The sequence below is a fragment of the Puia dinghuensis genome (assembly GCF_014642875.1).
Classification (GTDB): Bacteria; Bacteroidota; Bacteroidia; order Chitinophagales; family Chitinophagaceae; genus Puia; species Puia dinghuensis.
In genome coordinates this window covers 627,928-1,089,300 of the sequence record NZ_BMJC01000002.1, presented here as the reverse complement: position 1 = coordinate 1,089,300, position 461,373 = coordinate 627,928, and the positions used below count along the sequence as shown (strand labels likewise).

Below are 461,373 nucleotides of genomic sequence, written 5' to 3'. Positions count from 1 at the left end.
ATAAAAATTTAATAACTTACTAAGAGTAAACGCTTATTTTCCGTGAGCACCGTGCGGAACATATTACAACACAAAGGCAGGGTAGTATATACGATCAGCCCGGAACGCTGTGTATACGAAGCACTTGAAGCCTTGGAAGAAAAGAACCTTGGCGCCCTGGTAGTAGTAGGGAAGAATGGCACGCTGGTTGGAATCTTCACCGAAAGGGACTATGCACGCAAGATCGTCCTTAAAGGACGCTCATCCAAAGAGACCCAGGTGGGGGATATTATGACCGGCAACCCGGTAGCAGTTTCACCAGACACGAAGATCGAAGAATGCATGCAACTGATGACCGACAAATTCCTCCGGCACTTACCCGTTCTGGAGAATGGCGAACTGGTCGGCATCGTCTCCATCGGCGACCTGGTGAAATTCATTATTAGCGAAAAGGATTATATCATCGAAAGGCTGGAACATTATATCTATGAAGCGTAAGGAAGTGCGCTTATACATGACGGGCAGACTGGTCTTGCTCTTTCCTTTTGACATGCGGAGTCCCTCCGCCAGTAGATTTGTATGCCATCGAATGAATCCCATAGTACGCTGTTGTGGCCGCTGCTGCTGTATACCATCCTCGTGGTAATACTACTTGCCGCCATTCTCGCCCTCTCTTACCTGTTAGGACAGCGGCACGACGACCGGGCCACCGGTAAACCATATGAAGGGGGCATCGAGCAGACAGGCGCGGCAAGACTTCGATTTTCCGCAAAATTCTACCTGGTGGCTATGTTGTTCGTCATCTTCGACGTGGAAGCCGTCTTTATTATGCTGTGGGCGCTGGGCTTCTATGCCTTGGGCTGGCGGGGCTACCTTGGAGTGCTGGTATTCATTGGCCAGTTGCTGGTGGTGCTGGTCTATGAGTGGGGCATCGGAGCGCTGTCCATCGGTGCCGATGCGAAAAAGATACTGAAAGAATATAAAAAGATCAAATTGAATTCCGATGAAATGGTGGCTAAGCAACCCTGGTGATCCAGCCGGCAAGACATCCGGCACCGGCAGCCTGGAAGAGGCTGTCAGCAGGAGTCTTATGCTGACCACCGTGCAGGGCCTGTTGGCGTGGGGCCGGAAGAACTCGATGTGGCCCTTTCACTTTGGGTTAAGCTGCTGTTTTGTCGAAATGGCTACCAGCATCACCAGCAAATACGATATCGCCCGGTTTGGCGCCGAAGTCATCAGGGGTACTCCCCGTGAAGCGGATGTAATGGTTATTGCAGGTACAGTTTTTATAAAAATGGTCCCCGTCATCAAACGCCTGCACGAACAGATGATGGAACCCCGCTGGGTGATCTCCATGGGCAGCTGTGCTAACAGCGGCGGCATGTACGATATCTACAGTGTGGTGCAGGGCGTCGACAAATTCTTACCCGTTGATGTATATGTGCCGGGATGCCCTCCAAGACCCGACGCATTTATGCAGGGCCTGGTCCTCCTGGGAGAAATGGTAGGAAAAGAAAAGCGTCCCCTTAGCTGGACCATCGGGGAGCAGGGAGTCATCAGGGCCCCGCTTCCTTCCATGAAGGACAGAAGAAGAGAGATACGCAAAAGCATGACAAGTTTCAAAGGAATAGATGAGATATAGCGGGATCGCCTCCCGTGAGGATATTGAAATATGGAGACTGCAGTTCACATAGTAGAGGACATGCAGAACAGGTTCGGATCCGGGATTATTCTTCAGGAGCCGGCCGTCGATGAAACACCCACCTTGTGGGTGACGGGAGAAAACATTGTAACGGTGGTCGATCACCTGAGATCGAAGATCAGCCGTCCCTACAGCTTTCTCTATGATCTCTGCGGCATCGACGAACGCAACAGGACGAAGAAAAATCACCTGCCACCCGCCGATTTCACGATAGTCTATCACCTTTTCAGCTACGACCGGAATGATTTTATCCGGCTGAAGGTGCCGCTGCAAGGCGAATATCCTTCCCTTCCCTCTATCACCCCGGTGTTCGTCAACGCCAACTGGTACGAACGCGAGGTCTATGATATGTTCGGCATCCGGTTTGCAGGCCACCCCCATCTCCAACGCATTTTGATGCCGCTCACCTGGCAGGGCCATCCGCTGCGCAAAGAACATCCGGCCCGCGCGACGGACATGGGTCCCTTTCAGCTTTGGGACGAAAAGCAGGACGCCGAACAGGCAGCCCTGCAGTTCAGACCCGAGGAATGGGGGATGAAGCGGCATAGCGACGATGCCGATTTCATGTTCCTCAATATAGGTCCGCAACACCCGGGCACACACGGGGTATTGCGCATCATCCTGCAGCTGGATGGGGAAGAGATCGTCGACGCCGTACCGGAGATCGGGTTCCACCACCGCGGCGCGGAAAAAATGGGCGAGCGCCAGAGCTGGCACACCTATATACCTTACACCGACCGGGTAGATTATCTCGGCGGCGTTATGAACAACCTTGCCTACCTGCTTGCCGTAGAAAGGCTCGCGGGCATCGAAATACCCGATCGCGCCAGGGTCATCCGGGTAATGCTATGCGAATTGTTCCGCATCGCAAGCCACCTGGTATGGTTCGGTACCTTTGCGCAGGATCTGGGTCAGCTGTCGCCCGTATTTTACATGTTCACCGACAGAGAAAAGATCTTCGACATCATCGAAGCCATCTGCGGCGGGCGGATGCACCCCAACTGGTTTCGCATCGGCGGCGTGGCGCAAGACCTTCCCGGCGGATGGGCCAGACTGGTGCAGGATTTCGTCCACTACTTCCCAAAAAAGATCACCGAGTACCGGAAAATGGTCATCGACAACAGCCTGTTCAAGGCGCGCACCAGGGGCGTGGGCATCTACACGTTGCAGGAAGCTATCGATTGGGGCGTGACAGGGCCGGGCCTGAGGGCCTGTGGCCTGGAATGGGATCTCAGGAAAAAGCGGCCTTATTCCGGGTATGAACAGTTCGATTTCGAGATTCCGACGGCGCTCAACGGCGACTGTTACGATCGTTCACTGGTGCGCGTGGAAGAAATGCGGCAAAGCCTGCGCATAGTGGCACAATGCCTCAACAACATGCCCGCAGGCAGGTATAAGGCGGAACACGCACTGGCCACCCCGCCGGACAAGCAATACACGATGCAGGATATCGAGACCCTGATCACGCATTTCCTGAATGTCAGCTGGGGCCCCGTGATACCCGCGGGGGAAGCCATGAGCTGCATCGAAGCCACCAAAGGAGCCAACGGGTACTATCTTATCAGCGATGGGGGCACCTCGGCCTACAGAGTGAGGATACGAACGCCGTCCTTCCCCCACATGCAGATGGTTCCTTATATCAGCAAGGGGTATACCGTGGCCGACCTCCTCGCCATCCTGGGCAGTGTGGATTTCGTCCTCGCCGATATAGACCGGTAACAAACAACACCGGTAACAAAAAAATAAAAGTCATGCTATCCGACGCAGAAATAACAGCCATCAACCACGAGATCAGCCTGGTGCCTCACAAGAAGGCCGCTGTCATCGAGGCATTAAAAGTCATACTACAGCACCGGCACTGGGTCAGCGATGAGTGTGTAGAGTCGGTTGCGGAGTTGCTGGAAATGAGCCCCGCGGAGGTGGACAGCGTGGCCAGCTTCTACAACCTCATCTTCCGCAAGCCGGTAGGCAGACATGTGATCCATCTGTGCGACAGCATCTCCTGCTATGTGATGGGCTATGAAGAGCTGTACCAGGCCTTGCAGCAAATGCTGGACATTCGATTCGGCGAGACGGATACGGACGGGCGCTTCACCCTGCTCCCCAACTGCTGCCTGGGCTGCTGTGATCATGCCCCTGCCCTGATGATCGATGAAGACTTGTATCAGGACGTAAAGCCCGGGCAATTGAAAAGGATGCTCAAAAAATATTCATAACAGCTATAACCCGCCTCTCATGGAACGTCCATTGACAAAACATATCAGCTTCCGGAGACCTTCTCTGGCCTTGGAAGAATATGAACGGACGGGCGGCTATGCGGCGGTGCGGAAGGCACTGAAGCAGCTGACGCCGGAAGATATCCAGCAACAGGTGCTGGCCAGCACCCTGAAAGGCAGGGGTGGGGCCGGGTTCAGCACGGGGACAAAATGGGGGCTGATCCCAATGGGAGCCGACGCGCCGCATCCGAAATACCTCATCGCCAATGCCGATGAAATGGAGCCTGGCACCTTCAAGGACAGGCTCCTGCTGGAAGGCAACCCGCATCAGCTGATAGAGGGAATGATCCTGTCGGCCTATGCCATCCAGGCCGACATCGCCTATATTTTTCTGCGCTGGGCTTACCGTAAGGCGGCAGTGCTGTTACAGCAAAGCATCGAAGAAGCCTACGGCGCCGGCTACCTGGGGAAGCATATCCTTGGCGGCAGCTGGAGCCTGGAAATGCACCTGCACACCGGCGTCGGCAGGTATATGTGCGGCGAAGAGACCGCCCTGTTGAATGCATTGGAAGGCAAACGCGCCACGCCGAGGGCGAAACCCCCCTTCCCCCAGTTGAGCGGGCTGTTCGGCAAGCCCACCATCGTCAACAATGTGGAGACGCTCTGCTGTATCCCCCACATCGTCAACAATGGGGCGGACTGGTTTAAAAGCCTGAGCCGTTGCGCAGAGGGCGGGACAAAATTATACGGCGTCAGCGGGAAGGTAAACCACCCCGGCTGCTGGGAATTGCCCATGGGGACCACCATCCGGGAATTGCTGCACCATGCCGGCGGGATGAAGAACGGACACCGCTTGAAGGGACTCCTGCCCGGTGGGGCCTCCACCGACTTCCTGACAGAGCAACACCTCGATACCCCGTTGGATTATACATCGGTGGCGGCAGCCGGAAGCCGGCTGGGCACTGGGACCATCATCGTCCTGGATGATGCCACCTGCCCGGTGGGGTTCGTGCACAACCTCCAACATTTTTTTGCGCAGGAAAGCTGCGGCTGGTGTACACCCTGCCGGGAAGGTCTTCCCTGGGTGGAAAAGACCCTTTTATCCATTGAAAGGGGAGAAGCAACGCCGGAAGACATCGAACTGCTTCGAATGCATACCCACATGCTGGGGCCCGGCCATACTTTTTGCGCGCTGGCGCCCGGCGCAATGGAACCTTTGCAAAGCGCCTTACACTACTTTATGGATGATTTCGAAAGACATCTCACCGAAAAGAAATGCCCGTATGCCAACCATTTACATCGATAGTAAGCCATATGAGGCGCTGGCGGGGAAAAACCTGCTGGAAACCTGCCTGGGTCTGGGCATCGACCTGCCCTATTTCTGTTGGCATCCGGCCCTCGGCAGCGTGGGCGCCTGCCGGCAATGCGCGGTCAAGGTATTCAAGGACGCGCAGGATGGAACAGGCAGACTGGTAATGAGCTGCATGGAAATGGTGAAGGAAGGAATGCGGGCATCCGTCAGCGACAAAGACGCCGTCGCCTTCCGGGCCCAGGTGATCGAATGGCTCATGACTAACCATCCGCATGATTGTCCCGTCTGCGATGAAGGCGGCAGCTGCCACCTGCAGGATATGACCGTGATGACAGGGCATGACTACCGGCGCTTCCGGTACAAAAAACGCACCTACGAGAACCAGAACCTCGGCCCCTTCCTGCACCATGAAATGAACCGTTGCATCCAGTGTTACCGCTGCGTCCGGTTCTACCACGACTATGCAGGTGGTAAGGACCTCGGCGTCTTCGCCGCGCATAACCATGTTTACTTCGGGCGGGAGACCAGCGGCATCCTGGAAAGCCCCTTCAGCGGAAACCTGGTGGAAGTGTGCCCCACCGGCGTATTCACGGACAAGCTCCTGAAGGAACACTATACCCGCAAATGGGATCTTGCCAGCGCTCCTTCCATTTGCCAGCATTGCAGTCTCGGCTGCAATATTTTCACCGGCGAACGCTATGGCCGGCTACGGCAGATCACCAACCGGTATAACAGTGAAGTAAATGGCTATTTCCTCTGCGACAAAGGCCGCTTCGGCTATGCTTTTGTAAACGACGTTAACCGTGTTACCCGCCCGCTTCTACGCAACCAGACCATCGAAGCGGTGGACGAGGCGCCCCTGATGAAGACCCTCAGGGAAATGCTTTCCGGTGAAGAGCTCATCGGCATCGGTTCGCCCAGGGCGTCTATAGAAAGCAATTTCTCCCTCATCCAGCTGGTGGGCAGGGATAACTTTTACCAGGGATTGCCGGAATATCCCGCTTATCTGTCGGGCAAGGTCGCCGAACTGGTGCAGTCGGGCGCCCTCTATGTCCCTTCCCTGAAAGAGATAGAAGCATCCGATGCCGTGCTCGTCCTGGGCGAGGATATCTGGAACACCGCCCCGGTGATGGCATTGGCCGTTCGCCAGGCGGTGGTGAGAACTGCCGCGGCGCAGGCCGGGAAACAGTCAGGGCTACCCGCATGGCATGATCTTGCCGTGAAGGAGGCCACACAGGAAAAGAAAGGTTTCCTGGCCAATCTCACGGTCTGCCCGAGCCCGCTCGACGAAGAAGCCGCCTTCTCCCTCCGGAGAGCGCCGGATACCATCGCCAGACTCGGATTTGCCATCGCCCATGCGATCGATCCTTCACTGCCATCCCTGCCGGACATATCAACCGCGATGCGATCGATCGTCAACTCCATCGCCGGAGCCTTGCGCAGCGCACAGCATCCCGTCATCATCAGCGGCGTCTCCTGCTATAACGAAGGGCTCATCAAGGCTGCCTGTACGATCGCCGCGGCGCTGCATACCATCGGGCTTAGGGCCGGTGTGGCTTACGTGCTGCCGGAATGCAATAGTATGGGGCTGGCCCTCCTGCATGCCCCTTCCTTCGACAATGCCACGGCAAGGGTGCTAAGCAAACCAGGTGTCACGGCCATCATCCTCGAGGCCGACATCTATCGCACGGTTGCGGAAAAAGAGGCCGACGCCTTCTTCGATGCCTGCAAACACATCATCGTCCTGGATTCGATGCACAACCGCACTACCCAAAAGGCCCATGCACTGCTCCCCGCAGCCGCTTTCGCCGAGACGGATGGGACGATCATCAACTATGAAGCCCGGGCCCAGCAGTATTTCCAGGTGCTCGCGCCGCAACAGGACATCCGGGCAAGCTGGAAGTGGCTGGGGAAACTGAAGGGCCTCCGCGCGGCAGCCGGCAACGGGCAGCAGGTTCATCCCGACGAAATCTTACAGCAGTTGGAGCAGGCACTTCCCGCCTTCAAAGGCATATCCCGGGTGGCGCCTTCCCCTGACTTTCGCGTGCACGGACAGCCGATCCCGCGTGACCCACAGCGTTACAGCGGCCGCACTGCCATATTGGCCAATCTCACCGTCAGCGAGCCCCGTCCTCCGCAGGATACCGATTCCCCCCTGGCCTTCAGCATGGAGGGATACCCGGGCATACCGCCGCCGGCGCTGATCCCCTTCTACTGGGCGCCAGGATGGAATTCGAACCAGTCCGTGAGCAAGTATCAGCAGGAGCCGGGCGGCGCATTACGCGACGGAGATCCCGGTGTACTGCTTTCCGGCCAGGCCGTACTGCGCCTCACCGGTGAAGAAAAACCAACGGCCCCGCCGCTGTTCATGGATATTCCCGAGGCTTTCGAGGCCCGGGAAGACAGATGGCTCCTGCTTCCACAGGTCCATTTGTTCGGTTCGGACGAACTCAGCAGTTATACGCCGGGCATCCGCCGGCTGGCGCCCCAGCCCTATATTGGCCTGGGTGAAGCAGATGCCACTGCGTTGGGAGTGATAGAAGGCGACGACATTTTCGTATGGCTGGAGGGGAAAGCTTGTTCCTTCCCCCTGGCCATACGCAAGGGGTTGTGCCCCGGCATCACTCTGCTACCCATGGGCATACCCGGTATACCCGTACCCCAGTGGGGCTCGTGGGTGAAAATAACCTTGTCCGAAGATGCCGAAGAGATCAGGTGTCCTTCAAAGATCTTTTAACCGATCGATATGACCGTATTTCAACATATCCTCATCGTTCTTGGCGTACTGTTCGTACTGCTAACCATCGCGGCCGGACTCATCTGGGTCGAACGGCGATTGCTGGCCTTATGGCAGGACAGGCTGGGACCCAACCGCGCCGGTCCGCTGGGGATATTCATCGTGGTAGCAGATACGCTGAAATTATTCTTCAAGGAAGACTGGATACCGCCCTTTGCAGACAAATGGGTTTTCGTCGCCGCCCCCGCCATAGTAGTAGCCAGCGTACTGATGAGCTTTGTGATCATCCCGTTTTCCCCCGTCATTGTGATCGCCGACCTGAACGTGGGGCTCTTGTTCTTTCTGGCCATGTCCTCATTGGGCGTCTATAGCATCGTCCTCGGCGGCTGGGCATCCAACAATAAATATTCGCTGCTGGGAGCATTAAGAGGGGCTTCCCAGATGATGGCGTACGAAGTATTCATGGGGCTGTCCTTAATGGGCGTGGTCATGCTCACCGGTTCCTTCAACCTGCAGGATATAGTAGCCGCACAGCGCAGCATGTGGTTCATCGTCTATCAACCCCTGGGGTTCATCCTGTTCTTCATCGCAGGCGTCGCAGAGACCCACCGGCTGCCATTCGATATTCCCGAGGCGGAAAGCGAACTGATCGCAGGGTATCACGCGGAATACTCCGGGATGAAGTTCGGGATGTTCTTTATCGGGGAATACCTGGGCATCACCCTCATCTCGGCCATGACGGTAACCATGTTCTTCGGCGGCTGGCTTGGTCCCGGCTTCCTCCCACCCTGGTTCTGGTTTGGGGGGAAGACGGCTATATTCATCGGCCTGTTCATCCTGCTCAGGGCCTCGCTGCCAAGACCCCGCTACGATCAGCTCATTGGATTTGGTTGGAAGCTGCTGCTGCCGTTGGTGCTGGCAAACCTACTGGTCACCGGCGCCGTCGCCCTGTTATTAAAAAAATAAATACGTATGTTAAGTCTCTTGCGAACCATATGGCTGGTGTTCTTACACCTCTTCCACAAAAAAGCCACCATCGAATACCCCGAGGAGAAGATACCCCTGCATCCGCGCTACCGGGGCCGCATCGTGCTGACGAGAGACCCGGACGGACAGGAACGCTGCGTAGGATGCTACCTGTGCGCGGCCGCCTGCCCGGTGGACTGCATCGCCTTACAAGCCGCTGAGGATGAAAACGGACGGAGATATCCGGAGTTCTTCCGGATCAATTTCTCGCGGTGCATCTTTTGTGGCTATTGTGAAGATGCCTGTCCCACCTATGCCATTCAGCTGATCCCCGACGTGGAAATGGCGGAATTCCACCGGCAGGATCTCGTATTCGAAAAAGAGGATCTGCTCATCGACAGCGAAGGGAAATATCCCGGGTATAATTATTATAAAATAGCGGGCATCACAGCCGGCGTCAAGGAAACAGGTCAGGGTGCCAATGAGGAACCGCCGGTGGATGTCCACAGCTTACTACCATAATGTCAACCTTATTTTACCTATCATCCCTGGTAGCCATTGTCGCTACGCTGATGGTGATCACCCGCTATCATCCCATCCATGCACTGCTCTACCTGGTGGTTTCCTTTCTTGCCGTGGCTATGATCTTCCTGTCCCTGGGCGCTCCTTTTGTAGCCGTGCTGGAAGTGATCATCTATGCCGGCGCGATCATGGTCCTTTTCATTTTCGTGGTCATGATGCTCAACCTTGATAAAGACACAGCCTTGCAGGAGAAGCAATGGTTGCGGCCCAGGGTATGGGTGGGGCCTGCATTGCTGACGCTGGTCTTGTTGCTTGAAATAGGTGTCCTGCTGGTGCGGGGAGACCTTCCTGCCTTGCAGCTAGCGGTCGTGACTCCGCGACAAGTGGCCCTCTCCCTGTATGGCGAATACCTCATTGCCGTGGAGTTAGCAGGGTTCCTCCTCATGGCCGGCATTGTAGGGGCCGCACACATCGGTAAACATAAAAAAGAAAGCCTTCACCGTTTCCTGCGAGAGGAAACCGATGCCCACGAGGCATCAGCAGGGGACGCCCGCGAGGTGCACACCGGGGACGGCGAAGGCATACCGGAAAAGGAGCGTAAAACATGGCAGTTGTAAACATCGATAGGGTCCTTTTCGTCGCGGCCGTGCTGTTCCTGCTCGGGCTCACGGGCGTGCTGACCCGAAAGAATATCCTTTTTATGCTCATCTCCATAGAGATCATGCTGAATGCCGCGGGCCTCGCATTCGTAGCAGCCGGATCCAAGTGGCATCAACCCGATGGCCAGGCGATGTTCCTGTTCATATTGGCCATGGCCGCAGCGGAGGTCTCCGTGGGGCTGGCCCTGGTGATGCAGATCTGGCATCAGCATAAGACGATGGATGTGGAAGACCTGAATAAATTGAAAGATGAATGAGCTTGCCTATATTCCCGCTTTGCCCCTGTTGGGGTTCCTGGTGCTGGCGCTGGGCGGACGGCGTATGTCCCAAAAAGCCGTCGCCATCACGGGTGCGGGGAGCGTGTGCGCCGCCGCTCTCCTGACGATGGTTCTTTGCGGGCAATTTTTCGGAAGCGGGGCTGTGGGGGCTGCCGCGGGGCATGCCTCACCTGCCTCGGTTCACTATGACCTCCAATTGGGGCAATGGTTCCACGCCGGGGCTTTGTCCATATCCTTTGGTCTCAGGGTGGACTCCCTGTCGCTGGTGTTTATGTTCATCATCACCTTCGTGGGGGCCCTGATACACCTTTATTCCACGGCCTTCATGCGGGGCGATCGGGATTATGCGCGCTTCTTCGCCTGCATGAACCTGTTCGTATGCGCCATGCTGATCCTGGTGATGGCCGATAATCTCGTCCTGCTCTACCTGGGATGGGAAGGGGTCGGGCTATGCAGCTACCTCCTCATCGGGTTCTGGTACGATTCCCCCGCCAATTGCCTGGCCGCCAATAAGGCTTTCATCATCACCCGCATCGGTGATACGGCCCTGCTCATCGGGTTGTTCCTCCTCTTCAAAGAACTGGCGACGCTGGATATAGCAGCCATCCTCAGGCAATCCCCCGGGCATTTCCGGCTCGGCTCTCCCGTCATTACCCTCATCGCGTTGCTCTTCCTCGCAGGTGGAATGGGTAAGTCGGCGCAGCTGCCGCTCCAGACATGGCTGCCGGATGCCATGGCCGGGCCTTCTCCTGTCAGCGCCCTCATACACGCCGCCACGATGGTCACGGCAGGCGTCTACCTCATCGCACGAATGCATGTACTGTTCCAGCTTTCCCCGCTGGCGATGACCGTCACCGCGATAACAGGCGCTCTCACCCTGCTGGTGGCCGCGTGCAGCGCCATGGTGCAGACGGATATCAAACGTATCCTGGCTTATTCCACCATCAGCCAGATAGGGTATATGTTCCTCGCATTGGGTGTCGGGGCATACGGCGCCGCCATTTTTCATTTCTTCACGCACGCCTTCTTTAAGGCATTGCTGTTCCTTGCCGCCGGCGCCGTCATCGAATCCCTCCATCATGAGCACAATATCTTCAGGATGGGCGGGCTGAAGGATAAGCTGCCGGTAGTATATTGGACTTTCCTGGCCGGCGCCGCGTCGCTGGCCGCTTTGCCCCTGGTAAGCGCTGGCTTCTACAGCAAGGAGCAGATACTTTGGTATGCCTGGCGCGCCGCCAATGGCGGCACTGCATTATGGCTGGCGGCCCTTGCAGGTGCAGTGATCACCGCCTTTTATTCCACCCGGCTGCTGCTGGTGGTTTTTTGGGGCGAGGCCAAAACATCTGTCTCCTCTCGTCCGGGACGGCTGATCACCATTCCTCTGATCATACTCGCATTCCTTTCCCTCACGGCGGGCTTCGTGGAATGGCCGCACAACCTGCTACCCGTGCACCTTTTTTCCGGCTTCCTGCAAAGCGTGCTGCCGGCCCCCGCCACCCGGAGCGGCGGTGAGACCATCGGACAGTTATTAGCCGTCATGGCGACCCTCGCCGGCATCGGCGTGGGCTACCAACTGTATCACCGGCAACCGGAGATCGGGATCATTACGCGATGGCAGCAACGGCCCCTCGCGGCAGCCATCCGTAACTTCCTGTTCGGGGGCTGGGGATTCGATCGGTTATACGATACCTTGTTTGTCCGTCCCCTTGTAAGCATCACCCGGCTCAACCGGGCAGATATCTTCGATCAACTGTACGTTGCCGTTGTCCGGGCAGCCCGGACAGGCCACCGGCTGCTGTCCGCCTCCCAGAACGGCTCTCTTCGCTGGTATGCGGTGGGTGTGCTGATGGGGATCCTGTTTATTCTAACCTTATTGTTATGATACTCGTTTGGATAATAGGCTTATTACTTTGCGGGGGCATCCTATGCTGGCTGACGGACACCTGGAAAGCCGGCTACGCGAAATGGATCGCCCTGGCCTCGGTTGTCGCCGACGGGCTCATAATAAGCGCCCTGCTGGTGCATTTTGTCACCGGCACCGGGCCGCAGGCCGTCTCTCCATACCCTGCGCCGCAGGTCACCACCCCTTCCGCTGAGCCGCATGCCGCCTCCCCCCACGCTGCAACGCCCTGGTTGATAGATTACCGCAACACCTGGATACCTTCCTTCGGCATCAGTCTTCGCCTGTCGATGGATGGGTTGAGCCTGATATTGCTGTCGCTTACTATTTTCCTCGGTTTGCTGGCGGTGCTCAGCTCCTGGAAAGAGATCAGCGAAAGGACAGGCTTCTTCTATTTCAACCTCCTGTGGACCCTGGCTGGCATTGCCGGAGTCTTTCTGGCGACCGACCTGTTCCTCTTCTATTTCTTCTGGGAAGTGATGCTCGTGCCGATGTATCTGCTCATCCTCATCTGGGGCGACAGCAACCGCCGGTATGCCGCCTATAAATTCTTCCTTTTTACGCAAGCCGGCGGATTGCTGATGCTGCTGGCGATACTGGCGTTGTATTTCATCCATGGCCGGCAAAGTGGAACATACACCTTCGATTATTTCGCCATCTTACAATCCACCCTGTCCCCGACTGCCGCCCGGTGGATCATGCTCGGATTCCTGGCTGCCTTTGCGGTGAAACTGCCCGTGGTGCCCCTGCACAATTGGTTGCCCGATGCGCACAGCGAAGCGCCCACCGCCGGTAGCATAGTACTGGCGGGACTGCTGCTCAAGACCGGCGCTTACGGCATCATCCGGTTTGTATTACCCTTTTTCCCGCAGGCTTCGACAGCCATTGCTCCTTGGGCTATGCTGGCGGGCGTCATCAGCATCGTATACGGAGCCCTGCTGGCCTTCGCCCAAACCGATCTCAAACGCCTCATCGCCTATACTTCCGTAAGCCACATGGGATTTGTGCTGCTGGGCATCTTTGCGATGCAGGAAACGGCGATGCAGGGTGTGGTCATCCAGCTGATTGCCCACGGGATCAGCACCGGCGCCTTGTTCGCAATTGCGGGGATGATAAAGGAAAGACTGCATACGCGGGAATTGGCCCGGATGGGCGGTCTGCAAACTTCCATGCCCGCCATGGGAAACCTGGCGATGGTTTTTGCCATGGCTTCGCTGGGATTGCCGTTGTTCGGGAATTTCATCGCGGAATTCCTTATTCTGCTGGGAGCATTTCCGCAATACGCCACCCTGGTGGTCATCGCCAGCACGGCATTGGTGTTCTCTGCCCTCTATTGCCTTCGGATGATGATGAGGGTTTTCTTCGGTCCGGCCGCCCCTCCGACCATCACTCCGCCCACCGCTTCGGCACAGCAGGATATTGATAGCAGAGAATGGATCATTTTAGGCCTGCTTTGCGTTGGCATCGTGTTACTGGGATTATACCCCCAGCCGGTGATGGATCTGGCAAAAGAGACGATACAACAATTAACCCTCAACTTCAGGATATGAATGAATTACAGTTTCAGGCGCTGCTTCCGTTCATCGTGCTGGCCGCCGCCTCCATTCTGGTGATCTTATCCATCGCCTTCGGCCGCAGCCACACCTTCATACAGGTGGCAGGATTCGGGATGATGTGCCTGGTAGTGCTGGCCATGTGGTTAGTAAGAGATGCCTTACCGCGGGAGATCGCTCCTTTGCTGGTAGTGGACGGCCTCGGAGCGTTGTTCACAGGATTGATCATATTTTCCGTCCTCGTGATAGGATTGCTGTCGTTTATTTACTTCGAAGAGCGGGAGGAAAACCCCAAAGAATATTATATCCTTTTGTTCCTGGCCACGCTTGGCTCGGCCGTGCTGACGATCAGCCGCCATTTTATCTCGTTGTTCATAGGGCTGGAGTTACTGAGCGTAAGCCTGTATGCGCTCATCGCCTACCTACGTACCCGGAACAATGCCGTGGAGGCAGGGATGAAATACCTGATGCTCGCTGCGTTGTCTTCTGCCTTCCTGCTGTTCGGCATGGCCCTCATTTACCTGGAGACAGGAAGCATGGAGTTCACGGGCATCGCACGGGGATTGCCGTCCTCGGGCACGCCCATCCTCTTCATCATGGGCATGGGATTCCTGCTGGTGGCGATAGGATTCAAACTCGCGCTGGCGCCCTTCCACCTTTGGGCAGCCGACGTTTACCAGGGCGCTCCTTCCCCGGTGACGGTCTTTATTGCCACCGTTTCCAAGACAGGCGTGTTTGCCGTCCTGCTGCGGTTTGCCCAGGCCGTTCACCTGCAGCAGTATCCGGCGGCGATGACCATAGTTGTCGTCATCTCGGTGGCATCGATGATCGTGGGCAATCTGCTGGCGTTGCAGCAACAAAATATCAAACGGCTGCTCGCCTACTCCTCCATCGCCCATTTCGGCTACCTGCTCGTTGCCTTCCTCCCAGGCGATGCTGCCGGTGCAGAAGCCGGGTTCTTTTATTTGCTGGCCTATTCGATCACGCTGCTTTCCGCTTTTGGCGTCATTACCTTGTTGTCCACGCGCCAGGAGGACGCCGGCGACCTGTCCGGCTACCGGGGATTATTTTGGAGAGATCCTGTGATGGGGGCCGTGTTGGCCGTTGCCCTTCTTTCCCTGGCGGGAATCCCGTTGACGGCCGGCTTTTTGGGAAAATTCCTGGTACTGGGCGCCGGCATCGGACGGCAGCTATGGGTCCCCGTCATCGTATTGGTGCTCACGAGCGTCATCGGCCTGTATTTCTACCTGCGCGTCATCAGCACCCTGTTCGAAAAGATGCCCCCGGCGCCCGCCCGTGCGAGGCCCCTTCACCCATTCTTCTATTACGCCACCTATGCTGTGCTGATCCTGCTGATGGGCCTGTCCTTTTGGCTGGGCACTTTTCCCCGGCCGGCTATCAGGGAAATAGAAGCCCTGCTCAACATAAGATTACTATAACAGGCACGATTAGTAATCGGGCTACTTCTGTAGCATCATGATAATGACTATGATCAGCACGATCGCCGCAATTACGGCCAGTGCGATCTTCGCGGCGCTGTATGGCCGTTCACCCACTACCTCACCCGTACAGGCGTTGACGGTAAAATGATAGACTTTATTATTGTACTTGTACGTGCTGATCCAGGCTGGCAGCAGCAGGTATTTCAATCCCAGGTTACTATAGGTCGTGTCGATGGCGTCGATCACCTGTTCGTCCCCACCGATGTCGTCGAGAATGGTCTCCCGGATAACGGGTTGCATCCGCCGCTTGGCCTCTTCGAGTCCCTTCTCCGGTTCTACCTGGAAGAGCTCGCTCCGGAATCCGCTGACATATTGTTCGTTGTAGTGCACCAGCGCTTCCAGCTTCCATGGCTCTAGCCGGTTGGCTACATCCTGCGGCAGCGAATGACTCGCCGAGATCAACACATCGTTAAACGCATTCTCCACCGCCCCCGCCACCGGCGACCACGCGGTCTGGCGGACTTCCCGGGTCTGGGTCACAGTGTTGCCATCATCATCCTGCTCCTCATAAGTCTCCGTCACATAATAGTAGTCGCCGCGGCTGCCGGCGTAGTTGGATAGCGTCGCCGCATCATAGCTCCAGTGCGGGATATAGATGCCTTTAAAGCCATGTGCATCTCCGCTCACCATCTTCGTGAGATCGGAAGGCGCCCACCAGAGGCGTTTGAGCCAGGCGCGGAAATCCTCGAGAGCTTTTGCCTGCGGCACGATAAACGGCAGGACATAATGCGGCCGGATGATGGACTTGTTCTGCGCTTCGTTCAACACCAGCGGACTGGCGCAAAACACACAGGTATCGCTATTCACCTCGGGAGGTAGGGTAGTGGAGGCACCGCAGTTCTTACAGGAGACGACCCGCGCTGTCTGCGCCGCCGATCCACCATTCTTGCCCGCGACAAAATCCGCATAATCGAAAGCAACGATGGGACTGGTATCGTCGTCCTTTATCTCGTTGGCGGCGCCGCAATACTGGCAGGTCAAATGATGTGTTCCGGCAGCGAATTGCAGGGTAGCGCCGCAGCTGCTGCATTGCAACGTGCTCAGCGACGCTGCTGTTTGTTCAGTTTGAGCCATGATAAGAAATGATGTTTAGGCGTTGGGTAAGGGCGGTGGCATGTTGCTGAAGATAGAAGCCAGTTCGGGAACGGTATTTGCCGCAGCCCATCCTGCCATGCCCTTCTTCCACACCTGGCTTTGTGCGTTGATCGTACCCGCCGCCACCAGTTGCGACAACTGGTCGGGCGTATAAGGACCAGCTTGTTTGCCGTCTATTGCGGCATAAAAAGGTGTAGCGCCGGGCAGCGGTGGCGGCCCGTCATTACCCTGAACGGTATTGTTGGCAAATACATTTCCCATCTGTCCGCCAACGGCCATCCCCAGCCCCGCACCGATGCCGGCACCCGCCAGACCACCGCCGCCGGGATTGGCAGCCGCCTGCTCCATCGCATTGGCCGCCTGATACTGCGCATAGGCCCCCAGGTTACCAACGATGCCCATGCTGCTGCGTTTGTCCAGGGCTGCCTCCACTTCGGGAGGAAGGGAAATATTTTCGATCAAAAATTTCGTCAGCTCCAGTCCCAGCTCCGTGAATTCCGGCCTTATCTTATCGGTTATTCTTGCACTTACTTCATCATAATTGGCGGCAAGATCGAGAACGGGGATCTTCGCTTCTGCTATCGCGTCCATTCCACGGGAGACCGCCAGGTTGCGCAACTGCTCGTTGATGCCTTCGACGGAAAATTCCGGGTTGGTGGCCGCCACTTCTTTCAGGAAAACGGCAGGGTCCTTTACCCGGAAAGCAAAGCTCCCGAAGGCCCGCAGCCGGATAGGCCCGAACTCCGCATCACGCAGCATGATCGGGTTGCGCGTACCCCATTTCTGGTTGACGAACTGCCGCTGGCTGACAAAGAACACATCCGCTTTGAAAGGGCTGTTAAACCCGTATTTCCATCCCCTCAGCGTGGTCATGATCGGCATGTTCTGCGTCGTAAGCGTATACATCCCCGGCGAGAATACATCCGTAATGGAGCCCTCATTCATAAAGATCGCCCATTGCGACTCCCGCACCGTGAGCTGGCTGTTCATTTTTATCTCATCGTGATAACGCGGGAATTTCCACACGATGGTGTCGCCGGTGGTGTCCACCCATTCTATTATATCTACGAACTCGTTGCGTATCTTATCAAAAAGTCCCATGATGTAGCATTTAATTTATGCAGGGTGAAATTAATAGAAAGCGGATAGATATCCTTCACCGGTCATCAAAAAATCGTTAAATTGTCACCTATGCACCGCGGTGTTCTTACAAATATCCTGCTTATCATCCTGGCGATCAGCTTACTTCTGGATTGGTATGTCTTCTCCGGCCTCAGGACCCTGACGACAGGCTGGCGTTCGCGGCTGGCGGGACGGCTCATTCCCTGGGGCTTCCTTGTCTTTTCCCTCGGCTTAACTATCACTTTCCTGTTCGGCCTCCGGAGTTTTCGCACCGCGGTTGGCATGCGTCCCTTTCACGAATGGGTCCTGTCCTTATTCCTCGCCCTCCTCATCACAAAGCTCTTCTTCTCGATCGTCCTTTTCCTCGGTGATGCCGGCCGCCTTATAGCAGGCCTCGTCAATGCCGTGAACAAACACCACACCGGCCCGGCAATACCTTCCCGCCGCCGCTTCATCAGCGAGATCGCGACGCTTGTAGCCGCTGTCCCCTTCACCGCCTTTCTCTATGGGATGCTGAAAGGGAAGTATGATTATAAACTCCACAAAACGACACTGACCTTCGACGATCTTCCACCGGCCTTCGACGGTTTTACCATCACACAGATCTCGGATATCCATTCGGGTAGTTTCGACAACGCGGCTGGTGTGCAAAGAGGCATCGATCTCGCCAAAGCGCAAAACAGCGATCTGTTCGTCTTCACCGGCGATCTGGTCAATAATGTTGCCTGGGAGATCGAACCCTGGCTCCAGCGGTTCAGCGAACTCAAAGCGCCATACGGTCAATTCTCCATCCTCGGCAATCACGACTATGGCGACTATATCGAATGGGCCAGCAGGGAAGAAAAGGCCCGCAACCTCCAACAGTTGAAAGCGCATCACCAGACCCTGGGCTATCGCCTGCTGCTCGATGAGCATGTCAACATCGAAAAGGACGGTCAGCAGATTTCCCTCATCGGCGTCCAGAACTGGGGCCGCGGCTTCATTCAATTGGGCGATCTCGAAAAGGCCCTGGAAGGCGTCGACCCCACAGCCTTCAAGATCTGTCTTTCCCATGATCCGACCCATTGGGAAGAGAAGATCCGTCATCACCCGGCGAACATCCATCTCACCCTTGCCGGTCATACCCATGGCGCACAGTTCGGTGTGGAGTCGGACAAATGGCGTTGGAGCCCTGTGCAATACCGCTACCTCGACTGGGCCGGTCTTGCGAACGAGAACGGCCGCTATCTCTACGTCAACCGAGGTTTTGGTTTCCTGGCCTTCTCCGGTCGGCTCGGCATCTGGCCCGAGGTTACGGTAATCACGTTGAAGCGGTCGTAGGAGTTTGCACTTAGTTTACGTTAGCAATTTTATTTAAAATCATGTAATAATCACCGGGCATCCGACGTTTGGTACTCATCTGCCCGTTCGCGGTAGTAAAATAATAAGATATGCGAACCGCGATCTTTTCCCTTCAGGGCCGTGAATGGCGCGGCCATCCCGATAACGACAACCTGGACAAGTCGAAGGTGAGCCTGGTGATAGCGCTTGCCGATAAGGCCGTGCTGGCGCCAGATGATTTTTACAGTCAGCTGCGCCAGGATTATCCCCATGCGGAGATCGTCCTTTGCTCGACGGCGGGCGAGATCTTCGGCGATAGCGTTCATGAAGGTTCGGCATCCGTGACGGCGGTCGAATTCGACAAGACGCAGGTCCGATCGGCGATAGTAAATATTGCGGACTTCAACGGCTGCAGCCTTGAAGCGGGAAAGGCGCTGGTAAGTAACTTGATGGCCTTTGATGAGCTTTCGTATATCCTGGTCCTTTCAGACGGCAGCAAGGTCAACGGGAGCGAACTGGTAAAAGGCATCAACAGCCAGGTGCAGGACAGCATTCCGGTCACCGGCGGGCTGGCGGGGGATGGCGCCGCTTTCAAAAGCACGCTTGTGGGACTCAATGCAAAGCCCGGGCATGGACAGATCGTGGCGATTGGATTATACGGCAGTCACCTCCAGGTCTCTCATGGTTCGATGGGCGGTTGGGAATCCTTCGGTCCCGAGCGAACCATCACCCGCAGCAAGGGCAACCAGCTTTTTATGATCGACGACGAATCTGCTCTCCACCTATACAAGAAATACCTGGGCCCCTATGCGGAAGAACTACCCGGATCGGCCCTGCTCTTCCCGTTGATGGTCCGGCTTTCGAATGGGGAAGAGCCGGTGGTGCGCACCATCCTGTCCATCGATGAAGAGTCCGGGAGCATGTTCTTCGCGGGCGACGTTCCGGAAGGCGCCGGCGTTCGGTTTATGAAAGCGAATTTCGACCGGCTGGTCGATGCAGCCAGTGCGGCAGCCAACCAGACCTTGACGGCCCAGCGCGACAGCAAGCCCTCGCTCTCCCTCCTGATCAGTTGTGTAGGCCGGAAGATCATCCTCGCTAGCCGGGTCACCGAAGAGGTGGAGGCAGTGAAAGAGGTTTTTGGGGATAAGACCCTGGTCACCGGTTTCTACTCCTATGGCGAGATCGCCCCGCCATTTGCGCGGACGCAATGCCAGCTGCATAACCAGACGATGACGATCACCAATTTCTCCGAACGATAATCCTGTCGAAATGCCCCTTCATAAATTACTTGTCAGGCAGATCAGGAAACACTTGCCCGAAGAACTGTGGTCCGACGAGCGGCTGACGCGCTTTGCGGAGGCAGTGAATGACTCGTACAATGCTTTTGAAAAGGACAAAGCCCTCGCGGACCATGCTTCCCGCCTCAATGAAGAGGAATATATCCGCATCAATGACAAATTAAAGGCGGAGGTGCTGGGCCGGTGGCAGGCGATAAAAGTGCTCAAGGAAGCCATTGGCCGGCTGGACGAACCACATGTTCAGGGTAGCCCCGCCGGTTCGGATGAGGATAGCCTTAATGCTACCCTCGCTCAACTGGAGGCTCAACTTTCCCGGCAGCGGCAGATCGAGGCCGACCTCATCGAAGCGCGTGAGCAGGCCGAACAGTTTGCCCGGTCGAAGGACAACTTCCTCGCCAATATGAGCCATGAGATCCGCACACCTATGAACGCCGTGCTGGGAATGGCGGGACAACTGGCAAAGACCAACCTCGACGATAAGCAGCGTTTCTACCTCGACACCATCCATTCCGCTTCCGAGAACCTGCTGGTCATCCTCAATGACATCCTCGATCTGACAAAGATAAAGGCGGGGAAACTGGGTCTCGAAAAGATCGGATTCCAGCCCGCCACCGTGATCAACAGAGCCCTGCAGGTGATGATGCACAGGGCCGAAGAAAAGGGGCTGCAATTGCAGATCGATTTCTGCGATCCTCTTCTGTCCGCGGTATTCATCGGCGACCCCTACCGGCTCAACCAGGTATTGCTCAATTTGCTGAGCAATGCGATAAAGTTTACCTCGGAAGGCGGCGTCGGCCTTTCCTGCAGGGTGCTGGAGGATAAGGCCCACTTGCAAAAGATACTCATCGAGGTCGCTGACACCGGTATGGGAATGGACCAAAGCTTCATACAAAACCTCTTCGATAAGTTCACCCAGGAATATGATTCGGTCACCCGCAAGTTCGGCGGCACTGGACTGGGCATGAGCATCTGCAAAGAACTCATCGAACTGATGGGTGGCGAGATCCGCGTCGCCAGCCAGAAAGGGGTCGGCACAACGGTGTCCCTTGTTATCCCCCTGGAAAAAGGCAGTGAGGCCGATCTTTCCTCCCGGGACAAGGCGCCTGTCAACTCCGATATCCTGAAGAACAAAAAGATCCTGCTCGTCGATGACAACGATATGAACCGGCTGGTGGCTATCACCATCCTGGAAAATTACGGCACCATCCTGTTCGAAGCGGCCAACGGCAAGGAAGCGATTGATTTTTTGCGCAGCCAGCCCGTGGACATCGTCCTGTTGGATATTCAGATGCCCGTTATGAGCGGCCTGGAGGCCTCCCAGATCATCCGGAGCGAGATCAGCGCGACCCTGCCGCTCATCGCGCTTACGGCGAATGCTATCCGGGGAGAGAGCGATAAGTGTCTGTCGGCGGGGATGAACGACTATCTTTCAAAACCCTTCGAAGAAGGCGCCTTTATCAATATGCTTTCCCACTGGCTTGCCAAACAACCCATGCAAGCAGACGACGGTGTTGCCAGCGCAGACGGGGCCAACGCCCATCAGTCCGCGGATGAATCCTACCGGCCTGCCTTATACGATTTTCACCGGCTGGAAGCCATCGGTCAGGGCAACCAGGATTTTATAAAAAAGATGATCCGGCTTTTCATCGAGCAGGTTCCAGTGGCGGTGCATGAATTGCAGGTCGCAGCCGCCACCGGGGATTTTGCGGCGGTGCATGAGAAGGCGCATTTGCTGAAGCCCATCCTCCACAACCTTTCCATCGACTCGCTCTACCAGGAGATAAGAGAATTGGAAAGCCTTGCGCTCACCCGGGTCTCATCCGACCGCCTCGACCAGCTCGTGACCACCGTGGCGGATGTAGTCGGCGAAGTCGTGACCAGGCTCCGCGCTATTCAAATCAGCTCAACGCTTTGATCCTTCGGAAAAAAGGAGTATTTTTCGCTTTAACCTATGACCGCCTAACACGCGAAACACCCCGTCCGTATGCTAACTGTTTCCCCTTCAACAGGTTACAGGCCTTTACTTCTATGTATTTGTCTTGGCGGCATCTTCCTCCAACTGCCGGCACAGAACCGATTTATTCATGGTATAGTTGTTAATCAGTCTTCCAGGGAAAAAATTTTCCTTGCCAGTGTTATTTGGAAAAACAACACCAGGGGCGCCGTGACGGATAGTACCGGTCGTTTTCATATTCCCTGGAACAATGTGCCGGATACCCTCATCATCAGCTGTGCAGGCTATTCCACCGTATCCATCCCCGTCAGTCCGCAAGATACCGGTGAATTGACCGTGGAATTACCCGAAAAACAGGCGGAAGAGGTGGTGGTAATGGCAAGATACAACCGGGGGCTGTTCTGGTGGAAAAAGATCGTCCAGCACAAGCAGGTGAATAACCCCTATAAATACCATTCCTTTTCCAGCGACGTGTACAGGAAGCTGGAGCTCGACCTCAACAATGTGACCCGGGAGGGATTGGCGAAGGTGAAGCTCATGAAACCCTTTGGCTTCATCGCGAATGATATTGACAGCGTATCCGGCGACAAGCCTTTTCTGCCGGTGTTCATGAAGGAATCATCCGGCAAATGCTATTACAGCGCACATCCCCGAAAAAGGCGGGAAGAGATCGCTGCTGTCCGCACCAGTGGATTGAAGAATGAAGGCGTACTGCATTTCATCGGGGGCATCGAGCAAAGCATAAATGTGTATGAGAATTATATTACGTTGTTCGGAAAGGAATTCATCAGCCCCCTCAGCAGTTCGGGCGACGCACATTATAACTACCGGGGCGCTGACACGCAGTATATCGACGGTCAGCGGTACCTGCATCTTTTCTTTTCGCCCAAACGCCCTGGTGAGAATACCTTTTCAGGGAATTGTTGGATCCACCAGGCTACCTGGGCCGTCAGCAGTATAGATCTCGATATATCTTCTACGGCAGACATCAACTTCGTTCACCGGTTCACCATCCGGCAGGAATTCGTCCGGCAGCCGGACAATACATGGATCTTTTCCCGGGATCAATTCGTAGTCGAGATATCTCCGCTGAAAAAAGAAAAGTTGTCGCTCATCGCCCGGCAGACCATCCTTTACCGGCAAGTGCAGATCGATCGGCCGGAAATAGCTGCCATCCTGGACAAGAATACCCAGCCTGAACAGATCGTTGTAGCTGCCGATGCGAAGATCCGGCCGGACGCCTGGTGGGACTTGTATCGCCCCGAACCCCTTAGCGTCAATGAAGGGAAAGTCTACAAACTATCGGATACGCTTCAGAGCATCCCCTTATTTCAATCCTATGTCCACACCGCAGAATTCCTCATCGATGGCCGCAAGCCGCTCGGGACAGTAGAGATAGGACCCTGGTATAAATGGATCAGCGGTAACCAGCGCGAAAAGCTGAGGTTGCGCTTCGATTTGGCTACCACCCAAAAGTTCAGCAAACAGCTCTGGCTCCATGGCTATCTTGCCTATGGCGCCGGTGATAACCAATTCAAAGGGCAACTCGAAACCCGCTATAAACTCCCGGGTAATGGCGGATATTCCGTTGAGGCTTCGTACTTGCATGACCTCGACAACGGACGGGCTCGCAACGATGAGGAAGGTGTTTCTACAGACAATCTATTCAGCCAGTTGATCCGCAGGCCCGGCATCCGGCAGAAATTCATCATGGTCACCCAGGAAAGAACCGGGGTCACCAAGGAGTGGGGCAAGGCTTTCTCGGCCCAGTTGCTTCTCAGTCGCAGCACCTATACGACCTTTAATCCCCTGCCGCCGATAAAAATGATCGCGAGCAATGAGAAAGATATTATCAACACCGAATTAGGGCTCCGGCTGCGCTATACTCCCTTCGAACTCGGGTATGCCGTAGGGATCCCGGGGATGGCGGGTGGCGATTACCGCTATCAGAAACTCAACGCCATCATCACCCAAAACGTCCATCTCCCGGGCTGGGGCCACATCAGTTACCAGGTGTACGGAGGGCGGATATGGGGCGATCCGCTGCCATTTATGCTGCTGGAGGTACATCCCGGCAACGAAACTTATTATTATTCCAAACAGGCATTCAACCTCATGAGCCGGTATGAATATGTCAGCGACCGGTATGCCGGGTTTTCCGTTGAACATAATTTTGACAAAAAGTTGTTGAACCTCCTGCCGTTGGTGCGCCGGCTCAAAGTTCGCCAGTTCTGGAATGTAAAAGCGGTGTGGGGCGATCTGTCTGCGGCGGATAAGAAACTCAACCGCTGGGAATATGGTAACTACCGGATGAAATCGCTCAACGGAAGACCCTATATCGAACTGGGTACCGGCCTTGACAATATCTTCAAGTATTTCCGGCTCGATTGTGTATGGCGATTTGCGCCCGTCCGGCCCGTCTACATGGGTACATGGCTTCCCGTCCGGCCAAACCTACCCGGTAATTTCGGGGTCTTTGGCAGCTTTCATATCCAGTTCTGATTCTCCTCCTTACCTGATTCACTTTAGTTCGATCCACACCGGCGCATGATCACTTGACTTCTCCCAACCACGGACATCCTTGTCGACACCCGCGGCATGCAGGCGGCCGGCCACGGCTGGGCTCAACAGGAAGTGGTCGATACGCAGCCCGGCGTTGCGGCCATAGGCATTGCGGAAATAATCCCAGAAAGTATAGATCTTCTCATCCGGGTGCAGCTTCCGGATGGCGTCGGTCCACCCCTGTGCCACGAGCGTATGAAAAGCTGACCGCACCTCCGGCCGGAACAGCGCGTCATCCACCCAGTTCTCCGGCTTATATACGTCCAGCTCGGTCGGCATGACATTGTAATCCCCGGTGAGGATCACGGGCTTACCCGAATGCAACAGCGAGGCCGCATGATGCGTCAGCCGCTCGAACCAGCGCAGCTTATAGTCGAATTTCGGGCCGGGAGCCGGGTTGCCGTTTGGCAGGTACAGACAGCCGACAACGACGCCATCCACCGTGGCCTCGATATAGCGGCTATGTGTATCTTCATCATCACCCGGCAACGTCCGCCGCACCTCTTCGGGCTTGCCGGCCCGTGACAATATGGCTACGCCGTTCCAGCTCTTTTGACCGTGCCAGATGGCTTCGTAGCCCGCGTTGCGGATCTCCTGTTCGGGAAATTTTTCCTGGGGCGCCTTCAATTCCTGTAAGCAGGCGATATCCGGTTTTGTCTCGGCCAGCCAGCGGAGCAGCACCGGCAGCCGGGCAGAGATGCCGTTGACGTTATAGGTAGCGATTTTCATGAGTGCCTTTTGTAGGATAAAATTACTGTAATAGTCGTAAATTGAAGCACCACACACCATCTGTATGCGCTTTAAATCCGGAATCGGCTTCCTCCTCGCGGCTATCCTCTTCGCCTGGCTTTGCATCCACCTGGACACCACACCTGCCCGTGTCAACTCCTCGCCTGCCGCCGGCAGCTTTTCTGCGGCGAGGGCCATGGATCATTTACGCCAGATCGCAAAGGCGCCGCACAGCACCGGTACCCCGGCAAATGCCGCCGTTCGCGCTTATATTCTCAACACCTGCGCGACATGGGGACTCGACACTTCCATCCAGCATGCAACGGCGGTTATCAGCACACGGAATGGGGGAGTGGTGGCAGGGAATGTCTATAACATCGTCGTCCGATTGAAAGGCGCCTCGGGCAGCAAGGCCGTTCTTATCGCGGCTCATTATGACTCCCAGCCCAATGCCCTTGGGGCCGGTGACGACGGGTCGGGCTGCGTCGCTATGCTCGAGACGATCCGCGCCCTGAAAACAGGCCACCCGCTGAAGAATGACATCATTTTCCTGTTCACGGATGACGAAGAGGACGGCCTGCTCGGCGCCTATGCCTTTGTCCGCGAGAACCCCTTGCTGAAGGAAGTGGGTATGGTGCTGAATTTCGATGCGCGGGGCAGCTCGGGGGTCAATGTTCTATCCGAGACGAACAAGGACAACGGCTGGGTCATCGATGGATATGCCCACTGTGCTCACCCCAATGCTTCCTCTCTCAACTATGAGGTGTACAAACGCCTGCCCAACAATACGGATTATACGCCGCTGAAAGGGGCCGGCCTCGCCGGCCTCAATATGGCTTTCATCGATGGCTTTGTCCACTATCACAGTATGACGGACAGGGTCGACAATATCGACCCCAACACGATACAGGAAGAAGGCGACAATATGCTATCTCTCACCCGTTATTTTGGGGATCTCGATATTCGCGATACCAAAGCGCCCGACCTCAGCTTTTTCAATCTCATCGGCAACTGGTTTATCCGGTATCCTGCTTCACTAAACATCATCTTCCTCATCCTTACCAACATCCTGCTGCTGGCCTGCCTCATCAAGGGCGGGTTCACCAGGCTGGTGAAGGCCCGGGGCCTGCTGGCAGGATTTCTGGCCTTTCCACTCGTGCTGCTGCTCCTGTATTTCGCCGGCAATTACGCCCTTCTCGGCATCCGGATAGTATCCCCGCTCTACAATGACTATTACTCCAACACCTATCACCCGGGATATTATTATTTTGCCCTCACGGCCCTCGGTTTTGCAATCTTCACGTTTATCTATCGCTGGCTCCTCCAGCGGTGGAACATGGCCTCGCTTCTCGCGGGCATGCTGATCATACTGGTGATCGTACTCGATGGGCTTTACTTTATCATGCCTACCGCCATCTATTTTCTTTGTTTTCCCTTGCTTATTTTCCAGGCGGGTGGTTATTTTATCTTCTTCGCCAAAAGCACTCCCGCGAGCCGTCAACCCGCATCGTCGACCATCGCGCACCGGCGGCCCGGCTCCACAAAAGAAGCGGCCATCTCCTGGCTGCTGCTGATCCCCGCCATCCTTTTCCTGGCGCCCATTTGCTATATGTTCTTCATCGCATTCGACCTGCAGCCGGCAAGCGCCGCCGTCCCCGTCCTCATCGCCCTCCTGCTCGGCTTCTCGGTGCCCCTGCTGTCGATCATCTTCCGCGAATCCCGGTGGATGGTCCCGGGTACCGCTGCTATCCTGTGCATCATCTCCCTGGCAGCCGGCTTCCTGCATCGCGGTTTTACTCCGGCCGAACCGATGAAGACAAATCTCAATTATTTCGTCGACGCCGACCAGGGCAAGGCCCATTGGCTTTCGTTTGAAGAGAAAGCCGACCATTGGAACAAACAATTCTTTCCAAACGGCAGGCTTCTCCCCATGTCAACGATCATTCCCGGCGGCCATGGGGAGATCCTGGAGAACGAAGCCCCCGTTGAACCCGCGGCTGCGGCCGTCCTCACCATCCGGAAAGACACTATCGAAAACGGGCGGCGGATGCTTTCCCTGCATTGCGATGCCCCACAGGGCGCCAGCTCCATACGCATAGTCCTCGGTGAGCACAACCCGGTGGAGGAGATCATCGTCGATGGCCGCCAGCCTTTCTACGAGGCAACACAACCGAGGAATGCCACCCGGGATTTCGATTGGCACTGGCTCGAATATCGGGGTGTTGGTGCCGAAGGGATTGACCTTACGCTGCAACTAGATCCGCAGAAGAAATGCGATCTCTCCGTCATCAGCCGGAGTCTTGGCATCCCCGCACTCCAGGGATCCAACGGCTATCCGCCCGACATCATCCCCGGTCCGGGTAACTACAGCAATACTATCCTGGTGGTTAAAAAATTCTCTTTTTGAGTTAAAATAATGCCAGCTGCCCTTCGCCCGCCGGCTTATATTTGGCGTCGTCCAACAAAAACTTCCAAAATGAGAACGCTTCTTTTCCTGTTTGCTTGTCTCCTCGACACCGCCCTCTTCGCCGGCAAACCCGCTAACCTCCCGGGCACACCCGGCGCCCCCGGCAACTACGAGGTCAAATCACCTGATGGTTCCCTCGTCGTCCATATTCAGGCCGGCGCCCAACTACAATGGTCCGCCGACCAGGATGGCCAGCCCGTCATCCTCCCTTCCGCCATCGGACTCCAGCTGCAAACCGGCGAGACCCTCGGGGCAAACGTAAAGATTACCGATGCCAAAACCGAAAACGTCAATACCGACTTCACCCCCATCAATTACAAAAAATCCACCATTCACGATCAATACGCGCAACTCACCCTCAACTGCAAAGGCGACTATAGCATCATCTTCCGCGTATACAATGACGCAGTAGCCTATCGTTTCGTCACAAAAAGGAATGGCGAACTGATCATCAAAAACGAAGAAGCGAATTTCAATTTCGCTGCCGATGACAGGGCCTTTATCCCCATTCAGTGGGACTACCGGCGGGGTAAGATATTCAACTCTTCCTTCGAAAATCTCTATCGTGAGATCAATCTTTCGCAGTGGCCCAAAGACTCGCTGGCCTTCCTTCCGCTGTTGGTAGACATTGGGGCCAACAAAAAAGTGGTCATCCTCGAATCCGACCTGGATGATTATCCCGGGATGTACCTCGACCTCAACGCTACGCGTGGGCTCATACGGGCATCGGACTCCGTCCGATGGGGCCTGAAGGGCGTCTATGCACCCTATCCGCTGGACGCGGCGCTCGCCGGCATCAATTACATCCCCGGCAGCCGCGCCGGCTATATCGCCAAAACCACCGGCAGCCGGAATTTTCCCTGGCGTGTCATCGCCATCAGCCGCCAGGATAAAGACCTGCTCAGCCAGGACATCGTACAGAAACTGGCCGCACCGCCAAAACTATCCGACGTCTCCTGGATCAAACCCGGCCAGGTGGCCTGGGACTGGTGGAACAACTGGAACATCACCCACGTCGACTTCAAAGCCGGTATCAACACCGAGACCTACAAATACTACATCGATTTCGCCGCCGCCAATCACCTCCAATACATCGTCATGGATGAAGGCTGGTCGAACGACCTCGATCTGTTCAAGGTTTCTCGCAACATCGATCTGCAGCAGATTATCGATTACGGCAAACAAAAAGGCATCGGCGTCATCCTCTGGGCCACCTGGTATGCTATCAACCGGCAAATGGATTCGGTGTTCCCGCATTATGCCGCCATGGGCGTGAAAGGGTTTAAGATAGACTTCATCGATCGCGACGACCAGGTTGCCATCGCCTCCACTTATGTCATCGCCCAAAAGGCCGCGGCGGCAAAGCTGTTGGTCGACTACCACGGTACGTCCAAACCCACCGGTCTGCCACGCACCTGGCCCAATGTCATCGGTTATGAAGGGGTGAAAGGACTGGAGAACTTCAAATGGGCGGATGAGGACCAGCCCCGTTATGTCGTAAGCATTCCCTTTATCCGAATGATGGCCGGACCGATGGACTACACTCCCGGGGCTATGCGCAACGCCACTAAGGCGACCTACCGGCCGGTCAACAACAACCCGATGGCAAAGGGTACCCGTTGCCAGCAGTTGGCAGAGTACATCGTCTTTGATGCGCCGTTGCAGATGTTATCGGACAACCCCACAATTTATATGAAGGAGCAGGAGTGCACTGACTTCATCGCAAGCATACCAACGACATTCGATGAAACAGTACCGTTAGACGGGAAGGTCGGCGAATACCTGGCATTGGCGCATCGCAAGGGAAAGGACTGGTTTGTCGGTGCGATGACCAACTGGGACGCCCGTGAGATAACCATCGATTGCTCCTTCCTGCCTGAGGGACATTATGTCGCGGAGGTGTTTAAAGACGGAGTCAATGCCGACCGCGACGCTACCGATTATAAAAAGGAAACCATTCGCATCCAACGCGGCGGGAAACTGACCATCCGGCTTGCCCCCGGTGGGGGATGGGCGGCGCATATCCGGCCGGTATAGTCCTATTCATCAACCCCTATGAGTTCGTTGGAAACCAGAAGCGACTTCGCCGACTCCTTGCTTTCGAAATAACAGGCGGTGGCAATGAATTTCTTCACGTGCATCCTTGATTCCGCCGGCAGGTATTGCTGCAGGACCCAGAAATTCCGGCTATGCGCTTTATGGATGGCCCTGTGGACGGGAGCCGGACCGCCATTATAGGCGGCCAGTACGAGCAGCCAGTCGCCGAATTCATGATGGAGATCGCGCAGGTACTTTGCCGCGGCCGTCGTGCTCTTTACAAGGTCTTTTCGTTCGTCCGACTTGCGGTTGACGGCCAATCCCAGTTCGTGGGCCGTGCCCGGCATCAGCTGCCAGGTGCCCTTGGCTCCTACACGGGACACCGCGGTGGATTTCAATTCCGATTCAACCACGGCCAGGTATTTCAATTCCCGCGGCAGCCGGTAACGGTCGAGCACCGAATCGATCACCGCAAAAGGGATCTCGCTTCTCCGCTTGACGATGGTAAGACATTCATCGTTGTTGCGGATATAGGCATTGACAAATCTTATCCCCTTCCTATCTGTGAGGGTAAAGACTGGCTTATCCTTGTGGGTATGGGCAGCCGCAGTGCCTGTATAGAGCACATTTGGGCTGCTTTCGTGGGAGGCATGGCCAGGGTTCGCCGCTGTAGGGGTTGCTACGATAAAGGCGATACTGTAAAAACATAAGGGCATCGGAGACTTCAACATCGTTTTAGTTTTTGAGTAAAACAATGCCGGCCCCAGGATTGGATCAACTTGCGTGCGCGAACCGGATTCTATCCGGTTGCGAAGGGTGAAACATAGAATATTGGCGAGAATTACAGCCTTCCGTGGGTACGGTACAACAGGGGTTTTTCATTTGCGGAAGACTATAACCGAAGAGACAAAGATAATGCACAGAACCCGCTTCCCGCAAGGGTTTCTACTATGGAAAACTACGATGTCAATATGACGGTAAGCGCCTCTTTCTATCCCATTCTTCTACAAGCTTTTGGGTGCCGTCCCATTTTGGTACTGCACCATTAGCAGTGTTAAATCTTCAATAACCCATCTCCACAATCCCCTTATACGTGTCTGTATCCTCCGAATGATGGATCATGAAATCGGCTACATCTGCACGCGAGATACTAAGCGAATTCTTTAGCCATTGGTTCACCGCAAACCGGTAGTGGCCGGTGCCTGCCTTGTTTGTCAGCCGCGGCGGCCGGATGATCGTCCAGTCGAGATCGCTTTCTTTTACCTTGCTTTCCATCAGCCGCAGATCGGCATACATGTGCCGCAACAGCTTCCCCAGGATATTTTTCGCGGCAAATCTTGCAAACGCCGGCATCACCGGGCTTATTTCCACCGCCGACGCAGAGATAAAATAAACGCGGCGCGTACCCCTGCGCTTCATGGCTTCCAGCAGGTTGAGCGCTCCCTGCGAATACAGGGTCGTAGGCTTGTCACCCTTCAACCCGCCGCTGACCCCGATGGCCGAAACGACGACCGTTTCCCCGGATAAATGGGACTCAAAGGTCGAGGGCTGAAGGATATCGCCTCTTACAATGGTCAGATCGGGATGCGTAAGTGGCAGCTTCGACGGTGTTCGCAACACGGCAATTACCCGGTGACCCTCAGCCAGCCCCGCTTCTACGGCTTGTCTGCCGATGCCGCCACCTGCGCCCAGCACTAAAATTGTATTCCGTTGCATAGCCGGTTAAAATTTAAAAATGCTGAGTACAAAGATGATCAGGAACAACAACAGCTCCACCCCTTGAAATACCCCAAGCCGTTGTTTCACTTGCAGGATATTGCCGTTATGCCGGTCGTCATTTGTTTGCAACAGCGACTTTAGCCGATTGCTGTTCCGCCGCAGGACGATGCCCCCGTTGAGGAGGATCAGCAGGACGACCAACATCTTTATCTTAAACCAAAGCATTTGCGCGATGACGCCCTTGAAAATAACCACCATAGCGATGCCGGTGACGATGAGCAGTGCGGCGCCGATACCGATCAGGCGCGGGAATACGGCCACGCTTTCCATTACGCTTGCCGCCCTGGGCTTATCGGTGAGAAGATACCGGGTCAGCCGCCTGTTGATGACGAAATCCGCCAGGATGAAACCCGCCATCATGGTGAACCCGGTGATATGCAATACGAGATCGAGTTGGAGAAATGTTTGTGATGTCATATGAGTAGTGTTTAGATCCTGCCTATGGTTTTGTAAAATGTTTCAGTTTGTCCGGGTTTGTCTGTACATAGATGTTACGAATCTCATCTCCGTCTGTTTCCAGTGCGACAAGGGTTACGGGTTTGTCGCCGGAATAAGTGATGAGGGCGGGCATCCCATTGACGATGGTTGTCTCCTGGTTGAAATCGGGTATTGATTGCCGGAATTTCGGGATGAGCGTGAGGAGAATCCTGACAATAGCGTCCCTTCCTTCGATGGGTTTGGGGAAGGCCGTGATCCGCTGATCCTGCAGGGTGAAGTACGTGCCGCCACCATCGGCAAAAAGCATGATATCCTCTTTCAGGAGATGGATGAGGTCTTCCATGCTTCCTTCCGCAACGGCCTGTAGGAAATTGTGGAGAATCTTTTCGTGTACTTTCATGTCCACTTTGAACCGGCGGGTATCTTTTCCCAGGTTTTCCTTTGCCCTTTTTAGGATTTGCCGGCAGTTGTCGGTCGTTTTGCCGAAGATCTCTGCCAATTCATCATAATCATAGGCGAAGATCTCTTTGAGCAGGAAAATGGCTCTCTCCTGCGGAGTTAGTTTCTCCAGCAGGACGAGCATGCCGATGGACAACGCATGGTAGCTTTCTATCCGGGCGATGGTGGTGGAAGCATGATGATCGGGGAGGGCCTCCGGTAGCCAGATGCCGACGTATTTCTCGCGTTTTATCCGGGCGCTGCTCAGATAGTTGATGCTGGCGTTGGTCACCATCTTTACCAAAAAAGCCTTCCGGTTGCGGACGGCATCGGTATCCGCCTCCATCCATTTGAGAAAGGTATCCTGCACCATGTCCTCCGCGGCGTCGATATTACCCAGCATGTTGTACGCGATGGAGAACAAAAGGGCCTTATACTCAAGGAATAGATCCGATCTGGCATTAGTATTCATATCCATACTCCAATAAGACAATTTAGCCGCATTTTTTGTGACAGGGTCTGCGGGAATCTATTTTCGAGGCCTAAAAAGGCCTCGATTGTACGGGAAAGGTACTACGGGAGTAAAATGATAATATTTCCGTAAAGCACTTTTTCTCCAAATCTTGTTTTATCCACCTTCTTTTACACCTTCTCAATTCATTAAATCTTTAAAAAATGAAAATCCCAAAGACCAGGCTCGCTGTTGCCGCAGGAGCCCTCATGGCGGTTGCAAGCCTGAGCATGATGACACCAACCTTCAACAAGGAACACATGCCTTACCAGGATGACAAACAAATTCTGGGAGCCGGCAGTTCCTTCGATTATCCCCTTTTTACAAAGATGTTCGCCGCGTACAAGACCAACACCGGCGTCGAGATCAACTACCAGTCTGTCGGATCGGGAGCCGGGATCTCCCAGCTGACCAGCAAAACGGTTGATTTTGGCGCTACGGATGCGCCCATGAACGGAAAACAGGATTCAGCGCTCACCAGCGGCCCCGCCATCCACATCCCCGTCACCGCAGGCGCCGTCGTATTGAGCTACAACCTGCCCGATGTGAAGACACAACTCCAATTTAGCCCCGCCGTCCTGGCGGATATTTTCCTGGGGAATATCACTACCTGGAATGACGCGAAGATCGCGGCCATCAACAAAGGGGTAGCTCTTCCTTCTATGCCCATCCTCATCGCGCACCGTTCGGACGGCAGCGGCACTACCAATATCTTCACTACCTATCTGTCCAAGGTCAGCGACCAATGGATGAGCAAGGTAGGGAAGGGCTCTGCCGTTAATTGGCCGGTTGGGCTTGGCGGCAAGGGTAACGAAGGGGTGGCCGGGCTGATCAAACAGACACCGGGCTCCATCGGGTACATCGAACTGGCCTATGCTATCCAGAATAGCATGCCTTATGCGAAAATGCAGAATAAGGCGGGGAAATTCATCAATCCCAGCATCGCCAGCGTCACTGCAGCCGCCGACGTCGCTATCCCCGCGGATTCGAAGGTCTCTCTCACCAATACGGATGCCGCCGCTGGTTACCCCATCTCCGGTTTTTCCTGGGTAGTCCTATACAAGGAGCAGAATTACAACAGCCGTTCAAAGGACCGTGCTACCTACCTCGTGAAGCTTCTCTCCTGGATGATCCACGATGGCCAGAAGTTCAGCACCGATCTCAACTATGCGCCGCTTTCTCCCGCCGCCGTTAAAGTGGGGGATGCCCTGCTCAAATCGGTTACGTATAATGGGAAGCCTGTACTGTAAGTGATAGACATACTATAGTCGACAAAAGGGAGAGGGCAACCTCTCCCTTATTTGTTTGATGTCCCCCTTATGATAACACCTATTTTCCGCCTCCCCCATTCAGCCTATCTTGTGGCACCAATCCAAATCCAATGAAAAGCTTCTCCGTTATCCTATCTATCCTGCTCCTGTCCGGTATCGTCAATGCCCAGGAAAAGCCACTCTCCGGCCCGACGAAGCGCCCCGAACACATCGACCCAACGCCCGACCAGAAGGCCCGTAGGCAGCAGTCCGAAGCTTTCTGCAAGGAACACGACATTCCCATCTTTAAGAATCCGCATGCCCTCTTCGTCGACGCCGAGTCGAAAGTGACGATAAGGGAAACGGACACGGTCCTTGACCGCGCCCTGGCCCTTTGCTACATCGGGATGAAAGGCGAAGGCATGCCCGACGAGCAGCTGGCGGCCGTCGCCAAGGATTGGAAGATCATGGATAAGCTCTCGCCAAAGGAGAAAGAATTCATCGCTGCTGAGCGGCCCACCCCACAGCAGCGTACGGACGCCATCTGGCGCTACGAAAGCCTGCACGTCCTGCTCTGGGCGATGGGGTTCATCGATTCGCTGGGCTATCCCGATCAACAATGCTCTGTGACCAATGACCTGAAAGTCCTGCACGATCTGACGGAGCAGCAACTGCGCGCAAAGGCAACGCTCCGCTCGAAAAAGGAGATCCTCGACCAGGCCGATCTCATCCTGCGTATCCACTGGGCCATCGAAGATGCCCGGGCAAAGGGCGACCCGGTGCCGGGCGGAATTAACCCCGATGTGGTGCAGGAACGATACTGCGCCCTCAACTGGCTTATCCGCAACCTGGGTCTTGACTGGGACGATGTGCAAACAAACACCTGATCCGGTTATCTGGGTTATCTGTGGGAAAATAAAGAACAGAAAGGTGCACGATTATCGCAGTAATCCCGTTATATTCGGCCATAACCCACCAGTTGCATGCCCAATACCCCTTCTACCCCCGATCGAGACAACCTGCCCAAGAGAAACCTGATGGATCATGTTCTTCAGCCACCCTCTTATGGTTGGCAGGACGAGGAGAACAATCTCATCATCCCAACTTCCCGGCAGATCTTCCATGAATTCCTGTTTCGCCTTAACATCTTGCGGACAAAAAAGAACTGGCTGGCCTTCTTTGGCTGGGCCCGTGTGCTTTTGCTTATCCCTTGCTTTGTTTTGTTCTTGTTTCATTATTTCAGCTTCTATCTGCTGGGCATCGCTTTCTTATACGGTATGGTGATCATGGGCACACATGGCACCATCTGGTATCATCGGTATTGCACTCATGGAGCCTACACGTTCAGGAACAACTTTTGGCGCTTCATTACCCGTAATCTTACCATCAATGTTGTTCCGGAAGAGATCTATGTCATTTCGCACCATGTCCATCATGCCAAGTCGGACGAACCCGGTGATCCATACAATGCTTCGGCCGGGTTTTTATATTGTTTCCTGGCAGACGTGAACCATCAACCTATTTCCGTCGATCTTACCGAAGCAGAATACGCGCGCGTCTTGAAATTGATGGAGCACACGGGCGTCCATGCCAATACCTACCGGCAATACAAAAAATGGGGCTCCATCGCCAACCCCACCCGAACCATCGTTGGCTGGCTGTTGAATTGGGCTTTCTGGGGGGCGGTATTTTATTGGCTGGGTGGCCCGGCCCTGTTCTTTACTCTTTTCGGCGCGGCCGGCTTTTGGGCCATTGGCGTTCGGACCTTTAATTATGAAGGACATGGCAAGGGCAAAATGCGGCATCGGGATGGTACCGATTTTCACCGGAAGGATCTTTCTATCAACCAGCTCTGGCCGGGTTACGTGGCCGGGGAATGGCATAACAATCATCATCTTTTCCCCTGTAGCGCCCGCAGCGGGTTTCTCAACTACCAGATGGACCTCGCCTGGTGTTATATCAAATTCATGAACCGCATCGGGGCCGTCAGCGCCTACCGCGACTCAAAACATCTTTTCCTGGCGGAATATCACCAGCCATATCTCGACAGCAAAAAAGCCGAGGTCGTCATTTGAGATATATTTGCCAAAATATAACACATGCCCATCACCTCCGCGGGTCCGGCTGATATCCCCGCCCTCGTCGCCCTCGTAAACAGCGCCTATCGTAGCGAAGGCGGGCAGCAAGGCTGGACGCACGAATCGCACCTCATCTCCGGCTCCCGTACCGATGCCGCCGGCATCCAAGAGTTGTTGCAAACACCGGGCGCGGTCATCCTCAAATACCCCGACGCCAGCGGCGTCATCCTCGGGTGCGTATATCTGCAGCAGGAAGGCGACACTCTCTATCTCGGTCTGCTCAGCGTCCAACCCGCGCAACAAAATGCGGGCATCGGCAGACGACTGCTCGCTGCAGCTGACGACTATGCCTGTCGTCACCACTGCAAGGCCATCAACATCACCGTCATCTCCGTTCGCCACGAGCTCCTTGCCTGGTATCAGCGGCATGGCTATCGCCGCACCGGCGAGATCAAACCCTTTCATGCCGGCGAAAAGTTCGGCATCCAGAAGCAGCCATTGGAGCTCGTAGTATTGGAGAAACCTATACCGGCGTGAAACTGTTAACGGGAGCAACCTTCGCACTTTTGCGAAAATTGCCTATTTTTGAAATACTCCAACTAAAACCTATGTTCAAATGCTAAAAAAAATATTTTGCTTTTCTTCCCTCGCTATCGTTATAGTGATATTCACCTGTCCCATCGGCATTACTTCCTGTACAAAGCAAACGGTTACCGATACGGTTTATTTGAAGAAAACAGATACGCTACGCGTTACGGACACCCTGCAAGAGAAAGATACTGCTATTTCGACGGCTCTTCTGACCGCTAACTCCTGGAAGGCCATTTATGACAGGGCGACTGTCGGGGGAAACATGCTGTATTATGTCAGGGGCGGATCAAGTAATACCATGAACCTCGACAATGAATACATCACCTTCAATTCCAATTATACCGGCGTCTATACCGACGGCAATGGCAATCAAACCACTTTCACCTGGAGTTTCACGGATTCATCCTATACAAAGCTCACCTGGCAATGGAATTCGTCCCCGGCAGCGCTTGTAACTTGGGAAAATGTTTTCTATGATAACGGGGCCCTTCACTATACGGAGTACTATACCAAAAATGGAGTGTATTATTACTCGCAGGAGATAAGGGTGCCTAAATAACTGTGCGCTACGGCGCCGCAGGGGAAAGCCTGTATATCTATCAACTTCAACTGTTGAGGTTGGGTCACGGCGGAGAACAGCGGCAGCCCCTTGCCCAGGGCGAAAGGATGGGTGCGGAGGTGGAAGCGTCGTCCATGCTATGGAATATCCAGTCAATCTCACCGTTGGGGCCACCGACAAACCCATCGGTCCCCGGGGGCAAACGCGACAAAGCATTGAGGAGAATCCGCCTTTTCCCGCCTACCCATCGGCACAGATTTGAAGCGTGTGCCCGGCACGGGCACCTTTCAACTGATCCCCGGATGGCGCGATCTATTTTTCATCCATAAATTTCGTCCGGGATAGAATTTCCTGTGCCTTCTTTAATTTTTCAGGAAACAGTGTTTCTTCGGCTGGGAGGATAGTGTTGGTGACCACAACCACAGGAGGGATCCTTTTTTTCCGGCTTTTTCCGGCGAGATTTTTCTTTTTAGTCACAGTCATATTCAAATTTACCATTTTCTTTTGATTAAAAAACCCAAGAACACAATATTGGCTTTGGGTTCAAAAGGAAGTTCTACATAATCTAATTCATCCTTTATAATTCCCTTGATAATAAAATCTTTATCAAAATTGGAAGAATAGGTTTTCAGGATTCGGGTGTAGAGTTTAGTGCGCTCTTTTGTGCTACCAGTGATGAATATTTCGGCATCCGGGAATTTGCTCGTAAAATCAATAAGGATTTGTACTGTCGTTGCAAGAACTCTTATTATATCACCATTATTGGAATTAGCCTTGTCATCAATCGTGCCATCTGCCATCAGGTCGCCGAATCCCATATTTACTATATTCCGACTACCTGTATGCGCAAACTCAACTGCTTTCTGGATATTTCTCTTTCCAATGCTTGTGAAAGTATACCTGCTGGCGTAGGGACGGTCGTATGGATAGAAGGGTGTATTACTCATAGGGCAAGGCATAATAATTAACTTACAAATCTAGCACTTTCTTGCCAACTCATTCGAGCCATCTCCCAGTCTGCTATTTCATCCGATCAAAAAAATTCCTCCCAAAGCCGCTGATCGTCGCCACCTTTCCATCGGCGCCTCTGGTCATGTTCAGCTCAAAACCGTCCTTTGAGAAAATGGTCGAATCCGAAGATGGGTACATCACCATCTCCTGCCCCTCCCAAAGCCGCTTCACCAGCAGGTGATCGCCCTCTACGCCCACCTGGAGCACCAGCGGCTCGTCGCCCCGCAATTTGTACTTACCCGCGCAGGCGGCCAGCTGCTCTGCGGTCAGCGTGACGATCGTCTTCACCTCAGGGTGATAGAGGTCCTTCCAGCCATACACCGTTGCCACCCCGGCGAGCACTTCGTTCATAATAGCGCCGTTGTCACTGTTGACCATCACCGCCATCCCTTCACCGCCATCCAGCTTTCCGATGTACAGCGACCTGAACCCTTCGTTTGCGCCATTATGCGTAAAAATGCGGGTGCCTCCGACTTTATTGATAAAGACACCCAGCGCCGCATTACTGTCCACATATGGCGTCAGCCGCAGCCGCGTAAAGGTCTGGTTCAGCACTTTCGCCGACTTCCCTTCATACGACAGCTGGGTTTCGATGATATACTTACAGAGATCGGTGGGGTTGGTCCAGAGCCCTGCCGCCGCCTCTTCGGGATAGGTATGGTATTTGCCGGATACGGCCGAACCATCGGCATAATAGGCCGTAGCCAGAAAGACCGCCTTATCCGCCGGTGCAGGCTGCGTATAAAAACTGCCCGTCATGCCCATCGGCTTCAACACCTGCTCGTACATCCAGCGATCGTACGGCTCTTGGGTGACATCCGCTATCACCAACTGCGAGATCGTGATACCCCCACCCGAATACTGCGACCTGATGCCCGGGGCATACATGCTCCGGACGGCATGTGTATTGGCCGGCGGCGCCCCATCCAGGATTTGGGCGACGGTTGGCAGGGTCACCCCCCGCTCATAGCCCGGAAAGCCATGTATCGTCAGCCCGGCCGTATGGCTCAACAGGTTGGCGACGCTTATCTTCTCGCCCTTCGAAAGCGAATCATAAGGGAATTTCCAGGTGGTGAGGTAGGTATTAATATCGGCATACAGATCGATCTTCTTCTCTTGCGCCAGCTTCACCAGCCCGACACCGTTCAGGGACTTGCTGATGGATGCCGCCTGGAAAAGCGTCTGTGGCGTGACGGGACGCTTCTCCGCCGAATCGGCCCAGCCATAGCCCCTCGCCCATTCTATCTTGTAATGGTGCACGACGGCAATGCTAAGCCCATGAACATGATAATGCGCCATCCTTTCCTTCAGGGTATACCATGGATGATCAGTGGTCTGTATCGCGGTGCCCAGGTGTTCCTCTACCGCTTTTATCTTCTTTTCTACTTCGGTGGAGTAGGGTTGCGCAACGGCTACATGAGCCGCGAACAAAATCAGCAATAGGTAGGTTATCTTGGTATTCATATGAAAGTGCTTAACTTGCGTCTAATCTATGGGAAATTGATGATATGAAAAAACTCACTATTCTGGCCTTTTTTCTGGGAATCTGGACCATTGGACAGGCTCAATTCGAGGGTATCCTGACTTATGACTGCACCATAAAGAACAAAACGCTCACCACGGTCTACGAGTCGAAAACAAAGGTTTTGCTGGAAGCAAAGATCTATCCCATGAAAGGTGGGGTTGCCGACATCAAAGAAGCCAAAGAGCAGGACCCCATTCTATTCGATTTTGAAGCCAAAAAAGCAACCCGCTTCGGCTCCAGGCACCATGAAACCGTCTCCACCGACCTTGCCCCGGTGACGGCAGACCGAACGGGAAAACTAAAGGATGAGGACATCACCATCGAAATGGTTGGCACCGAAAAGATAGAAGGCTACAGCTGCCAGCATTTCATTGTAAAGATAAAAGGGAATCCAAAGGAGTTATGGATCACAAAAGACCTCGGCGTCTCGTCGGTCTGTATGCTCTCCCAATTCGATTATTATCCCGCCGGCTCCCTGCTCTATGATAAGCTAAAGTCGGCGGGTGGCGACGGCATCGTCGTTCGCTCGAAGTCCGGCGACGTCATCGTCAATCTCTCCAATGCCCAGGTGAAGACCGTGCCCCCTTCCTATTTCGAAATTCCGGGTAAGTCATAGCACCAGCTCCCTATGCAGCCGCTCGAGCGCCGCCGCGGGTTCCGAACAAAACCCGGGGTGAACCTTGGAAGTCTGCAGGATGGTGCTCCGCGTTGCCGTCAGCCAGCGAAACCGGCCCGCCGGGTCCAATTGCCCTATCGGTCCCCCCGCCGCCGTCCCTCTTGTGATCTCGTCAAAAGCCCGCAGATGCGCCTCCAGCTCCTCCACATCCAGCGCAGGGAACATGGATAGCAGCCGGTCTTTATCCAGGGTATATTTCAGCGCCAGGAATCTGGGCCTGCTGCAATAGAGGATGACCCCCACGTTGAGGAACTCTTCCCGGTCGACACGCGGGACGACCCGGATGACGGCATACTCAAATAATTGCTTTTCTTGCATGCAGGGCTTCATTTACAAAGATGGTGGAATTCGCGACGCGGTTGATCAGGAATTGAGCGTATACGGCCCGGATACCATCCGGCGACAATCCCCATGAGACATTAGCCGGGGAATCGGATAGCCATTCGTCCGGCAATAACCCGACGATACCCTCGATCACCGGTGGTGTCAGCACCGATCTGAATGCCGAATCTACAGCCCCCAGTTGGGTGGCACGCGGCAGCAACACATGGTCTTTCACCTGTACAAAGGGTCGTAAGGCCTGTTCTTCCCAGTTATCCCAGCTGTGATGAAAGTACAGCGCCGCTCCATGATCGATGAGCCAAAGCTCCTTGTTCCACACCAGCATATTCGTATTGCGTGCCGTCCGGTCGACATTCGTCAGCAGGCAGTCCAGCCAGACGACCTGCGACGCCGTCCACTCTTCCACCCGGTTGACCACGGGGTCAAAAGTTATCGCCCCCTGCAGATAATGCAGCCCCAGGTTCAATCCCACACTTGCCTTCAGCAGGTCTTGTATCTCTTCGTCGGGCTCGCTCCGCCCAAAAGCGGCATCCAGACCGGCAAACACGATCTCGGGTACCCGAAGCCCCAGGGCCCTGGCCACCTCCCCGCCGATGAGCTCCGCGATGAGGGATTTCACGCCTTGCCCCGCGCCCCGGAATTTCAAAACATAGAGGAATCCATCGTCGGCTTCCGCGATAGCAGGCAGCGACCCGCCTTCCCGCAAGGGCGTGACATAACGCGTAACGGCAACGCTTCGCAGACTAGAGATCAGGTTGGACATAACGAGTGGGCAAGATAAGGGGATTTCGGCTATTTTTGACCCCATGGAATTTCTGGAAGTAGCCTTGCAGCACATCATCTTTACCCTAACCAAATCCCAGCGCCTCGCTATCGTGGGTGAAACGGGCTCCGGCAAGAGCACCCTGCTGAAGATTATTGCCGGGCTCGCCACCCCCCAACAAGGTTCTGTTTTCTTCCAAAGCAACCGCGTCAGCGGCCCCCTCGAACGTCTCATCCCCGGCGAGCCCGGCATCGCCTATCTCTCGCAGCATTTCGAACTCTGGCACAACTACCGCGTGGAAGAAGTGCTCGATTACAACAACGACCTCGATGCTTCTGAAGCAGCCAACCTCTACAGCCTCTGTCACATCGATCATCTTCTTCACCGCCGCACGGATCAGCTCTCGGGTGGTGAACGCCAGCGCATCGCCCTCGCCCGGCTCCTGGTTCACCCGCCACGGCTCCTGCTGCTGGACGAACCCTTCTCCAACCTGGACATGATACACAAACGAACGTTGAAGACGGTGATCCGCAACATCGCCCAACGCTTCGATATCACCATCATCCTCGTCTCCCATGATCCGTATGACACCTTAACATGGGCCAGCGAGATCATCGTCCTCCGGGAAGGCCGCCTCGTCCAGCAGGGGACACCCCGGGAGGTTTACGGACACCCCCGGGACGAATATGTCGCCGGTCTTCTCGGCGACTACACGCTTATCAATGGGGTATTTATCCGGCCGGAAGCCCAAACAGCCTTCTTTTTTTCCACACATCCCTAAATCCGGCCCAACTGCACCCCTCTTTCCTACCTTCGCGCACATAAAAAAAACGCGAATCACCATGAGAAATGTCTTCGGCTTCCTGGCCCTGGCCGTCCTGTTATTGAGTCAGCAGGCAACACAGGCCCAGTCTGCACCGGCTTCCAATTACGACCCCCACGACGCCTTTGCACCCCTTTTCTACCCGGCTTATGGCGACGATATCCGCACTGCCGCCGGCACGCCCGGACCAAAATACTGGCAGAACAGCGCTGATTATAAGATCGACGCCAGCCTCGACGACGAGAACAAGTCGCTCACCGGTACCGTCACCGTCACTTATAAGAACAACAGCCCGCAAGACCTGCCTTTTGTCTGGATGCAGATGGATCAGAATATCTATAGCCTGCAGTCGCGGGGAGTAGCCATCACCGATCTCTCGGGCGGCCGCTGGGCCAATCGCGACCAGTTTGACGGCGGTTACGAACTCAAGTCGGTGGAGATCATCAACCCGGCCACGGGTAAGGCCAGCCCTGCCGGTTACCTCGTATCCGACACCCGCATGCAGGTGAAGCTCCCCACGAGCCTGAAGACCGGCGGCATCCTCAAACTGCGTATTACGTACAGCTTTAAGATCCCGCAATATGGCACCGACCGCTGCGGCCGCCTGGAGACAAAGAATGGCTGGATCTACGAGATCGCTCAATGGTATCCCCGGATGTGCGTCTTTGATAATGTCGTTGGCTGGAACACCCTGCCTTATCTTGGCCAGGGGGAATTCTATCTCGAGTATGGCAACATCGAATACAATGTCACCGTTCCTTCTGAAATGATCGTCGGCGGCAGCGGCGAATTGCTCAACCCTGCAGAGGTTCTCACCCCAGCCCAGCTGCGCCGCTACAACGAAGCAAAAGCCAGCGACATCACCGTCGCTCTCCGCAGCGAGACCGAGGTGACCGACCCGGCCAGCCGCCCGCAGGGTAAACGCCTTACCTGGCGCTTCAAATGCACCAACACCCGCGATGTGGCCTGGGCTGCTTCGAAGGCCTTTATCTGGGATGCCGCCCGTATCGATCTGCCCAGCGGCAAAAAAGCAATAGCCCAATCCCTCTATCCCGTCGAAAGCAAGGGCGACTCCGCCTGGGGCCGCAGTACGGAGTACGTCAAAGGCTGCATCGAATACTACTCCAAGTATCTTTACGAGTTTACTTATCCTTCCGCGACCAATATCGCCGGGGTCGTGGGCGGGATGGAATATCCCGGCATCGTTTTCTGCGGCTATCGCAGCCGCATGGGTAACCTCTGGGGCGTCACCCGTCATGAGTTTGGCCACAACTGGTTCCCGATGATCGTCGGCAGCAACGAACGCAAATACGCCTGGATGGACGAAGGCTTCAACACCTATATCAATACAGTAGCCGACTCGGCCTTCAACAACGGCGAATATTTCCGCCCCGTGACCAACCGCACCCGCCTGGCCACGCCCTATTTCAATATCACCAATCCTATGCTGACCATCCCCGACCAGATGCCCAGCCGCGAATGGGGTATCCTTTGCTATGCAAAACCTGGCAGCGGCCTCGAACTGCTGCGCGAAGAGATCCTGGGAAAAGAGCGGTTCGACTATGCCTTCCGGTATTATGTACACGAGTGGGCCTTTAAACATCCCACACCCTATGATTTCTTCCATGCCATCGAGAACGCTTCCGGCGAGACCCTCGACTGGTTCTGGCGCGGCTGGTTCTTCAACAACTGGAAGATCGACCTGGCCGTCACAGGGGTAGAATATGTACAGGGCGACTCCACCAAGGGCGCTACCATCACCATCCAGAACAAAGAAAAGCTGCCCATGCCCGCCACCGTCGAAGTAAAAGAGGAAAATGGCACCACCAATCGCGTCAAATTCCCTGTAGAGATCTGGATGAAGAGCGGAACTTGGAAATTCCATTATTCCTCCACCAGCAAGATCGTCCAGGTGACCATCGATCCTGATAACCGATATCCCGACAGCGACCCTTCCAATAACACTTTCAAGCCTTAATATCTTAATATAAAAGCCGCCCGTCAGGGTGGCTTTTTACATATATTTGTGTACACCAAGCGCAATCATATGAAGCAAAAGCAAGTGGCCCTCGCATCGATCACCATCTTCGGCGCAAAAGGCGACCTCACCTATCGCAAGCTGATCCCCGCCTTTTACAATCTCTTCATCAGCCATCACCTCCCATCCACCTTTTCCATCTTTTGTGTCGACTTCCTCGCCGTCGACGACGCCGGCTATCGCGACTGGCTGCTTGAAGGTGTCAACGAATTCAGCCGCACCGGCCGCGCCGACGCGCAGAAATGGACCGAGTTCGCGGCTCGCATCACCTATGTGCAGGGTGACTTCATGAAGAAAGAAACGTACAGCACCCTAAAGGGCCAAATTCAGAAATTCGAGGATAAACAACAACAAAGAGGGGTACGCATGTTCTATTTTGCCGTAGCTCCCCGATTTATTGAAGTCATTGCGGACGCCCTCTGCAACCAGAAGCTTTGCAATCGCGATACCCTCGACCGCATCGTGGTCGAAAAACCCTTTGGTACCGACCTCGACTCGGCCCGCAAGCTCAATCGCTATCTCAGCAAACGCTTTAAGGAAAAACAGATCTATCATATCGACCACTATCTTGGCAAGGAAATGGTTCAGAACATCCTGGCTTTCCGCTTTGCCAACCATGTCTTCGAGCCGTTGTGGAACAATCAATACATCGATCATATCCAGATAAGCGTTGCTGAAGAGGTCAGCGTCGGCAGACGCGGTGGCTATTACGACAGCAGCGGCGCACTTCGTGACATGATCCAGAACCACCTGCTCCAGTTGTTGTGCATCATTGCCATGGACTGCCCGAAAGCCTATGAGGCCGAAGCTATCCGGGATGCCAAGATAAAAGTGCTGAAAAGTACACGGATCTACAATACCGAACAGGTGTTCAAGAACGTCGTTCGCGGCCAGTATGCTGCTGGCGTCGTAGGCGGCCAGCCCCGCCGGGCCTATCGCGAAGAAGAGCAGGTAAAACCCGACTCTACCACCGAGACCTTTGTGGCCGCCCGTTTCTTTATCGACAGCGAGCGCTGGAAAGGCGTACCCTTCTTCCTCCGGACGGGAAAGAACATGGCCAAACAGTCCACGACCATCATGATCCAATTCAAGGAATCACCCCATAAGATATTCAAGGATGACATCACACCCAACCAGCTTATCATCAGCATCCAGCCTGAACTGGAGATCGGTCTGCTCTTCGAAGGGAAGGTGCCGGGCCTGCATATGAAGCTCCTGCCCATGGAAATGGATTTCATGTATAAGGACGCCTATATCGAATCGCTGCCAGAAGCCTACGAAGCCCTGCTGCTCGACGTCCTCGATGGCGAAGCCACCCAGTTCATGCGCGCCGACCAGATCGAATGGGCCTGGAAAGTGGTGATGCCCATCCTCAACGCCTGGGAGAAGAGTCCAAAGAAACAACTACAGTCGTATGAGTCCGGATCGTGGGGCCCCACGGCAGCCAACGCCATCCTGAAGCCTTTTGCCAAAGAGTGGTTCCGGCTCAACCACGAGCCCCTCAGCGAGCTGGCGCCTGCGACCACCACTGCCAACGCCCAGACCACGGCCGCCAACGCCGAGGTCACGGCGGCTACCTAAATTTCAATCTATGATGCGGTATTGCCTTCTTCTGCTTTTGCTTGCAGCCACCTCCTTCACCGGCCGCCTCTCCGACCCCGGACCTGGCGACGGCCCCGGTAACCTGGCCGACGACGACTGGCACTCCCTTTTCAACGGGAGAAACCTCAAAGGCTGGGACAGCTATCTGAAAGGCATCGGTCTCAACACCGATGCAAACAAGGTCTTCACAGTCGTAACCGAAGAAGGTGAAAAAGTGATCCGTATTTCCGGTGAGATCACCGGCGGCCTCTCTACAAAAAAGGAATATGGCGACTATCATCTGCAGCTCCTTTTCAAATGGGGTGTCCTCACCTGGGGAACGAAAAAGGGCAGGAAAAAGGATAGCGGCCTGCTCTATCACTCTGTCGGCCCCTACGGGGCAGACAACGGCGCCTGGATGCGCAGCCAGGAGTTTCAGGTGGAAGAAGGTAATGTCGGTGACTACTGGGGTTGCGCCGGTGCAACGGCAGACATCCCGGCCATAAAAAAGACCGACTCCGACTACGTCTATAGCCCCACCGGCGCCCTCTATACCTTCCGGGCCGACAGTCATACCGGCCGCCATTGTATAAAAGCAGGGGATGCCGAACATCCCACCGGGCATTGGAATTCCCTCGATCTCTATTGTCACGGGGACACCGCTGTTCAAGTCGTCAATGGGCAGGTGATGATGATCCTCTACCATTGCGGTCAGGTCGACAATGGCACCATCAAGCCCCTGACAAAAGGCAAGATCCAATTACAATCCGAAGGCGCCGAAGTCTTTTATAAACAAATCCGCATCCGCCCTATCACGCAACTACCCGCAGAAATTCTCAAGCAATGAACCCGAGCATGAAATACGCGCTTCTTCTCTTTTGCTTTGCCGCCTCCATCCGCCCCCTCACCGCCCAAGACAGCATCGTACAGAACGTCACCGCCCGCCGCGAACTGAACCTCGACGGCCGCTGGAACTATATGGTCGACCCCTACGAGACCGGCTACTATGACTATCGCCATCAGCCCTATGACCAGTCGCCTTCAGGGAAAGGCGGATACTACGATGACAGGAAACAAACCGACAAGAGCCAGCTCATCGAATACGACTTCGATCGCAGCCCCACGCTAAAAGTCCCCGGCGACTGGAACTCACAGGATGAAAAACTACTCTATTACGAAGGAACCATCTGGTACCGCCGCGTCTTCCAGACAACTCCGCAACCCGGCCGCCGCTACTTTATCTATTTCGGCGCAGTCAACTATGAAGCCCATGTCTATCTCAATGGCAAAAAACTGGGCATGCACAAAGGAGGTTTTACCCCTTTTCAATTCGAAGTGACCAGCCTGCTAAAGGCCGGTGATAACACCCTTGTAGTCAAGGCCGACAATACCCGGCACCAGGACGAGATCCCTACCGTCAATACCGATTGGTGGAACTATGGCGGCATCACCCGTGATGTCTGCCTCGCCTCCACACCGGAAACCTTTATAAGCGATTACCAGCTGCAGTTGAAGAAGGACGATCCCCATACCATCGAAGGCTACGTGCAGCTGGCCGGACAACACAGCCCGCAAACGGTCACCATCGACATCCCCGAGGCCGGCATTCATACTACGACAACCACTGACGGTGGCGGTCGTGCACCTGTCGCCATTATGACAAAAAAGCTGGCTTACTGGTCGCCCGAACATCCCAAGCTGTACGCCGTCTCGCTAAGCACCGCCACCGACACGACTGTCGACCGCATTGGCTTCCGCACCATCCGGGTGCAGGGGAAGGATATCCTGCTCAACGGCAAACCCGTCTTCCTTCGCGGCATCTGTATCCATGACGAGAACCCGCTGATCCCCGGCCGTCTCCGCGGTGAAGGCGATTGCCGTATGCTGCTCACCTGGGCAAAACAACTGGGCTGTAATTATGTGCGTCTCGCCCACTATCCGCACAACGAAGCGATGATCCGCCTCGCCGACGAAATGGGCCTTATGGTATGGGCAGAGGTACCGGTATACTGGACCATCTCCTGGACCAACCCTGACACCTATGCCAACGCGCAAAAGCAATTGTCCGATCTCATCAACCGCGACCGTAACCGCGCCGCCGTCATCATCTGGAGCATCGGCAACGAGACCCCGCTGAGCGCTCCCCGCCTCGACTTTATGTCCCGGCTCGCCGCCCACGCTCACCAACTCGACAACACACGTCTCGTCTCTGCTGCACTGGAAGTCCACCGCCAGGGCAACGAAGTCATCGTCGACGACCCGCTCGGTGAAAAGCTCGATCTCGTCAGCTTCAACGAATATGCCGGCTGGTACTGGGGTGACAAACTCGCCGATCTCCCCAATTATCATTTTACCATCAAATACGATCGCCCGGTGATCATCACCGAACTCGGCGGCGACGCCCTCGCCGGTTTCCATGCCGACCCCGACACCCGGTGGAGTGAAGAATACCAGGAAGCCCTATACGCCAACCAGGTGAAGATGCTTTCGGGCATCACCGCGCTCCGCGGCATCACCCCCTGGATACTCGTCGACTTCCGCAGCCCCCGCCGCCAGCACCCGGTATACCAGAACTTCTGGAACCGCAAGGGGCTTATCTCTGAACAAGGCGTAAAGAAACGCGCTTTCTATACCCTGAAAAACTTCTACGACACCATCGCAAAAAAATATCCTGAATAACAACACTATGACCGACTTCAAACAACAGGCGGCACAGGAAGCCGCAAAGCTCATACAGCCCGGCGATACCATCGGTCTCGGCGCCGGCTCCACCATGATCCATCTCATCACGGCGATAAAGGCGACTCCCGGGCTCGCCGAAACCCTCACCGTAGCAAGCTCCTCCTTCAGCACCCGCCTGCGGCTGATGGCCGAGGGGTTCACCGTGAAAGAATCTGGCTGGCTCTCCCGGCTCGACTGGTATTTCGATGGATGCGACCAGTTCGACCACTGGCTCAACGCCCTGAAGAGTGGGGGAGGGGTGCACACCGCCGAAAAGATCCTCGCTGCCATGGCGGACAACTTCGTCCTTGTGGGCGATAGCAGCAAACAATCTGTTCGTTTCGACTCCACCTACCCCCTTGTGGTCGAGGTTATCCCCGAAGCGCTGTCATACGTAGCCGACCGCCTCAAACGATCATTCCATCCAACACGATCCGAACTACGGCTTAGTGTCAGAAAAGACGGCGCCGTCATCACCGAAAGAGGGAACTTCCTCATCGATAGCTGGTTTTCTCCCTTCCCCGAACCCGTTGATCTCAACGACCAGGTGGGTGCCATCCCCGGTATCCTCGAACATTCGCTTTTCTTTAATTTGGCCCACAAAGCCATCACTGCCGGGCCCGACGGCATAATGGAATGGTCAAGGCCGTGGCCATCAAGAACCGAGTCATGAAGACCGTCCTTATCCTCGGAGCCAACTCCGACGTGGCCAAAGAAGCCATGCAGCTCTATATACAACAAGGCTGGCAAGTCATTGCCGCCTCCCGCAGCCTCAGCGAGATCGATCAATTCATCGCCACCCGCAACCTCCCCTCCGAACGCATCATCACCCGCTACTTCGACGCAACGGCCTTCGGCGACCACGCCGCCTTCTATGCCGGTTTGCCCGCAAAACCCAATATCGTCCTCTATGCCGCGGGCTTCCAGGTCACCAACGAAGAAGCCCTCCTGAGTTGGGAGGGCAGCTATCGCATGATCAATGTCCTCTACGCCGGTGCGGTCTCTATTCTCAACCTCGTCGCTACCGACGGCGGCAACCCCGGTCTCGAACGCATCGTCGGCCTCTCTTCCCTTTCAGGCGTCCGCGGCCGTAAGAGCAACTTCATCTACGGCAGCACAAAGGCCGCCTTTACCACCTATCTTGCCGGGCTGCGCCAACATTTGGAGCCCCGCAAGGTCGTCGTCAATGCCATCATCGCTGGCTACATCCGCAGCAAGCTCACCGCTCACCTCGATCTTCCCGAATCGCTGCTGATGGAACCCGCCTTCATCGCCCGTCACGTCACAGGCGCCGGCCGCCGCTTCATTATCGTCCCCGGCTGGAAATGGAAGATCATCTATACTATTCTCCGCATCCTCCCGGAAAATCTTGTAGCCAGACTCCCGTAATTTTTGTAAATTAGTAGTTGGTTTCCCGCAATAATATCCCCTGAAAGGTAGATCAACCTTTTCCCCCCTTAATTACAGCCCTACGATCAATTAGTCAGACAATTTATTGAGCATCATTCAAAAAAATTGTTATGAAAAATAGATTGTATACCGTCGCAAGGATCACCCTTGTTGTTGCGCTTATTTATTTCGCATACCGCCATTTGCCTTCAAACAAAACAACCTTTGACCAAAAACAAATGGAGCAGGAAGATGATCCTGCAGCAGCCATCCGGCAGGAGTTTGAAAAAACAAAAGACCCCGCTACAGGCGATGTGCCGACAGAGCGGCTGCTGATCGCCCGGCAATTTCAGCGAAAACAACTGGCCAGGCAAAGGACCTCGGGTGCACCCACCATATTAAACGCTGTGCCCGGAATCGACTGGACCGAAAGAGGCCCGGGCAACATCGGTGGAAGGACCCGCGCAATATTGTATGACGCGAATGACCCCACGCACAAAAAAGTATGGGCCGGTGGAGTGGGCGGTGGCCTGTGGTATTGTAACGATATCAGCGCAGCTACGCCAGTGTGGAACAAGGTCAACGACCTTTTCGACAACCTGGCCGTCACCTGCATCCACCAACAAAGAGACACCCCGCAGAATCTGTATTTCGGCACGGGCGAAGGCTGGTATCCCGGCGAAGGCATCTTTGGCATCAGGGGACTGGGCATCTGGAGATCCGTCGACGGCGGAGCCACCTGGACGCACCTGGCCTCCACGATACCTACTCCGGCTGACCGCAGGTTTTACTATATACAGGACATCGCCGTAGTTTGCTGCGCTGTTACAGGCAATCCCCCGGTGGCTGTGGAAGCTATCCTGGTGGCGACAAAATATGGGGGTATTCAACGTTCTATCGACGGAGGCGCCACCTGGACCAAGGTATTGGGCAACGGGGTCGGGGGTGGATCGGTCGATCAAGCGGCCGATCTGGATCCTATTTATAGTTATGTGTTCGCTTCCATGGGCATCAGCAGTTCCGATGGTATCTACCGTACAGCGGATGGCGGCTCCACCTGGGTAAAAATTTACCAGTCGGCGGGAGACGAACAAAGAATTAAGATCGCTTCGGCGCCCAATGCCTATTGGCAAATGTGGGCCCTGATACAGAGTTCGGGAAATGGCATCAAGAAGATCATGAAGACCTCCAATGCCGACGACCTGCCGGGCAATACCGTCTGGTCGGACAAACCAAATCCCACCTGGTGCGACAATGGCACTACCAGCGCGGATTTTACCCGTGGGCAGGCCTGGTACGATTTGGCAGCGGCCATCGATCCCTGGGATACGAATACCGTGTACATCGGCGGGGTGGATGTCTTTAAGACGGTCACCGGCGCTACCGGAGCAACACCCTGGACCCAGATCACCCAATGGAAGAACGGCTGCCCCGGTTATCCTTATGTGCATGCCGATATTCAGAAGATCCTTATCGCGCCTGGCTCCTCCTTCCCTGGTCCTGCGCCCGAGTTTTTAGTGGCTTGCGATGGGGGTATCTTCCGGACAGCGGATATCGGGGCTTCTTTTTCGAGCAGGGACAACAGCTATAATGTGACGCAGTATTATGCCTGTGCCGTGCATCCCAGTTCTACAAATTATTTCCTGGCCGGCGGGCAGGACAACGGCACGCAACAATTTACCTCCCCTGGCATTAATTCCCCCGCTACGCTCTCTCCACCCACTACGGTATCGGGAGGGGACGGCGGTTTTTGTCATATCGATCAGAATGTTCCCAACACCCAGATCACCGCCTACGCTTATAACAACTATAATGTTACCACAGATGGCGCCGCCTCATTCATCGCCTATCATTTTGCAGGTGGCGCTTTCATTAACCCGACCGACTACGACAATGCTTCCCGCATCTTATATGGGAATAGTGCTGCCGGCCAATACTTCCGCTGGCAGCCCCCTTTCACTTACGCCACTTTCACGACCATGGCCGTCGCAGGTTTTGGCGGCGCGAATATTACGCATGTCAAGGTGTCGCCGATAACCCCAAACCGGGTGTATTTCGGCCTGGACAATGGATCGATAGTACGGGTCGATAGCGCCAATGGCATGGCCCCCGCCGTAACGATCATAAAGGCAGTCGGCGCCGGATCGGTCTCTTGCGTGGCGATCGATCCACGAACGGAGAGCCATCTGTTGGCCACTTATAGCAATTATGGGGTGAGCCACGTATTTGAAACCATCGACGCAGGTGCACACTGGACCGATGTCACCGGCGATCTGCCGGATATGCCCGTCCGATGGGCAATTTTCGATCCCCGTAATGCCGCCTGGGCGATAATAGCGACAGAACTGGGAGTATGGTCGACGGACAATCTCCATGCCGGCGCCGTCGACTGGCAACCTACCAATACCGACTTTGTCAACACAAGAGTGGATATGTTGAAATACCGGCCGGCAGATGGTACCCTGGCCGCCGCCACCCACGGAAGAGGCCTGTTCACTACCGTCATTCCGGGTGTGCCCACCCCCATCATCCTGGTAGATTTCAGCGGAAGATGGCAGGGAAATGAAGTAGAATTGACCTGGGAAACCGCCCAGGAACAAAATACCAAAGGATTCGATATCGAAAGATCTCCGGACGGCCTGCGTTTTAGCAAGGTCGGTTATGTCGCGGCAGCAGGTAATAGTAGTATTGCCCGGGACTATTATTTTAATGATACCCACTTCGTACCGGGAAAAAATTATTACCGGTTGAAACTGATCGACCGTGATGGAAGCACCCTCTATAGCAAGATCATTTTAGTTGGTGCCCCGGCGGCGAACCAACCGCTTTATTCGGTATTGAATAATCCTTTCGATAATGGCCTCGACCTGCAATTTGGGGCTATTCCGGGCGGGAAAGGGGATATCCGGTTGGTGGATTTCAGTGGAAGAACTCTGCTGAAATGGTCCGGGACACTGACTGCCGGTTCAAGAGTGCACATCAGCGTATCCGACCTGCGCCTGAGCAGAGGGGTGTACACCTTGCAATTATTCATTCAAGGTACGCGGTACGTAACGACGGTGATGAAAGAATGATATTCCCAGCGCCAGCACCGACGTCACCGCGATGATCGCCGCCATCGGCCTCGCCGTTCCATCGGCAAAGGCACTGACTCCCGTTGCAGCCAGCGCACCCACTCCCAACTGCAGGGCTCCCAGCAGCGAGGATGCCGTACCCGCATTCTTTGCAAACGGCGCCATCGCCAATGCCGCCGCATTCGGGTTCGTATAACCAAGACAACCCAGGAAGAGGAACAAGAACCCCATGGTCGATGTCAGACTCAGCCATCCCGCCTGCGCAAAGCCCCAAAACACCAAACCCACCACCACCTGACCTATCAGCGCTACGCGGATTATCTGCTGGCTCGTATACCTGCGCAGCAACAGGCTGTTGAACTGGCTCAGCCCGATAAAGGCTACCGAAAGGAATGCAAAGATCCATCCATACACCTTCTTATCCACATGAAAGACACTCATAAACACCACCGGCGACCCCGACACATAAGCGAACAACCCCGCAAAGGCCAGCGACTGCACAAACACATAGATCAAAAACTGCGGAATCAGGAACACCGAAATAAAATTGCGGATTATCGGCCCCGGCTTCAAACTAAAATGGACATCGGCCGGATAACTATCGGGAAGGAAAAAGATACTCAGCAACAAGATCACTGCTCCCAATATCAGCAACACCAGGAAGATCGCCCGCCAGCCCCAGGTGACCACGATATACCCGCCCGCCGTCGGCGCGATCATCGGGGAGGCGCCCAACACCAACAGCAACAATGACAACACCTTCGCGCTCTCCTTCGGCCCGAACAGATCCCTCACCATCGCCATTGCCGCCACCTGCGCGGCACAACTGCCAACAGCCTGGATAAACCGCAGTGCGATCAATACATTGATATCCCTCGCCTGCATGCAAAACATCGTGGCCACGATATAAAGTGATAGTCCGGCATACAACGGCTTCTTCCGGCCATAACGGTCGAGCAGCGGTCCATACAACAGCTGCCCCAGCGAGATGCCTACAAAATAACTCGCAAGTGAAAGTCCTACATTCGCCACCGACGTCCCCAGGCTCCTGGCGATATCCTCAAACCCGGGCAGGTACATATCGATCGAAAAAGGTCCCAGCGCCGTCAGCGATCCTAATACCAGGATATAGGTGAAATACTTTCTTTTTGTCATATCCACGGCAAATATAGGGTATCCCCCATTTCAATCCCCCGCCCCCGCCAATCCCCGATTTTGCAGTAACTTTCTGATAAATTACGAACACATGGCCGAGACTCACCAAAGCGCGACGCGGCTGACGCTGGAATGTGTTGCCGGTAAGGACCAAAACCGCCGCATTGTTGTTGACGAACGTCCTGTCCGTATCGCGCATGCAGCCTTGCAACCGAACCTTGCCGTGTCAGAGCTGACACCCGCTCAGGGGTACATCATTGCCCGGGCAGAAAAGGGGCAGTTGCTGCTCGACGCCCAAAATTGTCTGCTGCCCGTCTATCTCAACGACCAGGAGATCAAAGCGGCCAATATGCGCGATGAAGATGTGCTGCGCATCGGTAATTCCATCTGGTGCATCCGTCCTGCAGCAAGCCTTGGCGAACGCTTCTCCGACCTCATCGGCCTCGAAGCCCTCACCGACTTTAAATTCAGCGAAGTCTTCTCGGAGGTGTTCAAAAAACATACCCAGGAAGATATGGAAGAGCAGCTCATCACCGGAACGGCCCGTCACACGCCTGCACTTTCCGAACTGGCCGTCGGCTGGGGCAAACCCTGGCTCTTTGCCCGCCTCCTTGGCTGGTCGGCCCTGCTCGCCCTCGTGCTCTATGTCGCCTTTGATTTTTTTCGCAACATAAAGCTGATCCCGGGACTCATCTTCGTCGGCTCCTTTGCCGTCCCCTTCTCCACGCTCATCTTCTTCCTCGAGATGAACGTGCCGCGCAATATCTCTATCTTTAAAATGATGCAGCTGCTTTTCATCGGCGGCGTGGCCTCTATCTTCGTTGCCCTCATCTTCTTCAACCGGCTCGACTTCCTCAACTCCTTTTTCGGGGCCTCAGCCGCGGGCATCATTGAAGAATCGGCCAAACTCCTCATCGTCATCGCACTCATGGGTAAAACGCGCCAATACAACTGGATACTCAACGGCCTGCTCTTCGGCGCCGCCGTAGGGACCGGCTTTGCTGCCTTCGAGAGCGCCGGCTATGCCCTCGAGACCATGCTCGGGTACAACAGCGTGGAGGCCGGCGCCGTCCTGATCCTGCTTCGGGGTGTCACTGCGCCGTTTACCCACATCATCTGGACGGCCAACAGCGCCGCCGCGCTCTGGCTGGTGAAAGGCGACCGGCCCTTCTCCTGGAATATGGTTCAACGGCCCGTTTTCTTACGCGTCTTCATCTCCTCCGTGGTCCTCCATATGTTATGGGACGCGCCCTTCTCCCTTATTCCCCTGCCCCTCGTGCTCGACCTCAAATTTGTCATCCTCGGTGTCCTTGGCTGGGTGATTACGCTCCGTCTTATTCAGGCAGGCCTTCGTCAACTAAGCGATGCCCGCCGCGAGGCCGGTGTCACCACGATGTCCCTGTCTGCCTCTCCGCCCGGCCTGCTTCCCCAACCCGACGGCGACACACAGCGTGAAACGCAACAGGTGACCCCGCCCTGACATGGTTAAGGATTCCTGCGTATCTTTGCCCAAAACACGAACATGGGCATCGCAGATAAGCTCTTCCAACTGAAAAATGAAAAAGCCGCGGCCAATCTGAAGGCCGGACAGGAATTTTTAGAGTCGAACAAAACAAAGCCCGGTGTGGTTATCCTGCCGAGCGGCCTGCAATACGAGATTCTCACCGAAGGCGCCGGAGCCAAACCCAGCGCATCCAACAAGGTTACCTGTCACTACCATGGCACTCTCATCGACGGCACGGTCTTCGACAGCAGCGTCCGCCGCGGCCAACCCGCCACCTTCCCCCTCAACATGGTGATCAAAGGCTGGACGGAAGGGTTGCAGCTGATGCCCACCGGCAGCAAATGGCGCTTTTTTATCCCGCCCCACCTGGGCTATGGCGAACGGCAGGTCAGCGCGGAGATAGGGCCCAACAGCACCCTCATCTTCGATGTAGAACTGATTTCCTTTACTTAGAGTAGATATTCAGCGCATCATATACGATCACCTTTTCCCACAAATGACTGTAGTTCTTGACAAAGTCGAGGTGAATAGGGTGTTCCTGGTATGCCGCCTGGTCAGCAGTGGTATGGAAGAACATCAGCTCTGACACCTGCCAGGATGCATCCACGACATCCCTTTGTTCTGTGCTGGCAACTATGCCGACATGCAATTCGCGGATGACAGGGATGCCTGCCAGGGTCTTCAGTCCTTCGACCAGCTTGTCGCGGTCTTGCGTAGAGGTGGGGTTCTTTAACCAGAAAAAAACATGATGTACAACTGGTGGTAAGTTCATTTATGCCGATTTATCCGGCAATATAATCAACAATGAACTACCGTGGCACCACATTCAAAATTCTTAGTATCCCCTCCGGGTTCTCTCGCAGCTTGTCATACGCGAAACCCGCTTCCAGTCTTTTTAAGGACGGCAGGGATATCTGCCAGCCCAGCGGCGCCAGCGGGCAGTAGGCGCTATCGGTGCCTGCATTGATACAAAAGGTGTTGGGCCAAACGGAAAAATACCCGCCATACAACCCGGCAAATACCGGATTGCCTGCAAACCGCGACCGCAAAACGCTATCCGCCTCCATGGCGCTGCCGTTGCACGCGCTATTCATGATCCCCACGATGGGATTCAGCGGCTCGAATGGGTTATGCACCACCTGCCGGTTATTCGCTGGCGGTAGTTGCAGCGTCGAGGTAGCCGTATTGGAGATGCTGACAAAATAGATGCGAATCTTACCCAAGAGCGAATCATAACCGGCATCCTGCTTCTCCGCCAGGGTGATGGCGATATAGCGGGCCAGCGCAAAGAAGATGCCCGCCGACGTACTGGCGGCGGAGTTATCCTTCAGACCCCCATCGATAAAATGATAAGCGGGCCCCATCTTGCCGCTGGGGCTGATATAAGGGAACCGGGCGCTGAGAAACGCCCCGGTCATCAGCGAGATCGACTCCGGCGCGTCTCCCCCCTTTCGGGCGCCGGCACCTGGCGAATGCAGGAGGTCGCGCACCTGGATGGTTTGGGGGAAGTCGGCAACTTCCAGCGTCACCGGTGCACAGATGCCCTTGAGTCCATCATCGACGTTCAGGGTGTTGGCGAACAATAGCGGTACATCATAGGCGTTGCGTCCTGCACGCGCCGGGTCCCAGATGGCATTGAACTCACTGTCGAGGTTGAGCCCCATATCCTTTCTGCCATATCTCGCCCACAGCTCTTCCTGGATGGCGGCCCTGTCGGACCAGAGGACGCCATTCATCGAAGCCCACCCGTCGGCGACAACCGACGACCAGACATCCCTTCCAATGATGCTGCTGAGCACCGGCGTCAGGAAATCATGGCGGTAAAAAGTTTCGATACGTTGCTGGTAATCCGCATAGGGATTACAGTAATGCCCGCCGCCATCCCGCAGGCTGTCGGGATGTGTGGCCCGCCAGGCGCATTGTATCGCCGAGCCGATGGCTCCACCCGAGGCTCCCGACAGCGAGAACACATAATGCTCGAAGCTTCGCCATGGCCTGCCTGTCATGCTGTCCCTCCGGAGAAGCGAATCGTCCATATAGGATAAGGCGAAGTTGGTAAAGGCCGCTGCCCGGATGCCGCCGCCATAACTATTGACCAGGAACACCGGATATATCCCCGGTGCGCTCCTGATCTCTTCTTGTCGTTGCAACACCCATTGTTTAAAATAGTCCTGCAGCCGCGGCGCTGGCGGCGTTGTCACCGGGATGCGGTGCACCGTGTGATAATTATTGCTGCCGGCCGCAACGATAAGAAACCACCCCACTATGATAAACAGCAAAAAATTTATCTTTTTGAAGATCCCGGCCCGCTGAATAAGCGTGATCATCAGGGTATAGAACACGATCCCCGACAGCAACACCGGAAGGCTGAGAAAGCAGCCCGTCGCATACTCGGCGGTGAAGGGAAAGACATTATACAGGATAAAGGCAAGCGCCATCAGCGTGGCCGCCGGCAGGATCACCATTCCAAACCCTTCGCCCAGCAGCCCTTTCCGGTCGAAGGCCAGTGTACGAACGCTGACAAAAATGTAGAAGGCAAGCGCTATCAGCACCAGGTCGAAGAATAAGAAGTTGAGCGATTGCGGGGATTCCCGGTTATGGGGGATAAAGAAGAAACGGAAGAAGGCAGGCAGGCCAAACACCAGCAACAGCAGCAGCACGATGACCAGCCATTTGGCAGCAATCGGCCCCCACCACTGCTGGAGGCGGGCATAAGATCTTTCGGCCACATTCTGCCTGGCCAGCACGAAGAAGATGATCAACAGACCAGCCAGCCAGGCCAATGGCGAGAACTGATCCAGCCAGTAATGCATCCTCACCGCCGCAAGCGCATTCAGGATCGCAACCCCGGGGATAATGATCGTACAGACACCAAGAAAACGCGAGACCTTCTTCTCCGATGCCAGCTGACTCGCATCCTCCAAGCCCGGCTCCTTCATCGGCCAGAAAGGCGGGCAATACTCTTTTTCAAAGAACAGCTTGGCCAGCCACCAATTGAGCAGAGCGGTGACTATCACAACACCGATGAACAAGGCCACCCCTATGTCTTCGGCGTTGGTGTTGATCAGCAGATCCTGCCCCTGGTCCATGATCCAGATAGGTGCGGAAAAGAAGATCACCCCAAGCAGGATGATCCGGTAGCGGAACAGCTGCAACGCCTTGGTGTGGATATAGCCCGACAGCCATTGCAGTGCCCCATGCTTAAATATCAGCACATACAGGATGTATAGCGTCAAGGCCAACAGGATCACCGCCCTGGTGACGGCAGCCGTCTGCGTAAGGCGGGCCCAGCCTGGTGTACCCGTGCCACCGATGAAATGCAGCAGCCCGGCTTTCTCGATCCCATCGCAAAGGCCGGCCACCACCGCCAGGATGATCAGCACCTCGGTGCCCCTCGTGCCCGCCTCCTTACCCAGGATCGCCAGGACGATGACGAACAAAGCCGTATACGCGACGATAAGCGCATAATCCCACATGACGTCCGAATGCGCCACCTGCAAGAGAGTTTGCCGTTGTGTCTTTACTTCGCAGAAGTCATCCGCGGGGATATCCGGCACCAGCGGTTTCCAGGAGGCGATGATGGCGCTATCTTTTGCATAACTGCCGATCTCGAGAGAGACGATCCCATAAGGAGCGGTATTCGTGCGCAATACTGCCTGATCTTTTAGTTGCAGCAGCAGCACCCCGACGGTGCATGCCAATACAGGCCAGAAAAGAATAGAGGCTAAGGGTTTCATAGAAAGAGTTTACGGGTATAAAAATTACAGTATCTTTCTGGAAATAAAGCTGTGATATGAAAAAATTATTCCTTGTACCCCTGTTCTTCTTATCCCTTACGGCATTTTCCCAGACCAGCGATCCCGCTCCCCGGATGCTCATGACGGTGCCCGATGCCGGCGTCGACTATCACCGGCTTGCCCGCATCGATACGCTCGTAAATGACTATATCAATAAAGGCTGGATCAACGGTGTTGTCACGCTGGTAGTGAAGAACGGCCACGTCGTTCAATACAAGGGATATGGCTTTGCCGATAAGGAAGCGAACAAGCCCATGCGCCGGGACGACCTCTTTCGCATCGCCTCCCAGACAAAGGCTATTGTCAGTGTCGGGATCATGCAGCTCTTCGACCAGGGCAAATTCTATCTGGACGAACCCATCAGCGATTTTCTCCCGGCTTTTCGCAATATCACCGTCCTCGATAAATTCAATCCCGCCGATAGCAGCTATACAACCGTGCCGGCAAAAAAACCCATTACCTTCCGTGATCTTCTTACCCATACTTCCGGTCTCGACTATGCCGGCATCGGTACAAAGGAAGGGAAGGCCATCTATGCGAAGGCAGGTATCCCGTCGGGTCTCGGGGTATTCGATTACGACCTGCGCGAACGCATGGACGCTCTCGCCCGTCTACCTCTTACCAACCAGCCGGGCGAAAAATGGCAGTACAGTCTCAGCGTGGACGTTTTGGGTTGTCTCATCGAGACCATCAGCGGCAAGAACCTCGAAGACTATCTCGTCGACAATATTTTCAAGCCGCTAGGGATGAACGACACCCGGTTCAATATACCCGTGGCCAAGGCCGCCCGCCTCACTACCGTTTATACCGAAGATTCGGTGCATCACGTCATCCCCTGGACAAAAGAACGTACGCACATCGATCCCGACTATCCTCTTGCCCATAAACGTTATTTCTCCGGTGGCGCCGGACTTACTTCCACGGCCTGGGACTATGCCATCTTCCTGCAGACGCTGCTCAACGGCGGCCAGTACAATGGCGTCCGCATCCTCGCGCCCCGGACGGTTGAGCTGATGACGAGTGGCCAGCTTTCCTTTCTCTTCAACGGCACCAATAATTTCGGTCTCGGCTTCGAGATCACCAGCGCCCACTCTGCCGCCCGCGATGTCCGCAACGAAGGAACGTTCTCCTGGGGTGGTTTCTTCGGAACTACCTACTGGGCCGACCCCAAGGCGCATGTCATCGGCCTGATAATGACCCAGCAGACACCCAACAGCCACGGCGACTTCGAGCACCGGCTGGAGCAGATCATTTACCAGAGTTTCCGCTGATCTGTAGAACCAAACCCCCGATTCATTGTTACAACATCCATGGCATTATTAAAAGTCTTCGGCAAAGCCCCCGCCGGCCCGCGCCTCCAGCGCATCCACCGCTCCGCGCATTACAGCGATGGCAGCTTCCAGAATCTCGTCCCCACGGATGTAACCCTTAAGGACACCAACTTCTTCAAAATGATGCGGGCGTATCGCAACCGGCCTGCCAACACCGCGCCATCCCAACCCATTCCATCCGTGCGCACCGATCTGCGCAGCCTGCCCGTGGACAAAGCCTCCATCGTCTGGTTTGGTCATTCCTCGTATCTGCTGCAACTCGGCACCACCCGCATCCTTGTCGACCCGGTCTTCAGCGGTAATGCCTCTCCCTTCCCCTTTTTTGCAAAGGCCTTCCCGGGGGCGGATCTGTATAAGGCAGAGGACATGCCCGATACGCTCGAAGCCATACTGCTCACCCATGACCACTACGACCATCTCGACTATAAGACCATCCTGAACCTGAAGGATAGGACCAATCATTTCTATACTTCGCTTGGCGTCGGCGCCCACCTCGAATTCTGGGGCATCCCCGCGGAGAAGATCACCGAGCTCGACTGGTGGGAAACTGTACCTATCGACCCGCAAGGCCGACCCATCACTGGCGGCGCAGCAGACTGGGGCGCCGGCGATATCCAGCTCACTGCCACCCCCGCCCGGCACTTTTCGGGCCGAACGTTCAAACGAGGCGGTGCCGCCTGGTCGTCGTTTGTCCTGAAAACAACTGATCTCAACCTCTTCCTCGGCGGCGACTCCGGCTACGAAAAACATTTCGCCACCATCGGCGAAAAATATGGTCCTTTCGACCTCGCCCTGCTCGAATGCGGCCAATATGGCGTCAACTGGCCCTATATCCATATGCAACCCGAAGAGACCGTACAGGCCGCCCTCGATCTCAAGGCAAATATCCTCTTCCCCGTACACTGGGCCAAATTCACCCTGGCCCTCCATCCCTGGAACGAACCCATCCAACGGGTGAAAGCCGCCGCCACTAAGGCCGGACTCCCCATCACCACCCCGAGGATCGGGGAGATCATCACCATAGACCAGCCTTACCCCAACGATGCCTGGTATGATTTTTTATAAACTTACAAACTATGGAAAAGGAATATCCCGTAAAGATCCTGGCCATCCGCCAGGTCACCCACGACGTAAAGGAATTCCGCGTGGAAAAGCCAAAAGGCTATAGCTTCATCCCTGGCCAGGCCACGGATGTATCCATCAACCTGCCGGAATGGAAGGAAAAGAAAAACCCCTTTACGTTTACGGGGCTGAATGATGACTCCTTCCTCCAATTTACCATCAAAGGCTATCCCGACCGTCACGGGGTCACCGATCGCCTCCACCAGCTGCAACCAGGTGATCAGCTCATCATAAGGGACGTATGGGGCGCCATCGAATACCGGGGCCCGGGCGTTTTCCTGGCTGGCGGCGCGGGGATCACCCCTTTCCTGGCTATTTTCCGGCAACTGCACCGCGACCATGAAGCAAGGGGCAATACCCTCTTCTTCTCCAATAAAACCGAAGCCGACATCATCGAACACCAGGAGCTATTGACCATCCTCGGTGTCAGCGCCAACTTTATCCTCTCCAACGACCCACAGGCAAAGGGCTACCTTCACACCCGCATCGACAAAAAATTCCTCAAAGAACAGATCACCGACTTCAGGCAGCCCTTTTACGTCTGCGGCCCCGATCAGATGGTCATAGACCTCAACGATATCCTCAAAGGCCTGGGCGCCACACCAGAATATTTGGTCTTCGAGAAATAGACCAATTGGACCACAAAAAATGACCTTTCCCCCAGCGGCTCGTTAATGCAAAAAATTCTCGATATTTACGTCCCGATCTACCGAATTACCTCCACAGACACGACAAAGGGAAAAGCCAATTAGACTTTTCATCAGCATTTGACAATCGTATGCGCATACTCCCTGCCGTAGGCATCTGGATACTGCTTTCCTATGCCGGCACGGCCCAAACCCTGGACACCCAAAACAGCCCCCGTCAACGCCTCAGCTTCGATGACGGGTGGAAATTCCATATGGGTGATGACCCCGGAGCCAGTACCCCTGCTTTTAACGACAAAACCTGGCGTAGCCTCGATCTCCCCCATGACTGGAGCATCGAAGGCGATTTTAGTCAGAACAATTCCACGGGTCAGCAGGAAGCCGGCTTACCCGCCGGCGTCGGTTGGTATCGCAAAACCTTCCGGCTGGCCACCTTCACCGCCGCCGCATCCGGCAAACAAGCCTTCGCGGGCAAGGCTGTCCGCGGCATTAGCACCTTCAGCGACAAAGTCTATATCGACTTCGACGGCGTCTATCGCAACAGCGAAGTATACATCAACGGTCATCTGCTTGGCCGGCGTCCCTACGGCTATATCTCCTTTCGCTATGATCTCACGCCCTGGCTGAAGAAAGGCGCTGACAACGTCCTGGCCGTCAGGGTCGATAACTCCACTCAACCCAATTCCCGCTGGTACACCGGCACGGGCATCTACCGCCATGTATGGCTGGAAACACTCCCCGCTGCCCCCGTCGCCATCGACCATTGGGGAACCTTTATCACCACCGGGGATGTCACCGGGCAGCAGGTACGCCTCCGCATCGCCACCACCCTCCGGGCGGCGCAACCCGGCCAGACCTGTACCCTGCAACACGTTCTCATCGATTCCAACGGGAATAGGGTTACAAGCCTCAGCCTTCCTTATACCGCAAAGGATACGCTTAGCACAGTTCAACAAGACCTCTTGTTCCCCAATGCCCGGCGCTGGTCACCCGAACACCCTTATCTCTATACCGTCGAGACCAGTCTGCTCATCGGCAACCGGGTCGTTGATCGCTATACGACCCGCACGGGTATCCGAACGTTTCAATTTGATCTCCGGCAAGGCTTCCTGCTCAACGGGCGTCACCTGAAGATAAAAGGCGTCTGTTTGCATCATGACCTCGGCGCCCTCGGGGCGGCTGTCAATACGAGCGCCATGCGGCGGCAACTGCAGATACTAAAGGATATGGGCTGCAACGCCATCCGCACCGCGCATAACCCGCCTGCCCCGGAATTCCTCGATCTTTGTGATGAAATGGGTTTCCTCGTCATGGACGAAGCCTTCGACATGTGGCAAAAGAAAAAGAATAAATACGACTACTCACTTTCCTTTCCACAGTGGCACAGGCAAGACCTGGAAGACATGATCAGACGCGATCGTAACCATCCCTCCGTCTTTATCTGGAGCATCGGCAACGAGATCCACGAACAGTTCGACAAAAGCGGTATTTCCCTGGCAAAAGAACTCACCCATATCATAAAATCGCTTGACCCAACCCGGCCCGTCACTTCCGCGATGACGGAAGCCGACACCCTGGAGAACAATATCTACCAGGCCGACGCCCTCGATGTGATGGGGCTCAACTACAACCAGCAAGTGTATGATTCAGTGCAGCGGAAATACCCCGGTCTTCCCTTCCTCGCCACCGAGACTACTTCGGCCGAGGCCACCCGGGGACATTATGACATGCCTTCCGACAGCATTCGCCATTGGCCTGCGTCTGCAAAAGTTCCTGCCGTCGGCGTCAACCACGACTATACGATCTCCGCATATGATAATGTCTCTCCTTACTGGGGCTCCACGCACGAAGAGACCTGGCGCATCGTCAAACGGGACCCCTTCGTTGCAGGCCTGTTCGTATGGTCGGGCTTCGACTATCTCGGCGAACCCACCCCTTATCGCTGGCCGGCCCGCAGCTCTTATTTTGGCATCGTCGATCTCGCCGGATTCCCCAAGGACAGTTATTATCTCTACCAGTCCGAGTGGTCGCAGAAACCCGTGCTGCATCTTTTCCCGCATTGGAACTGGCGGCCGGGACAGATGATCGATGTCTGGGCCTACTACAGCCAGGCCTCGGAAGTAGAGCTGTTCCTCAACGGCCAAAGCCTCGGCGTCAGGCGGAAGGAAGGCGACGATCTGCATGTCCAATGGCGGGTTCCTTTTGAACCCGGCGTTTTAAAGGCCGTTTCCCGCATCCATGGCAAGACGGTATTGGAGGACGAGATCCACACCGCCGGCGCTCCTGCACGTATTCAATTCATGGCCGACCGCCAGATGATCCACGCGGATGGCTGCGATCTTGCTTTTGTGGGAATCCGCATCACCGACGCCGATGGCAACCTGGTTCCCAATGCGGACAATGAGCTTTCCATCAAGATCACCGGCGAAGGCACGCTTGCCGCGATGGACAATGGCTACCAGGCCGATCTCGAATCTTTCCGTGGCACACAGCATAAGGCTTTCAACGGGCTTTGCCTGGCGATCGTGCGGTCGAAAAAGAAAGCCGGCAAGATCACGCTCCACGTAAGTGGTGCGGGTCTCTCACCGGCTACACTGGACATCGATAGCCAATAAGTTCATTTTTTGTTCTTCACCGTTATGACCACTCGCCGGTTTCGATAATTGGCAAGCGGATCAAAAGGCTCCATAACATCGCTTTCACTGACAGGGCTGACATCCATTCTGCCTCCGTCAATACCTTTGTTCCGCAAGTATTGTGCAACGGATTTGGCACGTTCCGCGCCCACTTTAGTATCTTCCGGTTCATTTTCATCATCGCAAATATGGCCTACAATGGATATGCGAATAGCAGGGTATTGCTTCATGATGGCTGCCACTTCGTCCAAATGGCTTTTCTGATTTTCAGGAATCCGGGTTTCGTCAAGATGGCCAAATACCACGGGCCCCTCTATCGCCTCATACTGCTCATTGCCGGTAGTGTCCGTTACCGGTTGCTGTGGTTCTTTTGTTGTATTGGTTTTTGGCCTGGCAGATCCGAAGCTTAACCTCAGTTGTAGACCGAAGGAGAGCAAGGTCACCTGGCCCGCATTTGGCATATTCAGTACACTTCCAGCCTGTACTCCGCTTATACCCGTGGAACTGTATGTTACCAGCGGCATGCTGTCGTTCTTTTCTTTCAGGTCAGTCAGGCCATAGTCGGCATACACGCCGACATAGAAGCGTGTGCCGGGTGATAGACCGAAGCTTAATCCCGTAGCCGCGCTCAATGCCGCCGCAGGTCTCAATTTGCTAGTTGCGTTGGAATTCCAATTATTGATCGTTCCAAAGCCATGCTTCGGCAGGTTCGACACCTCCACGTTAAAATCGGGATAATACCCGGAAAGCACCAGTTGTGCTGCGGATACCTGTATGCTGGTATTGAAAGGAACCAATACCTTGCCTCCGGCATCGAAGTACCATTGTACACCCTTGCCCTGGGTATGGTATTGCAACAGCAGTGGAATACCTGCCGCAAAAAATTGCTGCGTTTCTTTATATCCTGCCGTTTTCACGCTGTATCGGAACGCGGAGCCGGCATCGTCCACCTGGTAAGAGGTGAAAGCCACTCCGTCCCGCAAGGTGGCTCGTGTATTGTAGACTCCGCCGTTTATGCCGGTGAGCAGGTCCCAGTGGCTGCCCAGCCGAAAACCATAGCCCAGGTCCAAAGACCCGCCCGCGAGCTGCTGACTTTGCCCGTTTTGCAGCTGGTACTGCATCCCCTGCAATCCGCCGCTAAGCCCGATATACAGCCCTTGTGCACCGGCTTGCATGACTATTGCCGTAAAACAGATGGCTATCACTATTATTTGCCTGATCATTTTTGTCGCCCTCTATTAATTATTATGTTACTGCACCACGAGCACATTGACACTTGTCTTTTGTCCGCCGGCCAGCACCAGATTGAAAATGTAGATACCCGTTTCGCCAGGCATAGTTACCTGCATGGACGGCTCTACGTTTGTAATTTGTTGCCGTACCCTGCCGTTGAGATCTATTATTGACAAAACCGCGCCCTTTAATGCAATGCTGGTGTAATTGCTTGTAACGGTGACCATTGCGCCTGCTCCGGCAGGATTAGGATAAACCTTTATGCCCCCGGGTACGGCGGCACCGGCGGTGATGGAAAGTATACAGCTTTGAACCCGCTGGCTGTCCTTATTGGTTGCTATGACATAGTATTGACCATTCAGCGATGGCGTGTCGCTGTAATACGGACTGGTGGCTCCCGCGACGGCATTGCCATTTTTATACCATTGCCATTGTACATAATCGCCGCTGCTGTTATCAAAGAAGATCACATCGTTCCAGCGTTGCATTATCAGCGAAGCCGACTGATAATTCACGGTATCGGCGACGGCCGGGGCTGCGTTATGATTGGCATCTCCTGCTTGAGTGGCGGTAACGACGGTGCTGCCCGGTTTCAGCAATGTCAATGTATCCCCCGACACGGATGCGACAGCCGGGTCGGATACGGAATAGGTCACCGGCAAGCCGCTGCTTGCCGAAGCGGTTAGCTGCACCCGCGTTTGATCACTGCATCCTACTATCAGGCTTTGCGTCCATGTTATCAGCTGCGAAGTGATGGTAATGGTCAACGTATTCCCTGTGTAGTTGAGCGTGTAGTTGTTGCCTGCGCTCAGACTGCCTTCCGTTATGGCATAGGTGCCCACATTCTCACCCGGCGTCCGGCTCAGGCTCCCGGTAAACACGCTCGTATTATCGCCATTCAATAAACCGCTGACGGTATAAGTAAAATCCGGGTCCGGTGTGCCATATTTTTTTGTCTGTGCCATGGCAGTTACATGCAGTGCGGCAGGATTGATGGTAAGCGTCCCGGGGTTGTAGGTTATGGTATAGTTTGCGTCCACCGCGCCTGAGGCCGTGATAGGATAGGCGCCTGCCGGCGAGGAGGAGGTCGCGGTCGTAGTTATCGCGGGCGCGGTAGTCAGCCTGGACGCATTGTCCCCGTTGACAAAGCCACTGTATGACGCTGTCAGGGCGGGCACTGTTCCTCCGTAGGTCATCGATGCCGGGTTCGGGGTCACCGTCAGCGACGCCGGGCTGATCGTATAGGCGCCGTTGACGTAATTGATGACATAATTTGTACTCGCCGCACCGGAGGGGGTCAACACGTAGCTGCCTGCAGGTGCACCGGCAACAGCCGCATTGGTGACGATTGGTAGCTGGGTCAGGCTGCCGGGACCGTCCCCGTTGAGGAAGCCGCTATAGCTCACCGTAAGCGAGCTGGCAGGTACCAGGGGAGCACCATAGATGCTGCCGGCGGGATTGGCCGTGATGGTCAGAACCGCTTTTCCAACGGCCAATGTGCCAGCGACATAGTTAAAGGTATAGTTTGGAGAAGCCGCACCTGAGACGGTGATGGGATAGGTGCCGGCGGGAGAGGTCGCCTTTGCCGTCGTGGTGATCGATGGCTGCGTGGTCAGGTTGGACCAATTGTCCAAATTGACAAAGCCCGAATAGGTGATCGTCAGGACTGGCAGGGGACCTCCCAGGGGCATGGCTTTGTTATCGGCGGTAACGGTTAAGACGGCCTTGCCGACAGTCATCACGCCGGGGTTATAGGTTATGGTATAGTTTGGGTCCACCGCGCCTGCCGCCGTGATGGGATAGGTGCCTGTCGGTGAGGAGGAGGAGGCGGTCGTAGTTATGGTGGGCTGGGTGGTCAGCCTGGATGCATTGTCCCCGTTGACAAAGCCACTATATGACACTGTCAGAGCAGGCACCGTTCCTCCATACGTCATAGTCTGGTTGACCGCGGTTACGGTCAGCGCCGCCGGACCGATGGTATAAGTGCCGTTGACATAATTGATGACATAATTGTTTGTCTGTGCCCCGGAGGGGATCAATGTATAGCTGCCCACGGGAGCGCCGGCAAAAGCCGTATTAGTGACGGTTGGCTGTTGGGTCAGGCTGCCGGGGCCGTCCCCGTTGACGAAGCCGCTGTAGCTAACCGTAAGCGAACCGCCGGGCACCAGGGGAGCGCCATAGACGCTGCTGGCGGGATTGGCCGTGATGGTCAGAACCGCTTTTCCAACGGACAATATGCCAGTGACATAGTTGAAGGTATAGTTTGGAGACGCCGCACCTGAGACGGTGATGGGGTAGGTGCCTGCCGGTGAGGAGGCTGTGGCCGTCGTAGTGATGGTAGGTGGCGTAGTCAGCCTCGACGCATTGTCCCCATTGACAAAGCCCGAATAAGAGATCGTCAGGGCTGGCAGGGGACCGCCCAAGGGCATGGCTTTGTTGTCGGCGGTAATGGTTAAGGTGGCCTTCCCGACAGTCATCACGCCGGAAGTGTAGGTAATGGTATAGTTGGGGTCCACCGCACCTGAGGGGGTGATGGGATAGGTGCCTGCCGGGGAGGTCGCCGATGCCGTCGTCGTGGCTACGGGCTGTGTAGTCAGCTTGGAGGCGTTGTCCCCGTTGACAAAGCCGCTGTATGAAACGGTCAGGGCGGGCACCGTACCTCCATATGTCATGGTCTGGTTCACCGCTGTGATGTTCAGGGACGCTGGACTGATCGTATAAGTGCCGTTGACATAGTTGATGGTATAATTGGGACTTGATGCGCCAGAAGGGGTCAACGCGTATGTACCCACCGGGGCACCGGCAGTAGCCGCATTCGCAACGGTCGGTTGAGTGGTCAGGTTGCCAGGGCCGTCCCCGTTGACGAAGCCGCTGTAACTGACCGTAAGCGAGCCATTGGGCACCAGGGGAGCGCCATAGACGCTGCCGGCGGGATTGGCCGTGATGGTCAGGATCGCTTTTCCGACGCTCAATATGCCATTGACATACGTGAAGGTATAGTTGGAAGCTGAGCCGCCTGCGGGTACTATCGGATAGCTACCGGTAGGAGAGTTCGCATGTGCTGTCGTGGTGGCCGATGGCTGCGTGGTCAGGCTGCCGGGGCCGTCCCCATTGACGAAGCCCGAGTAACTGACCGTCAGGGCGGGCAGGGGACCACCCAGGGGCATGGTCTTGTTGTCGGCAGTAACGGTTAAGGTGGCCTTGCCGACCGTCATTGTACCGGCCTGATAGGTGAAGGTATAGTTGGGATCCACTGCGCCTGTGGCGGTGATGGGATAGCTGCCTGCCGGTGAGGAGGAGGTTGCGGTCGTAGTTATCGTGGGCGCAGTGGTCAGTTTGGACGCGTTGTCCCCGTTGACAAAGCCGCTGTATGAAACGGTCAGGGCGGGCACTGTACCTCCATACGTCATGGTCTGGTTCACCGCGGTAATGGTCAGGGGCGCCGGATTGATCGTATAAGTGCCGTTGACATAATTGATGGTATAATTGGAACTCGATGCGCCGGAGGGGGTCAACGCGTAGGTGCCCACCGGGGCGCCGGCAGTAGCCGCATTCGCAACGGTTGGTGGTGTGGTCAGGTTGCCGGGGCCGTCCCCGTTGACGAATCCGCTGTAACTGACCGTAAGCGAGCCGACGGGCACCAGGGGAGCGCCATAGACGCTGCTGGCGGGATTGGCTGTAATAGTGAGGATCCCCTTTCCTACGGTCAGCGTCCCGTTGACAAAGGTGAAGGTGTAGTTATTGGATCCGCCACCGCCAGGTGTGATGGGATAGGTGCCGGCCGGAGAGTTCGCATGTGCTGTCGTGGTGGCCGATGGCTGGCTAGACAGGCTGGAGGCATTGTCCCCATTGACGAAGCCCGAATAGCTGACTGTCAGCGTTGGCAGGGGACCACCAAGGGGCATGGTCTTGTTGTCGGCAGTAACAGTCAGGGTGGCTTTGCCGACAGTCATCATACCGGCCTGGTAGGTGATAGTATAGCTGGGATCCACTGCACTCGTGGCGGTGATGGGGTAGTTGCCTGTCGGCGAGGATGAAGTGGCCGTGGTGGTTATCGTAGGGGGTGTGGTCAGGCTGCCGGGGCCGTCCCCGTTGACAAAGCCGCTGTATGTCACTGTCAGGGCGGGTACCACTGCTCCATAGGTCATGCTTGCATCATTTGCCGTGATCTTCAGGGGCACGGGATTGATGGTAAGCGTTCCGGAGACGTAGGTAATGGTGTAATTGGGGTCTACGGCGCCGGACGCAGTGATAGGATAGGTGCCTGCTGGCGAGGATGCGGTGGCCGTCGTTGCGATCGTGGGTTGCGTGGTCAGGCTCGAGGCATTGTCCCCGTGGACAAAGCCATTATAGCTGACGCTTAGAGTAGGATTGGCGCTTCCGTAGGACTTGCTGGCATTCCCGGCTGTGATCGTCAGGGCAGCCGGGTCGACCACCAGGGTGTAGGGCTGGGAACCCGTAAGCGTACCCGGCGCCGGGGTGTTGTCCTGGGCTGTCACGGTAAACGAATAGGTTCCGGCGGCGGTGGGTGTACCGGATATATGGCCGTCAGGTGACAAGGTGATGCCCGGAGGCAGGCTGCCAGCTGAAAGGGAAAAGGAATAGGGTGCGGTACCGCCGGTCACCGTCAGGGCCTGAGTATAGTTCGACCCGTACAGGCCGTCGGGAATCGTAGTGGGGGAAAAGACCAGTGAGGACTGTACATTGGGGCAAAAGCTGCCGTCAGCGGCCTCGATTTGGCCGCAAAGCAGAATGCCCAATGCCGACAAAAGGGCCGTAAAGAAAAGAGCAGTCTTTTGCATAAACCGACATCCTCATCTATTTCCTCGTGAACTTAATCTCCATCGACTTGAAATCCTTCCCATTCACCGGATAATACATTTCCATCACCTGGTGGTCATCATCCACGAACTTCCACACTTCCCGGAAGGGGGTATCTTTTCCGGACATGGGATCCACCATCGACCCGGTATACGTGATGCTCCTGGTGGCTGCATCCCATGGCCCACTCATAGTCATGATCCCCGTGCCCATATTGTCGACCCAGGAATTGACGAACACCTTCTTTGCATTGTCATAACCGGTGATGCCTTCGCCCTCAAATGGCATCCCCATCATGTTGCCCTTATTAACCGAACGCAGGTAGCGGCCCCCCATGATCATCTCATTGGTTGACTCGGCCGTAGAAGTCTGTGCCGGAGCGCCGGGTCCCATCCACATGGTGACGGCCGCCGTCCAACTGCCGGCGGATTTGGCCAGCATTTTATGGACCTCACCGGGAGTAGCATAAGCCATCATGGCTTTCATGTCGTCGTTGTTCTGGGAAAATGCGTGGGAAGGGCAGGTGATGGCAAGCATCACGATTGCAACGGTTAGCTTGTTCATAACAACTGTTTTGGTGACCCATAAGATACGAAATCCTTTTGACGCGTGAAAACTGTAGATTTGTGTATGAATAGGACCATACCGCTAACGCTCCTTTTCTTTTTACCGCTTATCCTTTTTGCCCAGTCAACCCAACGGCTCTTCCTCTCCGGCACCGGCAGTGATCATCCCGTCGAATGGAAATTCTTTTGCACCGATGGCCGCCAATCCGGTAAATGGACCACCATTCCTGTCCCTTCCAACTGGGAATTGCAGGGATTTGGCAAATACAATTACGGTCTCGACAAGGATTCCCTCCGTGGCCACGAAAAAGGACTGTATAAATACACCTTCACCGTGCCGGCCGGCTGGAAGGGTAGGGTGGTCGATATCGTCTTCGACGGCAGCATGACCGACACCGAGGTAAAGATCAATGGCAAGTCCGCCGGCGCCACCCATCAGGGCGCATTCTATCGTTTTCGTTACAACATCTCTGATCTCCTTCGTTACGGGGGCTCCAACCTTCTCGAAGTCACCGTGGCAAAAGAATCGGCTGACAACTCGGTGAATATGGCCGAACGCCACTGCGATTTCTGGATCTTCGGCGGCATCTTCCGCCCCGTCTATCTTGAAGTGATGCCCGTCCAGCATGTCGTAAGCCAGTCCATCGACGCAAAAGCGAATGGCTTCTTCCGGGCGACTGTCCGGCTCGCAAACATCACCGGCGCCGACCGCCTGACGGCCCAGGTCTATACGCTCGATAATGTTACATTCGGGGAACCCTTCTCGACAAGACTCTATATCGGTGACACCATCGCTCATCTCCAAAACAATTTTACTTCGCCCCTCACCTGGAACCCCGAAGCCCCGCATCTATACAAAGTCGTCTATACCCTGTCGAGGGGCAATATCCCCATCCATGCTGTTGAACAACGTTTTGGGTTTCGCACCGTCGAGCTCCGCGAACGCGATGGCATCTACGTCAATGGGGTCAAGGTAAAATTCAGAGGCATCTGCCGCCACTCCTTCTGGCCCACCACCGGCCGCGCCCTCAGCAAGGCCATCAGCATCGAAGACGTCCAAAACATAAAAGACATGAACATGAATGCCGTCCGGATGTCCCATTATCCGCCCGATGAGCATTTCCTCGATGTCTGCGATTCCCTTGGCGTCTTTGTGCTCGACGAACTTACGGGCTGGCAGCATGCCTATGACACGGAAGTGGGGTCGAAGCTGGTAAAGGAGATGATCGAAAAAGACGTCAACCATCCCTCCATCGTTGTCTGGGATAATGGCAACGAAGGCGGATTCAACTTCAATCTCGACACCTTATTCGACAAATACGATCCGCAGCACCGACCGCTTATCCATCCCTGGGCGCTTTTCCGTCACCTGGAGACCCAGCACTATATCAACTACGACTATGGCAATTCTACCTTCTGGCACGGCCACGAGGTCGTCTTTCCAACCGAATTCCTCCATGGATTGTATGACGGTGGCATGGGCGCCGGACTCTTTGACTTCTGGGAATTGATGTACCATGAACCTCTTTCCGCCGGTGGCTTCCTCTGGGATTTCTCGGACGAAGCGGTAGTCCGCACCGATCGCAATGGAGAGTTAGATACCGACAAGGACCATGGGCCCGACGGCATCCTTGGCCCCTATCGCGAAAAGGAAGGCAGCTTCTTTGCCGTTAAAGAGATCTGGTCGCCGGTGCACATCCAACGAAAGGAGATCACTCCGGCTTTCGATGGAACGTTATCGGTCGAGAACCGTTTTCTTTATACTAACCTCCGGCAATGTCGTTTCTCCTGGCGGCTGAGTCATGCGGCTATCCAGCCATCCGCCACCGCAGGTGAGGTCCCCGCTCCGGATATCCTCCCCGGCCAGACCGGTACGCTCACCCTTTCCCTGCCCAACCACTGGCAGGACTATGATATCCTCTCGCTGACGGCAAAGGACCCCTATGACCGGGAACTCTACACCTGGACATGGCCCATTGCAAAACCCGCCGACATCGCCCGTCGCCTCGTCGACACTACCGGTGCCACACCCGCATCCATTACCCGGACGGACTCACTCATAACCCTAACCGCCGCCGGAATCACCGCCTCCTTCGGCAACACCACGGGACTATTACGCACCATCACTAACACGAAAGGCGTCCTCCCCTTTGCGAACGGACCAACACTCACTTCGGGCGAGGCCATCCCTCAACAACTAACTACCCGCATGGATGGAAATACCGCCATCCTTGAAGCTACTTATGCAAACAAAAGCAACTGCTCGCAGCTGAAATGGACCATGTATCCCAGCGGGTGGTTAAAAATGGAGGTCCATTACTTCCCGCCGCAATATGAATTCGACCTCCTTGGTATCAATTTCTTCTATCCCGAAAAAGGCAGGGATTCTGTAAAAGCCATCCGCTGGCTCGGCAACGGCCCCTATCGCGTCTGGAAGAACCGGATGCAGGGCGTCACCCTGGACGTATGGGACAAGGCGTATAATAACACGATCACGGGACAGGGCAACGTCATCTATCCCGAGTTTAAGGGCTACTTCTCGAATTTCTATTGGATGCGGCTGGAAACGGCCACCCAACCCTTCACCATCGTTTGCGCCACCGAAGACATCTATCTTCGTTTATTCACACCCGCCGCCCCCGTAAAAACATACAACGTGACGCCCCCCTTCCCCGATGGCAATATCTCGTTTATGAGTGCGATCCCACCCATCGGGACAAAATCGCAGCGACCGGAAAAACTGGGACCTTCCGGCGAAAAGAATATGTATAACGATCGCGGCAGGAACAAGGACTATGCAAAAACCATCAGCCTCTATTTCGATTTTTCAGGAAAATAGCGCAACATGAAATGCATTTGGTTCTTCCTCCTTATATCACCTGTCTTACAGGCTTCTGCTCAGTCACAGTCAAAGTCATTAGCGATCGTCCGCTCAGCTTTCATCTATGACACTGCTCCCTTCCCCCAATGCCATGCCGCTACTATTGCCGAGACGCCAAAAGGACTGGTGACGGCCTTCTTTGGCGGAACAGGGGAAGGCAGGCCAGACGTCTGCATCTATGTCTGTAGAAAAGATAGGGGATCCACAACCTGGTCCACTCCCGTCAAGGTAGCCACCGGCATCCGCAATGATACGCTTCGTTATGCGTGCTGGAATCCCGTGCTCTATCAGATGCCGGGCGGCGATCTCCTGCTGTTTTATAAAGTGGGCCCCAACGTTGCCAAATGGAAAGGCTGGCTCATCCGGAGCAATGATGGTGGCGTCACCTGGTCAAAACCGTGGGCTCTACCCGAAGGTTTTCTCGGCCCCATCAAGAACCAACCTGTCCGGCTGGCGGACGGCGCTCTACTTTGTCCCAGCAGCGTGGAAGGCCATGGCTGGCAGATACATTTCGAACTGACCCGCGACGGCGGAAAGACCTGGCTACTATCCGAACCCGTGCCAGTACCGCCCCCTGCGGCAACCGGTGCGGAACCCAACAGCGAAGACGAGGTCACGGCAAGCTTCGAAGCCATCCAGCCGGCCATCCTCGTCTACCGCAACGGTACCATCCAGGCGTTGAGTCGCAGCAAGAACCGCATGATCCTGGCCACCGAATCGAAGGACAACGGCAGAACATGGTCGGCATTGGCAGCTACACCCCTGCCGAATAATAATTCCGGCATAGATGCTGTGACGCTAAAAGATGGCCGCCAGTTGCTGGTCTACAACCATGTGCTGCCCCCCGAAGGCAAGTCCAGGGGCGAGCGTTCACCCCTCAATGTGGCGCTTTCCCCGGATGGAAAGACCTGGTACGCCGCCCTGGTGCTGGAAGACGACCACACCGGAGAATATTCCTATCCCACGGTGATCCAGTCGTCCGACGGCAAAGTTCATATCGTGTATACCTGGCACCGGAAGAAAATAAAGTATGTGGAGATCGATCCGGCAAGATTGAGATTCGAAAAGATCAAGAATGGCCTCTGGCCACCCACGATAAAAAAATAAGGATGACGAACAAACCGATCATTGGGATCACTATGGGCGACCCGGCTGGCTTTGGCCCCGAGATAGCGATCAAAGCCCTGCTGTCGGCTAAGGTCACCGCCATCTGCCGCCCCATCATCGTTGGCGATGCCGCCACTTTGGACTATACCGCCGATCGCCTGAACTGCAAGGTGAGGATCCATCCCATTACAATAGTAGCCGAAGCGGTCTTCCAACCGGGGATCATCGACGTCCTGGACATGGAGACTGTCGATCTCGACAAATTGGTACGGGGCGAGGTCTCGGCGATGACTGAGCATGTCGCGCTCGAAGCCATCCGTAAGGTCAACGAACTGGCGATGGCCGGCGAGATCAATGCTATTGTTGCTGAACCTGGCATCGCCAGTGCCGATGAGATGATCCTGGCCATCGAAGCCGCCGTTAAATTAATTGCAGGTGCATCGCCTTCACCATCCGCACGTTGACCAGCGGCTCATATTCCGGCTCCGGCTCCACGAGGCTCACCGTCTTATAGGTATGAAATAGATAACACATTGCCTGCGCGGTTAACTCGGTACAATACGCGCCGGCAATGCATCCATGCATCCCATGACCAAAGCTCAGCATAGTCATGTTGTTCGCCCGATGGCGATCAAACTCCTCGGGCCGGACAAATTGTTGCGGGTCGCGGTTGCCTGCCGCCACGACGACCAGCACGGTTGATCCCGCTGGCACCACCACGCCACCGATTGTCATATCCTCCGTCAGCACCCGCCGCGTATTGTGCACCGGCGAGTCATACCGCAACACCTCCGTCACAAAGGAGAGAAAGAACCCGATATCCTGCGAAGCAAGCAGATCCGCTTTCTCGCGACAGAGCAAATGCAGCAGCGCAAGGCTAAGCAAACCCTTCGTCGCATCATGACTCTGGATCAACAGCCCGATGAGGTTGCTCACCGCATACTCCTGCGTTTCACGCGTCAACCCCGGAAAGCACGTCGCCACCTGCCGGTCCGCCACCGGATAAACCCTATCGACGGCCGCCTCCAATGCCCGCGCCGCTTCCGCATTCTCCACCGGCCGCATAATCCTCAGCACGGTGGACAACTGCCCCAACACCAATTCCACATCCTCATCGGAAAAACCATATCCCGCCAGGATATGCATTGCCGGCAGCACGGCCCCTACCATGCTCACCCACTCTACGGTCGCCGGCGTCCCCGGTGGCGGCAACAGTCGCGCCAGAAGGGGGCCAACGTCCACGTGCCGTCGCCCGCGAAACATTCGGAGGGCCATCTGCCGCGCCAGATCATGTTCGGGCGGGTTGCTGATGCGTACAAGCCGCTTCTTGACGGCCAGCGCCTGACCCCCCAGCTCACCATCGGCGACAGGAGGGATCAGGGTGACCGGGTGCGACAGCACCTGCTGACAGTGATGATAAGGATACACGGCCCAAAGCCGGTGTTCCTCATCCCAGTAAACGGGCGTCTTCTCCCGACGCTCGCGATAAATGGCGTATGGGTCCATGTCGTAAAAATAGCTACCTTTCATCAGCAACACTTCAGTCTATGCTTAACTATATCGCACAGCTCATCGGCGATCCTATCCGCGCCAACATCCTCTGGACCCTGCTCGACGGTCGGGCCTACACGGCATCCGAACTGGCCGCCGCTGTGGACACTTCCGCCCCGAACTGCAGCATGCACCTGGCCAAACTTATAAAGGCCGATCTCCTCACGGTGGAGGCCCAGGGCCGGCATCGCTACTACACCTTTTCCCGGCCCGAAGTGGCCTATGCCGTGGAAGCGCTTGCGGCGCTGTTGCCCGCCGGCAACAGGGATGCGGTGGAAAAAGACGACCCGCCCATCCGCATCTGCCGCAGCTGTTACGACCACCTGGCCGGCAGGATAGGGGTGCAGGTGGCTGAAGCCCTGGTGCAGCAGAAACTGCTGGTACAGGAGAACAAGCAATTCCTCCTGACGCCAAAGGGTACCCGCTGGTTTAATGAAAAGGGCATCGACACTGCAGCATTACAGCGTCAGCGGCGTAACTTTTCGCGCACTTGTATCGACTGGACCGAACGCCGTCCCCACCTCGCCGGCTCCCTCGGCGCGGCCTTATTGCGCTTGATGCTGGACGAAAATTGGCTCCGAAAAAAGGCGAACAGCAGGGCCATGGCGGTTACTGCTAAGGGACAAAAGGCTCTGTATCAACTATTTGGGGTCGTTAGTTAAAGGTTTGCATTATAGGAAAACTTATTTTAATTTTATTCTGTATGACCCTAGTGGAAAAACTCCTAAACGAGGTGACTGGCTTTTTTGCCCTGCACAATTTCGTCGATATGGTCCGCACCCATGATTTTCGTGCATTAAGGACCATGGCCGGCATCGATGCCATCATCGCCCCCCTCATCCCGATCCTCCTCGTGGCCGAGGCGATCCATGCACTCATTTTGCGGCGAGTAACCGCGGCGCAGTACAAAATACCCTTCTTCAGTTTTGTTTTCAACCGGGTGATGCAGCATTTTGTCTCCATCGTGCTCGTTACCTGGCTGTTCATTGTGATATCCCCCTTCTCGCCCATCCGGTCGAAGATCACCTGGTATTGGCTGCTCTACAGCTATGTAGTATGGGAACTGGCACATTTCATCTATCACTACCTGGGTCATAAGGTGAGGCTCTTCTGGTGCCTTCATGCCACCCACCATGCCCCAGAACACATGAACATTTCGGTGACCCATGCCCATTTCTTCCTTGAAGGGCCCTTTGCCGATGTCATTCGCACGACAGTTTGTACCTTGCTGGGGGTCAATTATCCCCTTCTGCTCTTCATCATGTTCATCGACACCACCTGGGGTGGATTTATCCATATCGGCGAGAATATGATCCGCGACGGGCGTCTCGGCTTCCTCCACGACTATATCCTCACGCCCTCTCATCACCGGGTGCATCATGCCAGGAACCCGTTGTATATGGATACGAATTTCGGCAACCTGCTGCCCATCTGGGACCGGATCTTTCGAACTTACCGGCCGGAAAAAGAGAATATCACCCCCGAGTACGGTACCACCCGCTATGATAAAGAGCCCACGATGCTGCAAGCCTATTTTGGAGAATTCGTGGCACTCGGAAAGGATGTGTATCATGCGCCGGGGATCATCAACAAATGCAAGTATATTATTATGCCCCCTGGCTGGAGCCATTTGGGCGACCATAAGACGGCTGCCGCTGTCCGGCGTCACTGGCTGGAAGCGCAGAAAGCCGGGGCGGAAGAACACGAACTAGAAATTGAAGTTGGAGCTAATGCGCAACCCAAGGCTGCTCACATTGGGGTGGTTGAGGTAAGTAAACCGTTTCACAAGATCTAACCGGAATAGGGTGAAGATGTTATAAACACCCACGCTTCCTTCTATATAAGGTGTTCCGCTGAGAGAATAGGTTGATGTCACTCCATTGATCAAAGGAAACTTCATTTGATTCAGATTGATTGCCGGATTATTCGCATCACGAAGTCCGCCATAGAGGATCTTCCCCGCTACCACCTCCCTTAACCTCAGCCATTTCAGCCCGGGGATCTTGTTAAAGAAGAACCCGTTGAAGAAGTGGTCGATGTCGATGCCGGCATAGTGATCGCTCACAAACTCCCCGACATTCATCATGTTGTAGGATGTCTGCGTATAGAAATAGGAGGTATTGGCCGGATGGATCGTCAGCAGCGGGAAGGGCAGGGTACCGCCAAGATAACCCGCATCCAAAGTAATATCGGAATATCCCAACGGCGCAATATAACAACGTTTGTATACATTCAGGTGCAACGCATCGAAGTTATACTGCCCGCCGAATGCCCCCTTGATGCCCCGGCCATATTGCAGGGTGATGATGGGATAATGATTGACGATATTGACCCTGCCGGCCTTGTTCTGGAAGAACTGTTCGTGTGGCGCCCAGCGCAGGGTGCCGGATAGTTCGTTGGTCGTGATCCGGGACACGGTATCGGACTTATCGGCATAATTCTTATAGATGTACAGCAACGAACCCGCGGGCGACTGCTCCCAGTACTTGGCTGCAAAGGAATAGGTAAGATGGGTGGGTAGCTCATGGATATAGGACAGCCGGACGATGCGGTTGTAGAGCCATTCGGAGTTGATCCCATGACTGAAAGAAGTAAAGAAATTGTTGGCTACGGCAAAGGCGTTCTCCTGGCCCAGCGCCCGCGTGTCGTTCAGATAACTAACCTGTACATAATGCTGGGGATAGGTGTAAATAGATTTATGGTTAAAGGCATAAGCAAGCGCGCCAAAATATTTCCAGCGTTGATCCTTTGTACCATAAGCTCCATAGGCTTCCCCAAAGAGGCTGGTGCTCATTTTTGTATTGGTGCGTCCACCCAGTTTTAGCCGCTGACCTTCGAGGTGATTGAAGGTATAAAAGCTGGCGATCTGGCCCACGTCGATCTTTCCGACCGATTTATAACCCGCCGTAAATGCCGTTGCATAATCCATCAGCCGCCGGTAGCTCCGCATCTTTACCAGGCTGTCCGTGTTGGAATAGGTCTTTGCCTCCGTCGGGCTCAGCGCCACCGACCGTTCGCCGGTCCAGAAGCTATCCGTTTGCTTGCCGGCAAGCCGGAGTGTATCCACCGGCAACCCCTTGAAGATACTATCGGCGATAGGGGCGTGGTTCAGCTCCTTTATGTTGACGACCCGTTCGCCGACTACCCCCGGACCCTTGGGCCAGGGACTCAACAGCGCGATCATATCCGAATTGACCAGATGGTAGCGGTCGCCCGGTCCCTTTTCAAAATCCTGTTTGACGTTGAATTCCCGGACATAGTTGAGGTTGACGTGCTTGCTGACCCCCAGTTCTGCTTTCCGGATGGCGTAATTGCCGTCGAGGGTGATGAAGAGCGTCCCGCGAAAGAGCGGGTCTTCGGGATTTCTTGGGGTAAAATATAATTCTACCAACCGCTCGCCGTTCTCTACGATCGTATCCCGGATAAAGTACATATAAAAGGTGGGTGCAAGGTCGGCAACGGGGCTGACGAATTGCATCGTAAAGGCATCGATCGTATTGTCATAAAGATTGATGTCTTCATATAGGCGGTTAAACGCAGAACTAATACCTTTCATGTCGATGTATTCGCCGAAGTCCACGCTTTTCTGACCGATAACGATCTTCTTGTTATTATCGGGATGCCTCCGGGCATAGTTATCCGAATATACTTCCTGAATATAAACAGGGATCAGGGACTTGCCCGGGATGATCGTCGAGTCTTTGTTGTCGAAAATGAACTTGTATTTCTTCAAGAGAATATTATCAACAAGCAGGCGGGGAACCTTATCCACCATCATCCTTATCTTTTCATATTCCCGCCAGGCGCTGTATTCTTCGGCCTTGGGGCCGTTGCGGCCCTTATTGGCAATAACCTTGCGTATCAATTCCACCGCGGGATTGTTCTTATTCCGGTATTTACCTCTCCTGCCTTTTATGACGACATCTTTTAATACGGTGTATGCTTTCGACAGCAGGATAACGGGCGAATCGCCTCCCGGGAGGTCTTCGGCCGCCAGGGATAATGATTCGTAGCCCATGGCCGTAAAGAGCAGCTTTTGAGTGGGGTTGTCGACGGTGATATGGAATTTGCCGCTGGCGTCTGTTATGCCATGATGTCCATTTTGCGCGCTTATACTGACATTGACCACCGGCATCCTGGAAAGTGAATCCAGCACGGTTCCGGTGATGGTCCTGGATTGCCCGGCGCCGGCCAGCGAAAGAATCCCGGCCGCCAGGAGAAGAATGATCTGTTTTAGTCTAGGAATTGGGTTTGATTTTATAGATCAACGAAGCAAGATATAAAAAATTTCAATTCCCCTGAAATCCCGCATCCCCGCAACTGACTTAATAAGAAAATAATTTTCCGGTAAACCATTTTTTGGCAATTTGCAGCCATGGCTGAGCTAACTGAAATAAAAGAAGGGAAAGCGCCAGCTTTCACATACATCCATAATCAGTATCAAAAAAAGCTATTCCGCTTTTTTTTGAAACGCACCGCCGGCAATCACGATACCGCCCGCGAGCTCAGCCAGCAGACCTTTATAAAACTCTGGAACAGCCGCCACACCCTCTCCGATTCCTTTTCCATTGAAACCCAATTATTCACCATCGCGTCAACCGTACTGGTCGACCATCTACGCCGCCGGGCGCACGAGAAAAAGCGGTTGTCTGTGCTGGTTGATAAAATGGACGAAGGTCCGCTACTGGTGATGCCGGCAAAGGAATTCGAAGGCTCCGACTACCTGCAGGTGGTTGTGCGCGGATTGCCCCCCGCCCGGAAGAGGATCATCCTCATGAAAATGTCCTCCGGCTTCACCAATAAAGAGATCGCCACCCAACTATCCATCTCCGAGAAAACGGTGGAAGATCATGTTACAAAAGCCCTCCGCTATCTTCGCACTACCTTGGCGCCCGACGCCAGCCAAGGTTAAGTAAATGTTACGGACAGGGGAATATTTACTTTTGCACCGTATTCAATTTCGGAAAACTATTATCGCAACAATCACATGCAAATTACGGAAGCGCTGATCAGGAAGTTTTTTGAGGATGCTTGCACTCCCACCGAAGCCGATGCGGTGGCGGCCTACCTGAAGGAAAACCCGGCGGAGTTGAAAAAATATCTCTCCGCTGACTGGGAAGAGGCCTCGACTTTGCCCCATCACGATCAGCCTGTGGTGCTTCCGCGACGCTATTCTGTTCGCTGGACAGTGGCTGTTGCTGCGGCCGCGCTGGTCATCGTAGCAGGCCTTGCCATCCTCCGGCCGCGCACTGATCATCGTCAACCAGTAGTAGCTGCGCGATCCATACCGGCGCCGGCGCAACCGGATACCGCCTGGACGGTGAGAACAAATTCGACAGCATCGAAGCAGCTGGTGAAGCTGGACGATGGTTCGGTGATCACGCTTTATGCAAATGCGATAATCCGTTATCGTGGCAGGCAGATATCCCTGCATGGTCAGGCAGCCTTCGATGTCACAAAAGCCCCTGGCCAACCCTTCATTGTCAGCGCCGGCGCCACCACTACAACAGTATTAGGCACGCGCTTCAATGTCGCGGAAAACGAAAAGGGTGTCATCGTCCGGCTATACCAGGGGAAAGTGAGTGTCCGGGCCGCAGCAAAAGAGTACATCCTTTCCCCCGGCCAACAGGTAAGCTATAACCTCATGCACGACCAGTCGGTTGTCAGCACCTTTGGCGATGCAACACCAGGCCCGCTCGCGGTGGCGCCAACTGCCCCGGCAGCGCAAAAGCTCAGCTTCGACAATACTCCGTTACCCGACGTAATGACGCGACTAATACAACGCTACCATACGCCGATCGGATTCGACAAGGCTGCGATAAGCAAAATGTATTTCAGTGGAACCGTACTATCCACCGATTCATTGTCAACCATACTGCATGTGATAGCGAATATGAACGGCTTAACCGTCACCACCGGTAAACAGGGTTTTATTTTATCGGTATCCCCTAACTAAAAAAGCCAGGCCCTCGTATCAGGGTAAACATGCCAAACGGCGTGAACGGGCAAACCATACCTAAAAATTGATAAACTATAAACAGTTCTGCTATGAAAAGACACAAGCTCCCGTCCTTGCTCTGCCTCTTCCTGCTGCTCTTCGCAGTCCGGTCGATGGCCCAGCAAGGTACAACGGATGTAACAGGCACAGTGATGAGTGAGAAAGGAGAGATACTGGAAGGCGTCTCTGTCGACGCCCGGGATACGATGACCCACGAGCACTATTCAGCGATGACGGACAGCAAAGGGGTCTTTGTTTTCTCCCATCTCTCCGTCGCCGGAAAATATGATTTCACCTTTTCTTTTGTAGGATATGAATCCGACGTATACAAAGGATTCGTGGTAAAACAGGATGGACAAAAGAATACGCTGCTTATCCGTCTGCATGAAAGAAAGAACGAACTCAACGAAGTGGTGGTGACGGCCCTCGGCGTGCGCAAGGATACCCGGAAGATCGGTTACGCCGTGCAGGAAGTAAAGGGTGACGAACTGGTAAAAGCAAGGGATGCCAACCCCGTCACCGGGCTCATCGGGAAGGTGGCCGGTCTCTCCGTCGGACCCTCCGCCGAATTGCTGGGTACGCCCAGCATCCTCATGCGGGGCAACCAGATCACACTCTTTGTTGTCGATGGGGTACCTATCAGCTCAGATACCTGGAACATCAGCCCCGATGACGTCGAAAGCTATTCGGTGCTGAAGGGGCCCGCCGCCGCGGCCCTCTATGGCAGCCGTGCACAATACGGCGCCATCCTCATCACGACAAAAAAAGGCGGCAAACACAAAGGGTATACGGTAGAGATCAACTCCACCAACTCCATCGACAAAGGATTTATCGCCTATCCCAAGACCCAAAGCATCTATGGCGGCGGGATGTACGGCGAGTACGCCTTTGCGGACGGCTATGGTGGCGGCGTGCAAGACGCGCAATATCAGCTTTGGGGACCGAAATTCCGGGGTCAGCTGCTGCCCCAGTATGACGGGACATACGATGCGACCAACACCTACACCACCACTTTCGGTAACCTCACCTATAAGGGCCATATTGTTCCGACCCCTTATGTTGCCCGCGGCTTCGTAAACGGTAAGAACAACCTGGAGCGTTTCCTCCAGGCCGGCTTTCAAAGCACCAACAACGTCGCCCTGACGGCCGTAGGGGACAACTACAACCTGCGGTTCTCCCTCTCCCAGTCGCATCAGAACAGCATCGTCCCCAACACCGGGCTGGACATCGCCAATTTCAATATGTATGGCTCCTATAAGCCTAACGATCGCCTGACGCTAAACGCTTCTCTGAATTTCAACCGGGCCTATACGCCCAATATTCCAGATGTGCTCTATGGCCCCGGCAGCCTGATATATGATCTCTCGATCTGGACCGGCGCCGAGTGGAACGTAACCTCCCCCGATATCGAAGGCATCTGGCAGCCGGGCCAGACGAATATAAGATCCGTGTTCCCCGAACACGTACACTATCACAATCCCTGGATGATGGTGGAGTCCTGGCTGCGCGGACACTATAAGACCGATATCAACGGCTACGTCTCCGCCAACTATAAGTTCAACTCCCACCTCAACGTCACGGGCCGTACGCAGGTGACCACCTACAGCCTGTTCCGCAGCGAGAAGATGCCGTTCTCCGCACACCCCTACAACCGCGCGCAGGAGAAAGGCGACTACCGGGAAGATCACCGCGAACTGTGGGAGAATAACACCGACATCCAACTGAATTATAATTACAGGGTCCATAACTTCTTCACTTTCTCCGGCCTGGCGGGCGGCAGCCTCCGCGCCTTTACGTATAATTCGAGCTTTACTTCCACTGATTACTTAAGCGTACCGGGAATATTCAGCTTCAGCAACTCCCTCAACCCGGTGCAATCGAGTAATTTCCATTCCGATATGCAAGTGCTCAGCGCCTATGCCGCCGCGGACATCTCCGTGGGCCGGTATGCCACGCTCTCGGCAACGGGCCGGGTAGACAAATCCTCCGCGCTGCCGATCAACCACGATGTGTATTATTATCCCAGTCTTTCGGCAACATCGGTGGTCTCCGATTATATTACTTTGCCAAAGGTTATCTCTTCTTTGAAGGTGAGGGCTTCCTATGCCACGGTGCATGGCGATGCTACGGCTCCCACTGTCGGCATGGCGCCCTTCAACAGTATCACCGCCTATGGCGGATCGACGGCCGGCACGCTCTATGACAATCCCCTGGCCTACGGAACGAATTATCTCTCGCCCTATGGCGGTCCGGATTATTCCCTCCAGCAGGTGTTCTCGACATCCAAGCCCTATAACAACGGTCCGGCAGCGGCTGCACCCCAGAGTATCTTCGATCCCAATATCCGCACCTTCAACCGGGTCAACTACGAAGAGGGCTTTGACATCTATTTCCTCGATCACCGGTTGGGATTCAACGCCACCGCCTTCCAGTATATCGATGGTCCCCGGATATTGGCCGACCCGGTCTCCCCGGCCACCGGCTATACCACCTACTATGTCAATGGCCTGAAGACCCAAAAGAACGGTTACGAACTCACCCTCTCCGGTACACCGCTGCGCACAAAGAACTTCACCTGGGAAGCGCTCGTCAACTGGTCGACCTATACGGAGAAATACAAGGAGCTGCCCGGCGGCCAGAGCACCTTCAACACGTTCTACCATGTCGGCGACCGTGTAGATAGGCTGTACAATCTTGCCTTCGCCAGGACCCAGGATGGACAGGTCATCTATGACGCCAGTGGCCTGCCGTTGCGCAACCCTGTTAGCCGGTTCCTGGGTAATGTCAACCCGGACTACACCTGGTCGGTGTACAATAAGGTCAACTATAAGAGCTTTTATTTCAGCTTCCAGTTTGACGGTAGCGTAGGCGGCGTGATCAGCGACTACCTGCTGTTGAAAACGATGGTCGGCGGCGCCAACATCGCAACGACCGAGGGCGCCTTGGGCAAGTCGAGATTGGATGACGACGCCAATGCCGGGGTCTCTTCCTGGAAGGGATCTTATATAGGTCAGGGTGTACAGGTGACCAACGGACAAGCCATCAACTATGACAACCTTGGGAATATCACCAACTATAAGTCACTCGCTTTCTCCCCCAATAGATCGACCATCACCGTCCAGAACTGGGCTACGCAATATTACAACACGATAGAAGGGACGATGGTCACCAAGACGTTTGCAAAGCTTCGGGAAGTGGTCATCGGCTACGACCTGCCGCACCGCTGGCTGCAAAAGTCGTTCATCAACAAGGTGAGCCTATCGCTTGTAGGGCGCAATCTGTTGTATTTCTACGTCAACAACAAATACCGCGGTCTTGATGTCGAGCAATTCAACACCAGCGTGAGCCCGGCGATTGGGGTCGCCAGCACGGCAACTTCTTCCCTGCAAACGCCTACCACCCGGCGATTTGGATTTAACCTCAACGTTGTTTTCTAACCCATTCAAAAGAAACTTATGAGACTAAGCATAAAGATCATAATAGCCTTCCTGATCCTGGCGGCGTCCACCAGTTGTAAAAAGCGGTTCGAAGCTTTTTATGTCAATAATAACAAACCTACCAGCGTACCACCTTCCCTGCTGTTCAACGGTATCCTCAACCAGATGCTGGATGCACCGGGGGGCCAGATAGACCGTACCAATCAATACCAGATACAGAACAACTCCTACTTCGGCAACAACCAGTATACTTTTGGTTCGGGGGACAACTATTATCCTACGCTTACCAGTGTCGTGGACATGCAACAGGAAGCCCTTGCTTCCGGCCTGGCGGCCGTCAACCCTTACGAAGCGCTGGGGAAATTCTTCAAGGCCTGGTTCTTCACCAAAATGAGCCTGGAGATGGGGGACATCCCGCTGACTCAGGCCCTGGGCGGACTGGGCAATCTCACCCCCTCCTACGATCCCCAGAAGACCGTCTTCAAGAATGTTCTCCTATGGCTCGATAGCGCCAACACCGACCTGGCCGCTCTTGTCGCAAAAGGGGACCAGAGCCTCACCGGGGATATTTATCTCGGCAATAACCTTACGGCCTGGCGGAAGGTGGTCAACAGCTTCCGGTTGCGCGTCCTCCTGCATTTGAGCAGGAAGGTTTCCAGCGATCCCGATCTCCAGGTCGCCCAGCAGTTTGCCACCATTGTCGGTAACCCGGCGCAGTATCCCATCTTTCAGGGTAGCAAGGACAACCTGCAATACACCTGGATCTATCCGACCAATCCCTACCCCTTGAACCCGAGCGGCTTTGCCAACGGAGCACTCAACAACAGCACCAGCACCTATGTAGGGTTGTTGACGAAGTTGCAGGACCCGCGCGTATTCGTCACCACCGATCCGGCGCCGGGCCTGGTCACGGCCGGTGGCAGCCCCACTGCCTTTTCCTCCTTTCAGGGCGGTGACCCCGGGGCAGCCATGGCTACCCTTTCCAGCCAAAACGGTGGCGGAGTGCTCAGTTACATCAACCGCTGGCGGTATTACAGCACCTTCACGGGCGAACCGAGCATCATCATCGGTTACCCGGAGATCTGCTTCAATATTGCCGAAGCGATCAACAGGGGCTGGCTTGCCTCGGGTCCGTTGGGCAATGCCGAAGCCTATTATACGGCAGGTATCCAGGCTTCAATGACGTCGTATGGGATACCCATCAGCGGGGCGATGACTGTGTATTCCCTTCCCCTGGGCATCAGCATCTCCGGCCCCTTCGTGTCTTCCACCATCAACGTCAATTTTTCCAACTATTACAGCCAGTCTACCGTCCAGTATCACGGCAACGACTCCGTTGGGCTTAAGCAAATCTTGCAGCAACGGTATATCGCGCTCTATCTCCATTCCGGGCTGGAACCCTATTTCACCTGGCGGCGTACAGGCGTGCCGGCGTTTACGAGCGGTCCCGGTACGGGTAACAGCGGCCGCATCGCGCTGCGGTACCAATATCTCTCCGCGGATAAATCCTCGAATGCCAAGAACTACCAGGCGGCCATCACCCAGTACGGCGGCGTCGACGACATCAATGGCAAAATGTGGATCTTGCAATAGCAATGGGGCCCTGGTATGGCCTCATTTCTCCCCGGCAAGCTTGCTTGCCGGACATGATGAAAAAAGAGGCTGTCTACTTTTCATCTTTAGACGGCTTCTTTTTTGAGGTGGTGGATGACGGCACGATCGCCCCGCTGAAAGATATGGCCTGCCGGTTGGTGCTGATGACTTGCAGCGAAGCATAACCCGCCGAAGAGATGTTGAGGATCATCTGCTGCACTTCCGGGTAGTCTTTTGGCTTGATCATCACTGTCCAGCCCTCTTTCTTTCCGGGAGTGACGGTATAGGTGTAATCTTTCGAGGTGAATTCGAGCCCGTTCTTGGTGGGGTCTATCGGCGCAACGTATGCTTCCCCATAGTAGGGCAGATAGCTGACGATGGCCTGCTTCGAAACCTTCAGGTCATAATCGTAAGTAAGGTTGCGGACCCGCCCGCGCATCGGCATCGCCTGCCATGCCTTGAAGACATAATCCTGTGAATCGACAAGGGCTTTTGCGTTATTCGTTTGGGCATCGGTAACGGCCGAAAGGCCGAGACCGAGTATAAGAAGTAAGGTTTTCATACCCGCTGTATTAGATACTAAATATAACTTATTTAAGGGAGGGATATGGTGGCCGTCGATGCGCTTTAGGCTAAAATTAACGCATCTCCGGCCTTGGGCTAATGTCTGTCCTGGCGGACCAACCACCTCCGGTGATTGCGGGAAAAGGTAAAACGCGCTTATCTTTACGCATGGTCAAAAGCGATTTCGACGCCGTGGTGCTTGGTTCCGGCCCAAACGGGCTGGCGGCGGCCATCACCCTTCAGCAAAAAGGCCTCTCGGTGCTGCTCATCGAAGGCCGTAAGGACATCGGCGGCGGTTTGCGGTCGGCTCAACTGACCCTGCCCGGCTTCATCCATGACATCTGCTCGGCCATTCATCCCCTTGGCATCGGCTCTCCTTTCTTTAGCACGCTGCCTCTCCGGGAGCATGGCCTCGAATGGATACACCCCCCTGTCGCCGCGGCGCACCCGCTGGACATCCCGGCCCACACTGCCGGGCCATCCGACATCACGAAGGCCGCAACCCTGGTGCGCTCCCCCGAAGCGACGGCCCTGTCGCTGGGCGTCGACGAAGCGGCCTATCTCCGGCTGGTGACACCCTTGACGCAGCACTGGCCGCTACTTGCCCCCGACCTATTGGCGCCCCTGCATTTTCCTGCGCATCCTCTGCTGATGGCGAAATTCGGCTACCAGGGCATTCCCAGCGTAACCCATCTTGCCAGACGGTTTAGAACGGCAGAAGCAAAAGCCCTCATCGCCGGGATGGCGGCCCATGCCATGCAACCGCTCAGCAACCTGACAACGGCCGCCGTCGCCCTCATCTTCCTGATGACGGGTCACGGTAAAGGCTGGCCGCTTCCCCGTGGTGGTTCTGCAGCCCTGGCGCAGGCCCTTGCGGCTTATTTCACAGCCCTCGGAGGTATCATCCACACCGGCACCTATATCACCCAGCTCTCGCAATTACCCTCCAGCAGGGCACTCCTGCTCGACCTCACCCCTCGGCAACTGCTGCAGCTGGGTGGCCACCGCTGGTCATCCCTCTATCGCTGGCAACTGGAGAAATATCGTTATGGTATGGGGGTATTCAAGATAGACTGGGCGCTGGACGGAGCCGTACCGTTTGCGGCTGCTGGCTGCCGTGAGGCAGGGACCGTACACCTGGGAAACACTTTTGACGAGATTGCTGCCGCGGAAGCGCTGACGGCAAGGGGAGGGCATGCCGAAAAGCCATTTGTCCTGCTGACACAGCAGTCCCTGTTTGATGATTCCCGCGCCCCGCAGGGCAAACATACGGGCTGGGCCTATTGTCATGTACCCGGCGGCTCACGCAAGGACATGACCGCCACCATCGAAGCACAGGTCGAACGCTTTGCTCCCGGCTTTCGCGAACGCATCCTGGCGCGTCACACCATGGATACGGCGCAGATGGAAGAATATAATCCAAATTACATCGGTGGGGATATCAATGGCGGAGTGATGGATATCCGGCAGCTGTTTACGCGACCGGCCCTGCGGCGCTCGCCCTACCGCACCTCGGCAAAAGGTATCTATATCTGTTCGTCCGCCACTCCACCGGGTGGGGGAGTCCATGGGATGTGCGGTTATCACGCCGCGCGCCGGGCGTTGAAGGACATTTTTCGCTAAGCCGCTTCCATCTTCCGCTTGCTGCTGCGGTATTTCTCCCCGATGATCTCACTCATCGGCCGCTGGTAAACCCTGCTTTCGACCCAGGAAACAAGGTCGAGGTAGGCAAAAGCGCGGGCCTCAAACCGGTTCTTCTCGAAGTGCTTTATCTTCTCCAGGAATTTCTCGAATTCGGCGCGCAGCCCTGCCCGGGAGGTCTGGAAGGAAGTGCGCAGGAATTTGAACATCTCTTCTTCCACCCTCGTCAGCCGTTCGCGCTTGGCCATGAACCGGTAGACCGACTTGGTCAGCGATTCCATCAGGTCGAAATTCTTCAGTTCGAAATGCGCCATCAGGTGGAGCACCCGGGCGTAGCATTGGAGGTCGTTGCGCAGGTCAAGCTGGTCGTTGATGATCCGCTGCAGGTAGTCGATGCAGGTTCCATAATCTCCGGCGCCGAAATACATCGAAGCGATCTTATAATTCAGGACGAGGATCCGGTGGCGATCGATGAAAAGATCGTATTCTGCCAGTTTCTCCTCTATCTCCGGCACCATGACAAGCCCTTCCTTGAAATTGCCGAGCATAAAGACCTGGTTGATCTTGGCCGTGGTGATATACACAAAGGACTGGATGCGAAAGTTATCGTTCTCGCGAACCCTGTCGGTCTGGGCAAAGGCCTCGAACTTCCGCAGGGTGACCTCGAATTTCTGGTAATTGCGGAGATCAAAGTGCGCATTCAACAGGTTGTGAAGGGCCTTGATATAGTGCCCGGTCTCTACCCGGATCATCAGCGGCTGCTCATCGAACAGATCGAGCCATTTTTGGGAATACCGGTAGTACATCAGGAAGTCCTGGCGGATAAAGGCATACCAGTTGTAGCTTTGGTAGAGATACAGCCGCTCGTAGAAACCCGTCTGTACCCAGGCATTCGGTGGCAGTTGTTCCTTCAAATACTGGCGGATACGCTCTTCGTCCTTTTCATTACGGGCGTGCCCGTTGTGGATGTACCAGCTGTAGACCAGCAGGGCCAGGTTCGACAGCCTGGCCACCATGTCGATACGCCCGATGACTTCGTTGGATTCTGCCGACAGCTGTTCGGCCCGCATCTGCATGCTATGAGTGATGTGTAGTGTCTCGATGCGTTTTTCCAGCGACAGCACCTGGACGAGGAAATTGTTTTTCTGGTTGGCCTTTGCAGTCTCCTTGGCCCTGTCCAGCCAGCGCAGGCTTTGCTGGAACAACCCTTTCTTATACAGGATATGAGCGTAGTCGAACATTTCATTCAACTGCAGGTCGATGCTGTCGGCGCTTTTCAGCAGCCGGAGGCTGGCCAGAATCTGTTTGTAAAGGTGGGTCTTGAGATTGGAGAGCTGGGGTTTCTCTATCCCCGGCAGCTTTTTTAAGAGGCTTTTTTCGTCATAGTCGTTCAGCTTATCCAACGCGTCGAAAAGCTGGACGATCTTCAGATCTTCCTTTGTCGAGCTTCTTTTGATATAAAGTTTAAAATGCCTTTTTTCTGACTTTTCGAGCGAATGTATAAGTTGGAATAAGGTATCTGAAAACCGGTTGGCCATAATGAAGGGATTGTCCTAAAACGCAGTCCTGCAAAGGATTTTGACACTAAAATTATCATTTTGACATGATTAACTTACCGATTATTTGATTAGAGCAGCAAGCCGTTGGATAGTACCTTTGACATAGAGAATGAGTTAAAAATGGCAGCAATCGTTTTACAGGCATTCGTTAGAGGCTCATTCGAAATAAAACTGAGTTAATCAGTTAAAAAGATATTACTACCTTTTTTCATATGGCAAGCAATCGTTAGAGGCCAGCTGTTTCTACAGTGGGCCTTTCTTTTTGCAATCTAACTAAGAATTAACATATAGAGGCCATTTTTCTATAATTTATTTTCCCCTGTCCATCTTCTCTCCCTCTGCAGGCTCGACTGCGGTCGTAAAAAGCCAATGGTCCAAAAAGTCCCCAAAGGCCTGCTAAAAGGTTGCTAAAAATTTCTAATTTAGTGGTTAAAAAACGACCCTTCGTGTAGTCCTTGGGAGGGTTCATGTAGTTTTTTGAAATGCTGCGGGGGAATCGTATAGATTTACCGTCCTATCCACACTTGTTCCATTTAGGCCAATTTTTTTGTATCCAGACGAAAGATTTCGTTTGTTTTTAGTTATATAAAGTGTAGTGTTTTCTCATGTGACCTTTGAGTCCTCCGGGGTTTGTGTCTACAAGGCCCTGCTGTTTTTATGCCGGACAGCATACTAAACCTTTCTTACGAACTATGTCGCCTGAATATCAGGAATATTACCACCAACTGTTGACTGCCTTCCATTCCCATGAAGCTACATCACGTACCGAAATGGAAATGATCGAAGCCTGTTTCAAATCCAGCCTGGATTACTGGGGGAAGATATGCCAACAGGTAAAATCCAACGGTTTTGGGGATGTATGCGACGAGATTCGTTTTTTCAAGGAAGTAAAACCCGCTTTTGCTTCTTTTATCGAGTATTACACTTTCCGGTATCATGCTATTCTTTTCGCCCCCCTGAACGACATTCTCGAATTGAAACGGTTCTGGCGATGGGAAGAGCGTAAGATGCAGCGGTTCTATGATGACAACCGGGAGTTTTGCCGCTATATGCGGGAAGGTGATACCCACCACGATGCCGAATACTTCCTGCGTACGCCGGGGTGTTCTGCAAGCCATCACTCTACCGACCATATCCACGACCTCGACGCCGAGCTGATCTCGCCAAGGGACCCGTTGGTCACCATCATGAAGGCGTACGAGTTGTATGAACAGTATATTAAACAAAAACTGGTAAACTATCTTGAGGCCTGATTACCCGTCGAAGCGATTCCAGGATAAGCGCAACAACTATGTGCTGTTGCTGGAGGCCCTTTTCGCAGGTGAGATCCGATAGCAACCTCTCGCAACCTGAGAAACAACCCCCGCAATAACCCTTTTTTTGACAGTAAATTTCAGCAAGTGCAATCTTTTTTCTTTATCCGTCACGAAGGTAGATTTGTGAAAGTGGATTTCCGGCATATCCTGTATATCGAAGCCCGGAAGAACTATACGCGGCTGGTCCTGGAAGAAAGGCCCACCGCCCTTGTATTGGTCACGCTTAAGCAGTGGGAAAAGCTTCTGCCCCGCGAACTGTTCTGCCGTATACACCGGGGCTATATCATCGCTATCGACAAGATACTTTCCTTCGACAATAAGTACGTCTATCTCTCTGGTGAGAAGATCGCCATCGGCGAGCAGTATCGGAATGCTTTGCCCGATGTGGTGACCATTCTCTCCAACGACTCCTTCCGCGAGCCCATCCGCAGTATACATAGCGACGTTCTTTCCGAACTCGAGCTGTAGTAGGTGGCGGCTCAAACGGATCTCGCCGAAGATGCCCGAAAAAAGTGGTAAATTGCCTGCCGACGACCGTCGGTGGGCAATTTTTGCATGTGGCTGAACATATCCAACTCCTTACAGATGAGCTGCTTATCGCCGATCGATATTCGTCCGGCCAGGCGGGACCCGCCCCCAAAAGCCCGTCCGAAGCTTCCAAAACCGAGGCAACCCCTATGAAAAATAAGGCGTTTAGTCTGCAATAGGCGAAAACAACTCATTAGCAAGCATATCGGTAATATCGGTACGTAAGTAATCTACACTTGGAAAAACTACTTCATATCATCGCAGGTTGCGCCCAGCAGGACCGGCATAGCCAGAAAATGCTGTACGATCAATACTATGGCCTGTGTCTCAAAATTGCCTTCCGGTATGTCAATACCTACGAGCAGGCCACGGAAGTCACTCATGATGCTTTTCTGAAAATGTTCAGGAATTTCAGCCGTTTCGAGGTACGCGACAAGGAGAAGGTGGAAATGCTCCTCATCGGCTGGATCAGAAGGGTCGTTATCAATGCGGCCATCGACTATATGCGAAGGGAAATGAATAACACCCATAGCTATCCGATCCCCGAACATGTATGGGAACACAAGGACGACGGGCAGTCATCAGATAATTCGGTTTTGTACAAAGAACTCATCGCATTGGTGAAAGACCTGCCCCCGGCCTATCGTATGGTATTCAACCTGCACGTCATCGAAGGATATTCCCATCCCGAGATAGCGAAAATGCTGGGGATTACGACAGGAACCTCTAAATCTAACTTATCCAAAGCCCGCGTTCATTTGCAAAAGGCCCTGACCGCAGAAAACAGCGAAAAAATATTATGTCAAATTTAAAGGACACCGACTTCGATGATCTTTTTCGGCGGGCGTCCGAAAAATACCCGCTGAGGACAGACAGTTCCGACTGGGACAGGATGTCCGCCGCACTCGAAAAAGATGCACCCCCTAAACTCTACGCCGACGCGGTTGAAACCGATAAACGTAAGAGAAGGAAATTCTTATGGTTCTTCCTCCTGCTGCCCCTTGGCGGAGCGGGTTATTACACCTGGCATCAGATGGGGCACGGCGCCGGAAGCGGCCAGGCTGTCAATACTGTTGTCGTCTCCACACCGGCTGCAACTTCGACGCCGGCTACGGCTACAACTCCGGCCGGGCCGGCTCGCACTGACCGCACGACTCCCGAAGCCGATCACACTGCAACCGGAGCCAATCACGCAACTCCCGAAGCCGATCGCACAGCCGCGGGAACCAATCGTACAACCACCCTGCGCAATCTTAACACCACGGAAGCCAATCGCTCAACGGCTGGGACCAACCACACAGCCGCCAATCGCAAAACGGCCGGGGCCAATATCACCCGTACAAAGCACAATAGAGACCGCTTCGCCGCGGACCATACTTCGTACCCTGACGCGGACAAAGTTGCTGATCGCGGCATCGCCAGCAATCATCCGGCCAGCACCAGCAATCATCCGGCCAACTCCAACCCGGTTGCTTCCGCGTTTACCCTGCGGTCTGCCGGCATCGACGGACAACTTGCGCCTACCACCGGCCCCTGGAATCTTTCAGTCGACGTAAAGGCGCCGCCAAAAGACTCCAGTGTCGCCAAAAAGCAGGCATCCCCGAAGAAAAGATCTTCGTTCTTGTATGCAGGGGTCCTCGCCGCTCCCGACTTCAGCGTGGTGAAATTCCAATCGATGAAAGGGGTAGGAAGTACGTTTGGCGTTCTGGTGGGCTATGCCTTCAACGACAGATGGGCTGTAGAAACCGGAGTCTATGTCGACAGGAAAAGATATTATACCGAGGGGGAATACTTCAGCACAAAGAAACTAAACATACCACCGTACGTCGATCTCCTCAACCTCGATGGCACATGCTATATGTGGGAGATCCCGCTCAACGTCCGGTATACTTTCAATCCGGCCGGAAAGACAAGATGGTTCGCCACCGCCGGCTTTTCCACTTACCTGATGACGCGCGAGAAATACAACTATGCTGCCGAAAATTATACTACCTCCCGCACCTGGGACGGTAGCTATGACTGGAAAAAGTCATCCCAATACCCGTTTTCCGTTGTCAATCTGAGCGCAGGCTTCGAACAACGGCTGGGGAAAGTGGGCAACCTGCGGGTTGAGCCTTATGTGAGACTACCCCTTGGCGGGATAGGCACGGGTAGCCTGCCGATCATGAGTACCGGTGTCAACGTCGGCATTACGCGACGGCTCTGGGGAAATAAAAAATAACTGTAAACACCATGCGAAAAAAGAGAACCATTTTGTGGATAGGGATTCCTTTGCTGTTACTCCTCATCGGCCTGGCCTGGGGCTGGCATCTGTATGAAAAGCCACACCGGAGCGCCGCCGGCGAGACTGTAGACGTGACCATCGACGCCGATACCCTCTACCATCAATACCAGGCGGACGAACACACGGCCGACCAGAAATATTTGGGGAAAGTGATCTCCGTCACCGGCCGCCTCACCGAGATACAGCATACAGGAAATTCCGTCATCTGGATATTGTCTACTCAACCCGGTGGCGGTGGCATCAACTGCCAGCTCTTCCCCGGTACAAAGGTCGACCCCGAACCCAAAACCGGCGAAAAGGTTACGGTTAAAGGCAGGTGCACCGGTTTCCTGATGGATGTCAATCTCGCCGATTGCGTTCCGGAAAAATAAAGACTATTAAAACAAACAGCATAATTATGAACCGAAAGTTTCTATTAGTGGCATTGGTCATCAGCGGATTCGTAGTCTACCTTTCCGGCTGCTCCAAGGAAAGCGAGGACAAGTTGTCAGGGAGTACTACCTGCGACACGACAAAGGTGAGCTACGCCCAGCAGATCGTCCCCATCCTGCAGAACAATTGTTACACCTGCCATGGTGGGGCGAATCCTTCCACGGGTATCCGGCTCGATACCTATGCCAACCTCCAGGTATTTGCCAATAACGGCTTCCTGTCCGCCGCCGTCGAACACACCGGCACGGTCACTCCCATGCCCTATGGACTGCCTCAATTGCCGACCTGTGAAGTAAATACCATCGCTGCCTGGGTAAACCAGGGTGCACTCAACAATTGATTCATCCAGCTTAAAAGAACTTTTATGAAGATCCTTATCATCGGTGCTATCCTTTGTGTTACCCTCACAGGCCCGCTCACCAGCGTTGGTCAGCTATATTCCACCCGCACCGGCTTCATCGGCTTCTATTCCAAAACAGCCATGGAAGACATCAAGGCGGAGAACAACCAGGTATATGCCGTCGTCGACGCCGGCAAGAAGAACATGGCTTTCGCTGTGCTGCTAAAAGGTTTTATTTTCACCAAAGAGCTGATGCAGGAGCACTTTAATGAGAATTACGTCGAAAGTGATAAATACCCCAAAGCGTCCTTTACCGGCACCTACACGGGCGATGTCCCGCTGAACAAGGATGGCTCCTATCAGGTGACGGTAAAAGGAAATGTTACCCTTCACAACGTGACGAAACCGATCGAGACCTCCGCTACCATCGAAGTGAAGAATGGCCACCTGCTGGGACAGGCCCAGTTTCATTTAAGACCCGAAGATTTCAACATCACTATCCCATCCCTTGTCAGGGATAAGATCGATAAGGATATGTTGGTTAAGGTCAATATCGATTGTACTACGAAATAACTTACTAAATCTACTGATCATGTTTACCAGACAAACTCTTTTTTTACTGCTTTGCTTTTCCCTCATCGGCCGGCTCAGCGCACAGGACAGCTCGCTGCTCAAAATGCTCAATGACTCCATGTCAACGCATAAAGGCAAAACCTATGTCACCGGCACCTTTAAGGCGACGCATCTCATCAATGAGCAGACCATCGAATCCCCGGCCCAGGGCAACCTCAACTTTGTCATCCAGCACCGTTTTGGCCAGTTGAACAGCGGGTCGTATAATTTCTTTGGCCTGGACAACGCCACCCTCCGCCTCGGTCTCGACTATGGCATTACGGATGACCTGTCCGTCGGCGTCGGTCGCAGCTCTTATCTGAAAACCTATGACGGCTTTCTGAAATACAAGCTGATAAAGCAAACAGAAGGACCCGGGATGCCTGTCAGCGCCGACATCATTGCCACCATCAGCAATTATACCCAGGACGATCTTACCAAGCCTTATCTCAATGCCAGGTACCGCACCGCCTATGCGGTCGAACTGCCCATCGCCCGTAAGGTCACCCGCGACCTTTCCCTCCAGGTGACCCCCACATACCTGCATTACAACCTCGTCCCCACTGTCGCCGACAAGAACGATGTCTTTGCCGTTGGGCTTGGCGGCCGGATGAAGTTCACTCGGCGGATGAGCATCGATGCGGAATATGATATCGTCCCGAAGAACCAGGTGGTCTCCACCGTCGTCCACAACTCTTTTTCCCTTGGTTGGGATATCGAGACGGGCGGACACGTCTTCCAGCTTGTGTTCAGCAATTCCCAGAGCATGGTGCCCACGCAATTTATCACCCAGACCCCCGGAACATGGGGTAAAGGAGATATCTTTTTTGGCTTCAACATCTCCAGGAACTTCAACCTGAGGAAAGATCGAAAACAACGGAGTTAGTATGCGCATCCGGCTTAAACAAAAGATCGACTGGTATGCCGGCTATGGATTGACGGCCATCCTGCTTCCCATAACCCGGTTGCTGGGCATCGTATTGCGCCGGGACCATTCCCTATCGAAACCGCCCCGGCGTCTTCTTTTTATCAAGCTGATGGGCCTCGGAAGCCTTGTCGTCGCTTCCGAGGCCATTACCGCGATGCGTCGTCGCTTTCCGAATACCCGGTTCATCCTGCTGACAGATTCGAACATCGCCGATGGCATCGCTCCCTTTCAACTCTTCGACGAGATCGTGCAGACCGATACCAACCGCCTTTTTTCCACTGCTCGCCGGATGGTGCGATTCTTCGCCCGCAGCTGGACATGGCGAAGCCTCTGGGTCGTCGACCTGGAAGTGTACTCCAAGCTCACCACCGTGCTTGCCCTGTTGACTCTGGCCCGCAACCGGTTTGGATTCTACCTCCCGCCGGTGCCGCTGAGGAAATACCTCAATACACACAATATCCCCTTCGATCGATCGACCTACCTGGAAGCCAATTATACGACAATGGCCCGCAGCATAACAGGTGTACCGCAATTGGCGATGGAGGCCCCGCCGCCCCGCACCGGTGAACGGTATAAACCTTATATCCTTCTCAACAACACCTGCAGCAGCCTGGCCGCTGTCAGGAAATTACCGGATTCCACGTTCTCGGCCATCTGCCGCTGGCTGCTCGAAAATACCCCTTACCATTTAGCCCTGCTGGGTGCGCCGGAAGATAAAAGGTCGATCGACCGGTTCATCAACGAAGATGCCGGCCTCTTTCATCAACAGGATCGCATCCTCAATTATGCCGGCGTAGCGAAAGATTTTGGGGAATACTATCAATTCCTCGGGGAGTATGGCGTCTGTCTCATCACCATCGACAGCGGTCCGCTGCACATTGCCCGCAAACTCGGGCTACCGACCCTCTCCATCTGGGGGCCTACCGATCCGGCCCATTACCTCAACATCCCGCCGGACGACCGGCACCGGCACCTCGTCCATTATTTGGGAGTCCCCTGCTCGCCCTGCGTACACCGCTATCCCACGCCGCCCTGTGGCGGAGACAATGTGTGTATGAAAAACAGCTTACCATCGGCCATTATTAAAAAGATAGAAACGCTGCTGGCCCATCTTTCCCTACCCCAGCCGGTGTAAGTTTTCTCAGCGTATAAAAACCGGGACCCCGGTTCTTGTCCGACAAATAGAGGATATAGCTGCCATCCACCAGCATCGGCTTCTTTTTGGTGTCGGTGGAAAAGGTCACCTGTATGCCATGATAAAAGATCTGCCTGCCCCTTATTTCCAGTCCCTTGTCGCTGATCGTCTGCGCCGCTACACCCGTAGCGACGGTGTGGCGCCCGGTCTCGTCCTGGTAAGAATAGACCAGTTGCCCGTCCTTCATCGTGTAGTCATAGATGAAGATATGTTCTTCCTTTGCCAGGAAATAGGTGCTGGTATCCTTATCCTCCCGGTGACGCAGCAAGGCCGGAATAACGAACAATAGGATAAGACCCGCCGTCACAACCGGGTTCCAGGCTTTTCGCAAAGGCAGGAGTAAGCCAAAAAAAACCAGCAGGAGGTAGAGCCGCGGGAACTGCAAACACAGCGGAAACTGCCCGAACCAGGATACCGGAATGTTACAGGCTGCCAGCAGGACCATCGCCGGAAACACGACTGCGCGCGGCCTTGCCCCCGAAGAGCACAAGGCAAGAAACGGGATGACCAGTAACACCAGCGAATAGCTGCTGCCATTGGGCGAGATCAGCATGCTGCCCATGATCCAGACAGCGAAGGCCCGGAATTCATCCCCCGACCGGGCGGGGTCCGGGCCGTCCGCGACCGGGGCGGTGGCCCGCAGCGTCACCATCACACAGGCTGAAAGCACCAGGGCCTTGAAAACGCCCGTCCCGATGAGAAACAGGTAAGGTTTTTGCGCCAAAGGATGTGGATTGAGCAATGCATCGAAGACAAACGCCTTCTTTAGCAACATGAAAGCCGACTGGAATACAAACGTAAAGGAGTCGTTGAGTTCGCCATTATTCACTTTTGGCAATACCTCCGTGATGTAATATTTCCAGCCGTCCCAGCCGGTGGATAACAGTGAGATCGCCAGCAGGAGCAGGCAGGCCGCTGCCAGCCATAGGGTCTGCCGGTATTTTCGCCGTAACAGAAGAAAGAGGAAGATGACACCCGGAAAAACCTTTAAAAGGATGGCCAACGCCCACAGCAGGGAAGACAGCGCCGCCCGGTCCTGCTTATAGGCGATGAACCCTTCCAGCAACAAACAGCAAAGCAACAGGTAGGACTGCCCGAAAAAGACATTGTTCACTATTGGGATAAAAAAGATCACCGGCAGGACTAACAGCAGGGTGGGAGAGATGGAGAAATACCGGCTGCTGCGCAGCAGGGTGAACAGGAAAAGCAGGCAGGAGGCGCCGTCGAACAGCAATTTCGACAGACCCATCGGAAAAAGCAGGAAGGGTGCGAATACGAGGGCGGTCGACGGTGGGAAAGGGGCATAGGAGACGAATACTCCCCGGTAGCCCCGGGAAGCGATCAGGTCGTTGAGGTATTGCATGTCGTAGGCATGGACATAATTGCCCGCCAGCAACTCCCTGCCGCCGAAATAATACCCCGCATAATCCGAATAGGGTACCCTGGAGACATGTATCAAACAAGCCCCCATCAGCAGGACCAGGGGGATAAGAAAGAAATACAGCGATTTTTTGGTATACTCCATAAATTGCGGTGCCCGAAGATAGGCAACTCCGCGCAGCGATCTGTCGTTTATACATAAATTCCCCGAGGGAACACCGACGCTTTGAAACAAATTATTAGAAATACGATCCTCATCCTCACCCCTGCGGAACGGAAAAAGGGTATGGTGCTGGTATTGCTGAATTTAGTCGTCAGCATCCTGGACGTAGGGTTCCTGGCGGGCCTCCTCTTCGTCGTACAGTTGTATTCCGGGGCCCCGGCCATCAGCAGGCTGTCCTTTCTACCGTCCTGGCTGACGGACCCGACCTCCCTTTGGCCCATCGGCGGCTTTTTTTTGCTTTTCGCTGTCAAGAACCTGGCGAGCTTCCTGGTCTTCAAGGCACAATGTCAATTCCGCTACCAGGTTTTCCTGCGCATCTCCGACCATAACCTGTTGCAATACCTGGAAGGCAGTTATAGCGACTATGTCCACATCGATTCCTCTACTCATTTTGCAGAGGTGAACCTGCAACCCTCCGAGTTCTGCCAGCATGTAATGGAAGGATTGCAGCAAAGCATCGCGGAATGGACACTCATCGGGCTGACGACCATCGCCATCCTGTTGTTCAATGCCAAACTGTTTTTCCTTCTGCTTGTAGTACTTTTCCCACCCATTATCATCGCCGCCTGGTTTACGAGAAAAAAGATCCTCTCGGCCAAGGCGAACATTGCCGACACCCGTGATATGGGCTGGCAGCGTCTCGAAGAATCCATCGGCGGATTTGTGGAAAGTAACCTGTATGACAAAAAAGAATTTTTCATGGGCCGGTACCACCGGTCGCAGCTCACCCTGAACAGGCACCTTTCCAATCTGCATTCGATGCAGGGGGCGCCTACGAGACTGGCCGAGGTCTTCGCCGTTTTCGGGCTGCTCACCCTGATAGCCATCGATCACCTGACAGGCGCCAGGCAGGGTACCGGGGTTGTAACCCTGGGCGCTTTTCTTGCTGCTGCTTATAAGATAATTCCCGGAGTAGCCAGGATACTCAACCTCAATGGCCAGATTCGCGCCTATGCCTATACGATCGACCCGCTGGTGAGAAAGCGCAAGAAAAAAATGGCCCCGCAACGGGATGCCGATACCGGGAAGATAGCATCCATCACGCTTCGGGATATAAGCTTCCGGTATGGCAAGGATCAGCCTCCTGTTCTGGAGCACCTGAATTTGCATATCGATAGTGGTTGTTTTCTTGGGATCAGTGGTAACTCGGGAAGGGGTAAAACCACGCTGCTGAATATCCTGCTCGGCTTCCTGACGCCAGAAAAGGGAGAGGTATTGATCAATGGAAGGGCAACGGACCATCGCGACCGGAAGAGCTACTGGGCGCCTATCTCCTATGTAAAGCAACAGCCTTTCATTCTTCATGATACCCTGCTTACCAACATCACCCTCGATGAAGAGTATTATAACGAAGAAAAGCTGGATGAGGTGCTGGCCGTCTCAGGACTCGACACGATGGTAAAGCGATCGCAGTCCGGCATCAGAACCCGGATCGCGGAGAATGGGAAGAACATCAGCGGTGGCCAGCGGCAGCGTATCACTATCGCGAGGGCCCTCTATAAAGAAGCGGATGTTTTTATCCTGGACGAACCATTCAGCGAATTGGACGAAGCCTCCGAACAGCGGCTGCTACACCATTTCCGGCAATTGACCAGGGACGGCAAGATCGTGATCCTCATCACCCATAACCAGAAAAGCCTGGCCTTTTGCGATAGTGTCATCTCGCTGGAAGATAAGGCCGTCTCTGACCCTAGCGCCAGAAATCATACCTCCTTTTTATGAGGTTGAATTGTTGGTTGGTGACGGAAACATAGGGATTGATGATAACCCGTTCGCGCTGGGCAGGGTCGGCGGCGCTTTCGGGGAAATGGAAGTTCAGCGGCAGCAGTTGGCTGAACCCTGCTCTTTTGGCCGCTTCCACCACTGCAGGGGTATAAGTGCCATAAGGAAAGGCAAAGGCTTTCACCGGCTTGCCGATGATGTCTTCCAGGTATTGCCGGCAAGCAAACATTTCCTTTTCTGCGTCGGGAAGGGGTATCTTTGGAAGGTCGTTGTGATAATAACCATGAGCGCCGATGGTGACCCATGGCGAAGAGGCCAGCTCTTTTATCTGTTGAGGGGTCATTTGTAACCAGTAATCGGTATCCTGCGGGTTTTCGCGGAAGGGAGCCAATGGATAAAGATCGTTGAGCAATCTGGCTTTCGATTCGAATCCCTCCGATCGCAGCATTTCCCACAGCCCGATGCCCCGCGATGCGGAAACGTACCGGGAAAAGCGTGCGCGCTGTTTATAGAATGTTTCCTGTCGGAATACCAGCTGCTGTGGCCCGTATTTACTGAGGATGCCCAGGAAGTCGTTCCATAAGATATCATATCCTGCCGCCCGAACTGCGGTGATAAAAAAGGTCGCAGGAACCCGGTATTGCTCCAACAGTGGCAGTACATAAGTATGGTTATTGGCATACCCGTCATCGAAGTGGAGGCAGATATTGAAGCGGTGGGGACTAAAACGCTGGTGATAGTAGTCGTCAAGGGAGACGACGTTAAAATATTTTTGATAGAATTGTAAATGGGCTTCGAATGTGGCACGGGTGAGAAAGATGTTGTTGAAGCGTAAAGGCTGATGCTGGCATATGCCGTGATAAACAACGATCCTTGCGCCCCTGGCGGCTTTGAACGACGAGTCTGTCAGTCCCAGGAAGGCGCAGATGTCACGACGGCAATAATCGGCCTTCCGGCGCCAGATATAGAATGTTTTTAGGACCCGGTTCACCGATTTGTTACATTTGAAGACGCTAAAATACAGGATTTTTCAACGATCGGACAATGGTAAGTGTTATTCTGCCGACCTTTAACCGCGAGACCTATCTGCCTGATTCCATCGGGAGCGTATTGCAACAGCAGGACGTCGGGCTCGAACTGATCATCGTCGATGATGGCTCTGACGACGGGACGGAGCAACTGGTATCGGCCTTGCAGGATCCCCGGATAAAATATTTTAAGCTGCCCCACACAGGCTACACCAGCCAGCTAAAGAACTTCGCCATTGCCCGGGCTTCGGGTGAATTCATCGCCTTCAACGATTCCGATGATCTTTGGACACCCGGCAAACTGGCCAGGCAATTGAAGCTCTTCGCCGAAAGGCCGGACATAGGATTCTCCATTACGGATATCACCGTTTTCAAGGACGATTCTATTTTGAAGGAATATACGTACCCTGCCCGGGGCATCGTGGAATGCACCAACATTTTCCCCTTGCTTTCCCATAACAGCTTCCTGGTATACAACCCGACCCTGGTGATGAGAAAGAGCTGTCTCGAAAAAACGGGGTATTTCAACGAGTCGATGCGTTCGGGCGACCATGATTTCAATATGCGGCTGGCATATCATTTTTCTGCCGGTATCATCTACGAACCCATGCTGATGCGCCGGATGCATGATTCCAACATGAGTGATGAGATGCGGTTTGACAACTATGGCGAATATCTGGAGACGTTTGCCCGGCTGTATGACGAAAAGATGATCGACCGATGGTGCCTGCGCCGGGCAAGAGCAAACGCATTTTTCAAAACTGGTGAATTGCATGGTGCTGACCGCCGGTTTCGGGAAGCCAGGGAACACTATCTTTTATCTCTCAGGAATAACCCGTTTCACCTCCCCCCTTATCGCCGGCTGTTAGGCAATTTTCTCAGGCAACTATCCGGCCCGGAGACGCGTTTGGATTAAGAACTATGTTTGGGTTCCGTGACGATATTGCCCGGGTGAAAGAACAGAACGTGGATTTTTATAACGAAATCTCGGAAGAGTACGACCGTATCATGGAGGAGGGCAGTAACCGGCAGATAAGGAATAAAGTGGCTGTCCGATTCAGGGATTCGGTGGAGGGCGGATGGGTCCTGGATTTCGGTGGTGGGACGGGCCAAGATATGGATTGGCTGGCAGCTGGCCGGTATAAGATCATTTTCTGCGAGCCGAGTTCCGGCATGCGACAGAAGGCTATGCGGCGTAAGGAAGAGGCCGGGTATTGCGAGGATCTTCTTTTTTTAGATGATGTGCAGGCTGATTTTACGGACTGGACGAAAGTGTTGCCTTTTCCTCAGAAGGTGGATGCCGTCCTCTCCAATTTTGCCGTATTCAATTGCATACCCGATCTTCCGCTGCTGTTCACCAGCCTTTCGTGTGTCACGAAGCACGGAGCCCAGCTGATAGCCCTTATCCTCGACGAAGAAAGGGAAGCAACGGCATACCGGCGCCTCCGGAAGTTGATGCAGAGAGCGTTTTTGGGACAGAGGGCCGACCTGCTTATCCGGTATAAGAGCTGGGGGCAGTTCGTATTTTTCCATACCGATAGAGCTATAATAAAAGCTGCTTCGGGGACTTTCGATCTCCTGCAAGCTGAAAAAGTGACGGCATCCCCCTTTCAATTGATCCATATGGTCAGAAAATGAGAAAGATCGTAAAAACCATCTTAAATATAACGTATAGGCCGGTATTGGTTAAATATCTGTCTGTTGCCAGAAGCCATACCTATAAAGGAATAGGATTCTCGGTCTATCCGGGAGTGTTCCATCCATTATTCTTTTACAGCACCAAGCTGCTCCTTCGGCATATTGAAAGGTTTCCCCTGAAGAACCGGTCGTTTCTTGAGCTTGGGGCCGGCAGTGGGCTCATTTCCCTGGCGGCGGCGAGGGATGGCGCTCATGTCACTGCTACAGACATAAATCCCCGGGCAGTGGAATGTATTGAAGCAAATAAGGCCCTTAATGGAATAGACATGGAAGTCCTTCATTCCGATCTGTTCGAAAAAATTCCACCGCGCCCCTTCGATATTATTGCCGTTAACCCGCCCTACTACCGGCGACGGCCCAACTCGGATGCCGAGCGTGCCTGGTATTGTGGCGAGAATGGCGAGTATTTCGACCGGTTCTTTAGCGGATTGCGACCTTATACGCACCCCGGCTCCGAGGTATGGATGATCCTGAGTGACGGATGTGACGTGGATATGGTTCAGGCGCTTGCCGGAAGATATGGATGGAGATTAAACTGCTGCGCTACAAGCAGCAACTGGGTAGAGCTGAATTATATTTTCCGCATCGAAAGATCGGGCATCCCTTGATCCTACATCTGCGTTCATTTAGTAGTTAAATCCATTAGAACTATCTTTCATGCCGTATAAAGTACTGTTATTCAATCCGCGGAGCGCAGACTACAAATACCGTATTCCCAATTCCGTGCTCCAGATAGCCGGCTCCATCGAGGGCCGGTACGAGTGGGCCATCGTCGACGGCAACCGCGAGCCGGACCCCTATGGCAAGATCGCAGCGTATCTCGCCACCGGGGAATACCGGTATGTCGGGTTTACGGTGATGCCCGGTCCGCAACTAAAACAGGCCATCCCCTTTTCCCGCCGCATCCGGGCGGAATTTCCCGGCACGGTGATCATCTGGGGTGGTTATTTCGCCTCTAACCAGAATAAAGTAGTCCTGAAGTCGGAGTGTGTCGATTTTGTCATTAATGGCCCCGGTGACCACGCTTTTCCCGCTCTTCTCGACGCGCTGGAGAATAATACGCCCTACGAAATGATAAGGAACCTTATCTATAAGAGCGGCGATAAGATAATCAAAACGTCCAAAGAAGACCTTATCGACCAGGCTACCTTGCCATCCTTACCTTATGACCAGTTAGACCGGCTTTATCCCATGGAGAAATATCTCGGCAAGACCTACCTGGGGGAGAGGACGCTTGCTTATCACTCCAGCATCGGCTGCCCCTTCACCTGCTCGTTCTGCGCCGTTGTACCCATCTATGAAGCCCGCTGGAAGGCCAAACCCGCCCCTGCGGTATACAAGGACATCAAATACCTTAAAGACAGATGGGGCGCCGACAGCATCGAATTCCACGACAACAACTTCTTCGTAGCCGAAAAAAGGACCGCTGAATTCGCCCACCTGATCAAGGACGAAAATATGGTCTGGTGGGGCGAAGGCCGCATCGACACCATCGACAAGTATAAGGATGAGACCCTGGTGCTCATGCGCGAATCCGGCTGTAAGATGATCTTTTTTGGCGCCGAGACCGGCAACGACGAGATCCTGAAAAAAATGGACAAGGGGGGAACCCAGTCCGGCGCCGAGATCAGGTCTTTTGCCGCCCGGATGAAGAAATTCGATATCATTCCCGAGTACAGCTTTGTGCTGGGCACCCCTGCGGAGACCCCGGAAAAGGTGATGCAATACATCGACCAGGACATCGCCTTTATCAAAGAAATAAAGGATATCAATCCCGACACGGAGATCATTATTTATACCTATAGCCCCGTCCCGACGGAGGGGTCCGAACTGTATCAAAAGACCCTGGATTCGGGCTTCCGCTTCCCCGAAAAACTGGAGGACTGGATCAGCCCGCAATGGGAGAACTTCGACCTCCGCAAGAATCCCCTTACCCCCTGGCTCACCCCGGAAATGATCGACAAGATCAGGGATTTCGAAACCGTCCTCAACGGCTACTATCCCACCGTATCCGATATCCGGCTCAGCCCGGTGAAACGTAAACTGATTCACCATCTGGCCGCATTACGTTATAAAAGAAGCCTATATAAATATCCGTATGAAATAAAGCTCTTGCATAGGCTCTGGCGCTACCGGCAGCCGGAAATTCAGGGTTTTTAGGGAGAAGGTGGCATCCTTTAACAAAAAAGAAACGTTTATTATGTCGTTAAGCCACGCTAAAATCGTTAGAGATGTATCTTCCGGACTCTTCCATACTAACCAATATTCAAGTTCAGGGCCACACCCGGCTCAGAGAGGTGCTGTTCGAAAAGATATACATTCAGGTGAGGGCGCTTGAAAGCCGGCTGTACACCGATGAAGAACTGGTCCATTTACCCGAGATCGCTGCCTCCCACCCCCGCTTCCGGGAATGGGAATTGAGAAAGCAGTCAGCCCGCCGGCTTATCCACTATATCTCCCGGAAAAAAGCAACCCTGGACATTCTCGAAGTAGGCTGCGGCAATGGCTGGCTCACCCACCTGCTGGCGGACATCCCCGGCTCGAGGGTCACCGGCGCCGACATCAATTTTACCGAATTGCAACAGGCGGCCCGGGTATTCAGCAACGACCCCAATCTCCGGTTCATCCACGGAGACATCCGCACAGGGCTGCTGGAAGAAAGACGCTTTGACTTTATCCTCTTCGCCGCTACGCTCGAACATTTCCCTTCGGCAAAACGGATACTCCACTTCTGTCTTTCCCATCTGAAACGCAGCGGTGAGATCCATATCATCGACACTCCTTTCTGCAAGCCCGTGGAAGTAAAGCTGGAGGAAAGAAGGACCCAGGCCTATTATACCTCTTTCGGCTATCCTGAGATGGCCGACTACTATTTCCATCATACCTTCGATGATCTGCGCTCTTTCCGGTATACCGTTCTGTATAACCCCCGGTGGTGGCGTAACCGCCTGACCCGGATAAAGAACCAGCATCCCTGGATCAGGATCACCAAATGAGCGGGAACGATCCCCGTCTGCCTTTGCGGCTGGTCTTCCCGGTATGGGCGGTTTATGTCGTCATAGTCGCGGTGGGACTATACAACCACGAACTGTGGCTGGATGAATCCCATCATTTTCTCATCGGACGCGACAGTGACAGCCTGGGGGCGCTGTATTGGAACATGCGCTATGACGGGCATCCCAGGCTTTGGAATTTCCTCCTCTACTTTGTGACCCATTACATCAGCCCCAGCTACATCGGCATGCAGGTGCTGCATGGGTGTATTGCGGCCGCAGCGGCGTGGTTGTTTCTGCGTTATGCACCCTTCACCCTTTTGCAGAAGGTGCTGGTGCTTTCGGGCTATTATTTTGTCTTCGAGTATAGCGTTCTCAGCAGGAACTATGCCCTCGGCATTCTGCTGCTTTTCGCCGTCTGCATCCTGCTGCGCCATCCCCGCAAGAACATCCTGTATATCGGCGCGCTCCTGCTGGTCATGTGCAATACGCATCTTTTCTTCGCTTTTGCTGCATTGGGCATTTATTTCTACATGGCGATGGAAGTGGGGCGGCGGGAATGGCTCCGGGCCCGTTTCCTGTTGTTCACGGTACTGTTCGTGGCAGGGTTCATACTGGTGGTCATTCAGACGCAGACGCCTCCGGATGACAACTACAACCAATTACGACCGAAGGAATGGCTGACGGGGCAACATCTGAGCTTCACCGCGTTTAGCCTCATCCGCGGATGGCTGCCCATCCCCCAGGTGAGAGGCGGACATTTCTGGAACAGCTACTGGCTCAACCCCCAGCATATCGGCGGATGGTTGCGCAACGCCCTGTTCGTGTTCTTCCTCGTTTACCCGGCATTTGTGTTGAGGAAGGACCCCAAGGCATTGGTATTCTATTATACGGCGTTGGTATTTCTTCTGGCATTCTTCGATGTTACCCAGCAGGCGGGCAGCCGGCTTTTCGGGATGGCCTTCATCTATTTCCTTGCGGCGTCCTGGATGGCCGATGCGGGCATGGGGCGGGTGATGTATGCTGTCCTTATCCTGCATATTGGCATCGGGGTGATCGCGCTCGAGCAGGACCTGACGCGACCTTTTTCCCAGTCCAGGAACACGGTGGAATACCTGAAGGCCCACCACCTGGCGGATTCGACAATTGTCGTGGATGGATACGCATGCGGACCGATGATCAGCGCCTACCTGGGCAGGAAAGTATACTCCATCACTCAGGGGGAGGAGTATAGCTACCTCAACTGGACGATCCCCGACTGGCCTTCGCCGCGACCTTCCCTGAGCCAGGAAATAGCCCGGTCGCCCTACCTCCAAAACCTCGATCGGTATATCCTGGTCTCCAGCCGTAAGCTGGATACAGCGACCGTACAAGCCGGGGGTAAGCAATTCAGAGTCATAGCGTTAAAAGAATTTTTGAACAGCATCAGGAAAGAGGATTATTACCTGTACGAAGTGGCCGCAACCGGCTCCGACCCCAGGCATCCCCTACCGTAAATCCTGCGTTTTACCAGTATGGAAAAGCTTCTTTTTTCGCATTCCTATTTTATGCGCCTGGACCCGAAACAATGGGCGACCGGCCAGCCTTATCCGCCTCTTGCTACCATCGGGGCCGCCGCGCTTATGCGCGAACAGGGCTTCACCGTCTCCCTGTTCGACACCATGTTCGAAGAGGATGCGGAATCGGTGATGCTCCATCTGACGGCCCAGCGGCCCGACTTCTTTATCGTCTATGACGATGGGTTCAACTACCTGACAAAGATGTGCCTCACCAATATGCGCGAAGCTGCCTTCCGCATGATCCAATTGGCCCGCGCACAAGGTTGTGTCGTCATCGTAAGCAGCAGTGACTCCACCGACCACTTCGACAGCTATCTCCAGAAAGGCGCCGACTTCGTCCTGCTGGGTGAAGGCGAGGAAACCTTGCTGGAATTGGTTACAGCCATCCGGGACGGCCGGGAAGACTTCACACAGATAAATGGCCTGGCCTGGAAGCAAAACGGGCTTCCTGTCCGGACAGCCGCAAGAAAGGTGATGAAAGACCTCGACCACCTGCCCCTGCCCGCCTGGGATCTGGTCGACATCGAACAGTATCGTAAGATCTGGATGCAGCATAACGGCTATTTCTCCCTCAACATCAGCACTACGCGGGGGTGCCCTTTCAAATGCAACTGGTGCGCAAAACCCATTTACGGAAATCGCTACAATGCCCGGTCGCCGGCTCATGTGATTAGGGAGATAAAAATGCTTAAAGAACGGTATAACTTCGATCATATCTGGATGTGCGACGACATCTTCGGGCTCAAACCCGGGTGGGTGAATGAATTTGCCGATCTTGTCGAGCAGGAGAACCTGCGATTCAAATTCAAGATCCAGTCCCGCGCCGACCTCCTGCTGCAGGAGAATTATGTCAGCGCGCTGGCCCGGGCCGGTTGCGAGAACAGCTGGATGGGAGCGGAAAGCGGTTCGCAAAAAATACTCGACGCCATGGATAAAGGCACAACGGTCGAACAGATAGCCGAGGCGACACACCTGCTGCGCCAACACGGTATCCGACCCTCCTTCTTCATCCAGTTCGGCTATCCCGGCGAGACAAAGGAAGATATTACAAAGACTATCCGGATGATCAATCACCTGGTGCCGGACAGCCTCGGCATTTCCGTCTCTTATCCCTTGCCGGGTACGGTCTTCTACGACCGGGTAAAGGCCGATCTGAAGGAGAAGACCAATTGGACCGATTCCGACGAACTTCGCCTGATGTTTCACAACACCTATCCCCCGGCCTTTTATAAACAGCTGCACCGCTATGTTCATCGCAGCTATGGCTGGCATTTAGCCCTCCGGCAGATGAGGCAATTGCTCTTAAGACCGGCCAGGAGTACAAAACAAAATCTGCGACTGGCAGCCTCCATCCTATACCAGCTGCCGGCAGCGATCATCGCACGGCAACGACTGAAAAAACTGGAACATGAGCATTAAAGATGTGGTCAACGAAAAAGAAGCGGCAGGTGGCTTTAGCAAACAGGCCCTTGTCTTCGATCAATACGATGCCGGCAATACGATCATCCATTATAAGCGTCAGCGGGTAAGGTCGCATGTATTGCGTTTTCTGTCTCCGGGCAGCTCGATACTCGAACTCAATGCGGGCACGGGCGAGGACGCCATTTTCTTTGCCCGGGAGGGGCACCGGGTGCATGCTACGGACATCGCTGAAGGAATGCAGGCCCGCCTGATAGAGAAAGTAAGGACGAAGCAGCTTACGGATAAGGTCACGGCCGAACGTTGCTCTTTCACCGCCCTTGACAGCCTGCAGCAGAAAGGACCGTATGACCTCATCTTCTCCAATTTCGCGGGGCTCAACTGTACGCGGGAATTGGGCAGCGTTCTTCACTCTTTTGCCCCCTTGCTGAAACCCGGTGGAGTGATCACCCTGGTGATCCTGCCGCCTTTTAGCTTGTGGGAGACCCTGATGCTGTTTCGGGGGCATCCCGGGACGGCTTTCCGCCGGCTGTTAAGCGGCAGGAAAGGCGCTCCGGCGCATGTAGAAGGCTTTCATTTCCGTTGCTGGTATTATTCACCGGCCTTTGTGAAGCGCGCCCTGAAAGGCGCCTATGAGCTTTTAAAGCTGGAAGGGCTTTGCACTATCGTTCCACCCTCCTATATCGAGCATTTTGCAGAGAAGCATCCCAAGGCCTGGAAATTCCTGCGCGCAAAGGAAGATAAATGGAAGGACAAATGGCCCTGGCGCACGATTGGAGATTATTATATTATTTCGTTTCGGAAGAAGTGATCGGGTGTCCATAGTACTTTTCCAGCACCTCCTTTACCCGGTGGTGATATCTGGCCAGAACTTTTTGCTGGAAGATGGCGGGGTCCGGGCGGGAATAGTGTTTTCCGCATTGCAGCGTCAGCATGTCTCCATGGAAGTTTAGATCGCCCCGCTCGGTCTTCTTCTTCCAGCGGCGGTCGGTGAGCTTGCGGAAATAATTTTCCAGCGCATCGCCAAGCCGGTTGGCCAGTAGTCTTTCGAGGGCGCGTTTCAGCAGGGAAGAACGATGGACGGCCGCTGTTTCCAGCGACCGGTTGCGATAATGAGGAAGATAGCCGGTGGTCCAGTCGTTGGCCTGGAAGAAACCGGCGATGCTGCCATTGCCACAGACAGGCATCAACGTGAGCAGTTCGATGGCGGTGAAGAGGTTCTTTTCCTTTATTTCCAGGGCTTCCTCGTCGATGTAATAGTTCATGCAATACCGGTGCTGATGGCCACGCAGATAGGTCAGCTTCTTGAAGATATGCATCATGGTCCTGGCTATCCAGAGGCGGTTGGCCCGGGTGATGATAAAATAATCGATGTCGGCCTTCTCGTCCGCGCAGCGTTTGGACAAGGAGCCGGAGATGTATACGCCCCGGACATAGGGGAATTGGTACAGGAGTTTGCCGCCCCGGTTGGCGATGACCAGCAGCTTATCGGCGTGGCTCTCGCAGCGAAGGCGTCTGGCCGCCAGGGTGGGATCGTTTTGCAACGAATAGAAGGGACCTGTTCTGTAGAGCCTGCCTTCGCGCAGAAGGGCCTCGGTCTCCAACCTTACGGCTGTTTCCGATGCCTCTGTGTCAAGGAAATACCGGATGTCTTCCAGCGTCAGGGGATAGTGGAAAACATCGAAGTAGGCCAGTGTTTTCAGGATGCTCGGTCGTAATTCCATAAAAATAGAACGCACCCTAAAAGCTATCGGTTGCTTATATGTACTATCTTTCAGTACTCCATGAGATGACTTATGAATAGAAGAAAATTCCTGCTGCGAGGTTCCCTGCTTACCTCGGGTTTCCTTTTTTGGAAAATGACACCGGCGGCCCCTGGCCCTGCCCCGGCGGCGCCTGAGACGCCCCTATCGACAGCGTCGGCCGACGGCCTCTACTCCCTCTTCAAAGACCCCCTTCCTATCTACCGCCCCTTCGTACGCTGGTGGTGGAATGGCGACAAGGTGGAAAGATCCGAGATATCCCGCGAGCTCAGGCTGATGAAAGAGGCCGGCATCGGCGGAGTAGAGATCAACCCCATCAAATTCCCTCCCGTGACGGACGACCTGGGCAAGCCTTCCATCACATGGCTTAGCCCCGAATGGATCGACCTGCTACAGTTCACGCTGAAGGAGGCGGCTGCGCTCGGCATCACCTGCGACCTTCTCGTAGGCGCCGGCTGGCCCTTTGGTGCGGAATCCCTGGAAGGGGACGAACGCTCGCAGGCCATGGTCATTGCCACCCATAAGCTGGAAGGTCCCGATGACTATGAAGTATCCGCCTTCGATTTTTTCAAAGAAGCCGATCCTGCCGTTACTTCTCCATTCCCCGGCCGGCTCATGGAGCTGATGGCCGTAAAGCTGGCTCCGAATCCGCTTCATAACCTTGCAGCAGTGCAGGACCTCACCGGCCAGATAACGGACGGGACACTGCGCTTTCGTATCCCCCGGGGCAGCTACGTGCTGTTTGGCCTGGTGAAGGTGAAAGGCTCGATGGAGGTGATCAATGGCGCCCCCGGCGCCAATGGATCCGTCCTCAATCATTACAACGAGACCGCCGTAAAGAAATACCTGCATCACATGTCCGACACCATCATCGCACAGATCGGCCCGCTCGCCGGCCGGGTCCGCGCCTTCTTCGTGGACAGCATGGAACTGGAAGGCGCCAACTGGTGCTCCGACATGGAAGTAGAGTTTAAAAAAAGACGGGGGTACGACCTGATGCCCTATCTGCCCTTCACCCTATTCAAGACGGGCGGCATGGGCAATATTCTTGATTTCGATTACGGCACGGGTCTCTCACCCGACCTGCAGGATATAATCCAACGGGTGCGCTATGATTTCGACCTGACAAAGACCGAACTGGTAGCCGAACGGTTTATCCGGCCGTTTACGGAGTGGTGCCGGGAGAATCATGTCCTTTCCCGTGTACAGGCCTACGGCAGGGGCTATCATCCGCTGGAAGGCAGCTTCGACATCGACCTGCCGGAATGCGAGACCTGGGTCAAATACGGTCTTGGTCATGAAATGACCGACAAAGACTATCATACCGGAAGGGCCTACACGATGATAAACAAATACGTTTCTTCCGCCGCTCATCTGAAAGGAAAGAAACATATCAGCTGTGAAGAACTGACGAACACGGATATGGTTTTCAATGCAACCCTGGAGATCCTGAAGACGGTCGGCGACCAGAGCATCATCTCCGGTGTGACGCATCCCGTCTTCCATGGGTTCAACTACTCTCCGCCCGAGGCGCCCTTCCCGGGTTGGGTGCGTTATGGAACATTCATCAACGAACGCAACAACTGGTGGCCGTATTTCAAAAGGTTCACCGACTACAAGAGCCGGCTGTCCGCTCTCTTCCAGCAGGGGACCATGTTTGCCGACATCGCCGTCCTGCCGCCCATCGCCGATATGTGGAGCATCGAGGGTGCACAAAATGAACCTTTCCCATCGCTTATGTACCCCACCTGGTTGCCCTTTGTATGGGAAGCTATTCACCGCAATGGCAGCGCATGCGACTATATCTCTGAACAGGTGATCCGCGATGCCACGATGAAGGACGGCCGGCTTTTCTATGGACCGAGATCGTATCATACGCTCTTCCTCGTCCAGGTGGAAAGAATGGACCCCGCAACGGCGGAGAAGTTGTCCGCTTTCATCACCGCGGGAGGGCGTATTTTTTGTATCGGGACGTACCCCGCTAAATCGACCGGCCTCACCGATGCTGCCCGGCGGGACAGGGAAGTAGCCGATTGGGTAGAAAAGATGAGAGCATTTCCCGACCGCTTTATTCTCGTTCCCAGGCCGGACAATGACTTTCTGCAATGGTACCGGCACCTCCAGGAAAAATATGCGTTGACCCCCTATGTACATATAGATAAACCCAATCCTTTTGTCTCGCAGGTCCGCTACCAGGCCGGGGATATGGAATGGCTTTTCTTTGCCAATTCCGATCTGGAAAATGCACATGTCCTCACCATTCTGCCGTCGGCGCCCCTGGCCGCGGGACGGCAGGTCTGGATATGGGATGCGGAGACGGGCGAACGGTATCATGCCGGGGACGGTGCGAGTCCGTTGACCCTCGATCTGGCAACGGGGGACTCCCGCCTTGTCGTCTTTCAGCGGGAAAAGAAAGGACCCGGATGGGACCCGCTACCCGCCACCGCGGAAAAGGCAGTGACCGTCACTGGCGCCTGGACGGTCGAGCTTCATCACCTGGATGCTTCGGTAAAGACGGTAACCATGCCGGCGTTGATGGATATGAAAGACGATGCCACCCTTGCCGCTTTCTCGGGTACGGCCTTCTATCGGATCACTGTCAACGCAGACAAGGATGCCCTTTGGCAATATTGCAACCTTGGGAAAGTGGCGGGCCTCTCAGGGCTGACGGTCAACGGTGTGGATGCGGGGATACAATGGTATGGCCGGAGGATATACCGCATGGGTCACCTGCTGCAACCCGGGCCGAATACCCTGGAAGTAAGGGTCGTGACTACGATGGGAAACTATTTGAAGACTTTGAAGGACAACCGTGTCGCCCAGAAATGGACAAATGAAAAAAGACAGGACCAGCCCATACAATCGATGGGCCTCATGGGACCTGTGACGCTTTACTAGGCGCCGGAGGCGACCTCCCGGGCAACCGCGGCCAGGCTGCCCGCGTTTATTATGATAATGATTAAAAGAGCATTCGACCTGATTGTTTCCACCATCGTCATCGCGGGCATCCTGAGCTGGCTGTTACCCCTGTTGGCCTGGCTTATCAAGCGGGATTCTTCCGGCCCGGTATTCTTTGTACAAAAAAGGGTAGGGAAGGACGGAAAACTTTTTTCCTGCTACAAGTTGCGTAGTATGATCGATGGCCGTGTCACGGCACTGGGTAGCTGGCTCCGGCTGTCCCACCTGGACGAATTGCCGCAATTCTTTAACGTATTCCTTGGCTCGATGAGCCTGGTGGGCCCAAGGCCCTACATGCCGGCCGACTGTCAGCGGTGGGCGGCCATTGTCCTTTACCCCGCGCTGCGGGAGAAAGTAAAACCCGGGATAACGGGAATGGCTCAGGCAAAAGGATTACATGGCATTGCTTGCGACGTGAACACCCTTTCCCAGCGCTATCATTGGGATGCTTTTTATGTCAACAACAGGAGTTTTGCCCTGGATATGCGTATCCTGTGGACCACCTTCCGCCGGCTTTTTCCGCGGTGGCGGCCTTCTGCCTCCTATGCGACGACTTCTTTGCGAATGATGGTCTCGGCAAAACGCTCCATTTCTTCCAACTGGGGACTGCACTGGAGCAGGAAGAAATCTACCCCTTCCGCGGCAAATTCCCCGATGCGGTCCTCCACCCTTGCCGGAGTGCCGACAAGCCCTGAGCGCAGGCCGCGGTTGGAGACGGAATAATCCTCCAACGAAACTTTCTGTTCCAACTGCGTCCCGGCCAGCCATTGCTGGTAGTTGTGATAGCCGGGGCTGCCCGGTTGTACATTGGTAATACGCTCTAATTCCTTCTTCACCTCGGTATCGCTGTTGCGAATAATACTGTAAGCGGCCACACCAAACTGCATGGGTGGTAGTCCTTTCTTCTCCCTGCGCGCTTTCATATCTGCGATGCGCCGGCCGATGGTAGCCGGTTCGTCGCCATGCATGACATAGCCGTCACAGGTGGAGGAAATGAGATCTTTCGCCGTCTCCGACTCTCCGCCGGCATACATAAAGGGTCTTGGCCGCGAGACGCTGGATATCGGCTTTGGTTGCAGGGTGTTGTTGTCCACCCGGTAATATTTGCCGCTATAGCTGAACCCGTCCTGCTCCCAAACTCCATTCAATACTGTCAGCCATTCTGCCGTCCGCGCATACCGGTCGTCATGTTGTTCGAACCCTACGCCATATTTGGTAGCCTCATCCCGCCACCAGGATGAGACGACATTCAGGGAAAGCCGGCCCTTGCTGATATGATCGATATTGGCCGCCTGTTTGGCCAGCAGGGCAGGATTATGAAAGGTGGGCCGCACCGCGACCATCAACTCTTGTTTTTGAGTGACCGCGGCCAGGGCGGCAGCCGTCGACCAGGCATCCAGCGAAGGCGCCTCTTCGCCTTTAATATCATTGAGGTTGAGTTCGGCGATGAGGGAAAGATCGAACCCGATGGCTTCGCTGCGTATCGCCAGCTTCTTTACATAATCCCAGGTGGGCTCCATGTTCTCATCGGCTACGTTGCGCAGCCAGCCGCCAAAAACAGGCATCCAATAGCCGTATCTCATAATGCTACGCTTTGAATATTTTTTACTCTTGTATCCCGTTGCGCCCCTGCCCGCTCCACCAGGTAGTCGACCAGCCGCTGATGCGGGTTGAACCCTATGACGTTGATGGCATCAGCTACAAAATTGGATAGTGCATTGACATCATAATATAGCAGCTCCCCATCCCGATCGTCGATGATATATTCGATGCCCCCGACATCGATGCCGGAATGCTGTACGATGGTCTCGACGGCTTTGATGACGGCCGGCGGCGGTGCATAGCCTTCCACTTTCAGGCCGTTTTTGGGCGCTTCGATGGCGCAGGCATTCCGCACCAGTTCGACACCCGTGCTGGTCTGGCAGATATCGGCCGGGCAGAGATTGAAGGTATCGCCGGTGAGATAAACGCGGATAGCATAAAGGAACTTACCGCCCAGCGTTTCGACGCGGGTGATATAGCCTCCGCGCGCAGGGATGAATTCCTGTAACAATGCTGTATGATCGATGCCGAAAGAAATTGCCCCCTCTTCGACGGCCGCCTGCAGGTCTTCCAGGGTGTGATACTTGGTGATGCCTGCGCCGCTGCCGCCGATGTTGGCTTTTACCACTACGGGGAAACGCAACCCGTCTACCGCTGCAAGCAATTGCGAAGGATGGTTGACGACGCGCGCCTTCGGATAATTTATCCCGAGGGACTGCATCAGCTCCAGCTGGAGGGCTTTAGAGGTCTCAAATACAAACGCCTTATATCCGTTCACCGTCGGGATGCCGTGATATTCCAGGTGTTTAAGATAGTTCAGTGTATAAAAGATGCCCTGGACTCCATCCCGCAGATAAGCCGATGGGCTCATCCGGTTGAAGAAAAGAGCGTAATCAGGCGCCGGCGCTTCGATGGCGAATTGATGGGCAGCCGGGTTGACCCGGATATAAGGGATATTCCTGTTGCTAAGCTCTGCGAAAAGCGGCTTGAACCAGTCAGGATGTTCGTGGTAGATTGCGATAGGTGCCATAAGTAACGTCAAAGATACTCCAATCGGGGGGCAATTTCGCTGCTGCGCTCACCGCCCGGCCAGCGCCGGCACTAAGAATAAACTTAGTTTCCGGCCAGCACCAGTCCCTTATCGGGCGCCCAGCTTTCATATTCCATGGCAGCCGCTACCTCCTTTGCCGCAGCTTCCCCCTTCAGCTTTGCGACGAGATGCAATGCCCCGTCGATCCCCGCGGATATCCCCGCAGTAGTGATCACATGCCCATTATCGATATACCGGACATTCGCCAGAACGCGGGTTTTCGGCAGCGCTTCCTGCAGCGCCCCGATGTAGGAATGATAGGTAGTGGCGCTAAGGCTGTCGAGGAGACCCGCCTTCCCCATGATGAAAGCGCCCGTACAGACGGAGAAGAAATACTGTGTCGCAGGCCGCCGCTGTTTTATCCAGGCGATGACAGCATCATCCTTTGCTGCAGCACCGGCATTACCGCCAAAAAAGGCGAGGATATCGGCCGGTGGCGCGTCGTCGATACTATAGTCCGGCACAATCTTCAGGATACCCTGCGCGGTGATGGGGTCTTTTTTCCGGGAGACGGTAAAGACCTTGAAACCGGCATTCGAAAATACTTCCATCGGGCCGGCAAAATCCAGCACCTCGACGCCGTCCTGCAGATAAAAACAAACGGTCTGCTGGGCCCGGAGGCTTGTAACAACAAGGAAAAATGTTGACAGTAAAAGAATGGTTCGCATGGCTTTGCTATTTCCGCAAAGCTATGCCGGCCGCGGAGCAATAAGGAGGACAACCAGGCGTACGATCGGGACAAAAATCAATTTCATCCCTTACCTTCGACCCATGCAAAAAACGAGCTTTCCATTCCTGTTATTCCTCCTTCTGTCTATTGCTGCCCGGACCCAGCAGATACCTTACACCTCCTGCCCCAACTGCTGGAACCCCGATTCCCTCGGTAACCATCGGGCTGTCCTTCGCTTCGACGGCTCTGGCCCTGTCGCCCATGCGAACATCCCCTGGCGCCTGCCCGTCGCCGATCCTTTTGTCCATCGCATCATTATCCAGGATGCCGCAACCGGTGCCCGCATCATGCTGGCGACCATCGGCCCGGTTAGCCGTGAATCCGGCGAGCTGTTCTTCCAACCCGTCTCCGGCAAAGGCCTCTATTATGTCTATTACCTGCCCTATCGCAACGAAGGTCGTAGCAATTATCCCAAAGGCGTCTACCGGCAGCCCGACACCACCGCAGCTATACCCACCAACGCACCCGTCAACTGCACAGTCACCGGCTTCCAATCTATTGACGATTTCAACAGCTTTTATCCCATGGAGGTGATCGCGACAGCACAGGAAACCACCGCGCTCAAAGCAAAATATCCCACAAAAACCTTTCTCGTCTTCCCCGAAGACCGCGATCATTCCATCCGGATGCGCAATGATCTTCCCCTTCGCTGGATAAAAAAAGGTCCGGCGGGCACGCTGACCATCACTGCCGGCAAGGGCGAATATTGCGCTTATCAAATAGGGCTCTATGCGCTGAAAGACCTCGATGACGTACGACTCCATTTTAGCGGGCCGTTCAACAGCACCTGCATCAATACCACCGGCGTCACCTACGACGGAAAACCCTTCACCAAAGTGGTAGACATCCCCGCAGGCCAGGTACAGGCTCTCTGGTGTGGTATCGATATCCCCGCTACCGCCACACCCGGCGACTATACCGGGGCCGTCACTATCACCGCCAAAAACACCACTCCGCAGGTGGTACACATCCACCTCACCGTTAGTAACCACCTTGTCGCCGACGGGGGAGCGGGTACGCCTGCGAAGATGACCCGCCTCAAATGGCTAAATTCCACCCTTGCACAGGAGAACACCGTCATCGCTCCCTATACCCCGCTCACCATCCAGGGGGATACGCTTATCAGTCTCCTGGGTCGGAAGATCGTCCTCAACCAGCAAGGCTATCCCGAACAGATCCAAACGTATTTCACCTCCGAAATGACGGATATTACATCGACCCCCAACAATCTGCTCGCAGAAAATATCCACTTTCATTTCTTCAAACAGTCCGATGGGAAGGACATCCGGTTAAAAGCCGGGGGTCTGCGATTCACCGAACAATCCCCCGGCACCGTGAAATGGCAGGCATCCAGCGTCTCAGACCAGCTGCGGATGGATGTCACCGGCTCGCTGGAATTCGACGGCTTCCTGGCTTATACCGTAAAGGTGACGGCCTTACAGGATATCGACCTCAAAGACATCGTCATGCACATCCCATTCCAAAAGGAAATGGCGACCTATATGATGGGACTGGGGCAAAAGGGCGGCTATCGTCCTGACAGTATGTACCACTGGAAATGGGACGTCGCACATAAGAACCAGGATGGGGCCTGGATCGGCGCCGTCAACGGCGGACTGCAATACTCTCTTCGCGACGAACACTACGTCCGCCCGCTCAATACTAACTTCTACCTCCAAAAACCGCTGATAGCCCCGCTTTCCTGGGCCAACGGCGACAAGGGCGGCATCGACATCGGCATCAAGGGTAAGTCTATGCTGGCCCACAACTATAGCGGTGCGCGGAGTCTAAAAAAAGGCGATACGCTGTATTACAATTTCAACCTGCTGATCACTCCATTCCATCCCCTCAACACCGATTTCCAATGGGCTACCCGCTTTTATCATAAATACGACAACCTCGATTCGATAAAAGCCACCGGCGCCACGGTGGTCAACATCCATCATGCCACGCCAATCAACCCCTGGATCAACTATCCCTTCATCGAGTGGAAAAGGATGAAAGGTTTTATCGACACTGCCCATCGGCTTGGCCTGAAGGTAAAGATCTATAACACGGTGCGGGAATTATCCGACCATGCCTATGAGACTTTCGCCCTGCGCAGCCTCGCGGGCGAGATTTATTCGCCAGGCCCCGGCAAAGGGTTCTCCTGGCTGCAGGAACATCTGCGGACGGATGATTACATCCCCGGCTGGTTCGTACCGGAAATCAAAGACGCTGCTATCATCAACAGCGGCATGAATAGATGGCACAACTACTATGTCGAAGGAATGAACTGGCTCGTTCAGCATGTCGGTATCGATGGCATTTACCTCGACGACGTCGCCTTTGACCGTATCACCATGAAACGGATCAAACGGGTCCTCACGCAGGACGGACATCCCGGCATCATCGATCTCCATTCGGCTAATCAATTTAATCCCCGTGATGGATACAACAACAGCGCCAACCTGTATATGGAGCATTTCCCCTATCTCAATCGTCTGTGGTTTGGGGAATATTTCGATTATGAAAAGAACTCACCCGATTTCTTCCTTACCGAGGTGAGCGGTATCCCCTTTGGCCTGATGGGAGAAATGCTCCAGGGCGGTGGTAATCCCTGGCGGGGTATGGTCTATGGGATGACCAACCGGATGCCCTGGTCGGACAATGCCGACCCCCGGCCCATCTGGAAGGCCTGGGACAATTTTGGGATGCAAGGCACAAAGCTCATCGGTTATTGGAGCCCTAACTGTCCCGTAAGAACAGGCAATCCCGCTATCCCGGCAACCGTATATCAAAAACCCGGCGCCGTGCTGGTTGCATTGGCATCCTGGGCGGCTGAGGACACGACGGTGAACCTGGAGATCGACTGGCAACGGCTGGGCATCGACAAAACCCACGCCATCATTGAAGCTCCGGCCATAGCACATTTCCAGCCGGCACAACACTTCACACCCGGCGATCGCATCCCTGTTGGAAAAGGCAGGGGCTGGTTACTCGTGATTCGCTAGGACAGGTTCCACCAGCTTAGTCTGCGATGATAAGGGAATACTCACGGTGAGGATACACCCTTGTCCCGGCGCGGACTGCACTTTCATCTGCCCGTTGTAATAACCTACCCGGTTTCGGATATTCCGCAGCCCGATGCCCGGGATCCTTTTTTCGGGATTGAAACCGATGCCATCGTCCTGTATGGTCAGTTCGAGGTTATCCGTTTTCCTGAGGCGGATAGTCGCCTTTTTGGCTTTTGCGTGTTTGATGATATTGTTCAGCTGCACTTGTACTATGCGGTAGCAGGTTAGTTTCAGGCTGTCATCTGCTATATCCCCGAGCCATCCTTCGGTATCCAGGGTCAGCTGCAGGGAGGTGGTGGACGGAAGATTGTCGATGAGCTTGTATAGGGCCTGGTCCAGGCCCATACCGCCTAGGGTTGGAGCTACGAGGGACTGGGAGAGCTGGCGAATCTCTTCCATGGCGAAATTCAGGTTGCGATAGCCCTTTTGCAGGATATCCTTCTGCTCGTGCTCCCCTATTTCTTTCAGCACGACATCCAGGTACAATTTGGTGGCGGCAAGTATCTGGTTGATGTTGTCGTGCAGTTCCTTGCCGATCTCTTCCCTTTCCCGCTCCTGCACCTGGATGCTGGTTTGCGTGATCAGCTTCTGCTGAATATCTGCCTGCCTGGCAAGTTCCGCTTCCGCCCGAAGCTTCTCGGTGATGTCGTTGGCAAGGATTAGGATAACGGGCTCCTGCTCATGCACCATATCGTGGGAAATCACTTCCACGTCGATGGTGGCGCCATCCTTTTTCTGATGCTTCCAGATACCCGACAGGTAGAGACCCGGGCTTCCGCCATTCCATAACCTTCCGGTGTTCATCGACAGAAACTCTTCCCGGGTATAACCATAGTGCGTGATGGCCGCTTCATTGACGGCAATGATGCTCAGGCTTTTCTGGGAGACCATCCACATGGGCATAGGATTTTTTTCGAACAATAATTTATATTTCTGTTCGGAAGAGCGTAAGGCCTCGTCGGCCTGGCGGCGCTCGTTCTCCATCCGGCCCTTATCCAGCGCATTCTGAATAGCGTTGGGCAGCCGCTCGAGCCGGTCTTTTAATATATAATCACTGGCACCTTCCTTGATGACGCTGACGGCATATTCTTCCGAGACAGTGGCCGTGACCAGGATGAAGGGGGTGTCGACGGCTTCTTCCCTGCTGATGCGAAGCGCTTCGCTGGAATTAAAGGACGGCAGGGAATGATCGGAAAGGATGACATCCGGCTGGAATTCGCGCAGCTGCCGGACAAACCCCTCCCGATCGATGACTACTCTTTTCTCAAAGTTGAATTTTGCTTTTCGCAATACCCGGTCGACCATTTCGGCATCCGCTTCCAGGTCTTCGAGGTGCAGTATTTTTAACGATTGGTTCATGGTAAGCAATATTTTGTTACATAGAGGCCGGCATCGGCGGCTGATTGGTCAGCAGCCAGTACATTCCCAACTGGCTAACCGCCCTGGCGAACCCATCGAAATCGACGGGTTTGACGACGTAGCTGTTCACCCCAAGAGAATAACTGCTGATAACATCCTGCTCTTCCTTTGAGGAGGTCATGATCACGACAGGTATCGACTTGCTGACTTCCTTGGATTTGATCTGCCGCAGCACTTCGATACCATCCACTTTCGGCATCTTGATATCCAGCAGGATCACTTTTGGCGGATTGTCCGTTCCACGGTCCTTGAACTTTCCCCGCGCAAAGATGAAATCAAGCGCTTCCTCTCCATCCTTTACGTGCACCAGGTTGTTGGCCAGGTTCACCTTTTTCAATGCACGGGTGGTCATTTCCGCATCATGGATATTGTCCTCTACCAGCAATACTTCTACTTGATTGTGCATATAGGTTAAAATTTAATTCTTGCTTGTCATTGGGTAATTCGAAATAGAATACTGCTCCCTGGCCCGGCGAGGACTCGGCACGGATGGTCCCCCTGTGTTTGTCAAGGATGCGTTTCACCAGCGCCAATCCCACACCCGTCCCTTCAAATTCATCCTGGCTATGCAGGCGCTGGAAAACCTTGAATAGCTTGTCGGCATATTTCATATCGAATCCGGCCCCATTGTCCCGGACATGGTACACGGTTCCTTCCGCCTCTTTTGAAGCCCCGATGAAGATGCGGGCATCGGTCTTTTTCGAGGAATATTTCATGGCATTGCCGATGAGGTTGAGCCATACCTGTTTGAGCAGGTCGCTGTCGCCTCTGCAGTCAGGAAGAGAACCGATAGCGATGTCAAATTCCTTTTCAGGCCAGGTGGCGGACAGTTCGGCAACACACCCCTCCGCCAGCGCTTTCATATCGATTACGTTGCGTTTCACCTCCCGCTTCCCCAGGCGGGAAAAGGCGATGAGGTCGTCGATGAGCCGGCCCATCATTTTTACATTGGAAAGGATATTGTCGGTGATGCGTTTGGCCTCATCGTCAAACCTGTCTTCATAGTCCTCCTTCAGCATCATGGCGTAGCCGCTGACTGCCCGCAGCGGCGCCCGCAGGTCGTGGGATACGGAATAGGAGAAGGCTTCGAGCTCCCTGTTGACGGCTTCCAGCTCTTCCGTGCGGCTTCTTACTTTGCTCTCCAGGTTCTCCTGGGCCTGACGTACCCGGGTAGTCATACTATTGAAGGAATCGGCCAGGTTACCGATCTCATCCTTCCGGTGGATAGTGACGGACGACGAATAGTCGCCGGCGGCTATGGCGGCCGTTGCGCGCATAAGATGATTTAGCGGCCGGGTGAAATTCCGGCTGATGAGCCAGGCGATAAAGCTGCCTGTGATGATCAGCAGTACACCAAGGCCGATCATCCAATACAGGAAACGGGTAGCTGTTTCCAGGAGGAGGCCCTGTGACAATTCTACCCGGACGATCCATTTAGAACTTCCGATAGGCATGGAAAATGCGATCACTTCGCCATTCGGCCGCTTATAGTTCACCGTTTTACGCAGGCCTTCCGCTGCCAGAGGCGGCGCGGCCACCGGCTTCAACAGGTTTGTCCAGAACGAGCCGTCACTGTTGCCAAAGTAAAGGACCGCTCCCGCTCCTATAAGCTGAGTGAACTGCTCTACATCTTTTGGTTTCGTTCGTAAGGGCTGCCAGCGAATAAGATAGCCAAGCGGCTTCTTGTCCCGAGTAACTGTTGCGATGAGGGGGGCATAAATGGAATCTCCGGCAGGATAAAAGCCTCCGACGAAATTGCTGTCGGGCTTTCCGTTTAAAATCTCTTTGTTGACATCGGGCCGCACCTTCATGTTGCCGGCAGACAATAGCTGCCGCCCCTGCAGGTCGAGCAATTCCGTTCGGACGGTCTGGGGATCCGCCAACGACTTCCGCAGCACTTCCTGCGCCCCGGAAGCGGTCGTGGTGTCCGGTGCTTCCAGGTAGTGAACGACGGCCGGCTGGTTGGCCAGAGCCTGCGTCGCACCCGCCAATTTACGGGCGGACTGCTGAAACATGGTGGACAGCTGCTGGGTAAGGGTGACGAGCCTTTGTTGCCCTATGCCGAGCGCCGCACGCCGGACAGCCATATAGGAAACCGTTCCAAATACGGCCATGAGGACAGTAAGAAGGAGGCAGATCAAAAGTGGGAGCTGCTGACGGATGGACAATTTCCGTAAGGAAAAGGGGGATAATTTCGACAGTATTGGTCTTTTTTCTTCCATAAGTGGCCAGGTAAGAAATTAGTAAGCACGCAACAAGCTGTCGAAAGGTTCACTCAATATACGAAATTTATCCCAACAAAGCAATCGTTTCCACTGTATATTTGGCGGTATGAACCTCTTCAAAACGACAAAAGGCAACCTGCTGCTCGATAAAGAACAGTTCTGGCTTATCCATGAGCCCTGGGAACAACTGATCAACCACAGCGGATCGCACGGCCTGTATGGCCATTTGCAATCCCTGCTTCCCCATGCCGAGGTGGTGCCTGCCGGCGAGGCCGATGCCCTGATCAACAGCCACCTGCTTGCGCCGATAGGCGCAGCACAAGAGATATGGGCTGCGGGCGTTACCTACCTGCGCAGCCGGGACGCCCGAATGGAGGAGTCAAAGGAGTCCGGCGGGGCCTCGTTCTATGATAAAGTATATGACGCCGAACGTCCGGAACTATTTTTCAAAGCCCTGCCTCATCGGGTAGCTGCCCACAACGAGACGGTATACATCCGCCGCGATTCTACCTGGAATGTACCGGAGCCCGAATTGACCTTATTCATCAATTCCCATGGCGAGATCCAGGCCTATACCATCGGCAACGATATGAGTTCGCGCAGCATTGAAGGAGAGAACCCCCTCTACCTGCCCCAGGCGAAGGTTTACCAACGCAGCGCTGCCCTGGGGCCCTGTCTTTATATCCCTGCTTCACCCATTGCCCCGATGACCCATATCAGCATGGTGATCCGGCGTGCCGGAAAAAGCGTTTATTCCGGAGAAGTCGCCATCAGCCAGATCAAACGCAAACTACCCGAGCTGGCTTCCTGGCTTTACCGTGAAATGGATTTTGCCCAGGGCTGTTTTCTGATGACCGGCACCTGCCTTGTTCCAGGCAACGATTTCACCCTTGCTGCGGACGATATTGTAGAAATAACCATTGATAACATCGGCACCCTCAGTAATACGGTGAGCTATAAGTAATATTGCATGCAAAGAATGGACTGGCAGCATCTGTATAGCCCTCTCCGCACGGGCTCTTCCGAGCGGAAAACCGCCGATCCTTCCGGGATCCGTACTTCCTTCTTGAGAGACTACGACCGTATCATCTTTTCTTCCGCTTTCCGGCGGCTGCAGAATAAGACGCAGGTGTTCCCCCTGCCCGGCCCCGTATTTGTCCACAACCGGCTGACCCATAGTCTTGAAGTGGCCTCCGTGGGCCGGTCGCTTGGCAAGGCTGTGGGTGATGCCCTGACGGAAAAATATCCTGAACAGTATGGGGAGGAGTTTCGGGAATTCTATAAATATGAGCTGCCTTCCGTTATTGCGGCTGGTTGTCTCGCTCACGACATAGGGAACCCACCTTTTGGCCACTCCGGAGAGGACGCGATCCGCAATTTCTTCCGCCAACTGGAAGGGCAGGAGAGAAGCCGCTTCGAGGCTGAGCTAAGCCCCAATCAACAAAGAGATTTCTTATACTTCGAAGGGAATGCCAATGCATTCCGCACGCTTACGCATAATTTCAACGAACCGACCCTGGGTGGTTTCCGGCTCACTTATGCAACGCTTGCCTCCCTTGTGAAATACCCATGCGATTCACTTAATGGTTTTGACAAACGGCACCTGGCAACCAAAAAGTCGGGGTTCTTCGACTCGGAGATCGAGACCTGGCACGCTATCGCCACTGCGCTTGGCATACCCCAACCTGACGTAACAAAAAATAGTTATGCCCGGCATCCCTTCGTTTTCCTGGTGGAAGCGGCCGATGACATCTGCTACCGGATCATCGATTTTGAAGATGCCCACCGGCTCAACATCATTTCCATCGACACCATCGCCCGGCTCTTCCTGTCCTTCTTTGACGAGGAAACGGGCTATGATGCCCGCGACAGGGTGGAGAAGATCTTTCACGATATTAATGACGACAACCAGAAAGTACAGTTTCTCCGGGCGAAATTGATCAACCTGCTCATTTTCCGCGTTCGGGACATCTTTATGGAAAAAGAGAACGAATTGCTCACCGGGAGTCTCGACAAGGCGCTGATCGATCATCTCCCGGCCCGCGAACTGGCCCTGGTGAAGGAGATCGACGCGTTTTCCGTACAGCATATCTATAATCACCGGTCGGTGGTGGAGATCGAGATCGCCGGCTATAATGTCATCGGCGGGATGCTAAAGGAATTCTTCGGAGCCGTCCTCAATCCCCGCAACGTCAAGTCGGAAAAGCTTTTGCAACTCATATCGAAACAATTTGTGATATCTGGTGTCCCCGATCGGTTTTATAATGACATCCAATCCATCGTAGACTTCGTCGCCGGCATGACCGATCTGTACGCGGTCGACCTGTACCGCAAGATAACGGGTATGGCCTTCCCACAGATACGGTGATATTACATAAATGTGGTAGAAAATTTACTACATTTATAGTCAGAACTATTGCTTATATGGTTAAGGCGTTGTTCTTCTGTTTGACGCTCCCCTGCGCCGTATTCGCTCAATTATCCGGGAAAGACCTTTATCCACAACCTCACAACTATATAGTTCAGCAATATAACAGTGAGAATGGTCTCCCCCAGAATAGCGCCAGGGATCTGCTTCTGGACAGGAATAAATTTCTCTGGATAGCAACTGAAAATGGCCTTGTGAGATTCGACGGCCAGCGCTTTCGTATTTACAATACTCTCAACACTCCCGTTTTACAAATGAACCGTTTTGCGGTGCTGTCAGAGGACGCCCGGCGGGAAGTGCTCATCCGGAGTGAATTTGATCCCTCGGTGATCTTTAAAGTGAGGCCGGATTACAGCATAGCCGTGGATTCGGCTTTAACCCGGCTGCCGCATAAATTGATCAGCTTTCACTCCAACGGCATCTTCGATGAAGCTCCCCTGCTAAAGGCCCTGTCGGATACGGCCTTGCAGAATATATTACTGCAAGCTACCACCTACTGGATACTCAACGAAAAAGAAGTGGTGATCCGCTACGGGAATGACTGGTATTATCTGAGCACCAGTCCCCAAAAGCTGGTCCGGCTACCGGTGGAGCCCGAGCAAAACGAAGTGCAATATGCATTTTTCAAGCAGGATATCTTTGGCATGTTCAGGAAAGGCGGCCGGCTGGTCTTTTTCAAACATGGCGAGCCGGCGCCGGTGCAGCTTGATGCATCGATGACGCCGATCGTAAAAGGAGCACAGGCGCCTGGTGCGCAAAAGATCTTCGTATATACAAAGGGCGGGCTTACCATTGCCAAAGTTGATAATGATATTTATGCATTGGACATCGGGCACGACACGCTAAAGGCAAAACTACTTTTTAAGGACCTTCAGTTCCTGGAGGATCAGCCCTTTTATTCTTTCCAGTATGATAGTAGTTCGGGGAGACTATTTATCGGAACACAGCATGAAGGGCTTTTTGTTGTAAGCCCCCGGCAATTCCATGCCCTCACCTATTCCGGAAAGGATTTTACCAGCAATGTATTCATGGCCTGCCAGACGCTGCCCGGAAACCGGTTGCTGACCAGCAACGGCATTTTCGATATGGATCACCGGTCCGGCGATATTCTTTTCCCGACGGAGGAAAGGCTCGACCGGCATTGCCTGTATAAGGCGGCGGACGGCAGCATCTGGCTGAGCCGGCACAAGATGTTGACCATTTATGACAGTACTTTTACCCATGCGACCTTTGTCAACACCTTTCTCATGGACTCCTACATTACTGCTATCCTGCACGGAAGCGATGGGGCCATATGGATAAGCACCATTTCATCTCTGTGGAAATGGGAAAAGGGCAGGTTATCGCAGGTGATCGATCGTTATCCCGCCTTCATTGGCCATCCTATTGAAACGATGGCCGAGTCTTCTCCCGGCACGCTATGGATAGCAACATGGGACGGCATCTACGTTTGCCATATGGCTACCGGGAAGCTGGAGGAGAAACCCCTGTTTCCACATGTATACGCGCGCTGCATTTTCCAGGCGAAAGATAAGCGCATTTTCATCGGGACATATGGTAATGGGTATTTCAGCTACAACAATGGCCGCTTCATGCCACTTCCCCAGGATAGCAGGAAATATCTCGCCAATGTGCACACCATCCTTGAGGATGATAAAGGGTATTTCTGGATGAGCACCAATCATGGATTATTCAGAGTCCGGGAAAACGACCTGGAAAATTTTACTGCCGGCCGGGACGATCCTGTTCTCTTCGAATATTTCGATAAGACGTTTGGGTTCAATACAAATGAGTTTAATGGCGGTTGTACTCCCGCCGCGGTCACTGACCGGGCCGGCAATTTCTATTTTCCATCGCTCAACGGCGTAGTATATTTCAACCCGGACAGCGTGTCGGACCCGTCCCACAATGCCACTCTGGTGATCGACGATCTTTCGGTCGATTCCGTGCCTTTCGACCATAAGCAAAATATCCGCATCCCCCCCGATTTCAACCGCATCGTCGCCGATGTCTCTATCCCCTATTATGGCCTGGAAGACAACCTGAACCTGGAATACACCATCGATGCCGCCGGCGGGAAATGGTACCCGGTGGGTAGGGATGGCAGGATCATTATCAACCGGTTGCCCTATGGTAAGTATGCCCTCAGCATCAGAGATCGCAGCAATAACAACAATCAGGCGGCGGTGGGGATCACCTTCCAGGTGTTGCCGCATTGGTATGATACCCGGTTGTTCTATGTGCTGCTGGTGGTTGTCCTGGTCGGCGTTGTCCTCCTGTTTTTCTGGCTGAGAACCCGGATACTCCGCAACCAGAACTTCCGGCTGCAGGCGAAGGTGGAAGAAAGGACCAGCGAACTGGCGCAAAGTACCCTGCTGAAGCAGAAGCTGGTCTCTGTCATCATTCACGATCTGCGATCGCCCTTGTTCTCAATATCCTTGCTGATCAATCATCTGACCCGATATCACCAGGAGATGGATGTCCCGGAGATACACGAGCAATTGGAGCAGCTGGATGATGCCTGCAAGGGTATCTGCCGGTTCACCACCGACTTTCTCACCTGGTTCAATAGCCAAAAGGATGGTTTTACTGTCCGCTATGAAGAGATCCACCTGGAGGAATTTATCAGGGAGACCGGTGTGTTGTATAAAGACATCCTGGTGCGCAAAAAGATAGATTTTTATACGGAGATACCTCCCGGATTGACCATGGTATCGGACAGGAATATCCTCGCCATAATCATAAGGAATTTATTGGACAATGCCGTGAAATATACTATTGCCGGCAGCATTCTTGTCCGGGTTGAACAAAATATGGACGGTATCCTGGTACAGGTAGTCGATACGGGCCCCGGCATGACTGCGGATAAGGTGCAACTGCTCCTCAATAGCGAACATAAAAATCCGGTGGATTCAACATCTTCTTTTGGCTACCGGTTCATTACGGAATTGGTGCGGCGGCTGGACGGTCATCTGAGTATCGATAGCGCACCGGGGCAAGGGACCGTAGTCTCTGTCCTTCATCCCAGCCGTGCATAATTATTAGTACTATTACTACAAAAAAGCATGAAACTATTCCTCGTCTTCTTTTTGGCCGGCCTCCTGGTAACAACCCGGATGTCGGACGTCCCTTCCTGGGCTCTCCTGCCTTTTTCAAAAGCGGACAAAATGAATCCGGTTCTCCAGCCTGGCACGGGTAGGTTTACCGATCCCATCCGGGGTCAGTCCGTGGCCTGGGAGGCGAAGGATGTCTTTAACCCCGCTGTCATTGTCCGTGGCGGCAAACTCTGCCTGCTCTACCGGGCGCAGGATAAGGTGGGTCATCCTGCCGGAACCTCCCGCATCGGGCTTGCTGAAAGCACCGACGGTTTTCATTTTACCCGGCAGCCTGCCCCTGTCCTCTACCCGGAAAACGATGCCTGGAAAAAATATGAATGGGAGGGCGGCTGCGAGGATCCCAGGGTCGTAGAGGACGAAAAGGGAGTTTATTATATGACGTATACTGCCTACGATGGTAATATTGCCCGCCTGATGGTTGCTACCTGTGCTGATGGCAGTCTCCGCCATTGGACGAAGCATGGGCCGGCATTTGCAAAAGCCTACGGGGGAAAATACATCGACAAATGGTCGAAATCGGGTTCCATCGTATCTCGTTATGTCGATGGACACATCCTTGCTGCGCGGATATCGGGTAAGTTTTGGATGTATTGGGGAGACCAATTCATCTGGGCCGCGACAAGCGATAACCTCATCGACTGGACTCCCGTAGAGAAAAGTCCCGGTGAGGCGGACCCGGTTGTGTTGAAGGGGCAGGCCCTGAACATGCAGCAACTAAAGATCGTGATCCCAACCCGTAGCAGGCGATTCGACAGCGACCTGGTGGAATCCGGTCCGCCGGCGATGCTCACCGGCAAAGGCATCCTTTTGCTGTACAATAGCCGCAACATTCCTGCGATCGGCGACCCTACGCTGCCCGAAGGTACTTACACGGCCTCCCAGGTTCTGCTCGATAGTAAGAACCCCACGCATATTCTCCATCGGCTGGATCAGTACTTCATGCGCCCCGACAAACCCTACGAACTCACCGGTCAGGTGAATGCCGTTTGTTTTATCGAGGGCCTTGCGCGTTTTCATCAAAAATGGTTCTTATATTACGGTACCGCTGATTCGAAGATCGCTGTTGCTACTCGTTCGGCGAAGTAGGGTGGTCGTGGATGAACGAATTATTAAATCCCTTTTTAGCGGCCTAATTGGACCTCAACGGTCTTGAAAAAACTTTACACCTTAGAACCACATTAGAAAAAAAGTAATGATAACTCCAGCCGATAAAAAGGTATTGAAAAGGTTCGGGGAAAACCTGAGAAAGCTCCGCAAGGATAAAGGTCTCAGCCTCCGCGAGATGTCGTATGCCTGTAGCATCGACAATAGTAAGATCGCCAAGATCGAGAAGGGGATGATCAACATCACTTTCACCACCTTGCTTCAACTGGCCGTTGCACTGGAAGCCCAGCCTGCAGTCCTGCTTGAATACGAGCCTGCTGAATAACGATTCCCTCCCAAAGCCGCCGGAGAAGGCTTGTCCGAAGGACAGACATTAGCGCTTTGCCTGGAATGCGCTATTTTTTTTTAGCGTATTCCAGGCAAATTCCGAATGGTTACTCCCGGGCTACCCCCGTAATAAGGTAAGACCCCCCTCGCCGGGAGTCCTTGTATTCTTTTCATCTTGCTGTACCAGCCACCGAAGCAACCCGATTCTCTTATCAAGATTGCATTCTATGGACAAACAGCAAGATGCCTTACACAGGCTCGGCCGGCGGCTGACTGAACTTCGCGAACAGCAACGTCTCACCCTGGCTCAACTTTCCACTCTTACCGGCCTCGATAGCCGGGAGATCGCCGCCATCGAAGCGGGGCAAGCAGATCCGCTGCTTACCACGATCATCGCCCTCTGCGACGGCCTTAGCGTTTCCCCTCGGGAATTACTACCCCCAAGTAAGTAGGTGCGTACCCTTACGCCGAAATTTTCCTATTGCAGGATGGACACGCAGGGCGTATATTACATTATCCTTTACTATGAAAAATCAGTATCTATGACAACACTCGTGGGCATCTTCTTTTCCCTTATCTCGGTTTTCGGTCTGTTCAAAGGCAAATCCAAACGCACCATTCGCAAACTTGTCCTCCTCGCCTTCTCCATTTTTCTCATCATTGGCCAGATTCTGTTCATGTACAGTGCACTGGACGTCGAAAGCCAGGTGTTCATCGGTTTCTCCGGGTTGATCAGCGGGATCATTTTAATCCTGGCGTTTCAAAAGAACGAAGCATGGTAATAAGGCTAATCCTTATCTTTAAGGATGCGCATCGTAATCCTGTCGGCCGCTTGCTGCCTTATCAACCTATTTGCATTTGCTCAGCTTTCCATTTACCACGAAGGGTGGATTGACTTCAACAAAAACGGTATAAAAGACATCTTCGAAGACCCGGCACAGCCGGTCGAACGGCGTATCGCCGATCTCCTGAGCCAGATGACGCTGGAAGAGAAGACCTGTCAGACGGCCACTCTCTATGGCTACGGCCGGGTATTGAAAGACTCACTCCCTACTCCCGAATGGAAGACCGAGATATGGAAGGATGGCATCGCCAATATCGACGAAGACCTCAACGCCGTCGCGGGCAACGCAGCGGCAAAAACCACGCTATCCTATCCCTTTAGCCGTCATGCCGAGGCGATAAATACCGTCCAACGTTGGTTTGTCGAACAGACCCGGCTGGGCATCCCCGTTGATTTTACCAACGAAGGCATCCATGGCCTCAACCACGACCGCGCCACTTCACTGCCGGCGCCCATCGCCATCGGCTCCACCTGGGATATCGCTCTTGTCCGCGAAGCCGGGGAGATCGTCGGCCGTGAGGCAAAAGCGCTTGGTTATACCAATGTGTATGCTCCCATCCTCGATCTGGCCCGCGACCCCCGCTGGGGCAGAACATTGGAATGCTATGGAGAAGACCCTTTTTTGGTGGCAGAACTGGGTAAGCAAATGACCCTGGGCATCCAGGAGGAAGGCGTGGCATCCACCCTCAAACATTTCGCTGTGTATAGCGTACCAAAGGGAGGCCGGGATGGCAGTGTTCGTACTGACCCGCACGTGGCTCCGCGGGAATTGTACCAGCTGTACCTCTACGCCTTCCGAAGGGTGATACAGGAGGCGAGGCCAATGGGTGTGATGAGCAGCTACAATGACTGGGATGGCGTACCTATCACCGGTAGCTACTATTTCCTCACCGAGCTGCTCCGCGAGAAATTCGGCTTTGACGGCTATGTCGTCTCCGACAGCGACGCCGTCGAATACCTTTTTACAAAGCATCATGTGGCCGCCACCTATAAGGATGCCGTCCGGCAGGTGATGGAAGCCGGTCTCAACGTCCGGACCAACTTCACCCCGCCAAAGACCTTTATCGAACCCCTGCGGGAACTGGTTCGCGACGGTGACCTCTCCATCCACATCCTCGACAAGCGGGTAGCCGATGTTCTCCGTGTAAAGTTCAGGCTTGGGCTCTTCGACCAACCCTACGTAAAAGACCCGAAGAAGGCGGACGAGGTGTTGGCGAACGGCCGTACAAAAGACTTCATGCTGAAGATGGCCCGCGAATCCCTTGTCCTCCTGAAGAACGACAGCAATCTGCTGCCGCTGGACAAACAGAAAGTCCACCATATCCTGATCACTGGCCCGCTGGCAAAGGAGACCTCTTATGCCATCAGCCGCTATGGACCATCTCACCTCTCTGTCATCAGTGTAGAAGAAGGGCTGCGTAACTACCTGGGCAACGCCGTCACGCTCGATTATGCAAAAGGCTGCGAGATGGTGGATAGCGCATGGCCGGAAAGCGAGATCATCCCAACTCCGCTCACCGCCATCGAACAGGCCGGGATCGACGAAGCCGTCGCCAAAGCCCGCAACGCTGATGCAATCGTAGCCGTACTGGGTGAGGACGAGAAAAGGGTAGGGGAGGGGATGTCCCGCACCGGGCTCGACCTTCCCGGCCGCCAGGAGCAGCTGCTGCAGGCCCTGCAAGCCACCGGCCGCCCTGTCGTTTTAGTGCTGATCAATGGCCAGCCCCTTACCATCAACTGGGCTAACCGCTATATCCCCGCCATCCTGGAAGCTTGGTTCCCCAACTCCGTTGGCGGCCAGGCCATCGCCGAGACGCTTTTTGGCGACAACAACCCCGGCGGAAAGCTGACGATCACCTTTCCAAAGACCACCGGCGAGATCGAATGGAATTTCCCCTATAAGCCGGGCTCGCAACCGGGTGATGCCCCAGCCACGCCACAGGCGCGGCCCGCCGGACAGGCTCGCCGCGAAAACCGCACCAGCGTCTTCGGCCCCATCTACCCCTTTGGCTACGGCCTCAGCTACACCACTTTCTCCTATAGCAATCTGGTGGTCATCCCCGACAGTCAGCACCCCCAAGGGGATATCACCGTCTCCGTAGAAGTAACCAATACAGGCACGCGAAAGGGCGACGAGGTGGTGCAGCTCTACCTCCACCAGGAAGTCAGCAGCGTCACGATCTACGAAATGCAGCTCCGCGGCTTTCAACGTATCTCCCTGCAGCCGGGCGAAAAGAAGACTGTGCAGTTCACGCTGCGCCCGGATGACCTTTCCCTGTTGGACAAGAACAATGTCTGGCGCGAGGAGCCGGGAAAATTTCAGGCAATGGTCGGCAGCAGTAGCGTCGACATCCGGCTAAAACAGGAATTTACCATCGTCCCCTAACAGATAATTTTCGTATAGTTTAAGTCAAAAAACGCACACACCGCATTGCCTTCCGGCCGTAAATTGCAGGATGAGAAAAGGTACACTGCTCATTGGCACGCTGCTGGTTTCCTTCGCCGCTGCGGCCCAGACAACTCCACAACCCACCCGGGTATTTACCCATGCCGATACCTTGCGCGGCGCCAACGGGCCGGAAAGGTCCTGGTGGGATATCCAGCGCTATGACATCACCGTGAAACCCGACTATCTGACAAAGACTACCGTCGGCAACGATCTCATCACCTATAAGGTGGTCAGCGACCGGCAGCCCGGCATGCAGCTCGACCTGCAGGAACCCCTGCAGATAGATAGCATCCGCTGCAACGGCAGCGACAACCTCCCCTTTACAAAAGAGGGGAATGCCTGGCATGTAAAAACGCCAAAACAGGCCAGGGGCTCCATCAACACCGTACAGGTGTGGTTCTCCGGTATTCCCACGGAAGCTAAACGCCCACCCTGGAGCGGCGGCTGGTCATGGATAAAGGATTCCCTCGGACGTCCGTGGATGACGGTCACCTGCCAGGGCATGGGCGCCTCCCTCTGGTACCCTTGCAAGGATTACCAGGGTGACGAACCTGACAAGGGCGCCTCCATGACCATGATCGTGCCTGACACCCTTGTCGGCGTCTCCAATGGCAGGCTCCAACTCAAAAAGGACAACGGTGACGGCACCACTACCTACAAATGGGCCGTCGTCAATCCTATCAGCAATTACTGTCTTATCCCTTATATCGGGAAGTATGTCACTTTTCATGAGGATTTCCAGGGTGAAAAAGGGCATCTCGATCTCGACTACTGGGTACTGGATTACAACCTGCAAAAAGCAAAAGCCTACCTCCCCGAACAGGTGCATAACATGCTGCATGCCCACGAACACTGGATGGGGCCCTATCCTTTCTATGAGGACAGCTACAAATTAGTGGATGTCCAGCACCCCGGGATGGAACACCAGAGCGCCGTCGCCTATGGTAACCGCTATGCCTTCGGCTATTGGGGCCGCGGTTCGAAATATGGGATGATGTATGACTTCATCGTCATCCACGAAAGCGGCCACGAATGGTTTGGCAACAACCTGACGACAAAAGACCTGGCCGATATGTGGGTACACGAAGGTTTTACCAACTACAGCGAGACCCTCTTCGTAGACTATATGTGGGGAAAAGAGGCCGGCAATGAATACAACATCGCCACCCGCCGCGGCATCCGCAACGAGCGGCCCATCATCGCGCATTATGACGTCAATGAAGAAGGCAGCGGCGACATGTATCCCAAAGGGGGTAACCTGCTCCAGGCCATCCGGCATAGCATCGACAATGACGATCGGTGGCGGCAGATACTTCGCGGTCTTAACAAGGACTTCTATCATCAGACCGTGACATCGGCACAGGTAGAGCGCTATATCTCCCGAAAAAGCGGCTTCGATTATGGAAAAGTATTCGACCAATACCTGAGGACGACACAGATACCCGATCTCGAATTCTATTTCAGCGCCGATAGTACGAAGGTGTTCTACCGGTATTCCAACTGCGTGGCCGGTTTTGATCTGCCGCTGGTGCTGAGAAACGATCAGGCGTCGATGCGCATTCTGCCAACGCCGGAATGGAAGAGCACCCGGCTGAAGGGCGACGAGGCAAGCCTCTTCGAGGAGAATGCTATTAAAAAAATGTACTACATTGGAGTTAAACTGAAATCATGAGCTCACTGGTCCGCCACCTGCCCGTCATCATTCTGTTCTGCCTGTTTGCCAACACCCTCACTGCCCAACGCGGTGGCGGTGGCGTCAAATGGAGCAAGGATGGGAAAAGTTATTATTCCATCGAGAACAATGCCCTCGTCCGGTATGACCTGCCTGCCTTCCAACGCGTTGTCGTGGTTGATGCGGGGCAGATGCCACAGGCCGTACAAAGCTTTTCTTTCAGCGATGATGAAAAAAAGCTGTTGTTCTTTACCAATACAAAAAGGGTATGGCGCTTCAACACCCGTGGCGACTACTGGGTTTTCGATATTCCTACCCATGCTTTGAAACAGCTGGGCGCAGGCCGGCCGGCCTCATCGCTGATGTTCGCCAAGATCTCCCCCGACGGGACAAAAGCCGCCTATACCAGCGAGCATAATGTTTATATGGAAGACCTTGCCACCGGGGCCATCACCCCGCTGACCACCGACGGGACACAACGCCTCATCAACGGAACATTCGACTGGGCTTATGAGGAAGAATTCAGTTGCCGGGACGGCTTCCGCTGGAGCCCCGACAGCAAGAGCATCGCCTATTGGCAGCTCGACGCGACAAAGGTGAAGAACTTCCTGATGATAAATAACACCGACTCGCTTTATCCCTTTACCATCCCCGTGGAATATCCCGTGGCCGGTGAGGATCCCTCGCCCTGTCGGGTAGGCGTCGTCGATCTCGCTTCAGGGAAGACCACCTGGATGGCGGTGCCGGGTGATAGCAGACAGCACTATATCCCAAGAATGGAATGGGCCGCTAACAGCAGCGAACTGGTGCTCGAACAGCTCAACCGCAAGCAGAATGACGCAAAGATCTTTATTTGCAACGCCGCTACCGGCGCCGCCACACCCATCTACGAGGAGACCGACAGCGCATGGATCGACGTAAAACAGCGTTATAGCGATGATCCCACCGGCTGGGAGTGGATGAAGGACGGCAAGGATTTCCTGTGGGTCTCCGAAAAAGACGGCTGGCGTCATCTCTTCCGCATCAGCCGTGACGGGAAGAAGGAAACGCTGCTCACAAAAGGCAATTACGACCTCATCAGTCTCAAAGCAATAGATGAAAAAGGCGGTTATGCTTACTTCATGGCCTCCCCGGATAATGCGACTCAGCAATATCTTTACCGCGTTCGACTCGATGGCAAGGGCAATCTCGAACTGGTTTCTCCCGCCACCCGGAAAGGCACGCATAACTACAATATTTCCCCCAACGCGCTATACGCGACGCACAACTTCTCCAATCATCTCTACGAATCGGTATCCGAATGGGTGAGCTTGCCAAAGCATACGACCATCAAGACCAATGACCAGGGCGGCCGCCGTGGTAACGGCCGGCCGCAATACCCGGTAAAAATGTTTCAGGTCACTACCGACGACGGCGTCACCATGGATGGCTGGATGATCCTGCCAAAGGATTTCGACAGTACAAAAAAATATCCCGTTCTCTTCCTTGTCTACACCGAACCCGCGGCCACCACCGTTAGAGATGCTGCGGGTGCCGCAGGCACCTCGCTCTATGCCGGCGACATCGCTGCGGATGGCTATATCCAGATAAGCCTCGATGGCAGGGGCACCCCGGCGCCAAAAGGCGCTGCCTGGCGCAAGTGCATCTACCGGAAGATCGGCATCATCAACATCCGGGACCAGGCCATGGCTGCAAAAAAGATACTGCAATGGCCCTTTGTCGACTCCGGCAGGATAGCAGTACATGGATGGAGCGGCGGCGGCTCTGCTACGCTGAATCTGCTATTCCAATACCCCGATATCTATAAGACGGGCATCTCCATCGCCCCTGTAGCGGACGAGCTGTTGTATGATAATATTTACCAGGAGCGGTACATGGGCCTTCCCCAGGAAAATCGGGACGATTTTGTAAAGGGTTCGCCCCTCTATTACGCAAAAAACCTGCGGGGCAACCTGCTCATTGTCCACGGCACCGGCGACGATAATGTTCATTATAAAGGTACAGAGGAGCTGATAAACGAACTGGTTAAATACGACCGGAAGTTCCAGATCATGGTCTATCCCAACCGTACCCATGCCATCCGGGAAGGTGAAGGCACCAGTCTGCACTTATCCCATTTATTTACCGACTATCTCCGGGAACACTGTCCGGGCGGCGGTCGATGACAAATCAATACGATGAAGCAAATAGTCTGGTTATTCGCTACTATCACCACCATCACGGGCATGGCGCAATCCTATGTTCCGGAATACAACAATAAAGAAGTAAAACAAAGCCCGGTCGTCGCCATAAAAGCCTATCCCTTCGATCTGAAAGACGTTCGCCTCCTCGATGGACCCTTCAAACAAGCCATGGAGGCCGACGCTCGCTATCTTAAAGAAATAGACCCCGATCGGCTACTCTCGGAATTTCGCCGCCACTCCGGCCTCGATCCAAAAGCGGAGAAGTATGGTGGCTGGGAATCTTCGGGTCTGGCAGGTCATACGCTGGGACATTATCTCTCCGCCTGTTCGATGCAATATGCCGCCACCGGTGATACCGCCTTTCTCCATCGGGTCAGCTATATCGTCAGTGAGCTGGCTGTCTGCCAGCAGGCCCGGAACACCGGCTATATCGGCGCCATCCCCCGCGAGGATACCCTGTGGGCCGAAGTCGCCGCCGGCCATATCCGCTCTCACGGATTTGACCTCAACGGCGCCTGGTCTCCCTGGTACACCGTACACAAAGTGATGGCCGGACTGCTGGACGCGTATCTCTACTGCGGCAATGCCCGGGCTCTGGCAGTGGAGAAAGGCATGGCCGACTGGACATCCACCATCGTCGGAAATCTTCCCGATTCTTCCATTCAAAAGATGCTGGCCTGTGAATATGGGGGGATGAATGATGTACTCGCCAATACGTATGCCCTCACCGGCGACCGGAAATACCTCCTTCTGTCGTACAAATTCCACGACAAACGCATTCTCGATTCCCTGTCCCGCGACATGGACGACCTCGCCGGCAAACATTCCAATACCCAGATACCAAAGGTGATCGGCTGCGCCCGGCGCTACGAACTGACGAATGACGACCGTGACCGCCGGATAGCCGAATCCTTCTGGGCTATCATTGTCAAAGATCACTCCTATGCCACCGGCGGCAACAGCGACTACGAATACCTGGGCCCGCCGCGGCAACTAAACAACGAGCTCACGGAGAATACCACCGAGACCTGCAACACCTACAACATGCTAAAGCTGACCCGGCATCTCTTTGCCTGGCACCCTTCGGCCATGCTGATGGATTATTATGAAAAGGCGCTGTACAATCATATTCTTGCCTCACAGAACCATGCCACGGGAATGATGACCTATTTCGTCCCGCTCCGCATGGGTGGACATAAGGAGTATAGTGATCCTTTCAACACCTTTACCTGCTGTGTCGGCTCGGGCATGGAAAATCATGTCAAGTATGGTGAAAGCATTTATTCCCGGGGCAGTGACGGTAGTCTCTATGTCAATCTTTTCATATCCAGCAGGCTCAACTGGCGCGAAAAGAGCGTCACCATACAACAACTGTCCGGACTCCCCGGCAATGATCGCGTGACCCTCACGATCACCGCTGCCCGCCCGACCACCTTTACCCTCCGGGTTCGCAAACCCCATTGGGCGACCAATTCCCAATCCTTTCCGGTAGGGGAGGACGGCTATATTACGATTACCCGCACCTGGAAAGGCACAGAAACCATCGACCTCCACTTCCAGGAGAATTTTTACACCGAATCCATCCCCGACAACCCCAACCGCATCGCGCTCTTTTATGGCCCGGTGCTGCTCGCCGGCGAACTGGGGAACAAGGAGCCCGATCCGGTGAAGGGCATCCCCGTCCTCGTCGCCTCCGGCCAGGACCCCAATCAATGGGTGCACCAGGCGGGTACTGATGACCTGGTCTTCCATACCACCGGCGCCGGACAACCCGCGGAAATCACCCTCATCCCCTTCAACAGGACGGAGAACGAATATTACAGCGTCTATTGGGATTATTTTACCCCCGCTGCCTGGACCGTCCAGCAACAGAAATATGAAGAAGAAAGAAAGAAGGAACAGGAGCTCGAAGAAAAAACCATCGATCGCCTGCGCATCGGGGAGATGCAACCCGAACGCGATCATTCCTTTGCCGGCGAAAATCTCCACGCCGGCGAAGAACACGGGAAAAAATGGCTTTCTACCGACGACGGCGGCTGGTTCTCCTTCACCATGAAAGTAGACTCCGCGGCGGCCAACACCATCCTCTGTTCCTATTGGGGCGACGATCACCGCGGCCGCATCTTCGACATCCAGGTGGATGGGCAGACCATCGCCACGCAGAACCTGGGGAGCTTAAAACAAAGTAAGTTCTACGAAATAAGCTACCCCGTACCCGCTGATTTAACCCGCGGCAAACAGATCGTCACTGTCAAATTCGCCGCCCACAGCCCCCGCACAAGCGTCGGGCCGGTCTCCGGGACTATCAGCATGATTCACTCGGCTACCGCAACCGACTTGAAATAACTATCCACGTATTCACTTGGTGACTTCCGCGTCACACTCTTGAATACGCGATTGAAATTGGTGATGCTGTTGAACCCGCAGTTGTAAGCGACGGTCGCGATGCTGTCATAATTGCCATCCGACAGCTTCTTACAGGCTTCGTTGATGCGCACCTCGTTTAAAAACGAAACAAACGTATGCAGCGTATGCTTCTTGAAGTAGCGGCAGAAGGCCTGCGGGGTCATGTGCGCCTGTTTGGCGACATCCTCCAGCGTAATGGGCTTGTCATACATCTGCATGATGTAGTTGTAGATGGTCCCGATGCGGATGCCTTCATGCTCGCTGTAAGCGGCGGGCTGCGAACAGGAAGAAAGGGGTTCCAAACGCTGCAACGAGCTCAGCTGCTTTAACAGTTCGATAAAGTGGATCAGCTGATCGACACCCGAGCTTTCCTGGATCTCCAGCATTTTGGCCGACACTTCGGCCGTATGTTGCGGGGGAACCTTAAAGCCGGTTTGCTGGTTTTGAAGGAAGGTTTTTAGATTCTTTATCTCGGGAAGCTCGAAAAAGCTGTCCAGCTGTCCTTTTATATTAAAAAAGATATTGAGGGTCTGCACCTTTTTCTGGCTCGACGGTGAGAAATAGGATGGATCACTCTTGAACACATGCGGCAGGTTCACCCCGAGCCAGTAGATATCACCCGAACGGAAAGCGTACATATTATTTTCCGCTACCAAGGTGCCTTCTCCCTGCTGTATCCAGGTGAGCTGTATCTCCTGGTGCCGGTGAAGATGCGGGTAAAAGTGCGGGAGCTCATCCTTTTGCACGATGACTGTCTTATCATGCGGCACCGGTATGGTGAATTGTAATACTTTCATCGCTGCGCAGTTTTGGTGTAATATCTAAATTACACCATTTGCAGATATTATCATCAAATGATCAATATCGGGTAAAAGCTGGTTAAAATATGGGCAAATTAGGCTTATTTCGGCAAAATCGCCCACGCCATTTCCCCTTATTTTTGTTGAATGAGAAAAAATGTAGTCGTCGTTGGAGGCGGTATTATTGGTTTAAGCTCAGCTTTCTATCTTCAAAAGGCCGGACATAAGGTTACCGTTTTAGATAAGTCGGATTTCAGGGACAATTGCTCCTACGGCAATTGTGGTTATGTATGCCCCAGTCATTTTATTCCGCTCGCAACCCCGGGTATCGTTCGCCAGGGATTAAAATGGATGCTCAACTCCCAAAGCCCTTTTTATGTTCAACCCCGGCTTAGCCGCTCGCTCATCGACTGGGGAATGAAATTCATGAAGAGCGCGACACCCCAGCACGTCGAACGGTCGGCCGCTCCCCTGAAAGATATCGCGGTTCTCAGCCAATACGAATACGAGAACACCTGGCTGCGGACACCACATTTTGACTTTGCCTATCAGCATAAAGGGCTGCTCGAGATCTTCCAGACGGAAGCCGCGGCGGAACATGCCCATCATACCGTGGAGAAGGCACATGAATTGGGATTGGATGTCGATCTGCTCGATGCCAAAGCGCTTCAGGAGAAAGAGCCGCATACGAGGGTGAACGGTCTTGGCGCCATTTTCTTCAAATGCGACGCTCATCTTTACCCCGACAAGCTGATGCGGGGGCTGATTCAGCTTTTACAAACGGCCGGTGTCGAATTATTGCCGCACGAAGAGGTGCAGCGTTTCGAGACGGCTAAAGGCGCCGTCAAACGCCTCATCACCCCCCTCCATACTTTTGAAGCCGACGCCGTCGTCATCGCAACCGGCTCCTGGAGCCGGGAGATCGCGGGCCTGCTGGATACCCGGCTGCCGCTGGTGCCGGGTCGTGGTTATTCGGTGACGCTCGAAGACTCCCCCTGGCGGGTCAACTACCCCGCCATCCTCGTCGAAGGCCGCGCCGCCATCACGCCGATGGATGGCAATAAGATAAGATTTGGCGGAACGATGGAGATCACCTCCACGCATACCCCACCCCGTTATGCCAGGGTACAAGGCATCCTCAATGCGGTGAAGCGGTTCTATCCTGAATTCGACGTACCTATGCCGCCGCGCGAAAAAGTGTGGTATGGCTATCGCCCCTGTTCGGCAGACGGCCTGCCCTACATCGGTCGGATAAAAAGATACAACAATGTAGTGATAGCGACGGGTCACTCGATGCTTGGCCTCAGCCTGGGCGCGGGTACAGGCAAATTGGTGAGCGAACTCGTGGATGAGCAACCCGCCAGCATCGATCTGTCCCCTTTTGCGGTGGAAAGGTTCGACTAACGTAAACCAACCTATATGCTTCGCAAATTCCTGCTGCTGCAGGGCGGGCTTCTTTTTGCCCTGCTCACCGCACAAGCGCAGCCCACACCAAGGCCGAACACAGTTCGGCCGGCCGAAGGCCCATCATTAGCCATGGAGCGCGGCCGGGCGATCTTTCCTCAACGCCCGGATAGCGCTCCATATCAGCCCACGCAGGCGGAGATCATGCAGCGCTATCGGAAAGCCCGTATGCTCGACAGCATCGCCACCCGCAGCATCTTCAAAGCTGCCGTCCACCCGCATTGGTCGGCCGACAACACCTCTTTCTGGTATCGGAATATCCTGCCCGACAGCGTAATGGAATATGTCTCGGTAGACATGATCCATGGCACCCGCCGGAAACTGGATGTCGCCCCGGCTGACTCCTTACCCCGGCGCACCGTCTTTCAACACTATACGGGTAGACGCTGGGGCTCTTTTACCACCGATTCCCTTTCGCCCGACAAACAATGGGTAGCTTACATCGCCCAAGGCAACGTCTTCATCCACCCGGCCAACGCCACCCGGGCAGAGGCCTTCCCTTTCACCACCGATGGTGACACGGCTAAACCCTATGGCGATCTGGCCTGGTCGCCCGACAGCAAATATCTCGTCGGCTATCATGTCAACCCTGTACGCGATTCCGCTGTTTATTATGTCCTGTCTTCCGTAGCCGGCACCTCCCGGGGACAGCTTCGCAGTCATCCCTACAAACAACCTGGCGACCCCTGGACTACCTATGAGATGTTCGTCTTCCGGCTGGACGGTCACCAAAAGCTGAAGGTCAACACCCCCCTGGTCGATTTCTTTGCCGCGCCCGAACTGCACTGGCGACATAACGATAGCCGCTACTTCACCTTCGAACGCGTCGAGCGCGGCCACCAGCGGTTTCGCATCATCGAGGTCGACGCCGCTACGGCAGAGACCCGCAGCGTCTACGACGAAAAGACCAATACGTTCATCTATGAATCGAGGCTTTTCACCTACTACCTTCCGGAAACCAACGAAATCCTCCTTACCTCCGAGAAGGACGGCTGGCAGCACATCTATCTCATTGACGCTATCACCGGCATCCAGAAACAGGAGATCACCCGAGGTCATTATGTCGTACGGAATATCGACAGCGTCGATGCAAAGCATCGCGAGATCTGGTTCTCAGCCTGTGGCATGAACCCCGATGAGGACCCTTACTATATCCATTATTATCGCATCGGGTTCGACGGTAAACATCTCGTCAACCTTACCCCGGCGAAAGCCAACCACATCGTCACCTTTTCCCCCGACCGGAAATATTATCTCGATGCATATTCGGAGATCAATGTTCCTACCATCAATGAGTTGCGCCGGACATCCGACGGGAAGAAGATACTCGAGCTCGAACAGGCAGACGCATCCCGCTACCTCGCCGCCGGGCTGCGCTTCCCCGAACCCTTTCACGCTAAAGGCCGGGATGGGGTCACCGATATCTGGGGCATCATTGTCCGCCCGGCCGACTTCGATGCGTCAAAACGATATCCCGTCATCGAGAATATTTATGCGGGTCCCCAGGACGCTTTTGTTCCAAAAGACTTCACAAGCCGGTATAGCGAGATGCAAAGCATCGCCCAATTAGGATTCATCGTCGTCCAGGTAGATGGGATGGGTACGGCCAACCGATCGAAGACCTTTCACGACGTCTGCTGGAAGAACATCGCCGACGCCGGATTCCCCGACAGAATTCTGTGGATAAAGGCCCTGGCGGCAAAATACCCCTATGTGGATACGACCAGGGTAGGGCTTTACGGGACATCCGCCGGTGGCCAGAACGCCCTCGGTGGCCTGCTCTTCCACGGTGATTTCTACAAAGCCGCTGTCGCTTCCTGTGGCTGTCATGACAACCGTATCGACAAACAATGGTGGAATGAGCAATGGATGGGCTATCCTGTGGACAAACACTACGATGAACAGTCTAATATCACCAATGCCTGGAAGCTGCACGGCGCCCTCCTGCTGATGGTAGGGGAGGCCGATAACAATGTTCCACCGGAGTCTACCTATCGGGTCGCCGATGCGTTGATCAAGGCCGGTAAGATGTTTGAATTTTTGCCGCTGCCGGGTTCTGACCACACCGATGGCGGACCCTACGGCCGTACCCGGCGGCGTGACTTCTTTGTCCATCACCTGCTGGGTGTCGAGCCGCTGAATCGCAACGCCAATGAGCCCTTATAGGCCCCAATCGGTTAATATCTGAACAGGATTGATTAAAAATAAATATGTGCCCCTGTCGCCTAATAAATATATTTGAAAAAAACAGCCTATGCCTATAGCCTGGAGAGGAGTATTTCCCGCACTTACCACCAAATTCACCGCAAAAGACGAACTCGATCTGAAACTTTTCGAAAAGAACCTCCATTTTCAACTGGCCTCCGGTGTTGACGGCATCATCCTTGGCGGCAGCCTTGGCGAAGCAAGTGTCCTCACCACGGAGGAAAAAGAGCAGCTGGTAAAATTTGCCGTCGACTCCGTGGCCGGCAAAATACCGGTTATCCTCAACATCGCCGAAGGCTCTACCCGCGAGGCGCTGCAACAAGCTGCCTATGCAAAGCAGTGGGGTGCGGAGGGGCTGATGATCCTCCCGCCTATGCGTTATTCGTCCGACCATCGGGAGACCGTCACCTATTTCAAGACCATCGCCGAGTCTACCGACCTCCCGATGATGATCTATAACAATCCCGTCGATTACAAGACGGAAGTAACGCTGGACATGTTCGAAGAGCTTATCGAATGCCGGAACATCCAGGCCGTGAAGGAATCTACCCGCGACGTGTCCAACGTCACCAGGATGATCAACCGTTTTGGCGACCGGCTTAAAATTCTCTGCGGTGTCGACACCCTGGCGATGGAAGAGCTGCTGATGGGCGCGGATGGCTGGGTTGCCGGCCTGGTATGCGCTTTCCCCGCCGAGACCGTCGCCGTCTACCGGTTGATAAAGGCCGGCCGGATAGAAGAAGCGCTGGCCATCTATCGCTGGTTCCTCCCCGTACTGGAATTGGATATCCATAGCAAACTCGTGCAGTACATCAAACTGGCCGAAGTACAGACAGGCATCGGCAGCGAATATGTCCGGGCCCCCCGGCTTCCGCTGGAAGGAAAAGAACGGGAAAGGATATTACGGATCATTGGGGAATGCGTCGCCACCCGGCCGGTATTACCTGGCTATCTAAAATTAGCACACACATGAGGCCTTTTCTGGCAATTATTAAATCAGCGTCATCACTGCTGGTTTTGGTTAATGGATCCCTGCTATTCCTGGCAGGGATTTTTTTGCCCCATCTGACCATGGCGCAGCCTGCCGGCCAGACTCAGCCCGCTGCCATTTCTATCGACTATGCTGTCCAGGGAAAGCCCCTCAACCCCTTCTGGGCTTATTTCGGCTACGACGAACCGAACTACACCTACATGCATGACGGGAAAAAGCTGCTCACCGAACTCTCTGCTCTCAGCCCCACACCCGTCTATGTCCGTTGCCATAACCTACTCACCACCGGCGACGGCACTCCCGCGCTGAAATGGGGTTCGACCAACGCCTATACCGAAGATGCCAATGGCAACCCTGTTTATGACTGGCACATTGTGGACAGCATCTTCGACACTTATATCCAACGCGGGATGAAACCTCTGGCCGAGATCGGCTTTATGCCGGAGGCCTTGTCGACACACCCCGAGCCCTACCGTCATCATTGGAAACCCGGGGTAAGATACGACAGCATCTATACCGGCTGGGCGTGGCCGCCCCGGAATTATTCAAGGTGGGCAACCCTCATCGAAAAATGGGTTCGTCACTGTGTCCAGCGTTATGGGGAGAAAGAGGTCGCCACCTGGCTCTGGGAGGTTTGGAACGAACCGAATATCAGTTATTGGAAGGGTACCGAGCAGGAGTATTTTCGGCTTTATGACACAACTGCTGCCGCAGTGAAGAGAGCTTTTCCTTCCGCTCGCATCGGCGGCCCTGCGACAACGGGTCCCTCCTGGGACAAGGCGGCCCGCTGGCTCCGCGACTTCCTTGACCAATGTGCACAAACCAATACTCCCCTCGACTTTATCAGCTTCCATGCAAAGGGCAGCCCCAAGGTTGTCGAAGGACATGTACGCATGAATAGGAAGCCCCAGCTTTCCGACGTGTCCAACGGGTTCGCCATCGTAAAAGCCTCCCCTTATAAGAACCTGCCCATCTATATCACCGAGTGCGACCCCGAAGGCTGCGCCGCCTGCGGCATGGCCACAAATCCCGAGAACGCCTATCGCAACTCCACCATGTACTCGAGCTATACTGCCGCTTCCTTTGCCCTCATCGCCGACCTTGCCGACAGCTTCCAGGTGAACCTGGCAGGCGCCATCAGCTGGTCGTTCGAATTCGAAGGTCAGAAATGGTTCGACGGCTTCCGCGATCTGGCGACCAACGGTGTCGACAAACCGGTGCTCAATGTCTTTCGCATGTTCGGTATGATGAGGGGCAACCGCATCCCGGCCGGCAATGCTTTCGCCGCCGCCGACCAGCATTCCCTCTCCGTCATGGTCTGGAATTATACCGATGACGATCTGCCCGGTGAGCCACTGATGACAAGCATCACTTTAACCCATCTGCCCGCAAAAAAGGTAAAGGTCACGCACTATCGCATCGACGGCAGTCACAGCAATGCCTATGAAGTATGGAAGAAGATGGGTTCACCGCAAAACCCGACACCAGCCCAATATCGTCAACTCGAAGCAGCCGGCCACCTGCAGCAGCTTGACGCACCCCAATTACTTACGGTGACCAATGGCGCCCTCACCATTCCAGTGACGCTGCCCCGGCAGGCGGTATCCTTAATAAAATTAGCATTCTAACGCGCAAACTTCTTCCTGTTAGTGCCTTCTTGGGTCATCAACCTGCACGACCTACCTTTACTCTCCAAAAGTAACTAAATTACCAAAAAAATGAAAGTAGCTATCATCGGAGCCACAGGCTTTGTCGGAACAGCCCTCCTGAATGAATTGACCACCCGTGGACATGAAGTCATCGCCATTGCCCGGCACCCGGAAAATATCCGGATCAAAAGCCCGCTCATCCACCCGGTGACCGCCGATGTCCTCGATCCGCAGCAGGTTGCCAAAGCCGTAAAAGGGGCCGATGCTGTCGTCAGCGCCTACAATCCAGGCTGGACAAACCCCCGTATCTATGAGGAGTTTCTGGAAGGAAGCCGCGCCATCCAGGCCGGTGTCAGGCAATCCGGGGTAAAACGGCTCATCGTCATCGGCGGCGCCGGCAGTCTCGAAATAAAACCCGGCTTTCAGCTGATAGATACTCCTCAGTTTCCGGCCGAATACAAACCCGGCGCCTCCGGAGCCCGTGACTATCTCAACGAAATAAAAAAGGAAAAAGACCTGGAATGGACCTTCTTCAGCCCGGCTATTCTGATGAACCACGACCATTCCGGCGTTCGCAGGGGGCACTACCGCCTCGGTCTCGACAACCCGGTGTTCGACGCAGAAGGGAAAAGTGTGCTTTCGGTGGAAGATCTGGCCCTGGTGATCGTCGATGAGCTCGAACATCCCAAGCATATCCGCCAGCGCTTCACGGCGGCATATTAATGGCGGTCGTTGCCGGTCGGTACGCCCCTATTTTGCACGCAGGCTCGAATCCCTTATCTGGAGTTCGGTATCCAACACCCGCTTCTGGAATTCGGTGACGGGCCGCTTGGCCTCTATCAATTGGATCAGCAGATCGGTAGCCAACTGCCCCATCTCCAGGGCCGGCTGGACGACGGCGGTGAGGGACGGGTGGAAGATATCCGCGGAAATGGAATTGGTAAAACCCACCAGGGCGATCTGTTGCGGAACTTCGATCTGCATTTTGCGCAGCAGGCTCAGGGTAGTCGTGCTAAGCCGGTCGCTGGCGGTGAAAATCGCATCGGGCCGGTCTTTCATTTGCAGCAGTTCGGTGAGGGCCTGCTGCGTTTCTTCCTTGATCATCCCGCCGTGGGGACAGAGTTTGATATATTTCTCCTCGAAGGTCAGTCCGGCATCCGCCAACGCTTTCTTGTATCCCTCCAGCCGTTCGAGGGTGATGGAAAGGCTGCTGCTGCTGGTGATATGCGCGATGCGCCTGAACCCCTGTTGCACGAGATGCCGTGTGCCTTCGTAGGCGCCTTTAAAATTATCCGCGATCACCTTATGGGTGGCTATCTCGTCGGTGATCCTGTCGAAGAATACCATCGGCAGTCCCTTGTCGTGTAATTTGATAAGATGGTCGACCCGCTTCGTCTCCGCCGAAAGCGAGATGATGAGCCCATCCACCGAACGCGACGAAAGGTGCTCGCTGTTGGCTATCTCCCGTTCGTAGGACTCCTGGCTTTGGGTGATGATGACATTATAGTCCTTTTGCCGGGCAACCGACTCGATACCGTTGATCACCGCGGAAAAGAAATTATTATCGATGTTGCAGACGATGACCCCGATGGACTTGCTTAGCCCCCGCTTCAGACTCTGCGCGATGGGATTGGGCTTATAGTTATGCTCATTCGCATAAGCCAGGACATGCTTTTTTGTCTCTTCACTTATCTCATGGCTGCCGCGCAGCGCCTTTGAAACGGTGGAGACGGAAAGGTGCAGAGCCTTGGCGATGTCTTTTATGGTGATGGCCTCGAACTTCATGTAGTAGCAATGAGTTGTTCTTCGCGCAAACGTTTTCGTAAAAAAAGTTGAAGATCAACCCTTTCTTGTAAAAATTACAGTGTACACTTGTCAAATATAATGTAATGTTGATAATATCCTTATGAGTGATCTGTTTAATCTCAGTGGTAAGGTCGCACTCGTCACCGGTGCGAATAAAGGCATTGGCAGGAGCATGGCGGCGGGTCTTGCAGCGGCAGGAGCCGACATCATCGGCGTCTCTGCGAGTATGCCTTTACAGGATAGCCCCGTGGAACAAGAGATTCGGGCCCTGGGCCGCAACTTTTACCCCTTCCAGGCTGATCTTACCGACCGCGGTTCGCTGTATGATCTCGTTAACCGGGTGAAGGCCGCGCATCCGCGAATAGATATCCTGGTCAACAATGCCGGGATGATCCTCCGCAAGCCTGCGGCAGAGCATCCCGATGAATTTTGGGACAAAGTGTTGTCCATCAACCTGGACGCCGCCTTTATCCTTGCCCGCGAATTTGGCAGGGAGATGATTGGCCGGCGCAGCGGAAAGATCATCTTCACCTGCAGCCTCCTGAGCTTTCAGGGCGGCATCACCGTTCCGGGCTACGCTGCAAGCAAGGGCGCCCTCGCCAGCCTCGTTAAGGCCCTGGCCAACGAATGGGCTTCACAGGGTGTCAATGTGAATGGCATCGCACCCGGCTATATCAGTACGGACAACACCGAAGCCCTCCGCAATGACCCCGTTCGCAGCAAAGCCATTCTCGACCGTATTCCCGCCGGCCGTTGGGGTGAACCCGACGACTTCCGCGGGCCAACTGTCTTTCTCGCTTCTCCTGCCGCAGACTATGTTCACGGCACCATCCTCACCGTCGACGGTGGCTGGATGGGGCGATAAACCACCCTAAAACTCTACAAATCTATAGCAGTATATGGAAATAAGATACGAACACAGCCAAAAGGAAGTACGCGGGATGACGACTGGCGAACTGCGGGATGCTTTCCTGACGGAAAGGCTGATGCAAGACGATGCCATTCGCCTGGTCTATACCCATTACGACCGGGTGATCCTTGGCGGCGCCTGCCCTGTGCATCAAAAACTATCTCTCGAGACCCACCCCGAACTCCGTGCCGACTTCTTCCTCCAGCGCAGGGAACTGGGCATCATCAACGTCGGCGGTAAGGGTAGGGTACATGCCGATGATATTCCCTACGAACTGAACAAGCTCGACTGTCTTTATGCCGGCAAGGGTGTAAAGAAGATCGTCTTTGAAAGCGAGGACGCCGATGAGCCGGCCCTCTTCTTTCTCTTATCCGCCCCGGCCCATGCAGCCCATCCCGTCCAGTTTCTGCCAAAGGAAAAGGCGCTGCCCGTCACCACCGGGTCGGCAGAAACCTCCAATGCCCGCACCATCTATAAATATATCCATGCCGAAGGTATCCGCAGCTGTCAATTAGTGATGGGACTCACCATCCTGAAAACAGGCAGCGTCTGGAATACGATGCCGGCACATACCCATAGCCGTAGGATGGAAGCTTATTTTTATTTCGATGTCCCCGAAGGGCAGCGCGTTTTCCATTTTATGGGTCATCCCCAGGAGACCCGCCACCTCGTTGTCGCCGACTGCCAGGGCGTCGTTTCCCCGCCCTGGTCCATCCACTCGGGCTGCGGTACCAGCAACTACTCGTTCATCTGGGGTATGGCCGGTGAGAACTACACGTATACGGATATGGATTTGGTTAATATCCCCGATTTACGATAATTGATCAAACTGAACTATCTTGGGCCTTTTTAACTACCCTCACGATGTCTAATACTGCCACGCTTGCTTCCAATGGGAAAACCTCATCCGCTGTCGGCCGTTATCGCTGGACCATCTGCGCCCTGTTATTCTTCGCTACGACCATCAACTATGTCGACAGACAGGTGATCGGCATGCTGAAAAAAGTGCTGACGGACGATTTCCACTGGGACAATACCACCTATGGCACCATCAATGGCATTTTTCAATTCTTTTATGCTTTTGGGTTGTTGGGCTTTGGCAGGCTTGTAGACAAGGTAGGGACCAAGGTCGGTTATACCATCTCCATTACCATCTGGAGCTTGTTTGCAATGGCGCACTCGCTGGCGGGCAGTACGATTGGATTCATTGTTGCCCGGTCGGGTCTTGGCATCGGTGAATCCGGTAATTTTCCTTCCGCGATAAAGGCGGTTGCGGAATGGTTTCCCAAAAAAGAACGGGCGCTTGCTACGGGGATCTTCAACTCCGGGGCCAACATCGGCGCCGTAGTCGCCCCTATCATGGTTCCGCTGCTGCTGGCCAATTACGGCTGGAAGGCAGCCTTCATTGTCACGGGCTCCCTTGGCTTTATCTGGCTCATCTTCTGGGTGGCTATGTACGAGATCCCGTCCCGGAAAAAAGGCCTCAGCAAAGCAGAGTTCGACTATATCCACAGCGATGAAGAAGCCGCGCCTGCGGGCAGCAGAGTGCCATGGCTCAAAATGCTGGGTGTCCGGCAGACCTGGGCCTTTGTTTTTGGAAAATTTCTCACCGATCCCATCTGGTGGTTCTTCCTTTTCTGGCTGCCCGGTTATTTTAGCGACACCTTTAACCTCGATCTTCAGAAACCCGGCTGGCCCCTCGTCATCGTTTATTCCTGTACTACGGTCGGCAGCATCGGCGGCGGCTATCTCTCAGGCTATCTCATCAAAAAAGGCTGGCCAATCTACAAAGCCCGCAAGACGGTGATGCTCTTCTTCGCCTTTTGTGTAGTCCCCATCATGTTTGCCCGCTATTTTAACGATATGTGGATCATCGTCGCCCTCATCAGCCTGGCAGCGGCGGCTCACCAGGCCTGGAGCGCCAATATCTTTACGACGGCCTCGGACATGTTCCCCAAAAAAGCCGTCAGCTCCATCACCGGCATCGGCGGGATGGCCGGCTCCGTCGGCGGTATCATCTTCCAACCCCTTGTTGGCTGGATACTCGATTATTTTACAAAAGCGGGGAATAAGACCCTTGGCTATAACATCATTTTCTTCATCTGTGGGCTGGCCTACCTGTTAGCCTGGCTGATCATGCACCTGTTTGCGCCGAAGCAGACGCGTGTAGTGTTGGATTAGACTTTCAGGCTCGACGACCGGACAGAGAGTTCGGTGTTCAGCACCCGGGTCTCGAATTTGGTTATGGGATGTTTGCTCTCGATGAGGTCGATGAGCATCTCCATCGCCACCTGGCCCATTTCGAAGGCAGGCTGCCGGACACTGGTCAGCGCCGGATGAAAGATGTCCGTCAGCAGGGAATTGGTAAAGCCTACTATTGCCATCTCTTCGGGGACCCGAACCTTCCGCCTGGCCAGTGCAGCAAGACAACCCGTCGAAAGCTTGTCACTCGCCGCCACGAGGGCGTCAGGTTTCTCTTTCAACGCAAGCAGGTTGTCGACGGCTTCCATCGTCTCGGCATCGATGAGTCCGCCATACTTGCAATATTGAACAAGCGATTCATCGTAGGGAAGGTGGTGATCGGCAAGCGCAGCCTTATACCCCGCCAGCCGCTCTTTTGTGATGGACAAGTGGGGAGAGATGGTCAGATGAGCGATGCGGCGGAAACCCTCCCGGATGAGATGTTCCGTAGCCTGGTAGGCGCCGTTGAAATTATTGGCGATCACCTTATGGGTAGACATCTCTTCCGTGATGCGGTCGAAGAAAACAATAGGCAGCCCCTTATCGTGCAGTTTGTTCAAATGGGAAAGGTCTGTGGTCTCGGTGGACAGGGAGATCAGCAGCCCGTCCACACTTCGCGAAGCCAGGTATTGTGTGTTGGCGACTTCCCGCTCGAAAGACTCATGACTTTGACTGATGATGACGTAGTAACCTTTCTTATAGGCGACGGACTCGATGCCGTTGATCACCTGTGAAAAGAAGTTATTGGCGATCTCGCAAACGACGATGCCTATCGACCGGCTTCGTTTCTCCTTCAGGCTTAGGGCGATGGGGTTGGGCCGGTAGTTGAGTTTTTCCGCATACTCGAGCACGAGTTTCCGGGTCTCGGCGCTGATCTCGTAGCTTCCTCTCAGTGCGCGGGACACCGTGGAAGTGGAAAGACCGAGGTCCTTGGCGATGTCTTTTATGGTGATGGCTTCGTACTTCATTCTTAAGCCGACGGAGTCGGCTTGTCCGAAGGACAGACTTTAGCCGCGGTGAATTAAAATTAGTGTTATTTTCGGTGAATCAATAAATTGTCTGCCATGCTTTCCTACCCCGTTCGTATAGCCCTCATCGCCGCCCTTGGAGGATTCCTCTTTGGTTTCGAAACCGTCGTCATCTCGGGTGCGGAACAGACGTTGGAAAAGTTCTGGCAGCTCAACGGCCTTACCCAAGGCTTCACCGTGGCATCGAGCATCTTCGGCACCGTTTTTGGCGCATCGTTTGCCGGTTTTCCGGCCCGCAAATATGGGCGCAAAAAGACATTACAGGTGCTCTCGCTGTTCTTTATCGTGGCTGCCCTTGGCTGTGCCTTAGTATCCGCCTGGGGAGGGTTCATCGCCTTTCGCATCATCGGCGGGCTGGCGGTAGGCGCTTCCTCGGTGATCGCGCCCATGTACATCTCCGAGATCGCGCCGGCACGGCTGAGGGGCCGGCTCACCGGGTCCTTCCAGGTGAGCATCGTCACCGGCATCATGGTCGCCTATCTCACCAACTATCTTTTTACTCAGCTCCAATTGCCCGATGCATGGCGCTGGATGCTTGGCGTTATGGTAATACCCGCGGTATTGTTCGCGGTGCTCCTTTTTGGCATCCCCGAAAGCCCCCGCTGGTTGATCCTCAACAACAACATAGGAGCCGCCCGGCCTATCCTCGCCCGCCTCGGCGAGACCGATCTTAGTGCCGCCGTCAACGCCATCCAGGATTCGGTTAAAGAACACCGCGAGTCGCTGTTTCAACGCCGCTATGCCAAACCCATTCTCTATGCCATGCTACTGGCTATGTTCAATCAGTTGTCGGGCATCAATGCCATTCTATACTACGCGCCACGCATCTTTCAAATGGCGGGTTTCGATAAGAGTCAATCCTTTAGCCAACCTATTTACATCGGCGTAGCTAACCTTGTCTTTACCTTGCTGGCCATGACCATGATCGATAAGTTCGGCCGCAAGACCCTTCTGATCATCGGGTCTTTGGGCATGATCCTGTTCCTCACCCTTACGGCTTTCACTTTCAAAGGCTCCTCCACGGGCAACAGCAACCTGCTGTATTACCTCATCGGCTTCATTGCTTTCTTCGCCTTCTCTCAGGGCGCTGTCATCTGGGTATTCATCTCGGAAATATTCCCCAACTCCGTCCGTTCGCAGGGAGTCTCGCTGGGAAGCACCACCCATTGGGTCATGGCCGCCATCATCACTTCCATCTTCCCCTTGCTCGTCGAAGGGAAGGGCGATGGTGGGTTTATTCCTTTTATTTTCTTCGCCGTGATGATGGTCCTGCAGCTGATCTTTGTCTGGCGCGTCATGCCCGAGACCAGGGGCCGTACGCTCGAAGAGATTCAAAAAGATTTGGGTATTTCCTGACGGGCCACGGGCCCGTCGGCCGAAGGCCAATAATTAGATAAAAAACTTCAAAATATGCGACTCATGCTCTTATCCACTCTGTTAATGTCCATCGCCGTCGTTCCCGTCATTGCTCAGACTAAAGACGAACAGGCCGTAGCTTCCGCCGTCGAAGCACTTCGCAAGGCGCTTATCGATCCCGACAAGGCCACCCTCGACGCCCTCGTCACCGACGAGCTCACCTACGGGCATTCCAACGGCAACATCCAGGACAAAGCCGCCTTCGAAGAAGCCCTGCTAAACAAATCCTCCGACTTCGTCACCATCGATCTCACCAATCAAACCATCAAGGTGGCCGGTAACACCGCCTGGGTGCGTCACATTCTCACTGCTACCACCAACGACGGCGGGAAGCCCGGCAGCGCCCACCTCTCCGTGCTCCTCATCTGGGTCAAGGAAAAAGGCCAGTGGCGGCTCCTCGCCCGCCAGGCCGTGAAGATAGTGTCATAGCGGCCACCGTGTCACAGCAATTTGGCCATTTCTGCAACATCGGGGAGGATACCCTTCATTTGTGCAGGGACCTCCTTCGTCGTTCGATAGGTGGCTACGCCCATAGCTTTGTCAATCGTCTTAACCGCGAATTCGACGACGGTGTTCTTCTTCTCTTTGCAAAGGATAATGCCGATGGAGGGATTCTCATTCGGCAACTTCACCTTCTCATCCAGTACATTCAGATAAAAATTAAGCTGCCCCGCATACTCCGGCTTGAATTTTCCACGCTTCAGTTCAAACGCCACCAGGCATTGCAGATGCCGGTTAAAGAACAGCAAATCGACAAAGAACTCTTCCTCTTCTACCTCCAGCCGGTATTGGTTGCCGATAAAACAAAAACCCTTTCCAAGGGTCATGATCATATTCCTGATATCAGATACCAATTGCCCCTCAAAAACTTTCTCATCACATTCGTCTGACGCTACGAAGTCAAAAAGATATTCGTCTTTGAATACTTCCAGTGCATTCGCCTTCAGATTCTCCGGCATCGTCTTAGTGAAATTATTGGATAGTTTCCCCTGATTCTTGAACAACTTCGCATGAACATGATGTTCCAATGTCCGAAACGACCAAAATTCGGAGGCTGCTTTTTCGATGTAAAAGAGCCGTTCTTTAATCGTTTTGCAGTTGGAAATCAAAAATATATGATGTGAAAAACTGATATTCCAAAACCCTTTCTCCAGCAATTGGTCCGACACTGTCGGACCAATTTCACGATAAGTTTCGTAGAACTGCCTCATTATCTTTAATCTCGTCGCCGAAAATCCTCTCAAGCCCGGCAGCTGCTTCTGCAAGTCCTCTGCAATACGCTCCAACACCTTCGCGCCCCATTTCTCTGCACCTATCTTTTCAGACAACATGGCTCCGATCCTATAATACAACATTAATTGCTCCCTATTCACCAACTTTGCGGCTACATATCGACTTTGGACAATACTCTTTTTCAAATTCGAGATCAACTCGACATACCCCTTTTCCATAGTACAAGATTTAGAAAACGAATATACTAAAGTTATTGGCCAATAATACTAAAAAAATTGGTTTTATTTCCTGCGGCAAAAAGCATGACAGTGCATGACGGTTCAACGTGCATTCCGTTTTACATTTGAGGATTCTGAAGGATAACCGGATGCCATCCGGTGATTCGCAGCCATATTGAAAATCACTGGAATTCATGATAATAGCATTCGGCATCCTCTTCCATTTCATCGGCGGATTCGCGTCAGGCAGTTTCTACATACCCTATAAAAAGGTGAAAGGCTGGTCCTGGGAAAGTTATTGGATCATCGGCGGTCTCTTCTCCTGGCTCATCATTCCGCCCCTGGCAGCCTGGCTCACCGTACCCCATTTTACGGAGATCATCGCACAGGCATCCGGCGCTACCTTCTGGTGGACGTATTTCTGGGGTGTCCTCTGGGGCATCGGCGGGCTGATGTATGGGCTGGGGATGCGCTATCTGGGCATGTCCCTTGGCAATTCGGTTTTGCTTGGATTTACCTCTGCCTTTGGCGCGCTGGTTCCATCCATCTATTATAATTTTGTACCAACTCCCGGCAAAACGACACTGCACCAACTGCTGACGACTAATTGGGGGCGGATCATATTTGCGGGTGTGCTCCTCTGTCTGCTGGGCATCTATATCTGCGGCAGGGCGGGAGTATTAAAAGAACGCGAATTGCCGGAAGAAAAGAAAAAGGAAAGCATCAAAGAATTCAATCTTGTAAAAGGCCTTGTCGTTTGTATCATATCTGGTATTCTCAGCGCCTGTTTCAACTATGGCATAGAAGCCGGCTCCGCGATGGCTCAAACGGCCAACGATCTCTGGAAGCAATCCCATCCCGGCGCCACGACCGAATTCCTCTACCGTAACAACGTCACTTATGTCGTCCTGCTATGGGGCGGGCTGACGACAAACTTCATCTGGTGTATGATCCTCAACGCACGCAACAAATCATTTGGCGATTACGTCAATAAAAAGACCCCCCGGCTGAATAATTATTTCTTTGCTGCACTTGCCGGCACCGTCTGGTTTTTACAGTTCTTTTTTTATGGGATGGGCGAGAGCCGGCTGGGCAACGGCGCAAGCAGTTGGATCCTGCATATGGCCTTTATCATTCTCGTGGCGAATATGTGGGGGTTTGCATTGAAAGAATGGAAAGGGGTGAGCAAAAAAACAAGAACTACCATCCTGTTGGGCATCCTGGCCATCCTGTTATCGGTGTGGCTGGTGGGCTACGGGAATTCACTAAAATAAAAGAATATGTCTGTTACTACAACGAAATTCAAACACGTAAGCTATCTGTGGGATGAAAAGAAAGCCGCTGAGCTCGCCGGGGATGAAGTAGCTTTACTCATATACCGTTCGAATCTCTTAGGCGCCGACTTGCGACTCACCAATTACGGTGGGGGCAACACCTCCTGTAAGGCCATGGCTAAAGATCCACTCACTGGCCAGGAGACAAAAGTGATGTGGGTAAAAGGGTCGGGCGGTGATCTTGGTACGCTCAAACGCAACGGCCTTGCAGCCCTCTACGTAGACCGCCTCCTCAGCCTGAAAAAGGTATACAGGGGCATCCAATACGAAGACGAAATGGTCGAACTCTTCAACCATTGTATCTACGACCTCAATTCAAAAGCTCCATCCATCGACACTCCGCTGCACGGCTTCCTTCCCTTTGCGCATGTCGACCACCTGCACCCCGATGCCGCCATCGCCATCGCTGCGGCAAAAGACGGAAAGAAGATCACACAGGAGCTTTTTGGTGGCAAAATCGGTTGGATAGCATGGCAGCGCCCGGGTTTTGACCTTGGACTTCAGCTTCGTCAATGCCTCGACGATAATCCTGACATCCGTGGGATTATCCTTGGTTCTCACGGCCTATTTACTTGGGGAGATACTGCTTATGAAAGTTACCTCAACACCCTTGAAGTCATCGAACGTTGCGCCCAGTACCTCGAAGATAATATCGGAAAAAAAGGGGCCACCTTTGGCGGCGCGAGGCTCAAGTCCCTGCCGAAGGACGAACGCAAGGTAAGGGCGGCCGCACTCGCGCCGGTGCTGAGAGGCTTCTGCTCTTCGAAGACAAAGATGATCGGACATTTTACCGATGACGACCGAGTCCTCGAATTTATCAACTCCAACGACCTTGCCCGTCTCGCTCCCATGGGCACCAGTTGCCCCGACCACTTCCTTCGTACCAAGATCAGCCCGCTGGTGCTCGATCTGGCCCCGACACAGGATATGACGGACATCCCGGCCTTGAAAGAAAAGCTTTCTCCCCAGTTCGAAAGCTACCGGCAGATGTATGCAAACTATTATGACACCTGTAAGCATCCCAACAGCCCGGCAATGCGCGACCCGAATCCTGTCGTCATCTTGTACCCGGGAGTCGGGATGTTCACCTTTTCCAAAGACAAACAGACGGCCCGTGTCGCGGCCGAGTTCTATATCAACGCCATCAATGTGATGAAGGGGGCCGAAGCAGTCTCTTCCTATACCTCCCTGCCGCGGCAGGAAGCCTTCAACATCGAATACTGGCTGCTGGAAGAAGCGAAACTGCAGCGGATGCCGAAGCCCAAGGCCCTTTCAGGACGCGTCGCACTGGTAACGGGCAGTGCCGGTGGCATCGGAAAGGCCATCGCCAAAAAATTCGCTGACGAAGGCGCCTGCGTGATCATCAATGACAACGACGAACAACGGCTGGAATCGGCCAAAAAGGAATTCCACCAGCAGTACGGAAAAGACGTATTCATCGGCGAAGTCCTCGATGTAACCAACGCGGAGGGCATCCTTAAAGTCTACAACGCCGCAGCCCTGGCCTTCGGCGGGGTGGACATCGTAGTCAACTGCGCCGGTCTGTCCATCTCCAAACCCATCCTCGATCATACCGAAAAAGACTGGGACGTTCTATACGACGTCCTGGTAAAAGGCCAGTTCCTCGTCACCCGGGCAGGCGTGGAGACCATGCGTAAGCAAGGCATCGGCGGCGACGTTCTCAACATCGTCAGCAAGAATGGCCTCGTGTCGGGACCGAACAATGCCGCCTATGGCTCGGCAAAGGCCGCACAGCTGCACCTCAGCCGCCTCAACGCCGCTGAACTTGGACCTGACAAGATACGCGTCAATGTCGTCAACCCCGATGCCGTCATTTCCGACAGCAAGATCTGGGAAGGCGCCTGGGCGGAAGGCCGGGCGAAGGCCTATGGCATCACCGTAGCAGAGCTGCCGGCTTACTATGCCAAACGCACCCTGCTGAACGAGATCATCCTGCCGGAAGACATCGCCAATGCCTGTTTTGTCTTTGTCGGCGGGCTGATGAACAAATCCACCGGCAATATGCTCAACGTGGACGGCGGCGTAGCTATGGCTTTTGTACGTTAACCGGGCGGCGTCCGCCATCCATAAATGAACCACCATGCAACGCATCGCTTTTACCATGAAGCTGCACGCCGGCTTCGAAGAGGAATACCGGCGTCGTCATGACGCCATCTGGCCGGAGCTGCAAACCCTGCTCCACACCACCGGTATCCGCGAATATTCGATATTTTTGGATGAGGAAACCGGGACGCTCTTCGCGGTGCTGCAGATCGCCGACCCCTCCGCCCTGGATCAGCTTCCAAAGCAGCCCGTGATGCAACGCTGGTGGGACTATATGAAAGACATTATGGATTCCAACCCCGACCACTCACCGGTGACAAAATCGCTAAAAGAAGTATTTTACTTACCATGCAAATAGAAAAATATAAAATAGACGAGCACAACCAGTCCATGCTGAAAGAACACCGCCGCCGGTTTGACTTCATCGCCGCTGGGGTATCCGATGCAGAAGCTATCTTAAAAAAGCTCATCGATTTCCAGGTGGCGATACCCAGTTGGGCGCTTGGTACGGGCGGCACCCGGTTTGGCCGTTTCTCCGGTGGTGGCGAGCCTCGTAGCCTGGAAGAGAAGATCGAGGACGTAGGGCTCTTGCATGCGCTGAACCGCAGCAGCGGCGCCATCTCCCTCCACATCCCCTGGGACATCCCCGGCAATCCCGCCGCCATCAAGGCCCTTGCCGCACAGTTTGGACTTCGCTTTGACGCGATGAACTCGAATACCTTCCAGGACCAGCCCGGTCAACAGTATACTTATAAGTATGGCTCCCTCCAAAATGTAAAAAAAGAAGTGCGCCGCCAGGCTATCGATCACAATATCGAAGTGATCAACTATGGAAAACAGCTCGGCTCCGACTCGCTCACCGTCTGGCTGTCCGACGGCTCCTGCTTCCCCGGGCAGTTGAATTTCCGCCAGGCCTTTCAACATACGCTCGAAGGTTTGCAGGAGATTTACGCCGCCCTGCCCGGCAACTGGAAGATGTTTGTCGAATACAAGGCATTCGAACCCAACTTCTATTCCATGACCGTGGGCGACTGGGGACAGTCCCTGCTCTATGCCTCCAAATTAGGCCCCAAGGCCTATACCCTTGTCGACCTGGGACATCACCTGCCAAACGCCAATATTGAGCAAATAGTCGCCCTCCTGCTGATGGAAGGAAAGCTGGGCGGTTTTCACTTCAACGACTCCAAATACGGTGACGACGACCTGACGGTGGGCAGCATCAAACCTTACCAGCTCTTTCTCATTTTTAATGAGCTCGTAGAAGGCATGGATGCCCGCGGGATGGACCATGCCCGCGACCTGGGCTGGATGATCGATGCATCGCACAATGTCAAAGATCCGCTGGAAGATCTGCTCCAGTCCGTGGAAGCGATAATGCTCACCTATGCCCAGGCCCTGCTTATCGATCGCAAGAAACTCGTCGCCACTCAATTAGCCAACGACGCCGTTGCAGCGCAGGAAATATTGCAGAACACCTTCCGCACTGACACCCGTGCGCTGGTGGCCGAAGCCCGGTTGCGGGCAGGCGCTGCGCTCGACCCCCTGGCGCTCTATCGCAATGAAAGAGTACGCGAACATTTAGTAAAAGAAAGAGGCGCCGGAACCGTCGCGACAGGCCTATAGGCCGAAGGCCGTAAAAAGAGATTATGCAGAATGTGATCGCCATCTTCGACATCGGCAAGACCAACAAAAAGCTCTTCCTATTCGACGAACAATACAACATCGTGTGGGAGCGATCGTGCATCTGCGAGCAGACCACCGACGAGGATGGAGAACCCTGCGAAGACCTCACCCGGCTCACCGGCTTCATCCATGCGTCCCTGGCAGGCATCCCGGCGGCTTTCATGCTAAAAGCCATCAATTTCTCCGCCTATGGCGCCAGCTTCGTCTACATCGGAAACGATGGCAAACCCGTCGCACCCCTCTATAATTATCTGAAACCTTTTCCCGACGAACTCAAAACGAAATTCTATGATGCACATGGCGGCGAAGTGACTTTCTCCATGCTCACCGCCTCTCCTGTGCTGGGCAGTCTGAATTCCGGCATGCAGCTCTACCGGATAAAAGAGCTGCAACCGCAACTCTTCGCAAAGATTCAGACCGCACTCCACCTCCCGCAATACCTCAGCTATCTGCTCACCGGCACGCCCTGCTCCGACATCACCAGCATCGGGTGTCATACCAATCTCTGGAACTTCTCCCAACAGCATTATCACGAATGGGTCTACCGGGAAGGCATCATCGACAAATTAGCGCCCATCCTTCCCTCGACAAGCGTCCTGCCGGTGAAGGCGGCATCCCCGCCGGGTCTCGCACGCCCTTCGATCCCCATCAGCGGCATCGGCCTTCATGACAGTTCGGCAGCTATGATCCCCTATTTTGAAAGCTTCCGCGAACCCTTCCTGCTCATCTCCACGGGAACCTGGTGCATCTCCATGAACCCCTTCAACCACTCCCCCCTCACCGTAGCCGAATTGCAAAAAGACTGTCTCTGCTACCTCAGTTACCAGGGCAAGCCGGTGAAGGCCTCCCGCCTCTTCGCCGGCTATGAGCACGAACAGCAGGTTCTGCGCATCGCCGCGGAGTTCCATGTCCAGCCTGCCACCGCGGCAAAAGTCACCTATGACGCCGATACTATCCGGCAACTACGCGCCCATCCCGCGGACAAACCCACCACTTTCGAAGAAGCCTATCACCGCCTGATGCTTGACATTATGGCAAAACAGGTTGCTTCCACACAATTAGTGCTGCATGATACCGATGTCAAGCGTATCTTCGTGGACGGCGGATTTGGAAAGAACCAGATCTATATGCACCTGCTGGCGGAAGCCTTTCCGGATATCGAGGTCTTTGCGGCCTCTATTCCGCAGGCAACGGCTATCGGTGCGGCCCTGGCCATCCACCAACATTGGAACGATGGCTCTCGTCCTGGTGATATTATAGAATTAAAATATTATAAATAGTCCTCATGCGCGTTGGGTTGTTTGTACCTTGTTATGTCGACCAGTTTTATCCGCAGGTGGGCATCGCTACCCTGGAATTGCTGACAAGGCTCGGATGCGACGTTGTTTATCCTCCCGACCAGACCTGTTGCGGCCAGCCCATGGCCAATTCCGGCTACGAACATCTCACCGGCGGCTGCAATGCCCTCTTCATCAGGAATTTTGCTGAATTCGAATACATCGTGGCCCCTTCCGGCAGCTGTGTCCTGCATATAAAGGACCATATACATGACGCGAACATAGCCGGAAAAATATACGAACTCGTCGAATTCCTCACCGATGTCCTGAAGGTGGACAACCTGGATGCCTGCTTCCCGTATAAGGTAGGCCTTCACCAAAGCTGTCACGGGCAAAGAGGTCTTCACCTGGCCCAGATGAGCGAACTGATGGCGCCGCCTTTCTCCAAGCCGCAAAAACTACTCGACATGGTGAAGGATATCCAGCTCATCGACCTCGACCGTAAGGATGAATGCTGTGGTTTTGGCGGAACCTTTTGTGTGGCCGAGGAAGCGGTGTCAGTAAAAATGGGGAAAGACCGCGTGGCCGATCACCTTCACCATGGCGCTGAAGTCATCACCGGCTCGGACATGAGCTGCCTCATGCACCTCGAGGGCATCCTTCGCCGGCAGAAAAGCCCCGTACAGGTAAAACATATCGCAGAGATATTAAACAGCAAGATCACCGGATGAGCAGCTCGAATCATAAAGACCATGCCACGCTGGCAGCAGCATTCAATAAAGATGAACCCCGGGTGGACTGGCATGATCAGACCCTTTGGTGGGTGAGACAGAAAAGAGATAAGGCCGCAGCCCAGGTCGCCGACTGGGAGGCATTGAGGGACAGCGCTTCGAAGATAAAGGACAATGTCCTGTCCAATCTCAGCGAATACCTCACGAAATTCGAGGAAGAAGCTAGCCGCAACGGCGTCATTGTCCACTGGGCGGCCGACGCCAAAGAGCATAATGACATAGTTCTCTCCATCCTGCGAAACCATAAGGTCGACAAGATGGTGAAAAGTAAATCCATGCTCACCGAAGAATGCCATCTTAACGAATTTTTGGCAGCGCACAACGTGGAAGTAGTAGATACCGATCTGGGTGAACGTGTGGTACAATTGGCTGAAGAACCACCAAGCCACATCGTCCTACCCTGTATCCATTGGAAGAAAGAGGAGATAGGCGAATTATTCCACAAACATCTGGGGACGCCTGCCGGCAATGCTGACCCTCAATTCCTGACATACGCGGCCAGACTTCATCTACGGGAAAAGTTCCTGACCCGGCGGGTAGCCCTCACCGGTGTCAACTTCGCCGTTGCGGAAACCGGTGAGTTCGTCGTCTGTACCAATGAAGGCAATGCCGATATGGGCGCCCATCTTGCGGATGTCCACATCGCCTGTATGGGTATTGAAAAACTGATCCCGAAGCGGGATCATCTGGGTGTCTTTCTGCGCCTGTTGACCCGGAGCGCGACAGGGCAGCCGATCACCACCTATTCCAGTCATTTCCGGAAACCACGTCCGGGACAGGAAATGCACATCGTACTGGTCGATAATGGTCGCAGCACCCATCTCGGCCGGAAGGATTTTCGTAACTCGCTGAAATGTATCCGGTGTGCCGCCTGCTTCAACACCTGCCCCGTCTACCGGCGCAGCGGGGGACACAGCTATCATACAGCGGTTGCCGGCCCCATCGGTTCTATCCTCTCGCCAAACCTGGACATGAAAAAATATTCCGATCTGCCCTTTGCCAGCACGCTGTGCGGAAGCTGTTCGAATGTCTGCCCGGTGAAGATCGACATCCACGAGCAACTCTATAAGTGGCGGCAGGTCATTGTACAGGAAGGCAATTCGCCGGCCGCAAAGACAGCCACCATGAAGGCGATGACCTGGGTGCTGTCGAATCCCGGCGTTTATCATACAGCCGGAAAGACGGGCCGGTGGTTTATGCTCAATGTCCCCTTTACGGTGAACAATAGATTAAACCCCTGGTATCATCAGCGCGACCTGCCGGCGCCCCCAAAACAATCCTTTGGCGAATGGTATAAAAAAAATAAACAATAACATGAGCAGCCGCGATAAGATACTGGCCGCCGTCAAAGCGAATCAGCCCGATGCCCGAGCGCTGCCGCCGCAACACCAGGGACCCGATACCAGCGGTGACCTCACTCCCCGGTTTATCACTGTCCTGGAAGCCATCGGCGGCGCTGCCTTCCTGGTCTCGGGATTCGATCGCATCGCAACTATCCTCCACGAGCAATATCCCGGGGCCCGGCGCATCGTCACCAACTGCCCCGAGCTTTCGACCTTTGCGGAAACGGCATCTCCCGAAACGAAAAATCATTATGACGACGATCCGCATACGCTGGAGAACACCGATCTGGCCATCCTTCCCGCGCATTTCGGCGTTGCGGAGAATGGCGCCTGCTTTATCACCGAGTCGCAGATGATCGAACGGGTGCTTCCGTTTATTACGCAAAATCTTGTCCTCGTCATCCACAGAAAAGATATCGTCGCCACGATGCACCAGGCCTATGACCGCATTGCCCTCATCCCAACTTATGGTTTCTCCACCTTCATCGCCGGCCCCTCCAAAACAGCCGATATCGAACAATCCCTCGTCCTCGGCGCCCATGGCCCCCGCAGCCTCACCGTCTTCCTGCTCGACGAACAGCTCTCCGATGCAGGATTCTATTAAATGAAAAAGGCGCCCTAAGGGCGCCCTTTTTTATATCATCAATACCCGGGGTTCTGCACAAGATTACTGTTCAATTTGATCTCCGAAATAGGAATGGGGAAAAGCCTCCTGGTCACATCCGTGTTCATCGTCAGCGGATCACTGGGAGGCAGCGGATATGATTTTTCAAACTCACCAAACCGGATAAGATCATTACGCCGCCATCCTTCCCAGGAAAGTTCGCGCGCCCGCTCGTCAAGCAGGGTATCCAGGGTTACCGTGGGCGCAAGCTGTGCACCTGCCCGGGTACGCAGCAAATTCACCAGGTAAGCCGGAGTCTGCAACACCCCATTCATGGATGTAGGCGTGGCGCCACGCAGTATAGCCTCGGCTTTCATCAAATAGACGTCCGCCAGCCGGAATACAGGCACATCATTGCCATTCAGGCGCGTGGCCTGGATAGTGGTCGGATCGGGATAATACTTGATCGAACGAATCCCTTCCGCCTGGCTGGCAATGGTGTTACCCAGATCCATCGGCTTGGGAGGAACGAGGGTCAGGGTAGGGTTGATGACGATTTGCGTGGTGGTACCGGGATAATAAACGGGCTGGTTCGTAAATCCTCCCGTGCCATCAGGATAGAATTGCGGACCAACCAACCATGTTTTCGTCCGGAAATCCCCCGGGATATTGAACCGCTTGTAGAACTCGGGGGTAGTGCTCATCGCAATACTCTCTCCCACGTTAAAGCCGTAGGCATTAACCAGGTAGTAGTAAAATCCAAACCGGGTAAATTGATTACCGGGGATTTGCTGGTCATAAGGGATCGCAAAAATAGTCTCGTTGATCTGCGGACCGTTAGTGGGTAAAAATATATCCCGGAACCGGGCGTCCAGGTAATAGTTCTTGTTTTGCTGAATGCTGTCTGCCATCGCGACAACATCATTATACCGGGTAGCGCCGCCTGTGTAGATGTCGGCATTCAGGTACATCTTCATCAGCACGGCAAAGGCCATCGCCTTGGTCGGACGCCCGTACTGCAGTGTATTGGTGGCCAGGCTGCTCGTCTTGGAAGGCAGTTGCTGGGCGATGCTCAACAACTCCGATTCGATAAACTGGAAGACCTTTGCTCTCGGCTGAGTAGCAGGTGGCGTGGCTACCGGGAAGTTCGTGATCAGCGGTACATTGCCGTAAAGGTCCATCATGAAAAAGTAATACAGCGCGCGCATCGCCCTGATCTCAGCGAGATTGGCCGTCTTGGTGACCGTATCGGCCTTTGATTGGATCGTCAGCGTCATCAGCCGGTTACAGTTATTGATACCACCGAATCCCCACTGCCATATGCCGGTGACATAGGGATGGTCATAGTTCCAGGTATGGTAATGCATCAGGCGGTACTGCCCCCCGTCGTCGAAATTGCCGTCGCGCGCCGGAAGAATAGCCTCGTCCGTCGATAGTTCCTGCATCCGCCAGTAGGGGATCGCATATTGGGATGACAGGTTACTGTACATCGTTCCGAACAGGGCGGCATAGTCATTGGAAGTCGTCGGAAAATTGCTGCTTACATATTGGGATTCGACGTCTACTTTCAGCTTGGTACAGGCGCTGAAACCAAGCAAAGCTGCAAGTACAAAGACGAATAAATATATTCTTTTCATTTTATTAGAGTTTTAACCGATTAGAAGTTGGCGCTTACACCAAGGATATAGGTACGTGTTTTGGGGTAAAAATTCTGGTTGTCGATGCCCGGCGTCAAACCGCCGATATTGATCTCGGGATCCGTACCACGGTACTTTGTGATGACGAAAAGGTTATTTCCCGAAGCGTAGACCCGGATGCTTCTCACACTTTGTGTGCGCGGCTTGATGGTATACCCCAGAGTGGCATTGTCCAGGCGCAGATAGGAGCCGCTTTCCAGGAAACGATCCGATATCAGGTAGGCGTTGATGTCATTATGCGATTCATGGAGGGTGAACGTGGGTATGTTCTGAAAATGCGCATCCACAGGATCGTTCAAACCCGCCAGGGTGGCATTTAATATCTTGTTGCCCAACACGCCACGGAAGAGGAAACCCAGGTCGAAACCCTTGTAATAAAAATTATTGGTCCAGCCATATACAAGCGTCGGCTGCGCATTGCCGCCGACACGCTGATCTGTGGTCAGCGGCTGTTGATTCGTTATCGTACCGTCTGCCTTCTGAAAAGTGCTGATGCCATTTTGGTTTTTGCCCACATAATGCCAAAGAAGGAAAGTACCCAGGGCATAGCCCGGCTTCACGATCTGGCTGTAGTTGCCCGACTGACCTTTACCACCCACTTGTGCCGTCGGGAAGGAATCGAGGGTGAATTGGGTGTTCGACAAATTCGTTATGACGTTGTGATTATGGGCGAAATTGAGCGAGGTCTTCCAGGTGAATTCGTGGGTCTTGAGGGGAGTAGCATTCAGCGCCACTTCTATCCCGGTATTTTTGACGCTACCGACATTGGCGGTGTAAGTGGGCACGAAATACTGCGTGGTGGATACGGGGTATTGATCATAGATCAGGTCTGTCGTTTTCTTGATATAATAATCCACCGAGCCGCTGATCCGGTTCTTTAATACACCGAAATCCACACCAACGTTGGCAGTACCCGTACTTTCCCATCTCAGATTGGGATTGTCATTACGGACGGGCCCTATGGAATTGGTGATATTCCCATTATACAGAAATTTCGAACTCGACTGTGTACCATAGACCAACAGGGCAGAAAAGGCATTGAACCCGGTGCTGTTCCCCGAAACACCATACCCGGCCCTCAATTTCAGCTGGCTGAGAAAATCAATGTCCTTCATGAATTCTTCTTCGGTGATATTCCAGCCGGCAGAAACAGCCGGAAAATACCCCCACTGGTGATTTACGCCAAATGCGGAAGATCCGTCTTTTCGTAACGAAGCCTGGACAAGGTATTTGCCGGCATAATCATATTGAACACGGCCATAGAAGGATATTAGCCGGAGGGTCGATATCGGGTTATTGTCGAAGGGCACCTGCGAAAGGTTGCTCGGGTTGGATAAGAACAGGTTATTATACGTCAGGGCGTCGTTGGAAAAATTCTGTGTGCTCACCCCAAAACCATCATTGTTACGGTCCTGCTGGTAGGTGTATCCGCCGAGTAATCTGACGGTATGCTTGTCAAAAGTCCTGTCGTAGTTGAAATAGGACTCGACCACGGTGCTGGTGTTGAGATAGGATTTTCTGACGGCCTCGCCGTTATAATTGAGGTAAAGGGCCGAATGCGAATTGGCGTAGAAATTATACAGGTTTTGATCCCTTTGATTGGCAAAGGACAGCGTATATTTCAATCCTTTTATGATCTCCACCTGTGCAATGGCATTGATCAGGGTCTTGTTGTCGTCAGTAAGACTAAATGCATTATTGATCAGTGACAGCGGGTTCAACGGACCGCTGCCAGTGCGGGTAAAGTTCTCCTTATAGGTGCCATCAGGATTGTAAGGGCTTACAGTTGGCAGGTAGAACAATATTCCCGGTAACACCGAAGCCTGAACAATATCGTGGTTCTTGGTATGGCTATTGGTCAGCGTAATACCCAACCGGAGGCGGTTGTCGAAAAAGCGTTGGCTGAGATAACCTTTAAGTATAGTCCGTTCGAGCCAGGTATTCAGGAGGATACCGTTGTCCCTAAAATAGGTTCCACTGCCACCGAAATCGGTTGTATTGGTAGCGCCGCCGAAGGAAAGGTTATGGCTTTGAGAATAGGCTTTTTGCTCCGCCAGATTCTGCCAGTTGGTGTTGGAGCCATCGTCGTCCACCCCGGCGTGGAGGCTGTCGCCATTCGCCTTGAGATAGGCGCGCAGCTGGTCGCCCGTGAGCATCGATATTTGTTTGGACACCTCTTCCCTCGCGCCATAAGCATTATAGGACAAGCGGGTTTGACCCGGCTTGCTTCTTCGGGTGGTGATCATGATCACGCCGTTGGCGGCGCGGGTACCATAGATGGCGGTAGCCGATGCGTCTTTCAGCACGTCGATGCTTTCGATATCGGCAGGGGCCAACAGATCGATGGATGCACCGGGTACGCCGTCGATAACATAAAAGGGTTCCATTGCTCCACCGGTGCTGCGGATGGTGGAAGGTCCTCTCAATACAACGGCAGGAGCTGCGTTGGGGTCGCCGCTCTTTGTCACATTGAGCCCGGGTACTTTCCCCTGCAACAGCTCTGCGGGTGTGGTCATTACTCCGGGGTTGAATTCTTCTGCTTTTACAGTTGTGATCGAACCGGTAACGTCTTTTTTGGCAGCCGTACCGTAGCCGATGACGACCACATCATTCAATTGTTTTGCCTGGGATACCAGGGTGATGTTGATGTCTTTCTCTTTCCCTACCCGAATCTCCTTTGAAATGAACCCTACATAAGAGACCTGGAGCACGGCGCCGGGACCGTCTACGACAATGGAATATTTTCCTTCCGCGTCGGTGGTCACGGCTTTCTGCGTGCCTTTGACCAGGATGTTGACTCCTGTCAAAGGGAGATTGTTCTCGTCGGTCACCACTCCTTTCAGTGTCAGGGGCGCCTGCTGAAAGGCGTCAGCGGTGATGGATAAGAATAAAAGAGAGGGAAATAAGAGCCTTAATAGTGCCTTCATGGTGATGAGTGTTTTGGTTTATCTTAAACTTGCGGAGTGCAAATTGAGAGAAGACATGTTATGCGATTGTAAATAGAATATTATCTTATCCTGCACTAAGAGCTTTTGCATTTGCTAATAAAAAGCGTAGTATATAGGTCTACGCGGTGGATAAATATATTTGTGCAAACAACTGGCGACAGAGAAATATATTTGTGACATGAAACAACTTCTCGCAGCAGCACTCATTCTTCTCCTTGCATCGAAAAAAGACACCGGCTTCGACGATCTTCCCATCAATAAGGTGCAGGTCATCGGCAGTCATAATAGTTACAAACAAGCCATCGACACCGCCCTGTTCTCGATGTTGAAGGCAAAGAACCCACAGGTCGCTGAAGGATTGGAGTATAGCCATGTGAGTCTGGGCGAGCAGCTCACCCTCGGTTTGCGTAACCTTGAAATAGATGTATATGCGGATGAAAAAGGCGGCAAATACGCGCACCCTAAAGGGCTTGAATGGGAAGCGGCCGCTCATCCCCCGGCTTATGATCCCACGGGTGAGATGAACAAACCGGGATTCAAGGTCTTTCACGTCCAGGATCTCGATTTCCGCAGCAACTGCTACAGCTTTGCCGGTTGTTTGCATCAGTTGAAGGCATGGTCGGACGCTCATCCCGACCACTATCCCATCTATATTACGATGAATGCAAAGGATCAGGAGATCAAATCCCCCGGCTTTACCATCCCGGAAAAGTTCACCACGGAAGTCTTTGACCGGCTGGACAAGGAGATCCTCGACAACCTCGGCCGCGAGTACCTTATTACACCCGATGACATCAGGGGAAACTACCCGACCCTCGAACAGGCCGTCCTTGCCAACCACTGGCCCACGATGAAAGCCGCAAGAGGAAAATTCATCTTTATCCTCGACGAAGGCGGTGAACATCGCAGTGCGTACATCGCCGCGCACCCATCCCTCAAAGATCGGGTGCTCTTCACCGACAGCCCATCGGGTACCCCGGAGGCTGCCTTCATGATCATCAACGATGCCAAACGAGATCAGGAAAAGATAAAAGAAATGGTGAAGAAAGGCTATATGGTTCGCACCCGTGCCGATTCCGATACAAAGGAAGCCCGGATCAATGATAAGTCCAGCTTTATGGCTGCATGCACATCCGGGGCCCAGATCATCACCACTGATTATTATTACAAAAGCAAATTCTTCCCGTCCGACTATGTCGTCAGCTTCGACGGCGGCACATATATCCGGCGAATGCCGTAACTTAGGGCCGCATGAAGCACCCCAATATTTTTGATTGGATCAGAGTAGATGAGTTTGCCGCTACGCCGAAATACCTCCAGCTCACCAACTCCATCCTAAAGGCCATTGAGAACGGCAAAATAAAAAAGAACGATTTGATGCCGTCCATCAACGAGCTTAGCTACGAACTCGAGATTTCACGGGACACCGCGGAAAAGGGCTATAAATACCTGAAGAAAATGGGTGTTTTGGGCTCCGTACCCGGGAAAGGTTATTTTATCCAGCATACCGACTTCCACCAGACCCTTCGCATTTTCCTGCTCTTCAACAAGCTCAGCGCCCACAAAAAGATACTATACGACGCCCTCGTCGCCTCCCTGGGCGAATACACGGTCGTAGACTTTTACATCTATAACAACGACTTTGGTCTGTTTAAAAAACTTCTTGCCGACAGGAAAGAGGACTATTCGCACTTCGTCATCATCCCGCACTTCCTCGAAGGTGGTGAGCATGCGCCCGATATCATCAACAGCCTGCCGAAGGAGAAACTCCTGGTGCTGGACAAAAAAATACCCGGCATCACCGGGGAATACGCAGCCGTCTACCAGAATTTCGAACAGGACATCTACTCTGCACTGGAAAGGGCCCGCGAGCAGCTCAGCAAATACCACACGATAAAGATCATTTTCCCCAGTTCCACCTATCAGCCCGTGGAGATACTGCAAGGCTGCAGCCGCTTTTGCCACGAGTATGCCTTTGGCTATAAGGTGGTTCATACCATTGCCGACGAACCCATCGTGGAAGGGGAAGTGTATATTAATCTTATGGAAGAAGACCTGGTCGTCCTTATCGAAAGGATCATTTCCCTCAAGTTGGAGGTAGGCCGGCAGGTCGGGGTCATTTCCTACAACGAGACACCCCTGAAGAAGATCATCCTCGACGGCATCACCACCATCTCGACGGATTTCCGGGAAATGGGCGTCATGGCCGCGCGGCAGATACTCGAGAATACGCACAAACAGGAAGAAGTCCCCTTCTATCTAACCCTCCGCAATTCACTCTGACGGATAGCGCACCCCGATCTGCTGCCTTATCTCATCCATCGTCTCGGCCATCATCAGGCTAAATGAATGGGGTAGGGAAGGGCTCTCCACCAACCCTCTCTCCCGGCATTCCATCACTTCCCTTATCTGGTATTCAAACCCATTGACCATTGGCTCTAAAGCGACCGCCTGCACAGGCTCGCCCGTCCTGTTCCATTCCAACCGATCGTTCTTATACCAGGGGGTGGGAATGCGGATCATTCCGGCTGTTCCGGCTATCTCGGCCGTCAGGGAAGTATTGCAGGCCAGGGTGCTGCTGATGACGGCCGATGCACCGTCACTGTATTGTAACACCGCGTGGCAGGTATCGTCGGACCCGGTGGGCGCCAGATGCCCCGCCGCTGTGATCTGCTGAGGCCGCCCCAGCAACTGCAGGCACAAATACAAAGGATAGATGCCGATATCCAGCAATGCCCCACCTCCGAGCCTAAGCGCGTACAACCGGCCTTCAGGGTTGAAGGGCGCCAGGAAACCAAAATCCGCCCGGATATACTTTACCGTGCCGATCGCTCCCGATTCCACCAACCCCATCACCGAAGACATCAACGGCAGAAAACGCGTCCACATCGCTTCCATCAAAAATGCGTTGGATGCGCGTGCTGCCTCGATCATCTCTTTCACCTGCCGCGCCGACAAGGCCATCGGCTTCTCACAGAGAACAGCCTTCCCTTGCCGCAGGCATAATAAAGCGTGTTCGGCATGATATCCGTGCGGCGTCGCAATATAGACGGCATCGAGATTCTGATCGGCCGCCAGCTCCTCATAGGTTCCATACACGTGATTAGCCCCATGCTCACGGGCAAATTCCCATGCCCGGTCGAGATCCCGCGATGCCACCGCCACAAGGGAAGCATCCTTTACGAGATGAAGAGCAGCAGCAAATTTTCTGGCAATCTTTCCGGGGCCAATGATACCCCATCTGGTTATAGTCATACGTCAACGAAAGTAGTTTATCTTCGCGAAATGAATCACGCTTTTATTTTCGATCTCAACGGCACCATGATCAATGACATGGAATACCACAGCATCGCCTGGCACAGCATTCTCAACAACGATCTGAAAGCCGGCTTAACCATGGCCGAAGTAAAAAGCCAAATGTATGGCAAGAACGAAGAGTTGCTCGATCGTGTCTTTGGCAAAGGCCATTTTACAAAAGAAGAAGTGGATACCATATCCATGAAAAAAGAGAATAGCTACCAGGCCGCATTCAAACCCCATCTCCGGCTGATCGCGGGGCTCCCGGCCTTTCTCGAAAAGGCCGGTAACAAGGGCATCCGAATGGCCATCGGCTCGGCCGCCATCCCATTTAACATCGACTTTGTCCTGGATAACCTGGGGATCAGGCATCATTTTAAGGCGATTGTCAGTGCAGACGAAGTTGCTGTGAGCAAGCCCGATCCGGAAACCTTTCTCCTTGCTGCCAGGCTGCTCGGTGTGTCACCGGAGAGCTGCATCGTTTTTGAAGACGCCCCCAAAGGTGTCGAAGCCGCTATGCGCGCGGGGATGTCCTGTATAGTCCTTACCACCATGCACGAAAAGGAAGAATTCCGCCGTTATCCCAACGTCCTGCAATATATTGCAGACTATACCGACCGGTCACTTGACAAATTATTTATATAAACAAAGCCTTTTCCTGCTGACTTTATCCCTGCTCGTGCTGACGGGCACGGCGCAGGTGCATTTTACGGTCGACGGCACCATCCGGGATAAAAAGACCGGGGAAGTTCTCATCGGCGCCACCGTTAGCCTGCTGGAAATACCCCGCAGCGGCATCATGAGCAATGCTTACGGATTCTACTCCATCAGCGCGTCCCCGGGTCACTACACCCTGCTGGTCTCCTTCTCCGGCTATCAGCCAGATACGGTGATCATCAATCTCGACAAGAATCTCTTGCTCCCCATCGAGCTCACCACAGCAAGCAATCAACTGGCTGAAATTGTGGTCAGCGCCCAAAAAAGGAATGATAACACCATCTCAAGTCCCCTGATGGGCGTCCAGAAGCTAACCACCACTGATATAAAAAACGTCCCCGTACTCTTCGGTGAAAAGGATGTCCTAAAGACCATCCAGCTGTTGCCGGGCATTCAATTTGCCAGTGACGGCAACAGCGGTTTTTATGTCCGTGGCGGCGGGGCCGATCAGAACCTCATCCTCCTCGATGAAGCTACCGTCTACAACCCCTCGCACCTGCTGGGTTTCTTCTCTACTTTTAACTCCGACGCGATAAAGGATATCACCGTTTATAAAGGCGGGATGCCGGCGGAATATGGCGGCCGTCTCTCCTCGGTGATCGATATAAAGATGAATGACGGGAATAACAAGGACTATCAATTCGGCGGCGGCATCGGCCTCATCTCGACTCGGCTCAATGCAGAAGGTCCGATCGTAAAGGACCGAGGGTCGTTCACCATCAGCGGCCGCCGCACCTATGCCGATCTCTTTCTCAAATTATCCTCCGACTCGTCGGTGAGCAACAACAGCCTTTACTTTTATGACCTCAATATAAAGGCCAACTATAGGTTCGATGAGAAGAACCGGGTCTATCTCTCGGGGTATTTTGGCCGGGACAACCTCAGCTTTGGCAACACCTTTGGCATCGATTATGGGAATGCCACCGGCACGGCCCGCTGGAATCACGTGTTCAACAGCCGGCTTTTCTCCAACACATCGGTGATCTTTAGCAAGTACAGCTATAAGATCAAGATCAATTCCGACAACAACAACATTGGCCTCACCTCCAATATCCGGGATATCGACCTAAAGGAAGATCTCCAGTATTATATCGACGCCGATAACAAGATCAACTTCGGCCTTGGCACGATCCATCATACCATCGCGCCCGGTATCCTTTCCGCATCACAAAGCAGCAGTTTCAATAACCTGGTGCTGCAAAATAAATACAGCCTTGAGAATGCCCTGTACATTTCCCACGAATGGTCGCCGGCGGACAGGCTCCATTTCAACTATGGGCTGCGGGTCGCGGAATTCATCGTGCTGGGGCCACCTGACAGCATCGTCACGACCTACACCAACCTCGAACCCCGGGCTTCCCTAAGCCTCCGGGTCAACCAGGTCTCATCGGTGAAACTCTCCTACAACCGGAATACCCAGGTCTTACACCTGCTGTCCAATTCTACATCCGCCAACCCCACCGATCTCTGGATACCCAGCAGCAACAACGTCAAACCCGAGATCGCCGACCAGGGGTCTATCGGGTATTATAGGAACATCAGGGACAACCACTACGAGTTCTCCATCGAAGCCTACTATAAGGCCATGCAAAACCAAATAGATTACAAGAATGGCGCCCAGCTCATCGCCAATGAGAATGTCGAATCACAGCTGCTTTTCGGTAAAGGCCGCGCCTATGGGTTGGAGCTCTTCGGGAAAAAGAAGACCGGCCGCCTCACTGGCTGGGTCAGCTATACCCTGAGCCGCACCGAATTGCAGATCGATGGCATCAACCAAAACAAGTGGTATCCCAACAAACAGGACAGGACCCATGATATCAGCATTGTCGGTATCTACCAGGCCAACCGTAAATGGACCCTCTCCGCTACCTGGGTCTATTACACCGGTAATGCCGTCACCTTCCCCAGCGGGAAATACACGGTCGACGGGCAAACGGCTTTTTATTATACCGAACGCAACGGTTACCGGATGCCGGCCTATCACCGGATGGATGTTGCCGCTACCCTGCAGGGAAAGAAGAAAAAGCGGTATGAAAGCAGCTGGACTTTTTCCATCTACAATCTTTATGGCCGGGAGAATGCCTATAGCATCGTCTTTCAGACCGATCCCAACGACCCTACACGGACCCAGGCCCTCCAATATGCCCTGTTCAGATTCGTGCCTGCCGTAACATACAATTTTAAATTTTGATCCGATGAGAAGAAGAAACATCGGCCTGCTGCTCATCCTCACCGTCACGGTGGCCGCCTGTAAGAAGGTGATCAACGTCAATCTCAATAAGGCGGAGCCGCAGATCGTCATCGAGGGTGAAGTCACCAATAATAGGGTACCCTATCTGGTCAGGATAAGCAAGACCGTGAATTTCTCGGCCAGCAATGTCTATCCGCCCGTCACCGGTGCAACGGTTATCATCACCGACAGCACCGCCGGGGTGACGGAGCAACTGCTTCCCTCGCCGGATTCGGGAAGCTACTATACCCGGCTGATCAAAGGCGTCCCGAAACATACCTACTCCCTCAATGTCACCGTGGATGGAAAACAATATACCGCCGTCTCCAGAATGCCGGCGCCCGTACGGCTCGACTCGGTGACCTTTGCCTTGAACTTTGACTTTAGCAATAAACAGGAGATCAACGCCGTCGTCAACTTCCAGGACCCTCCCCGCCCTGGTAATTATTACCAATTTTCCGAAGTGGTCAACGGGCGGACGATACCCAATGTCTTTGTGTTCGAAAACCGGTTGTCCGTCGGCCGGTATATACAACAACCATTGTTTAACGACAGCGCCTATCTGCAAAAAAATGACACCCTCATCCTGACGATGAATTGCGTGGACGAAAATATCTACAATTATTTCTTTACGCTGGCGAACGTGACGGGGAATAATAATTTTCAAACGGCGACTCCTGCCAATCCCGTGACGAATCTCAGCAATGGCGCTTTGGGGTATTTCAGCGCGCACACGACACAAAGGATGAAGATGCTAATATATTAAGGCTGGTAACTCTTGATCTTATTATAGAGCGTCTTCCGATCTATCTTCAATATCTCGGCCGCTCGTGACTTATTATAGTTCACCTGTTTCAATACATTCATAATCGTATCATACTCGGCCTGGGCAGCCGCGTTCTTCAGATCGGTCTCCTTATGGGCGATGGGGTGATGAGCGGATGCGACGACAGGCGCTTCCTGCTGGTGCTGGACGAACTGCTGTGCATAGCCCTCGGTATCGATGATCTCGGCCGGCAATACCCGTGCGTTCACCCGGCCGGAGGAGGTCAATAAAGCGGCGCGGCGGATGACATTCCTGAATTCCCGGAGATTACCCGGCCAGGGATAATTGAGGAAAATTTGCATTACCTCCGGATCGAATCCTTCTACTTCCTCCTTATTCAGCTCCAGGTTGGCCCTGGCCAGGAAAAATTCGGCAAACAGCGGGATATCTTCCTTGCGGTGACGGAGGGCCGGCAACACGATGGAGAATTCGTTGAAGCGATGGAAGAGGTCTTCCCGAAACTTTCCTTTACGATAAGCATCCTGCAGATTCTCATTCGAAGCTACGATGATGCGGACATCCGTTTCCATTTCCTTTGTACCGCCCACACGTTTGAACTTCCGCTCCTGTATCACCCGCAACAGGGCCGCCTGTATCTCAACAGAGAGATTGGCCACTTCGTCCAGGAACAGTGTCCCGCCGTTGGCCAGTTCGAAATGCCCCTCCTTGTCACCAAGCGCACCGGTGAATGCGCCTTTGACATGACCGAACAGCTCACTGCCAGCCAGCTCTTTCGACAGGGTGCCGCAATCCATCGCAACAAAGGGCTGGCCCTTACGCGCGCTGTTCTGATGAATGGTGCGGGCGATCACTTCCTTCCCCGTGCCACTCTCGCCATAAAGGATAATGCTATAATTAGTAGGTGAAACCAGTTCTATCTGCCGGTATAATTCTTTTGTCGCAGCAGACTGGCCCACGAGGAATCCCTCATCGGCAACCGGTCTGCCGGGCTTCCGTGCGACTGTCGTCTGGGTGGCAGCTGCCGGCTTCTCGCCATCACCATCTTCGGCCGATTGTGTCAATGCCCGGCCGATGACGCTCAACACTTCTTCGGGTATCAATGGTTTGGTTATATAATCGAAGGCGCCGGCCTTGATCACATCCACCGCCGTCTTGATATCGGAATACCCCGTTATGATGATGACTATCGCATCAGGATCGAACTGCTTGATTTCCTTCAGTACCTCCCTTCCTTCTTTATCACCCAACCTGAAATCACAGAGCACCACGTCGAATTTGGATTCTTTGAATTTGGCAATCCCTTTACTGCCGCTGTGGCTGGATTCCGTCTCGAATCCCTTCTTTTGCAGGAAACGGCCAAGCAGGTTACACATATCCATATCGTCGTCAATGATCAGAATTCGCTTCATATTAATTTCATAATTTGATGTTCAAATTCTAATTAAAATTACTGGAATCTACTCATTATCCATTCTGTCATAAAACCCTTGCCAATTTTCCAGTGAGTTGGTAAACAGGCATCTGTCCGGTTTTTGGGGATTAAATTCCCCAGGTTGGGGATGGGGTCTCATTAAAGTTACAAAATAACCAGTAGAAGTGCGCCCTTCAAACTGGAAAGAACAAATTTGATGCTAGAATCGGCCAGAACTATTCATGGCAATAAAATTGTATTTAGGTTGTTTATATAAATTGTTGGGATTCTAAAATTTGATGGTTAAGTGGAAACAATTATTATGAACGACATACATAAAGTGTTGATCGTAGACGATGAATTGGATATTTGCTATTTGCTCAGCGGAATGTTGAAACAGCGGAATTTTCAGCCTGGCTTTGTAAATACCCTCACCGATGCTAAGATCGCTTTGGAAACCGACCCGCCTTCGCTATTATTCCTGGATAATCACCTTCCTGACGGATTCGGGCTTGATTTCATTCCTTTTGTAAAACAAAATTACCCCGAGGTGAAAGTGATCATGATCACGGCGCATGACGGGGTGCAGGAAAGAAAACAAGCCTATGACGGCGGGGTCGATCTCTTCCTCGCCAAACCGCTGAACCGGAAGCTGATCGATGATGCTATCGACCGGCTCATTACACCATCTAAAATCAACGACTATGAACAATACATCTAAGATCCTGTTAAGCTTCATCGCCGGTGCAGCCATCGGCGGTGCAATAGGTATCCTGCTCGCCCCAGATAAGGGCTCGGAAACCCGTCGCAAGATCGCCGAAAAAGGTTCAGACATCGGCGACTCGATCACCAGCTTCGGCGAGAGTGTAAAGGAAAAATTCAACGATGTCGTAGAAGGAGTGAAAAATAGTTTCAGCGGCAGCAGGAGTTCAATGTCTTAATCCATCGCCATGGCAGAGCAAGCAACCGACATCGATATCCTGCTCTCGGACGCCGGAGACTTTATCGAGACGCGTACCACTTTGTGGAAATACAAGGCGATAGAGAGCCTGGCCGACGTCTCCGGCGAACTCGTCTCCGGGTTGGGCATGATCGTTATCACCTCTTTTGTGATCATTATCTTCAGCATCGGATTTTCCTTATTAATAGGTGAGTGGCTGGGAAAAAGCTACTATGGATTCTTCATCATGGGTGGCTTTTACAGCATCCTCGCCCTTATTATCTACGCCCGTCGCGGCCACTGGTTGAAGATCCCCTTTAGCAATATGCTCATCCGGAAGATATTGAAATAAGCAGTCATATGGGTAAGATCACTACCATCCACCAATTGCGGGAAGCGATTCGCGATCTTGAACATCAGAATTATGTCAACGAGCAACACATGCACCACCGGGTGACGGAGCTGGCCGAACGGCTAAAGCCCGCCAATGTCGTGAAAGGACTGTTCAATCATTTCTTCGGCGGGGGAAATGAATGGAAGAACAGCCTGCTCAAAGTGGTGGCAGGCATTGCCACCAGCTTCATCGTAAAGCGATTTTTCCGAAAAGGACTCAGCACGAAGTAAGCGTGCGTGTTTAAGTCGCCGAAGGCAATTAGTACTCTATCTCTCCCTCCCCTTGCCGGTTTGTCCCGTGCGGGGGATTTTTATTATCTGCCAATTGGGTATAATGGGAGGGATGGATGAGCAATATCTTTTGCAGGAATTCGATCCTTTGCTTGTCGCTCCTTCCCGCCAGGAAGGAAAATACATGCGTCAGGACGACCTTGTAGACAAAAACCCCTTTATGAGATTCGGCTGTGAGTTCATCTATCCGCTGCGATAGTTCGCCGAGGATCTCCTCGGTCAGCGCCTTCAACTCCTTTTCGTCGGCAAGGCCGGTGAGCCTTGTGACAGAGTTGAAAACCGATGAGTAATAAGAGTCGATAAAATGGTTCAATCGATAGTAGAGTTAGTAACCAGGGGGGAAGTTATTGTAGCTTCGGCGAGAGACAAAAAAGTCCTGAATTTTCCGCAATTTCAATTGAACAAGTACTATTGTATATTTTTTATTTACATTTGAGTATGCGGCTATCGCCCCTGCCAAAACTCGTATTACTACTCCTGGCTCTTATGGCCGGACATTCCCTCCACGCCCAGGTTTCCGATTCGCTACATCACCGGCTGGCCAATCTCCTGGTACAATACCGGGCCCGGCTGTTGAAAGATACGGATTATCTCCGTTCGGTTGATTCCATCGCCCCGTTGCTCGAAGGAGACGATAGCCTTCCGGGACTGTTGTCTACCTACCGGCAGATAGCCTTTGGTGATCCGACGCTGGGACGCCGGCGGGCCAACTACTACACCTACCTTGCCCTCAATGCGTATAATGCCAGCAAATTCGGGTCGGCCATTTATTACTCGGAAAAGAACAATGAAGAAAGAGTAAGGGCAGGCATCTTTGAAAAAGGCGAGCTTGCCCATAGCGACCTTTTTGCCCTTTCGCTTTATTACAATAACCGGGACTATCCCAAGGTCATCATGAAACTGTTGATCCTTGGCCCCGCCCTTAACCGGGTTCCCGCTGCTGTTACGGCTGGAAAGGCAAGCCCCGAACAGGTATTCCTGGCGCTTAGTATTCTCGAAACGGCTGTTTACACGTATGCAAAAACGGGCGATAGCGTGGCGCGCATGGCTGCCTTCAGGCTTGCGGCGACCATTCAGCAAGAGGTGAGGCGGCAACCGGAGAAATACGCCCGCTTCCTGCCTCAATACAATTATCTTGAACATTGCACCGCTTATCGCAACGAACTGTCTCTTGGACACCCTGAAGCGGCCCAGCAATTATTACACTCCGCAATCGATGACGTGGAATCCGCGGATTTCCCAAAGAACCTGAAAGCCGATTATGGCGTATCGTTATATACAGAGGCGGTGGACTTCTATTTCGACCGAAACCAGGTGGACAGCGCCCGGCGTTATCTCGACATCCTCCACGGACACGGCGCCAACGCAATGTACGCCGTTACCGATCAGGGTTTTCTGCTGGTAGGGGACAGCCGTTTGCTGGCGGGGGAAGGAAAGTATGCCGAAGCTTACCAGGCTCTCCGGAAAGCCTGGCTGCTGCGGGACTCGGCCTTTTATGCCGTGAGCTCTGATAAGGACAACAACCTTTACGCCCTGGCTGAGGCGGAGAATGCCAGGGCCGAACTGTTGCGATCGGAAGAAAGCAAGCACGCCGCCCAGCGGTCGAATCTCCTTCTCTTCTTTATCCTCACCATGCTGGTGCTGGGAGGCGTCACGGCTTTTCTCATCTATCGCGCCCGGCAGCAACAGCGCCTGCTCGATCTGCAGGGACATCTCGCCCGCAATTTCCATGACACCGTCGGCCCCATGCTCCTATATGCCAACGCCCTTGTGAAAAAAGAAGCAGACCATCGACCCTCTACAGCGCTGGATGAGCTGAAAAGCCAGATCGGGCAAGTCATGGAGGCGGTGAGAAGCATCTCCCACGACCTGAAGTCAAACCGCCTCGGCACCATCAACGGGCTTGGCAAAGAGCTGTCTACGCTGCTGGAAAAGATCCGTGAGGCCACCGGCATCGGCTTCACCCTGACGGTGGACAACGACAACCGCGTTCTCAGCCACTTCCAGCTGACCCATCTGTTGAAAATTGTCCAGGAGCTGATCAGCAATTCTATCAAACATGCGGGTTGCAGCAGGATCATGGTTGTGATAAAGGGACATCCCCGCAACCTGCAGCTCGACTATTCGGATGATGGCAGGGGAATGGACCCCGATGTGGCTGCAACGGGCATCGGTCTGGCCAATATCCGGGAGAGGGTGGCTTCGCTGCAAGGTCTTTTCGAGCTCAACAATGCTTTTCCGGAAGGGTATTCCATCGCACTCTCAATCCCCTTGTTATGAAAGCATCGCTAACGCAATACGGTTCTCTTTTAGTGATAGATGACCACAATATGATCGTCAATGGAGTGCGGCTGCTCATCGGCGAGCGGTTTCGGGATATCTGGCATGCCAACGACGGCGCCACCGGTCTGGCCCTCGCGGTGCAGCGCCAGCCCAACCTGGTGATCGTGGATTTCGTACTGCCCGATGGGACAGGGGATGCCCTCGTCAAAGAAATAAAATATCGCTGCCCTGCCACCCGGATGCTTGCCTATTCCTTCAACGGCTATTCCGCTGCCGTCCTGAAAATGTTCGGGGCCGGTGTACACGGCTATGTCATCAAAAGCGAAGACGACGAAGAATTCGTCAGGGCCGTAACCGCCCTGCTGGACGGGAAGGAATACTTCTGCAAAGAAGCCCGCAATCATATCATCCATCGTGTTTTCCCGGAAGAAGAACATCCCCGGCTCATCGTGGCCAACACCGGTTTTTCCGGAAAAGAGATCGAGATCATCCGGCTCATCTGCCAGCAGAAGACGGCAAAAGAGATCAGCCGCATCGTATTTCTCTCTGAAAGGACCGTAGAACAATACCGCAGCAACATCACAAAAAGGATCGGGGCCCGCAATGTCGCGGGCATCATCCGGTTTGCCCTGCAAAATCACATCATCGACCTCGCCGATCTGTGACGTAATCGGAAGGGGTCATACCGAACTGTTTCAGAAAATTCCTGCCAAAATTCGTTTGCGAGTTATACCCCACCATAGTAGCCACTTCGTTGATGCGATAATTGCTTTCCAACAATAATTCCGCAGCCCTTTTGAGCCTGGTGAGATTGATCAGCTCGTTCGGGGTGAGGTCGGAGATGGATTTTATCTTCCGGTAGAGGGTGGGGCGGCTCATATTCACCAGCTGCGCCAGCCGTTCGACATCGAGATCGGGGTCTTCCAGGTTGGCATATATCGCTTCATTCAACTGTTCGAGGAAGAGCTCGTCGGCTTTGGAGTAGGCCATGCTCTTTATATGCACGATGGGACTGCTGGCGAAATATTCCCTGATCTTGGCCCGGTTGGCAAGCAGGTTGGCGATCTGTACCCGGAGGAATTCCGGGGAGAACGGCTTTTCGATATAGGCATCGGCGCCCAATTCGAGCCCTTCGATCTTGGATTGCAAGGTATTCCTCGCCGTTAGCAGGATCACCGGGATATGGCTGTATTCAAAGTTTGTTTTAATCAGCTTACACAATTCGAATCCATCCATGACGGGCATCATGACGTCCGAGATCACCAGGTGGACGGCCTCTTCCCTTAGCCGGGCCAGCGCTTCCTTTCCCGTGGTGGCTTTGATGACGGTGTATTTATCGTTCAGGTCCTGTTCAATGAATTCAAGGATCTCTTCGTTGTCGTCTACCAATAATATGACAGGATTCATGGTTATAGCGTTAGATTGAACTCGTTTTCCTGGTGGATGGGAATGGTAAGGGAAAAGGTGTTGAGGCCGTCTTCCGGCACTTTCAATACAAGGACGCCCTTATGCAGCTGCGCAAGGCTTCGTGACAGGGCCAGGCCGATGCCGGTGCCTTTTTGCTTTTCAGTCTCTTTTAACCGGAAGAATGGCTCGAAGATCTTTTCGCGCATTTCATAAGGGATTTGGTAGCCGTCATTGCTGATCTCGATCGTAAAGTAAGTATCCCCTTCGTCAAAGGGCCGCAGAAAGATGATCACTTTGCCTTCGGCATATTTCACCGCGTTGCTGAAAAGGTTGGCGAGTATCTTGTTAAAGGCATCGGTATCTACATAGGCGCATAGCCGGGCAACCGGCAGGGAAAGCTCGAAGCGGAGGTTTTTTTGTTCTGCGAGGGGTTTGAAGCTGATATAATTGTCTTCCAGCAGTTCGGGAATATTGGCCTTTACAAAATTCAGGCTGAATCCCCCGATCTCCGTTTGCCTGAAGTCCAGCAGCTGATTGGTCAGGTCGATTAGCCGGAGAGTATTTTTTTCCATGATGCGCAGGCTGTCTTTTATTTCCGTGACGGCGCCGGCCTTTTTTATCACTTTTTCCAGGGGACCCCTTATCAGCGTGAGGGGAGTCCTTATCTCATGCGCCACATTGGTAAAGAACTCGATCTTGGCATTGAATATCTCTTTCTCCTTTATTCTTTCGAGATGTTCGATCTTCCGCCTGTTCTTTTCTTCCACATTCCGGTGATAGATGCGGATGGCATACCAGATGCAAACTCCGCCAAAAAAAATATAAAAAGCGCATGCCCAGAGACTGGCCCACCAGGGTGGGAGTACCTCGATGGACAGCTTCGCCTCCTGTTCGTTCCATACCCCACTGCTATTAGAAGCCTTTACCCTGAAAACATAGTGGCCCGAGGCGAGGCCCGTAAAATAAACTTTCCTGTTTGTTTTTAAATGCGTCCACCCCTTATCCAGGCCATCCATTTTATAGGCGTATTCTGTCATCTCCGGGGCTGTATAGCCAAGTGCGGCAAAGTCGATGCTAAAGGTGGATTGATTATGATCGAGGACGATGTTATCCGAAAAAGGGAGAGATTGCCGGAGAGGGGACCCTTTCCGGGCGATGGGCAGCTCTTTGTTATCCACCTGGAACCCGGTGAAATACACCGGCGGCACAAAGGAATTCGGGATGAAGTCCCACGGACGGAAGCTGATCATGCCTTTGACGCTTCCGAAGTACATTCTGCCACCCGCGTCCCTGTAAGCCGAACTGAAATTGAACTGGTCGTTCAGCAGTCCATTGTCTTTTGTGTAATTGGTCAAGCGTTGCGTCCGGGGGTTGAAACATACCAATCCTTTGGAAGTACTTATCCAAAGCACTGCCTTTTCATCCTCCAGTATACTTAAAATGAAATTGGTGGGGAAGCCTTCCCGGGTTGTGAACCGGGTAAAGTCTTCCGTTGCCGCGTCATACCGGCACAGTCCTCCTTCGGTGGCGAACCAGAGGCTGCCGCTGCTGTCCTCGAATATGCTATTGACCCTGTCGCTGCCCAGGCTGCGCCTGTCGCCCATTTTGTACCGGAAATCCCGTGATTTGCCTGTGAGGGCATTGTAATAGTGAACGCCGTTGCCATATGTTCCGGCCCAAAAACCACCTTTCTTATCCCGTAAGAGACAGGAATACCAATTGTAGAGGGGCATGCCAGGCAAAGGTGTAAAGTAATCTTTCGAGGAATCATATGCATAGGCCCCGCGGGTGGTGCCCAATAAAATACCTCCCGAAGGATCCTGGTAGATGCAGTAGATGAAACTGCTTCTCAGATCGTGCTCCCCGTTGCCCGTGGAATAGTGGCGGATAACCTTGCCACTGGGAATATCCATGATATCGAGACCATGTTCGAAGGTGCCTATCCAGAGGCAGTTGCTATGCACCAGTAATCCGTGGATATTACTATAGGAAATGCTTCCCCTGGCGCCGGTAGGCAGGAAATGGGTGAACAGGCCGGTGGCCGTATCCAGCCGGTTGAGCCCTGCATCTTCGGTTCCGATCCAGAGGTTGCCGTAGCTGTCCTGGTGTATCTCGCGGACGACATATCCATCCAGGGAGTTCTCCCCGCTTTTGGGAAAATATTTCCGGAAGGCATTGTATTGCCTCGGATAGTAATTGACGCCGCCGAAGTAGGTGCCCGCCCAGATGCCCCCTTCCTTATCCTTACAAAAGGTGTAGACGGCATTGTCGGAGAGGGAATAAGGATCATTGTATTTTTTCCGGAGGTTGAGCACCTGCCCCGTCCTGGAATTATAGATGTAGACGCCCGATTCTGTACCGATCCAGCACTCGTCATCGGAGGTCTGGATAAAATTCCGTGCAAAGACAGCCGTCCTGTCTTCATTATACGTGAGGATGTCTTTATAGGCGGAAGTTCGGACGTCGAATAGTTTTGCGCCCTGGGTCGCGGTTCCGACCAACAGCGTGCCGCCTGCCGTGGCATAGACCCTTTCCAACCACCTGTCCTGTGTCTGGTCGGAATGATCGAACAGGTCGAAGCCGGTGAAGGCATGAGTTCCCTGGTTCCATCGGTACAGGAGACCGGCGGCGGAAGAAACCCACAGCGTGCCATCGGCCGAAATGCATAAGGACGTCGCTTCAAAATAGCGGCCGATGTCGAAATAATCCAGCCGCTGCCTCCCCACCGGCAACTCCATCAGCGTAAAACCCGAAATGAACCACAAATCTCCACTTCCATCCATAACAACATCCCTGATTGGGCCATCCGCGGCCCCGTCGACCACCCGGAAGCTTTCGGTAGCAGCGTCGAAGCGGTAAAGGCCCTTTTCCGTACCCACCCACAGGAGACCCTTCTGATCCTCATAAAGACAATGGATAAAATTGCTTCCGATGCTGCTGCTGTCGTCAGGATCGTTGCGGAAGATCTTGAAGGAATAGCCGTCAAATCTGTCCAGGCCGTCTTTTGTTCCAAACCATAAGAACCCTTTCTTGTCCTGCAAACTACAAATGACGGCATTATTGGAAAGCCCGTTCTCCACCTGCAGATGCCGGAAGTAATAGGGCTGGCCGAAAAGGGCGCTACCCATGAAAAGGGAGGCTATGGCAAGTATGAAGGTCCTGGTGGTCACCATCCGAAGTTGAGATGATTTGCTGAGACAATGATACGAAAATATGAGTGGAATATGGAGATATCGCTATTTTTGAGCTGACGATTAAATGTTTTTTTGACACTTAAGATTGCCAAACCAAATTAATGCTATATGAAAAAATGTAAGCTCCTTTTCCTTATCCTGCTTATTTCATGCGCCGCCATGGCGCAGGCCCCGGTGAAGGGCAGCGTAAAGGACAAGGATGGGAAGCCGGTGGCCGCGGCTACAGTGACTGTGAAAGGGAAGAACATCAGCACCAGTTCTTCCGAGGATGGCAGCTTCTCCATTCCTGCCAGCACCGGCGACATCCTCGTCATATCTTCCATCGGGTTCGACGACTATGAAATAAAGGTATCCAAATCCCCGCTCAATATCAATCTGACTACCAGGGCAAACGCCTTGAATGACGTGGTGGTGGTCGGTTACGGTACGGTCCGAAAGAAAGACCTGACGGGCTCGGTCGCCGTCGTCAATGTGGACAATGCAAAGAAGACGGCATCCTATGATGTCGCCAAGCTGCTGCAGGGACAGGCGGCAGGCATCAGCGTACAGGGATCGGGCGAGCCCGGCGGGTATGTGCAGATAAAGATCAGGGGGGTCACCACCTTTGGGGATAACAGCCCATTGTTTGTCATCGACGGTATCCCGGTCACCGCGCCTTATGATTTCTCGCCGGATGATATCGAGACCATCCAGGTGCTGAAAGATGCCTCTGCCGCGGCCATTTACGGGTCGAGGGCAGCAACGGGCGTGATCATTATTACGACAAAAAAGGGCCGGCCCGGACCCGCCCGCATCAGCCTGAACGGCTGGGCCGGGATGCAGAAGGTTCCTAAGACAATACCGCTTGCCAACAGGACGCAGTATCAGCAGATCGTGCGTGCGGCGGAGACCAATGCAGGGTTGGCCCTGTCGCCGGGTAACGATCCTTCCAGTCCGGAATTCATCTCGAATATCAACACCGATTGGCAGAAGGCAGCCCTGAAGACGGGCTTTATCCAGGACCATAGCGCCGGGATCTCCGGCGGCTCCGAAGCCGCATCTTACAATCTTTCCCTGGATTATTTCGATCAGACGGGCTACCAGGTTGGTCCGCAGGGCTATAAGCGATATTCGCTCAACAGCAGCATGCAGGGAAAGAAAGGAAGGTTTAGCTATGGCGCAAAATTCGCCTACACGCAGTCGAACAAGGGAAATTATGCGGCGACAAATGGACATGCCGTATTCGGCGGCACCGTCACCAGCATGCTGACGGCCTTTCCGACTATCCCCGTGTACGACCCGACCCGCCTGGGCGGATACGGTGGCAGCGACAAGGTGTTGAATGGCGGCATCTCTGCGAATGTAGTCGGCATCAACAAGCTCGTCAACGATCACAGCGACCGCAACCGCATCCTGGCCAATGCCTGGGGGGAAATAGAGCTGCTGAAAGACCTCAAATATCGCATCAGTGTAAGCTTCGACCGCACGGACTATAAGAACTTCCACTATGAGCCCAAATTCAATATGGGTTACTACTATATCAATACCCAATATTACATGTATCAACAGATGGGCGAAGCAAACACCGGTCTGGTCGAAAATACCCTTAATTATAATTTCCATGCCGGCGACCACCATTTCGAATTGTTGGGCGGCATCACCTATCAGCAGGATAACTACGACCAGATGTCTGCGACCTCCACGGATACGACGACCCTTGTCGCACAAACGTTTGGGGCCGTCTCCAATCCCAGCGCCAATACGGTCACCAGTGATAAGGGGACGGCTACCCTTTTCTCCCTGCTGGGCCGGGTGAACTACAACTACCAGGACAGATATCTCCTGACTGCCAATTTCCGGCGGGACGGGTCTTCTAAATTCAGTCCCTATCACCGGTACGGGAACTTTGCCGGTTTTGCGGCGGCCTGGAATATCAGCAATGAAAAATTCATCTCCTTGCCAAAAGACGTGAGCAGCCTGAAGCTGAGGGCGGGATATGGAACATTGGGCAACCAGACCTCCCTTGGCTACTACAGCTGGCAATCCTATATTGACGGCAGTGTCAACTATGTCTTCAACAATGTCCTGGCGCAGGGCGGTACCACGGTGTCGGTGACGGACCCGTCCCTCAAGTGGGAGAGTACCACCACCAAGAATGTCGCGGTCGACCTGGGCCTCTGGAATGAGAAACTCACCTTCACCGGCGAATACTTCTACCGCGAGTCGAAGGATATCATTACCCAGATACCCATTCCGTTGTCGGTAGGTTCCTTCCCACAGACCCTGACCACCAATGCCGCCACCATGACCAACCAGGGATTGGAATTCACGGTGGCCTATCACCACTCCACCGGTCCGGTGAAGTTCAATATCAGCGGGAATGCCTATACCTTAAAGAACAAAGTATTGAAACTGGGCGGGGCCAACAATCCCATCTATGGTGCGGGCAGCAAGACAGCCGTGGGCCGGGAAGTAGGGGAATTATACGGTTACCAGACGGAAGGGTTGTTCCAGAATGCCGCGGATATCGCGAGCCATGCATTCCAATCCGCTTATACTGCGCCCGGCGATGTGCGGTTCAAGGCGCAAAACGGAAAGGACAATACCCACGCCTATACCATCACCGATGATTCGGACAGGGTCTACCTGGGCTCGGCCATCCCGAAACTGTACTTTGGGTTCAACTTCGACGCTTCTTATAAGAATTTCGACATCTCCTTCTTCTGGCAGGGGAATGCGGGCAGCAAGGTCTTCAATGGCGTCTATGCGGCCTTGATGAGCGGGCAGTACAACAATGCGCATACCGATTATCTCAATTACTGGACCCCGACGAATACCAATACTAATGTTCCGAGACCGGTCATCGGGGACCCCAATGGTAATGGCAGATTCTCCGATAAGTTTGTAGAAAGCGGCACGTACATCAAGCTGCAAAATGCGCAGATCGGGTATACCTTCCCTTCGTCGGTCATCGGCAGGGGGCACGTCTTCACCCGCCTGCGGGTCTATGTCGGCGGGCTTAACCTGGTCACTGTTTCCAAATACAAAGGCTATGATCCCGACTTTATCAGTGACGGGTTGTTCAGCCGCGGATATGACTACGGCTCTTTCCCCAATCCCCGGACATTCATGGTTGGCCTGCAGGCAGGTCTCTAAATCACTAACGAATAAAGTACGACATATGAAATTCTCACATATTATTTTCCTCGCCGCCCTGAGTTGGTTTGCCGGCGGCTGCAACAAAAAGCTCGACCAGGCCAATCCCAACGCGCAGACCTCGACCTCCTACTGGAAAACCTCGGCAGATGCCGTTGCGGGTATCGATGCGGCATATGCGCCGTTGATGCTTGACGGATGTTATATGCGGTTTACACCCATCCTGCTGGATGTCCGTGGGGACGATGTACACAGTAACAGCCCCTGGACGGCCATCTCCAATGTAGGAAAGTTTGCCATAGGCACCAGCGATCCATCCGGCTATGGCTGGTCGTTCGATGAATATTATGAAGGCATCTTCCGGTGTAACCAGGTGTTTGAATATGTACCCGGCATCGCCATGGATGCTGGGGTGAAGAATCGCATCCTTGGGCAGGCTTATTTCCTGCGGGGCTTGTATTTCTTTCACCTTGTGAACCTGTTCGGCAACGTGTCCTTACCTCTGAAGGCCCCGAAGGGCCCATCCGATTTCTTCGTTGCCCAGTCCACACAGGCCCAGGGTTGGACCCAGGTGGAGGCGGACATGCAGGCGGCGATCAACCTCCTGCCGGTGACGTATGATACGGTTTCGGGGGCGGATGCGGGACAGAAAGGCAGGGCCACCAGAGGTGCTGCGATGGCCTACCTTGGCAAGGCTTATCTGTTTAACCATCAATTCCAGCAGGCTTCCGATCAGTTTAAAGCTATTATCAATCTGGGCATCTACAGCCTGATGCCGAATTACAAGGACAATTTCACCCTCAACTATCCCAACAATGCGGAATCGCTGTTCGAGATCCAGTTCTCTACGTCTGCGGGTGGCACCGACCTGGGCTGGCAGGGTGTACCCTTGTCCTCATGGGGAAAGACCTCTGCGCGGGCCATCACCTATGGGGCGCCTGATTATGGGTGGACAGATGTCCAGCCTACCAAGAGTGCTTTCAATGAATTCTTCCTGGAGAAGACCGTGGACAGCCTGGTAGACCCCCGCCTCGACGCCACCATGTTCTACAACAAACCCGGCGAGACGATATACCTGGATAATTTCGCCGTCAAATATGGTTCTAACATCGGGTTCCTCAACGATGTTTTCAGCCGCAAATATGAGAACGGAGATGGCTATCAGGCCAATGAATATAGCTGGCGCAGCGGCATTCACGACAGGCTGATGCGCTATGCGGACGTGCTGATGATGTATGCGGAGTGCCAGAACGAGCTGGGCAACACTGCCGTGTGTGCTCAATACATCCAAATGGTGCGCACAAGAGCCCGCCTGCCCAATCGGGTCGCAGAATTCTCCACCTATACCCAGGCGCAGATGCGCGACCAGATCGGGCACGAACGGCTGCTGGAGTTCTGCCTGGAGGGACACCGCTTCGACGACATTCGCCGCTGGGGCTGGCTGTCCGATGCGACCAGGCTTTCCTGGCTGAAAACCCGGGACCCGGAATTCAACGGGTATATACCCGGCAAGGAACTCTATCCCATCCCGCAAAGTGAAATAGACAACAATCCCGGCGTTAAGCAAAATGCGACATATTAATTACGTTACCCTCATCTTCTTGTTCCTGCTGGCTGCCTGCTCTAAAAAGAGCGGGTCGCCAACGGGAAGCACCACAACGGACACCACGACCAGTGTCACCGCCGCATTCGATATCAATTCGATCGAAGACACGTACGCGGATGTAGCCGACTTCACCTATTACTCCAAATGGGGACCCTACAACGTACACGACCCGAGCATCAAAAAATTCGGCCAGTATTATTACTGTTACAGTACGGATGTAGCTTATGGAACCTCGGTGAGACCCGGAATTCAGGTGCGGAAGTCGAAAGACCTCGTGCAATGGCAGTTTGTGGGCTGGGTCTTTCCATCCAATGTACCGCTACCGGCCTTGGGGTCCGCTTATATCACGTCGCAGGGCGGCACACCAAACAATGCCTTGTGGGCGCCTTATGTGTTGCAGGTTGGTGCGCAATACCGGCTGTATTATTCCCTTTCTTCCCCCACTCCGCGGCTTTCGGTGATCGGGCTGGCCACCGCGTCGTCGCCTGAAGGACCATGGACGGAGCAAGGGACAGTGGTCGCCTCTGCGAATGACAACACTACACAGACCAACGCCATCGATCCGACAGTGATGACCACGCCTTCCGGCAACCAGTATATGTATTATGGCAGCGCCTGGGACGGGATCTATGTCCTGAAGCTGGATCCCGCAACGGGTCTGGCGGCCACGGCGGGGGACAAGGGGACGCGCATCGCCAACCGGGGCTTTACGAATGGCCAGTACAATGGGAATATCGAAGGGGCGGAGATCATCTACAACGCTACGTTGGGGAAATACTTCCTTTTTATTGCCTATGACTGGTTGCAGACAAAATACAATACCCGGGTGTGCCGGGCCGATCAGCCGACGGGACCATTCCTGGACTTTAACGGCGTCGATGCCAATACCAATATCGACCATACCCCGATGATCATCGCGCCTTACCAGTTTATGGGCCATGGCGGCTGGCAGGGTGTTTCTCACTGCACCGTCTTCACCGACGACAGCGCACATTATTACTATGCCAGCCAAGCGAGGCCGGCCGTCAACAGCTATTTTATGGACCTGCATGTGCGGAAACTGTTCTGGACAGTGGATGGCTGGCCGGTAGTTTCCCCCGAACGGTATGCCTGGGAGGACAATAGTCTCGTGCCGCAGGATTCCCTGGCAGGTAGTTGGGAGCGAATAGTCTTGAATTATACGGTCGTGCCAGGCTATGCCTCGACACAGGTCTCTCCCGACATGCAGGTTTCCACCCTGATCACCCTTTCCGCCGACGGGACGGCCAAGGGCCCTGCACAAGGAATATGGAGCTACACCGCTCCCTGGTTGCAGATCAGCTGGGGTGGGGGCGCTATCGAAAAGGTCTTTGTACAGAAAGGCAGGGATTGGGAGAACAAAAAGAGCACCATTATATTCACGGGATTGAACAACACAGGCACGGCAGTATGGGGAAAAAAGCAATAACAGCCGTCCTCCTCCTGCTCATCATCACCGCGCAGGCCCAGCTTACAACGGCGCCACCGGTGCACGACCCTGTGATGATCCGCCAGGACAGCCTATACTACATCTTCTGCACAGGGCGCGGCATCAGCGTCTGGTCTTCCCCCGACCGCCAGCACTGGACAGCCCGGGCGCCTGTCTTCAGCAGCCCGCCGTCCTGGACCACTATCACCATCCCGGGTTTCACTGGTCATTTCTGGGCCCCTGATATCAGCTTCCGCAACGGGAAATATTATCTCTACTACGCTGTTTCCATCTTCGGTAAGAACACTTCCTGCATCGGCCTCGCCACCAACAAGACCCTCGACCCCCAGTCCCCGGATTTCAAATGGGAAGACCAGGGAAAGATAATCCAATCCATCCCGGGCCGCGACCGTTGGAATGCTATTGACCCTAATCTCATCGTCGACGATCAGGGCGCCCCCTGGCTTGATTTCGGCTCGTTTTGGGATGGCATAAAACTTACCAAACTTTCCCCCGATGGGCGGTCCCTCGCCGAGCCCCAGCAGTGGTACACCATCGCTTCGCGCCATCGCACGGAGACGATTCCCGACACCGCCGCCGGCGACGCCGCCATCGAAGCGCCTTTTATTTGTAAAAAAGACAATTATTATTATCTCTTCGTATCTTTCGATTATTGTTGTCGCGGAGAGAAGAGTACATACAAGATGATGGTGGGCCGGGCCGGAAAGATCCAAGGGCCTTACCTGGATCGCGACGGCACCCCGATGACCCTTGGCGGCGGCTCACTGGTGCTGGAAGGAGATAGGAATTGGAATGGAGTAGGGCATTGCGCCGTGGTGGAATGCGTCGATGGTTACTTCCTTGTGTTTCATGGATATGACGCAAAGGATAATGGGAGATCGAAATTACGGATCGAGCGGCTTATCTGGGTCGACGGGTGGCCGGTCGTCGTTCGACAATGATCCCGATCCCAGTGCATAGAACGATGGGTCGATGAGCACCGTGTTTTGTAAAGCCATGATCCTGTCTTCGTACCCCAGTTTTTGCAGATGAGCAAAGACCTGCCGGATGAGGATGCGATATACAAAGGCCGGAGGACGGACTTCTTTCAAAAGAATGTCCCTGTTCTTCCAGAGCTCGTCGAAGACATTGACGGTTATCAATTCCAGTTCTTTTTCATCCGTCAGCCCGGTCAACTTGGAAATTGCCGAGAAGATGGATGGATAATAAAGATCGATGAACTGTCCGAATAGCAAAAGCTGATCTGTCGATTCATCACTCATGTCGAATAAATTTTAATAAGGTACAATGGTATACAATAGTCAACGCCACCATCGGAAACGTAACCGCGAAAGGATGTTTTTTGGGGTTTTTCTGTTCTTTTTTGCTTCCCCGCTGTTTTTGCAAACAGCTGTTGCCCAGGAGATTACCGTAGAGGCGGACAAGCCGGGGGCTGCAATCCGGCCCACCATGTGGGGCATTTTCTTCGAAGATATCAATATGGCCGCCGATGGCGGCCTCTATGCAGAATTAGTCAAAAACCGTTCCTTCGAATTCAATAATCCCCTAATGGGCTGGACGGAGCATAGTTCCGTCCCCGGCAACGGTAATATCCTTGTCCTTAACCGGGGAGCTGAGAACCCCGACAACCCCCGGTTCATCCGTGTCACCCACTATACCGACGGCGAGTATGGTCTTTCCAACGAGGGCTTCCGGGGCATGGGGATAAAACAGGGGGAAACGTATCATTTTTCCATTTGGGACCGGCCCGCCGCCCCCGTAGCGCTACGTCTCGAACTCCAAAACCCCAACGGGCAACCTATCGGCTCGGCCAGGCTCCTCCTTAATCCTTCCACCGACTGGAAGCGCGACACCATCTCCTTCACCGCCACTGTCACCGAGGCCAAGGCCCGGCTCTACATCGGTTTCGAAGGCCAGGGCGTCGTCGATCTCGACATGATCTCCCTCTTTCCCCAGCATACCTGGAAACAGCGACCCGGCGGCCTTCGCGCCGACCTCGTCCAGTTGCTTGCCGATATGCACCCCGGCTTTATCCGCTTCCCCGGCGGATGCATCGTCGAAGGCCGTGATCTCACCAACCGCTATCAATGGAAGAAAACCGTGGGGAGAGTGGAAGATCGCAAACTGATTATGAACCGCTGGAATGTCGAATTTGCGCACCGGTCGACCCCGGATTACTTTCAGTCGTTCGGCCTCGGCTTCTTCGAGTACTTCCAGTTAGCCGAAGACATCGGCGCTGAGCCCCTGCCCATCCTCAATTGCGGCATGGCCTGCCAGTTCAATACCGCCGAAGTGGTGCCCATCCCGGACATCGATCCTTATATCCAGGATGCCCTCGATCTCATCGAGTTTGCCAATGGCGACACCTCCACCAAATGGGGTGGCCTTCGCGCCGCCATGGGACACCCTGCACCCTTTCATCTGAAGATGATGGGGGTCGGCAACGAACAATGGGGACCGCAATATGTCGAACGATACAAGGTCTTCACCAGGGCCATCAAAGCCCGATACCCCGATATCCGCCTTGTCAACAGCACCGGCCCCGACCCCAACGGCGAGAAATTCGATTTTCTGAATGATACCCTGCGCAAACTGCACGCCGACATCCTCGACGAGCATTATTATAGAAACCCGGGATGGTTTCTGCAGAACGCCACCCGCTATGACCATTACGATCGCAACGGTCCGAAGATCTTCGCCGGGGAATACGCGGCACAAAGCGATAAAGTGGTGTCGGTGAACAACCGCAGCAACTGGCAATGTGCGCTGGCGGAAGCCGCCTTTATGACTGGGCTCGAGCGGAATGCCGATATAGTACAGATGGCTTCCTATGCGCCGCTCTTTGCCCATGTGGATGGCTGGCAGTGGACACCCGATCTCATCTGGTTTGACAACCTTCGGTCGTACGGCACGGCTGATTATTATGTACAAAAACTGTTTGCCAATAATAAAGGCACTGCTGTGCTGCCACTCACCCGCCAGGGCAGCCCGCTTACGGGACAGGATGGGCTCTATGGTTCGGCCTGTATCGATAGCGCTGCACGGGAGATCGTCATCAAACTGGTGAACACCACCGCCCAGCCGCAAAGCCTGAACATCCGCCTGGATGGGGTGCGAAAGGTGAGTAGCCCGGCACGGGCCTTCCTGCTCTCGGCAGCGCGACTCGATGCCGTCAACACGCTCGACAACCCAACGGCCATCAGTCCGGTGGGAACAAGTATCCCCAGCCAGGGTAAAAAATTGGCTTCAACACTGGCTCCCTATACTTTTTCGGTGATCAGAATCAAGATATAGGTGATTACTCATACAAAGTAGACCAATTGGTACGGTAATTGTGGCAAATCGATTACTTCCTCTACTGCACCACCTAATTTACTTTCCTGTGACTAACCTGTTATCGAAGAAAAAACCCATCCTCAATTCTGCGCATCTTAAGAATCTGTGGGGTAATGTACGGTCGTCCCGCCGCTACGTTGCCCCTATTTTTTTGCTGTGAACAAAGTCCATGGCTGCGCCTTCATATCATGCAGGTATCTCGACTCCCACTGATATTCCGGATGTGCCGTGAAGAAGGGCGATGCTAAAAAATCATCGCCATTCGGATTGCCCATGTGCGCCCAGAACTTCAGGTCCTTTGCCAGAGCGGCTGTCGTCACCTTCCCCTGAACAGTGCCTCCCGGGAAATACGGCCCCCAATCCCATTCGGGACATCCTTTCGGATCGGTATCGATGCGGCCCGCAATAACACACCGGCTTGCTTCCTTCGCCTTGGTGAGCTCGTTATAGCTGTCGCCTTCGATCGTCTTACCGGTCTCGGCATCCAGTTTTCCTTTGTAGTCGCTGGCAAGTTGCTCCCAGCGCCGCCGCCGGCTGTTGGGAGAGTTCGTACTGTCCGCCGGGTCGAAGGTCGTCTCTTCCTTGATCAGCTTTGCATCAAGCGGGAAATTGGAGCCGGTATAGATGCCATCCTTTGTGCGCCACACGGGATGATTCTTCAATCCCAGTTCGAGCCGGGCGATCTCATTGGTCTTGGTGTCCCCGACAAGCCAGTCATTGGCATAGCCGCCATTATCACCGGTGGTCATTATCTGGATGAAGTCGTCAATACTGTTGGAATACTGGGCTGCTTTCCTTGCCCGAACAAATTCGGGAATGGCCTTTTCATCAAAACCTTTAAACTGCGTTATCGTGGTCTCGGTGATGAGGATACCACTGCTCGTGATGACAAAGTCGTCTCCGCTATGGATGAACCCTGGCATCATATCCATGAACAACCGGTTGCCTGTTTGCGGAACGATGTCGGCGATGATATTCCATCGTTCGCCATAGACATAATCCGTCCAGTTGTTGTGCCCCATGGCGATCTGCCCGTCGGCTGTATAGCTGCCGGTGGCGATGAAGGCGCTGCAATTGCCCGGGGCCTTGTTATTGGCCGCAGCCGAACCGGGATGCTTCTTCTCCGCCAGCCACGGAACATAATATTGCGATAGTTCGATATACCCGTTCATCACCACCAGGTCGTACACATCATAATGGTATCCTTTTAGCTTCAATCCTTCCGTGATGCCCGTGATCTCATCCTGGTATTCCTTATCAATCTTGTCCCAAAACGCTCTTTTTACAAACTCCCGGTAAAAGGCCCAGTCCTTGCCGGACTCGTGTGGCAGGACGAGCTTCATCGCGCGGATGAGGTCGTCGATCTCGGCGCACAGGAGAAAACCATTCTGGAACCCGATGTCCCCGGGGCTTCCTTCCAGATGGACATAGATCCAGCCGTTCTTGTCTTCGCGGCTGGCATTGGCCAGGCGTGGATTTTTTTGTTGGGAAAAAACGGTAGTGGTCAGCAACAGGGCTGTCAGCAGTGCGGGTAATTTTCTCATATGGGGAAGTTACTAAAAAACCTCACCCAAATTCACAAAAAAACCACCCGATCCATGGATGCCCCAGCCATAATCCACGGCAATATTGGTGCGGGAGAATTTATTAAGGCTGATGCGGATACCTCCCCCATAGCCGGGGTTGATATAAGTATAATGCCCTGTGAGCATATCGGAAAAGGACTCGGCGTTGGCGAATACGACCCCACCCAGCAATCCGTTAGTAGTGATGCCAAAACGATATTCGGATTCCAGATAGAGCATATTCTTGCTGCGATAGCGCCCTTGGATATACCCCCGGCCCGTATTGCTGTATTCGTCCCATCCTGTACTGGGTAGCAGCAGGTAGGGCGGATTACCACTGCCCAGTGTTAGCCAGTCATAGCTCCAGAAGGCTAGAACATTATGGGTATTGCTGGGGAAAGTGATATATTTTCGCAGGTCGAGCAGCAGGGTCTGAAAGTTGTTATCGCTACCCAGGGAGGTGAGGCTGGGCCGGTAGATGAGGCTCAGATAGTTTCCCTTCTCCGGATTGATCTGGTTGCGGCGGTCGTCGAACAGCACATGCAGGGAAAAGCCGGCCGCAGCCTCCGTACGGGTAAGTCCATAGCGCTCGAAGTCTGTAGGCTTCGCAGCCGGTGGGTCCACCTCCTGGATGTTCCAGAAATAGTCCGCATCAAAACCCAACCCCAGGTAGAAATCCCTCGCAATAGTTCGCAAAATGGCCTGATGCAGCCGCAGATAGCCATAATAAATGTTGTAGCCACTGTCTGCACTCGAATTCCCGCCCAGTCCATAGGTGATGGATGGATAGCGGAGATAGCGCCAGTCCGTCAGAATATTATATTTGTTTCCCCGGGTCCAGATATTAGCCTGGACGGGAAGGATCACTTGCTGGTATTGGGTGTAGGCGATGCTGGTAAGAACGCTGGACAGGTTGGCCTGGTCATGTTCACTGGTATAAAAGGCAAAATCACTGGTTACCACCCCTGCAAACCCCGTCTGCAGGGTATAACCGGCCACCGGGAGGGCCGAGATATGCAATTTCCCCACTTTTTGCCGCACCGTGTCGATGCGGGTGGAATGATGGCCTTTTAGCAACGACCGGCCGACGTCCACGAGGTCTTCCTGGCTGTTGGCTATCTTTAAATGGTTGATATGCAGGGAGTCCTGCGCGTTTACGTGCAGGAATGAGAGGACAAGAAGGGCTAGGGATAGATATATTTTTACAGCCTTCAAGAATGTTTTTTCGGATAAATGAATAGAATCTTTGACCGACGATTGGCGAACCGGTTTAGTCCCTCATAAGAATACGTCGGCGTCTTTGGTAGGTTGGCCCACAAGATACGCAGGCGTCTTTAATAGGTTGCTGTGGGAAAAAAGATTAACCCTGTTTTAATTCCTCGTATTCGTTCAGCTTGTGCAGCTCGAGGATGGTCGTCTTCCCATCCAGGCTTTCCCTGTACATGGGGATAAACTTCCGGTTGAATTTTATCTCCTGGTAAGTAAAGGATGTTCTTTGTTGGACAAAATTGGAATAGACATCGTCAAACCCCCTGATGAGTACGTAGAGCTCCACATCGGCAGCCTCCATGTCCTGCGGCGAGAATCCCAGCAGCGGGCTCTGCTCATCGATGGGGTGAACGACCGTCCAGTTCAGCGGGAGGCTCTCAACCTTGGTACGCTCGAGGCTCAGGTCGTAATATACATACTCTTCGCTGCCGTCCTTTTGCATCTTCAACCCGATATTTACCCTGATCTGTACATCCGTGAGGGTATGTTTGTCCTTATAAGGGGCAAAACGAAACATCAGCGCCGTCTTATCCTTAAAAGGGCTTACAACGGCAAATTCGCTAAAAACGAGGAACGACCGGGGCCGGGAAAACCGCCCGAAAATGAGACCCGTGGCCAGGGCGAATGCAAGCCAGCCGCTCAACGCCTCGATGGCGGCGACAACATTGGCCGCGTCGCCGACGGGATTCACCCGGCCATAGCCCACTGTCGTAACCGTCTCCGCGCTGAAGAAAAAGGCTTCTTTTATTTTTCCCCAGGGGGTGGTCGCGATGACGCCCCCCAACTGGTCGACGCCTACCGCCAGGTAGAGCGACGTATAGAAAACATTGATGGCGAAAAAAGCGACCAGGATCAGCCCGACAAACTTCCACCGGGGCATGGACAGCATGCTATGATAGATGCTGAAGCGGTCGAGAAAGGCCATCCCTTCTTTCCGCAGATTGAAAGTGCCGTCACGGTTGATAAACCGGCCCCCGTAATTGGCCGCGTTGGTGCCAAAACCAGTGTCGTTATTGGTCTTGAGCAGCGGGTCTATCTTCCTGCTGAATGTCCTTGGATGTTTTACTGTCGTTTCTTCCATGAGATTCTCTTCCGCAATTTAAGCTGTCCGGGTCAAATAGCCAGCGCCGCGTATAAAACCTCCACCGGGTGCAACGCCTTTCTTCCCGTTCCGTCTTTTATCTGGTGCCGGCAGCTGGTTCCCGGCGCCGCTATGATCACATCCTCCCCCTGTCGACGCACCGCCGGCAACAGCACCAATTCCCCTATCTGCTGGGAAAGGCCATAATGCTCCTGCTCATATCCAAAGGACCCGGCCATGCCGCAACAGCCCGATGGGACTACACTCACCGTATAGTTCTCCGGTAGCGACAGCACTTTAACGCTCCCCGCCACCGAGGACAACGCCTTTTGCTGGCAATGCCCGTGTAACACGATCTGGCGTTTCTCTTTCGTGAAGGAGTCCGCTCCGATGACGCCCCGCTGAATTTCCCGGGCAAGAAAATCGTCTATCAAAAAGCTATTCTTTGCCAACTCCTTTGCACCTGCCAACAGTTCATCCGCCGCCAGATCAGGATACTCATCTCTAAAGGTGAGTATCGCCGAAGGCTCGATCCCCACCAGCGGGGCATCCGCCGTCACCAGCGGCGCCAGCAACCGCACATTCCGGTCGACGATCTTTTTGGCCTCCCGCACAAGTCCCTTCGACAGCCATGTCCGCCCGCTTTCCACATGCTCGGGGATCACCACGGTATACCCGAGTTTCTCCAACAGCAACACCGCCTTCATCCCGGTCTCCACATCGTTATAATTCGTAAACTCATCGCAAAACAGATACACCTTTCTCCCCCCGCTTTTCCTTTGCCGTTTCCCCCACCATTTGCGTAGCGTCGTCTTGTAAAGCATCGGCATCGACCGTTCAGGAGCAAACCCCACCAGCCGCTTCACCCAATCCTGTTTCATGAAAAAATTATACACCCCTGGCGCTATCATCCCAAGCCGCGCGCTCAGCGAAAAATTGGCGATCATCCTGCTGCGCATCGGGACACCGTTGGCGTCATAATAATGCTGGAGGAACTCCGCTTTTAACTTGGCGACATCCACATTGGACGGACACTCCGACTTACAACCCTTGCAGCTGAGGCATAGGTCCATCACCTCATAGATGGCCTTATGGTCATACCGGTTGGGCTTGTCGCTCCTGGTGAGGAACTCCCGCAGGATATTGGCCCGCGCCCGCGTCGTATCCTTTTCGTTGCGGGTAGCCATGAAGGAGGGGCACATCGTCCCGCCCGACAAATGGGTCTTACGGCAATCGCCGCTTCCGTTGCACTGTTCGGCATGTTGCAGGATGTCCTGGCCGTGAAACCGGAAGAGGGTAGAGAAGGGAGGTGTTATTTGCCCCGGATCATATCTTAGCTGCGTATCCATTGGCGGCGTATCTACAATCTTACCAGGGTTGAAGATGTTAGCCGGGTCCCATGTGCGCTTGAGATCCTTGAAAAGGCCGTAGTTCTTCTCTCCCACCATCAGCGGAATAAACTCTCCACGCAGCCGGCCATCCCCATGCTCCCCGCTGAGCGACCCCTGGTATTTTTTTACCAACGCGGCTATCTCTTCGGCAATGGTGCGGAAGAGCTTATTACCCTCTACAGTTTTCAGATTGATGATAGGACGCAGATGTATTTCCCCGCTGCCCGCGTGCGCATAATGCACCGAATACAGCCCGTATTTTTTTAATATTTCGTTGAAATCCCGGATATAGGCAGGAAGATCCTGGACGTCCACCGCCGTATCCTCTATCACCGGCACCGCCTTGTCGTCACCCGGCAGATTGCTCAGCAGACCGAGTCCTGCCTTTCGAAGCGACCAGATTCGTCCCGTATCCGCCCCGAACAGCAACGGAAAATGATACCCGAGGCCCGCTGCCCGCATCTCCGCCTCCACCTTCCCCGCGATGGCAGTGATCTCTTCCCGGTTGTCCCGCTTGAACTCGATCACCAGGATAGCGCCGGGATCACCCTGTACAAAAAATCTATTCTTCCGTTGTTCTATATTGTCCTTCGTGCACTCAAGAATATAATGATCGATCAGTTCACTCGCCGTCGGTGCATATTTAAGCGCGATTAGATTTGCCCGCAGCGATTCATCGATGCTCATAAAATGAACACAAAGCAAGCCCGTCTCCTTTGGCGGGAGGGGGGAAAGATCGAGCTTCATCTCCGTCAGAAAGGCCAGGGTCCCTTCGGAGCCGGCCATCAGTGTACAGAAGTTGAAATCGGGACAGCCGGCCGTAAATGGCGCCGTGTCCAGCAGTAGATCCAGTGCATAACCGGTATTGCGTCTTTCAATGCTTTTCTTGGGGAAGTTCTCGCGGATGCCCACTTGATTGTCATAATTGCTCAGCATCCGGCGTATCTCCCGGTAAACTTCGCCTTCGAGGCCCGCGTCTTCACATCGGGCGTGGAATTCATCCAACCCCAGCTTTCCAAAGGTCGCTTCCGACCCGTCGCTCAGCAGCGCCTTTACTTCCAGCAGGTGTTCGCGGGTACTGCGGTAGACAACCGAATTGCTGCCACAGGAATTATTGCCGACCATGCCGCCGATCATCGCCCGGTTTGCCGTGGAGGTCTCCGGACCGAACAAAAGCCCCTTCGGTTTTAGGAATAGGTTCAGATCGTCGCGGATAACGCCGGGCTGTACGCGCACCCATCTTTCCTCCACATTCAGCTCGAGTATCCCGGTAAAATACTTCGATACATCAACGATGATGCCTTTGCCAACCACTTGTCCGGCAAGAGAAGTCCCCGCAGTCCGGGGTATCAGGGAGGTCTTTTCCGCCCGGGCAAAAGCGATCAGTTTCCGGATGTCGTCCGTCGTCTTTGGCACGGCCACCGCCTGCGGCATCTCGCGGTAGGCGGAAGCGTCCGTGGCATAGAGGGTCCGCATGGTCGTATCATAATACAATTCTCCTTCCAGTTGGCGGCCCAATGCCTGCAATTTTTCATCCATGTCCGCAAAAATAAGCTCTTTCTCCTATTTTTGTCCTATGCACCGCACCATCCTCTTCATCGCATGCCTTGGCCTCCTCCTGCCAGTGGCACCAGCCAACGCCCAAAAAAATCAACAACTTCAACCCAAACCCGCCCTCCTCCACCTCATCGATGGCAACCTCCGCCAGGCGGTGAACCAGTATAAGGTGTTGATGGGCCGTGTCCCGGCAGACCGCCTCCCCAAAACATATTACGCCAATGCGGACAAACTCGAGACCAGCGACGCCGGCTGGTGGACGAGCGGTTTCTATCCCGGCACGCTCTTCTATCTGTACGAGTTCTCCGAGGATACCACCTTGCTCCATGAAGCGCAACGTCGGCTCAGCCTTCTCGAAAAAGAACAATACGATAAGGGTACGCACGACCTGGGTTTCATGATGTATTGCAGCTTTGGCAATGCCCTCAGGCTTATCGGGAAAAAACTCCTGCCCCAGTCCGCGGCGCCTTACGACAGCATCCTACTCACCAGCGCGCGCTCGCTCAGCACCCGCTTCCATCCCATTGTAGGCTGCATCAAGTCCTGGGACAGCAAACCCTGGCACTATCCCGTCATCATCGACAATATGATGAACCTCGAATTGCTGTTTTGGGCGACGCATATCACCGGCGACTCTTCCTTCTATAAAATTGCCGTCGCCCATGCAAATACGACTATGCGCAATCACTATCGGCCCGACTATAGCAGTTTTCACGTCGTGGACTATGATTCCGTCACCGGGGCGATCATCGCCCAAAAAACCGCACAGGGCTATTCCGATTCCTCTGCCTGGGCCCGCGGCCAATCCTGGGGATTATATGGCTACACGATGGTATACCGCAACACGCACGACCCGAAATATCTCCAGCAGGCGCAGCATATCGCGCATTTCATCCTCACCAATCCTGCGCTCCCCGCCGACAAGATCCCCGTCTGGGATTACAACGCACCCGCCTATCCACCGCTGCGCGATGCCAGCGCCGCCGCCGTCATGGCTTCCGCCCTCATCGAACTCAGCCACTACGTCCCTTCCGAAGAAGGCCGCGGATATCTTGAGGTCGCCGAAAAGATCATCGTCAACCTCTCCGACAATACCTACAAACCCGTGGTGGGTTCCAACGGCGGCTTTATCCTCCGCCACAGCGTCGGTCATTTCCCCGCCCACAGCGAAGTCGATGTGCCGCTCACTTATGCGGACTATTATTTTGTGGAAGCCATGCTCCGCTACCGGGAGCTTGGGAAAGATCATAAATAGCGGCCGGCCGTGCCTTCGATGGGTTTCCCCATGAAATCAAAGGCCCGTAGCCGTACATCCCTTAGTGGACTTTCTTCATATTCCCTGCTGGACAAGGCCCAGACCATCAGATCGACCGGCTTGCCGTTCTCGCCGGTGCCTTGATCTTTAAGCGTCGTTTCATGCCGGAATCCTAATCGCTGTGGGATCTTCCGGCTGGCGTGATTGGCGGGGTCGCAGCGGATCTCGAGTCGGGCGAGGCCTTCTATTTCAAAACCTACCTTGATGAGTGCGCTTACCACTTCGGTGGCATAACCCCGGTTGATATAGTTGACATCGATCCAATACCCGATCTCCCGCGCATCTTTGGCGATGCGGTTATGCAGTCCCGTGCCGCCTACCTGCACAGTTTCCGACTTGTCGAAGATGCCGTACACCGCATCCTGTCCCAGGTCGAACCGGCCACGGAATTGCCGTATCACGCTGATCATCCATTCCAGTTCTTTTGGCTCCTGGCGCGCCCAGGGTATCCAGGGCCGGAGATGATCGAGGCTCGACACGATGGCTTTTTGCAATTTCAACGCGTCGGCCGGTTCATAACAACGGATCACCAGCCGTTGGGTTTCTATTCGGTATGCTCGGGGTAGTTCCATTGTCATTTCTTTGGGCAGGCCGCCAATATCCTTTTCACCATCCCATCCATGGATGCATTCTCGATCCATCTTACCACGGCTACGAGATCGTGTTCGGGGTCCACATAAATAAAGTTAGTGCCGTTGCCGATATGGACAAAGGCCGAGGCCGGAGCACTGGGTAATAGTTTCTGATCTGTATTTAGAAACCAATTCATATACCCATAACCCGGATTAGCCGATGTTGGCGTCAATGCCTGCTTCACCCATTGCTCGGAGAGCAGCTGCCTGCCATTCCAGTTGCCGTGGTGAAGGGTCAGCAAACCAAATCTTGCCATATCATAGGCGTTGATGAACATTCCTCCGCCCCAATGGCCCCCGCCGCTGACGGATTGCACAGGTTGCCCGTCCAGCACTATCCAGGAGTTGCGATAGCCATACCAGCGCCAGGTGTTGGAGGCCCCGATAGGGTCCATGATATACGTTTTCAGCACCTGCGGCAGCGGCATCCGCCAGACGCTGGTAGCGGCCAGCGCCAGCGCATTCACCCGGACATCATTGTATTTCCACACCGTACCCGGCGCATGGCGAGGCCTGGTAGTCCATTCTTCCGGCTTGCCTTCAGGCCTGTCGGCCCAGTCGGGTTTGCCCCATAACACGCCTTCCCAGTCGCTGGTCTGCCGCAGCATTACGTCCCAGGTAAGGGTTCGGTTGTGTGCGCTGGCAAAGGGATACAACAGGTCGGGCTTCCCCGCAAGCGGATCGTACACTTCTATCGGCGGTACATAATTCGCTACCGTATCCAGCACACTGCGGATCAACCCCTGGTCAACCGCCACACCTACCACCGAAGACAAAAAGCTCTTCGTCACACTGTTCGTAATATCCACCCGGTTGGGCTCGCCCCATTCGGCGACGATATATCCTTTGTAAATAATAATTCCTGTCGGCTCCCCACGCGGCTTCATCGGGCCCACTACCTCGTCAAAAGGCTCGGCCCGCCCAAAACTCTCTTCCTGCGCTAACTCCTGGTCACGCGGCGCCCTGGACTCCTTCTCCCGGGCAAACCCGATGGCCTCCGCCAGAGCTACGGAATCCAGTCCCAGCGCAGCCGGACTACGGTGAACCCATTCCCCGCGCGGCGGAAAATAGGCGGTATTGTTCGATCTTTTGGATTGTGCAGTAAGGAGAATCGTAAACAGCAGTAGTGGAAGTAGAAGGGCTCGTTTCATAACCCTCCTAAGATACTATCCTTTATTTAATTTCTTTCCAAGGTCATCCAGGTCGAGCCGCTTGTTGAAGGTCTTCATCGTCCCCGCCAGCCTGACCAGGATACCCCTGGCCTTACCCCAATCATCGGTTTTGAAAACGGGCGCATTCAGGTCCATCACTTCATTCCCGAATAAAGTGGATACATAAACCTGCCGGCTCACTAACTTATAGGTCGGAGGCATGTCGAAATACCACACCAGGAACAGCTTTCCCGATAAGGTGAGCCATTCCGTTTGCAGGTGACTGTAATGTTGTTTCAGCTTTTTCCGGTAGTAGTCCAATTCGTAATTCATATACTTCTGGAGGACATCCTTCTCGCGGGCGGGGGTCATCCCGGTGAGATCGATGTTCTTGTCGCCCGGTACTACCGTAGCCTGGACGATCTGTTTGTCGATTGTGATGAATCCCGGGACATCCGATGGTTTGGCAGAGTGCAATGGCGTTTCCAGCGTAAAAGAATGATCATTGCCGGCATAGGCGATGAGGCACCGTTTTTTCCCTATGAGGAGACGGGCATGTTCATTGTCGGGGATAGTAGACTGCTGGGCGCGGATAGTAAAACAACAGGCCAGGATAAGCAGGGTAAGGGTCGCTTTCAATTTTTTTCCGCTTTTAACGACCCGTCCAGGATAAAATTTTCATTATAACAGTAAAAAAATGAAAATTTTATCCTGGAAAGAGCCATCCGACCTTTAAAAAAATATTATGTCCGGATGAATTAACAGGGAAAAATCGTATAACTTACCCCCCTTTGCGCATATTCATATGAATTTAGTAAAGAATGTCCTTTTGATGACGGCCCTAGCCGCAACAGCTTACTCTCCCGTCCTTGCCCAACGTAGACACCCCGTACTTCCGGCTGCTGCCGATACGTCCAAACCAAAGCCCCCGGCCTTTCCCGGTTTTACCCTGCCAAAGCAGGGGCCCAAGCCTTATAAAGAGGTGATCACCGACAAGGCCGTCACCCATTATGGCCTGTTCACGGTGCATAAAATAGACGAAAGATGGTATTTCGAGATCCCCGATTCCTTGTTGGGAAGGGAATTCATGGCCATCACCCGGTTTAGCAAAACGGCTGCCGGCGGCGGCATTTATGGCGGGGAGCTGGCCAACCAGCAGACCCTGGAATGGGATAAAGGTCCTGCGCACACCCTGTTCCTCCGTGTCGTCACCCTTGTCAGCATGGCCGACTCGACCAGCAAGATCTACAAGGCGGTGAAGAATTCGAGCGTAGACCCCATTGCCTCCGCCTTCGATATAAAAGCTTATGGTAAGGACTCCGCAAGCGTGGTCATCGATGTCACCGATTATTTCAAAGGCGACAATCTCATCGTCAGCATTCCCCAGGGGATCAAGGGCAGGATGAGGCTGGGCGGCCTGGCTTCCGACAGAAGCTATATCGAGCACATCAACACCTACCCCATCAACACCGAAGTCAGAAGCGTCAAGACCTTCTCCACCGGCGGCGGGATGAGCGCCGCTTTCGGCCTGTCTTTTTCTTCGCCGACCGATGCCGCGGGCGCCGTTACGCTGGAACTCAATACTTCCTTTATTCTCCTGCCCGCCGCCCCGATGTCCAAACGGCTCTTTGACTCCCGGGTAGGCTATTTTGCGGATGACTATGTCGTCTACAGTGACGAACAGCAGAAGATAGAGAACCAGCAGTTCATCGTCCGCTGGCGGCTCGAACCCCGGCCTGAAGACCGCGAAAAATGGCTGCACGGGGAATTGGTCCGGCCGGCCAAACCTATCATCTACTACATCGATCCCGCTACGCCACGCAAATGGGTGCCCTATCTCATCCAGGGTGTCAACGACTGGCAGCGGGCATTTGAACAGGCCGGATTCAAAGACGCGATTGAAGCCCGCGAATGGCCGGATGGGGACAGCACGATGAGCCTGGAAGACGCCCGTTATTCCGTCCTGCGTTATTTTGCCTCGGACATTGAAAATGCGTATGGTCCCAATGTTCACGACCCACGCAGCGGGGAGATCATCGAAAGCCACATCGGCTGGTATCACAATATCATGGAGATATTGCATGACTGGTACATGATACAGGCAGGCGCCGTCGATCCGCGAGCCCGGTCGATGCATCTCGATGACAGCCTGATGGGGCAACTCATCCGCTTTGTCTCTTCCCATGAAGTGGGGCATACCCTCGGCCTCCGCCACAATATGGGTAGCAGCAGCACCGTGCCGGTGGAGAAACTACGCGACAAAGGCTGGCTCGACATTCATGGCCATACGCCCTCCATCATGGACTATGCGCGGTTTAATTATGTCGCCCAACCGCAGGACGATATTCCCGAGATCGACCTCTTTCCCCGCATCGGCGAGTACGATCGCTGGGCCATCCGCTGGGGCTATGCCTATGCAGGTGGAAAAGACCCGAAGGAAGAATCTAAGATCCTCAACAAATGGGTCATCGACAGTCTTCGCACCAATCCGCGCCTCTGGTTTGGTGGTGAGGGATTCAACCAGGATCCCCGCGCCCAGACCGAAGACCTGGGGGACAACAGTATAAAAGCAAGCGAATACGGCATCCAGAACCTGCGCCGCATCCTTCCCGGCCTGCCCGCCTGGACAAAAGAAGAAGCCGACAAATACCAGAATCTGGCCGAGATGTACCGGCAGGTGGTGGCGCAGTTCAACCGCTATATGGGCCATGTCCTGAAAAATGTGGGGGGTGTCTATGAGACCTTTCGCAGCGTCGAGCAACCCGGGGACGTCTATGAACCCACACCGGCGGTGCGGCAGCGCGAGGCCGTTCGCTTCCTGAATAACCAGCTTTTCGAGACGCCGCGCTGGTTGCTGGATAACAACATCCTCAACAAGATCAGCAGCCCTTCGGGCGGAGACCCGATATCACCGATACAGACCGCAGTCCTTAGCAGCCTGCTGTCGGCAAACAGGCTTAACAACCTCTTGCTGGAGACCAATCGCTATGGCGCGACACATGTATATACTGTGGAGGAGTTGCTGGACGATGTCCGCAAAGGCATTTGGGGAGAATTGAGTAAACATCAACCCACTGATGCCTGGCGCCGCGACCTGCAAAAGACGTATGTGGAGTCGCTGATCTCGGTACTCAACTCTTCGGGTGGATCATCATCCAGCCTTTCCGGGTTGGTCATTTACTTTGGACCCGGTACAAAAAATACCGACCTGCCTTCTATTGCAAGGGCAGAACTCACCACCATGAGGACCCGGATACTGGCCGCTATCCCAATGACGACAGACAAGCTTACCAGATACCATCTGGAAGACCTGGCCCAGCGCATCAGGAGAGCCCTCGATCCGAAATAAAACCCCACCCCCGCGTGCGAGAGCCCGATCCAAAGTGATCGGATCATATGTGTTTGCTACTTACAGAGACCTTCGTCATTTTGGGCGCTTTACGAAGAGGGACCAACGCATCTGCGGGCAGCGTTAGCTTGATAAACCTGTTAAGATGGTCGTCATAATACTTGCAGCGGACAATGCCCCTGTTTTCATGGACCTCTTCAACAATCAGCTTGATATCCAACAAGCCAGGAAAAGTTACCTCTTCACCCACCTCTAAAAGATCGTACATAGGCAGAAATTTTAAGGGAGGTTTGACAAAGATCGTACAAAGAACAAGTTAATGAAGCCTGGTAGAATCTGCAAATTTAATAGGTGATTATATGTACCGTTTTTTAACGGTACCCCTAAGTATAAACACTCAATTACCGTACCTGCCTGGCAAATTTTTTGCAAAAGACTATAAAAATGTCTTATGCAACTCCACAATTACCCGGATACTGCCCCCGGTCTCGGCGACGGGAATCGTATCCTTTCTGCCGTAGGCGGTTCCTTGCTTATTTACTATGTCGCGCAAAAACACAAGCTCGATAGCCTGCTGCTGTTGGGCGGAGCCTATCTCCTATATCGCGGCATCTCCGGCCATTGTCCTGTCAGCGAAGCATGGAGGACGGACAACAGGCCGGCCCATTCCTCCAACATCAACATCAGGACCCAGGTGGTCGTGAACAAACCACGCGGAGAGGTATACGCCTTCTGGCGTTGCCTGGAGAACTGGCCCCTCTTTATGCGGCATTTAGAGAATGTAGATGAGATCGACAACGTGACATCCATATGGACGATGAAAATGCCCGGGGTAGGGGATATCCGCTGGGAGGCGAAGATCGTCAAGGAAGAAAAGGATACCGAACTATCCTGGGCCTCCGTCCCCGGTGCACCCATTCATGTCACCGGGAAGATCAATTTTTCCTCCACACCCGGCAATGCCACCCGCATCGACGTCATGCTTTCTTATCATGCGCCGCTGGGGGCCATCGGTGAAAGACTGGCGCGGCTGCTGACACCCGCCTTCCGGGAAAAGATAGAAGCGGACATCCACCATTTCAAACGCTATATAGAGGACGCGGGGAAATCCATACCTTTATGATTGGTTAAGGCTAAATCCCCGGGTTAATGCTCACAAAAAAGAAACAGCGTAAATTCCTGGCTAAGAAGAACAAGGAATGGCAGACCTATTTGCAGGCTTACAACGATAGCCGGGACCCCGAGGCCTTGCATCAACTGCGTCTCGCGCTGAAAAAACTACATGCAGTAGCCCGCTTTTCAAAGGCCTGTTGCGGCGGACAGGCGCTGAAAGATTTCCAGCATGGACTGCAAGACATGTTCAAACAAGCCGGCATCATCCGTGACGCAGGCAATCATCTGCAATTGCTGGAACATTTTCACACCATACCGACGACTTATGTCCACCAGCAGGCTCAATTGCAGGCAGTAGCCATAGCAGAGTTCACAGGCCAGGTAAAAGCCTTCCGCCGCCGGGGAATACGTGCCGCAAAGCGCCTCCTTTCCCATGTTCAACCTGTCACTATCGACTGCATCCGCGATTGGTATGCGAAGCAATTGATCAGCACAGGCATCCTGCTGACTGCTTCGGGCGACGATCTCCACGAAGCCCGGAAACAGATAAAAGACCTGTTGTATATTTTGAAACTCCTGCCTTCGGAGGCCACGGCTCAATTACGCCTTGACGCGGATTACCTCGATCAGCTGCAGGAAGCCATCGGCCAGTGGCATGACGCCGTCGTCATAGCTGCTATCTGGGCGGATAGGGACCTCGAAGGCAGCCCGGCGATGGCGCTGGAATGCCGGGAAAAAGAAGCAGCCGTCCAACGCCTGGCCGAAAATTTCTACCTGCGGGTGCATCTTCCGCGCATTTCATCTCCCGGCTAACCCTTTCAACCGCTCGGGCTGTGCAATGCGGATATCCTTGCCGGAGGTGACGATGGTCCCTGCCGCCGTCCATTCGGTGAACAGTTTAAATACGGTCTCATAGGTGGTGCCCGCATAGGCCGCAATATCCTGCCGGGTCATTGTCATGGCAATGGTCCCATCCGCAGTGCGGCCAAAGATCTCTTCAATGTCCAACAAAGCATTGGCGATTCGGCCCTTTACTTCCATGTGCGTCATTTCCCGCATCCTTTTCTCCGCCCTTTGCAATTCCGTGGCGTAAAAGTGCATCAGGGTATAGGTCAGGGAAGGGTTGGCCTTCAGACTGGTTTCAAGGAAGTCGTTGGGGATGAAACAGACCGTCGTGTCTTCCAGCGCAGTGGCGGAAATAGGATAAATGGCGCTGCCACCCAACCCGCGATGACCGACTATCTCGCCGCCCCTGGCAAACCGGTAGATCATTTCCCGCCCATCGGTCCAGGGGGCATGGATCTTGACGGCGCCGGAGTAAAGGAAGAAGATACCCTCTACTTTTTCACCTTCCCGGAATAGGGGTTTACCTTTTTTGATCATTGCGGTCTTTTTCTTCACCGCGATGAGTTCTTTCCATTCCGGGATACAATGCTGGCATAAGAAACAACGGGTTAAGTCACATGAAAGTTGTTGCATAATATTGTTTGTGCAATACTTTAATTAAAATTAAACGTATAAAATATAAAATAATATTGTTTGTGCAATATATTTGCAGAATTATGGATTCCACCGTCAAACGTCGTGTCTTCTTACTAAGCATTCAGGTGATTGCCAACGCCTTAGTCATAGGTGTAGTAGCCAAAGGTCTGGTATATCTCATTGATCTTATCACGAATATCTCTTTTTATGGCCGCTTTTCTTTTGAAGCGGCTTCACCCGCCGGCAACCATCTGGGTTGGCTGGTCGTCATCGTCCCTATTGTCGGCGCAATATTGGTTGGGTTAATGGCCCGTTTTGGTTCAAAAGCCATCGGCGGCCATGGTATACCCGAAGCGATGGAAAAGATCATCCTTGCCGATAGCCGCATCCCACCCGCAATAACCTTTCTAAAACCTCTGTCGGCGGCCATCTCCATCGGCACGGGTGGCCCCTTCGGCGCCGAAGGCCCTATCATCGCCACCGGCGGCGCCTTTGGTTCACTCACCGGGCAATGGATGCATATCTCGGCTTCCGAACGTAAGATCGTCCTGGCCGCAGGCGCCTGCGCCGGTATGGCGGCCATCTTCGGCAGCCCCGTAGCTGCCGTGCTGCTGGCCATCGAATTATTATTATTCGAGTTCTCGCCGCGGTCGGTCATTCCCGTGGCCCTCGCCTGCGTCACCGGAGCAGGGATGCACTTCCTGCTTTTTGGCCACGAGCCCGTTTTTGGCATGCCCGCCATCCCGGCGCCATCCAGCGGCGCCCTTGCCATCTATGTCCTGCTGGGCGCCTTCGTCGGAGTAATCGCCGCCGGGGTATCCCGCTCTATTTACTGGATAGAGGATATGTTTGAAAAGTTACCCATTCACTGGATGTGGTGGCCGGCGCTGGGTGCGATAGCCATCGGCGTCATCGGTTATTTCGCCCCCCACACGATGGGTGTCGGCTATGATAATATCCAGCATCTGTTGACGGGGACAACCCCACTCACCATCGTTTTTTCGCTCTGTCTGCTGAAATACCTGTCCTGGTCGATCAGTCTTGGCAGCGGCACATCGGGCGGGACACTGGCGCCCTTGTTTACCATCGGCGGTGCACTCGGCGCTCTGGTGGGTACGGTGATCATCGCCTGGTTTCCCCAGGCGGGTATCAATATCCCCACGGCCGCGCTCATTGGCATGGCTGCGATGTTTGCCGGCGCCTCCCGCGCATGGCTCACCTCCATCGTCTTTGCGCTTGAAACCACCGGTCAGATCAACGGCCTTCTGCCCCTGCTCGGCGGCTGCGTAGCGGCTTACTTTGTCTCTTTCTTCCTGATGAAAGGGAGTATCATGACGGAGAAGATCCAGCGCCGCGGCGTAAAGACCCCGGATGCGTATGAACCCGATATCTTAAGAAGCGTAGCCGTCCGGCAACTGGTGATCCCCGTCAAGTCGGACACCGTCGCGAAATATTCCATCGCCGCCTCCGAAGACGCCGGCGTCGCCGCGGAATTGATGGGAAAATACAATGTCGATAATCTTATTGTCAAGGATGACGCCGACGACAACAAGGTGATCGGCATGATCACCGCCCGCAGCCTGCTCACCTTCTACAGCCGGCAGCGGCAAAAAGAACAACACTATGAGTCGCCGACCCGGACGCGGCGGATCATGGCGCAAGGGAGGAAATTATTACGAACTAATCATAAATAAATAAGGATATGCAAAAAGATCAATACGCAGCCTTCTTCAAGGCCTTGATGACCGGACTCTTCATCGGCATCATCGATACCCTCATCTGTCTCTCCTATAACATCGGCTACCGGAATTCGACGGGATTCATTCCCTCTGAGATTATCAATGTCTCCTCGCTCATCTTTGCTGTCAATCTCCTGATGACCATCGTTGGCATCGTCTACTTTTTCTTCATCCGTTTCATCCGTAACGGAGATATCGTCTATACCATCTTCATGCTCGCACTCACAGCCTGGCTGGCATACCGGTCATTCGCACTCGTCCGTTTCTCCGATGCAAAGCTGGACGGCAGCTTCCACGGGTTGCTGGGTGGCATTGTCCTCATCCTTGGTATCAGTGCAGCCTCGCTGTCCTTCTTCTACCGGAGTAAGAAATTCCAGGAAGCGGTCATCTAGCGGAGGACTCCAGCTTTTGCAGGGCCTTTTTCAAGTCGGCGCCTTTCCCCAGCACCGGTTGAAAGAGATCACCCACCTCCTTCAACCGGTCGCCCATCGTCTGGATGGTAAAGGCCTGCATGCTCAGACCCTTCTTCACCTCTTCCCAGTGCAGTGGCGCTGACACCGTGGCCCCGGGTTTGGGTCGCACGGCATAGGGCGCGGCTATCGTCGCCTGTGGCCGGTTCTGGAGAAAGTCCAGGTACATCCGGCCCTTACGGGCCGACAACGTCCTCTCGAGAGTCGTATAAGCCGGTATCTCTGCATTCACCCGCTCGACAACCACCCGCGCAAACTCCTTGGACTCTTCATAAGTATATTTCGCTCCCAGCGGGAAGTAGACATGCAGTCCCGTCGACCCCGAGGTCTTACAATACGATTCGATGCCCGCCGCATCGAGGATCTTTTTCGTCACCTGCGCGGCTTCGATCACTTTATCAAAAGGCGTTTTCCTGTCCGGGTCGAGATCGATGATACACCAGTCGGGATTGTCCGGGGTCTTCACCCGGCTGCTCCAGGGATTCACCTCGATACAACCAAGCGAAATGATGTATAGCAGGCTGGCTTCGTCCGTACAAACCAGGAATTCCTTGTCTTCGGGGTCCTCCGCGGAATGATAGGGGAAGGTCTTGATCCAGCCCGGAACTTTTCCTTTGACATTCTTCTGGAAGAAACTGGGCCCGTTGATGCCGTTGGGCTGGCGATTCAGCGACTGGGGCCTGTCCACCATATAAGGCAGGAGATAGGACGCCACCTGGTGGTAATAATTCAGGAGATTCCGTTTGGTATATTTCTCCTTTGGCCAGAATACCTTATCGAGATGCGTAAAGCTCAGCTCTTGCCCATTTATGGTTACCATCTGCGACTCGTCACTCGAATTGAGCAGGGGCTTCCGCTCCCCTTGCTTCACTGGCCGCCGGATCGCATTCCTCACCGTCTTCGCCTTCACCGCCGTCTCCCGTACGACATCCCTGGCATCCTTGTCCTCCCGCATTCCCTTAAAGGAGGGTTGCCGCATCAACCCATCCCCGGTCATCTCCCGGAAAGTGACCTCACAGACAAGTTCAGGCTTCAGCCATATGATCTTTGTATCCCCGGACGCCGGCCGGAAAGGAGCGGGCTTGTTTACATCCGGCAATATCCCAAACGGCGGTTCCTTCCGCTCCAGCGGCTTGAAGCGCTTCAACATCTCCTTCTGCATCTTTTCCGTAAAACCCGTCCCGATCTTTCCGGTATATTTCAACCTGCCGTTCTCAAACACTCCCGCCAGCAGGCTGCTGAACGGCTTTGGTGTTCCTTTCTTCCGTGTATAACCGCCGATGACCACTTCCTGGCGGCTCATCGTTTTTATCTTTAGCCATTCCTTTGTCCGGACACCCGGGGTATATAAGCTATCCGTCTTTTTGGCGATGATGCCTTCCAGACCCAACTTCTCAGCCGTGCCAAAAAATTTTGTTCCGCTGGTCTCGAAGCTCTCGCTAAACCGTACGAGGCCTTCCGCCGGGATGAGGCCCTTCAAAAGCTTCCGCCGTTGGACTAGGGGTAGGCCCATGAGATCCTTGCCTTCCAGCCATAGCAGGTCGAACACATAGTAGATAAGCTCGCCATCGGCTTCACTGCGCCAGTTTTGCAGCCTGTTAAATTCGGATTGCCCCTTTTCATTCAGCACCACGATCTCGCCATCCAGCACGGCATCGATGGTCCAGCCCTTCAAGGCGTCAAACACCGGGTAATATTTATCAAAGGATTTGTTGTTGCGGCTTCGCAGCTCCACCTTGCCCTTTTTAAGATAGGCCAGCGTCCGGACTCCATCCCATTTTATTTCATAAGACCAGCCTTCTTCGTCAAAAGGTTTGTCCACCAGTGTCGCCTGCATGGGAGGAATGTTCGCCGGCATGGCCGCCTCTTGCCCAATCTTCGGAGCCTTGGTCTTCACCGACCTGTTGCTCACCCACTCCTTTGCCTTCGGGTCTTTCGCAATCTGTTCCAGCGTCTTTTTCGACAACACCGACTTATCCTTGTCGGTCACGGGCTTCTCCGACGCATACCTGTCCCGGTGCTTGATCAGCAGCCAGGAGTTCTCCTCTTTTCCCTTCGTACGCACAAGCGCAAACTCGCCCTTCAATTTCTGCCCATTGAGCCTGAACTTCAACGACCCTTCCCGCAATCCCTTCAACAGCGCCTTCTCCTGCGCCGCCTTCGTATTGCCAGGACGGCCTTTGGGAAATTTAGGCCGTCCTGGCAAACCCACTGATGATGGGCCTTCGGCCAACGCGCCTGTGGCACGTTTTTGACCATTGGTCTCTTCCAGCGACTCATAGGTTCCTTCATCCCAGACCATTACCGTCCCTGCACCATAGTTACCGGCCGGGATGACGCCTTCAAAGTCTTTGTAATCCCACGGATGATCCTCCACCTGCATCGCCAGCCGTTTGTCTGCCGGGTTGAGGGAAGGCCCCTTCGGAATAGCCCAGCTCTTCAGCACGCCTTTCATTTCAAGGCGGAAATCGTAATGCAGCCGGGACGCGGCATGTTTTTGAACCACAAATTGCAGCGTCTTTCCCGAAGGCTTTCCACCCTGTGGCTCCGGTGTAACGGTAAAACGCCGTTTTTGCTTGTATTCTTTTAGTGCCATAACTTAGCAGAGGCAAAGGTCTTGCCATCATCTAAAATACAGGGATATGTCCAACAATAAAAGCAAAAAGCCGGGGAAAGATCCTGTCCACGAAGCCGAGGAACAGGCGGAAAAGGACATCCTCAACGATCCCGAACTCAGCGATAGCGATCCTACCGACGACCTCGACGAAAGCGAACTTGCCCAACGGGATAACTCCGACGAAGAGGCCTTTGATGAACTCGAGAAAAAAAGGCCTAAACCCAAACATCATCCGGAGAAGGGGAAATAAATGCATAACCCCTATATTTGCGGCGCTGAAAAGAACAACTACTCTTCAATGCCGTTACTGGAAAAACAACTCATCGTCAAGCGCAGTACCCTGAAAGGCGCCGGGAAAGGACTCTTTACGACAAGAGATATTCCCAAAGGGAAAAAGATCGTTGAATACAAAGGTAAGATCACCAAATGGAAGGAGGTGAACGACCGGGACGGGCTCAATGGCTACATCTACTATGTCAACCGCAACCATGTCATCGATGCCTGGTCGACAAAGGCGGCGCTGGCCCGTTATGCCAACGACGCGAGAGGATTGGTCCGTACCGAGGGTCTCTATAACAATTGCACCTATCGCATCGAAGGAGTTCGGGTCTTCATCTACGCCATGCGCAATATTCCCGCCGGTAGCGAACTCTTTGTCGGCTATGGCAAGGAATACTGGGACATTATAAAGGAGAACTGGGGAGTAAAATAACTACTTGCCCGAGGCCGCCTGCCGCTAATGCGCAGACACTCACCTGCCTAGTAACGACTTCGCCCGGGCCACCACATTCTGCACCGTAAACCCAAATTCTTTAAAGAGATCGGCTGCCGGCGCGGACTCGCCAAACCTTGTCATGCCCAGCATATCTCCTTCATCGGTTACATATCTATGCCAGCCCACCGGCGATGCGGCCTCGACAGCCAGTCTTTTCCTTAACCCTTTTGGAAATATCCGCTGCTTGTAGCTGTCATCCTGTTTTTCGAACAGCTCCATGGACGGCATGCTCACCACCCGCGCGGCGATACCGTTCTCTCGTAGGTTCTTTTGAGCCTGCAAGATCAGCTCCACCTCCGACCCACTGGCGATGAGGATCAGTTCGGGCGCTCTTTCCGGCTCGGACAGTATGTACGCGCCCCTGCTCAGGTCTCCTGTACTCTTGTAGTTACCTGACTCCAGAATAGCGATATTTTGTCTTGTCAGTACAAGTACCACCGGTCCTCCCTTATGGGTCAACGCCACTCTCCACGCCTGTGCCGTTTCATTGGCGTCGGCGGGCCGCAGCACGAGGATATTCGGAATGCTCCGCAGTGCAGCCAGCTGCTCCACCGGCTGGTGGGTCGTTCCATCCTCGCCAAGACCGATACTGTCGTGGGTATAGATGAAGATGGGTTTTATCTTCATGATAGCCGCCAGCCGGATAGGCGGCCGCATATAGTCGGAGAAGATGAGGAAGGTGGCACCATAGGGGAGCAGCCCTTTTGTTACCGCCATCCCGTTGAGGATCGCGCCCATCGAGTGCTCGCGAACGCCAAAATGGAAATTACGCCCACCCGGATCATCGGCGCTAAAAGCAGTATATTGGGTGAGCAGCGTCTCCGTGCTGGGCGCCAGATCGGCGGAGCCGCCTACCAGCCCGGGTAACAGACCCGCAATACTGTTCAGCACCTTTCCTGAAGCTACCCGCGTAGACATCTTGCCCTCTTTGCCGTCTGAGGTTCGGAAAGCCGGGATCTTCTTTTCCCAACCGTTTGCCAACTTCTCCTTCAAAGCCATCTCGTACTCTACGGCAAGTTCAGGATATTCCTTTCTATAGGCATCGAACAGCGCCTCCCATTGCTCCTGCAGCTGGATGCCCTTCGCTCCCGCGGCACGGTAGTACTCCAGCACCTTGCCCGGCACCACAAAAGATTGCTCCGGGTCGAAACCGAAGAACTCTTTTACCAGCTTCACCTCATCGGCCCCCAGCGGAGCACCATGCGCGGCTGCCGTATCTACTTTATTTGGACTGCCATAGGCAATATGCGTCCGCACACTGATCAGCGAAGGCCTCGATGTCTCTTCCCTCGCCGCCTTTATCGCCCGGTCGATGGCCACGATATCATTCCCGTCCTCCACCGCCTGCACATGCCAGCCATAGGCTTCAAAACGCTTGCCCACATCCTCCGTGAAGGTTATATTGGTGTTCCCCTCGATGCTGATATGATTGTCATCATAGAGGTAAACGATATTACTGAGTCGGAGATGGCCGGCGATGGAGGCCGCCTCAGAACTCACGCCCTCCATCATATCCCCATCACTGCAAATAGCGTAAATGGTATAGTTGAAAAGATCGAAGCCGGGCTTGTTGAACCGCGCCGCCAGGTGTTTTTGTGCGATAGCAAGCCCTACGCCGTTGGCAAAGCCCTGGCCCAGGGGACCCGTCGTGACTTCGATACCGGGCGTCAATCCATATTCAGGGTGCCCCGGTGTCTTGCTGTGCAGCTGGCGGAAATTTTTTATATCGTCAAGGGTAAGATCATAACCGGTGAGGTAGAGAAAGCTGTATTGGAGCATACACGCATGTCCCGCGGATAATACAAACCTGTCCCGGTTGGGCCATGCCGGGTCTTTAGGATTATACCGCATATGCTTCCCCCATAAGAGATGCCCCATGGGCGCCGTGGCCATCGGTGTGCCCGGATGACCGGAATTGGCTTTCTGCACCGCATCGGCGGACAGAACCCGAACCGTATCGATGCACAGTTGTTCTATGTCCTGGGCATGGGTGTTCGCCTCTTCTTTGGTTAAGGTGATGGTGGGCATAACTATTGATTTGATTCGATTGATAAACTCAATTTCTATGCCGCTTCACGAGCTCATCATCACCCGCCGTCTTCGCCGCCTGGAAGCCTCGGGCCGGCAATTCCCACAGCACCTGGCCTGATCGGTCCAGCAGGTTTGTGGACGGATTCTATATATTTGTACAAATGGCATCCACCGCAAACCCTGCGGGAAAGACCAGTTCCACCAAAACGAGGAGGTCTCCCCGGCTAAAACGTCTGCTCAAAACGCTCGGCCCGGGCCTCGTCACCGGCGCCAGCGACGACGATCCTTCCGGCATCGTCACCTATTCCCAGGCCGGCTCCCAGTTTGGATTGACAACGCTATGGACGGCGCTGCTCACCTTCCCCCTGATGGCTGCTATTCAGGGGATGGCCGCCCGTATAGGACTGGTCACCAACCACGGCCTCACCGGCTGCTTGCGGATGCACTATCCGAAATGGGTGTTATTCTTCGTACTCATCTTTTGCTTTCCGGCCGTGATCCTCAACATCGGGGCCGACATCCAGGGCATGGGCGCCGTGGCCCATCTGCTGGTACCCGCCATCCCTGCCTTCAGTTTTAGCATCCTCTTCACCGCCCTGCTACTTTACATGATCATCAAATACCCCTATCAAAAGATGGCGGGTCTCCTCAAATGGCTCTGTCTCGGGCTGCTGCTCTACCTCATCGTCCCCTTTCTTGTCCACCAGGAGTGGTCGGGCGTCGTTCGCCGTACCTTCGTCCCGGAGATCCACTTCGACAAAGGCTTCCTGAGCATCCTCGTCGCTATCCTCGGAACGACCATCTCCCCCCATCTATTCTTCTGGCAGGCGACGATGGAAGTAGAAGACCAGCAGCACAACGGTGCGAAAAAACAGCTATTCGTCGATAAAAGGGTACTTAAAGACATGCGCAGCGATGTCAACATCGGGATGTTCTTTTCCAACCTGGTGATGTTCTTCGTCATCCTCACGGCGGGCAGCGTGCTGTTCCCTGCCGGGATAAGGAACATCGACACCGTCGAGCAGGCTGCACTCGCGTTAAAACCCCTTGCCGGCAATCTCAGTTATGTACTGTTTGCCATAGGGGTCATCGGAACGGGCCTCATCGCCATTCCCGTACTCGCCGGCAGCCTGTCCTATATGCTGGCGGAGACCCTCCAGTTCTCCATGGGGCTGGATAAGAAGTTCAACGAAGCCAAACGCTTCTATGCTGTCATCATCGTCAGCCTCATTGCCGGGCTTTGCATGCAATCCTTCGGACTTTCAGCGGTGCGTGCACTTCTCTATACTGCCATCCTTTATGGCATCACTGCCCCGGTTCTCATCGCCATCATCCTGCACATCGGCAATAATAAAAAGATCATGGGCAGCAATACCAACAGCTGGCTTTCCAACCTGCTCGGCTTCCTCACCCTGATACTGATGACGGCCGCCGCCGTTGCCCTCATCTGGCTCGAGCTCGCCACTTAGATGCGGGTACGTAATTTGAAGTAAGCCCAAAAAATTACTCCCATGATGGAAAAAGTAACCACGCCCGACACCATGACCACTTCTTCCCAGGTACTGGGAAAGCTGCGCGTTAATCACATGGATAACGAATTTCGCTGGACACCCAAGGGTTTTACGACCACCAATGATAAGATTTACCGGCCGGAAGATCTGGTGATCATCCGAACCCTGCGTTTCGAAGGCCTCAGCGACTCGTCAGATATGGAGATATTATACATTATAAAAGCCAACGACGGGCTCATCGGCTATAGCCTGGATGCCTATGGCGCCTATTCCAGCCACGACAACGAATATGGCTATAATAACTTCATCCGCCAGATTGCCGAGGTCGAGCATGACGAACAGCTCCTGTTCACGCTGTAAAGAGCCGGGGAAAAATATGCGCGATGTCCTGTTTTTTCTACGGTATATTGCATTGAAGAAAAGCTTATGACACCTATCATAAAAGAATTGGAAGCCGCCCTCGAAAAGGGTAATGCCCATGTCACTTTTGAAGCGGCGGTAAAGAACATTCCCCACGAGCTGCTTGGTATCATCCCCGATGGCCTGCCCTATAGTCTTTGGCAACTGATCGAGCACGTCCGCATCACCCAGTGGGATATCCTGGAATTCTGCCGAAACCCCAATCATCAGAGTCCCGCCTGGCCTGGTGGTTACTGGCCAAAAGAGAAGACCCCCGTGCATCCCGGCGATGTTAAAAAGTCGGTCGGGCAGATCCTGGCCGACCGAAAAGCATTCATCGGGTTGCTGCAAAAGGTCGGGGATGACCTCCATACCCCCTTTAAGCACGGAGATGGCCAGACCCTCTTCCGGGAGGCCCTGCTCATCATCGATCATACTGCCTATCACACCGGTGAGATCGTCGTACTCCGGCGCATACTGGGAAATTGGAAATAGAGGTATCTTAGCGCTATGAAAGAGATTCGTAGCATCGTCGTGGCCTGGCAAACCCTCGATCTCACCCGGACAAAGGCAGCGCTCGCCACCGTCGTCAGGGTAGAGGGCTCTTCCTACCGGCGGGCCGGCGCCCGGATGCTGGTGCTCGACGACGGCACCTACCTGGGCGGCATCAGCGGCGGCTGTCTCGAAGGCGATGCACTGCGCCGCGCGCAGAAAGGCATTGCCCTCCAACGCCCCTCCGTCATTACATATGATACCACCCAGGACGACGATTACCAGGTGGGCGTAGGCCTGGGCTGCCAGGGCATCATCGATGTACTCTTTACTCCTTTGCAACCCGATGATGCTACAAACCCCCTCAGCATCCTCGCCAGTCTCACCGATATCCGTCAACCCGCTGCCCTAATCACCGTCACCGGAAGTCCCGACCCGCTGCTTTTGGGAAGGACCTTTCTCTTTAATGAACAAACCGCCTTTCACGAACAATCCGCTTTGCCAAAGGATCTCCCGCAGGCGGACATTCAAGCCGCCCTCACCGACCGCACGTCCCGCAGTATAACTTCAGGCGATACCCGGTTTTTTATCGAGATCATCCTTCCTGCCATCCACATCGTGGCCTATGGCGGCAACTACGATATCCGCACGCTCCTGCAACAAACAAAAGAACTGGGCTGGGATTCCACCGTCATTCTCAACACCACCCGTGCGGACAAAGCGCTTGTCAAAGCCGCTACAACCATCATCGACAGCAAAAGCGACCAATCTCCGCTGATCGATGGCTACACCGCCGTCCTGCTCATGTCCCACGACTACAACAACGATAAACGCAACCTGCAACGCGTATTGTCTTCCGCCGCCAGCTACATCGGTATCCTCGGTCCCCGCAAACGTGCCGAAAAACTCTTCACAGAACTATCCATCAGCGAAGAAGATCAGCGCCGTATCTATGCTCCTGCCGGTCTCGACATCGGCGCTGCCAATCCCGAAGAGATAGCCCTATCCATTCTCGCCGAAGTGCGCAGCCACTTTTCCCGCCGCGAGGGCATGTCTCTCCGCCGCCGCGAAGGCTCCATCTACGGCTGATCCTTCCTTTCTGCCGACCATCGCCGCAACCGCAGTTGCCCCCGCATTCCTTGCGCGGCCGCCGCATTCACAACCCGCGGCCGGCCACAATTGTCATTTACCCGGTACCGTTATACAAACAATTTCTTTTCAGGCTGTTTTCTTCTTTGTATCTTTACTCTCCCCTTCTCGCAGTTCCATTTCAAGCTAAACAAGAATTTTAAGGACTTGCCAGCCCGTAGGTTGGCCGGTGCAGGGTCATCGTGTGTTAGTAAATTTTATCCTTATGAAACAACGAAAAAGCGATATACTGTGGAAAGTAGTTATCGAGGACGTTTTTCCTGACCTTTTGCGTTTCATTTTTCCGGATGCCGACGAGGTATACGATATGGAGCGTGGTTTTGAATTTCTCGACAAGGAACTCGCGGAATTGTACCCTCAGCCGGAGGAAGAAAAGGATTCGCGCTTTGCTGATAAGTTGGTGAAGGTGTATCACCGGGACGGAGTGGAAGAATGGGTGTTGCTGCATATCGAGATCCAAGGGGATACTCATCACCGGGAGGCATTTGCGGAGCGCATGTACACCTATTTCTATCGCATACGGGACCATCACAAAAGGCCGGTGTCGGCAGTCGCGATCTTTACGGGCCATGACGGGCGGGAAATGCCTAACCGGTACACCTATGAATATCGGGGGACGCGGTTAATGTATGAATACCCTGCGTTTTCGATTCTGGATTATTCGGACGAACATCTGGAGAAAAGCGACAACCCCTTCGCCCAGGTGATCGTCGCCGCGAGGATCAGGTTGTTGGAGGAGAAAATACCCGAGGAAGATTTATTGAATATCAAGTTGATAGCTGCTAGAAAGTTAATGGGAAAGGACTTTGACAAGGAAAAGATCAGAGCGATCTTTAACTTTTTGAGGAACTATGTCCTCTTTGAGAAGCCGGAAATGAATCGTATCTTTGATAAACAGATTAAGCAAACAGATAAAGCTAGTGTTATGAACACAGTTGAATATTTAAAAATGGAAGGTAGAGCAGAGGGCAAGGAGGAAACCACAAGGTTTATTGTAGAGAACCTGTTAAGGAATTCCGACTATCCCGTAGAGAAGATCGCATCTGCTTGTGGTGTCTCCATTGAATTCGTTCATGAAGTAAAAAGGAGAATGAAGACCTGGTAACAGTACAATCCCATCTTTGTAATGATATGAGCCGCCGGTATACCGGCGGTTTTTTTTTGCCGCGCTGTCAGAACAGGCCGTTAGGCCCGACATAATCCGAACGAGTGCGGCGCAGGTATATTCCTCACAACCGTAGCCGCACTCCCTGCCCGACAAGGTCGGGCGGCCGTTAGGCCCGACATAAGCGGAACGAGTGCGGCGCAGGTATATTCCTCACAACCGTAGCCGCACTCGTTCCCGGGAACGATTGCGTAAATAAACCCTTGATTCACCGATCGTATCCAAAAACTTCTCCCTACCATTACACCCGATTGCATTGTTAACCAACTCAACTGCCATATGAAGAGAATTGCCATTCTAACTTCCCTGGCGCTGATGATCACCCTCGGTTTGCACGCACAAACCCTAAGAGGCCGGGTCGTCGATGATAGCACAGGCACAGGTCTTCCGGACGCTTCCGTTATTCTATCGGGTACCAGCAAAGGCACTACCTCGGGGGGCGACGGAATTTTCGCCCTCGTCCTCCCCGCCGACGGCAAAAAACACACACTCACCATCTCCCATGCAGGCTACACAACCCTCACCATCCCCATTTCTGACACCACTCCGGGCGTAGTCGTCCGCCTCAGAAGGTCGGCCGCGGCCCTCGAAGATGTGGTCGTCATCGGCTACCAGACGGTTCGCCGGCGGGACGTGCTGGCCTCCGTGTCCTCCATCGGAGCCAAGGACCTGAAGGACATTCCCATCAACTCCGCCTCGGAAGCCCTGGCGGGCCGTTTGGCCGGTGTCCAGGTCACCGGCTCGGAGGGATCACCCAACGCACAGGTAATCATCCGCGTTAGAGGTGGCGGCTCCATCACCCAGAACAACTCTCCGCTATACGTCGTGGACGGGATACAGGTGGATAATGCCCTCAACTTCATCTCCCCCCAGGACATCGCCTCCATCGACGTACTCAAAGACGCCGCCTCCACCGCCATCTATGGCGCCCGCGGCGCCAACGGCGTGGTGATCATCACTACCAAGGGCGGCCGCAACACCGGCGGCAGAACCAGCATCGCCTACAACGGCTTCGTCGGGTTCAACAAGCTGGCAAAAGAACTACCCGTCCTCTCACCCTATGACTTTATGTACTACCAGTATGAAAGAGCCCAGCTCACCGGCGACAGCTCTGGCATCACTCCCTACGGCTACAGCTGGGATACCGTCCAGAAATACAAGACGGTTCAGCCCTTCGACTGGCAAAAGCAACTATTCGGCCGCAGCGCTTTCCAGATGACCAATAACGTCAGCATCACCGGCGGCACCGACCAGACCCAATACAACCTCAGCCTTACCGACAACCGCTCGGACGGGGTCATGTTACTCTCCGACTTCGATCGAAAACTCATCAACTTCCGTCTCGATCACCAGGCCAGCAAGATCCTCAGAGTAGGCTTCAACACCCGCTATAATAACACGGTCGTCGATGGCGCCGGAACTTCCAACACCGGCTCTTCCAGCCTCAACTTCCTCCGGGAGGTAGTCCGCTATCAACCCTTCCTCCTGCCGGGACAAACGTCCAACACCTTCGATGCCAATTACTACACGGAGACCAATGCCAATGGCCTCAACCTCGTCAACCCCGTACTGCTCAATCAGCAGCAATATCGCAGAAGCAACACGAATGTGCTCGACTTCACCGGCTACGCCAATCTCACGCTCACGAAATTCCTCAGCTTCAGAAGCACGTTTGGCTACGATGACAACAGTATGCGCCAGGACGCTTTTGACGACACGCTCACCAACAATTCCAAGAGCAACGGCGCAGGCATGCCTATCGCCGGTATCAATACCACCGATATCCAAACCCTGGACAACTCCAATGTCTTCACCTTTACAAACTCGGCCATGCGCGGCGACTGGAAGGACAAACATGCCATCACCCTCATCGCCGGGGAAGAAACCTATCAGACACATGAAAAGGACGGCTATGTCGAGACCCGTTTCTTCCCGCTGGGAACGACGTCGTCGGCAGCATTGGGCAATATGAATCTCGGTACGCCACCCAATACTTCCCTTGCAGAGCCAAAACCGACTACCACCGACGTCACCATCCGGCTGTTGTCCTTCTTTACCCGCCTTTCCTATGGCTATGACAACCGCTATCTCGCTTACCTCTCTTTCCGTGCAGACGGCTCTTCGCTCTTCGCTTCCGGTCACCAATGGGGCTATTTCCCCGCAGCCACCGTTGCCTGGCGCGTTTCCCAGGAGAAGTTCATGCAAAATATAGGTTGGTTCAACGACCTTAAGATCAGGGCCTCCTATGGCACGGCCGGCAACAATCGCATCTCGCCCTATCTCTATACCAGTACCTTCTCTACTGTTCAGGACGGGCTTGGCAACAACCTCATCACGGCCTTCCAGGCGCCGAATCTTCCGAATGGGAACCTAAAGTGGGAAACAACCATCTCCCGCAACCTGGGCCTGGATGCCACCCTATTCAACAACCGTATCGGGGTTGTGGTCGACGTCTACAGCAACAAGACCAGCAACCTGCTGATCAATAACGCCATCCCTTCCAACACCGGCTACACCACCCAACAGCAGAATGTCGGCTCCACCACCAACAGAGGCGCGGAAGCACAGCTCTCCGCCACCATCCTCACACACCATACCTTTCAGTGGACCGCTGCCTTCAACATCTCCTTCAACCAGAACAGGGTCACGAGCCTCGGAGGCCAGCAATCTTTCCTGTTCAATTCCGGCTGGGCCGGTGGCAACAACCCTGCCGACTACATTGTAAAGGTGGGCCAGCCCGTCGGCTCGATGTGGGGGCTGAAGACCGCCGGATTCTATAAAACCAGCGACTTCAATTACAACTCCGGTACCAGTGTCTATACCCTGAAATCCGGCGTACCCAATGACGCCAGTATTACGGCTTCCACCCCGATGCCCGGATCACTCAAATACCAGGGACTCAATGGTGATACCATCGTCACCGCCAATGACCGTACCGTCATCGGTCATGCCCTGCCCAAATTCTTCGGTGGCCTCACCCAGACCTTCATATACAAAGGATTCGACGCCAGCATCTTTATCAACTTCTCCTACGGTAACCAGGTGTATAACTATAATAAACTGGAGTTCTCCAGCGGCTACACCCCGGGCGCCAACCTGATGGGCTTCATGCAGCACCGCTGGCACACCGTGGACGGCAACGGAAATGTCATAGAGGGACTCAACGCCTCCGGCCAGGTTACCGGCATCGCGCCCGCTGCCCTGGATGCGGTCAATGCAGGCGCTAAATACTGGATACCGCTTGTCGGAAGCAGCAGCACCACCTTTATGCCCCAATCCTGGGCCGTGGAAGACGCCTCTTTCATCCGCATCAATAACATCACCCTTGGTTATACGCTGCCGGCAGCTGTTGTCAGGAAGCTGAAGATCGCCCGCCTGCGCATCTATGCCACCGTAAACAACGTAGCCGTCATCACCGGCTACAGCGGCTACGATCCGGAAGTAAGCGACCGTATCAGCACTCCCATCACCCCTGGTGTGGACTATTCCGCTTATCCGCGCAGCCGCAGCTATGTGGCCGGCATTAATGTCAACTTTTAACTGTCGATAATATATTCTTTATGCAACATAAAAAACATCTTATTCGGATAACGGGTCTCCTGCTCGCAGCGGTCTTCCTGCTCGTAGGCTCCTGTAAGAAATACCTCCAGCCCGCAGCCGTCTCTTCTTTCAGCCCCGACTATGTCTTCTCCAATGTGCAGAACGCGCAGAAAGCCGTGCTGGGCGCCTACCAGGATCTCGAAGGCGACAATGGTTATGGCATCCGCATCAGTATGTACTTTCCCTACGACAACGACGAGATGATGGGGCTGCACCAGATAGGGGATAACGATCGGGGCGATATCGCACACTACAATGCCAATGCCGGCAACGCACAGCTCTTCACGCCCTGGAACCAACTCTACCAGGGTATCGAACGCGCCAACATCTGTATCTGGTATATCCCGAAGATGGCCCTCTATGCCAACGGCTCACCGGCCCAGATCGGCGAACTTCACCGGCTCTACGGCGAAGCCCTTACCTTACGCGCCCAGTATTATATGGAATTGATCCGCAACTGGGGCGACGTACCTGCCCAATGGGTGCCTTCCGCCCAGGCAACCAACCTGTTTCTGGCCAAGACCGACCGGGATACCATCTACAACCACCTGCTCAACGATCTCCTCCAGGCGGAAAGCCTTGTCCCCTGGCGCACCGATGTGACTTCCCTTGGCGACGTTCTCAACGACGAACGGATCACTCTTGGCGCCGTAAAGGGCCTCCGTGCCCGAATCGCCCTCTACCGCGGCGGCTACTCCTTACGCCGCGCCAGCAGCATGTACGGTCAGACCATGACCCGCCCCGCGGACTATAAAACGTATTACCAGATAGCCCATGATGAATGCCAGCAGATAATGGCCCGCCCCGATGAGCACACGCTCAATCCCAGCTTCAACACCGTATTCAAGGGATCCATCGATGCCCATACCACCGACCCCGTCGGTGAGATCATGTTTCGCGTGGCCATGACCGGTGGCCAGGGTACCAACGACAGCAAGCTGGGCTACTACGATGGCACCAAGATCAACGGCGTCTCCCTCACCGGCAACGCCGCTATCGCGGTACTGCCTACCTACTTCTATCTCTTCGATTCCGTCGACACGCGCCGCGACATCACCTGTGCCGCGTATGAAGTCTATAAAGATCTCAATACCCTGACACCTCATCCGCCCACCACCATCGTCCAAGCCAAATTCAGAAGGGACTGGATCAGCAATCCCTCGCAACTGACCTCCACGGCCCAATATTACGGGCTCGACTGGCCTCTCCTGCGCTTCTCCGATGTCCTGCTGATGTTTGCCGAGACCGACAATGAATTGAATGGCGCCCCTTCCGCAGCCGCCATCGCCGCTTTCGAACAGGTGCGCAAACGGGCCTATGCCGGCCACACGTCTGCCATCGGGACTACTCCCACCAACTATACCGGCTTCTTCAACGCCATCGTAAAAGAGCGGTCCCTGGAATTCGGCGGTGAAGGCATCCGCAAATTCGACCTCATCCGTTGGAATCTTCTCGCCCAACGACTGGCCGACGCCAAGAGCAATCTTACCGCAATGGCGGCAAGGAAGGGCGGGTTCACCGGCGCTTATAACACCAATCCGCTTAGCTTCGCCAACCTGCCCGACTCGGTATTCTATGACTCGACGCATTCGGTTATTTCCACCGGCGTACTCTTTAAGACCTCGTTGTACAACCCCCGGCCAGGCTCCAATGACTCCAGCTACAAAAAGATACTCTGGGTCTCCAAGTCCATCAGCGGGATACTCGCCGCTACCGGTTCGTCGAATGGCTATGCCTTCTACTTCACGGCCAATCACAGCGAATTGCTGCCTATCCCCCAGCAGGCCCTGGACGCGAACTATAATTTAAAGCAGGATTATGGGTATTAAACGCATCGCATCGACATTCGTATTCCTCTTGCTGGCAGCCTTCGCTCCGCCGGAAAGCAAGACTACCGTCTGGCTCATCGGCGACTCTACCATGGCTGACAAAGAAATAAAGGCATACCCCGAAACGGGTTGGGGTATGCCTTTCGAACACTTCTTCGACTCCACCGTCGCTGTCGACAACCGCGCAAAGAATGGCCGCAGCACAAAGTCCTTCATCGCTGAAGGCCGCTGGGACGCCGTGTTCAACAGCCTGCATCCCGGCGATTACGTCTTCATTCAATTCGGTCACAACGATGAGGTTCCTGCAAAAGCAACCTACACTCCCGAAGATCAGTTCGCCGCCAACCTCGTTCGCTTTATAAAGGAGGCTCGCGATAAAAACGCCATCCCTGTCCTGATCACGCCCGTCGCCCGGCGGAAATTCGACTCCACCGGCAACATCCTGGAGACCCACGCCGTCTATGCCGCCATCGTCCGGAAAGTAGCCGCCGAACAGCATACCCCGCTGATCGATCTGGACAAGGAAAGCCAAACACTCCTGCAACAGTTCGGCCCCGAAAACTCGAAATGGCTCTTCAACTATCTGCAGCCCGGCGAACATCCCAACTATCCGCAGGGAAGACAGGACGACACCCATTTCAGTGAATTCGGCGCCCGCAAAATGGCAGAGATCGTCCTGGCCGATATCCGCTCGCTGAACCTCGATCTTGCCAGTCACATCATTCGGCCGCCGGCGCCGCAGGCGCCGGCGGCCGCCTCCCGCATCGATCCCGCACCATTCGGGGACAATGCCGGCCACTGGTATGCCATCTTTAATAAGGCCAACATCATCAACCCTCTCCCGGGCCGGCCGAGATACGACCCCACCGATGTAAAAGACATCGCTGATAATATCCTCTTGTTGCAGAAGACGAATGGTGGTTGGCCCAAGAACTACGATCTCTTTGCCATCCTGTCCGCCAGCCAAAAGGACAGCCTGCTCGCCGCGAAGAATCAAACCAATACCACTTTCGACAACGGCACCACCTACAATCACATTGCCGCCCTGTCACTCGCATGGCAAACCCTCCATGACCCCCGCTACAGCGCCGCCGCCATCAAAGGCCTGGATTTCATTCTTGCCGCCCAATACAAAAATGGTGGCTGGCCGCAATACTATCCCCTCGAATCCAACTACAGCCGCTGCATCACCTTTAATGACGGCGCCTATGAAGGGATCATGCGACTGCTGAAAGCCATCAACGACCACCAGCCCCAATATGATTTTGTCGACGACCGGCTGCGGCAAAAACTTGCCCTTGCGTACGACAAAGGGTTGGACTGCATCCTGAAGACACAGATAAACGACGCCGGCTGGCCCACCGCGTGGTGTCAGCAATACGATGAAAGCAGTCTGCAGCCCGCCTGGGCGCGTAAATTCGAACCGCCATCCATTTGCAACAAGGAAAGCGCCGATCTCGTCCTTTTCCTGATGAGTATCGATGATCCAAGCCCCGCCATAAAAGCAGCCATCGACAACGCGGTGGCCTGGTTTCGGGAATCCGCGATCCTGTACACCCGTGTAAAGACGATCCCCGCCCCGCAGATGGTGACACCCTTCCGGGTCTCCGTCTCCGACCGCATCGTGGTCACCGACTCCACCGCTCCCCCCATCTGGACGCGCTACTATGAACTAAAAACCCATCGGCCCATCTTTTGCAACCGCGACAGCAAGATCGTCTATTCGCTTGCCGAGGTTACCCGCGAACGCCGCGATGGCTATGGCTGGTATACCTACTCACCTCAACAGGTCCTGGACGAATATCCCCGGTGGCGACGGCAAATAATTCGCCGCATCATCGTCCCCACGGATTACCCCACCGTCCAGGCCGCCTTCGACGCGGCAAGACCCAACACCCTCATCTACGTCAAGGCCGGAATATACCGTGAAAAGCTGCAGCTCACAAAAGACAGCATTACCCTCATCGGCGAAACCGGCACGATACTCACTTATGACGATCACCCGGGAATGGTCAACACCCAGGGTGACAGTGTTAACACGCGAAATTCTTACAGCTTCCGTGTCACGGGTAACGACTTCAGGGCAGAGGGCGTCACCTTCCGCAATGATGCTGGCTTCAATGCCGGCCAGGCGGTAGGTGTGGAAGTCATTGGCGATCGTGCCGTCTTCATTGGCTGCCGTATCATCGGCAACCAGGACATCCTTTTTCTCAACAGTGTCAAAAGCCGGCAGTATTATAAGGACTGCTACATCGAAGGGACAACCGATTTCATCTTTGGGGCCGCCACGGCCTGGTTCCAACACTGTCATATCCATAGCAAGAAGAACTCTCACGTCACGGCGGCCTCTACGCCACAGGATCATGCATATGGTTTTGTCTTCGACAGCTGTACCCTCACAGGCGACACCTCGCTCGACCGGGTCTCCCTTGGCCGGCCCTGGCGCCCCTATGCCTGTGTCATCTATCTTCACTGCTGGCTGGGTAAACATATTATGCCCGCGGGTTGGGCCAACTGGAACAATACCGAAAACTATAAGACGACGCGTTATGCGGAATATGATGACGAAGGACCCGGCGCCAACCCCGCCGCCCGCGTTTCCTGGTCGCGGCAACTAACAAAAAAAGAAGCCGATGACATCACCCCGCAAAAAATATTCGGCGACTGGGATCCTTTACTTTTACAACAATAAACGTATGCATATGCGCTTCTTATGGACAACATTGATCGTACTTGCCGTCCACACACTCTCCGCTCAAAATTACGACTGGAACCATCTTCCAGTCATTCAGCGCCCCATCTTCAAAAATGATACGGTCGACATAAAAAATTACGGCGCCGTCGCGGGCGGCATCACCCTCAATACAAAGGCCATCGATGCAGCGATCCGCGATTGTAATAGCCACGGTGGGAGAGTAGTGCTCATCCCAGCCGGTCTCTGGCTCACCGGACCCATTGTCCTTCGTTCAAATGTGAATCTCCATATTGACCGTGCCGCCATCCTCCAGTTCACAGACGATAAAGACCAGTATCCCATCGTCGCAGGCAACTGGGAAGGTCATCCAGCGGCCCGCTGCCAGTCCCCCATCTCCGGCACTGACCTGGAAAATATCGCCATCACCGGTGGCGGTATCATCGACGGCAATGGCGACAGCTGGCGCTGGATTGCCAAAGACCGCCTCACCGAGTCGGAATGGAAGCATAAGGTAGCCTCCGGCGGTGTTGTCACCGAAGACGGCAAGACCTGGTTCCCCTCCGCAAAATCACTAAAAGGCTTCAGAACAAAAGACGCCGGCTGGCTAAAGCCCGGTATGACCCCCGCCGATTTCGAGGATATCCGCGACTTCCTCCGGCCCAACCTCCTCGTACTCGCCAATTGCAAAAAGGTATTGCTTGATGGTACCACTTTCCAGAATTCACCTGCCTGGTGCCTCCATACCCTGCTCTGCGAAGACCTTACCGTGAACGACGTTCATGTCCGTAATCCCTGGAATGCCGCCAATGGCGATGGTATCGATGTGGAGTCCTGCAGAAGGGTCCTTATTGCGAATAGTACTTTCGACGCCGGCGACGACGGTATATGTGTCAAATCCGGTCGGGACGAAGAGGGACGTAAACGTGGCCGGCCGACGGAAGAAATGATTGTTCGAAATAATATCGTATACCGGGCTCACGGGGGCTTCGTCATCGGCAGCGAGATGTCCGGCGGCGCCCGCAACATCTTTGTCAGCGACTGCTCCTTCATCGGCACCGACATCGGTCTGCGCTTCAAGACGGTGCGCGGCCGCGGTGGTATTGTTGAAAAAATATATGTAAAAAATATTAGCATGCGAAATATCGTCCACCAGGCGGTGTTTCTGGATATGTACTATTTTGCAAAACCCCCGTCCATAGCGGATATCTATTCCGGCGCCGTCAAGGAGGATATCCCACCCGTCAGCGAAGCCACACCTATTTTTAGAAATATTCATATATCTAATATCATTTGTGATGGGGCCGAAGAAGGTATATTTGTGCGTGGACTGCCTGAAACGAATATCCGGGATATCCAGCTCTCGGATATGGTGCTGAAGACTGACAAGGGAGCGGAGATCATCGAGGCGCAAAACATTGGCCTGAAGAATATCCGGTTGATCACCGCCGACACAAGCAGGCCGGTGGTTTATGTTGAGAACAGCAGCGATCTGCATTTTGATGACATCCAATATAATGCGGGCGCAGACTTGCTTTTTAGCATCAACGGGAATAAATGCGCCAACATCCATGTAGCGTCGACCGATCGTTCAAAAGCCGTCCACGACGCGGCCTTTAATTATGGGGCCACGAATGATGCCTTAAAATGAGCCGGAGGCTCATTGGCCGAAGGCCCATCATTAGCCGTGCACCGGGGGATGGGTATCTTTGGTTAAACCCATCGCCCCGGGCACAAAAATGAATGCTATGATACCTATCAAGACGGCTATTTGCTCCTTCGGAATGTCGGGCCGCGTGTTTCACGCTCCCTTCCTGCATGTAAACCCCGGCTTCGAATTCTATTCGGTTTGGGAAAGGGAGAAGAACCTTGCCCAGGCGCTCTACCCCAATGTGAAAGTCGTCCGCACCCTCGAAGACCTGCTCGCCGACCCGGCCGTCGAACTGGTGATCGTCAACACCCCCAACTACACCCATTACGACTATGCCAAAAAGGCCCTCCTGGCCGGAAAGCATGTCATCGTCGAAAAACCCTTTACTGTCACCGAAGCGGAAGGATTGGAGCTTATCGCTCTCGCAAAACAAACCGGCAACAAGATATCCTCCTATCAGAGCCGTCGTTTCGACAGCGACTTCCGGACGGTGAAACGCATCGTCGACGAGGGCGTCCTTGGAAAACTCGTGGAGGCCGAGTTCCATTACGATCGTTATACCCCCACACTCAGCCCAAAGGTTCATAAGGAGACCCCTGGGGCTGGCCGCGGACTGCTATACGACCTCGGGTCGCACATGATCGACCAGGCCCTGCAATTGTTCGGGGACCCTGATGCCGTATTTGCGGACATCTTTATCATTCGCGACAACTCCAAGGTGGACGACTACATGGAAGTGCTGCTCTTTTACCCGGGTTTCCGGTGCCGGATAAAGTCGAGCTACCTCGTTCGTGAACCAATTCCTGCCTATAGCCTGTTTGGCCATAAGGGAACCTTCCTGAAGAACCGGACGGACGTCCAGGAACGGCGCCTCCTGGCCGGTGAGCTGCCGGTAGGGGATGACTGGGGGGAGGAGCCGGAATCCGAAGAGGGGCTGCTCCATACGGAAATAGGTGGAAAGATAATAAGGGAAAGCGTACCCACGGAAAGGGGAAATTATATGGACTATTTCGACGGCATCTACAAGGCCATCCGCAACAACGCCCCGCTGCCCGTTACAGCAGAAGAAGCGACCCGGATCATCCGCGTCATCGAAAAGGCCTATGAAAGCGTCAGGACAAAACAAATAGTTAGCTACCGGACGGAGTCCGGTCCGGACATTAGCGTACGGTAACGTTTGCGTAAATAAACTTCGCGGATTTGTTTCCTGTCACCGACATTGAATGTACAATTGCTTAATATGAAGCAACTAACGATATTCATCTTCACCCTGGGCATCACCGCCGGTACGACCGCTCAGTCACCGGCAACTGCGCAGCCGGCCGCCATACAAATGGCCTCCACGGCAATGCAGCTCTGGCCCGACACCGGTGACTCCTCAGCCATCCGCTGGACATATGACGAAGGTGTCGTCTGGAAAGGTCTCGAAGGCCTCTGGTACAACACCGGTGATGCCCGCTATTATAAATACATCCAGCACCAGGTAGATCGCCTGGTAGACAAAGAAGGGAATATCCGCACGTACAAACCCGAAGACTATAACCTCGACAATATCCTTTGCGGTCGCATGCTGCTGATGCTCTTTGAAGTCACCGGCCAGGAGAAATATTACAAAGCCGCGGGCATCCTGCGTCAGCAGCTAAGGGAACAACCCCGCACGGCGCAGGGCAGTTTCTGGCATAAGAAGAAATACACCGAACAGGTGTGGCTCGACGGTCTCTACATGGCCCAGCCCTTCTTTGCCGAATATGGCGCCCTCTTTCATGAGGACAGCGTCTTCGACGACATTACCAATCAATTCGTCGCCATCGGGAAGAACACCCGTGACCCCAAAACCGGCTTGCTCTATCATGGCTGGGACGAATCCCGCGCAGAGAAATGGGCCGACAAACAAACCGGTCGCTCCGCTAATTTCTGGGCCCGTGCCATGGGCTGGTATGGTATGGCCCTCGTCGACGCCCTGGATTATTTTCCCGCAAATCATCCGGGCCGGAAGACCCTGCAGGAGATACTGGCCCGCTATGCCGCCGCCATTGTGAAAGTACAGGACCCCGCCAGTGGCTGCTGGTGGGATGTGCTCGATAAACCCAACGAAAAAGGCAACTACTTCGAAGCCTCCGCAAGCAGTATGTTCGTCTATACCCTCGCAAAAGGCGTCCGCAAAGGCTATCTCCCGGCTTCTTATCGGGCAACCGCCGAAAAAGGCTGGGGGGGCATCCTCAAAAAATTCTTCACTGCCGGTGACAACGGCCAGGCCACCCTCAACGGCACCGTCAGCGTAAGCGGGCTCGGCGGCACCCCCAACCGTGACGGCAGCTATGCCTACTATATCAGCGAAAAAGTCGTCCCTAACGATGCCAAAGGGGTAGGGGCCTTCCTCCTGGCGGCGGACGAAATGGAGATGAAACCCGCCATTGGCAAGACCGTCCTGCTCGATGAATACTACAACAACGAACATAAAAAGGATATCACCGGCGCCACCATTCGCTTTCATTACATCTGGGACGAAATGGATAACAACGGCTATGGCATCTGGGGCCACGTCTTCCGGATGAACGGCGCCCACACCGATACCCTCACCGTGGCGCCCACCGCGGCCAATCTCGCAAAAGCCTCCGTCTATATCATCGTCGACCCCGACAATGAAAGGGAATCCCCGGCGCCCAACTACCCAACCGACCAGGATATCACCGCTGTCGAAAATTGGGTAAAGGCCGGCGGCTTTCTGGTGTTGATGGCTAACGATTCCGCAAACTGTGAATTCACGCATTTCAACCGGTTGGCGGCTCACTTTGGCATCCAGTTCAACTTCGACGATTATCACAAGGTCACCGGCAATCAGTTCGAAATGGGCGCCTTCACCATGACGGGGCAGGATTCGATTTTCCGAAATACTAAGAAAATTTACATAAAAGAACTCAGCACCCTCTCGCTTAGCGGCCCCGCAAAACCGGTGTTCACCGATGCCGGCCACAACATCATGGCCGTCGCAAGGGTAGGGAAGGGCACCGTCTTCGCCGTCGGCGACCCCTGGTTCTATAACGAATACACCGACGGAAGGAAACTTCCCGCGGATTTTGAGAATTATAATGCTGCGCGTGATTTGAGCAACTGGCTGCTGCAGCAGGCAAAAATAAAATGAGAAAATCATGAAAAATTTCTTAGACGAGAATTTCCTCCTCAACTCCGAGGCCGCCCGTAGACTCTACCATGAATACGCCAGGGAAATGCCGGTGATCGACTACCACTGTCACCTGCCCCCGCAACAGATAGCCGCAGACCATCAGTTTCAAAACCTCACCCAGGCATGGCTCTATGGCGACCACTATAAATGGCGGGCGATGCGCACCAATGGCGTAGATGAAAGCTATTGCACCGGTGACAAGCCCGACTGGGACAAATTCCAGAAGTGGGCGGAGACCGTTCCTTATACGCTTCGCAACCCGCTTTATCACTGGACCCACCTCGAGCTCCAGCGTTATTTCGACGTTCAGGACATCGTTTCCGGCCGCACCGCAAAAAAGATCTATGACACCTGCACGGCCAGGCTGCAGACAAAGGAATATTCCGTCCGCAACCTGCTGCGTAAGATGAATGTCCGCACCGTCTGCACCACCGATGACCCCGTTGACACGCTGGAATACCATGCGCAATTGAAACAGGAAGGCTTCGAGATACCTATTCTTCCTGCGTTTCGCCCCGATAACGCGATGAATGTAGACGACCCCACAAAATTCAACGCTTATATCAAAAGGCTGGAGGCGGTGAGCAACGTCGCCATCTCCAACTTCAACGACTATCTCTTCGCCCTCGAAAACCGCCACGACTTCTTTTCCTCCATGGGCTGCACCGTCAGCGACCATGGGCTCGAAGAGATCTTTGTGGAAGAGTTCACCGGATGGGAAGTCGAGGCCATCTTCAATAAGGTGAGGGCAGGCAAAGAGCTGAACGATACCGAACGCCGGAAATTCAAATCCGCCATGCTCGTCCACTTCGCCGAATGGGACTGGGAAAAAGGCTGGGTACAACAATTCCACCTCGGGGCGCTGCGCAACAACAATAGCCGGATGATGCAGAAACTCGGACCCGACACCGGCTGGGATTCCATCGGGGACTTCTCCCAGGGCCGCGCCCTTGCCCGATTCCTCGACCGGCTTGATAAGGAAGACAAATTAGCCCGTACCATTCTCTATAATCTGAACCCCGCCGACAACGAATTGCTCGCCACCATGATCGGCAACTTCAACGACGGCTCCATCGCGGGTAAGATACAATTCGGCTCTGCCTGGTGGTTCCTCGATCAAAAAGACGGGATGATCCGCCAGATAAACGCCCTGTCCAATATGGGGCTGCTCAGCCGCTTTGTGGGCATGCTCACCGACTCCCGCAGCTTCTTGTCCTTTCCCCGGCACGAATATTTTCGCCGCATTCTCTGCAACCTCTTTGGCGAAGAGATGACCAACGGCGAATTACCCAATGACCTGGAATGGATCGGCAAGGTCGTCCGCGATATCTGCTACTACAACGCCCGGCAGTATTTCAATTTCCAACCCACCGGTTCGCTGGCGTATTCTGAATAATCCATGAAAGCGATTGCTATTACATCCCTGCTCATCGGCCTGTGCGTCATCACAAACGCGCAGGCCCAATACAAACTCGTCTGGTCGGACGAATTCAACTACCAGGGCCTTCCTGATTCCACCAAGTGGAGCTATGACGTCGGCGGCAACGGCTGGGGCAACCGCGAACTCGAATACTATACCAATGCCGACACGGCCAATGCTGTCGTCCGCAATGGCTATCTCTATCTCACTGCGCGTAAGGAACAAAAAGACGCCAATGCCTATACTTCAGCCCGGCTCGTGACAAAGAAGAAGGGTGACTGGCTCTATGGCCGCATCGAAGTGCGCGCAATGCTCCCCGCAGGCAGAGGGCTGTGGCCCGCCATCTGGATGCTGCCCACCGACTGGAAATACGGCGGCTGGCCGGCCAGCGGCGAGATCGATATCATGGAAAATGTAGGGTTCATGCCCGATAGTATCTTTGGGAGCATCCACACAAAGAGCTTCAATCATGTCATCCATACCCAAAAAACAAAAGGCCTCTTTATAAAAGACCTTTATATGGCTTTCCATGTATATGCCATCGAATGGGATGCCCAACAGGTACGGTTCTACGTAGATGGAAACAACTATACCACTTTCCAGAATACGGGCAAAGGCTTTGCAGAATGGCCTTTCGATCAACGCTTTCATCTGCTGCTGAACATCGCGGTCGGCGGTGGCTGGGGTGGACAAAAAGGCGTGGATGATGCGGTCTTCCCGCGGTCGATGATCATCGATTATGTGCGCGTCTATCAACTCCGCTAAACCTGCTAAAAAGAAAACCCGGTATGAACATACCGGGTAGTGAGTCGACTCGAATTTAGACCTTATCCTACTGCTAAAATAAGTAAGTTCTATATATAACCCTTATTATTTATGGAGAAATGATTGATTTTTATAGGAAAACCTTACTCTTTTTAAAATTAATAACTAACGAATATAGTTTTTTCATATTTATAATTGATAAAACGTATTAGCAAATATTCTGTCAATCGCCCCCCAGCCCTTTGTTGCCCCTCCACCTCCCTGGCCCGCCGCCTTTGCAACCCCGTTGCGGTCTTTTTCATGCCTGTGCCGGCCCGAAATTTGAGTAAATTACAAGTCTAAAAACATGCGGTATGGCAAAAAAGGACAAGAATTCGATCTCCCTCCCCGAGGTGCAGGATATCCCCGGGCAGGAACATATAAGGCCCCCAAAGCTGGGTGAACTGGCCGATACGACATCTTCCTCTGCCGATGAAGAGGGTGAAGTAGAATCTGATGACGAAGAAGTTGATGATAACCGTGAGTCCGGCACCGAGGACGATGTATTGGATGAAGCGGAGCTCGATGACGCCGATGATGACGGCGATCCGCTGAATGAAGGGAGCTTTGGCGACGACGTATCCGGGGACGATCTCGATATCCCGGGCGCCGATGAGGACGACGCCGATGAAGAGATCGGCGAAGAGGATGAAGAGAACAACGAGTATAGCCTCAGCGATAACAACGACGACGATCCTGAAGATTTCGAGGAATAAGATTATGCCTTCGGCGTTTCCTGTTGTATGATCCCGTTATCCATGAGTTTTATTGCGGGCGGCGCCGAAGGCCTTTTCAACACGACCCTGTCTACCGGGAAGGCATCAGGGTAGTTCTTCTGAAGATATTTTATCAACCCTTCCCGGATATTACATCGCAGATCGAATGCATTGCCGCTGCTGCTCGCGCTCATCAGGGCCCGCACCTCCATAGTCTTCTCACTCGTATTCGTCACCTGCAACACCTTTACCCGTTTGTCCCAAAGCGGATCTTCCTCCAGCAACCGACCCAGCTCCTCCCGAAGCGCATCAAGCGAAACCGTATAGTCGAGGTAAAGGAACACCGTACCCAGGATATCCGCAGTGGTACGTGTCCAGTTCTGGAATGGCTTTTCGACAAAATAGTTGATCGGCAGTATCAGTCTCCGCTCATCCCAGATCTTCACCACCACATAGGTGAGCGTAATCTCTTCCACCCGTCCCCATTCCCCTTCCAATACAAGGACATCGTCTATGCGTATCGGTTGGGTAAAAGCGATCTGGAAACCGGCCAGAAAATTCCCAAGCGACTTCTGTGCGGCAAAGCCGATGATGATGCCTCCGACCCCTACGCCGGTGAGCAGACCGGTGCCCAGCTTCCGCAGGTTGTTAAAGCTCAGCAGGATGAAACAGGCGGTCAATATCAGGATGAGGGTTATCGCCAGCCGCCGGATAAACTGCAGCTGTGTCCTGATCTTTCGCTCCTTCAGGTTGTCCGCCTTTTTGATGTCGAAGGTATGATAGGCATAATCTTCAAAAACTTTTACCACCGCGATCAGCACATTGGCAAAAGAGATGGTCAGCAGTATCTCGACGGCCTTATTGACAAAAGGGGCGACGGTATCCTTCATCTTCATCAGGGGCAGCAGGAAATTGAAGGCCAGCAGCGGTAGGAAGTAGCTGAAAGGCTTACCAAGCCGGGCAAGCATGCTCCGGGTGACGGAAAAAGCCGGGCGGCCGTCCTTTGGCTTTTTCTTCAGCAAAAGCGCCAGCATGAATTTGAGAATAAGCCCGATGACGATTGCCACCGCGGCCAGGATACCGTCCCAAACCAGGTCGGGGAAATGGTCGAATTGACCTAAAAAATCACCGGGCATAGGCTGAATGCTTGATCATGTCCCATAAATTACAAGGTTTGAGCCAATTTTTGGCGAAAAAAATCAGCACACCGGTCCCCCACAAGGCGAATCCGGCCCTGGCACGTCTTTTTCTGCCCGATACTAAGAATGAATGTATTACAACCAAATTTTTGTGCGATAGAGGTTTAGGTTAATGGACGTCGCCCCGGCTCACCGGGGCGGCTTTTTTTAACCCTATCTCCCTCACCTCCTCATCTTCCTCCTTCGACCGTGCCGGCGGCGATTGCCGGCTTTTCAGCTTCGCGTGTAAAATAGAATGCCGGGTGAAATGATATTTCTGTGGCTTGCCAAGCAGAAAACCTACCGACTTGAAGCCCGGCAACGTGTCGAAAATGATCTTACAGATCGCCGTCACCGGTAAAGCCAGGATCAACCCCGACAACCCCCACAACTTCCCGAAAAGCAACAGGGAGAATATCGCCACCATAGGATTGATACTCACCTTCGACCCCACCACATACGGCGTGATCACATTCCCTTCAAGGACATGGACGAAAAAGAACACCCCGAGCACCCCGCCGGCATACCAATAGGAATCCTTTGTCACCAACGCCACGAGAATAGGCAACATGGCCCCGATAAGGATGCCAATGTAGGGAATGATAACCAGCACACCGCCCAGGAAGCCAAAGAACAAGGGCGACTCGATCCCCAGCGCCCAGAGCCCCACGGTATTCAGCGTACCGACGATAAAGATCACCTTCAACAGGCCAAGAAGATAATTTCGGATGACGGCATATATCTTTTGCATCGTTTCATCGATGAGGGACTGATCCGAAGAGACAAATGCCTTATAAAAAAATTCCAGGAAAAAGACCCTGAAGTACAAGAGGAAGAAGCTGAACAACAACACCAATACGAATTCGTAAACCATATTGGTGGTAAAGGTCATCGTGGAGGAAATGTAGGCCATGCTGTTGTCCAGTGCCTTGGTCAGCAGTTGATGGACATGATCGGCCTGGGTCGCCTTCCCGATATGAAACCGTTGGGCAACTATAGTTTCCACCCTGTCCACCAGCGTCGAAAGCCGGTCGGCAAATTGCGGCGTCTGCCCGGCAAGATGCATTACCTGCATGATCACCACCCCAAGGAAAAGCGCCGTAAGGATCCCTGCCAGCAACACCGAAACAAAAGCTGCTACGCTCTTGCGGCTGCCCCATTTTTCCAATTGATGACATATGGGGAAGAGCATGCTCGAAAAGATGATCGCAAAGAGAAGGGGTACAATGACGTCTGCCGCCCAGGATAAAATGACAAAACAAATTACCACGATCATCAGTATGGCTGCAATCCGCAGGGGGGAGGCAAATTTCAGTTGTGTCATGGTGAATTAATGTCGATTGGATTGTAAAAAATAGCCGGTCTTGCGACCGGCCTTTCGGGCCTTGTAAAGGGCCCTTTACCCCGAAACAAACCGGTTACGCTCTCCGGATGATCCCCAGGATGAGCGCTATGACTGCTAATACTATTAATACATGGATCAGCCCGCCAACGCTATATACAAATACACCTAAAAGCCAGCCTATGACCAATATAATCGCTATCAGATAAAGTAAGCCGCTCATGATTCACTATTTAGAAGTAAGGAATGGTTTTATCTACTGTTACTATTGAAAATTGCTTGCCAAATTTCTTACCCGTAAAAAATACCGCCAAACCTGCCTGACTGGGGAATAAACTCTACAAAATGAAGCCATTTAGACTTTCGGCGGTCTGGAAAGCCATGAAGAAAGCGGCCATCGACTTCAATAATGACAATGGGTTCAAGCTGGCCGCCTCCCTTTCCTATTCCATGATCTTTTCCATCGGCCCCCTGCTGATCATCGTCATCTCCCTGGCCGGTATTTTCTGGGGCCGGCAGGCTGTCGAAGGTCGCATCTATCAGCAGATAAAAGACCTGGTTGGCGACAGTACCGCAGCACAGATACAAAGTCTCATCAGCAACATCCAGCGCAGCCACCACACCGTCACCGGCACCATCATCGGCACAGTGATCCTTACCCTCGGCGCCACCAGCGTCTTTGCCGAAATTCAGGGATCCATAAATTACATGTGGTCTATCCTCGCAAAACCCAAAAAAGGATGGCTAAAACTGATCATCAATAGGCTCATCTCCTTTTCCCTCATCGTAACCTTTGGTTTCATCTCGATGGTCTCGCTTGTGATCAACTCCCTGATGGACATGCTGGGGGGCTATCTCCGGCGATATTTCTCCTACTTCACCGTTTATTTCTTCTATGCGATAAACTTCCTTCTGGCCCTCGGCGCCATTATCATCCTTTTTACGGTGATCTTCCGTATCCTGCCCGACGCCATCATCCGCTGGAAGGACGCCTTCATCGGCGCCGTCTTCACCGCCCTGCTTTTCATGCTGGGGAAATTTCTCATCGGCGTGTATCTTGGGAACTCGAAGATCGGCATCCTCTATGGCGCCGCCGCCGCCATCGTTATTATCCTCACCTGGGTCTATTATTCCAGCATCATTTTGTACTATGGCGCCGAATTCACAAAGGCCTATGCAAATCTCAACGGTTATGGTATCCGCCCATCCCAATCTGCCGTCTTCATCATCAAACGCGAGTCAAGGGAAATAGATGGCGAACTGGGGTCCGACTAACTCGCCCTCCTCTTGCCGCCAAGCGAAGCCTTCAACTGGGACAGAAGGTCGGTGCTCTTTGCCTTGTGCACCACCCGCAATGCCGGTTTCGACACCTTGCCATGCGCCTTAGCCTTGATCAGCTTCATCAGCTGATCGGAATAGGTGTCCCGGTACTTCGAAATATCAAAAGGTCCCGACAGCTGCTTTATCAGTTCGATCGCCATCTTCATTTCCGCCGGCTTGGGTGCGGCGCCCGGAACCTTGATCTCATCCGTCGGTCTGATCTCCTGCGCCCAGCGGATGCGGTTGAGCACCAGGACATCTTCCATCGGCTTTATCAGGCAAAGCCCCTCCTTATTGCGCATCACAAAACTTCCAAAACCAACCATACCCGTCTTGTCCAACGCATCCCGCAGCAGGATATACGCCCTGACCCCTGACTTCTCAGGCTCCAGGTAATACGGCGTTTCATAATACATGCCGTCGATCTCACTCTCCCTGACAAACTCCTGGATGGTGATCGTCTTTGTCTGCTCCGGGCTTGCCTTCTCAAAATCCTCATCTGTCAGCACAATATACCGGTCGTCCAACTTATACCCCTTCACGATATTCTCCCAGGCCACCTCCTTTCCGGTGTTCTCATTCACCCGCTTAAATCGGATATTGGAGCCGTCTTTTTTGTCAAGCATGTCCAGGTCGAGCTCACTGCCGTGTACGGCGCTATATAATTTTACGGGGATGTTCACCAGGCCGAAGCCGATCGCCCCCGTCCAGATCGATCTCATATCTGTAGATTTTTTAATTCCACAACCCTCTCACTTGCGCCACGGGGATATTCATCAGCTCCCTGTACTTCGCCACCGTCCGCCGGGCGATGGAATACCCCTTCTGCGCCAGGATGGTGACCAGCTGCCGGTCGGTATACGGCGCCTTCTTGTCCTCCGCCTCGATCACCTCCCCGATGATGTTCTGTATCACCCTGTTGCTGATATTGTTGCCTTCCTGGTTGACGATGCCCTCCGTAAAAAGATCTTTCAGCAATACCGTACCAAACGGGGTCTCCGCATATTTGTTACAGGTGAGCCGGCTGACAGTAGAAATATCCACCTTCACCTTGTCGGCAATGTCCTTCAGCTTCATCGGCTTCAGCAGGAGAATATCGCCGAATTTAAAATAGTCGTATTGTATATCGAGAATAGCCCGCATGATCCTTAGCATATTGCTCTCCCGTTGCTGTACGGCATTGATGAACCACTGCGCGGAAGAAAGTTTGCTCCGCAGATATTGTCTCGTCGACCTGTCCGTATTGGTGCTTTTCGAAGCTTCCTGTACCATCTCCATCCAGGATTGGCTGATATGCAGGTTGCTGCTCCGTTGCCGGTACAAGCTCAGCACGAGCTCATCCCCTTCATCGAGTATTGTAAAGTCAGGCAGGATGGATGGGTTGGCCTGCATCGCATTCGTCTCGGGATTGAAAGGCCGGGTACTCAGATGCGCCAGCAGATTCAATACGATGCGGATCTCATCGTCCTCGAGCCCCAGTTGCTTCTTCAGCTTTTCCAGGTTGCAGTTACGCAGATCTTGAAAATGTTCTTGCAATATCCCGATAGCATGACGCACGTCCGGCCGTTTGCCATTCATCCGCTTCAACTGTAGCAGCATATACTCCTGTACACTCCCGCACCCCGCCCCAAACGGATCCAGCTCCTGCAGACGCCTTACTATCCCCTCCAGCTCTTCCGGCTCGATCCACACCTTTTTCTTAAAGGAGATCTGCGATGCGAGCTCGTCCATGTCCTGCTCGAGAAAACCACTCTCATTCAACGAGTCGATGATAAAATCAAAAAGATAATGCTTCTCCTCCGGCACATCCAGGAAACGGCATTGTTTCTTCAGCTCATCCCTCGGATCAGGAACTTCGGCTATCGGCCTATCCGGCACCTTCTCGGTATTGAGATAATTGTTGTACTCTGTCTTATAGTCAGGAATATCGTCATAGCCATATTCATCCCAACCTTGAAAATCCTGTATAGTGTCTTTGGAAAATTTATCCGTCTCTGCCTCATCCCCCGAATTCAGCTCTTCCAACGCCGGATTCTCACTCAGTTCGTCTTGTATCCGCTGTTCGAGCTCGAGCGTATTCAGGTGGAACAAGTTTAGCAATTCGATCTGTTGCGGTAGGATAGTGTGTTGCTGTTTTTGTGTTTGCACTTGCTTCAGCATGTTATCCGATTTGGTGTAGAGAAATATGTAGATGATATACGACAAACAGGTTGCCAGAATCTAAATGGCTTGTCCTGATAAGGCAAAGCACGCCAACAGGAAGCCATCTGTAGAAAAAACGGTACGTTGGTGGGGAAAAAAACCAACAAATTCATTGAATGACAATATGTTTGGTCTGTATTTTGACAAGAGTATTTATTGACCTATCTTATATTATTCAGAAATGTAATTTATGCGCGAACAACCATCCGAACATCCGCCTCGCAGATCGTTGGCCCGCCGGTTGGTCCGCATTTTCCTGAAAACGCTGCTGGGCCTGGTCATTATCCTGCTCATCGTCTTCCTCCTTATCCAGACACCTTTTATCCAGAACATCGCCCGCGCCAAAGTCGAGAGCTATCTTTCCCGTAAACTCAATTCCCGTGTTCGCATCGGCCATCTCGATATCACCTTCTTTCAAAGCATCACGCTAAGGGATGTCTATGTCGAAGACCGTCACCAGGACACCCTCCTTTCTGCCGGCCTTGTTAGCGTCCGCCTCCGGATGCTTGCCCTGCTCCACAACAACCTTGCGATTCACGAGATCTGGCTAAAAGATGTCACAACCAATATCCTCCGCCGCTCGCCTGGCGACACGACATTTAATTATCAGTTCATTATCGATGCTTTCACCGGCCCTCCTTCACCAACGCCCGGCGCCAACAAAAGCACCCCGATGCACATCGGCCTAAACACCGTGATCCTCGACAATATTCATTTCGTATATGCCGATACCCTCACCGGCAATACGGCAATCCTCGCCATCGGCCATAGCAGCACCGGCACGCGGGCTCTCGATGCCGACAGACAACTATATGACGTCTCCGCCTTTCACCTCCAAAACACCACCCTGGTTTACCGCAACTCCAAAACCGCCATAGCCACTACTGCCCGCATCACCGATCTCCGCGCGGATCAACTGATCCTCGATGTGAACAACCTCACCTTCCGAAGCAAAAATCTCCAACTGGACAGCTCGGACGTCGCCTTCGACAACGGCAAAAAGCCCAGGCAAAAAAAAGGCATGGACTATTATCATCTCCGGGCAACCGACCTGACCCTGCACGGCGAAGACCTCGCCTATAGCCCGGATTCCATCAGCGGACACATCACAAAAGGTCAATTGGCCGAACAGTCCGGCTTTCGGCTTAACCGGCTGCAAACCCGTTTTTGTTACTCCGACCATAAGGCCGTCCTGCAAGACCTTCTGCTCCAAACCCCCGGAACGCTGTTACAGCGATCGGCCACACTCCGGTACGATTCCGTCACCGGCATCACCACCAGCCCGGCCCACACCCTCCTGACCCTCGACCTTCCATCCAGCCACGTTCAACTAAAAGACATCCTCACCTTCGCCCCTTTCCTTGCCACCCAACCCCTCTTTCGCCATCCGGACGACACCTGGCGGATCAACGCCCGGCTGGACGGCAGCTTCGACGCAGTGACGATCCATACGCTCCAATTCAGCGGGATAAAAGATATCCAACTCGATATGGCAGGCAGCCTCCGCCACCCCATAGACAGCCGCCGCATCCGGGCCGACTTTATGATCCGCAACCTCTCCGGCAGCAGATCAACCCTTCTGACCCTTCTGCCAAAGAACACCCTGCCCGACAACATTAGCATTCCTTCCCACTACAACCTCCACGGCCACCTCACAGGTGGTAGAAATGACCTCACCTCCAACCTCACCCTCAACACTACCTCCGGCACCCTGATCCTGCAGGGCACGGCCCGCAACTTCAGCACAACGACGACTGCCACCTATGACCTGGCGCTACAAACCAAAGCACTCGACCTCGGCGCCATCCTCCGGGATAGCATTCAATACGGTAAACTCACCGCCAATTTCCACCTAAAAGGCTCCGGCCTCGACATCCATACGGCAAACACCGTTTTCAGCGCTGGCCTGCAGACCGCTACCTTCCGGCAATACACATATCATAACCTCACCATCGATGGCAGCCTTGCCGGAGAAAAAGTGATCCTCCATTCCTCCATACATGACACCGCCTTGCGCTTCCAACTACAGGCGACGGCCGGCCTCGCCCGCAAATTTCCCTCGCTCCAGCTCGACTGGAACATCGATACTGTTGACTTCCATGCCCTTCACCTGGCAAATGATACCCTGCAAGCAAAAGGACACCTCACTGCCGATTTTGCCGGCACCGACCCCGATTCGCTGCAGGGTACGCTAAAACTCGCCGGCATCAACCTCCTTCGGGGCTCCCAGCGCCTTGCCACCGATAGCATCGTCCTGGTTGCCACCCGGCAGCAGGATATCGAGGACATCCAGCTGTATTCGGAAATGGCTGACCTCGACTGGCACGGCCGGTATAAACCCACCGAAACCCTCACCGCCCTGCAACACACGATCGACACTTTCTACCATCTCACCGGTTTCAAAGACACTGCCTTTACCCCCCAGGACTGGACCCTTGATATCCATCTCCGGTCGACCCCGCTGGTATGGGCCCTGCTCCCTTCCCTGAAAAGTACAGATACCATCGGAGGCCGCATCGCCTTTAACAGCGACCGCAACTACCTGCAGCTGGCCCTGAAAGCACCCCGCATCGATTATGGCGCGAACGTCGCCCACGATGTCGATCTCAACGCTGCTACCACCGGCGACAGCCTGCGCTACGACCTTATGCTTGCCGACGTTCATGGTAGCGGCCTGGTGCTATACAGGACAGACATCCACGGCGCTGTCAAAAACGACAGTCTCACCATCACCCTCCTGCTGCGGGATGCAAAAAACAAAGACCGTTACCGCATTGCGGGTGAGCTTCAACACCAACAAAACGCCGCGAAATTCATCCTCAACCCCGACAGCCTCCTGCTCAACTACGATCGCTGGCAGGTAAGCCGGGATAACTACCTCGTGTACGATTCCTCGGGCCTCCTCGTCCATAACCTTACCATCAGCAACAACACTGATTCGCTTGCCCTCAACAGTACTGGCGCCACCGGGTCAGCCCCCCTCGACGCCCGCTTCGGAAATTTCCGGCTCAGCACCATCAGCCGCCTGGCCAATCAGGACTCCGTCATCGCAGATGGTATCCTCACCGGCAATGCCGAAATAAGGCAACTGACGACCAACCCTGTCTTCACCTCCGACCTGAAGGTCACCGATCTCTTTGTCCGCGGTGATACCCTCGGCAACCTTGCCATAAAGGTCGACAATGAAAAAGCAAATGCCTTCTCCGCCGACATCTCCCTCCGGGGCAAGAACAACGATCTTGATATAAAAGGCCAATACTTCACCGGCGAAAGCCGCATGGACCTGCGGCTCGCCCTCAACGAGCTGAATCTCGGGACCTTCTCTCACATCACCGCGGGACTCATCGACAGTATGAGTGGTGTGCTCAAAGGACAGCTGGCCATCACCGGAACGATAGAAAAACCCCTGATAAAAGGCTACCTCTATTTCGACAGCAGTCGCATCATCCCCACTGTTTCCGGCGAACCGCTGCTGGTTTCAAAAGACCGTATCAACTTTGATGAGGATGGCTTCAACTTCAGTGAGTTTCACCTGCAGGACTCCGCCGGCAACAAATTGATCATCGACGGCAATGTCTTTACAAAGGATTACCGCGATTTTGGTTTCGACGTTTCCCTCAACGCACAAAACTTCCGTCTCGTCAATACTCCCGAATACAGCAACCGGGAGTTTTATGGTAAGCTCAACCTCGATGCCGCCATCAACCTCGAAGGCAGGATGACAGCGCCAATAGTGGACGGCGACGTCCGGATCAACAAGCAGACGAATTTCTATTATGTTCTGCAGACCCCCGACCCCGAGGTGGTCGACCGTCTCGGCGTGGTCAGGTTCATCGATCACAATACCGGTGATACCCTCCTCGATCGCAAGTCCATGGCCATCCACGCGAAAAAAAGCAAATTGAAAGGAGTCGACCTGAGCATGAATATCCAAACCGATAGCAGCGCCGTCTTCAACATCGTCGTCGATCCGCGTAGTGGTGACGCCCTCAATGCCCGTGGCCTCAGCTTCCTGGTCTTCCAGATGGATAAAAGCGGCAAAATGAGCCTTACCGGCTCCTTCGAAGCCGATGCCGGCTATTATAGCCTTTCCTTCAACGTCCTCAAACGAAAGTTCGCGATCGATCGCGGCAGTGTCATCACCTGGACGGGTGACCCCTATTCTGCTACAATCAACCTCACCGCTTCCTACACCGCCAATACGCCCTCCCTCGACCTTATTGCCAACCAGCTGGAGGGCCGGCCGCCAAGCGACCTCATCAAATTCAAACAAAAGCTTCCCTTCCTCGTCACCCTGAAGATGGGGGGCGAGCTTCTGCGCCCCGACATCAACTTCGATATTTCCCTGCCGGCCAATCTCCTGGCCCTCTGGCCAGATGTCGACCAGCGCCTCCAGCAGATCAGGTCGGAGGAGTCCGAATTGAATAAGCAGGTGTTTGCCCTGCTCCTCCTCAACAGGTTCGTAGGTGCCGACCCCCTCAACAGTGTCGCCGGCGGCGGCGCCAGCCTCCAGAGTCTCGCCTTCCAGAGTGGCAGCCAGATACTCACCAACCAGCTCGATCAATTGGCCGCCAGCCTGATAAAGGAAGTCGATATCCACTTCGATCTCAACAGTCAGCAGGATTTCAGCACCAACACCGAGATCGACTACACCGAACTGAATGTCAGTGTATCCAAGCAACTCCCTAACGATCGGTTGCGCGTCAGCGTCGGCAGCACCTTCGACGTCCTCGGAAAAGGAGCCCCCAACCAAAGCGCCAACAATCTCGCAGGCGACGTCGCCGTCGATTACAAGCTCTCTAAAGATGGCCGCTACCTGTTACGTGCCTACCGCCAGAACAATTATGAAGCCGCTGTTGAAGGACAAGTCGTAGAGACCGGCGTCTCCTTCATCATCAGTTTCGAGTACAATAAATTCAAGGAGATCTTCCGAAGGGCCGAAGATGCCCGGATCCAGCAACGCAAGACCCTTAAATCCAGCAAGCCATCCAACCAATGATCACCGGTAAAAATCCCTTGCTTCCATCGTTGCTCCCATTGGGTATCCTGCTGCTGGGCCTGGCATCCTGCCATGAATCGAAATACCTCAGCGGCGACCAGGCTCTCTACATTGGCAATAAGGTAAAGGTCGTTTCTTCCGTCCCCATCACCAGGAAACAACAGAAAGCACTGGCCGGCGAACTCGACGACCTCCTTCGGCCAAAGCTTAACGACAAATTCCTGGGCTTCCGGCTGAAACTCTGGATATATAACATTGCCGGACACCCGAAAAAGAATAAGGGGTTCAAACATTGGTTGAAATACAAGGTAGGGCAGGAGCCCGTCCTGGCTTCCCCCGCCATCATTCAAACAAACGCCGACGTTTTACAAAGTCACCTCGAGAACAAAGGCTGGTTCCGCGACACCGTCGTCGCTGCCACCTTTGTAAAAGATAAGCACCTCATCGCCACGTACACCGCACAGATAGGCCCCCGCTATACCATCCGGAATATCACGTATCCCGACGATTCGGATGCTGTAAGTAACCGCATCGATACGCTCCAACGCGGGTCCCTGTTGAAAAAAGGCGAACCCTACGACCTTGATAACGTCAAGGCCGAACGTATCCGCATCGATAGCCGCCTGAAGAACCATGGGTTTTATTATTTCAATCCCGACTATCTCGTCGTCGAACTCGATACCGCGCTTGGCGCCCACCAGGTGGACATGTTCATGCGCATAAAGGACGAAACCCCCGACGCCGCCCGTACGGTCTACAGCATCGGTGACGTTTTCGTCTATGCCGACTACGGCGTCAACTCCGATACCAGCCTGAAACATGGCTATATCACGCCCGAAGGCTACCATATCGTCGATACCGCCCACTACCTTCGCCCTATAGTCTTCCGCAAAACCATGGTCTTCCAGCCGGGCAATATTTACCGCGAAGACGATCACAATGCCTCCCTCAGCCGCCTGGTAAACCTCGGCGTCTTCAGGTTCGTAAAAGCCCGTCTCGAACCCGCGTCAAGCGTGGATAGCAACGATAAGTTGAATGCTTATTTCTACCTCGTGCCCACCAAGACAAAATCCTTTCGTTTCGAGGTCACCGCACTCACCCGCAGCGACAATACAACCGGCTCAGAATTCTCCGTTTCCTGGCGACACCGTAACCTGTTTCACGGCGCCGAACTCTTCACCGCCAAAGTGTACACCGGCGTCGAAGGTCAATCCATCGGCATTGGGAAGAAAGTAAGCACTTACCGGGCCGGCCTCGATCTCAACCTCTATTTCCCTCGTATCATCTCTCCCTTTGACCTCAATACCAGCAGCAGATTCGTCCCGCGCACCCGCATCGAGACCAGCTACGATATCTTCGCTCAAAGCGCAGAGTATACCCTCAACTCCTCCCGCGCCAGTTTCGGTTACATCTTCAAAAACCGCATCACCTCGCAAAACGAGCTCACCGTCCTTGGGATCAATTATGTCCACCCCACCTATATCAACCCGCAATACCAGTTGTCACTCGACAGCAATATCATGTTGCGCCGCGCCATCGAGCCGACCTTCATCATCGGCCCGACCTATAATTTCACCTATAGCTCCTTGAATGATCCCCGCAAACTCCGGCTCCCCGATCATTATTACTTCAACGGCAATATCGACCTCTCCAACAACCTCCTCGGTGTTCTCTCCCATTCTGACGTTCTCAGAACAGGGAAACAGCAGGAGATATTCGGCGTTCCCTTCGCCCAGTATGCCCGGTTCGCAGTGGATTTCCACTACTGGCACAATTTCAGTAAGTATAATATGATCGGCTTCCGCGCCAATGGCGGCATCGGCATCTCCTATGGTAACAGCAGCACAATGCCATTTATAAAAGAATTCTTTGGCGGCGGCACGGACGATATCCGTGCCTTCCGTTCGCGCGCCCTCGGCCCCGGCAACTACTACCGCGGCAACCCCAATACGACCCCCTTCCTTCCCGACCAGCCCGGCGACATTAAGCTTATGTTCAGCCTCGAATACCGCGCAAGCCTCGTCGGTCTGCTCCGTTGGGCCATCTTCACCGATGCGGGCAACGTCTGGACCCTCCGCCCGGACACCAGCCGTCCCGGCTCCGTCTTTACCCCTCAGTTCCTCAACGATTTCGCCGTCGGGGTAGGAACAGGCCTCCGCTTCGACTTCACCATCGTCGTACTCCGCGTGGACGTCGCCGCTCCCGTCCGTTACCCCTGGCACTCCAACGGCTCCAAATGGAATTTCCGTGGCCTCACCGATATCTCGGAGATGGTGTTCAATCTTGCCGTCGGCTATCCATTTTGATCTGGCATATTATTTTAGGTGGCTATTGCAGGGATCGAAAATCTGTAGGGTATGAAGTCGAAACTCTATGCAAGCGGGAAAAAAACACTGCATGTATTAAACGACCTGATCCATATCAACATCGATCGTGTCGCTGGTTATGAGAAAGCAGCCCATGAAGAGAAGACACCCGAGTCCGATCTTCGGGAGGTCTTTTATCGCATGGCCATCGAAAGCAGGTCGTACATCAACGATTTGCACGCTCAGGTCATCCGCCTGGGAGGAGTGCCCGTCACCCAGGCCACCATCACCGGTAAACTATATTTGTACTGGCTGGAGGGAAAGAACCGTTTCGACGGACCAGATGCCGCGAGCTGCCTGGCAGCCTGTCTTGCTTCGCAGGAAGCTACTGAAATAGCCTACCGGCAGGCGCTCGAAGAATCCCTCCCCCAGGACCTTCACTTCCTCATCGAAAGCCAGCTCTGGTCGCTGGAAAGAGCCCGTCAGCGATTGCGCGACATGCAATCGCGCCTCAACAAAACGACATAACCAGCACCTCCTCCTATACAACAGGGCCCCGTAGACACGGGGCCCGTTGCTATATTATTCTTTCAGGTTTATTGACGCAATTGTAAATAAAAAATTATGCCAGCCTTCCCCCGGCTGCAGTGATTTCTGTATGCGATGGGTATTTTTTTCCTCACTCTTCCCTTTCCGCCTTCGGCAATTCCCGCAGTGGACACTATTGGTAAACCCCAAGACCATCAGGGGTTTCCCTTGATAATGAAACCTTCCGGCCATTGCCACTGCCCCGCAGCCGCGGCTCCTGTTTTACTGGCCCTGGATTTGAAAAAAGTTGATAAAATATATTATATGTTGCCTCAATCGGATTTGCACTTTTTACAGGAAAAGATCAGAGATCTGAAGAATGCTCTTTTCTTTAGCCAGAACACCTCTTTGCTACGCATCACAACCACCATAGTGTCGGTATTGAAAGTGGACGAATTGGGACAAATGTGGTTTTTTGTCCCCCGGCCGCAACAGGCCTTACACGAATTCGACCAGGAGTTCCCCGCAAGACTGGAGTTTTTCCGCAAAGGAAAAGAGTTCTTCCTCCATGTCTCCGGCAAGGCTTTTATCGTCACCGATCCGGAAGAGATCAACGGCCTGGTGCACGAAGACATCCGTCAGCTCACCGGCGACCATCTTGTCCTCATCAGGGTAAAGATGGGGAAGGCGGATTATTTCGAGCATGCCAACTCCTCGATGCACGCCGGCTGGTGGCGCGATCTCCGCAATCAGCTGCACACCTGGATGTTCAATACCCGCCCGGGTTACAAACCCTACTATCTTGCCGATGCCCCGGTGTCTTCTTTCTCTTATACCCCGGTAGCCTGACCGTCACCCTCCGTTGATCGTACTTCTTCCTTCCGATCGTACCCCACCTTTCTTCACTGACCAATTCCTCCCGATATCCCTGTTTTTCAAGCGCTCATGGCATAGGAATTGAATCCATCTGGATGACAATTCTTTCAAATGCAAAATAGCCGTGTATGAAAAACATGTCAACGTATGTAGTCATTGGCGCAGTCACCGCTTTTGTCAGCTTCGGTTGTGGCGGCAACAGCTCATCGAATCCCATCGAGGCCGCAAAGGACTCCAACGCAGCAAAAATCGATAGTACCAGGGATGCAACTTCAAAAATGGCGTCTGTGCCCCCCTCCGTATCGCAGACCGACCAGAAATTTGCCGTTGACGCCGCCAACGCAGGAATGACCGAGATCGAGGCCGCCAAAACGGCCCGGCAAAATGGCCGTGAGGCAGACGTAAAGGAATATGCCGCCATGATCATAAAAGACCATACGGAAGTCGCCGATAAGCTAAAGGCCATTGCGGCAAAGAAAAATCTTACCCTGCCCGCCGACATCTCGCGGGAGAGTCAGGAGGATATTGCCGCCTTGCAAAAGAAAACCGGGAAAGACTTCGACAAGGCCTACCTCAAAATGATGGTCGCCGACCACAAAAAAGCCCTCATCCTCTTCAACGATGAATCGAAGAATGGCTCCGATGCCGATATCCGGGCTTTCGCCGATGCCACGGTACACACCTTACAACACCACCTCGACGAAGCCGAGAAATGTGAAAAAATGATGGGAAAGATGTAGTTGCAATTTTTTTTGTGAAACCAAAAGGTTTCCTATATTTGCAACGAAAAGGTTTCCTATTTATGTAAAAATCGCTGTTATGCCGGAAAAGAACTTCACGCTCTCCCACCTCGACGGAACCTTCTTCCGTAAGGGTAATGTCTTCGGCGTTCGGTTCGAACGCATTCTCAACCATCCCACATCCGTCGTCTGGAAAGCGCTGACCGATCCCGGGGCATTGGCAAAATGGCTGGCGCCCGTCACCATCGAAGGCGACACCATCACCCTGCAGCTGACTGGCGGCACAATGGGCGGGAAGATCCTCAACTGGAAAAAGAATGCCCTGCTGGAATATGTCTGGTATGAAGGCAGCATCGTCCGCTGGGAATTGCTCACCGAAGGCGAGGGGCGCTGCCGCCTTGTCTTTACCCACAGTGGCGTCATGGCGTCGCAGTTGGAGGGAGCGGCCACGGGCTGGCACTATCATCTCGATATGTTGCGGCGCGTGCTCAACCACGACGAACTACCGGCCAGTCCCGTCGCCATAGTTGCCATATGGGAAAGCATCTCCCGCGACGCGGCCGCGCGCTACAAAGCAGCCCTCCCATTGTTAGATACACCAGCACCCTCCTCCTTTGTCATGGAAAGGGTCTTCGATGCGCCCGTGGACTGCGTATGGAAGGCCCTCACCGTCAGGGACCAGATACGGGACTGGTTTATGTCCATCGATGGTTTCGAACCCGAGGAGGGTTATGAGTTCACGCTTGTCGCAATGAACAACGGCAAACGCTATGTTCATTTTTGCCGCGTGACGGAGGTCATCGACCAGCGGCGGCTGACCTATTCCTTCCGGTTTCAAAATACGAATGGCATCACCTTTGTCACCTGGGAACTGTTCCCCGAAGGCGAAAAGACCCGCTTGCGGCTGACACACGAAGGGCTGGAAAGGATTGCGCACGCCGGCGCCGACTACGCGCGGCAGAACTTCGTCGAAGGCTGGACGTACTTCTTCACGAAGCTCACTCAAATCCTTTCGGGTGCTGCTTATTATAGGGTGTAGCATCCTGGAAGGCCTTTGCAAACGCCAGCAGCCGCGCCTCCCCATATAACTGGCCGATGAAAGATATGCTCCCCGGTGTCCCATCCGGCCGGTAGCCTACCGGCAACGTCACCGAAGGATGTCCTGTCAGGTTGGTGATCGCCAACTGATCTCCCGTCTCGGGTGGCGCAATGATGATATCGTACTGGCTGATAAAGGGATCTACCTTCTGCCGGATGGCCGTCCGCATCCGGCAGGCATTGACATATTCCACGGCCGGTACAAATCGGGCCGTCCGGAAGACATTCGGCCAGCGGTCTTTGTTCTGCTGTACCATCTCATCATCCTGGTTGGTGCGCGTCAGCTTGTCAAAGGCCGCCGCCGATTCGACCCCGATGATGAGCGTAAGGATGTCATTACCGCGCAGATCGTCCGGAAAATCCACCGCGATCAATTTGACCCCCATCTTTCGCAGGATCAGCAGGGTCTGCTTCGCCGGGCTGTCGTCCGGCAGGGTATCGATATAATTTCGGGTATACGCCACCTTTAGTCGGGTAACATCCACCTTCCCGGTGTAATTGAAGGGCATGAAACGCGATGAGGCATCCACGCTATCACCCCCGTGAATATAGGCAAAGACGATAGCCGCATCTTCCGCGCTGCGGCAGATGGGCCCCACCTTGTCCGAACTCCAGCAAAGCGCCATACATCCTGTCCGCGCGATACTGCCGAAAGTAGGTCGTAGTCCCGTTGCGCCACAGCGCATCGAAGGGTCGACAATGGAGCCGTAAGTCTCCGTCCCAATGGCAAAGGGTACCAGTCCCGCAGCCGTAGCGGCAGCCGACCCCGCGCTACTGCCGCCCGACCCAACGGCTAAATTCCAGGGATTTCTGGTCAGTCCTCCAAACCAGACATCATCCATGGCCAGCTCTCCAAGGGACAGCTTTGCCACCAGCACAGCCCCGGCATCGTCAAGCCGTTCGGCCACATAGGCATTGGCATCGATAACCTGGTCCTTGTAAGGCGGCGTCCCCCAGGTGGTATTCGTACCCTTCACCGCAAAAAGGTCTTTGATACCATAGGGAATGCCTTGCAGCGGGCTCCGGTAGACGCCTTTGGCAAACTGCGCATCCGCCCAACGCGCCTGGGCCAGGGCGCTGTCCTCCGTCAGCTGGATGACGCAATGGAGTATGGAGCCGTATTTCTTCAGCCGCTCGATAAAGAATTGGGTCAGCTCGACGCTGGTGATCTTCCGCCGCCGCAAAAGGCTGGCTAGCTCAGGGATGGAATAGTAGGCGAGATCATTCCGGTTGGCCGGCAGACTCACCTCCCCGGGAATATCCCAGTGCAGCGGATTCTGCCTCCTATCGTACGCTGTGCCCGGCAGCAGCGGGTCGAAAGACATCGACAACGGGACATCATTATAAAGGGGATGTGCATGCAGATACTGGTAAAAGTGCAGGTTATCGATCAGCCCGCTAAGGATGGAATCCCGCTTTACCGGGGTGAACCGGAGGTCGAACAGCTTTTCGGCGGCCATCAGCTCCGGAAGGCCGATACCGGCAGAATCCTGTGTGGACACCATGCCGGGAGGCTGTGCAACCAGCGGGCCGGCCAAAACCGTCAGCAGGAGGGCCGGAAGAACAATTTTAAACGACATACGGTGAATTTACTGTAACATTAGCCTTTTTCTTCCGTCATTTTCACAGTAATGTCACTAGAAGTGTTCAAACGGCAAATTTTGCCCATGAAAGACAAGCTTTTCCGCTTTGCTTTCCGACTGCTTCAGAACATCCAGGAAGCGGAGGACGCCGTACAGGACGTCATGGCGGGCGTTTGGGCAAAAAGGGCGGAGTGGCCGCAGTGGCACAGCATCGAGGCTTATTGTATGACGGCCACCCGAAACAACTGTCTGGACAGGCTCCGGCGCCGTAAGGTCGCGACGGTGCAGGAAGGATGGGCGGGGACAGTAAGCAGCGCCGACCAGGACCCTTATGAGAAGATCACCAATAAAGAAATGATCCAACGGATACGGCGATGTATGGACGCCCTGCCCCAACAACAACAGCAGGTGCTTCGCCTGCGGGAAATGGAAGGGTTCAGCTATAACGAGATCGCGGAAGTGCTGGACATGTCGCTCCCCCAGGTAAAGATCAACCTGTTCAGGGGCCGCAACGCGATAAAGCAAACGATCACAAAACAGGAGGAAAGATGGAAAAAGCAACCGTAAAAGCCCTGCTCGAAAAATACTGGCAGGCAGAGACGACGGTAGAAGAGGAAAGGGCGCTTGCAGCCTGGTTCAGTGATAATCCTGATGCGGACCCTGAGCTCGAGCCCTACCGCGCCCTTTTTGCGTACTTTGATGAAGAGTCGCGGATAAGCCCGGGCGAAGATTTCGAAGTCCGTATCCTGCAAGCTATTACGGCCAGCCAGCCCCTCCAACCCGGCGAGCCGCTGCAACCCGGCCAGCCTCTCCGGCCCATCCGGCATTTTCACGGAGGGCTGATCGCCGCGGCCGCGTCGGTCTGTATCCTTGTCATCGGTCTTTTCCTGCTGCGACCGGAGCCGCCTTCACCCTCCGCCGTTGTAGCGAAGAATGCCATTGTCTCCACCGATACCCCTGCCGCCGCCCTTTCCGTAGCCGTCATAAAAGATACATACAACGACCCTCAACAGGCCCTCACCGCCATTCGTCATGCCCTGCTGGTGGCTTCCGTCCACCTCAACGAAGGCCGCAAACAAATAACTGGAAAATGAAAAAAATCGCATTCATACTCTTCCTCCTGCTAACCGCAACCGGCGTCTTTGCCCAGGACGACGCCATCGGCAGATTCTTTGGAAAATATCTCGACGATTCCCGCTTTTCCGTCGTTTCGGTCAGCCCAAGGATGTTCCGCCTGATGTCAAAGATCGACTGGGATACCATCCCTTCCGATCTGAAACAAACCATCTCCCGGCTCCAAAGCTTTCGCGTCCTCAGCACCCCGACCACCCCGGCGCTATTCTATAAAGAAGCCCTTACCCACATCGACCGAAAAGAATATGAAGACCTGATCACCGTGCGCAACAGCAACGACAATTTTCACTTTATGATCAGGGCGACCGGCAATACTATCCACGAATTGCTCATGATCGCCGCCGACGAGGACGGGTTCACCCTCATGAGCTTTGTCGGCGACATCGATCTCGACAAGCTGTCCCGGCTCGCCACTGACATGGATATAAAAGGAATGGAAAACTTAAAGAACGCAAAACGAAAATAACATGAAATCCCTCCTTCTCCCGGCCTTGTGCCTCCTGCTCACATTCGCAGCCTGCGCCCAGCCAACACACCTGGACAAATTCTTCCAGCATTACAACAGCAACGGCCAGCAGTTGCCGGTAGACCCCGGGCTCCTGTTAAACATCAGTTGCTCCGGTAATAAGATAAACACGCTTCATTGCCTCATCATCGATGGAAAGAAGAATCCCGACGCCGCCCGGGAATTCCGCGATCTCGAACAATCCCTCCGGGCCGATCACTTCGAGGAATGGTTCTCCATTCGCAAGGGAAAGGGTAGGATTCAGCTCCTTTCGCTCGATGGCAAGGACAACGTCGAAGACATGGTCTGCCTCATCGTTGGTGATGACGACAGCGGCCTTTTCTTCCATCTTCGTGGACACTTCACCGAGGAAGATAAAGCCCGGATAGAAGCTGCCTTGCAGCAACACGACAGTGAATAGGTAGTACTACTTTGATAATAGTCAAGAATTGTATGGAGTAAGTGTTTTCACTTACTCCATACCCGTTGATTTCTAATTAATTCCCTTTATCTTGTCGTTAAGTTTGAATGCCGGTTAGGTCTTCTCCGTAGCACCATAACATCCTTGAATATCGACCTGTCTTACTCTATTCGCTAACTTAACGACAAGTAACTATGATCAGGATTCTACTAGCTGATGATTTTACGATCATCAGAAAAGGGGTTAGACAGATATTGACCCAGGCTTATCCCAACGCAGAGATCGAGGAGCTCGAGGAAGGGGAGGAGTGGACCGACAAATTAAAAGATAGTCCCTGGGATATGATCATTTCCGATCTCCCCGGTCCCGACAGGGGTGGGTGGGAAGCCCTGCAACAGATTCGTCAGCTCTATCCTTCCCTGCCCGTACTGATCCTGAGCCTTTATACAAAAGAACATTACGCTTTCCGCGCCCTGCAGTCGGGCGCCGCCGGCTACCTGGGGAAGGATGCTGCACCGGATGAGCTCATCTGGGCCGTCAGACAGATATTATCCGGAAAGAAATATCTGGCCATCCCGTCAAAAGATAATTGAATGTCTTACATTTAGCAGGGCCGGTACCATTCAAAACTAAAAACGGCCCTTGCGATGAAAAAGAAGCATACTCCCGTACAAAACGATTCTCGCCGTAATTTCCTGAAAAATGGTTTGGTGGCCGCCGCAGGCCTTTACATTGTCCCCCGCCACGTCCTCGGCGGAAGGGGCTACGTTGCCCCCAGTGACAAACTGATGATTGCCGGCATCGGCGCCGGCGGCAAAGGCGAATCCGACATCAATAACTTTTACGGCAGTGGCAAAGCAGAGATCGCCTTCCTTTGCGATGTGGACGATCGCCGGTCAGCCACCATCCGCGGCAAATTCCCCAAAGCACAATACTACAAGGACTACCGGCAAATGCTGGACAAGGAGCACAAGCACATCGATGCCGTCTCCGTTTCTACCCCCGACCATATGCATGCCGTCATCGGGATGGCGGCGATGCAGTTGGGTAAGCATGTGTATATCCAGAAACCCATGGCCCATGATATTTATGAGGTTAGAATGCTCACAGAGGCTGCACCCCGATATAAGGTCGTGACCCAGATGGGCAACCAGGGCGCTTCCGGTGACGGGGTCCGCCAGCTTGTCGACTGGTACCGGGCCGGGGTCATCGGCGATGTCACCGAGGTCTTTTGTTTTACCAACCGGCCCGTCTGGCCCCAGGGTATTCAATGGTCCACGGCGAAGGCCACCGTTCCGGCCGAACTCGACTGGAACCTCTGGCTGGGTACCGCCCCCTACAAGGATTATGTGGACAACCTCGTTCCTTTCAACTGGCGCGGCTGGTGGGATTATGGCACCGGTGCGCTTGGCGACATGGGCTGTCATATCATCGCTCCCGCCTTTCAGGTGCTCGAATTGGGTTATCCCAATGAAGCAGAATGCAGCGTCGGCAGCGTCTATGTCGGTGAGTTCTCCCGTGGCTACTTTCCGGACAGCTGTCCGCCTTCTTCTCATATTACCTTGAAATTCAAAGGAGCCGCCGGCAAACCCGATGTAAAGCTCCATTGGATGGATGGTGGCATCCAACCCGAAAGACCTGATGAGCTCGGTCCACAGGAGGTGTTTGGAGATGGTGACAATGCCACGCTGTTCATCGGCAGCAAGGGAAAGATGATGTGCGCTACCTATGGCCGCGATCCCCAGTTATTACCGACTTCGCGTACGGCCCAGACCGTAGTGCCCCAGACGCTCAAACGCGTCCCCGGCGCCGATATCACCGGTCATTATACCGCATGGGTAGAGGCTTGCATCGCCGGCTATGGCAGCCAGCAGGAAAAAGAGCTCAGCTCCAACTTCAAAGTCGCCGGCCCCCTGGCCGAGGCCGTCCTGATGGGCAACCTGGCCATCCGCAGCTATGATATCCGCAAACCCCGGGACACGGCCGGAACAACGGCTTCAGGTCGCAACGCTTTCGACTATCCCGGTCGTCATATCAAGTTGCTTTGGGACGGCGCCAATATGAAGATCACCAACTTCGATGACGCCAATCAGTTTGTAAAACGCAGCTATCGGGAAGGCTGGAGCCTCGGGGTTTAACAGCCAGGGCTTCCGGCGCCGCCGCACCCGTCGGCCTGCCTGAACCCGCTCAGGCCGGGCCGGGACTTATCGCCGTCCAGCCGCCGTCTACCACAAGCGTCTGCCCCGTAATATGCCGGGCCTCCGGCGACACAAGAAAGACTACTGCTTGCGCAATATCTTCCGGCGTGGCCGGCCGGCCCATCGGCGTCAGCGCCGACCAGGTCTTCTCGTAGGATGCATCCTCTGCCGTGCGCTCCGTCAGCGTCGCACCGGGCGCTACCGTATTCACCGTGATGCGGTGCGGCGACAGCTCGATGACAAGACCCCGTGCCAGCATTTCCAGCGCCGCCTTGCTCATCCCATACGCCGTCAGCTGCTTATGCGCCTGGTGAGCCGTCACCGAAGAAGTGAACAGGATACTCCCACCTTCCCCCTGCGCCTTCATTTGTAAGGCCGCCGCCTGTGCAAGAAAAAAACTCCCCGCCAGGTTCAGCTGCATCACCCGGGCAAACGATTCCGGCGGATAGGAAAGAAAATCTCCAAACAAGGTCAGTCCCGCATTGGCGATGGCGATATCCAGCCGGCCAAAGGCACTGACGGCCTTATCCACCATACTGCGGATAAATGCAACATCACCCGCATCACCCGCCATGGAAATACACCGCTCACCCGACGCGTCGAGCTGCCGCGCTGCGCCGGCCGCCAGTGCTTCATCCCTATCGTTCAGCACTACCCGCACTCCGCGGAACAGCAACTGCCGCACGATGGCGAAACCGATACCCTGACCGGCCCCCGTAACAATAGCAACTTTGTCTTTCATGATTCCTGGTCAAAATAGATCTTGTAATAATGCTTTCCTATCGCCTCGTCATATCCCTTTTCTATCAGCTCCCGGTCACCATGTACATAGATATGGAAATTTCTGTCCAGCTTGATCACGCTCTTAAATACCCGCGCCTGCTTCTTCACCGCGTGCGATGAGATCTCAAATGACTCCATCGGCTGGAGGTCGTTGTTCTTCCGGTATTGCTCATCATAGTTACGGAAACTTTGGATCAGATCGTCGTGGTGCAACACCTCCGTCTCGAATTCGTCGCGATCGAAGTTGCCGTGCGTCTTGAAATAATCCATGCTGCGGTTGAGGATATCTATCTGCTCTGTTTTGGAAACTTCGAACTCCCCCGGCAACTGCTGTGTTACATAGTTCTTGGTCAGGGTCAGAAATCCCTGGGTCTGGAGAAACTCATTCTGTCTGATGAGGACTCCCAGGAATTTGTCTTTCCAAAACTGCGCTTCCTCGCCCTTGCCGTTGGCAGAATCGAAAATGAGCAGTTCGTATCCTTGCTCCTCCCCGCGATTGAGGATCAGGCATCCCTTGTCGACCCGGGCCAACTCGACTCCTTCCTTCAATTGCAGATTGAGGTCATCCTCCACCGGGATACAATCGGCAAACAGTGTCCTCGTTTCCGCTTTGAAGATACCGATAGCCTCCAGCACCGTCTCGTCATCCAGCAGGTTGCTGAAATAGCCCACATACAATTCTCCCGGTTTTATCTTGGGGTGCAACGACACTTCGAAGAGATGGGAAGCCATCCGCACCGACTGATCGTAGAGCGTCCCCCGGTCGCGAAACAATGCCCTGGCGAAAGTATACACTTCATTATATTCGAGCGAAGAGTTGTGGTAAAAAGCATAACGCTCATGGCAATTGGAAAAACGCGCCAGTAGGGCGACCCTTAGTTTTTCCTTGGCCTCATTGTTCAATTCCTGCTCCCCCTTAGAGAGCAACAATGCCCCGCCATTTTGCTTATTTCCGGTATAATGAACAGACAATCTGTCTATTATCGCTTCTGTGAAGATCATCGTAAAAATCGTAAAGATAGGGTTCTTCACCGGCCTGCCGAAACGGCCCTAACTCATTGACTTTTATCAAAGGTTCATACGTTTGCCGTAGTTTCCTCTTAGAAAACCTAAAAAATGTGGATAATTAATTGGACTAACGGGAAAAGACATATGTATTCATTATTAGCAACTTATGAAATAAATTAAAACAAAATACCTTTAGCGGTTAAATATATCCATAAACTAGTACAATAAAATAGGGTTTATCGGCCTTTATATTATAGTATAAATCCGATATCCCGATAGAAAGACCATCAGATAAAAACCCAATTAGTATGAAACCCAAACCTTACACCGCTTTCTTATCGATCTGGCTCGTTGCCTACAAGTGACAAGCATACCATATCATCTCCTATGCTGCCACTGCAACGACTTCTGTAGGTGCATTGCTACCTTGTTCCCGTTTTGTTTGAATTTGTTGTTGGGCCTTCATAGGACGAAGGAAGACGTGTAGGGTGAAATTTCCGTGTCTTATGACCCCTAAAAAGAATAATAACGACGCTTCAGCGCGTATTCCTGGACGGACTGGCAGGATTGCCGGATTTCCAGGGACATTGTTGCTGTGCCTTGGGCTGTTGGTAAACTTGTTTCCATCTGCCATGGCCGCTCCGGGCCATCCCAATACACCCGGTGGGATCACCACCTATGACTGGGGTTGCTATACGGTGACTGTACAGACGTTGCAGAATAATTCACCGGCCGATGGGATGACCAATGACGTTGTACAGGTGACGGTGACCGATGCTTCGCTTCCGGCGCCTGGTCTTGTAAATAACGTACCGGTAAGGTTTACCATTGGCTCCAACTCCGGGAGCACCACGATCAATACGGGCACCAATGGTTTCTCAAATGGCACCGTTCAATTCACGTTGAACAGTATCTATACCCAACCCATCCAGATATCCATCTCAGTGCCAAATGACTGTAATCCAAATGGGGAGGCAGCCACTTTTACCTATGTTCCCAATCCTCCCAATCCCAATCCTCCTGCCGGTTCGCCAAATCCATCTTATTACATCACAGTGATCCAGACTGCTCCCGCCGACGGGACATCGTACACGAAAGTATCGCTTCATGCCACGGACGGTATCAACAACGAACCGCAGGGCACGCCGGTGAAGTTCGTGGTCACAAGTAATAATGCCGCGTCAACTACGGCGAATGTGGGTGGGTCTTCTACCGGCACCTTTTTTGCCACGTTGCCCAATAGCGGCGGCACCATCGACCCGACCATCACGGACGTCAATGTTGGTGATGTGACCATCCAGGCTTTTGTATGGGACAATACCACCAGCTCATGGATATCCTTTGGCTCCCAGACCGTGACTTTTGTCGCTCTTCCTCCCAATCCTAATCCTCCTGCCGGTTCGACCAATCCATCCTATTATAAAACGATAATCCAATCGGCCCCTGCCGATGGGGCATCGCCCACAGAAGTCGAGCTCCATGCCACGGATGGTACTAACAACGAGCCGAAGGGCACCGCGGTGAAGTTCGTGATCACGAGCAACACTCCCGCGTCTGGCACGGCGAAGATGGGTGGGTCTTCCGGCACCACCTATACAAGTTCGCTCCCGGATAACAGCGGCACCATCGACCTCAACATCACTGACGTCACTGCTGGTAACGTGACCATCCAGGCCTATGTCTGGGATAATACCAACAACGTGTGGGTTTCCTTTGGGACCCAGACCGTAACCTTTGTTGCCAGTAATCCCGTACCCGGTAATCCCGGTGGGGGCTCCGGTGGTGGTGGCGGTTCCGGTGGCGGTGGTGGTTCTGGCGGCGGTGGTTCCGGTGGTGGTGGATCTGGCGGCGGCGGTGGTTCCGGCGGCGGCGGCAATGGTGGGGGCGGCTCCAGCGGCGGCTCCGGCACAGGCTCCAGCCAAAACGGTGGTTATACCGTCATCTGGGTCCCCGCAGAATATGACTATCGCCTTTCCGATGGCAAACAGCAGGACAGCGTCCTCGTCTATGTAACTGACATAAATAAGAACGCGGTGTCGAATCTGCAGATCACCTTCACGATCCTGACAAGCCCGTCTGGTACCGCAACGGCCACTGCCCAGTACAATTGCAAGAACATCGTCGGTAGGAACATCGATACCACCGATGGTAGCGGTTATGCTCACATGGCCTTGACCAACACCCTGCCAGGGACGGTATTCATCAGTGCTACCTACATCGATCCGGTGACAGGTAACGTCATGACCATCCAGAATAAATATGGCGGAACATATGACACCGCCACTTTCGTCACCCAACCCGATATCACCAATATCGAGACCGCGCTCACCGTCATCATCCCTGAGGCGCTTGCCGACGGATCACAGCAAACCGAGGTGAAGGCGCACATCGTCGACATCCAGGGCAACGTCATGCCAAACCAGCAGGTGACCTTTAGCATCGATTCCGGCTCCGCCCAGATCGTCACTCCACAACCGGTGTTGACAGATGCCAACGGCGATGCCTATATCTATATCACCAGCAAAACCCCGGGTGAAGTGCTCATTACGGCTACCGTCGGCGGCAAACAGATCGTCTTCGGCAGCCCGGCACGAGTCCACTTCGCCCCGATAAATATCTATGTCCCGCGCGTTTTCACGCCCAACAACGACGGAACCAACGATATCCTGAGACCCATTCTGGTAGGGATATCCCAGTTTCACTATTTCACCGTCTACAACCGCTGGGGTAATATCGTCTTCACGACCCAGGACCCCAACCAGGGTTGGGATGGAACGTTCAAAGGCGTGCCGCAACCGGTGGAGACGTATTTGTGGATAGCGGAGGGCATCGATGTCAACGGGACGAAAGTCGTACAGCGGGGGATGACCTCGTTGGTGAGATGATAACAGAACAAATTAACTCAATGTAAACTCTATATCCAGATGAGCAAGATATTAAACATATTGGTCCTCCTTGGTCTCGCGGGCTTCGCCCGCGGCCAGGAGATCAATTTCTCGAGGGTCCAGGATATGACCATCTGGTACAACCAATCCCTGAAAACAGAAAAGCAGAATAGCCTGAACCTTAATTACCGCAGCGTCCAGTACGGCGGGCAGATCGCCTATAACAGCGTAGCAGCCCTGTTCTCCATGCCCCTGCTCTCGAAAGACGGGAAGAACAAACCCAATTCCGGTTACTTCAGCTTCAGCGCCGGGGCAGCCTCCGACAAGACAAATGACGGTATCCTGAATAATGCGCTCGGGATGATGGGCATCTCCTATGCCGTACCCATCGGCCGGCATGAGACCTATCTCGCCCTGGGCTTCCAGGGAGAATATTACCAGAGTCAGCTGAATGTTGCCGGCATCAGCGGCGCCTTCGGCGATCAATTCAATAACTACGGCCCCATCGAAGGCGCACCTAGCGCCGACCGACTGGCCGCCGGCTGGTCCTATGGCCATTTCAATCTCAACGCCGGTGTCTCCGTCTTCAGCAACGGTCGCAACGACAAATGGTATGTCGGCGCCTCCGCCATGCAGGTGAACAAACCCTATTCCTATAAGGTGAAATCGGATTCCACCCGCCTGAAACCCGCCATCGGCGTGCAGGCCGGCTATCGGTATACGACAAAGGAAGAGGATGAAGTAGGCTTTTATATGTCGATGAGCTGGCAGGGGCCCGCCTACCGGCACTATTACGAACTCATCTATACAAAGGCCATCCCGGGCATTGCCGGCGGCGCGGCCGTTGGCGCAGGGCTTGGCTACCGGTATAACGACGCCCTTGTACCCAATATCGAATTACGGTATCAAAAACTCACTTTAGGAATATTATACGATGTAAATGTTTCCACCATCAGCGCATCCGGCATTGATCGCAATGGCGTAGAGCTTGCGCTGAAGATGGATTTTTAAAAACAATCCCATGAAGAAGGTAATGATAGGTTTGATTGGTTGTTCCCTGATGGCTCTGACAACGGCCCGGTCGCAGAACTCCGGGGCCATTGGCTCGGCACACCATCCCGTCGCGGACACCACCGGAAAGGGGCAGGGGCACACGGTTATTGCAAGGGATACCATTCCGCCAAACACCCCGGACACTTCTTTCCGGTACCACTCTACCGATACCACCATACAGCTGAAGGACAGCGTCATCTCACTGGCCGATGACGCACCTGCCGTGAAAAAAACTCCACCTGCCGATTCATCAAAAACCGACCCGAAACCGATCGAAACCGACCCGAAACCTACCGATACAAAGACGGTCAACCCTGCCGACACTACGGCGGAAGACAAGACCGAAGAAAAAAAGCGCGAACTCGACCCACGCTGGTTCATTTCTCCGGGCCTCAAACTGCAGTTCCAGGACTTCGCCATGCTGGAAAAGAACCGCAAGGGCTATCTCAGCGATGCCAACACCCTGCCTTTTCTCCAACGCGGCAACGCCTCCTTTGCAGTCTCGGCTTATAAGAACATCACCCAGCGGCTGTCTTTCAGCGCCGACCTCGGCCTCAGCTTCGGGCATGTCACCAGCAACAACGTGCTGATCAGCCAGACACCGTCAAAGACCTTCAACCTGATCAACGCAGCGATCTACTACCATCTCATCAGTCCTGCCTACCGGCTCCAACCCTATGTGACCATTGGGATCAACGATATCATCAACGACAAGTCCTTCCCCACCGTGCCCATGGGCATCGGTGCCAAATTCAATTCCCGCAAGATCATGGTGCTGGGCCAGGTCACCTATGGGCAGAGTATCTCGAATAACATCGCCAGCACGACGATGTACGCTCTTGGGGTCTATATCCCCATCAAGAGCAAAAAGTACAAGGATCTCGATCAGGACGATAATTCGCGCTTCAACAAGAAAGACAAGGACGAAGCAAAGAAGAAGGACACGGCTAATAAGAACAATGGCAATGTCACCAACAACATCTACATCACGATCAATATGGACTCCGTGCTGAAGGCAAAAGGCCTGCTCGATGACAACGGTAACCCCATCACCGCCGGCAATGGCGGCAGAAAAGGTGGCAGCGACGATGGAGATGACAATGAAAGCGGTGCCCGCAGCCGGCGCAAGAAGCCCTTCCGCTCACTCGGCCTCGACGACTTCAACGACGACGATTATCACATCGACTCCCTCGATGGAAAACCCGTCCTGCGTTTTGTGGTCTACTTCGAATTCAACGACTATGGCCTCAATTCCCATGCTTTCAACAGCATTGACAAGGTGATCAGCCACCTCAAGCGTAGCTCTGAGTTCACCGTGGAGATAAAAGGCTATACCGACTCGGTCGGCACCAATCAATTCAACAATGTACTCTCCCGGAAAAGGGCCAAAATGGTGCTGGACTATATGAACAGCCGTGGCGTCCCCACCGAACTGATGAAGGCTAAGGCCTATGGTAGCGACAATCCCGTTGCTGACAACAGCGACCCCAACCAGGCCTGGCTCAACCGCCGCGCGGAGATCATCGTCCACCGGAAAGAGCTTGCAGCCCAATAATGTGCTGGAGACTTAAGGCAATACCCGTATAGTATTACCAGGAACATATTAGAATAAAAAATATGGAACAATAATTTCCCAATTCGGGAGTTATTGTTTTATATTTATTCCGGACACAAAATCCAAGATCCATGTTAAACCCTAGTTTATTCGCAAATTCTACCTCATTTTGGGGCCATCTCCCCTCCAACATCAAGATTCGACTCATCGACGAATCAGGTAATTTTATCGATCCTCACCAAATAAAAGAAGTAGATTACCTTTCCCGCTTTATAAACAAATGCGTTGTCAATAAGGTATTCCAGAAGATGATGGCCGACAAACGCAGCGGCGTCATTGAAGTATACCAGGACAAGGTTCTCGTAAAAGAAAATTAAGCACCCCGGGCCCCCGGCCTTCGTCAGGCTCCTGTGATCTTACTCACTTCCCGCGCATAGCCTGCTCCAATCGGCAATTCATGGTCACCGATGAATAACGATTCACGTTCTACCCGGTCTACCTTCCCGCTGGCTACGAGGTAGCTGCGATGCATCCGGATAAAGGCAGGCTGTGGCAGCAGCGCTTCGGCCTCCGACATGGTCAGCCGTGACAATATCTTGTCTTCCCTCAGCACAAACTGAATATAATTACCCGTACTCTGAACGTACAGGATATCGTCCAGCCGTATCCGCACCTGCCCATACCCGCTTTTGACAAAAATATAATCCACCGCTGCAGGTGCCCCATGCTGCCGTTTCAGTTCGAACAGCTCGTAGGCCTTATTACAAGCCTTTAGAAACCGGCTTTGGCTGAAGGGCTTTAGCAGGTAGTCTATTGCATCGAGCTCGAAGCTCTGCACCGCGTGCTCGCTATAGGCCGTTGTAAAGATCACCATCGGCGGATGCGGGATGCTCCGCAGCAGCTCGATACCCGAGATATCGGGCATCTTGATATCCAGAAAGATCAGGTCGATCTTCTCCTGCTGCAGCCGCTTCAGCGCTTCGAACGCGTCAGTGTAGAACCCCACGATCTCCAAAAAGCCGATCTTCCCCGCCAGGGCCTTTACCACATCCAGGGCGATCGGTTCGTCATCGATGGCAATTGCTTTCAACATGATCATGGTGTAAGGTTCAAAGATAGCTTAAGGTTCGATCATCAGCTGAATAAAGAATTCCTTCTCGTCCTGGTTCACAAAGAGCGTGTGCCGGGCCGGATACACCAGGTTCAACCGGTGCAGCACGTTCTTCAGCCCGATGCCCGATTTTTCCTTTTCCGGATCGGTCCCCTGCCGGGTATGAATGCTGTTGCGCACCTCGAACAGGATGCGGTCGCCCTCTCCGTTGAGCCGGATATCGATCCAGGAAGGATGCCGCAGCGAGATCCCATGCTTGAAGGCATTTTCCACAAAGGGGATCAGCAACATCGGCGCGATCATGCAATCCGGCAGGTTGTCGGCTATCGCCGTGGTGATGTTGATCAATGGCGACGAATCCGAACGCAGCTGCTGCAACGCGATATAATTTTGCAGGTATTCGACTTCCTTGCTCATGGGTATCCGGTCCTGGTGGTTCTCATGGAGCATGAATCGCATCATGTCCCCCAGTTGCTGGATACCACCCGCCGTCCGCAGGGCCTCTTCCTGCAGGGCCGTCCCGTAAAGGGTGTTCAACGCGTTGAAAAGGAAATGGGGGTTTATCTGGCTGCGCAGGAATTGCAGGTCGGCTTCCGACTGGCCCAGCGCCTCCTGCAACGCCCGCACCTGCAGTATCTTGTTCTTCCGGCGCTGGAAGATGAACCAGGAGACGGGCGTGACGACAAAAAGCTGCCCCATCCAAATGGACAAGATACCCGGCATCACGTCATGGCTCTCGCCCATGATGAAAAATGGAACGGGAATGCTCCAGGCAAGCGTGGATAATAACAACCGGTTCAATACCCTCCGCCGGAAGAAACGTCCGTCGCCCACCGTAGGAAAGACCCAGTATATATTGGTCAGTCCGGCCAGTAGCAGCACCGGTCCGACCCCAAAAAAGATGACACCAAAAGCCTTGTCTTCGAAAACATCAAAGAAATACAACACACAACCCACCATGAAATACACCAGTGCATAGGTGGTGATCTGGTTCACCAGCGCGATCCGCCAGGCATTCCGCTTAGGGTCGGCAACCAGCCGCCGGATGCTTATTTCCCGGATATATGCATAGGTGGTATACAGCAACAGCAGTTTCGCGGAATTGCCCCATCCCAATCCCAGCGCCCGGTTTGCCAGGCTTGTCCAGTCCATACCGACAAAATCATACTGTTGCTCATAGTAGATCACTACCGCCCAGCCGATGCCAAGCACAATTATCAGCAATACCGTATTGGCCAGCCCCCACAGAAACCGCTTTAGGGTCTCCCCGGCCGAACCGCTGATCTCGATATGCCCCCGCAAAGCAAAGGCAACCCGGAAACTACCTGGTTCGGCGGCCTCCGCCTGCACCAGCCGCGGCAGGGTATACAAATTCATCCAGAGATAGCCGAGATAGATCATCACCAGTAACCCGGTCTCCGGAAACAATACATTCACAAAATAATCGAAGTACAGCTGATGCTCGTTGAAACGCCCACCGTATTGTTCCCGTAACCACGTGCCGGAATGCTCGAATATCTTCCACCAGTAACCGACGATGCCCAATAAACAATATACCGTCACCAGTATCAGTTCGTTCTCCCGCCACCGGGTCTGATTATGTTTGCGTGTCTCCATCTCGTTTTTTCAACAAGATTATAGCAAAACCGCAGGCATCCGGGCCAAATGTGATAAAACAGGCCGAAAATGTGATAGAACAGCTATTTGTCTGCCTTCTCCCCCTTCTCCGATTTGGCTGCTGCTGACTCGCCTGAAGACCCCTTACCGGCCATCCGGCTCAAATTCTTCTTCAATATCGCCACATACCGTTGCGCATCGGTATTGTTTGGGTCAAGCGACAGCAACCGTTCGAAATAATCTATCGAACCGGCATAATCCTTTTCCGTATTTGCCTTATACGCCGCGATATACCCGTAGGCCTCGATGAGATGTTTGCGGAAGGTCTTATTGGTCGAGTCTTTGGCATCCACTTCGATCAGCTTCATATAGTCCGGAATAGCCAATCCCTTAGACATGGCCGTGTCTATTGCCGCACCACAACGTGCCCGCCAGTAATAGCCAAATTCCTGCTCGGGATATTTCGTTTCATAGATCCCAAACACAGTGTCTGCCGCCGGGTATTCCTTTGCCATATAGTGTGCCAGGCCCCAGTTGAACAGATCGAGATTAGTCGCTTTCGTATTCCCGGTATAATATTTCCCCAGCCATTGGGCCTCGTTTGAATAATCCTTTTGTTTCTTGTACAGGTCCGCCAGCTTCCTTGCGTCGTCCTGCCGTTGGATACTGTCCTTTTCCAGGCCGTCCGCCTTTACGAAATACACCGCTGCACTATCCGCCTGTCCCAGCGAAGCGTAAATCTCACCCATCGTGCTGTAATCCTTCACTACGAATCCCGTGTCCGTCTGCAGCTGGAAATATTGTTTCATATAGTCAAGCGCCTTCGTACTGTCGTGCAGTTCCTTATAAGAATAGGCGACGAGCTTATACAGCCTCGGCTCGCTCACCTTCCCTTGCCGGGCGATCAGCTGCCGGGCATGATCGATCGCCTCCGCGTATTTCCGCGAGGAATAAAGCAGGTCGGTCACCAGGTAATCGTTCTTCGGGCTGGGGTCGCTGGCGGCTATATAATGGTCCAGGCATTCTTTCGCCTTATTGACATCCCGGAAATAATTGTAATAGTAAAGCTCATACCAGGCGGGTGCATACAGCGGGTCGGCGGTAGTGGCATCCGTGAAGTATTTCAGGTACATCTCCGCATTGTTTTGTGAAACAAAGATCTTCCCCATCCGGTATAACGCTTCCACGTTGTGGCTGTCCTGCGCCAGCGCATCCTGGTAAGCCTTATAGGCATTCGTTCCATCCATCATATGGCGATAGATGTTCCCCTGTGCTACATACAGATCGGCGTTCCGCTTTTCCCTTTTTATCGCCTTATTCAACACATCCACCGCATAGGCATAATTCGCGTCTGCCGAATCGGCCGCGTCCTCGGCCCTGGTTATGGCCAGCATCACCGGCACATCCTTTTGCTTTGTCATTTCCATCGCGCGGTTGAAGTATCCCATTGCGCTGTCCTTCTTATGCTCCTCCAGCAACAACTGTCCATAAGCACAAAGCCCCATCGGCTGCTGTGCCACTGCGGCCGGCATTTGGCCAAGGGTATCCCGCAACGCAGGCACCCGCTTTTGATGCACATACACCTGCTCCAGCAACCACCAGGCTTCGGAATTGCCCGGGTCGGCCTTTAGGGCCGCCCGTAATTGACTCGCGGCCCCGTCGTAGCGATCATAATACAACAGCTTCCGCGCCTCTGCTACGGACTGAGCCTTGGAGCCACCCATCATGAAGAAGATCGCAAAAACAAATAATACCCTTTTCATATAAACACTCAATTTTGGTTTTGTTCAGTTTTGTATGGCTCTATATCGAGCACCTGTATCTTCGAATCACGTGCCAGCAAGTCGCTGATGTGCCGGTAACCGGAAAATCCCGGCACCCCGCTCTCTGTCTCGGGGTTTACCAGGATCATATCCGCCATGATCATCTCGGCGCAGTTCAACGTCGCTTTTGCCGTACTCTGCTGCCCCGTCGCCGAATATTCGATGGGATGATGAAGATGTTCCCGCAACTGATGATACGCCTTGAGAAACACCTGTGGCAGCGCCCATTCCTTTGTCTCGTGCCTGTCCTGGATGGCCAGGAGATGCACCTGGGCCCGGTATTTTTTTGCCAGCAACACTGCCCACTCCAGCTTTCTTTCCGGTAGAAAATCCCGGATGGGGATCAGGATCACCCGAGTCTTGCTTTCCGCAGAACCTGGCTTGACGGTCAACACGGGGCAATTGGTTTTCTTGGCAATGACATCCGGTGAGACGCCCCTGAAGAACGACCAGCGCCGCGGCGGATCGTTCTTGCCGATAATAATAAGATCGGGCTTTAGCAATCCTGCGCACTCTATGATCATCCGCTGCACGGAGTGCCCTTCGAGGATATTTGTTTTTATCCTTGCCGCCGGAAATTTTTCCCTTATCGTTGATCGAAGCTGCTCGAATTCCTTCTCCACTGCCCATAATTTGAACGGCTGCTCCAGGCGCCGGCTCGGTTTTATTACATGAAGCAGATGCAGTTCGGTATCATCTTTTCCCGTAAGCCCTACCGCCTTTTTCACCGCGATCTCCGTATTCAGCGAAAAGTCCACCGGGATAAGGATAGCATTGAATACAATCGCCATTTTTACCATTTGTCTCAAAGTACCCGCCGAACATTAACACATTCTTAAAGCGGCATTAGAATTGGATTAGAGAGTCCCGGGGACGGCCCCAAATTCGTAAATTCGCCAAAGACGCGGGACGCGTCTCGCCGGCCCAAATCCCGTTGAATACATGGATGACAGAAATATACTCATCGTCGAAGACGAACGAAAGATTGCCGACACCCTGAAAATGGGGCTGACGGAGAATGGCTTCGACGTCGAAGTAGCTTATGACGGTAAGATAGGCTACCAGTTGCTGTTGTCCATAAATTTTGACCTCGTCATCCTCGACATCAATCTGCCGGGAATGAATGGGTACGAACTCTGTAAGGCTATCCGTTACCGCGATAAGGACATGCTCGTCATCATGCTGACTTCCATGTCTTCCCTTGACGACAAGATCGAAGGCTATGATGCCGGCGCCGACGACTATCTTGTCAAGCCCTTTGAATTCCGGGAATTGCTGCTGAAGATCAGGGCCCTCCTGAAGCGGACCCCGGGACAAACCGTACCCGTTGGCAACGTGCTGCGGGCCGCCGACCTGGAAATGAACCTCGATAACAAGGAGGTCCATCGGGCCGGAAAGCGCATAAAACTGACTGCCAAGGAATTTCAATTACTGGAATATCTTATGCGCAACAAGAACCGCGTCGTATCCCGTGCCGACCTGGCCATCAACGTCTGGGATGTGGACTTCAATACCAATACCAATGTCATCGATGTATACATCAGTTATGTCCGTAACAAAGTGGACAAGGACTTCGAAGACAAGCTTATTCAAACCCATGTCGGCATGGGGTATATCCTAAAAACCCAACCCAACTGATGGCGGTGCGCACCCGCATAACGCTTCTCTTCACCCTTCTTGTGGTAGGCATCCTCACGCTGGTTTGCGCCTCTGTCTACTATTTCTCCTACACCAATCGCATAAAGGATATCCAGACCCGCCTTGCCAACCGCGCCATCACCACCGGCCGTCTCCTGAGCCAGGGCGGCATCTTCGACCAGGCCCTCATCCGTAAGATCGATGCGTCCACCTCCGTGGCGATGAAAGATAAGGTGGTGGAAGCCTATGACAACAGCAACAAACGCATCTATTGGTACAGCGACACCCCCGCCGATACCCTGCGTACCGACACGACCGTCCTCGATAAGGCCCGGAAGAGTAAAGACCGCATCTATTTCACCCAGGACAGGAAGGATGCCATCGCCTATTATTATAATGACGAGACTTCATGCTTTGTCATCATTGCAGCGGCCTATGATGAACCCGGCAATGAAAAGCTTCGTCACCTCCGGCTGGTGCTTTCCCTCAGCTTCATCGGCGGCATCCTTACCTCCGTCATCGGGGGCTACTTCTTTTCTATCCGCCTCCTGCAGCCGCTGCGTCGCATTGCCGATGAGGTCAACGAAATTTCGGCGCGTAATCTTACCCGGCGTATCCATTCGGCCACGGAAGACCATAAAGACCCAAAAGATGAATGGGCCTATCTCTCCGATACCTTGAATCGGCTGCTCAACCGGCTCCAGGAAAGCTTCGAGATCCAAGGGCGTTTCATAGCCAACGCTTCACACGAGCTGTCCACCCCCCTCACCTCCATCTCGAGTCAGTTGGAGGTGGCCTTACAGCGGGTGAGGACCATAGAAGAATACCGGCAGGTGATCCAATCCGTTTACCAGGATGCGTGGCAGTTAGGCAAACTGACCCAGACTCTGCTGGAGTTTGCCCGGGCTTCCGGCGCCGCCGGGGGGTTGGAGATCGATCTTCTTCGGATAGACGAGATCCTGCTACGGCTACCCGCGGAGATCACCAAGGCTAACCCCTTGTTCTCTGTCACCCTGGACTTCGACCGGTTGCCCGAGGTCGAGGAAGAATTGCTGGTCTTTGGCAATGAAGAGCTGCTTTTCACCGCCATCCGCAACATCGTTTCCAATGCCTGCAAATACTCCGACGACCACCACGCCACCGTACGGCTGGTTACCAATGGGCACGAGATTTGCATATCCATAGAAGATAAAGGCCGGGGAATAGGGGAGGAGGAATGGGAGAAGATCTTTCAGCCCTTCTATCGCAGCGACGACAGCCTTGCTACCCCCGGTTTTGGCTTGGGGTTATCTTTGGCCCGCCGCATTCTCCAATTGCACAAAGGTTCCATCACCGTCCAATCCGTCGTCGGCAAGGGTTCTATTTTCTCCCTTGTCCTTCCGTCCGCTGCAAAGCTCTAATCAAATTCTAATCTGCTTCTAAGCTGGTATTAATACCCTTATCCAATATTGTTGCGTAATTAATTTAAAACAAAAAATATGCGTATCAAGCACATGGCATTGGCTGGCATCATCCCGCTTATGCTGTTTTCCTGCGTGAGCAGTAAAAAATTCAAGGGGTTACAGTCGAAGTACGATAGCCTAAACAACGCCTACGGCGCTCTACAAAACGATTTGAAGAACTGTAACAGTAAGACCGCCGACCTCACCCGTGACAAATCAGATTGCGACGCCAAGGTCGCCGATCTGCAAAAACAGATCGCTTTTCTCAAAGAGAACAATACCCAGGCCCTGAAGCAATTGGAAGATATGTCCGTCATCAGCAGCCAACAGGCCCAGAGCATCCGCCAATCCCTGGACAACCTTGGTGCAAAGGACGCCTATATCCAAAGCCTCCAGCAGGCTATGGCGCATAAGGATTCCCTTAACATGGCCCTTGTCAACAACCTGAAAGGCGCCATTGGCGATCTCAACGACAAGGATATTAATATAAAGGTGGATAAAGGCGTCATATACGTCGACATCTCCGACAAATTACTCTTCGCCACGGGCAAGTACAACGTGACTCCCCGTGCCCAGGAGGTCCTTGGGAAGGTTGCTAAGGTGCTACAAGCGCAGCCTGACATCGAATTCATGGTTGAAGGCCACACGGATAATGTCCCTTTCCGCCGCGGCGATTTGTTGGATAACTGGGATTTGAGTGTGAAACGTGCCACCGCCGTCGTCCGCATCCTCCAGAATAAATATGGAATGGTGCCCGCGCATATGTCTGCCGCCGGTCGTGGGGAATATCTGCCGGTTGCCTCTAACGATACCGCCGAAGGCCGTCAGCTTAACCGCCGCACCCGCATCGTTATCCTACCGCAGCTGGATCAATTCTTCAAATTACTCGAACGCAAATAAAAAAATCCCCGCGTCAGCGGGGATTTTCCCCCGGCAAGCGCAGCTTGCCGGACATGATGATAAAAAAAGAGACCGTCTACTTTTATTCTGAGACGGCCTCTTTTTTTAATTCACCAAATACATCCTCGTCGCGCTATTGATATAATCATTCGGATCAAAAGCCGTATCGAACGTGTCCTTCAGCGTATTCAGCTTCGTTTCCAGCGCTTGCACCTTTAACCCTATGTCGGGATCGTTGCGGTATTTATCGATCAGCTTGCTGTAATTGCCTAAGATGCCCACAATACTAAAAGTCAGATCGCCAAACCGCATTTTTAACGATTGCACGTCCATCAATTGGTAATAGATCGGCTGCTTCCAGTTCTTCGCATCCGCCGTTTTGCGATCGGTTACCAGTGACGACGCGTCTTTCCGCAGCTCGGTCAGAAACTCATACCGCTTCTCCGCATCCGTCTCCCGGCTGAACCGGGAAGTATATTCATCCCTCGGCACCTGCAACAGGCCCAGGTTCTGGTTGAGTACGGTATCGTAATGCGTCTGTATCTTTCCCAGTTCTTTCTGCACGATGGTCCATTGCTCTTCCACCAGGTTCATATCATAATTGAACTGACCCAGCTTGGCCGTCAGCAACATCATTTTCTCGCTCTGGTCGCGCAGCTCCTTCTTCTTGCTCCCCATCGAGCCTATGTAGGAATTCATCCCAAGGAACAATGCCGATGAGGCAGGCCCTGCAATAGGGATCGTGCCCGTGATACTTCCGGCTATCTGGGTGAAACCGCTCAGCACCGCAAGCGAACCCTCATGGTCCTTCTCGCGCTGGACATATTCCGTGAATTTTTTATACCACTCCTGGTAGCCCGGATAATTCAGGGGATTTGCCGTCTCGGTGAGGGTGGAGAAGAAGCTCTTGCTGGCATTGAAGAGCAGCAACGGCTTTATCTCCTTGTCCATCGACACCAGGTTGATGATCGCCGACTGATAGTTGGCCTGGTAAACATTCACCTCGTGCTGTTCGATGGCCTGCTGTTTCGCTTCCAGGGCCTGCACACGCTGCAGCAATTTGTCCGCCTTGTCCCGGGCATCCCGCGAAGCAGCGATCTCCAGGTCGAGGCTATCAACTTTGTGGTCTAGTTTGTTAAGCGTTTGGTCGATGTTCTTTGTCTTTTTATCCAGGTTGTCCTGGATATCACTCAACACCTTGTTGCGGATGTTCTTGTCGGAGGAGAGGGTCGTGTCGGGCGCTTGGGCGAAAGTATGTAGGGAGAGGAGGCCGGACAGGACCAATAGGTACTTTTTCAAGCGATTGGAATTTTTTCGACTCCTAAGTTACTCGCCAACGGGGAAAAATGGGGTTAGAAGTTGATTAGAATCGTAAAACTACGATGAAAATTGAGGGACTTTGCTCTTTTTTAACAAATCATTCTGGCCTACTTTTGAACTATCCAATACCAATGAACACCAAGTAACAAGATCCAGAAAAACCAGTTAAAATTCAATTTCTCGTGAGAAGCCCCTGACTAATCTTGGGGGTTTTTTCGTTTGCGCCAACCTGGCGCAATCGAAAGCGGCGCGAAGCGACAATTCCCTATCTTCGCCTCTTAATCTTCTAACGCAATGCTCAACAAGCTCGCCGCCTTCGCCATCCCCTTATTCTTCTTCTCAACCGCCTTCGCCCAAACACAATATTCCTCTCTTTCCGACGCCCTCCAGACCGGCTTCCGTCTCCGGGGCAAATCCGGCCCGACCAGCGTGAATTGGATCGACGACGGCAATCGCTATTCTTTCATCGCCGACGGCGAGATCCATACCATGGACCCAAAAACACTCACCGAGACCACCGTTTTCACCAGCAGCGGCCTTCATATCCCGGGCTCCACCGCCCCCTTTGCCTATGAATCCTTCCAATGGTCGAGGGACTCCAAACACCTTGTGTTCCGCACCAATTTCCGGCACATCTTTCGCAATTCCGGCATCTCCGATTATTATATATATGACGTCGCCACACGCGGGCTGCAACAGGCGGCAAAGGATGCCCGCTCCGCCGAACTCTCACCCGATGGCACAAAAGTGGGCATCGAACGCAACGGCAACCTCTCTTTCTATGACTTTGCCACAGGCAAGGAGCAGCAGCTCACCAATGACAGCACCAGCGGAACCGGCCTCTTCAACGGCCATTACGATTGGGTATACGAAGAAGAGTTCGGCCAGGGCCAGGCCTGGAACTGGTCAAAGGACAGCCGCTATATCGCCTTCTGGCAGTTTGATGACTCCCGGGTACCCGTATTTGAAATGACGGATTTCGAAGGCATTCATCCCCCACAGGAGAAGATCTCCATTCCCCAGCCGGGCGATCCCAACCCCTCGGTGCGCATCGGAGTCATCGACGTACACTCGGGCAAGAAGGTCTGGCTCACACCCGATGAGACCGGCGATTTCTATATCCCGCGCATCTATTGGACAAGCGATCCCGATGTGCTCGCGCTTATGACCCTCAACCGGAGCCAGAATCACATGAAACTCTATTTCTTCAATGTCAAGACCGGCGAACATCATGTAGTGCTGGAAGAACAGAACCAGACCTGGATATCCATCTTCGACTTCTACACCGATGTCAACGACATGGTCTACTTCCCCGAAAAGACAAGAGAGTTTTTTTGGGTGTCCGACCGATCTGGCTACTATCATATATATCACTACAACTATGATGGAAAATTGATCAACCAGGTAACAAAGGGTAATTGGGACATAATAAAGGTCACCGGCATCAACCCCGGCACAAAGTCGATCTATTATCTCTCTGCGGAAGCGTCCCCGCTGGAGCAACAGCTGTACACCATCAAATTCGACGGCACGGGTAAAAAGAAGCTGACGGAAGTCCCGGGTCATCATACTATCGACATGTCCACCAATACGGCCTGGTACCTCGATGAATACAGCAACACCACCACACCCACACAGGTTGGGCTTTTCAACAGCGAAGGCAACCAGCTAAAGCAATTGGAAGACAACCATGCGGTAAGCGAATTCACCCGGACGCATGCCTATTCGCCGCTACAGTTGTTCCGGTTCAAGACGGCTGACGGGGTCACGCTCGACGGAAGCATGATAAAGCCCTTTAACTTCGACTCAACGAAGAAATACCCGGTGATATTGGATATTTATGGCGGACCGGAATCCCACGATGTCTTCAATCAGTTTGCTATCGGCGGTTTTCAGCAGTGGCTCGCGCAAAACGGCTATATCGTTGTGGATATCAACAACCGCGGCAACGCCGATTATGGCAGCGCGTTTATGAAGGTCGTGTACAAGCAATTGGGGAAATGGGAAAGCAACGATTTCGTGGAAACGGCGCGTTATCTGTCGTCTCTGCCTTATGTCGACGGCGCCAACATCGCAATTATGGGTACCAGTTATGGGGGCTATAGCACTACGTACACCCTCCTGACCCACCCAGGGGTGTTCAAGGCGGGTGTCGCCAATTCCCCCGTCACCGACTGGCGACTTTACGACGATATCTACACCGAACGTTACATGGGAACACTCACCGACAATGCCGCAGGATATAAAAACAGCAGTGATATGACTCATGCCGGAAAGTTGCAGGATCATCTCCTCATCATTCATTCGATGATGGACGATAACGTTCACCCGGCGCAGACCATGGAGCTGCTGACAGCCCTCACCAATGCCGGCAAGGATGTCGATCTGCGCATCTATCCTCCCGGCGCCCACGGGGCGGCGTACAACTGGCAGAGCTATCTGCTGATGTCAAAAGTGGCTTTTGAATTCTTCGAACAGTATCTCAAAGGTTCGACGCATTGACAAACTCCGGCGCCACCCGCTTCCGTGACGTCTGCTCATAGGCATACGCCATTTTGATCAGCTCGGGCTCCGTATAGGCCGTCCCTACAAAGGAGAGACCGACGGGTAATCCCAGCACCAGGCCCATCGGCACGGTGATGTGCGGATAGCCGGCCATCGCGGCCGGACCCGAGAACCCGCCACCCGTCCGATAGTCACCCGCGATGAGATCGATACAGCAAGCGGGCCCGCTGGTGACTGAGATGATGGCGTCGAGCGCGTTTTGTTTCAACAGGTCGTCGATGATCGTCCTCGCGGTAAGTAATTTCTTCAGCGCCTCCGTATACTCGGTGCTGTCAAGCCCACCACGCGAATCACTCCGCTCGAGGGTCTCCTGCTTGAAATAAGGCATCGCCCTTTTCTCATTTGTCTTATTAAAGGCGATCACATCAGCCAACGTCTTCACCGGCGCGTTTGCCGTAGCCAGATATCTATTGACTCCATCTTTGAATTCATATTGAAGGATCAACCCTTCCACAGAGCCGGGCTCTGTCATCAGCTTCTGCAATTCTATCTCCACCACCGTTGCACCCTGCGCCTTTAGTGTGGCAATAGCATCCTGCAGTAAGGCAACGATGCCTTCATGTCCCGTCAATGCAGCTTTTTCTATCCCCAGTTTCTTTCCCTTCAATCCATTGCTGTCGAGGCCGGTGACATAATCCTTCGGCGCCTTCCCCTGGCTCTCGAGTGTCACCGCATCGTTGCTGTCGACACCTGTCAGCGCAGCCAGCAGGAGGGCCGCGTCTTTTACCGTTCGCGCCATGGGTCCTGCCGTATCCTGGGTCTTTGAAATGGGAATGATGCCGCTGCGGCTGAGCAGTCCTACAGTGGGTTTGATGCCTACGATACCATTGATGGAAGAAGGTGACACCACCGATCCATTCGTTTCCGTGCCGATGGCGACGGCGCAGAGGTTGGCCGATACGGCCGATCCCGATCCGGCGCTCGACCCGGAAGGATCGCGGTTTAGCAGGTAGGGCATCCTGGTCTGGCCGCCCCGGCTGCTCCAGCCGCTGGTAGACCTCGTGCTGCGGAAGTTAGCCCACTCGCTGAGATTGGTCTTGCCCAGCAATACGGCGCCCGAGGCCCGCAGCTGCCGGATGATGAAAGCATCTTTCGCTGCTTTGTGCCCTTCCAGGGCCAGGGCGCCCGCCGTGGTCTGCATCTGGTCGCCCGAATCAATATTGTCTTTGATCAGCACCGGGATGCCATGCATGGGTCCGCGCACCTTCCCGGCTTTGCGTTCGGCATCCATCGCCGCTGCAATACCCATGGCATCGGGATTTATCTCGATGACGGCATTCAACGCCGGCCCCTTTCGGTCGATCTCGGCGATGCGCCGCAAATAAAGTTTGGTGATCGCCTGCGAAGTCAACGCCCCGCTCTGCATTTTTTGCTGCAATTCATCGATGGTGGCTTCCAGCAGTGGAAACCCCTTGTCCACCACCCCCACCTCCGCCGCCCCTTTAAAAGATAATGTTGAAAACGCAATCCCGGCCATCGAGCCGTTCTTGAGGAATTTTCTCCGATCCATAAGCGATATAGGTTTGATTACGATCTTGAAAATAGCAAAAAAAGCCCCCGCACCAAGTGCGGGGGCAGCTATAAAAAAAGAAAGTAGATTTTCAAGGTCGTATGATACCCGCCTTTTGTAACAGTTGCTTCGAGCTCTCTGCTTTTTTCACAAAAAAAAGATCCTTGCTAAGATCAGGTAGCCGCCTATTCTTAGCCTTCTTAACTTTGCTAGCCTTTTTATTTCTTTCTATCACTTGCATACATAAATTTACGATTTTCTTTCAATAATAAAACCATCAAAATTCTCTCCTTCTCTAAACGGAACTAATTCTCCCTCTTTTGTTAATCCTTGGATATCAAATAGTTCTATGATATTAGAATAGTGTGAACAGATTTTCATCTGATATAACCTGGTCCTTGCCGGTGTACTTCCCTTTATGACAATCTTGCAACTTGGATGCCACTTTGAAAATTCCAAGGCCGTGGCTGCTACGGTTGCCAGGATTTTATCCCGATCGAGGTTATTGCTCACAGTAAGGTCGCTGATCTTTTTCTCCAGGGGATCAAAGTCGCCAAAGCCAAGATTATAATAATTCCAGCCGTTGTCTGTGCCAAGATAACTGTACATGATAATTTTTAGAATTCTGCCCCTTGGTCCTTCGCTATAGAATTCATACTGCCTGAACCCTCGTCCTCTCCGATACTCATATCCCTCCGGTAACATATCCACGCCTTTCCGTAAAAATACTTATTTCCGCCCGATCAACCCCATCACTCCCTCCTTATAATTCACCCCTATGGGTATCGTCACCTTCCCCAACTCGATCGAATTCCCATAAATAGCCCGGATATGCCCCACGGCCACCAGGTAACTTCGGTGCACCCGGATAAACAACCGCGGAGGCAACTGCTTTTCCAGCTCATTCATCGTCTGGTGTGTCACCAGCGTATAGTCGGGCGTATGGATCTTGAGGTAATCCTTCATCCCTTCTACATAAAGAATTTCGGAATAATTCACCCGGAAGAACTTGCTGTTCGATTTGATAAAAATATGATCCCCCGCCGCCCCAGGCAGGGCGTACAACCGCCCATCCAGCAACTTATTCACCGCCTTTGAAAACCGCTCAAAAGAAATAGGCTTCAGCAGATAATCGATGACGTTGAACTCATAGCTCTCCAGCGCATACTCCGCATAGGCGGTGGTAAGCACCACCAGCGGCGGATCGGCCAGGCTGCGAAGGAAATGCAGTCCACTCATCCCCGGCAGCCGGATGTCCAGGAAAATGACATCCACTTCCTGCATCTCCAGCGCCGCCATCGCCTCCGGCCCCGTCCGGAACACTCCTACGAGCTCCATTTGGTCAATACGCGCCAAATGGCTTTTGATGACATCCTGGGCCAGTATCTCATCTTCTACGATGATGCATTTTAGCAAGCGGGATAAGTTTTTAGGATTAACGAGACCGTAAAAGTACTCTTATTTAGAATGACATCTAAGGTATGCGAATCCGGGTAGAGGTTTTCCAGTCTTTCCCGGGCATTGCGAATCCGCAACGCACTGGTACGGCTTTCGTCCTTTTCCGTCTGGATGATGTCCAGATCGTACGAGGCAGGGTAGAGCAGTTCGAGCAGGCTCCGGCTATGAGTGATGCCCATTCCATTCATCTTTTTGGCCTGAACTTCCAGGTCGGCATTCGTGCTGTTGATGACATTGAGCACCAACTGACCGTTGCCCACCTTCAACGTGATATAAATGAAGGGCTCGCCAGAAGTATGGTCCATGGCATGTTTAAACCCGTTCTCGATAAAAGAGATGAACAGGAAGGGTTCGATCATCAACCCCGTGCTGATCCCCTCCACCGTAAAGCGGATGTCGGCCTTATGGCGCAGTTTTTCTATCTCGATATAATTGCGGATAAATTCGATCTCTTTGTCGAGGGGGATCTTTTCTTCATTACATTCATAGATGAGATAACGCATAATATCGGCCAGCCGCACTACAATGTCGGCAGTACGCTCCGATCGCTGCAGACTCAGGGAATAGATGCTGTTGAGGGTATTGAACAGGAAATGCGGGTTCAACTGCGCCCGGAGATAGCGCAGCTTGAAAAAGGTATTGTCCTTTTGCATGGCATCCAGCAGGTCTTTCTCGTCATCCCCTTTGCGGACATAGAATACGACTATCGAAAAAGCCATGTTGACGGCGCCCCACCAGCCCTCCCGGACCATATGTGCCGGTGTTTGCATAAAGTAGTCCTTGAAGGGCGTTGTGATCATTTTTGTATACAAGGCGTACACACACCAAAGAAAGGCCTGGATGACGAGAAAGGAAAAAAGGGAAAGCAGGATAGGAAACCACCATCTTCCTTTGATGGCCAAAGCCGGTCCCATGATGCGGGAATACATGACATAGCCGGGGAAGACCAGCAGGCTGGCCAACAGCAGGAAGGGCCAGGTCCAATGATACGAACTCCACATCGTCACCGCAGCCGTCACCGGTTGCAGCAAGATCAGCATCACCCAGTAAAAGGTTTCGAGGCGGGGGCGGCGCTTTCGAAGCCGGTCGTTATCGTATTCCATGGGGGTGTAGAGATTTACCTAAAACTAGTATCTCCGGCCAGCGTAATAAAAAGATTTCGACTAATTTGGGTATACGTTCGATGAATATCGCTAAACCGGATGGAATCCGGTTCACCGAATTATTAATTCCCCTATTTTTGGCCCCAAACCAAAATCGGATCAAAAGCATATGGCCACCACAAAGATCACTGTCAACAGCAACGGCTCAATCAAACTGGAAGGAGATTTCGAGATCATCGACCGCAATGGAACACCTTATGGCCTGGGTGGCCGCGAGATCGTCAGCATCTGCCGCTGCGGCCGCTCGCAAAACAAACCCTTTTGCGACGGCTCCCACAAAGGTCATTTCGAACACGACGCCACCGCCTTTGATCTTCCGCCCAAGGCCGAACCAAAAAAATAATATATTTTTTTATATCTTTATGGGGAACGTCTTGCCTGATGATAACAAACCAGGACAATCAACTGCTGCTCTTGCTAAAAAGCGACGATGAAGCCGCCTTTACCGAAATTTATCAACGGTATTGGCGGAAGCTGTTCGTCGTTGTTATGCACCGCCTGGGAAATACCGAGGAAGCCCGTGAGATTGTCCAGGATATCTTCTGTCATTTGTGGAATAAGCGGCATTCCCTCCAACTCGATTATTCGCTCAACACCTACCTCTCGGCCGCCGCAAAATACGAGGTGATCAACCGGCTGGCGCGTAAGGACCGGCAACAGCGCCTCCAGAACCGGCTTTCCCAAAATTGGAACGAGGCTACTGAAAATACGGATGATCAACTCCAATTCCATGAGCTGCAAGATCAGCTAGCCACCCTGGTCAGAGCCCTGCCGGAAAAATGCCGCATCGTCTTCCAGCTTAGCCGCGACAAAGGCTATTCACAAAAAATGATCGCCTCGGAATTGGGCATTGCCGAAAAGACGGTGGAAGCCCATCTGGCCAATGCCCTCCGGAAATTACGCACCGGTCTCAGCCATCTCTTCTTCTTTTTATTTTAAAGATCTTTTAATTATTTTTTAACACCGACTAAGGGAACGGCCTTTTTCGATTGGCTATACGTTAAAATAGCCTCTATGACCGATTTACCTTATTCCAAACGGGTACTCGAGCTGGCAGATAAATGGATCAAGGGCTCCATTACAGAAACAGAAAAACAGGAATTCATTGACTGGTATCAACGATTCGACGATCAGGAGCTGTTGTTGACCCCCGAATTCGAACCTGTCATAAAGGAGCTGGAAACCGGCATGCTGGCCACCATCCGGCAGCGCATCTCGGGAGACGGATCTCCCCCCGTCCAAAGGGAAAAAGGTTTGCTCCGCCGCATAGGCGGCTGGAAACTATCTGCCGCAGCAGCCGTGATCGTTATGGCTTTGCTGATTCCCATGCTCCTTACCCGGAAATCTCCCTTGCAAGCGCCTATCGCCCTTCAAAAGCCGGCTTCAACTGCTCCTACAGATGTTCTGCCCGGCAGCAACAAAGCCATCCTTACCCTCGCCAATGGCTCGACCATCACGCTGGACAACGCCCACAACGGCAACCTGGCGAAACAGGGTAACACGCAGGTGGTGAAGTCGGCGGACGGCGCCTTACAATATAAAATGCTTGCCGGTAATGGTCAAAGCAACCAAAAAGAGTCCAATACCGTTGCTTACAATATCCTTTCCACGCCCCGGGGTGGCCAATACCGGCTGGTCCTCCCCGATGGCAGCAAAGTCTGGCTCAACGCCGCATCTTCCATCCGCTATCCCACCGCCTTTAATAAGACTCCGGGGGCAACCCGCGAAGTAGAAATCACCGGCGAAGCCTATTTCGAAATAGCGAAGAATGCAGCCATGCCATTCCGGGTGCTCAGCGCCAACCAACTGGGTGACGCCAATCCGATGGTCATAGATGTATTAGGTACGCATTTTAATATCAATGCCTATTCCGATGAGACTGCGGTTCGAACATCCCTTCTCGAGGGGGCAGTGAAGGTCAGCAAAGGGAAGAATACCGCCCTGCTGCAGCCCGGAATGGAGGCCCAATTGTCGAAGGATGGCGCCATCCGCTCGATACCCGGCGCCGACGTCGAGAAAGCCGCAGCCTGGAAAGATGGTGTATTCGAATTCGGCGATGAAGAGCTGCCTGTCATCATGCGGCAGATAGCCAGGTGGTATGACGTCGATGTAGTGTACGAAGGCCCTGTCCCTACAGACCGGTTCACCGGCCGCGTATCCCGGAACACCAGTCTTTCGGGGGTATTGAAAATTCTTAAATTAAGTGATGTACAAGTGACGATCTCGAATAACAAGATCATCGTGAAATAACACACACCAAAGAAGATACTGCTGATAAAAGCAAAAAACCGGGAACGTTGGAGGCGTCCCCGGCGGAGGCTGAGTCAGCTGTTGTAAACAATTTTTAGCGCAACTGTTTATTGTTAACTCAAACCAATCAAAATTATGATTCCGACTGCTTATTGCCAAATCGGACCGGGAACCCCACCCTTATCCTCTAACGATGCTCCCCGGCCCCTAAAAAAAATCTGGCTAGTAATGAAATTGACGGCTTTTTTAATGATTGCAGCCTGTATTCATGTCTCCGCCAATGGATTCTCGCAAAACATCTCCCTGTCGGTGAAGGAAGCTCCGCTGGCAAAGGTTTTCCGGGAGATCCAAAAACAAAGTGGTTATTCCTTCTGGTATAAGACCAGGGAGCTTGACAAGGCGGCAAAGGTCACCCTCGACCTGCGGAACGCTACCTTGCAGGAAGCCCTGGCCAAATGTTTCGAGAACCAACCCTTCGAATTCGTCATCGTCGAACAGACGGTGGTGATCCGCCCCCGCGAGGTGGTACAGCCGGCGGCTCCGGCTCCACCCCCCATCATTATAAAGGGGAAAGTCACAACGGCCGCCGGCAAACCGCTGAGTGGAGTAACCGTAACCATCAAGGCCACCGGGAAGGGCTCCATCACCGATGACAACGGGGAATTTACCCTCAGCGTCAGCAAGCAGGACGTGCTCATCTTCTCCTATGTAGGCTATGACACCCGTGAAGTAAGGGTAGGGGAGCAGACCTCCTTCGCCATCAATCTTACCGAGACCAACTCCTCCCTCAACGAAATAGCCGTCATCGGTTATGGCAGCGCCAGACGCAAAAGCCTGGCCAGTGCCATCACGACCGTAAAGAACGAAGACCTTAACAAAGGCGCCATCACCGATGTCGGCCAGTTGCTCCAGGGTAAGGTCCCCGGCCTCAACATCACCGCCAACGGCGACCCCAATGCCCCCGCGGCCGTCGTCCTCCGTGGTACGTCTACCCTCAACGGCAACCAGGCGCCTTTTTATGTCATCGACGGCGTGCCGGGAGCAGACATCTCGCTCATCGCACCCGATGATATCGCCTCCATCGATGTATTGAAAGACGCTGCCGCCACCGCCATCTATGGTAACCGCGCCGCCGCAGGTGTCATCATCGTCACCACCCGCAAAGGCAAGTCAGGCAATCTGCAGACCAGCTATGGCGGCTATGTAGGCACCGAACAGGTGTCCAGCCGGCTCAACGTAATGAATGCCACTCAGCTACGGGCATTCCTGACAAAGAATAACGAAGGCTTCTCACCGAATGACGACAAGGGCGCCAATACGGATTGGCAAAAGGCCATTGAAAGGACGGCCTGGTCCCACAATCACAACCTGTCCTTCAGCGGTGGCAACGAACATGGCAGCTACATCGCCAGCATCAACTACGCCAACAAGGAAGGTATCCTCAACAACAGTGACCTCCAGCGCCTCATCGCCCGGCTGTCGGTAGAACAATATGCCCTCAACGACAAGGTGAAATTCGGGCTCAATGTCATCAACTCCAATAGCAGCGCCGATGATATCCCTTACCGGAATACCGTCCTGCTCCAATCCGCCCTCTACCTGCCCGTTTCTCCCGTAAAGAACAGCGACGGCAGCTATTTCGAGAATTTCAACACCTCCGGCTATTACAATCCGGTGGCCATGATGAACCACAGCCAGAAGAATACAAAGACCAACATCCTGATGGCCGATTTCACCACCCAGGTAAAACTACCCTTCGGCCTTACATACGACCTCAACCTGGCGTATATGAACCAGTCCACCCTGTTGGGCCAATACCTGGATTCGTATTTTACCAACAACTACAGCGGGATGTACGACAACCCCGATCCGGGGCTGGCCGGCCACCAGCTGCAGAGCTTTGGCACCAACGGTCAGGCAACCCGGCAATCTTATAGCAATGTCAATAAGATACTCGAGACCTATTTCACCTGGAACCGGAAGTTCGGCGATCACAGCATCAATGCCGTGGTAGGCTACTCCTACCAGGGCAGTACCCTCGGCGACGGCTTCCAGGCCACAACCTACAATTTCCCCATAAACAATATCGGCTACAACAACCTGGCCATCTCCAACCCTTATGCCTATGGGACGCCGATAAACTTTGGCTCCGATATCTATTCGAACACCCGGCTCATCTCCGACTTCGGCCGGTTGAACTACAATTTCAACGACAAATACCTCATTCAGGGTTCCATCCGGCATGATGGTAGCTCGGTATTCGGTGCCAACAACCGCTGGGGCTGGTTCCCCTCCGTCGGCGGCGCCTGGCGCATCAGCCAGGAGAGTTTCATGCGCGATCAACAGATCTTCGCCGACCTGAAGCTCAGGGGGAGTTACGGGGTCACCGGTAATTCCAGCGGCTTCAACGCCCTCACCGCCCAGTCCATCTCCGGTCTCGTTGGTACTTACTATTACAACGGGGCTAACGTCGCAGCCTATGGACCTACGCAGGCGCAGAACGCCAACCTTCGTTGGGAGAAAACGACTACCACTGACATCGGCGTCGACTTCGCTATCCTCAATAGTCGGGTCACCGGTTCTATCGACTGGTACAATAAGAACACCGACGGCATGATCTGGAACTATAAAGTCGACCCCATCCTGGTGCCCACGGGTACCATCGTCGCCAATGGTGGCAGCATGAACAACAAGGGTATCGAACTAAGCCTTACGGCTGCCGTGGTAAAGAGCAGCGACTTCAGCTGGACGAGCACGCTCAACCTCGCTCATAATACCAACCGGATCACCAACTTGAAAAATCCGCTGTTTTCCGGTGGCGACTCCGTAGCCGCTGCCGATCCGGAAGGCGGAGGGCAGTCCGGCAGCACCCTGGAATTGCTGAAGATGGGACACCCGCTGGGCCAGTTCTTCACGCTGCAATATGCCGGGAAAAATGCCAGCGGCATCTCCCAATACCTTTCCGGTTCGGGCCAGGGCTTCACCACCTCACCTGCCATTGGAACAGACTATCATTACGCGGGTGATGCACAACCAAGACTCATCGCAGGTTGGGCCAACACCTTCCACTACAAAGACTGGGATTTGAATATCTTTCTGCGCGGAACATTCGGCAACAAGATCTTCAATGCCACCCGTGCCGATCTGTTCAGGCCCGCTACCGCCCAGTACGGCAATATCCTGGTGGATGCACAGAATGAATCCGTCGCCGATATTAATTCATACAAATACTCTACCCGCTTCATCGAGAGCGGCAGCTACCTGCGGTTTGACAACGCCACCCTGGGCTACAACTTCAAGAATATAAGCCCCTATATCAAACGGCTAAGGGCCTATGCCTCGGTGAACAACCTGTTCGTGATCACCGGCTATAAAGGCATCGATCCCGAGGTCAACCTGGGCGGCATCGCGCCGGGTGTGGATTACAACAACTTCTATCCGAAGACCCGTACGGTTTTAGTAGGCGTAAACGTAACCTTCTAAAAATTAAAAACTGAGAAAAAAGAGCATTATGAAAAAGTCGATCTTTCAATATATAATTACACCGGTGCTTCTCCTGGCGGCTTTCTCCGCCTGCCATAAAGTGGAGGTTCCGGTGACGACGGAGCTTACTCCCGATGTCTATCCTTCGGATTCCGCTTCCTTTATCACTGCTTCCGGCCCTGTCTATGTCGTTCTCCGGGGTAACTATGGAGTGGAATTCTACATGCAGCAAACGCTTAGCACCGACGAATCGATCATGCCGGCAAGAGGCGGCAACTGGTACGACGGCGCCCAGAACCAGCAGATGCACTATCATACGTATACCAAGGACAATGGATACGTCAACGGCAACTGGTACTGGCTTTCCACCATCATCGGCGTGGCCAACCAGACCCTCTCCATCCTGCAAAAGACCGAGACGGCCGGCGCATCGAAGAATCAGAACCTGGCCGAAATAAAAATGATCCGGGCCTTGGCCTATTTCTGGATGATGGATAACTACGGCAACGTTCCCATCGACACCGTTTACGGCGACTTCACGCCCCACGCCAATGTTCCGCGCGCAAAGGTGTTCAGCTTCATCGAAAGCGAGGTCAATGCAGCCCTGCCTTATCTCAATAGCGCCAACAACACATCCACCTATGGCCGCGCCAACAAATGGACGGCCTACGCATTGCTGGCCAAGTTGTATCTCAACGCGGAATATTACACCGGCACTGCCCGCTACAACGATGCTATCACCGCCTGCGACGCGATCATCAATTCGGGCCTGTTCTCCTTCTCTTCACGCGCCAACTTCCTCCAGATGTTCTATCCTACCAACGGACCGACATCCGTAGGCAGCCAGAACGAGTTCATCTTCGCTATTCCATTTGACCCCAATTTCAACAACAGCCCCTGGCCCTTCCGTGGCGTGAATATTCAAGCACGTTATGACGTGCCTCGCAGCATGGGCAAAGTTGCTGCCGGTGGTGGATATAATTTCTTCTCCCTGCCTTATACTCCTAGTGCTCCCGCAAGCACTATCCCTTCCTTCTACGCGTATTTCTATGATGCGAACGATGTCCGCAACGGGCAGTGGCTCACCGGCCTGCAATACAAGCACGACGGCGTCACTCCGATCACGATCACGACGACTTATGCAGGGTATGATGCCATCACCTATGCCGGCAACAACAACCCCTACACGTATCAGCTGAACCTGACGCCGAATGTCGTGCTGCGCCAGAGCGTCACTTCCTTCGACTGCGGCAACGACGAAGTGGCCTGGAACATGGGCTACCGCGATATCAAATTCTATCCTGACTGGACCTCCCCCAACCGCAACCAGAACAATGATATCCCCGTCTTCCGCTACGCCGATATCATCATGATGAAGGCGGAAGCCATCCTCCGCGGTGGAACAGCCACCGGCGGACAAACTGCCCTGTCACTGGTCAACTCCCTGCGGGCAGTCCGGACGACCTCACCCGCCTGGACCAATGTCACCCTGGACTCCGTGTACAACGAACGCTGCCGGGAATTCACCCAGGAAAGATGGCACCGGAATGATATGATCCGATTTGGTAAATTTGAAGGATCCTGGGGTTTCAAAACGGATTCGGACCCGAACCACCGCATCTTCCCGATTCCGACCAACGCCCTCACGGTGAACCCGGCGTTGACCCAAAACCCAGGATACTGAGATTGATAAACCATGATAAATAGTCGTTATACCCCGGGGCGCGGATGGCCGCCCCGGGGCTTTTTAACTCTCTGCCTCCTTCTCCTGCTTACCCCCAGGCTCGCCTGGTCGCAACTCGATACAGCAGCCTCCCGCGCCCTCATCCAGCGCATCCTCCCGGCGCATGCGGGCAGCTTTATCATTGAAGCATTACCCCGCCCGTCCTGCGACACTTTCGAGCTGCAATCCCGCGGCAGCCGCATCATCCTTCGCGGCAATAACGGGGTAGCCATCGCCTCCGCGCTCTATTATTATCTTGGAACATATTGCCACTGCCAGATCACCTGGAATGGCACTAACCTTCACCTTCCCGCGCAACTGCCGCCCATCCCCAACATCGTCCGCAAAGCCTCCCCCTATACCTGGCGATACTACCTCAACTACTGCACTTTCAACTATAGCATGAGCTTCTGGGACTGGCCCCGCTGGGAAAAAGAGATCGATTGGATGGCCCTCCATGGCATCAATATGCCGCTTTCCATCACCGGCGAAGAATACACCTGGTATGAAGTTTACAAAGAGATGGGCTTCTCCGACGCCGAACTGCAACCCTTTTTTTGCGGACCGGCCTACTTTGCCTGGTTCTGGATGGGCAACCTCGACGGCTGGGGCGGGCCCCTTCCTATGCATTGGATGGAAACCCATCGCGACCTGCAACGCCGGATCCTGCAACGCGAGCGGCAGTTGGGCATGAAACCCGTCCTTCCTGCCTTCACCGGCCATGTACCTGCGGATTTCAAGGCCCATTTTCCCACGGCGAAGCTCCGGCGGACCAATTGGCACAACGGATTTGACGACACCTGGCTGCTCGATCCATCGGATTCGCTGTTTGCCGTCATCGGAAAGAAATTCCTGGAAACCCAGACCCGCCTCTTCGGCACCGATCATTTTTACTCTTCCGACACCTTCAATGAGAACGACCCGCCTTCGGACGATCCCGCCTATCTTTCCGCCCTGAGCAGGCGACTGGCCGAAGGGATGCAATCGGCCGACCCCGCCGCCGTTTGGGTGATGCAGGGCTGGCTGTTCTATAGCGACCGGAAATTCTGGAAGGCGCCGCAGATAAAAGCCCTGCTGGATGCCGTTGCTGACAACCATATGCTTCTGCTCGACCTGGCTGCCGAGATAGAACCCGTCTGGAAACGGACAAACGCATCAGGAGCCGCTGGAAGCGGCGCATTCTATGGCAAACCCTGGATCTGGTGTATGCTGAACAACTTTGGCGGAAATGTCAACCTTTTCGGCAGAATGGATGGCGTTGCCGCCTCACCGGCCCTGGCGCTCGCCGACACGGCTTCCGGGAAATTGTCGGGTATAGGCCTCACGATGGAGGCCATCGAACAGAATCCCGTGATTTACGAGCTGATGATGGACCACGTCTGGCAAAAAGACCCCATCCAACTGCAGGAGTGGCTTCCCCGCTATATCCGCAATCGATATGGTTATAGCGACACCAGCCTGGTGAAGGCCTGGGACATCCTCCGCCATACGGTCTATAATGGCCGCGAGATCCGTGATGGCGCCGAATCCATCATCACGGGCCGCCCCACTTTCGACTCCACCACGGTCTGGACCCGTACAAAGCTCAACTATCCTCCACAAGACCTTCTGCCTGCCTGGGATTGCTTCATCCGCGCCGCTGGCAGCAACAGGCAGTTTACAGATGGCTTCCTCTTTGACCTCACCGATGTTACCCGCCAGGTGCTCGCCAACTACGCTACTCCCCTGCAAAAGAAATGGGTAGACGCTTTTCATGCAAAGGATACCGCAGCCTTCACCCGCTATAGCCATGAATTCCTCGAACTTATCGACGATATCGATCGCCTGCTGGCCACCCGCAAAGACTTCCTGCTCGGCCCCTGGATCGCCGCCGCCCGCAACTGCGGCATCACCCCCGGTGAAAAACAGGTTTATGAAAGGAATGCCCGCGATCTCATCACCCTCTGGGGCGATGCCAACAGTCCACTGCATGAATATGCCAACCGGCAATGGAGCGGCTTGCTCGATGATTTCTACAAGCCCCGCTGGCAGCAATTCTTCCAACTGCTCAGCGCATCCCTTCGGCAGGGTATCCCACCCGACACCGCCGGCTTTGAGAACACCATCCGCGCCTGGGAATGGCAATGGGTCAACACCCAACGATCGTCCCCCACCGTCCCCGTCGGCGACAGCCGACAAATAGCTCTCGACCTCTATCGGAAGTACCGGCAGGCAGTCTTAAACTAGGTTAATGGGGTGGGACGGGTAAGGTGGTACCTTTGTGTCATAAAAAAAACATATGACCAATACCATCTTACATAAAGCAAACACCCGCGGTCACGCCGACCATGGCTGGCTGAACAGTTTCCAATCCTTCAGCTTCGCCGGTTATTATAACCCTCAACGCGTGCAATTCGGCGTCCTTCGGGTACTCAACGACGATAGGGTAGAGGGCGGCAAAGGCTTTGGCTCCCATCCCCATGACAACATGGAGATCATCAGCATTCCCCTCGAAGGCAGCCTGGTCCACCAGGATAATATGGGCCACAAAGAGGTGGTCAGCGCAGGCGAGATCCAAGTAATGAGCACCGGCAGTGGCGTCTTCCACAGCGAATACAACAATGACCCCGACAAGCTCGTCAAATTCCTCCAGATCTGGGTCTACCCCAATAAGCTCAACGTGACCCCACGGTACGACCAGGTACGGCTCGATCCGCACAAAGAGCACAACGCCCTCCAGCAGCTTATCTATCCGTACCCTGGCTCAACCCAGGCCAAACCCTCCAACGACGGCACCTGGATCTACCAGGATGCCTGGTTCCACATGGGAACCTTCGACGCAGGTCGAAAAATCGCCTACGACCTGAAGAAACCCGGCAACGGCATCTACCTTTTTGTCATCGACGGCGCCTTCCTCTACAACGGTCAGCGTCTCGATACCCGCGACGGCCTTGGCATCACCGGCACGGACAGCATCGATCTCGAAGCAGCAGAACAGGGCTCCCGCATCCTTATCATGGACGTCCCGATGAAAAACAACATTCAATAACATGGACATCAATATCCTCGCCGTGGGTCGCGAAGCAGCTATCCTCCAAGTGGTGGAAAGACTCATCAATTCCCACGAAGGCTGGCATGCCACCATCGCCACAACCGAACAGGAAGCCATAAATGCTTTCAAAGCGAAGCCTTACACCATCGTATTTGTCTGCGCAGGCTTCTCTGCACAGGAAGAAGAGAACCTGCGGCAGCGATTGACACAACTCGATGCCGCCGTCGTCGTCACCCGCCACTTTGGCGGCGGCAGCGGATTACTGGAAAACGAAATACTCGGCATTCTCGCCACAAAATAAAACGACATGAACAATACAATAAAAGGCATCCATCATATCACCGCCATTGCCGGCGACGCTCAACGCAACTATGATTTTTATACCAAAACACTCGGCCTCCGCATGGTCAAACGGACGGTGAACTTCGATGATCCGGGAACCTATCATTTCTATTATGGCAATGAGACCGGCACCCCCGGCACCATCCTCACGTTTTTCCCCTGGGAGGGCATCGTAGGCGGCCGCACCGGTACGGGTATGGCCACGGAGATCGGCTACTCCGTACCAACGGACAGCCTTGCCTTCTGGGCCGACCGCTTCAAACAGCACAACATCCAGCAAGGCCCCGTTGCCCAGCGCTTTGGGGAGACCTACCTGCCTTTCCAGGACCCCGATGGCCTGAACATCGATTTCATTGCATCGAAATATGGTGACGATCGCCAGCCCTGGACGACGGCGGAAGTAACAGCTGCCGCGGCCACAAAGGGATTCCACAGCGTCACCCTTACCCTCAAAACCATAAGACCAACCGCTGAGATCCTCACCGATATCTTTGGCTTCGAACTCAAAGAACAAGAGGGTGATCGTTATCGTTTCATTTCGCCCCTCAGCACCACAGCATCCATTGTCGACCTGGTCGAAGCGCCCAAGGGCAACCGCGGCCTCAACGGCGGCGGAACCAACCACCACGTTGCCTTCCGCGTACCAAACGAAGAAGTACAAATGGAATTCCGCGAGAAGATCCTTAGCCGCGGCCTGCATATCACCCCAAAGATCAACCGGGACTATTTTTATTCCCTTTATTTCCGCGAACCCGGCGGCGTCCTCTTCGAACTGGCGACCGACAACCCCGGCTTCACCGTCGATGAACCCCTCGATCAGTTGGGCACCCACCTCAAACTTCCGGTGCAATACGAATCCTCACGCGAGAACATCGAAAAATCCTTACCCACCCTTCATAACTAACCTATGCATACCCTCGACTATATCACAGCAGGAAAAGACCTTCTTGGTTCGGGCAAGGCCCTGATCATGGTGCACGGCCGCGGCGGTTCGGCTGAAGATATCCTTTCGCTGGCCGACGCCCTCCCGGTAGAGGACTTCGCCCTCTTCGCGCCAAAAGCCGCCGCCCATTCCTGGTATCCCTATTCCTTTATGGCGCCTATCCAGCAGAATGAACCCTGGCTCACCGGCGCCCTTCATGTCCTCAAGCAGCTCGTCACCGATATCAATGTACAAGGGGTTACCAACGAGAACATCTATTTTGTTGGTTTCTCCCAGGGCGCATGCCTGACCCTGGAGTTTGTGGCCCGCAACGCCACCCGGTATGGCGGCGTCGCGGCCTTCACCGGTGGACTCATCGGCGATCGGCTCTATCCACACCACTATACCGGCGACTTCGGTGGGACCCCGATCTTCATCGGTACCAGCGACCCCGATCCTCATGTACCGGTGAGCAGGGTGCACGATTCTACCGCGCTGCTGGAGAAAATGAATGCCGCCGTCACCGAGCGCATCTATCCCGGCATGGGGCACACCATCACCAACTCCGAGATCACCGATGCTGCTCAAGCCGTGTTCGCCCCCGCCGCCCTAAAAAAATAAATTTGGAAAATAATACCGATCGGTATAATTTTACATCGTCAAAGGCATCAAATAGCCGAGAGCAGCAACCATGAGCAAAGCCGAACGCACCCGTCAATTCATCATCGAGAAAACGGCGCCCATCTTCAACACGAAGGGCTACGCCGCTACCTCGCTATCGGATATGACCGACGCCACCGGCCTCACCAAGGGCAGTATCTACGGCAACTTTGCCGACAAGGACGAGGTGGCACTGGCCTGCTTCGATCATAACCACAAACATGTCCGCGAGATGATCCGCCAGGAAATGGACAAGCGCTCGTCCTATCGCGACAAACTGCGTGTCTATGTCGATGTTTACGGCGGCACGCGAAAACTTTCCTTCGTACCCGGCGGTTGCCCCATCCTCAACACCGCCATTGAAGCCGCCGATACCCATCCCGCCCTGAAAACAAAAGCTGCCGAAGCCATCGTCCTCTGGAAGGAAAGGCTCATGCAACTCATCGAAGCCGGAAAGGCAAATAAAGAGTTCAAGGCGGCCACCGACGCCGAACAGGCAGCCCTGTCGATCATCGCTCTTCTCGAAGGCATGATCATGATCCGCCGAACCGTCGGTCAACCCGGCTATGGCAAGCCGCTGATCACCGCCGTAGAAAACATCATCGACGCACTATAAACCCCGACCCCCGCACCCCAGAAACACTAAATTTTTTTGTCATAAAATATACCGATCGGTATAAAATAAAAAGAACATGAAAACGACGAACAACACGATCCTCATCACCGGCGGCAGCGCAGGCATAGGATTCGCACTGGCGCAAGCCCTCAGCACGGATAACAAGATCATCGTCACAGGCCGTAACGAACAGCGGCTCAAAGCGGCTGTCGCCAAACTCCCCAACACCACGGCCATCGTCGGCGATGTCTCCGACGAAAAAGATGTCGAGACCCTTGTCGCCACTCTCAACCGCGACCACGCAGCCCTCAACATCGTCATCAACAATGCCGGCAAAGCCTCGGCCGTCTACAATCTGGGCGCCGAAGGCGTCGATGCCTTCACCAGGGCAGGGGAGGAGATGCTGACCAACTATCTCTCGGTGATCCGCCTCAACGAAAAATTGCTGCCCCTGCTCAAGAAACAATCTGAAGCCGCTATCGTCAACGTCACCTCCATCGTAGCCATCGCCCCCGGCATCGCCCTTGCCACCTATTCCGCCAGCAAGGCTGCCCTCCACAGTTATACCATCGCCCTGCGCTTGAGCCTCAAAAATACCAGCGTCAAGGTGTTCGAACTGTACCCGCCCCTCGTCAACACCGAATTCTCGGCAGAGATCGGCGGCGCTGCCAACGGCATCGCCCCTTCCGTAGTCGCCGACGAATTCAAAAAAGGTCTTGAGCAAAATACCTACGACATCCGCGTCGGCCGCACCGCCGAATTCTGGCAATACTTTCTGTCTGCTCCCGATCAGGCAATCACAGCCATGAATGAAGGCCGGTAATTAAAAAACAACAATAATGAGAAGGACCATCCTCATGATCACGGTCATCGCGGCCGCCATCATGGAACTGATCGACACCTCCATCGTCAATGTGGCTTTGTCATACATGAGTGGCAATCTTGGCGCGACGCTGGAAGATACCTCCTGGGTGATCACGGCTTATGCCATTGCGAATGTGATCATCATTCCTATCACCAGCTTCCTCGCCGCGCAGTTTGGCAGGCGGAATTATTACATCGGTTCGGTGATCATGTTCACGGTCTTTTCCTTCCTCTGCGGTCAGGCTACAAGCATCTGGATGTTGGTGGCCTGCCGCTTCTTCCAGGGCATCGGCGGCGGGGCGCTGCTGTCGGTCTCTGCCGCCATCGTGTATGAGCTGTTCCCAAAAGAGAAGCAGAACGTTGCCAGCGCCTTGTTCGGCATCGGCATCTTTGTAGGCCCGACCATCGGACCCACCCTTGGCGGCTTCATCACCGAACACTACTCCTGGCCCTGGATATTCTACATCAATGTCCCCATCGGCCTGGCCGTGGTGCTCATCTGCAGCCGTTTGCTCGGCGAACCTCCTTTTAGACCCACTCCCGGCCGCATTGACTGGACCGGCATTTCCCTCCTTGCCATCGGCGTGGGCTCCCTGCAGACCGTCCTCGAACGTGGCGAAACCGACGACTGGTTCAGCGCCGCCTATATCGTTATCCTCACCGTTGTCGCCATCCTGTGCTTGTCCTTCTTTATATACTGGGAACTAAAAATAAAAAGCCCCGTGGTCAACCTCCGGGTACTAAAAAGTAAGAACCTCAGCATTGCAGCCTTACTGACCTTTGTCTCCGGCATCGGACTCTTCAGCTCTGTTTACCTTACACCAGTGTACGCCCAGCGTCTTCTCGGGTTCACGCCTACCCAAACAGGCCTGCTCTTGTTACCAGGCTCCCTCTTCGCCATCGCGGGGCTCATCCTCACCGCACGCCTGTTGCAGCGAGGTGTCCCACCCGTGGTCATGATCACTACAGGAATGCTCCTGTTTGTACTCTTCACCTGGCAGATAGCAGGATTAGACCTCGACGCCGGCAACGGCGATTTCTATATTCCGCTGATCTATCGCGCCATCGGCATTGCCATCATCACGGTGCCCCTCTCCACCCTGGCCGTCTCCGGTCTCGAACCAAAGGACATACCCCAGGGCACGGCGCTCAATAACATGATGCGGCAGCTCGGCGGCTCCTTCGGCATTGCCATCATCAACACCTACCTCACCCGGCGCAACGCCATCCACCGCACCGATCTTGTGGCCCATATCACCCTCAGCGATCCCCAGGTAACCGACCGCCTCGCCGGCTATACCCAATACTTCATAGGCAAAGGCGCCACTGCCCTCGATGCCCGGCATCAGGCCCTGGGTCTGCTGGATGCGGGTGTCGTCCGCCAGTCCAATGCCCTCAGCTTCGGCGACGCCTACCTGCTCCTTGGCGCTATCTTCCTGGGTAGCCTTCCCTTTCTCCTGCTGGCCCGCCAAGGACGGCCACAGGCCGGCCGCCCGAAGGGCCATCATAGGCCCCGTCAGATGCCGAAGGCGTCGGTACCCCTGTTAGACCACTAGCAGGGCGACAAACCCATTTTTCGTACCTTCACCTCATGAACGTCCTCCTATTCAATGGCTGCAGCGACACCCGCCCCGAAACCACCGGGCGCAAACTCTCCGCCTATCTCTACCAGCAGCTCACCGACAAAGGCTACACTGTAACCCAGGTAAACGTATCCGACGCCCACATCCCCTTCTTCGAACTCCGCCAGCCCAATCCTCCCGCTGAGGTAGAAGCCATGGTCGACGCCTTCATGCGCAGCGACCTCCAGATCTGGCTTACTCCTCTCTACCATGGCGGTATGACCGGCGCCATGAAGAACTGCCTCGACTGGCTCGAACTCACCGCCCGCAACGAAAAACCCTATCTCACCGACAAGGTGGTGGGTCTCGTCTGCTGGGCCGATGGCGGACAGGCCATGCAGGGTATCAATGCCATGGACGCGGTGGCGAAAGCCCTCCGCGCCTGGGTCATCCCCTATACTGTCCCCCTTGTGAAAGGACAATTGTACACCGACGCCCACCGGCGTGAACTATCTGTAGAGCATACCCGAAAACTGGACCGGCTCATCGCCCTCCTCGGCAATGCCCGGCAATCCTTCGCTTTAATTTCTTAACGCAATGGCAAAGCCGCAAAACAAGATCCTTCCTGCAGAGGGAATACAGCTCAACGGCCGGCTCTGGCTCGAATACGAAGGCCACCGGTTCTTCGGCCCCGGCCCCGTCCAACTGCTCGAACTCATCGAAGAGACCGGCTCCATCAGCGCGGCCGCAAAAAAAATGCAGATGTCCTATAAAAAGGCATGGGATATCGTCAATAACCTCAACACCACCACCATCACACCCCTCGTCATCACCGCCACCGGTGGCGAAAAAGGGGGCGGCTCCACCATCTCACCCGAAGCCCGGGAATTGATCGACTGGTACAAACAGCTTCGGCAGCGATTCACCCTCTTCCTCGAGGCCGAGACCCAACACATAAATAAACACTGAATAATGAAGTTACTCATCACCGTTGCGGCCCTTATCCTTGTGTCTATGGCCGCTGTCGCCCAGCAACCACAATCCACTGTTGCTGTAGGCGGCGAAGTCACTACTCCACTGACCCTTACGGCCGCCGATCTCGCCGCTATGCCCCGGACTACCGCCACCGCAAAGGACAAGCAAGGCTTTCCCCATACCTTCGCGGGCGTGGCTCTCTCAGAGATCTTCAAAAAGGCCGGCGTCACCACGGGCAAGGACCTCCGCGGGAAAAATATGACCAAATACGTATTGGTCTCCTGTGCCGATAACTATCAGGTTGTCTTTTCGCTGGCCGAACTCGATTCCAGCATCACCGATAGGGTAGTCATTCTTGCCGACCAGGAAGGAGGCCAGCCCCTGCCCGCTGCTACCGGTCCCTTCCGCCTTGTCGTCCCCGGCGAGAAAAAACCCGCCCGCAATTGTTACAAGGTAACCTCGATAGACATTAAATTAGCAGGCAAATAAGCTACATATGAAAAATTTTTTGCTTCTCGCATTCCTCGCCACCGGCTTCGTCCTCCATGCCCAGCGTCCCCTTCACACCCGCTGGGACGAACTCACCGCCAGCGACTGGCCCCGCGCCCTGGCCGCCTCCAACCACACCTGTATCCTTCCTATCGGTATCCTCGAAAAACATGGTCCTCATGTTCCCATAGGCTCCGATCTTATCCAGGTACGCGAATGGTCAGCCCGCGCGACAAAAAAGGAATATGCCGTTGTGTTCCCCGACTACTTCTACGGCCAGATAAATGAAGCCCGTCATGTACCCGGAAGTTTCGCTCTCCCCGAACGCGTCGTCTGGGATTTGCTGGAAGCTACCTGCGACGAAATAGCCCGCAATGGCTTTGATAAGATCGTTATCATCAACGGCCATGGCGGCAACCCCGAACTCATCCGCTATTTCATCCAGACCCGCCTGGAAAAGGCACGGCCTTACGCCGTCTATTTCTTCGAACCCGCCAACGACAGCACCTATCGGCGCCAGCTCGCCGCCCTGCATAAGTCGGACCCTGCCGGCGACCAGCATGCGGGCGAACGTGAAACATCCTCCATCCTCTATCTTCGGCCCGACTTGGTGGAGATGGACTCCGCCAACAATGAATCCGGCGCCAACCAGCACCGGCTGAACATTCCTAACGTATATACTGCAATTTGGTGGTATGCCGACTATCCCAACCACTACGCCGGCGACGGCTCAAAAGCTACCAGGGCCGAAGGCGAGCTGGTGTGCGAACACTTTATCAGTCAACTCGTCGAAGCCCTCAAAGCCATCAAGGCCGACACAAAAACACTCGAACTGCAAAAAGAATATTTCAATCGCGTTCCACTCACACCTCGTCCATGACCACTCTTCAACAAATAATTGATCACCGGGTCGTAGCCATCCTTCGTGGCTGCGACCCGGATCATATCCTTCCCATCGCCCAGGCGCTTTATGACGGTGGCATCCGTTTGCTGGAGATCACCCTCAACTCCCGCGACGCCCTAAAAGCCATAGAAGAAACATCCGCAAAATTCAGCGACAAGCTGCTCATCGGCGCCGGCACCGTCCTCAGCCCCGGCGAAGCAGAAGCCGCCATTGCCGCCGGAGCCCGTTTCATCCTTTCCCCTTCGCTCGATCTGCCCACCATCGAACGTACCCTCGAACTCGGGGCCGTCAGCATCCCCGGCGCCTTCACCGCAACGGAGATTCTCACGGCTTACCGTAATGGCGCCGGGATGGTAAAAGTCTTCCCCGCCTCCGTCGGTCCGGCCTATTTCCGCGACCTGCGTGGTCCCTTTCCCCATATTCCGCTGATGCCTACCGGTGGTGTCAACCTCGGGAATATCCGGCAATTCCAAAAAGCCCGTGCGGCCGCTTTCGGCATCGGCAGCGCTCTCGTCACCCCAACCGACCACCTCACTCCCAGCTACTTACAAGATCTCACTACTACCGCTGCCGCCTACGTCGAAGCGGTCGGCCAATAACTCCTACCTTTACAAAAAATCAGGTATATGGAAACCACAACAAAACCATCCTTTGGAGAAATAATAAAAGGTCACAAGCCCGTATTGGTAGACTTTTCAGCCGAATGGTGCGGTCCCTGTAAAATGATGCCTCCCATCCTCAAAGAAGTAAAAGACAAAATGGGCGATCAGGTCACCATCCTCAAACTGGATATCGATCGCAACCCGGCCGTGGCCACCGCCTATGGCATTCAAAGCGTTCCTACACTTATCGTCTTCCGCGACGGCCAGATCAAGTGGCGGCAAAGCGGCGTCCTCCGCGCCGACCAGATCAAACAGGTGCTCGACGGGATCCTATCTTCCCAATAACCCGGAATCCCCCAGCCAGTCGTACAGTCGTTGCGGCCATTCCGCAATACCTCCTTTGTTATCCTGACGGAAGCCAAATCCATGTCCGGCATTGCCGTAGATATGCAATTCGGCGGGGATACCCTTTTCCTTAAACCGGACGAACAGCTTCGCGCACTCCGCCGTGATCTCCACGCAATCCTGGTAGCCCCCGCAGATGAAAGCCGGCGGCGACTGCCGGGTAACAACATACCGTTCGGGATTGCTGGGATAAACCAGCACCTGGAAATCCGGTCGTGAGGGCTTCCGGTCAATGGCATCGTTTGTCAGCAACGGCGGCGCATCATAACGCATAGCCGCAAGCGCCGCCAGCTCGCCCCCCGCGGAAAACCCCATCACCCCCACATGCTCCGCATCGATGCCCCACTCCGCAGCGCGGCTTCTCACATAACGAACGGCGCGGAGTATATCCGCCAGCGCATGCGTCTCCACTGAATACGGCGACCCTGCAGCTGCCCCGAGCCGGTATTTCAGGACAAAAGCGGCAATACCCCGCTCACTCAGCCAACGCGCCGGAGCATGCCCCTCATGATCGATCCACAACTCCCGGTGACTGCCACCCGGCGCGATGATCATTGCGGTACCCGTCGCTTTCTCCGCCTTAGCCCCAGCCGCCCCCTTCCCCTCCATTGCAGGGTAATACACTATCGCCGGCCGGTGAACCTCCGTCACCAACCTTTCGTTGCCCGACATCCGCACTTTCTCCTGCGGCGCCGAAGCAGTCTCCGGCCACAATAAAAAGCCTTCTTCCGTCGGCGTATCCAAATATTGAGGTGGAGTCAACTTTCCCCGTAACTTATTGATAAGCTGTTTCATTCGTACCCCAATTTTATGAACATTTTTTATATTTCCTTGTTACCTTTGTCCACAACATGCGGCGCACACGGAATATATACTGGAAGGCCTTGCTGATGCTGGTGGTTTTCACTGCCAACTTCACCGTCTTTTGCCATTGCGCTACGGCTGCAAAAGTCCACTGTTGCTGCTGCGACGCAAAGAAATCTGGGAAGTCCAAACCTTGCCACAGCCACCAGGCGGTTAAATTCAATCTCCTGGAAAAGCAGATCGCCGACCAGGTTCAGGCTGCGCCCCTGCCTGTTATCGAGCTGCTCATCCAACGGCCTGTTCTTCCCCTAACAGAACTACCGGCAGCCACCACGACCAGCAACCCCCGACACCCTCCACCTGACATCCTAGCCCTCCAACAGCGTTTCCTGATTTGATGCGGGCTTGAATACCCGTACATTTTATTTATCACATTCAATTCCACAAATCATGAAGCACTTTATTACTGTTCTCGCCGTCATCGCGACAACTTCTATATTCTCCCATCTCAACGCCCAGCAGATCGCTCTCGCCCCCGTCCTCACGGATTATTACAACGTCAAAGACGCCCTGATCACCAGCGACGCAAAGGCCACGGCCGAAAAAGCCGCCCTGCTGTTAAAGGATATCAACAGTGTAAACATGTCCGCCATCCCCATGAAGGACCATATGGCCTTTATGGCTTTGAAAGACAAGTTGGCCTTTGACGCCCGGCACATCTCCGAATCCACCGACATCAGCCACCAGCGCGAACATTTCGCCAGCCTTTCGGCAAACATGGCCAGCCTCGCCAAACAGGCTAAGCTTTCCGATCAACCCATCTATGAGGATTATTGCCCGATGAAAAAGAGCTCGTGGCTGAGTAATGACACGGCTATCAAAAATCCCTATTTCGGCAACAGCATGCTCACCTGCGGTAAGGTAACGCGCACCCTGAAACCTTAACCACCATATGAGAAGCCTCGTCATTGGCCTGCTGGTCGTCCTCACCGGTATGTCCGCGCATGCGCAATACAGCCCCCATAGGGTCGTCTACAACCTCTGCATCACCGACACGATGGTCAACTACACCGGCCATCACCGCCATGCCATCGCCGTCAACGGGACGCTCCCGGGCCCGACATTGGAATTCACCGAAGGCGATACCGCCGAGATCCATATCCATAACCACATGATGATGGAAACCTCCGTCCATTGGCACGGCGTCATCGTACCCAATCAGTATGACGGGGTATCCTATCTTACTTCTCCACCAATAAAACCGATGGGCGAATACACCGCCGTATTCCCCATCGTTCAGAACGGAACGTATTGGTATCATTCCCATACCATGTTGCAGGAGCAGGTCGGCCTCTATGGCGCCATCGTCATCCACAAACGGCAGGCGCCGCTGCAACCCGGTGAGCCTTCATCCGCGCAGGTCCCGCCTGAACAGGTTGTCCTGCTCAGCGACTGGACCGACGAAACGCCCTACGAGGTACAACGCAGCTTGCACTATGCAACGGATTGGTATGCCATCCGCAAGGGCAGCACCCAGAACTATGCCGCGGCGATAAAGGCTCACCGGCTGCATACAAAGCTCACGAATGAATGGAAACGGATGCTGCCAATGGATGTCAGCGATGTGTATTATAACAAATTCCTCGTCAACGGGAAACCCGAAGAGGCGCAAAAGCAATACAAACCGGGCGACAAGGTCCGCCTGCGTGTCATCAACGGCAGCTCGTCCACCTATTTCTGGCTGCAATACGCCGGCGGCAGCATCACGGTCGTCGCCAACGATGGAAAGGACGTTGAGCCCGTTGTCGTCGACCGGCTCATCGTAGGCGTCTCCGAAACCTACGACCTCATCGTCACCATCCCCGGGGACAGCGGCTATGCCTTTCGCGCCACCGCCGAAGACCGCACCGGCGCCACCACGCTCTGGCTCGGCAATGGTCCTCAAAAAGCGCTGCCGCCTCTTCCTGTGCTCAATTATTTTGAAGGGATGAACATGATGAACGGTATGATGAACAGCAGCGGCGGGATGAAAATGATGGACATGAAAATGACCAACCAGACCATGGACATGAACAGCGTCATGTACGCGGAGCAAAGCGGCACTACGCTCAACTACGGCATGCTCCGGTCGCCCGTGAAAACGACGCTGCCCGCCGGCAATCCCGCCCCGATGACCTCCGACTCAGTCCCCGCCGGCAATCCGCCCCCCGATTCTGCCGCCCCCCGCACTCCCGGCGCCCCGACCCGCGTCTTCTACTTCAACCTCACGGGCAACATGAACCGTTATGTCTGGACCATCAACAACAAGGCCGTGTCCGAGACCGACAAGATACTCATCCGTCACGGCGACAACGTCCGCATCATCCTCTACAACGGTACGATGATGCGCCACCCCATGCACCTGCACGGTCATTTCTTCCGGCTGCTGAATGGTCAGGGCGACTATGCCCCGCTGAAAACTGTCGTGGATATCATGCCCATGGAAACCGACACCCTGGAATTCGCCGCCACCGAAAGCGGAGACTGGTTCTTCCATTGTCATATCCTCTATCATATGATGAGCGGCATGGGCCGGATCTTTCACTATGAGGACTCGCCGCCTCCGCCTGGCATCCCTCATCCGCAAAAGGCATTAAAGCATCTCTACAGTGACGACCGTGAGATCCGGCCCATGGCCCGCATCGGCCTCGAAAGCAATGGCAGCGATGGCGAAGCACAATTAGCCAACACCCGTTACCGGTTTCAGACCGAATGGCGACTGGGCACCGACTCGCGCAAAGGCTACGAGTCCGAAAGTCATCTCGGCCGTTATCTCGGGACGATGCAATACTGGCTACCCTACATCGGCTGGGATTTCCGCTATCGAAGTCTAATCACCACAGAAAAGAACCTTTTCGGTCAGACCGATACCAAGAACCATCGCGACGTTTTCTGTGCCGGTGTCCAGTACACCCTGCCCATGCTCGTTATCGCCGACGCGCGCATCGACACCCGCGGCAGTCTGCGTTTCCAGCTCAGCCGGGAAGACCTGCCGCTCACCAGCCGCCTGCGCTTCAGTTTTATGATCAACACCGACAAGGAATACATGGCCGGTCTCCGCTACATTGTTACCAAATACTTCGGCTTCTCCACCCATTACGATAGCGACATGGGCTACGGCGCCGGCATAACCATCAATTATTAGGCTGTATCATATCCCACAAATTCCCATACAGGTCTTGAAACACCAGCACGGTGCCATACGCTTCAACGGACGGCTCGCGATCTATGCGCACTCCATGCGCCACCAACCGCTGATGATCGCGGTGGATATCATCCGTAAACAGAAACAGGAAAACCCTTCCCCCCGTCTGGTTACCTACCCGGCTCACCTGTTCGTCACCCACGGCCTTAGCCAACAGCAGCCGGCAGCCTTCACCCCCTGTCGAAGGCGCCACCACGACCCATCGTTTGGTCTGGCTAAGCGGAGTATCCTCTATCAAAACAAATCCCAGTTTTTCGACATAAAAGGAAATAGCCTCATCATAGTCTCTGACCAATAACGATAGTTGCGCGATCTTCCGGTTCATAATTTTTTTTATGGCCTTAAATCTAGCCATTTGTCGCGAAAAACCCTTTTTATTGTCGGGATCACCCCTCAAACCTTCGAACAATAAAAGGCAACTTTACAAAAAAGATAACCATGCAAATCGATAAAACCGAATTGGCCGCACAGGTAAAACAAACCGGCGCCAACATCATCCATACAATCGCGGCCTTCACCGGCGAACAATTCAATAGCACACCTTCTTATGGCGGCTGGACGGCCGGCCAGGTCGCCGAACACCTCCTCCTTTCGGCGGGGGTCGCCGAGGTCATTGCCGGACGCACTTCCCCGACAACCGATCGCCAACCCGATACCCATCTGGCCATGATCGCCGGCGTCTTCCTTGATTTCAGCACCAAACTCCCATCCCCCGATTACATCATCCCCGCTGAAGGATATTACGACAAGGAAGAGATGCTCAATAAAATAAAGCTGGTCTGGGATAAAATAGGGGAGGGGACACGCCTTCTCGATCTTTCGGCTACCTGCCTCGACTTCGAATTCCCCGGTGTCGGCCCCATGACCCGCCTGGAATGGATCTGGTTCTATGTCTGGCATACCCAACGGCACCTGCACCAGCTAAAGAATATTTATGCATCCGTTTCTTGCGCTCATGCCGATCGGTCTGCCTGAAGGTCCACAATTTTAACAAATTAGCACCCAACAATTCCAGTGGCGTTTACCGTACAATGGACATGCTCAAGCGCGTCCTTAATTTCGTCCTGGTCCTGTTGATCTTGCTGATAGTAGTCGGTGTAATGCTGTTCCTCATCCGCTTCGGCATGCCCTGAGCATGACCGGCATCTTATCTGCACCCTCTCCCTATCAGCACACAAACCAGCGCCACTACTATCAATATCACCCAAAACACAAGCTGCCGTCGCGTGCCCGTGACCCGCATCGTCTGCACCTGCTCTTGTGCTGCCAGCAACTGCCCCTGCAACAGCTGCAGCTCCTGTTGCTGTAAACCCACCCGCTGGATATTCAATTCTTCCAAACCGCGGATCTTCTCCTCCAGGTTGCGCACCTGCTTGTCATAATTGGCGCCAAGCTGCAGCGTGATCGTTTCGATAAGCCGGGCCTTCGAATGTTGCAATTCCTCTACTGTTTCATTATATATCCTATTAAGGTATTGTCCAAGCGCCGTCGGCGTGATAAATGCCTTATCCGCCATCTTCTGCACCAGCGGGGTGTCTTCCTTGTGCCCGATAGCCGTTACAAACAAGGGCTCCAGCTCCAGGCAGTACTCCGCTACATCGGGACTGTTAAACACCTCCATGTTCTCCCCACCACCCCGGGAAAGGACCAGCAGATCGTTGGCCTCTGCATCATTATACCGGCGCAGCGCCTGCAGGATGTCCGCCTCCGACGAAAGGTTGATCCGTTCGAACCCGATGTTATAAAAACCAACGGCCTCACCCAGTGCATGGCTGATATCGCTGTCGACAATGGCCGTCTTCCCGATCAGTATCCTGATGCGCACGGTTTCCTCATTGACGATGCGCCCTTTGACAAACCCATCCACATCCCGGTAACCAAGCCCCGCCTTTTGCTGTAGCAACCCGATCGCACGGATCTCTTTGTCGGAATAAGTATTCACCGTCTGCTGAAGCAACTCGGTCATCACCGCATGAACCTCGATCCGCCCGCCGTTGAGGACCACTCTCTTGGTGATGTAGCCGTAAAAGGAGATCGTTTTATTATGCGTAAGCCCGTTGCGTAACAACGCCGGCACGACAAGCGTCAGCACGGCGTCCGTCGCCTCGTCTTTCAGCGTGTCGTAAAAATAGCCGGCATAGGTAACGCCTTTTCCGGCCAGATAAATCCCCTTTACTAAAATGATCTTTTTGGTCGCAGACGGTGCGAGCGCACTATTAAACAAATGAAGCAGGGATGCCGGCGTATAACTGATATCATTAGCCCAATTAGCGGGGACAGCTTGTTCCTCAGACACGACTACCTAATTTCCTGCTAAATTACTAAAAATATTGGAATTTCTAAACCAACACCGAACCCCCATCCACCACGATCGCCTGACCCGTGATATGCGGTTCCTCCATCAGGTAGATAAAGGTGCGCGCAATATCCTCCGCCTCGCCGACCCTGCGCACCGGCAACCGGGAGGCCTCGGTAGCATACATTCCTTCCCGGACATCCGCCGGCAGACCATTCCACAGATTGGTTCGGATCACGCCCGGTTCGACGAGGTTGACGCGCATCGGCGCCAGTTCCACCGCCATCGCCCGTGTAAATCCTTCCATGGCTGCACAGATACTTGCTGCAAGCGACCAACCCTTGCCGGGCCGTGGACTGGCTGTGCCCCCGATGAGACAAACAGACCCGCCCGGACGGATATGCGGCGAGCCGTATTTTACAGCGGTGACAGCGCCCCAGTACCGGATGTCGAAAAACGCCCTGGCCTCATCCATCACCAGTTGTTCGAGGGTAACAAGGCTGAGCGTATCCCCGGCCGTGTACACCAGGTGATCGAAGGGCCCCACTCGCTCAAAAAAGGCTTTGATATTGGCTTCTTTACTAAGATCGATGGCATAGCCTTCCGGCTTGCCTGGCAGCCCTTTCAACGCCTCATCGATACGGGCCTGATTGCTGGAGACGATGACAACGTGCGCACCCGCCGCCGCTGCGGCCTTTGCCGTGGCCAGCCCGATCCCCGAGCTGCCACCCAGTATAACTACTTTCTTATTGGTTAACATATGGCAAAGCTCGTCCATCGGTACAGCCTCACCTTTACCAAATGGTAAATTCGTTATTTTATGCTGGTTCTCCTGATCCGGCTTAGTGACTGTGGCGTGATGCCCAGGTAGGAAGCGATGTCGCTCAATGAGACCCTTGAAGCGATGTCCGGCTGCTGGGTCAGGAAAAGTTTATAACGGGCAGCCGCATCATGTCCCAGGTAAGAATTGCGGATCGTTATCTTATCCAGCAGCCCGTGGTGGATCAGCCGGTCTATCAACAACTGCAGATACGGGATCTCTGCATACAATCCCAGCAGCCGGTCGCGGGTGATGGCCGATACAGTTGCTTTACAGGCCGCCTGGATGCGTTCCTCCGCCGCCGTTTGATTCTCAAAACTCCGCAGGATGGTACAAAATTGGTTCTCCTTTAGAAAGAAATGCGTCCTTTCCTCCCCCTCCTCATTGGTCATCACAATGCGCAGGATGCCGTCGCAGATAAAGAACAGCTCCCGGCACACTGTCCCTCCGCGGAAAAGATCATCTCCTTCTTCATAGCTCCTCGCCTGCCAGGCTTCGCCAATCAATTCCCGGTCGCCCGCAGGGATGGGGCGCATTGATTGCAGCCGTTCGATCAATGGATTCGTCATATGAGTTCGAAGATGAATATAAAGGTCGTAAAAAGCAACAGCATTGTCATACCCAAAAATTACGGTTTCGTAGCCGAATCTTCCCCGCTTGTCTTCCCTAACGTTTCATTAACGAGAGTCTGGCCTATTCTTGCCCTATGCAAACCAAAATCATTACCCTGTCCGCAACAGTACTCTTCCTTCCCCTGCTGCTTATGGCCCAGGCTCGTCACACCGTCAGTGGTACGGTACGGGACGCGGCCTCAGGGGAAACGCTCATCGGCGCCAGCATCTTTCTATTAGAAAGACCACATTCCGCCGTTCTGAGCAATGCCTATGGCTTTTATTCCCTCAGCGCACCACCCGGTAATTATCATCTTATCGTCAGTTTCACCGGGTACCGTAGCGATACCATTCCCGTGAGCCTCGATCACGATCTTACAAACCCGATCCAGCTAACCCCTGGCGCTCCCCAATTGCAGGAGGTGGTCGTCACCGGGAACAGGAATGCCAACAACGTCACAAAACCGCTGATGGGAGTGCAAAAGCTCTCGATAAACGAGATAAAGGACATCCCCGTCATTTTTGGCGAGAAGGATATCCTTAAGACGATACAGCTGCTCCCTGGTGTCCAGTCGGCGGGAGATGGTAACAGTGGTTTTTATGTCCGGGGCGGATCGGTGGATCAGAACCTCATCCTCCTCGACGAAGCAACGGTCTACAACCCTTCGCACCTGCTGGGTTTCTTCTCTACCTTCAACTCGGATGCCATCAAGGATGTCACGCTTTATAAAGGCGCCATCCCCGCGGAGTATGGCGGCCGGCTGGCTTCCGTCCTCGATGTCCGGATGAATGATGGCAACGACAAAGGCTTCCATGGCAGCGGCGGCATCGGTCTCATTTCCTCCCGGCTTGAATTGGAAGGGCCCATCGAAAAGGACAATGGCTCCTGGATCGTCAGCGCCCGCCGCACCTATGCCGACCTCTTCCTCAAGCTGTCAAAGGATACCAATACCAACCGCAGCAGCCTTTATTTCTATGACATCAATGCAAAGGCCAATTACAAATTGGGGGAGAAAGACCGGCTATATCTCTCCGGCTACTTCGGGAAAGACAACCTCGGCCTTGGCAATACCTTTGGACTCGATTACGGCAATACGACGGCCACCCTCCGCTGGAACCACATTTTCAACAGCCGGTTGTTCTCCAACACCTCCTTCATCTATAGCAAGTACTACTACAACATCACCGTCAATGACGCTAACAACAACATTGGCATCAACTCCAATATCCGCGACCTCCATTTCAAGGAAGACCTGCAATACTATGCCAATGCCGACAATAAGATCAACTTCGGCATCGACGTCACACACCATACCACCTCTCCGGGCGTCATCACCGCCAGCCAGTCATCCAGCTTCAATGGCCTTACCATCCAAAGCAAATACGCTCTTGAAAGCGCCGTCTATTTCTCGCACGACCTCTCCATTGGCAATGCAGTCAATATCAACTATGGTCTCCGCGCCGGTCTCTTCACCGTCTTCGGTCCCGGCAACTTCTACACCTATGATTCTGCCGGTAATGCCATCGACACGGCAACCTATACATCCGGACAGGTCGTAAAGAATTATTTCAACCTCGAGCCCCGGTTTTCCATGAGCTATAAGCTCAACGATGTGAGCTCGATGAAAATATCCTATACCCGCACTACCCAAAACCTGCATCTCCTGTCCAATTCCACTTCCTCCAATCCCACGGACGTCTGGATACCCAGCAGCAACAATGTCAAACCGGAGATCGCCGACCAGGTATCCCTCGGCTACTACCGGAATTTTGACGACAATCGCTATGAGTTCTCTACCGAAGTGTATTACCGCTCCATGCAAAACCAGATAGATTATAAGAACGGCGCCCAGCTCGTCGCCAATGAGAACGTGGAGTCGCAGCTCATTTTCGGCAAGGGACGCTCCTATGGCCTGGAAATGTTCCTCAAAAAGAAGTTTGGCCAGTTCACTGGCTGGGTAAGCTATACGCTTTCGCGCACCGAACGCCAGTTCGCCGGAATCAACAACTATTCCTGGTACCCGGCCAACCAGGACAGGACGCATGATATCTCCATCGTTGGTGTCTATAAGATCAACAGCAAATGGACCCTCTCCGGCGACTTTGTATACTATACTGGCAACGCCGTCACCTGGCCTGTGGGCAAATATGACGTCAACGGCAAGGTCGTCTGGCTCTACGGCCAGCGCAACACCAGCCGGATGCCGCCTTACAATCGTCTCGACATCGGGGCTACCCTCCAGGGGAAGAAGACAAAGAAGTTCGACAGCAACTGGAACTTCTCCGTGTATAATGTCTATGGCCGTCAAAATCCCTATTCCATCGTCTTCCAGCAGGATCCCGGCGACCCCTCAAAGACCCAGGCCGTCCGCTGGGCCCTGTTCCGCTGGGTTCCCTCCGTTACTTATAACTTCAAATTCTAAAGTCATGCGCCGCATAATTCCAATCCTTCTTTTACTTTGCAGCTGCCAGAAAGTGGTAACGCTGCAGCTCAACAACGCTCCGCCCCAACTTGTCATCGAAGGCAATGTCACCGATGGTCTGCAGCCGGATACCGTAAAGATCATGCGATCGGTCAACTTCTACGCCGACAACACTTTCCCTATGGTCAGCGGTGCTTCCGTGACCATCAGCGACAATACCGGTGTCACCGACCACCTTACCGAGACCTCCCCGGGAGTTTATATTACCAGTACTTTACAGGGCAAGCCTGGCAATACCTACAACTTGTCAGTAGTCGTCAATGACACGACCTACTCGGCATCGTCCACCATGCCCCTGCTGGTGCCCCTGGATTCCATCACTTTTCGGAGCTCCAACCGTTTCAACAGGAGTCAGATCAACGCCGTGGCCAATTTCCAGGACCCTCCCGGCGTAAAGAACTACTACCGGTTTCAGGAATATATCAACGGTACGCCTTTTACCAAGGATATCTTTGTATTCGACGACCGGCTTTCGGATGGCAAGTACATTCAGTACGAGTTGGATATGGATAGCATATATCTCTACGTAGGCGATCAGTTAAAAGTGGACATGTACTGTGTCGAAAAGAACGACTACGACTACTTCTTCCAGTTGTTGCGATCCTCCGGGACAGGCACCTTCAACACGAATGCTTCCCCCGCCAACCCCTCCACCAATATCAGCAATGGGGCCTACGGGTATTTCAGCGCCCATACCGACCGGTCGAAGACGGTTGCAGTTTATTAGGTAATTTTATATCATATGTTCAGGATTCGACGGAAATATAGTGTTGTTTATCACATCGTCATCTGGGCCTTATTGTTCCTCTGCATCTTTTTGCTACGGTCGTGGAACCATGGGCGCAACGAAGTGCACCTCACCGATAGCATGGTGGTCGTCATCGGCTTACCCTATATTGCACTTTTTTACCTGCACGCTTACTGGCTGATCCCAGGGTATCTTTTCCAGCGGAAGCGGACGGCCTATGTGCTCCTGGTTCTGGGCATCTTATTGATCGTCGTATTCCTGGCGGGGCTCGTCTTCTACCTGGGCGGGCTCCCGCCGGCTGGAGTGACGTATTTTCAATCTGTGTCCAAAAGAATTGCCCCCGGTCTTTTCATCCTCCTGACCAGCGCCAGCGTGGGAGCTTTCCGGGAAGCATCCAGGCTGGATAAGATCCACAAGGAAAAAGAGAACGAACATCTGCGCACCGAATTGTCCTTTCTGCGTGCCCAGGTGAATCCCCACTTTATGCTTAACGTACTCAACAGCATGGTGCTGCTGGCCCGGAAAAAATCCGATCATCTCGAACCCGTGCTCATGGAGCTGGCCCGGCTGATGAACTATATGCTGTACGATGCCAACGATGAAAAGATAAGGCTCGAAGATGAGATCGGCTATCTCCGGGCCTTCATCGACCTGCAGCTGCTGCGTTTTGGCGACGACGTCACCGTACGGTTCAATGCACCCGAAAAAGTGAATGGCCGGTGCATCGAACCCATGCTGCTGATCCCGCTGGTAGAGAATGCCTTCAAACATGGCATCGGTCTGGTGAAAGAGCCGGTGATCTATATCGACATCGCCATCGAGAACAACACCCGCCTGGCCATGACGGTAAAGAACAAATATAATCCGGTAGTGCGGCAGCAGGAGAGGAGATTTTCGGGCATCGGCCTGGGCAACCTGAACAAGCGTCTGGAGCTGATCTACCCCGGGGAATTTGAATTGCAGCGTACCGATACTCTGCATGTTGATGCTGCCGCCTCGGAAAACTGGTTCATCATCACCTTAAACATTCCGCTGCAATGATCAAATGTCTCGCTATTGATGACGAAACACCGGCGCTCGATATCCTCGAAGACAATATCCGGCAGGTGCCTTTCCTGCAATTGGTGGGAAAATGCAAAAATGCCTATACGGCAATGGAGGCGATGCAACAAGGATCCATCGACCTCCTTTTCCTCGACATCGAGATGCCCGGCATCAGTGGACTGAGCTTCCTGAAAAGTCTTCCCAACAAACCGATGGTCATCTTCATCACCGCCTACCGCAATTATGCCGTAGAAGGCTTTGACCTCGATGTCCTGGACTATCTTGTCAAACCTGTCTCTTTCGACAGGTTTCTAAAAGCCGTTAATAAGGCCCTCGAATACCAGGGCTTCAAACAAAAGGAAGAAAGTCAGCATAACAACTACCCCGACTACCTTTTTATCCATACGGAATATCAGCTGACAAAGGTCTTCATCCACGAGATCACTTATATCGAGGGGCTGCGCAATTACATCCGCATCCATCTCACCGGGACGGCGAAACCCCTGCTCTCCAAACTGAGCCTCAAAGCCATCGAAGAAAAGCTGCCCGCAGGCAAATTCGCCCGGGTGCACAAATCCTTTATCGTCATGCTGGATAAGATCAGCTCCATCCGCAATGACATCATCCGCATCGGCAACCGGGATATCCCGCTAAGCCGGTCGTGCCGCGAGGATTTTTTCAAAAAGATCGATCCCGGGGCATAAATTCCTATCTTCAGGGGATGAACCAGCGGTACTATTCCCTTGACGTCTTCCGCGGCGCCACCGTCGCTTTTATGATCCTCGTCAATAACCAGCCAGGGCCAACCTACACGCCCCTCGACCACGCCCCCTGGCACGGACTTACCCCCACCGACCTCGTCTTTCCTTTCTTCCTCTTTGCCGTCGGCAATGCCCTCGCCTTTGTCATGCCCCGGATGGAAGAAAAAGGCAACGCCTATTTCCTGCAAAAGGTCTTCCGCCGTACCTTGCTGATCTTTGTCATCAACGTCCTGCTCAACTGGTTTCCCTTCGTCCACTGGAGCCACGACCACCTGGTGGGCAGTGGATGGACATGGATCAACGACAACGGCGATCTCACCGGCGTTCGGGTGATGGGTGTCCTGGCGCGGATCGCGCTGGCGTATTGCGGCGCCGCCCTCATCATCTACTATACGAACCGGAGGTTCGTCGCCCGAAGGGCAGACATTAGCTCGAATGCCGCGTCGGGCTATTTTTTGAGTCAGCCCGAAAGCGGCGTTCGCGCAAAATTGAGAGGTGCTTTCTTCATCAGCGGCTGTCTGCTCATCGGCTATTGGGCGCTGTGTCTCTTCCTGGGCGACCCTGCCGACCCCTACAGCCTCAACGGCTACTTCGGCACCGCCATCGATAAGACCGTCTTCGGCCCCCAGCATATGTACCATGGCGAGGGCGTTGCCTTCGATCCGGAAGGTCTGGCAAGCACCATACCCGCCATCGTCAGCGTGATCCTGGGGTATTTTGCCGGCACCTACATCCGCCTGAAAGGGAAGTCCTATGACATGCTGGCCCAGCTCCTCGTAGCGGCCTTTATTCTCCTGCTCGCCGGCTATTGCTGGGGCGCCCTCTTCCCCATCAACAAAAAGATCTGGACAAGTAGCTATGTGCTGGTCGCCGCCGGTTGGGCATTAGGGACACTGTCGCTGCTCATCTACTTCATCGAAGTTCGAAGGGCCGGCACCGCCGGGCCGGCCGAAGGCCAGTCATTAGCCAACGTCACAGGCTCCTGGAGCAAATTTTTCGACGTCTTTGGAAAGAATCCGCTCTTTATTTTCATTTTAAGCGGCGCTCTGCCCCGGCTGGTCAGGCTCATCCATTTCAGCGATGGGGGCAAAACGAGCAATCCCATGGCCTGGTTCTACAACCACTGCTGCAAACCCCTGTCCCTTGGCCACGAAGAGAATGCCTCGGTCGTTTATGCCCTCACCCTCCTTGCCCTCTACTGGCTTATCGGCCAACAATTGGATAAGCGGAAGATCTATATCAAAGTCTAACGTACTTTTGCCCTACTCAAACAACGCATTATGAAACCATTCCTTTTATCTTTCCTGTCTGTTCTTGCCATCAGCACCGCATTTGCGCAGCGCGACACTCCCGACGAACTGCCCACATCAAAGGGGCCGCTCACCATCCAGCCGCTTGTCCACGCGACCATGGTGCTTACCCTGAAAAATTTGACGATCTACGTCGATCCCACCGGGGGCGCAGCCAACTATACGGGGATAAAACCACCCGATCTCATCTTCATTACCGACATCCATGGTGATCACATGGATCCCGCCACCCTCTCCGCCGTCCGCACTTCTTCGACCATCCTGGTAATGCCAAAGGCAGTGGCGGATAAATTGCCCGGCGACCTCAAGGCCAAGGCCGTCATCCTCAACAACGGTGAAACGACCACCCAGGCAGGCATAACCATCACCGCCATCCCCATGTATAACCTTCCCGAAAGCCCCACGGCTATGCACACCAAGGGCCGCGGCAACGGCTATGTATTGGGCATCGGTGGAAAGAATATCTACATCTCCGGCGACACCCAGGGCATCCCCGAGATGAGGGCCCTCAAAAATATCGATGTCGCCTTTGTCTGTATGAATCTGCCCTATACGATGGACGTCAACGAAGCCGCAGACGCCGTCCTCGCTTTCAAGCCGAAAGAAGTCTATCCCTACCACTATCGCGGCAAGGATGGGTTTAGCGATGTCAAGGCTTTCAAGGCAAAGGTCGAAGCAGGCAATAAAAATATCAAGGTGATCCTCAAGAACTGGTATCCGGCAAAATAAATAGCCGCCAGAAAAAACTGCCGCGCAAAACAAAAAGCCGCCAAGGAAACTTGGCGGCCTAATTAATTCCGGCGGGTCTCAACAATGGCCTTCACTAGGATATTGGCGCATTGCGGTCTTCATAAGCCGGATGGCTTTCGGGTGGATATTGGAAATCAAACTTGCAGGTTTTGCTTGATATCAAAGATGCAGTGAATCAGAAGCATCTCATAACATTCTGTCCACTATTCGCTAACATTCCTCCATTGGCTTAGTGGACCTTAAGGGAAACTCTTAGTGATAGGAAAATTACTATGTATGTTTATCGTAGATTTACGATTATTTTCCCCCGATCAATTCACATTGTGAATGCTCGCCAGCTCCATGAGTTCGATGACATTCTTTGTCCGGGTGCGTTCGAAGATCCGCGACTTCAGCGTCGATACCGTACTGACACTGAGGTTTAGCGTATCCGCTATCTGTGTCGTCTTCCAACCTTTCAGGAGATAGTGCAGGACATCCATTTCCCGGGCGGGCATCCCGGCAAAGGGGAAAGACTCGATCTCTTTTTCTTCGGAGTTCTCCGATGCGGGACGCTGGTTGGTGAGAAACTGACCTATCAGCCGCATGGTCTCCAGTTCATTGGCTGCCTTGGAAACAAAATACCTGATCCGGTAGGGAAGCAATGCCCGCTCATAAACGGTTATCGGCTGCATGGAAAAGATCAGTATCTCGAGTTCAGGATATAGATTACGGATAGCAGGGATAACTTCCAGCGCGCTGCCGTCGGAAAGGAAAATGTCGAGAATAAGATGCGAATATGTTTTTGTCTGCAATTCCTGCATCAGTTGACTACAGGTCCACACTTCCTTCACACCATCTTTCCCGATATGCCCCTCCACAAGGAGTTTCAGTCCCTTTCGGGTCATGCTGTGATCATCAGCGATGAGCAATTTAGTTACCATATTGTCCCTTAATACTACCCGCATCTACCAATTATAACTATTCATACTGCCACCATCGCGCAGTGATTTAATCATGCGATTAGTAATCAACTATTTGCATAAAATAAAAAAACCCTGCACTTTCATGCAGGGATGCGCTAATCAGATGCATTAGCCATTTAAACCTTATCCTATTGACGGCAAAGTAGATGCATTTTACCATTTGGACTGTAGAGATATTTCGACAAAGCGTTATTTTTTTTGAGAAGAACGCTCCTGTTTCATAAGGGTATTCATAGTGCTGGTCATCAAGTATTTAGCCTAGAAAAAGGGTATTGGTAATATAATAAATAAGGTATATTTTACATTTCCTGGGCTATGTTAAGACTATGGCGAAAGCTAAAATATGCCGGAGCCGATGGCTTCTATGAGTCCGATATCCGGCGCGCCATCTGTGTTGGCGTCAACACGATGTGTGTTTGCATCTTTCTGTTGAATCTTTTCTCCGGATTGATCTTCTTCCTCATTAGCGGAAAGGCTGGCATCCTCGCCGGCGCCTACGCAGAAGGCTTTCTGATGCTGGCGATCGTCGCACTCAACTTTCGACGGCAGTATGTTCTCGCCAACATCCTTTTCTATTTCGTTATCAACCTGGCAACTTTCTATTTCGGTGCGATACTGGGGCCTGACGCTGGGGTGCAGTCGATGTTCCTTTTCATCCTCGGGCTCATCTTCTTCGTCTTCGACAGTACTGCCAGCAGGATCATTTGTGTATTGATCACACTTTGCCTGCTGTCTCTGCTGGAAATAGAATATCAGCATCCCTTCATCCAGGCGATAAAATTCACCCCCAATGTCAGTTTGCTGATAAGAAGCGTCGTTTATCTCGTGATCATTTCCCTGGTGTTGCTCATCTTCTACCTGTATAAGAAGAATGTCCTTCGCTTCCACACCCGTTCGCGCGAAGCCGAAGCCTCGCGGGATGCCGGCGAGAATCTCAACAATCTCAAAAATAATTTCTTCCAGCACATCTCCCATGACATCAGGGGCGCCTATTTCGGGGTCGGCAGCATCGTCGCCGTCATTCATGACAGAGTTTCGTCGAGCCACACCGTGACGCCGCAGTTGGCCGATAGCCTGTTACTGGCTTCGCAGAATTACAAATACATGCTCAACCACTTTCTTGAATTCTCCAAATTCAAGATGGGGACGGTCGACGAGATCAATGACGAACTCATCGACGCAGCTGCCGAACTAAAACAGATCGTACAGTTCAACCAATACCTTGCCGAAGAGAAGAACATCCGGGTCGATATCGACCAGCAGGACGGCTTCCCGCCAATCGTTCTCACCGATCGGCTGAAGATCAGCAGGATCTTCTATAATATTTTTGTCAACGCCCTGAAATTCTCTCCCCCCGACTCCCGCATCCGGGTTTATTTCGGAAGGGAAGACAGCGTCTGGATAATAAGAGTCTCTGATCAGGGAAAGGGCTTTCAACCCGACCAGCTCGCGCATATCTTTCAACCCTACGCGACAAGCAAGAGCCCCGAAAACCCCGAGGGCATCGGTCTTGGGTTGTATATTACCAACTACCTGACAAATATCCTCGGGGGTCGCATCGACATAGCCTCCGACCCCGACACCGGTACCGCAGTCGAGCTTCGGTTTCCCTTACGCGACAACGATGCCTGACAAAGTCGTCTCTTTCCAGATAGACCGGCTGCGCTTATACCTTTTCGTGTCCACCTGCCAGAGCCAGCAGGTCTGCACACATTTTTTTATGCCATCCAGGTATTGTTGCAGTCGTTCGCTTTGCTCTCCATCTAATGATGCGGTGATCTTATGTTCGATGGTCCGCACATTCCCTTCATATTCGATCAGCAGGTTGCGAACGATCGTCGTGGCTACCGACAATGCTTCCTTAAGCTCCATCTTGAAATTGTTGAGCACGATAATGGCCAGGAGATTCGAATCGCTGCGGTTGTCGATGACTTCTTTTTCAAAAGAGAAAACGTCATTCATCAACGCGCCGATGAGGGCAACGGTCGTGTTCAGCTCCCTTAGGTCGTCCGCCAGGCCGGTCTTTTCCAGTAAGGGCCAGTCGAGATAGTTGCCCTGGCTGTATTCTATCATCGATACCGTATGCGGCATCCCCGAGATGTCGGCCCTGATGCTGATATATTCCTCTATCTTGGGGATATAGCCAAGCGAGATGCAGTCATAGGATTTGTGAGCTACCGACAGATGTTTCAGGTAAAGCGACAAAAAGGGTTCGAACCAGGATGCCGGCGAAGTCCGCGCAATTTCCGCCAGCACATCCAGGTTGGCCCGCTCTGCGCCAAAGGCCGCATCCGCAACCGACAAAGCCGCCGCCACGCCATGGGTGGCATCGGACATCCCCGCAAGCCGGCGCCTTATTTCATTAAGCCGCTGCCGCTCTGCGGTCGTTGACCGGTATTCCCGGCCCATCGTGTCATTCAGGTAGAAGTCCACCGCGTAGTTGCGGGCAATGAGCAGTATCTTTTCCGGCGGGGCGTCGGGAAACAGGTACAAGGCGCAGGTGAGATAATGCTCGGCGTTAGGCAGGAGAATGCCAACCGCATTGCCATACCCGATGACGTTCCTGATCATCTCCGCCATCTGCGGATGCGGATGATAATCCCGGCAATAATCCTCAAGGTTAAAAGCTTCGGAGTCGAAAAGATCGGGAAGGGAGACGCAAAAATGCTGGCTGATGAGGCGGGCGTATTCGTTTTGAATACGGTTCATGGCAGATGAAGTCACTGCCTGAACGTTGGGTTCAAGTTGCATAATAGGTAAAGTTTAAATGATTAAGGTTCTATAAGTTACTACTTTTCATCTAAGCAGTAACTCCATGGCACAATTTTTCTATTTCTATGTGAAAACGCTAACCCATGACTCATAAACCATTGTTAATATTCCTGTTCCTTAGTTCGATACTATCCTGCCGGGACCACACTCGCCCCGGAGAAACCTCCACGGCTTCCACTTCCGGAAGATCGGTGCCCGCTGCATCCGCAAGCGAGATCACGATCCCCCGAAACACGACCATCGACCCGGCGCACGCCTATAGCGATCTGTTTCTCGACAGCATCGACCTGGTGGATTTCATCCGCCAGCAGCATTTAAACGACACCCTGGCAAACGAGCTCCACAATTTCTACAACGCCCGCAATTTCCAGTATGCCTGGTTCACCCGTGATGGGCTCACCGAGCAGGCCCTTGCCTTCTCAACGCTTTATCAATACAGCCAGGATAGCAGTACGGGCCGCAAATGGCTGGACGGGGAATTGAACTCCCTGGAATCTGAAGACAGCCTGCAGCTGACAGCGATCGACCCCGTCCTGCAAAGGACGGAAATGCTCATGACCTGGCGGTTTATGAACTATCTCAACCACCGGTATACGGATAAGAAGCAACGTCTGACGGCTTTTCTCCAACTCATTCCTGTACGCAAGCAAGTCCCCCTCGATATGGCGCGCTCCCTCGTAGCGGACAGCGGCATGGCCCTCGCCACCTCGGGAATGGAAGGCCCCTGGTACCAGGCCCTCGCCAGAGAATTACCAAAATATCTCGACTGGCAGCAGGCAGGAGGGTGGGGGCGTCTGCCCCGGACCAATAAGAGCTACAAACCCGGGGACAAAGCCGGTTTTATCATCGCCGTAAAGAAAAGGTTGCTATTCACCGGGGAAATGGTCCCATCGGATACAACCCAACTCTTCGACGAACAACTGGAAACAGCTATAAAAGCTTTTCAGGGGGTACATGGCCTGACACCTGATGGTCGCATCGGCCCCACTGTTATAAAAGAGCTCAATATCCCCGTGAAGGCGCAGATAAAGCAGATTCTTGTCAATCTTCAACGCATGTACTGGATGCCCGCCGACGCGGACAAGCAGATCATCATCGTCAACATCCCCGATTTCCGGCTGCAAATTATGGACAGTGGCCGGCCGGCGCTGGCGATGAACGTCGTCGTGGGAAAAGAAGGTCATAGCACGGTGTTGTTCTCCGGCCGTCTCGACAGGATCATCTTCAATCCCTATTGGAATGTCCCGCCCTCTATCGTAAAAAAAGAGATCCTTCCCGGCATGGAGAAAGACACCGCCTATCTGACCAAACACGACATGGAGACAACCGGCATGGAACAAGGGCTGCCTGCCATCCGGCAGAGGCCAGGCGAGAAGAATGAATTGGGGAGGATAAAATTCCTGTTCCCCAACAGCTTCAATATCTATCTCCACGACTCACCACATAAAGAACTGTTCAATATGACACGGCGGGCCTATAGCCATGGCTGCATACGCGTGGCCAATGCCCGTGGCCTGGCGGCCTGGCTCCTGCGTGATATGCCGGGATGGTCAGCCGAAGACATAGACAAGGCCATCGCAACCGGGCAGAACATCGGCCTCAAGCTTAATGAACCCGTCGCGGTGCTTATCGTTTATTACACCGCCTGGGTGGACGAAGAGAACAAGCTTCAATTCAGGGAAGACATCTATGGTCATGACAGCACGGTAGCCGGGCGTCTATTCCTGCCATAGCTGGGTGCATACAAAAATAAACAGCTGCCGCCTTTTATCTCATCGATAATGGCACCATCCAGTTCTTCGGGGATGGCAGGGCACCCTTCACTGCGGCCAAGGAATCCCCATTGCTGGATATGTTCCTCGCTGACATAGCCTGCCGGATGCATGATGATCCTTCGGGCAAAGGCATGATCGTTCCAACCCCGCTCTATTCCCTGCAGCCGCAGAGAATAACCGTGTTGCCCGAAAAAAGCATCTCCCGTCAGATAAAAGCCAAGACTGCTCATAAAGCTGTTGGTCCGGTTGGAGAACCGTGTCGCCATCAGTCCCCCCGAATTGCGACCATGCGCGACAAACGTGTTGAAGAGCAGCCGGCCATTCAGCATGTCTATGACAAACAGTCTTTTTTGAGTGGAGGGAAGGGAAAAATCGATGATCGACAGGACATCGGGATTTTGTATCGTTCCGTTCATCTGCAACGTCAAAAAGCCAAGTACGGCCTTATGGAAAGCCTCTTTTGAAAGCGCCAGACCTTGCAGGTCCAGGTCTTCATATAAAAGATCGAATCGGGCAGAGTCGGCCAGCGAGACGGTGGTCCTGGCGTGAACGGTAGCGGCAGTGGAAATAGTAGTAGAGGAAATCGGAGTAAAGGAAGTCGCGTGCGGCGCAAAACTTAAGATCAGGATGGCGGCTGGTCCGGCCCACAATAACTTCATCACAGTAAGATTTTTTGATTTGATATTGGGTTTCGGCAAATTTATCAGCATCTCCCGGTCACTGGCAACAGCGCCGTGGCTTTATGAAAACTTTAACGAAAAACATGTACCGTCCGACGGGGTCTCCTCCTAAATGCGCGCGCCAGCCCTTCGGACAAGCCGCCTCCGGCGACTTAATGCGCGCGCCAGCCCTTTGAAATTAATTATATTTTTTGTCACGCTTTTTTTCCGGTCTGTGTCTTGTAAGAAAAACAGCAATATATGAAACAAAGAATCTCCCTCATGGAAGCCCCGAAGGGGTACATGCAGACCCTCCTCGCAGTAGGCCATTATCTGGACAAATCCGGCTTCGAACCCAAATTCCTCGATCTGATAGCCTACCGCGCCTCCCAGATAAACGGCTGCGCCTTCTGTCTCGACATGCACCACAAGGATGCCATCCACAACGGCGAGACCGAACAACGGCTCCACAGCCTGCCCGCCTGGCGCGAATGCCCTTATTATTCCGATGCGGAAAGGGCTGCCCTCCAAATGACGGACGACCTTACTATCAAATGCGACGTAGATGATGCCACGTACGAAGAGCTGACGAAATACTTTACAAAAGCCCAGATTGCCGATCTTGCACTCGCGGTATCCATGACCAACACCTGGAACCGGCTCAACAAGACCTTCAGGACCACTCCGGGTAATTATAAAGTGAATGAATACAAAGCAGCTACAACAACCGCTTAAATGAAAGATTATCAGAACATCCTGTTCCCGTATGCGTATAACATCCTGGGTTCGGCCGAAGACGCCCGGGACGCCATCCAGGACGTGCTCGCGAAGTACTATGCCGAACCCCGCGAAGGGATAGCCAATGAAAAAGCCTATCTGATAAAAAGCGTCATCAACCAGGCCATCAATAAGAAACAGCGCCGGAAGCTGGTCCCCTCATCCGAGGTCTGGCTTCCGGAGCCGGTGGCCACCGAGTCGGCGGATGCCAATGTCTATCTGAAGGATATCCTTTCCTACTCCCTGCTGGTGCTGCTCGAAAAGCTGAATGCAAAGGAAAGGGCCGTCTTTATTCTGAAGGAAAGTTTTGACTATGGACATGAAGAGATCGCCGATATCCTGTCCATCACGGAAGAGCATTCGCGTAAGTTGCTGAGCCGGGCCAAGGCCCGCCTCTTCAAACCGGGGGAGTCCCAACGGAATCCCATCCATGACGCCCATACGAACGTCCTCCTGCAAAATTACATCGACGCCATCCGCGCCCGCAACATGGACAAGCTGGAAGCGCTGCTGGCGGAAGACATCGCCTTCTATGCGGACGGCGGCGGCAAGATCAATGTCGTACGGAAGATATGCACCGGCGCACCCGAAGTGGCAGAGCTGCTGGCGCTGGTTTATCATACCTATCAGCTCAAATCCACGATCCGCTTCACCGAGGTCAATTATCAGCCCGCCCTTCTGTTTTACAACGGGAGCAGGCTGATCTCTTGTGTGGTATTCGATATTTCACCCGCCGGTGACCGCATCGTACAGATCAACGCTGTCGTCGACCCGGAAAAATTAAAGAACATCAACTCCTAAGACCGGCTCAGGGACCCCCATACTGGCAAGGTAGGAGTGGGCGGGATGCAGCTGCCGCTGTTTGGGTGTGATGTGATAGCGTTGTTTGAAAAGCTGGACAAAATGCGGCAGGTTCTCGAATCCCACGGCATAACATACTTCGGTGACGTTGCGGCTCCTGTCTTCCAGCAGGGAATAGGCTTCCTTAAGCCGCCGCTGCAGTATCCACCGCTTGGGCGACATATGATGTATCGCTTCGAATTTGCGTTTGAAGGAAGACAAGCTGTGGCCGGCAAGAAAAGCCAGCTGCCCGAGGCTGAGCGCCTCCCGGAAATGTGCTTCCATCAGGAGGGTTAGCGGGTTCTCCGAGGGACCCTGCCGTAACAGGACATCCAATCCCTTGTTGGCCGGGGCGGTCAACAACAAGGTGAGCAGTTCGCGGATTTTAAAAGGAAGGATGGCCTCTACTCTTGCCTTTTCGCCCGGGGAATCGAAATAATCCGCCAGCTGCGCTATAAGCCCCATCAGCAGCGCATCCTGTTCCAGCCGGATGATGGGCTGCCGCTGCCCGGCTGCGAGCGACTCGTCCTCGGACAGTCCGTCGAGAGAAGCCAGAAATTCGCCGGAGAGCCCGATCACCAGCGAAGCATACCCGTGCAGGCTGTCTGCCAGCCGCTCTGACCGGAGATAATTTCCCGGGGACATGAAAAAACCTTCCCCCGCACCTATTTCCAGTTTACCGAAGGCATGATACAACCATTTTCGTCCATGAAGGACAAAAGTCAGCGTGCTTTCTTCGAGTTGAAGATAGGTTTTTTCGGCAGCTTCCCGCTGCCGGTAATATACCATCCGGATGTCGTCTTTGCAGGAGAGTACCAATCTTCCGTCGCTAAAAATATCTTGCATAGTGGCTAGTGTACAACTAATCCTCATCGTCCCATTCTCGCTCCGTTGCTTCAAACGCTCCGCCCGAACCATTGTGACGATCGGCTTCTATGTCATCGTCGTTAAGCGATCGTTCCTTTTTCTCTTCAGGAGGGCGCTCCTGCAGGAAAGGTGTTTCCTTCCGTCTGACGGGGGGCTTCCGGACGCCGGTGTCGGCTATTTTTTGTTTGTTCTTCATTTCTTATCAAGCCAAATAATCATGCCACACTAACGGGATACCGCTCGTGGGGAAATAATTCCACAAATAGCGCGCGTAAAAATCTGCCGCTAAAAAAAATCCGGCCTGAAATTTTCTTGCAAAAAGGGGCAAGCCGCACCACCGCAACGTCGCTGACGCTGGGACCGGGAGTATTTATCTATCGCCGTTGCTAACACCTATTAAAAGCTGATCTCATCATTTGGAAAAACGGTCCGGCCCTGGTTACATGCATTCCTATGTTAGCCCGCCTTGATAAAACGCTCCCGGTCCCTCGTCACCCGCACCTCTTTACCTGCCAGGATAAATCGGTATCTTGTACAAAATTGTCCTATGTTCCGCAACTATCTTAAATCGGCCTGGCGAATCCTTCACCGGAACAAAACCTATTCCGCCATCAGCATCCTGGGTCTCGCCCTTGGTCTGGCCGCCTTTATCCTCATCAACGCCTATGTGCATTTCGAGAACAGCTTCGACCGCATGCATAAAGACGGTGAAAATATCTACCGGGTGGAAAGCCGCTTCTATAAGGGAGATCAGCTGGTCAACGATTGGGCTACCAGCACCAATGGTTATGCACTTGCCATGAAGGACAACTTCCCCGAGGTCGAATCTTACACCCGCATCAACTTCAGCGGCAGTGAAGTGGTGATGCGTAACAACGATATTAAGTTTCGCGAACAGCGGATTTGCTTTGCCGACAGCAACTTCTTTTCTTTTTTTTCCTATCCGCTGCTGCAGGGCGACCCACATACTGTGCTAAAGAATACCAACACGGTCGCTATCTCCCAATCGGCGGCCCGACGCTATTTTGGTGCGGCTAACCCCATGGGCCGGTTCCTCGACATCAGCACCATCTCCCGAACCTATCATTGTATGGTTACGGGCGTCTTCGCCGATTTCCCCGCCAACTCCACCCTCCACAAGGATTACCTGCTCTCCTGGGCCACATCGCCGGTATGGCAGCAAACCACCTGGTATCTCCACCAAAGCTATACCTGGCTGCACCTGAAGCCCGGCACTGATGTCCATGCAGTGGAGGCGAAGTTTCCCGCCCTGGCGGAAAGGTATAAGGACGGTCCGGCCCTCAAAGAGCTGAAATGGGCCATCACCCTGATCCCGCTTGCCGACATCCATCTCAATCCGGCCAAACAATATGAGGAAGAGACAAAGGGCGATCGCAAGGCCGTCAACTTCCTGTCGGGCATTGCCTGGTTCATTCTCTTCATTGCCTGCATCAACTATATTAACCTGTCTACGGCCCGCGCCGTCCAGCGATCGAAAGAGGTAGGCGTCCGGAAAGTGAGCGGCGCCCGCCGGTGGCAGCTGGCCTCGCAGTTTCTCTTCGAGTCTTTCCTTGTCGGCGTCCTTGCTCTTGTTTTTGCCATCGGCCTCGTGAGCCTTGTTCTTGCGGCCTCCGTCCCTTATAGCCTCAGCTTCGACACCGGTCTTTGTATAAGGCTGTTCGTCGTCTTCGTCGCCTGCATCGTGGGTTCCGGACTCTATCCTGCGCTGGTGCTGGCAGGGCTGAAGCCCATCGCCGTCCTGAAAGGGCGTTATTCTTTTTCTCCCGCCGGCCTCCGGTTCAGGAAGGGGCTGGTCATTTTTCAGTTTACGCTGTCCCTTCTGCTTATCGCTGGCACGCTGGCCATCTTCCGGCAGATCCGCTTTATGCTGCAGCAGCCGCTGGGTGTCAACATCGACCAGACGCTGGTGGTAAAAGTCCCCGTAAATACGCCCGATTACGCTCAAAAAGCCGCTGCATGGAGAACCTCGTTGTTAAACCTTTCCGGGGTCAAAGGCGTCACGGGCTCGGGGTCTATACCCGGCAGAGAGGTGGGGGAGTTTCTCGCCAACAGGAGGTATAGCGATGCCAAACAGAATGAACGCACCTATGAGATGCTGAAGGTCGACCCGGACTTCATCGGGCTTTATGGGATGAAGGTTATTGCCGGCCGTGGCTTCGGGCAGGGCCGTCTGGCCGATTCCACCGGACTCGTCCTCAATGAGGCGGCGGTGCAGCAGTTCGGCTTTGCCTCACCGGAAGCGGCCATCGGCGAAAGGATCTGGCTTGAAGTCAACCCCGGAAGGCCGGATAAGGTCATCGGAGTCATTCGCAACTATCACCAGCAATCCCTCCAACAGGACTATACCCCTGTTATCCTTTTCATGGACCCCGCTTATCCCTGGGTACCGGTGCATTATTACTCCCTAAAGGTCAGTACGGCCGACATTGCCGGCCTCGTCGGCCGCATCAAAACGACCTGGGCGGGTCTCTTTCCCGAGTCTTCCTTCGACTATTTTTTCCTGGACGAGTATTATGACCAGCAATACCGGCGCGAACGGCAGTTTGGCCAGGTTGTCGGCTGGTTCTCTGCCCTGGCGATCGTCATAGCCTGTATGGGGTTGTTCGGCCTCACCGCCTACACCGTTACCCGGCGGACCAAAGAGATCGGCGTCCGTAAGACCCTCGGCGCTTCCGTGGCGGGCATCACCCGGTTGCTTACCTGGGAGTTTGTCCGGCTCATCGTCATCGCAGGCGCCGTCGCCTTGCCTCTCGCCGGATGGCTTATCTCTCAATGGATGCAGGGCTATGCCTTCCGTACTACCCTCGTCTGGTGGCAATTTGCGCTGCCGGTGGCGCTGCTTATCGCGATCACGATCGCAACGACGGGCTGGCTCACAGTCAGAGCCGCGCGCATCAACCCGGCAAATGCGCTCAAGGAAGAGTAACGGCCGATGGGCACTCATATTCCCCTTCTCGCCAATCCCCACTCCGCCATCGCTTGTAGGATAGGGGTGAGGGTTATCCCATTTTCAGACAGGCTGTACTCCACATGTGGTGGTACAACGGGCTTCACATCCCGCACGATAAGGTTATCCACCTCCAGTTCCCGTAAGTGTTGGATCAGCATCTTCTCGGTGATACCGGGAATCGCCTTCCGCAATTGTCCATAGCGCGTGGCGCCGGCCATCAATTGATACAGTATCAGTGGTTTCCATCTCCCGCCAATCCTCTCGAGGGTATAGGTCACCGGGCATGCCTGCACTATCTGCTTGTTTTGCTGGTTGGTAGAGCTTTCCTTAATTGCTGTCATGGTACATACTTTAGGGTAAGTACTATCAAAATCGATAGTGAAGGTATAGCTTTGTTGCCTCAATTCAAAAAATATGAAATACGTTTTACTGGGGTCGCTTGGAAACATTACCAAACCCCTTGCAACACAATTGATTAAGGCAGGGCACAACATTACCATCGTGAGCAGCCACGCGGACAGAAAGCCGGCCATCGAAGCCTTGGGGGCTACCGCCGCCATAGGTTCGATCGAAGATATTGCCTTCTTAACCAGCACCTTCAAAGGTGCGGACGCCATTTACGCCATGATCCCTCCAAAGTGGGATGCAAAGGAATGGAAGCAATGGATCGGCGGCATCGGGAAGAAATATGCTGAGGCTATCAAGGCGGCCGGGGTCAAAAAAGTCGTCAATCTCAGCAGTATGGGAGCCGATCTGCCCGATGGGGTAGGGCCGGTCTCCGGCCTGCATCTGGCTGAAGAAGCGCTCAACGCGCTCTCCGGTGTAGACATCCGGCACCTGCGGGCCGGCTTTTTCTATACCAACCTCTACTCCAACATCGGGATGATCAAACAGGGCGGCATCTATGGCAACAACTATGGCGCCGATGTCCCGCTCACATTGGTTCACCCCCGGGATATTGCAGCAGTCGCCGCGGAAGAATTGCTCAGTCTCGCTTTCCAAGGCAGCAGCGTCCGGTATGTTGCCAGCGATGAAAGGACCAGCAAGGATATTGCTGCCGTCATCGGCGCAGCCGTTGGGAAGCCGGGGCTGCCTTATGTCGAGTTCGGCGATGAAGACACCCGCAAGGGCCTTCTCGGCGCAGGGCTGTCCGAAGAGGTCGTCCGCAACTACACCGAAATGGGCGTCGCTGCCCGTACCGGCCTGATGTTCGCTGACTATAAAAAGCACCGGCCGCAGTTGTCGCCCACGAAGCTGGAGGATTTTGCAAAGGAATTTGCTGTTGCTTTCGCACAGAACTAGCCATGAAGGAACCGGCCGTTAGGCCGGTTCCTCCCCCTACGTCGCCGCGCCGACATTGTCCAATCGAAAAACATCGATACATTTGTACCGTGAACGGAAAACTCGATACCAGGCGGCTGGAAAGGATGTGTAAGGCGCTGGGCGACCCCTACCGCATCAAGATGTTGGAGTACATCCGGCAAAACCCCGAATGGACCCAATGCACAGCCATAACCGAAAACTTCAACCTCGCCCAATCTACCGTGTCCCATCACCTGAAGCAACTCGTAGACGTTGATCTGGTCGTCGCAGAAAAAGAAGGCCGCTGTACAAAATACAAGATCAACAACGATGCCTTTGCCGAGTATGTGGAATACCTCAAATGTTTCCAGGGGTAGGAGAGAAGATGACATTTTTTTTCGAACAAATCATCGATATATTTCGTTATATCGAATGGAAGGAACTACTAAATCAACGATCATGAGACTGATAAAAGAAAAGAATCGCGGGATTGCAACCGTCTTGGCCTTTGCGCTCATCCCGCTGACCGGACTTGCTACTGATGTCTATCTGCCGTCGCTGCCAGCTATGGCCGCCGATCTACACGTGAGCAGTGGCGCCATTCAGAATACTTTACTCGTCTTCCTCGTCACTGCCGGCATCAGTCAGCTGTTTGTGGGAAGCCTTCTGGATAGTTTCGGCCGCTTTCGCATCAGCATAGCCGCCATGCTGCTCTTCTCCCTCGCGAGCTTTGTCATTGCCAATACACATAGCATTTATGTGCTTTTCGCAATGCGTGTAGTGCACGGGATAACGGTGGCGATCATCGCTGTGGGCAAACGGGCCTACTTCCTCGATACGTTTGAAGGCGAGAAGCTCAGGAGTTATACGAGCCTCTTCTCCATCGTCTGGGCTACGGCTCCCATCGTGGCTCCCTTCATCGGCGGTTATTTGCAGGCTGCCTTCGGCTGGCATGGCAGCTTCTATTTTCTCGGGTTCTTTACCCTCGCCATCCTGGGCCTCGACCTGGTCTTCGGCGGTGAATCCTTAAAGACCTTAAGCCCTTTCAAGCCTGCCGCCATTCTCAATACTTATGGCTCGATGTTGAAAACCCGCGACTATGGAATGTCCATGATCATCATGGGCCTCAGCTACAGTATGCTGATGGTATATGGGATGACGAGTCCCTTTATCATCGAACACGTTTATCGTTGTTCACCGATCATCACCGGCTATAGCTCTCTGCTTTCCGGTGTAGCGCTGATGACCGGCGGCATCATCTCGAAGTCTATCATCCACAGACCGCTGGATAGAAAGATTCCCGTGGCCATGGGTCTGCAGACGGTCGTCGCCGTCGCTCTTCTCCTGGTGTCCGTATTCTATCTTTCCAATCTTTATACGCTGCTTCCCTTCGTGATGCTCCTGAACGTCGGCGCCGGGTTCATCTTTAATAATATCTTTTCGTATGCCCTCGGCCGGTTCCATGGGCATGGCGGCATCGTCAGTGGCCTCACCGGCGGCGGCAACTTCGTCATCACGTCCTTTTTCAGCTATGGCATCGTCAATACCCTGGTCATAAAGAACCAGGCTGCGCTCGCCGTAGCCTACCTGGTCTTCGTACTGTTGGGTATCCTATCGTTCATCCTGTTTCAGCGCTATCGCTACCGCGGGACGGCGAGACTGGCCACCGGCGAAAAAGCAGCTACTGCTGCCCCGGCTGTTGCCGAAGCAATGTATACTCACTAGGATCGATGTCGACAAACGCATAATGCCTGATGTCATCGATGATCATCTCATCCAGTATCGCAACTGCATTACGATAATTGGCATCCCGGGAAGGCTTGAGGATAACTTGAAAAAAGGCTTTGTCACTCCGTCTCTTTTTATCCATCAGCACTTCCCGGATGCTTTTATAATCACCGGACTTCATTTGTGCAGGATCCTTGCCTTCGTAAAAGAACACCTTATTCTTCTTGCCTAATAAAAGTGTTATCACCTGCGATTCTTTCGCGGGTTGCCGCTGGTCGTTGGGCACATCCTTTGGTAAGATCAGATGCAGCGCCTTCGGCTTTGCCATCGTCATCGTAAACATGCAAAAGGTAATAAGCAGGAATCCAAGATCGACCATTGGGGTAAGGTCCACGCGAAGGGACAATTTTTTCCCTTTCCGGACGCCGGGGCCTTTTTTGTGGCCACGGCCGGAGACATCCAATTCCGCCATAAGAAGTATTTCCTATTTAGATGCCCCGGTCAGCCAATTCCACAAACCTACTTCGGAACAGCATCCTTCGCGATAACCGTCCAGTCATCACCCCCATGCCCTTCCGCAATATATTTATCCATCTTCGCGGCAATTGCCGGTATAATGGTCAGACTCCCCTGCGACGCCGCCTCCATCATCAAACGGGTATCCTTCCTCGCCATGCTCAACTCCCACGAAGGGCTGCTATAGTTGCCCGACGTCATCCGCTTCAGCCGGGCCGGCACCATTCCCGCCGGATTCCAGGTGTCGAACAGCATATTGATCTCATCCATGGAGATATGGACTGATTTTGCAAAAGCAAGTGTATCGGTAAGCCCGCCGGTGAGCGTTACGAGGAACAAATTCCCCAGCAGCTTCATTGCGGCCGCCTTACCTGTTTCCGTGCCAAAATTCAGCACCTTCCCCGTCATCTTCGCCAGCGCTGGTTCGAAGCGGGCGATAACGGCCTGGTCTCCCGACACCAGCATGGTACCGGTGCTGTCCAATGCATTGGGCGGACCCATGAATACCGGGGCATGCAAATAGGTAAATCCCTTTTGGCCCCATTGCCTGGTGCGATCGATCGCGCCCTGCGCCGAGGTCGTGGTATGGTCGATAATGGTCGCGCCGGCCATCAGCCCCGGTTCTGCTTTTGCCAACACCTCATCGACCGAAGCATCATCCTTCAAAGTCAGATGGACTATCGTCGCGCCTTTCACCGCATCTATCACCTCGGGAAATGCTTTTGCTCCATATTGTTCCAATGCCGCCGCTTTTGAAAATGTCCGGTTCCACACCTGTACCTGCCCGCCTTTATTGATCATGGCCCTGACAAAATTGGAGCCTAAAAGGCCCATGCCTAAGAATGCTACCATAACTTTTTTTTATAAAGATACACAATTGACCATCTCAAGCCGTCCCGCCATCCCCAGGCTAACCGCCCCATTTTCGACTTGAAAATTAGAAGAAACGTATATTTGGAATGTGTAATACTCTGTATGTACGGAGTTTGTTCAAACACTAATCTGCTTCTTTATGAATTTTGATTTTCTGGTAAATGTAGTCCAGGAGGCACATCGCACATTACAACAAACCGCTGTGCGGACTATTAATAAACATTTGACCATTCGTAACTGGTTGATCGGATTTTATATTATCGAATATGAGCAAAATGGAGAAGACAGGGCTAAATATGGCGAAAAGTTGCTACATGCCTTGGCAAAGGTTATTGCTATTAAAGGGCTGGCGGAGACCAACCTGAAAACAAGTCGCCAGTTCTATATGCTATATCCTCAAATTGGTCAGGTAATAACTGACCAATTGGCTTCATTAGGCTTCAAGCCTTCTGCAATTCGTCAGTCATTGACTGACAAATTTCATTCAGTTGATAATCAAATAATTAAAGAGGCTGATCTTCAATCAAAGCCTGTTCAAAATGATTTAGTCGCAGTACAACCGGACAGGCTCATTTCAAGATTGTCTTATACCCATTTAGTGCAACTTTTCCCAATTGATGATCCGCTGAAACGGGTTTTCTATGAAATAGAATGTATAAAGGGAAATTGGAGCGTAAATGAATTGAAGCGCCAAATCAATACACTGTATTATGAGCGTAGCGGCATGAGCCGAAAACCGGAGCAATTAAGCAGGTTTGTTCAGGAGAAGGCGGAAGAAACAAACATAGCGGATATTATTAAATCACCATTCACCTTCGAGTTTTTAGGCCTGAAGGAAAAGGATGTCGCATTCGAAAACGATTTAGAGCAGGCACTCGTCGCGCATTTGGAGGAATTTCTGTTGGAATTGGGACACGGCTTTTGTTTTGAAGGGAAGCAAAAGAGGATTTTGATTGGGGATGAATATTATTTTATCGACTTGGTTTTTTATCATCGGGTATTGAAATGTCATGTTCTGGTCGAGTTAAAAATTGACGAGGTCAAGCATGAACATATCGGGCAATTAAAAACATACATCAATTATTACAAAAAGGAGGTAATGCTTGCAAATGATAATCCACCAATCGGTATTCTTTTAGTAACCAAAAATAAGAAAGCATTGGTGGAGTATGCAGTGGCAGATAGCGACCTTCAACTTTTTGTAAGTAAGTATATGATAGAATTGCCGAGCAAGGAGCAATTGGAAGATTTTATCAGGAGGGAATTGAACAATTATTAATAGGCAGGCCAGGCTCGCTGCTCGCACCACTATCGACCCAGCTCCCTCATCGCCACAAAATGATGTTCATCGTGTTCTGCCACAAAATAAGCCAGGTCGATGATCCTCATGGGGATTTTCAGCCGGGGATGTAGACTTGTATGTTCCACATCCAGGGTATCGATGCTGTTGAGAAGAGACAAAGTGGCGTTTCTTTCGACGGCAAACCGATCCACCAACGCAAGAATAGCATAGTCATTGAACCCGGCCGCCGATGTAGTCTGGTTATTCAGATCGGCAACGGTCATCGTGGGTTTCTTCTCCCGGATGTCCTGGAAGCGGATACGCCACAAAGGCTCCAGCACCGACAGATGGCCCGCATGCTCTTTGATCGACCATTTCCCGTCGGGCTTCATCGTCAGCACTTCCTCCGGAAGACCGGCCACCGCCTGTCTGAGCACCTCCGGCGCCCCTGCCAGCTGCTTATAAATGGCAGCATACCTGTCCACCCCAAAACTTAGATCGAATGTTCTTTCAAACCATTTTTCCATAGTCAAAAATACAAAAGCCCCCGCACTGCGGGAGCTCCAAACTGATATTAAATAAATTATGACAGATAATAATGCCACAACAGCATGGTGGCAATGGTCCGGTAAGGCCTCCACCCCTCTACGACCGGTAAAAGCTCATCGCGATGCGTCTCCCTCGGAAACCCCTTCACCCGCTTCAACGCATTCACGGCCGCCAGATCACCCATCGGAAAGACATCCGCCCGCTGCAACACAAAGATGAGGTAGACATCGACCGTCCAGTTGCCGATGCCTTTCAACGCGGTAAGCCGGGCCCGCACTTCTTCATCGGGCAAGATCCCCATCCCCGGCAGGTCCAACTCGCCGCTCAGCAGCTCCGCGGCAAGATATTTCACATACCCCATCTTCTGCCGGCTGAAATAACAGGCCCGCCACTCTTCATCGCTCAACGCCAGTGCAGCCTCCGGCGTAACCTCGCCGATAAATTCCCGCAACTTATTCAATGCCGCCAGCGCCGAGGCCAGCGACACCTGCTGCTCCAGGATGATGTGCACGAGGGTTTCGAAGGTGTTGGGCCGGTTCCACATCGGCGGATAACCATGGGCCTCGATGATGGCTGCCAGATCGGCATCGGCCCCGGCAAGCCCGTCGCAAAGAGACAGGAAATTGTACGTTGAGAAAGTATTCAGCATCATCGACTACATCGATTTCGAAAATATACTATACCCGGTTCTGGCTAAAGATAGATCGATTGGGTATATTTATAACGATAAAAGTGATTGTTCGGATCTAACAGCTATATGAGACCCTTCCTGCAAAAGAAATGTATCCTTGCTGCTGTCATTGGCATGTTCTTCGGCGTAAGCCGATCGTCCGCATTTCAGGATCTTCCTCCCACCACCTATTTGGGAATAGAGCAGGGACTTTCCAACAATTCCGTCAGATGTATTTACCAGGATTATAAGGGCTTCATCTGGCTTGGCACGGATGACGGACTCAACCGGTATGACGGGTATGGGTTCAAAGTGTTCAGAAACCAGTTCAACGACTCCCAATCATTAATAAACAACATAGCCTACGCTATCAACAGCGATGACAGGAATGATCTCTGGATCGGTACCCGTCAGGGCCTTAGCGTATATGATCATTCGACCTGCCTTTTCAACCCGGTTTATTTTGTCCCTCTTCCCGGCGGAGCCCGGCAGAAAATAAACAATGTCGTAAAAGACATCAAACCCGACCGGGCAGGCAATATGCTCATCGGAACGGAGGGACTCGGCTTATTAATTTGCCGAAAGGGTTCCCGTATGGCAACCGCTGTTCCCCTGTCAGGGAAAATACCGGAAGGCGCAAAATATGGAGTGCAGGCCATAAAAGTCGATGCACGTGGCAGGGTTTGGGTATTGGTACAGAATATCGGCTTGTGCCGGCTGGATGATGATAAGATGTGCCTTCAGTTGGTGAATCCCTCGCTCCCTTCTTCCATCTGCCTGGAGGCCGATGGAGACCACCTGTACACCGGCACCTATACCGGGCTGTACAGCTATGATATCGCTTCCAACACCTATAGCGAAGTGCGGAAGGCGGAAGGCGGGAGATTAATTCCGGGGATGGTCGTATCCATCACCCGGGTTAAGAATGGAGATCTCTGGATCGGTACGGACGGCGGCGGCGTTGTGATATTCGATGAACGAACAAAAAAAGCAAGTCGCCTGCCCGCCGGGGACGGCAGCAATATGCTTTCCAGCGGGGGCGTTTTTGCCATCTTCGAAGACAAAGACCTGCGCAAATGGATCGGCACCATCAGGGGAGGGGTTAATGTGCTGGACCCACAGCGGAACAGGTTCCATACCATCACCCATGACCCTGCCAGCCCGGGCAGCCTCTCCGGTAATTCTATTCATGCTTTTTTCGAAACCCCGGACAGCAATATCTGGATAGGCACGGAAAGTACAGGGCTTTGCCGCTGGAACCGTAAGAAGAACCTATACACCCGCTTCGGGCACAACGACCGCGATCCGGCCTCCTTATCGGACAACGCCGTTGTGAGCATAAGCACCGATAAAGAGAAGAACATCTGGATCGCCACCCATTCCAGCGGTATCGACAGGTATAACAACCGGAACGGAAGATTTGAACATTTTAAATGCATCAATCCGGTCACCGGCCAGGAGAACAGCATCGTATTTGCCCTTTACGCCGACCGGGAAGGCAACCTTTGGGCGTCCACCCTTCATCAGTCGAATGTAGCCGGGGCGCTGTATCGCTGGAACTCCCGGGCCGGTAAATTTGAAGCCTTCGACCCGGGCTTGTCAGATCTGTTCACGCTGAATGAGGATAACGACGGCACACTCTGGGGCGGAAATCTCAGCGGGTTGGTCAGGATCGACAAAATAAATAAAAGGCATATTTTCTATCATCTTGGCTATTCCGTCAGGACGATATACGAGGACCATTACGGCAACTTCTGGGTAGGGACGGAAGGCGGAGGACTGCTCTTATTCGATAAGATGAAAGGGGTCATCATCGCCCGGTTCACCACCGACAACGGGTTATGCAACAACGATGTCCTCACCTTGCTCGAAGATGCCGGCGGCAATTTATGGATGAGCACGCATCATGGCTTATCAAAATTCAACATCACCCGCAGCAACTTTACCAACTACTACCAGAGCGACGGGCTTCAAAGTAACCAGTTCAATTTCAGGGCAGCCCTTCGCCTTCGATCCGGCGAACTTATTTTCGGCGGTATCAAAGGTTTCAGCTTGTTTGATCCTTCCGGCATCCGGCCTGCCAGCGATACCCCCAGCCTGGTATTCACCGGCCTCACCATCGGCAATACCCCGCTGGAAAAAGCGCCTTCCTACCTGACCACCACCGATCGCGGAAGGAAAATAACGATACCTTACGACCGGGCGGTGCTTACCTTCGACTTTACCGCATTGGAATATACCTCCCCCGAGAAAATAGCCTATTCCTGCTATATGGAAGGATGGGACAGGGGCTGGAGCCCTCCCGGCAATTCCAGGACCATCACTTATACCTCCCTGAAAGAGGGCCACTATACCTTCAGGGTAAGGTGCACGAATACAGAAGGCGCCTGGAATGCGGATGAAATTGCTATAAGCATAGTCGTGCTGCCTCCCTGGTTCAGATCCTGGTGGGCCTGGCTTGTATATGCGATCATCGCCTGCGGTATTATTTACTCCTTCATCAGGTACCGTACCCGGCAGACGAAGATGAAGTACGAGATAAAGATCGCTCACCTGGAGGCAGAAAGGGAACGGGCGGAACACGAAAAAAGGTTATCCCTTTTCACAGACCTATCGCATGAGTTCAGGACACCGCTGACCCTGATCATAAACCCCGTCAAACAACTGTTGCAATCAAAGGGGACGCCTTCACCATCCCAGCAGGAAGAACTGGGCGCGGTGTACCGCAACGCACGCCGCATCTTAAGCCTGGTGGACCAATTGCTGCTTTTCAGAAAGGCTGAAAGCGGCGACGACCCGCTTCGGCCGGCAATCATCGACTTTGGCCATCTTTGCCGGGAGGTATATCTCTGCTTCGTACAGCAGGCAAAGACAAAAGAGATGCTGTACGAGTTTCAGGAAGCAACCACGCCGCTCGAGATCCTGGCCGATCGCGAAAAAGTGGAGATCGTCCTGTACAATCTGCTTTCCAATGCCTTTAAATTCACCCCTCCGGGCGGAAAGGTCCTGTTCCGGGTGGAAGATGCTGACACGGAAGTAAAGGTGGAAGTTGCCGACACCGGCCAGGGAATACCGCCGGAAGCCGGCGGCAGACTCTTCGAAAAATTCTACCGGGCACCCAACAAAGGGGGCCGCCCGGAAAGCGGTTTCGGCATCGGTCTTTACCTGGCTAAACATTTCACAGAAGCCCACCAGGGAGAAATTTCCTACACCAGTGAACCAGGAAAAGGAACCACTTTCACCATCCGGCTTCCAAAGGGCACACCGCCCTTACCGCAGCTGCCCTCCCTCGAGGCGGAACCGGCTTCCGGCTTCCTGGAAGAGCTGGCCTGGGAAGAACCGCAGGCGCCCAACCGGCTTCCCGGGGACACAGTCTGGAAAAGTAAAAAGTCTTTGCTGGTAGTCGATGACCAGCCGGAAATGACAAACTACATAGCCCGTCTTTTTGAAGGGAATTTCACCGTTTACCAGGCCGGAAGCGGCAAAGAAGGCCTGGCCATGGCCCGCCGGCATCTGCCGGATATCATCATCGCCGATATAAAAATGGAAGAGGGTAGTGGCATCGATCTCTGTAAGGCCATCAAAACGGACCCTGACACAGATCATATCCCCGTGATATTGCTGACGGCAACCTCCTCCACCGAACTAAGGCTGGAAGGTGTAGAAGGCGGGGCGGATGATTATATGACCAAGCCGTTCGAGAACCAGCTGCTCATCGCTCGCGTCGCCAATCTCCTCAAAATCCGGGAGAACCTGCAGAAATATTTCTACGGCGAGATCACCCTGACCAGGAATAACCTCAGCATCTCCGCCGAATACAAGGACTTCCTGGACAAATGTATCGCCATCGTAGAGAAACACATGGATAATGAACAATTCAATGTGAAGATGCTCCTGGCCGAGATGGGCATGAGCCGCTCGAATCTGCTCCGGAAGATAAAGACGGTCTCCGGCCTGTCCATCAATGTCTTTATCCGGTTCATCCGCCTCCGGAAAGCGGCCGAATTATTCATCCATTCCAATTATAATGTGAACGAGACCGCCTTCCGTGTCGGCATCAACGACGCAAAATATTTTCGGGAGCAGTTTTCTAAGGTATTCGGAATGAACCCATCGGAATATATCCGGAAATACCGCAAGAATTTCTCAACCGACCATCCGGTCAACAGGGAATTTTTCACAAATCCCTGATTGGCACCGGCAAATGGACATTTTACCCCCCTTTTTTGGACAATCCCCCCTCCGCCCGCTTTGGGTTCCCGCCCTATTTTGCAGGCGCGAAATAGCTCCGTAAATACAAAACCAGAATAAAACTTGCCATTATGAGAAGCATGTTCAGGCTCAGGAATGCACTCCTGCCATTCCTCCTATTGATCTTATTCATCACCGCCCGTCATCCTGCCATGGCCCAGGCTACAAAGACGGTGTCCGGGAAAGTAGTCAATTCCACGACAGGAGAGCCGGTAGCAGGAGCATCGGTCCGCGTCAAAGGCTTGAAAGGCGGCACCACCACCGATTCCGCAGGTTTTTTTACGTGGACCGTCCCGGCATCGGCCTCCACCCTCATCGTGAGCAGCGTCGGCTTTCATGAAATTGAGATACCCGCCGATGGTTCGCATCCGGCGCAGATCAAACTGGCGGCCATGGGCGCAAAAGACCTGGGGGAAGTAGTGGTCGTGGGGTACGGCACTCAAAAGAAAGCTACTCTTACTGGCGCCGTCGCCACCGTAGATTCCAAGGTTTTTAGAGATCGCGGCGTAGTGGACAATCCCCTGGCCTCCTTACAGGGCCAGGTACCGGGCGTCGTTGTCACCCGAAGCTCGGCCGCACCCGGCCAGGAGGGGTGGGCCTTCCAGATAAGAGGCGCTACCAGCGTCAATGGCGCCGTCGACCCGCTGGTCCTGGTGGATGGGGTCCCTTTACAGGACCTCAGCGCGCTCAACTCCATCAACCCCCAGGATATCGATAACATGAGTTTCCTGAAGGACGCAAGCGCCAGTATTTATGGGTCGCGCGCCGCCGGCGGTGTGGTTTTGATCACCACCAAACGGGCTAAGGCTGGCATACCGACCATCGAATACAGCAGCTCCGTCTCCCAAAAGCGAATGGGACTTCGACCCGAATTCCTCAATGGAGACCAATACGGAAATTATATGCTCCAGGCCATATCCAACGCTTCGCTCAACGGCGTGGCAGACCCCAATTGGATCTGGACCAAATATGCCAATGCCTGGATACACCGGCCCGATAGCGGGTACATCGACAAGACAGTGCCCGGCTATGTGGACAACATCGGCTTCACCGACGTAAAGGACTACACGTTTTTCAATACCAATCCCATCGATATCCTATGGGGCGACGGCAGGGCGATCTCGACCCAGCACGATCTGAGCCTCTCCGCCCGCACGGATAAAATGGGCTATCGCCTGTCCCTGGGGTATTTAAAAGACGGCAGTATGCTGAAATGGGGTGACAATTACAACGACCGCTATACCGTGTCGCTGGCGCATGACTATACCTTCTCACCCAAGCTCAAGATATCCAGCAATATTTCCCTTCAACGGAATAACGTGGTGGTGCCGACCCGGCAAGGGGTGATAGACTATAGTTCACAGCCCGGCTTCCCGGTGGCCACCAAGAACGGCGACCCCTACGCCTGGGGCACCCAGGAAGGACGCAACTGGCTGCTGAAACTGGGCGGGGATAACAAGACCTATGACACCAGGGCATTCCTCAACACCAAACTGGAATTCAACATCACCAAAGACCTGAACTTCATCGGTCAGGCAGGGTACAACTGGTTTAGTAAGGACACCCGGTTGGAATACAGCGGCGTCACCAATATCTTCAATTACGCCGATACCTACCAGTACCAGGACAACCCTACCCAGGCCCAGAGTTATTACACCCGGGGCAATACCCAGGATGTGTATTACAATCTCAACGCATACCTTCAATATAAGAAGACGATTGCCGACGACCACAGCATCGGCGCCACCGCGGGCGCCAGCTACGAACGCGATGAATACGACGCTTACGCCACCACTACCACCTATCTCGCCAGCAACGATGTGCCATCCCTCGGCCTGGGCCTGGGCGACAATACTACGCACAGCAACGGCGAGGTCCAGAACCACTGGTCCCTCGGGTCTTACTTCGGCAGGGTGAACTATGCCTACAAGGAAAAATACCTGCTGGAGGCGCAGGGCCGCTTCGACGGCAATTCCCGCTTTTACAGTGCAAACCGGTGGCTTTTCTATGACGGATTTTCCGCCGGCTGGCGCATCAGCCAGGAGAAATTCATGGGAAAGATCAAATTTCTCAACGAGCTGAAATTGCGCGCCGCATATGGCACCGCCGGTGGACAAGGCGCCAAGGACGCCAACGGCAACCTGCTCATCGGCTATTACGACTATATCCCCACGGTGTTCCTGGGCAATGGCGGGCCGGTCCTGGGAGGATACTCCTCCCGCAGCATAACGGCGACACCCAACTCTACCATCACGGACTCGACCAAGACCTGGGAGAAGATCGTGAACAAGAACATCGGGCTGGACTTCACCGTGCTCAACAATCGCCTCAGCGGTAGCGTAGATTATTTCTGGAAGGAAAACACGAATATGCTCTTACAAGAGCAATTCCCCTCCGTAGGCGGCTTCACTGCTCCCTACCGCAACATTGCCGACCTCAAAACCTGGGGATGGGAATTATCCATCAACTGGCGGGACAAGGTCGGCCAGGTGTCTTACCACATCGGCGGTACCCTGACGGACAATAACAATAAGATCGTAACCCTGCAGGGCGCCAATAACATCACCATTGGACAACACAATATCCAGGGCTATGCTATCGGCTCTTATTTCGGGCTGCTATATGCCGGCCGCATCCAGACGGACAAACAGGCGAGCGATTATGCGCTTCTGGCGCCGAATAACAGCATCGGCATGCCCACCGTCGCTTCCCAGGTGATCAAGGGAATGAACATGTACAGAGACCTCAATGGCGACGGCATGCTCACCAATGCCGGCGCCTCACAGCATTTGCTTAATAAAACCGATGCCAGCGGCAAACCCATCGGCGATGGTGATGTGGTCTACCTGGGCAGAAGCGATCCCCGTTATGTCTTTGCCTTGAATTTGGGCGCTGAATACAAGGGGTTTGACGTTGCAGTCGTATTCCAGGGCGTAGGCCAGCGCATCATCTACCGCCGCAGCGACTGGAGCGTTCCCTTCGGCACCATCTGGCAGGGACATGCCAACTGGTGGGTCGGCAAAACCTGGACGCCCCAGACGCCCAATGCGCCCCTGCCGATCCTCACCACCGCCACCAACAACGGCTTCGGCGGCTACAATTACTACGATTATCAAATGTCCGACTGGAGCCTCCAAAACGGCGCCTATGTCCGCCTGAAGAATATCGTCATAGGGTATACGCTGTCGCCGGCACTCGCCCACCGCGCAAAAGTGCAGGGCCTGCGGGTCTATGTTTCGGGCAACGATCTCTGGGAACTCACCCATGTGCAGGACAAATGGGACCCCGAACAGACCAGCAGCGTCAGCGGCGGCCCGCAACGCTATCCTTTCTATCGCCTGCTGACCTTCGGCGTCAACGTCACCTTCTAAAATTGTTAAAAATGAGAACAATGAATCGCTATAAAAAATGGTTCCCGGATTTCGGTTACACGATAATGATTGCCTGCCTGCTGGCTTTCACAGGCGCCGGTTGCAACAAATCCCTCGATCTGAAACCGCTTGACCAGGCCTCGGATGCCACTTACTGGAAAACCCCCAACGATTTCAAATTGGCGGCGAACGCCTTTTACAACTACCTGCGCACCTTCAGCCAATCCAACGGCGATGGACACAACGGCACCGACCTGGGGGGCGACCTCAGCGCCCTTGCCAGGGGAACCAATACAACCGTCTCTACCGATGGCAATTATAATACGGCCTATTCCTGGATCCGCACGATCAACAACCTCCTCGCAAAGGCAAACACCTATTCGAGCCCGAACGACATCAAACAGTACGTGGCAGAGGCAAAATTCTTCCGGGCCTATGTGTATTTCGACAAGCTGCTGACTTCCTATGGCGGGGTCATCCTGGTAAATGAGCTGTTAGGTATGAATTCGCCTCAACTTACCGCTCCGCGCGCCACCCGGGACTCCACCATCAACTTCATCATCGCCGATCTGCAAGCGGCCATCCCCAACCTTCCGCTCGAAAGCGCCATCGCGGCATCCGACAAGGGTAGGGTCAGCCAACAGGCCGCCCAGGCTTTCCTGGGCAGGGTCTGCCTGTACGAGGGCACATGGCAAAAATTCAGGAATGGGGACCCGGCACGATACAACGCATTATTGGATATGTCCGTCGCCAATAGCCTGGCCGTCATCAACAGCAATCAATATTCGTTGTTCAAGCCTTCGGTCCTGGGCGACTCGGCCCTCAAATACCTGTTCATCCTCGAGAACGAGAAGTCCAATCCCGCCTTTATCACCAAGTCGTCCAACAACGAATATATCCTTTCCGTCCGGTATGAGTCCAACAACCTGCTGAAGACCATTCCCAACCAGATCTCTTTCGGCGCGCTCGGGGCAAGCGTCAGCCGCAAAATGGCGGATATGTATCTGTGCAGCGACGGCCTGCCCATCGATAAAACAACCACCGGCTTTTCCCGCACCCTGATGACATCCGAATTCCAAAACCGCGACAATCGCATGCGCTACTATATGTGCATCCCCTTCTATCGGTTCTGGCAGAATGCCGTCAACTATCATATCAACTGGAACTGGAGCGCCGCTGACATCGCCATCTCCCGCACCTTCGACCCCTTTGCGAACAACGTCACCGGCTATGGCAACCAGCAGTGGGCCGCCGAGCGGCAGGTGCCAAACAGCCAGGAAGGATACGACTACCCCACCATCCGCCTGGCGGAGGTATACCTCAACTATGCTGAAGCGGTATTTGAACGCAACGGAAGCATCGGCGACGCCGACCTGGATAAGTCGCTGAACCTCGTACGCCTCCGGGTCAATACGGACAACGCCATGCCCAAGCTCAGCAACGCTTTTGTCGCCGCCAATGGCCTGGACATGCGTACGGAGATCCGCCGCGAAAGGACCATCGAGCTGCAAGGCGAGGGTTTCCGGATGGACGACCTCAAGCGTTGGTACACTGCCGTTGCCGAAATGGACCAGCCGGTATTGGGAATTCGTTACACCGGTACGCAGTATGCCACCAAATATCCCACGCTGAACAAGCCGCTTACTTCCAGCGGGGACGTCATCGCCGACGCCGCCGGCAACCGGCAATTCTCCCAAAAGAATTACTTGATACCCCTGCCCCTCGATCAGTTGCAGTTAAACCCCAATCTCACCCAAAATCCCGGTTGGTAAATAAACTTCATCCATATGAAACCTTTCTATTTCTTGCTATTCCTGCTGCTGGGTACTACCCTGGCATCTGCCCAAACATCCTTCATCCATCCCGGCGGCCTGCATACACAGACCGACCTCGATCGCATGAAGACCAACGTAGCCGCCGGCGCCCACCCCTGGATCGATGACTGGAATGTCCTCATCACCGATGCCCAGGCGCAAAACACCTATAAGGCCGCCCCCAACGCCAATATGGGCGCCAACAGGCAGCGTGCCGATGCAGACGCCCATGCAGCCTATCTCAACGCATTACGCTGGTATATTTCCGGCGACACCACCTATGCCAACTGCGCCGTGCGCATCTGCAACGCCTGGTCATCGACAGTGAACCAGGTGCCGACGGGAAATAATATCCCCGGCCTCAGCGGTATCCCCATCTTCGATTTCGCCCTGGCGGCAGAGGTATTGCGCATCTATAGCGGCTGGTCGTCTTCCGACTTCACCCGGTTTAAGAATATGATGGAGACGTACCTGTATCCCGTATGCCATGACTTTCTCACCAACCACAACGGCGCCTGCATCTCTTCCTACTGGGCCAACTGGGATATCTGCAACATCGGGTCGCTGATTGCCATGGGCGTGCTCTGCGACGATACGGCCAAATACAACGAGGGCGTCAGCTATTTTAAGAATGGCGCAGGCAACGGCAGCATCGGGAATGCGGTTTACTACCTGTATTCTTCTACCTTGGGCCAATGGCAGGAAAGCGGCCGCGACCAGGAACATGCCCAGCTGGGAGTAGGTATGACTGCCTATCTGTGCCAGGTGGCCTGGAACCAGGGCCTCGACCTTTTTGGCTACAACAGCAACCGGCTGCTGGCAGGCGCCGAATACGTAGCGCAAACCAATCTCTGGAATACCGTGCCCTACACCTTCTATACGAATTGCCAGAATGCCAGGCAGGACTGGGTCTCCATCAATGGCCGCGGCCGGCTCGACGACCGCCCCATCTGGGAGCTCCTCTACAACCACTATGTGGTTCAGCAGGGGCTCAGCGCTCCGCATGTCCAGGCCATGGCCCAGCTGATGCGGCCCGAACATGGCAGTACTGATCATTTCGGCTATGGAACGCTGACGTTTACCCGGAGCGCCACTTCGTCTCCCTATCCTCCTTCGCCCACACCTGCGGCGCCGACGGGAGTATCGGCAACAGCAGGCGTCGGCCGGGTGACCCTGAATTGGACGCTGCCTTCCGGAAATACGGTGCAGGGTTACAATGTACAGCGGTCCACCACCTCCGGCGGACCTTATACCAGCATTGCCTCCTGGACAGCCAACACGACTCCGCAATACACCGACGCCACCGTCACCAATGGCACTACTTACTATTATGTCCTCGCAGCCATCAACCAATCCGGCACAGGCAGCAACTCCACGCAAGTGAGCGCCACCCCGCTTGTCACGGGAGCCTTGCCTTCCGCATGGTCGCGGCAGGACATCGGTACGGTCAGTGCAGCCGGTAGCGCCAGCTATGCTAATGTCAGCGGCGGCACCTTCCTGGTCAGCGGCAGCGGCAATGGCATCGGCGGTACAGCCGACGGGCTTAGCTATGCCTATGAAAGCGTTACCGGCGACGCCACGATCACCGCACGCATCTGGAGCATCAGCGGGACATTGAGCCGCACCGGCGTCATGATACGCGAAACCCTCGATCCGGGTGCAAGCACCCTCGTAATGAAGGTAGGGGATGTAGGCTGGCGCGAAGCCGGATTCGGAACAAGGTCCACTACCGGCGGCTCCATGACGTGGATAGGCGGAAATGACTATACCGTATTGCCGGCCTGGTTCCGGTTGCAACGTGCCGGCAATACCTTTACGGCCTACGAATCATCCGATGGCCTCACCTGGTTCACCGTCGGTACGAGCACTGTATCGATGGCAAACGCTTATTACATCGGCCTGGCTGCCAGCTCAGGCAGCACCACCGGGGCCCTCGATGCCACTACTTTCGACAACGTCACCATCACCAGTGGCCCTGTCGCCAACGGCACGTATCGCCTCGTCAACCGCAACAGCGGCAAGGTGATGGATGTATACGGTCAAGGCACGGCCAATGGCACAAACGTGGACCAATACACGTGGAACGGAGGGACCAATCAGCAATGGAAAGTATCCGATCTCGGCAACGGTGAGTACAGCATTTTCGGCGTACAAAGCGGCAAAAGCCTTGATATTACCGGCAATTCAACGGCAGACGGCGCCAATGTCGAGATATGGACATCCAACGGCGGCGCCAACCAGCAATTCAGCTTCACCATGACGGACAGTGGCTATTTCCGCATCACCCCCTTGAATAGCGGCAAGGCGGTAGAAGTAGCCGGCAACTCGACTGCCAATGGCGGCAATGTAGACCAGTGGACCTACAACGGTGGCAACAATCAACAATGGAAATTGGTGGATGCTACGGCCGCGGCCACGGCAGCAGAAGCGACAGCGCACATAGGACGCGGGCTGATGCTGGATTCCCTGGCAACTGCCTCCGGCAATGGGGTGATCATCTATCCCAATCCAGTCACCGATCTGCTTACTGTCAAACTTGGAGCCGACCTTGAGAAAGGCGTCATCATCACTCTGTATGATGTCAATGGACATGTAATGAGCAGATCAGCGGTAAAAAGCGCCGAATATCAGCTGCCTTTCGCCAAGCTGCCCTCCGGCATCTATTTTATTCAGGTGAGTAAGGATGCTCAAAGCATTACCCGTAAGATCATTAAAAAATAATCACTTATGTCCCTTGCCACATCAAAGGTCGCGCCGGTACTCCTCTTGCTGTCGCTGCTGGCTTGCCTCCGCGGCGTCCATGCCCAAACCTTCATCCATCCGGGCGGCCTGCACTCGCAGGCCGACCTCGATCGCATGAAAGCAAAGGTCGCCGCCGGCGCCCACCCGTGGATCGACGACTGGAATGTGCTGATCACCGATCCCCTGGCACAGAATACCTATTCTGCCGCACCGCGTGGGAATATGGGCTCCAGCCGCCAGCGGGCCGACCAGGACGCCCACGCCGCCTATCTTAATGCCCTCCGCTGGTACATCTCGGGCGACACCACCTATGCCCATCGCGCCGTGCTCATCTGCAATGGCTGGTCGGCAGCCGTAAACCAGGTGCCAACAGGGACGGATATCCCCGGGCTCATCGGGATACCCATCTTCGATTTTGCACTGGCAGGCGAGGTGCTGAGGATATACCCCGGCTGGGATTCTGCCAGCTTTGCCAGGTATAAGAATATGTTCACCACCTACCTCTATCCGGTAGTCCACAATTTTCTCACCAATCATAATGGGGCTTGCATCTCTCACTATTGGGCCAATTGGGACATCTGCAACACCGGCGCTCTCATCGCCATGGGCGTCCTCTGCGACGACACAGCGAAATACAACGAGGGGGTCAGCTATTTCGAGAATGGCGCTGGCAACGGGAATATCAACAACGCCGTCAATAACCTGTTCAATCCCTCCCTGGGGCAATGGCAGGAAAGCGGCCGCGACCAGGAGCATGCCCAGCTGGGAGTAGGCATGATGGCCTACTTATGCCAGGTGGCCTGGAACCAGGGCCTCGACCTGTTTGGATACGAAAACAACCGGCTGCTGGCAGGCGCGGAATATGTCGGCCAGACGAACCTGTGGGATCCTACACCCTTCACCGCGTATAATAATTGCGATAATGTAAACCAGCGCTGGGTCTCCCTCAATGGTCGCGGCCGCCTGGACGATCGCCCCGTCTGGGAGCTGATCTATAACCATTATGTTGTGCAGCAGGGGCTGAGCGCTCCCCATGTTCAGGCCATGGCGCAATTGATGCGCCCCGAACACGGCAGCACCGATCATTTCGGCTATGGAACGCTCACCTTTACCCTCGATCCCACCGCCTCTCCTTATCCCCCTTCGCCCGCCCCCGCAGTGCCGGCCGGTGTAACGGCAGCGGCTGGTGTCGGCCAGGTCACGTTGAAATGGACCGTTCCATCCGGGAATACCGTTCAGGGATATACGATACAACGCGCAACCACCAGCGGCGGTCCTTATACCACCCTTGCTTCCTGGAATAGTAACACCACTCCACAATACACAGATTGGACGGTCACCAATGGCGCTACCTATTACTATGTGGTTGCGGCTGTCAACCAGTCTGGCGTCAGCGGCAACTCCCCGGAAGTCAACGCTACTCCTTCCGCCACAGGCTCCTTGCTTTCCGGATGGGTCAACAAGGACATCGGCACGGTCGGTCTGGCCGGCAGCGCGACGTATGCTCCCGCGGGCGGAAAGACCTTCGTTGCCAAAGGGGCCGGTTCGGCCATCGGCGGCACTGCAGATGCTTTCAACTATACCTATGGTACGGTTTCCGGTGATGCCACGATCACGGCACGTGTCTACAGCATTGGCGGCACCCTTAGCAGAACGGGGGTCATGATTCGGGAATCACTCGACCCGGGGGCAACTACCCTCATCATGAAAGTGGGCGATGTAGGCTGGCGGGAGGCTGCATTCGGGGCCCGCTCGACAACTGGCGGCACGATGACCTGGACTGCCGGCAATGATTATACGACAACACCCGCCTGGTTCCGGCTGCAACGTTCGGGCAATACCTTTACGGCGTACGAGTCTTCCGACGGACAGACCTGGTTCATCGTAGGGACAACCACGATAGCGATGGCCGGCACGTATTATGCCGGGCTGGCCGCCTGCTCAGGCAGCACCAGCGCGTTAGACATCACCACCTTTGACAACGTGAGCATCACCGGCGGGGGCAGTGCTCCGCCCCCTCCGACCAGTCTCATCACCACGGCAATGAGCGATCGGCGCATCGACCTCTTATGGAAATCGCCCGTCGGAGCCACCGGTACAATAGGATATACCATCCGGCGAGCCGTCTCCGCCAGCGGTCCGTATAACACAGTCGCTTTAGGCCTCAACGATACCACCTGGTCCGACACCAGCCTGAAAGCGTCGACGACCTGGTACTACACCGTATCTGCCTCCAATCTGGAAGGAGAAAGCGCCGTTTCAGCACCGGACAGCGCCACCACTTTCCGCCTTGTCGCACCGTCAGCCCCCAAAGCACTGACAGCCGCAGCTGGAAACGGCCGTATCGCGCTTAGCTGGTCGGCTTCCCCCGAAGCTACCGGCTACTATATCCAGCGTGCTGCTGTTTCCGGTGGCCCTTATACCACGATAGACAGCACCACCCGAACCTTTTACACCGATACAACGACCACTAATGGGACAACATACTATTATATTTTGACGGCAGTCAACACAGCCGGGACAAGCACCCCCTCCACCCAGGTGAGCGCCACGCCGGTTGCCGGACCCTATAGTTACTGGCCTTTTGACGAGAGCAGTGATACAACGGCAACCGATGTATGGGGCGGCCGCAACGGCGTTATGGCTGCCGGCGCCACCTTTGTACCTGGACTCATCCATAATGCGGCTCACCTGGATGGAAGCTCCGGCGCCTATGTGACCCTCCCGGCAGGAGTAGTAAGTTCTCTTAACGATTTTACAGTGGCCACATGGGTAAAGCTGGATGCAGCGGTCAACTGGGCGCGGCTATTCGATTTCGGCACGTCGACGAACGTGTATATGTTCCTGACGCCAAAGAATGGCAATGACGGTACCCTGCGTTATGCTATCACTACTGCAGGCGGCAATCATGAGCAGCGGATCAACAGCACCGTCGTCCTTGCCACCGGCACATGGTACCATGTGGCCGTCACCCTCTCCGGTAGCATCGGTACGCTCTATGTCAATGGGGTGGCAGTAGGACACGACAGTACGATGACGCTGTCTCCATCCAAACTGGGAAGCACCACACAGAACTTCATCGGCAGGTCCCAGTTCTCAGCCGACCCCCGGCTCACCGGCACGGCAGATGATTTTCGGTTATACGGCCGGGCGCTCAGCGACTCGGAAATTGCCGTTCTGGCTGCCGCACTGCCGCCGGTTGCAAAAGATCAGACCATTACATTTCCTGCGCTACCAACCCCCAAGGCCGGCGATCCGGATGTCGATCCCGGCGCCTTCAGCAGCTCCGGACTACCGGTCACCTATACCAGCTCGGATTCAACGGTAGCCACTATCGTTAATAGCAAAGTGCATATTACCGGGGCCGGCTCCTGCACGATTGTAGCGTCCCAACCCGGGGACAGTGTATACAACGCGGCACCTCCTGTCGCCCAAACCTTCACGGTCCTTCCGTTCAACCTGCAGGTCCTCTACCGGGACGCCAGCGGCGGCCAGGATACCACCAACACCCTTCATCCTTACCTGCAAATAGTGAATGCAGACAGCGTAGCCGTTAATTACAGTGAGTTGAAGGCCCGTTATTGGTTCACCCCTGAAAATTATGCCGGCATCAACACCTGGATCGACTATGCGCAGCTGGGCGCCAGCTATGTCACCGCGCAATATGTCCCTCTCTCTCAACCCTACGCCGGCGCTTTTGGGTATGTTGAATACAGCTTTGCCGCCGCCGCCGGCGCCCTCACTCCCGGTAGCAGTTCCGGCGAGATCCAGAGCAGAATTGCCAATACCAACTGGACGAACTTCATCCAGGCTAATGATTACTCCTACCAGGATAGCTCTTCCTATGTGCTCAATAATCACCTTACGCTATACCTCAACGGAGTGCTGGTTTGGGGAACAGAGCCACCCCCTGCGCAACCCGTTATCAGTCTGAAAGCGTATTACCAAAATCAGAACAGCAGTCCTAATACCAATACGATCAGCGATTATGTCACCGTCAATAACGAAGGGAATGTGCCGGTAAATTACAACGATCTGTCTGTCCGCTATTGGTTCACGGAAGACGGGACGGCTGGTTTGAATGCGTGGGTGGACTATGCCCTCCTGGGTAGTTCCAACATTCATGACCAGTTCGTTTCACTCAACCCGGTGAGAGATAGCGCGGATACGTATTTCGAATTAAAGGTCGATTCCTCCGTTGGGGCGCTCTACCCGTTAAGCAGTACCGGCAACATTCAATACCGCATTGCCAAAACAGACTGGTCCGCCTTCAACGAGACAAATGATTGGTCTTATGCGCCTGCCGCTCCCGGTCTTGCCCAAAACAGTCATATAACCATCTATTACAAAGATTCGTTGATATACGGTACGGAGCCGGCTTCAGCCACCAGCGCTGCGCAGTCCATTACAAGCCGCCAGCAGGCGGTGGCGGCACAGTTAGCCGAAGGCGCGGGAGCAACGGCGATCTATCCCAATCCTGTTACGGATGGCTATTTCTACATTCATCCCGAGAGAATCAGCGATGGAAAGCTGACAATAAGGGTGTACGACCTGCAAGGCAGAATTATTCTGTTTAAGACGCTCGGATATAATGGAGAATCGGTTGTTGAAGTTACATTTGATAAGCGCCCGGCGCCAGGGGTGTATTTTGTACGGATCAACCAGGCATCCCCGGTAAAACTGAATGTTTATTAAAATATGCGCAATCTATTTCTCCTCGTCGTTATAGCCCCCTGTGTCCTCCGGGCACAGGGGGTTACCCTTCAGGTCTCTCCCTCCGGCCCCTATACCTCCATCCAAAAGGCCGCCGACGCCGCCCATCCTGGTGACCATATTGTCGTCCACGCGGGCACATATCATCAACAGGTGGGTATCAGGACCCCCCACCTTGCTTTCTCCGCGGCCCCCGGTGAGAAAGTCATCATCGACGGCCGCAATCAGCTCCCCGCCGCCTTCGCCGCGACGCAACCCATCGACAGCATCACTATCGAAGGCTTTACCATCACCCGGTTCGCCACACCCCCGGCTTCGATGGACGGCGAACAACCCGGCGCCATCACCACGGGCGGCGGCGCCCACTGGATCATCCGCCACAACACCATCACCGATATCAAAGGCTCCGCCATCTCCATCGGTCAACCCGGTCACCCTTACCCCGAGTCAAGATTCAACCACCCAGCCTATAGCGACCTTCCCACCGATATCACCACCGTCGGCCACCATCACATCACCGGCAACACGATCAGCCATTGCGGTCAAAGCGCCATCTTCGGCCTCCTGCACGGCTCGGCAAGTCTCATCGACAGCAACCACATCGAAGCCACCGGCGGGGCAGCCATCCACCTCGCCCTAACCATCGATGCCATCATCCGTGACAACACGATCAAAAGCGATACGGGCATCTTCCTCGGCCCGCTCTACCAGGGCGCCCGCATCACCGGCAACACCATCGCGTCCTCGCGCGAAGCCCTCCGCCTCTTCGACAGCCACGGTCCCCTGCTCATCGACAACAACAACATCACCAGCAACATCACCCTGATCGGCGCCGAAGCAAATGTCTTTGTAAAGAACACCCTCCACAACACCCACATAACAAACGACACCCTGCCCATGCACCCCTGGGCCACCAGCAGCTACCTCCCGCATTCGCTGGTAATAAAACAAACCATCCCCGTCCTCCCGCTCGAAAACCGCTGGGACGGCAACACCACCGGCATCTTCCCCCTCACCATGCAAGCGATCGAAGACCCCGCGGGCAACCCCATCATCCTCACTCCCCCTGTGAAGGACACGGACTACACCGCCTGGCCCCTCACCCGGGTCTCGCCGGCCGCCCACCCGCAACCCTTCGTCCACCCTGGCGCCCTCCACACCGCCGCCGACCTCCAACGCATAAAAGATGCCGTCGCAAAAGGCCTCGAACCCTGGAAAACAGCCTTCACCGCCTTCGCCGCCGACCCGGCATCCTCCGCCGGTTACATCCCCCATCCCGTAACACACGTCGAACGCAGCCTCCTCACCGGCCAGGGAAAGAACATCGGCAACCTCGAAAAGGACGGCAATGCCGCCTATCAGAATGCCCTGATGTACTGCATCACCGGCGATGAAGCCCACGCAAAAAAAGCGCTGGAGATCCTCAACGGCTGGTCTTCCACGTTACAGACACTCGACGGGACGGACGTAGAACTCGGCGCCGGCATCTGCGGGCTCAAATTCGCCAACGCCGCCGAACTCATGCGCTCCGCCTATCCCTCATGGCCAGCCGCGGACATCCAACGCTGCCAATCCATGCTGCTGCACATTTTCTATCCACCCCTCCGGTATTTCGCGATGTGGGCTCACGGCAATTGGGATCTGGTCTGCATGAAATCCATGATGGCCATCGGCATCTTCTGCGACGACCATCCGCTCTTCGATCGCGCCGTTGATTACTTTTACCACGGTCCCGGCAACGGCAGCCTCCGGCACTATATCGTCAATGACTCCGGCCAGGTACAGGAGAGCGGCCGCGATCAGCAACATACTCAGCTTGGCATCGGTCAACTGGCCGAGATCTGCCAGATGGCCTGGAGCCAGGGGCTCGATCTCTATGGCGCCGATGACAGCCGCCTCCTCCTGGGATTTGAATATGTAGCGCGCTACAACCTCGGAGAGGACGTCCCTTTCACCCCCTATACCGACGTGAGCCACCGCTTCCCGGCTTCCCGCATCTCGGAGCAGGGTAGGGGACGCCTGCGCTCCATCTATGAAATGGTACTGAACCACTACCAGCAGGTGGGACTCCCTTCCTCGCGACTTACATATACCCGGATGGCAGCGGAGAAATTGCGTCCTGAAGGCCCCGGCTTCGGCGCAGACCACCCCGGCTTCGGAACGTTGTTATTTTTCCAGGCCCCGGCCGATCCCCTCATGAGCAGGATCAACTCCTGGATAGACAGCGGCTACTACGACGGCGCCTCGCTCCTCATCGTAAAAGACACCCAAACCGTATACGAACATTACTTCGGCGCCTACACGCCCGCAACCGTCGCCTATATCGCCTCCGCTGGCAAATGGCTTACCGCCGCGACCATCGCCGCCGTAGTAGACGAGGGCCGCCTTTCCTGGGACGACAAAGTAAAAAAATGGCTTCCGGACTTCACCGGCGCAAAAGGCGAAGCGACGCTAAGACAGCTGCTCTCCCACACCGCCGGCTATCCCGACTACCAACCCGCCGGTCAACACCCGGACGACTACCAATCCCTGCGGGAATCTGTCGCCCACATCCGTTCGCTGCCCGCCGATACCCTCCCCGGCACACTCTTCCACTACGGTGGCCTCGCCATGCAGGTGGCAGGACGCATGGCTGAACTCGCAACCGGAAAAAATTGGGAAACTCTCTTCGAAGAAAAGATCGCCGGTCCATTGGACATGCCCTCTACCCACTTCACCCCCGTCGACTCCACACCCGGCCATAATCCCATGCTCGGCGGCGGCGCCAGGACCACGCTCAACGACTATGCCCATTTCCTGGCCATGATCGCCGCCGACGGCGTTTACAAACAAAAACGCATCCTCTCCGCCGAAGCCATCCGGGAACTGGAAGCCAACCAGGTAAAAGCCGCCCACGTACCACCAAACCAATATGTGGAGCATGCGCGCGGTGATCAGCGCACCGACATCTACGGCCTCGGCGAATGGCGGGAGGAAGTGGATGCCGATGGCAACGCCACCCTCCTAAGCAGCCCCGGCTGGGCGGGAGCCTATCCCTGGATCGACAAGACAAACAATAGCTACGGCATCTTCCTGGCGCACGTAAACGTAGAAAAGGCAAACGCAGCCCACTTCTCCGCATTCTACTCCAGTCCCGTCCTGCCCATACTCGCCCGCCATCAGACAACCATTCTCTCCCCGGACAAAAACGTGAAGGTCCTCTTTTATCAGAAAGATCTCCCCTCCGGCAAACGAGCCATGTACTATACCCTCACCTACAAAAACAAACCCATCGTCGAAGGATCGAAACTCGACATTCAGCTCGACAACCACCTCTCCGAAGAAGCGATGGCGCTAAAAATAGACACCCACACCGATTGGTGTGAGAACCTAACCATCACCGGTATCTCTACATATACAAAAGACACGACCTGGCAACCCTTATATGGCGAACGCAACACCATCCCCGACCATTACAGCGCTGCCGTCGTCCATCTCGTCAAGGATGACAACCCCATCTACACCATGGACATCGAGTTCAGGGCCTACAACGAAGGGGTTGCCTTCCGGTACTTCTTTCCCGAAAACCCCAAGGGAACATATTATCGCGTCGTCTCGGAAAACACCGAATTCCACCTGCCGCCAAACACAAAGGGCTGGTTCACCAACTGGGCGCAAGGGCCCTATACCCTCCAACCCCTGAACGACTGGCCCGGCGAAAGCGAACGCCCCCTCACGCTGCAGCTGGACAACGGGCTGTATGCCTGCCTCGCCGAAGGCGCCATGACCGACTACAGCCGGACAAAATTCAAATTGTCAAAAGAGAAGGAGAACACTATCCTCACCTCGATGGATGACCCCGCCGATCTCATCTCACCCATCGGCACCCCCTGGCGCCTCATCCTCGTCGGCGAAAAACCCGGCGATCTCATCGAACATAATTATCTTGTTTTAAATGTCAATGCCCCCAACAGGATAAAAGAGGATAACTGGGTCCGGCCCGGCAAGGAAATGCGGCTCATGACCCAAACACCAAATGACGCCTTTGCCAACATCGACTTCCTCGTTAAACATAAAATGCAATACCTGCTGCTCGACTGGAAGTGGTATGGGCCCGCCTTCACCTTTTCTTCCGACGCAACTCATCCCGTACCCTCCGTCGGCCTGCCGGCCATCCTCCAATATGCAGAGAAGAAAGGCATCGGCGTCTGGCTTTACGTCAACATGCAGGCGCTCTACGCCCAATCCGACTCGCTCTTCCGCGTCTACCAGCACTGGGGGGTAAAAGGCGTAAAGTTTGGTTTTGTACAGGTGGGTTCTCATCGTTGGACGACCTGGCTCGAAGAGATGCTGAAAAAGGCTGCGGAAAACAAGATCATGATCAACATCCACGACGACTGGCGCCCCACCGGCGAACAACGCAGCTGGCCCAACCTCCTGACGGCAGAAGGTATTCGGGGCAACGAAGAAATGCCCGACGCCACCCATAATACCATCCTGCCCTTTACCCGCTTCATCGCAGGTCCCGCCGATTACACCCTCTGTTATTACGACCAGCGCATAAAGACTACCCACGCGCACCAACTGGCCCTGGCCGCCGTGTGCTACAGCCCGCTTCAGACACTCTACTGGTACGACAAACCCTCGTCAAGCCGCGACGAACCCGAACTGGAGTTCTGGGACAATATCCCCACCACCTGGGACGATACAAAAGTGCTGCAGGGATTCCCCGGGCAGTACATCACTGTGGCCCGGCGCAAAGGCGAAGAATGGTTCATCGGCACGCTCAACAACAACGACGGCCGCGACCTGAGGATTATGCTCGACTTTCTCCCAAAAGGAAAAAAATACAACGCCACGGTCTACACCGATGACCCCAACACTCCAACGCAAACCCACGTCAGCCTGCAACACCGCACGGTCGACGCCGGCACGATCATCGAAACCCACCTCCTGCCCTCCGGCGGGCAGGCCATCTGGCTAAGACCTATACAATAAACCCCTACCGGGCCGTGAAAGGAATATCCATCACCATAATAGAGTAGGCCGGGAAGGTCCATCGGAAGCTCTTACCCAATCCCCTCACTCCATACTTCACCGGCACGATCTTCGTCGGCTCGCTGATCGTGTTGGTCTCCGTTGGGCTATCCGCATTCAACGTCCAGGCCACACCTGCTGTAGCCACTTTCCCGGCACCTGCAACATCGATCATCATATTCTGGTCAACCCCTTGCGTATTCACCACCTTCAGATGGATAACCCCCTTCTTCGTATCCCGTGTAGCCGAAAAGAAAAGCGCATCTATCTTCTTGGGTTGCACCCCCGCCGCCGAATCCTTTGCTGTCAGTTGCTGCGTCTGGGTCGGAATGTTCTCCCATGAAAGCCGCACGATACTGTCACCAAGATGCGTACTGAATAGTTGCTGCGCATAATAGGAGGGAGACCCGAAAGAGGTCAGCGCATTATAGCCGATAAGATCACTTCTCCACTGCATCCCGCCCGGGTTGACATTTACGAATAGTGGGGCATAGCAGGACATGATGACGAGGTCGGAGTTCCGTTCCATCCCCGTCATCCACGCAGCGTCACCAAGAGCGGCGTTGAAGTTCGTGGTAGGATCGCCCTCCCTCGTAGCCCATTCCCCGACAAACACCTTGGGTCCGCTGCGGTCATAATGGTCATACTGGCCCGCATTTTCTTCCATCTGCCAGGCGTTGCGGTAATAATGTTCATCTACTATCTCCGTTCTGCCCGCCGGCGCAGGAAACCGTCCCCCAAGTCCATCTTTGCCGCCCACCGTGGAGATGATATGCAGTTGGGGATATTTCGCTTTTATGGCATCGTAGAACTGCGCATAGCGTCCCTCGTAGCTGCCGGAAGCATCGAACCCGTCTTCATTGCCGATCTCGATATAATGCAGCGGGAAAGGGTCCGGATGCCCATCGGCGGCCCTTCGCGCTCCCCATTTGGTATGAACATCACCTGTCACGTATTCGATCTCATCCACCGCATCATCTACAAATGGTTGTAAGAAGGGGCCTGCCTCGATGTAATCCCTATTCAGCACATAGCCCGCAAAAACGGCTAGCACCGGCTCCATATGGAGGTCTTCACACCATCCCAGGAATTCCAGCAGCCCCATACCATCCGTGCTCCGGTAATGCCAGGGGCTCAAATGACCGGGCCGTTGCTCCACCGGGCCGATCGTCTTCTTCCAGTCCCATCGCTGCGAAAAGGTATTCCCTTCCAGGTAGTTCCCGCCGGGCAGCCGCAGAAAGGCCGGCTTCATATCCGCCAGCAGTTGCATGATATCCGGCCGGTTGCCATTGAGCCGGTCCTTATAGGTAGGAGGGAACAGCGATACCAGGCTGAACCAATAGCTGCCCGCCGCCCTGGCCCGGATAACAAAACGGGCATCCGCTGTTGGCTGAACCCCCGCACCCGTCACCAGGGAAAAATGCACGGGCGCCCATTCAGTGCCCGGCGCCGCAACCTCCGCAGACGCAAAAACGGTCTTTCCATCCTTGCTCTGCAGGCTTACACTTAGCGGCTGTCCGCTACCGCCGCTGCCCCTTGCAAAAAGACTCCCTTTATACGTCGTATTCGGCCTCACCGCCATCCCCCAATACCCCTCATTGGCAATCCCGACCCCATCACCCGCCTCCGTCACGTCTACCCGCAGTGACACCGGCAAAGCCGGTCCTACCGGTTTCTCTTTGTCAAGACTCATCGTCGCTTTCGCCGATGTCGATCCTCCCGGCAGCAGCGACCAGAAAGCGGCCGTCTTCGCCGAGTCCTTAAAACTCCGGTTGCGGATCAATTCTCCATAAAGCCCGCCTTCATAGGAAAAATTGATCTCTTCCGTCATCAACCCATACAGGCCGGGACTCACAGCCGCGCCGGGTTGGTCCAGGTGAAGAGTAAGCCGGGCAGGCGACTGTGCCGGAAGCCGCAGCGAAAAGCACAAAAATGCAGTGATCGTGATGGGGAAAGACAGGCAACGCAACATCGTCGTAGTGGTTTTGTTGGAATAAATGTAAATATAACATTTTATCCGGCAAACCCTGCGTTGGGAAATTTTCGTAAATTGTCTCCATGGACGCCCAATTATTTGACAAACTCGTATCGATCCGCCGCCATCTCCACCAGCATCCCGAATTGAGCTTTACCGAGTTCAAAACGGCTGCATTGGTCGAAGCCTGTCTCGGCGAACTATCCATTCCAACTGAACGCGTGGCTCTCACCGGCGTCATCGGTACGATAACAAAGGGCGATGGACCGGCCATAGTTCTCCGCGCCGATATGGACGCTCTTCCCGTCGTCGAAGAATCCGGCGTCGATTTCCCTTCTCTCACCGAAGGGATCATGCATGCTTGTGGTCATGATATTCATACCACTATGCTGCTTGGCGCCGCCATGCTTCTAAACGACGCCACTTTCGAAGGCACGATCAAATTGGTCTTCCAGCCTGCCGAAGAAGGCCCGATGCGAAGCCCCGTAAAAGGAAAGTCCGGTGGACAGCTCATCATGGAAAGCGGGAAACTCGATGGCGCCATCGCCGCCCTGGGCCTCCATGTCCATCCCTTATTACCCGTAGGCGTACTGTCCTATAAGAACGGCGAATCGCTGGCTAACGTCGGCAATTTCTCCATCCGCATCACCGGGAAAGGCGGCCACCCCGGATGGATGAAACAGGTCATCGATCCCATAACGATAGCCGCCCGCCTCATCACCGCCGCCCATGCGCTGGTCGGCCCCCAGCCCGATCCGCCTTCCGCGGTGCTGGCCATCACCTATCTGTCGACCGAGTCGGAGCCCAGTTTCAACGTCATCCCTTCGCACGTCCTGCTCCAGGGCTCGCTAAGAGCGGTACGCATCGCCGACTACAACGACATTATCAGCCGGCTTCGGACGCTGCTGCACCAACTTGAAGCGGAATTCCGCTGCACCATCGACCTCGGGTTCAGCGCATACTATCCCAGCCTGCTGAACGATGCAGCGCTTCATGAACAACTATCTCCGATTCACAATAAAATATTCGGTAAAACAAAAGTCACCGAAGGACTAGCCTACCTCGTCGGCGAAGACTTCTCCTTCTATTCCCGCGCCATGCCGGGACAATTTTATTTCCTGGGCGCCCGGACGGAACAGAACGACTCCTACTTCCTCCATCATCCGAGGGTCACCTTTAACGAAGAGTGCATAAAATACGGCTCCTCCTTCCTCGCGGAAGCGGCGCTGCACCTGTTGGCGGGCAATTAATTAATTAATTATTATGATGCGCGGCGTGAACATCGGTCTCCGAAGTCACCGGATCGATGACGGCTTTTACTTCAGAGACCCTATTGGCGGGGAATCCGCCCTTTCTGGCATGTTCGAGGATCATTTCCTCATTGGGCGCAACGTATACACAATAGATCTTGTCGGCAGTCACAAAGCTTTGCACCCACTGAATTCTTGGTCCCATGTCATTTAAAACGTCACAGGATTTTAAAGAGATATCATGCAGCTGGGTCTCGGTGAGATTGCCGGCGCCGGCGATCTCCCTTTCGATAATGTACCTTGGCATATATCCTCCTTTTTATTTAAATATAACAATATTTTGCTATATTGGTAAAGGATAATTTTTTTGCCGTTTGGATGTCGTAAATTCGTTTTCTTCTTTTGCCACTTTCCTTTCCCAAAATTGAGTTTGACTGTACCAGCCAACGTGTGACTGGTTACACCATTAAAGAACGAGGCTTTGCTTCGTATTTCAGTATTTATTCAATTGGGAAAGGATATGGATTTCTCAGAACTTATTTCAGCGCTTTTCAAGATTAATGAAGGCCTTCGGGAACAAAGCTTTCGTGCAGTCAACCTCTCACTCACGTTACGTAATTGGTTCTTTGGTTTTTATATGGTGGAATTTGAACAAAATGGCAGCGACCGGGCGGGATATGGGAACGCTTTGTTAGCAAATATCTCTGCCGAAATGAAGCGTCAAGGGATACCTAATTCCGATGAGCGGGAATTGCGCAGATATCGGCAGTTTTATTTAGTTTATCCGGCAGCAGGCCTGCTCACAAGCACTCCAATTCGGGGGTCGTCAACCCCCGTTTTCCATGTGCCTGATATACATTACATTAGGATTTTTAACAGACTATCCTATACCCATTTTGCCGACCTTGTCAGAATAAAGGATCCATTGAAGCGATTGTTTTACGAATTGGAATGTGCAAAAGGCGGCTGGAGTATAAAGGAACTGAGAAGACAGATGGATAGCTTATTGTTCGAAAGAACCGGTCTGTCCAAAGACAAAGAAAGGCTGCTGAGAACTGCAAACTCAGAAACTCAAGCCAATTCTTTTCCTGATCTGATTCGCGATCCTTACATTTTTGAATTTATTGGCCTGAAACAACAAGAAGTCCTCCCCGAAAAAGGACTGGAACAAGCACTATTGGACCACCTCCTGCAATTCCTTTTGGAAATGGGCAAAGGATTTTGTTTTGAGGCAAGGCAAAGACGAATAGTGGTTGACAATGAACACCATTTTGTTGACCTGGTTTTGTACCACCGTTTGTTGCATTGCAATGTTCTGATCGAAGTCAAGACAGAAAGATTTCACCATTCCCACGCCGAACAGTTAAATATGTACCTGGAATATTACAAAAAATACGAAATGACTGCGGGAGATAATCCGCCGGTAGGTATACTTCTCTGCACTGATAAAGAGCAGGAACATGTGGAGTTTGCTACTGCTGGCCTGGATGACAAGGTGTTTGTATCCAAGTATTTGATAGAACTACCGGATAAGAAGGAATTGGAACAATTTATAAAAAGACAATTGCAAAACAATCTTCAGAACTAAGATCGTACTAATCCTACACCCACCACATACCCCGCCCGAAAAGCCTTCACCACCGACCTCGGCGTCAACACGCTAACGGTATCCCTTATCCTTCTAATCTCGTTGCTATCACTGCCTGGCATCGGCTCCCCGGCCGCATATCCCTCTGGCGACCACCGGTACACAAGCCCATCATACACCAGGTGCGGCTCCCCCTTCCACAAAATAAAACTCCCATCCGGCAGCGCCCCAAAATACGCATCATACATCACCTTCTGCCCGTCCGCCGAAACCCGCTCCCGGTGCAACACCGCATCTATCTCCTGCATCGAGGTCCGCTCATCGAAACCATACTCCGGATTTCCCTTCAGCCAGCAACGCTTAAACCGCAGCGCGTCTTCTCTTCTGCATTCAAAACAGGGCCGGTGGCCAGCAGCAAAGGCCGTAGCCTCATCAAAGAAGAAAAGCTCTGTCCACCGGTCCGGCGCCATCACCGCTCTCCTTCTCCCTTTGAAGACCAGCACACAGGTGATCCACGCCTTCAGCTTCCAGGGACGTACGATCTCCTGCTGCGGATTATGCAGTACTCCCCGGTTACCCATCCAATGTCCTCGCGCCGGGGTCCGGATGATATTTCCCAGCGGGTCTACGCGATTCTGTAACATGTCCTTACAAATTCCTCCATGATCTCTTTAACTGCTGCAAGCGTATCTCCATCCGTGATACGGCCTTCTCCATTGATCTTGGTGCGGGCGAAGGGGATCAGCAACTGAAGCCGGTCGATATTCTCAGCCTCTATCACTCGCAATGTTTCCAGCAAAGCCTTGTGACCGTACTGCCCATCCGTAGACGCGGTGATAAGCACCGTTGGTTTGTGTGAAAACTCACAGGTGGCTACCGTCCAGTCGATTGCGTTCTTCAGCGAACCGGGAACCCCATGTGCATATTCCGGAGTACAGATGACCACCCCGGCGGCGGCCTCAAGCCTCCTTCGGAAATCAACCACTTCCTGCGGGTACTGCCGGAAATAGCTAAGATCTTTTTCTTTTCCTGCGTCATAGTCATAAAGGTACCGCATTGCAATGGCTTCGACGACAAGATAATAAAGAGAAATACCTAGTCCATAGTTAACTATTTAAGAACAGCGGTCGAATACTCGCCCAAAAGCTTGCATCCACCGGAAACCCGCCATACCTTTGATATAGATAAGGTTTAATGGTTAATGGTTAACGCTACATGATTAGTTTCCTCCGGCAGCGCCGGAGGAATTTTTTTCACTTCCCCATCTGCCGGCAATTTTCACTAGCTTAGTGGCATGAGTGCCAAAAGCAAACAAAACGCGTGCATCGCGCTGTCACTGGGTCTCATCCTGATTCTGCCGGTCGCCTGCGGCCAGCATTCAACAGATGCCGAAGCATTGCAGGCACAGGTAACCCGCCTGCAACATCAGCTGGACAGCGCATATAAACCGGGACTCGGCGAATTCATGTCCGGTATACAAGTTCATCATGAAAAATTGTGGTTCGCAGGCAAGGCAGGTAACTGGAAATTGGCTGACTTTGAAATGGGCGAGATAAAAGAGTCGATCGACGACATCCGGCAATTTTGCGCCGATCGCCCCGAAGTGGCCTCCCTGCCGATGATCAACCCCGCCATCGACAGCCTCAACGCAGCGATAAAAGAAAGCAACCCGGCCCGCTTTACAAGCAGCTTTATGCTCCTGACAACCACCTGCAACAACTGCCATAAGGTGACCAAACACGAATTCAACGTCATAAAGGTCCCGGACACCCCGCCATTCTCCAACCAGGTATTTGCCAAACCAAGTGAAAAATAACTCAACCCTTCGGCAACTGGCGGGACTCTTCACCAGGCTCGGCCTGACGGCCTTCGGCGGACCGGCGGCACACATCGCCATGATGCAGAAAGAAGTGGTCGACCGGCTGCATTGGATGGACCACCAGCACTTCCTCGACCTCGTCGGGGCGACCAATCTCATCCCGGGTCCCAACAGCACGGAAATGGCTATCCACATCGGCTACGAACGCGGAAAGTGGAAAGGTCTCCTGGTAGCCGGTTGCTGTTTTATTCTCCCTGCCGTACTCATCACCGGTGTCATCGCATGGTTATACCAAAAGTATGGCCGGCTCCCGCAGGTGAATGCCTGGATATACGGGATAAAACCCGCCATCATCGCCATCATCCTGGCCGCCGCCTGGCAACTCGCAAAGAAGGCCGTTAAGTCGGTGCAACTGGGCATCATCGGCGCTCTCGTCTTTCTTGCCGCCGTCCTGGGTGCAGATGAGATCGTCGCCATGTTCGGCGCCGGCGCAATAACCCTGCTGCTCTACCTGCTCCGCAGGCCCCGAAATGCCCTACATAACTTTTTCCCCCTCACTTTACTGCAAATCACTTTCGATAGAACGAACATCCGCCTCTTCCTCATTTTCCTGAAAATAGGCGCCATCCTCTATGGCAGCGGCTATGTATTGTTCGGTTTTCTCGACAAAGAGCTGGTGGCAAAGGGATTGCTTTCCCGCAGCCAACTCATCGACGCCATCGCCGTAGGACAATTCACTCCCGGACCGGTATTTAGTTCCGTCACCTTCATCGGCTGGCAGATGGGTGGCTGGCAAGGGGCATTGACGGCAACGGTGGCCATCTTCCTGCCGTCTTTTCTTTTTGTGGCCCTGCTCAACCCGCTGATGCCCCGCCTGCGCCGGTCGGCGCTCTTCTCCGCTTTTCTCGACGGGGTCAACGTCGCATCGGTAGCTATCATCGCTGCGGTCTGCGTCAGCTTTGGTAAAGCCGTATTGGACGACTGGCGAACGGTGCTCATCGCCATACTCAGCGCGGGCGTAGTATTCGGCCTCCCCAAAATAAACAGTGTTTTCGTCGTCATCGGCGGTTCCCTGCTTGGCTATGGCTTGTCTTATTTGTGACGTAGCGCCTTTTCAACCATCACCTTGTAACTTTCCCCAATCGGCAGCATAGTCTCACCGACCTCCAGTTCACTGGCAGAAAAAGCGCTGACATGCAGCAGGTTGACGACATGGCTGCGATGGATGCGGAGGAAACCTTTTCCCTCCAGTTCCTTTTCCAGGTCGCTCAACCGGTACTTGGAGACGATGACCTTTTCCTTTGTGACCACCCGGATATAATCCTTCCGGCTTTCTACGTACACAATGTGCCGCAGATCGACCTTGAAATATTTGTACCCGGATTTCAGATAGATGAATTGCGGTTCGGAAGACGACAGCACGCTTGTCAACGGCTGGTTGTTCATCCGCAGATAACGCTCCACCGATTTGAAGAAGCGGTCAAAGGTCACCGGCTTTAACAGGTAGTCAACGACATCCAGGTCAAAACCATCGAGGGCATATTCGCGGTAGGCGGTCGTAAGGATAGTACGGGGCGGCCGGTGCAGGTTCTTCAACAGCTCGAGGCCTGAAAGTTGAGGCATGCGGATATCCAGGAACAACAGGTCTATCGTCTGGTGGTTCAATACCTCCAGCGCTTGCACGGCATTCGAACAAACGCCCGCCACTTCAAAGAAAGGAAGCTGAGCGATATGTTTCTGCAGCAACTGGACGGCCAGCGGCTCATCATCGACCAGCAGACACCGGATATTCATGGGACTCCTTTTTTAGATCCAATACCACCAAAGCTCTGAACCTGCCGGCATCATAGCCGGTAGTAAAAACATGTTTTCCGGGATACAGGATATCCAACTGCTTTCTAAGATTGGCCAGCCCGATCTTACCATAACCCTCCTGCACCGGCGGAGCCGCTGACGAATTGGTCACACAATACCGCATACCGGCTTCATCCGCCTCCAGTTCGATCTCGATCGACGGTTCACCTGCATCCTGGCTGGCGCCATGCTTAAAAGCGTTCTCCGCAAGCGACAATAATAACAAGGGCGGTATAGCAACATCCCCATTGACCCGGCTGTTGAACCGCAGCTGTAACCGCTGATCATACCGCAATTGTTCCAATGCCAGATAATTGTTTAACAATTCGACCTCTTCCGAAAGGGGCGCCAGGTCGCCCTCACATCGGTATAAGATATGATCGAGGATTTCCGAGAGCTTACCGATAGCGGAAGAAGTGGCAGGAGAGTTGAGCAGCGATAAAGCATAAATATTGTTCAGCGTATTGAACAGGAAATGGGGGTTTAGCTGGCTCTTCAGCAGCTTCAGTTCTGTCTCCGCTTTTTCCTTTTCCAGCACAAGCGTCCGCTGTTGTGTCCGCAGCTGCTGGAGCAGCAATTTGACAAAAAGGAAAACGACAGGAAGGGAAAAGATGGAGAAGAAATAGACATACAGCAATTTGGAGATATTCGTGACGATCTCCCGATTCGTTTCGAATGCCTTAGGCGCCACGCCAGCCAGGGGCTCCGCTACCCGGACGATCAAAAAACGGGCAAGCAGACAGATACAATAGCTGCCGAGAACAAAACCAATGGACGCCCATACATACTTCCGGCGGTAGAAAAATGCCGGGATGATGGCATAGGTCAAAAAATAAGCGGCCAGCATCTGTGGGAAAAGGAAAATGCCGTTGCCGATGAAGCCCCAGCGCCAGGTGAATTCCTGGCCATCATGATACTTGCTGTTGCTCACCGCCAGCAGCAGTACACCCAGCCAGAAGACGACGTGACTGGCCGGCCGGTATTTCTGTTGGTAATGGAGAAGACAATCGACCTGGCTCATAGTAAATACAATGTTAGCCTTTTTTGCGGAGCATAGGTCCGGTCGTCGACCAACAGGCAAAACCGACCCCCAAAATCCCCCGCCTGCCGCTTCTACCTGCTTCAGATGGCGCAAATTCCGGTCTGCCGAATACCTCCTGCTATCGGCCGGGGGCTCGCGGTACCAACGCTCCAAACCCCGAATATTGGTCATGCAAAAATTGCTGCTCCTTCTCCTGGTGTTTGGTCTCCTGCAGGCAACCGCCCAGAGCCCAATCCGTGATACCACCCGCAAAGACACCGCCCGGATGCTGAAAACCATAACCATCACCGGCAGCAAATCCCCGATTGAACGCCGGCTCGACAGAACCGTCGTTAACCTTGACCAGAACCCTGCCATCGCAGGCGCTACGGTCCTGGAAGCCCTGCAACACCTTCCCGGCGTACAGGTCACCCCGGATGGCCAGGTGTCCATCAACGGGAAAGCGGGCGTCAACGTTTATATCGACGGTAAGCCTACTTATTTGTCGGCCGCCGACCTGGCCGCTTTGCTAAGCAGTATGGCCGCGGCGGACATTCAGCGCATAGAGATTATGACAAACCCCTCCGCCCGGTATGACGCCTCGGGCACGGCCGGTATCATCAACATCGTAAAAAAGAAGAACCACAAAACAGGATTCAACGGCACGATCAACGGCAGCTTTATACAGGGTTATTATGCGCGATACAACGCCGGTTTCACCGGCAGCTATAAGAATGATAAGGTCAATCTTTTTTTCAGTGACACCTACACGGACAACAAAACCCTCTTCGGCCGCAATGTAACCAGCGATATCCAGGATATCAATGGCCGGCTGCTTACCAAACAGGCCTCGGCAAACAAGACCATAACCATCCGCCGTACAGACAGACCCACCGCGGGCATCGACTGGTATGCCTCGGCAAGATCGACGCTAAGCCTTTCAGCCACGGGCGGCATCACTACGGCATCCGATGCTACCCTGTCCGGGCTGGATGAAACCAGCACTCAGTACATTCCGGCGACTCATGAGAATTTTACCAGCAACACCCACGACCATCCCTATAATTATACCACCACCTTCCAGTGGGTGCAGCAACTGGATACGTTGGGCAGGGCCTTTACGGTCGACCTCGATTATTCCAATTTTACCAATCATCCGGTTCAGACGAACCAGGGCGCGCTCTTCGATACCAGCCACAACTTTCTCAGCGAGACCGGCGCGCTGCTGACACAACACCGCGGCCTGCACATCTATTCGGCCCAAGCGGACTACACCCGCCCGATGAAGAATGGCCGTTGGGAAGGAGGGCTGAAAAGCAGTTATGTGAAGATCAACAATGACAATAGCTACTACGATGAGGTGAACGGTGTGGATCTCTTTGATTCAGCCCAAAGTGACTATTCCCTCAACACCGAACAGATAAATGCCGCATACGCTACATTCGAACATGACTATAAAAAGCTGGAAGCTAAGGCTGGCATCCGGGTCGAGCAGGCAACTATCATCGGCAAAGACAACTGGAAGAGGACGACCCTGACACAGCGTTATTTTCAACTATTTCCAACGCTCTTCCTCAACTATAAGCCCGACGCCAGTAACGCCATCCTCTTAAGGCTGGGGAGGCGTACTGAAAGGCCCGATTATTCAGAAGAGATCCCCTTTCGGCGCCCGCTCACCCCGACGCTTTTCTTCCAGGGAAACCCCAACCTCCGACCCGATCTTTCCTGGCATGGCGAAGGAGGGTACACCTGGAAAAATACGTTGACCATCACGGCCGGTGTTGACATCGATCATGACTATCTTCGCACCATTCCCTATATCGACCAGGGAGACACCACCATCACACGGCGGCCGACAAACGTACAGGCGCAGTCCTGGAACATCGACCTCACCTTCACAAAACAACTGGCAAAAGGATGGTCTGCCGATAACACGCTCTCCCTCTTCAGGAATTCCTTCGCCGGTGGCGCCAACGGCTATTGGAACAGGGCCCCGGGCCGGGTTGCGGTCTATTTGGGAATAAGCAACCATTTCCTCATCGACCACCGGCTGTCAGTAGAGCTGGATGGGGAATATGATGGCGGCCATCAGCTCATCACTTCCTGGTTTGGACCGTATTATCTCGTGAACATAGCCGTCAAGCGAACTTTTGGGAAGGGTAGGGGCAGCCTCACCCTGGTCGCTCACAATCTCCTGCAGAGCGAAGATCATGACGTAATCGACAAATACCAGGGATTATACCAATATTCCAGCGTCCATTATTATACCCGTTATGTCTCCCTGAATGTCCAATATCGTTTTGGCAGTGGGAAACTCACCCGCATGACCACGCGGTCAAGCTCGCAGGAAGAGCAGCAACGGGCAGGAAGCAATTAGTACTTAACGACCCGCATCGTTTGGGCATGGCCCGATGCATAGCGGACGGTAACGAAATAGATACCGCCAGGCAAGCGACTCATGTCAATACTATTTTCGGAACCAGGGCTGCTGTATCGCAGCATTTCTTCACCGGTTGTACTGGTTACGACGACAGATTGTATGGTGCTGCCATTGCCGGTGATAAATAACCTGTCCCTTACAGGATTCGGGAAAACCTTCGTCGATGCATCCGCGGCAATATATACGGTCTTCACCGGTGAATAGATGGCGTTTCCCAGCTCATCGACCTCTTTTACCCGGTAAAAATTATTCCCGGCGGCAGCATTGACATCGGTATAGCGATAGGCTGTGGAAGTGCTGTTATTGCCTGTTGCCATCACCATGCCGGTAGTTTGCCATGTTACGGCATCCCTGCTGGATTCTATGTTGAAAAAGCGGGCGGTTACGCCGGCTTCCGTATTCCATTGCAATTGGGCGTACCCGTTGGCGGGCGTGGCCGTAAAGTCGGTTATGGTCAGTGGAAGCACCACCAGGCTGGTAATGGTTGACACACCGATCATCCAGCCATCCCCTGATTGTGCCGTTCCTGAGGACCAGGAGGTGCCACCGCCGTCCCCGCGAACATAAACTTTAAAGTGGAGGGTCGTGATATTGGTACCCGTGACAAGTACCGAACCGCTGGCCCCGCCGGAGCCGGTGGTACCGCTTACAGTCGTTGCACCATTCAATATTTTCGTACCGGCAGCAACGGTTAGTTCGCTCGACCCGGATAGTTTGGATAAGGTGAGGGATGGCGTTTGCAGCTCCAGTTCGGTCGAAAATCCCAATGAACCGTAGGAGGAGCCAAGCCCCACAATATGCAGCACCGGGTTGGTGACATAGTTGTTAAACGTGATAGTGAGATCGGCAATATAATACCTGCCCGAGGTGGAGGCGCCTGTATTGTACATTCCCATCACGGACGTGAACAACTGAAGGCTATAGTTCTTGGTAATATCGATACCGGTGCCCGCCGTGATGGTAGGAGCAGAAGTGAAATCGGCATTCACTGGCGCTGAATAGGCGCCCATTTGATTATAATAGGTGTACCCATTGATATACAGATGGCCCTGGTTGTTGCCGCCGCCAAAGACAAGGGAGGCAGTCGTAGTACTCTGGGAAGTCGGTAGGATATATTGCTGGTTGGATAGGGTAAACGTAACGGTCGTCGTCGGCGTGGTATAGGCCACAAAGGTGTTACCCGTTGGATTGTTGGTATTATTCTCGAAGGTGACAGTCTGTGCTGCGATAGAAGGTCCCGTGCCGGTCGGACCCTGCCCGGTCGCAAATTCAAGCGTAGGCGTGTACTGCGCAGACAGGCTGCCGTGTACCATTATAGATGCGACCAGGGGTAACAGGATATAGGTTTTCATACGATACAGGTATTGAGGGTATTGGAAAGCGTAACTTGGAGTTAAGATAAAAAAAAGATACCCTCGAATCATCGCTTGCGGGCGATATTATCTTCCTGTATTCGTTTTTATTTAGTTTTTTAAGACGAAAACCTTCACTTGCCAATGGAAGTAGTACTAACGGAGTGGATTACTTGCTAAACTATAGCCTGCTTACTCGCTGCGCAATGCTAAAGCCGCTGAGCGGCTTATTCGCTACGCAATGCGTTTACCGGATTTGCCCGCCCCGCTCGCGCTGCCTGCACTCCTACCGTCAGTAAAGCCAGCGTCAACGCAGCCAACCCCGCAACGGCAAAGATCCAGGCGCTCAGCTCCGTCCGGTAGGCAAAGTCCTGCAGCCACCGATGGGTCGCCATCCAGGCCAGCGGCGTGGCAATACAAAAAGCGATGCCCACCAGCAAGGCAAGGTCCCTGCTGAGCAGCGCCGTTATTGACGTCACGCTCGCGCCCAATACCTTGCGGATGCTGATCTCCTTTGCCCGCCGCCGCACCGTGAAAAGCCCAAGCCCGAAAAGTCCCATACAGGAGATGAAGATCGTCACTCCCATGGCCAGGTTGATAAGCCAGGCGGTCTTCTTCTCCTGGTCGAAGAGGCCTGTGATGGATTCATCCAGGAAGGCCGACCGGAATGCCCTGTCCGCGGGGAATTGCGCATTCCACACAGCCTCCAGCCGATCGATAACGGCCTTCACCGCCCTGGTATCTTTTTCGCTCGCCGAGAGTTTGATCGCAATACTGTTCTTCCGCTCCACCACGTTTTCGATGACGACAGGAGGGATGGCCTCATGAAAGTTGCTGACGTGAAAATCGGCGATCACTCCGACAACAGGATATCCCTTCCCCACGCCACCCTGCGGCGCCTGTGCATACAGCATCCTGCCCAAGGCCTGCTGCGGCGTTTTGCAACCCATCAGCCGTGACATGGTGACGTTGATCACCAGTTCGCGCATGCTGTCACCGGGCAGCATGTTCCTTCCTGCAAGGAGTCGCATCTTATAAAAGGGGATGAACTCGTTATTACCCATATGCGCCGATACCATGTGCATCTCATTGCCCGTAGGCATAAAGGAGAAAAAGTCCATATTCTGCGCAAATCCCATTGGCGCCGTGCCCTGTAGCAGCACTTTCTCAACACCCGGCACACTCTTGACGGAATTGACATACACCTGCAGCTTTTGGGGCGCATCGTTCCAATCGTTCAGGGTAAGGACCCTGTCGGTGTCGAGTCCCTTGTCTGCATGGTTCATATAGTTTATCTGCTTGCCGATGACCAACGCGCCGATGATAAAGATCAGCGAGACGACAAATTGAAATACGATCAGCGCCCGGCGCAACCCGATCCTTCCCCTTCCCGGCGACAATGCAGCCCCCTTCAGGCTCTCCACCGGATCATAAGTGGAAAGTACCCATGCCGGATAAAAGCCCGCCAGCAAAGTGGTAAACACCGTCATTGCAAAAAGAAATCCCAGCGTCGACAACTGCAACACCCGGAAGTGTACCCCCTCCGGGACATAGTCATGAAACAGTGCCAGCACAGGATTCACCAGGAGGATGGCGATCAGCGTCGAAAATAATGTTACGACAAGCGTTTCCACGAGGAATTGAAACCGGATATTACGCTGACGGCTCCCCATCACCCGGCGGATACCTACCTCTTTGGACCGGCTCATCGACTGCGCAGTCGACAGGTTGATAAAGTTGATGGCTGCGATCAGCAGCACAAAAATGGCCACGCCCATCATCGCATAAAGTGTCGGCAGATAAGGCTTCCGCCAGCCATCCCCGTCATCCCCCCGGTGAAAGTCAGGGGTGTAATGAAGGTCATTCAAGGGCTGCAGGTACATCGTCAACCTGGAGCCGGCCTGCATGAGTTTGACATGCGCCTTGATATACGCCGCAAACCGGGCATTGATCTGCTCCGGCCGCACCCCGGAGGAAAGCTTTACAAAGGCCATGCTCCGGTGCGGTTGCAGGCTGCTCCAATCCGCCGTAGGGATACGCTGCTTCAAAAAACTATGTGTAGCCGTGGTCACTGACAAAAAATCTGTGTACCCAAGATCAGTATTCCCCTTCCAGTCCCTGACAATACCCGATACATGCACCGGCAAGGAATCATCGTATACAACAGTCTTCCCGATCATGCTGTCCGGGGAAATGTCGCCAAAATACAGTTTGCCCCTGCTCTCCGTCAGCACGACATTGTTGGGCCGGTTAAGCGAACCCGCAGACCCCGCCAGCCATTCATACCGGAAGATGTCGAAATAACCCGGCCAGGTGAACACCGTATTATGCATATGCATTGTTCCTGTGATATGGTTGTCGAAAGAAGCTGGCGGCTGCCCCACCCGGGGAACGCTGATCTTCCCACTATATCCATGCACACCGGCCGTTGCCGCGAAGCCCGGTATCTGCGTTTCAAAGCCGGCAAGATCGTCATAGGGACTATTCATAAAATGTTGCTCTCCCGAGCCTTCCTGCATATCCCCCACAATGCGATAGATGCGATCGCCATCAGGATGGTGCCGGTCAAAAGAAAATTCGTAATTCGTTATCAGGAAAAGCACCAGGCAGCCACAGATACCAAGCGCCAGGCCAAGAATGTTAATAAAAGTATAAATCTTGTTGCGGCCAATAGTGCGCCAGGCGATGAGCCAGTAGTTTTTGAGCATAAGAAAGTTTTTTCAATAGTATAAACAGAATTCACTCAGAAAGTACGCCTAGCTTGCAGCCTTTATCGTGACCATGAACAGACTCTACGCACTCTTACTCGCCCTCGCCTTTGCCGTATCCGCCCTCGCGCAGGAAGGGACCACCCCTGCCGATAACAACGGTCGCATCACCGGCCGCATCATCGACTCCGTTTCGCACCTGCCGCTTGAATATGCTACGATCAGTCTCTTTAAACAAAAAGCGGCAAAGCCTTCCGGCGGTGCTATGACGGGCAATAAAGGCTCGTTCAACATCGATGGCCTCACGTCCGGAACCTATACCCTCACGGTAGAGATCATCGGCTATGGTACGCGTACCATCGGTCCCTTTGTGCTGGACAGCAAAAAGCCACTCCTGTCCCTTGGCGATATCCCCGTTGGCAAGAAAGCCACCGATCTCCAGGCCGTCACCGTTACCGCGCCACGCGGCCTGGTGGAGAACAAGCTCGACAAGATGGTATACAATGTCGAGAAAGATGTCACCTCCCTTGGCGGCGTAGCGACGGATGTCCTCAAAAAGGTGCCCATGGTCTCCGTGGATGTGGATGGAAATGTCGACATCATGGGTAATGGCAATATCCTCTTTCTCATCAACGGCCGGCCCTCCAGCATCTTTGGCAACAATCTCGCCGACGCCCTCCAGACTATCCCCGCCAGCCAGATAAAGAGCATCGAGGTCATCACCAGCCCCGGCGCCAAATACGACGCCGAAGGCACGGGCGGTATCATCAATATCATCCTGAAGGACAACAAGCTCAACGGCATCAACGGGAATCTCAGCGTCACCGGCGGCTCGCGGCTGCAAAATGGTTCGTTCAACCTCAATGCAAAGCATGGGAATTTTGGCATGAATGCTTTTTTCAGTGGCAATGCCCAGTTGCCCTCTACCACCCAAAATTCCTCCACGCGCCTTTCTTATGACTCCGCCGGCAATAAGGTAAACAGCCTCACCCAGGACGGTAGCAGCCGCTTCCTCCGCAACGGCTTCGAATCCGGTCTCGGCTTCGAGTGGACACCCGACAAACGGAATACCCTTTCAGCCAACATTGGGTATGACAATTTCGGCAACCACAACCAGGGCTCTTACCAACAGGACGAGCTCCGGTTTACACCGCCTTCCACCACGGCCTATTATGATCTTCCCAGTCTCGTCCGGTCGACAAGCCAGTTCAGGGCGCATTCCCTCGACTGGAGTCTCCGGTATAAAAAAACCTATGCCGTGGAAGACAAAGAACTCGACATCTCCTTCGACGGCAGTGAGGGCCGGAATCATAGCTCTTACATCCAGTCTCAAAGCCAACCCTCCGGTGACTCCACCTTTGCTGGCTTACAGGGCAACAACACCGGCCAGGACCACGAGGCCAATGTCCGGCTCGACTTCGTCCAGCCCTTTGGCGACAAGGTCAGGCTCGAGACCGGCGGCCGCGTCCAGATCAGGCAGATCACCAGTAACTCCCCTGTCTATGCTTACGATGCGGCCAGCGGAGGCTATCCCTATGACAGCAGCCAGTCCAATGCGCTTACCTACAACCGGCATGTCTATGCCGGCTATGCCTCGCTCAGTTTCCCCGTCTTCAATTTTCTCGATGTAAAAGGCGGACTTCGTTTCGAACGCACCGAAACCGATGCCGGCTTTTCCAAGGCCCCGAATACGACCATTCCCGGATACAATACATTTGCGCCATCGATCATCCTATCCCATTCCTTTGCAGGCGAGCAGACGCTAAAACTCGGTTATACCCGCCGGATCCAGCGGCCCGACTATCGCTCACTAAATCCCTATGTCAACGCCAGCGATCCGAAGAACCTTACACGTGGCAACCCCTTCCTGCAGCCGGAGATCGCCGACAACTTCGATCTCACCTATAGCAAATCTTTCGACAAAGGCAGCGCCATCAACGTCGTCTTGTTCTATCGCCGCTCGTCCAACGACATCCAGCCTTTTATCCAATACTATCCCAGCTTCACCCTGGGCGATTCCGTCTACACTGATGTCTCCGTCAGCACCCCGATGAATGTAGGGGCTGAGAACAATACAGGGGCCAACATCTTTGGCTCTGTCCCGCTGGGCAAGAAGCTCAACCTTCGGAGCAATATCTCCGTCTTCAATCGGTATATTACTACCGGCTCACTTGGTGGCAACGCTATCAACAGTTTCAACTATCGCATCAACCTCAACGCTTCCTATCAGGTGAGCTCTACTTTCATCCTCGAGTTCTTCGGCAACTTCAACTCTGCCCGGAATGAGATCCAGGGACGCTACCCCTCTTTCTACTCGTATAATCTGGCGGCCCGGAAGCAATTCTGGAATAAGAAAGCAAGCATCGCCCTTACGGCTACGAATCCCTTTGGCTACTATGTAGACCAGGCTACGGCACTCCGCGGCAGCGACTTCACCCTCAACGGCCTCCGCCGCGTGCCCTATCAGTCATTCGGCCTGAACTTTACATACAAGTTTGGCCATCTCGAATTCAAAAAAGACAAGGAAGAGAGCAATCAGCAGGCCGCTCCGCCCGATACGCTATAACCTCTTCTTTATATAATCCGCCAATCCCGTTGCGCCATCCGCCTCCTTCGCCTTCAGCACAGCGCGCAGGTTGTCGTTGATAACCGGGGCAAAAAATTCCGGCAGCGTCCGGCGAAACGCGACCAGCATATCGACGCCCTTTTCCACTTTCTCCGTGTCGTGCAGCCGCCCGAGATAAGCGGCAAACTTCCGGGAGATCCTGGGTTTAAAAGACAGCCGGGCAAACCGGTCGAGGATAAGGTCTGCATCTTCTTCCGACCCAAATTGCGCCAGGGCGCCGACGATCTCCTCCGCCAGCTTTCCCCGGGTTGGCTGCCCAACCCGTGCTTTGGCTGCCGCCAAAGCCGACACCGAATCCAGCCGGCCAAGCGCATACAACGCCTCACCCGCGGCGCTATACGAAGAGTCATCCAGCTCTGCTACGATCACCGGTTTATATTTTGAACCATAGTCGGGTAGTAGCCGCAGGGCAAACCGCCGGACAAGGGCATTGGAGTCCTGTCGCGCCAGCGTCGCAACGATCGATTCCATGGCCTTCTTCACCGTATCACCGGCTCTCACCAGCCCAAGTAGCGCGAATTCCCGGATGCCCGCATACCTATCGGTTAGCCCTTTTTTTATCACTGTCAACGCAAGCGGATCCTCCGGGTGGGGAAGACAAGCTGCAATAGCCTCACGCCGGTCTACATAATTTCCGGCATGATCATATTGATAGGCAAACCCGGCCAGCGTCTTATGGTCCGACTTCTCCCAAACGATCACCTTCTCCGCATCCACATTCACCAGTGCCGGTCTCTCCGTACATGCGAACGAGAAGGTATCTTTCTCCTGCCGCAGCCATACCGGATATCGCTTCTTCCCAGCCGTTTCATATACATCGATCACCAACGGCACGATGAAAGGATGTCCCTGCTCCTGTGCGATAAACACGCTCACCTTTCCCGCCACGGAATCGTAGTTGTAATCGATACGCACCTTCGGATGCCCCGCGCCAAAGTACCATTGGTTGAAAAACCAGTTCAGGTCCTGCCCGCTCACTTCTTCCATCGCCAGCCGCAGCTGGTGGACTTCGGCCGGCTTAAAAGCGTTGGTCCGCAGGTATAGGTTTAACCCGGCAAAAAAGGCGCTATCGCCAAGGCAATGCTGCAGCATGGTCAGGATAGCCGCCCCCTTGTTATAGCTGATATCATCAAAAAGGTCATCCGCATCAGCATAGGAAAATCTTACCAACGCTTTTCCCTTATTGGCCGGGTTGCCCAGATAGGCTTGCAACTGCGCGTAATTCTTTTCCAACGCCGCATCTGAGCCATGCCGCCATCCTTCCCAGAGATATTCGCTCCACCGGGCAAAGGATTCATTTAGTGTCAGGTTGCTCCACGACTCACAGGTGACATAATCGCCGCACCATTGATGAAAAAGCTCATGGGCTATATTGTCCTCCCAGCGGTTGCCATCCACCAGGTCGCGCGCATCCTGCTGTGCCTCGTACGCATGGGAAGTAGCGGTGGTATTCTCCATTGCCGTGCTGGTAAGATCGCGAACGACGATCTGGGAGTATTTCACCCAGGGGAAGGGTATCCCGGTCACCCGTTCGAAAAAGGCGATCATCGCCGGGGTCTCGCCGAATACCCTGCGTGCCGTGGGGGCAAAAGCCGGCTCGACATAATAGCTCACCTCCTTTCCCTTATAACTGTCTTTGACGATCGCAAAATCACCCACTCCCATAAAGAACAGATAGGGCGCATGCGGCAATTCCATCTTCCAGTCGTCGGTCCGCGTTCCGTCGCCATGATGCACCTGACCCGCTAACCGCCCATTGCTTAGCGTCACATACTTTTCCGGCACCGTCATCAGCATCTCTTCCGTTGTCTTTTGATTGGGCTTGTCAATCGTAGGACACCACAGCGACACCTTTTCCGCCTCGCAATCCGTCCATATCTGCGTCGGCTTGTTTGGGTCCGTACCTTTCGGGTTGATAAAGAACAATCCCCGGTTGTAGTCGCCGACTTTCGCTTCCGCCGGTTTGGCGACATACTCCACCCGTACAATATATTGTTCCCACCTCCGGTATGCTTTCGGTAACCGTATCCGCAACCGCCACCCATCATAGTCATAGGCTAAAGGCCGTCGCGAGCTCCCCGTCACCAGCGCTACCGATGCGATCTCCATCTGCTTTGCATCGAGCAACAGGCTATCGGTAGGGTAGAAGTGCGGCCGCAGCGTCAGCTCCACCTTTCCATAGACATAGCTCCGGTCGTAATCGAACCGTACTTCCAGCCGCGTATGCACCAGGTCGTTGATCCGGGTCGCACTGCCCCTGTAAAGGGTCTTCCAACCCGTATCCTGCTTTTCCTGCGCGGTGGCGAAAAGCATCAACCAGCCGAAGCAAAAGCCGAGGACTGCTCTTTTCATCGATCTGCTTTTATGAAGTCAGGATGATCTGCTTTTATGACAGGATCATGCCCCTCCACTTCTACCCGATAGATTTTCTGCTCCATCGCGCGTTTGGCATCCATCGGCGACAGGTTGAGGCTGACGCTGCTGTCTTTTCCGTTCATTCCCCGGATCTTCACCTTCTGCACCATGTCTGACACTATCAGGTATTTGACCTTCTTATCTAATTGTTCTTTTTCCAGCTTCGCCTGGTCGAGCGCATCATACCGGGCTGCTTTCTGCGTCTTGCTACAGGAAACCAGCACTATCACGCCCACCACCACTGGCAGGACAAGCATTTTGCGCAAAAGGCCAAGGCCATTGCGCCCACTGTTACTGATCATAAGTAATCTTCTTTTTATAGGTGATTGAAAAAATCCCTGGACGGGCTCCATCCACCGGCCTCCGTTCGCCGCCTGCAACAGCATCCGGGCAAAGCCTTCTGCATCCCCCTGCATACCCGTGGCCGCATCGGCAATAAACTCATGCACCAGGCGCAGCTCCCGGCGGATAGCCCAGAAAAAAGGGTTCATCCAGAAAAGACAGCTCAGCAGCTGGACGAACAATCCATCCCAGCTATGCCGCCCCCCGATATGTGCTAACTCATGACGGAGAATCTTATTATTGACAGGGTCATCCGGGTCGGCGCCCCGCTGCCAGAACAAATTATTGAAAAAGGAGAAAGGCGCCCGCGGGTCATCGGTCTCGATCAGATCGTAGCCACCCATCCGGCAAAACGACTGCCGCGCCTTCATCCGGTACACCTGCACTATCCGGCACGCCGTCACAACCACCAACAACAGGCTCACTCCCGCGGCGACCCAGCCCCCAATCGTCACCCAGGGGATCCACCCGCCATTCGCCGCCCTGCCGGCATTCTCCACCCGCTCGACGGTGCCGCCTATCACCGGGGCTCCGCCAACCGGCGCCCAATGTATCGGCGTCAGCGGCAACAATATGCTCAGCACAAGCACCCCCAACAGATAGAGCCGGTTATATCCATGCAGGCTCCGGTTGCGCAACGCGATCCAATAATAGGCCGTCAGTATCCCGCTGACCAGCGCCGACTGCAACAAATAGGCGAATACGCTTTCCATATCATTTTTTGTTTTTTTTCAGTTGTTGTAATAATAGTTCCAGCTCCTTCACCGACAGTTTCTTCTCATCTACCAGGAAGGAGACCACATTGGTAAAGGAGCCTTCGAAATAACCCTTGGCTACCGACGCGAGGGTATCCCGGGAATAGGCTTCCTTCGATACCAGCGGGTGGTACCGGTGTATCCGGCCTACATTTTCGATCCGGACAAACCCTTTTTCTACAAGGGTCTTCAGAATAGTGGCAACGGTATTCTTGTGCGGTGCAGGCTTGGGCATCTTGTCGACGATCTCCATCAACAGCCCGCTGCCGAGCCGCCAGACAACCTTCATCACCTGCTCTTCCGCTTTGGTAAGTACTTTCCGGCCCCTCGCCTCATCCCCCGCTTTTCCGCTGTTAGATGCTTTCCCACTCCCGCCCTCATCGCCCGCTTTTCCCTTAAATGCTTTCATGCTGAACTATGTTTATAGTTCAAATCTAAAACTATTTTTATAGTTTTGATACAAACGCGAAAATTTTTTTTCAACCATACGTGTATCATAATCGAACAACCCCCGTACGCTTTCGAACGGCGGGCACCCCGCCAAAAACTCCAATTATTTGTTTCTCAATTCTTTGTCTATCGGAACAATTTGTGTATCATCACGCCAACTCTCTATCTATGATCGGTAATTATTTAAAGATCGCTTTCCGCAGCCTGATGAGAAACCGGCTGGTCTCGTTTATCAACATCTTCGGCCTTGGACTGAGCATGTCGGTCGGCATGATGGAATTGATCATCGTTCAACATGAAACGGGATACGATCATTTCCATCCCTTCCCCGCTAGAACCTATCGTATTCTCAGCAACTATGACAAAAAGAATGGCGAACACTGGACATTGGCCAGCACGCCGCTGCCCCTGCTCGATGCAGTGAAGGCGGACACGGCGGATATTGAAGCGGCCGTCTCCGTGTATCCCCAGCTGAAAGCAACGGTGCACGCCGGCGCCAGCCAGCTCGAGATCAATGGAGCCTTTACAGAACCCTCCTTCTTCCGCGTATTCGGCTTTACCCTCGCTTCCGGTAATAAAGTCACCGCATTGCGCGACCCCAACGGCATCGTGTTGACAAAAGCCACCGCCAAAAGGCTTTTCGGCGCTTCCGATCCGATGGGTAAGGTGATCGATATGGGCAAGAAAGGCAATTTCGTAGTCACCGGCATCCTGGCGGACAATCCCCTGTCGCATATCGACTTTGACGCCTATGCTTCCCTCTCGGCCGTACCAAATCTGGTGCAAAGCAAACAACTGCCCGACAGGTCCGGCGATTGGGGTGACTGCCGGGTAGCCTATACCTACGTTTTGCTGAAAAGCACTGCTACGCGGAACGACCTGTTGGGCGAGATGAAGAGCATTGCCGCAGGCGTCAACAGGAAAGATAAATATGGCGTGCTTGCCTTTACAACCCAACCCATCGAAAAGATCAGGCCGGCCGACGGCCATATCTACAACGACATTGGTCCTGGCACCACCTGGACCAAACTATGGACGGGCATCGATGTGGCCCTGTTGCTCTTGCTGGCCGCTTGTTTTAATTATACCAATCTGACGGTTGCCCGCGCCCTCACACGCGCCAAGGAGATCGGCATTCGAAAAATAGCCGGGGCCCGGCGGATACAGGTATTCACCCAATATGTGGTGGAAGCCTGTGTCCTCGCCTTTTTAGCCCTTGGCTTCGCCTGGATCTTATTATCGTATATCGTCAAATACGCTCCGTTCAATGATGGCTATGAAATGATCCCATCGGCATTCCGGTATAATTTCCGGTACGTCGCTTATACACTGGCGTTTGCCTTGTTCGCCGGCCTTGTCGCGGGTGTCGCTCCCGCCTGGCTGCTCTCCGCTTTCAAGCCTCTGCGGGTGCTTCGCAACCTGTCCACCGCAAAAATCTTCGGCAACGTGGGCCTGCAGAAGACCCTTATCGTCTTTCAATACAGCCTGTCGCTGGTGATGATCATCTTCCTGTTCGCCTTTTACCGGCAATTCGACTTTCTGTCCTCCGCAGATCGTGGTTTCAAAAGAGACAACGTGCTGGTCATCCCCCTCGACGGGGTTGACAAAAAGCGGGCGTTTCCAACGGTTGCGGGGGTAGGAGGGGTGCGGTCGGTTTCCGGCCTCTCCGTCGATTTCCAGCGGCATTCCAACTGGATGCGGGGGCTTGCCTGGCTGGACAATGCCCAAAAAGGCGCCCTGTCCATGAATTATTTCTTTACCAACCCCACCTTCATCTCTTCTATGAATATCCCGCTGCTGGCTGGCAGGAACTTCGCCGCTGCCGGGGATTCTGCTGCCGAACAGTCGGTGGTCATCAACAACAAAGCCGCTCAACTCCTGGGTTTCAAAGAAGTTCATGCCGCCCTGGGGAAAAAATTGTGGGTAGATGATTCTACGGCGTTGGAGATCATCGGCGTGGTAAAGGATTTCAATTACGACAACGCCGGGCGACCGGTAGACCCCATGGCCTTCCGCAACAAGGAAGCGGAATGCAATTACCTATTCGTCGATGTCGGCTATTCTGATCATCAGTCGGTATCAGCCCGCATCGCTCACGTCTGGAGGTCGCTGGCCCCATCCCAACCCTTCTCATTCTCCTGGCTCGATGACGATCTGGAAAAAAGTGACTCCCAGCGCGCGACGATCTCACTCCTTGGATACCTCGCCTTCATGGCCATAAGCATCGCTACCCTTGGATTACTGGGGCTGGTCGTTTACAGCGTTGAGGTCAAGAGAAAGGAGATCGCCATCCGCAAGGTGATCGGCGCAAGCCGGCAGCAAATGGTCCGCCTGCTCTCGCGTGGGTTCATAAAGTTGATCTTCATCGCAGGCGCCATCGGTATTCCCATCGGCTACTGCCTCAGCTTCCTTTTCCAGATGAACTTTGTCCAGCGGCCGGGCTATGGCTTCCTTTCTGCGATGACTTGTTTTGCGCTGCTGCTGGGCATCGGGCTTTTCACCATCATTTCTCAGACCTACAAAGCATCGGGAGAAAATCCGACCAAAAACCTGAAAGTGGAATGAGGGTCAGATGCCCTACTATGGTCAGAAAGATCCTTTTCATTATTGCTTCAGGTGAACCCGGATATTATTGGAGGTATAAACGACGTCTTCATCATCGATGAGGATGGCTTCTATCTGCTGCAGCTGGTTGACCATGTCGAGACCGGCCCGGATGCCCATGATCATCACCGGCGTCGCCATCGCATCCGCGATCTCGGCATTGGGACAAAGGATGGTCACGCTTTTGATACCGGTGACCGGCAATCCTGTCCGTGGATTTATCGTGTGTGAGTATTTCTTCCCGTCGATGAGGATATATTTCTCATAATTGCCCGAAGTGGCCAGCGCCATGTCGGTGACATTGAGATAGGAAAAGATCTGGCCGGCCGCATTGGGATTGACGATACCGATGGTCCAGGGTTGTCCGTCCGGCTGATAACCCCAGGCCGTCAGGTCGCCGGAAGCATTCACGATGCCGCTGGTTACGCCAAGTCCCCGCATCACGGCCTTTGCCATCTCCGCAGCATAGCCCTTCCCGATGCCTCCGAAACCAATGCGCATCCCCTTCTCCTGCAGCATCACCGTTGTCTTTTGCCGGTCGAGAGCGATCTTCCGGTAATCGATCAGCCGTACCATTGCCTTCGCGGTCGCCGCATCGGGCAGCCGTTGCATGTTCGTATCGAAATTCCACAACCGCTTGTCCACCGATCCATAGGTGATATCAAAGGCGCCCTGTGTCACCTGCGAGATGCGGATCGATCGCTCTATCAGCCCGAAGGTCTCCTGGCTCACTACCACGGGCGCTATGCCTGCATGAGCGTTGATCAGGCTGGTCTCACTATCCTCGCTATAGGTGGTCAGCAGCCGCTCGATGCGCTGTATCTCCCGAACCCCGGCATCGATCATTTCACCTGCCCATTGCTCGTCGGCGGTTACCACGCTAAGCTCGAAATGGTTGCCCATCAGCTTCATCGCCTTCTTGAAAACTTTTAATTCCATAATGCATTCTAATGAAACCGGTACCCAAGTATCACTTTGAAGATCGCGTTGTCCGTACTTTGGGTGAACCCCCATCCATAGCCCGCATTGAACTCCCAATCAGGCGACCAGTCCAGGTCGATCGCGGCAAACAGCTGGTGCTGCTGTTGCTGATAAGGTTGAAAATGGTTCAGCGGCCCCACCGAGCCATAATATTCGAATCCGCCGGCGACGACTTTCGTTACATTATACGCCGCCTTCAGATTGGGTGAGAACACATACCCAAGGTCTTTGTCGACACCGTGAAAAGCCTTGTCAAAGGTAGGGTTGAAAGAGACATATAATGGCCCCCATTGCTTGTCGACTATCGGCCGGATCTCGAGTGTCCAGTCATCGGGGCTGTAATCCCTTTTCTGCCAACCTGCCTCCATTGAAAGGCTGACCCCCACCGGCCATTTCCAGGACGCCGGCGCCATCACTCTCGGCCGGATATGACTCCCTACGTAGGTGGTGCGCCCGTCGTTGCCCAGCGTGTTAAAAAAATAAAAACCGGTCTCGAACCAGGAATTCCAGCCGTGCGTGATCTCAATCGTCTCATGAAAGACATGATTGGTGGGCTTCACTCCATCCGCAACCGTCTTAGACCCGTCATTGGTAAAATTGCTGTGCAACTCCAGCATCGTATTGCCCTTGGCTACCGTTTGACTTCCGTAAACCTGAATCTCGTAATTGTCCTGTGCTTTCGAAAAAAAAGGGCATACGCATGCAAGCAGTATGCCCAATATTGTATATAGCCTCATGATGGGGCAAAATTAAGACAGCCTGGCGCAACAGCCTGTTAGAGTCGAATTATAAAAAAATTAGAAAATACTTAGAATATTCTGAGTGGAATCGGGATGCCCCTCCCCACGGAGGCGCCCCACGCCGGGGCCTCCCGCAGTCGACCACGCCGGCCTTCATGCCTCCGCCTCCTCACGCCCGGGACAACGTCACCGTAAACGTAGTGCCTTCTCCCTGCCGGCTGTCCACCGCTATTGTTCCATGATGCAAGAGGATGATCCGCTTAGTAAGCGAGAGTCCGATACCATTGCCCGGGGCATAGCGCTTGTTTTCCCCCCGGTAGAAAGGTGTAAACACTTCTTCCAGGTCCTGCATCGGGATGCCGATACCTTTGTCGCGAAAATGCAAGATCGTACCCCCGCCGGCAAAGCTGATCGTTATACAGCACCGCTTGTCGGCAGAGAATTTGCAGGCGTTCTCGATAAGATTGGAAAAAGCAACTTTCAGGAGGTACTCGTTGCCCTCGATGGAGATACAGTCGCCTTCCTCTATCTCCTTTTCAAAGACCAGGTCTGCCCGATACTCAGTATTGGCTTGCAGGATATCCTGCCGGGCGTCCAGCAACACTTCGTCCAGTCGCAGTTCCTTAAAGGTGATCGCGGACTGATCATAGCTTGCCTTAGCCAGGTCGAGCAGGTTTTTCGACAGCCGGGATAGCCTACGGGCATCCTGCAGGACGAATTGCAGCGTCTCCCTGTATTCATCGGGACTCCGGCCTTTGATGGCGGAAACCTCCAGTTCTGCAATGATGGCGGCCAGCGGCGTCCGCAATTCATGCGAGATATTGCTTACGAATTGCTTTTGGGCGTCAAAGGAATTCTCCAGCCGGTCGAGCATGCGGTTGAAGGTAAGCGCCAATTCGGCTATCTCATCCTTGCCGTTGCCTTCGCTGAGCCGCAGGTCGAGATGCGACGCCGATATCTCCGCCACTTTTTCCACCATGGTGGATACGGGTTTCAGCGCCTTCCGCGAAAAGAAGACCCCGGCCAGCAGGGTCAGAAGGATTGCCACGGCAAAACCCAGTCCCAGCTGTAGCCGCAGGGCCTTCAGCTTGTTCAGGCCATCTACATCTTTGGCCGCAGCCGTGATCACATAGGTCTTCCCCTTGAAAGGATATACAAATCCCGTCACCTGCAGGTCCTGATAATAAAAATGGATCTCCTTCAACGCGATGATGCTGTCGATCATCCCGGTCGTTTCCCTCACTTTGTCGATATCCATCGCGTCGTGATAAAGAAGATGGTAGCTCGTGTCGAAAACGGCTACTTCCTCCTGGGGAAGCGTGTTCAGCGAACTCTGGTAGATAAGCTGCAGCGTGGCGGGTTGTACTCCGGCCTCGAGCAGCAGGTTGGTCTTGGTGATCGCCAGTTGCCGCAGCCTTATGAAGTATTCCTCTGCCCGTTGATTGGCGTTGGAGAAATAGATCGCCAGGGCAAAGACGAGCAGCAGGGCGGCAAAGAGGCCTGCAAATAACAGGGTGAGTTTTAATCTGATCTTCAAGGCTGCTCTTTTTGAATTTCGGCAAAAAATTGGCAAAATATAATTTTTTGCCTCAATACATCCAATGTCTGCCTGCTTCGGCCTCACGGCCTCCCAGGCGAGTTGGACTCCGTCCAACTAAAGATGAAACCGATTCCCGGCCGGGTCTGGATCAGCTTGACGTCGTGATCCTTGTCTATTTTCTTCCGAAGGTAGTTGATATAGACATCGATGAAATTGGTGCCCGTGTCGAAGGTGGTCTGCCAAACGTGTTCGGCGATCTCTGCCCGCGAGATGACCCTCCCCTGGTTGTTCATCATATACTCCAGCAGGCGGAATTCTTTTGGCGTGAGATTGATCTCTTTATCGTTGCGCCGGACGATGCCGGTTTGCAGGTTCATTTCGAGGTTGCCAGCTTTTAGTATCGCCTTCCTGGCCGCTGAGCCGCCGGCATTCACCCGTTTCAGCAATTCCCTGATGCGGACATAGAGTTCCCGGAAATCGAAGGGCTTCACCAGGTAATCATTGGCGCCGGCATCGAATCCTCCTACCTTGTCATCCGTCGTTCCCAACGCCGTGAGCATGATAATGGGGAGGTCGGGCATACCCTTGCGGATGGTCTTGCAGACGTCGATGCCGTTGATGTCGGGCAGCATAACATCGGTAATAACCAACTGGAAAAGCCCGCTTAGCGCCAGCTTTTTCCCTACCTTTCCTTCCGAAGCGATAGTCACGGCGAAGCCCATTTCTTCAAGCCCCTTTTTGATCAGGGCCGCCACCCGCTCGTCGTCTTCGATCACCAGTATTCTCATTTTCCCCCTTTTCCGGTTTTACTACCCGTTCCTCCGACCCCAAAATTAAAATAAAACGCATGAAAGTCCCGGGGGGCTTTTATTTTCTACGCTTTCGCTCCCATAGGTCATAACTGAGATAGATACCCAGGGAGCTGTTCCGGTAATGATTCCTGTAGCCGATGGGCAGCCAATCCGTATAGGCATGGATGGCCTGCTTATAATTCACGCTCAACGTCCATCTTCGCCAGGAATAATCCACCTGCAGCATTGCCCGCCAATCTTTTTTTGGAAGCTCATTATACACTCCGCCGGACGCCGCCAGCCCAAACGCACCGGACTGCATCACCGTATCCCTGCCACCGGCAAAGGTGGGATGCAGGATTTGCTCTTTCCAGCCCACTGCGCCCGACAACAGCGAAAGCTGGACGCCGGCGCCCAGCCAAAGACCATCGACCAGGTGGTAATGAAACGAAAGCTCAAGATCGTTATAGTATAATTTCTTCAGCGTAGTGGTATTGTATTGCAGATACGATTGCCAGCCCTGCAACTGGCTGGTGTCTCCTCCGCTGCTGTCGATCAGTTGCGAATGCGTATACTGGGGACTGTGAATAGTCAGGCGCGCCTGGATATAATAACTCTCCCGGGGGTAAAACCGGAAGTATAGCGATGGCAGGTAATCCGTCAATCCGGCCTTGTTGCCATTGCTGCCATAGCTGTTCGTTTCCTCGCCTGCTATGGGAAATACCTTGCCGGTAGAAATACCTGCTGCCATCCGCAGTCCGGGACCCTCCCATGCGGAACCGTTCTTCTTATTGCTCTTCTTTGCACCGCCGGAGGCGGGACCCTTGATAGTCATCCCCGCGAGGTCCTTGCCCTGCTTTCCCCCCAACGCCCTGAGTGAGGAATCCGTAGCCCGAAAAAAAGCCACCGGCCCCGTATATCCTATTGCCGCACGCGACCCCAGCGTAGGAGCCGGCCTCTTCGCCACCCCCGGCCCGGTCCCCGCCCCGGTCCCCGACCCCGATGCTATCGCTGCACCCGGCCTTCTCACTCCACCCGGCTTTGTCGCCCCATCCGCCTTCGTCGCCCCATTCGCCTTCGTCGACTCGTCCCGCTTCGTCGACTCGTCCGCCTTCGTCACCGTGGCAGACGCCGCCAACTCCTCTGTCGCTGCCATCTCCTCCGCACCCTTCGATGCCTTCTCCCTCTTTTGATTCCCGCCATGCATTGCTCCATTACCTGCCCGGGACCGGCTATGGTTTCCGGACCCGTCGGCTGACGCCGTAACCTTTCCGGGGGAGACCCCACTCTTATCCCCGGCTTGCGCATCTTCTTTTACACCCGATATTCCCATCCCTTCACCCGCCTTCTCACCCGCACCCGCCTTCCCGCCCGGTTTCATCATCCCATCTCCTTCCGCGCCACTGTTCCGGTTACCCTGCACCGTTGACATACTCCCGGCATTATCCACCGGCCTGTTCGCCCCGGCTAACCTTTCTCCGCTATTCTTCCCACCCGCCCCATTCTCCCGGACCAACCTCCCCCCGCTATCCTGTCCCGACCGCTCATTCTTCCCCGGCGGCGTCGGCTGAATAACCCCATGAGACACATCCGCATGGGCATGCCGGTCGGAGGCCCGCTGCACAAAAAAGAGTCCTGCAACCGTCGCAACGATAGCGGCCATACCGATACCCGACCATGCGCCATAATGACCGAACCCAAAACGTCCGAACGGGGAACGCCCGAACGGAGAACGTCCGAACCGGGCAGCCGCCTTCACAGGCAAATGCACGTCAAGCTTTTCCCGCATGAGCAACCATGCCTCTTCAGCAGACGGTTTCGCTCGGCCTCCCTCTATCGAGGGATCATGTGTGGATGAATATTGATCTTCACTCATGGTCATTGGTTAACATAGTTATCGATAATGGGTTTCAACTTCTTCCGGCTCTCACTCAAATGCCATCTCACGGTGCCGGTGCTGACCCGCAGCCGATCGGCTATTTCCCGGATGGCATATCCTTCTATATAGAATAAATTACAGATGCCCCTGGGCGCCGGACTCAGCTGGTCGAAAAGCAGGGACAGCTCTTTGCTCTCCAGCCACTCCACCGGATTGGCGCCAACTCCCTCTGTTTCCACCACCTCTTCCATATCCCCGGTCGGAATGACAACCGAAGCCCTGAACTTGTCCACAGCCGTATTCCGTACGATCGTATACATCCAGTTGAAAAACCTTCCTTTGTCCGCCCGGTAACTTCCCACCTTTTCAAACACCTTCAACATCCCATCATTCACCGACTCGATGGCCTCATGATCGTTTTGGAAAAACCTTCGGCAAAGGGAAAAAAGTGGCAGGTAAAATTGTTTGTACAATTTTTCCTGGCTTGCCCTGTCATTCTTTACGCAACCGTTGATCAACAGTTGCAGCTCTTCCGTCTCTACCATTGGTTATATACGCCAAATACCCGGGGCGGTTGCCCCGGGACGTGTGATTTCGACTCGATTCGACCCGGCGCTTCTGATTTTTTATTTATTTATTTGTAAAGGACTGATCAATACACCAGAGCTATAACTCCAGCTAAAGCTGTAACTCGTATTGGTTATCGTCAACGTCCCCGAATAAGTAATACCGTTCATCCACGCCGTCATCGGATAGGTTCCATTAGCCCATTTCCCTGTAGCTCCGGGAAACAGGTAGACGCTTGCAGGGTTCTGCACCCCGTTGCAGGTTCCCGTACCGTTGGAGATCACCTCATAGAAGTTCATACCGATGCCCCCTTCGCCATTTGGACCGACACTCAATCCCCACACCAGCGAAGACGAACATCCATAGGAGTTCTTGGTCTGCGCCAGCAGCAGCAGGTTGCCAATGGAGTCCACCGATGGCGTTATCGTGATCTGGTCGCCGGCAAGAGAAGTAGTATCCGGCGTCGGCACGGGCTGGTACACCGTATCGCATACGTGTATCACCTTCCAGCTGCTGTCCTGCACCGAATTATCGGCGCCCACCGAAGTGGCCGTCACCCGGAAAGAGCCTGGCCGCGCAAACAAGATCGTCGCCTGGCCCTTGGAAGGCTCGATATGCACTGTCGCAGGATTGGCATCTACAGTCCACTTGATAGATGCTGAAGACCCGCCAGACAGGGAGACAACCAATGGTTGCCCTTTTTGCAGGCTGTTGTGGGAGAAGACCACAGTTCCCGTCCGGGTTCCGGTATAACTGTAGGTCACCACGTCGGGGTTGGAATGTTTGCTACAAGCGATCAGACTAAAGATGAATAGGCAGGAGAAGAGGACTCTCCGTGGCGTGAATTTCATAAAAAATGTGTTTGTTCGGATATTGTACGTATCCGATCGACTCGAATGTTGGGAGGAAAAGTAGAATTTTTTTTCGAATAGGTGGTTTCTACTAAAGTGGTAAATTGCTTATAAATGAGCTTTGCCGAGACTGATATGATCCCGCAGGAGCAGCTGCCGGCGACGATGCAGGCCATGATCCTCGAAGCGCCCCACCGGCCGCTTGTGCTGACGACCCTGCCCATGCCCGTGCCCTCTACTTGGGAGGTGCTCGTAAAAGTCATCGCCTGCGGCATCTGCCGCACCGATCTGCATGTTGTCGATGGTGAATTGCCCCATCCCAGGCTCCCCCTTATTCCCGGTCACGAAATTGTCGGTCGCGTCGTCCGCATAGGTAGCGAGGTCACCACCCTGCAACCCGGCGACCTCGTTGGCATTCCCTGGCTTGGCTACACTTGTGGTCACTGCCGTTATTGCCAGAAAGAACAGGAAAATCTCTGCGAAAACGCCCTTTTCACCGGCTATACCCATGATGGCGGCTATGCCGAATACACGCTTGCTTTTGAAGATTTTTGCTTTCCCATGCCGCCGGAATACGCGAATCCATCGGGCGCCCCGTTGCTTTGCGCCGGTCTCATCGGCTACCGCTCTTATACCTTCGCCCCACCGGGCGTCAAACACCTGGGCATCTACGGTTTTGGCGCCGCGGCGCATATCCTCATCCAGGTAGCGCTATACGAGGGACAAAAGGTCTATGCCTTCACCCGCGACGGCGACCGCGAAGGCCAGGATTTCGCCCGATCGCTGGGCGCCACCTGGGCCGGTGATTCTTCCAACCTTTCCCCTCATCTCCTCGACGCCTCCATCATTTTCGCCCCCGTAGGCTCCCTTGTCCCGCTCGCACTGCGCTCTTCGGAGAAAGGCGCTACCGTGGTCTGCGGCGGCATCCACATGAGCGATATCCCCTCTTTCCCTTACGATATTCTATGGGAGGAAAGAAGCATTCGCTCTGTCGCCAATCTCACGCGTAAGGACGGCGTGGAATTTCTTGATCTCGCTGCCCGTATCCCCATCCATACTACCACTCAAACCTTTCCTCTCCACCAGGCTAATGAAGCGCTCGATGCTCTTCGCAACGGCCGCATCCATGGCGCAGCCGTCCTGGTGCCTTGATGTCCTTACTCGCTCCTCAACGCCCTCACAGGATTAGCAACGGCCGCCCTTATCGTCTGAAAACTCACCGTCACCAGCGCGATCAGCAACGCCGCCATACCCGCCGCCACGAATATCCACCAGCTGATGCCGATGCGATAGGCAAAACTCTGCAACCACTGGTTCATCGCCCACCACGACAGCGGAAAGGCGATCAGCGACGCGATGAACACCAGCCTGGCGAAATCCTTGCTCAGCAACCCAACGATGGTCCCAACCCTGGCGCCCAGCACCTTCCGGATACCGATCTCCTTCATCCGCTGCTCGGCAGCATAGGTCACCAGCCCCAACAACCCCAGACAGGCAATGAGTATCGCAAATAGGGCAAACGTGATGAATACCTGCCCCGTCTGTTGCTCTGCATGATAAAGATGGTCAAAGTCATTGTCCATGAAAGTATAGCTGAAAGGCACACCATGCGCAATGCTCCGCCATCTGTCTTCTATCCGCTGCGGCAGCGACGAAGCCGTGCCGGGGAGAAGCCGGACGGCCATCATTCCCCTGTTGTCGCCCAATTGCATCACCAGCGGACCCACCTTCTCATGCATGGAATTGAAATTAAAATCTTTCACCACCCCGATCACGTGCATGGGCATCGGCCGAAAATTGTCCCCGGGCCGGTACAGCGTCTCGTTCACCGGGTCCTTCAGACCCAGCAATTGCACCGCGGCCTCGTTCAGGATGATCCCAACCGAGTCGGTAGGGAAATCCCGCGGCGCAAAATCCCGCCCCTTCACCATCTGCATCCCCAGCGTCGGGATATAATGCTCATCCACGTTGAGGCTGGTCAGCACCACCACCCGTTTGGCATCCAGCGAAGCATCGCGAAACCAGCCGTTCTGGTTATAGCCTCCGCCCGACACGGGCAGGTCGCCGGAAAGGGTGGCGTCGGCAACCCCGGACAGCTTGAGCAACTCCTGACGGAAACTTTTAATGGCATCACCAGCCTCATAGGCACCATGGATCACCAGCACCTGCTCCCGGTTGAAACCAAGCTCCCGGCTCCGGATATACTTTAGTTGGTTGTAGATCACCAGCGTCCCGATGATAAGGGCAATGGAAATGGTGAACTGGAAGACCACCAGGCTGCTGCGCAGCCAGCTGCTCCTGAAACCCGACGCGATCTTCCCCTTCAACACCGCTATCGGCTGGAAGGACGACAGATAGAAAGCAGGATAGCTGCCGGCGATGACCCCGACCATGAGCACCAGCACCACCAGCACCGGCAGCAACCGGCCAGAGAATAACATTCCCGCGTCCAGTTCCTTACCCGCAAGATGGTTGAACATCGGCAGCAACAGCTCCGCGATGCCCAGCGCAAGCAGCAGCGAGAAAAAACTCATCAGCACCGACTCCGTCAGAAACTGCGCGATAAGATACCCCTTCGTACTCCCGGCCACCTTGCGGATGCCTACCTCCTTGGCGCGATTGGCGCTCCGGGCCGTGCTCAGGTTCATGAAGTTGACGCAGGCGATCAGCAGGATCAGCATCGCAATGAACGAAAAGATATAGACGAAGTTGATATTGCCGTTGGCCTCGAATTCATACGATTTGTTGGAATGAAGGTGGATATCCAACAGCGGTATCAGGGGATACTTGAAATAATTGCCTTGTTTCTTCAAATCCTGAGTAGAGGTATGCAACAGGTCGAACAATTGCTTTCCGATGTATTGGTCGACGGTGGCATCGACGCGGCCCTGCATAAAATCCCGGCTGACACCGGGCTTTAACAGGATATAACTGATGTAGTTATTACTCAGCCAGTCGTTGTCATCTCCCCGGTTATACCCATCCCGGAGAGGCCGGATAAAGCTGAAATGGAAATGCGACTGTTTCGGCATATCCCTGAAGATCCCCGTCACTTTACAGACGGTGTGGTTCTCGAGTTCAAGCGTCTTGCCCACGACATCCGTGCTATTGAAATACCGCCTCGCCACGCTTTCGTCGATCGCGATGCTGTGTGGCTCGTTCAGCGCCGTCTTAGGGTCGCCCGCGATCATCGGCACGGTGAACACCTGGAAAAAGGTAGAGTCGGCAAACACCAGGTGATGGTCCTGGATGTAGTTGGCCCCCTTCTTCACCATGATATCCCCCTGGTAATTCGTCCTTACCATCTGCTCCACCTGCGGATACTCCTTCACCAGCGTCAGCGCCATCGGCTTCGGGGTTACCGCTGCCAGGAACCCGGTATTATTGAAATAGATGTCCGCGTCGATGCGGTAGATCCTGTCCGCCTTCAAATTATATTTGTCATAACTCAGCTCGTCGATGACATATAGGACGATAAGCAGGCATACGCCAAGGCCTGCTGCCAGGCCGATGATGTTGATAGCCGAAAAACCCTTGCTTTTCCAAAGGTTGCGCAGGGCGACTTTAAGGTAGTTCTGTAGCATAGATATTTGACGCCCGAAAATCCCTAAAGGTTACACCCGCCAGCCTACCACTTTTTAAAAATGACGAATACCGCCAGCACGATAAGGGCAAACCCCGCAAGGTGATTCCAATGGAGCTTTTCCCCTTTAAAAGCGATAAGGGTAAATGCCATAAATACGATGAGAGTAATAGCCTCCTGGATGGTCTTCAGCTGCACCAGCGTAAAGGGTCCGCCATTGTCCTTAAATCCGCTCTCGTTGGCCGGCACCTGGAAGAGGTATTCGAAAAAAGCCATCCCCCAACTGATAAGGATGATGGTAAACAGGGTCAGATGCCTGCCCCAGGGATATTCTTTGAATTTCAGGTGGCCGTACCAGGCCAGGGTCATGAAGCTGTTGGAGATGAGAAGAAAAATAATCGTCTTTAATCCTTTCATCGGCACAATATACAATTTCACCGCTACATCGCCCCCGTTCACCTCATCCGAAATGTGAAAGGGACAACTACCCGCCCCAACCCAAAGTATCATAATAAAACACTACACATGAAAAATTCCGTAAATTCCCTCCTGGCAATGATGGTGGTCCTCATGGGCTGCACCAAAAAGGATGTCATCTCCTCTTCCTCCATCACCGCTTCCACGACAAGTTCAACTACCACGTATTATTATCAAAGCGGCAGTTCTGTGACGCAAACCGGTAAGACCTGGTATTCGACCATCTCGGATACGGCTGCGGTGGAAGTGACGGGCGCCGGAACCTACGTGCTCACCTATTCGGACATCTGGTCTTCGGGCGCAACTACCTCCACCGACAGCAGCAGCTTCTATGGCCTCAACGCCGCCGTCCTGGCCACTGCGGGCAGCTCGATAACCCTTAACAACGATTCTATTACCACCTCCGGCAAGGGTGGCAACGGCGTATTCTCCTATGGGACTTCCACCGTTAGCCTGAATACCGACACCATCCTTTGCACGGGGGCCAATGCCCATGGCATCTACGCCGCAGGCGGCGCCACGCTCACGGCGACCAATATCATCGCCACCACTTCCGGCAGCAGCGCCAGCGTCATCGCTACTGACAGGGGCGGCGGCACGGTGACGGTCAGCGGTGGATCATATTCAGCCAGCGGTGGTAATTCTGCCGCCGTATATTCCACCGGCTCCATCACCTGCACCGGCTCGACCCTTACCACCACCGGAGCGGAAGCCGTGGTCGTGGAAGGCGCAAACTCGGTTACGCTGAAGAATTGTACAATAAAGTCCACCTACAACAAATGGGGCGCCCTCGTATACCAAAGCTATTCCGGCGATGCCTCGGGCGCCAGCGGGGTGTTGACTATCACCGGCGGTTCGTTCACCTATACGGGTACGGCCGGTGGTCTGTTCTATAATACCAATGATTCCGCCACCATTTACCTGACAGGGGTCACGCTTACGAATAGTTGCGACACGTTGATAAGGGCGATGGAAGGTGCGTGGGGAGCAGGCACCGCAACCAGCGGGGGTGGCACGCTGCTTGTCACCAGCGGACAGACCCTCAGCGGAATGCTATACGCGGATGCCAGCAGTGGGGTAACCCTCGATCTTACCAACAGCTCGGCTTATACCGGCAAGATCAATCCCGGCAATGTTGCCAGGACGGCAAAAGTGATCCTCGATGCCACAAGCACCTGGACGCTCACCGGAGATACTTATCTCACCGCCCTGTCGGACGCAACGGCTTCCTATTCGAATATCTCCGCCAATGGCTATAAATTGTATGTAGCGGGTACCCGCATCCTCTAGACCTTCGTCCGGTGCAAAATCGATATTTATCGACCTGCCGGTGTCGATTGTCCAGCTTTGCTGATCACATAGAAAAAAGCATCATATTGTAGTTGCGACAGGTTGTTTTAAGGGTCAAGACCATCCTTTTTACATGGGTAAGGGATGGTCTTTTTTTATGTCAGAACCCAAAACGGCTCAGGAAATCAGCCTTGCGTCGCGCCGATACTTCTATTGTATATCGCCCATCCATCTCCACATACCCCCCTCTTCCCCTATGGTACTTTTTGACGTGCAGGATGTTGACGATATGTTTGCTATGGATGCGAAGAAAGATATCCGGCGGGAGTACATCTTCATACTCTTTTATCGTTTTTGTCGACAGCATCTTCTCTCCATTGGTCAAAAAGAAAGTGGTATAACCACCGCTTGCTTCACAACGCACGATATCACTCACCGAAATAAAGGTCAGGCTCTCCGCATTAGGAATGGCCAGTTTATGTGTCGTAACCTCGGGGCTGCGGAGATTGGAGAGAAGATTGTGCAACTGCTGGTTAGTACTCCGAAGTCGCATCTTCTCGTCCACCCTGGCTACTGCAGCGCATAATTCCTGGATGTTCACGGGTTTCAACAGGTAATCCAATGCCGAATAGCGAAAGGCCTTCACCGCATATTCGTTGTAAGCTGTGACGAAGATCACCTCGAATGTCACCGGCAGAAGCCTGTCCAGCAGATCGAATGCATTTTCGTGGGACAACTGGATATCAAGGAATACCAGGTCGGGCTGCTCCCGCCGGATCATCACCTCGCCATCGGCAACCCCCGGGGCCGCTCCCACAAACTTGGTATTGGGACAGAATTCGGCTATCATGCTCTTGAGGATCTTGGTGTTCTTCGGTTCGTCGTCGATAAGGACATAATTTATCATAGAAGTTGATTAAAGGTCTAATGGAAACCGTACAATGACCCGGGTACCACCCGTCTCTCCGTCTTGCTCTGCGATATCCTCGACGACGGTAGAGATCGGGTTTTTCATTGTGCTGTTCAGGATGGCGATCCTTTTGGCCGTCAGTTGCATTCCCTTTGACGGGTATTGGATGGGGTTCCTGCTTTTATACAGCGCCGCAACTTCCCGGCCCACGCCATTATCCTCAACGGTGCAGATAAGATAATAAAAATCCGATTCTATTTTGATAGTGATGTACCCTTTTTTGTCAATCCGGTGTGCAATACCATGTACTATGGCATTTTCGACATAAGGCTGAAGGATCATAGGCGGAATGGATAGCTCCCTTTTGTTCAGTTCGGCATCAACCGAGAGGGTATAGTCGAAGGCATACTCAAACCGTCTTTTTTCCAGTTCGAGATAGGTGGAAAGATAGTCTGTTTCTTCCTGTAATGTGATGGCAGCCTTTGCGGAAATGTCCAGTGTTTGTCTTATCAGCCGGGAGAAATGCGTGATATATTCATTGGCGCCACGGACATCCTTCTCCATTACGAACAGCTGTATCGAGTTGAGGCTGTTGAAAATAAAATGCGGATTCATCTGCGACCGCAGCGCCATCTGCTCGAGCTCTGCTATTCGGGTGGCGGTTGCCGATTTTTCGGCTTCTTTTCTCCTTATCGCTCGAACCCGCTGGTAGAATACCAGCCAGATGAGCCCGCCGGCCGCCAGGATGAACAGGGCCCGCATCCAGTTCTTCTCCCACAGGGGTTTATCGATGGCAAACGGAAGCTGCAGGGTGTTGCTGGTCTCGCCGGACTTGTTGATGGCAACCATCTCCAGCACATATTGTCCCGGGGGTAGGGAAGGGTAGTGTAAAAAGGTCTGGTCCGTCGTCTTCCATCGTTCGTCCGCCCCCAGCAGCCGGTACCGGTAGTGGATGGCCCCTTCTGATTGATAGCTGATACCGACATACTCGAATTGGAGGTCATTCTCTTTATGCGGAAGGGTGAAATTTGCCGTATCCAGCGGCCAGTCTTTGCCGGCGATGGTGATGTCGGTGAGCCGGAGCAGGCATTCACCAGACTTGACGATCTTATCTTCATTCAACACGGTCATTCCCTCCGGAGTTCCCACATATACCTTTTTGCCTTTTACAAAAACGGTATTGATGATATTGGAGCTGAGCCCATCGGCACTGGTAAAATGGATTATTTTATATCCGTCCACCGCGTCTTTAGATAGCGTGATCTTGTTCAGCCCTTTATCCGTGCCAACCCATACATTTCCTTCGCCGATAAAAAGATAACGGCAAATATTACTCGTCAACCCATCTTCTACGGTTATCCGTCGTACCTCCCGGTCGTTCTTATAAAGGACAAGCCCTTCCCCATAGGTAGCCGCCCAAATCACTCCATCAGGCGAAGCCTGAACGGCCGAGACGCCGCCCCGGAAGAGTTCTTCCGGTCTGGCCGATCTTTTGGCAAGAGAAAGGGCGTAGAGCCCGGTGAGGGTCCCGATGTAACAACTATCGTTTTGCAGACAGCCGCAGGTAGAGCGGCCGGGCCAAAGCGTATCAAGCGGGTCCCCGCCCGTAAGACGCATGATCCGGGCACTGATGCCGGTGATTTCCATAAAGGTTGTGTCGCTGATGACGCTCATTGCCTTCACCGCCCCTCGTTGCCACATCAGCCAACTTTTTTCTCCGCCTTTTTCGATGCTAAAGGTGCCCCCATCTGTCCCGGCGATGATCTTCTTTTCGCCTGCCTGTACGATGGTGATGACCCTGCCCCGGCTAAACCGGTTGTAGATCTGGTGGCTGCGGAAGGTCCTTCCGTTATTGACACTGGTCCAGAGATAAAACCGGTCGGTTCCTACATACAAAGCCGAATCCACCTTTAGAATGCTGAATACGGGAAAGAGGGTGTTGTCCCTACGAAAGGAATAATGGATGGCGTTGCGGGTGGCGAGCCGGTGAATGCCGCCACCCAGGGTGCTGAACCATAGCCCGCCGTCCGGGTCTTCGAGGACGCCGCTCACCGTTTGGCCTGATAGAAAGCTGTCGATGATCTTCCTGTGCCTGATGTCCAGCAGGAGGGCGCCGGAGTAGGCATTGAGGGTAAGGCTGCTGTCGTTGAGCCTGGAAATATTGATAAATCCCTTTGGCATACGCATGGTAAAACGCTTATCCCCGCGGATGTCGAAAAAAAGAAGGCTATCCCCAGATTCAATCATGCGCAGTTGCGGACTGATATAGGTCGAGCTGGAATTGTTGGGCCCAGGGATATGGATCGTACCCTCATAGACCAGTTTGCCCTTATCCAGGCGGGTCTCGATAACGGCAACGAATTGCAGGAAAATGCGGCATTTTCCCTCTTTATTGATGCCTGCCTGTAGCAGATCGAACGCCTTGCCTCCAAATTCATCGATATCGGTGATCGTACCGTCGGCTGAAAGCAGATGAATGGCTTTTTTCTCCGCGATGATGATATTGCCGGCGGCATCCTCTATTATGTTAACAATCTCGCTGCGAATGGTCAGTTTCCGTAGCAAAGCATCGTTCTCCTGGTTATGGATCTTCCCGTTCAGGTAATAACAAATGCTGTATTTAAAAGGGATGATCCATACCCGGTTTCTGGAATCGACGAATAATTGGAGGACCTCGTTGTCGGGAAGCCCGTCACTCATATAAAAGTTGCGGAAATGGATGCCGTCGAACCGGCTCAGCCCGGTTTCCGTGGCAAACCAGAGGAAACCTTCCTTGTCCAACGCCATCCCATAGACGGTTGACCCCGCCAGCCCGTCTTTGACGGTATAATCCACATAGCTGTATTCCTGGGCCAATACCCCAAAGGGAAGCCCGCATAACCAGCAGCAGAAGAAGAAGGAAAGATATCTCTTTGACAATGACCGAGGTTTGAAGCAAAATAAGGGACTTTCCGCCGCAACAAAAAACCCACCAGGGTCGTGGTAGGTTAATGCATTCAGGGCAGTAGGCACAGGCCAGGGGTAAAGGGCATTTCTTACGGCTACCGAATGAAGGGTCGACAGGTGACGGTTTTCAGAGGGACAAGACCATCACAAATATGCACTGGATTTCCTTTTTCCCCTAACTTCCCCCACCCCCCATTGGGAATCTTTATCGGTAAACTTACCGTCTCTTAGGCACATACCCTTATTACTGCCCACCCCAAGCAAAGAAGCCCGGATAGAAATCCAGGCCGTTGCTAAAATCCAATATCCTATTAAAAGCCGATCATATCTCTGCAAAGGATGGGCCACGCACCGGCACGGTGGCGAACTGGCAGGGTGGGGTAGTTCACCGGGGAAAGCCCGCATCATTTAGGGGTGCTGTATCGCCCTTAGCAGACTGTCCGCCGTCATTCTTTGCATTTGCAGTAGTACCAGATATTTACGGGCGTATTGTAGGAGGGAAATATAATTTCCATTGGTCAGCTCGGATTGATAGAGCGTAATGCTGCTGTCATGATCCTGTAGCTGTCCACGCAGATAGGTAGTGTCGAAAGCCGCCCCTGAAAGCTTTTGCAGTACGACCAACAGTGCCTGATGCGCCGGGTCGGACCCTTGTGGGATAATGGCTTGTACGCTGTCGGTTATCTTCTTCAGCTCACTTTCCGCGGCACTGTACCCGGTGACCATAGTTTGTCCAAACAGCCGGACACTACTGTCCGAGGCGTTTGCCGATGCCAGCGATCCTGTACCTATCTCATCAAAATTGTCATAACTGGCGGCAACCTGGAAGTGCAGGTCTGTCGCATTTCTATAGGAGGCGTTGGAGTACTCCGTTGCGTCGGTGCAACGCATGGTCAGAACCATCACCCCGAAAAAAAGTATTAGCCCGGAATGCCGCATGTGATTTTTCTGTTAACCAAATCTATGCGGTTTTAGAATATATTCTGAATTTATCTTCAGACTGTTATCTAATTTTTATGTAATCGTTAACTGATTCTTACTTCTTTCTTCGCGTCAGCAACTTTCGTCGGTTGGATACAATTTTGCACAACGATACAAATAACCAACAACATGCTTCACAGGAATTGCTTTTTATTAACCATCCTGCTGCTTAGTTTTTGCACCGCCTTTACCCAGACCGCAACTATAAAAGGAAATGTATTCGACGCTATTACGCGCGATGGTCTTCCCGGCTGCAATATCATGATCAACAACACTCCCTACCACAAGGTCGCTGACACAAAAGGCAATTTTGAACTTCGGAATATCCCGGCGGGAGAATATGATCTTACCATCACCAATGTCGGTTATACCGAGACGCATCGTCATATTACGCTGAAGGCTGGCCAGACCCTCCAACTATTTCTGAGTCTCAACCAGGAAGGTAAGGCCATGGAAGAGGTGACTGTCTTTGGGAAGGCCGACCGGGAAAAGGAAACAGGCTCCCGCGATAGGGAAAGAAGCGCCTCCAACATGATCAACGTCATCTCGTCCCAGGCCATGGTCCGCTCGCCGGATATCAGTGCAGCCAACGTGTTGCAACGCATGAGTGGCGTCACCATCCAGCGCAGCAACGGCGGCGACGAAGCATATGCCGTCATCCGCGGCATGGAGCCCCGCTACAGCAATACCCTGCTCAATGGCATAAAAATTGCAAGCCCGGACAACAAGAGCCGGTATGTACAGCTCGGCATCGTTCCATCCGAAATCCTCAGCAGCATCGAGATCAGCAAGTCGCTGACGCCCGATATGGAAGGGGATGCCACCGGCGGCACGGTGAACATGGTCGTCAAGGACGCCCCCGACAAGACTTCTTTCAAAGCCACAGCCAGCATTGGCTATAGCGGGCTGTTCTTCGACGAGAAATATGTTGCCTTCAGCACCCGGGACATCCAGGACAAGAGTCCGGTACAGCGTAATCCCCCGGGCTACCAGGCGCAGCCCGGCGATTTCTCACGCAGCAACCTCACTTTCTGGTCGCGGCAGGCGTTGCCGTCAACAACGGCAGGCTTCTCCTTCACCCATCGCTACCTCCACGATAAGCTGGGCTTTGTGCTGGCGGATAATTTGCAGAACCAGTACTACGGCAATATCAGTTTCCAGGCAACGGCCCTTCCCTTGAATGATACGACAGGCCAACTGCATCCTAATGACGCCAATAACTTCAAGGAATATACGCAGCAGCTGAACAATGGCCTGGTAGCCCACCTGGACTACGTCATCAACGAAAAGAACAAGATCAACCTGGACAACTTTTACCTCTACAGCTACCTGGCTCAAACCCGGTTCGATGCTAATAATATCCTCATCGGAACAGGTGGGACAGGCGCAGGCACCGGCCAGGTATTCAACACATATACCTCGCAGACCCAGCACCTGTTCGTTGAAAACCTCAAGCTTTCGGGTCAGCACATCCTTTCTCCCAACTTCAGGTTCGATTGGGCCGGGGTATACTCCACCGCGGGCAACAGGCAGCCCGATGTAGCCAGTATCAACACCGTTTACCTTATCCAGAATAATGGGGTACAAACCGGTACTTATTTTGACGGCATCAGCCGCACCTGGCAAAAAAATGACGACAAGGAATACTCCGGCATCCTCAACCTGGACTACCGTAAGAGATTTGGCAGCAACGAGCTGCAGATCAAGGCGGGTGGGCTCTATCGCTATGCTTCCAGAAATAACGTGCAGGACGACTACAACCTCATCCCCCCGGCCACCAATGCGAACGGCACAGCCGCGAGCAAGCCTCTTTGGACAGGCATTGACAACGCACAATGGGACGTCTTCAATCCGTCGGGCACAACATATAATCCCAACAGTTACAATGCTACTGAGACCATCTATGACGGTTACGGAGCCATCCGGTTCAAGGCGCTCATGTGGGAAGCAGGCGGCGGATTACGCGTGGAACACACCAACGATACCTGGAATGTTCTGCAATATGTTGCCGGGGAGTTGATCAATGGAGGACAGATCTACCAGGAATTCCTGCCCAGCGGTTACTTCAAATACGAGCTGGCCAACCGCCAATACCTGCACTTCTCTTATTACCGCAGCATCACCCGGCCCAATTATTACGAGCTGGTGCCTACAGGGGGTAGCCCGGCCGTGACTACGGGTTTCCGGACAGAAGGTAATGATACACTGCACCACTCCCTTGCCGACAACCTGGACATCCGCTATGAATGGTTCCCCAGGGGGGATGAACACCTCTTCATAGGCGCTTTTTACAAGCATATCGTAGACCCTATCGAGATCCAGCTTACCGGAGGCACCAACGGTGGGTTGTACGTCGTCAAACCCCTCAATTCCCACCCGGCCACCAATGTGGGCGCCGAGATGTCCTTTACGAAATACTGGGGTAGATTTGGCGTGACGGGCAACTACACCTATACACATTCCACCATCTCCAGCGACCAAAAGACCCCCCAGGCCAAGGATGTGTTTCCGACCCGGCCGATGCAGGGACAGACGGATCATATCGTCAATCTCTCGCTGCTCTACAAGGACACCAAACACGGGTCCTTCGTCCAGGTGTCCTACCAATACCAGGGTACCACCCTTGCCGAAACGGGCCAGTATGCAGGGGCCGACTATTTCCAACGCCCCATGAATACCCTGGCCGTATCCGGCGAAAAGGATATCCGCAAACACTTCACCATGTTTGCGAAGGCCAACAACCTCCTGAACACCCCCGTGCAACAATATGTCCAAGGTGTACTGGTACTAAAAAATACGTACCGGGCCACCTACAGTTTAGGCATTCGCTATACATATTAACGATACCCACTTCTTTATTAAAAACAAAAGCGTCATGAAGATCAACACCATCAAAAAAACGACAGGTTTCCACGTTGTGAGCCTTTTTGTCTCCGCCGGCCTCCTGTTCGCGGCTTGTAGCAAGAGTTCAAATTCAGCCAACACGGGCACTCCGTTGCCCGTCAACGCCATCCGCAGCACTTCGCTCACCGGTGGCAATGTCAAAGGCACCATGCTTACCGATTCCACCTACACCGTCTCGGGCGACATTACCGTTCTGCCGACCGATACGCTCACTATCCAACCGGGAACAACCATCAAGGTCAGCGGCAACCATAAGTTCACGATCCAGGGGATCATTGCGTCGTTGGGTACCCAGGCTAAACCGATCACCATCACGACCCAGGATGCCAACCCGCAGCCCGGCGAGTGGGGTGGCTTCCAGTGCGACAGCGCTAAAAGCGTCACCTTCTTATGGACCAAGCTCCTCTGGGCAGGCGGCGCAGATGCGTCCGGCGGCACCACGCAGACCATCGCGGTTTCCGTACCCATCCCGGTCGATATCGAAGACTGCTGGTTCGTGGGCGGCCAGGACAACCAGATCGGCGTCTACTCCACAAGCACGGTCAAGATACTGCGCAACTCCTTCTATGGCAACGGTACCACCGATGGCGACTGTATCGACTTCCACTCCGGCGTCACCGGCGTTGTTGCCTACAACGTCCTCTGGGGATCTGCCGGCAGCGCGATTAAAGTCTTTACCAGCTCGACCATTCAGAACCCTCAGACCAATGTAGAGGTCTACAACAACACCTGCGTCGAAAGCGGGTTCCGCCGTGGCGCCGCCGAGCCCGGCCGTGGTGTCCTCATCGATGCCTTTTCCCAGGCAAGGGTGTACAACAACCTCCTGGCGAACAACTACTGGAGCCTCGACATTACGCCCACTTCGGACTTCGCTCATACGGTGTACAATAACAACTATTTCTACGTCACCGTCGACTCCCTGCGGCAGTTCATGTATCCCGCCGGCGAGAAGGGTACCGTCCAATCCGGCGATATCATCAACCTCACGACCACTGGCGCCAACGATCCCAAGTTCGTAGGGTATTCTACTACGGTCAACCCGAACAACCGCATCATCCCGTCAAACTACGATTTTCATCTGCAATCGAATTCTCCTGCCCTGGGTAAAGGCTATACCGGCACCGTCACCGGCCTGCCTTCCTGGGCACCCGCCCTCAGCAGCGACATCGGCGCCTATGTCTCCGATACCACCGGCGGCAAAGGCAACCGGCACGCAGCAGGCTATTGATCCATTGGCCTTCATTATATCGAAAAGACGGTACTGTTTCAGTACCGTCTTTTTCGTCCACAGATTTACTACAGTTTTGCTATTCATCTTTATCCACCTAATTCAAATAACCAATGAGTAAAAAATTTGTACTTGCCGTTGGCCTGGCCCTTTCTTCCTTGGCCGGTCAATCCCTTTACGCCCAACAATACAGCTTTGATAAAAAGATTTCCCTGCCCGGCGACGCCGGCTATGACTATATGGCCATCGACGAGGTGAATAACCACCTGTTCGTCTCCCATGGGAATTCCTTCAATGTAGTCGACCTGGCTACCGAACAACCCATCGCCACTATCGACGGGATGCAAGGTGTGCACGGCATCGCCATCGTAAATGAGGTGAACAAAGGCTTCATCAGCGACGGAAAGGCCAATGCCGTAGTGGTCATAGACCTCAAAACCTTCAAGATCATCAAAACTATCGCGCTTCCTTCTACCGACGAAGACGCCATCATCTATGACCCGTATTCGAAAAAGGTCTTTGTCTTCAACGGCGACAGCAAGAATACCTGCGTCATCGATATCAACACCCTGGAATTGGTAAAGACTATCGACCTGGGCGGCGGTCCCGAATTCGCCGTGTCCGACGGGCATGGACTGGTATATGATAATATCGAAGACCTCAACAGCCTCAAGGTCATCGACACCAAGACGATGACTGTAAAAGCAACCTATCCGCTTTCTCCCTGCGGCGGCCCTACCGGCCTCGGATTCGACCCCGAACACCACCGGCTGTTCACCGGCTGCCGGAAGAACAAAGGACTCAGCGTCGTCGACACAAAAGACGGTAAGGTCATCACCACGCTGCCCATCGGCGCCGGCGTCGATGCCGTCGTCTATGATGCTGCCGACAAACTGATCTTCTGCTCCAATGGCGATGCCACTACGACCATCATCAAGCAGGAGTCTGCCGACAACTACTCCGTCATCCAGACCCTGGCGACCCAACCCCGCGCCAAGACCATGGCCTTCGATAAAAAGACAAAGAAGATATACCTCAGTGCGCCCCAGTTCGAGCCCGGCACCCGGAAGATCGTCCCCGGAACTTTCGCCGTATACGTGTATAAGCCATAATAAATAAATGAAGCCGTCTCCAAATGAATGGAGACGGCTTCTAATACCATTCAGTGGTCAGCGCGTTAGAACCCGGTAATCTTTATTGGAGTGATTTCTTAACCTTGCGGACAAAGTATGCGGAAACGTTAACTAAACCGGCAATTTCTGCAGTAGTATGTTTAGTATTGAGCAATAGGTATCTGACGAACTCTTTCGCAAACTTTTCTTTCCCTTTTTCCAGGCCTCTTTCTATGCCAATTTCCATACCATCCTTCTGTCCTCTTAGGTAGAGAAAGTCGTTTTCTTTGTTTTTCAGCATGTATTCGCCAACACTATCCATAATTGCCAGATTTTCTGATTTAAAATTACGCAAATTTGCCAATATCCGCAACTGCCGAATATGCCGCAGCTTTGAAAAGTCTCCTGGAGAAGTGGCAATAATCTCTTTTACAATGATTTCCACCACATGTCCGGCATTTCTGTCCCCGAAATCCGCCAGAATAGCCAGCATTTTTTCCGCAGGATTCTCAGCAGAAAGCAACAATCGATAATCGACGGCCGAAAGGGTTATGAGCTCGTATTTGAAGTGCATACGCTCTGAAAGGATGTGATCTTTCATCTGAGGGGAATATTTCCCTAAATAAATTACATATTGGCGCACCGGAAGTTTATAGCGTCGGGACAACATGATATAGTATTCGGCCATCCGCAGCGGCATTTCCGGTTCGTCGATTACCTGGAATTCGATGTGGAGTACAAATGTTTCTCCATTCGAGTCAGTTACCTTTTTTAACACATCCGGTTTACGCTCTTTGGTATGCTGGACATCATCCGGCAATTCTTCCGTGAATACGGAATAAATACCCAAGAGCTTTTTTATCAAACCGGGCAATACTACTTCCATATTCTCACGCAAGACCTTATCATATTGATGGACTTGCCTGCCGTCGGATTCCGGTTGTGGTCCGGCACGGGCTTTAGTCGGGGCTGCTTTTGTCATAGGTGAAGATTATTTGTATATTTTTTGGATGGCATAGCTCCCAGGCAAAAAAAATACGGACTACCTTAATAGATAGTCCGTATGATACCGAGGTTATGAGCCCCCAAATTATCCCACCTCACCGGTGGCTCTATAGTTAGTTACTATTTTAAGAAGTAAAGATAAGAGATAATTCATTTCACAGGACCTAGAACGTCGCCCCAAAAGAGACATAAAAACTCCTGCGCAGCGCCGGGATGATCCCCGGCCCGGGATATTCCGTCGTCCGTTTGGTAAAGTACGCCCGGTCAGTCAGGTTGTTGACCCCGCCCTTGAGATGATATTGCGCACTCAACTTCACTGTCGCTGCCCAATCCAGCACCGTATAATCAGGGATGATTCCCGCCGACGGGTCCGTGCTTGACACCACATTGCTCGCATCCCCATAACTCTTAGCCGTATAGCTTACCAGAAAGGTGGTGGAGAACACCGGCCGCGAGTAAGTGATACCTGCCCGGTCGATGATCTTCGGCGCATATTCCACGGCGTTGCCCTTATAGACGCCGCTGGTATATTTCGCATCGATGTAGGCCAGCGAATTGAAAACGCTCAGATTACCCCGCCGGTGACCAGCCCCGGGTTGGGTAGGCCGAAACTCGATATAAGCCTCCACACCCTTGTTGATGCTGTTGGCGATATTGGTCTGAAAGATATAGGGCACCCCGTTGCCATCGGTCAATTGCACCGCCCCGATGCGGTTGTTATAGGCAAGCCAAAAACCATCTATGTCGAAATTCAGGTACTTGCCAACCGTTCCCCGCCAGCCCAGGTCGGCATTGTATCCGCTGGCATCCTTCATGTTGGGGTCCACCCGGGCCGTACTGCCCAGCTTCGTCAGCTGGTCATAGGTCACCGGGCTGTACGCCTGGGAGATATTCCCGTATAGGTTTGTTGTACAGCTTGTCTTGTACTGGACACCCACCCCAAACAGCCCAAAGCTTCTGCTCTTGCTGTTGTCGGAATTCACGTCTCCGCCGTCGGTGATGTATCCCTTTGCCGTACTGCGGAGATACTCGAATCGTACCCCCGGAGTGATCGACAGCCTGTGCGTGATGCGAAAGACATTCTCTACAAAGGGCGCAATATTGGTGGTGTGGAAGGCGAGATCATATCCATAATGCGGGTCGAGCAGGGAAAGATTAAAGTCGCTGCCCGTCGTGCCAAGACCTCCGCCCTGGCGGATAAACCTGCCGGCAAACACCCGCACACCCGCCGCAAGGGAATTCGACATCCCCCACAGGTCGTACCGTGTCAGCAGGCGGACTTCTGTGGTCAGGCTGTTCATCTTCTCCCGTTGAACTTCCCGGTTTGAATACTGCAGGGTTGTCGCATCGACAGTATCCAGCGTCTCCGGCCCCCCATCCTCATTTCTCCACACCAGGCTCCGCGAGCTAAATAAATAAGACGAAGTGACGTAAAGAGTCGTGCGCCCGGACAAGGCATATTCCGCCTTTGCCGCAACGATGTTCCAGGGACTCGTCAGCCAGTTCCTGGCCCGGTAGGAGGTATCGGGGTTCTGTGCAAATTGGGCATCATCGAATCCCCCCGGCATATGGATGCGGTTGCGGAATAGGGTATATTCCACACCTATGCGCAGCCTGTCACTGGCCTGGTAGGAAACTTTTCCAAACCCGCTCACCTGCCGGTAGTCCGAGTTGAGCCGCCGTCCCTGCGAAGCCTGGTATTGCAGGAAGCCAAAGTAATTCCATTTGCCCAGCTGCCCGCCGGCGGCATGGTAAGAGTTGAAGAAGCCATAACTTCCGCCGGTCTGTTCCATGCTGTACTCGAAAGGCCTGTCCTTCGGCCCGTCTTTTAAGATATAATTGATCACCCCGCCGAATTGTGGTCCCCACTGCAGCGAAGATTCGCCCCGCGTCACTTCGATCCTGTTCACCGCCTCCAGCGGCGGCAGATAATACGACTCGGAATAACCATAGATATCCGCCGTGACGTTGTAGCCATTCTGCCGGGTATTCGTCTCCACCGATTGAGAAGGGTTAAGCCCCCTGAAGCTGATGCCATTGGAAGGGAACCCGCTGCCCGCCGTCTCCGAATAATTGGCCCCCGGGATACGGCCCAGCACTTGCCGCGGGTTATTCTGGGCCGTATTCGCATCCAGGCTGTCGAGGAGGAGAACCTCCGTCTTTTTCCCGGAATAGATATTGCCGTTGTGTATCTCGTCCAGCCGTCCCATCCCGCTGATCGTCCGGACGCCGTTGACGATCACCTTATCCAACACTTTTACGCTATCCCGCTGTGCAAAGACAGGTGCAACAGCAGTCAAAAAAAAGCCGATCGAAAGAATGATTCTCATAGTCAATATGTTAGCATTTGTGCCAGCTGCAAAACTGCGGCTAATATTGCCCCTGCCATTGCCGCATCGGGAAAATCGATTTATGTTTTTGGGAAATTCTACAGAATATATTTAGAATCAGCCATTAATATTGCCAATTAAACTCCTGCAAATTGGCCTTCGCAAAACACCTTTTTCTCTTACTCTTCACCGCGCTAACCCTCACCGCCTTCGGCCAAAACACCGGAAAGATCACCGGCGCCATCACCAATGCAACCAGTAAGGCCCCTATCGAATACGCCACTGTCTCCCTGCTGGATGCAGCAGGAAAAACCCTGCGCGAAACCATCACCGACAAAAAAGGGAACTTCACTTTTTCGAGCATCGCTCCGGGCCGCTATCGGGTAAAAGCGGAATTCGTCGGCTTTGGCGCACTCACGCGTGATTATGCTGTTCCGGCCACCGGGAAGGGGGATGCGCTTAGCATCGCGCTTACACCCGTCTCCAGCGATCTAAGGGAGGTTACCGTCATCGGGGCCCGCCCCCTGGTGGAGAATCATCTCGACAAAATAGTGTACAACGCCGCAAACGACCTTACTTCACAAAGCGGTGTAGCCCTCGACGTGCTGAAGAAGGTGCCATCCGTTTCAGTGGACATCGACGGAAATGTGGAATTGGAAGGCAATTCGAACATCCGCTTTCTCATCAACGGGAAACCCAGCACTATTTTCGGGGCCAGCGTCACCGACGCTCTCCAATCCATCCCCGCCAGCCAGATAAAGAGCATAGAAGCGATTGCTGCCCCGGGCGCGAAATACGACGGATCGGGCACCGGAGGTATCATCAACATCATTTTGAAAGATAGCCGGGTGCAGGGCATCAATGGCGCCATCAACGCTTCGGCCGGCACAAGACTGGAAAACGGCTCCTTCAACCTCAACGTGCGAAAGAACAACTTTGGCATCAACGCCTTCTTCAGCGGCAACGAACAACTCAATACCACGACGCTCAATACCCTCGATCGCCAGTCCTTCAACAGCACAAAGGATACGCTTACCTTTCTTCATCAGGACGGAAGCACCGACTTTAACCGCAGCGGATACCAAACCGGCATCAGTGCGCAATGGGATATCACGGCAAAAGACAAGCTCACCGCGGGGTTCAACTGGAACCATTTCGGCAACCACAGTAGTGGTGTTACCAACCAGCAGCAGGATGTGCAGGACGGTAGCGGGGCCCTCTTGTCCGCTATCCCGAGCATCCGCAATGCCGGAAGCGCCGTTCACGCCAACACCGGTGACTGGAGCCTTGATTATAAAAAGGACTTTAAAAAGAAAGGCCAGGATCTGGACATCCTTGTCACCACCAGCGTAGGCAACAATTTTAACGACTATTATCAACAGCAAAACTACCCGGGTGGCGGCATCCCCAATTCGGGTTCGAAAGGCAGCAGTCCCGGGACGGACAAAGAGACCGACATCTCCGCAGACTATCGCCAGCCGGTAGGTAAGGACATCACTGTGGAGACCGGTCTGAAGACCGTCCTCGAGACCCTCACCAACACCGTCACAACAGACACCCTGCTCCCCGACGGGTCATACGGCCCGGACGCCGGTCAGACCTATGCTTTTGCTTACAAGCGGCAGGTCTATGCCGGATATTTTTCCGGAGATGGCACGCTCTTTCATCATTTCCTGGATGTTCAGGCAGGCATGCGATATGAGTATACCCACACTCAGGCGGATTTCAAAGGCGCCGCCATCCCCTCTTATGGAACGCTGTTCCCATCCCTGACGGTTTCGCACAACCTGGACGAAACCCAGTCGATAAAAGTGAGATATAGTTACCGCATCGAACGGCCGGATTATGGCGACCTGAATCCCTTCTATAATATTTCTGACCCGCATAATATCACCACCGGTAATCCCGCTCTCCGGCCGGAGCAGGGTCATCGGTTTGAATTGGGCTACAATAAGAACTTTGGTGGTGGTACTAATTTGTACGTAGCGGCCCTTTATGTATACAATACCGACGACATCCAGTCCCTGGGTACCTGGTATGATACGCTGAAAATTGATGGCGTCTCCTATAGCAATGTCACGCTTACCCAGCGGTATAATATCGGCTGGCAACGCAACGTGGGGAGCAATATCTTTGGTTCGGTGGCTATCACGCCGGCGATCTCGCTGCGAAGCAATATGCAGCTCGGCTTTCGCACAAATTCCAGCCCCGGCCTGGGCACGGTCAGCGGCTTCTACTTCCGTGGCAACCTCAATGCAAGCGCTAAGATCGGGAAGGATTGGATGGCCGAACTGTTTGGCAACTACAGCTCCCGTCAAAAGACGATCAACGGCACCCGGCCGGTATTCGCCTTCTATACGCTCGCAATCCGCAAGGAATTTTTGCACCGTAAAGCCAGCCTCGGCTTCACCGCTACCAACCCCTTCAACAAATACATCGATCAAAAAGCCACGTTGTATGGCAGCAATTTCACCCAGACAACTATCAGGGAAGTGCCCTATCGATCATTTGGCATAACGCTGAGCTATAAATTCGGGAAACTCGAATTCAAAGCGAAAGAGCGGGAAAACGATAACGAGCCCACTCAGATAGAGTAGAAAAACAGGCCGCTCATGAAATTGAACAATAAGACGATACGGAATTATTTGGTCTATTCTTCGGGCATCTTCCTGTTGACTATCCCCGTTTTCTACTTTGTCCTGCGTTCGGTGTTGCTCGATGCGGTAGACAAGTCGTTGCGGTCGCAGTTTCACGAGATCAGGGAAAAGGTGGGGGATATCCACTCCGAGGACGAACTCTCCGCCTGGTCGCGGCTGGACAAGGACATCCGGCTACTGCCCGCGGATCAGGATGCACCCGATGAGATATATACGATCGATCGGTATAATAAAAGACACCACGAATCCGAACCCTACCGGGAAATGGCCGGCGGCATCACCGTCGACGGGAAGAAGTACAAGCTCATCATCAGCAGCAGTCTCATCGAGAACGAAGACCTGCTGGGCAGCATCCTGATCCTCCAGATCACGGTATTGCTGGTGCTCATTGGCGGTATGATGTGGATCAACCAGAAAATGTCAAGACGGCTATGGCAGCCTTTTTATGTGGCGCTGAGGAATATGCAGCAATTCGAGCTCAACAAACAGGTAGACCGCCCTTTTCAGCAGAGTTCGACCGATGAGTTTGACCAGCTCAATAAGGCCATCGCCCATCTCTTCAGCAGAAGCTACCAGGTATTCCTGCAACAAAAGGAATTCACCGAGAATGCCGCCCATGAGATGCAGACACCGCTCGCTATCTTTCAAAGCAAGCTCGAGCTCCTGATGCAAACATCCCCGCTTCACCAGGAACAGGCGCAATTGATCAACGCGCTCGATACCACCAACCGGCGGCTGATAAAGCTGAATAAATCCCTCCTGTTACTCACCAAGATCGAAAATCACCAGTATAAGACCACCGACCAGGTGAATATTTTATCCCTGTGTGAAAAGCTCATCGATCAGATGGGCATTCTCGCCGAGTCCAGGGAGATCACCATTCGGACGGACTATAACGCCAACTTCATGGTCGATGTCAATGGAGTGCTGATCGACATCCTCATCGGCAACCTGCTTTCCAATGCCATCCGGCATAATGTGGACAAGGGGGAGATTGTCATCGCCACGGAGAAGAATGCGCTCACCATCAGCAATACGGGAGGCGATACCCCTCTTCAGCCGGATAAGATTTTCCATCGGTTTCATAAGCAGGCCCGGCTCCCGGGCAATGAGGACAGCACCGGCCTTGGGCTCGCCATCGTAAAGAACATTTGTACACTCTACCATTATACCATCGATTATTCCTTCGGCAACGGATTTCACTCTTTCCGCATCGGTTTTGATGGCCGGTCGGCCGCAATCCCACCTTCCTACAGAATCCAGGCGTAGCATTGGGATAAGAAAAACACCAATTATGAACAGATTATTTATCCCGGGCCTCGTCGCCCTTTGCCTGTCCTCCGCTCCGGCTATCGCACAAAAGGTAAAATCTGCGGATGTCCCTGCCGCAGTGAAGAGCGCACTGATGAAAAAATATCCCGCTGCGACACACATCATCTGGGAAAAAGAGAAAGGAAATTTCGAAGCCAACTGGGGTGGCCGCTCAAATGAGGACAACTCTGTCGCCTTCACCCCCGATGGCACGTTTGTCGAACAGGTCGTTGCTATCCCGGTGGGCAGCCTGCCACCCGCAGTCGCTGCTTATGTAAAACAGCATTATCCCGGCGCTAAGATCACCGAAGCCGGTAAGGTCACCGATGCCGCCGGCAAGACCAGCTATGAAGCCGAGGTCAAAGGGAAAGATCTCGTGTTCGACACCGACGGCAATTTCCTGAAGGTCGACTAACGCCGCGGATCGCCGGATCAGCGGCAGCACCATCCCGCCGCTCCATCCCGCCGCTCCATCCCGCCGCCCCACAAGCCCGGGCCTGCACCCGCCATTGCAGGCCCTTTTTTCTTTGCCTAAAAGCCTTATCTTGCGGCATGCGTCAACTATTCCTTTTCCTTTTGGCAACTACCGGTCTCGCATCTACTGGCTACACCCAGGTCCAGGTCAGTCAGGAACCTCGACATCACAACGTATTCGAAAATGCCTACGTCCGCGTACTCGACGTCCATGTACCCCCGCATGATACCACCCTCATGCACAAACACTCTATCCCCTCGGTCTTCTTCATCCTCAGCAAGACAAGATCCGGCTCTGAAACTCTCATCGAGCCCGCCAAACCCTCCTTCGCCGATGGCAACATCTGGTTCGAAGGATTCTATGAAAAACCCCGCGTCCACCGCGTCTGGAACGAGGACACCGTGGATTTCCACGCCATGGACATCGAACTGCTGCATACTCCGGCCCCGGCCCCCGGCATTCCTGATAACCTGCCCTTCTCCAAACAACTCTTCGACGAAAAATCCGTCCGCGCTTTCCGCATGACCCTGCCGGCAGGTCAGCACCAACGCCTTGACCCGGTGCAGGCGCCCGTCCTCGTTATCGGTCTTTCCGGCCCCTCCGCCACCGGCGCAGTCAACGACCACCCCTTCACAAAAAAAGGTGACTATCTCTTCCTCCCCGCGGGCACCCCCCTTGCCATTGCCAACAACAGCGCAACGACCGAACAACAATTTGCCCTGCTCTACCTGAAATAATAATGAAAATATATTCATTATTCCCTATCTTTGCTCCATGCGCCTCAAAGACGAGCAAAAGATCGACCTTTTCTTCGCGAGCACCCTTACCCTCGTAGGTCAGGTCGGCCTCGTCGGGTTGACCATGCCCCTCATTGCAAAACAATCCGGCGTCGCTATCGGCACCCTCTACATCTATTTTAAGAACAAGGACGACCTTATCCATGCCCTTTACAAAGAAGTAAAAAAACGTTTTGGCGCAACTATTTTCATCGGCTTCAGCCCTGAGCTCCCCGTCGAAGAAGGTTTTCGGGTCATCTGGGAGAACAGCCTCCGTTATACTGTCTCCAACTTTCCAGAGCAATTGTTCCTGCAACAATTTATTGCCTCGCCCTACAAACGCGAAGACCAGGCCATGGCCGTTGCCAGGCCCGTGATGGCCCCCCTCGCCCAGCTGCTCGAACGCGGGCAAAGACAAGGACTGCTGAAGCCCGACACCGAATGCCTTATTCCAAGCCTGCTCTTTGGCTTTGTCCAACAGATTGCCGCCCATATCCATCACACTCCCGCACGCCTCACCAAAACCTTTATGGACACCTCGTTCCGGTTCCTCTGGGATGCGATCCGGGGTTGAAATTTTTTTTACACTAAAAATGAAAAAATATTCAGTTATGAAAAAGATCACGCCACATCTCTATCAGCTAAACCTCGGTTTCGTCAACGCCTTCCTCATCGAGGATATCGTACCCGGTCCTGACGCGGCGGATAGCCTCGCACCCGGCTTTACCCTCGTCGACACCGGAATGCCGGGCCACCTCCCAAAAATCTTCGCCCAACTGAAAAAGGCCGGCAAAGACCCCCGCGACATCCGCCGGATCATCGTTACCCATGCCCATACCGACCACACAGGAAGCGCCGCCGCCATCAGCAAGGCACTCGATATTCCGGTATGGGCCCATGCCGACACTGCCCGGCTCGTTGAGCAGGGACGCCCTGGCGAAGCATCCCTGCAAGTCAGCCCCGGTTTCCTCAACCGACTCATCTATCAATTGTTTATCCGTCGCGGAGGCGCCATCGATGCCTTCAACATTACCCGCCGGCTCATCGACGGGGAGATCCTTCCCATCGGCGGTCCCGGTGGAGTCAAGGTCATCTATACTCCCGGTCATGGCGCTGGTCATCTTGCCCTTCTCCTGCAGGCCGACCGTGTCCTCATTGCCGCGGATATATGCGCCAACGCCTTCAGCCTCGATTGGAGCACTGTCTACGAAGACCGCGAATTGGGTCGCCAAAGCATCCTGAAAGCTGCTGCTTTCGCTTTCGACAAAGCCGTTTTCGGTCATGGGCGCCCGCTGACAAGCGACGCGAGCGCCAGGCTCAGCGCAAAATTTGCCTCGTCCGCGTCAGCCGCGCGCTCACCTTCTCATTGATGATACCCGGGTATTCCGTCTCGAATGTCGACCGCACACTCTTATCCTTCACTTTCAGCTTCGCCGACAAATACCCGAGCTTACGCTTATTCACCTCCATCAGCTCCGACCACTCCATTACCCAGACTTCGATGTTCTTATCCTCCTTCCTGTCATAAAGAAAAGGCTGGTGGTATTTTGCCCGGCTGCTCCTCATCTTCGATTTTGCATAAGGCGTCAGCTTCGAAGAGATCAGCAGCAGCTTATAATGGATATTTTCCCTTGGCAATCCCGGATAGGATTCCACCGTAAAAGCATATTCGTCTATCTGCTGCAGCTCCTTTTTCCCGATAGCGCACTTCGGTGACTTCAGCTCCACCACCATCACCTCCCGGTCCTCATTGTCCAGTACCTTCTCATTAAAGAAGAACAGGTCGGTGATATTGTCCAGTCCCTCCACGTCGATCAGGTTCTCATCCGCCGCCGCCGGCTCATACACTAGGTACTTGTCACGCAGTTCCTTCAGGATATTCCCTATCTTCTTGTCACTCCACAGATGTTGTGTCCCGTTGTAAGCCTCCCCAAAAAGCCAAAGCTCGCTTTCGATGATCTTATGCAACTGGCTCCGTTCGCGCAGCACCTCACCGACATCCCCATAGATGAGTTCGTGCAGGAATTCGAGGAATTCCAGCTTACCCGCAACCGCACTCGCAAAAGTGATGACGTTCTCCAACTCTGTCTTCTCCAGCAACTGGTGGAATTTCTCCATATTCGCATCCGACAGCCGTACCACCTTGGTAAAGATATCCTCCACATGTCCGCTGGCCAGCGATCTGTCGATAAGCGAATAGAAAAGCCCCCGGATAGTCGAGTCCTTATCCATCAGTTTGTACTCATCCTCTACGAGATAAGCTATCTTTTGGAAAAGCAGCTCCCGTGACGCCGACATCGGTGACTCGAATGAAGAAGGGTAGGAGGGGTCCTTCTCCAGTTCGGCAATAAATTTCTCGAACCGTTTATTCTGCGCCTTGAAGAAATCATTGATCGTGTCCTTTATAAACTCCTTCAATCGTTTAATCTCTTCGTCTCCAAGTGAATCCAGATCGATGTTGCGAAAAAGGTCGGTATTGAAAAAGGTGGAGTCCAGGTAGATGAACCAGGTTCCCAGATCGGGCGTATACCAATCCGAGCTATAGGTAAAGGCATGTGCCACCGTCTTTAACCCCCCGGCATTGTCTACATAAAAAAACACCTGCACCTTGCCAAGGTCGATGCGCAGCTGATAAAAATGAAAATCGAAGGGGTGCGCCACTCCGTGAACATCGGTATAGGTCACCGCCTTTAGATGTGGCCTGTCGACCACAAAATCGGTAGGGTCCAGTTCTTTCCCATTGACGACGAATCTGATGTCCCGGTTAAATACCTGCAGCGGATATTTTTCGAACAAAGCCTGCCCGATAGCCTCCTGCCCGAACTTGTCGGCGATCTTGTTCTTCGGCAGCAGCTTTCCCTGCTTATTGTGATGAAGATGCTCGATCACCACCTTATAATAAGGGTTTACCTTCTTCTTCATCTCCTCCACGTCGAATTCCAGGTTCACCTTCGACAAGGAGGAAGAGATCGATGCCGTGTCCAGGGGAAACACCACCTGGGTATAGCATCCACGATCCGGATCATCGGCCACCGTCGTAATGGTCATCTTTTCGCCTAATTGTAGTGCCCCGAATCGACCGATCCCCTGACCGTCTTTTTTCACATCCGTGCCGATCTCCAGGATCTTCTTTTCAAAATCCGTCGCATTCACCCCCATCCCGTTGTCGATCAGCTCTATCCTGGTGAAGGGCGCCCGCGCCGCAGCCGAATTCGCATAGTCGATGGTCAGCTCGATCCTCGTCGCCTTCGCCTGGATGGAATTATTCAACAACTCGCAAAAGGCCACGAACGTGTCCTTATACTTGGTGAGCAGGTCTTTGATGATCCGGGAATTCGTCGATAGCTGCTTGCTGTATTTCATAGCCCTCTAAAATACTAATAAAATTAGTATATTTCGCATCTTCATCCCACATTTTTTAGCCCCCTAGGTCGTCTCCTTGGTGATCCATTTACCCGTGGCAGGCGCCTGATAATTGTTCATCTTCTCCAGCAAGCCTTCTATAGTGTTTGTCGAAAGCAGCATCTGTTGGTTGGTCTCCTTTAAAAAACCCCTGTCCACCATGGTCTGGGCAAGCTGGAGCAACTCATCGTAAAACCCGTTGACATTCAGCAGACCGACAGGTTTTTGGTGCAACCCCAGCTGTCCCCAGGTGAGCATCTCAAATAACTCTTCCATCGTCCCAAATCCCCCCGGCAGTGTGATCACTCCATCCGAAAGCTCATGCATCTTCGTCTTCCGCTCATGCATCGTGTCGACAACGATAAGATCGGTCAATCCTTCATGCCCGATCTCCTTTCCGCTGAGAAAACGTGGCAACACCCCGATCACCTCGCCGCCTTCCGCCAGCGCGCCGTCAGCCACCGCACCCATCAGCCCCACGCGTGCACCGCCATAAACAAGCCCTATATTCAGCCTGGCAAGCGTCACGCCGGTGAGATACGCCTGCTCTTCATATATTTTCTCGGCGCCGAGGCTCGATCCGCAAAAGACTACTATTCTTTTCATAACCCCAAAGTACGGCAAAACCCCGCACTGGCTTTTTCAGGACCATTTTTTTATTGTTATTACTCAACTTATTGATCTTCAGATACATATTTTTTGCAAAAAATCCCGGGTCCTGGTTACAACACTACGTCGGGGTAGTACTAATTCTATATAAAACACGAAATCAGGGTTTCAGTCTTCATAAGTTCACAATTGGCTTTCACATTGATCTTTTGCGACAGGTTGTTTTAAGGGTCAAGACCATCACTTGCAAGGGTAAGGATGGTCTTGTTTTTTGTCACCCGCCGCCATCTGTCCGGTTTCGATACACTTCCCGACAGGCTGAAAATAAATGGCGGCGATGATGTAACTATTTTCCGGCTCCGAAGTATCCTATATAGTAAACGGCCAACCATGAACCAATCAACTATCCTTACATTCTTCCTCTCTGCACTCATCGGCACATCTGCCACCATCGTCAAAGCCCAGAATACTACGCGGGATTCCCTGCAGGACAGCTATCATATCTACTTCCCGGCCCAGGGAAAGGAGATTCTTGCTGGCCACCTCGATGGCCATAGCTACAAATTGGTCAGTGTATATAATAAGGCGACAGATCTGTATGTCGACAACCGGCAGATTGACAAAAAGGACTGGTCAAAATACGACGCCATTGTAGAAAGGCTAAAGACAACCATCACCGATGACGAAGCCGAAGAGGCAAGAGATATGGCGCAGGCGCAGCGCGACCGCGAGCAGGCCGATCGGGATAGGGAGCAGGGCGAAAGAGATCGCGAGCAGGCCGAACACGATAGAGTACAAGGCGACCACGACCGCGAGCAAGCCGAACACGACCGTGAACAAGGGGCGCGCGACCGCGAGCAGGCCTCCCGCGACAGAGAACAGGCGCAACAAGACCGCGAGCAAGCTTCACGCGACAGAGACCAGGCCGAAGGCGATCGTGAACAAGCCGAACGCGACCGTGCACAGGCCGCCGAAGATCGCGCCATGCTAAGACAACTGATCGACTATCTCGTTGACCAAAAGATCGTTCCCAACGCACAAAGCCTCACCAGTCTCGTCCTCACCGATACCACCCTGACGGTAAATGGTACGATCCAGTCGCAGGACATCTTCAAGGCAGTAAAGGATAAATTCGGCTCCTGGGCCCGGCATGGATTATCCTATGGCTGCACCCCGGCCTCGGGAAGTTACATCCACCTGAGTCCCCGGACACAGTCTGTCTCGACGAATAACAGTGGTAACTATTCCCTCACCATCAACGATTGATCCCTCCTTATTTCAGATTGATAGTGCTAGTGTCACCTCCTGCCACCTTGATCAGGCAATCTTCAAATTTGGGCGCCGACATTTTTGGCCGGTAATTATTGCTGAAGCCGTACGGCTCTTTGGGAATATGGAATAACCCGGCGTCCAGCTGCTGGTTCTCGTTCAGGTCCTGGTAGGCGGCAATGGCATACTCCCCCGGTGCGATCGGAAAAGAGAATTCCACCGTCACACTATCGGCCTTTCGGATCTGTGCGGCGACCGGCTTTTTCAAAAAGTCATTTTTGTCGTTGAAGATCGCTACGTTGATGGTCCCCTTACCCACTTGTACATTTTGCACGATAACATGCAGGGCAGTCTGGTTTGGAGCACTGCGCCTGGCAAATAACAACAGGAAAAGGAGGGTGAACATGGCGGAAGTTTTTGTTTGATAAAGATAAAGCACCCGCAGTGATCGGTTTTGCCTTTATAGACAAAACCTTTATCTTTAGCGACATCATTCCCCTTCCTTCCACCATGCCCCGGCTACCCCTCCTTCTGATAACCGGCCTTTTATGCCTTGCCCTTTCCGGCCTGGCACAAAAGGCCGCCGAGCACCTTCCGCCACAGGGTGGTAGCGATTCTGCGATCATGGCAGAAGCCCGCGGGGCTTTCAAGCTCATCTCGCAAAGCCCCGATTCGGCCCTGAAGCTTGCCGAAAACGAGCTGGCCGTAGCCGAGCGGTCGGGCAATCGACGGCTGGCCGCCCTGGCCCATTCCACCAGGGGCTGGGCATGGCTGCACAAAGGGTTTTATGACAAGACCTTTCCCGACCTCGAACAGGCCGCGCAACTTTTTCACCTGCTGCACGACACCCTGGAAGAGATGCACGTATTGCTCAACATCGGCCTGGCTTATTCCAACCACAGCGAGTTTGCCAAAAGCGCCACCTACCTGTTCAGGGCGGATACCCTGGCGCAGCTATTGAAGGACCAATACGCCATAGGCGAGATCAACCGGCAAATGGGTATCCTCTACCGTGAGCAGGGACAGTACCAGAAAGCCATTCCCTATTTCCGGGAGAGCATCTCGATGTTCCGGGCCCTCCATGATACAATACATTTTATGGGGGCCGTCACCAGCCTTTCCGCTGTATATCTGGCCATGTCCCTGCCGGACAGCAGCCTGGTATTGTTACAGGCTGCTCTGCCCCTCGTTGAAGCGCTGTCGGGGGCCAGGTACGAGAAAGCGATGATGCAAGAACACCTGGGGGACGCGTATTACGCACTTGCCCGGTATGACAAAGCCATGGAAAGCTACGATCGGGCGTATAACTTATTTGTAGCTGGCAATGACAAAGCCGACCTGGCCTACGAGGCCATCAACCTCGGCAAGACATTCACCCGGTTGAAGGATTACAGGCAGGCAGAAAACTACCTGCTGTTGAGCTATCGCACCAATGATAGTCTTAAAATGGTGAATTACTCGCTCGATGCGGCCGAACAACTGGCTAATCTTTTCAAGGCCACCGGCGATTGGCGTAAGGCCTACCATTGGCTGGCCATCCGGGACTCGTTGCAGGATAGCCTCAACCTGACGGCGTTGAACGAAAAGACGGCGCAATTGCAGGCCCAGTACGAGGCGGACAAAAAGGAAAAGGAGATTGCCCTGTTGAAAAAGGACCAGGAGCTCAACCGCGCCATCGTTCAACGGCATGTGGTATTCCAACGCGGCGCGGTGGTAGTGGTGGTCCTGCTTGTTCTCATTGGGTTGCTGATCATCAACCGGTACAGGGTCGTTAACAAGACCAAACGCATACTCGATCTGGAAAAGATGCGCAACCGCATCGCGCGCGATCTGCACGATGACATGGGCTCCGCCCTGTCCAGCATCCACATCATAAGCAAAATGCCGCCGGCGCCCGATGGGGATGGGCAACAGGCATACCAGCGGCTGATGAAGATCCACGAGCACTCGGGTCTCATCCTGGAGAATATGAGTGACATCGTCTGGACGATCAACCCGGCAAATGACACCCTGGAGAAGATTATTTTTAAAATGCAGGAATTCGCAGCCGATATCTTCGACCCCCTCAACATCGACTATGTCTTCAACAAGGACGGCGATTTCCAAAATGTCAGGCTGGGGCTGCAGACACGCAGAGATCTTTATCTCATCTTCAAGGAAGCCGTCAACAATGCCGCCAAGTACAGCGGCTGCTCAAAGGTGGATATCACTATTGCGGCTGATAACGGTATAGTGACGGTGGACATTCGGGACAATGGCGTTGGCTTCGATCGCGACGCCATCAGGGGCGGCAATGGGCTCAGGAATATGGAAGAGCGCGCCCGCCAGATCCGGGGACAGATCAGCATTGCCAGTGCGCCGGGTGAGGGCACTACCGTGAATCTCCTGGTAAGATCACATGAATAAGGTAGGCGGTGCTTCCGGTTTTTTGGTCATATTTGTATACAAAAGCTCACCTCAACCACCTACAAACTTATGCAGACAGGCGTATTGCTATATGAGGATAATCAAACCTTAAGGGAAGGCATCTCGCAGTTGCTGGCGGATTCGGCAGATCATGTGCTGGTGGGTAGCTTTTCCAATGCCCTGCAGGTAGAAAGACAGGTAAAGGAACTGAAGCCGGACATCATCCTGATGGACATCGATATGCCCGGAGGGTTCAACGGCATCCAGGCCGTTCGGAAGGTCCGAACCTTCGATCGGGAGACACCCATCATCATGCTGACGGTGTTCGATGATCAAACGAATGTGCTTGACTCGCTCTTCGCGGGCGCTTCGGGCTACCTGTTGAAGAAACATCTTTCCGACCATCTCACGGAAGCCATACAGGAAGTATTGGCCGGTGGCGCGCCTATGAGCCCCAACGTCGCCCGCATGGTCATCGCCAGTATGCACAAATATCCCTCCACGGGCGACGACCCCTACCAGCTCACCAACCGCGAAAAAGAGATACTCATTGCACTGTCCCAGGGCACGGGCTATAAGACCATCGCTGCCAGGTTCATCATCTCCATAGACACCGTGCGCACCCACGTAAAGAACATCTATCAGAAGATGCAGGTGCATTCTCAGCTGGAGGCCGTAGCCAAGGGCCGCGACGCCGGCATTGTTTGACCGTGGCTTGCCCCGTGCGGAGTAAGGGTTTTTTTGTAGTAATTTTACTACAAAAATTCTCCAATCCCTTATGAGTAGAAAATTTTTCTTTCTATTCTATTTGCTCGCAATAAGCATCGGATGTGCCGAGGCGCAGAACGGCGGGAGCGATCCCTCCCTTCCAGACCGCAATGATTATGACATCAAACGATATAACAGCGAGAATGGATTGCCCCAAAACAGCGCTACCGGCCTGCTATTGGATAAAAATGATTTCCTATGGATAACCACCCAAAACGGTCTGGTGAGATTTGATGGCCGGCGATTCAGGATCTATGACAAATCCAATACCCCCGCCATAAGATCCAACCGGTTTTCGGTCATCGGCGAATCATCGCAAGGGGAAGTCCTTCTCGGTTCCTCCTTTGATCCGGCCGGCATCTACAAGGTGGAGCCGGATTATTCGGTAGTTACCGACACCACAAGAACTCGCATTCCCCACAAGTTTCTCCATATTAATGCAAAAGGCTTTTTCGACTGCACCCCTCTGTTCAACTATTATGCAAGTGCCGGGAAAGGCATCGATACCGCGTTTCTGAAGGACTTATGCTCATCCGAGACATTCGTGATCCTCAGCGATAACGAAATAGTTGTTCGTGACAGCGGCAACGAATGGTATTACCTGAACAATGTATCTGCGGAAGTGAGCAAATTGCCGGTTGGTTTTAAGGGTGGGGGCGACCATGTCTTCGTCCTGCACGGGATATTCTGTATTTTCTCTGATAGCGGCGGATGGTTTTTTTTTAAACACGGAAGGGAGACAGCCTTACGCGTAGATAAAGGCTTAACCGATTTGATGAAGAAGGCTCATGGACTCAATCTTATCATCGGCCCCGGGGGCGATCAGGTAATAATAAGGTATCGGAATGATATTTATCAACTAAACCTCGATAACAATTTATTGAGCACCGAACGTATCTTTCAAGATCTGAAGATACTGGATAAAATAATCGCTACTTCTTTCTTGTACGATAAAAAAAACCAGCGACTATTTATTGCAACCGTCACCACCGGGGTCATAGTCGTTACGAAAAGATTATTCAGGACTCTCGATTTTAACGCTTCCGACCCTCTTGACAACGCTTTCAAGGCCTTCCTTTTACTTCCCCAAAAAAAGATCCTTACCGCGAGCGGGATCCTGGACAGGGACAAGGAGAACAATAATCACTTATTTAAGGAAGATATGAGGCCCGATGGAAATTGTTTTTATCGGGCAGGGGATAGATCCATCTGGGTGTCCAGGGATAAGCGATTGCATTATTATGATATTGATTTTTCCAGGGGAATAGCCGTCGATAGCCTTCTGCTGGACTCTTATATCGGTTCGATAATTGAAGATAGCAGGCATGTCATCTGGATCAGCACGCTTTCTTCCCTGTTGAAAATCGCGGACGGAAAACTGCAATATGTCTTCAACCGTCATCCCCCGTTTGTCACGCATAATATTGAATCGATTGCGGCAGTATCGCCGTCACAACTATGGATAGCTTCCCGGGATGGGGTCTACACGTATGATATCGCGAAGGATAGCATCGGGGAAAAACCCATTCTGCCTCAGGTATATGCCCGAAATATTTACCGGGCAAAAGATAATAGCATCTGGGTGGCTACCTACGGGAATGGATTCTACAAGTATCAAAGGGGGAAGTTCACCGCGCTCCCGGCAGATGCGCAGAATTACCTGTCTACCGCACATACTTTTTTGGAAGATGGATCAGGTTTCTTTTGGATCACCACCAACCATGGGTTGTTCCGCATCAGGAAAAAAGACCTGGACGACTATACCATCGGCAGGGAGGATAGCTTGTATTATTACTACATCGATAAGTCATCCGGATTTAATACCAACGAGTTCAACGGCGGGTGTAATCCTGCCTCGCAGACGGACGACGAAGGCAATTTTTACTTTCCGTCCCTTGATGGTATAGTATACTTTAATCCCGGAAGGGTGCATCCCGAAATGCCCGACAAAGCAATTTTTGTGGATCATCTCTTCGTTGATTCGGTTAGGCTCGATTACACGAAGATCCATGCAATAAAGCCGGATTTCCAGCAGATAATTGTGGACATTACTACTCCATTCTATGGGCTGGAAGAAAATTTGAAGCTTGAATATACGCTTGACTCTGCCGGCGGGAAATGGTATCCTGTAAACAAGGATGGCCGCATCACGATCAACAGATTGCCTCATGGAAAATATACGCTTTCGGTCAGAAAGCATAATGGCAGCGCGGGAAATCGGTTTGCCCGCATAGCTATTGCTTTCGAGGTGCGGCCTCATTGGTATAATACCTGGGTTTTTTATGCGTTGTTGGCGTTGGTGGCGGGCAGTCTGCTATTCCTTCTGATCAGGCTAAGGATCAAGATACTCCGGCAGCAGAATTTACGGCTGCAGATGAAGGTCGATGAAAGAACTTCCGAACTGGAACAAAGTACTATCATAAAAGAGAGGCTGCTTTCTGTGATCATGCATGACATGCGTTCGCCGTTGTTCTCCCAGGCTCTTCTCATCGACCATTTGCATGCGAACCTCCATAAGCTCGGCGATCAGGAATTGAACGAACTATTTTATTTGTTAAAGGATTCCAACAACAGCATCTGCCAGTTCAGTACGGATTTTCTCGCATGGTATGATAGTCAAAAACAGGGGTTCTCGATAAAGAAGGAGAACATTGCATTGATCGATCTTATAGAAGAGACCACTGATATTTATAAAGATATCGCCTTCAGAAAGGGGTTATACTTCAATTTGGATATTCCTTCCGGATTGATGCTTGTCTCGGACAGGAATATACTTGCCATCGTTATCCGCAACCTGGTTGATAATGCCGTCAAATATACTGCCTCCGGAGGCATCGGCATCAGCGCATTCAGGAAGAATGGGCATATCCGGATACAGGTAAAAGATACCGGGCAGGGGATGACTGCTTTGAAGGTAAAGGAAATAAGAGCTATCAACGAAAAAGATACGAACACGACGGGTCAGGCTTTTGGATACCGGTTTATAATGGAACTGGTGCGAAAACTCAACGGCGAGGTGGACATTGAATCGGCGCCGGCGGGAGGCACGACGGTTGCAGTGAGTTTTACAGCTTAGAGATCTCCATTTGATACATCCTCGCCAACTCTTCAAGTTCACGTACAGTCTTTACTTTCAGCTTTTCGAATAGTCGCGTCTTATATGTTCCGACAGTAGAGGAATGGACGTTCAGAATGTTCCTGATCTCCAGCAGCGAATAACCATTCAGTAAATATTTCACCGTCTGCATCTCCCTGTCTGACAGCTTTTCAAAAGGGTTATCCCCTCCTTTTTTTGAATGACTGTCATCGCTGAGGTCCTTTCTCACCTTCCTGCTGATATAAACGTCTCCCCTTAATACGCAAGCGATCGCATTTCTTATTTCTTCGGTGCGGGATTCCTTATTCAGGTAGCCGAGAACTCCCAGTTTGATAAATCGCTTCGCATACAGCTCTTCCGAATTCATGCTATAGATCAGCACCTTGCTCAGCTCCCGGTAGGCAAACACGTTAGTGACCAGCGCGATCGAATCCGTATCGGGCATATTGATATCCAGGACGATCAATTCATAATCGTTCTTTTTCACACAAGCGATCACTGCGTCTCCATTGGAGGCCTCATCGAATACCGCTGACGGAAGAAAATCCCGGATGATCAGTTTTATGCCCGATCGTACTATTGTATGGTCGTCGGCTATCAACACCCTCTTGGTTTCCATACCTAAAATTACCAATTTGTTTAATGTATTTTTTAACATATTCATATTCAATCTCTTAAATCGTTTTAGCAAAACGAATTTGTAGATATAAAACGACAAAAAATGGAAAAATTATTTAGTTGTTTTACTCCATGAAATCGGTTAGGCGGACATATATATAGGACGACAGCATAAGATATTTACAGCATAAGATATTTATTTCCTGAAAAGCCAAATCGATCCGTACCCTATAGAACTTGTTTCAAAATTTTTTACTTTATAAAATTCTTTATTGTGAAATCCATCTATTTTGCCCATTCTTCAGCTCCGGCTCCTCAACTGCACGTAGCTGGCAAGGCAGCGCCGGCAGTCCGGTGCGCGAAAGTATCCTTACACCAACTTGTCTCCGGGTTGGTACAAAGCTTATTACCAGAGACCATAAGACGCGATAATCTTGTCCTCAACGAGATCCCCCGCGATCTTCGTGTCGAAGCCGATGAGAATATGCTGGCGTATGTACTCTGGCGCCTGATCAATGGGGCGATCCAAAGTACCCAAAATGAATGTATTCGCATAGAAGCCATCGCCACAGATGATCGCCTCATCATTAGGATAAAAGATGTTAGCACCAATTTTCGTCATATCATTTCCAGGGAATACAGGCAGGTGCTGCATGTGGCCGAAAAGCTGGGAGGGAGCATCAATATTGAAAATGGTAAGGAATATGGAATGAATGCGGCCTTCTGTATTTCAAGCAGCCCGGTGGCCGCATAAAAGCAATTTATCATGGGAAAATACAGCGTAAACCAGGAAGTATTATTGATCAGAAGCACAAGCTTTTTAAACGAAGAATTGTGCAAAAAAGATGATGCCCGCAACGACAGCTCTCTTTTTGATAACGAACGGCTGGAAGAAGCCTGTTGGAACGGCCTGCTGCAAGCGAGGCTCCCGGAGATCTTTTGGGACTTGCCAGGAAAACTCTTTCTTTGGCAGATCAAAGAAGCCACATCTTTCCTGGTACTCGACCTGGGCGAGGCTCCTGACGATATGGACAGTCATTTCTCCATTGTCCCCTATTCGTTTGTTTCTACACAAATTCATAACTGAAAGGACCTATCCTCTAAAATACCGCTTTCTTAACTTACTTAGATGACGCTGCATCATCAGCCTGAACATTCGCTCAAGTTTGGGAATGCGCGATAGCAATTCCGCCTTTTTCTCCCTTGTCAATACAAGCAGTTTTTTCCCGCAGAAAAGATCGTATTTTGCTGCTTAAAGAAGCAACGTATGCAGCAAGAAAGATATGAAATAATCACCAGGATCATTTCGGAATTGGAGAATCTTTTGCCCATCGCGCTAAAAGATCCAAAAGATGAAATGGTTTCCGGCGGCAACGTGGCACTATGTATAATAGATGAGAACGGCTTCGTTTACGGGAAAATGTTCGGCGATAATAATCCCCGGTTGAGGCAATCGTTCAAAGTCGCGTGGACCAAAGCCAGCCAGGTTTGGTTGACGGGTGAGAGAACAGGCGAATACGAGCGCCTGGTTTTTACCAATCAGATCCCCGAAAATGCCAATGGCATTGAAAACCCTGATCTCATCGGTTGGATGGGCGGGCAGCCTTTGGAGCTTAAGAATGGTTTGAAGCTCTCCGTTGGTTTTAGTGGCTTTACAGGACCGACCGATATCGATATTGTGCTGCAGGCTTGCAGGAATCTACAGTTGATATAGCGCATAAAATATAACTCCAATGACATACATCGCATCCGACCGAAGGTATAACCACATGACTTACAACCGCTGTGGCAACAGCGGGTTGATGTTGCCGGCGCTATCGCTTGGGCTATGGCACAATTTCGGCGAGTCTGACAGCTTGGAAAATGCCAGGAATATTTTACACCTGGCATTCGACGAAGGGATAACCCATTTCGACCTGGCTAATAACTATGGCCCCCCTCCCGGGTCTGCTGAAATTACTTTCGGCAAAATTTTTAAGGAAGACTTTTCAAACTACCGGGACGAACTGGTCATCTCAACAAAAGCCGGCTGGAAAATGTGGGACGGACCTTACGGGGACTGGGGTTCCAGGAAATACCTGGTAGCGAGCCTGGATCAAAGTCTGCGACGGATGGGTATTGATTATGTGGATATTTATTATCACCATCGTCCCGATCCCAATACGCCTATGGAAGAGACGATGGCCGCCCTCGATTCCATTGTGCGGCAGGGAAAAGCCTTGTATGTGGGAATTTCAAGCTATAGCGCCTCTGAAACTCAAAAGGCAGTCGATCTTCTAAAACAATTAGGTACCCCCTGTATTATCCACCAGCCAAAATATTCTATGCTCGACCGGTGGGTCGAAAACGGCTTGCTCGATGTATTGGGCAGAGAAGGTGTCGGTTGCATTGCTTTTTCGCCGCTTGCCCAGGGATTGTTGACAAATAAATATTTAAAAGGGATCCCCGCCGATTCCAGAGCCGCTTCGCACCGGGGCAATGGAGCAATAGAAGAAGATGCGATAACGGAAGAAAAGATCAAAAAAGTAGCCCGGCTGAATGACATTGCGCTACAGCGTGGTCAAAGTTTAGCCGGGATGGCATTGTCATGGGTCTTGCGTGACAAACGGGTCACATCGGTGCTCGTCGGCATCAGCAAGCCGGAGCAACTTACCGATTCCTTAAAATGCCTGTCTGCTGCCCCTTTTACTGAAGGCGAATTAAGATCGATCGAAGCGGCATTGGCCAACAATTAACCATTATTCTTTTACCTTATTCCACAAATCCCGGTTAAATGCCAAAACCTGGGTGGCAATTCCATTTTTGTCCTTTGTAAACTTCAGCGGAAATTGTGCTGCCTTGCAATAAAAATCCCGGTCGGATAGTGCTATAAAGGGAATTTCCCTTCCATCCCACATTTGTTTCAGGACAAGGCCTGTATCGGTTGCCTTTATCTGAATGAATTCATCTTTACCTTGTTCAAACTGGAATGTGTATTTGCCTTCCAGTACCTTCAGTTGGCCGGGAGCCAGCCTCACCGCTGCCAGCCCCTGCGGCTTGTAATTATTTGTCCTGATCCAGAGGTCCTTGTTGAATGCCAATACCTGGGTGATCGCCCCGCTGTTCTCTTTTGTGAACTTCAGCGGGAAGTCCCCATCTTCATTTACAAATTCGAGCGCTGACTTCGGGGCGAACGATATTTGCTTTCCGTCCCACTCTTGTTCGAGGACCAGCCCTTTTTCAGTTGCCGTAATGTGAAGACAGCTATTCGTATCTCCCGAAAAGCGGTAATAGCCTTCGTAAGCCTTCAGATCCTGGGGGTGGATAGTTGTATCCAGTCTGCCCGCGGGGGTAAGATCTTTTGCCGTTGCCGGGATAGAATGCATCAAAAGACTGCTGAACAGAAGGGCCGGAAGTGCAAAGATGTTATTGTACAAGCGGCGGAGGGATGATTGACTATTATGCATATGATAAAGTATTATGGGTTTCCCTGCCAAGCTGATGCCAGATTTCTAAGTCGATACTAATCAATAAAATTAAATTAATTTAAGTCCACAACTGTTCGTTTATGATGCAAGTGCTGTCAACTTTGTAACGGCTTGCGCATAATAACGGCTATCCGAAAACCAGCAATTTAATATATTTTATAATTACTTGATTATAAACTTGTTAATGTTGGCGCCAAAATCACCGGGATTCAATTACATTTGGTAGAAGACACACGCTATATGAACGTTCGCTGTTGCGCTCTGGTGGCATTTTCGCTGATGGTATCAGTATCCCTCAGCGCCCAATCCGATACCGTTCGGATCGCCCGGCAGGTAAAAGCCGGATGCGATTATTTATTTAAACCGGGAAATGACAAGAAAGATCTGGACAGCGCGCATTATTTCTTCGGGCAGGCCCTCCTTTTAAGCCGGTCGATTGGTTCCGACAAGTGGATCAACGAATGTCTGATATGGCAGGGCAGCTGTTATCTCGAAGAAAATAGGCATGATTCCGGCAAAGCCTGTTTTCAAGAAGCGATCGACTATTATCATCGCAGGGGCGACATCCCCGGAGAAGCCAGAACATGGTATCTGCTGGGCTACTGCATCTCCACCCAAGATCCACGGTTAGCACCTGAAAAGGCAAACTGCCTGGAATACGCCTATCGGTTATATCGTAGTATTGGGGACAGTGCGAATGCTTTGAAATCTTTGAAAGCCGCCGCCGATGCCCATCTGTACGAACCCAATCTCGACCTTGCCGAAAGAGAGTTACTGACGGTCGCAGCAAGCTACAAAGCCATTCATTTTGCTGATATTCATTATACGTACGATCTTTTGAGAGTCGTTGCTGATCTAAAAGGCGACCTGGTAAAAGAAGTCTTTTATGCGACGGAAATGGTTCGCTCGCTTGACTCGGCCAAAATGAAAAACCGGGATGACACGGTGTTTTTGGGTAGCCTTTATGGTAATGCAGGTGTAACGTATGCGTCTGCCGCCATGTGGGACCGCGCGCTTACTTTTGCCCGAAAAGGATGGAAGGCTGCACAAGTTACAGATTCGGATGATGAATATTTTGGCAAAATGTCGGCCCTGTGTCAGGATCTCGTTCGTAATGATAGCGCCCGGGAGGCGCTGCGATTTGTACTGGCAGCCATCCGCCAACGCAAGCCCTCCAGCGCTTTCCAGGAGGCAAGAATAGCAACCTCCCTGGGAACCTGCTATCAGGCGCTCGGCCAACTCAAAAAGGCAGAAAGGCAGTTTTTAAAAGGTGCACGAATTCTCAATATCGATAGACGATTTCGGAAGGATCCTGGATATGCGCAAGCCGGGCAGGAGATGTTTCTGTCAATTGGAAACTTTTTTTTGCTCACGCACGAATATGGGAAAGCCGATTTTTATGCGCAGCGATTACCTTCGAACTACACCTATTTGATCAATTTGGGGCAAAGGGCAAGAATTCAACTGTTTAGATCCCGGGTCGACTCAGCCATGGGGCGTTATCACTCCGCTCTACAGCATTTTGCCACGTATCAGCAGATGAACGATTCACTGTTTGGGATCCAAAAAACAATACAGCTGCAGGAACTCCAAATGAAATATGCTCTTGATAAAAAGGATAATGATATCCATCTTCAGGCAGCTAATATCCAACTCCTCAAAAAAGAGAACGAGCTACAGCAGATGCAGGCCGGCAGATCCCGCAACCTGCGCAACATGATGACTATCGCGTTGCTCTTCCTGGTATTGCTGGTCGGGATGGTGTATAACCGTTATCGTGTCAAACAACAAAGGAACCGCCAGCTCGAACTTAAGAAAGACGAAATTACTGCAAAGAATCAGCAACTCGAACATTTGCTTCAGGAGAACGAATGGTTGCTGCAGGAAGTCCACCATCGGGTGAAAAATAACCTGCAGACGGTGACAAGTCTTCTCACCAGCCAAATGGAGTCTGCTGAAAAAGGCCCTGCGGTCGATGCTATCAGAGAGAGCCGGCAACGGATAGAAGCTATAGCCATCATCCATCAGCGACTTTATAACAGCAATAACTTCAGCTCGATCATGATGCCGGCCTATGTCGCCGATCTTGTAGAACATTTGCGTGAAGCTTTCAGACCTGGCCCTCGCATTATATTCTCGTTGGATATAGAGCCTGTTGCATTGGATATTTCTGCTGCTCTTCCCGCGGCGCTGATCCTGAATGAAGCTATTTCCAATGCCCTGAAACACGCCTTCCCCGGCGAAATGCCGGGGACCATTAGCGTTCACATTAGTCGCGTTTCAGCGGGAAAAGTGTTGCTTGAAGTGAGCGATGATGGAATTGGTTTTTCTGAAAAAGCGGTGATCAGTAGCAAATCTTTTGGTATCAGGCTGATCAAAGGGCTCGTTTCAGATATCTCAGGAGAGAGTCAAATAATCAATGGTAATGGCACGACAGTACGTGTTTTATTTTGTATAAACTCAAACTATGGCACTTAAAGTTCTAATTGTAGAAGATCAATTCCTCGAAGCCGACAGTCTCAGCATCATCCTGAAAAATGAGGGATATGAGATCCGGGGTATTGCCAAATCCGTTGAGGAGGCCAATAAATTAATTGATAAAGGAAAGCCGGATATTGTGTTGGTCGATGTTTTTCTAAAAGGAGATTTGACGGGCATTGACCTGGCTCGCCTGTTGGACAAAAAGAACATTCCGTTTATCTTTCTGACGGCAAATTCCAATTCAATTACCATGGAGGAGGCGTTGGCGACCAATCCCTCTGGATTTCTGATCAAGCCTTTTCGCGAACGTGAAATTTTGATGACCCTTAATATAGCGGTATATCGTCATCAGAAAAGCATCGAGTTCTTCACGAGACAACACCTGTGGCTGAGTCAACTTTTACAGGAAATTAAAGATATGAATGGGATGAGGTCGGAAAAAATGCTGGCCTTCGTCAAGGCCTTAACCTCCTTTTTCCCGTTTGATTTTGTGGTAATAGATACAGATCTTGCAAACCCTGATGAAAACGCCGTTTACAGGTATCGCCGGGTGGGATTCGATGAATATGTCCGCTTTGACGCCGGCGGTAATCCCGGCCAATATCAACTACTGTGGCCCGATCTTGTTGCAATCCGGAAAAAAAACAGGGGAGATAGGACGCCATATTATTTAAATGGGGAACAATTCAATGGATTTCGATCAAAGTTATGGGCACCGCTATTGAAACACTGGGACGTCGATATGTCGGTTACATTTTATGGCTGTAACGACAATATTTATTCCACCGAACATATCGGACTCATCGTATCCGTCCAGGCGTTGTTGGCAGAAGTGATCGACAGCATCAGGAAAAGTGAAGATGATCAGGATTCCCCTCCGAAGCCGCGGCGGATAAAACGTCCTGGCCAATTGCTCAAACCCGAACTCGAAGGCATCATCGGCAAGAGCCCCAGGTTATTGGAGGCGTTGGATAAGATTGCGCAAGTTGCTCCTTTTGAGAACACGGTCTTGATAATGGGTGAAACAGGTGTGGGAAAGGAAGGTTTGGTCAAAGCCTTGCATCAGCTCTCGAATAGGAAGTCCAAGCCTTTCGTGAAAGTCAATTGTGCTGCAATCCCGGTAAATCTTCTGGAATCTGAATTGTTTGGACATGAGAAAGGATCGTTTACAGGTTCTGTGGAAAAAAGAATCGGTAAATTTGAGTTGGCCCACGAGGGCACCCTGTTCCTTGATGAAATTGGCGAACTGCCCGTAGAGGTCCAGAGCAAACTATTAAGAGCTATACAGGAAAAAGAGATCGAGCGGGTCGGTGGCCGCACCACTATAAAGACCGATGTACGGATAATCGCTGCCACCAACAGGAATTTGCTGCAGGAAATAGCTGATGGTAATTTTCGACTAGATCTGTATTATCGTCTCAATGTCTTCCCGATTACCATCGCTCCACTAAGAGAAAGAAAAGAGGACATCCCCGCTCTTGCAAAGCATTTTGTAAAGATCTTCGGGCTTAGTTCAGGAGGCAAAGAAGTAACGATCAGTGAGTCCGCAATGGAGCAATTGTATGCCTACGATTGGCCCGGCAACATAAGAGAGTTGCAGCATTTGATCGAACGACATGTGTTACTGGCTAAAAGGTCTGTTATTGATTCTTTTGAAATGCCCGAACCTCTGCCGATGGCCAGATTTTCCCTGAGTTCGGATTCGCAGATAAAATCGTTTGATGAAATGGATAAAGAGCATATCATTTGCGCACTGCGAAAATGCAACGGTAAAATTGCCGGACAAGGGGGCGCAGGTGAGTTGTTGAAACTCCGGCCCACAACTTTGCGTTCTAAGATGAAGCGCCTGGGAATTACCTGGCCTGTCAAGTAGGGTGTCTTTAATCGTACCTATCTACGAGATATCGACAGTTCAGTGAAATGGAAATGTGATAAATGTCTCATTTTGAAACAGTTAATTGATGGCATGTTCCTTGTCATTCTCACCTGGAAATAAGTGTGTTTGATCTTTCACTGGCTTAAAGGAGAGAACGATGAAAACAGCAAAAGATGTTTTATTAGAGTTCCTGGATGCTTTTCCAATTCCTGCCAAGGCAGCAGCATTGTTTGCCGAGGATGGAACCCTCGAAATTCCGTACCTGGAATCCGTAAATATTCAACCCAGGGCGGAAGGCCCAAGAGAAATTGAAAAATTTCTGGCTACGCTGATAGCAATGGTGCCGGGTTGGAAATTTTCCAACATCAAAATATTGATGGAAGACAAAAACCAGGTGTTTGCAGAATATGAAGTTCACGCGGTGGCAACGCACACCAATCGAAAGTACGATCAGCTGTTCTTTGGCAGGCTTGTAACAGACGAACACGATAAGATCAAACTGCTGCGGGAGGCACAAAACCTGCTAAACACGGCAAGAGCGTTGTTAAAGAACAGCATTGATGATATTCCAAGAGAGTAACATGTACGACATCCTGATCAAATACTTCAACAGCTATGCCATCACCCCGCTGACGGGTGACCAGATCGACATGATCCAAAGCTCTTTTGTCGCGAAAAGATACAGAAAAAGGCAATACCTGCTGCAGGAGGGAGAAATATGCAAATACTCCTCTTTCATCATCCGGGGCGCCATGCGCCAATACAGGGTAGACGAAAGAGGCGAAGAGCACATTATAAATCTGTTTATTGAAAGATGGTGGGCCTCCGATCGCGAAAGTTTTCTTAATCAAACTCCATCCGGGTATTTTATTGATGCCTGGGAAGACACCGAAGCATTGGTCGTCGCCCAAACCGATTTGTCCAATTTGATCATCCACATCCCGGCTCTGACGCAATGGATCATGAAACTCTCTGCGAACTTCACTGTTGCCGCTCAAAGAAGAATCAGTGCGGCCATTAGCCTCTCGGCAGAAGAACGCTTTTACGACCTGGAGAAAACCTATCCGGAATTCCTGCAACGCTTTCCTCAACATATTATCGCTTCCTACCTCGGGATCAACCGCGAAACGCTCAGCCGGATCCGCAGTCGCATCGTAAAAAGGTGACTTTTGTCACAATTATTATTTGCCTTTTGTCATTGGGCTGCGCCTCTCTCAAATCGCAACTTAGCGGAAATAAAGCGTATCCGGTTATGGGCGCGAAGTTCAAGAAGAGAATTCGGTTTAGCCTTCTTATTCGATGTGCATGGAATGGTGAGCTAAAGATCCAACGGGCTTTGCCTAACAAGTTTGCGCAAGCGATCGGCCCATTTGTTCTTTTTGAACACCTTCGTTCTTTTACACGATCCATCGATGGATCACCCGGGGCATCTGCGACCAATCGTTCGCATGCCCACAGGGGAATTGCCATCCTCACCTATGCACTGACGGGCGAAGTGGAACATCTGGATAGCATCGGTCATCACCGGAAGCTGGGCCCCGGGGGTGTTCATTGGACAAAAGCAGGCAAAGGGATTGTCTATGATGAGATCATAGGGGCAGAACCAGGCGGGACGAATTCGAAAGCGTCTGTCGTCCGGTTGTGGACCAACCTTGCGGCCACGAATAAATCCGATACACCCGTTTATCTCCACCTTAAACCAGAAGCAATACCTATAAAGAATTTAGCCGATGGCGCCGGTTGGGTCAAGGTCATTCTGGGTGAATACGAAGACAAGGCGGCAAAGATCGCTTGCTATTCTAAGGAATTTTTATATCACGTTCGCCTGGACGCAGGAAGGCAATTTTCAACAACCACCGATCCGGAAATTGAATATGCGGCATTTCTTCCCGCGGGTAATGCAGTTGTCAACGGAAGATCGTTCGAGGCAGGTGTGTTGATCGTGTTTGCCTCATTCGGCGAGATGATCGAGATACAGAATAGCGGTAATAGCGCGATTGATATTATTCTCTTCGGGGGTGAGCCGTACAGCGAACCTATTGTTTCAGAAGGGAATTTCGTGATGAACAACCCTCATGAGATTTCACAGGCATACAATGATTACTATGATGGAAAATATGGAAACCTTTGATGCGGTCTCAGCAGCTCCCAATCCCACCGTGATCATGACAGCTGAAAAAATAGCGGATCAAATAATAAAACACTTTAAGAAATGAAGACCTATCAGTATTATGCAGATGGCGTTTGGCGGGATGCCGAAAATGGCCGCACATTCGATGACCTGGAACCCTACAGTGGAAAGATCTTCGCAAAGGTGGCTGCAGCCAGTAGAAAAGACATGAACATTGCGCTTACTGCAGCAGCAAAGGCATTCCCGGCTTGGGCAGCTACCACCCCCGCTCAACGATCTGAACTGCTATTTAAAGCCGCCGAAATTATTAAGCGAAGGAGGACTGAAATTGCTGAGATCCTGGCGAAAGAGACCGGAAGCACCATTTCATTTGCCACTTTTCAGCAAGATCTGCTCGCGGGCACCCTCATCGAAGGTGCGGGATGGGCGTATGAGATCAAGGGCGAGGTCTTGCAGTCCAATGTGCCGGGATCATTCTCGATAGGAGTTCGGCGGCCTCTTGGGGTAGTCGCGAGCTTCACACCCTGGAATGGGGCCAACATACTTTCATGGCGGACGGTAATATCCCCTATAGTCGCCGGCAATACAGTAGTGGTCAAGCCATCTGAATTTGCACCGGTTTCAGCCGGGCTGATGATCGCTGAAATTGCCCATGAAGCTGGTTTCCCTCCCGGGGTAATAAACGTGGTTCCCCATGCTCCGGGTGACGCGGCAAGTATGTCCGATGAAATATTTGAGAATCCAAATGTGCGGGTGATAAATCTGATAGGTGGGGTAAAAACAGCCAGGTACCTGGCAGAGCGTGCGGGCAAGACGTTGAAAAGAACAGTGCTGGAATTAGGTGGATATAATCCCATTATCATATTGGATGACGTTGATGTGGATGATGCCGTCCGGGCAGCTACTTTCGGATCGTTCTTTCACCAGGGGCAGATCTGTATGAATACCAGGAAGATCATCATTCAACGAAAGATCTATGATGAATTCCTGAAGAAATTTATCGATCGAACCAATTCCCTGCCATTTGGTGATCCGGAAGATCATAAAACCCTTATCGGACCATTGATCAACGAAGCCGCAATCCAAATGGTTGACCAAAGGGTGAAGGACGCTGTAAGCAAAGGCGCGAAGGTAGTAGCCGGGGGCTACCATGAGGGACCGATCTATCATCCAACCATCCTTGTTGATGTTCCTTATGATGCCATTATCTCCAACGAGGAAACGTTCGGCCCGGTAGTGATTGTTGAACAGGTGGATACCCCTGAAGAAGCGGTAAAGGTTGCCAATCGTACTGCATACGGCCTGGTGTCGTCCATCTACACAAAAGATACGTACAAGGGGTTTGAATTGGCGCCAAAGATCCTTCATGGGGTTGTGAATGTCAATGCACCCACCGTAAATGAAGAAACGCATGCACCCATGGGCGGGGTGAAAGATAGTGGCTGGGGACGCACGGGGCCACACAGCCTGGAGGATTTCACCGATCTTATATGGATCAATTCCCGCAGCACTCAAATGAAATATCCATTTTAATTGATAACAAGTGGCTTTAACCAGCACACCGGGAGTTCAATTGTCAGACAGGGCGGCAGGTCGGGATCTTGCGAGGAAATGCAATGAATTTGCAGCTTCACTTATTTCGAAATATCCAAAGCGGTTTGGAGCTTTTGCCGCCGTTCCGATGCCTTCTATTGACGATGCGATAGAAGAAGCAATATATGCCCTCGATGTGCTCAGGCTGGATGGTGTCGTGCTATTTACCAATTCGGACGGGGTCTACTTGGGTGACCCGGCATTGCGACCGCTGTATGCGGAGCTCCAAAGACGGGAAGCCGTTGTATATGTCCACCCGAATGCTTCGCCTGATCCGGTTGCACACCATCTCGGATTAACGGATAACCTGATAGACTTCCCTGCAGACACCACCAGGGCGGTAGCCGAAATGCACTACCTGGGGACTTTTGCAGCAGCGCCTGATGTCAGCTATATTTTTTCACATGCCGGTGGCACTATTCCCTACCTGGCCGGTAGATTGGCTATAGTCGATGAGATGAAAATAATAGGGGATGGTGCCGCCACAGGCACTGCCGCTGATGCACTGCGAAAATTGTACTGGGACACCGCCCTGGCGTTGGGCGGCAATGCGCTCCAACTGTTCCCAAGGTTCAAAACAATCTATAAAAAATAAATAAAATGAAAACAGCAACAAGTTTAACTAATGAGCAGGTGGTCCGTGAAATTTATCGGACCGCTGAGGTCAAAGACATTAAAGGTTTCGTTGCGTTGTTCACCGACGACGGTTATTTCTGGGATGTATCTGCCGGGGTGAAATATTACGGAAACGATATCGGCAAGACCGTTGAGATCTATGCCGTGGCATTTCCCGATATGCATCGGGAGCTTTTAAAGTTTATTGTCAAGGATGATGAGAATATCGTAATAGTCGAGCTCCTGTTGCAGGGTACACAAAAAGGGCCGCTTGTTCTTCCTGTGGGAACGATCCCTCCAACCAACAAAGTGATGGATGCGCCGTGTTGTGATCTGTTTTTTTTAGAGAACGGGAAGGTCAAAGCATTTCACTGTTACAACCAGGGAACTATCATATTCGGCCAGCTGGGTGTCCTGGCAAACCTCAGTGCAGCTCTTAAATAAAAAATATGAAAAAGAACAATGTTGTAGGATGCTGGAAATTGATTGCCGGCTACCTGGATAATCATGGAAAGCGAATAGACATCCTCGGTCCACACCCCGGCGGGATGATCATCTTCACAGAAGATTTTCACTTTATGGTTATTGTCCATAACCCTGATATCCCAAAGTTTGTTTCGGGAGATCGTTCCAACGGTACACCGGAAGAATACAAAACTGCCGTAACGAGTAGTCTTGGAATATATGGCACCTATACGGTAGACGAAAATGGTGACTTTTTGGGACAACAGGTCTTGGGTTCCACCTTTCCAAATATGAACGGTACCAGCAGGGGTCGGAATGAGATCACTGAAAAAGTGGAGGGAAACAAGATGGTAGAAAATCTGAGAATTGCAGATGGGATCTCTATTAATATCGTTTGGCAACGAGCCTAATGTTATGAAAAAGCTATTGGCGCCCTATAATTGCAAAAGCCTGCAACTGAAAAACCATATTGTCATGGCGCCCATGACCAGGAGCCGCGCCATTGGCAATGTTCCAAATGCCTTGATGGCCGAATATTACGGCCAGCGTAGCGGCGCTGGCCTCATCGTTACAGAAGGAACAGCCCCCGCGCCTGAAGCGCTGGGTTATGCTCGGATGCCGGGGATTTTTTCTCACGCACAGATCGAGGGCTGGAAGCCGGTTACGGCGGAGGTTCACCGGGCCGGCGCCAAATTTTTTCTGCAATTAATGCACCCTGGACGAATAGGCCATGTTGCCAATCTTCCGGAAGGCGTCAGGCTGGCAGGCGCCTCTGCACTTCCCGCAAAGGGGCAGATATACACGGATGCTTTGGGCGCACAAGACTATAGTACACCCGACACCCTGACCATCGAAGGTGTGCAAAAGGTGATCGGCTCTTTTGTCTCGGGAGCCCGGAATGCCATTGCCGCAGGATTCGACGGAGTGGAGGTCCATGGCGCCAATGGTTACCTCATCGAGCAGTTCCTGAATCCGAATGTCAACGATCGCACCGATCAATTTGGCGGCAGCATGGAGAATCGGGCGCGTTTCGCTTTGGAGGTGGTAAAACACGTGTCGGGAGAAATTGGCCGGGACAAAGTCGGCATCCGTTTCTCCCCCAATTCGACCTTAGGCGACCTGCAGCCCTACGATCCCGAGGTGACGATGGATACCTATCGCTACCTGGCCCGCCAGTTGAAAGCCATCGGTATTGCCTATATGCATGTCGCCATAAGTCAGGAGACACCCGCTGCGATGCTCGACGCCATTCGCAGGGAATTCAAGGGCACGCTGATCCATTGCAATGGCTTCACCCCTGAGACAGCCGAAATCGAGCTGCAAAAGGGCAAGGCGGACCTTATTGCCTTCGGGCGTAATTTCCTGGCCAACCCCGACTTTGTAGAACGTATTAGTGCTGATGCGTCGTTAAATGAGGTCGATTATACCACCTTGTATTCCCCGGGTGAAAAAGGTTATGTCGACTATCCAAAAATGACAAAAATGGTAAGAAAATGAACAGACTATTTTACATCTCCGTCCTGGGCGCGACAATGATGTCATTTGCCCCGGGTCCAACAACGGGTGGGGGCGCAGCCACTACCCAGAAGATGACAGCAAAAGAATTGTTGCTGGCATATTTAAGCAATATCCAAAATCCGCAAAAAGTAGCAGACTTGTTTGCTGAGGATGGTGCATTCGAGATGCCCTATTTCGCTTCGGTGGGGTTCCCGACAAGGTATGCGGGCAAAGAACAAATTGTTGGAATGATTACTGGTTTATTGAAGCAGGCGCCTACTTTCAAGTTTATCAATATCAAGATTCTCATCGAAACTCCCGACCAGGTTTTTGCCGAATACGAAGTAGATACATTTTTCAACGGCAAACCCTATAAGCAGCTGTACATGGGCCGCTTAGTAGCCAGGGACGGAAAGATTGTCCTCATAAGAGAAGCTTGCGATACGGCTGTAATCGAAAAGATGAAGGGTTAAGATCCGAGCCTAACGCCCCCGCAGGGATCATGGCAACACCTCACCCAGCTTTTTCTCTAACTCCTCCCCATGGAGATTTTTACTCACGATCACACCATTGGGATCCAGCAACAAGTTGGAGGGGATCGACTCGATATCGTATAGTTTGGCTACGGCATTGTTCCAGAATTGCAGATCCGAAACATGCGTCCAGTCCAAACCATCGTGGTGAATAGCGTCGAGCCATGCGTCTTTTGCACCTGGCCGGTCCAGCGAAACACTGAGGACGGTGAAGTTCTTGTCCTTATACTTCCTAAAAGCCGCGACAACGTTAGGGTTCTCTGCCCGGCAGGGCATGCACCAACTGGCCCAGAAATCGAGGAGCACATAGCGCCCATGGAAATCCCGCAGGGAGACCGGCCGGCCGGCGGTGTCGGTCTGGGTGAAGTCCAGCGCTTTTTTCCCAATGCCCGTCAGGTTGTTGACCCGGATGCTATATTCGAGGCGCTTTCCCGAGGCGTTATTTTTGGCTTCAGGGGTAAGCTGATCGTAGATGGCGACCTTTTTGTCCAGATCGAGCCGTCCGAGGTTGAAGGTGAGTATCATGCTGGCCACACGCGACGAAGGATGCTGAAGTATCCAGGCCTTGGTGAGCTCGGTTTTGATCGAGTCGATCCGTTGCAGTTCCGGCTCCAGTGCCGTATAGCCAAGCGTATCCTTTTTCGCGTACAGGTCCCTGAACTTTTTGTACACCGAGTCGCTGCCCGCCAACTGGGAACTGTTCTTAAGATATTCCCCAAAGGCGTTGTAATCGCTCACCGCCTCGCCGCCGGTGACGACGGCATCTTTCAGCAGGGGGCCCGGACCCTTGACCGTTACGGTCCCCTTATCGAGATAGACCAGGGAGATGGCGCCGGCCTGCAGCTTTGGGCCGATCTGCAAAATATACTGATCCGCCTCGCCTTCCGGCACGGTCACCATCATTTTGAATCCACCCCCGAAAGATCGTACGGAGTCCTTTCGGTCCCTGTTAGCATTGAGAAAGCAATAGACCCAGGTGCCCGCGGTCAATCCCTGAAGCGAGCCATCGATGGTGACGGTATTATCCGCGAATGCCTTCGCCAATTGCGCGTCGAGCGCAGCGGCTTCTTCGTCGGTGCCTTTTGTGTATCGGCCGATGATCATGCCATTCGGATCGATGAGTATCTTGGTCGGAAGGCTATGGATACCAAACTTGTCATCCAGGTCTTCCGGGTTCTTCTCCCCTTTTCTACGCAGCTCCCAGTCCAGGCCGCGAAGAATATTGGGCCAGCTGTCCGTACCGTCCTTGGCGATGGCCTTTTTCCAGGCGTCGGGGTTATTGTCGTCATCCGCTATCGCGATCACCGCAAGCCCCTTGTCTTTATACTGATCGTACAGTTCTTTCACGTGCGGCATCGATTTACGGCAGGGGACGCACCAGGATGCCCAGAAGTCCAGCAGCACGTATTTGCCGCGATAAGCGGAAAGCGTCACCTGCTGGCCGTGCAGGTCTTTTTTCGAAAAATCCGCGGCCATGCTGCCCGGCGATCCGGCTTTGAGCATAGCGATCTCTTCGGCGATGTGCCTGCCCGGGCTGCTCTGTTGCAGGACGCTGCCTAGCCGGTCGTAGAAGAGCTGCAGGGAATCCAGCGGCAGGCTGCTCGTATGGTATTGGAGCATATAGGCTGTGACATAGGACTGCGGATGCGCCGCAAAGAATTGATAGTCCATTTGTGCCATCCGATCGTTGAAAGGATCGAAGGCATCATGGATGGCGGCCGCGCGGTATTTCAGCGTATCCAGGGTCCGGTCGTCGGCCTTTGCTTTGACTGCTTTCCTGTACGCCGCGTTGGCTGCGTCATATCGTTTGATCAGCGGTTTCTCCTCTTCTCTTATAGGTTCCTGGGCGGCTTTTAGCAACTGATACTCGGTCTCCGTCGTGGAACCCGTGATCACCGCTTCCCTGAATGCACCCTGTTTCAGCGTGATCGTCATGTCGCCGGGCTCGACAAAGAAGTCCGTCACGTTGGGATCATCCATGCTGGCACGCGGGTTCTCGTAGATATAGGCATTCGTGGGGCCGTCAAGCATGCCGTGGAAAGAAAAGGAACCGTTACTGATGCGACTCGAATCTGAGACCCGTTTGCCGCCCGCAGCCTCGTAGCCGATGCGGATCATGCCGTCCGGATGACCGCTGATCTTTCCCGTCAGCGTGAACGATTGCTGGGCCCGGATGGTCAGGGCCGCAAGGAGGTTAAAGAGCAAAAGTGAATAGCGTAGCATATAATAATTTGGATGTTTAATAAGATGGGTTCTGTTTCACCTGTCCGTTAGCCTGCATCTCCGTCTGCGGAATCGGCAAGATCAGCAGGTCTTTGGATACAAGCGTCGGGATCACCTGCTGGAGGGTAGCAAAAGGCAGCCGGCGGACGGCGAACCAGTCCTGGCCGCTTTCTCCCATGAAGTTCTTCATTTCTTCCCGGATGATCAGCTCCGTAAGAGCGGGCCCTGAGGCGGCGTTGACCGCGGTGAAGTCGGTGATCCCGGCGTGGCCCTCCACCGTTTCGAGCAGGCTCCTTGCTGTGGCCGGGTCGCCACCCGAGGCGGAGATCGCTTCTGCTTCGAGGAGGTAGGCTTCGGTGAGCCGGAAGGCGTAACAATATTCGTCCTGCAGGGTGGCGCTGAGGTTCAACGTGTCGCCGGGATAGTATTTGATGCAGACGGGGAAGTTCCCGTAGCCGTAAGGACTTGTATACATATAGTACGTCCAGCTTCTCCGGGGGTCGCCCTTAAGATCATTCACCGCCGAGTCGGAAAGGATATAATCGGTGTAATACAAGTATTGGTTGTACTTGTAGGTTTGAGCCGGATTGGTATACGGCTGAACACCTAACATGACCTCATTGCTCGAGAGGCCTTTTGTGTAGAAAATGTCCTTCGTATTGGGTTCAAGGGTAAAGGGAGAATGGGTGATGATGTCATTGGTGAGGCTGATCACCGTGGCATAGTCGGCCGCCGTCCCGCGGTTGATGAGCAGGCGGGCTTCGAGCAATTCCGCCGCCCATTTGTTCGCGCCTGTATTGTTGGTATTCAGGGAAGGCAAATAATTCATCGCATAGCCGATATCGGCTAAGATCGAATCGTAAACAACACCCACGGGCGAACGCGGCAGGTTGAGGTTGGAGGTAGTGACGAAATCATTCCGCAGGATGATGCCATAGGCGCTGGTGGGGTCATAGTACTGCGCAAAATACAAGAGCAGATAGGTGTTCCCGAATGCCCGCAGGAACCTGGCCTCCGCCATCATCTCTTGCCTGGTGGAATCGCCCAGGCTGTTCACGGATGCGATATTTTTGAGGAAGCCGTTGGCCGCGTTGACGAGGTTGTAGCCGTAGCTCCACATGGGGCCCATCTCAAAGCTTTTCGCCTTGTAGGTATGGTTGCTCAGGTCGGTCGCGCCATAGGGATAGGCAAACATCCCGCTCAGTTCGGAGGGATAACCCTCGTTGACGTCGACCCATTGCGTGGAAGGAACCCCGTTGAAGTCCGGGCCGGCGTCCGCGAACAGGTAGTATACCCCGTTGAGGGCGGTGGCGGCGCTTTGCAGGTCGGATATGATGTTGCCGTCTACTTCCGTGGTGGTAGGCAGGACATTCAGCTGCTTGCTGCAGCTTGTCCCCAGGACAATAAGGCCGAAGATGATGACTATTTTGGTGATATATCGTGGCATAATGTTTCGCTTGTTTGAATTAAAAACCTGCTTTTATCCCAAGGGAAAAAGTCCTCAGCGGGGGAAAGTTGCTGACGTCGAAATAGCCACCGCCCGTGCTGTAGGCGTCGTCGGAGACCTCGGGATTGGGCCCGGGATATTTCGTGATCGTGAACACATTGGTAGCCGAGGCAAAAATACTGGCCGACCGGAACCCTTTCCCCTGGAACCAGCTTGAGGAATTGAACCGATAGTTCAGCGTCACCGTCCGCAGCTTCACGTATGAAGCATTGTAGACGTTGAGATTGCTGGCATAGATGATCCCGTCATTCAGCACCAGCCGGGGCCGGGTCGCATTGGGATTGGAAGGCGTCCAGCGGCCCAACATGCTGACGCCGGCGTTCGAGGTGCCGGTGAACGCCATGCTGTTGCCATCCTCACCCCAGAACAGCTTCCCGCCTTCGGAGAAGGTGAAATAGAGGTCCAGGTCGAAGTTCTTGTACGAGAACTCCTGCGTGAAGCCGCCGAAATAGCTGGGTGCGGCGTTCGCGATGATCGCATTGAAGTACGGGTACTGGGCCCCGAAGGAGGCGTAGGTGACGGTATCCAGCAGGAACATGGGGTCGCCGATATTCAAGGCCGGGAAGGCAAAGGCCAGTGATCCGAGCTTTGCCTTATAGTCAGCCAGCTGTTTTTGTGTCTTGATGATGCCGGTCACTTGCATGCCGGTGATCAGGCCCAGGGGTTTACCCTCGATAAGGGTGGTGTTGCCGACTTCCAGCCTGCTATAGCTGCCGATCTGGGACAAGTCTGCTTTCTTATCCAATTTGGTCACGAGCGACTTGTTCCAGGTGATATTGACGCCGGCCTGCCATTTGAAATCGCGCGAGTTGACAAGAAAGCCATTCAGCGAAAGCTCGTAACCCCAGTTCCTCAGGCTGACCACATTTTCCAACAACTGGGTATACGAGGTGCTCGGAGCGACGGGCAAATTCAACAATGCGTTGTTGGTCTGTTTGTTATAGTAATCCGCCGTTCCCTGCAGCCTGCCTTTGAAGAAGGAGAAGTCCAGTCCGGCGTCGGTAGACTTCGTCGTTTCCCATTTGATGGCCGCATTCCCCAGCTGGGTGGGCACCAGGGCGTTGTTGCCGCGATAGGTGTAAGGCGTATAGAGGGTACGGTACATCTGGTTGCCGATGTTCTGGTTCCCGGTGAGGCCGTAGCTGCCACGCAGCTTCAGGTCGTCGATGAAGCGGACGTCCTTGAGGAATTTTTCCTTGGAGATCCGCCAGGCGAGCGCCCCTGACGGGAAATACCCGAATTTGTTGTCCGGGCCGAATTTGGAAGAACCATCCGCACGGCCGGTGAAGGTGAGCAGGTATTTGTCCATGAAGGCGTAGTTAGCCCTCAGATAGAAAGAGAGCAGGTAGCTTTGCGGTTTGGTAGGATCGTCGCCCCGTACATAAAGCGGTGTTCCGGCGGAAGAAAGGCTATTGAGAATATTATCATTCGGATATCCCTGGCCGGTAGCGCTGAAGAAACTGAGCTTGGTAGTTTCGTAGGAAGTTCCCGCGAGCAGGTCGACGCTATGTTTTTCGTTGAATTGTTTGGTGTAGGATAGTGTATTCTCCCAGAACCAGTCGTTGAAGTTGCTGTTAGCATTGCTGCCGACGCCGCCGTTCGAGTTGACACTGCCGTAAAAACTACCGATCTGCACATAGCTGGGTGTATACAGCCGCTGATTGTAGGTTTGCATGTTCAGGGAGGCCGTACTCTTGAGCGAGAGGGCTTTTGTAAAGTCGTATTGTGCGGTGAGCGAGCCCAGAAGGGTCAGGGTCTTGCTGTTGTTGAGCGCCGTCGTCAGCGCGAGGGGGTTTTGGAATCCCAGGTAGGACGCGCCCACCGGGGCGAAGCTGGTGAAGCTGCCGGAGGCGGTATAGGGACTGTAATCCGGGCGCGCGACCAGGGCCTGCCCATAGGCGCCGTTGGTGATGTTCTGGTTCGTATAGCCCATATCGACGTTGGTGATAAACCGGAAATGGCTGCCGATCTCGTTCTCCAGGTTGATCTTCCCGGCGACCCGCTGGTAGTCGGTGCCCAGGACGACACCGGGGATATGGCTGTAGGAGATGGAGGTATAGTATTTGGAGGCGGCGCCTCCGCCCTGGACGGCAATTTGAGCATTGTCTGAATAGGTGTTCCGGGTGACCGTTTTGATCCAATTCGTGTTGGCGCTCCCAAAAAAACCAGCAGGGTTATTGAGGATGGATTTTACGTTGCCGGGCAATGCCCGCCCGACGGAAGTATAGTAGTTGGCGTCGTTCTGCGCTGCCTCGGTGAGCAGGCTCTCGTACTGTGACTTATTCAGCACCTTCGGATTGATGGGCGTGGATCCCGTGCCGTAGTAACTGAGGTTGATCTGGGGTTTCATGTCCTTTTTTCCGCGCTTGGTAGTGATCAGCACTACGCCGTTGGCTGCTTTTGATCCGTAGATCGCCGTCGAAGAGGCATCCTTGAGGATCGTGATCGACTCGATATCATCGACATTCAGTCCGCTGAGGCTGTTGAGCCCGTTGGTGAACCCGGAGGACATCCCGGCCGAGATGCCCGACTGGCTTGCGTTGATGGCGTTGGCCAACGGGTTGGTGAGGTCGAACCCCGGGTTGATATAATTGGGTGTGGTCTCGACGGGTACGCCGTCGATGACGAAGAGTGGTGTATTGCCGCCCAGGATGGAAGAGGAGCCGCGGATCCGGATGCGTACGGCGCCGCCGGGAGTGCCGTCCGATTTGATGACCTCCACGCCCGGGACCTTGCCGGCGAGGGCGTTGTCCACGCTGACAAAAGGAATATTTTCGATCTGTTTTGACGTCACAACGGCCAGCGAGCCTGTCACATCGCGTTTCTGCACCGAACCGTAGCCGATGATGACATAGTCGGAGAGGCTCGAAACGGCCTGGCGCAGGGTAATAGTAATAGCCGCATTCGGGTCACTCACTATTAAACGATGGCCGCCATAGCCGATCATGGTGATCTCCAGCATGTCGCCCTCGCTGGCGGGCAGGGTGAACCGGCCTTCTTTGTCCGTAGAGGTTCCCTGTTTCGACCTACGGTTGTATACCGATGCCCCCGCGAGGGGATGGCCCAGGGAATCCAGCACCAGGCCGTAGACCATGCCGGGGGGAACAGCAGGGGGCGATGGCGGACGCATTTTAATAATGATCGTCTTGTTACTGATAGTATAAGTCAGCGGCTGGTTCGCGAAGCATCGATCGAGAGCCTCAGGGAGGCCGGTGTTACTAAGCTCCACATTGACAGGTTTGGCTTTTTGGAGCATTTCATCAGTGAAAAAGAAAAGATAGCCCGACTGTTTTTCAATCTCCTTCAAGACCATTTGCATGGGAGCGTTATGCACGGAGAGGGAGATCTTCTGACTGTAGGTAATGGCGCTCACGTGGATGCTGGTGAGCAATAGTAGTGTTCCTAGTTTCGAAGCCAAGAAGTATCTGTTAAATACAACCCGTTTTATGACGGGCAATAGTGTTTTGATAAACGCAAGTAATTGCATACTTTCGTAATGTTTTGGGTTTTCTGATGCAGTCATTTTGTCGTGGTGCGTCGTCCCCCAAAACGCTCACCGGGAGTGCTACCAACATTCTCGGTTTTTTTTGGGCGGACGGTCTGGTGGCGGGAAGATCAGGAAGCAGTTGTCTTTCTCATAGCATTTTATCTTTTTATTTAGGGAGTAACAATTATTGTGCGGCCTTCGACCTGGAATTTGACGGCGTTGGTCAATTCCATCATCCGGAGTAGCGTGGAAACATCTGCATCGCGGGGAACAGCCCCGGTGAAGTGCTCGGCGATCTCGCCCTCGTATTGTATATCGACATCATACCAACGGGCAACTTTTCGCATCACCGAATGGATGTCCTCGCTGCGGAATCGGAAAATTCCGTTCTTCCAGGCGATCGCGACATCTACGTCCGCCCGCATTGAACCCAGGCGCCCATCCGATCTTTCCATGCGGGACTGTTGGCCAGGTGTCAGTAGTAAATGCCCGCCGGCCGAGCCCACCTTCACCGAACCTTCGAGCAGGGTAGTGGTGACGGCAGGTTCATCATCGTATGCCATGACATCGAAATGGGTCCCAAGGACATCCACCGTCATGCCATTCACCAGCACCTTGAAAGGTTGCGCGGCATTCGGCGCGACCTCGAAGTACCCCTCGCCGGTGAGGCTCACTTCCCGGTACGGACCATGGAAGGCTAACGGATAGCGGAGGGATGACGAGGCGTTCAGCCAGGCGCGGGTGCCGTCCGGAAGGACGATCGAATACATTCCCCCGCGGGGAGTGGCGAGCGTATTATACACGGTCGGTGGAAGGGTGGAAGCGGATCGTTCGGATTTGTAGATCAACTTCGCGGACTTCTTGTCGACGACGGCTTTCCCATTGGCTGTTGTCGATCCGTCCTTGGCAGCTCCGAGGTCGACCGTCGAGCCGTCAGCCAATGTTAAGGTGGCTCTATCGGCCAACGATTTCACCGCATCTTTCGGCGCAGCACTTGCCTCCAGCACCGCGGGATGGGCCGTGCGGCCGCCTTTCCACCAAATGGCGCCCAGGATGGCAAAGCCCAGCACTGCGGCTGCAAGGGCAGGGGCCCATTTGCGGATCCGCCTCCGTTCATGCTGGGTCATTCTGCGGTAGATGCGCCGGAGCATACGTTTTCGGTGAGCATCTTCGCCGGAAACAAAATTGGCCGGAACCACCACCTCCGCATCCTGCGCCGCATTGTACCACTCTCCTAAGATGTGTTCCTCTTCGGCTGTGATGGTGCCGTTCATCAACTTCTCGGCCAGCTCAATGAATTTTTGATCGGGTTTCATAATGTCATATATAAGGTCAACGATAAAGTGCGTATCCCTATATGGGGACAGCTAGAAGAGGGAAAAAAATGTCCTGATGCCTGTGCGGAGGAGTTTCAGCGCCCGGGTGATATGGGCTTCGACGGCCTTTTCCGAAATTTGCAGTTGAAGGGCAATATCTTTTTGGGAATACCCCTTTTCTTTCTTCAATTGATAAACCAGGCGGCATTTATCCGGGAGATCGGCAACCAACCGGGCGATACGTTTGTCCAGCTCGTGAAAGCCGAGCCATTGTTCGGTGGAGTCGTCGGCGATACGGAGTTTCGTTCTGGCGTAGCTTTCGTAGCGCAGCCGTTTGTTGCGGCGGGCGAGCAGGTTGAATACCCGGTACTTGAGGGCAACAGCCAGGTAGGTCCTGAAAGTTGACGTGATCTCGATCCCCTCGCGGCGTTTCCAGATATCCAGAAACAGGTCCTGCACCATTTCCTCGGCCTCGGCGAGATTTCCTATCTTATTGGCCGCTACATGAAAGAGCACCTTCCAATATCGGTTGTAGAGCTCGGTAAATGCCTCCTTGTCACCCGCACGCAGGAGTTCTAATAACCCGGCATCGTTATAAGAAGTATAAGCAGTCATTCGGAGCCTTAAAATAATGCTATATGTAAATATAGTCACTCGAAAGGCCGCGATCCCTACATCGGGATGAAAATATTTTTTGGGGAAACCCGCTTTTAGCGTGCCGCCGCCATCACCGATGGGGTATTACCCATCACCAACTCGAGGGTCCCTCCCCGGACGATATCCTTGTAGTCGATATAGCATCGGTGTAGGGGCTTGCCGTTCAGGGTCGCGCTTTGGATGTAGATATTCTCCCTCGAATTCCGATGGGCGATGATCCGGAAGGTTTTGCCGGTTGCATAGGCCGGATCGAGCTTGATGCGGATATCGCTGAAGACGGGACTGGTGATGTCGAAGCGGGTATCTCCGGGGCATACCTCGTACAGACCGATGGCCGCCAGCACATACCAGGCCGACATTTGGCCGACATCGTCATTGCCCACCAGGCCTTCCACCGAATTATGATAGGCGCCGGCGCAGATCTTCCGGGTCCACTGCTGCGTAAGCCAGGGAGCACCCACCCGGTTGAATAGGAAGGGGACATGGTGCACCGGCTCATTGGCGTGGTTGTAGTAGTCATTCCAGAAGAAATTGCCGGGCGTTCTGTTGAAGAGATTCTCGAGGTCGCCGATCACTTTCTCCCTTCCTCCCATCAACCGCACCATTCCATCCACATCGTGCGGGACAAACCATCCCTGCTGGTAAGGATTGCTTTCCACCGATCCGTATTCGTAGGCAAGTCGTCCCTGGGAAGGCCAGGGCGCCCACTCGCCATTCTGTTGCCTTGGGCGGAACCATCCCTCCTTCGCATCGAAAATGTTCTCATAGTCCCGGGCTGCGGTCGCATATTTCGCAGCTTCCCCGGTCTTGTGCAGGGCCGCGGCAAGTTCCGACAGGCACCAGTCCGAATAGGCATATTCCAGTGTTTCGGATATCGAGCCCGGAGCATAGCCTTTGTCGCCGTTGCCGAATCGGCGGCACGTATTGACGGCGTATGCGTAGGCGCTATCGACATTATACCCACGGATGCCTTTGGCGTAGGCATCGGCCAGCACGACGACGGCCGGGTTGCCGACCATGCAACCGCTGTAAGCATTCAGGAATTCCCAGCGTTCAAGGTAGCGGGTACCATTTTCCGCAGCAAGGCTTACCAAAGAGTTGATCGCATCATTCACCATGCGTGGATTGATGATGGTCTGCAAGGGAAACTGGCTTCGGAAAACATCCCAGCCGCTGAAAATGCTGCGCCGGCTATACGTGTCCGACACATGCGGCTTGCCGTCACCTCCCGTGTAGCTGCCATCCACATCCGATGTTATCCGGGGATCGATCATCGTATGATAAAGTGCAGTGTAGAACACCTTTCTTTCTGCTACAGTTCCGCCCCGGACGGCTATCTTCGACAATGCGCTATCCCATAAGGCGACGGCCTTGCGGTGCACTTCATCGAATGACCAGCCGGGTATCTCCTGTTGCAGGTTCTGTTTCGCCCCTTCCATACTCACCAGGGAGATGCCTGCCTTCAGCAACACCTGTTCCCCGGCTTTTGTAGCAAACTGCGTATAGAAGCCAAGATGCTTGCCCTCCTTTTCCGTTGCTCCAGCCAACACGTTTGCGTTGGCAATCCACCCCTGGTAGGTCTTACTCCCGACGGACTCCCTGTGTCGGTCCGCCGAATCCGGGATAGCAGCGCTCCAGACGCCGAAGTTCTTCAGCGGCTTGCTCAACTCGGCGAAGAAATACACGGTATAGTCGGGCTTGCCGCCACCATCCCCCCAGCCGCCACCTTCCGGCGTGCATTTCATCCATCCTTCAATGCTATGGTCGTCTACTGCTTTCACATATTGCAGCACCGAGGTGCCCCCAACCCTTCTGGCCAGGTCGATCTGGATCCGGGACTGGCTGTCGGCGGGAAAGGTGAATCGAAGGATGCCGCTGTGCGGCGCCGCCGTCATCTCGGCCAGGATAGGGTGATCACTCAACATCACCGCGTAATACCCGGCTGTAGCCTTTTCGGAGCCTTTGTCATAGCTCTGACGATACCCGCTGCCGGGAACCCGCGCATCTCCCGCACACGTCCTCAGTACGCCCGTAGCAGGCGTAACCAGGAAATTGCCAAGATCGCCATACCATCCTACGCCGCTCATCTGCAGGAAAGCGAACCCCTCCATGGTCGTATGCTCATAGCTGTATCCCGGGCCATTGTCCCCTCCCGTGATGGTATTGGGGCTCACCTGTACGAGCCCCCAGGGGGTTGTAGCTCCCGGAAAGGTCTTTCCCAACCCGGCGGAGGTCCCCGCCGATGAACTGGTAGTCGCGCCGATAAAAGGGTTGATATAAATACTGTTGCCCGGCCCTTGCGCATAGCCGGCTGTTTCCAGGAATACGAGAAAAAGGAAGATCGAATGACGTTTCATGTCGCCGTTTCAGGCTATAAATATAACCGCTTCTTATAAGAATTATTTGTTAGTTTGCTTTTAGGATTACTTTTTTAGCAAACAAAATACTCTTACTTGATGAGGCTGGTGGGCAGGACGGCCGTATTATTGGTCTTTGCGTTGGGTATTCACCGGGAATCTGGCGCCCAACCAGCTGATATGGCTCGATTACAGCAGGTTATACATGAAAAGCAGGGAAGAAAGGACTTTCAGAAGGACACCTCCTACATTGATGTATTGGATAGCCTGGCATATGCTTATTACAGAATCAGTGCCGACAGTATCTTATTCTACAGCAATAAAGCCCTGGGCTACTCGAAGGCGATCGGTTACGGCAAAGGCGAGTCCGTAAGTTTAAGACAGATGGGCAACGCCTATAAGCTCATCGGGAATTACGGGAATATGTTGTCATCCTATCGCCAGTCGCTTTCCGTTGCTGAAAAGATCGGCGACTCCACCTGCATAGCCAAGGCAAGTATTAATATCGCCATGGCCTATACGGACATCGGCAAATATGATGAGGCGTTGCCATTATTGACGACGGCCGGTCGCATCTTCAGAGCCATAAAAGACAGCCTCGATGTGGACAAAACCCTGGTTTCCATAGGCGCAATATGGTTAAGGCGTGAGGACTATGATAAAGCCCTGCAATATTATCAGCAGGCTCTGCAGGTAGCCGAAGCCATGAAAAGCGAATACCTCATCACGGTCAATAAGGACGTGATGGGGGAGGTCTTGTTCGTCAAAGGCCGGTACAAAGAAGCATTGGCCAATTTTCTCAGTTCGCTGGATTATTTCAGTCATACTGACGACAAAATGCGCAAGACCAAGACGACTAGTTATACGGCCCGGGCATACTTTTATCTTAAGAATTACGACCTGGCTTTGAAGTATGCGCTGCAAAGCCTGGAATTCGCTTCACAGATCAGATCGACAGACCAGGTCAGAGATGCTGATAAGGTGCTGGAGGACATCTATGAAGCCAAAGCCGATTACCGCAATGCCCTGAAATATTCCAAATTATACACGGATCTTTCCGACAGTCTTTTCAATGATGAGATGAAAAAGAAGACAGAAAGGCTGGAAGCAAAGTATGAATATGAAAAAAAGGAAGCCCTTCTAAAAGCGGAACAGGCGCGGAAAGATGTGCTGCATCGCCAGATTGTCCAGAAAAATGAATCGGAGATATTTATTGCCGGCCTGCTCATCGTTTTTTTAACCGTGCTGACCGTTATATTATTCCGTAGCAGGGCAGCCAAACAGCGGACTAACCGGATGCTGGAGGCCAAGAATGAGGAAATAGAGCACCAGGCCGTTCTGTTATTGCTCAACAATCAGGAAAAGGATAAGCTGTTTTCAATTATTGCGCACGATTTGAAAGGCCCAATGCATTCCCTGAAGAATATGCTGGGTTTCTTAAAGGAAAATTCCCTGAGTGAAGAACAAATAGACATGATGATAGAAGAATTAAGCCACAATGTGGGTTATTCTGCTGAATTGGTAAACAACCTTCTTTCCTGGGCGAGTAGCCAGCTGAATGGGATGGTTGTTTCTCCTGTCGTGCTTCCGATGCATGAAATAGCTGACGAGATCTTTCACCTGTTCGCAAAACGGGCCGCCGATAAGCAGATCAGGCTTAAGAACCAGCTGGATCCGGGTTTGTTGGGCTACGCCGACAAGAATATGATCCAGGTGCTGATCCGGAACCTCATCGGCAATGCCGTTAAATTCTGCCGGCAGGGGGATACTATTACCATACAGGGAAAGACCATAGGTGATGCCATTGAGATATGCGTGGCAGATACAGGCATTGGCATCAGTGAGAGCGTGCTTAGAAAGATTCGCCAGAAGGAAAGTGTTACTACGACTGGTACTGCCGATGAAAAAGGAGCAGGTCTTGGAATGCAGTTGTGCAGGGAGTTTGCAGTGGCGAACAACGGGCAATTCCGGGTTGAAAGCGAGGATGGTAAGGGTAGCCGGTTCTATTTTACCATACCGGCTGCCAAATAGCCGGTCGGCCTTCGTGCCCGGGACTCAATTCATCTATTCAGCAACTCCATCTTTTTTCTCAGGTTAC

362 protein-coding genes and 1 pseudogene (1 of these 363 only partly in view) are annotated in these 461,373 nt (G+C 53.6%); 241 read left to right on the top strand and 122 right to left on the bottom strand.

Going from position 1 to position 461,373, the window contains the following annotated elements; genetic code table 11:
- Positions 1-51 precede the first annotated feature (51 nt).
- From IEY39_RS12645 to IEY39_RS12580, 14 genes are all read left to right on the top strand, one after another.
- The gene (locus IEY39_RS12645; protein WP_229688889.1) at positions 52-477 is read left to right on the top strand and encodes a CBS domain-containing protein; all 426 of its coding nucleotides are present in this window, start codon (positions 52-54) and stop codon (positions 475-477) included.
- Between the two features lie 81 nt (positions 478-558).
- Positions 559-1,011 carry an NADH-quinone oxidoreductase subunit A gene (locus tag IEY39_RS12640; RefSeq protein WP_188931962.1) on the top strand — a complete coding sequence of 151 codons (453 nt, stop codon included), beginning with the start codon at positions 559-561 and terminating at the stop codon, positions 1,009-1,011.
- Entirely contained in the window at positions 983-1,621 is a 639-nt protein-coding gene (locus tag IEY39_RS12635) for an NADH-quinone oxidoreductase subunit B (protein ID WP_188931960.1), read from the top strand. Before IEY39_RS12640 ends, IEY39_RS12635 begins: the two co-directional genes overlap by 29 nt.
- Positions 1,622-1,651: 30 nt before the next feature.
- Positions 1,652-3,400, top strand: coding sequence for an NADH-quinone oxidoreductase subunit C/D (gene nuoC, locus IEY39_RS12630; protein WP_188931958.1), 1,749 nt, complete (start codon positions 1,652-1,654; stop codon positions 3,398-3,400).
- Between the two features lie 32 nt (positions 3,401-3,432).
- Entirely contained in the window at positions 3,433-3,897 is a 465-nt protein-coding gene (gene nuoE / locus IEY39_RS12625) for an NADH-quinone oxidoreductase subunit NuoE (protein WP_188931956.1), read from the top strand.
- Between the two features lie 19 nt (positions 3,898-3,916).
- On the top strand, positions 3,917-5,203 hold the full coding sequence (gene nuoF / locus IEY39_RS12620; protein ID WP_188931953.1) for an NADH-quinone oxidoreductase subunit NuoF: 1,287 nt from the start codon (positions 3,917-3,919) through the stop codon (positions 5,201-5,203).
- The gene (gene nuoG / locus IEY39_RS12615) at positions 5,181-7,946 is read left to right on the top strand and encodes an NADH-quinone oxidoreductase subunit NuoG (protein ID WP_188931950.1); all 2,766 of its coding nucleotides are present in this window, start codon (positions 5,181-5,183) and stop codon (positions 7,944-7,946) included. Before nuoF ends, nuoG begins: the two co-directional genes overlap by 23 nt.
- 9 nt (positions 7,947-7,955) lie before the next feature.
- Entirely contained in the window at positions 7,956-8,912 is a 957-nt protein-coding gene (gene nuoH, locus IEY39_RS12610) for an NADH-quinone oxidoreductase subunit NuoH (RefSeq protein ID WP_188931948.1), read from the top strand.
- A 6-nt stretch (positions 8,913-8,918) separates the two neighbouring features.
- On the top strand, positions 8,919-9,434 hold the full coding sequence (nuoI, locus tag IEY39_RS12605) for an NADH-quinone oxidoreductase subunit NuoI (protein WP_188931946.1): 516 nt from the start codon (positions 8,919-8,921) through the stop codon (positions 9,432-9,434).
- Complete coding sequence (nuoJ, locus tag IEY39_RS12600; protein ID WP_188931943.1) at positions 9,434-10,051, top strand: NADH-quinone oxidoreductase subunit J; 618 nt, start codon at positions 9,434-9,436, stop codon at positions 10,049-10,051. Before nuoI ends, nuoJ begins: the two co-directional genes overlap by 1 nt.
- Entirely contained in the window at positions 10,039-10,350 is a 312-nt protein-coding gene (nuoK, locus tag IEY39_RS12595) for an NADH-quinone oxidoreductase subunit NuoK (protein ID WP_188931942.1), read from the top strand. The genes nuoJ and nuoK overlap by 13 nt, the downstream gene beginning before the upstream one ends.
- A complete protein-coding gene (gene nuoL / locus IEY39_RS12590) occupies positions 10,343-12,253 on the top strand; it encodes an NADH-quinone oxidoreductase subunit L (protein WP_188931940.1) in 1,911 nt (636 codons plus the stop codon). Before nuoK ends, nuoL begins: the two co-directional genes overlap by 8 nt.
- Positions 12,250-13,821: a complex I subunit 4 family protein gene (locus tag IEY39_RS12585; RefSeq protein WP_188931938.1), complete on the top strand. Its 1,572-nt coding sequence runs from the start codon at positions 12,250-12,252 to the stop codon at positions 13,819-13,821. The genes nuoL and IEY39_RS12585 overlap by 4 nt, the downstream gene beginning before the upstream one ends.
- Positions 13,818-15,263 (top strand): NADH-quinone oxidoreductase subunit N, encoded by a 1,446-nt coding sequence (locus IEY39_RS12580; protein WP_188931936.1) that lies wholly within the window; start codon positions 13,818-13,820, stop codon positions 15,261-15,263. Before IEY39_RS12585 ends, IEY39_RS12580 begins: the two co-directional genes overlap by 4 nt.
- 21 nt (positions 15,264-15,284) lie before the next feature.
- On the opposite strand, the gene IEY39_RS12575 is transcribed toward IEY39_RS12580, so the two are convergent.
- Entirely contained in the window at positions 15,285-16,400 is a 1,116-nt protein-coding gene (locus IEY39_RS12575; RefSeq protein WP_188931934.1) for a TFIIB-type zinc ribbon-containing protein, read from the bottom strand.
- Between the two features lie 15 nt (positions 16,401-16,415).
- A complete protein-coding gene (locus tag IEY39_RS12570) occupies positions 16,416-17,522 on the bottom strand; it encodes an SPFH domain-containing protein (protein ID WP_188931933.1) in 1,107 nt (368 codons plus the stop codon).
- Positions 17,523-17,612: 90 nt separating this feature from the next.
- Here IEY39_RS12570 and IEY39_RS12565 point away from each other — a divergent pair, with 90 nt between their 5' ends.
- The 4 genes from IEY39_RS12565 (at position 17,613) to IEY39_RS12550 (ending at position 24,617) form a co-directional block, all read left to right on the top strand.
- On the top strand, positions 17,613-18,863 hold the full coding sequence (locus IEY39_RS12565) for a metallophosphoesterase (protein ID WP_188931932.1): 1,251 nt from the start codon (positions 17,613-17,615) through the stop codon (positions 18,861-18,863).
- Between the two features lie 110 nt (positions 18,864-18,973).
- Positions 18,974-20,122: an FIST signal transduction protein gene (locus tag IEY39_RS12560; protein ID WP_188931931.1), complete on the top strand. Its 1,149-nt coding sequence runs from the start codon at positions 18,974-18,976 to the stop codon at positions 20,120-20,122.
- 10 nt (positions 20,123-20,132) lie between these two features.
- Entirely contained in the window at positions 20,133-22,076 is a 1,944-nt protein-coding gene (locus IEY39_RS12555; protein ID WP_188931930.1) for an ATP-binding protein, read from the top strand.
- A gap of 69 nt (positions 22,077-22,145) precedes the next feature.
- Entirely contained in the window at positions 22,146-24,617 is a 2,472-nt protein-coding gene (locus IEY39_RS12550) for a DUF5686 and carboxypeptidase-like regulatory domain-containing protein (RefSeq protein ID WP_188931929.1), read from the top strand.
- Positions 24,618-24,635: 18 nt separating this feature from the next.
- Here the strand turns inward: IEY39_RS12550 and xth are convergent, their stop codons facing one another.
- Positions 24,636-25,406, bottom strand: a complete 771-nt coding sequence (gene xth / locus IEY39_RS12545; RefSeq protein ID WP_188931928.1) for an exodeoxyribonuclease III — start codon at positions 25,404-25,406, stop codon at positions 24,636-24,638.
- A gap of 64 nt (positions 25,407-25,470) precedes the next feature.
- Here xth and IEY39_RS12540 point away from each other — a divergent pair, with 64 nt between their 5' ends.
- Both IEY39_RS12540 and IEY39_RS12535 read left to right on the top strand, forming a co-directional pair.
- A complete protein-coding gene (locus IEY39_RS12540) occupies positions 25,471-27,813 on the top strand; it encodes a M20/M25/M40 family metallo-hydrolase (protein ID WP_188931926.1) in 2,343 nt (780 codons plus the stop codon).
- A gap of 69 nt (positions 27,814-27,882) precedes the next feature.
- Complete coding sequence (locus tag IEY39_RS12535; RefSeq protein WP_188931924.1) at positions 27,883-29,910, top strand: retaining alpha-galactosidase; 2,028 nt, start codon at positions 27,883-27,885, stop codon at positions 29,908-29,910.
- 2 nt (positions 29,911-29,912) lie between these two features.
- Here the strand turns inward: IEY39_RS12535 and IEY39_RS12530 are convergent, their stop codons facing one another.
- From IEY39_RS12530 to sigJ, 4 genes are all read right to left on the bottom strand, one after another.
- On the bottom strand, positions 29,913-30,641 hold the full coding sequence (locus IEY39_RS12530; RefSeq protein WP_188931922.1) for a lytic transglycosylase domain-containing protein: 729 nt from the start codon (positions 30,639-30,641) through the stop codon (positions 29,913-29,915).
- 331 nt (positions 30,642-30,972) lie between these two features.
- Complete coding sequence (locus IEY39_RS12525) at positions 30,973-31,626, bottom strand: NAD(P)-dependent oxidoreductase (RefSeq protein WP_188931920.1); 654 nt, start codon at positions 31,624-31,626, stop codon at positions 30,973-30,975.
- 6 nt (positions 31,627-31,632) lie between these two features.
- On the bottom strand, positions 31,633-32,106 hold the full coding sequence (locus IEY39_RS12520) for a hypothetical protein (protein WP_188931918.1): 474 nt from the start codon (positions 32,104-32,106) through the stop codon (positions 31,633-31,635).
- 22 nt (positions 32,107-32,128) lie between these two features.
- Entirely contained in the window at positions 32,129-33,043 is a 915-nt protein-coding gene (sigJ, locus tag IEY39_RS12515; RefSeq protein WP_188931916.1) for an RNA polymerase sigma factor SigJ, read from the bottom strand.
- Positions 33,044-33,240: 197 nt separating this feature from the next.
- Here sigJ and pstS point away from each other — a divergent pair, with 197 nt between their 5' ends.
- The 5 genes from pstS (at position 33,241) to IEY39_RS12490 (ending at position 37,554) form a co-directional block, all read left to right on the top strand.
- A complete protein-coding gene (gene pstS / locus IEY39_RS12510; protein ID WP_188931914.1) occupies positions 33,241-34,326 on the top strand; it encodes a phosphate ABC transporter substrate-binding protein PstS in 1,086 nt (361 codons plus the stop codon).
- A 131-nt stretch (positions 34,327-34,457) separates the two neighbouring features.
- A complete protein-coding gene (locus tag IEY39_RS12505) occupies positions 34,458-35,213 on the top strand; it encodes a DUF4272 domain-containing protein (protein WP_188931912.1) in 756 nt (251 codons plus the stop codon).
- Between the two features lie 96 nt (positions 35,214-35,309).
- Positions 35,310-36,401, top strand: a complete 1,092-nt coding sequence (locus IEY39_RS12500) for a fatty acid desaturase (protein ID WP_188931910.1) — start codon at positions 35,310-35,312, stop codon at positions 36,399-36,401.
- Positions 36,402-36,425: 24 nt separating this feature from the next.
- Positions 36,426-36,941 carry a GNAT family N-acetyltransferase gene (locus tag IEY39_RS12495; RefSeq protein ID WP_188931908.1) on the top strand — a complete coding sequence of 172 codons (516 nt, stop codon included), beginning with the start codon at positions 36,426-36,428 and terminating at the stop codon, positions 36,939-36,941.
- A 79-nt stretch (positions 36,942-37,020) separates the two neighbouring features.
- On the top strand, positions 37,021-37,554 hold the full coding sequence (locus IEY39_RS12490; protein WP_188931900.1) for a hypothetical protein: 534 nt from the start codon (positions 37,021-37,023) through the stop codon (positions 37,552-37,554).
- Between the two features lie 312 nt (positions 37,555-37,866).
- Here the strand turns inward: IEY39_RS12490 and IEY39_RS29780 are convergent, their stop codons facing one another.
- The 3 genes from IEY39_RS29780 to IEY39_RS12480 form a co-directional block, all read right to left on the bottom strand.
- Positions 37,867-38,043: a hypothetical protein gene (locus tag IEY39_RS29780; protein WP_229688888.1), complete on the bottom strand. Its 177-nt coding sequence runs from the start codon at positions 38,041-38,043 to the stop codon at positions 37,867-37,869.
- A gap of 2 nt (positions 38,044-38,045) precedes the next feature.
- Positions 38,046-38,501: a DUF6934 family protein gene (locus IEY39_RS12485; protein ID WP_188931898.1), complete on the bottom strand. Its 456-nt coding sequence runs from the start codon at positions 38,499-38,501 to the stop codon at positions 38,046-38,048.
- A 73-nt stretch (positions 38,502-38,574) separates the two neighbouring features.
- Positions 38,575-40,029 carry a serine hydrolase domain-containing protein gene (locus tag IEY39_RS12480; protein ID WP_188931895.1) on the bottom strand — a complete coding sequence of 485 codons (1,455 nt, stop codon included), beginning with the start codon at positions 40,027-40,029 and terminating at the stop codon, positions 38,575-38,577.
- Between the two features lie 44 nt (positions 40,030-40,073).
- Between IEY39_RS12480 and IEY39_RS12475 the strand changes: the two genes are divergently transcribed.
- Complete coding sequence (locus IEY39_RS12475) at positions 40,074-40,706, top strand: DUF4412 domain-containing protein (RefSeq protein ID WP_188931892.1); 633 nt, start codon at positions 40,074-40,076, stop codon at positions 40,704-40,706.
- Here IEY39_RS12475 and IEY39_RS12470 read toward each other — a convergent pair.
- Together IEY39_RS12470 and IEY39_RS12465 are read right to left on the bottom strand one after the other, a co-directional pair.
- The gene (locus IEY39_RS12470) at positions 40,701-41,084 is read right to left on the bottom strand and encodes a DUF3037 domain-containing protein (protein WP_188931890.1); all 384 of its coding nucleotides are present in this window, start codon (positions 41,082-41,084) and stop codon (positions 40,701-40,703) included. The two genes, IEY39_RS12475 and IEY39_RS12470, sit on opposite strands and share 6 nt — an antisense overlap.
- Positions 41,062-41,871 carry a HipA family kinase gene (locus IEY39_RS12465; RefSeq protein ID WP_188931888.1) on the bottom strand — a complete coding sequence of 270 codons (810 nt, stop codon included), beginning with the start codon at positions 41,869-41,871 and terminating at the stop codon, positions 41,062-41,064. Before IEY39_RS12465 ends, IEY39_RS12470 begins: the two co-directional genes overlap by 23 nt.
- A 43-nt stretch (positions 41,872-41,914) precedes the next feature.
- On the opposite strand from IEY39_RS12465, the gene IEY39_RS12460 reads away from it, so the two are divergent.
- The 8 genes from IEY39_RS12460 (at position 41,915) to IEY39_RS12425 (ending at position 53,497) form a co-directional block, all read left to right on the top strand.
- A complete protein-coding gene (locus IEY39_RS12460) occupies positions 41,915-42,652 on the top strand; it encodes an ABC transporter ATP-binding protein (protein ID WP_188931887.1) in 738 nt (245 codons plus the stop codon).
- 61 nt (positions 42,653-42,713) lie between these two features.
- Positions 42,714-44,672 (top strand): M1 family metallopeptidase, encoded by a 1,959-nt coding sequence (locus tag IEY39_RS12455; protein WP_188931885.1) that lies wholly within the window; start codon positions 42,714-42,716, stop codon positions 44,670-44,672.
- Between the two features lie 69 nt (positions 44,673-44,741).
- Positions 44,742-46,313, top strand: coding sequence for a glucose-6-phosphate dehydrogenase (zwf, locus tag IEY39_RS12450; protein ID WP_188931884.1), 1,572 nt, complete (start codon positions 44,742-44,744; stop codon positions 46,311-46,313).
- A gap of 10 nt (positions 46,314-46,323) precedes the next feature.
- Positions 46,324-47,160: a 3-keto-disaccharide hydrolase gene (locus IEY39_RS12445; protein ID WP_229688887.1), complete on the top strand. Its 837-nt coding sequence runs from the start codon at positions 46,324-46,326 to the stop codon at positions 47,158-47,160.
- Positions 47,157-48,992, top strand: coding sequence for a glycoside hydrolase family 2 protein (locus IEY39_RS12440; RefSeq protein WP_229688886.1), 1,836 nt, complete (start codon positions 47,157-47,159; stop codon positions 48,990-48,992). Before IEY39_RS12445 ends, IEY39_RS12440 begins: the two co-directional genes overlap by 4 nt.
- Positions 48,993-48,999: 7 nt before the next feature.
- A complete protein-coding gene (gene rpiA / locus IEY39_RS12435; RefSeq protein ID WP_188931883.1) occupies positions 49,000-49,707 on the top strand; it encodes a ribose 5-phosphate isomerase A in 708 nt (235 codons plus the stop codon).
- Entirely contained in the window at positions 49,704-50,423 is a 720-nt protein-coding gene (locus IEY39_RS12430; RefSeq protein WP_188931882.1) for an SDR family NAD(P)-dependent oxidoreductase, read from the top strand. The genes rpiA and IEY39_RS12430 overlap by 4 nt, the downstream gene beginning before the upstream one ends.
- A gap of 131 nt (positions 50,424-50,554) precedes the next feature.
- Positions 50,555-53,497: a hypothetical protein gene (locus IEY39_RS12425; protein WP_188931881.1), complete on the top strand. Its 2,943-nt coding sequence runs from the start codon at positions 50,555-50,557 to the stop codon at positions 53,495-53,497.
- Here the strand turns inward: IEY39_RS12425 and IEY39_RS12420 are convergent.
- Positions 53,450-54,652: a multidrug effflux MFS transporter gene (locus IEY39_RS12420; protein WP_188931879.1), complete on the bottom strand. Its 1,203-nt coding sequence runs from the start codon at positions 54,650-54,652 to the stop codon at positions 53,450-53,452. The two genes, IEY39_RS12425 and IEY39_RS12420, sit on opposite strands and share 48 nt — an antisense overlap.
- Positions 54,653-54,743: 91 nt before the next feature.
- On the opposite strand from IEY39_RS12420, the gene IEY39_RS12415 reads away from it, so the two are divergent.
- Positions 54,744-56,132, top strand: a complete 1,389-nt coding sequence (locus IEY39_RS12415; RefSeq protein WP_188931878.1) for a PrsW family intramembrane metalloprotease — start codon at positions 54,744-54,746, stop codon at positions 56,130-56,132.
- A 42-nt stretch (positions 56,133-56,174) separates the two neighbouring features.
- Complete coding sequence (bamJ, locus tag IEY39_RS12410; RefSeq protein WP_188931876.1) at positions 56,175-56,609, top strand: BamJ family beta-barrel-assembly machinery protein; 435 nt, start codon at positions 56,175-56,177, stop codon at positions 56,607-56,609.
- On the opposite strand, the gene IEY39_RS12405 is transcribed toward bamJ, so the two are convergent.
- Entirely contained in the window at positions 56,602-56,928 is a 327-nt protein-coding gene (locus IEY39_RS12405; RefSeq protein WP_188931874.1) for a Dabb family protein, read from the bottom strand. The two genes, bamJ and IEY39_RS12405, sit on opposite strands and share 8 nt — an antisense overlap.
- A 37-nt stretch (positions 56,929-56,965) precedes the next feature.
- Entirely contained in the window at positions 56,966-59,893 is a 2,928-nt protein-coding gene (locus IEY39_RS12400) for a hypothetical protein (protein ID WP_188931872.1), read from the bottom strand.
- A gap of 56 nt (positions 59,894-59,949) precedes the next feature.
- On the opposite strand from IEY39_RS12400, the gene IEY39_RS12395 reads away from it, so the two are divergent.
- The 4 genes from IEY39_RS12395 to IEY39_RS12380 all read left to right on the top strand — a co-directional run bounded on the left by IEY39_RS12395 (position 59,950) and on the right by IEY39_RS12380 (position 65,668).
- Positions 59,950-61,224 (top strand): serine hydrolase domain-containing protein, encoded by a 1,275-nt coding sequence (locus tag IEY39_RS12395; protein ID WP_188931870.1) that lies wholly within the window; start codon positions 59,950-59,952, stop codon positions 61,222-61,224.
- Between the two features lie 39 nt (positions 61,225-61,263).
- A complete protein-coding gene (locus IEY39_RS12390) occupies positions 61,264-62,349 on the top strand; it encodes an MBL fold metallo-hydrolase (protein ID WP_188931868.1) in 1,086 nt (361 codons plus the stop codon).
- Between the two features lie 11 nt (positions 62,350-62,360).
- Positions 62,361-63,035 carry a ferredoxin reductase domain-containing protein gene (locus IEY39_RS12385; RefSeq protein ID WP_188931866.1) on the top strand — a complete coding sequence of 225 codons (675 nt, stop codon included), beginning with the start codon at positions 62,361-62,363 and terminating at the stop codon, positions 63,033-63,035.
- A 149-nt stretch (positions 63,036-63,184) separates the two neighbouring features.
- Entirely contained in the window at positions 63,185-65,668 is a 2,484-nt protein-coding gene (locus IEY39_RS12380; protein WP_188931864.1) for a glycoside hydrolase family 2 TIM barrel-domain containing protein, read from the top strand.
- Positions 65,669-65,670: 2 nt separating this feature from the next.
- Here the strand turns inward: IEY39_RS12380 and IEY39_RS12375 are convergent, their stop codons facing one another.
- From IEY39_RS12375 to IEY39_RS12365, 3 genes are read right to left on the bottom strand one after another with little or no spacing between them, the layout of a single operon-like run.
- Positions 65,671-66,912, bottom strand: coding sequence for an OmpA family protein (locus IEY39_RS12375; protein WP_188931862.1), 1,242 nt, complete (start codon positions 66,910-66,912; stop codon positions 65,671-65,673).
- 27 nt (positions 66,913-66,939) lie between these two features.
- Positions 66,940-71,724, bottom strand: coding sequence for a beta strand repeat-containing protein (locus IEY39_RS12370; protein WP_188931860.1), 4,785 nt, complete (start codon positions 71,722-71,724; stop codon positions 66,940-66,942).
- 16 nt (positions 71,725-71,740) lie between these two features.
- Positions 71,741-72,307 (bottom strand): DUF1579 domain-containing protein, encoded by a 567-nt coding sequence (locus IEY39_RS12365; protein ID WP_188931858.1) that lies wholly within the window; start codon positions 72,305-72,307, stop codon positions 71,741-71,743.
- A gap of 66 nt (positions 72,308-72,373) precedes the next feature.
- On the opposite strand from IEY39_RS12365, the gene IEY39_RS12360 reads away from it, so the two are divergent.
- From IEY39_RS12360 to IEY39_RS12350, 3 genes are read left to right on the top strand one after another with little or no spacing between them, the layout of a single operon-like run.
- Complete coding sequence (locus tag IEY39_RS12360) at positions 72,374-75,148, top strand: glycoside hydrolase family 2 protein (protein ID WP_188931856.1); 2,775 nt, start codon at positions 72,374-72,376, stop codon at positions 75,146-75,148.
- A 6-nt stretch (positions 75,149-75,154) separates the two neighbouring features.
- Entirely contained in the window at positions 75,155-76,297 is a 1,143-nt protein-coding gene (locus IEY39_RS12355; RefSeq protein WP_188931854.1) for a sialidase family protein, read from the top strand.
- A gap of 2 nt (positions 76,298-76,299) precedes the next feature.
- Positions 76,300-76,761: a 4-hydroxythreonine-4-phosphate dehydrogenase PdxA gene (locus IEY39_RS12350; RefSeq protein WP_188931852.1), complete on the top strand. Its 462-nt coding sequence runs from the start codon at positions 76,300-76,302 to the stop codon at positions 76,759-76,761.
- Here the strand turns inward: IEY39_RS12350 and IEY39_RS12345 are convergent.
- Positions 76,718-77,827, bottom strand: coding sequence for a cytochrome P450 (locus IEY39_RS12345; protein WP_188931850.1), 1,110 nt, complete (start codon positions 77,825-77,827; stop codon positions 76,718-76,720). The two genes, IEY39_RS12350 and IEY39_RS12345, sit on opposite strands and share 44 nt — an antisense overlap.
- 17 nt (positions 77,828-77,844) lie before the next feature.
- Here IEY39_RS12345 and IEY39_RS12340 point away from each other — a divergent pair, with 17 nt between their 5' ends.
- A complete protein-coding gene (locus IEY39_RS12340) occupies positions 77,845-78,510 on the top strand; it encodes an ArsR/SmtB family transcription factor (protein WP_188931848.1) in 666 nt (221 codons plus the stop codon).
- Positions 78,511-78,551: 41 nt separating this feature from the next.
- Positions 78,552-79,643: a sterol desaturase family protein gene (locus IEY39_RS12335; protein ID WP_188931847.1), complete on the top strand. Its 1,092-nt coding sequence runs from the start codon at positions 78,552-78,554 to the stop codon at positions 79,641-79,643.
- Here the strand turns inward: IEY39_RS12335 and IEY39_RS12330 are convergent.
- A complete protein-coding gene (locus IEY39_RS12330; protein WP_188931846.1) occupies positions 79,557-82,004 on the bottom strand; it encodes a DUF5686 family protein in 2,448 nt (815 codons plus the stop codon). The genes IEY39_RS12335 and IEY39_RS12330 overlap by 87 nt on opposite strands.
- A gap of 219 nt (positions 82,005-82,223) precedes the next feature.
- Here IEY39_RS12330 and IEY39_RS12325 point away from each other — a divergent pair, with 219 nt between their 5' ends.
- The 4 genes from IEY39_RS12325 to IEY39_RS12310 all read left to right on the top strand — a co-directional run bounded on the left by IEY39_RS12325 (position 82,224) and on the right by IEY39_RS12310 (position 88,876).
- Positions 82,224-82,760 carry an RNA polymerase sigma factor gene (locus tag IEY39_RS12325; protein ID WP_188931845.1) on the top strand — a complete coding sequence of 179 codons (537 nt, stop codon included), beginning with the start codon at positions 82,224-82,226 and terminating at the stop codon, positions 82,758-82,760.
- A 75-nt stretch (positions 82,761-82,835) separates the two neighbouring features.
- Positions 82,836-83,804 (top strand): FecR family protein, encoded by a 969-nt coding sequence (locus IEY39_RS12320; RefSeq protein ID WP_188931844.1) that lies wholly within the window; start codon positions 82,836-82,838, stop codon positions 83,802-83,804.
- A gap of 92 nt (positions 83,805-83,896) precedes the next feature.
- The gene (locus IEY39_RS12315) at positions 83,897-87,283 is read left to right on the top strand and encodes a SusC/RagA family TonB-linked outer membrane protein (RefSeq protein ID WP_188931843.1); all 3,387 of its coding nucleotides are present in this window, start codon (positions 83,897-83,899) and stop codon (positions 87,281-87,283) included.
- 18 nt (positions 87,284-87,301) lie between these two features.
- On the top strand, positions 87,302-88,876 hold the full coding sequence (locus IEY39_RS12310) for a SusD/RagB family nutrient-binding outer membrane lipoprotein (RefSeq protein WP_188931838.1): 1,575 nt from the start codon (positions 87,302-87,304) through the stop codon (positions 88,874-88,876).
- A 73-nt stretch (positions 88,877-88,949) separates the two neighbouring features.
- Here IEY39_RS12310 and IEY39_RS12305 read toward each other — a convergent pair whose 3' ends face one another.
- Positions 88,950-89,438 carry a DUF4251 domain-containing protein gene (locus IEY39_RS12305; protein ID WP_188931836.1) on the bottom strand — a complete coding sequence of 163 codons (489 nt, stop codon included), beginning with the start codon at positions 89,436-89,438 and terminating at the stop codon, positions 88,950-88,952.
- Positions 89,439-89,608: 170 nt separating this feature from the next.
- On the opposite strand from IEY39_RS12305, the gene IEY39_RS12300 reads away from it, so the two are divergent.
- Positions 89,609-91,063 (top strand): phytoene desaturase family protein, encoded by a 1,455-nt coding sequence (locus tag IEY39_RS12300; RefSeq protein ID WP_188931833.1) that lies wholly within the window; start codon positions 89,609-89,611, stop codon positions 91,061-91,063.
- On the opposite strand, the gene IEY39_RS12295 is transcribed toward IEY39_RS12300, so the two are convergent.
- Positions 91,060-92,619 carry a hypothetical protein gene (locus tag IEY39_RS12295; protein WP_188931831.1) on the bottom strand — a complete coding sequence of 520 codons (1,560 nt, stop codon included), beginning with the start codon at positions 92,617-92,619 and terminating at the stop codon, positions 91,060-91,062. The genes IEY39_RS12300 and IEY39_RS12295 overlap by 4 nt on opposite strands.
- A gap of 713 nt (positions 92,620-93,332) precedes the next feature.
- On the opposite strand from IEY39_RS12295, the gene IEY39_RS12290 reads away from it, so the two are divergent.
- The 9 genes from IEY39_RS12290 (at position 93,333) to IEY39_RS12250 (ending at position 100,215) form a co-directional block, all read left to right on the top strand.
- On the top strand, positions 93,333-93,893 hold the full coding sequence (locus IEY39_RS12290; RefSeq protein WP_188931829.1) for an RteC domain-containing protein: 561 nt from the start codon (positions 93,333-93,335) through the stop codon (positions 93,891-93,893).
- A 147-nt stretch (positions 93,894-94,040) separates the two neighbouring features.
- Positions 94,041-94,424, top strand: a complete 384-nt coding sequence (locus IEY39_RS12285) for a LytR/AlgR family response regulator transcription factor (RefSeq protein ID WP_188931828.1) — start codon at positions 94,041-94,043, stop codon at positions 94,422-94,424.
- Between the two features lie 296 nt (positions 94,425-94,720).
- Complete coding sequence (locus IEY39_RS12280) at positions 94,721-95,296, top strand: RNA polymerase sigma factor (protein ID WP_188931827.1); 576 nt, start codon at positions 94,721-94,723, stop codon at positions 95,294-95,296.
- A complete protein-coding gene (locus tag IEY39_RS12275) occupies positions 95,284-96,705 on the top strand; it encodes an outer membrane beta-barrel protein (RefSeq protein ID WP_188931826.1) in 1,422 nt (473 codons plus the stop codon). The genes IEY39_RS12280 and IEY39_RS12275 overlap by 13 nt, the downstream gene beginning before the upstream one ends.
- An 11-nt stretch (positions 96,706-96,716) precedes the next feature.
- On the top strand, positions 96,717-97,139 hold the full coding sequence (locus IEY39_RS12270) for an OB-fold protein (protein ID WP_188931825.1): 423 nt from the start codon (positions 96,717-96,719) through the stop codon (positions 97,137-97,139).
- 26 nt (positions 97,140-97,165) lie between these two features.
- A complete protein-coding gene (locus tag IEY39_RS12265) occupies positions 97,166-97,540 on the top strand; it encodes a hypothetical protein (protein WP_188931823.1) in 375 nt (124 codons plus the stop codon).
- 24 nt (positions 97,541-97,564) lie between these two features.
- Positions 97,565-98,113 carry a YceI family protein gene (locus tag IEY39_RS12260; RefSeq protein ID WP_188931821.1) on the top strand — a complete coding sequence of 183 codons (549 nt, stop codon included), beginning with the start codon at positions 97,565-97,567 and terminating at the stop codon, positions 98,111-98,113.
- A gap of 19 nt (positions 98,114-98,132) precedes the next feature.
- The gene (locus IEY39_RS12255; protein ID WP_188931819.1) at positions 98,133-99,038 is read left to right on the top strand and encodes a DUF5777 family beta-barrel protein; all 906 of its coding nucleotides are present in this window, start codon (positions 98,133-98,135) and stop codon (positions 99,036-99,038) included.
- A 1-nt stretch (position 99,039) separates the two neighbouring features.
- The gene (locus tag IEY39_RS12250) at positions 99,040-100,215 is read left to right on the top strand and encodes a glycosyltransferase family 9 protein (protein WP_188931817.1); all 1,176 of its coding nucleotides are present in this window, start codon (positions 99,040-99,042) and stop codon (positions 100,213-100,215) included.
- Here IEY39_RS12250 and IEY39_RS12245 read toward each other — a convergent pair.
- The gene (locus IEY39_RS12245; RefSeq protein WP_188931814.1) at positions 100,163-101,800 is read right to left on the bottom strand and encodes a glycosyltransferase family 87 protein; all 1,638 of its coding nucleotides are present in this window, start codon (positions 101,798-101,800) and stop codon (positions 100,163-100,165) included. The genes IEY39_RS12250 and IEY39_RS12245 overlap by 53 nt on opposite strands.
- A gap of 81 nt (positions 101,801-101,881) precedes the next feature.
- Between IEY39_RS12245 and IEY39_RS12240 the strand changes: the two genes are divergently transcribed.
- Positions 101,882-103,600, top strand: a complete 1,719-nt coding sequence (locus IEY39_RS12240; protein WP_188931812.1) for an ATP-binding cassette domain-containing protein — start codon at positions 101,882-101,884, stop codon at positions 103,598-103,600.
- Here IEY39_RS12240 and IEY39_RS12235 read toward each other — a convergent pair.
- Positions 103,569-104,591, bottom strand: coding sequence for a polysaccharide deacetylase family protein (locus IEY39_RS12235; RefSeq protein WP_188931811.1), 1,023 nt, complete (start codon positions 104,589-104,591; stop codon positions 103,569-103,571). The genes IEY39_RS12240 and IEY39_RS12235 overlap by 32 nt on opposite strands.
- Before the next feature lie 53 nt (positions 104,592-104,644).
- Between IEY39_RS12235 and IEY39_RS12230 the strand changes: the two genes are divergently transcribed.
- The 8 genes from IEY39_RS12230 to IEY39_RS12195 all read left to right on the top strand — a co-directional run bounded on the left by IEY39_RS12230 (position 104,645) and on the right by IEY39_RS12195 (position 113,108).
- Complete coding sequence (locus IEY39_RS12230; protein WP_188931810.1) at positions 104,645-105,544, top strand: glycosyltransferase family 2 protein; 900 nt, start codon at positions 104,645-104,647, stop codon at positions 105,542-105,544.
- 5 nt (positions 105,545-105,549) lie between these two features.
- Positions 105,550-106,266 (top strand): class I SAM-dependent methyltransferase, encoded by a 717-nt coding sequence (locus IEY39_RS12225; RefSeq protein ID WP_188931809.1) that lies wholly within the window; start codon positions 105,550-105,552, stop codon positions 106,264-106,266.
- Entirely contained in the window at positions 106,263-106,934 is a 672-nt protein-coding gene (locus IEY39_RS12220; protein ID WP_188931808.1) for a methyltransferase, read from the top strand. The genes IEY39_RS12225 and IEY39_RS12220 overlap by 4 nt, the downstream gene beginning before the upstream one ends.
- 49 nt (positions 106,935-106,983) lie before the next feature.
- Positions 106,984-108,486, top strand: a complete 1,503-nt coding sequence (locus IEY39_RS12215) for a B12-binding domain-containing radical SAM protein (protein ID WP_188931806.1) — start codon at positions 106,984-106,986, stop codon at positions 108,484-108,486.
- A gap of 71 nt (positions 108,487-108,557) precedes the next feature.
- Complete coding sequence (locus IEY39_RS12210; RefSeq protein ID WP_188931804.1) at positions 108,558-109,322, top strand: class I SAM-dependent methyltransferase; 765 nt, start codon at positions 108,558-108,560, stop codon at positions 109,320-109,322.
- Positions 109,319-110,815, top strand: coding sequence for a glycosyltransferase family protein (locus tag IEY39_RS12205; protein ID WP_188931802.1), 1,497 nt, complete (start codon positions 109,319-109,321; stop codon positions 110,813-110,815). Before IEY39_RS12210 ends, IEY39_RS12205 begins: the two co-directional genes overlap by 4 nt.
- Before the next feature lie 18 nt (positions 110,816-110,833).
- On the top strand, positions 110,834-112,297 hold the full coding sequence (locus IEY39_RS12200; protein ID WP_188931800.1) for a B12-binding domain-containing radical SAM protein: 1,464 nt from the start codon (positions 110,834-110,836) through the stop codon (positions 112,295-112,297).
- The gene (locus IEY39_RS12195; protein ID WP_188931798.1) at positions 112,287-113,108 is read left to right on the top strand and encodes a class I SAM-dependent methyltransferase; all 822 of its coding nucleotides are present in this window, start codon (positions 112,287-112,289) and stop codon (positions 113,106-113,108) included. Before IEY39_RS12200 ends, IEY39_RS12195 begins: the two co-directional genes overlap by 11 nt.
- Here IEY39_RS12195 and IEY39_RS12190 read toward each other — a convergent pair.
- Positions 113,086-114,021: a hypothetical protein gene (locus IEY39_RS12190; protein ID WP_188931797.1), complete on the bottom strand. Its 936-nt coding sequence runs from the start codon at positions 114,019-114,021 to the stop codon at positions 113,086-113,088. The genes IEY39_RS12195 and IEY39_RS12190 overlap by 23 nt on opposite strands.
- A 72-nt stretch (positions 114,022-114,093) precedes the next feature.
- Here IEY39_RS12190 and IEY39_RS12185 point away from each other — a divergent pair, with 72 nt between their 5' ends.
- Both IEY39_RS12185 and IEY39_RS12180 read left to right on the top strand, forming a co-directional pair.
- Positions 114,094-116,958, top strand: a complete 2,865-nt coding sequence (locus IEY39_RS12185) for a glycosyl hydrolase (protein ID WP_188931796.1) — start codon at positions 114,094-114,096, stop codon at positions 116,956-116,958.
- A 51-nt stretch (positions 116,959-117,009) separates the two neighbouring features.
- A pseudogene (locus tag IEY39_RS12180) lies at positions 117,010-117,525 on the top strand (sugar transferase); the annotation flags it as partial.
- Positions 117,526-117,560: 35 nt separating this feature from the next.
- On the opposite strand, the gene IEY39_RS12175 reads toward IEY39_RS12180, so the two are convergent.
- The 3 genes from IEY39_RS12175 to IEY39_RS12165 all read right to left on the bottom strand — a co-directional run bounded on the left by IEY39_RS12175 (position 117,561) and on the right by IEY39_RS12165 (position 120,318).
- Positions 117,561-118,601, bottom strand: coding sequence for an LLM class flavin-dependent oxidoreductase (locus IEY39_RS12175; protein ID WP_188931795.1), 1,041 nt, complete (start codon positions 118,599-118,601; stop codon positions 117,561-117,563).
- On the bottom strand, positions 118,598-119,590 hold the full coding sequence (locus IEY39_RS12170) for an ATP-grasp domain-containing protein (protein ID WP_188931794.1): 993 nt from the start codon (positions 119,588-119,590) through the stop codon (positions 118,598-118,600). The genes IEY39_RS12175 and IEY39_RS12170 overlap by 4 nt, the downstream gene beginning before the upstream one ends.
- A gap of 83 nt (positions 119,591-119,673) precedes the next feature.
- Positions 119,674-120,318, bottom strand: coding sequence for a DJ-1/PfpI family protein (locus IEY39_RS12165; protein WP_188931793.1), 645 nt, complete (start codon positions 120,316-120,318; stop codon positions 119,674-119,676).
- A 103-nt stretch (positions 120,319-120,421) separates the two neighbouring features.
- Here IEY39_RS12165 and IEY39_RS12160 point away from each other — a divergent pair, with 103 nt between their 5' ends.
- Positions 120,422-123,373, top strand: coding sequence for a glycoside hydrolase domain-containing protein (locus IEY39_RS12160; RefSeq protein ID WP_188931791.1), 2,952 nt, complete (start codon positions 120,422-120,424; stop codon positions 123,371-123,373).
- Here the strand turns inward: IEY39_RS12160 and IEY39_RS12155 are convergent.
- The 3 genes from IEY39_RS12155 to IEY39_RS12145 are packed head-to-tail and all read right to left on the bottom strand — an operon-like array spanning position 123,356 to position 127,077.
- Positions 123,356-124,795, bottom strand: a complete 1,440-nt coding sequence (locus IEY39_RS12155) for a hybrid sensor histidine kinase/response regulator (protein WP_188931789.1) — start codon at positions 124,793-124,795, stop codon at positions 123,356-123,358. The genes IEY39_RS12160 and IEY39_RS12155 overlap by 18 nt on opposite strands.
- Positions 124,796-124,811: 16 nt before the next feature.
- Positions 124,812-125,261, bottom strand: a complete 450-nt coding sequence (locus IEY39_RS12150) for a response regulator (protein WP_188931787.1) — start codon at positions 125,259-125,261, stop codon at positions 124,812-124,814.
- Positions 125,215-127,077, bottom strand: coding sequence for an ATP-binding protein (locus IEY39_RS12145; protein ID WP_188931785.1), 1,863 nt, complete (start codon positions 127,075-127,077; stop codon positions 125,215-125,217). The genes IEY39_RS12150 and IEY39_RS12145 overlap by 47 nt, the downstream gene beginning before the upstream one ends.
- A 109-nt stretch (positions 127,078-127,186) precedes the next feature.
- Here IEY39_RS12145 and IEY39_RS12140 point away from each other — a divergent pair, with 109 nt between their 5' ends.
- From IEY39_RS12140 to IEY39_RS12090, 11 genes are all read left to right on the top strand, one after another.
- Positions 127,187-128,044, top strand: a complete 858-nt coding sequence (locus IEY39_RS12140; protein WP_188931783.1) for a fumarylacetoacetate hydrolase family protein — start codon at positions 127,187-127,189, stop codon at positions 128,042-128,044.
- Between the two features lie 6 nt (positions 128,045-128,050).
- A complete protein-coding gene (dgt, locus tag IEY39_RS12135; RefSeq protein ID WP_229688885.1) occupies positions 128,051-129,448 on the top strand; it encodes a dGTP triphosphohydrolase in 1,398 nt (465 codons plus the stop codon).
- Positions 129,449-129,504: 56 nt separating this feature from the next.
- Positions 129,505-132,546: a sensor histidine kinase gene (locus IEY39_RS12130; RefSeq protein WP_188931781.1), complete on the top strand. Its 3,042-nt coding sequence runs from the start codon at positions 129,505-129,507 to the stop codon at positions 132,544-132,546.
- A 27-nt stretch (positions 132,547-132,573) separates the two neighbouring features.
- Positions 132,574-133,710 carry a glycoside hydrolase family 130 protein gene (locus IEY39_RS12125; RefSeq protein WP_188931779.1) on the top strand — a complete coding sequence of 379 codons (1,137 nt, stop codon included), beginning with the start codon at positions 132,574-132,576 and terminating at the stop codon, positions 133,708-133,710.
- Between the two features lie 106 nt (positions 133,711-133,816).
- Complete coding sequence (locus tag IEY39_RS12120; RefSeq protein WP_188931778.1) at positions 133,817-134,053, top strand: helix-turn-helix domain-containing protein; 237 nt, start codon at positions 133,817-133,819, stop codon at positions 134,051-134,053.
- Positions 134,054-134,282: 229 nt separating this feature from the next.
- Entirely contained in the window at positions 134,283-134,507 is a 225-nt protein-coding gene (locus tag IEY39_RS12115; RefSeq protein WP_188931777.1) for a helix-turn-helix domain-containing protein, read from the top strand.
- A gap of 90 nt (positions 134,508-134,597) precedes the next feature.
- A complete protein-coding gene (locus IEY39_RS12110) occupies positions 134,598-134,837 on the top strand; it encodes a hypothetical protein (RefSeq protein ID WP_188931776.1) in 240 nt (79 codons plus the stop codon).
- A gap of 24 nt (positions 134,838-134,861) precedes the next feature.
- The gene (locus IEY39_RS12105; protein WP_188931775.1) at positions 134,862-137,285 is read left to right on the top strand and encodes a glycoside hydrolase family 3 N-terminal domain-containing protein; all 2,424 of its coding nucleotides are present in this window, start codon (positions 134,862-134,864) and stop codon (positions 137,283-137,285) included.
- Between the two features lie 70 nt (positions 137,286-137,355).
- On the top strand, positions 137,356-139,020 hold the full coding sequence (locus tag IEY39_RS12100; protein ID WP_188931774.1) for a M1 family metallopeptidase: 1,665 nt from the start codon (positions 137,356-137,358) through the stop codon (positions 139,018-139,020).
- Complete coding sequence (locus IEY39_RS12095) at positions 139,017-141,185, top strand: S9 family peptidase (RefSeq protein WP_188931772.1); 2,169 nt, start codon at positions 139,017-139,019, stop codon at positions 141,183-141,185. The genes IEY39_RS12100 and IEY39_RS12095 overlap by 4 nt, the downstream gene beginning before the upstream one ends.
- A gap of 12 nt (positions 141,186-141,197) precedes the next feature.
- Complete coding sequence (locus IEY39_RS12090; protein ID WP_188931770.1) at positions 141,198-143,549, top strand: glycoside hydrolase family 127 protein; 2,352 nt, start codon at positions 141,198-141,200, stop codon at positions 143,547-143,549.
- Here IEY39_RS12090 and IEY39_RS12085 read toward each other — a convergent pair.
- Complete coding sequence (locus IEY39_RS12085; protein ID WP_188931768.1) at positions 143,519-144,406, bottom strand: AraC family transcriptional regulator; 888 nt, start codon at positions 144,404-144,406, stop codon at positions 143,519-143,521. The two genes, IEY39_RS12090 and IEY39_RS12085, sit on opposite strands and share 31 nt — an antisense overlap.
- Before the next feature lie 150 nt (positions 144,407-144,556).
- On the opposite strand from IEY39_RS12085, the gene IEY39_RS12080 reads away from it, so the two are divergent.
- The 5 genes from IEY39_RS12080 (at position 144,557) to IEY39_RS12060 (ending at position 151,441) form a co-directional block, all read left to right on the top strand.
- A complete protein-coding gene (locus tag IEY39_RS12080; protein WP_188931766.1) occupies positions 144,557-145,813 on the top strand; it encodes an NAD(P)/FAD-dependent oxidoreductase in 1,257 nt (418 codons plus the stop codon).
- A 15-nt stretch (positions 145,814-145,828) separates the two neighbouring features.
- Positions 145,829-148,039, top strand: a complete 2,211-nt coding sequence (locus IEY39_RS12075) for a S9 family peptidase (RefSeq protein WP_188931764.1) — start codon at positions 145,829-145,831, stop codon at positions 148,037-148,039.
- Between the two features lie 88 nt (positions 148,040-148,127).
- Positions 148,128-149,051, top strand: coding sequence for a dihydrodipicolinate synthase family protein (locus IEY39_RS12070; protein ID WP_188931762.1), 924 nt, complete (start codon positions 148,128-148,130; stop codon positions 149,049-149,051).
- A complete protein-coding gene (locus IEY39_RS12065; RefSeq protein ID WP_188931759.1) occupies positions 149,048-150,697 on the top strand; it encodes a GH39 family glycosyl hydrolase in 1,650 nt (549 codons plus the stop codon). The genes IEY39_RS12070 and IEY39_RS12065 overlap by 4 nt, the downstream gene beginning before the upstream one ends.
- 90 nt (positions 150,698-150,787) lie before the next feature.
- A complete protein-coding gene (locus IEY39_RS12060) occupies positions 150,788-151,441 on the top strand; it encodes an NAD(P)-dependent oxidoreductase (protein ID WP_188931757.1) in 654 nt (217 codons plus the stop codon).
- 27 nt (positions 151,442-151,468) lie between these two features.
- Here the strand turns inward: IEY39_RS12060 and IEY39_RS12055 are convergent, their stop codons facing one another.
- Complete coding sequence (locus IEY39_RS12055) at positions 151,469-152,503, bottom strand: LacI family DNA-binding transcriptional regulator (RefSeq protein ID WP_188931755.1); 1,035 nt, start codon at positions 152,501-152,503, stop codon at positions 151,469-151,471.
- 121 nt (positions 152,504-152,624) lie between these two features.
- Between IEY39_RS12055 and IEY39_RS12050 the strand changes: the two genes are divergently transcribed.
- Genes IEY39_RS12050 through IEY39_RS12040 form a run of 3 tightly spaced genes read left to right on the top strand, consistent with a single transcriptional unit; the run spans position 152,625 to position 155,615 of the window.
- Positions 152,625-153,389: an SDR family NAD(P)-dependent oxidoreductase gene (locus IEY39_RS12050; protein ID WP_188931753.1), complete on the top strand. Its 765-nt coding sequence runs from the start codon at positions 152,625-152,627 to the stop codon at positions 153,387-153,389.
- 34 nt (positions 153,390-153,423) lie between these two features.
- On the top strand, positions 153,424-154,254 hold the full coding sequence (gene kduI / locus IEY39_RS12045; protein WP_188931751.1) for a 5-dehydro-4-deoxy-D-glucuronate isomerase: 831 nt from the start codon (positions 153,424-153,426) through the stop codon (positions 154,252-154,254).
- Between the two features lie 44 nt (positions 154,255-154,298).
- Positions 154,299-155,615, top strand: coding sequence for an MFS transporter (locus IEY39_RS12040; RefSeq protein ID WP_188931749.1), 1,317 nt, complete (start codon positions 154,299-154,301; stop codon positions 155,613-155,615).
- Here the strand turns inward: IEY39_RS12040 and IEY39_RS12035 are convergent.
- On the bottom strand, positions 155,612-156,643 hold the full coding sequence (locus IEY39_RS12035; RefSeq protein ID WP_188931747.1) for a LacI family DNA-binding transcriptional regulator: 1,032 nt from the start codon (positions 156,641-156,643) through the stop codon (positions 155,612-155,614). The genes IEY39_RS12040 and IEY39_RS12035 overlap by 4 nt on opposite strands.
- Positions 156,644-156,739: 96 nt before the next feature.
- On the opposite strand from IEY39_RS12035, the gene IEY39_RS12030 reads away from it, so the two are divergent.
- A complete protein-coding gene (locus IEY39_RS12030; RefSeq protein WP_188931745.1) occupies positions 156,740-158,059 on the top strand; it encodes a sugar porter family MFS transporter in 1,320 nt (439 codons plus the stop codon).
- 63 nt (positions 158,060-158,122) lie between these two features.
- Positions 158,123-158,548: a nuclear transport factor 2 family protein gene (locus IEY39_RS12025; RefSeq protein WP_229688884.1), complete on the top strand. Its 426-nt coding sequence runs from the start codon at positions 158,123-158,125 to the stop codon at positions 158,546-158,548.
- 11 nt (positions 158,549-158,559) lie between these two features.
- Here IEY39_RS12025 and IEY39_RS12020 read toward each other — a convergent pair whose 3' ends face one another.
- Positions 158,560-159,570, bottom strand: coding sequence for a PDDEXK nuclease domain-containing protein (locus IEY39_RS12020; RefSeq protein WP_188931741.1), 1,011 nt, complete (start codon positions 159,568-159,570; stop codon positions 158,560-158,562).
- A gap of 194 nt (positions 159,571-159,764) precedes the next feature.
- On the opposite strand from IEY39_RS12020, the gene rhaT reads away from it, so the two are divergent.
- From rhaT to IEY39_RS11980, 8 genes are read left to right on the top strand one after another with little or no spacing between them, the layout of a single operon-like run.
- Positions 159,765-160,844, top strand: a complete 1,080-nt coding sequence (gene rhaT / locus IEY39_RS12015) for an L-rhamnose/proton symporter RhaT (RefSeq protein ID WP_188931733.1) — start codon at positions 159,765-159,767, stop codon at positions 160,842-160,844.
- Positions 160,845-160,850: 6 nt separating this feature from the next.
- The gene (locus IEY39_RS12010; RefSeq protein ID WP_188931731.1) at positions 160,851-162,971 is read left to right on the top strand and encodes a bifunctional aldolase/short-chain dehydrogenase; all 2,121 of its coding nucleotides are present in this window, start codon (positions 160,851-160,853) and stop codon (positions 162,969-162,971) included.
- Positions 162,972-163,005: 34 nt separating this feature from the next.
- Positions 163,006-163,326, top strand: coding sequence for an L-rhamnose mutarotase (gene rhaM / locus IEY39_RS12005; protein ID WP_188931729.1), 321 nt, complete (start codon positions 163,006-163,008; stop codon positions 163,324-163,326).
- The gene (locus tag IEY39_RS12000; RefSeq protein ID WP_188931727.1) at positions 163,317-164,591 is read left to right on the top strand and encodes a sugar isomerase; all 1,275 of its coding nucleotides are present in this window, start codon (positions 163,317-163,319) and stop codon (positions 164,589-164,591) included. Before rhaM ends, IEY39_RS12000 begins: the two co-directional genes overlap by 10 nt.
- 23 nt (positions 164,592-164,614) lie before the next feature.
- Complete coding sequence (locus IEY39_RS11995; RefSeq protein ID WP_188931725.1) at positions 164,615-165,931, top strand: FGGY-family carbohydrate kinase; 1,317 nt, start codon at positions 164,615-164,617, stop codon at positions 165,929-165,931.
- Positions 165,932-165,936: 5 nt separating this feature from the next.
- Positions 165,937-166,659: a (Fe-S)-binding protein gene (locus IEY39_RS11990; protein WP_188931723.1), complete on the top strand. Its 723-nt coding sequence runs from the start codon at positions 165,937-165,939 to the stop codon at positions 166,657-166,659.
- Positions 166,656-168,032 carry a lactate utilization protein B gene (locus tag IEY39_RS11985; RefSeq protein WP_188931720.1) on the top strand — a complete coding sequence of 459 codons (1,377 nt, stop codon included), beginning with the start codon at positions 166,656-166,658 and terminating at the stop codon, positions 168,030-168,032. Before IEY39_RS11990 ends, IEY39_RS11985 begins: the two co-directional genes overlap by 4 nt.
- A 1-nt stretch (position 168,033) precedes the next feature.
- Positions 168,034-168,666: a LutC/YkgG family protein gene (locus IEY39_RS11980; protein WP_188931719.1), complete on the top strand. Its 633-nt coding sequence runs from the start codon at positions 168,034-168,036 to the stop codon at positions 168,664-168,666.
- A gap of 38 nt (positions 168,667-168,704) precedes the next feature.
- Here IEY39_RS11980 and IEY39_RS11975 read toward each other — a convergent pair whose 3' ends face one another.
- Together IEY39_RS11975 and IEY39_RS11970 are read right to left on the bottom strand one after the other, a co-directional pair.
- Positions 168,705-170,303 (bottom strand): RagB/SusD family nutrient uptake outer membrane protein, encoded by a 1,599-nt coding sequence (locus tag IEY39_RS11975; RefSeq protein WP_188931718.1) that lies wholly within the window; start codon positions 170,301-170,303, stop codon positions 168,705-168,707.
- A 20-nt stretch (positions 170,304-170,323) separates the two neighbouring features.
- Positions 170,324-173,290, bottom strand: a complete 2,967-nt coding sequence (locus tag IEY39_RS11970; protein WP_188931714.1) for a SusC/RagA family TonB-linked outer membrane protein — start codon at positions 173,288-173,290, stop codon at positions 170,324-170,326.
- Positions 173,291-173,489: 199 nt separating this feature from the next.
- On the opposite strand from IEY39_RS11970, the gene IEY39_RS11965 reads away from it, so the two are divergent.
- Positions 173,490-174,551, top strand: coding sequence for a phosphatidylinositol-specific phospholipase C1-like protein (locus tag IEY39_RS11965; RefSeq protein WP_188931712.1), 1,062 nt, complete (start codon positions 173,490-173,492; stop codon positions 174,549-174,551).
- An 11-nt stretch (positions 174,552-174,562) separates the two neighbouring features.
- Positions 174,563-175,594, top strand: coding sequence for a GntR family transcriptional regulator (locus tag IEY39_RS11960; protein WP_188931709.1), 1,032 nt, complete (start codon positions 174,563-174,565; stop codon positions 175,592-175,594).
- Here IEY39_RS11960 and IEY39_RS11955 read toward each other — a convergent pair.
- Positions 175,586-176,566 (bottom strand): Gfo/Idh/MocA family protein, encoded by a 981-nt coding sequence (locus IEY39_RS11955; RefSeq protein ID WP_188931707.1) that lies wholly within the window; start codon positions 176,564-176,566, stop codon positions 175,586-175,588. The genes IEY39_RS11960 and IEY39_RS11955 overlap by 9 nt on opposite strands.
- Positions 176,567-176,596: 30 nt before the next feature.
- On the opposite strand from IEY39_RS11955, the gene IEY39_RS11950 reads away from it, so the two are divergent.
- The 3 genes from IEY39_RS11950 to IEY39_RS11940 are packed head-to-tail and all read left to right on the top strand — an operon-like array spanning position 176,597 to position 180,321.
- The gene (locus tag IEY39_RS11950) at positions 176,597-177,253 is read left to right on the top strand and encodes an HAD family hydrolase (protein ID WP_188931705.1); all 657 of its coding nucleotides are present in this window, start codon (positions 176,597-176,599) and stop codon (positions 177,251-177,253) included.
- Complete coding sequence (locus IEY39_RS11945) at positions 177,234-179,516, top strand: TonB-dependent receptor (protein ID WP_188931704.1); 2,283 nt, start codon at positions 177,234-177,236, stop codon at positions 179,514-179,516. The genes IEY39_RS11950 and IEY39_RS11945 overlap by 20 nt, the downstream gene beginning before the upstream one ends.
- A gap of 4 nt (positions 179,517-179,520) precedes the next feature.
- A complete protein-coding gene (locus IEY39_RS11940; protein ID WP_188931703.1) occupies positions 179,521-180,321 on the top strand; it encodes a DUF4249 family protein in 801 nt (266 codons plus the stop codon).
- Here IEY39_RS11940 and IEY39_RS11935 read toward each other — a convergent pair.
- The gene (locus IEY39_RS11935; protein ID WP_188931702.1) at positions 180,318-181,751 is read right to left on the bottom strand and encodes a sigma-54-dependent transcriptional regulator; all 1,434 of its coding nucleotides are present in this window, start codon (positions 181,749-181,751) and stop codon (positions 180,318-180,320) included. The genes IEY39_RS11940 and IEY39_RS11935 overlap by 4 nt on opposite strands.
- 324 nt (positions 181,752-182,075) lie before the next feature.
- Between IEY39_RS11935 and IEY39_RS11930 the strand changes: the two genes are divergently transcribed.
- From IEY39_RS11930 to IEY39_RS11915, 4 genes are read left to right on the top strand one after another with little or no spacing between them, the layout of a single operon-like run.
- Positions 182,076-182,474 carry a response regulator gene (locus IEY39_RS11930; protein ID WP_188931701.1) on the top strand — a complete coding sequence of 133 codons (399 nt, stop codon included), beginning with the start codon at positions 182,076-182,078 and terminating at the stop codon, positions 182,472-182,474.
- Positions 182,458-182,694 carry a YtxH domain-containing protein gene (locus IEY39_RS11925; protein ID WP_188931699.1) on the top strand — a complete coding sequence of 79 codons (237 nt, stop codon included), beginning with the start codon at positions 182,458-182,460 and terminating at the stop codon, positions 182,692-182,694. The genes IEY39_RS11930 and IEY39_RS11925 overlap by 17 nt, the downstream gene beginning before the upstream one ends.
- Positions 182,695-182,703: 9 nt before the next feature.
- Positions 182,704-183,045, top strand: coding sequence for a hypothetical protein (locus tag IEY39_RS11920; protein ID WP_188931695.1), 342 nt, complete (start codon positions 182,704-182,706; stop codon positions 183,043-183,045).
- An 8-nt stretch (positions 183,046-183,053) separates the two neighbouring features.
- Positions 183,054-183,317 (top strand): hypothetical protein, encoded by a 264-nt coding sequence (locus IEY39_RS11915; protein ID WP_188931694.1) that lies wholly within the window; start codon positions 183,054-183,056, stop codon positions 183,315-183,317.
- Positions 183,318-183,345: 28 nt separating this feature from the next.
- On the opposite strand, the gene IEY39_RS11910 is transcribed toward IEY39_RS11915, so the two are convergent.
- A complete protein-coding gene (locus IEY39_RS11910; RefSeq protein ID WP_188931693.1) occupies positions 183,346-183,690 on the bottom strand; it encodes a hypothetical protein in 345 nt (114 codons plus the stop codon).
- Positions 183,691-183,815: 125 nt separating this feature from the next.
- Between IEY39_RS11910 and IEY39_RS11905 the strand changes: the two genes are divergently transcribed.
- The gene (locus tag IEY39_RS11905) at positions 183,816-185,657 is read left to right on the top strand and encodes a sensor histidine kinase (RefSeq protein WP_188931692.1); all 1,842 of its coding nucleotides are present in this window, start codon (positions 183,816-183,818) and stop codon (positions 185,655-185,657) included.
- On the top strand, positions 185,654-186,325 hold the full coding sequence (locus tag IEY39_RS11900) for a response regulator (protein ID WP_188931691.1): 672 nt from the start codon (positions 185,654-185,656) through the stop codon (positions 186,323-186,325). The genes IEY39_RS11905 and IEY39_RS11900 overlap by 4 nt, the downstream gene beginning before the upstream one ends.
- On the opposite strand, the gene IEY39_RS11895 is transcribed toward IEY39_RS11900, so the two are convergent.
- Positions 186,303-187,067, bottom strand: a complete 765-nt coding sequence (locus tag IEY39_RS11895) for a response regulator (protein WP_188931689.1) — start codon at positions 187,065-187,067, stop codon at positions 186,303-186,305. The two genes, IEY39_RS11900 and IEY39_RS11895, sit on opposite strands and share 23 nt — an antisense overlap.
- A 2-nt stretch (positions 187,068-187,069) precedes the next feature.
- Entirely contained in the window at positions 187,070-190,240 is a 3,171-nt protein-coding gene (locus tag IEY39_RS11890) for a ligand-binding sensor domain-containing protein (protein WP_188931687.1), read from the bottom strand.
- 129 nt (positions 190,241-190,369) lie between these two features.
- Here IEY39_RS11890 and IEY39_RS11885 point away from each other — a divergent pair, with 129 nt between their 5' ends.
- From IEY39_RS11885 to IEY39_RS11870, 4 genes are read left to right on the top strand one after another with little or no spacing between them, the layout of a single operon-like run.
- Positions 190,370-193,396: a SusC/RagA family TonB-linked outer membrane protein gene (locus tag IEY39_RS11885; RefSeq protein ID WP_188931686.1), complete on the top strand. Its 3,027-nt coding sequence runs from the start codon at positions 190,370-190,372 to the stop codon at positions 193,394-193,396.
- Positions 193,397-193,421: 25 nt separating this feature from the next.
- Entirely contained in the window at positions 193,422-194,978 is a 1,557-nt protein-coding gene (locus IEY39_RS11880; RefSeq protein WP_188931685.1) for a RagB/SusD family nutrient uptake outer membrane protein, read from the top strand.
- A complete protein-coding gene (locus tag IEY39_RS11875; protein WP_188931684.1) occupies positions 194,965-196,449 on the top strand; it encodes an arabinan endo-1,5-alpha-L-arabinosidase in 1,485 nt (494 codons plus the stop codon). The genes IEY39_RS11880 and IEY39_RS11875 overlap by 14 nt, the downstream gene beginning before the upstream one ends.
- Positions 196,431-197,411: an arabinan endo-1,5-alpha-L-arabinosidase gene (locus tag IEY39_RS11870; RefSeq protein WP_188931683.1), complete on the top strand. Its 981-nt coding sequence runs from the start codon at positions 196,431-196,433 to the stop codon at positions 197,409-197,411. The genes IEY39_RS11875 and IEY39_RS11870 overlap by 19 nt, the downstream gene beginning before the upstream one ends.
- Here IEY39_RS11870 and IEY39_RS11865 read toward each other — a convergent pair.
- A complete protein-coding gene (locus IEY39_RS11865; protein ID WP_188931682.1) occupies positions 197,355-197,732 on the bottom strand; it encodes an RNA polymerase sigma factor in 378 nt (125 codons plus the stop codon). The genes IEY39_RS11870 and IEY39_RS11865 overlap by 57 nt on opposite strands.
- A 118-nt stretch (positions 197,733-197,850) precedes the next feature.
- Between IEY39_RS11865 and IEY39_RS11860 the strand changes: the two genes are divergently transcribed.
- Positions 197,851-199,764 carry an alpha-L-arabinofuranosidase family protein gene (locus IEY39_RS11860; protein WP_229688883.1) on the top strand — a complete coding sequence of 638 codons (1,914 nt, stop codon included), beginning with the start codon at positions 197,851-197,853 and terminating at the stop codon, positions 199,762-199,764.
- A 185-nt stretch (positions 199,765-199,949) separates the two neighbouring features.
- Here the strand turns inward: IEY39_RS11860 and IEY39_RS11855 are convergent, their stop codons facing one another.
- From IEY39_RS11855 to IEY39_RS11840, 4 genes are all read right to left on the bottom strand, one after another.
- Positions 199,950-201,350 (bottom strand): C45 family autoproteolytic acyltransferase/hydrolase, encoded by a 1,401-nt coding sequence (locus IEY39_RS11855; RefSeq protein ID WP_188931680.1) that lies wholly within the window; start codon positions 201,348-201,350, stop codon positions 199,950-199,952.
- A gap of 12 nt (positions 201,351-201,362) precedes the next feature.
- Positions 201,363-202,586, bottom strand: a complete 1,224-nt coding sequence (locus tag IEY39_RS11850; RefSeq protein WP_188931678.1) for a BamA/TamA family outer membrane protein — start codon at positions 202,584-202,586, stop codon at positions 201,363-201,365.
- 145 nt (positions 202,587-202,731) lie between these two features.
- Positions 202,732-203,721 (bottom strand): ion channel, encoded by a 990-nt coding sequence (locus IEY39_RS11845; protein ID WP_188931676.1) that lies wholly within the window; start codon positions 203,719-203,721, stop codon positions 202,732-202,734.
- Positions 203,722-203,753: 32 nt separating this feature from the next.
- On the bottom strand, positions 203,754-206,651 hold the full coding sequence (locus IEY39_RS11840) for an FAD-binding and (Fe-S)-binding domain-containing protein (RefSeq protein WP_188931674.1): 2,898 nt from the start codon (positions 206,649-206,651) through the stop codon (positions 203,754-203,756).
- A gap of 37 nt (positions 206,652-206,688) precedes the next feature.
- Here IEY39_RS11840 and IEY39_RS11835 point away from each other — a divergent pair, with 37 nt between their 5' ends.
- Positions 206,689-207,924, top strand: coding sequence for a glycoside hydrolase family 88 protein (locus tag IEY39_RS11835; protein WP_188931671.1), 1,236 nt, complete (start codon positions 206,689-206,691; stop codon positions 207,922-207,924).
- Here IEY39_RS11835 and IEY39_RS11830 read toward each other — a convergent pair.
- The 3 genes from IEY39_RS11830 to IEY39_RS11820 are packed head-to-tail and all read right to left on the bottom strand — an operon-like array spanning position 207,915 to position 210,406.
- Positions 207,915-208,556 carry a GNAT family N-acetyltransferase gene (locus IEY39_RS11830; protein WP_188931669.1) on the bottom strand — a complete coding sequence of 214 codons (642 nt, stop codon included), beginning with the start codon at positions 208,554-208,556 and terminating at the stop codon, positions 207,915-207,917. The two genes, IEY39_RS11835 and IEY39_RS11830, sit on opposite strands and share 10 nt — an antisense overlap.
- Before the next feature lie 2 nt (positions 208,557-208,558).
- The gene (locus tag IEY39_RS11825; protein ID WP_188931668.1) at positions 208,559-209,767 is read right to left on the bottom strand and encodes a serine hydrolase domain-containing protein; all 1,209 of its coding nucleotides are present in this window, start codon (positions 209,765-209,767) and stop codon (positions 208,559-208,561) included.
- Between the two features lie 15 nt (positions 209,768-209,782).
- Positions 209,783-210,406, bottom strand: coding sequence for a hypothetical protein (locus IEY39_RS11820; RefSeq protein WP_188931666.1), 624 nt, complete (start codon positions 210,404-210,406; stop codon positions 209,783-209,785).
- A 166-nt stretch (positions 210,407-210,572) separates the two neighbouring features.
- On the opposite strand from IEY39_RS11820, the gene IEY39_RS11815 reads away from it, so the two are divergent.
- From IEY39_RS11815 to IEY39_RS11805, 3 genes are all read left to right on the top strand, one after another.
- Complete coding sequence (locus IEY39_RS11815) at positions 210,573-213,116, top strand: zinc-dependent metalloprotease (protein WP_188931664.1); 2,544 nt, start codon at positions 210,573-210,575, stop codon at positions 213,114-213,116.
- A 451-nt stretch (positions 213,117-213,567) separates the two neighbouring features.
- Positions 213,568-214,239 carry an SRPBCC family protein gene (locus IEY39_RS11810; RefSeq protein WP_188931662.1) on the top strand — a complete coding sequence of 224 codons (672 nt, stop codon included), beginning with the start codon at positions 213,568-213,570 and terminating at the stop codon, positions 214,237-214,239.
- 26 nt (positions 214,240-214,265) lie between these two features.
- The gene (locus IEY39_RS11805) at positions 214,266-215,042 is read left to right on the top strand and encodes a CHAD domain-containing protein (RefSeq protein ID WP_188931659.1); all 777 of its coding nucleotides are present in this window, start codon (positions 214,266-214,268) and stop codon (positions 215,040-215,042) included.
- On the opposite strand, the gene IEY39_RS11800 is transcribed toward IEY39_RS11805, so the two are convergent.
- Positions 215,028-215,708, bottom strand: a complete 681-nt coding sequence (locus IEY39_RS11800; RefSeq protein WP_188931657.1) for a Crp/Fnr family transcriptional regulator — start codon at positions 215,706-215,708, stop codon at positions 215,028-215,030. The two genes, IEY39_RS11805 and IEY39_RS11800, sit on opposite strands and share 15 nt — an antisense overlap.
- A gap of 83 nt (positions 215,709-215,791) precedes the next feature.
- Here IEY39_RS11800 and IEY39_RS11795 point away from each other — a divergent pair, with 83 nt between their 5' ends.
- Both IEY39_RS11795 and IEY39_RS11790 read left to right on the top strand, forming a co-directional pair.
- Positions 215,792-217,405: a chloride channel protein gene (locus tag IEY39_RS11795; RefSeq protein ID WP_188931655.1), complete on the top strand. Its 1,614-nt coding sequence runs from the start codon at positions 215,792-215,794 to the stop codon at positions 217,403-217,405.
- An 8-nt stretch (positions 217,406-217,413) separates the two neighbouring features.
- Positions 217,414-217,842, top strand: coding sequence for a hypothetical protein (locus tag IEY39_RS11790; protein ID WP_188931653.1), 429 nt, complete (start codon positions 217,414-217,416; stop codon positions 217,840-217,842).
- Here the strand turns inward: IEY39_RS11790 and ligD are convergent.
- The gene (ligD, locus tag IEY39_RS11785) at positions 217,835-220,516 is read right to left on the bottom strand and encodes a DNA ligase D (protein ID WP_188931651.1); all 2,682 of its coding nucleotides are present in this window, start codon (positions 220,514-220,516) and stop codon (positions 217,835-217,837) included. The genes IEY39_RS11790 and ligD overlap by 8 nt on opposite strands.
- Positions 220,517-220,562: 46 nt before the next feature.
- On the opposite strand from ligD, the gene IEY39_RS11780 reads away from it, so the two are divergent.
- Both IEY39_RS11780 and IEY39_RS11775 read left to right on the top strand, forming a co-directional pair.
- Positions 220,563-220,787, top strand: a complete 225-nt coding sequence (locus IEY39_RS11780; RefSeq protein WP_188931650.1) for a hypothetical protein — start codon at positions 220,563-220,565, stop codon at positions 220,785-220,787.
- 48 nt (positions 220,788-220,835) lie between these two features.
- A complete protein-coding gene (locus IEY39_RS11775; protein ID WP_188931648.1) occupies positions 220,836-221,249 on the top strand; it encodes an SET domain-containing protein in 414 nt (137 codons plus the stop codon).
- A gap of 39 nt (positions 221,250-221,288) precedes the next feature.
- Here the strand turns inward: IEY39_RS11775 and tkt are convergent, their stop codons facing one another.
- Positions 221,289-223,340: a transketolase gene (tkt, locus tag IEY39_RS11770; RefSeq protein ID WP_188931646.1), complete on the bottom strand. Its 2,052-nt coding sequence runs from the start codon at positions 223,338-223,340 to the stop codon at positions 221,289-221,291.
- A 164-nt stretch (positions 223,341-223,504) separates the two neighbouring features.
- Between tkt and IEY39_RS11765 the strand changes: the two genes are divergently transcribed.
- The 14 genes from IEY39_RS11765 to IEY39_RS11695 all read left to right on the top strand — a co-directional run bounded on the left by IEY39_RS11765 (position 223,505) and on the right by IEY39_RS11695 (position 243,955).
- The gene (locus tag IEY39_RS11765) at positions 223,505-224,812 is read left to right on the top strand and encodes an NRAMP family divalent metal transporter (protein ID WP_188931643.1); all 1,308 of its coding nucleotides are present in this window, start codon (positions 223,505-223,507) and stop codon (positions 224,810-224,812) included.
- A gap of 42 nt (positions 224,813-224,854) precedes the next feature.
- Complete coding sequence (locus tag IEY39_RS11760) at positions 224,855-225,214, top strand: hypothetical protein (RefSeq protein WP_229688882.1); 360 nt, start codon at positions 224,855-224,857, stop codon at positions 225,212-225,214.
- 66 nt (positions 225,215-225,280) lie between these two features.
- Positions 225,281-225,748 (top strand): DinB family protein, encoded by a 468-nt coding sequence (locus tag IEY39_RS11755; protein WP_188931641.1) that lies wholly within the window; start codon positions 225,281-225,283, stop codon positions 225,746-225,748.
- A 15-nt stretch (positions 225,749-225,763) separates the two neighbouring features.
- Complete coding sequence (locus tag IEY39_RS11750) at positions 225,764-226,834, top strand: XdhC family protein (protein ID WP_188931639.1); 1,071 nt, start codon at positions 225,764-225,766, stop codon at positions 226,832-226,834.
- 265 nt (positions 226,835-227,099) lie between these two features.
- On the top strand, positions 227,100-227,999 hold the full coding sequence (locus IEY39_RS11745) for an RpnC/YadD family protein (protein WP_188931637.1): 900 nt from the start codon (positions 227,100-227,102) through the stop codon (positions 227,997-227,999).
- A 339-nt stretch (positions 228,000-228,338) separates the two neighbouring features.
- Positions 228,339-231,599 carry a SusC/RagA family TonB-linked outer membrane protein gene (locus IEY39_RS11740; RefSeq protein ID WP_188931635.1) on the top strand — a complete coding sequence of 1,087 codons (3,261 nt, stop codon included), beginning with the start codon at positions 228,339-228,341 and terminating at the stop codon, positions 231,597-231,599.
- Positions 231,600-231,619: 20 nt separating this feature from the next.
- Positions 231,620-233,488: a RagB/SusD family nutrient uptake outer membrane protein gene (locus tag IEY39_RS11735; protein ID WP_188931633.1), complete on the top strand. Its 1,869-nt coding sequence runs from the start codon at positions 231,620-231,622 to the stop codon at positions 233,486-233,488.
- Positions 233,478-236,180: a pectate lyase gene (gene pelA, locus IEY39_RS29775; RefSeq protein WP_229688881.1), complete on the top strand. Its 2,703-nt coding sequence runs from the start codon at positions 233,478-233,480 to the stop codon at positions 236,178-236,180. The genes IEY39_RS11735 and pelA overlap by 11 nt, the downstream gene beginning before the upstream one ends.
- 10 nt (positions 236,181-236,190) lie before the next feature.
- A complete protein-coding gene (locus IEY39_RS11720) occupies positions 236,191-237,831 on the top strand; it encodes a glycoside hydrolase family 28 protein (protein ID WP_229688880.1) in 1,641 nt (546 codons plus the stop codon).
- 97 nt (positions 237,832-237,928) lie between these two features.
- On the top strand, positions 237,929-239,005 hold the full coding sequence (locus tag IEY39_RS11715) for a Gfo/Idh/MocA family oxidoreductase (RefSeq protein ID WP_188931629.1): 1,077 nt from the start codon (positions 237,929-237,931) through the stop codon (positions 239,003-239,005).
- A 66-nt stretch (positions 239,006-239,071) separates the two neighbouring features.
- On the top strand, positions 239,072-240,973 hold the full coding sequence (locus tag IEY39_RS11710; RefSeq protein WP_188931627.1) for a glycoside hydrolase family 88/105 protein: 1,902 nt from the start codon (positions 239,072-239,074) through the stop codon (positions 240,971-240,973).
- Positions 240,974-240,980: 7 nt separating this feature from the next.
- On the top strand, positions 240,981-242,411 hold the full coding sequence (gene uxaC / locus IEY39_RS11705) for a glucuronate isomerase (RefSeq protein WP_188931626.1): 1,431 nt from the start codon (positions 240,981-240,983) through the stop codon (positions 242,409-242,411).
- Between the two features lie 3 nt (positions 242,412-242,414).
- Positions 242,415-243,200: a glycoside hydrolase family 16 protein gene (locus IEY39_RS11700; protein ID WP_188931623.1), complete on the top strand. Its 786-nt coding sequence runs from the start codon at positions 242,415-242,417 to the stop codon at positions 243,198-243,200.
- A 353-nt stretch (positions 243,201-243,553) separates the two neighbouring features.
- Entirely contained in the window at positions 243,554-243,955 is a 402-nt protein-coding gene (locus IEY39_RS11695; RefSeq protein WP_188931621.1) for a hypothetical protein, read from the top strand.
- Positions 243,956-243,957: 2 nt separating this feature from the next.
- On the opposite strand, the gene IEY39_RS11690 is transcribed toward IEY39_RS11695, so the two are convergent.
- From IEY39_RS11690 to IEY39_RS11680, 3 genes are all read right to left on the bottom strand, one after another.
- A complete protein-coding gene (locus tag IEY39_RS11690; protein ID WP_229688879.1) occupies positions 243,958-245,091 on the bottom strand; it encodes a mechanosensitive ion channel family protein in 1,134 nt (377 codons plus the stop codon).
- Between the two features lie 172 nt (positions 245,092-245,263).
- Entirely contained in the window at positions 245,264-246,457 is a 1,194-nt protein-coding gene (locus IEY39_RS11685; protein ID WP_188931619.1) for an AI-2E family transporter, read from the bottom strand.
- Positions 246,458-246,551: 94 nt separating this feature from the next.
- Positions 246,552-246,698, bottom strand: a complete 147-nt coding sequence (locus tag IEY39_RS11680) for a lmo0937 family membrane protein (RefSeq protein ID WP_188931617.1) — start codon at positions 246,696-246,698, stop codon at positions 246,552-246,554.
- Positions 246,699-246,820: 122 nt separating this feature from the next.
- Here IEY39_RS11680 and IEY39_RS11675 point away from each other — a divergent pair, with 122 nt between their 5' ends.
- Positions 246,821-247,750, top strand: a complete 930-nt coding sequence (locus tag IEY39_RS11675; RefSeq protein ID WP_188931615.1) for a YihY/virulence factor BrkB family protein — start codon at positions 246,821-246,823, stop codon at positions 247,748-247,750.
- Here IEY39_RS11675 and ku read toward each other — a convergent pair.
- Both ku and rpoN read right to left on the bottom strand, forming a co-directional pair.
- A complete protein-coding gene (gene ku / locus IEY39_RS11670) occupies positions 247,747-248,517 on the bottom strand; it encodes a non-homologous end joining protein Ku (protein WP_188931613.1) in 771 nt (256 codons plus the stop codon). The genes IEY39_RS11675 and ku overlap by 4 nt on opposite strands.
- 13 nt (positions 248,518-248,530) lie before the next feature.
- On the bottom strand, positions 248,531-249,955 hold the full coding sequence (gene rpoN / locus IEY39_RS11665; protein WP_188931607.1) for an RNA polymerase factor sigma-54: 1,425 nt from the start codon (positions 249,953-249,955) through the stop codon (positions 248,531-248,533).
- Between the two features lie 232 nt (positions 249,956-250,187).
- Here rpoN and IEY39_RS11660 point away from each other — a divergent pair, with 232 nt between their 5' ends.
- The 6 genes from IEY39_RS11660 (at position 250,188) to IEY39_RS11635 (ending at position 260,485) form a co-directional block, all read left to right on the top strand.
- Entirely contained in the window at positions 250,188-254,996 is a 4,809-nt protein-coding gene (locus IEY39_RS11660) for a translocation/assembly module TamB domain-containing protein (protein WP_188931605.1), read from the top strand.
- Complete coding sequence (gene tamL / locus IEY39_RS11655; protein ID WP_188931603.1) at positions 254,993-257,302, top strand: translocation and assembly module lipoprotein TamL; 2,310 nt, start codon at positions 254,993-254,995, stop codon at positions 257,300-257,302. The genes IEY39_RS11660 and tamL overlap by 4 nt, the downstream gene beginning before the upstream one ends.
- 51 nt (positions 257,303-257,353) lie before the next feature.
- Positions 257,354-257,830 carry a PA2169 family four-helix-bundle protein gene (locus IEY39_RS11650; protein ID WP_188931601.1) on the top strand — a complete coding sequence of 159 codons (477 nt, stop codon included), beginning with the start codon at positions 257,354-257,356 and terminating at the stop codon, positions 257,828-257,830.
- A gap of 324 nt (positions 257,831-258,154) precedes the next feature.
- Positions 258,155-258,679 (top strand): pyridoxamine 5'-phosphate oxidase family protein, encoded by a 525-nt coding sequence (locus tag IEY39_RS11645; protein WP_188931600.1) that lies wholly within the window; start codon positions 258,155-258,157, stop codon positions 258,677-258,679.
- 155 nt (positions 258,680-258,834) lie between these two features.
- Entirely contained in the window at positions 258,835-259,446 is a 612-nt protein-coding gene (locus tag IEY39_RS11640) for a DUF4142 domain-containing protein (RefSeq protein WP_188931599.1), read from the top strand.
- Between the two features lie 79 nt (positions 259,447-259,525).
- Complete coding sequence (locus IEY39_RS11635; RefSeq protein ID WP_188931598.1) at positions 259,526-260,485, top strand: SRPBCC family protein; 960 nt, start codon at positions 259,526-259,528, stop codon at positions 260,483-260,485.
- Here IEY39_RS11635 and IEY39_RS11630 read toward each other — a convergent pair.
- Positions 260,445-262,124, bottom strand: a complete 1,680-nt coding sequence (locus IEY39_RS11630; protein ID WP_188931597.1) for an amidase — start codon at positions 262,122-262,124, stop codon at positions 260,445-260,447. The genes IEY39_RS11635 and IEY39_RS11630 overlap by 41 nt on opposite strands.
- An 87-nt stretch (positions 262,125-262,211) precedes the next feature.
- Here IEY39_RS11630 and IEY39_RS11625 point away from each other — a divergent pair, with 87 nt between their 5' ends.
- The 6 genes from IEY39_RS11625 to IEY39_RS11600 all read left to right on the top strand — a co-directional run bounded on the left by IEY39_RS11625 (position 262,212) and on the right by IEY39_RS11600 (position 266,325).
- Positions 262,212-262,694 carry a GFO_1088 family ECF-type sigma factor gene (locus tag IEY39_RS11625; protein ID WP_188931595.1) on the top strand — a complete coding sequence of 161 codons (483 nt, stop codon included), beginning with the start codon at positions 262,212-262,214 and terminating at the stop codon, positions 262,692-262,694.
- A complete protein-coding gene (locus tag IEY39_RS11620) occupies positions 262,676-263,221 on the top strand; it encodes a PG0215 family putative anti-sigma factor (RefSeq protein ID WP_188931593.1) in 546 nt (181 codons plus the stop codon). The genes IEY39_RS11625 and IEY39_RS11620 overlap by 19 nt, the downstream gene beginning before the upstream one ends.
- Entirely contained in the window at positions 263,218-263,727 is a 510-nt protein-coding gene (locus IEY39_RS11615) for a DUF4252 domain-containing protein (RefSeq protein WP_188931591.1), read from the top strand. Before IEY39_RS11620 ends, IEY39_RS11615 begins: the two co-directional genes overlap by 4 nt.
- A gap of 1 nt (position 263,728) precedes the next feature.
- A complete protein-coding gene (locus tag IEY39_RS11610; protein ID WP_188931590.1) occupies positions 263,729-264,187 on the top strand; it encodes a DUF4252 domain-containing protein in 459 nt (152 codons plus the stop codon).
- Between the two features lie 194 nt (positions 264,188-264,381).
- Positions 264,382-264,780, top strand: a complete 399-nt coding sequence (locus IEY39_RS11605; protein WP_188931589.1) for a response regulator — start codon at positions 264,382-264,384, stop codon at positions 264,778-264,780.
- A gap of 54 nt (positions 264,781-264,834) precedes the next feature.
- On the top strand, positions 264,835-266,325 hold the full coding sequence (locus tag IEY39_RS11600; protein WP_188931588.1) for a Gfo/Idh/MocA family protein: 1,491 nt from the start codon (positions 264,835-264,837) through the stop codon (positions 266,323-266,325).
- Positions 266,326-266,374: 49 nt separating this feature from the next.
- Here IEY39_RS11600 and IEY39_RS11595 read toward each other — a convergent pair whose 3' ends face one another.
- Positions 266,375-267,127, bottom strand: a complete 753-nt coding sequence (locus tag IEY39_RS11595; protein ID WP_188931587.1) for an SDR family NAD(P)-dependent oxidoreductase — start codon at positions 267,125-267,127, stop codon at positions 266,375-266,377.
- Entirely contained in the window at positions 267,124-268,170 is a 1,047-nt protein-coding gene (locus IEY39_RS11590; protein WP_262892854.1) for a nucleoid-associated protein, read from the bottom strand. Before IEY39_RS11590 ends, IEY39_RS11595 begins: the two co-directional genes overlap by 4 nt.
- Positions 268,171-268,808: 638 nt before the next feature.
- Here IEY39_RS11590 and IEY39_RS11585 point away from each other — a divergent pair.
- From IEY39_RS11585 to IEY39_RS11570, 4 genes are all read left to right on the top strand, one after another.
- Complete coding sequence (locus tag IEY39_RS11585; RefSeq protein ID WP_188931583.1) at positions 268,809-271,061, top strand: Ig-like domain-containing protein; 2,253 nt, start codon at positions 268,809-268,811, stop codon at positions 271,059-271,061.
- Between the two features lie 39 nt (positions 271,062-271,100).
- The gene (locus IEY39_RS11580) at positions 271,101-272,072 is read left to right on the top strand and encodes a type IX secretion system membrane protein PorP/SprF (protein ID WP_188931581.1); all 972 of its coding nucleotides are present in this window, start codon (positions 271,101-271,103) and stop codon (positions 272,070-272,072) included.
- 10 nt (positions 272,073-272,082) lie between these two features.
- Positions 272,083-273,669 (top strand): OmpA family protein, encoded by a 1,587-nt coding sequence (locus tag IEY39_RS11575; RefSeq protein ID WP_188931579.1) that lies wholly within the window; start codon positions 272,083-272,085, stop codon positions 273,667-273,669.
- 131 nt (positions 273,670-273,800) lie between these two features.
- Positions 273,801-274,046, top strand: coding sequence for a hypothetical protein (locus IEY39_RS11570; RefSeq protein WP_188931577.1), 246 nt, complete (start codon positions 273,801-273,803; stop codon positions 274,044-274,046).
- A 23-nt stretch (positions 274,047-274,069) separates the two neighbouring features.
- Here IEY39_RS11570 and IEY39_RS11565 read toward each other — a convergent pair whose 3' ends face one another.
- The 4 genes from IEY39_RS11565 to IEY39_RS11550 form a co-directional block, all read right to left on the bottom strand.
- The gene (locus tag IEY39_RS11565; RefSeq protein WP_229688878.1) at positions 274,070-274,762 is read right to left on the bottom strand and encodes a LytR/AlgR family response regulator transcription factor; all 693 of its coding nucleotides are present in this window, start codon (positions 274,760-274,762) and stop codon (positions 274,070-274,072) included.
- A gap of 27 nt (positions 274,763-274,789) precedes the next feature.
- Positions 274,790-276,397 (bottom strand): sensor histidine kinase, encoded by a 1,608-nt coding sequence (locus IEY39_RS11560; RefSeq protein ID WP_229688877.1) that lies wholly within the window; start codon positions 276,395-276,397, stop codon positions 274,790-274,792.
- Between the two features lie 83 nt (positions 276,398-276,480).
- Positions 276,481-278,160 carry a tetratricopeptide repeat protein gene (locus IEY39_RS11555; RefSeq protein ID WP_188931575.1) on the bottom strand — a complete coding sequence of 560 codons (1,680 nt, stop codon included), beginning with the start codon at positions 278,158-278,160 and terminating at the stop codon, positions 276,481-276,483.
- Between the two features lie 8 nt (positions 278,161-278,168).
- A complete protein-coding gene (locus IEY39_RS11550; protein ID WP_188931573.1) occupies positions 278,169-279,011 on the bottom strand; it encodes a universal stress protein in 843 nt (280 codons plus the stop codon).
- A 151-nt stretch (positions 279,012-279,162) separates the two neighbouring features.
- Here IEY39_RS11550 and IEY39_RS11545 point away from each other — a divergent pair, with 151 nt between their 5' ends.
- The 3 genes from IEY39_RS11545 (at position 279,163) to IEY39_RS11535 (ending at position 282,200) form a co-directional block, all read left to right on the top strand.
- Entirely contained in the window at positions 279,163-279,858 is a 696-nt protein-coding gene (locus IEY39_RS11545) for a response regulator transcription factor (RefSeq protein WP_188931571.1), read from the top strand.
- Positions 279,858-281,258: a sensor histidine kinase gene (locus IEY39_RS11540; RefSeq protein ID WP_188931569.1), complete on the top strand. Its 1,401-nt coding sequence runs from the start codon at positions 279,858-279,860 to the stop codon at positions 281,256-281,258. Before IEY39_RS11545 ends, IEY39_RS11540 begins: the two co-directional genes overlap by 1 nt.
- 78 nt (positions 281,259-281,336) lie before the next feature.
- Positions 281,337-282,200: an OmpA/MotB family protein gene (locus tag IEY39_RS11535; protein ID WP_188931567.1), complete on the top strand. Its 864-nt coding sequence runs from the start codon at positions 281,337-281,339 to the stop codon at positions 282,198-282,200.
- A 105-nt stretch (positions 282,201-282,305) separates the two neighbouring features.
- On the opposite strand, the gene IEY39_RS11530 is transcribed toward IEY39_RS11535, so the two are convergent.
- Complete coding sequence (locus tag IEY39_RS11530; protein ID WP_188931565.1) at positions 282,306-283,499, bottom strand: hypothetical protein; 1,194 nt, start codon at positions 283,497-283,499, stop codon at positions 282,306-282,308.
- Between the two features lie 315 nt (positions 283,500-283,814).
- Here IEY39_RS11530 and IEY39_RS11525 point away from each other — a divergent pair, with 315 nt between their 5' ends.
- A complete protein-coding gene (locus IEY39_RS11525) occupies positions 283,815-286,022 on the top strand; it encodes a S9 family peptidase (RefSeq protein WP_188931563.1) in 2,208 nt (735 codons plus the stop codon).
- Here IEY39_RS11525 and IEY39_RS11520 read toward each other — a convergent pair.
- The 4 genes from IEY39_RS11520 to IEY39_RS11505 all read right to left on the bottom strand — a co-directional run bounded on the left by IEY39_RS11520 (position 286,003) and on the right by IEY39_RS11505 (position 290,156).
- The gene (locus tag IEY39_RS11520; protein ID WP_188931561.1) at positions 286,003-287,595 is read right to left on the bottom strand and encodes an amidase; all 1,593 of its coding nucleotides are present in this window, start codon (positions 287,593-287,595) and stop codon (positions 286,003-286,005) included. The two genes, IEY39_RS11525 and IEY39_RS11520, sit on opposite strands and share 20 nt — an antisense overlap.
- Before the next feature lie 249 nt (positions 287,596-287,844).
- Positions 287,845-288,300: a DUF6934 family protein gene (locus IEY39_RS11515; RefSeq protein ID WP_373285439.1), complete on the bottom strand. Its 456-nt coding sequence runs from the start codon at positions 288,298-288,300 to the stop codon at positions 287,845-287,847.
- Positions 288,301-288,324: 24 nt separating this feature from the next.
- Complete coding sequence (locus tag IEY39_RS11510; protein ID WP_188931557.1) at positions 288,325-289,011, bottom strand: LytR/AlgR family response regulator transcription factor; 687 nt, start codon at positions 289,009-289,011, stop codon at positions 288,325-288,327.
- Positions 289,005-290,156, bottom strand: coding sequence for a sensor histidine kinase (locus IEY39_RS11505; RefSeq protein ID WP_188931555.1), 1,152 nt, complete (start codon positions 290,154-290,156; stop codon positions 289,005-289,007). The genes IEY39_RS11510 and IEY39_RS11505 overlap by 7 nt, the downstream gene beginning before the upstream one ends.
- 169 nt (positions 290,157-290,325) lie before the next feature.
- On the opposite strand from IEY39_RS11505, the gene IEY39_RS11500 reads away from it, so the two are divergent.
- The 19 genes from IEY39_RS11500 (at position 290,326) to trxA (ending at position 308,984) form a co-directional block, all read left to right on the top strand.
- Positions 290,326-290,559, top strand: coding sequence for a CDGSH iron-sulfur domain-containing protein (locus IEY39_RS11500; RefSeq protein ID WP_188931554.1), 234 nt, complete (start codon positions 290,326-290,328; stop codon positions 290,557-290,559).
- A 38-nt stretch (positions 290,560-290,597) separates the two neighbouring features.
- On the top strand, positions 290,598-291,155 hold the full coding sequence (locus tag IEY39_RS11495) for an RNA polymerase sigma-70 factor (RefSeq protein ID WP_188931552.1): 558 nt from the start codon (positions 290,598-290,600) through the stop codon (positions 291,153-291,155).
- Positions 291,156-291,230: 75 nt separating this feature from the next.
- Positions 291,231-292,466, top strand: coding sequence for a FecR family protein (locus IEY39_RS11490; protein ID WP_188931550.1), 1,236 nt, complete (start codon positions 291,231-291,233; stop codon positions 292,464-292,466).
- 228 nt (positions 292,467-292,694) lie between these two features.
- A complete protein-coding gene (locus IEY39_RS11485; RefSeq protein ID WP_188931548.1) occupies positions 292,695-295,949 on the top strand; it encodes a TonB-dependent receptor in 3,255 nt (1,084 codons plus the stop codon).
- Positions 295,950-295,977: 28 nt separating this feature from the next.
- The gene (locus IEY39_RS11480) at positions 295,978-297,633 is read left to right on the top strand and encodes a RagB/SusD family nutrient uptake outer membrane protein (protein ID WP_188931547.1); all 1,656 of its coding nucleotides are present in this window, start codon (positions 295,978-295,980) and stop codon (positions 297,631-297,633) included.
- A gap of 12 nt (positions 297,634-297,645) precedes the next feature.
- Complete coding sequence (locus tag IEY39_RS11475; RefSeq protein ID WP_188931546.1) at positions 297,646-299,898, top strand: alpha-N-acetylglucosaminidase; 2,253 nt, start codon at positions 297,646-297,648, stop codon at positions 299,896-299,898.
- A 52-nt stretch (positions 299,899-299,950) separates the two neighbouring features.
- The gene (locus IEY39_RS11470; RefSeq protein WP_188931545.1) at positions 299,951-300,700 is read left to right on the top strand and encodes a pirin family protein; all 750 of its coding nucleotides are present in this window, start codon (positions 299,951-299,953) and stop codon (positions 300,698-300,700) included.
- A gap of 1 nt (position 300,701) precedes the next feature.
- Positions 300,702-301,004 (top strand): hypothetical protein, encoded by a 303-nt coding sequence (locus IEY39_RS11465; RefSeq protein ID WP_188931543.1) that lies wholly within the window; start codon positions 300,702-300,704, stop codon positions 301,002-301,004.
- A 6-nt stretch (positions 301,005-301,010) separates the two neighbouring features.
- Positions 301,011-301,949 (top strand): ring-cleaving dioxygenase, encoded by a 939-nt coding sequence (locus IEY39_RS11460; protein WP_188931541.1) that lies wholly within the window; start codon positions 301,011-301,013, stop codon positions 301,947-301,949.
- A gap of 3 nt (positions 301,950-301,952) precedes the next feature.
- Positions 301,953-302,588, top strand: coding sequence for an alpha/beta hydrolase (locus IEY39_RS11455; RefSeq protein WP_188931539.1), 636 nt, complete (start codon positions 301,953-301,955; stop codon positions 302,586-302,588).
- A 70-nt stretch (positions 302,589-302,658) separates the two neighbouring features.
- The gene (locus IEY39_RS11450; protein WP_188931537.1) at positions 302,659-303,243 is read left to right on the top strand and encodes a TetR/AcrR family transcriptional regulator; all 585 of its coding nucleotides are present in this window, start codon (positions 302,659-302,661) and stop codon (positions 303,241-303,243) included.
- A gap of 76 nt (positions 303,244-303,319) precedes the next feature.
- On the top strand, positions 303,320-304,066 hold the full coding sequence (locus tag IEY39_RS11445) for an SDR family oxidoreductase (protein WP_188931534.1): 747 nt from the start codon (positions 303,320-303,322) through the stop codon (positions 304,064-304,066).
- 16 nt (positions 304,067-304,082) lie between these two features.
- Positions 304,083-305,663, top strand: a complete 1,581-nt coding sequence (locus IEY39_RS11440; protein ID WP_188931532.1) for a DHA2 family efflux MFS transporter permease subunit — start codon at positions 304,083-304,085, stop codon at positions 305,661-305,663.
- A 35-nt stretch (positions 305,664-305,698) separates the two neighbouring features.
- On the top strand, positions 305,699-306,262 hold the full coding sequence (locus tag IEY39_RS11435; protein WP_188931530.1) for an NADPH-dependent FMN reductase: 564 nt from the start codon (positions 305,699-305,701) through the stop codon (positions 306,260-306,262).
- 4 nt (positions 306,263-306,266) lie between these two features.
- Entirely contained in the window at positions 306,267-306,638 is a 372-nt protein-coding gene (locus IEY39_RS11430; RefSeq protein ID WP_188931528.1) for a winged helix-turn-helix domain-containing protein, read from the top strand.
- A 3-nt stretch (positions 306,639-306,641) separates the two neighbouring features.
- Entirely contained in the window at positions 306,642-307,133 is a 492-nt protein-coding gene (locus IEY39_RS11425) for a molybdopterin-dependent oxidoreductase (protein WP_188931526.1), read from the top strand.
- 7 nt (positions 307,134-307,140) lie between these two features.
- Positions 307,141-308,013: a creatininase family protein gene (locus IEY39_RS11420; protein WP_188931524.1), complete on the top strand. Its 873-nt coding sequence runs from the start codon at positions 307,141-307,143 to the stop codon at positions 308,011-308,013.
- Positions 308,010-308,636: a bifunctional 4-hydroxy-2-oxoglutarate aldolase/2-dehydro-3-deoxy-phosphogluconate aldolase gene (locus IEY39_RS11415; protein ID WP_188931522.1), complete on the top strand. Its 627-nt coding sequence runs from the start codon at positions 308,010-308,012 to the stop codon at positions 308,634-308,636. Before IEY39_RS11420 ends, IEY39_RS11415 begins: the two co-directional genes overlap by 4 nt.
- Before the next feature lie 27 nt (positions 308,637-308,663).
- On the top strand, positions 308,664-308,984 hold the full coding sequence (trxA, locus tag IEY39_RS11410; protein WP_188931520.1) for a thioredoxin: 321 nt from the start codon (positions 308,664-308,666) through the stop codon (positions 308,982-308,984).
- Here trxA and IEY39_RS11405 read toward each other — a convergent pair.
- Positions 308,970-309,839, bottom strand: a complete 870-nt coding sequence (locus tag IEY39_RS11405; RefSeq protein WP_188931518.1) for an alpha/beta hydrolase — start codon at positions 309,837-309,839, stop codon at positions 308,970-308,972. The two genes, trxA and IEY39_RS11405, sit on opposite strands and share 15 nt — an antisense overlap.
- 56 nt (positions 309,840-309,895) lie before the next feature.
- On the opposite strand from IEY39_RS11405, the gene IEY39_RS11400 reads away from it, so the two are divergent.
- Genes IEY39_RS11400 through IEY39_RS11390 form a run of 3 tightly spaced genes read left to right on the top strand, consistent with a single transcriptional unit; the run spans position 309,896 to position 313,032 of the window.
- Positions 309,896-310,246: a hypothetical protein gene (locus IEY39_RS11400; RefSeq protein WP_188931516.1), complete on the top strand. Its 351-nt coding sequence runs from the start codon at positions 309,896-309,898 to the stop codon at positions 310,244-310,246.
- A gap of 52 nt (positions 310,247-310,298) precedes the next feature.
- Positions 310,299-310,793 carry a DUF3347 domain-containing protein gene (locus IEY39_RS11395; protein ID WP_188931514.1) on the top strand — a complete coding sequence of 165 codons (495 nt, stop codon included), beginning with the start codon at positions 310,299-310,301 and terminating at the stop codon, positions 310,791-310,793.
- A 7-nt stretch (positions 310,794-310,800) separates the two neighbouring features.
- Complete coding sequence (locus IEY39_RS11390) at positions 310,801-313,032, top strand: multicopper oxidase domain-containing protein (protein WP_188931512.1); 2,232 nt, start codon at positions 310,801-310,803, stop codon at positions 313,030-313,032.
- Here the strand turns inward: IEY39_RS11390 and IEY39_RS11385 are convergent.
- Entirely contained in the window at positions 313,022-313,417 is a 396-nt protein-coding gene (locus IEY39_RS11385) for a VOC family protein (protein WP_188931509.1), read from the bottom strand. The genes IEY39_RS11390 and IEY39_RS11385 overlap by 11 nt on opposite strands.
- 113 nt (positions 313,418-313,530) lie before the next feature.
- Here IEY39_RS11385 and IEY39_RS11380 point away from each other — a divergent pair, with 113 nt between their 5' ends.
- The gene (locus IEY39_RS11380) at positions 313,531-314,067 is read left to right on the top strand and encodes a DinB family protein (protein WP_188931508.1); all 537 of its coding nucleotides are present in this window, start codon (positions 313,531-313,533) and stop codon (positions 314,065-314,067) included.
- A 172-nt stretch (positions 314,068-314,239) separates the two neighbouring features.
- On the opposite strand, the gene IEY39_RS11375 is transcribed toward IEY39_RS11380, so the two are convergent.
- The 3 genes from IEY39_RS11375 to IEY39_RS11365 are packed head-to-tail and all read right to left on the bottom strand — an operon-like array spanning position 314,240 to position 316,777.
- Positions 314,240-315,388: an exodeoxyribonuclease VII large subunit gene (locus IEY39_RS11375; RefSeq protein ID WP_188931507.1), complete on the bottom strand. Its 1,149-nt coding sequence runs from the start codon at positions 315,386-315,388 to the stop codon at positions 314,240-314,242.
- A 43-nt stretch (positions 315,389-315,431) separates the two neighbouring features.
- A complete protein-coding gene (locus IEY39_RS11370) occupies positions 315,432-316,148 on the bottom strand; it encodes an SDR family oxidoreductase (protein WP_188931500.1) in 717 nt (238 codons plus the stop codon).
- Between the two features lie 53 nt (positions 316,149-316,201).
- The gene (locus tag IEY39_RS11365) at positions 316,202-316,777 is read right to left on the bottom strand and encodes a Crp/Fnr family transcriptional regulator (protein WP_188931498.1); all 576 of its coding nucleotides are present in this window, start codon (positions 316,775-316,777) and stop codon (positions 316,202-316,204) included.
- A gap of 137 nt (positions 316,778-316,914) precedes the next feature.
- Between IEY39_RS11365 and IEY39_RS11360 the strand changes: the two genes are divergently transcribed.
- From IEY39_RS11360 to IEY39_RS11335, 6 genes are read left to right on the top strand one after another with little or no spacing between them, the layout of a single operon-like run.
- On the top strand, positions 316,915-319,242 hold the full coding sequence (locus IEY39_RS11360; RefSeq protein ID WP_188931496.1) for a TonB-dependent receptor: 2,328 nt from the start codon (positions 316,915-316,917) through the stop codon (positions 319,240-319,242).
- Between the two features lie 4 nt (positions 319,243-319,246).
- The gene (locus tag IEY39_RS11355; protein ID WP_188931495.1) at positions 319,247-320,029 is read left to right on the top strand and encodes a DUF4249 domain-containing protein; all 783 of its coding nucleotides are present in this window, start codon (positions 319,247-319,249) and stop codon (positions 320,027-320,029) included.
- A gap of 15 nt (positions 320,030-320,044) precedes the next feature.
- Entirely contained in the window at positions 320,045-321,091 is a 1,047-nt protein-coding gene (locus IEY39_RS11350; RefSeq protein WP_188931493.1) for a sensor histidine kinase, read from the top strand.
- The gene (locus IEY39_RS11345; RefSeq protein ID WP_229688876.1) at positions 321,088-321,798 is read left to right on the top strand and encodes a LytR/AlgR family response regulator transcription factor; all 711 of its coding nucleotides are present in this window, start codon (positions 321,088-321,090) and stop codon (positions 321,796-321,798) included. Before IEY39_RS11350 ends, IEY39_RS11345 begins: the two co-directional genes overlap by 4 nt.
- A gap of 17 nt (positions 321,799-321,815) precedes the next feature.
- Positions 321,816-323,105, top strand: a complete 1,290-nt coding sequence (locus IEY39_RS11340; RefSeq protein ID WP_188931491.1) for an acyltransferase family protein — start codon at positions 321,816-321,818, stop codon at positions 323,103-323,105.
- A 30-nt stretch (positions 323,106-323,135) separates the two neighbouring features.
- Positions 323,136-323,894, top strand: coding sequence for an MBL fold metallo-hydrolase (locus IEY39_RS11335; RefSeq protein WP_188931489.1), 759 nt, complete (start codon positions 323,136-323,138; stop codon positions 323,892-323,894).
- 332 nt (positions 323,895-324,226) lie between these two features.
- Here IEY39_RS11335 and IEY39_RS11330 read toward each other — a convergent pair whose 3' ends face one another.
- Positions 324,227-324,838 carry a response regulator transcription factor gene (locus tag IEY39_RS11330; protein WP_188931487.1) on the bottom strand — a complete coding sequence of 204 codons (612 nt, stop codon included), beginning with the start codon at positions 324,836-324,838 and terminating at the stop codon, positions 324,227-324,229.
- 357 nt (positions 324,839-325,195) lie between these two features.
- On the opposite strand from IEY39_RS11330, the gene IEY39_RS11325 reads away from it, so the two are divergent.
- Positions 325,196-326,512 (top strand): sensor histidine kinase, encoded by a 1,317-nt coding sequence (locus IEY39_RS11325; protein ID WP_188931485.1) that lies wholly within the window; start codon positions 325,196-325,198, stop codon positions 326,510-326,512.
- Here IEY39_RS11325 and IEY39_RS11320 read toward each other — a convergent pair.
- The gene (locus tag IEY39_RS11320) at positions 326,492-327,631 is read right to left on the bottom strand and encodes a terpene synthase family protein (RefSeq protein ID WP_188931483.1); all 1,140 of its coding nucleotides are present in this window, start codon (positions 327,629-327,631) and stop codon (positions 326,492-326,494) included. The genes IEY39_RS11325 and IEY39_RS11320 overlap by 21 nt on opposite strands.
- A 104-nt stretch (positions 327,632-327,735) precedes the next feature.
- Here IEY39_RS11320 and IEY39_RS11315 point away from each other — a divergent pair, with 104 nt between their 5' ends.
- The gene (locus IEY39_RS11315) at positions 327,736-329,385 is read left to right on the top strand and encodes a L,D-transpeptidase family protein (protein ID WP_188931481.1); all 1,650 of its coding nucleotides are present in this window, start codon (positions 327,736-327,738) and stop codon (positions 329,383-329,385) included.
- Here IEY39_RS11315 and IEY39_RS11310 read toward each other — a convergent pair.
- A complete protein-coding gene (locus IEY39_RS11310; protein WP_188931479.1) occupies positions 329,346-330,086 on the bottom strand; it encodes a murein L,D-transpeptidase catalytic domain family protein in 741 nt (246 codons plus the stop codon). The two genes, IEY39_RS11315 and IEY39_RS11310, sit on opposite strands and share 40 nt — an antisense overlap.
- 261 nt (positions 330,087-330,347) lie before the next feature.
- Here IEY39_RS11310 and IEY39_RS11305 point away from each other — a divergent pair, with 261 nt between their 5' ends.
- Entirely contained in the window at positions 330,348-330,821 is a 474-nt protein-coding gene (locus IEY39_RS11305; RefSeq protein WP_188931477.1) for a carboxymuconolactone decarboxylase family protein, read from the top strand.
- A complete protein-coding gene (locus tag IEY39_RS11300; RefSeq protein ID WP_188931475.1) occupies positions 330,822-331,664 on the top strand; it encodes a sigma-70 family RNA polymerase sigma factor in 843 nt (280 codons plus the stop codon). It begins immediately after the preceding gene.
- On the opposite strand, the gene IEY39_RS11295 is transcribed toward IEY39_RS11300, so the two are convergent.
- Together IEY39_RS11295 and IEY39_RS11290 are read right to left on the bottom strand one after the other, a co-directional pair.
- A complete protein-coding gene (locus tag IEY39_RS11295) occupies positions 331,644-332,549 on the bottom strand; it encodes a helix-turn-helix transcriptional regulator (protein WP_188931473.1) in 906 nt (301 codons plus the stop codon). The two genes, IEY39_RS11300 and IEY39_RS11295, sit on opposite strands and share 21 nt — an antisense overlap.
- Positions 332,550-332,565: 16 nt before the next feature.
- Positions 332,566-332,766 carry a hypothetical protein gene (locus IEY39_RS11290; RefSeq protein ID WP_188931471.1) on the bottom strand — a complete coding sequence of 67 codons (201 nt, stop codon included), beginning with the start codon at positions 332,764-332,766 and terminating at the stop codon, positions 332,566-332,568.
- A 351-nt stretch (positions 332,767-333,117) separates the two neighbouring features.
- On the opposite strand from IEY39_RS11290, the gene IEY39_RS11285 reads away from it, so the two are divergent.
- On the top strand, positions 333,118-335,517 hold the full coding sequence (locus IEY39_RS11285) for an ABC transporter permease (protein ID WP_188931469.1): 2,400 nt from the start codon (positions 333,118-333,120) through the stop codon (positions 335,515-335,517).
- A gap of 14 nt (positions 335,518-335,531) precedes the next feature.
- Here IEY39_RS11285 and IEY39_RS11280 read toward each other — a convergent pair whose 3' ends face one another.
- Positions 335,532-335,882 carry a winged helix-turn-helix transcriptional regulator gene (locus IEY39_RS11280; protein WP_188931467.1) on the bottom strand — a complete coding sequence of 117 codons (351 nt, stop codon included), beginning with the start codon at positions 335,880-335,882 and terminating at the stop codon, positions 335,532-335,534.
- A 73-nt stretch (positions 335,883-335,955) separates the two neighbouring features.
- On the opposite strand from IEY39_RS11280, the gene IEY39_RS11275 reads away from it, so the two are divergent.
- The 3 genes from IEY39_RS11275 (at position 335,956) to IEY39_RS11265 (ending at position 338,568) form a co-directional block, all read left to right on the top strand.
- Positions 335,956-336,843 carry an NAD(P)H-binding protein gene (locus IEY39_RS11275; protein ID WP_188931465.1) on the top strand — a complete coding sequence of 296 codons (888 nt, stop codon included), beginning with the start codon at positions 335,956-335,958 and terminating at the stop codon, positions 336,841-336,843.
- Between the two features lie 89 nt (positions 336,844-336,932).
- Positions 336,933-337,220, top strand: coding sequence for an ArsR/SmtB family transcription factor (locus IEY39_RS11270; protein ID WP_188931463.1), 288 nt, complete (start codon positions 336,933-336,935; stop codon positions 337,218-337,220).
- A gap of 82 nt (positions 337,221-337,302) precedes the next feature.
- Positions 337,303-338,568 (top strand): MFS transporter, encoded by a 1,266-nt coding sequence (locus IEY39_RS11265; RefSeq protein WP_188931461.1) that lies wholly within the window; start codon positions 337,303-337,305, stop codon positions 338,566-338,568.
- On the opposite strand, the gene IEY39_RS11260 is transcribed toward IEY39_RS11265, so the two are convergent.
- Positions 338,525-339,043 (bottom strand): ExbD/TolR family protein, encoded by a 519-nt coding sequence (locus tag IEY39_RS11260; protein ID WP_188931459.1) that lies wholly within the window; start codon positions 339,041-339,043, stop codon positions 338,525-338,527. The two genes, IEY39_RS11265 and IEY39_RS11260, sit on opposite strands and share 44 nt — an antisense overlap.
- A 47-nt stretch (positions 339,044-339,090) precedes the next feature.
- The gene (locus IEY39_RS11255; protein ID WP_188931457.1) at positions 339,091-339,939 is read right to left on the bottom strand and encodes an NAD(P)-dependent oxidoreductase; all 849 of its coding nucleotides are present in this window, start codon (positions 339,937-339,939) and stop codon (positions 339,091-339,093) included.
- Positions 339,940-340,099: 160 nt separating this feature from the next.
- On the opposite strand from IEY39_RS11255, the gene IEY39_RS11250 reads away from it, so the two are divergent.
- Positions 340,100-341,239: a PDDEXK nuclease domain-containing protein gene (locus IEY39_RS11250; protein ID WP_188931455.1), complete on the top strand. Its 1,140-nt coding sequence runs from the start codon at positions 340,100-340,102 to the stop codon at positions 341,237-341,239.
- Between the two features lie 29 nt (positions 341,240-341,268).
- On the opposite strand, the gene IEY39_RS11245 is transcribed toward IEY39_RS11250, so the two are convergent.
- Together IEY39_RS11245 and IEY39_RS11240 are read right to left on the bottom strand one after the other, a co-directional pair.
- Positions 341,269-341,769: a DinB family protein gene (locus IEY39_RS11245; RefSeq protein ID WP_188931453.1), complete on the bottom strand. Its 501-nt coding sequence runs from the start codon at positions 341,767-341,769 to the stop codon at positions 341,269-341,271.
- Between the two features lie 56 nt (positions 341,770-341,825).
- On the bottom strand, positions 341,826-342,443 hold the full coding sequence (locus IEY39_RS11240) for a DNA-3-methyladenine glycosylase family protein (RefSeq protein WP_229688875.1): 618 nt from the start codon (positions 342,441-342,443) through the stop codon (positions 341,826-341,828).
- Between the two features lie 105 nt (positions 342,444-342,548).
- On the opposite strand from IEY39_RS11240, the gene IEY39_RS11235 reads away from it, so the two are divergent.
- From IEY39_RS11235 to IEY39_RS11210, 6 genes are all read left to right on the top strand, one after another.
- The gene (locus IEY39_RS11235) at positions 342,549-346,652 is read left to right on the top strand and encodes a two-component regulator propeller domain-containing protein (RefSeq protein ID WP_188931451.1); all 4,104 of its coding nucleotides are present in this window, start codon (positions 342,549-342,551) and stop codon (positions 346,650-346,652) included.
- 131 nt (positions 346,653-346,783) lie between these two features.
- Positions 346,784-350,083, top strand: a complete 3,300-nt coding sequence (locus IEY39_RS11230; protein ID WP_188931449.1) for a SusC/RagA family TonB-linked outer membrane protein — start codon at positions 346,784-346,786, stop codon at positions 350,081-350,083.
- A gap of 11 nt (positions 350,084-350,094) precedes the next feature.
- Entirely contained in the window at positions 350,095-351,855 is a 1,761-nt protein-coding gene (locus tag IEY39_RS11225) for a RagB/SusD family nutrient uptake outer membrane protein (RefSeq protein WP_229688874.1), read from the top strand.
- A gap of 15 nt (positions 351,856-351,870) precedes the next feature.
- A complete protein-coding gene (locus IEY39_RS11220; protein WP_188931447.1) occupies positions 351,871-354,618 on the top strand; it encodes an RICIN domain-containing protein in 2,748 nt (915 codons plus the stop codon).
- A 6-nt stretch (positions 354,619-354,624) separates the two neighbouring features.
- The gene (locus IEY39_RS11215) at positions 354,625-359,334 is read left to right on the top strand and encodes a cellulose binding domain-containing protein (RefSeq protein WP_188931445.1); all 4,710 of its coding nucleotides are present in this window, start codon (positions 354,625-354,627) and stop codon (positions 359,332-359,334) included.
- Between the two features lie 3 nt (positions 359,335-359,337).
- The gene (locus tag IEY39_RS11210; protein WP_188931443.1) at positions 359,338-364,329 is read left to right on the top strand and encodes a glycoside hydrolase family 97 N-terminal domain-containing protein; all 4,992 of its coding nucleotides are present in this window, start codon (positions 359,338-359,340) and stop codon (positions 364,327-364,329) included.
- A gap of 4 nt (positions 364,330-364,333) precedes the next feature.
- On the opposite strand, the gene IEY39_RS11205 is transcribed toward IEY39_RS11210, so the two are convergent.
- Positions 364,334-366,340 (bottom strand): alpha-L-arabinofuranosidase family protein, encoded by a 2,007-nt coding sequence (locus tag IEY39_RS11205; RefSeq protein ID WP_188931441.1) that lies wholly within the window; start codon positions 366,338-366,340, stop codon positions 364,334-364,336.
- A gap of 86 nt (positions 366,341-366,426) precedes the next feature.
- Between IEY39_RS11205 and IEY39_RS11200 the strand changes: the two genes are divergently transcribed.
- On the top strand, positions 366,427-367,593 hold the full coding sequence (locus IEY39_RS11200) for a M20 metallopeptidase family protein (RefSeq protein ID WP_188931439.1): 1,167 nt from the start codon (positions 366,427-366,429) through the stop codon (positions 367,591-367,593).
- A 4-nt stretch (positions 367,594-367,597) separates the two neighbouring features.
- Here IEY39_RS11200 and IEY39_RS11195 read toward each other — a convergent pair whose 3' ends face one another.
- Positions 367,598-367,900, bottom strand: a complete 303-nt coding sequence (locus IEY39_RS11195) for a DUF4242 domain-containing protein (protein WP_188931438.1) — start codon at positions 367,898-367,900, stop codon at positions 367,598-367,600.
- A gap of 213 nt (positions 367,901-368,113) precedes the next feature.
- Here IEY39_RS11195 and IEY39_RS11190 point away from each other — a divergent pair, with 213 nt between their 5' ends.
- Positions 368,114-369,181 carry a PDDEXK nuclease domain-containing protein gene (locus IEY39_RS11190; protein WP_188931437.1) on the top strand — a complete coding sequence of 356 codons (1,068 nt, stop codon included), beginning with the start codon at positions 368,114-368,116 and terminating at the stop codon, positions 369,179-369,181.
- Here the strand turns inward: IEY39_RS11190 and IEY39_RS11185 are convergent.
- Positions 369,178-369,825, bottom strand: a complete 648-nt coding sequence (locus IEY39_RS11185) for a hypothetical protein (protein ID WP_188931433.1) — start codon at positions 369,823-369,825, stop codon at positions 369,178-369,180. The two genes, IEY39_RS11190 and IEY39_RS11185, sit on opposite strands and share 4 nt — an antisense overlap.
- Positions 369,807-370,238, bottom strand: a complete 432-nt coding sequence (locus IEY39_RS11180) for an NADPH-dependent FMN reductase (RefSeq protein WP_188931431.1) — start codon at positions 370,236-370,238, stop codon at positions 369,807-369,809. The genes IEY39_RS11185 and IEY39_RS11180 overlap by 19 nt, the downstream gene beginning before the upstream one ends.
- 237 nt (positions 370,239-370,475) lie before the next feature.
- On the opposite strand from IEY39_RS11180, the gene IEY39_RS11175 reads away from it, so the two are divergent.
- Together IEY39_RS11175 and chrA are read left to right on the top strand one after the other, a co-directional pair.
- The gene (locus IEY39_RS11175; protein WP_188931430.1) at positions 370,476-370,997 is read left to right on the top strand and encodes a hypothetical protein; all 522 of its coding nucleotides are present in this window, start codon (positions 370,476-370,478) and stop codon (positions 370,995-370,997) included.
- Positions 370,987-372,102, top strand: coding sequence for a chromate efflux transporter (gene chrA, locus IEY39_RS11170; RefSeq protein WP_188931429.1), 1,116 nt, complete (start codon positions 370,987-370,989; stop codon positions 372,100-372,102). The genes IEY39_RS11175 and chrA overlap by 11 nt, the downstream gene beginning before the upstream one ends.
- On the opposite strand, the gene IEY39_RS11165 is transcribed toward chrA, so the two are convergent.
- Both IEY39_RS11165 and IEY39_RS11160 read right to left on the bottom strand, forming a co-directional pair.
- On the bottom strand, positions 372,093-372,794 hold the full coding sequence (locus IEY39_RS11165) for a LytR/AlgR family response regulator transcription factor (protein ID WP_188931428.1): 702 nt from the start codon (positions 372,792-372,794) through the stop codon (positions 372,093-372,095). The two genes, chrA and IEY39_RS11165, sit on opposite strands and share 10 nt — an antisense overlap.
- Complete coding sequence (locus IEY39_RS11160) at positions 372,766-373,875, bottom strand: sensor histidine kinase (protein ID WP_188931426.1); 1,110 nt, start codon at positions 373,873-373,875, stop codon at positions 372,766-372,768. The genes IEY39_RS11165 and IEY39_RS11160 overlap by 29 nt, the downstream gene beginning before the upstream one ends.
- A gap of 190 nt (positions 373,876-374,065) precedes the next feature.
- Between IEY39_RS11160 and IEY39_RS11155 the strand changes: the two genes are divergently transcribed.
- Positions 374,066-376,252, top strand: a complete 2,187-nt coding sequence (locus IEY39_RS11155) for an outer membrane beta-barrel protein (protein WP_188931425.1) — start codon at positions 374,066-374,068, stop codon at positions 376,250-376,252.
- On the opposite strand, the gene IEY39_RS11150 is transcribed toward IEY39_RS11155, so the two are convergent.
- Both IEY39_RS11150 and IEY39_RS11145 read right to left on the bottom strand, forming a co-directional pair.
- Positions 376,249-377,667, bottom strand: a complete 1,419-nt coding sequence (locus tag IEY39_RS11150) for a T9SS type A sorting domain-containing protein (protein WP_188931424.1) — start codon at positions 377,665-377,667, stop codon at positions 376,249-376,251. The genes IEY39_RS11155 and IEY39_RS11150 overlap by 4 nt on opposite strands.
- 227 nt (positions 377,668-377,894) lie before the next feature.
- Positions 377,895-380,375: an FtsX-like permease family protein gene (locus IEY39_RS11145; RefSeq protein ID WP_188931423.1), complete on the bottom strand. Its 2,481-nt coding sequence runs from the start codon at positions 380,373-380,375 to the stop codon at positions 377,895-377,897.
- 73 nt (positions 380,376-380,448) lie between these two features.
- On the opposite strand from IEY39_RS11145, the gene IEY39_RS11140 reads away from it, so the two are divergent.
- A complete protein-coding gene (locus IEY39_RS11140; RefSeq protein ID WP_188931422.1) occupies positions 380,449-382,941 on the top strand; it encodes a TonB-dependent receptor domain-containing protein in 2,493 nt (830 codons plus the stop codon).
- Here the strand turns inward: IEY39_RS11140 and IEY39_RS11135 are convergent.
- From IEY39_RS11135 to IEY39_RS11125, 3 genes are read right to left on the bottom strand one after another with little or no spacing between them, the layout of a single operon-like run.
- Positions 382,936-385,353: a M1 family aminopeptidase gene (locus IEY39_RS11135; RefSeq protein WP_188931421.1), complete on the bottom strand. Its 2,418-nt coding sequence runs from the start codon at positions 385,351-385,353 to the stop codon at positions 382,936-382,938. The two genes, IEY39_RS11140 and IEY39_RS11135, sit on opposite strands and share 6 nt — an antisense overlap.
- Entirely contained in the window at positions 385,350-386,471 is a 1,122-nt protein-coding gene (locus IEY39_RS11130; RefSeq protein WP_188931420.1) for a M56 family metallopeptidase, read from the bottom strand. Before IEY39_RS11130 ends, IEY39_RS11135 begins: the two co-directional genes overlap by 4 nt.
- Before the next feature lies 1 nt (position 386,472).
- Positions 386,473-386,922, bottom strand: a complete 450-nt coding sequence (locus IEY39_RS11125) for a BlaI/MecI/CopY family transcriptional regulator (protein ID WP_188931418.1) — start codon at positions 386,920-386,922, stop codon at positions 386,473-386,475.
- A gap of 209 nt (positions 386,923-387,131) precedes the next feature.
- Between IEY39_RS11125 and IEY39_RS11120 the strand changes: the two genes are divergently transcribed.
- On the top strand, positions 387,132-389,528 hold the full coding sequence (locus IEY39_RS11120; protein ID WP_188931416.1) for an ABC transporter permease: 2,397 nt from the start codon (positions 387,132-387,134) through the stop codon (positions 389,526-389,528).
- Positions 389,529-389,567: 39 nt separating this feature from the next.
- Here IEY39_RS11120 and IEY39_RS11115 read toward each other — a convergent pair whose 3' ends face one another.
- From IEY39_RS11115 to IEY39_RS11085, 7 genes are all read right to left on the bottom strand, one after another.
- Positions 389,568-390,506 (bottom strand): FAD:protein FMN transferase, encoded by a 939-nt coding sequence (locus IEY39_RS11115; RefSeq protein WP_188931414.1) that lies wholly within the window; start codon positions 390,504-390,506, stop codon positions 389,568-389,570.
- A gap of 8 nt (positions 390,507-390,514) precedes the next feature.
- On the bottom strand, positions 390,515-391,285 hold the full coding sequence (locus IEY39_RS11110) for a transporter (protein WP_188931412.1): 771 nt from the start codon (positions 391,283-391,285) through the stop codon (positions 390,515-390,517).
- 172 nt (positions 391,286-391,457) lie between these two features.
- On the bottom strand, positions 391,458-392,825 hold the full coding sequence (locus tag IEY39_RS11105; protein ID WP_188931401.1) for a HAMP domain-containing sensor histidine kinase: 1,368 nt from the start codon (positions 392,823-392,825) through the stop codon (positions 391,458-391,460).
- An 83-nt stretch (positions 392,826-392,908) separates the two neighbouring features.
- Positions 392,909-393,616: a response regulator transcription factor gene (locus IEY39_RS11100; RefSeq protein WP_188931399.1), complete on the bottom strand. Its 708-nt coding sequence runs from the start codon at positions 393,614-393,616 to the stop codon at positions 392,909-392,911.
- A 79-nt stretch (positions 393,617-393,695) separates the two neighbouring features.
- Positions 393,696-395,495 carry a hypothetical protein gene (locus IEY39_RS11095; protein WP_188931397.1) on the bottom strand — a complete coding sequence of 600 codons (1,800 nt, stop codon included), beginning with the start codon at positions 395,493-395,495 and terminating at the stop codon, positions 393,696-393,698.
- Positions 395,496-395,497: 2 nt separating this feature from the next.
- The gene (locus IEY39_RS11090; RefSeq protein WP_188931395.1) at positions 395,498-396,043 is read right to left on the bottom strand and encodes an RNA polymerase sigma factor; all 546 of its coding nucleotides are present in this window, start codon (positions 396,041-396,043) and stop codon (positions 395,498-395,500) included.
- A gap of 81 nt (positions 396,044-396,124) precedes the next feature.
- Entirely contained in the window at positions 396,125-396,916 is a 792-nt protein-coding gene (locus IEY39_RS11085; protein ID WP_188931393.1) for a hypothetical protein, read from the bottom strand.
- A gap of 114 nt (positions 396,917-397,030) precedes the next feature.
- Between IEY39_RS11085 and IEY39_RS11080 the strand changes: the two genes are divergently transcribed.
- A complete protein-coding gene (locus IEY39_RS11080) occupies positions 397,031-398,068 on the top strand; it encodes a zinc-dependent alcohol dehydrogenase family protein (RefSeq protein WP_229688873.1) in 1,038 nt (345 codons plus the stop codon).
- Positions 398,069-398,073: 5 nt separating this feature from the next.
- Here IEY39_RS11080 and IEY39_RS11075 read toward each other — a convergent pair whose 3' ends face one another.
- Together IEY39_RS11075 and IEY39_RS11070 are read right to left on the bottom strand one after the other, a co-directional pair.
- A complete protein-coding gene (locus IEY39_RS11075; protein WP_188931391.1) occupies positions 398,074-400,500 on the bottom strand; it encodes an ABC transporter permease in 2,427 nt (808 codons plus the stop codon).
- Positions 400,501-400,544: 44 nt separating this feature from the next.
- Positions 400,545-401,009, bottom strand: coding sequence for a DMT family protein (locus tag IEY39_RS11070; RefSeq protein WP_229688872.1), 465 nt, complete (start codon positions 401,007-401,009; stop codon positions 400,545-400,547).
- Between the two features lie 15 nt (positions 401,010-401,024).
- Between IEY39_RS11070 and IEY39_RS11065 the strand changes: the two genes are divergently transcribed.
- Positions 401,025-402,266, top strand: a complete 1,242-nt coding sequence (locus IEY39_RS11065; RefSeq protein ID WP_188931389.1) for a hypothetical protein — start codon at positions 401,025-401,027, stop codon at positions 402,264-402,266.
- Positions 402,267-402,426: 160 nt separating this feature from the next.
- On the opposite strand, the gene IEY39_RS11060 is transcribed toward IEY39_RS11065, so the two are convergent.
- From IEY39_RS11060 to IEY39_RS11050, 3 genes are all read right to left on the bottom strand, one after another.
- On the bottom strand, positions 402,427-403,173 hold the full coding sequence (locus IEY39_RS11060) for a LytR/AlgR family response regulator transcription factor (RefSeq protein WP_188931386.1): 747 nt from the start codon (positions 403,171-403,173) through the stop codon (positions 402,427-402,429).
- A 9-nt stretch (positions 403,174-403,182) separates the two neighbouring features.
- Positions 403,183-406,095 (bottom strand): sensor histidine kinase, encoded by a 2,913-nt coding sequence (locus IEY39_RS11055; protein ID WP_188931384.1) that lies wholly within the window; start codon positions 406,093-406,095, stop codon positions 403,183-403,185.
- A gap of 435 nt (positions 406,096-406,530) precedes the next feature.
- Positions 406,531-407,025 carry a DUF4142 domain-containing protein gene (locus IEY39_RS11050; RefSeq protein WP_188931382.1) on the bottom strand — a complete coding sequence of 165 codons (495 nt, stop codon included), beginning with the start codon at positions 407,023-407,025 and terminating at the stop codon, positions 406,531-406,533.
- 207 nt (positions 407,026-407,232) lie between these two features.
- Between IEY39_RS11050 and IEY39_RS11045 the strand changes: the two genes are divergently transcribed.
- The 3 genes from IEY39_RS11045 to IEY39_RS11035 all read left to right on the top strand — a co-directional run bounded on the left by IEY39_RS11045 (position 407,233) and on the right by IEY39_RS11035 (position 412,347).
- Positions 407,233-409,944, top strand: coding sequence for a TonB-dependent receptor (locus tag IEY39_RS11045; RefSeq protein WP_188931380.1), 2,712 nt, complete (start codon positions 407,233-407,235; stop codon positions 409,942-409,944).
- A 34-nt stretch (positions 409,945-409,978) separates the two neighbouring features.
- Positions 409,979-411,235, top strand: coding sequence for a beta-helix domain-containing protein (locus IEY39_RS11040; RefSeq protein WP_188931378.1), 1,257 nt, complete (start codon positions 409,979-409,981; stop codon positions 411,233-411,235).
- Positions 411,236-411,348: 113 nt separating this feature from the next.
- Complete coding sequence (locus IEY39_RS11035) at positions 411,349-412,347, top strand: YncE family protein (protein WP_188931376.1); 999 nt, start codon at positions 411,349-411,351, stop codon at positions 412,345-412,347.
- An 82-nt stretch (positions 412,348-412,429) separates the two neighbouring features.
- Here the strand turns inward: IEY39_RS11035 and IEY39_RS11030 are convergent, their stop codons facing one another.
- A complete protein-coding gene (locus tag IEY39_RS11030) occupies positions 412,430-413,329 on the bottom strand; it encodes an RpnC/YadD family protein (protein ID WP_188931374.1) in 900 nt (299 codons plus the stop codon).
- 187 nt (positions 413,330-413,516) lie between these two features.
- Entirely contained in the window at positions 413,517-415,682 is a 2,166-nt protein-coding gene (locus IEY39_RS11025; protein WP_188931372.1) for a TonB-dependent receptor family protein, read from the bottom strand.
- 152 nt (positions 415,683-415,834) lie between these two features.
- Here IEY39_RS11025 and IEY39_RS11020 point away from each other — a divergent pair, with 152 nt between their 5' ends.
- The 6 genes from IEY39_RS11020 (at position 415,835) to IEY39_RS10995 (ending at position 422,271) form a co-directional block, all read left to right on the top strand.
- Entirely contained in the window at positions 415,835-418,279 is a 2,445-nt protein-coding gene (locus tag IEY39_RS11020; protein WP_188931370.1) for a TonB-dependent receptor, read from the top strand.
- 15 nt (positions 418,280-418,294) lie between these two features.
- Complete coding sequence (locus IEY39_RS11015; protein ID WP_188931368.1) at positions 418,295-419,608, top strand: sensor histidine kinase; 1,314 nt, start codon at positions 418,295-418,297, stop codon at positions 419,606-419,608.
- A 25-nt stretch (positions 419,609-419,633) separates the two neighbouring features.
- Complete coding sequence (locus IEY39_RS11010) at positions 419,634-420,065, top strand: PepSY-like domain-containing protein (protein WP_188931366.1); 432 nt, start codon at positions 419,634-419,636, stop codon at positions 420,063-420,065.
- A gap of 137 nt (positions 420,066-420,202) precedes the next feature.
- A complete protein-coding gene (locus IEY39_RS11005) occupies positions 420,203-420,862 on the top strand; it encodes a cupin domain-containing protein (protein ID WP_188931364.1) in 660 nt (219 codons plus the stop codon).
- Between the two features lie 37 nt (positions 420,863-420,899).
- A complete protein-coding gene (locus tag IEY39_RS11000; RefSeq protein ID WP_188931362.1) occupies positions 420,900-421,475 on the top strand; it encodes a TetR/AcrR family transcriptional regulator in 576 nt (191 codons plus the stop codon).
- A gap of 37 nt (positions 421,476-421,512) precedes the next feature.
- Positions 421,513-422,271, top strand: a complete 759-nt coding sequence (locus IEY39_RS10995) for an MBL fold metallo-hydrolase (protein ID WP_229688871.1) — start codon at positions 421,513-421,515, stop codon at positions 422,269-422,271.
- On the opposite strand, the gene IEY39_RS10990 is transcribed toward IEY39_RS10995, so the two are convergent.
- Together IEY39_RS10990 and IEY39_RS10985 are read right to left on the bottom strand one after the other, a co-directional pair.
- The gene (locus tag IEY39_RS10990; RefSeq protein WP_188931358.1) at positions 422,219-424,264 is read right to left on the bottom strand and encodes an ATP-binding protein; all 2,046 of its coding nucleotides are present in this window, start codon (positions 424,262-424,264) and stop codon (positions 422,219-422,221) included. The two genes, IEY39_RS10995 and IEY39_RS10990, sit on opposite strands and share 53 nt — an antisense overlap.
- A 63-nt stretch (positions 424,265-424,327) precedes the next feature.
- Positions 424,328-424,909 (bottom strand): LOG family protein, encoded by a 582-nt coding sequence (locus tag IEY39_RS10985; protein ID WP_188931356.1) that lies wholly within the window; start codon positions 424,907-424,909, stop codon positions 424,328-424,330.
- A 393-nt stretch (positions 424,910-425,302) separates the two neighbouring features.
- Between IEY39_RS10985 and IEY39_RS10980 the strand changes: the two genes are divergently transcribed.
- Positions 425,303-426,178: a hypothetical protein gene (locus IEY39_RS10980; protein ID WP_188931354.1), complete on the top strand. Its 876-nt coding sequence runs from the start codon at positions 425,303-425,305 to the stop codon at positions 426,176-426,178.
- Positions 426,179-426,185: 7 nt separating this feature from the next.
- On the opposite strand, the gene IEY39_RS10975 is transcribed toward IEY39_RS10980, so the two are convergent.
- Positions 426,186-426,587, bottom strand: coding sequence for a DUF2141 domain-containing protein (locus tag IEY39_RS10975; RefSeq protein WP_188931352.1), 402 nt, complete (start codon positions 426,585-426,587; stop codon positions 426,186-426,188).
- An 11-nt stretch (positions 426,588-426,598) separates the two neighbouring features.
- Here IEY39_RS10975 and IEY39_RS10970 point away from each other — a divergent pair, with 11 nt between their 5' ends.
- The 3 genes from IEY39_RS10970 (at position 426,599) to IEY39_RS10960 (ending at position 432,431) form a co-directional block, all read left to right on the top strand.
- On the top strand, positions 426,599-428,587 hold the full coding sequence (locus IEY39_RS10970; RefSeq protein ID WP_188931350.1) for an ATP-binding protein: 1,989 nt from the start codon (positions 426,599-426,601) through the stop codon (positions 428,585-428,587).
- Positions 428,588-428,656: 69 nt separating this feature from the next.
- Positions 428,657-429,295 (top strand): response regulator, encoded by a 639-nt coding sequence (locus IEY39_RS10965; protein WP_188931348.1) that lies wholly within the window; start codon positions 428,657-428,659, stop codon positions 429,293-429,295.
- 70 nt (positions 429,296-429,365) lie between these two features.
- The gene (locus IEY39_RS10960; protein ID WP_188931346.1) at positions 429,366-432,431 is read left to right on the top strand and encodes a sensor histidine kinase; all 3,066 of its coding nucleotides are present in this window, start codon (positions 429,366-429,368) and stop codon (positions 432,429-432,431) included.
- Here IEY39_RS10960 and IEY39_RS10955 read toward each other — a convergent pair.
- A complete protein-coding gene (locus IEY39_RS10955) occupies positions 432,421-433,071 on the bottom strand; it encodes a response regulator (protein ID WP_188931344.1) in 651 nt (216 codons plus the stop codon). The two genes, IEY39_RS10960 and IEY39_RS10955, sit on opposite strands and share 11 nt — an antisense overlap.
- A gap of 273 nt (positions 433,072-433,344) precedes the next feature.
- Between IEY39_RS10955 and IEY39_RS10950 the strand changes: the two genes are divergently transcribed.
- The 4 genes from IEY39_RS10950 (at position 433,345) to mgrA (ending at position 435,805) form a co-directional block, all read left to right on the top strand.
- Positions 433,345-433,824, top strand: coding sequence for a histidine kinase (locus IEY39_RS10950; RefSeq protein WP_188931342.1), 480 nt, complete (start codon positions 433,345-433,347; stop codon positions 433,822-433,824).
- Between the two features lie 12 nt (positions 433,825-433,836).
- Positions 433,837-434,157, top strand: a complete 321-nt coding sequence (locus IEY39_RS10945) for a hypothetical protein (RefSeq protein WP_188931340.1) — start codon at positions 433,837-433,839, stop codon at positions 434,155-434,157.
- Positions 434,158-434,337: 180 nt separating this feature from the next.
- Positions 434,338-434,784, top strand: coding sequence for a hypothetical protein (locus IEY39_RS10940; RefSeq protein WP_188931338.1), 447 nt, complete (start codon positions 434,338-434,340; stop codon positions 434,782-434,784).
- A 19-nt stretch (positions 434,785-434,803) separates the two neighbouring features.
- On the top strand, positions 434,804-435,805 hold the full coding sequence (gene mgrA, locus IEY39_RS10935) for an L-glyceraldehyde 3-phosphate reductase (protein ID WP_188931336.1): 1,002 nt from the start codon (positions 434,804-434,806) through the stop codon (positions 435,803-435,805).
- A 3-nt stretch (positions 435,806-435,808) separates the two neighbouring features.
- On the opposite strand, the gene IEY39_RS10930 is transcribed toward mgrA, so the two are convergent.
- Entirely contained in the window at positions 435,809-436,516 is a 708-nt protein-coding gene (locus IEY39_RS10930; RefSeq protein ID WP_188931334.1) for a hypothetical protein, read from the bottom strand.
- 261 nt (positions 436,517-436,777) lie between these two features.
- Here IEY39_RS10930 and IEY39_RS10925 point away from each other — a divergent pair, with 261 nt between their 5' ends.
- The 11 genes from IEY39_RS10925 (at position 436,778) to IEY39_RS10875 (ending at position 447,668) form a co-directional block, all read left to right on the top strand.
- Complete coding sequence (locus tag IEY39_RS10925; RefSeq protein WP_188931332.1) at positions 436,778-439,015, top strand: sensor histidine kinase; 2,238 nt, start codon at positions 436,778-436,780, stop codon at positions 439,013-439,015.
- A complete protein-coding gene (locus tag IEY39_RS10920; protein WP_188931330.1) occupies positions 439,005-440,891 on the top strand; it encodes a sigma 54-interacting transcriptional regulator in 1,887 nt (628 codons plus the stop codon). Before IEY39_RS10925 ends, IEY39_RS10920 begins: the two co-directional genes overlap by 11 nt.
- Before the next feature lie 160 nt (positions 440,892-441,051).
- Complete coding sequence (locus IEY39_RS10915) at positions 441,052-441,474, top strand: nuclear transport factor 2 family protein (RefSeq protein ID WP_188931328.1); 423 nt, start codon at positions 441,052-441,054, stop codon at positions 441,472-441,474.
- Positions 441,455-442,060, top strand: a complete 606-nt coding sequence (locus IEY39_RS10910; protein WP_229688898.1) for a Crp/Fnr family transcriptional regulator — start codon at positions 441,455-441,457, stop codon at positions 442,058-442,060. Before IEY39_RS10915 ends, IEY39_RS10910 begins: the two co-directional genes overlap by 20 nt.
- Before the next feature lie 86 nt (positions 442,061-442,146).
- Positions 442,147-443,025: a pirin family protein gene (locus tag IEY39_RS10905; RefSeq protein ID WP_262892855.1), complete on the top strand. Its 879-nt coding sequence runs from the start codon at positions 442,147-442,149 to the stop codon at positions 443,023-443,025.
- A gap of 81 nt (positions 443,026-443,106) precedes the next feature.
- The gene (locus IEY39_RS10900) at positions 443,107-444,558 is read left to right on the top strand and encodes an aldehyde dehydrogenase family protein (protein ID WP_188931324.1); all 1,452 of its coding nucleotides are present in this window, start codon (positions 443,107-443,109) and stop codon (positions 444,556-444,558) included.
- Between the two features lie 10 nt (positions 444,559-444,568).
- Complete coding sequence (locus IEY39_RS10895) at positions 444,569-445,213, top strand: amidohydrolase family protein (protein ID WP_188931322.1); 645 nt, start codon at positions 444,569-444,571, stop codon at positions 445,211-445,213.
- A 5-nt stretch (positions 445,214-445,218) separates the two neighbouring features.
- Positions 445,219-445,677, top strand: a complete 459-nt coding sequence (locus IEY39_RS10890) for a nuclear transport factor 2 family protein (protein WP_188931320.1) — start codon at positions 445,219-445,221, stop codon at positions 445,675-445,677.
- A 5-nt stretch (positions 445,678-445,682) separates the two neighbouring features.
- Positions 445,683-446,108, top strand: a complete 426-nt coding sequence (locus IEY39_RS10885) for a lipocalin-like domain-containing protein (protein WP_188931318.1) — start codon at positions 445,683-445,685, stop codon at positions 446,106-446,108.
- Between the two features lie 4 nt (positions 446,109-446,112).
- Positions 446,113-447,195, top strand: a complete 1,083-nt coding sequence (locus IEY39_RS10880; RefSeq protein WP_188931317.1) for an alkene reductase — start codon at positions 446,113-446,115, stop codon at positions 447,193-447,195.
- On the top strand, positions 447,192-447,668 hold the full coding sequence (locus IEY39_RS10875) for a nuclear transport factor 2 family protein (protein ID WP_229688870.1): 477 nt from the start codon (positions 447,192-447,194) through the stop codon (positions 447,666-447,668). Before IEY39_RS10880 ends, IEY39_RS10875 begins: the two co-directional genes overlap by 4 nt.
- 27 nt (positions 447,669-447,695) lie before the next feature.
- Here IEY39_RS10875 and IEY39_RS10870 read toward each other — a convergent pair whose 3' ends face one another.
- The 6 genes from IEY39_RS10870 to IEY39_RS10845 form a co-directional block, all read right to left on the bottom strand.
- Positions 447,696-449,951 carry a redoxin domain-containing protein gene (locus IEY39_RS10870; protein ID WP_188931316.1) on the bottom strand — a complete coding sequence of 752 codons (2,256 nt, stop codon included), beginning with the start codon at positions 449,949-449,951 and terminating at the stop codon, positions 447,696-447,698.
- A gap of 16 nt (positions 449,952-449,967) precedes the next feature.
- Complete coding sequence (locus tag IEY39_RS10865) at positions 449,968-451,398, bottom strand: RagB/SusD family nutrient uptake outer membrane protein (RefSeq protein ID WP_188931315.1); 1,431 nt, start codon at positions 451,396-451,398, stop codon at positions 449,968-449,970.
- A gap of 19 nt (positions 451,399-451,417) precedes the next feature.
- Positions 451,418-454,876 carry a SusC/RagA family TonB-linked outer membrane protein gene (locus IEY39_RS10860; RefSeq protein ID WP_188931314.1) on the bottom strand — a complete coding sequence of 1,153 codons (3,459 nt, stop codon included), beginning with the start codon at positions 454,874-454,876 and terminating at the stop codon, positions 451,418-451,420.
- Positions 454,877-455,115: 239 nt separating this feature from the next.
- The gene (locus IEY39_RS10855; RefSeq protein ID WP_188931313.1) at positions 455,116-456,261 is read right to left on the bottom strand and encodes a FecR family protein; all 1,146 of its coding nucleotides are present in this window, start codon (positions 456,259-456,261) and stop codon (positions 455,116-455,118) included.
- 51 nt (positions 456,262-456,312) lie between these two features.
- Positions 456,313-456,876 (bottom strand): RNA polymerase sigma factor, encoded by a 564-nt coding sequence (locus tag IEY39_RS10850; RefSeq protein WP_188931312.1) that lies wholly within the window; start codon positions 456,874-456,876, stop codon positions 456,313-456,315.
- A 95-nt stretch (positions 456,877-456,971) separates the two neighbouring features.
- Positions 456,972-459,275: a GH92 family glycosyl hydrolase gene (locus tag IEY39_RS10845; RefSeq protein WP_188931310.1), complete on the bottom strand. Its 2,304-nt coding sequence runs from the start codon at positions 459,273-459,275 to the stop codon at positions 456,972-456,974.
- A gap of 180 nt (positions 459,276-459,455) precedes the next feature.
- On the opposite strand from IEY39_RS10845, the gene IEY39_RS10840 reads away from it, so the two are divergent.
- Positions 459,456-461,306, top strand: a complete 1,851-nt coding sequence (locus IEY39_RS10840; protein WP_188931308.1) for a sensor histidine kinase — start codon at positions 459,456-459,458, stop codon at positions 461,304-461,306.
- A 29-nt stretch (positions 461,307-461,335) separates the two neighbouring features.
- On the opposite strand, the gene IEY39_RS10835 is transcribed toward IEY39_RS10840, so the two are convergent.
- On the bottom strand, positions 461,336-461,373 hold the 3' portion of the coding sequence (locus IEY39_RS10835; RefSeq protein WP_188931306.1) for an START domain-containing protein. Its footprint extends 574 nt past the window's final position; 38 of the gene's 612 nt are visible here — the last part of the coding sequence; the start codon falls outside the window, past its right edge; the stop codon is at positions 461,336-461,338.

Bases quoted from the DNA above. Each gene is read 5' to 3' on its own strand.
- IEY39_RS12640 (WP_188931962.1), top strand. From the start codon at position 559: ATGCCATCGAATGAATCCCATAGTACGCTGTTGTGGCCGCTGCTGCTG.
- IEY39_RS12635 (WP_188931960.1), top strand. From the start codon at position 983: ATGAAATGGTGGCTAAGCAACCCTGGTGATCCAGCCGGCAAGACATCC.
- nuoC (WP_188931958.1), top strand. From the start codon at position 1,652: ATGGAGACTGCAGTTCACATAGTAGAGGACATGCAGAACAGGTTCGGA.
- nuoE (WP_188931956.1), top strand. From the start codon at position 3,433: ATGCTATCCGACGCAGAAATAACAGCCATCAACCACGAGATCAGCCTG.
- nuoF (WP_188931953.1), top strand. From the start codon at position 3,917: ATGGAACGTCCATTGACAAAACATATCAGCTTCCGGAGACCTTCTCTG.
- nuoG (WP_188931950.1), top strand. From the start codon at position 5,181: ATGCCAACCATTTACATCGATAGTAAGCCATATGAGGCGCTGGCGGGG.
- nuoH (WP_188931948.1), top strand. From the start codon at position 7,956: ATGACCGTATTTCAACATATCCTCATCGTTCTTGGCGTACTGTTCGTA.
- nuoI (WP_188931946.1), top strand. From the start codon at position 8,919: ATGTTAAGTCTCTTGCGAACCATATGGCTGGTGTTCTTACACCTCTTC.
- nuoJ (WP_188931943.1), top strand. From the start codon at position 9,434: ATGTCAACCTTATTTTACCTATCATCCCTGGTAGCCATTGTCGCTACG.
- nuoK (WP_188931942.1), top strand. From the start codon at position 10,039: ATGGCAGTTGTAAACATCGATAGGGTCCTTTTCGTCGCGGCCGTGCTG.
- nuoL (WP_188931940.1), top strand. From the start codon at position 10,343: ATGAATGAGCTTGCCTATATTCCCGCTTTGCCCCTGTTGGGGTTCCTG.
- IEY39_RS12585 (WP_188931938.1), top strand. From the start codon at position 12,250: ATGATACTCGTTTGGATAATAGGCTTATTACTTTGCGGGGGCATCCTA.
- IEY39_RS12580 (WP_188931936.1), top strand. From the start codon at position 13,818: ATGAATGAATTACAGTTTCAGGCGCTGCTTCCGTTCATCGTGCTGGCC.
- IEY39_RS12575 (WP_188931934.1), bottom strand. From the start codon at position 16,400: ATGGCTCAAACTGAACAAACAGCAGCGTCGCTGAGCACGTTGCAATGC.
- IEY39_RS12570 (WP_188931933.1), bottom strand. From the start codon at position 17,522: ATGGGACTTTTTGATAAGATACGCAACGAGTTCGTAGATATAATAGAA.
- IEY39_RS12565 (WP_188931932.1), top strand. From the start codon at position 17,613: ATGCACCGCGGTGTTCTTACAAATATCCTGCTTATCATCCTGGCGATC.
- IEY39_RS12560 (WP_188931931.1), top strand. From the start codon at position 18,974: ATGCGAACCGCGATCTTTTCCCTTCAGGGCCGTGAATGGCGCGGCCAT.
- IEY39_RS12555 (WP_188931930.1), top strand. From the start codon at position 20,133: ATGCCCCTTCATAAATTACTTGTCAGGCAGATCAGGAAACACTTGCCC.
- IEY39_RS12550 (WP_188931929.1), top strand. From the start codon at position 22,146: ATGCTAACTGTTTCCCCTTCAACAGGTTACAGGCCTTTACTTCTATGT.
- xth (WP_188931928.1), bottom strand. From the start codon at position 25,406: ATGAAAATCGCTACCTATAACGTCAACGGCATCTCTGCCCGGCTGCCG.
- IEY39_RS12540 (WP_188931926.1), top strand. From the start codon at position 25,471: ATGCGCTTTAAATCCGGAATCGGCTTCCTCCTCGCGGCTATCCTCTTC.
- IEY39_RS12535 (WP_188931924.1), top strand. From the start codon at position 27,883: ATGAGAACGCTTCTTTTCCTGTTTGCTTGTCTCCTCGACACCGCCCTC.
- IEY39_RS12530 (WP_188931922.1), bottom strand. From the start codon at position 30,641: ATGTTGAAGTCTCCGATGCCCTTATGTTTTTACAGTATCGCCTTTATC.
- IEY39_RS12525 (WP_188931920.1), bottom strand. From the start codon at position 31,626: ATGCAACGGAATACAATTTTAGTGCTGGGCGCAGGTGGCGGCATCGGC.
- IEY39_RS12520 (WP_188931918.1), bottom strand. From the start codon at position 32,106: ATGACATCACAAACATTTCTCCAACTCGATCTCGTATTGCATATCACC.
- sigJ (WP_188931916.1), bottom strand. From the start codon at position 33,043: ATGGATATGAATACTAATGCCAGATCGGATCTATTCCTTGAGTATAAG.
- pstS (WP_188931914.1), top strand. From the start codon at position 33,241: ATGAAAATCCCAAAGACCAGGCTCGCTGTTGCCGCAGGAGCCCTCATG.
- IEY39_RS12505 (WP_188931912.1), top strand. From the start codon at position 34,458: ATGAAAAGCTTCTCCGTTATCCTATCTATCCTGCTCCTGTCCGGTATC.
- IEY39_RS12500 (WP_188931910.1), top strand. From the start codon at position 35,310: ATGCCCAATACCCCTTCTACCCCCGATCGAGACAACCTGCCCAAGAGA.
- IEY39_RS12495 (WP_188931908.1), top strand. From the start codon at position 36,426: ATGCCCATCACCTCCGCGGGTCCGGCTGATATCCCCGCCCTCGTCGCC.
- IEY39_RS12490 (WP_188931900.1), top strand. From the start codon at position 37,021: ATGCTAAAAAAAATATTTTGCTTTTCTTCCCTCGCTATCGTTATAGTG.
- IEY39_RS12485 (WP_188931898.1), bottom strand. From the start codon at position 38,501: ATGAGTAATACACCCTTCTATCCATACGACCGTCCCTACGCCAGCAGG.
- IEY39_RS12480 (WP_188931895.1), bottom strand. From the start codon at position 40,029: ATGAATACCAAGATAACCTACCTATTGCTGATTTTGTTCGCGGCTCAT.
- IEY39_RS12475 (WP_188931892.1), top strand. From the start codon at position 40,074: ATGAAAAAACTCACTATTCTGGCCTTTTTTCTGGGAATCTGGACCATT.
- IEY39_RS12470 (WP_188931890.1), bottom strand. From the start codon at position 41,084: ATGCAAGAAAAGCAATTATTTGAGTATGCCGTCATCCGGGTCGTCCCG.
- IEY39_RS12465 (WP_188931888.1), bottom strand. From the start codon at position 41,871: ATGTCCAACCTGATCTCTAGTCTGCGAAGCGTTGCCGTTACGCGTTAT.
- IEY39_RS12460 (WP_188931887.1), top strand. From the start codon at position 41,915: ATGGAATTTCTGGAAGTAGCCTTGCAGCACATCATCTTTACCCTAACC.
- IEY39_RS12455 (WP_188931885.1), top strand. From the start codon at position 42,714: ATGAGAAATGTCTTCGGCTTCCTGGCCCTGGCCGTCCTGTTATTGAGT.
- zwf (WP_188931884.1), top strand. From the start codon at position 44,742: ATGAAGCAAAAGCAAGTGGCCCTCGCATCGATCACCATCTTCGGCGCA.
- IEY39_RS12445 (WP_229688887.1), top strand. From the start codon at position 46,324: ATGATGCGGTATTGCCTTCTTCTGCTTTTGCTTGCAGCCACCTCCTTC.
- IEY39_RS12440 (WP_229688886.1), top strand. From the start codon at position 47,157: ATGAACCCGAGCATGAAATACGCGCTTCTTCTCTTTTGCTTTGCCGCC.
- rpiA (WP_188931883.1), top strand. From the start codon at position 49,000: ATGACCGACTTCAAACAACAGGCGGCACAGGAAGCCGCAAAGCTCATA.
- IEY39_RS12430 (WP_188931882.1), top strand. From the start codon at position 49,704: ATGAAGACCGTCCTTATCCTCGGAGCCAACTCCGACGTGGCCAAAGAA.
- IEY39_RS12425 (WP_188931881.1), top strand. From the start codon at position 50,555: ATGAAAAATAGATTGTATACCGTCGCAAGGATCACCCTTGTTGTTGCG.
- IEY39_RS12420 (WP_188931879.1), bottom strand. From the start codon at position 54,652: ATGACAAAAAGAAAGTATTTCACCTATATCCTGGTATTAGGATCGCTG.
- IEY39_RS12415 (WP_188931878.1), top strand. From the start codon at position 54,744: ATGGCCGAGACTCACCAAAGCGCGACGCGGCTGACGCTGGAATGTGTT.
- bamJ (WP_188931876.1), top strand. From the start codon at position 56,175: ATGGGCATCGCAGATAAGCTCTTCCAACTGAAAAATGAAAAAGCCGCG.
- IEY39_RS12405 (WP_188931874.1), bottom strand. From the start codon at position 56,928: ATGAACTTACCACCAGTTGTACATCATGTTTTTTTCTGGTTAAAGAAC.
- IEY39_RS12400 (WP_188931872.1), bottom strand. From the start codon at position 59,893: ATGAAACCCTTAGCCTCTATTCTTTTCTGGCCTGTATTGGCATGCACC.
- IEY39_RS12395 (WP_188931870.1), top strand. From the start codon at position 59,950: ATGAAAAAATTATTCCTTGTACCCCTGTTCTTCTTATCCCTTACGGCA.
- IEY39_RS12390 (WP_188931868.1), top strand. From the start codon at position 61,264: ATGGCATTATTAAAAGTCTTCGGCAAAGCCCCCGCCGGCCCGCGCCTC.
- IEY39_RS12385 (WP_188931866.1), top strand. From the start codon at position 62,361: ATGGAAAAGGAATATCCCGTAAAGATCCTGGCCATCCGCCAGGTCACC.
- IEY39_RS12380 (WP_188931864.1), top strand. From the start codon at position 63,185: ATGCGCATACTCCCTGCCGTAGGCATCTGGATACTGCTTTCCTATGCC.
- IEY39_RS12375 (WP_188931862.1), bottom strand. From the start codon at position 66,912: ATGATCAGGCAAATAATAGTGATAGCCATCTGTTTTACGGCAATAGTC.
- IEY39_RS12370 (WP_188931860.1), bottom strand. From the start codon at position 71,724: ATGCAAAAGACTGCTCTTTTCTTTACGGCCCTTTTGTCGGCATTGGGC.
- IEY39_RS12365 (WP_188931858.1), bottom strand. From the start codon at position 72,307: ATGAACAAGCTAACCGTTGCAATCGTGATGCTTGCCATCACCTGCCCT.
- IEY39_RS12360 (WP_188931856.1), top strand. From the start codon at position 72,374: ATGAATAGGACCATACCGCTAACGCTCCTTTTCTTTTTACCGCTTATC.
- IEY39_RS12355 (WP_188931854.1), top strand. From the start codon at position 75,155: ATGAAATGCATTTGGTTCTTCCTCCTTATATCACCTGTCTTACAGGCT.
- IEY39_RS12350 (WP_188931852.1), top strand. From the start codon at position 76,300: ATGACGAACAAACCGATCATTGGGATCACTATGGGCGACCCGGCTGGC.
- IEY39_RS12345 (WP_188931850.1), bottom strand. From the start codon at position 77,827: ATGAAAGGTAGCTATTTTTACGACATGGACCCATACGCCATTTATCGC.
- IEY39_RS12340 (WP_188931848.1), top strand. From the start codon at position 77,845: ATGCTTAACTATATCGCACAGCTCATCGGCGATCCTATCCGCGCCAAC.
- IEY39_RS12335 (WP_188931847.1), top strand. From the start codon at position 78,552: ATGACCCTAGTGGAAAAACTCCTAAACGAGGTGACTGGCTTTTTTGCC.
- IEY39_RS12325 (WP_188931845.1), top strand. From the start codon at position 82,224: ATGGCTGAGCTAACTGAAATAAAAGAAGGGAAAGCGCCAGCTTTCACA.
- IEY39_RS12320 (WP_188931844.1), top strand. From the start codon at position 82,836: ATGCAAATTACGGAAGCGCTGATCAGGAAGTTTTTTGAGGATGCTTGC.
- IEY39_RS12315 (WP_188931843.1), top strand. From the start codon at position 83,897: ATGAAAAGACACAAGCTCCCGTCCTTGCTCTGCCTCTTCCTGCTGCTC.
- IEY39_RS12310 (WP_188931838.1), top strand. From the start codon at position 87,302: ATGAGACTAAGCATAAAGATCATAATAGCCTTCCTGATCCTGGCGGCG.
- IEY39_RS12305 (WP_188931836.1), bottom strand. From the start codon at position 89,438: ATGAAAACCTTACTTCTTATACTCGGTCTCGGCCTTTCGGCCGTTACC.
- IEY39_RS12300 (WP_188931833.1), top strand. From the start codon at position 89,609: ATGGTCAAAAGCGATTTCGACGCCGTGGTGCTTGGTTCCGGCCCAAAC.
- IEY39_RS12295 (WP_188931831.1), bottom strand. From the start codon at position 92,619: ATGGCCAACCGGTTTTCAGATACCTTATTCCAACTTATACATTCGCTC.
- IEY39_RS12290 (WP_188931829.1), top strand. From the start codon at position 93,333: ATGTCGCCTGAATATCAGGAATATTACCACCAACTGTTGACTGCCTTC.
- IEY39_RS12275 (WP_188931826.1), top strand. From the start codon at position 95,284: ATGTCAAATTTAAAGGACACCGACTTCGATGATCTTTTTCGGCGGGCG.
- IEY39_RS12270 (WP_188931825.1), top strand. From the start codon at position 96,717: ATGCGAAAAAAGAGAACCATTTTGTGGATAGGGATTCCTTTGCTGTTA.
- IEY39_RS12265 (WP_188931823.1), top strand. From the start codon at position 97,166: ATGAACCGAAAGTTTCTATTAGTGGCATTGGTCATCAGCGGATTCGTA.
- IEY39_RS12260 (WP_188931821.1), top strand. From the start codon at position 97,565: ATGAAGATCCTTATCATCGGTGCTATCCTTTGTGTTACCCTCACAGGC.
- IEY39_RS12255 (WP_188931819.1), top strand. From the start codon at position 98,133: ATGTTTACCAGACAAACTCTTTTTTTACTGCTTTGCTTTTCCCTCATC.
- IEY39_RS12250 (WP_188931817.1), top strand. From the start codon at position 99,040: ATGCGCATCCGGCTTAAACAAAAGATCGACTGGTATGCCGGCTATGGA.
- IEY39_RS12245 (WP_188931814.1), bottom strand. From the start codon at position 101,800: ATGGAGTATACCAAAAAATCGCTGTATTTCTTTCTTATCCCCCTGGTC.
- IEY39_RS12230 (WP_188931810.1), top strand. From the start codon at position 104,645: ATGGTAAGTGTTATTCTGCCGACCTTTAACCGCGAGACCTATCTGCCT.
- IEY39_RS12225 (WP_188931809.1), top strand. From the start codon at position 105,550: ATGTTTGGGTTCCGTGACGATATTGCCCGGGTGAAAGAACAGAACGTG.
- IEY39_RS12220 (WP_188931808.1), top strand. From the start codon at position 106,263: ATGAGAAAGATCGTAAAAACCATCTTAAATATAACGTATAGGCCGGTA.
- IEY39_RS12215 (WP_188931806.1), top strand. From the start codon at position 106,984: ATGCCGTATAAAGTACTGTTATTCAATCCGCGGAGCGCAGACTACAAA.
- IEY39_RS12210 (WP_188931804.1), top strand. From the start codon at position 108,558: ATGTATCTTCCGGACTCTTCCATACTAACCAATATTCAAGTTCAGGGC.
- IEY39_RS12205 (WP_188931802.1), top strand. From the start codon at position 109,319: ATGAGCGGGAACGATCCCCGTCTGCCTTTGCGGCTGGTCTTCCCGGTA.
- IEY39_RS12200 (WP_188931800.1), top strand. From the start codon at position 110,834: ATGGAAAAGCTTCTTTTTTCGCATTCCTATTTTATGCGCCTGGACCCG.
- IEY39_RS12195 (WP_188931798.1), top strand. From the start codon at position 112,287: ATGAGCATTAAAGATGTGGTCAACGAAAAAGAAGCGGCAGGTGGCTTT.
- IEY39_RS12190 (WP_188931797.1), bottom strand. From the start codon at position 114,021: ATGGAATTACGACCGAGCATCCTGAAAACACTGGCCTACTTCGATGTT.
- IEY39_RS12185 (WP_188931796.1), top strand. From the start codon at position 114,094: ATGAATAGAAGAAAATTCCTGCTGCGAGGTTCCCTGCTTACCTCGGGT.
- IEY39_RS12175 (WP_188931795.1), bottom strand. From the start codon at position 118,601: ATGAGATACGGCTATTGGATGCCTGTTTTTGGCGGCTGGCTGCGCAAC.
- IEY39_RS12170 (WP_188931794.1), bottom strand. From the start codon at position 119,590: ATGGCACCTATCGCAATCTACCACGAACATCCTGACTGGTTCAAGCCG.
- IEY39_RS12165 (WP_188931793.1), bottom strand. From the start codon at position 120,318: ATGCGAACCATTCTTTTACTGTCAACATTTTTCCTTGTTGTTACAAGC.
- IEY39_RS12160 (WP_188931791.1), top strand. From the start codon at position 120,422: ATGCAAAAAACGAGCTTTCCATTCCTGTTATTCCTCCTTCTGTCTATT.
- IEY39_RS12155 (WP_188931789.1), bottom strand. From the start codon at position 124,795: ATGAACCAATCGTTAAAAATACTGCACCTCGAAGACCTGGAAGCGGAT.
- IEY39_RS12150 (WP_188931787.1), bottom strand. From the start codon at position 125,261: ATGCACAATCAAGTAGAAGTATTGCTGGTAGAGGACAATATCCATGAT.
- IEY39_RS12145 (WP_188931785.1), bottom strand. From the start codon at position 127,077: ATGGAAGAAAAAAGACCAATACTGTCGAAATTATCCCCCTTTTCCTTA.
- IEY39_RS12140 (WP_188931783.1), top strand. From the start codon at position 127,187: ATGAACCTCTTCAAAACGACAAAAGGCAACCTGCTGCTCGATAAAGAA.
- dgt (WP_229688885.1), top strand. From the start codon at position 128,051: ATGCAAAGAATGGACTGGCAGCATCTGTATAGCCCTCTCCGCACGGGC.
- IEY39_RS12130 (WP_188931781.1), top strand. From the start codon at position 129,505: ATGGTTAAGGCGTTGTTCTTCTGTTTGACGCTCCCCTGCGCCGTATTC.
- IEY39_RS12125 (WP_188931779.1), top strand. From the start codon at position 132,574: ATGAAACTATTCCTCGTCTTCTTTTTGGCCGGCCTCCTGGTAACAACC.
- IEY39_RS12120 (WP_188931778.1), top strand. From the start codon at position 133,817: ATGATAACTCCAGCCGATAAAAAGGTATTGAAAAGGTTCGGGGAAAAC.
- IEY39_RS12115 (WP_188931777.1), top strand. From the start codon at position 134,283: ATGGACAAACAGCAAGATGCCTTACACAGGCTCGGCCGGCGGCTGACT.
- IEY39_RS12110 (WP_188931776.1), top strand. From the start codon at position 134,598: ATGACAACACTCGTGGGCATCTTCTTTTCCCTTATCTCGGTTTTCGGT.
- IEY39_RS12105 (WP_188931775.1), top strand. From the start codon at position 134,862: ATGCGCATCGTAATCCTGTCGGCCGCTTGCTGCCTTATCAACCTATTT.
- IEY39_RS12100 (WP_188931774.1), top strand. From the start codon at position 137,356: ATGAGAAAAGGTACACTGCTCATTGGCACGCTGCTGGTTTCCTTCGCC.
- IEY39_RS12095 (WP_188931772.1), top strand. From the start codon at position 139,017: ATGAGCTCACTGGTCCGCCACCTGCCCGTCATCATTCTGTTCTGCCTG.
- IEY39_RS12090 (WP_188931770.1), top strand. From the start codon at position 141,198: ATGAAGCAAATAGTCTGGTTATTCGCTACTATCACCACCATCACGGGC.
- IEY39_RS12085 (WP_188931768.1), bottom strand. From the start codon at position 144,406: ATGAAAGTATTACAATTCACCATACCGGTGCCGCATGATAAGACAGTC.
- IEY39_RS12080 (WP_188931766.1), top strand. From the start codon at position 144,557: ATGAGAAAAAATGTAGTCGTCGTTGGAGGCGGTATTATTGGTTTAAGC.
- IEY39_RS12075 (WP_188931764.1), top strand. From the start codon at position 145,829: ATGCTTCGCAAATTCCTGCTGCTGCAGGGCGGGCTTCTTTTTGCCCTG.
- IEY39_RS12070 (WP_188931762.1), top strand. From the start codon at position 148,128: ATGCCTATAGCCTGGAGAGGAGTATTTCCCGCACTTACCACCAAATTC.
- IEY39_RS12065 (WP_188931759.1), top strand. From the start codon at position 149,048: ATGAGGCCTTTTCTGGCAATTATTAAATCAGCGTCATCACTGCTGGTT.
- IEY39_RS12060 (WP_188931757.1), top strand. From the start codon at position 150,788: ATGAAAGTAGCTATCATCGGAGCCACAGGCTTTGTCGGAACAGCCCTC.
- IEY39_RS12055 (WP_188931755.1), bottom strand. From the start codon at position 152,503: ATGAAGTTCGAGGCCATCACCATAAAAGACATCGCCAAGGCTCTGCAC.
- IEY39_RS12050 (WP_188931753.1), top strand. From the start codon at position 152,625: ATGAGTGATCTGTTTAATCTCAGTGGTAAGGTCGCACTCGTCACCGGT.
- kduI (WP_188931751.1), top strand. From the start codon at position 153,424: ATGGAAATAAGATACGAACACAGCCAAAAGGAAGTACGCGGGATGACG.
- IEY39_RS12040 (WP_188931749.1), top strand. From the start codon at position 154,299: ATGTCTAATACTGCCACGCTTGCTTCCAATGGGAAAACCTCATCCGCT.
- IEY39_RS12035 (WP_188931747.1), bottom strand. From the start codon at position 156,643: ATGAAGTACGAAGCCATCACCATAAAAGACATCGCCAAGGACCTCGGT.
- IEY39_RS12030 (WP_188931745.1), top strand. From the start codon at position 156,740: ATGCTTTCCTACCCCGTTCGTATAGCCCTCATCGCCGCCCTTGGAGGA.
- IEY39_RS12025 (WP_229688884.1), top strand. From the start codon at position 158,123: ATGCTCTTATCCACTCTGTTAATGTCCATCGCCGTCGTTCCCGTCATT.
- IEY39_RS12020 (WP_188931741.1), bottom strand. From the start codon at position 159,570: ATGGAAAAGGGGTATGTCGAGTTGATCTCGAATTTGAAAAAGAGTATT.
- rhaT (WP_188931733.1), top strand. From the start codon at position 159,765: ATGATAATAGCATTCGGCATCCTCTTCCATTTCATCGGCGGATTCGCG.
- IEY39_RS12010 (WP_188931731.1), top strand. From the start codon at position 160,851: ATGTCTGTTACTACAACGAAATTCAAACACGTAAGCTATCTGTGGGAT.
- rhaM (WP_188931729.1), top strand. From the start codon at position 163,006: ATGCAACGCATCGCTTTTACCATGAAGCTGCACGCCGGCTTCGAAGAG.
- IEY39_RS12000 (WP_188931727.1), top strand. From the start codon at position 163,317: ATGCAAATAGAAAAATATAAAATAGACGAGCACAACCAGTCCATGCTG.
- IEY39_RS11995 (WP_188931725.1), top strand. From the start codon at position 164,615: ATGCAGAATGTGATCGCCATCTTCGACATCGGCAAGACCAACAAAAAG.
- IEY39_RS11990 (WP_188931723.1), top strand. From the start codon at position 165,937: ATGCGCGTTGGGTTGTTTGTACCTTGTTATGTCGACCAGTTTTATCCG.
- IEY39_RS11985 (WP_188931720.1), top strand. From the start codon at position 166,656: ATGAGCAGCTCGAATCATAAAGACCATGCCACGCTGGCAGCAGCATTC.
- IEY39_RS11980 (WP_188931719.1), top strand. From the start codon at position 168,034: ATGAGCAGCCGCGATAAGATACTGGCCGCCGTCAAAGCGAATCAGCCC.
- IEY39_RS11975 (WP_188931718.1), bottom strand. From the start codon at position 170,303: ATGAAAAGAATATATTTATTCGTCTTTGTACTTGCAGCTTTGCTTGGT.
- IEY39_RS11970 (WP_188931714.1), bottom strand. From the start codon at position 173,290: ATGAAGGCACTATTAAGGCTCTTATTTCCCTCTCTTTTATTCTTATCC.
- IEY39_RS11965 (WP_188931712.1), top strand. From the start codon at position 173,490: ATGAAACAACTTCTCGCAGCAGCACTCATTCTTCTCCTTGCATCGAAA.
- IEY39_RS11960 (WP_188931709.1), top strand. From the start codon at position 174,563: ATGAAGCACCCCAATATTTTTGATTGGATCAGAGTAGATGAGTTTGCC.
- IEY39_RS11955 (WP_188931707.1), bottom strand. From the start codon at position 176,566: ATGACTATAACCAGATGGGGTATCATTGGCCCCGGAAAGATTGCCAGA.
- IEY39_RS11950 (WP_188931705.1), top strand. From the start codon at position 176,597: ATGAATCACGCTTTTATTTTCGATCTCAACGGCACCATGATCAATGAC.
- IEY39_RS11940 (WP_188931703.1), top strand. From the start codon at position 179,521: ATGAGAAGAAGAAACATCGGCCTGCTGCTCATCCTCACCGTCACGGTG.
- IEY39_RS11935 (WP_188931702.1), bottom strand. From the start codon at position 181,751: ATGAAGCGAATTCTGATCATTGACGACGATATGGATATGTGTAACCTG.
- IEY39_RS11930 (WP_188931701.1), top strand. From the start codon at position 182,076: ATGAACGACATACATAAAGTGTTGATCGTAGACGATGAATTGGATATT.
- IEY39_RS11925 (WP_188931699.1), top strand. From the start codon at position 182,458: ATGAACAATACATCTAAGATCCTGTTAAGCTTCATCGCCGGTGCAGCC.
- IEY39_RS11920 (WP_188931695.1), top strand. From the start codon at position 182,704: ATGGCAGAGCAAGCAACCGACATCGATATCCTGCTCTCGGACGCCGGA.
- IEY39_RS11915 (WP_188931694.1), top strand. From the start codon at position 183,054: ATGGGTAAGATCACTACCATCCACCAATTGCGGGAAGCGATTCGCGAT.
- IEY39_RS11905 (WP_188931692.1), top strand. From the start codon at position 183,816: ATGCGGCTATCGCCCCTGCCAAAACTCGTATTACTACTCCTGGCTCTT.
- IEY39_RS11900 (WP_188931691.1), top strand. From the start codon at position 185,654: ATGAAAGCATCGCTAACGCAATACGGTTCTCTTTTAGTGATAGATGAC.
- IEY39_RS11895 (WP_188931689.1), bottom strand. From the start codon at position 187,067: ATGAATCCTGTCATATTATTGGTAGACGACAACGAAGAGATCCTTGAA.
- IEY39_RS11890 (WP_188931687.1), bottom strand. From the start codon at position 190,240: ATGGTGACCACCAGGACCTTCATACTTGCCATAGCCTCCCTTTTCATG.
- IEY39_RS11885 (WP_188931686.1), top strand. From the start codon at position 190,370: ATGAAAAAATGTAAGCTCCTTTTCCTTATCCTGCTTATTTCATGCGCC.
- IEY39_RS11880 (WP_188931685.1), top strand. From the start codon at position 193,422: ATGAAATTCTCACATATTATTTTCCTCGCCGCCCTGAGTTGGTTTGCC.
- IEY39_RS11875 (WP_188931684.1), top strand. From the start codon at position 194,965: ATGCGACATATTAATTACGTTACCCTCATCTTCTTGTTCCTGCTGGCT.
- IEY39_RS11870 (WP_188931683.1), top strand. From the start codon at position 196,431: ATGGGGAAAAAAGCAATAACAGCCGTCCTCCTCCTGCTCATCATCACC.
- IEY39_RS11865 (WP_188931682.1), bottom strand. From the start codon at position 197,732: ATGAGTGATGAATCGACAGATCAGCTTTTGCTATTCGGACAGTTCATC.
- IEY39_RS11855 (WP_188931680.1), bottom strand. From the start codon at position 201,350: ATGAGAAAATTACCCGCACTGCTGACAGCCCTGTTGCTGACCACTACC.
- IEY39_RS11845 (WP_188931676.1), bottom strand. From the start codon at position 203,721: ATGGAAGAAACGACAGTAAAACATCCAAGGACATTCAGCAGGAAGATA.
- IEY39_RS11840 (WP_188931674.1), bottom strand. From the start codon at position 206,651: ATGGATGAAAAATTGCAGGCATTGGGCCGCCAACTGGAAGGAGAATTG.
- IEY39_RS11835 (WP_188931671.1), top strand. From the start codon at position 206,689: ATGCACCGCACCATCCTCTTCATCGCATGCCTTGGCCTCCTCCTGCCA.
- IEY39_RS11830 (WP_188931669.1), bottom strand. From the start codon at position 208,556: ATGGAACTACCCCGAGCATACCGAATAGAAACCCAACGGCTGGTGATC.
- IEY39_RS11825 (WP_188931668.1), bottom strand. From the start codon at position 209,767: ATGAAACGAGCCCTTCTACTTCCACTACTGCTGTTTACGATTCTCCTT.
- IEY39_RS11815 (WP_188931664.1), top strand. From the start codon at position 210,573: ATGAATTTAGTAAAGAATGTCCTTTTGATGACGGCCCTAGCCGCAACA.
- IEY39_RS11810 (WP_188931662.1), top strand. From the start codon at position 213,568: ATGCAACTCCACAATTACCCGGATACTGCCCCCGGTCTCGGCGACGGG.
- IEY39_RS11805 (WP_188931659.1), top strand. From the start codon at position 214,266: ATGCTCACAAAAAAGAAACAGCGTAAATTCCTGGCTAAGAAGAACAAG.
- IEY39_RS11800 (WP_188931657.1), bottom strand. From the start codon at position 215,708: ATGCAACAACTTTCATGTGACTTAACCCGTTGTTTCTTATGCCAGCAT.
- IEY39_RS11795 (WP_188931655.1), top strand. From the start codon at position 215,792: ATGGATTCCACCGTCAAACGTCGTGTCTTCTTACTAAGCATTCAGGTG.
- IEY39_RS11790 (WP_188931653.1), top strand. From the start codon at position 217,414: ATGCAAAAAGATCAATACGCAGCCTTCTTCAAGGCCTTGATGACCGGA.
- ligD (WP_188931651.1), bottom strand. From the start codon at position 220,516: ATGGCACTAAAAGAATACAAGCAAAAACGGCGTTTTACCGTTACACCG.
- IEY39_RS11780 (WP_188931650.1), top strand. From the start codon at position 220,563: ATGTCCAACAATAAAAGCAAAAAGCCGGGGAAAGATCCTGTCCACGAA.
- IEY39_RS11775 (WP_188931648.1), top strand. From the start codon at position 220,836: ATGCCGTTACTGGAAAAACAACTCATCGTCAAGCGCAGTACCCTGAAA.
- tkt (WP_188931646.1), bottom strand. From the start codon at position 223,340: ATGCCCACCATCACCTTAACCAAAGAAGAGGCGAACACCCATGCCCAG.
- IEY39_RS11765 (WP_188931643.1), top strand. From the start codon at position 223,505: ATGGCATCCACCGCAAACCCTGCGGGAAAGACCAGTTCCACCAAAACG.
- IEY39_RS11760 (WP_229688882.1), top strand. From the start codon at position 224,855: ATGATGGAAAAAGTAACCACGCCCGACACCATGACCACTTCTTCCCAG.
- IEY39_RS11755 (WP_188931641.1), top strand. From the start codon at position 225,281: ATGACACCTATCATAAAAGAATTGGAAGCCGCCCTCGAAAAGGGTAAT.
- IEY39_RS11750 (WP_188931639.1), top strand. From the start codon at position 225,764: ATGAAAGAGATTCGTAGCATCGTCGTGGCCTGGCAAACCCTCGATCTC.
- IEY39_RS11745 (WP_188931637.1), top strand. From the start codon at position 227,100: ATGAAACAACGAAAAAGCGATATACTGTGGAAAGTAGTTATCGAGGAC.
- IEY39_RS11740 (WP_188931635.1), top strand. From the start codon at position 228,339: ATGAAGAGAATTGCCATTCTAACTTCCCTGGCGCTGATGATCACCCTC.
- IEY39_RS11735 (WP_188931633.1), top strand. From the start codon at position 231,620: ATGCAACATAAAAAACATCTTATTCGGATAACGGGTCTCCTGCTCGCA.
- pelA (WP_229688881.1), top strand. From the start codon at position 233,478: ATGGGTATTAAACGCATCGCATCGACATTCGTATTCCTCTTGCTGGCA.
- IEY39_RS11720 (WP_229688880.1), top strand. From the start codon at position 236,191: ATGCGCTTCTTATGGACAACATTGATCGTACTTGCCGTCCACACACTC.
- IEY39_RS11715 (WP_188931629.1), top strand. From the start codon at position 237,929: ATGATACCTATCAAGACGGCTATTTGCTCCTTCGGAATGTCGGGCCGC.
- IEY39_RS11710 (WP_188931627.1), top strand. From the start codon at position 239,072: ATGAAGCAACTAACGATATTCATCTTCACCCTGGGCATCACCGCCGGT.
- uxaC (WP_188931626.1), top strand. From the start codon at position 240,981: ATGAAAAATTTCTTAGACGAGAATTTCCTCCTCAACTCCGAGGCCGCC.
- IEY39_RS11700 (WP_188931623.1), top strand. From the start codon at position 242,415: ATGAAAGCGATTGCTATTACATCCCTGCTCATCGGCCTGTGCGTCATC.
- IEY39_RS11695 (WP_188931621.1), top strand. From the start codon at position 243,554: ATGGCAAAAAAGGACAAGAATTCGATCTCCCTCCCCGAGGTGCAGGAT.
- IEY39_RS11690 (WP_229688879.1), bottom strand. From the start codon at position 245,091: ATGCCCGGTGATTTTTTAGGTCAATTCGACCATTTCCCCGACCTGGTT.
- IEY39_RS11685 (WP_188931619.1), bottom strand. From the start codon at position 246,457: ATGACACAACTGAAATTTGCCTCCCCCCTGCGGATTGCAGCCATACTG.
- IEY39_RS11680 (WP_188931617.1), bottom strand. From the start codon at position 246,698: ATGAGCGGCTTACTTTATCTGATAGCGATTATATTGGTCATAGGCTGG.
- IEY39_RS11675 (WP_188931615.1), top strand. From the start codon at position 246,821: ATGAAGCCATTTAGACTTTCGGCGGTCTGGAAAGCCATGAAGAAAGCG.
- ku (WP_188931613.1), bottom strand. From the start codon at position 248,517: ATGAGATCGATCTGGACGGGGGCGATCGGCTTCGGCCTGGTGAACATC.
- rpoN (WP_188931607.1), bottom strand. From the start codon at position 249,955: ATGCTGAAGCAAGTGCAAACACAAAAACAGCAACACACTATCCTACCG.
- IEY39_RS11660 (WP_188931605.1), top strand. From the start codon at position 250,188: ATGCGCGAACAACCATCCGAACATCCGCCTCGCAGATCGTTGGCCCGC.
- tamL (WP_188931603.1), top strand. From the start codon at position 254,993: ATGATCACCGGTAAAAATCCCTTGCTTCCATCGTTGCTCCCATTGGGT.
- IEY39_RS11650 (WP_188931601.1), top strand. From the start codon at position 257,354: ATGAAGTCGAAACTCTATGCAAGCGGGAAAAAAACACTGCATGTATTA.
- IEY39_RS11645 (WP_188931600.1), top strand. From the start codon at position 258,155: ATGTTGCCTCAATCGGATTTGCACTTTTTACAGGAAAAGATCAGAGAT.
- IEY39_RS11640 (WP_188931599.1), top strand. From the start codon at position 258,835: ATGAAAAACATGTCAACGTATGTAGTCATTGGCGCAGTCACCGCTTTT.
- IEY39_RS11635 (WP_188931598.1), top strand. From the start codon at position 259,526: ATGCCGGAAAAGAACTTCACGCTCTCCCACCTCGACGGAACCTTCTTC.
- IEY39_RS11630 (WP_188931597.1), bottom strand. From the start codon at position 262,124: ATGTCGTTTAAAATTGTTCTTCCGGCCCTCCTGCTGACGGTTTTGGCC.
- IEY39_RS11625 (WP_188931595.1), top strand. From the start codon at position 262,212: ATGAAAGACAAGCTTTTCCGCTTTGCTTTCCGACTGCTTCAGAACATC.
- IEY39_RS11620 (WP_188931593.1), top strand. From the start codon at position 262,676: ATGGAAAAAGCAACCGTAAAAGCCCTGCTCGAAAAATACTGGCAGGCA.
- IEY39_RS11615 (WP_188931591.1), top strand. From the start codon at position 263,218: ATGAAAAAAATCGCATTCATACTCTTCCTCCTGCTAACCGCAACCGGC.
- IEY39_RS11610 (WP_188931590.1), top strand. From the start codon at position 263,729: ATGAAATCCCTCCTTCTCCCGGCCTTGTGCCTCCTGCTCACATTCGCA.
- IEY39_RS11605 (WP_188931589.1), top strand. From the start codon at position 264,382: ATGATCAGGATTCTACTAGCTGATGATTTTACGATCATCAGAAAAGGG.
- IEY39_RS11600 (WP_188931588.1), top strand. From the start codon at position 264,835: ATGAAAAAGAAGCATACTCCCGTACAAAACGATTCTCGCCGTAATTTC.
- IEY39_RS11595 (WP_188931587.1), bottom strand. From the start codon at position 267,127: ATGAAAGACAAAGTTGCTATTGTTACGGGGGCCGGTCAGGGTATCGGT.
- IEY39_RS11590 (WP_262892854.1), bottom strand. From the start codon at position 268,170: ATGATCTTCACAGAAGCGATAATAGACAGATTGTCTGTTCATTATACC.
- IEY39_RS11585 (WP_188931583.1), top strand. From the start codon at position 268,809: ATGGCCGCTCCGGGCCATCCCAATACACCCGGTGGGATCACCACCTAT.
- IEY39_RS11580 (WP_188931581.1), top strand. From the start codon at position 271,101: ATGAGCAAGATATTAAACATATTGGTCCTCCTTGGTCTCGCGGGCTTC.
- IEY39_RS11575 (WP_188931579.1), top strand. From the start codon at position 272,083: ATGAAGAAGGTAATGATAGGTTTGATTGGTTGTTCCCTGATGGCTCTG.
- IEY39_RS11570 (WP_188931577.1), top strand. From the start codon at position 273,801: ATGTTAAACCCTAGTTTATTCGCAAATTCTACCTCATTTTGGGGCCAT.
- IEY39_RS11565 (WP_229688878.1), bottom strand. From the start codon at position 274,762: ATGTTGAAAGCAATTGCCATCGATGACGAACCGATCGCCCTGGATGTG.
- IEY39_RS11560 (WP_229688877.1), bottom strand. From the start codon at position 276,397: ATGGAGACACGCAAACATAATCAGACCCGGTGGCGGGAGAACGAACTG.
- IEY39_RS11555 (WP_188931575.1), bottom strand. From the start codon at position 278,160: ATGAAAAGGGTATTATTTGTTTTTGCGATCTTCTTCATGATGGGTGGC.
- IEY39_RS11550 (WP_188931573.1), bottom strand. From the start codon at position 279,011: ATGGCGATTGTATTCAATGCTATCCTTATCCCGGTGGACTTTTCGCTG.
- IEY39_RS11545 (WP_188931571.1), top strand. From the start codon at position 279,163: ATGGATGACAGAAATATACTCATCGTCGAAGACGAACGAAAGATTGCC.
- IEY39_RS11540 (WP_188931569.1), top strand. From the start codon at position 279,858: ATGGCGGTGCGCACCCGCATAACGCTTCTCTTCACCCTTCTTGTGGTA.
- IEY39_RS11535 (WP_188931567.1), top strand. From the start codon at position 281,337: ATGCGTATCAAGCACATGGCATTGGCTGGCATCATCCCGCTTATGCTG.
- IEY39_RS11525 (WP_188931563.1), top strand. From the start codon at position 283,815: ATGCTCAACAAGCTCGCCGCCTTCGCCATCCCCTTATTCTTCTTCTCA.
- IEY39_RS11520 (WP_188931561.1), bottom strand. From the start codon at position 287,595: ATGGATCGGAGAAAATTCCTCAAGAACGGCTCGATGGCCGGGATTGCG.
- IEY39_RS11515 (WP_373285439.1), bottom strand. From the start codon at position 288,300: ATGTTACCGGAGGGATATGAGTATCGGAGAGGACGAGGGTTCAGGCAG.
- IEY39_RS11505 (WP_188931555.1), bottom strand. From the start codon at position 290,156: ATGGAATACGATAACGACCGGCTTCGAAAGCGCCGCCCCCGCCTCGAA.
- IEY39_RS11500 (WP_188931554.1), top strand. From the start codon at position 290,326: ATGGCCACCACAAAGATCACTGTCAACAGCAACGGCTCAATCAAACTG.
- IEY39_RS11495 (WP_188931552.1), top strand. From the start codon at position 290,598: ATGATAACAAACCAGGACAATCAACTGCTGCTCTTGCTAAAAAGCGAC.
- IEY39_RS11490 (WP_188931550.1), top strand. From the start codon at position 291,231: ATGACCGATTTACCTTATTCCAAACGGGTACTCGAGCTGGCAGATAAA.
- IEY39_RS11485 (WP_188931548.1), top strand. From the start codon at position 292,695: ATGAAATTGACGGCTTTTTTAATGATTGCAGCCTGTATTCATGTCTCC.
- IEY39_RS11480 (WP_188931547.1), top strand. From the start codon at position 295,978: ATGAAAAAGTCGATCTTTCAATATATAATTACACCGGTGCTTCTCCTG.
- IEY39_RS11475 (WP_188931546.1), top strand. From the start codon at position 297,646: ATGATAAATAGTCGTTATACCCCGGGGCGCGGATGGCCGCCCCGGGGC.
- IEY39_RS11470 (WP_188931545.1), top strand. From the start codon at position 299,951: ATGACCAATACCATCTTACATAAAGCAAACACCCGCGGTCACGCCGAC.
- IEY39_RS11465 (WP_188931543.1), top strand. From the start codon at position 300,702: ATGGACATCAATATCCTCGCCGTGGGTCGCGAAGCAGCTATCCTCCAA.
- IEY39_RS11460 (WP_188931541.1), top strand. From the start codon at position 301,011: ATGAACAATACAATAAAAGGCATCCATCATATCACCGCCATTGCCGGC.
- IEY39_RS11455 (WP_188931539.1), top strand. From the start codon at position 301,953: ATGCATACCCTCGACTATATCACAGCAGGAAAAGACCTTCTTGGTTCG.
- IEY39_RS11450 (WP_188931537.1), top strand. From the start codon at position 302,659: ATGAGCAAAGCCGAACGCACCCGTCAATTCATCATCGAGAAAACGGCG.
- IEY39_RS11445 (WP_188931534.1), top strand. From the start codon at position 303,320: ATGAAAACGACGAACAACACGATCCTCATCACCGGCGGCAGCGCAGGC.
- IEY39_RS11440 (WP_188931532.1), top strand. From the start codon at position 304,083: ATGAGAAGGACCATCCTCATGATCACGGTCATCGCGGCCGCCATCATG.
- IEY39_RS11435 (WP_188931530.1), top strand. From the start codon at position 305,699: ATGAACGTCCTCCTATTCAATGGCTGCAGCGACACCCGCCCCGAAACC.
- IEY39_RS11430 (WP_188931528.1), top strand. From the start codon at position 306,267: ATGGCAAAGCCGCAAAACAAGATCCTTCCTGCAGAGGGAATACAGCTC.
- IEY39_RS11425 (WP_188931526.1), top strand. From the start codon at position 306,642: ATGAAGTTACTCATCACCGTTGCGGCCCTTATCCTTGTGTCTATGGCC.
- IEY39_RS11420 (WP_188931524.1), top strand. From the start codon at position 307,141: ATGAAAAATTTTTTGCTTCTCGCATTCCTCGCCACCGGCTTCGTCCTC.
- IEY39_RS11415 (WP_188931522.1), top strand. From the start codon at position 308,010: ATGACCACTCTTCAACAAATAATTGATCACCGGGTCGTAGCCATCCTT.
- trxA (WP_188931520.1), top strand. From the start codon at position 308,664: ATGGAAACCACAACAAAACCATCCTTTGGAGAAATAATAAAAGGTCAC.
- IEY39_RS11405 (WP_188931518.1), bottom strand. From the start codon at position 309,839: ATGAAACAGCTTATCAATAAGTTACGGGGAAAGTTGACTCCACCTCAA.
- IEY39_RS11400 (WP_188931516.1), top strand. From the start codon at position 309,896: ATGCGGCGCACACGGAATATATACTGGAAGGCCTTGCTGATGCTGGTG.
- IEY39_RS11395 (WP_188931514.1), top strand. From the start codon at position 310,299: ATGAAGCACTTTATTACTGTTCTCGCCGTCATCGCGACAACTTCTATA.
- IEY39_RS11390 (WP_188931512.1), top strand. From the start codon at position 310,801: ATGAGAAGCCTCGTCATTGGCCTGCTGGTCGTCCTCACCGGTATGTCC.
- IEY39_RS11385 (WP_188931509.1), bottom strand. From the start codon at position 313,417: ATGAACCGGAAGATCGCGCAACTATCGTTATTGGTCAGAGACTATGAT.
- IEY39_RS11380 (WP_188931508.1), top strand. From the start codon at position 313,531: ATGCAAATCGATAAAACCGAATTGGCCGCACAGGTAAAACAAACCGGC.
- IEY39_RS11370 (WP_188931500.1), bottom strand. From the start codon at position 316,148: ATGTTAACCAATAAGAAAGTAGTTATACTGGGTGGCAGCTCGGGGATC.
- IEY39_RS11365 (WP_188931498.1), bottom strand. From the start codon at position 316,777: ATGACGAATCCATTGATCGAACGGCTGCAATCAATGCGCCCCATCCCT.
- IEY39_RS11360 (WP_188931496.1), top strand. From the start codon at position 316,915: ATGCAAACCAAAATCATTACCCTGTCCGCAACAGTACTCTTCCTTCCC.
- IEY39_RS11355 (WP_188931495.1), top strand. From the start codon at position 319,247: ATGCGCCGCATAATTCCAATCCTTCTTTTACTTTGCAGCTGCCAGAAA.
- IEY39_RS11350 (WP_188931493.1), top strand. From the start codon at position 320,045: ATGTTCAGGATTCGACGGAAATATAGTGTTGTTTATCACATCGTCATC.
- IEY39_RS11345 (WP_229688876.1), top strand. From the start codon at position 321,088: ATGATCAAATGTCTCGCTATTGATGACGAAACACCGGCGCTCGATATC.
- IEY39_RS11340 (WP_188931491.1), top strand. From the start codon at position 321,816: ATGAACCAGCGGTACTATTCCCTTGACGTCTTCCGCGGCGCCACCGTC.
- IEY39_RS11335 (WP_188931489.1), top strand. From the start codon at position 323,136: ATGAAACCATTCCTTTTATCTTTCCTGTCTGTTCTTGCCATCAGCACC.
- IEY39_RS11330 (WP_188931487.1), bottom strand. From the start codon at position 324,838: ATGGTAACTAAATTGCTCATCGCTGATGATCACAGCATGACCCGAAAG.
- IEY39_RS11325 (WP_188931485.1), top strand. From the start codon at position 325,196: ATGTTAAGACTATGGCGAAAGCTAAAATATGCCGGAGCCGATGGCTTC.
- IEY39_RS11320 (WP_188931483.1), bottom strand. From the start codon at position 327,631: ATGCAACTTGAACCCAACGTTCAGGCAGTGACTTCATCTGCCATGAAC.
- IEY39_RS11315 (WP_188931481.1), top strand. From the start codon at position 327,736: ATGACTCATAAACCATTGTTAATATTCCTGTTCCTTAGTTCGATACTA.
- IEY39_RS11310 (WP_188931479.1), bottom strand. From the start codon at position 330,086: ATGAAGTTATTGTGGGCCGGACCAGCCGCCATCCTGATCTTAAGTTTT.
- IEY39_RS11305 (WP_188931477.1), top strand. From the start codon at position 330,348: ATGAAACAAAGAATCTCCCTCATGGAAGCCCCGAAGGGGTACATGCAG.
- IEY39_RS11300 (WP_188931475.1), top strand. From the start codon at position 330,822: ATGAAAGATTATCAGAACATCCTGTTCCCGTATGCGTATAACATCCTG.
- IEY39_RS11295 (WP_188931473.1), bottom strand. From the start codon at position 332,549: ATGCAAGATATTTTTAGCGACGGAAGATTGGTACTCTCCTGCAAAGAC.
- IEY39_RS11290 (WP_188931471.1), bottom strand. From the start codon at position 332,766: ATGAAGAACAAACAAAAAATAGCCGACACCGGCGTCCGGAAGCCCCCC.
- IEY39_RS11285 (WP_188931469.1), top strand. From the start codon at position 333,118: ATGTTCCGCAACTATCTTAAATCGGCCTGGCGAATCCTTCACCGGAAC.
- IEY39_RS11280 (WP_188931467.1), bottom strand. From the start codon at position 335,882: ATGACAGCAATTAAGGAAAGCTCTACCAACCAGCAAAACAAGCAGATA.
- IEY39_RS11275 (WP_188931465.1), top strand. From the start codon at position 335,956: ATGAAATACGTTTTACTGGGGTCGCTTGGAAACATTACCAAACCCCTT.
- IEY39_RS11265 (WP_188931461.1), top strand. From the start codon at position 337,303: ATGAGACTGATAAAAGAAAAGAATCGCGGGATTGCAACCGTCTTGGCC.
- IEY39_RS11260 (WP_188931459.1), bottom strand. From the start codon at position 339,043: ATGGCGGAATTGGATGTCTCCGGCCGTGGCCACAAAAAAGGCCCCGGC.
- IEY39_RS11255 (WP_188931457.1), bottom strand. From the start codon at position 339,939: ATGGTAGCATTCTTAGGCATGGGCCTTTTAGGCTCCAATTTTGTCAGG.
- IEY39_RS11250 (WP_188931455.1), top strand. From the start codon at position 340,100: ATGAATTTTGATTTTCTGGTAAATGTAGTCCAGGAGGCACATCGCACA.
- IEY39_RS11245 (WP_188931453.1), bottom strand. From the start codon at position 341,769: ATGGAAAAATGGTTTGAAAGAACATTCGATCTAAGTTTTGGGGTGGAC.
- IEY39_RS11240 (WP_229688875.1), bottom strand. From the start codon at position 342,443: ATGATGCTGAATACTTTCTCAACGTACAATTTCCTGTCTCTTTGCGAC.
- IEY39_RS11235 (WP_188931451.1), top strand. From the start codon at position 342,549: ATGAGACCCTTCCTGCAAAAGAAATGTATCCTTGCTGCTGTCATTGGC.
- IEY39_RS11230 (WP_188931449.1), top strand. From the start codon at position 346,784: ATGAGAAGCATGTTCAGGCTCAGGAATGCACTCCTGCCATTCCTCCTA.
- IEY39_RS11225 (WP_229688874.1), top strand. From the start codon at position 350,095: ATGAGAACAATGAATCGCTATAAAAAATGGTTCCCGGATTTCGGTTAC.
- IEY39_RS11220 (WP_188931447.1), top strand. From the start codon at position 351,871: ATGAAACCTTTCTATTTCTTGCTATTCCTGCTGCTGGGTACTACCCTG.
- IEY39_RS11215 (WP_188931445.1), top strand. From the start codon at position 354,625: ATGTCCCTTGCCACATCAAAGGTCGCGCCGGTACTCCTCTTGCTGTCG.
- IEY39_RS11210 (WP_188931443.1), top strand. From the start codon at position 359,338: ATGCGCAATCTATTTCTCCTCGTCGTTATAGCCCCCTGTGTCCTCCGG.
- IEY39_RS11205 (WP_188931441.1), bottom strand. From the start codon at position 366,340: ATGTTGCGTTGCCTGTCTTTCCCCATCACGATCACTGCATTTTTGTGC.
- IEY39_RS11200 (WP_188931439.1), top strand. From the start codon at position 366,427: ATGGACGCCCAATTATTTGACAAACTCGTATCGATCCGCCGCCATCTC.
- IEY39_RS11195 (WP_188931438.1), bottom strand. From the start codon at position 367,900: ATGCCAAGGTACATTATCGAAAGGGAGATCGCCGGCGCCGGCAATCTC.
- IEY39_RS11190 (WP_188931437.1), top strand. From the start codon at position 368,114: ATGGATTTCTCAGAACTTATTTCAGCGCTTTTCAAGATTAATGAAGGC.
- IEY39_RS11185 (WP_188931433.1), bottom strand. From the start codon at position 369,825: ATGTTACAGAATCGCGTAGACCCGCTGGGAAATATCATCCGGACCCCG.
- IEY39_RS11180 (WP_188931431.1), bottom strand. From the start codon at position 370,238: ATGCGGTACCTTTATGACTATGACGCAGGAAAAGAAAAAGATCTTAGC.
- IEY39_RS11175 (WP_188931430.1), top strand. From the start codon at position 370,476: ATGAGTGCCAAAAGCAAACAAAACGCGTGCATCGCGCTGTCACTGGGT.
- IEY39_RS11165 (WP_188931428.1), bottom strand. From the start codon at position 372,794: ATGAATATCCGGTGTCTGCTGGTCGATGATGAGCCGCTGGCCGTCCAG.
- IEY39_RS11160 (WP_188931426.1), bottom strand. From the start codon at position 373,875: ATGAGCCAGGTCGATTGTCTTCTCCATTACCAACAGAAATACCGGCCG.
- IEY39_RS11155 (WP_188931425.1), top strand. From the start codon at position 374,066: ATGCAAAAATTGCTGCTCCTTCTCCTGGTGTTTGGTCTCCTGCAGGCA.
- IEY39_RS11150 (WP_188931424.1), bottom strand. From the start codon at position 377,667: ATGAAAACCTATATCCTGTTACCCCTGGTCGCATCTATAATGGTACAC.
- IEY39_RS11145 (WP_188931423.1), bottom strand. From the start codon at position 380,375: ATGCTCAAAAACTACTGGCTCATCGCCTGGCGCACTATTGGCCGCAAC.
- IEY39_RS11140 (WP_188931422.1), top strand. From the start codon at position 380,449: ATGAACAGACTCTACGCACTCTTACTCGCCCTCGCCTTTGCCGTATCC.
- IEY39_RS11135 (WP_188931421.1), bottom strand. From the start codon at position 385,353: ATGAAAAGAGCAGTCCTCGGCTTTTGCTTCGGCTGGTTGATGCTTTTC.
- IEY39_RS11130 (WP_188931420.1), bottom strand. From the start codon at position 386,471: ATGGAAAGCGTATTCGCCTATTTGTTGCAGTCGGCGCTGGTCAGCGGG.
- IEY39_RS11125 (WP_188931418.1), bottom strand. From the start codon at position 386,922: ATGAAAGCATTTAAGGGAAAAGCGGGCGATGAGGGCGGGAGTGGGAAA.
- IEY39_RS11120 (WP_188931416.1), top strand. From the start codon at position 387,132: ATGATCGGTAATTATTTAAAGATCGCTTTCCGCAGCCTGATGAGAAAC.
- IEY39_RS11115 (WP_188931414.1), bottom strand. From the start codon at position 390,506: ATGGAATTAAAAGTTTTCAAGAAGGCGATGAAGCTGATGGGCAACCAT.
- IEY39_RS11110 (WP_188931412.1), bottom strand. From the start codon at position 391,285: ATGAGGCTATATACAATATTGGGCATACTGCTTGCATGCGTATGCCCT.
- IEY39_RS11100 (WP_188931399.1), bottom strand. From the start codon at position 393,616: ATGAGAATACTGGTGATCGAAGACGACGAGCGGGTGGCGGCCCTGATC.
- IEY39_RS11095 (WP_188931397.1), bottom strand. From the start codon at position 395,495: ATGAGTGAAGATCAATATTCATCCACACATGATCCCTCGATAGAGGGA.
- IEY39_RS11090 (WP_188931395.1), bottom strand. From the start codon at position 396,043: ATGGTAGAGACGGAAGAGCTGCAACTGTTGATCAACGGTTGCGTAAAG.
- IEY39_RS11085 (WP_188931393.1), bottom strand. From the start codon at position 396,916: ATGAAATTCACGCCACGGAGAGTCCTCTTCTCCTGCCTATTCATCTTT.
- IEY39_RS11080 (WP_229688873.1), top strand. From the start codon at position 397,031: ATGAGCTTTGCCGAGACTGATATGATCCCGCAGGAGCAGCTGCCGGCG.
- IEY39_RS11075 (WP_188931391.1), bottom strand. From the start codon at position 400,500: ATGCTACAGAACTACCTTAAAGTCGCCCTGCGCAACCTTTGGAAAAGC.
- IEY39_RS11070 (WP_229688872.1), bottom strand. From the start codon at position 401,009: ATGATACTTTGGGTTGGGGCGGGTAGTTGTCCCTTTCACATTTCGGAT.
- IEY39_RS11065 (WP_188931389.1), top strand. From the start codon at position 401,025: ATGAAAAATTCCGTAAATTCCCTCCTGGCAATGATGGTGGTCCTCATG.
- IEY39_RS11060 (WP_188931386.1), bottom strand. From the start codon at position 403,173: ATGATAAATTATGTCCTTATCGACGACGAACCGAAGAACACCAAGATC.
- IEY39_RS11050 (WP_188931382.1), bottom strand. From the start codon at position 407,025: ATGGTTCTGACCATGCGTTGCACCGACGCAACGGAGTACTCCAACGCC.
- IEY39_RS11045 (WP_188931380.1), top strand. From the start codon at position 407,233: ATGCTTCACAGGAATTGCTTTTTATTAACCATCCTGCTGCTTAGTTTT.
- IEY39_RS11040 (WP_188931378.1), top strand. From the start codon at position 409,979: ATGAAGATCAACACCATCAAAAAAACGACAGGTTTCCACGTTGTGAGC.
- IEY39_RS11035 (WP_188931376.1), top strand. From the start codon at position 411,349: ATGAGTAAAAAATTTGTACTTGCCGTTGGCCTGGCCCTTTCTTCCTTG.
- IEY39_RS11030 (WP_188931374.1), bottom strand. From the start codon at position 413,329: ATGACAAAAGCAGCCCCGACTAAAGCCCGTGCCGGACCACAACCGGAA.
- IEY39_RS11025 (WP_188931372.1), bottom strand. From the start codon at position 415,682: ATGAGAATCATTCTTTCGATCGGCTTTTTTTTGACTGCTGTTGCACCT.
- IEY39_RS11015 (WP_188931368.1), top strand. From the start codon at position 418,295: ATGAAATTGAACAATAAGACGATACGGAATTATTTGGTCTATTCTTCG.
- IEY39_RS11010 (WP_188931366.1), top strand. From the start codon at position 419,634: ATGAACAGATTATTTATCCCGGGCCTCGTCGCCCTTTGCCTGTCCTCC.
- IEY39_RS11005 (WP_188931364.1), top strand. From the start codon at position 420,203: ATGCGTCAACTATTCCTTTTCCTTTTGGCAACTACCGGTCTCGCATCT.
- IEY39_RS11000 (WP_188931362.1), top strand. From the start codon at position 420,900: ATGCGCCTCAAAGACGAGCAAAAGATCGACCTTTTCTTCGCGAGCACC.
- IEY39_RS10995 (WP_229688871.1), top strand. From the start codon at position 421,513: ATGAAAAAGATCACGCCACATCTCTATCAGCTAAACCTCGGTTTCGTC.
- IEY39_RS10990 (WP_188931358.1), bottom strand. From the start codon at position 424,264: ATGAAATACAGCAAGCAGCTATCGACGAATTCCCGGATCATCAAAGAC.
- IEY39_RS10985 (WP_188931356.1), bottom strand. From the start codon at position 424,909: ATGAAAAGAATAGTAGTCTTTTGCGGATCGAGCCTCGGCGCCGAGAAA.
- IEY39_RS10980 (WP_188931354.1), top strand. From the start codon at position 425,303: ATGAACCAATCAACTATCCTTACATTCTTCCTCTCTGCACTCATCGGC.
- IEY39_RS10975 (WP_188931352.1), bottom strand. From the start codon at position 426,587: ATGTTCACCCTCCTTTTCCTGTTGTTATTTGCCAGGCGCAGTGCTCCA.
- IEY39_RS10965 (WP_188931348.1), top strand. From the start codon at position 428,657: ATGCAGACAGGCGTATTGCTATATGAGGATAATCAAACCTTAAGGGAA.
- IEY39_RS10960 (WP_188931346.1), top strand. From the start codon at position 429,366: ATGAGTAGAAAATTTTTCTTTCTATTCTATTTGCTCGCAATAAGCATC.
- IEY39_RS10955 (WP_188931344.1), bottom strand. From the start codon at position 433,071: ATGGAAACCAAGAGGGTGTTGATAGCCGACGACCATACAATAGTACGA.
- IEY39_RS10945 (WP_188931340.1), top strand. From the start codon at position 433,837: ATGGGAAAATACAGCGTAAACCAGGAAGTATTATTGATCAGAAGCACA.
- IEY39_RS10940 (WP_188931338.1), top strand. From the start codon at position 434,338: ATGCAGCAAGAAAGATATGAAATAATCACCAGGATCATTTCGGAATTG.
- mgrA (WP_188931336.1), top strand. From the start codon at position 434,804: ATGACATACATCGCATCCGACCGAAGGTATAACCACATGACTTACAAC.
- IEY39_RS10930 (WP_188931334.1), bottom strand. From the start codon at position 436,516: ATGCATAATAGTCAATCATCCCTCCGCCGCTTGTACAATAACATCTTT.
- IEY39_RS10925 (WP_188931332.1), top strand. From the start codon at position 436,778: ATGAACGTTCGCTGTTGCGCTCTGGTGGCATTTTCGCTGATGGTATCA.
- IEY39_RS10920 (WP_188931330.1), top strand. From the start codon at position 439,005: ATGGCACTTAAAGTTCTAATTGTAGAAGATCAATTCCTCGAAGCCGAC.
- IEY39_RS10915 (WP_188931328.1), top strand. From the start codon at position 441,052: ATGAAAACAGCAAAAGATGTTTTATTAGAGTTCCTGGATGCTTTTCCA.
- IEY39_RS10910 (WP_229688898.1), top strand. From the start codon at position 441,455: ATGATATTCCAAGAGAGTAACATGTACGACATCCTGATCAAATACTTC.
- IEY39_RS10905 (WP_262892855.1), top strand. From the start codon at position 442,147: ATGGGCGCGAAGTTCAAGAAGAGAATTCGGTTTAGCCTTCTTATTCGA.
- IEY39_RS10900 (WP_188931324.1), top strand. From the start codon at position 443,107: ATGAAGACCTATCAGTATTATGCAGATGGCGTTTGGCGGGATGCCGAA.
- IEY39_RS10890 (WP_188931320.1), top strand. From the start codon at position 445,219: ATGAAAACAGCAACAAGTTTAACTAATGAGCAGGTGGTCCGTGAAATT.
- IEY39_RS10885 (WP_188931318.1), top strand. From the start codon at position 445,683: ATGAAAAAGAACAATGTTGTAGGATGCTGGAAATTGATTGCCGGCTAC.
- IEY39_RS10880 (WP_188931317.1), top strand. From the start codon at position 446,113: ATGAAAAAGCTATTGGCGCCCTATAATTGCAAAAGCCTGCAACTGAAA.
- IEY39_RS10875 (WP_229688870.1), top strand. From the start codon at position 447,192: ATGAACAGACTATTTTACATCTCCGTCCTGGGCGCGACAATGATGTCA.
- IEY39_RS10870 (WP_188931316.1), bottom strand. From the start codon at position 449,951: ATGCTACGCTATTCACTTTTGCTCTTTAACCTCCTTGCGGCCCTGACC.
- IEY39_RS10865 (WP_188931315.1), bottom strand. From the start codon at position 451,398: ATGCCACGATATATCACCAAAATAGTCATCATCTTCGGCCTTATTGTC.
- IEY39_RS10855 (WP_188931313.1), bottom strand. From the start codon at position 456,261: ATGAAACCCGATCAAAAATTCATTGAGCTGGCCGAGAAGTTGATGAAC.
- IEY39_RS10850 (WP_188931312.1), bottom strand. From the start codon at position 456,876: ATGACTGCTTATACTTCTTATAACGATGCCGGGTTATTAGAACTCCTG.
- IEY39_RS10845 (WP_188931310.1), bottom strand. From the start codon at position 459,275: ATGAAACGTCATTCGATCTTCCTTTTTCTCGTATTCCTGGAAACAGCC.
- IEY39_RS10840 (WP_188931308.1), top strand. From the start codon at position 459,456: ATGGCTCGATTACAGCAGGTTATACATGAAAAGCAGGGAAGAAAGGAC.